This is a genomic window from Ramlibacter sp. PS4R-6 (assembly GCF_037572775.1).
In the GTDB taxonomy this organism is placed as follows: Bacteria; Pseudomonadota; Gammaproteobacteria; order Burkholderiales; family Burkholderiaceae_C; genus Ramlibacter.
The window spans coordinates 1505203-1945692 of sequence record NZ_JBBHKA010000001.1 but is presented as its reverse complement, the minus strand read 5'-3'; the positions used below and the strand labels follow the sequence as shown (position 1 = coordinate 1945692).

442 protein-coding genes, 4 tRNA genes and 1 pseudogene (2 of these 447 cut by a window edge) are annotated in these 440490 nt (G+C 69.1%); 187 read left to right on the top strand and 260 right to left on the bottom strand.

The window, feature by feature from the left end; all coding sequences use genetic code 11:
- The 15 genes from WG903_RS09520 to WG903_RS09450 all read right to left on the bottom strand — a co-directional run.
- Positions 1–465, bottom strand: partial view of an HpcH/HpaI aldolase/citrate lyase family protein gene (locus WG903_RS09520; RefSeq protein WP_340074643.1) — the 5' portion only. The gene continues 351 nt to the left of window position 1, outside the view; the window shows 465 of its 816 coding nt (coding positions 1–465); it begins with the start codon at positions 463–465; the stop codon falls past the left edge of the window.
- A complete protein-coding gene (locus WG903_RS09515) occupies positions 449–1030 on the bottom strand; it encodes a cysteine hydrolase (RefSeq protein ID WP_340074641.1) in 582 nt (193 codons plus the stop codon). Before WG903_RS09515 ends, WG903_RS09520 begins: the two co-directional genes overlap by 17 nt.
- A 1-nt stretch (position 1031) precedes the next feature.
- On the bottom strand, positions 1032–2231 hold the full coding sequence (locus WG903_RS09510; RefSeq protein WP_340074639.1) for a CaiB/BaiF CoA transferase family protein: 1200 nt from the start codon (positions 2229–2231) through the stop codon (positions 1032–1034).
- Positions 2228–3385, bottom strand: a complete 1158-nt coding sequence (locus tag WG903_RS09505) for a CoA transferase (protein WP_340074637.1) — start codon at positions 3383–3385, stop codon at positions 2228–2230. Before WG903_RS09505 ends, WG903_RS09510 begins: the two co-directional genes overlap by 4 nt.
- Before the next feature lie 8 nt (positions 3386–3393).
- The gene (locus tag WG903_RS09500) at positions 3394–4617 is read right to left on the bottom strand and encodes an FAS1-like dehydratase domain-containing protein (protein ID WP_340074635.1); all 1224 of its coding nucleotides are present in this window, start codon (positions 4615–4617) and stop codon (positions 3394–3396) included.
- Between the two features lie 91 nt (positions 4618–4708).
- Positions 4709–5686 carry a Bug family tripartite tricarboxylate transporter substrate binding protein gene (locus WG903_RS09495; RefSeq protein WP_340074633.1) on the bottom strand — a complete coding sequence of 326 codons (978 nt, stop codon included), beginning with the start codon at positions 5684–5686 and terminating at the stop codon, positions 4709–4711.
- Positions 5683–6609, bottom strand: coding sequence for an SMP-30/gluconolactonase/LRE family protein (locus WG903_RS09490; protein ID WP_340074631.1), 927 nt, complete (start codon positions 6607–6609; stop codon positions 5683–5685). Before WG903_RS09490 ends, WG903_RS09495 begins: the two co-directional genes overlap by 4 nt.
- Complete coding sequence (locus WG903_RS09485; protein WP_340074629.1) at positions 6606–7346, bottom strand: ABC transporter ATP-binding protein; 741 nt, start codon at positions 7344–7346, stop codon at positions 6606–6608. Before WG903_RS09485 ends, WG903_RS09490 begins: the two co-directional genes overlap by 4 nt.
- The gene (locus tag WG903_RS09480; RefSeq protein ID WP_340074627.1) at positions 7339–8127 is read right to left on the bottom strand and encodes an ABC transporter ATP-binding protein; all 789 of its coding nucleotides are present in this window, start codon (positions 8125–8127) and stop codon (positions 7339–7341) included. The genes WG903_RS09485 and WG903_RS09480 overlap by 8 nt, the downstream gene beginning before the upstream one ends.
- The gene (locus WG903_RS09475; protein ID WP_340074625.1) at positions 8124–9101 is read right to left on the bottom strand and encodes a branched-chain amino acid ABC transporter permease; all 978 of its coding nucleotides are present in this window, start codon (positions 9099–9101) and stop codon (positions 8124–8126) included. Before WG903_RS09475 ends, WG903_RS09480 begins: the two co-directional genes overlap by 4 nt.
- Positions 9094–9972, bottom strand: coding sequence for a branched-chain amino acid ABC transporter permease (locus WG903_RS09470; protein ID WP_340074623.1), 879 nt, complete (start codon positions 9970–9972; stop codon positions 9094–9096). Before WG903_RS09470 ends, WG903_RS09475 begins: the two co-directional genes overlap by 8 nt.
- 4 nt (positions 9973–9976) lie before the next feature.
- The gene (locus tag WG903_RS09465; protein WP_340074621.1) at positions 9977–10885 is read right to left on the bottom strand and encodes an NAD(P)-dependent oxidoreductase; all 909 of its coding nucleotides are present in this window, start codon (positions 10883–10885) and stop codon (positions 9977–9979) included.
- 1 nt (position 10886) lies between these two features.
- Positions 10887–11633 carry an SDR family NAD(P)-dependent oxidoreductase gene (locus WG903_RS09460; protein ID WP_340074619.1) on the bottom strand — a complete coding sequence of 249 codons (747 nt, stop codon included), beginning with the start codon at positions 11631–11633 and terminating at the stop codon, positions 10887–10889.
- Between the two features lie 28 nt (positions 11634–11661).
- Positions 11662–12501 (bottom strand): FAS1-like dehydratase domain-containing protein, encoded by an 840-nt coding sequence (locus tag WG903_RS09455; RefSeq protein ID WP_340074617.1) that lies wholly within the window; start codon positions 12499–12501, stop codon positions 11662–11664.
- A gap of 11 nt (positions 12502–12512) precedes the next feature.
- Entirely contained in the window at positions 12513–13730 is a 1218-nt protein-coding gene (locus tag WG903_RS09450) for an ABC transporter substrate-binding protein (protein WP_340074615.1), read from the bottom strand.
- A 167-nt stretch (positions 13731–13897) separates the two neighbouring features.
- Here WG903_RS09450 and WG903_RS09445 point away from each other — a divergent pair, with 167 nt between their 5' ends.
- The 3 genes from WG903_RS09445 to WG903_RS09435 are packed head-to-tail and all read left to right on the top strand — an operon-like array spanning position 13898 to position 16678.
- The gene (locus WG903_RS09445) at positions 13898–15130 is read left to right on the top strand and encodes a CaiB/BaiF CoA transferase family protein (protein WP_340074613.1); all 1233 of its coding nucleotides are present in this window, start codon (positions 13898–13900) and stop codon (positions 15128–15130) included.
- Between the two features lie 17 nt (positions 15131–15147).
- Positions 15148–15669 (top strand): DUF2889 domain-containing protein, encoded by a 522-nt coding sequence (locus WG903_RS09440; RefSeq protein ID WP_340074611.1) that lies wholly within the window; start codon positions 15148–15150, stop codon positions 15667–15669.
- Positions 15670–15694: 25 nt separating this feature from the next.
- Positions 15695–16678: a Bug family tripartite tricarboxylate transporter substrate binding protein gene (locus tag WG903_RS09435; RefSeq protein WP_340074609.1), complete on the top strand. Its 984-nt coding sequence runs from the start codon at positions 15695–15697 to the stop codon at positions 16676–16678.
- Positions 16679–16684: 6 nt separating this feature from the next.
- On the opposite strand, the gene nthB is transcribed toward WG903_RS09435, so the two are convergent.
- The 4 genes from nthB to WG903_RS09415 form a co-directional block, all read right to left on the bottom strand.
- Positions 16685–17302, bottom strand: coding sequence for a nitrile hydratase subunit beta (gene nthB / locus WG903_RS09430; RefSeq protein WP_340074607.1), 618 nt, complete (start codon positions 17300–17302; stop codon positions 16685–16687).
- Between the two features lie 10 nt (positions 17303–17312).
- A complete protein-coding gene (locus WG903_RS09425) occupies positions 17313–17906 on the bottom strand; it encodes a nitrile hydratase subunit alpha (protein WP_340074605.1) in 594 nt (197 codons plus the stop codon).
- A gap of 39 nt (positions 17907–17945) precedes the next feature.
- Entirely contained in the window at positions 17946–19127 is a 1182-nt protein-coding gene (locus WG903_RS09420; RefSeq protein ID WP_340074603.1) for a GGDEF domain-containing protein, read from the bottom strand.
- A 133-nt stretch (positions 19128–19260) separates the two neighbouring features.
- Entirely contained in the window at positions 19261–19773 is a 513-nt protein-coding gene (locus tag WG903_RS09415) for a general secretion pathway protein GspB (protein WP_340074601.1), read from the bottom strand.
- A 132-nt stretch (positions 19774–19905) separates the two neighbouring features.
- On the opposite strand from WG903_RS09415, the gene WG903_RS09410 reads away from it, so the two are divergent.
- The gene (locus WG903_RS09410; protein WP_340074599.1) at positions 19906–20064 is read left to right on the top strand and encodes a hypothetical protein; all 159 of its coding nucleotides are present in this window, start codon (positions 19906–19908) and stop codon (positions 20062–20064) included.
- Here WG903_RS09410 and WG903_RS09405 read toward each other — a convergent pair.
- Positions 20061–20825, bottom strand: coding sequence for a metallophosphoesterase family protein (locus WG903_RS09405; RefSeq protein ID WP_340074597.1), 765 nt, complete (start codon positions 20823–20825; stop codon positions 20061–20063). The two genes, WG903_RS09410 and WG903_RS09405, sit on opposite strands and share 4 nt — an antisense overlap.
- Positions 20826–20984: 159 nt before the next feature.
- Here WG903_RS09405 and WG903_RS09400 point away from each other — a divergent pair, with 159 nt between their 5' ends.
- Positions 20985–21893, top strand: a complete 909-nt coding sequence (locus WG903_RS09400; RefSeq protein WP_340074595.1) for a nucleotidyltransferase — start codon at positions 20985–20987, stop codon at positions 21891–21893.
- 16 nt (positions 21894–21909) lie between these two features.
- Positions 21910–23142, top strand: a complete 1233-nt coding sequence (locus WG903_RS09395) for a multidrug effflux MFS transporter (RefSeq protein ID WP_340074593.1) — start codon at positions 21910–21912, stop codon at positions 23140–23142.
- On the opposite strand, the gene WG903_RS09390 is transcribed toward WG903_RS09395, so the two are convergent.
- Together WG903_RS09390 and orn are read right to left on the bottom strand one after the other, a co-directional pair.
- Positions 23139–24578, bottom strand: a complete 1440-nt coding sequence (locus WG903_RS09390; RefSeq protein WP_445263591.1) for a DEAD/DEAH box helicase — start codon at positions 24576–24578, stop codon at positions 23139–23141. The two genes, WG903_RS09395 and WG903_RS09390, sit on opposite strands and share 4 nt — an antisense overlap.
- Before the next feature lie 185 nt (positions 24579–24763).
- Positions 24764–25348, bottom strand: coding sequence for an oligoribonuclease (gene orn, locus WG903_RS09385; RefSeq protein ID WP_340074591.1), 585 nt, complete (start codon positions 25346–25348; stop codon positions 24764–24766).
- Positions 25349–25377: 29 nt separating this feature from the next.
- Between orn and WG903_RS09380 the strand changes: the two genes are divergently transcribed.
- Genes WG903_RS09380 through rsgA form a run of 3 tightly spaced genes read left to right on the top strand, consistent with a single transcriptional unit; the run spans position 25378 to position 27846 of the window.
- Positions 25378–26640: a M48 family metallopeptidase gene (locus WG903_RS09380; RefSeq protein ID WP_340074589.1), complete on the top strand. Its 1263-nt coding sequence runs from the start codon at positions 25378–25380 to the stop codon at positions 26638–26640.
- Position 26641: 1 nt separating this feature from the next.
- Entirely contained in the window at positions 26642–26944 is a 303-nt protein-coding gene (locus tag WG903_RS09375) for a 4a-hydroxytetrahydrobiopterin dehydratase (RefSeq protein ID WP_340074587.1), read from the top strand.
- Positions 26911–27846 (top strand): ribosome small subunit-dependent GTPase A, encoded by a 936-nt coding sequence (gene rsgA, locus WG903_RS09370; RefSeq protein ID WP_340074585.1) that lies wholly within the window; start codon positions 26911–26913, stop codon positions 27844–27846. Before WG903_RS09375 ends, rsgA begins: the two co-directional genes overlap by 34 nt.
- On the opposite strand, the gene WG903_RS09365 is transcribed toward rsgA, so the two are convergent.
- From WG903_RS09365 to rpsP, 6 genes are all read right to left on the bottom strand, one after another.
- Positions 27843–28835 carry a CobD/CbiB family protein gene (locus WG903_RS09365; RefSeq protein ID WP_340074583.1) on the bottom strand — a complete coding sequence of 331 codons (993 nt, stop codon included), beginning with the start codon at positions 28833–28835 and terminating at the stop codon, positions 27843–27845. The genes rsgA and WG903_RS09365 overlap by 4 nt on opposite strands.
- Before the next feature lie 20 nt (positions 28836–28855).
- Positions 28856–29560 carry a CoA pyrophosphatase gene (locus WG903_RS09360; RefSeq protein WP_340074581.1) on the bottom strand — a complete coding sequence of 235 codons (705 nt, stop codon included), beginning with the start codon at positions 29558–29560 and terminating at the stop codon, positions 28856–28858.
- Between the two features lie 67 nt (positions 29561–29627).
- Entirely contained in the window at positions 29628–30005 is a 378-nt protein-coding gene (gene rplS / locus WG903_RS09355; RefSeq protein ID WP_340074579.1) for a 50S ribosomal protein L19, read from the bottom strand.
- Positions 30006–30094: 89 nt separating this feature from the next.
- Entirely contained in the window at positions 30095–30841 is a 747-nt protein-coding gene (gene trmD, locus WG903_RS09350) for a tRNA (guanosine(37)-N1)-methyltransferase TrmD (RefSeq protein WP_340074577.1), read from the bottom strand.
- Between the two features lies 1 nt (position 30842).
- Positions 30843–31409, bottom strand: a complete 567-nt coding sequence (rimM, locus tag WG903_RS09345) for a ribosome maturation factor RimM (RefSeq protein ID WP_340074575.1) — start codon at positions 31407–31409, stop codon at positions 30843–30845.
- 5 nt (positions 31410–31414) lie between these two features.
- On the bottom strand, positions 31415–31675 hold the full coding sequence (rpsP, locus tag WG903_RS09340; protein ID WP_340074573.1) for a 30S ribosomal protein S16: 261 nt from the start codon (positions 31673–31675) through the stop codon (positions 31415–31417).
- A 131-nt stretch (positions 31676–31806) separates the two neighbouring features.
- Between rpsP and WG903_RS09335 the strand changes: the two genes are divergently transcribed.
- Entirely contained in the window at positions 31807–32337 is a 531-nt protein-coding gene (locus WG903_RS09335) for a GNAT family N-acetyltransferase (protein ID WP_340074571.1), read from the top strand.
- Positions 32334–32780 carry a TM2 domain-containing protein gene (locus WG903_RS09330; protein ID WP_340074569.1) on the top strand — a complete coding sequence of 149 codons (447 nt, stop codon included), beginning with the start codon at positions 32334–32336 and terminating at the stop codon, positions 32778–32780. Before WG903_RS09335 ends, WG903_RS09330 begins: the two co-directional genes overlap by 4 nt.
- A gap of 4 nt (positions 32781–32784) precedes the next feature.
- On the opposite strand, the gene WG903_RS09325 is transcribed toward WG903_RS09330, so the two are convergent.
- The 3 genes from WG903_RS09325 to WG903_RS09315 are packed head-to-tail and all read right to left on the bottom strand — an operon-like array spanning position 32785 to position 34856.
- Positions 32785–33789, bottom strand: coding sequence for an inorganic phosphate transporter (locus WG903_RS09325; RefSeq protein WP_340074567.1), 1005 nt, complete (start codon positions 33787–33789; stop codon positions 32785–32787).
- Positions 33790–33793: 4 nt separating this feature from the next.
- Entirely contained in the window at positions 33794–34438 is a 645-nt protein-coding gene (locus tag WG903_RS09320) for a DUF47 domain-containing protein (protein ID WP_340074565.1), read from the bottom strand.
- A 49-nt stretch (positions 34439–34487) separates the two neighbouring features.
- Complete coding sequence (locus WG903_RS09315; RefSeq protein ID WP_340074563.1) at positions 34488–34856, bottom strand: DMT family protein; 369 nt, start codon at positions 34854–34856, stop codon at positions 34488–34490.
- Here WG903_RS09315 and WG903_RS09310 point away from each other — a divergent pair.
- The 3 genes from WG903_RS09310 to WG903_RS09300 are packed head-to-tail and all read left to right on the top strand — an operon-like array spanning position 34855 to position 36878.
- Positions 34855–35478: an RluA family pseudouridine synthase gene (locus tag WG903_RS09310; RefSeq protein ID WP_340074561.1), complete on the top strand. Its 624-nt coding sequence runs from the start codon at positions 34855–34857 to the stop codon at positions 35476–35478. The genes WG903_RS09315 and WG903_RS09310 overlap by 2 nt on opposite strands.
- 25 nt (positions 35479–35503) lie before the next feature.
- Positions 35504–36121: a protocatechuate 3,4-dioxygenase gene (locus tag WG903_RS09305; RefSeq protein ID WP_340074559.1), complete on the top strand. Its 618-nt coding sequence runs from the start codon at positions 35504–35506 to the stop codon at positions 36119–36121.
- A 1-nt stretch (position 36122) separates the two neighbouring features.
- Positions 36123–36878, top strand: coding sequence for an SDR family NAD(P)-dependent oxidoreductase (locus tag WG903_RS09300; protein WP_340074557.1), 756 nt, complete (start codon positions 36123–36125; stop codon positions 36876–36878).
- Here WG903_RS09300 and WG903_RS09295 read toward each other — a convergent pair.
- The 5 genes from WG903_RS09295 to egtB form a co-directional block, all read right to left on the bottom strand.
- Positions 36875–37558, bottom strand: coding sequence for a 2OG-Fe dioxygenase family protein (locus WG903_RS09295; RefSeq protein ID WP_340078220.1), 684 nt, complete (start codon positions 37556–37558; stop codon positions 36875–36877). The two genes, WG903_RS09300 and WG903_RS09295, sit on opposite strands and share 4 nt — an antisense overlap.
- 82 nt (positions 37559–37640) lie before the next feature.
- Complete coding sequence (locus WG903_RS09290) at positions 37641–39011, bottom strand: mercuric reductase (protein WP_340074555.1); 1371 nt, start codon at positions 39009–39011, stop codon at positions 37641–37643.
- A complete protein-coding gene (locus tag WG903_RS09285) occupies positions 39008–39292 on the bottom strand; it encodes a DUF427 domain-containing protein (RefSeq protein ID WP_340074553.1) in 285 nt (94 codons plus the stop codon). Before WG903_RS09285 ends, WG903_RS09290 begins: the two co-directional genes overlap by 4 nt.
- 10 nt (positions 39293–39302) lie before the next feature.
- Positions 39303–40271 (bottom strand): L-histidine N(alpha)-methyltransferase, encoded by a 969-nt coding sequence (egtD, locus tag WG903_RS09280; protein WP_445263590.1) that lies wholly within the window; start codon positions 40269–40271, stop codon positions 39303–39305.
- Complete coding sequence (gene egtB, locus WG903_RS09275) at positions 40265–41515, bottom strand: ergothioneine biosynthesis protein EgtB (RefSeq protein ID WP_445263589.1); 1251 nt, start codon at positions 41513–41515, stop codon at positions 40265–40267. The genes egtD and egtB overlap by 7 nt, the downstream gene beginning before the upstream one ends.
- A 130-nt stretch (positions 41516–41645) precedes the next feature.
- On the opposite strand from egtB, the gene WG903_RS09270 reads away from it, so the two are divergent.
- Positions 41646–42683 (top strand): NADP-dependent oxidoreductase, encoded by a 1038-nt coding sequence (locus WG903_RS09270; protein ID WP_340074551.1) that lies wholly within the window; start codon positions 41646–41648, stop codon positions 42681–42683.
- Here the strand turns inward: WG903_RS09270 and WG903_RS09265 are convergent, their stop codons facing one another.
- From WG903_RS09265 to WG903_RS09235, 7 genes are all read right to left on the bottom strand, one after another.
- On the bottom strand, positions 42684–43082 hold the full coding sequence (locus WG903_RS09265) for a hypothetical protein (RefSeq protein ID WP_340074549.1): 399 nt from the start codon (positions 43080–43082) through the stop codon (positions 42684–42686).
- Positions 43083–43152: 70 nt separating this feature from the next.
- A complete protein-coding gene (locus tag WG903_RS09260) occupies positions 43153–43617 on the bottom strand; it encodes a response regulator (RefSeq protein ID WP_340074547.1) in 465 nt (154 codons plus the stop codon).
- Between the two features lie 4 nt (positions 43618–43621).
- Entirely contained in the window at positions 43622–44104 is a 483-nt protein-coding gene (locus WG903_RS09255) for a cupin domain-containing protein (protein ID WP_340074545.1), read from the bottom strand.
- A 4-nt stretch (positions 44105–44108) separates the two neighbouring features.
- A complete protein-coding gene (locus WG903_RS09250) occupies positions 44109–45248 on the bottom strand; it encodes a serine hydrolase domain-containing protein (protein ID WP_340074543.1) in 1140 nt (379 codons plus the stop codon).
- Between the two features lie 29 nt (positions 45249–45277).
- Positions 45278–45775, bottom strand: a complete 498-nt coding sequence (locus WG903_RS09245) for a DUF3999 family protein (RefSeq protein ID WP_340074540.1) — start codon at positions 45773–45775, stop codon at positions 45278–45280.
- A 540-nt stretch (positions 45776–46315) separates the two neighbouring features.
- Positions 46316–50020, bottom strand: a complete 3705-nt coding sequence (locus WG903_RS09240) for a DUF2339 domain-containing protein (RefSeq protein WP_340074538.1) — start codon at positions 50018–50020, stop codon at positions 46316–46318.
- Between the two features lie 143 nt (positions 50021–50163).
- Positions 50164–51183, bottom strand: a complete 1020-nt coding sequence (locus WG903_RS09235; RefSeq protein ID WP_340074536.1) for a methionine synthase — start codon at positions 51181–51183, stop codon at positions 50164–50166.
- 55 nt (positions 51184–51238) lie between these two features.
- Here WG903_RS09235 and WG903_RS09230 point away from each other — a divergent pair, with 55 nt between their 5' ends.
- The 8 genes from WG903_RS09230 to WG903_RS09195 all read left to right on the top strand — a co-directional run bounded on the left by WG903_RS09230 (position 51239) and on the right by WG903_RS09195 (position 59615).
- Complete coding sequence (locus WG903_RS09230; RefSeq protein ID WP_340074534.1) at positions 51239–52549, top strand: NAD(P)/FAD-dependent oxidoreductase; 1311 nt, start codon at positions 51239–51241, stop codon at positions 52547–52549.
- 10 nt (positions 52550–52559) lie between these two features.
- On the top strand, positions 52560–53462 hold the full coding sequence (locus tag WG903_RS09225) for a diacylglycerol/lipid kinase family protein (RefSeq protein ID WP_340074532.1): 903 nt from the start codon (positions 52560–52562) through the stop codon (positions 53460–53462).
- 519 nt (positions 53463–53981) lie between these two features.
- Entirely contained in the window at positions 53982–54863 is an 882-nt protein-coding gene (locus tag WG903_RS09220) for a WD40/YVTN/BNR-like repeat-containing protein (protein WP_340074530.1), read from the top strand.
- The gene (locus tag WG903_RS09215; RefSeq protein ID WP_340074528.1) at positions 54860–56506 is read left to right on the top strand and encodes a WD40/YVTN/BNR-like repeat-containing protein; all 1647 of its coding nucleotides are present in this window, start codon (positions 54860–54862) and stop codon (positions 56504–56506) included. The genes WG903_RS09220 and WG903_RS09215 overlap by 4 nt, the downstream gene beginning before the upstream one ends.
- A gap of 83 nt (positions 56507–56589) precedes the next feature.
- Positions 56590–57636, top strand: coding sequence for an ABC transporter substrate-binding protein (locus WG903_RS09210; protein WP_445263588.1), 1047 nt, complete (start codon positions 56590–56592; stop codon positions 57634–57636).
- Positions 57636–58448 carry an ABC transporter ATP-binding protein gene (locus WG903_RS09205; RefSeq protein WP_340074526.1) on the top strand — a complete coding sequence of 271 codons (813 nt, stop codon included), beginning with the start codon at positions 57636–57638 and terminating at the stop codon, positions 58446–58448. The genes WG903_RS09210 and WG903_RS09205 overlap by 1 nt, the downstream gene beginning before the upstream one ends.
- Positions 58445–59209 carry an ABC transporter permease gene (locus tag WG903_RS09200; protein WP_340074524.1) on the top strand — a complete coding sequence of 255 codons (765 nt, stop codon included), beginning with the start codon at positions 58445–58447 and terminating at the stop codon, positions 59207–59209. Before WG903_RS09205 ends, WG903_RS09200 begins: the two co-directional genes overlap by 4 nt.
- A gap of 19 nt (positions 59210–59228) precedes the next feature.
- Positions 59229–59615 (top strand): DUF488 domain-containing protein, encoded by a 387-nt coding sequence (locus tag WG903_RS09195; RefSeq protein WP_340074522.1) that lies wholly within the window; start codon positions 59229–59231, stop codon positions 59613–59615.
- Here WG903_RS09195 and WG903_RS09190 read toward each other — a convergent pair.
- The 5 genes from WG903_RS09190 to WG903_RS09170 form a co-directional block, all read right to left on the bottom strand.
- On the bottom strand, positions 59608–59985 hold the full coding sequence (locus WG903_RS09190) for a DUF1801 domain-containing protein (protein WP_340074520.1): 378 nt from the start codon (positions 59983–59985) through the stop codon (positions 59608–59610). The two genes, WG903_RS09195 and WG903_RS09190, sit on opposite strands and share 8 nt — an antisense overlap.
- Complete coding sequence (locus WG903_RS09185) at positions 59982–60872, bottom strand: NAD(P)/FAD-dependent oxidoreductase (RefSeq protein WP_340074518.1); 891 nt, start codon at positions 60870–60872, stop codon at positions 59982–59984. The genes WG903_RS09190 and WG903_RS09185 overlap by 4 nt, the downstream gene beginning before the upstream one ends.
- A gap of 5 nt (positions 60873–60877) precedes the next feature.
- Positions 60878–62572 carry a response regulator gene (locus WG903_RS09180; protein WP_340074516.1) on the bottom strand — a complete coding sequence of 565 codons (1695 nt, stop codon included), beginning with the start codon at positions 62570–62572 and terminating at the stop codon, positions 60878–60880.
- Positions 62572–64083 (bottom strand): ATPase domain-containing protein, encoded by a 1512-nt coding sequence (locus WG903_RS09175; RefSeq protein ID WP_340074514.1) that lies wholly within the window; start codon positions 64081–64083, stop codon positions 62572–62574. Before WG903_RS09175 ends, WG903_RS09180 begins: the two co-directional genes overlap by 1 nt.
- A gap of 90 nt (positions 64084–64173) precedes the next feature.
- Positions 64174–65874, bottom strand: coding sequence for a long-chain fatty acid--CoA ligase (locus WG903_RS09170; RefSeq protein WP_340074512.1), 1701 nt, complete (start codon positions 65872–65874; stop codon positions 64174–64176).
- A gap of 112 nt (positions 65875–65986) precedes the next feature.
- On the opposite strand from WG903_RS09170, the gene WG903_RS09165 reads away from it, so the two are divergent.
- From WG903_RS09165 to WG903_RS09135, 7 genes are all read left to right on the top strand, one after another.
- Positions 65987–67363 carry an amidase gene (locus tag WG903_RS09165; RefSeq protein WP_340074510.1) on the top strand — a complete coding sequence of 459 codons (1377 nt, stop codon included), beginning with the start codon at positions 65987–65989 and terminating at the stop codon, positions 67361–67363.
- 1 nt (position 67364) lies between these two features.
- Complete coding sequence (locus tag WG903_RS09160; RefSeq protein WP_340074507.1) at positions 67365–68120, top strand: 2-keto-4-pentenoate hydratase; 756 nt, start codon at positions 67365–67367, stop codon at positions 68118–68120.
- Positions 68121–68234: 114 nt separating this feature from the next.
- Complete coding sequence (locus tag WG903_RS09155) at positions 68235–68963, top strand: GntR family transcriptional regulator (RefSeq protein ID WP_340074505.1); 729 nt, start codon at positions 68235–68237, stop codon at positions 68961–68963.
- Positions 68960–69754, top strand: coding sequence for a transporter substrate-binding domain-containing protein (locus tag WG903_RS09150; RefSeq protein WP_340074503.1), 795 nt, complete (start codon positions 68960–68962; stop codon positions 69752–69754). Before WG903_RS09155 ends, WG903_RS09150 begins: the two co-directional genes overlap by 4 nt.
- Positions 69755–69763: 9 nt before the next feature.
- The gene (locus WG903_RS09145) at positions 69764–70420 is read left to right on the top strand and encodes an amino acid ABC transporter permease (protein ID WP_340074501.1); all 657 of its coding nucleotides are present in this window, start codon (positions 69764–69766) and stop codon (positions 70418–70420) included.
- 4 nt (positions 70421–70424) lie between these two features.
- The gene (locus WG903_RS09140) at positions 70425–71075 is read left to right on the top strand and encodes an amino acid ABC transporter permease (protein ID WP_340074499.1); all 651 of its coding nucleotides are present in this window, start codon (positions 70425–70427) and stop codon (positions 71073–71075) included.
- 11 nt (positions 71076–71086) lie between these two features.
- Positions 71087–71821 carry an amino acid ABC transporter ATP-binding protein gene (locus tag WG903_RS09135; protein WP_340074497.1) on the top strand — a complete coding sequence of 245 codons (735 nt, stop codon included), beginning with the start codon at positions 71087–71089 and terminating at the stop codon, positions 71819–71821.
- Positions 71822–71858: 37 nt separating this feature from the next.
- Here WG903_RS09135 and WG903_RS09130 read toward each other — a convergent pair whose 3' ends face one another.
- The 4 genes from WG903_RS09130 to WG903_RS09115 all read right to left on the bottom strand — a co-directional run bounded on the left by WG903_RS09130 (position 71859) and on the right by WG903_RS09115 (position 73644).
- A complete protein-coding gene (locus WG903_RS09130) occupies positions 71859–72203 on the bottom strand; it encodes a DOPA 4,5-dioxygenase family protein (RefSeq protein ID WP_340074495.1) in 345 nt (114 codons plus the stop codon).
- Positions 72203–72832, bottom strand: coding sequence for a glutathione S-transferase family protein (locus WG903_RS09125; RefSeq protein ID WP_340074493.1), 630 nt, complete (start codon positions 72830–72832; stop codon positions 72203–72205). The genes WG903_RS09130 and WG903_RS09125 overlap by 1 nt, the downstream gene beginning before the upstream one ends.
- Before the next feature lie 8 nt (positions 72833–72840).
- Positions 72841–73296, bottom strand: coding sequence for a protein tyrosine phosphatase family protein (locus tag WG903_RS09120; protein WP_340074491.1), 456 nt, complete (start codon positions 73294–73296; stop codon positions 72841–72843).
- Between the two features lie 81 nt (positions 73297–73377).
- On the bottom strand, positions 73378–73644 hold the full coding sequence (locus tag WG903_RS09115) for a hypothetical protein (protein WP_340074489.1): 267 nt from the start codon (positions 73642–73644) through the stop codon (positions 73378–73380).
- 140 nt (positions 73645–73784) lie between these two features.
- Here WG903_RS09115 and WG903_RS09110 point away from each other — a divergent pair, with 140 nt between their 5' ends.
- Positions 73785–74765 (top strand): P1 family peptidase, encoded by a 981-nt coding sequence (locus WG903_RS09110; RefSeq protein ID WP_340074487.1) that lies wholly within the window; start codon positions 73785–73787, stop codon positions 74763–74765.
- Here WG903_RS09110 and WG903_RS09105 read toward each other — a convergent pair.
- Both WG903_RS09105 and WG903_RS09100 read right to left on the bottom strand, forming a co-directional pair.
- Positions 74759–75331, bottom strand: a complete 573-nt coding sequence (locus tag WG903_RS09105; protein WP_340074485.1) for a phosphotransferase-like protein — start codon at positions 75329–75331, stop codon at positions 74759–74761. The two genes, WG903_RS09110 and WG903_RS09105, sit on opposite strands and share 7 nt — an antisense overlap.
- Before the next feature lie 50 nt (positions 75332–75381).
- Entirely contained in the window at positions 75382–77541 is a 2160-nt protein-coding gene (locus tag WG903_RS09100) for a DUF1631 family protein (protein ID WP_340074483.1), read from the bottom strand.
- A 112-nt stretch (positions 77542–77653) separates the two neighbouring features.
- On the opposite strand from WG903_RS09100, the gene WG903_RS09095 reads away from it, so the two are divergent.
- Entirely contained in the window at positions 77654–78226 is a 573-nt protein-coding gene (locus WG903_RS09095; protein WP_340074481.1) for a YidB family protein, read from the top strand.
- Here the strand turns inward: WG903_RS09095 and ettA are convergent, their stop codons facing one another.
- On the bottom strand, positions 78227–79888 hold the full coding sequence (ettA, locus tag WG903_RS09090; RefSeq protein ID WP_340074479.1) for an energy-dependent translational throttle protein EttA: 1662 nt from the start codon (positions 79886–79888) through the stop codon (positions 78227–78229).
- Positions 79889–79941: 53 nt separating this feature from the next.
- On the bottom strand, positions 79942–82143 hold the full coding sequence (locus tag WG903_RS09085) for a DUF1631 family protein (RefSeq protein WP_340074477.1): 2202 nt from the start codon (positions 82141–82143) through the stop codon (positions 79942–79944).
- A gap of 191 nt (positions 82144–82334) precedes the next feature.
- Here WG903_RS09085 and WG903_RS09080 point away from each other — a divergent pair, with 191 nt between their 5' ends.
- The 3 genes from WG903_RS09080 to WG903_RS09070 all read left to right on the top strand — a co-directional run bounded on the left by WG903_RS09080 (position 82335) and on the right by WG903_RS09070 (position 85366).
- Entirely contained in the window at positions 82335–82784 is a 450-nt protein-coding gene (locus tag WG903_RS09080; RefSeq protein ID WP_340074475.1) for a hypothetical protein, read from the top strand.
- A 209-nt stretch (positions 82785–82993) separates the two neighbouring features.
- Positions 82994–84682: a DEAD/DEAH box helicase gene (locus WG903_RS09075; protein WP_340074473.1), complete on the top strand. Its 1689-nt coding sequence runs from the start codon at positions 82994–82996 to the stop codon at positions 84680–84682.
- A 27-nt stretch (positions 84683–84709) separates the two neighbouring features.
- Positions 84710–85366, top strand: a complete 657-nt coding sequence (locus WG903_RS09070) for an NAD(P)H-binding protein (RefSeq protein WP_340074471.1) — start codon at positions 84710–84712, stop codon at positions 85364–85366.
- Here WG903_RS09070 and WG903_RS09065 read toward each other — a convergent pair.
- The 7 genes from WG903_RS09065 to WG903_RS09035 all read right to left on the bottom strand — a co-directional run bounded on the left by WG903_RS09065 (position 85363) and on the right by WG903_RS09035 (position 92317).
- Positions 85363–86154, bottom strand: a complete 792-nt coding sequence (locus WG903_RS09065; protein ID WP_340074469.1) for a transglutaminase-like domain-containing protein — start codon at positions 86152–86154, stop codon at positions 85363–85365. The two genes, WG903_RS09070 and WG903_RS09065, sit on opposite strands and share 4 nt — an antisense overlap.
- 108 nt (positions 86155–86262) lie before the next feature.
- The gene (locus WG903_RS09060) at positions 86263–87006 is read right to left on the bottom strand and encodes a FadR/GntR family transcriptional regulator (RefSeq protein ID WP_340074467.1); all 744 of its coding nucleotides are present in this window, start codon (positions 87004–87006) and stop codon (positions 86263–86265) included.
- A complete protein-coding gene (locus WG903_RS09055) occupies positions 87003–88088 on the bottom strand; it encodes an ABC transporter ATP-binding protein (protein ID WP_340074465.1) in 1086 nt (361 codons plus the stop codon). Before WG903_RS09055 ends, WG903_RS09060 begins: the two co-directional genes overlap by 4 nt.
- Positions 88089–88095: 7 nt before the next feature.
- Entirely contained in the window at positions 88096–88944 is an 849-nt protein-coding gene (locus WG903_RS09050) for a carbohydrate ABC transporter permease (RefSeq protein ID WP_445263587.1), read from the bottom strand.
- Between the two features lie 82 nt (positions 88945–89026).
- Positions 89027–89899, bottom strand: coding sequence for a carbohydrate ABC transporter permease (locus WG903_RS09045; protein WP_340074463.1), 873 nt, complete (start codon positions 89897–89899; stop codon positions 89027–89029).
- Positions 89896–91275: an ABC transporter substrate-binding protein gene (locus tag WG903_RS09040; protein ID WP_340074461.1), complete on the bottom strand. Its 1380-nt coding sequence runs from the start codon at positions 91273–91275 to the stop codon at positions 89896–89898. Before WG903_RS09040 ends, WG903_RS09045 begins: the two co-directional genes overlap by 4 nt.
- A gap of 82 nt (positions 91276–91357) precedes the next feature.
- Positions 91358–92317 carry a 2-hydroxyacid dehydrogenase gene (locus WG903_RS09035; protein ID WP_445263586.1) on the bottom strand — a complete coding sequence of 320 codons (960 nt, stop codon included), beginning with the start codon at positions 92315–92317 and terminating at the stop codon, positions 91358–91360.
- A 20-nt stretch (positions 92318–92337) separates the two neighbouring features.
- Here WG903_RS09035 and WG903_RS09030 point away from each other — a divergent pair, with 20 nt between their 5' ends.
- From WG903_RS09030 to WG903_RS09015, 4 genes are read left to right on the top strand one after another with little or no spacing between them, the layout of a single operon-like run.
- Positions 92338–94068 (top strand): IlvD/Edd family dehydratase, encoded by a 1731-nt coding sequence (locus WG903_RS09030; RefSeq protein ID WP_340074456.1) that lies wholly within the window; start codon positions 92338–92340, stop codon positions 94066–94068.
- A complete protein-coding gene (locus tag WG903_RS09025; RefSeq protein WP_340074454.1) occupies positions 94069–94986 on the top strand; it encodes a sugar kinase in 918 nt (305 codons plus the stop codon).
- On the top strand, positions 94983–95876 hold the full coding sequence (locus WG903_RS09020; RefSeq protein ID WP_340074452.1) for a 2-dehydro-3-deoxygalactonokinase: 894 nt from the start codon (positions 94983–94985) through the stop codon (positions 95874–95876). Before WG903_RS09025 ends, WG903_RS09020 begins: the two co-directional genes overlap by 4 nt.
- Positions 95873–96499: a 2-dehydro-3-deoxy-6-phosphogalactonate aldolase gene (locus tag WG903_RS09015; RefSeq protein ID WP_340074450.1), complete on the top strand. Its 627-nt coding sequence runs from the start codon at positions 95873–95875 to the stop codon at positions 96497–96499. Before WG903_RS09020 ends, WG903_RS09015 begins: the two co-directional genes overlap by 4 nt.
- Before the next feature lie 2 nt (positions 96500–96501).
- On the opposite strand, the gene WG903_RS09010 is transcribed toward WG903_RS09015, so the two are convergent.
- Both WG903_RS09010 and WG903_RS09005 read right to left on the bottom strand, forming a co-directional pair.
- Entirely contained in the window at positions 96502–97113 is a 612-nt protein-coding gene (locus WG903_RS09010) for a thioredoxin fold domain-containing protein (protein WP_340074448.1), read from the bottom strand.
- Between the two features lie 44 nt (positions 97114–97157).
- The gene (locus WG903_RS09005) at positions 97158–97613 is read right to left on the bottom strand and encodes a MarR family winged helix-turn-helix transcriptional regulator (protein WP_340074446.1); all 456 of its coding nucleotides are present in this window, start codon (positions 97611–97613) and stop codon (positions 97158–97160) included.
- A gap of 55 nt (positions 97614–97668) precedes the next feature.
- Here WG903_RS09005 and WG903_RS09000 point away from each other — a divergent pair, with 55 nt between their 5' ends.
- The gene (locus WG903_RS09000; protein WP_340074444.1) at positions 97669–98205 is read left to right on the top strand and encodes a PaaI family thioesterase; all 537 of its coding nucleotides are present in this window, start codon (positions 97669–97671) and stop codon (positions 98203–98205) included.
- Here WG903_RS09000 and WG903_RS08995 read toward each other — a convergent pair.
- From WG903_RS08995 to WG903_RS08980, 4 genes are read right to left on the bottom strand one after another with little or no spacing between them, the layout of a single operon-like run.
- Complete coding sequence (locus WG903_RS08995) at positions 98198–99412, bottom strand: amidase (protein ID WP_340074442.1); 1215 nt, start codon at positions 99410–99412, stop codon at positions 98198–98200. The two genes, WG903_RS09000 and WG903_RS08995, sit on opposite strands and share 8 nt — an antisense overlap.
- Positions 99409–100770 (bottom strand): efflux transporter outer membrane subunit, encoded by a 1362-nt coding sequence (locus WG903_RS08990; RefSeq protein ID WP_340074440.1) that lies wholly within the window; start codon positions 100768–100770, stop codon positions 99409–99411. The genes WG903_RS08995 and WG903_RS08990 overlap by 4 nt, the downstream gene beginning before the upstream one ends.
- Positions 100767–103928 (bottom strand): efflux RND transporter permease subunit, encoded by a 3162-nt coding sequence (locus WG903_RS08985; RefSeq protein ID WP_340074438.1) that lies wholly within the window; start codon positions 103926–103928, stop codon positions 100767–100769. The genes WG903_RS08990 and WG903_RS08985 overlap by 4 nt, the downstream gene beginning before the upstream one ends.
- A 9-nt stretch (positions 103929–103937) precedes the next feature.
- Positions 103938–105143, bottom strand: a complete 1206-nt coding sequence (locus WG903_RS08980) for an efflux RND transporter periplasmic adaptor subunit (RefSeq protein WP_340074436.1) — start codon at positions 105141–105143, stop codon at positions 103938–103940.
- Positions 105144–105273: 130 nt separating this feature from the next.
- Between WG903_RS08980 and WG903_RS08975 the strand changes: the two genes are divergently transcribed.
- From WG903_RS08975 to WG903_RS08960, 4 genes are read left to right on the top strand one after another with little or no spacing between them, the layout of a single operon-like run.
- A complete protein-coding gene (locus WG903_RS08975) occupies positions 105274–105870 on the top strand; it encodes a hypothetical protein (RefSeq protein ID WP_340074434.1) in 597 nt (198 codons plus the stop codon).
- 38 nt (positions 105871–105908) lie between these two features.
- Entirely contained in the window at positions 105909–106373 is a 465-nt protein-coding gene (locus WG903_RS08970; RefSeq protein WP_340074432.1) for a hypothetical protein, read from the top strand.
- Complete coding sequence (locus tag WG903_RS08965) at positions 106370–106864, top strand: hypothetical protein (protein ID WP_340074430.1); 495 nt, start codon at positions 106370–106372, stop codon at positions 106862–106864. The genes WG903_RS08970 and WG903_RS08965 overlap by 4 nt, the downstream gene beginning before the upstream one ends.
- 15 nt (positions 106865–106879) lie before the next feature.
- Positions 106880–112798, top strand: coding sequence for a beta strand repeat-containing protein (locus WG903_RS08960; RefSeq protein ID WP_340074427.1), 5919 nt, complete (start codon positions 106880–106882; stop codon positions 112796–112798).
- Here the strand turns inward: WG903_RS08960 and WG903_RS08955 are convergent.
- Complete coding sequence (locus tag WG903_RS08955; protein WP_340074425.1) at positions 112771–113229, bottom strand: GNAT family N-acetyltransferase; 459 nt, start codon at positions 113227–113229, stop codon at positions 112771–112773. The two genes, WG903_RS08960 and WG903_RS08955, sit on opposite strands and share 28 nt — an antisense overlap.
- Before the next feature lie 20 nt (positions 113230–113249).
- Here WG903_RS08955 and gloA point away from each other — a divergent pair, with 20 nt between their 5' ends.
- On the top strand, positions 113250–113633 hold the full coding sequence (gene gloA / locus WG903_RS08950) for a lactoylglutathione lyase (RefSeq protein WP_340074423.1): 384 nt from the start codon (positions 113250–113252) through the stop codon (positions 113631–113633).
- Between the two features lie 88 nt (positions 113634–113721).
- On the opposite strand, the gene WG903_RS08945 is transcribed toward gloA, so the two are convergent.
- Complete coding sequence (locus tag WG903_RS08945) at positions 113722–114366, bottom strand: bifunctional 4-hydroxy-2-oxoglutarate aldolase/2-dehydro-3-deoxy-phosphogluconate aldolase (RefSeq protein ID WP_340074421.1); 645 nt, start codon at positions 114364–114366, stop codon at positions 113722–113724.
- Positions 114357–116141, bottom strand: a complete 1785-nt coding sequence (gene edd / locus WG903_RS08940; RefSeq protein WP_340074420.1) for a phosphogluconate dehydratase — start codon at positions 116139–116141, stop codon at positions 114357–114359. The genes WG903_RS08945 and edd overlap by 10 nt, the downstream gene beginning before the upstream one ends.
- Positions 116142–116197: 56 nt before the next feature.
- On the opposite strand from edd, the gene WG903_RS08935 reads away from it, so the two are divergent.
- The 3 genes from WG903_RS08935 (at position 116198) to WG903_RS08925 (ending at position 118482) form a co-directional block, all read left to right on the top strand.
- Positions 116198–116794 carry a gamma-glutamylcyclotransferase gene (locus WG903_RS08935; protein ID WP_340074418.1) on the top strand — a complete coding sequence of 199 codons (597 nt, stop codon included), beginning with the start codon at positions 116198–116200 and terminating at the stop codon, positions 116792–116794.
- A 16-nt stretch (positions 116795–116810) separates the two neighbouring features.
- Positions 116811–117161, top strand: coding sequence for a hypothetical protein (locus tag WG903_RS08930; RefSeq protein ID WP_340074416.1), 351 nt, complete (start codon positions 116811–116813; stop codon positions 117159–117161).
- A gap of 142 nt (positions 117162–117303) precedes the next feature.
- Positions 117304–118482: a class-III pyridoxal-phosphate-dependent aminotransferase gene (locus WG903_RS08925; protein ID WP_340074414.1), complete on the top strand. Its 1179-nt coding sequence runs from the start codon at positions 117304–117306 to the stop codon at positions 118480–118482.
- Positions 118483–118496: 14 nt separating this feature from the next.
- On the opposite strand, the gene WG903_RS08920 is transcribed toward WG903_RS08925, so the two are convergent.
- The 4 genes from WG903_RS08920 to WG903_RS08905 are packed head-to-tail and all read right to left on the bottom strand — an operon-like array spanning position 118497 to position 122636.
- The gene (locus tag WG903_RS08920; protein ID WP_340074412.1) at positions 118497–119039 is read right to left on the bottom strand and encodes a nucleotidyltransferase family protein; all 543 of its coding nucleotides are present in this window, start codon (positions 119037–119039) and stop codon (positions 118497–118499) included.
- Positions 119036–120013 (bottom strand): XdhC family protein, encoded by a 978-nt coding sequence (locus WG903_RS08915; protein ID WP_340074410.1) that lies wholly within the window; start codon positions 120011–120013, stop codon positions 119036–119038. Before WG903_RS08915 ends, WG903_RS08920 begins: the two co-directional genes overlap by 4 nt.
- Positions 120013–122154 carry a xanthine dehydrogenase family protein molybdopterin-binding subunit gene (locus tag WG903_RS08910; RefSeq protein WP_340074408.1) on the bottom strand — a complete coding sequence of 714 codons (2142 nt, stop codon included), beginning with the start codon at positions 122152–122154 and terminating at the stop codon, positions 120013–120015. The genes WG903_RS08915 and WG903_RS08910 overlap by 1 nt, the downstream gene beginning before the upstream one ends.
- 11 nt (positions 122155–122165) lie before the next feature.
- Positions 122166–122636: a (2Fe-2S)-binding protein gene (locus WG903_RS08905; protein WP_340074406.1), complete on the bottom strand. Its 471-nt coding sequence runs from the start codon at positions 122634–122636 to the stop codon at positions 122166–122168.
- A 99-nt stretch (positions 122637–122735) separates the two neighbouring features.
- Between WG903_RS08905 and pdxH the strand changes: the two genes are divergently transcribed.
- Complete coding sequence (gene pdxH / locus WG903_RS08900; RefSeq protein WP_340074404.1) at positions 122736–123383, top strand: pyridoxamine 5'-phosphate oxidase; 648 nt, start codon at positions 122736–122738, stop codon at positions 123381–123383.
- Here pdxH and WG903_RS08895 read toward each other — a convergent pair.
- Positions 123380–124312, bottom strand: coding sequence for an AEC family transporter (locus WG903_RS08895; protein ID WP_340074402.1), 933 nt, complete (start codon positions 124310–124312; stop codon positions 123380–123382). The two genes, pdxH and WG903_RS08895, sit on opposite strands and share 4 nt — an antisense overlap.
- Positions 124313–124348: 36 nt before the next feature.
- On the opposite strand from WG903_RS08895, the gene WG903_RS08890 reads away from it, so the two are divergent.
- From WG903_RS08890 to WG903_RS08875, 4 genes are all read left to right on the top strand, one after another.
- The gene (locus WG903_RS08890) at positions 124349–124654 is read left to right on the top strand and encodes a hypothetical protein (RefSeq protein WP_340074400.1); all 306 of its coding nucleotides are present in this window, start codon (positions 124349–124351) and stop codon (positions 124652–124654) included.
- A 72-nt stretch (positions 124655–124726) separates the two neighbouring features.
- Entirely contained in the window at positions 124727–125869 is a 1143-nt protein-coding gene (locus WG903_RS08885) for a hypothetical protein (RefSeq protein WP_340074398.1), read from the top strand.
- A gap of 10 nt (positions 125870–125879) precedes the next feature.
- Positions 125880–126791, top strand: a complete 912-nt coding sequence (locus WG903_RS08880) for a metal ABC transporter substrate-binding protein (protein ID WP_340074396.1) — start codon at positions 125880–125882, stop codon at positions 126789–126791.
- On the top strand, positions 126788–127549 hold the full coding sequence (locus WG903_RS08875) for a metal ABC transporter permease (RefSeq protein WP_340074394.1): 762 nt from the start codon (positions 126788–126790) through the stop codon (positions 127547–127549). The genes WG903_RS08880 and WG903_RS08875 overlap by 4 nt, the downstream gene beginning before the upstream one ends.
- Here the strand turns inward: WG903_RS08875 and msrA are convergent.
- Positions 127527–128066 carry a peptide-methionine (S)-S-oxide reductase MsrA gene (gene msrA / locus WG903_RS08870; RefSeq protein WP_340074392.1) on the bottom strand — a complete coding sequence of 180 codons (540 nt, stop codon included), beginning with the start codon at positions 128064–128066 and terminating at the stop codon, positions 127527–127529. The genes WG903_RS08875 and msrA overlap by 23 nt on opposite strands.
- A gap of 127 nt (positions 128067–128193) precedes the next feature.
- Between msrA and WG903_RS08865 the strand changes: the two genes are divergently transcribed.
- Genes WG903_RS08865 through WG903_RS08840 form a run of 6 tightly spaced genes read left to right on the top strand, consistent with a single transcriptional unit; the run spans position 128194 to position 135673 of the window.
- Positions 128194–128886 carry a TetR/AcrR family transcriptional regulator gene (locus WG903_RS08865; RefSeq protein ID WP_340074390.1) on the top strand — a complete coding sequence of 231 codons (693 nt, stop codon included), beginning with the start codon at positions 128194–128196 and terminating at the stop codon, positions 128884–128886.
- Positions 128883–130040, top strand: coding sequence for an efflux RND transporter periplasmic adaptor subunit (locus WG903_RS08860; protein ID WP_340074388.1), 1158 nt, complete (start codon positions 128883–128885; stop codon positions 130038–130040). The genes WG903_RS08865 and WG903_RS08860 overlap by 4 nt, the downstream gene beginning before the upstream one ends.
- A gap of 13 nt (positions 130041–130053) precedes the next feature.
- Entirely contained in the window at positions 130054–133251 is a 3198-nt protein-coding gene (locus WG903_RS08855; protein ID WP_340074386.1) for an efflux RND transporter permease subunit, read from the top strand.
- A 17-nt stretch (positions 133252–133268) separates the two neighbouring features.
- A complete protein-coding gene (locus WG903_RS08850; protein ID WP_340074384.1) occupies positions 133269–133958 on the top strand; it encodes a protein-L-isoaspartate O-methyltransferase family protein in 690 nt (229 codons plus the stop codon).
- Positions 133958–134293, top strand: coding sequence for a rhodanese-like domain-containing protein (locus tag WG903_RS08845; RefSeq protein WP_340074382.1), 336 nt, complete (start codon positions 133958–133960; stop codon positions 134291–134293). Before WG903_RS08850 ends, WG903_RS08845 begins: the two co-directional genes overlap by 1 nt.
- 42 nt (positions 134294–134335) lie before the next feature.
- Positions 134336–135673 (top strand): TolC family outer membrane protein, encoded by a 1338-nt coding sequence (locus tag WG903_RS08840; RefSeq protein ID WP_340074380.1) that lies wholly within the window; start codon positions 134336–134338, stop codon positions 135671–135673.
- Here WG903_RS08840 and WG903_RS08835 read toward each other — a convergent pair.
- Together WG903_RS08835 and WG903_RS08830 are read right to left on the bottom strand one after the other, a co-directional pair.
- Entirely contained in the window at positions 135642–138128 is a 2487-nt protein-coding gene (locus tag WG903_RS08835) for a penicillin acylase family protein (protein WP_340074378.1), read from the bottom strand. The genes WG903_RS08840 and WG903_RS08835 overlap by 32 nt on opposite strands.
- Positions 138129–138145: 17 nt before the next feature.
- Positions 138146–138418 carry a KTSC domain-containing protein gene (locus WG903_RS08830; protein WP_340074377.1) on the bottom strand — a complete coding sequence of 91 codons (273 nt, stop codon included), beginning with the start codon at positions 138416–138418 and terminating at the stop codon, positions 138146–138148.
- 37 nt (positions 138419–138455) lie between these two features.
- Between WG903_RS08830 and WG903_RS08825 the strand changes: the two genes are divergently transcribed.
- Entirely contained in the window at positions 138456–138998 is a 543-nt protein-coding gene (locus tag WG903_RS08825; RefSeq protein ID WP_340074376.1) for a hypothetical protein, read from the top strand.
- A gap of 40 nt (positions 138999–139038) precedes the next feature.
- Here WG903_RS08825 and WG903_RS08820 read toward each other — a convergent pair whose 3' ends face one another.
- From WG903_RS08820 to WG903_RS08785, 8 genes are all read right to left on the bottom strand, one after another.
- Entirely contained in the window at positions 139039–140184 is a 1146-nt protein-coding gene (locus tag WG903_RS08820) for a serine hydrolase domain-containing protein (RefSeq protein ID WP_340074375.1), read from the bottom strand.
- Positions 140185–140186: 2 nt separating this feature from the next.
- Entirely contained in the window at positions 140187–142403 is a 2217-nt protein-coding gene (locus tag WG903_RS08815) for a TonB-dependent receptor (RefSeq protein WP_340074373.1), read from the bottom strand.
- Between the two features lie 92 nt (positions 142404–142495).
- A complete protein-coding gene (locus WG903_RS08810; RefSeq protein WP_340074371.1) occupies positions 142496–143485 on the bottom strand; it encodes an AraC family transcriptional regulator in 990 nt (329 codons plus the stop codon).
- A 753-nt stretch (positions 143486–144238) separates the two neighbouring features.
- Positions 144239–145300 carry a patatin-like phospholipase family protein gene (locus WG903_RS08805; RefSeq protein WP_340074369.1) on the bottom strand — a complete coding sequence of 354 codons (1062 nt, stop codon included), beginning with the start codon at positions 145298–145300 and terminating at the stop codon, positions 144239–144241.
- 24 nt (positions 145301–145324) lie between these two features.
- Complete coding sequence (locus WG903_RS08800; protein ID WP_340074367.1) at positions 145325–146572, bottom strand: cation:proton antiporter; 1248 nt, start codon at positions 146570–146572, stop codon at positions 145325–145327.
- Positions 146572–147852 (bottom strand): 3-deoxy-D-manno-octulosonic acid transferase, encoded by a 1281-nt coding sequence (locus WG903_RS08795; RefSeq protein ID WP_445263585.1) that lies wholly within the window; start codon positions 147850–147852, stop codon positions 146572–146574. Before WG903_RS08795 ends, WG903_RS08800 begins: the two co-directional genes overlap by 1 nt.
- Positions 147825–148790, bottom strand: a complete 966-nt coding sequence (waaC, locus tag WG903_RS08790) for a lipopolysaccharide heptosyltransferase I (RefSeq protein WP_340074365.1) — start codon at positions 148788–148790, stop codon at positions 147825–147827. Before waaC ends, WG903_RS08795 begins: the two co-directional genes overlap by 28 nt.
- A 25-nt stretch (positions 148791–148815) precedes the next feature.
- Positions 148816–150198: a phosphomannomutase/phosphoglucomutase gene (locus tag WG903_RS08785; protein WP_340074363.1), complete on the bottom strand. Its 1383-nt coding sequence runs from the start codon at positions 150196–150198 to the stop codon at positions 148816–148818.
- Positions 150199–150383: 185 nt separating this feature from the next.
- Between WG903_RS08785 and WG903_RS08780 the strand changes: the two genes are divergently transcribed.
- The 5 genes from WG903_RS08780 to WG903_RS08760 all read left to right on the top strand — a co-directional run bounded on the left by WG903_RS08780 (position 150384) and on the right by WG903_RS08760 (position 153765).
- Positions 150384–150617: a DUF2630 family protein gene (locus WG903_RS08780; protein ID WP_340074361.1), complete on the top strand. Its 234-nt coding sequence runs from the start codon at positions 150384–150386 to the stop codon at positions 150615–150617.
- A gap of 67 nt (positions 150618–150684) precedes the next feature.
- Entirely contained in the window at positions 150685–152181 is a 1497-nt protein-coding gene (locus WG903_RS08775; RefSeq protein WP_340074359.1) for a DNA-3-methyladenine glycosylase 2 family protein, read from the top strand.
- Positions 152178–152672 carry a methylated-DNA--[protein]-cysteine S-methyltransferase gene (locus tag WG903_RS08770; RefSeq protein ID WP_340074357.1) on the top strand — a complete coding sequence of 165 codons (495 nt, stop codon included), beginning with the start codon at positions 152178–152180 and terminating at the stop codon, positions 152670–152672. Before WG903_RS08775 ends, WG903_RS08770 begins: the two co-directional genes overlap by 4 nt.
- Complete coding sequence (locus WG903_RS08765) at positions 152669–153604, top strand: DMT family transporter (RefSeq protein ID WP_340074355.1); 936 nt, start codon at positions 152669–152671, stop codon at positions 153602–153604. The genes WG903_RS08770 and WG903_RS08765 overlap by 4 nt, the downstream gene beginning before the upstream one ends.
- A complete protein-coding gene (locus WG903_RS08760; RefSeq protein WP_340074353.1) occupies positions 153601–153765 on the top strand; it encodes a hypothetical protein in 165 nt (54 codons plus the stop codon). The genes WG903_RS08765 and WG903_RS08760 overlap by 4 nt, the downstream gene beginning before the upstream one ends.
- Here WG903_RS08760 and WG903_RS08755 read toward each other — a convergent pair.
- Positions 153762–154070 (bottom strand): hypothetical protein, encoded by a 309-nt coding sequence (locus WG903_RS08755; protein WP_340074351.1) that lies wholly within the window; start codon positions 154068–154070, stop codon positions 153762–153764. The genes WG903_RS08760 and WG903_RS08755 overlap by 4 nt on opposite strands.
- A 103-nt stretch (positions 154071–154173) precedes the next feature.
- Here WG903_RS08755 and WG903_RS08750 point away from each other — a divergent pair, with 103 nt between their 5' ends.
- A complete protein-coding gene (locus tag WG903_RS08750; protein WP_340074349.1) occupies positions 154174–154911 on the top strand; it encodes a hypothetical protein in 738 nt (245 codons plus the stop codon).
- Here WG903_RS08750 and WG903_RS08745 read toward each other — a convergent pair.
- The 5 genes from WG903_RS08745 to WG903_RS08725 are packed head-to-tail and all read right to left on the bottom strand — an operon-like array spanning position 154908 to position 155844.
- Complete coding sequence (locus WG903_RS08745) at positions 154908–155048, bottom strand: hypothetical protein (RefSeq protein WP_340074347.1); 141 nt, start codon at positions 155046–155048, stop codon at positions 154908–154910. The genes WG903_RS08750 and WG903_RS08745 overlap by 4 nt on opposite strands.
- Positions 155049–155064: 16 nt before the next feature.
- Positions 155065–155232, bottom strand: coding sequence for a hypothetical protein (locus WG903_RS08740; protein WP_340074345.1), 168 nt, complete (start codon positions 155230–155232; stop codon positions 155065–155067).
- Positions 155233–155242: 10 nt separating this feature from the next.
- Complete coding sequence (locus tag WG903_RS08735; RefSeq protein ID WP_340074343.1) at positions 155243–155392, bottom strand: stereocilin; 150 nt, start codon at positions 155390–155392, stop codon at positions 155243–155245.
- Between the two features lie 8 nt (positions 155393–155400).
- Positions 155401–155553, bottom strand: coding sequence for a hypothetical protein (locus WG903_RS08730; RefSeq protein WP_340074341.1), 153 nt, complete (start codon positions 155551–155553; stop codon positions 155401–155403).
- Positions 155554–155559: 6 nt separating this feature from the next.
- Positions 155560–155844, bottom strand: a complete 285-nt coding sequence (locus WG903_RS08725; protein WP_340074339.1) for a hypothetical protein — start codon at positions 155842–155844, stop codon at positions 155560–155562.
- Between the two features lie 138 nt (positions 155845–155982).
- On the opposite strand from WG903_RS08725, the gene WG903_RS08720 reads away from it, so the two are divergent.
- The 9 genes from WG903_RS08720 to WG903_RS08680 all read left to right on the top strand — a co-directional run bounded on the left by WG903_RS08720 (position 155983) and on the right by WG903_RS08680 (position 166392).
- Positions 155983–157143, top strand: coding sequence for an acyltransferase family protein (locus tag WG903_RS08720; protein ID WP_340074337.1), 1161 nt, complete (start codon positions 155983–155985; stop codon positions 157141–157143).
- Between the two features lie 259 nt (positions 157144–157402).
- Positions 157403–157756 (top strand): hypothetical protein, encoded by a 354-nt coding sequence (locus WG903_RS08715; protein ID WP_340074335.1) that lies wholly within the window; start codon positions 157403–157405, stop codon positions 157754–157756.
- A complete protein-coding gene (locus tag WG903_RS08710) occupies positions 157753–159249 on the top strand; it encodes an oligosaccharide flippase family protein (protein WP_340074333.1) in 1497 nt (498 codons plus the stop codon). The genes WG903_RS08715 and WG903_RS08710 overlap by 4 nt, the downstream gene beginning before the upstream one ends.
- The gene (locus tag WG903_RS08705) at positions 159246–160583 is read left to right on the top strand and encodes an O-antigen ligase family protein (RefSeq protein WP_340074331.1); all 1338 of its coding nucleotides are present in this window, start codon (positions 159246–159248) and stop codon (positions 160581–160583) included. Before WG903_RS08710 ends, WG903_RS08705 begins: the two co-directional genes overlap by 4 nt.
- Positions 160580–161545 (top strand): glycosyltransferase family 2 protein, encoded by a 966-nt coding sequence (locus WG903_RS08700; RefSeq protein WP_340074329.1) that lies wholly within the window; start codon positions 160580–160582, stop codon positions 161543–161545. The genes WG903_RS08705 and WG903_RS08700 overlap by 4 nt, the downstream gene beginning before the upstream one ends.
- Positions 161542–162585 carry a glycosyltransferase family 2 protein gene (locus WG903_RS08695; RefSeq protein WP_340074327.1) on the top strand — a complete coding sequence of 348 codons (1044 nt, stop codon included), beginning with the start codon at positions 161542–161544 and terminating at the stop codon, positions 162583–162585. Before WG903_RS08700 ends, WG903_RS08695 begins: the two co-directional genes overlap by 4 nt.
- An 8-nt stretch (positions 162586–162593) precedes the next feature.
- A complete protein-coding gene (locus WG903_RS08690; RefSeq protein ID WP_340074325.1) occupies positions 162594–163775 on the top strand; it encodes a glycosyltransferase family 4 protein in 1182 nt (393 codons plus the stop codon).
- Complete coding sequence (locus WG903_RS08685; RefSeq protein WP_340074323.1) at positions 163772–165463, top strand: GMC family oxidoreductase; 1692 nt, start codon at positions 163772–163774, stop codon at positions 165461–165463. Before WG903_RS08690 ends, WG903_RS08685 begins: the two co-directional genes overlap by 4 nt.
- Entirely contained in the window at positions 165463–166392 is a 930-nt protein-coding gene (locus tag WG903_RS08680; RefSeq protein WP_340074320.1) for an NAD-dependent epimerase/dehydratase family protein, read from the top strand. Before WG903_RS08685 ends, WG903_RS08680 begins: the two co-directional genes overlap by 1 nt.
- Here WG903_RS08680 and WG903_RS08675 read toward each other — a convergent pair.
- Positions 166361–167137 carry a hypothetical protein gene (locus WG903_RS08675; RefSeq protein WP_340074318.1) on the bottom strand — a complete coding sequence of 259 codons (777 nt, stop codon included), beginning with the start codon at positions 167135–167137 and terminating at the stop codon, positions 166361–166363. The two genes, WG903_RS08680 and WG903_RS08675, sit on opposite strands and share 32 nt — an antisense overlap.
- A 59-nt stretch (positions 167138–167196) precedes the next feature.
- On the opposite strand from WG903_RS08675, the gene WG903_RS08670 reads away from it, so the two are divergent.
- Positions 167197–167388 (top strand): 4-oxalocrotonate tautomerase, encoded by a 192-nt coding sequence (locus WG903_RS08670; RefSeq protein WP_340074316.1) that lies wholly within the window; start codon positions 167197–167199, stop codon positions 167386–167388.
- 129 nt (positions 167389–167517) lie between these two features.
- On the opposite strand, the gene WG903_RS08665 is transcribed toward WG903_RS08670, so the two are convergent.
- The 6 genes from WG903_RS08665 to ggt all read right to left on the bottom strand — a co-directional run bounded on the left by WG903_RS08665 (position 167518) and on the right by ggt (position 174556).
- The gene (locus tag WG903_RS08665; RefSeq protein WP_340074314.1) at positions 167518–168006 is read right to left on the bottom strand and encodes a GNAT family N-acetyltransferase; all 489 of its coding nucleotides are present in this window, start codon (positions 168004–168006) and stop codon (positions 167518–167520) included.
- Positions 168007–168118: 112 nt separating this feature from the next.
- Positions 168119–170032, bottom strand: coding sequence for a potassium transporter Kup (locus tag WG903_RS08660; RefSeq protein WP_340074312.1), 1914 nt, complete (start codon positions 170030–170032; stop codon positions 168119–168121).
- 43 nt (positions 170033–170075) lie between these two features.
- The gene (locus WG903_RS08655) at positions 170076–170756 is read right to left on the bottom strand and encodes a response regulator (RefSeq protein WP_340074310.1); all 681 of its coding nucleotides are present in this window, start codon (positions 170754–170756) and stop codon (positions 170076–170078) included.
- The gene (locus WG903_RS08650) at positions 170753–172222 is read right to left on the bottom strand and encodes a DUF4118 domain-containing protein (RefSeq protein ID WP_340074308.1); all 1470 of its coding nucleotides are present in this window, start codon (positions 172220–172222) and stop codon (positions 170753–170755) included. The genes WG903_RS08655 and WG903_RS08650 overlap by 4 nt, the downstream gene beginning before the upstream one ends.
- The gene (locus tag WG903_RS08645; RefSeq protein WP_340074306.1) at positions 172219–172839 is read right to left on the bottom strand and encodes a phosphatase PAP2 family protein; all 621 of its coding nucleotides are present in this window, start codon (positions 172837–172839) and stop codon (positions 172219–172221) included. Before WG903_RS08645 ends, WG903_RS08650 begins: the two co-directional genes overlap by 4 nt.
- A gap of 1 nt (position 172840) precedes the next feature.
- Entirely contained in the window at positions 172841–174556 is a 1716-nt protein-coding gene (gene ggt, locus WG903_RS08640; RefSeq protein WP_340074304.1) for a gamma-glutamyltransferase, read from the bottom strand.
- 167 nt (positions 174557–174723) lie between these two features.
- Between ggt and WG903_RS08635 the strand changes: the two genes are divergently transcribed.
- The gene (locus WG903_RS08635) at positions 174724–174948 is read left to right on the top strand and encodes a hypothetical protein (protein WP_340074302.1); all 225 of its coding nucleotides are present in this window, start codon (positions 174724–174726) and stop codon (positions 174946–174948) included.
- Positions 174949–174987: 39 nt separating this feature from the next.
- Positions 174988–176991 (top strand): S9 family peptidase, encoded by a 2004-nt coding sequence (locus tag WG903_RS08630; RefSeq protein WP_340074300.1) that lies wholly within the window; start codon positions 174988–174990, stop codon positions 176989–176991.
- Here the strand turns inward: WG903_RS08630 and WG903_RS08625 are convergent.
- The 3 genes from WG903_RS08625 to WG903_RS08615 are packed head-to-tail and all read right to left on the bottom strand — an operon-like array spanning position 176988 to position 179595.
- Positions 176988–178166, bottom strand: a complete 1179-nt coding sequence (locus WG903_RS08625; protein WP_340074298.1) for an acyltransferase family protein — start codon at positions 178164–178166, stop codon at positions 176988–176990. The genes WG903_RS08630 and WG903_RS08625 overlap by 4 nt on opposite strands.
- A gap of 24 nt (positions 178167–178190) precedes the next feature.
- Entirely contained in the window at positions 178191–178421 is a 231-nt protein-coding gene (locus WG903_RS08620) for a hypothetical protein (RefSeq protein ID WP_340074296.1), read from the bottom strand.
- A 46-nt stretch (positions 178422–178467) separates the two neighbouring features.
- A complete protein-coding gene (locus WG903_RS08615; protein ID WP_340074294.1) occupies positions 178468–179595 on the bottom strand; it encodes a branched-chain amino acid ABC transporter substrate-binding protein in 1128 nt (375 codons plus the stop codon).
- A 240-nt stretch (positions 179596–179835) separates the two neighbouring features.
- Here WG903_RS08615 and WG903_RS08610 point away from each other — a divergent pair, with 240 nt between their 5' ends.
- Both WG903_RS08610 and WG903_RS08605 read left to right on the top strand, forming a co-directional pair.
- Positions 179836–180972 (top strand): branched-chain amino acid ABC transporter substrate-binding protein, encoded by a 1137-nt coding sequence (locus tag WG903_RS08610; protein ID WP_340074292.1) that lies wholly within the window; start codon positions 179836–179838, stop codon positions 180970–180972.
- A 79-nt stretch (positions 180973–181051) separates the two neighbouring features.
- On the top strand, positions 181052–182068 hold the full coding sequence (locus tag WG903_RS08605; protein WP_340074290.1) for a porin: 1017 nt from the start codon (positions 181052–181054) through the stop codon (positions 182066–182068).
- Positions 182069–182120: 52 nt separating this feature from the next.
- On the opposite strand, the gene WG903_RS08600 is transcribed toward WG903_RS08605, so the two are convergent.
- The 3 genes from WG903_RS08600 to WG903_RS08590 form a co-directional block, all read right to left on the bottom strand.
- Positions 182121–183065 carry an ArgP/LysG family DNA-binding transcriptional regulator gene (locus tag WG903_RS08600; RefSeq protein WP_340074288.1) on the bottom strand — a complete coding sequence of 315 codons (945 nt, stop codon included), beginning with the start codon at positions 183063–183065 and terminating at the stop codon, positions 182121–182123.
- Positions 183066–183178: 113 nt separating this feature from the next.
- Complete coding sequence (locus tag WG903_RS08595) at positions 183179–183964, bottom strand: LytR/AlgR family response regulator transcription factor (protein ID WP_340074286.1); 786 nt, start codon at positions 183962–183964, stop codon at positions 183179–183181.
- The gene (locus tag WG903_RS08590; protein WP_340074284.1) at positions 183961–185055 is read right to left on the bottom strand and encodes a sensor histidine kinase; all 1095 of its coding nucleotides are present in this window, start codon (positions 185053–185055) and stop codon (positions 183961–183963) included. Before WG903_RS08590 ends, WG903_RS08595 begins: the two co-directional genes overlap by 4 nt.
- A 205-nt stretch (positions 185056–185260) precedes the next feature.
- On the opposite strand from WG903_RS08590, the gene WG903_RS08585 reads away from it, so the two are divergent.
- On the top strand, positions 185261–185518 hold the full coding sequence (locus WG903_RS08585) for a hypothetical protein (protein ID WP_340074282.1): 258 nt from the start codon (positions 185261–185263) through the stop codon (positions 185516–185518).
- Between the two features lie 61 nt (positions 185519–185579).
- Here WG903_RS08585 and WG903_RS08580 read toward each other — a convergent pair whose 3' ends face one another.
- Positions 185580–187184 (bottom strand): hypothetical protein, encoded by a 1605-nt coding sequence (locus tag WG903_RS08580; protein ID WP_340074280.1) that lies wholly within the window; start codon positions 187182–187184, stop codon positions 185580–185582.
- Positions 187185–187267: 83 nt separating this feature from the next.
- Between WG903_RS08580 and WG903_RS08575 the strand changes: the two genes are divergently transcribed.
- Positions 187268–187699: a BP74-related protein gene (locus WG903_RS08575; RefSeq protein WP_340074278.1), complete on the top strand. Its 432-nt coding sequence runs from the start codon at positions 187268–187270 to the stop codon at positions 187697–187699.
- A gap of 18 nt (positions 187700–187717) precedes the next feature.
- Entirely contained in the window at positions 187718–188116 is a 399-nt protein-coding gene (locus tag WG903_RS08570; RefSeq protein ID WP_340074276.1) for a hypothetical protein, read from the top strand.
- Here WG903_RS08570 and galE read toward each other — a convergent pair.
- The 8 genes from galE to epsA all read right to left on the bottom strand — a co-directional run bounded on the left by galE (position 188113) and on the right by epsA (position 196633).
- On the bottom strand, positions 188113–189126 hold the full coding sequence (gene galE, locus WG903_RS08565) for a UDP-glucose 4-epimerase GalE (protein ID WP_340074274.1): 1014 nt from the start codon (positions 189124–189126) through the stop codon (positions 188113–188115). The two genes, WG903_RS08570 and galE, sit on opposite strands and share 4 nt — an antisense overlap.
- 14 nt (positions 189127–189140) lie before the next feature.
- Complete coding sequence (locus tag WG903_RS08560) at positions 189141–189923, bottom strand: WecB/TagA/CpsF family glycosyltransferase (protein WP_340074272.1); 783 nt, start codon at positions 189921–189923, stop codon at positions 189141–189143.
- A complete protein-coding gene (gene epsG / locus WG903_RS08555; protein ID WP_340074270.1) occupies positions 189920–190894 on the bottom strand; it encodes a chain length determinant protein tyrosine kinase EpsG in 975 nt (324 codons plus the stop codon). The genes WG903_RS08560 and epsG overlap by 4 nt, the downstream gene beginning before the upstream one ends.
- Positions 190891–192279, bottom strand: a complete 1389-nt coding sequence (locus tag WG903_RS08550) for a Wzz/FepE/Etk N-terminal domain-containing protein (protein ID WP_340074268.1) — start codon at positions 192277–192279, stop codon at positions 190891–190893. Before WG903_RS08550 ends, epsG begins: the two co-directional genes overlap by 4 nt.
- 31 nt (positions 192280–192310) lie before the next feature.
- Positions 192311–193126, bottom strand: a complete 816-nt coding sequence (gene epsE, locus WG903_RS08545) for a polysaccharide export protein EpsE (RefSeq protein WP_340074266.1) — start codon at positions 193124–193126, stop codon at positions 192311–192313.
- A gap of 26 nt (positions 193127–193152) precedes the next feature.
- Entirely contained in the window at positions 193153–194295 is a 1143-nt protein-coding gene (epsL, locus tag WG903_RS08540) for an XrtB/PEP-CTERM-associated polysaccharide biosynthesis outer membrane protein EpsL (protein WP_340074264.1), read from the bottom strand.
- Positions 194296–194415: 120 nt separating this feature from the next.
- A complete protein-coding gene (locus WG903_RS08535) occupies positions 194416–195855 on the bottom strand; it encodes an undecaprenyl-phosphate glucose phosphotransferase (protein ID WP_340074262.1) in 1440 nt (479 codons plus the stop codon).
- Positions 195842–196633 (bottom strand): XrtB/PEP-CTERM-associated transcriptional regulator EpsA, encoded by a 792-nt coding sequence (epsA, locus tag WG903_RS08530; protein WP_340074260.1) that lies wholly within the window; start codon positions 196631–196633, stop codon positions 195842–195844. The genes WG903_RS08535 and epsA overlap by 14 nt, the downstream gene beginning before the upstream one ends.
- Positions 196634–196971: 338 nt before the next feature.
- Between epsA and WG903_RS08525 the strand changes: the two genes are divergently transcribed.
- The 7 genes and pseudogenes from WG903_RS08525 to WG903_RS08495 all read left to right on the top strand — a co-directional run bounded on the left by WG903_RS08525 (position 196972) and on the right by WG903_RS08495 (position 211957).
- Positions 196972–198000 (top strand): glycoside hydrolase family 5 protein, encoded by a 1029-nt coding sequence (locus WG903_RS08525; protein ID WP_340074258.1) that lies wholly within the window; start codon positions 196972–196974, stop codon positions 197998–198000.
- Between the two features lie 123 nt (positions 198001–198123).
- Positions 198124–198378 (top strand): hypothetical protein, encoded by a 255-nt coding sequence (locus WG903_RS08520; protein ID WP_340074257.1) that lies wholly within the window; start codon positions 198124–198126, stop codon positions 198376–198378.
- Positions 198365–199096, top strand: a complete 732-nt coding sequence (locus WG903_RS08515; protein ID WP_340074256.1) for a 4'-phosphopantetheinyl transferase family protein — start codon at positions 198365–198367, stop codon at positions 199094–199096. The genes WG903_RS08520 and WG903_RS08515 overlap by 14 nt, the downstream gene beginning before the upstream one ends.
- 68 nt (positions 199097–199164) lie before the next feature.
- On the top strand, positions 199165–203532 hold the full coding sequence (locus WG903_RS08510) for a MupA/Atu3671 family FMN-dependent luciferase-like monooxygenase (protein ID WP_340074254.1): 4368 nt from the start codon (positions 199165–199167) through the stop codon (positions 203530–203532).
- 7 nt (positions 203533–203539) lie between these two features.
- On the top strand, positions 203540–209815 hold the full coding sequence (locus WG903_RS08505; protein WP_340074252.1) for a type I polyketide synthase: 6276 nt from the start codon (positions 203540–203542) through the stop codon (positions 209813–209815).
- A 116-nt stretch (positions 209816–209931) separates the two neighbouring features.
- Positions 209932–211704, top strand: a pseudogene (locus tag WG903_RS08500) (carboxyl transferase domain-containing protein); the annotation flags it as partial.
- Positions 211679–211957, top strand: coding sequence for a hypothetical protein (locus tag WG903_RS08495; RefSeq protein WP_340074250.1), 279 nt, complete (start codon positions 211679–211681; stop codon positions 211955–211957). The pseudogene WG903_RS08500 and the gene WG903_RS08495, both read left to right, overlap by 26 nt.
- A gap of 9 nt (positions 211958–211966) precedes the next feature.
- On the opposite strand, the gene WG903_RS08490 is transcribed toward WG903_RS08495, so the two are convergent.
- Entirely contained in the window at positions 211967–212359 is a 393-nt protein-coding gene (locus WG903_RS08490; protein ID WP_340074248.1) for a hypothetical protein, read from the bottom strand.
- Positions 212360–212650: 291 nt separating this feature from the next.
- Here WG903_RS08490 and WG903_RS08485 point away from each other — a divergent pair, with 291 nt between their 5' ends.
- Positions 212651–212860: a hypothetical protein gene (locus WG903_RS08485; RefSeq protein WP_340074246.1), complete on the top strand. Its 210-nt coding sequence runs from the start codon at positions 212651–212653 to the stop codon at positions 212858–212860.
- Here the strand turns inward: WG903_RS08485 and WG903_RS08480 are convergent, their stop codons facing one another.
- The 4 genes from WG903_RS08480 to WG903_RS08465 form a co-directional block, all read right to left on the bottom strand.
- Positions 212861–214255, bottom strand: a complete 1395-nt coding sequence (locus WG903_RS08480; RefSeq protein ID WP_340074244.1) for an efflux transporter outer membrane subunit — start codon at positions 214253–214255, stop codon at positions 212861–212863. It lies immediately after the preceding gene.
- Positions 214255–217497 carry an efflux RND transporter permease subunit gene (locus WG903_RS08475; protein WP_340074242.1) on the bottom strand — a complete coding sequence of 1081 codons (3243 nt, stop codon included), beginning with the start codon at positions 217495–217497 and terminating at the stop codon, positions 214255–214257. The genes WG903_RS08480 and WG903_RS08475 overlap by 1 nt, the downstream gene beginning before the upstream one ends.
- Positions 217498–217525: 28 nt before the next feature.
- Entirely contained in the window at positions 217526–218746 is a 1221-nt protein-coding gene (locus WG903_RS08470) for an efflux RND transporter periplasmic adaptor subunit (RefSeq protein WP_340074240.1), read from the bottom strand.
- Positions 218747–218867: 121 nt separating this feature from the next.
- A complete protein-coding gene (locus WG903_RS08465) occupies positions 218868–219689 on the bottom strand; it encodes an alpha/beta hydrolase (protein ID WP_340074238.1) in 822 nt (273 codons plus the stop codon).
- A gap of 84 nt (positions 219690–219773) precedes the next feature.
- Between WG903_RS08465 and WG903_RS08460 the strand changes: the two genes are divergently transcribed.
- From WG903_RS08460 to WG903_RS08450, 3 genes are all read left to right on the top strand, one after another.
- Positions 219774–220679, top strand: a complete 906-nt coding sequence (locus tag WG903_RS08460; RefSeq protein WP_340074236.1) for a LysR family transcriptional regulator — start codon at positions 219774–219776, stop codon at positions 220677–220679.
- A 122-nt stretch (positions 220680–220801) separates the two neighbouring features.
- The gene (locus tag WG903_RS08455) at positions 220802–221221 is read left to right on the top strand and encodes a DoxX family protein (protein ID WP_340074234.1); all 420 of its coding nucleotides are present in this window, start codon (positions 220802–220804) and stop codon (positions 221219–221221) included.
- Positions 221218–222078, top strand: a complete 861-nt coding sequence (locus WG903_RS08450; RefSeq protein ID WP_340074232.1) for a pirin family protein — start codon at positions 221218–221220, stop codon at positions 222076–222078. Before WG903_RS08455 ends, WG903_RS08450 begins: the two co-directional genes overlap by 4 nt.
- Before the next feature lies 1 nt (position 222079).
- Here WG903_RS08450 and WG903_RS08445 read toward each other — a convergent pair whose 3' ends face one another.
- The 7 genes from WG903_RS08445 to WG903_RS08415 all read right to left on the bottom strand — a co-directional run bounded on the left by WG903_RS08445 (position 222080) and on the right by WG903_RS08415 (position 225650).
- Positions 222080–222502, bottom strand: a complete 423-nt coding sequence (locus WG903_RS08445; RefSeq protein ID WP_340074230.1) for a hypothetical protein — start codon at positions 222500–222502, stop codon at positions 222080–222082.
- Positions 222492–223532 carry an alpha/beta hydrolase gene (locus tag WG903_RS08440; protein WP_340074228.1) on the bottom strand — a complete coding sequence of 347 codons (1041 nt, stop codon included), beginning with the start codon at positions 223530–223532 and terminating at the stop codon, positions 222492–222494. Before WG903_RS08440 ends, WG903_RS08445 begins: the two co-directional genes overlap by 11 nt.
- 61 nt (positions 223533–223593) lie before the next feature.
- Positions 223594–224094, bottom strand: coding sequence for an arsenate reductase ArsC (locus tag WG903_RS08435; RefSeq protein ID WP_340074226.1), 501 nt, complete (start codon positions 224092–224094; stop codon positions 223594–223596).
- Entirely contained in the window at positions 224091–224435 is a 345-nt protein-coding gene (locus WG903_RS08430; protein WP_340074224.1) for a hypothetical protein, read from the bottom strand. Before WG903_RS08430 ends, WG903_RS08435 begins: the two co-directional genes overlap by 4 nt.
- 11 nt (positions 224436–224446) lie before the next feature.
- Complete coding sequence (locus WG903_RS08425; RefSeq protein WP_340074222.1) at positions 224447–224923, bottom strand: ArsI/CadI family heavy metal resistance metalloenzyme; 477 nt, start codon at positions 224921–224923, stop codon at positions 224447–224449.
- A gap of 14 nt (positions 224924–224937) precedes the next feature.
- Positions 224938–225261: an ArsR/SmtB family transcription factor gene (locus tag WG903_RS08420; RefSeq protein ID WP_340074220.1), complete on the bottom strand. Its 324-nt coding sequence runs from the start codon at positions 225259–225261 to the stop codon at positions 224938–224940.
- Between the two features lie 62 nt (positions 225262–225323).
- On the bottom strand, positions 225324–225650 hold the full coding sequence (locus tag WG903_RS08415; RefSeq protein ID WP_340074218.1) for a hypothetical protein: 327 nt from the start codon (positions 225648–225650) through the stop codon (positions 225324–225326).
- A gap of 134 nt (positions 225651–225784) precedes the next feature.
- Between WG903_RS08415 and WG903_RS08410 the strand changes: the two genes are divergently transcribed.
- From WG903_RS08410 to WG903_RS08400, 3 genes are all read left to right on the top strand, one after another.
- Positions 225785–226438 (top strand): glutathione S-transferase family protein, encoded by a 654-nt coding sequence (locus WG903_RS08410; protein ID WP_340074216.1) that lies wholly within the window; start codon positions 225785–225787, stop codon positions 226436–226438.
- Positions 226439–226512: 74 nt separating this feature from the next.
- Positions 226513–226758, top strand: coding sequence for a DUF1272 domain-containing protein (locus tag WG903_RS08405; RefSeq protein WP_340074213.1), 246 nt, complete (start codon positions 226513–226515; stop codon positions 226756–226758).
- 42 nt (positions 226759–226800) lie between these two features.
- Entirely contained in the window at positions 226801–227097 is a 297-nt protein-coding gene (locus WG903_RS08400) for a hypothetical protein (RefSeq protein WP_340074211.1), read from the top strand.
- Here the strand turns inward: WG903_RS08400 and WG903_RS08395 are convergent.
- Together WG903_RS08395 and WG903_RS08390 are read right to left on the bottom strand one after the other, a co-directional pair.
- Positions 227085–227525 carry a hemerythrin domain-containing protein gene (locus WG903_RS08395; RefSeq protein ID WP_340074209.1) on the bottom strand — a complete coding sequence of 147 codons (441 nt, stop codon included), beginning with the start codon at positions 227523–227525 and terminating at the stop codon, positions 227085–227087. The two genes, WG903_RS08400 and WG903_RS08395, sit on opposite strands and share 13 nt — an antisense overlap.
- Before the next feature lie 67 nt (positions 227526–227592).
- Positions 227593–227868, bottom strand: a complete 276-nt coding sequence (locus tag WG903_RS08390; RefSeq protein ID WP_340074207.1) for a DUF2277 domain-containing protein — start codon at positions 227866–227868, stop codon at positions 227593–227595.
- Between the two features lie 17 nt (positions 227869–227885).
- Between WG903_RS08390 and arfB the strand changes: the two genes are divergently transcribed.
- Positions 227886–228287, top strand: a complete 402-nt coding sequence (gene arfB / locus WG903_RS08385; RefSeq protein WP_340074205.1) for an alternative ribosome rescue aminoacyl-tRNA hydrolase ArfB — start codon at positions 227886–227888, stop codon at positions 228285–228287.
- Positions 228288–228298: 11 nt separating this feature from the next.
- Here the strand turns inward: arfB and WG903_RS08380 are convergent, their stop codons facing one another.
- The 6 genes from WG903_RS08380 to WG903_RS08355 all read right to left on the bottom strand — a co-directional run bounded on the left by WG903_RS08380 (position 228299) and on the right by WG903_RS08355 (position 231784).
- The gene (locus WG903_RS08380; protein ID WP_340074203.1) at positions 228299–228712 is read right to left on the bottom strand and encodes a GFA family protein; all 414 of its coding nucleotides are present in this window, start codon (positions 228710–228712) and stop codon (positions 228299–228301) included.
- Positions 228709–229191, bottom strand: coding sequence for an SRPBCC family protein (locus WG903_RS08375; RefSeq protein ID WP_340074201.1), 483 nt, complete (start codon positions 229189–229191; stop codon positions 228709–228711). Before WG903_RS08375 ends, WG903_RS08380 begins: the two co-directional genes overlap by 4 nt.
- Positions 229192–229193: 2 nt before the next feature.
- On the bottom strand, positions 229194–229508 hold the full coding sequence (locus WG903_RS08370; protein WP_340074199.1) for an ArsR/SmtB family transcription factor: 315 nt from the start codon (positions 229506–229508) through the stop codon (positions 229194–229196).
- Positions 229509–229591: 83 nt separating this feature from the next.
- Positions 229592–230134, bottom strand: coding sequence for a carboxymuconolactone decarboxylase family protein (locus tag WG903_RS08365; protein ID WP_340074197.1), 543 nt, complete (start codon positions 230132–230134; stop codon positions 229592–229594).
- Between the two features lie 9 nt (positions 230135–230143).
- Positions 230144–231397: a TIGR03862 family flavoprotein gene (locus WG903_RS08360; protein ID WP_445263584.1), complete on the bottom strand. Its 1254-nt coding sequence runs from the start codon at positions 231395–231397 to the stop codon at positions 230144–230146.
- A gap of 24 nt (positions 231398–231421) precedes the next feature.
- Entirely contained in the window at positions 231422–231784 is a 363-nt protein-coding gene (locus WG903_RS08355) for a hypothetical protein (protein WP_340074195.1), read from the bottom strand.
- Positions 231785–231882: 98 nt separating this feature from the next.
- Between WG903_RS08355 and WG903_RS08350 the strand changes: the two genes are divergently transcribed.
- Positions 231883–232935 carry an NAD(P)-dependent alcohol dehydrogenase gene (locus WG903_RS08350; RefSeq protein ID WP_340074193.1) on the top strand — a complete coding sequence of 351 codons (1053 nt, stop codon included), beginning with the start codon at positions 231883–231885 and terminating at the stop codon, positions 232933–232935.
- Positions 232936–232989: 54 nt separating this feature from the next.
- On the opposite strand, the gene WG903_RS08345 is transcribed toward WG903_RS08350, so the two are convergent.
- Positions 232990–233490, bottom strand: a complete 501-nt coding sequence (locus WG903_RS08345) for a glycine zipper domain-containing protein (RefSeq protein ID WP_340074191.1) — start codon at positions 233488–233490, stop codon at positions 232990–232992.
- Between the two features lie 585 nt (positions 233491–234075).
- Between WG903_RS08345 and WG903_RS08340 the strand changes: the two genes are divergently transcribed.
- Together WG903_RS08340 and WG903_RS08335 are read left to right on the top strand one after the other, a co-directional pair.
- Positions 234076–235257: an AAA family ATPase gene (locus WG903_RS08340; RefSeq protein ID WP_340074189.1), complete on the top strand. Its 1182-nt coding sequence runs from the start codon at positions 234076–234078 to the stop codon at positions 235255–235257.
- Positions 235257–235760: a hypothetical protein gene (locus WG903_RS08335; protein ID WP_340074187.1), complete on the top strand. Its 504-nt coding sequence runs from the start codon at positions 235257–235259 to the stop codon at positions 235758–235760. Before WG903_RS08340 ends, WG903_RS08335 begins: the two co-directional genes overlap by 1 nt.
- 199 nt (positions 235761–235959) lie before the next feature.
- On the opposite strand, the gene WG903_RS08330 is transcribed toward WG903_RS08335, so the two are convergent.
- The 7 genes from WG903_RS08330 to WG903_RS08300 form a co-directional block, all read right to left on the bottom strand.
- A tRNA-Asp gene (locus WG903_RS08330) sits at positions 235960–236036 on the bottom strand.
- Positions 236037–236081: 45 nt separating this feature from the next.
- Positions 236082–236157 (bottom strand) — tRNA-Glu (locus tag WG903_RS08325).
- A gap of 45 nt (positions 236158–236202) precedes the next feature.
- Positions 236203–236278 (bottom strand) — tRNA-Ala (locus WG903_RS08320).
- Positions 236279–236313: 35 nt separating this feature from the next.
- Positions 236314–237696 carry a glutamate--tRNA ligase gene (gene gltX / locus WG903_RS08315; RefSeq protein WP_340074185.1) on the bottom strand — a complete coding sequence of 461 codons (1383 nt, stop codon included), beginning with the start codon at positions 237694–237696 and terminating at the stop codon, positions 236314–236316.
- A 26-nt stretch (positions 237697–237722) separates the two neighbouring features.
- A complete protein-coding gene (locus tag WG903_RS08310) occupies positions 237723–238676 on the bottom strand; it encodes a Bug family tripartite tricarboxylate transporter substrate binding protein (protein ID WP_340074183.1) in 954 nt (317 codons plus the stop codon).
- Complete coding sequence (locus WG903_RS08305; protein ID WP_340074181.1) at positions 238673–238999, bottom strand: AtuA-related protein; 327 nt, start codon at positions 238997–238999, stop codon at positions 238673–238675. The genes WG903_RS08310 and WG903_RS08305 overlap by 4 nt, the downstream gene beginning before the upstream one ends.
- Complete coding sequence (locus tag WG903_RS08300) at positions 238996–240324, bottom strand: acyclic terpene utilization AtuA family protein (protein ID WP_340074179.1); 1329 nt, start codon at positions 240322–240324, stop codon at positions 238996–238998. Before WG903_RS08300 ends, WG903_RS08305 begins: the two co-directional genes overlap by 4 nt.
- 60 nt (positions 240325–240384) lie before the next feature.
- Between WG903_RS08300 and WG903_RS08295 the strand changes: the two genes are divergently transcribed.
- Positions 240385–241272, top strand: a complete 888-nt coding sequence (locus WG903_RS08295) for a LysR family transcriptional regulator (RefSeq protein ID WP_340074177.1) — start codon at positions 240385–240387, stop codon at positions 241270–241272.
- A 178-nt stretch (positions 241273–241450) separates the two neighbouring features.
- Here the strand turns inward: WG903_RS08295 and WG903_RS08290 are convergent, their stop codons facing one another.
- The 7 genes from WG903_RS08290 to folC all read right to left on the bottom strand — a co-directional run bounded on the left by WG903_RS08290 (position 241451) and on the right by folC (position 248548).
- Entirely contained in the window at positions 241451–242482 is a 1032-nt protein-coding gene (locus tag WG903_RS08290; protein WP_340074175.1) for an MBL fold metallo-hydrolase, read from the bottom strand.
- Positions 242479–243213, bottom strand: coding sequence for a retropepsin-like aspartic protease (locus WG903_RS08285; protein WP_340074173.1), 735 nt, complete (start codon positions 243211–243213; stop codon positions 242479–242481). The genes WG903_RS08290 and WG903_RS08285 overlap by 4 nt, the downstream gene beginning before the upstream one ends.
- A gap of 115 nt (positions 243214–243328) precedes the next feature.
- The gene (locus tag WG903_RS08280; protein ID WP_340074171.1) at positions 243329–244540 is read right to left on the bottom strand and encodes an O-succinylhomoserine sulfhydrylase; all 1212 of its coding nucleotides are present in this window, start codon (positions 244538–244540) and stop codon (positions 243329–243331) included.
- Between the two features lies 1 nt (position 244541).
- Positions 244542–246050, bottom strand: coding sequence for an amidophosphoribosyltransferase (gene purF, locus WG903_RS08275; protein WP_340074169.1), 1509 nt, complete (start codon positions 246048–246050; stop codon positions 244542–244544).
- A gap of 5 nt (positions 246051–246055) precedes the next feature.
- Positions 246056–246544 (bottom strand): CvpA family protein, encoded by a 489-nt coding sequence (locus WG903_RS08270; RefSeq protein ID WP_340074167.1) that lies wholly within the window; start codon positions 246542–246544, stop codon positions 246056–246058.
- Positions 246544–247254 (bottom strand): SPOR domain-containing protein, encoded by a 711-nt coding sequence (locus WG903_RS08265; protein WP_340074165.1) that lies wholly within the window; start codon positions 247252–247254, stop codon positions 246544–246546. The genes WG903_RS08270 and WG903_RS08265 overlap by 1 nt, the downstream gene beginning before the upstream one ends.
- 10 nt (positions 247255–247264) lie before the next feature.
- Complete coding sequence (folC, locus tag WG903_RS08260; protein WP_340074163.1) at positions 247265–248548, bottom strand: bifunctional tetrahydrofolate synthase/dihydrofolate synthase; 1284 nt, start codon at positions 248546–248548, stop codon at positions 247265–247267.
- A gap of 24 nt (positions 248549–248572) precedes the next feature.
- On the opposite strand from folC, the gene WG903_RS08255 reads away from it, so the two are divergent.
- The 5 genes from WG903_RS08255 to WG903_RS08235 all read left to right on the top strand — a co-directional run bounded on the left by WG903_RS08255 (position 248573) and on the right by WG903_RS08235 (position 253844).
- The gene (locus WG903_RS08255; RefSeq protein ID WP_340074161.1) at positions 248573–248926 is read left to right on the top strand and encodes an ArsC family reductase; all 354 of its coding nucleotides are present in this window, start codon (positions 248573–248575) and stop codon (positions 248924–248926) included.
- A gap of 89 nt (positions 248927–249015) precedes the next feature.
- Positions 249016–249732 carry a glycine zipper 2TM domain-containing protein gene (locus tag WG903_RS08250; RefSeq protein ID WP_340074159.1) on the top strand — a complete coding sequence of 239 codons (717 nt, stop codon included), beginning with the start codon at positions 249016–249018 and terminating at the stop codon, positions 249730–249732.
- Positions 249733–249808: 76 nt separating this feature from the next.
- Positions 249809–251146, top strand: coding sequence for an argininosuccinate synthase (gene argG / locus WG903_RS08245; RefSeq protein WP_340074157.1), 1338 nt, complete (start codon positions 249809–249811; stop codon positions 251144–251146).
- Positions 251147–251184: 38 nt separating this feature from the next.
- A complete protein-coding gene (locus WG903_RS08240; RefSeq protein ID WP_340074155.1) occupies positions 251185–251655 on the top strand; it encodes a (2Fe-2S)-binding protein in 471 nt (156 codons plus the stop codon).
- Entirely contained in the window at positions 251655–253844 is a 2190-nt protein-coding gene (locus WG903_RS08235) for a xanthine dehydrogenase family protein molybdopterin-binding subunit (protein ID WP_340074153.1), read from the top strand. Before WG903_RS08240 ends, WG903_RS08235 begins: the two co-directional genes overlap by 1 nt.
- On the opposite strand, the gene WG903_RS08230 is transcribed toward WG903_RS08235, so the two are convergent.
- From WG903_RS08230 to WG903_RS08115, 24 genes are all read right to left on the bottom strand, one after another.
- The gene (locus tag WG903_RS08230; protein WP_340074151.1) at positions 253841–254674 is read right to left on the bottom strand and encodes a class I SAM-dependent methyltransferase; all 834 of its coding nucleotides are present in this window, start codon (positions 254672–254674) and stop codon (positions 253841–253843) included. The two genes, WG903_RS08235 and WG903_RS08230, sit on opposite strands and share 4 nt — an antisense overlap.
- 80 nt (positions 254675–254754) lie before the next feature.
- Positions 254755–255261, bottom strand: coding sequence for a hypothetical protein (locus WG903_RS08225; protein ID WP_340074149.1), 507 nt, complete (start codon positions 255259–255261; stop codon positions 254755–254757).
- 122 nt (positions 255262–255383) lie between these two features.
- A complete protein-coding gene (locus tag WG903_RS08220) occupies positions 255384–255656 on the bottom strand; it encodes a DUF3297 family protein (protein ID WP_340074147.1) in 273 nt (90 codons plus the stop codon).
- Positions 255657–255664: 8 nt separating this feature from the next.
- Entirely contained in the window at positions 255665–256543 is an 879-nt protein-coding gene (locus WG903_RS08215; protein ID WP_340074145.1) for a GNAT family N-acetyltransferase, read from the bottom strand.
- A complete protein-coding gene (locus WG903_RS08210) occupies positions 256540–257103 on the bottom strand; it encodes a dihydrofolate reductase family protein (protein WP_340074143.1) in 564 nt (187 codons plus the stop codon). Before WG903_RS08210 ends, WG903_RS08215 begins: the two co-directional genes overlap by 4 nt.
- Positions 257100–257405: a hypothetical protein gene (locus tag WG903_RS08205; protein ID WP_340074141.1), complete on the bottom strand. Its 306-nt coding sequence runs from the start codon at positions 257403–257405 to the stop codon at positions 257100–257102. The genes WG903_RS08210 and WG903_RS08205 overlap by 4 nt, the downstream gene beginning before the upstream one ends.
- Positions 257402–257854 carry an SRPBCC family protein gene (locus tag WG903_RS08200; RefSeq protein ID WP_340074139.1) on the bottom strand — a complete coding sequence of 151 codons (453 nt, stop codon included), beginning with the start codon at positions 257852–257854 and terminating at the stop codon, positions 257402–257404. The genes WG903_RS08205 and WG903_RS08200 overlap by 4 nt, the downstream gene beginning before the upstream one ends.
- A gap of 4 nt (positions 257855–257858) precedes the next feature.
- On the bottom strand, positions 257859–258128 hold the full coding sequence (locus WG903_RS08195) for a hypothetical protein (RefSeq protein WP_340074137.1): 270 nt from the start codon (positions 258126–258128) through the stop codon (positions 257859–257861).
- Between the two features lie 13 nt (positions 258129–258141).
- The gene (locus WG903_RS08190) at positions 258142–258639 is read right to left on the bottom strand and encodes a DUF2059 domain-containing protein (RefSeq protein ID WP_340074135.1); all 498 of its coding nucleotides are present in this window, start codon (positions 258637–258639) and stop codon (positions 258142–258144) included.
- A gap of 25 nt (positions 258640–258664) precedes the next feature.
- Complete coding sequence (locus WG903_RS08185; RefSeq protein WP_340074133.1) at positions 258665–259366, bottom strand: alpha/beta fold hydrolase; 702 nt, start codon at positions 259364–259366, stop codon at positions 258665–258667.
- A gap of 6 nt (positions 259367–259372) precedes the next feature.
- Entirely contained in the window at positions 259373–259819 is a 447-nt protein-coding gene (locus WG903_RS08180; protein WP_340074131.1) for a hypothetical protein, read from the bottom strand.
- A gap of 1 nt (position 259820) precedes the next feature.
- Positions 259821–260198 (bottom strand): VOC family protein, encoded by a 378-nt coding sequence (locus tag WG903_RS08175; RefSeq protein WP_340074128.1) that lies wholly within the window; start codon positions 260196–260198, stop codon positions 259821–259823.
- 9 nt (positions 260199–260207) lie between these two features.
- Positions 260208–260438 (bottom strand): DUF1653 domain-containing protein, encoded by a 231-nt coding sequence (locus WG903_RS08170; protein ID WP_340074126.1) that lies wholly within the window; start codon positions 260436–260438, stop codon positions 260208–260210.
- A 5-nt stretch (positions 260439–260443) separates the two neighbouring features.
- Positions 260444–260896 (bottom strand): VOC family protein, encoded by a 453-nt coding sequence (locus WG903_RS08165; RefSeq protein WP_340074124.1) that lies wholly within the window; start codon positions 260894–260896, stop codon positions 260444–260446.
- Between the two features lie 18 nt (positions 260897–260914).
- Entirely contained in the window at positions 260915–261274 is a 360-nt protein-coding gene (locus WG903_RS08160) for a DUF6463 family protein (protein WP_340074122.1), read from the bottom strand.
- 20 nt (positions 261275–261294) lie between these two features.
- Positions 261295–261573, bottom strand: a complete 279-nt coding sequence (locus tag WG903_RS08155) for a hypothetical protein (protein WP_340074120.1) — start codon at positions 261571–261573, stop codon at positions 261295–261297.
- Positions 261574–261688: 115 nt separating this feature from the next.
- Entirely contained in the window at positions 261689–262030 is a 342-nt protein-coding gene (locus tag WG903_RS08150; RefSeq protein WP_340074118.1) for a YciI family protein, read from the bottom strand.
- Positions 262031–262099: 69 nt separating this feature from the next.
- Positions 262100–262657, bottom strand: a complete 558-nt coding sequence (locus tag WG903_RS08145) for a GNAT family N-acetyltransferase (protein ID WP_340074116.1) — start codon at positions 262655–262657, stop codon at positions 262100–262102.
- A 131-nt stretch (positions 262658–262788) separates the two neighbouring features.
- Positions 262789–263193: a DUF4345 domain-containing protein gene (locus tag WG903_RS08140; RefSeq protein WP_340074113.1), complete on the bottom strand. Its 405-nt coding sequence runs from the start codon at positions 263191–263193 to the stop codon at positions 262789–262791.
- 141 nt (positions 263194–263334) lie between these two features.
- Positions 263335–263670, bottom strand: coding sequence for a hypothetical protein (locus WG903_RS08135; RefSeq protein WP_340074111.1), 336 nt, complete (start codon positions 263668–263670; stop codon positions 263335–263337).
- 107 nt (positions 263671–263777) lie between these two features.
- A complete protein-coding gene (locus WG903_RS08130; RefSeq protein WP_340074109.1) occupies positions 263778–264674 on the bottom strand; it encodes an alpha/beta hydrolase in 897 nt (298 codons plus the stop codon).
- A gap of 130 nt (positions 264675–264804) precedes the next feature.
- Complete coding sequence (locus WG903_RS08125; RefSeq protein WP_340074107.1) at positions 264805–265239, bottom strand: nuclear transport factor 2 family protein; 435 nt, start codon at positions 265237–265239, stop codon at positions 264805–264807.
- A gap of 113 nt (positions 265240–265352) precedes the next feature.
- Positions 265353–265688: a hypothetical protein gene (locus WG903_RS08120; RefSeq protein WP_340074105.1), complete on the bottom strand. Its 336-nt coding sequence runs from the start codon at positions 265686–265688 to the stop codon at positions 265353–265355.
- 149 nt (positions 265689–265837) lie between these two features.
- Positions 265838–266275 carry a MaoC/PaaZ C-terminal domain-containing protein gene (locus tag WG903_RS08115; RefSeq protein ID WP_340074103.1) on the bottom strand — a complete coding sequence of 146 codons (438 nt, stop codon included), beginning with the start codon at positions 266273–266275 and terminating at the stop codon, positions 265838–265840.
- A 79-nt stretch (positions 266276–266354) separates the two neighbouring features.
- Here WG903_RS08115 and WG903_RS08110 point away from each other — a divergent pair, with 79 nt between their 5' ends.
- Both WG903_RS08110 and WG903_RS08105 read left to right on the top strand, forming a co-directional pair.
- Complete coding sequence (locus WG903_RS08110) at positions 266355–266864, top strand: hypothetical protein (RefSeq protein ID WP_340074101.1); 510 nt, start codon at positions 266355–266357, stop codon at positions 266862–266864.
- Positions 266861–267682 carry an alpha/beta hydrolase gene (locus tag WG903_RS08105; RefSeq protein ID WP_340074099.1) on the top strand — a complete coding sequence of 274 codons (822 nt, stop codon included), beginning with the start codon at positions 266861–266863 and terminating at the stop codon, positions 267680–267682. The genes WG903_RS08110 and WG903_RS08105 overlap by 4 nt, the downstream gene beginning before the upstream one ends.
- On the opposite strand, the gene WG903_RS08100 is transcribed toward WG903_RS08105, so the two are convergent.
- The 3 genes from WG903_RS08100 to murB all read right to left on the bottom strand — a co-directional run bounded on the left by WG903_RS08100 (position 267679) and on the right by murB (position 274304).
- Positions 267679–271347 carry a translocation/assembly module TamB domain-containing protein gene (locus tag WG903_RS08100; RefSeq protein WP_340074097.1) on the bottom strand — a complete coding sequence of 1223 codons (3669 nt, stop codon included), beginning with the start codon at positions 271345–271347 and terminating at the stop codon, positions 267679–267681. The two genes, WG903_RS08105 and WG903_RS08100, sit on opposite strands and share 4 nt — an antisense overlap.
- The gene (locus WG903_RS08095; protein ID WP_340074095.1) at positions 271347–273128 is read right to left on the bottom strand and encodes an autotransporter assembly complex protein TamA; all 1782 of its coding nucleotides are present in this window, start codon (positions 273126–273128) and stop codon (positions 271347–271349) included. The genes WG903_RS08100 and WG903_RS08095 overlap by 1 nt, the downstream gene beginning before the upstream one ends.
- A 135-nt stretch (positions 273129–273263) precedes the next feature.
- Positions 273264–274304 carry a UDP-N-acetylmuramate dehydrogenase gene (gene murB / locus WG903_RS08090; RefSeq protein ID WP_340074093.1) on the bottom strand — a complete coding sequence of 347 codons (1041 nt, stop codon included), beginning with the start codon at positions 274302–274304 and terminating at the stop codon, positions 273264–273266.
- Positions 274305–274335: 31 nt separating this feature from the next.
- Between murB and WG903_RS08085 the strand changes: the two genes are divergently transcribed.
- Genes WG903_RS08085 through WG903_RS08075 form a run of 3 tightly spaced genes read left to right on the top strand, consistent with a single transcriptional unit; the run spans position 274336 to position 277068 of the window.
- On the top strand, positions 274336–274821 hold the full coding sequence (locus WG903_RS08085; RefSeq protein WP_340074091.1) for a YajQ family cyclic di-GMP-binding protein: 486 nt from the start codon (positions 274336–274338) through the stop codon (positions 274819–274821).
- Between the two features lie 4 nt (positions 274822–274825).
- Positions 274826–275467: a retropepsin-like aspartic protease family protein gene (locus WG903_RS08080; RefSeq protein ID WP_340074089.1), complete on the top strand. Its 642-nt coding sequence runs from the start codon at positions 274826–274828 to the stop codon at positions 275465–275467.
- Positions 275467–277068: an MFS transporter gene (locus tag WG903_RS08075; protein WP_340074087.1), complete on the top strand. Its 1602-nt coding sequence runs from the start codon at positions 275467–275469 to the stop codon at positions 277066–277068. The genes WG903_RS08080 and WG903_RS08075 overlap by 1 nt, the downstream gene beginning before the upstream one ends.
- Positions 277069–277071: 3 nt before the next feature.
- On the opposite strand, the gene WG903_RS08070 is transcribed toward WG903_RS08075, so the two are convergent.
- From WG903_RS08070 to WG903_RS08055, 4 genes are read right to left on the bottom strand one after another with little or no spacing between them, the layout of a single operon-like run.
- The gene (locus tag WG903_RS08070; RefSeq protein ID WP_340074085.1) at positions 277072–277350 is read right to left on the bottom strand and encodes a GNAT family N-acetyltransferase; all 279 of its coding nucleotides are present in this window, start codon (positions 277348–277350) and stop codon (positions 277072–277074) included.
- Between the two features lie 7 nt (positions 277351–277357).
- Complete coding sequence (locus tag WG903_RS08065; RefSeq protein ID WP_340074083.1) at positions 277358–278347, bottom strand: DUF1839 family protein; 990 nt, start codon at positions 278345–278347, stop codon at positions 277358–277360.
- Positions 278344–279249, bottom strand: coding sequence for an amino acid--[acyl-carrier-protein] ligase (locus tag WG903_RS08060; RefSeq protein ID WP_340074081.1), 906 nt, complete (start codon positions 279247–279249; stop codon positions 278344–278346). The genes WG903_RS08065 and WG903_RS08060 overlap by 4 nt, the downstream gene beginning before the upstream one ends.
- Complete coding sequence (locus WG903_RS08055; RefSeq protein ID WP_340074079.1) at positions 279250–280383, bottom strand: acyl-CoA dehydrogenase family protein; 1134 nt, start codon at positions 280381–280383, stop codon at positions 279250–279252.
- Positions 280384–280579: 196 nt separating this feature from the next.
- On the opposite strand from WG903_RS08055, the gene WG903_RS08050 reads away from it, so the two are divergent.
- From WG903_RS08050 to WG903_RS08020, 7 genes are all read left to right on the top strand, one after another.
- Positions 280580–281026: a holo-ACP synthase gene (locus tag WG903_RS08050; RefSeq protein WP_340074077.1), complete on the top strand. Its 447-nt coding sequence runs from the start codon at positions 280580–280582 to the stop codon at positions 281024–281026.
- Positions 281023–281280 (top strand): acyl carrier protein, encoded by a 258-nt coding sequence (locus tag WG903_RS08045; RefSeq protein ID WP_340074075.1) that lies wholly within the window; start codon positions 281023–281025, stop codon positions 281278–281280. Before WG903_RS08050 ends, WG903_RS08045 begins: the two co-directional genes overlap by 4 nt.
- 2 nt (positions 281281–281282) lie before the next feature.
- Positions 281283–283691: a glycoside hydrolase family 2 protein gene (locus WG903_RS08040; protein WP_340074073.1), complete on the top strand. Its 2409-nt coding sequence runs from the start codon at positions 281283–281285 to the stop codon at positions 283689–283691.
- Positions 283688–285463: an alpha/beta fold hydrolase gene (locus tag WG903_RS08035; RefSeq protein WP_340074070.1), complete on the top strand. Its 1776-nt coding sequence runs from the start codon at positions 283688–283690 to the stop codon at positions 285461–285463. Before WG903_RS08040 ends, WG903_RS08035 begins: the two co-directional genes overlap by 4 nt.
- 94 nt (positions 285464–285557) lie before the next feature.
- Positions 285558–286142, top strand: a complete 585-nt coding sequence (locus WG903_RS08030; RefSeq protein WP_340074068.1) for an NADPH-dependent FMN reductase — start codon at positions 285558–285560, stop codon at positions 286140–286142.
- 42 nt (positions 286143–286184) lie between these two features.
- Positions 286185–286670 carry an acyl-CoA thioesterase gene (locus WG903_RS08025; protein ID WP_340074066.1) on the top strand — a complete coding sequence of 162 codons (486 nt, stop codon included), beginning with the start codon at positions 286185–286187 and terminating at the stop codon, positions 286668–286670.
- Positions 286667–287110, top strand: a complete 444-nt coding sequence (locus WG903_RS08020; protein WP_340074064.1) for a hypothetical protein — start codon at positions 286667–286669, stop codon at positions 287108–287110. The genes WG903_RS08025 and WG903_RS08020 overlap by 4 nt, the downstream gene beginning before the upstream one ends.
- A 4-nt stretch (positions 287111–287114) precedes the next feature.
- Here the strand turns inward: WG903_RS08020 and WG903_RS08015 are convergent, their stop codons facing one another.
- Complete coding sequence (locus WG903_RS08015) at positions 287115–287861, bottom strand: IclR family transcriptional regulator (RefSeq protein ID WP_340074061.1); 747 nt, start codon at positions 287859–287861, stop codon at positions 287115–287117.
- Between the two features lie 81 nt (positions 287862–287942).
- Here WG903_RS08015 and WG903_RS08010 point away from each other — a divergent pair, with 81 nt between their 5' ends.
- Genes WG903_RS08010 through WG903_RS08000 form a run of 3 tightly spaced genes read left to right on the top strand, consistent with a single transcriptional unit; the run spans position 287943 to position 290515 of the window.
- Positions 287943–288911 (top strand): Bug family tripartite tricarboxylate transporter substrate binding protein, encoded by a 969-nt coding sequence (locus WG903_RS08010; RefSeq protein ID WP_340074059.1) that lies wholly within the window; start codon positions 287943–287945, stop codon positions 288909–288911.
- A gap of 3 nt (positions 288912–288914) precedes the next feature.
- Positions 288915–289592, top strand: coding sequence for an RraA family protein (locus WG903_RS08005; protein ID WP_340074057.1), 678 nt, complete (start codon positions 288915–288917; stop codon positions 289590–289592).
- The gene (locus tag WG903_RS08000) at positions 289589–290515 is read left to right on the top strand and encodes an NAD(P)-dependent oxidoreductase (protein WP_340074055.1); all 927 of its coding nucleotides are present in this window, start codon (positions 289589–289591) and stop codon (positions 290513–290515) included. Before WG903_RS08005 ends, WG903_RS08000 begins: the two co-directional genes overlap by 4 nt.
- On the opposite strand, the gene plsY is transcribed toward WG903_RS08000, so the two are convergent.
- From plsY to WG903_RS07980, 4 genes are read right to left on the bottom strand one after another with little or no spacing between them, the layout of a single operon-like run.
- Positions 290512–291144, bottom strand: coding sequence for a glycerol-3-phosphate 1-O-acyltransferase PlsY (plsY, locus tag WG903_RS07995; protein ID WP_340074053.1), 633 nt, complete (start codon positions 291142–291144; stop codon positions 290512–290514). The two genes, WG903_RS08000 and plsY, sit on opposite strands and share 4 nt — an antisense overlap.
- Before the next feature lie 4 nt (positions 291145–291148).
- Positions 291149–291640, bottom strand: a complete 492-nt coding sequence (locus tag WG903_RS07990; RefSeq protein WP_340078213.1) for an aminoacyl-tRNA deacylase — start codon at positions 291638–291640, stop codon at positions 291149–291151.
- On the bottom strand, positions 291631–292044 hold the full coding sequence (locus tag WG903_RS07985; RefSeq protein WP_340074051.1) for a DoxX family protein: 414 nt from the start codon (positions 292042–292044) through the stop codon (positions 291631–291633). The genes WG903_RS07990 and WG903_RS07985 overlap by 10 nt, the downstream gene beginning before the upstream one ends.
- Positions 292045–292063: 19 nt before the next feature.
- A complete protein-coding gene (locus tag WG903_RS07980; protein ID WP_340074049.1) occupies positions 292064–293125 on the bottom strand; it encodes an aldo/keto reductase in 1062 nt (353 codons plus the stop codon).
- A gap of 43 nt (positions 293126–293168) precedes the next feature.
- On the opposite strand from WG903_RS07980, the gene WG903_RS07975 reads away from it, so the two are divergent.
- Positions 293169–293906 carry a DNA-formamidopyrimidine glycosylase family protein gene (locus WG903_RS07975; protein WP_340074046.1) on the top strand — a complete coding sequence of 246 codons (738 nt, stop codon included), beginning with the start codon at positions 293169–293171 and terminating at the stop codon, positions 293904–293906.
- Here the strand turns inward: WG903_RS07975 and pepF are convergent, their stop codons facing one another.
- Both pepF and WG903_RS07965 read right to left on the bottom strand, forming a co-directional pair.
- Positions 293907–295760, bottom strand: coding sequence for an oligoendopeptidase F (pepF, locus tag WG903_RS07970; protein ID WP_340074044.1), 1854 nt, complete (start codon positions 295758–295760; stop codon positions 293907–293909).
- Between the two features lie 39 nt (positions 295761–295799).
- A complete protein-coding gene (locus WG903_RS07965) occupies positions 295800–297440 on the bottom strand; it encodes an acyl-CoA synthetase (protein ID WP_340074042.1) in 1641 nt (546 codons plus the stop codon).
- A gap of 48 nt (positions 297441–297488) precedes the next feature.
- Here WG903_RS07965 and WG903_RS07960 point away from each other — a divergent pair, with 48 nt between their 5' ends.
- From WG903_RS07960 to WG903_RS07930, 7 genes are all read left to right on the top strand, one after another.
- Positions 297489–298391, top strand: coding sequence for an alpha/beta fold hydrolase (locus tag WG903_RS07960; protein WP_340074040.1), 903 nt, complete (start codon positions 297489–297491; stop codon positions 298389–298391).
- 145 nt (positions 298392–298536) lie between these two features.
- On the top strand, positions 298537–299433 hold the full coding sequence (locus tag WG903_RS07955; RefSeq protein ID WP_340074038.1) for a DUF2927 domain-containing protein: 897 nt from the start codon (positions 298537–298539) through the stop codon (positions 299431–299433).
- A 252-nt stretch (positions 299434–299685) separates the two neighbouring features.
- Positions 299686–300585 (top strand): peptide chain release factor 2, encoded by a 900-nt coding sequence (prfB, locus tag WG903_RS07950; protein WP_340074036.1) that lies wholly within the window; start codon positions 299686–299688, stop codon positions 300583–300585.
- A gap of 24 nt (positions 300586–300609) precedes the next feature.
- Positions 300610–303267 carry an aminopeptidase N gene (gene pepN, locus WG903_RS07945; RefSeq protein ID WP_340074034.1) on the top strand — a complete coding sequence of 886 codons (2658 nt, stop codon included), beginning with the start codon at positions 300610–300612 and terminating at the stop codon, positions 303265–303267.
- A 7-nt stretch (positions 303268–303274) separates the two neighbouring features.
- Entirely contained in the window at positions 303275–304537 is a 1263-nt protein-coding gene (locus WG903_RS07940) for a 6-phosphofructokinase (RefSeq protein ID WP_340074032.1), read from the top strand.
- Complete coding sequence (locus WG903_RS07935) at positions 304537–306456, top strand: S9 family peptidase (protein WP_340074030.1); 1920 nt, start codon at positions 304537–304539, stop codon at positions 306454–306456. The genes WG903_RS07940 and WG903_RS07935 overlap by 1 nt, the downstream gene beginning before the upstream one ends.
- A gap of 5 nt (positions 306457–306461) precedes the next feature.
- On the top strand, positions 306462–307466 hold the full coding sequence (locus WG903_RS07930) for an alpha/beta hydrolase (protein ID WP_340074028.1): 1005 nt from the start codon (positions 306462–306464) through the stop codon (positions 307464–307466).
- On the opposite strand, the gene WG903_RS07925 is transcribed toward WG903_RS07930, so the two are convergent.
- Complete coding sequence (locus WG903_RS07925; protein WP_340074026.1) at positions 307463–309196, bottom strand: IlvD/Edd family dehydratase; 1734 nt, start codon at positions 309194–309196, stop codon at positions 307463–307465. The genes WG903_RS07930 and WG903_RS07925 overlap by 4 nt on opposite strands.
- A 47-nt stretch (positions 309197–309243) precedes the next feature.
- Between WG903_RS07925 and WG903_RS07920 the strand changes: the two genes are divergently transcribed.
- A complete protein-coding gene (locus WG903_RS07920) occupies positions 309244–310122 on the top strand; it encodes a dihydrodipicolinate synthase family protein (protein ID WP_340074024.1) in 879 nt (292 codons plus the stop codon).
- Positions 310123–310150: 28 nt separating this feature from the next.
- On the opposite strand, the gene WG903_RS07915 is transcribed toward WG903_RS07920, so the two are convergent.
- The 5 genes from WG903_RS07915 to WG903_RS07895 are packed head-to-tail and all read right to left on the bottom strand — an operon-like array spanning position 310151 to position 318412.
- Positions 310151–311929, bottom strand: a complete 1779-nt coding sequence (locus WG903_RS07915) for a DUF885 domain-containing protein (RefSeq protein ID WP_340074022.1) — start codon at positions 311927–311929, stop codon at positions 310151–310153.
- On the bottom strand, positions 311926–314685 hold the full coding sequence (locus tag WG903_RS07910) for a M16 family metallopeptidase (protein WP_340074020.1): 2760 nt from the start codon (positions 314683–314685) through the stop codon (positions 311926–311928). The genes WG903_RS07915 and WG903_RS07910 overlap by 4 nt, the downstream gene beginning before the upstream one ends.
- A gap of 7 nt (positions 314686–314692) precedes the next feature.
- Entirely contained in the window at positions 314693–316375 is a 1683-nt protein-coding gene (locus WG903_RS07905) for an ABC transporter ATP-binding protein (RefSeq protein WP_340074018.1), read from the bottom strand.
- A gap of 7 nt (positions 316376–316382) precedes the next feature.
- A complete protein-coding gene (locus WG903_RS07900) occupies positions 316383–317477 on the bottom strand; it encodes an ABC transporter permease (protein WP_340074016.1) in 1095 nt (364 codons plus the stop codon).
- Positions 317474–318412: an ABC transporter permease gene (locus WG903_RS07895; RefSeq protein ID WP_340074014.1), complete on the bottom strand. Its 939-nt coding sequence runs from the start codon at positions 318410–318412 to the stop codon at positions 317474–317476. Before WG903_RS07895 ends, WG903_RS07900 begins: the two co-directional genes overlap by 4 nt.
- A 119-nt stretch (positions 318413–318531) precedes the next feature.
- On the opposite strand from WG903_RS07895, the gene WG903_RS07890 reads away from it, so the two are divergent.
- The 10 genes from WG903_RS07890 (at position 318532) to WG903_RS07845 (ending at position 332892) form a co-directional block, all read left to right on the top strand.
- The gene (locus WG903_RS07890; RefSeq protein ID WP_340074011.1) at positions 318532–320340 is read left to right on the top strand and encodes an ABC transporter substrate-binding protein; all 1809 of its coding nucleotides are present in this window, start codon (positions 318532–318534) and stop codon (positions 320338–320340) included.
- Between the two features lie 10 nt (positions 320341–320350).
- On the top strand, positions 320351–322147 hold the full coding sequence (locus tag WG903_RS07885) for an ABC transporter substrate-binding protein (RefSeq protein ID WP_340074009.1): 1797 nt from the start codon (positions 320351–320353) through the stop codon (positions 322145–322147).
- Positions 322148–322169: 22 nt separating this feature from the next.
- Complete coding sequence (locus tag WG903_RS07880) at positions 322170–323771, top strand: peptide ABC transporter substrate-binding protein (protein ID WP_340074007.1); 1602 nt, start codon at positions 322170–322172, stop codon at positions 323769–323771.
- Positions 323772–323847: 76 nt separating this feature from the next.
- Positions 323848–324768, top strand: a complete 921-nt coding sequence (gene oppB / locus WG903_RS07875; RefSeq protein WP_340074005.1) for an oligopeptide ABC transporter permease OppB — start codon at positions 323848–323850, stop codon at positions 324766–324768.
- A gap of 7 nt (positions 324769–324775) precedes the next feature.
- Entirely contained in the window at positions 324776–325690 is a 915-nt protein-coding gene (locus WG903_RS07870; RefSeq protein WP_340074003.1) for an ABC transporter permease subunit, read from the top strand.
- The gene (locus tag WG903_RS07865; protein WP_340074001.1) at positions 325687–326688 is read left to right on the top strand and encodes an oligopeptide/dipeptide ABC transporter ATP-binding protein; all 1002 of its coding nucleotides are present in this window, start codon (positions 325687–325689) and stop codon (positions 326686–326688) included. Before WG903_RS07870 ends, WG903_RS07865 begins: the two co-directional genes overlap by 4 nt.
- Positions 326685–327662, top strand: a complete 978-nt coding sequence (locus tag WG903_RS07860; RefSeq protein ID WP_340073999.1) for an oligopeptide/dipeptide ABC transporter ATP-binding protein — start codon at positions 326685–326687, stop codon at positions 327660–327662. The genes WG903_RS07865 and WG903_RS07860 overlap by 4 nt, the downstream gene beginning before the upstream one ends.
- Positions 327662–328981 carry an MFS transporter gene (locus WG903_RS07855; protein WP_340073997.1) on the top strand — a complete coding sequence of 440 codons (1320 nt, stop codon included), beginning with the start codon at positions 327662–327664 and terminating at the stop codon, positions 328979–328981. Before WG903_RS07860 ends, WG903_RS07855 begins: the two co-directional genes overlap by 1 nt.
- 127 nt (positions 328982–329108) lie before the next feature.
- Entirely contained in the window at positions 329109–331655 is a 2547-nt protein-coding gene (locus tag WG903_RS07850; RefSeq protein WP_340073995.1) for a DUF6600 domain-containing protein, read from the top strand.
- Positions 331656–331770: 115 nt separating this feature from the next.
- Complete coding sequence (locus WG903_RS07845) at positions 331771–332892, top strand: aspartyl/asparaginyl beta-hydroxylase domain-containing protein (RefSeq protein WP_340073993.1); 1122 nt, start codon at positions 331771–331773, stop codon at positions 332890–332892.
- A 61-nt stretch (positions 332893–332953) separates the two neighbouring features.
- Here the strand turns inward: WG903_RS07845 and WG903_RS07840 are convergent, their stop codons facing one another.
- The 5 genes from WG903_RS07840 to WG903_RS07820 form a co-directional block, all read right to left on the bottom strand.
- Positions 332954–335680 carry a TonB-dependent receptor plug domain-containing protein gene (locus tag WG903_RS07840; RefSeq protein WP_340073991.1) on the bottom strand — a complete coding sequence of 909 codons (2727 nt, stop codon included), beginning with the start codon at positions 335678–335680 and terminating at the stop codon, positions 332954–332956.
- A 374-nt stretch (positions 335681–336054) separates the two neighbouring features.
- Positions 336055–336723 carry an energy transducer TonB gene (locus tag WG903_RS07835; protein ID WP_340073989.1) on the bottom strand — a complete coding sequence of 223 codons (669 nt, stop codon included), beginning with the start codon at positions 336721–336723 and terminating at the stop codon, positions 336055–336057.
- Positions 336720–337151 (bottom strand): ExbD/TolR family protein, encoded by a 432-nt coding sequence (locus WG903_RS07830; protein ID WP_340073987.1) that lies wholly within the window; start codon positions 337149–337151, stop codon positions 336720–336722. Before WG903_RS07830 ends, WG903_RS07835 begins: the two co-directional genes overlap by 4 nt.
- A 16-nt stretch (positions 337152–337167) precedes the next feature.
- Positions 337168–337599 (bottom strand): ExbD/TolR family protein, encoded by a 432-nt coding sequence (locus tag WG903_RS07825; protein ID WP_340073985.1) that lies wholly within the window; start codon positions 337597–337599, stop codon positions 337168–337170.
- A 38-nt stretch (positions 337600–337637) separates the two neighbouring features.
- Positions 337638–338507: a MotA/TolQ/ExbB proton channel family protein gene (locus tag WG903_RS07820; protein ID WP_340073983.1), complete on the bottom strand. Its 870-nt coding sequence runs from the start codon at positions 338505–338507 to the stop codon at positions 337638–337640.
- A gap of 298 nt (positions 338508–338805) precedes the next feature.
- Here WG903_RS07820 and WG903_RS07815 point away from each other — a divergent pair.
- A tRNA-Thr gene (locus WG903_RS07815) sits at positions 338806–338881 on the top strand.
- A gap of 110 nt (positions 338882–338991) precedes the next feature.
- Here the strand turns inward: WG903_RS07815 and paaZ are convergent.
- The 7 genes from paaZ to WG903_RS07780 all read right to left on the bottom strand — a co-directional run bounded on the left by paaZ (position 338992) and on the right by WG903_RS07780 (position 345292).
- On the bottom strand, positions 338992–341022 hold the full coding sequence (paaZ, locus tag WG903_RS07810) for a phenylacetic acid degradation bifunctional protein PaaZ (protein ID WP_340073981.1): 2031 nt from the start codon (positions 341020–341022) through the stop codon (positions 338992–338994).
- A 3-nt stretch (positions 341023–341025) separates the two neighbouring features.
- Positions 341026–342114: a 1,2-phenylacetyl-CoA epoxidase subunit PaaE gene (gene paaE / locus WG903_RS07805; protein WP_340073979.1), complete on the bottom strand. Its 1089-nt coding sequence runs from the start codon at positions 342112–342114 to the stop codon at positions 341026–341028.
- Complete coding sequence (gene paaD / locus WG903_RS07800; protein ID WP_340073976.1) at positions 342111–342611, bottom strand: 1,2-phenylacetyl-CoA epoxidase subunit PaaD; 501 nt, start codon at positions 342609–342611, stop codon at positions 342111–342113. Before paaD ends, paaE begins: the two co-directional genes overlap by 4 nt.
- Positions 342605–343381 (bottom strand): 1,2-phenylacetyl-CoA epoxidase subunit PaaC, encoded by a 777-nt coding sequence (gene paaC / locus WG903_RS07795; RefSeq protein ID WP_340073974.1) that lies wholly within the window; start codon positions 343379–343381, stop codon positions 342605–342607. Before paaC ends, paaD begins: the two co-directional genes overlap by 7 nt.
- A 7-nt stretch (positions 343382–343388) precedes the next feature.
- Positions 343389–343685, bottom strand: a complete 297-nt coding sequence (paaB, locus tag WG903_RS07790) for a 1,2-phenylacetyl-CoA epoxidase subunit PaaB (RefSeq protein ID WP_340073972.1) — start codon at positions 343683–343685, stop codon at positions 343389–343391.
- The gene (gene paaA / locus WG903_RS07785; protein WP_340073970.1) at positions 343682–344689 is read right to left on the bottom strand and encodes a 1,2-phenylacetyl-CoA epoxidase subunit PaaA; all 1008 of its coding nucleotides are present in this window, start codon (positions 344687–344689) and stop codon (positions 343682–343684) included. Before paaA ends, paaB begins: the two co-directional genes overlap by 4 nt.
- 102 nt (positions 344690–344791) lie before the next feature.
- Entirely contained in the window at positions 344792–345292 is a 501-nt protein-coding gene (locus WG903_RS07780; RefSeq protein WP_340073968.1) for an Lrp/AsnC family transcriptional regulator, read from the bottom strand.
- A 78-nt stretch (positions 345293–345370) separates the two neighbouring features.
- Between WG903_RS07780 and WG903_RS07775 the strand changes: the two genes are divergently transcribed.
- Genes WG903_RS07775 through WG903_RS07765 form a run of 3 tightly spaced genes read left to right on the top strand, consistent with a single transcriptional unit; the run spans position 345371 to position 349767 of the window.
- Positions 345371–348955, top strand: coding sequence for an indolepyruvate ferredoxin oxidoreductase family protein (locus WG903_RS07775; RefSeq protein WP_340073966.1), 3585 nt, complete (start codon positions 345371–345373; stop codon positions 348953–348955).
- A gap of 27 nt (positions 348956–348982) precedes the next feature.
- Positions 348983–349369 carry a fluoride efflux transporter CrcB gene (gene crcB / locus WG903_RS07770; RefSeq protein WP_340073964.1) on the top strand — a complete coding sequence of 129 codons (387 nt, stop codon included), beginning with the start codon at positions 348983–348985 and terminating at the stop codon, positions 349367–349369.
- 56 nt (positions 349370–349425) lie between these two features.
- Positions 349426–349767, top strand: a complete 342-nt coding sequence (locus WG903_RS07765) for a hypothetical protein (RefSeq protein WP_340073962.1) — start codon at positions 349426–349428, stop codon at positions 349765–349767.
- Here the strand turns inward: WG903_RS07765 and WG903_RS07760 are convergent, their stop codons facing one another.
- Both WG903_RS07760 and WG903_RS07755 read right to left on the bottom strand, forming a co-directional pair.
- Positions 349768–350517, bottom strand: a complete 750-nt coding sequence (locus WG903_RS07760; RefSeq protein WP_340073960.1) for a SapC family protein — start codon at positions 350515–350517, stop codon at positions 349768–349770.
- 4 nt (positions 350518–350521) lie between these two features.
- A complete protein-coding gene (locus WG903_RS07755) occupies positions 350522–351826 on the bottom strand; it encodes a hemolysin family protein (protein WP_340073958.1) in 1305 nt (434 codons plus the stop codon).
- Between the two features lie 24 nt (positions 351827–351850).
- Here WG903_RS07755 and WG903_RS07750 point away from each other — a divergent pair, with 24 nt between their 5' ends.
- Both WG903_RS07750 and WG903_RS07745 read left to right on the top strand, forming a co-directional pair.
- Positions 351851–352681: a symmetrical bis(5'-nucleosyl)-tetraphosphatase gene (locus tag WG903_RS07750; RefSeq protein WP_340073956.1), complete on the top strand. Its 831-nt coding sequence runs from the start codon at positions 351851–351853 to the stop codon at positions 352679–352681.
- Complete coding sequence (locus tag WG903_RS07745; protein ID WP_340073954.1) at positions 352678–353127, top strand: c-type cytochrome; 450 nt, start codon at positions 352678–352680, stop codon at positions 353125–353127. Before WG903_RS07750 ends, WG903_RS07745 begins: the two co-directional genes overlap by 4 nt.
- Positions 353128–353147: 20 nt before the next feature.
- Here the strand turns inward: WG903_RS07745 and WG903_RS07740 are convergent, their stop codons facing one another.
- Both WG903_RS07740 and cueR (WG903_RS07735) read right to left on the bottom strand, forming a co-directional pair.
- A complete protein-coding gene (locus WG903_RS07740; protein WP_340073952.1) occupies positions 353148–353651 on the bottom strand; it encodes a hypothetical protein in 504 nt (167 codons plus the stop codon).
- Positions 353652–353674: 23 nt separating this feature from the next.
- Positions 353675–354241: a Cu(I)-responsive transcriptional regulator gene (cueR, locus tag WG903_RS07735; protein WP_340073950.1), complete on the bottom strand. Its 567-nt coding sequence runs from the start codon at positions 354239–354241 to the stop codon at positions 353675–353677.
- 139 nt (positions 354242–354380) lie between these two features.
- Here cueR (WG903_RS07735) and WG903_RS07730 point away from each other — a divergent pair, with 139 nt between their 5' ends.
- From WG903_RS07730 to WG903_RS07720, 3 genes are read left to right on the top strand one after another with little or no spacing between them, the layout of a single operon-like run.
- Positions 354381–354572 (top strand): hypothetical protein, encoded by a 192-nt coding sequence (locus WG903_RS07730; protein WP_340073948.1) that lies wholly within the window; start codon positions 354381–354383, stop codon positions 354570–354572.
- An 11-nt stretch (positions 354573–354583) separates the two neighbouring features.
- Positions 354584–355033: a FixH family protein gene (locus WG903_RS07725; protein WP_340073946.1), complete on the top strand. Its 450-nt coding sequence runs from the start codon at positions 354584–354586 to the stop codon at positions 355031–355033.
- Between the two features lie 10 nt (positions 355034–355043).
- Positions 355044–356303, top strand: coding sequence for a cytochrome-c peroxidase (locus WG903_RS07720; protein WP_340073944.1), 1260 nt, complete (start codon positions 355044–355046; stop codon positions 356301–356303).
- A 1-nt stretch (position 356304) separates the two neighbouring features.
- Here WG903_RS07720 and WG903_RS07715 read toward each other — a convergent pair whose 3' ends face one another.
- The 3 genes from WG903_RS07715 to WG903_RS07705 all read right to left on the bottom strand — a co-directional run bounded on the left by WG903_RS07715 (position 356305) and on the right by WG903_RS07705 (position 357610).
- Complete coding sequence (locus WG903_RS07715; protein ID WP_340073942.1) at positions 356305–356856, bottom strand: MerR family DNA-binding protein; 552 nt, start codon at positions 356854–356856, stop codon at positions 356305–356307.
- Positions 356857–356919: 63 nt separating this feature from the next.
- Entirely contained in the window at positions 356920–357411 is a 492-nt protein-coding gene (locus WG903_RS07710; protein ID WP_340073940.1) for a DUF4396 domain-containing protein, read from the bottom strand.
- Between the two features lie 4 nt (positions 357412–357415).
- The gene (locus tag WG903_RS07705; protein WP_445263583.1) at positions 357416–357610 is read right to left on the bottom strand and encodes a heavy-metal-associated domain-containing protein; all 195 of its coding nucleotides are present in this window, start codon (positions 357608–357610) and stop codon (positions 357416–357418) included.
- A gap of 105 nt (positions 357611–357715) precedes the next feature.
- Between WG903_RS07705 and WG903_RS07700 the strand changes: the two genes are divergently transcribed.
- Both WG903_RS07700 and cueR (WG903_RS07695) read left to right on the top strand, forming a co-directional pair.
- Positions 357716–359884 carry a heavy metal translocating P-type ATPase gene (locus WG903_RS07700; RefSeq protein WP_340073938.1) on the top strand — a complete coding sequence of 723 codons (2169 nt, stop codon included), beginning with the start codon at positions 357716–357718 and terminating at the stop codon, positions 359882–359884.
- Entirely contained in the window at positions 359881–360267 is a 387-nt protein-coding gene (gene cueR, locus WG903_RS07695) for a Cu(I)-responsive transcriptional regulator (protein ID WP_340073936.1), read from the top strand. Before WG903_RS07700 ends, cueR (WG903_RS07695) begins: the two co-directional genes overlap by 4 nt.
- Positions 360268–360352: 85 nt before the next feature.
- On the opposite strand, the gene WG903_RS07690 is transcribed toward cueR (WG903_RS07695), so the two are convergent.
- The gene (locus WG903_RS07690) at positions 360353–361795 is read right to left on the bottom strand and encodes a DEAD/DEAH box helicase (protein ID WP_340073934.1); all 1443 of its coding nucleotides are present in this window, start codon (positions 361793–361795) and stop codon (positions 360353–360355) included.
- A 48-nt stretch (positions 361796–361843) separates the two neighbouring features.
- Entirely contained in the window at positions 361844–362710 is an 867-nt protein-coding gene (gene ypfJ, locus WG903_RS07685; protein ID WP_340073932.1) for a KPN_02809 family neutral zinc metallopeptidase, read from the bottom strand.
- Between the two features lie 42 nt (positions 362711–362752).
- Here ypfJ and pcp point away from each other — a divergent pair, with 42 nt between their 5' ends.
- The 7 genes from pcp (at position 362753) to WG903_RS07650 (ending at position 368558) form a co-directional block, all read left to right on the top strand.
- The gene (gene pcp, locus WG903_RS07680) at positions 362753–363424 is read left to right on the top strand and encodes a pyroglutamyl-peptidase I (protein WP_340073930.1); all 672 of its coding nucleotides are present in this window, start codon (positions 362753–362755) and stop codon (positions 363422–363424) included.
- A 57-nt stretch (positions 363425–363481) separates the two neighbouring features.
- Positions 363482–364333 carry a 3',5'-nucleoside bisphosphate phosphatase gene (locus WG903_RS07675; RefSeq protein WP_340073928.1) on the top strand — a complete coding sequence of 284 codons (852 nt, stop codon included), beginning with the start codon at positions 363482–363484 and terminating at the stop codon, positions 364331–364333.
- Positions 364330–365223, top strand: coding sequence for a DMT family transporter (locus WG903_RS07670; protein ID WP_340073926.1), 894 nt, complete (start codon positions 364330–364332; stop codon positions 365221–365223). The genes WG903_RS07675 and WG903_RS07670 overlap by 4 nt, the downstream gene beginning before the upstream one ends.
- Positions 365224–365226: 3 nt before the next feature.
- Positions 365227–365862 (top strand): L-threonylcarbamoyladenylate synthase, encoded by a 636-nt coding sequence (locus tag WG903_RS07665; RefSeq protein WP_340073924.1) that lies wholly within the window; start codon positions 365227–365229, stop codon positions 365860–365862.
- Between the two features lie 4 nt (positions 365863–365866).
- Complete coding sequence (locus tag WG903_RS07660; RefSeq protein WP_445263626.1) at positions 365867–366547, top strand: site-2 protease family protein; 681 nt, start codon at positions 365867–365869, stop codon at positions 366545–366547.
- Positions 366544–367836 carry a tryptophan--tRNA ligase gene (locus WG903_RS07655; RefSeq protein WP_340073920.1) on the top strand — a complete coding sequence of 431 codons (1293 nt, stop codon included), beginning with the start codon at positions 366544–366546 and terminating at the stop codon, positions 367834–367836. The genes WG903_RS07660 and WG903_RS07655 overlap by 4 nt, the downstream gene beginning before the upstream one ends.
- Before the next feature lie 128 nt (positions 367837–367964).
- The gene (locus tag WG903_RS07650) at positions 367965–368558 is read left to right on the top strand and encodes a response regulator transcription factor (RefSeq protein ID WP_340078211.1); all 594 of its coding nucleotides are present in this window, start codon (positions 367965–367967) and stop codon (positions 368556–368558) included.
- Positions 368559–368564: 6 nt separating this feature from the next.
- Here WG903_RS07650 and WG903_RS07645 read toward each other — a convergent pair whose 3' ends face one another.
- The 3 genes from WG903_RS07645 to WG903_RS07635 all read right to left on the bottom strand — a co-directional run bounded on the left by WG903_RS07645 (position 368565) and on the right by WG903_RS07635 (position 370963).
- On the bottom strand, positions 368565–369266 hold the full coding sequence (locus tag WG903_RS07645; protein ID WP_340073918.1) for a Crp/Fnr family transcriptional regulator: 702 nt from the start codon (positions 369264–369266) through the stop codon (positions 368565–368567).
- A 62-nt stretch (positions 369267–369328) separates the two neighbouring features.
- Complete coding sequence (locus WG903_RS07640; RefSeq protein WP_340078210.1) at positions 369329–369988, bottom strand: Crp/Fnr family transcriptional regulator; 660 nt, start codon at positions 369986–369988, stop codon at positions 369329–369331.
- 183 nt (positions 369989–370171) lie between these two features.
- Positions 370172–370963, bottom strand: coding sequence for a sensor histidine kinase (locus tag WG903_RS07635; RefSeq protein WP_340073916.1), 792 nt, complete (start codon positions 370961–370963; stop codon positions 370172–370174).
- Between the two features lie 180 nt (positions 370964–371143).
- Between WG903_RS07635 and WG903_RS07630 the strand changes: the two genes are divergently transcribed.
- From WG903_RS07630 to WG903_RS07585, 10 genes are all read left to right on the top strand, one after another.
- Entirely contained in the window at positions 371144–372238 is a 1095-nt protein-coding gene (locus WG903_RS07630; RefSeq protein WP_340073914.1) for an ATP-grasp domain-containing protein, read from the top strand.
- Positions 372235–373161 carry a GNAT family N-acetyltransferase gene (locus WG903_RS07625; protein WP_340073912.1) on the top strand — a complete coding sequence of 309 codons (927 nt, stop codon included), beginning with the start codon at positions 372235–372237 and terminating at the stop codon, positions 373159–373161. The genes WG903_RS07630 and WG903_RS07625 overlap by 4 nt, the downstream gene beginning before the upstream one ends.
- A 232-nt stretch (positions 373162–373393) precedes the next feature.
- Positions 373394–374788 carry an Ig-like domain-containing protein gene (locus WG903_RS07620; RefSeq protein WP_340073910.1) on the top strand — a complete coding sequence of 465 codons (1395 nt, stop codon included), beginning with the start codon at positions 373394–373396 and terminating at the stop codon, positions 374786–374788.
- Positions 374789–374918: 130 nt separating this feature from the next.
- A complete protein-coding gene (locus WG903_RS07615) occupies positions 374919–376343 on the top strand; it encodes an undecaprenyl-phosphate glucose phosphotransferase (protein ID WP_340073908.1) in 1425 nt (474 codons plus the stop codon).
- Positions 376333–377673 carry a lipopolysaccharide biosynthesis protein gene (locus WG903_RS07610; RefSeq protein WP_340073906.1) on the top strand — a complete coding sequence of 447 codons (1341 nt, stop codon included), beginning with the start codon at positions 376333–376335 and terminating at the stop codon, positions 377671–377673. Before WG903_RS07615 ends, WG903_RS07610 begins: the two co-directional genes overlap by 11 nt.
- The gene (locus tag WG903_RS07605; RefSeq protein ID WP_340073904.1) at positions 377670–378983 is read left to right on the top strand and encodes an O-antigen ligase family protein; all 1314 of its coding nucleotides are present in this window, start codon (positions 377670–377672) and stop codon (positions 378981–378983) included. Before WG903_RS07610 ends, WG903_RS07605 begins: the two co-directional genes overlap by 4 nt.
- Positions 378980–380281 (top strand): hypothetical protein, encoded by a 1302-nt coding sequence (locus WG903_RS07600; protein ID WP_340073902.1) that lies wholly within the window; start codon positions 378980–378982, stop codon positions 380279–380281. The genes WG903_RS07605 and WG903_RS07600 overlap by 4 nt, the downstream gene beginning before the upstream one ends.
- The gene (locus WG903_RS07595; RefSeq protein WP_340073900.1) at positions 380278–381390 is read left to right on the top strand and encodes a glycosyltransferase; all 1113 of its coding nucleotides are present in this window, start codon (positions 380278–380280) and stop codon (positions 381388–381390) included. The genes WG903_RS07600 and WG903_RS07595 overlap by 4 nt, the downstream gene beginning before the upstream one ends.
- On the top strand, positions 381387–382622 hold the full coding sequence (locus WG903_RS07590; RefSeq protein WP_340073898.1) for a glycosyltransferase family 4 protein: 1236 nt from the start codon (positions 381387–381389) through the stop codon (positions 382620–382622). Before WG903_RS07595 ends, WG903_RS07590 begins: the two co-directional genes overlap by 4 nt.
- Positions 382619–383812 (top strand): glycosyltransferase family 4 protein, encoded by a 1194-nt coding sequence (locus WG903_RS07585; RefSeq protein WP_340073895.1) that lies wholly within the window; start codon positions 382619–382621, stop codon positions 383810–383812. Before WG903_RS07590 ends, WG903_RS07585 begins: the two co-directional genes overlap by 4 nt.
- On the opposite strand, the gene WG903_RS07580 is transcribed toward WG903_RS07585, so the two are convergent.
- Positions 383809–384603, bottom strand: a complete 795-nt coding sequence (locus tag WG903_RS07580; protein WP_340073892.1) for a CpsD/CapB family tyrosine-protein kinase — start codon at positions 384601–384603, stop codon at positions 383809–383811. The genes WG903_RS07585 and WG903_RS07580 overlap by 4 nt on opposite strands.
- A 13-nt stretch (positions 384604–384616) precedes the next feature.
- A complete protein-coding gene (locus WG903_RS07575; RefSeq protein WP_340073890.1) occupies positions 384617–385975 on the bottom strand; it encodes a GNVR domain-containing protein in 1359 nt (452 codons plus the stop codon).
- A 165-nt stretch (positions 385976–386140) separates the two neighbouring features.
- Between WG903_RS07575 and WG903_RS07570 the strand changes: the two genes are divergently transcribed.
- Positions 386141–386293: a hypothetical protein gene (locus WG903_RS07570; protein ID WP_340073888.1), complete on the top strand. Its 153-nt coding sequence runs from the start codon at positions 386141–386143 to the stop codon at positions 386291–386293.
- Positions 386294–386359: 66 nt separating this feature from the next.
- Positions 386360–387595: an NAD(P)-binding domain-containing protein gene (locus WG903_RS07565; RefSeq protein WP_340073886.1), complete on the top strand. Its 1236-nt coding sequence runs from the start codon at positions 386360–386362 to the stop codon at positions 387593–387595.
- On the opposite strand, the gene WG903_RS07560 is transcribed toward WG903_RS07565, so the two are convergent.
- The 15 genes from WG903_RS07560 to WG903_RS07490 all read right to left on the bottom strand — a co-directional run bounded on the left by WG903_RS07560 (position 387540) and on the right by WG903_RS07490 (position 399546).
- Positions 387540–388697, bottom strand: a complete 1158-nt coding sequence (locus WG903_RS07560) for a GNAT family N-acetyltransferase (RefSeq protein ID WP_340073884.1) — start codon at positions 388695–388697, stop codon at positions 387540–387542. The two genes, WG903_RS07565 and WG903_RS07560, sit on opposite strands and share 56 nt — an antisense overlap.
- Before the next feature lie 4 nt (positions 388698–388701).
- On the bottom strand, positions 388702–389613 hold the full coding sequence (locus tag WG903_RS07555; protein ID WP_340073882.1) for a type II secretion system F family protein: 912 nt from the start codon (positions 389611–389613) through the stop codon (positions 388702–388704).
- A 9-nt stretch (positions 389614–389622) separates the two neighbouring features.
- Positions 389623–390609, bottom strand: coding sequence for a type II secretion system F family protein (locus tag WG903_RS07550; RefSeq protein WP_340073879.1), 987 nt, complete (start codon positions 390607–390609; stop codon positions 389623–389625).
- A gap of 11 nt (positions 390610–390620) precedes the next feature.
- Positions 390621–392015: a CpaF family protein gene (locus WG903_RS07545; protein ID WP_340073877.1), complete on the bottom strand. Its 1395-nt coding sequence runs from the start codon at positions 392013–392015 to the stop codon at positions 390621–390623.
- Positions 392016–392017: 2 nt separating this feature from the next.
- Entirely contained in the window at positions 392018–393169 is a 1152-nt protein-coding gene (locus WG903_RS07540; RefSeq protein ID WP_340073874.1) for an AAA family ATPase, read from the bottom strand.
- 13 nt (positions 393170–393182) lie between these two features.
- Positions 393183–393614, bottom strand: a complete 432-nt coding sequence (locus tag WG903_RS07535; RefSeq protein ID WP_340073872.1) for a TadE/TadG family type IV pilus assembly protein — start codon at positions 393612–393614, stop codon at positions 393183–393185.
- Entirely contained in the window at positions 393611–394057 is a 447-nt protein-coding gene (locus tag WG903_RS07530) for a TadE/TadG family type IV pilus assembly protein (protein WP_340073870.1), read from the bottom strand. The genes WG903_RS07535 and WG903_RS07530 overlap by 4 nt, the downstream gene beginning before the upstream one ends.
- Complete coding sequence (locus WG903_RS07525; protein ID WP_340073868.1) at positions 394054–395361, bottom strand: Tad domain-containing protein; 1308 nt, start codon at positions 395359–395361, stop codon at positions 394054–394056. Before WG903_RS07525 ends, WG903_RS07530 begins: the two co-directional genes overlap by 4 nt.
- Positions 395362–395363: 2 nt before the next feature.
- Positions 395364–395549, bottom strand: a complete 186-nt coding sequence (locus WG903_RS07520; RefSeq protein ID WP_340073866.1) for a Flp family type IVb pilin — start codon at positions 395547–395549, stop codon at positions 395364–395366.
- Positions 395550–395589: 40 nt separating this feature from the next.
- Positions 395590–395787, bottom strand: coding sequence for a Flp family type IVb pilin (locus WG903_RS07515; protein WP_340073863.1), 198 nt, complete (start codon positions 395785–395787; stop codon positions 395590–395592).
- A gap of 97 nt (positions 395788–395884) precedes the next feature.
- A complete protein-coding gene (locus WG903_RS07510; RefSeq protein ID WP_340073861.1) occupies positions 395885–396163 on the bottom strand; it encodes a hypothetical protein in 279 nt (92 codons plus the stop codon).
- Positions 396164–396180: 17 nt separating this feature from the next.
- Complete coding sequence (locus WG903_RS07505) at positions 396181–397752, bottom strand: type II and III secretion system protein family protein (RefSeq protein ID WP_340073859.1); 1572 nt, start codon at positions 397750–397752, stop codon at positions 396181–396183.
- 10 nt (positions 397753–397762) lie between these two features.
- Positions 397763–398602, bottom strand: a complete 840-nt coding sequence (gene cpaB, locus WG903_RS07500) for a Flp pilus assembly protein CpaB (RefSeq protein WP_340073857.1) — start codon at positions 398600–398602, stop codon at positions 397763–397765.
- Positions 398603–398624: 22 nt separating this feature from the next.
- The gene (locus WG903_RS07495; protein ID WP_340073855.1) at positions 398625–399164 is read right to left on the bottom strand and encodes an A24 family peptidase; all 540 of its coding nucleotides are present in this window, start codon (positions 399162–399164) and stop codon (positions 398625–398627) included.
- A 100-nt stretch (positions 399165–399264) separates the two neighbouring features.
- Positions 399265–399546, bottom strand: coding sequence for a PilZ domain-containing protein (locus WG903_RS07490; protein WP_340073853.1), 282 nt, complete (start codon positions 399544–399546; stop codon positions 399265–399267).
- A gap of 271 nt (positions 399547–399817) precedes the next feature.
- Between WG903_RS07490 and WG903_RS07485 the strand changes: the two genes are divergently transcribed.
- Positions 399818–400498, top strand: coding sequence for a response regulator transcription factor (locus tag WG903_RS07485; protein WP_340073850.1), 681 nt, complete (start codon positions 399818–399820; stop codon positions 400496–400498).
- 6 nt (positions 400499–400504) lie between these two features.
- On the opposite strand, the gene WG903_RS07480 is transcribed toward WG903_RS07485, so the two are convergent.
- On the bottom strand, positions 400505–401926 hold the full coding sequence (locus tag WG903_RS07480) for a sensor histidine kinase (RefSeq protein ID WP_340073847.1): 1422 nt from the start codon (positions 401924–401926) through the stop codon (positions 400505–400507).
- A gap of 62 nt (positions 401927–401988) precedes the next feature.
- Between WG903_RS07480 and WG903_RS07475 the strand changes: the two genes are divergently transcribed.
- The 4 genes from WG903_RS07475 (at position 401989) to WG903_RS07460 (ending at position 404147) form a co-directional block, all read left to right on the top strand.
- Positions 401989–403014 (top strand): cache domain-containing protein, encoded by a 1026-nt coding sequence (locus tag WG903_RS07475; protein ID WP_340073845.1) that lies wholly within the window; start codon positions 401989–401991, stop codon positions 403012–403014.
- A gap of 170 nt (positions 403015–403184) precedes the next feature.
- A complete protein-coding gene (locus WG903_RS07470; RefSeq protein ID WP_340073842.1) occupies positions 403185–403415 on the top strand; it encodes a KGG domain-containing protein in 231 nt (76 codons plus the stop codon).
- A 40-nt stretch (positions 403416–403455) separates the two neighbouring features.
- Positions 403456–403707, top strand: a complete 252-nt coding sequence (locus tag WG903_RS07465; protein ID WP_340073840.1) for a KGG domain-containing protein — start codon at positions 403456–403458, stop codon at positions 403705–403707.
- 122 nt (positions 403708–403829) lie between these two features.
- A complete protein-coding gene (locus WG903_RS07460) occupies positions 403830–404147 on the top strand; it encodes a hypothetical protein (protein WP_340073838.1) in 318 nt (105 codons plus the stop codon).
- Between the two features lie 21 nt (positions 404148–404168).
- Here WG903_RS07460 and WG903_RS07455 read toward each other — a convergent pair whose 3' ends face one another.
- Positions 404169–405359, bottom strand: a complete 1191-nt coding sequence (locus tag WG903_RS07455; protein ID WP_340073836.1) for a vanadium-dependent haloperoxidase — start codon at positions 405357–405359, stop codon at positions 404169–404171.
- An 85-nt stretch (positions 405360–405444) separates the two neighbouring features.
- Here WG903_RS07455 and WG903_RS07450 point away from each other — a divergent pair, with 85 nt between their 5' ends.
- The gene (locus WG903_RS07450; protein WP_340073834.1) at positions 405445–406419 is read left to right on the top strand and encodes a Bug family tripartite tricarboxylate transporter substrate binding protein; all 975 of its coding nucleotides are present in this window, start codon (positions 405445–405447) and stop codon (positions 406417–406419) included.
- Between the two features lie 3 nt (positions 406420–406422).
- On the opposite strand, the gene WG903_RS07445 is transcribed toward WG903_RS07450, so the two are convergent.
- Genes WG903_RS07445 through WG903_RS07425 form a run of 5 tightly spaced genes read right to left on the bottom strand, consistent with a single transcriptional unit; the run spans position 406423 to position 410713 of the window.
- Positions 406423–407604 carry a CaiB/BaiF CoA transferase family protein gene (locus WG903_RS07445; RefSeq protein ID WP_340073832.1) on the bottom strand — a complete coding sequence of 394 codons (1182 nt, stop codon included), beginning with the start codon at positions 407602–407604 and terminating at the stop codon, positions 406423–406425.
- A 1-nt stretch (position 407605) separates the two neighbouring features.
- Positions 407606–408775 carry an acyl-CoA dehydrogenase family protein gene (locus WG903_RS07440; RefSeq protein WP_340073830.1) on the bottom strand — a complete coding sequence of 390 codons (1170 nt, stop codon included), beginning with the start codon at positions 408773–408775 and terminating at the stop codon, positions 407606–407608.
- Entirely contained in the window at positions 408772–409632 is an 861-nt protein-coding gene (locus tag WG903_RS07435) for an FAS1-like dehydratase domain-containing protein (protein WP_340073828.1), read from the bottom strand. Before WG903_RS07435 ends, WG903_RS07440 begins: the two co-directional genes overlap by 4 nt.
- A 2-nt stretch (positions 409633–409634) precedes the next feature.
- Positions 409635–409964, bottom strand: coding sequence for an AzlD domain-containing protein (locus WG903_RS07430; protein ID WP_340073826.1), 330 nt, complete (start codon positions 409962–409964; stop codon positions 409635–409637).
- A complete protein-coding gene (locus WG903_RS07425; protein ID WP_340073824.1) occupies positions 409961–410713 on the bottom strand; it encodes an AzlC family ABC transporter permease in 753 nt (250 codons plus the stop codon). Before WG903_RS07425 ends, WG903_RS07430 begins: the two co-directional genes overlap by 4 nt.
- A gap of 104 nt (positions 410714–410817) precedes the next feature.
- On the opposite strand from WG903_RS07425, the gene WG903_RS07420 reads away from it, so the two are divergent.
- Entirely contained in the window at positions 410818–411159 is a 342-nt protein-coding gene (locus WG903_RS07420; protein ID WP_340073822.1) for a hypothetical protein, read from the top strand.
- A 15-nt stretch (positions 411160–411174) separates the two neighbouring features.
- On the opposite strand, the gene WG903_RS07415 is transcribed toward WG903_RS07420, so the two are convergent.
- Positions 411175–411858 (bottom strand): winged helix-turn-helix transcriptional regulator, encoded by a 684-nt coding sequence (locus tag WG903_RS07415; protein ID WP_340073819.1) that lies wholly within the window; start codon positions 411856–411858, stop codon positions 411175–411177.
- A 103-nt stretch (positions 411859–411961) separates the two neighbouring features.
- Here WG903_RS07415 and WG903_RS07410 point away from each other — a divergent pair, with 103 nt between their 5' ends.
- On the top strand, positions 411962–412849 hold the full coding sequence (locus WG903_RS07410; protein WP_340073817.1) for a class I SAM-dependent methyltransferase: 888 nt from the start codon (positions 411962–411964) through the stop codon (positions 412847–412849).
- A gap of 44 nt (positions 412850–412893) precedes the next feature.
- Here WG903_RS07410 and WG903_RS07405 read toward each other — a convergent pair whose 3' ends face one another.
- From WG903_RS07405 to WG903_RS07380, 6 genes are all read right to left on the bottom strand, one after another.
- On the bottom strand, positions 412894–414786 hold the full coding sequence (locus WG903_RS07405; RefSeq protein ID WP_340073815.1) for a hybrid sensor histidine kinase/response regulator: 1893 nt from the start codon (positions 414784–414786) through the stop codon (positions 412894–412896).
- Between the two features lie 170 nt (positions 414787–414956).
- Positions 414957–415193 (bottom strand): hypothetical protein, encoded by a 237-nt coding sequence (locus WG903_RS07400; RefSeq protein WP_340073813.1) that lies wholly within the window; start codon positions 415191–415193, stop codon positions 414957–414959.
- A gap of 87 nt (positions 415194–415280) precedes the next feature.
- Positions 415281–415460, bottom strand: coding sequence for a hypothetical protein (locus tag WG903_RS07395; RefSeq protein WP_340073810.1), 180 nt, complete (start codon positions 415458–415460; stop codon positions 415281–415283).
- 12 nt (positions 415461–415472) lie between these two features.
- Positions 415473–416702 (bottom strand): MFS transporter, encoded by a 1230-nt coding sequence (locus tag WG903_RS07390; RefSeq protein ID WP_340073807.1) that lies wholly within the window; start codon positions 416700–416702, stop codon positions 415473–415475.
- A gap of 95 nt (positions 416703–416797) precedes the next feature.
- The gene (locus WG903_RS07385) at positions 416798–417238 is read right to left on the bottom strand and encodes a type II 3-dehydroquinate dehydratase (protein ID WP_340073805.1); all 441 of its coding nucleotides are present in this window, start codon (positions 417236–417238) and stop codon (positions 416798–416800) included.
- Complete coding sequence (locus WG903_RS07380) at positions 417235–418245, bottom strand: TRAP transporter substrate-binding protein (protein WP_445263582.1); 1011 nt, start codon at positions 418243–418245, stop codon at positions 417235–417237. The genes WG903_RS07385 and WG903_RS07380 overlap by 4 nt, the downstream gene beginning before the upstream one ends.
- Before the next feature lie 88 nt (positions 418246–418333).
- Between WG903_RS07380 and WG903_RS07375 the strand changes: the two genes are divergently transcribed.
- The gene (locus tag WG903_RS07375) at positions 418334–419146 is read left to right on the top strand and encodes an IclR family transcriptional regulator (RefSeq protein ID WP_340073802.1); all 813 of its coding nucleotides are present in this window, start codon (positions 418334–418336) and stop codon (positions 419144–419146) included.
- 9 nt (positions 419147–419155) lie between these two features.
- Here the strand turns inward: WG903_RS07375 and WG903_RS07370 are convergent, their stop codons facing one another.
- The 8 genes from WG903_RS07370 to WG903_RS07335 are packed head-to-tail and all read right to left on the bottom strand — an operon-like array spanning position 419156 to position 427065.
- Complete coding sequence (locus WG903_RS07370; RefSeq protein ID WP_340073800.1) at positions 419156–420061, bottom strand: cytochrome c oxidase assembly protein; 906 nt, start codon at positions 420059–420061, stop codon at positions 419156–419158.
- Positions 420034–420366: a hypothetical protein gene (locus WG903_RS07365; RefSeq protein WP_340073798.1), complete on the bottom strand. Its 333-nt coding sequence runs from the start codon at positions 420364–420366 to the stop codon at positions 420034–420036. The genes WG903_RS07370 and WG903_RS07365 overlap by 28 nt, the downstream gene beginning before the upstream one ends.
- On the bottom strand, positions 420363–420977 hold the full coding sequence (locus WG903_RS07360) for a cytochrome C oxidase subunit III (protein WP_340073796.1): 615 nt from the start codon (positions 420975–420977) through the stop codon (positions 420363–420365). Before WG903_RS07360 ends, WG903_RS07365 begins: the two co-directional genes overlap by 4 nt.
- Entirely contained in the window at positions 420974–422893 is a 1920-nt protein-coding gene (ctaD, locus tag WG903_RS07355) for a cytochrome c oxidase subunit I (protein ID WP_340073794.1), read from the bottom strand. The genes WG903_RS07360 and ctaD overlap by 4 nt, the downstream gene beginning before the upstream one ends.
- Entirely contained in the window at positions 422890–423936 is a 1047-nt protein-coding gene (locus WG903_RS07350) for a cytochrome c oxidase subunit II (protein ID WP_340073791.1), read from the bottom strand. Before WG903_RS07350 ends, ctaD begins: the two co-directional genes overlap by 4 nt.
- A 20-nt stretch (positions 423937–423956) precedes the next feature.
- Positions 423957–424526, bottom strand: a complete 570-nt coding sequence (locus WG903_RS07345; protein ID WP_340073789.1) for a c-type cytochrome — start codon at positions 424524–424526, stop codon at positions 423957–423959.
- Entirely contained in the window at positions 424523–425278 is a 756-nt protein-coding gene (locus tag WG903_RS07340; protein ID WP_340073787.1) for a quinoprotein dehydrogenase-associated putative ABC transporter substrate-binding protein, read from the bottom strand. Before WG903_RS07340 ends, WG903_RS07345 begins: the two co-directional genes overlap by 4 nt.
- 14 nt (positions 425279–425292) lie before the next feature.
- Complete coding sequence (locus WG903_RS07335; protein ID WP_340073784.1) at positions 425293–427065, bottom strand: methanol/ethanol family PQQ-dependent dehydrogenase; 1773 nt, start codon at positions 427063–427065, stop codon at positions 425293–425295.
- Between the two features lie 180 nt (positions 427066–427245).
- Between WG903_RS07335 and WG903_RS07330 the strand changes: the two genes are divergently transcribed.
- The 5 genes from WG903_RS07330 to WG903_RS07310 all read left to right on the top strand — a co-directional run bounded on the left by WG903_RS07330 (position 427246) and on the right by WG903_RS07310 (position 437005).
- A complete protein-coding gene (locus tag WG903_RS07330) occupies positions 427246–427815 on the top strand; it encodes a cytochrome b (RefSeq protein ID WP_340073782.1) in 570 nt (189 codons plus the stop codon).
- Positions 427812–428759, top strand: coding sequence for a beta-propeller fold lactonase family protein (locus WG903_RS07325; protein WP_340073779.1), 948 nt, complete (start codon positions 427812–427814; stop codon positions 428757–428759). Before WG903_RS07330 ends, WG903_RS07325 begins: the two co-directional genes overlap by 4 nt.
- A 205-nt stretch (positions 428760–428964) precedes the next feature.
- Positions 428965–433122 carry an Ig-like domain-containing protein gene (locus WG903_RS07320; protein ID WP_340073777.1) on the top strand — a complete coding sequence of 1386 codons (4158 nt, stop codon included), beginning with the start codon at positions 428965–428967 and terminating at the stop codon, positions 433120–433122.
- A gap of 80 nt (positions 433123–433202) precedes the next feature.
- Positions 433203–434585, top strand: a complete 1383-nt coding sequence (locus WG903_RS07315; protein ID WP_340073775.1) for a Bug family tripartite tricarboxylate transporter substrate binding protein — start codon at positions 433203–433205, stop codon at positions 434583–434585.
- Between the two features lie 179 nt (positions 434586–434764).
- The gene (locus WG903_RS07310; RefSeq protein WP_340073773.1) at positions 434765–437005 is read left to right on the top strand and encodes a carbohydrate binding domain-containing protein; all 2241 of its coding nucleotides are present in this window, start codon (positions 434765–434767) and stop codon (positions 437003–437005) included.
- A gap of 32 nt (positions 437006–437037) precedes the next feature.
- Here the strand turns inward: WG903_RS07310 and WG903_RS07305 are convergent, their stop codons facing one another.
- Positions 437038–437541, bottom strand: coding sequence for a phosphate-starvation-inducible PsiE family protein (locus WG903_RS07305; protein ID WP_340073771.1), 504 nt, complete (start codon positions 437539–437541; stop codon positions 437038–437040).
- 245 nt (positions 437542–437786) lie between these two features.
- Between WG903_RS07305 and WG903_RS07300 the strand changes: the two genes are divergently transcribed.
- Positions 437787–437951: a hypothetical protein gene (locus WG903_RS07300; protein ID WP_340073769.1), complete on the top strand. Its 165-nt coding sequence runs from the start codon at positions 437787–437789 to the stop codon at positions 437949–437951.
- A gap of 880 nt (positions 437952–438831) precedes the next feature.
- Here the strand turns inward: WG903_RS07300 and WG903_RS07295 are convergent.
- Positions 438832–439488, bottom strand: coding sequence for an MEDS domain-containing protein (locus WG903_RS07295; RefSeq protein WP_340073766.1), 657 nt, complete (start codon positions 439486–439488; stop codon positions 438832–438834).
- Positions 439489–439670: 182 nt separating this feature from the next.
- Here WG903_RS07295 and WG903_RS07290 point away from each other — a divergent pair, with 182 nt between their 5' ends.
- On the top strand, positions 439671–440490 hold the 5' portion of the coding sequence (locus WG903_RS07290; RefSeq protein WP_340073764.1) for an FIST signal transduction protein. Its footprint extends 347 nt past the window's final position; the window shows 820 of its 1167 coding nt (coding positions 1–820); its start codon is at positions 439671–439673; its stop codon lies off the right edge, out of view.

Sequence of the window (440490 nt, the reverse complement as noted above, 5' to 3'; positions counted from 1 at the left end):
CTCGTCGACGATGCCCGACTCGCCCGAGAAGTCGACGCTGCCGAAGGCGATACGTTCGACGCCGGGGAAGCCCGCGACTTCGCGCAGCTCCAGGTAGCCGGCCACCGTTTCCACCAACGCGATCAGGCGCCGCCCCGGCAGTGCGGCGACGGTGCGCGCGAGGGACGCAACCTCCGCTTTCGGCAGCATGGTGGTCGCATGCGCGTGGGCTTTCAGCATCGCCACGTCGGCTTCGTACCAGGGGGTGTCGGCGCCATTGATGCGCACGATCGCCTGGCCGCCGCCGGCGAGCCACTGCGCCACGCTGCTTCGTGCCGCATCCTTGGCCGCAGGCGCAACCGCGTCTTCCAGGTCCAGGATGACCTCGTGCGCGCCGCTGGCCGCCGCCTTTTCGAAACGCTCCGGCCGGTCGCCGGGCACGAAGAGCAGCGTGCGCGCGATGCGGGCGTTATTCGAAAGCGACATCGTTCGAGGTCGTGAGCTTGCAGAAGCGCTTGAGGCCGCCGACGGCGTTGTCGTGCTCCTCGGCCGACATGCCGCAGCAGCCGTCCTCGATCACCACGATCTCGTAGTCGCGGTCGTGGCCTTCGCGCACGGTGGCTTGCACCACGGCATTGGTCGAAATGCCCGAGCAGTAGATGCGCTTGACGCCGTTGGCGCGCAGGATCGCTTCGAGGCTCGTGGCGTAGAAGGGGCTGACGCGGTGCTTGACGATGTCGAAGTCGGTGTCTTTCTGGCCGAGGTCCGGATGTGTTTCGGTGCCCCAGGTGCCCAGCTTGAAGATGCCGTTCTTCCTGGCGCCCGAGAAGATGGGCGAGTTCGGCGGGCACTCGCGGTAGTCGGGCGAGAAGCCCACGCGCACGAAGCCCACCGGCACGCCGGCGGCGCGCGCCTTGTCGATCGCGCGGCGCGTGTTCTCGATGACCTTGCGGCCGCGCACCTGTTCGCCGTACGCCGCCTTGCCGTTGGGGCCGTCGGCGTGCACCAGGTCGTTCATCATGTCGAGCACGAGGTAGATGGAGGAGGTCATGTCAGTAGATCACTTCGCGGGTTTCGAGGTCGCTGCGCTGCGCCGAACTCATGCCCAGCAGCTCGCCGAACACATAGTCCTCGTCCTGCCCCAGCGTCGGCGTGAGCCGGTGGATGCCGACCTCGTCGTTGCGCTGGAAGCGCGCGGGCGCGCCGACGGCCAGGCGCTTCGGGATGCCGGGCGCGCTGACTTCGGTGAGCGAGCCGCGCGCGCGCATGTGCGCATCGGCGGCGATGTCTTCCATGTGCCAGGAAACGTGCGCGCACACGCCGGCCTTCTGCAATTCGGCGGCGGCTTCGTCGGCGTTGTGCGTCGAAAGCCAGCGCGTCACGAGTTCGTCGACTTCCGCGCGATGCGCAACGCGCTGCACGGCCGTGGCGAAGCGCGGCTCCGCCGCGCCGTTGCCGATGACGCGCACCAGCGCGCCCCATTCGGCGTCGTTGCGCACGGCCAGCGTGAGCCAGCGATCGGGCTCGGCCGTGTGGTACACGCCCGAGGGCGCCATCTCGAGATCCGCATTGCCCGGGCGCTGCGGCGCCAGGCCGAGGCTCGCAAGCACGAGCGCATCGCCGATCATGGCCGAGGCGACTTCACGCGCGGCCAGGTCGACGTGCTGCGCCTGCCCCGTGCGGCGCCGCTGGTGCAGGGCCGCGAGCGTCGCGGTGGCCGCATGCAGCCCCGCGGAGTGGTCCATCACGTGGCGCATCTCGACGGGCGGCCCGTCGCTGTAGCCGCTCATCCAGCCCAGGCCGCCCCACGCGCCGAACAGCGGCGCGTAGCCGGCGAAGTGCGAATCGGGACCGTTCTGGCCGGAAGATGACAGGGAGAGCATGACGAGGTCGCGCTTGACCTCGCACAGGTCGTCGAAGCCCAGGCCCAGGCGCTTCATCACGCCGGGGCGGAAGCTCTCGGCCGTGACGTCGGACGCCACGACCAGCTTCTTCGCGATTTCCACCGCTTCGGGCTGCTTGAGGTTCAGGCGCACCGAGAGTTTGTTCGCCGACACCTGGTCGAACGTGGCTGCCGTCATGCGGCCGTAAACCGCGTGCGGCTTGCGGAACGCGTCGGGCCGCGTGCGGCTTTCGATCTTGATGCACTCCGCGCCCAGCTGCGACAGCAGGTGCGTGCAGAAAGGGCCGGCGGCGTGGATCGTGAAGTCGGCGATGCGCACGCCGGCCAGCGGCGCGTTGCGGGCGGTCATGCCTTCGCCCCTTCGTTCAGGCGCGGCACGCGGCCGCCGCCCTTCAGTGGCGAGCGGCGGAACTGGAACGGCGCCACCAGCACTTCGGCGGGCTTGCCGCTTTCCAGCGTCGCGGGCGCAAAGAGGCCGCGCGCGCGTTCGTGTTCACCACCCGCCACTTCGGCGGGCGTGCGGTACTTGGCTGCGGGCACGCCGAGCTCCTGCGCGCGGCGCACGATGTCCTCGACGTCGTGGCGCGCCATCCACTCGCGCACGTGGCGGTTGATCTCGTCGCCGCGGCGGCTGCGCTCCAGCGGGTCGTTCAGCTTCTCGTCCTGCGCCCACTCGGGGTTCTCGAGCAGCTCGACGAGCCCGCTCCATTGGCGGTCTTCCAGCGTGAGCAACTCGATGAAGCCGCCCTTGGCCTCGAACACGCCGCCGTAGCGGAACTTGCGCGTGGCGCGGTGCTCCAGCGAGCCGTCACCGAGGCGCTGCAAGGCGAACGCACCCACCGACAGGACGGCGTCCTGCACCGACACGTCGACCACCTGGCCGCCACTCGTATCGACAGCCCACCACGCGGAGAGCGCGCACATCGCCGCCATGCAACCGCCCTGGTAGCCGGCGAAGGGGCCGTAGATCTTGAGCGGCGGGCGATCGGGGAAGAGCTCGTTCGAATAGCCGTTGGGGAGCAGGTAGCCCTCGCCGCCCGAGTGCAGGAGGTTCACTTCCTCCGCATCCCAGCCGGCCTTGGGGCCCGTCGCGCCGAAAGGCAGGACGCTCACGAACACGAGCTTCGGGAAACGCTTGACGATCTCGTCGGGCACGAAGCCGTGGGCTGCTCGCTCGCGCACCGGCGTGTCGTCGATGAAGATGTCGGCGCCGTCGAGCTCGCGCTCCAGCACCTGCTTGCCCAGCTTCGATTGCGGGTCGCAGGAGAAGCTGCGCTTGCCCACCGCGAGGTAGGCGAAGAGCGCGCTCTCGCCGGTGCCGTCGATCAGCGGCGCGGCCTTGCGCAGCGCCGAGCCGCCGGGCGGCTCGAGCATCACGACCTCCGCACCCATCGACGCGAGCAGCCGGCCCGCATAGGCCGCCGCCACCGTGCGCGAGCGCTCGACGACGCGGCAGCCCGCGAGCGGCAGCGCCGCCGATTGCTTCTTGTCCTGCGACTGCATGCGTTCGATCAGCGGACGACCGGCAGCTCGAGGTCGCAGTTGGAGCCGTCGAGGAACGCCGGCAGCTTCACGTCGCGCGAAGGCAGCGCCACGGTGGCGATACCGGGCGTCGTGACTTCACCGCGCTGGTTCTCGGCGGCGATCTCGATGTCCACCAGCGCCGTCTGGCCCTTGATGTACTTGCGCACGACCTTGCCCTTGCAGAACGTCGTGTCGCCCACGATGTTGAAGCGGCGCATCTCGGTGCGAACGCGCTTGAGCACGCCGGCGTCGCCCATCCAGTTGGTGACCATCGAGGCCATCCACGAGGAGCGCTGCGGGCCGTAGTCGTAGGTGCCGGGCACGCCGACTTCCTTGGCCACGGACTCGCGGTGGTGGCCGATGCCGGTGTACTCCACGCCGCCGCCCGCCTCGGGGTTGCGGAAGAAGTGGCCCGGGTGCTTGACGGCTGCCTGCAGCACGACGCCGTGCGTATGGCCGCGGCCGCAACCCACCAGGAAGCCCATGGTGTCCATCAGCGACAGCGGGCCGCGCGCGATGGTCGGCAGCTCTTCGCCGACTTCGACTTCTTCCCAGTAGCGCACGTTGGCGCCGCGGATGTTCTTGGGCTCGTCCAGCACCATCTGGTCGATGCGGTCGTGCTCTTCGTTCGAGTATTCGTACTGCTTGATCTCGTTGTACTTGCCGGTCTCTTTCGCGGCCTTGCGCTCGTGGCGCGTGCAGGTGCCCAGGGCGCGGGCGACGAGTTCGCTGCGCTGGTTGTAGTAGCAGGCCTCGACGTACTGCAGCACGAGGCGGCCGGAGAACTTGCTTTCCTTCTCTTCGACGCCGACCACGCGCTCGATCGCCGTGATGCGGTCGCCCGGCTTGACGTGGCGGAACAGCTCCCAGTCGTTGCCGGCGTAGAAGCCGTGCACGCCGGGCAAGCCCCAACGCGTGCGACCCAGCCAGCCGAAGGCCATGGGGAACATCGGGTGGCCGATGACGGAGCCGTAGCGCGTGGACGCACCGTAGCCGACGTCGCGGTACAGCGGGTTCAGGTCGCCGATGCCGTTGCACCAGTTGCGCAGCGTGTCCGCCGTGGCGTCCTGGAGGTACGGGCCTTCGGGGCGCAGCTGCAGGCCGATCATGGCGCGGGCGGCGGCGATGGCCTCGTCGGTGATCAGGCCCTGGGCCGGGGCGGATTTTGCGTGGGCGATGTCGGATTCGGGGGCGTTGATGACGGTGCTCAAGTGGAGACTCCTGTGTGCTGGATCATATTCAATGCAGAATGCATTCTTTTAGAAAACGGCCTCGCTGTCAAGGGAAATCGCGAGTTTTCCCTTAGTCGACGCGGATATCCGCGGCCTTGATGGTGGCGCCCCACTTGGTCCGCTCGTCCCGAACGAATGCATCAAGCTGGGCAGGCGCCATATAAAGCGGCTCGACGCCGATGTCGAGCATCTTCTTGCGCGTCTCGGGGTTCTGGAGGGCGCGCTGCAAGTGTTGGCTAACTTTCTGGACGATCTCAGGCGGCGTCCCCTTGGGCGCGAACAGCGCGTCCCAGGCCACGACGTCGAAGCCGGGCACGCCCTGCTCTGCCACGGACTTCACGCCGGGCAGCATCTCGCTGGGCTTGAGCGACGTGATGCCCAGGACCTTGAGCTTGCCGCTGGTCACGTGCGGGCGCGCCGCGGTGACGGTGTCGATCACCAGCGGGATCTGCCCGCCGAGCACGTCGGTCATCGACTGCGCCGAGGCCTTGTACTTCACGGCGAACAGCGGCGCATTCGCCTGCTTCACGAATTGCGCGAACACGACGCTCGCGGTGGTGCTGGGCAGGCCGACGTTCAGCGTGTTCGGCTTGGCCTTCGCACGCGCGATCAGTTCGGCGATGCCGTTGGCCGGCAGGTCGGGAGCCGTCGTAGCGATCACCATCGGCAGCAGGCCCACCATCGCGACGCCGTCGAAGTCCTTCTGCGGATCGAAGCCGAGGTTGGGGTAGAGGAACTCGTTCGCCGCGTTGGTCGCGTTGGTGCCGAAGAGGAAGGTGTAGCCGTCGGGCGCGGCCTTCGCGGCGGCGGCTGTCCCGATGTTGCCGCCCGCGCCGGCGCGGTTGTCGATCACGATCGCCTGGCCCAGCGTCTTCTCGATCTCGCGCGACACCAGGCGGATCAGCACGTCGGCGCCCTGCCCCGCGGCATACGGCACGATGATGCGGATCGGCTTGTCGGGCCAAGCGGATTGCGCGAAGGCACTCGTCGTGAGGACGGCGGCGGCGGCGCCGAGCAGCAGCCGGCGGGTGAACTTCAGGGATGTCATGCGTCGAGCTCCAGGCCGGCGCGCGGCCAGCGTGCGGCGAACAACTGCCCGTAGCCGGACAGGGTGATGAAGGCGGTGCGGCGGTCCGCCCCGCCGAATGCGATGTTGGTGCAATAGCCTTCGGGCGCTTCGTGGAACTCCAGCCACTCGCCGGCGGGCGAGAACACGCTGACGCCGCCGCGCACGAGCGTGGCGACGGCGATGTTGCCGCCCTCTTCCACCGCGAGCGAATCGAAGCGCTGGAAGCCCGGCAGGCCGTGCACCAGCTTGCCGCCGTTGGGCGACGGCCAGGGCTCATGGCCCAGCACGCCCGGCTCCTTCACCGGGTACGACCACAGGCGGCTCGTTTCCGTTTCCGTCACGTACAGCGTGTGGCCGTCGGGCGACAGGCCGATGCCATTGGGCGTGAGCACCGGGTGCGCGGCGCGGCGGATGGACTGGCCGTCGGTGCGCGCGTAGTACACGGCGCCGCGCAGGATGCGGTCCTCGAAGGTCTTGCCGAAGTCGGTGAACCAGAAGCCGCCAAGGCCGTCGAAGACGATGTCGTTCGGGCCGTGCAGCGGGATGCCGTCGCACTCGGTGAAGAGCACCTCGACGCGGCCCGTCTCCAGGCTCACGCGCTGGATGCAGCCGCCCTTGTAGTCGGCGGCAGGGCCGGTGGGGCGCGTGAAGCCGTCGTCGGTGCGCCAGCTGAAGCCGCCGTTGTTGCAGACGTAGACGTGGCCGTCGGGCCCGAGCGCCGCGCCATTCGGCCCGCCGCCCAGATCCGCGATCACTTTCTTCTCGCCGTTCGGCAGCACGCGCGTGAGCGTGCCGGCGGCGATCTCGACCACGATCACGCTGCCGTCGGGCATGGCGATCGGGCCTTCGGGGAACCGCAGGCCCGTCGCGACGACTTCGCCTTCCAGCTTCAACTGCTTCATGCGTGCGCCTCCTCGCGCGAACCGAGGTAGGCGTCGATGGCGCGCTGGCGGCCTTCGCGGCTGCGCAGCGAATCCGCATCGAGCTCGCCGACGATGTGGCCGTGGCGCATGACCCACGCGCGGGAAGCCAGCTTCGCGGCGGCGTGGAAGCTCTGTTCGACGAGCAGCGCCGTGAGCTGGTGCTCCCGCTGGATCTTCGCGAGCCGCTCGTACACGCGCGCGACGAGCAGCGGCGCAAGGCCCAGCGACGGCTCGTCCAGCAGGATCAGGCGCGGCGCCGACATCAGGCCGCGGCCGATGGCCAGCATCTGCTGCTCACCGCCGCTCAACAGGCCCGCCGGCGCCTTCAGGCGGTTGGCGATCTCGGGGAAGAAATCCAGCACCATGTCGCGGCGCGTGGCACGCGTGCGCGAGTCGACGAAGTACGAGCCGAGCGTGAGGTTCTCCGACACGCTCAGGTCGGCGACGACGGCGCGGCCTTCGGGCACGTAGACGATGCCGGCCTTGAAGCGCTTGGCTGCGTCCAGGTGCGAGATGTCGGCGCCGTCGAACACGATGCGCCCTTCGCACTTCTCGAGCCCGGCGATGGCGCGCAGCGTGCTCGACTTGCCCGCGCCGTTGGCGCCCAGCAGCGCCGCGACGGAGCCGGACGGCACCGCCAGCGAGACGCCGTGCACGGCCGGCCCGCCGCCGTAGGTCACGGTCAGGCCTTCGACCTTCAGCAGCGCGTCACTCATCGTCGTCCCCCAGGTACACGCGCACGACTTCCGGGTTCGAGCGGATCTGCTCCGGGTTGCCCGAGGCGAGCAGCTTGCCGACGTTGAGCACGTGGATGGCGTCGCACACTTCCATGATCAGGTCCATGTCGTGTTCGACGACGACGAGCACGAGTTGCGGCGAACGCAGCTTCTTGAGCGCATTCGAGAGGTCATGCGTCTCGACGGAGTTCAGGCCGGCCGCCGGTTCGTCGAGCAGCAGCACGCGCGGCTCGCCGACGATGGCACGCGCGATCTCGGCCAGGCGCAGCACGCCGGGCGGCAGCTGGGTCGGCAGTTCGTCGGCGACGTTGGCGATGCCCAGCTTGGCCAGCGCGGCGACGGCGAGTTCGCGGTTGCGCGCCCGTTCGCGCTTGCCCGATGCAAAGGGCAGGAAGGCATCGAGCCAGCCCGAGTGCGACTGCCGGTCCAGGCCGATCATCACGTTCTCGGCGATGGTGAGCTCCGGGCACAGCGCCACGTGCTGGAAGCTGCGCGAGAAGCCGAGCGCGGCGCGGCGCGTGGGCGGCACGCCCTCCAGGCGCATCTCGCCGAAGCGGATGCTGCCCTTCTGCGGCGAGTACAGGCCCGTCAGGCAATTGAAGAAGCTGGTCTTGCCCGCGCCGTTGGGGCCGATGAGGCCGGTGATCTCGCCAGGCTTCAGCTGCAGCGCGATCTGCTGCAGCACCTGGTTGCCGCCGAAGGAGAGCGACAGGTCGTCGACGACGAGCGGCACCATGTCCGCGAAGGCCACGGTGCTCATGCCTGGCCTCCTTCGAGGCGCGCGCGCAGCTTGGCGGGCAAGGCGTTCACGCCCAGCACCACCGCGAGCAGCGCGCTGCCGTAGAGGATGGGCACCCAGTCGCCCGCGCCGGCCAGCAGCAGCGGCATCAGCGTGAGGAACAGGCCGCCGATGATGCTGCCCATGATGGACAGCGAATACAGGCTCACCACCGAGCCGACCAGCAGGAAGATCGACGTCCACAGCGTGAAGCTGTTGGGCGAGACGGTCGACGAGCTGAAGGACAGCAGCGCGCCGGCGATTCCCGCGATGCCGGCGCTCAGCGCCATGGCTGAGAGGCGCGCCCAGCTGCGGCGAACGCCGAAGGACTCGGCGGCGTGCGCCGACGTGCGGATCAGGAGCAGCGCCATCGCCTGGCGCGAACGGCGGAAATGCCGCAGCAGCAGCACCACCACGACCAGGCCGCCGAGCGGCAGGTAGTAGCGCTGCATCGACTTCGCCACGCCCGGGATCGCATCGAGCTTGACGTACAGGCCCTCGTAGCCGCCGGAGATCGACGAGTAGTGCAACAGCACTTCCGGCAACGCAAGCGCGAGGGCCATCGTCGCCACCGCGAGGTAGATGCCCGAGATGTTGCGCGAGGGGAAGGCGAAGATGATCCCGAGCACCGCGCCGACCGCCGCCGCGATGGGCAGGCTGGCCAGCAGCGACAGGCCGAAGTACTTTTCCATCAGCGCCACCGTGTACGCGCCCGCGGCGACGAACACGCCGTGGCCGATGGACACCTCGCCCGCGTAGCGCACGAGGAAGCTCACGGAGATGATGGCGATCGCGTTGGCGAAGCACAGGCCCAGCGTGAAGGTCCAGTAGCCGCTGAAGACCAGCGGCAGCACCAGCAGCGCGGCGACGCCCAGCGCGCTGATGCCGCCGGTCCAGCGCCGCGTCGCAGGCCGCGCGGGCGCTTCGGTGGGCAGGGAGATGGCTGCGCTAGACACGGGCACCTCCGCGCACGGCGAGCACGCCCTTCGGGAAAGCGTTGAGCACCAGCAGGATCGTGGCCAGCAGGTAGGTGTTGTTGAATTCGGCCGCCACGTAGAACGAGAGCAGGTTCATGAGCACACCGATGAAGATGCCGCCCACCACCGCGCCAGGCAGGCTGGCGAAGCCGCCGACCACCGCCGCGGCGAAGGCCTGCAGCATGAAGGACGAGACGCTGGTGGACGAGAGGAAGGTCGTCGGGACGATGAGCAACGATGCGACGAGGCCCAGCAGCCCGGCGACGACCCATGAGAACAGGTGCACGCGACGCAGGTTCAGGCCGCACACGCGGCTGGCAAAGGGATTGGCCGACACCGCACGGAACGCGATGCCGATGCGCGTGCGTTCGATCAGCACGTAGAGCAGGCCGATGGCAGAGGCCGTCACGCCCAGCACGGCCAGGTCATACGCCGTCACGCGGATCGGACCCAGCTGCGTCTTCCACGCGGGCAGCGGCAGGTCGAGCGACACCACGTTCGAGCCGAAGATCAGTTGCGTGACGCCTTGGGCGATCAGGCCCACGCCCAGTGTCGCGATCGTGCTCGTCAGGTCGGACTTGAACACCAGCGGTGCGATGAGGAAGTAGCTCAGCGCCATCACGGCGACGATGATCGCCAGCGTCACCAGGAAGGCCGGCCCCCAGGCCCAGTTGGCGAAGATGCCGCCCGTGAAGCCGAACACCAGGAACGCCGCGAGGCCCGCGAGGTTGCCGTGCGCGAAGTTGACGACGTTGGAGCTCTTGTAGATCAGCACGATGCCGATCGCGCCCATGGCATAGAGGCAGCCGCTGACCATGCCGGACCAGACGAGGCCGATGAGGTCGCCCATGGCGTCAGGCCTTGTCCGCCGGCGCGGGGCCGATGTTCTTGTAGATCACCTCGATCACCGCCGGGAAGTAGCGGCCCGAAAAGCCGTTCTGCGCGGTCGAGGCGTAGTAGCGCTTGGCCAGTTGCGTCACGTGCGTGCCCACGCCGGTTTGCTCGGCGAGCTCCAGCACGTAGCTGATGTCCTTGAGCACGTACTCGGGCGAGAACGACTTATCCGGGAACTCGCGCGGCAGCATGGCCTTGCGCCCGTGGTTGCGCAGCACGAAGCTGTCGCCCGAGCCTTTCGACACGGCGTCGAGCAGCACCGCGGGCTGCACGCCCGCGCGCTCGCCCAGCACCATCATCTCCGCCAGCGCCATGGTGTTCTCGAACACCAGCGCGTTGTTGATCAATTTGACGACCTGGCCGCAGCCGACGCGGCCGCAATGCGTCACGTCCGAGCCGATGTAGCGCAAGAGCGGCTCGACGCGCGCGAAGAGCGCGTCGTCGGCGCCGACCATGATGCTCAGCTCGCCGCGCTGCGCCGCTTCACGCGTGCGCGCGACCGGCGCATCGGCGAACTCGACACCCTTGGCCTTGAGCACTTCGGCGATGTTGCGTGCCGAGGCTACCGTGGTGGTGCTCAGGTCGACGATCACGGCGGGCTTGCGCGTGCCGCTGGTGAGCGCCGTGCACACCTGCTCCACCTGCGGCCCGCCGGGCAGCGAGAGGAAGACAACGTCGGCGAGCGCCGCGACGGCGGCGACCGACTGGGCGCGGTGGCCCTTGGTGTCCGCCAGCGCGGCGAAGGCGGCGTCGTTCATGTCGAACGCCACCACTTCGCCCGCGTGCTTGAGCGCCATGTTGCGGCACATCGGCCCGCCCATCACGCCCAGGCCGATGAAGCCGATCACGGGGGTTGAGTTGCCGGCCATGTCAGTCCATCCACATGCCGCCGCTGATGTCCAGCGACGTGCCGGTGATCCAATTGGATGCCGGCGAGCAGAGGAAGAGCGCGGCTTGCGCGATGTCGTCGGCGTTGCCGTAGCGGCCCAGCGGCACCGTGGCGTTGGCCGCGGGCGCTTGCGTGCCGCCGGTGACGTTGGCCCACATCGCGGTTTCCACCGGCCCGGGGGCCAGCGTGTTGGCGTACACACCGTGCTGCGCGCCGGCCTTGGCGATCCAGCGGATCATCCCGTGCACCGCCGCCTTCGACGACACGTAAGCGGGGCCGGAAGCGACGCCGCCGTTCTTCGCGGCGATGGAACCGGCCGCGAGGATCTTGCCGTAGCCGTTCTTGCACATCAGCGGGAACAGCTTGCGCGCAGGGTTCACGACGCCCATCACGTTGACGTTGAGGATCGAATCCCACTCCTCGTCGGTGCTGTCCGCGAGCGGCGTCTTGGCGATGATGCCCGCGCACAGCACGAGGATGTCGACCTTGCCGTGCTCGGCAATCACCGCATCGACCACCTTGTCGGTGGACGTGCGCGAGGTCACGTCGTAGGGGCGGTAGCGGATGCCGGGGCCGATGTCTTCGTGCTCGGCGCGGTCGGTGGCGACCACGGTGGCGCCGGCCTGCTTGAATGCTTGCGAGATCGCGCGGCCCATGCCGCCGGCGCCGCCGGTGATCAGCGCGACCTGGCCGTCGAGGCGTGCGGGGCCGCTCAGGTGTTGTGCCATTGGGGAAGGACTCCTGGAAGGAAAAGGATCAGCGGAAGGCCGCGGTGGCCGACATGGCGAGCTCGCCGTCGGGGCCACGCGCCCACAGGGCGAGCGTGCCGTCTTCGGCCGTGCGGCCTTCGAGGCGGAAGGTGCGGCCGACGAACAGCGGGCTGACGCCGCGGAAGTCGAAGCTCGCCAGCTGGCGGCCCTTGCCTTGCTCGAGCGCAAGCTGTTGCAAGAGCGTTGCCGTCAGCGGGCCGTGCACGACGAGGCCGGGGTAGCCCTCTTCGGCGGTCGCGTACGGCTGGTCGTAGTGGATGCGGTGGCCGTTGAAGGTCAGCGCCGAGTAGCGAAACAGCAGCGTCGTGTCGGGCGTGAACTCGCGGCTGAATTGCGCGACGCCGTCGAAAGGCGTGGGCGCGGCGGCGGGTGTGCCGGGGGGCGTCGCCTCGCGGTACACGATGTCCTGTTCCTCGACGATGCAGCGCTCCTTGCCGCACGACGTCGTGTGTTCGACCGTGACGAACCACAGCGCCCCGCGCTTGCCCGTCTTGTTTTCGACCTTCTTGATCAGGCTGAGCTTGGTGGCCGTCGCATCCACCGGGATGTCGGCGAGGTAGCGCACGCGGCTGCCGGCCCACATGCGGCGCGGCAGCTCGATGGGCGGCAGGAACCCGCCGCGTTGCGGGTGGCCGTCGGTGCCCAGGCCGCTGCGCTTCACGACGGGATTGAAGAACAGCCATTGCCAGCCGGGCGGCAGCGCGTCGCCGGCGTGCGGCACGCGCTCGATGTCCAGCGTGGCGGCGAGTCCTTGCACGGCAGGCGCGAGGATGCGCTCGGTGCGCTCCTCCTCGCGGCCCACCCAGCCTTCGTAGGGGTTGGTCACTCGCGTTTCCCTTACGCGAGCTTGGCGTCGAACACGTCGGACGGGTAGGCCTTGAACTCGCGGATCAGCTTGAAGCTGCCGTCGGGCATCGCCTGGACGATGCCTTCCTGCCGCGCACCGCGGTGGTCGCCGGCCTTGAAGCTCACGTTGCGCGCGCCGCCCACCGTCTGGTTGTTCATCGTCTCCATGACGGCGACGAGGTTCTCGCGCGTCAGCGGCTTGCCGCTTTGCAGCAGCGCCTTGAAGCCGGCGACGAAGAGGGCGCCGTTGCTCCAGCCGTTCAGGCCGAACACGCCGACGGGGTCGGCCGGGTAGTACTTGGCGACGTTGTCGCGGTACGCCTTGACGTCCGGGTCTTCCGCCGTGACGGGCATGAGCCACGACGAGAAGTACGTGCCATTGAGCAGGTCGCCCGCGAGCTTGCGCGTCGTCGGGTCGGCGGTGAAGAACGGCGCCATCCACTTCGCGTCGTAGCCGATGCGCTCGGCGGACTTCTGCGCGGCGGCGAGGTTGGCGTTGGAGCCGAAGAGGATCACCACGTCGGCCTTCGCGTTCGCGAGGCGGCGCACGTGCGGCGTGAAATCGGTGTTGCGCACTTCGAAGGGGATCGACTCGGCGCCTTCCTTCTTCAGCGTGGCCAGGTGCAGGTCGAAACCGCGCTTGGCCGAGCGGCCCAGCTCGTCGTTCTGCCAGAGCAGCGCGACGCGGCTGGCCTTCAGGTCCTTCAGCGCGTAATCGAGGTTGGATGCGGCCGACCACCCGTAGTCGGGCAGCAGCGGGAACACCAGCTTCTCGGCGAAGAGCGCGGAGGCGCCGCCGATCGGGCCGATCATGGGCAGGCCGACTTCCTTCGCGTAGGGAATCACCGCGACCGATTGCGCCGTGCCCACGGGGGCGGCCAGCGCGAAGATCTTGTTTTCTTCGACCAGGCGGCGCGACACCGCCACGCTGCGCGCCGGCTCGTAGCCGTCGTCGTAGGTGACGTAGTTGATCTTCCAGCCGTTGCCCAGCGCGTTGGTCTCGTTGGCCCACTTGAAGCACGACTCCGCCGCATGCGTGAGGATCGCGTAGAAGGGAACGGGCCCGCTGATGGGGGTGAAGGCGCCGACCGTCACGGTCTTGGCCGCCATGTCGATGCCGGGGGCGGCTTGCTGCGCGTGGGCCAGGCCCGGGAGGGCGACGGCGGCTGCGGCGGCGGTGCCGGACGAGAGGAAGGTCCTTCTGCGCATGTATGAGTCTCCTGGGGTCGTGGGCCGCGGTCCGCAGCCTTCAAGAATGCATTCTATAAGAAACATTACTTGACGCCAAGTGCGGGTTTTCCCGTCGCTACCATTGGGAACTCAACAGAAAGGGCTAATTGGCGCGGCGGTCAACTTGCATATAGAATGCATTCTCAATGGACGCCCAAACCTCCCTCCCCCTTGCCGGACGCCGCGTGATCGAGCTCGGCACCATGCTGGCCGCGCCCTTCGCCGCGCACATCCTGTCCCAGCTGGGCGCGGAAGTGATCAAGGTGGAGCCGCCGCGGGGCGACCCCACCCGGGCACTGGTACGCGGTGGGCCGAGTGGCACTTTCATCGCGTACAGCCACGGCAAGAAGAGCGTGTGCCTGGACCTCGCCTCGGCCGATGGGCATGCGGCATTCACGAAGATGCTCGCGACGGCCGACGCGCTGGTGCACAACCTCGCGCCCAAGGCCGCGCGCAAGCTGCAATTGACAAAAGAAGACTGCGAGAAGATCAACCCGAAGCTGGTGTACTGCCACATCCGCGGCTACGCGGCGGGCCCGCAGGAGGACGACCTCGCCTCCAACCCCGTCGCCGAAGCCGCGACGGGCGTGATGGAGCAGAACCGCATCAACGGTCGCCCCAGCCGCCTCGGCCCCTCGTACCACGACCAGTTCGCCGGCGCGTATGCGGTGATCGGCATGCTCGCGACGATGCTGCAGCAGGCGCAAGGCAAGCCCGCGAGCAACCACGTCGAGATCGGCCTGTACGAGACGGGCCTGCACGTCGCATCGCGCGACCTCGTAGGCATCCAGCTCAAGACGCAATTGCTCGGCAAGCCCGAGCGCGAGCCGCATGGCGAATTCAGCATGCCGGGCTACGGCGCCTACCTGACGCGCGACGAGCGCTGGATGTACCTGCTGATGCTCACCGACGCGCACTGGCTCAAGTTCTGCCAGGCGATGGAGCTGCCGGAAGCCAGGGACGAGTCGCTCCACCAGTTGCGCAACCGCAAGAAGGAGCGCGACCGCTGCGAGGACATCGTCAAACGCGCGATCGGCGCCGTCACTTTCGAACAGGCGTCCGCGCAGTTGAAAGCGGCGGGCGTCGGCTTCACCGAAGTGCTGCCGCTCGAGCGCGTGCTCGAGGCGCCGCAGGCGCACCAGCCCGGCAAGCTGCGCGAAGTGGGCTACCGCGGCTACGGCTTCGAAGTGCCCGAGTTCCCGCGCCTGGGCGCCGACAGCGACGGCGTGCAGACGCTGCCGCCACCGGAGCTCGGTGCGCACACGCGCGAGATCCTGCAATCGGCCGGCTTGAAGCCCGAGCAATGCGATGCGCTGGTGAAGTCGGGCGCGGCCCTCGTCGCCGACGGCACCACCTTCCCTTGGGCGCCGGTGCGGTGAACGACGAGCGCTTAGAGATGCACCACCGCCAGGTGGACATCCGCTTCTACAAGCGCAGCGACGGCCGCTACGAGGTGGAGGGGCGCCTGGTCGACACCAAGAACCACGCCTTCCGCCGCCAGCTCGCCGAAGAGGATTCGCCGCCGGGCACGAAGCTGCACGACATCACCGTGACGCTCGTCGTCGACGACGCGCTGGTGGTGCACGACGCGCGAGCCGCCATGAACACGACGCCGTTCACCGTGTGCGGTGGCGCGGCCGACACGCTCGCGCCGCTCAAGGGCCTGTCGATCGGCTCCGGCTGGAACAAGCGCGTGCGCGAGCTGCTCGGCGGCCGCGCATCGTGCACGCACATCGTCGAGCTGCTCGGCCCCATGGCGACCACGGCCTTCCAGGGCCTGGCGCCGCAGCGGCTGGAGCGGCTGAACGATCCCGCGAACGAAGAAGGACGCCGCAAGCGCGTCGACAGTTGCTTTGCCTACGCGGCCGAGCGCGAGGTGGTGGCCCGTTTGTGGCCGCACCTGCACAAGCCGCAATGAGACTACGATCACCCGAAGGAGACATATGCTGAAGTTCAAGACGGGCCTGCGCCACGCGATCACCGCGTGCCTGGTGGGCCTGACCGCCGTTGCCGCGCAAGCGGCGTTCCCCGACAAACCCATCCGCCTCGTCGTCGGCTTCCCCGCCGGTGGCGGCGCCGACTTCGCCGCGCGCCAGGTGGCCGACGCGCTGGGCCCCGTGCTGGGCACCACGGTCGTCGTCGACAACAAGCCGGGCGCCAACGGCACCATCGCCGCCGGCGAAGTGGCGCGCGCGCCGGCCGACGGCTACACGCTCTTGCTCGGCGTGACCGCGAGCCATTCGATCGCGCCGGCGCTGCAGAAGCTGCCGTACGACGCGCAGCGCGACTTCACGCCGATCACCGAAGTGGGCTACACGCCGCTGGTGCTGGTGGTGAACCCCAACAAGTCGCAGGCGAAGAACGTGCAGGACTTCATCAGGTCGGTGAACGCCAGCACCGAGCCGGTCCCGTACGGCTCGGCCGGCAACGGCAACATCACGCACATGACGGCCGAACTCTTCGCGCTCTCGACGGGCACGACGGGCAAGCTGCGCCACATCCCGTACAAGGGCAGCAACCAGGCCGTCACGGACCTGCTGGGCGGCCACATCTCGGCGTACTTCGACACCCTGCCCTCCTCGCTGCCTTTCATCCGCAACGGCCAGCTGCGCGCGCTGGCGGTGACCAGCCGCGAACGCGCGGGCGCCGCTGCCGACATCCCGACGATGCGCGAAGCCGGCTTGAAGGACTACGAGGCGACGACCTGGTTCGGCGTGTTCGGCCCCGCGAAGCTGCCGGCCGACGTGACGCAGAAGATCTACGAAGCGATCCTGAAAGGCCTGGGCACACCCGAGGCGCGCAAGGGACTCACGTCACGCGGCGTCGAGCCCGTGCTGGACACACCGGCGCACTTCAGCAAGGAGCTGGAGGCCGACATCGCGCGCTGGGGCGAGGTGGTGAAGAAGGCGAAGATCACGCTCGACTGAGCGCGGCTACGTGGCGCGTTCGAGATAACTCTCGAACACGCCCACGTGCACCAGCGCCGGGTCGCTCGAATCCGGCCACAAATCCTGCGAGCGGAAGCGCACGTCGTACGTCGGCTCGTCGCGCGCTTCCACCCCGTGCGCATGCGCGTCGGGGAAGGGATACGCGGGCGAGACGCCGACCACCACGCCCGTCTTGCCGCGCACGTAGCCGGGCATGCGCACATGGCCCGGCACGAAATCGTTGCGCACGCGAACGCGGTCACCGGGCTGGAAGCGCTGCGGCGCCGAAACGTTGGAACGCCCGCCGGCGCTGCGGCCCGAAAGCGGGAACGCGCCACCCGCGCGCTTCTCCAGTTCCTCGTGCGTGACCAAGCCCTTCTCGACGCACAAGGTGGCCAGCCCCGTGAGCGAGCGCTCGTAGTAGCCCGCGCCCAGGTAGTGGCGCGGGTCCATGCGCTCGATCGCGTAGCGGTATTCGTCCATGTTGAACACGCCGCGCCGCACCGCGAACGCGTACAGCGAATTGGCCCGCACCTCCCACTGCGCATGGAACGCGGGCGCATCGAACGTGTAGCGGACGGTGCCGAAGCCCTGCTTGCCGCCGAGGTCGTGAACGCCGTCCATCGAGCGCCCCCTAGGCCAGGCGGCTCACGCCGATGAGCGAATCGCGCGTGACGAGCTGCGCGAGCTGGTCCTCGGCCCAGCCCACGCTGCGTGGCGGCTGCTCGGGCAGCACCATGTAGCGCGTGTCGGCCGTCGTGTCCCACACGCGGATTTCGGTGTCGGCGGGCAACGCCAGCCCCATCTCTTTCAGCACCGTGCGCGCCTCGCGCACGATGCGCGAGCGGTACTCGAAATCCTTGTACCAGTCCGGCGGCAGGCCGATCAGCGTGAACGCCGTGCAGGAGCACAGCGAACAGCAGATGACGTTGTGAACACCAGGCGTGTTCTCCAGCACCACCAGGTGGCGGTGGTGCCTGGGCATCGGCAGGCCCATCTCCGCGACGGCCGCGATGCCGTTGGAAAGCAGCCGTGAGCGGAAGGCCGGGTCGCTCCACGCGCGGGCCACCAGGCGCGCGCCGTTTTGCGGCACCCACTCTTCCTGCGCGGCGTGGTCGAGTTGCGAGAGGCCCTCGTCGGGTTCGAACCCGCGGTCGCGCAGCACGGATTCGACCGCCTTCACACGCGCCTCGATCGGCGCCGTCGGCTTGAAGTGCGCAGTTGTCATGGAGGAAAGTATTGCGCCGTGGGCTGCCGTGGTCAAACGTCAGCCGGTGACAGGCAGCTCCGAAATCTCCCCGCCCGCCTCGTCGAACCACGCCATGCGGCTGGGGTAGCTCCACGCAGTGCGCGACGTGGCGCGCGCGCCGGCGATCACCAGGTCCAGCGGGGTGTTGCCCGCCTCCACCAGCACGCCCACGCCCGCGCTGGGCTCCCACACGGCTTCGCTGTTTTCGGGGTCGCTGTGGCTCGTGCCCAGCTGCACGGGCCGCGACAGGCGGCGCAGGGCCTGCCGCGAGTAGTCGAGCAGTTGCTCCGGGTCGCCGGGACGGCGGAACACGAAGACGAACGCATCCTCGCGCAGGCGCCACAGCTCCGCGCCGGGGAACGACGCCTTGCGCAGCCGCAGCGCGCAGGCAAAGAGCGCATGGTTGTACGCGGCAGGGCCGTGCAGCTCTTCCAGCATCTTCAGGTTGCTGATGGACACCACGATCACCCCCACGGGCCGCGTGCCGGTGTCGGGCACGGGCGTGCCCGCCTGGAACGACGGCAGCCACGTGACCGGGTCGTAGTTGGGCCCGTGCGCCATCACCTTGCGCACCTCGATCAGGTAGGCATAGCGTGACCACATGGCGGTGGCAATGCACACCAGGTAGGCGATGCCCGCCACGGCGCTGATGGCGTGCACCTGCGGCGGCGTGCGGTCGGGGTGCAACGCATACCAGCCGAGGCAGATGACCCCCGCGGCTGCGCAAGGCAGCGCTCCGAGCATCAGCCAGCCGGCGCGCTCGCCGCGCCGCGCGCTGGACACTGCAGCGACGGAAGCGGCGCAGGCGACGGCGATCGCCAGGAGGATGCCGAACTCCAGTGCTTCTTCGGGCGGGAAGAGCCAGGAGACGGTGAACGCCGCCGCGGACAGCGCGCCGACGACCACGCGCACGCGGCGCACCGAGTCACGCCTGCGGAAGGTGCCGAGGAGCGTGAGCAGGAGGAGTTGCAGCACGGCGGCTGCGCCGATGGCCACCATGGATTGCAGGCGTTGCAACGACGCGCCGGTGATCGGCACCCAGCCGAGGAAGACCAGCGAATAGGAAGCGGAGAGGATGACGGCCAGCGCACCGAGCAGGGCCACACGCCGCGCCGAGCGCATGAAGACGAACGCGCCCGCGAGCGCGAGCGCTGCAGTGCCGAAGAAGGAGCCCCAGAAGGCGAAGGCGATGGCGGCCATGGTCAGGCCGCCGCTTGGCGGAACTTGCCACTGCTCATTTCCCAACGTGCCGGTGTTGGCCGCAATCATGCGGGGATGGACGACCGCTGTCCATCCGGTGCACCCGGAATCGCCCGGCAGTGTGGCGCCGGCGTCAGTAGATGACCGTGTACCGTGCGCCGCGGTAAGCGAGCACAACTCCTTGTGCACGGATTTCCTGGAGCACGACCCCCGACCCCAGGTCCGCGCCCTCGCGCACCATCTGCCCGTTCACGATCGCCGCGCGCATGTCGCGCCGTTCGGAATACACGCCGCCATTGACCACGATCTTCGGCGCATCGGCCGGCAGCGACGCCACGGGCGGCGTCTCGGGTGTCGGCGGGTTGGGCGCGCGCTGTTGCGCGGCCGGCGCTGCGTTGTACTGCTGTACGGGCGGAGGCGCTGCGCGCTGCACCGGCGCTGGGGCCGATGCGGCCTGCGGCGGGGCCGGCGCCTGCGCGGCAGGAGTCACCGGCGCAACTGGCGCAGGCATCGCGGCCATGCCCCGTGCAGTGGTCGGCCCGGCACCACCCGGCGCGCCCATCGCGGCCGTCGATTCCGGCGGCGACTGCGCATTCGCCATCGCCACCATCGCCAGGCTCAGCAGCAACACTTGGATCATCTTCATCACCCCAGTTTGAACCGCCCGTCGCTGCAGAGTTCGTAACCGTTTGGCTCAGCCACGGACACGCCCCGCTCCTACAGACGGGCAGGTGCGGCCGGGCGATGCTGGGCCATGCCCGAGAGGGAGGTAGCCACCATGCCCACCACACCCACACAGCCCGACGAAGCGCCGCGCGCGGACGAAACCATTCCTCCCACGCCGGATGAAGCGGGGCCGCACGACGTGCCCGACGAGCAGGTGATCGAACACACGTTGCCTGCGAAGAAGCGCGACGACGCCGACGGCCCGCGCTAGGCGGGCACCAGCTCCTCGCGGGGCACATCGAAGATGCGGAACGGCGGCTCGCCGGGGCGCATGCGCGCCAGCAGCGGCTTGGCCACGTTGTACACGGGCACGCCGCCGATCGTCTTGCCCTCCAGCGCGCCGCGGTGCGCATGGCCGTGGAAGACCGCGTCCACCGGGTAGCGCAGCAACGGCTCCTCCAGTCGGCTGCTGCCCAGGAAGGGGAAGATGTCCACGGGCTCGCCCTGCACCGTGCCGACGATGGGCGAGTAGTGCAGCAGCGCGATCTTGCGCTGCGTGCGCAGCTTGGCCAGCGCCGATTCGAGCTTCAGCGCCTCGTTCAGCGCCTCCTGCACGAACATCTTGATGGCCGGCTCGCCCCAGGCGCCGAGCGAGCCGCGGCCGAAGCCCCCGGCAAAGCCCTTGATGCCCGCGATGCCCACGCCTTCGATCTCGCACGCCTCGCCGTCCAGCACCGTCACGCCCGCGCTCTTGTGCAGCACTTCGCGCACCACCTCGGGCGTGCCGGATTCGTAGTCATGGTTGCCGAGCACGGCGACGATGGGGATGGACACCACCGACAGTTCGTCGGCCAGCACCTTGGCCTCCTCGGCCGTGCCGTAGTCGGTGAGGTCGCCGCACAGCAGCAGCGCGTCGGCGGCCTTGGCCGCCTGCATGAAGAACTCGCGCAGCGACCCCGCCGATTCCTTGCGGACGTGGATGTCGCCGACCGCTGCGAAGCGGACGACGGACTCGGACTTGTTGTGGTTCATGACACAGGCAGGGGCGGGGGACACGGCGATGATGCCCCTCGCAACCCCTGCCGGGCTGTAGGTGCGCGCCGACGCTGCATGAGGTTTCTGGCCGCGCCCCCGGGGTGCATGCCACCTTTAGCCTGTCGTTTCACGCAAGAAGCACAAGGCACCACCCCCATGCAGCAACACGCGCTCGCCCCTTCGCTCGAAGACGAGGTTGCGCCCGCCACGGCAGACTTCTACCGCAGCGCATTGCAGGCCCTCACGGACGCCAAGGTCCCGTTCCTGGTGGGTGGCGCGTTTGCGCATGCCTGCTTCACGGGCATACGCCGCAACACCAAGGACCTGGACCTGTTCATCCGCCGCAGCGACTTCGAGCGCGCCGCGCTGCTGATGCGCAAGCGCGGCTGGCCCACCGAGATGACCTACCCGCACTGGCTGGCCAAGGTGTATTGCGGTGAGGACTTCATCGACCTCATCTTCAACTCGGGCAACGGCGTGACGCCGGTGGACGACCGCTGGTTTCGCCACAACGCGCAGGCCAACGTGCTGGGCGTGCCGGTGAAGCTGGCCAACATCGAGGACAGCCTGACGTCGAAGGCCTTCATCATGGAGCGCGAGCGCTTCGACGGCGCCGACGTGGCTCACCTGATCCAGACCAACGCCGAGCGCATCGACTGGAAGCTGCTGGTCGAGCGCTTCGGCAACCACTGGCGCGTGCTGCTGTCGCACCTGACGATGTTCGGATTCGTCTATCCGGGTGAGCGCCACCGCGTGCCCAACTGGGTGATGGAGACGCTGGTGGCCAAGCTGGCCGCCGAGACGCGCCTGCCGCCCGCGGAAGACCACCGCGTGTGCGCCGGCACGCTGCTGTCGCGCGAGCAGTACCTGCACGACGTCGAGAACCTGGGCTACCTCGATGGCCGCCTGACGCCCGCCAGCACGATGACGGCCGAGGACATCGCGGTATGGACCGATGCGATCCCCTGCCGGCAGCAGCACAAGGAAGAAGCGCAGGCCGTGCCGGTTGCCGCGGTGGCCGGTGGTGGTGCGACCAGCATGACCGGCCTGGTCGACCTGGCGTAGCGGTGACAATCAGGGGGTGAACCCCAACGCCCACGAACTCTGGCGCGCGCCGCGCTGGGCCCTGGCCGTCCTGCTGGCCGTGCTCGGCATGCTCGGGCCGTTCTCGATCGACACCTACATCCCCGCGTTTGCGGGCATCGCGAAGTCGCTCGACGCCACGCCGGCGCAGATGCAGCAGACGCTGTCGGCGTACCTGTTCGGCTTCGCGTTCATGAACCTGTTCCACGGGGCGCTCTCCGACAGCTTCGGGCGGCGGCCGGTGGTGCTGTGGGGCATCGGCCTGTTCACGCTGGCCTCCATCGGCTGTGCGCTGTCGCAGACCATCGGCATGCTGGTGTTCTTCCGCGCCGTGCAGGGCTTGTCCACGGGCGCGGGCATCGTCGTCTCGCGCGCGGTGATCCGCGACATGTTCCCGCCGGCCCAGGCGCAGAAGGTCATGAGCCAGGTGACGATCTTCTTCGGCGTGGCACCTGCCATCGCGCCCATCGTGGGCGGGTGGCTGTTCGTGCACCTGGACTGGCACAGCATCTTCTGGTTCCTCACCGGCGTGGGCGTGGTGCTGTGGGTGGCCAACTTCAAGCTGCTGCCCGAGACGCTGCACGAATCGCAGCGCCAGCCGTTCAACGTGCGCAACCTGATGCGCGGCTACCGTGAGGTGGGCGCGAACCCGCGCTTCCTGCTGCTGGCGCTGGCCAGCGGCGTGCCGTTCAACGGGATGTTCCTCTACGTGCTGGCCGCTCCGGCGTTCCTGGGCGAGCACCTGGGCCTGGCGCCCACACAGTACTTCTGGTTCTTCGTGCTGACCATCAGCGGCATCATGGGCGGCTCATGGGCGAGCGGCCGGCTCGCGGGCAAGATCACGCCGCGCGCGCAGATCCGCCACGGGCTCGAGGTGATGGTGGTGGTGTCGCTGGTCAACACGGCATTGAACTTCGCGTTCACGCCGCATGCCGCGTGGGCCCTGTTCCCGATCGCGATCTTCGCGTTCGGGTGGGCCCTGATGGTGCCGGTGGTGACGCTGCTGGTGCTGGACATGGCGCCCGAGCGGCGCGGGCTGGCGTCGTCGCTGCAGATGGTCATCGCCTCAACGGCCAACGGCGTCGTCGCGGGAGCGGTGACGCCGTTGGTGATGCATTCGACGCGGGCGCTGGCCCTCACGTCGCTGGGCTTCCTGTGTATCGGCCTCGTGTCGTGGCTGATCGTCAAGAACGTCTGGCCCTCGACGGGCCGGACGATATCCGCGAGTTAGCGGGCGCGGAAGACCTTCGTCTTCGTCTCGCCCCAGCCCGACTTGCGGCCGAAGCTGCTGCCACCGCCATTGCCGCGGCGCGCGTCGAAGCCACCGCTGCGGCCACCCGGCTTGCGGCCGGCCGGCTTGAAGTCGCCGCGCGGTGCGCGCTGCTGCGGCTCCAGGCCCGGGATCACTTCGGCCTTGAAAGGCTGCTTGGTGAAGCCTTCGATGTCGAACACGCGGCGGCGGTCACGCCCTTCGGCGAACGTGACGGCGATGCCGTCGCGGCCGGCGCGGCCCGTGCGGCCGATGCGGTGGGTGTAGTCCTCGGCCTTCATCGGCAGGCCGAAGTTGAAGACGTGCGTGATCGTGGGCACGTCGATGCCGCGAGCGGCAACGTCGGTGGCCACGAGGATCTGCACACGGCCCTGGCGCAGCGCCGACAGGCGGCGGTTGCGCAGGCCCTGGCTCAGGGCGCCGTGCAGCGCGACGGCGTCGAAGCCTTCCTGCTGCAGGTCGTTGGCGAGCGCGTCGCACTCGACTTGCGTCGACGCGAACACGATGGCCTGGTCGATGGACTTGTCACGCAGCCAGTGGTCCAGCAGCTTGCGCTTGTGCTGCGCGCTGTCGGCCCAGAAGAGCGCCTGCTTGATGTTGGCGTGGCGCTCCTGCGGCGAATCGATCTGCACCTTCTTGGGCTCGCGCATCACGCGCATGGCCAGCTGCTGGATGCGCGACGCGAACGTGGCGCTGAACATCATGGTTTGGCGGCGCTCGATGGTGAGCTTGTTGATCTCGGCGAGGTCGTCGGCGAAGCCCAGGTCCAGCATGCGGTCGGCTTCGTCCACCACGAGGAACTGCACCTCGTCCAGGCGGATCTGGCCGGAGCGCTGCAGGTCCAGCAGGCGGCCGGGCGTGGCAACGACGAGGTTCGCGTTGGCCAGGCGGGCGATCTGCATCTGGTACGGCATGCCGCCCACCACGTTGGCGATGCGCACGCCGCGCGTGTGGCGCACGAGGTCGATGGCGTCCTGGCCGACCTGCTGCGCGAGCTCGCGCGTCGGGCACAGCACCAGCGCCTGCGGCGCGGCGGGCTCGAACTTGCGCGACTTGGCGCGGGCGGGGTGCGGCGCCGTCTTGCCGGCGGCCTGACCGATGATGGTGTGGAGCACCGGCAGCAGGAAGGCCGCGGTCTTGCCGCTGCCCGTCTGGCTGGAGACCATCAGGTCGATGTGGCTGGCCGCCGAGTCAGTGGTGGGCAGCGCCATCGGGATGGTCTGCTCCTGCACCGGCGTGGGCTGGGTGAAGCCCAGGTCCTCGATGGCGCGCATCAGCTCGGGCGCGAGGGCCATCTTGGCGAAGCCGTTGGGGGCCAGCAGGGCCTCATCGGCAGCAGGGGCGTCGAAGGATTCCGCGGGCGCGAAATCGCCCCGCTCGAAAGCGTTGTCGTTCATTTGATTCAAAAGGGCACGCCGCGGGAGACGCGGGGGGCGCCGTCAATGGTTGGAATACGGAACATCAACCATCAACGAACGGGGCGCCGTGGGCGCCTGGCTCATCTGCGAGCCAATGTGCATGAAGGGAGATGCGCGAATAAAAGGGCTGCCTTTCAGCAGCCCAAGGCCGTATTGTCGCAGATTCAGGGATTTCGTGCTGGAGGGGCCGTTTCGAGCCTCAGGAAGCTGTCCCGGTAGTGGAGAAGCTCGTCGATCGACTCGTGCACGTCGGCCAGCGCCGTATGGGCCTGCTGCTTCGTGAACCCCGCCAGGATGTCGGGCCGCCAGCGCTTGGCGAGCTCCTTGAGCGTGCTCACGTCGAGGTTGCGGTAGTGGAAGAACTGTTCCAGCTGCGGCATGTACTTCACGAGGAAGCGCCGGTCCTGGCCGATGGTGTTGCCGCACATGGGCGACAGGCCTTTGCCGATGTACTTCGAGACGAAATCGAGGATCTGCGCCTCGGCCTCTTCCTCGGTGGTCGTGGACGCCTTCACCTTGTCGATCAGGCCGCTCTTGCCGTGCGTGCCCTTGTTCCACGCATCCATCTTGTCGAGCTGTTCGTCGCTCTGGTGGATGACCAGCACGGGCCCCTCAATGCGGGGCAGCAGGTCGGGCCCCGTGACGATGACGGCGATCTCGAGGAGGCGGTCCACCTCGGGGTTCAGGCCGGTCATCTCGCAATCGATCCAGACGAGGTTGTTTTCGTTCTTGGGCAGGCTGTCGCTCATGCCGCGAATTGTCGCCGTAAACTCCCGCGATGACCGCCTCCTACCTCATGACCCTGGCCTTCGCCGCGTTCCTGCTGGCGGGCCTGGCCGTGAAGTTCTGGCTGGCGTCGCGGCAGGTGCGGCACGTGGCGCGGAACCGCGAAGAGGTGCCCGCCGCCTTCCGCGAGCGCATCCCGCTGGCCGCCCACCAGAGGGCGGCCGACTACACGGTCACGCGCACGCGCTTCTCGATCCTGGAGATGGCATTCGGGGCCGTGGTGCTGCTGGGCTGGACGTTGCTCGGCGGGCTCGACGTCCTGAACCGCGTGCTCATCGACGTCTTCGGGGGTTCGGGCATGGTCCAGCAGGTCGCGCTGTTCGCCGCTTTCGCCGTGATCAGCGGCGCGCTCGACCTGCCCTTCGCGCTGTACTCCACCTTCGTCATCGAGGAGCGTTTCGGCTTCAACAAGATGACGCTCAAGCTGTGGGTGGTCGACATGCTCAAGGGCGTGGTCCTGGGCGTGGCGCTGGGCCTGCCGCTGCTGGCCATCGTGCTGTGGCTGATGGCCGCCGGCGGCGCGTGGTGGTGGCTGTGGGCCTGGGCCATCCTGGTGGGCTGGCAGCTGCTGGTGCTGTGGATCGCGCCGCGGTTCATCCTGCCCCTGTTCAACAAGTTCACGCCGCTGCAGGACGAAGTGCTGAAGGAACGCGTCACGCGCCTGATGGAGCGCTGCGGCTTCGCGGCCAAGGGCCTGTTCGTCATGGACGGCAGCAAGCGCAGCGCGCACGCCAATGCCTTCTTCACCGGCTTCGGTTCGAACAAGCGCGTGGTGTTCTTCGACACGCTGCTGGCGCAGCTCACGCACGACGAGATGGAGGCGGTGCTCGCGCACGAGCTCGGGCATTTCAAGCGGCGCCACATCGTCAAGCGCATGGCCACCGGCTTTGCCGTGTCGCTGGCGGGTTTCGCCCTGCTCGGCTGGCTGTCGCAGCAGGCCTGGTTCTACACGGGCCTGGGCGTGCAGCCAAACCTGCAGGGCTCCAACGACGCACTGGCGCTGCTGCTGTTCATGCTGGCCGTGCCGGTGTTCTCGTTCTTCGTCTCGCCCATCATGTCGCGCGTGTCGCGCAAGCACGAGTTCGAGGCCGATGCCTATGCGATGGAGCACGCCAGCGGCCGCGAGCTGGCCGGCGCGCTGCTCAAGCTGTACGAGGACAACGCCTCCACCCTCACGCCCGACCCGGTGTACGTCAGCTTCTACTACTCGCACCCGCCGGCCTCGGAGCGGATCGCGCGGATGGCGGCGGCCTGAGATGGGCTCGCGCCGCGCTCTTTCGCCGACCGAGGTGGTGACGCGCCTGGGCGCGCTGCAAGGCTGGCAGCTGGCCGGCAGCGGCGAAGACGTCGCGATCGAGAAGATGTTCAAGTTCGCCAACTACCACGAGACGATGGCCTTCGTGAACGCTGTGGCCTTCATCGCGCACCGGCAGGACCACCACCCCGACCTGTCGGTGCACTACAGCCGCTGCGTCGTGCGCTTCAACACGCACGAAGTGAAGGGCCTGTCCGAAACCGACTTCCAATGCGCATCGCTGGTCGATGCGCTCGCCGCGTGACCGGACGCCAACCCGGCCTCGTGGTCGCAAGCCATGGGCGCCACTTCCTCGTCGAGACTCCCGATGGCAAGCGCGTCATTTGCCACCCGCGCGGCAAGCGCAGCGAGGCCGTCGTGGGCGACCGCGTGCAGTGGCTGCAGTCGCACGACGAAGGCACCATCGAGAAGGTCGAGGACCGCAGGAACCTCTTCTACCGGCAGGACGAGGTGCGCACCAAGTCCTTCGCGGCCAACCTGGACCTGGTGCTGGTGCTGATCGCCGCCGAGCCGGAGTTCTCCGAACACCAGCTCTCGCGCGCGCTGATCGCCGCGGAGGCCGAGCGCATCGAGCCCTTCATCGCGCTGAACAAGAGCGACCTGGTCGAGCCGTTCGAGCGCGCGTGGGGCAGGCTGCTGCCGTACCAGCGCATGCACTACGGCGTGATGCCGCTGTCGCTGCGCCTGTCGGGGGACGTCGATCGCGTCAAGCTGCTCAACCACCTCAAGGGCAAGACGACGCTGGTGCTCGGGCCGTCGGGCGCCGGCAAGAGCACGCTGATCAACCTGCTGGTGCCCGGGGCGACGGTGGTGACGGGCGAGATCTCGCAGGCACTCAACTCCGGCAAGCACACCACGACGAGCACCACGCTGTACTGGGTGGACGCGGAGCGCCAGACGGCGCTGATCGACTCGCCCGGCTTCCAGGAATTCGGCCTGCACCACATCGACCCGGGGAAGCTGCCCGAGTGCATGCCGGACATCCGCGCCCACCTGGGGCACTGCCGCTTCTACAACTGCACGCACCTGCACGAGCCGGGCTGCGGCGTGATCGAAGCGGTGGGCGAAGGCGCGGAGGCGATCACGCCTTCGCGCTACAGGATCTACAAGGACCTGTTCGCGGAGCTGTCCTATCCGCGCTACTAGCCGAGCAGGCGCGCGAGCGTGAGCAGCGCCAGCAGCACCATCCACAGCACCACCGAGCGCCACACGAGGCCGACGATGCTGCGCAGGTGGCCGACCTCCGCCTCGCGCCCCGGCGTGCTCTCCGTGGCGTCGACCACGCGGGCGCCCGAAGCAGTGAAAGCCTGCGACGTGTTCGGCGTGAACTTCGATTGCAGCGATTCGCCGCCGAGGCGCACGTTCACCGCGCCGGAGGTCGCGGCGAGGATCACGCCGTCGTTGTCGTTGGGAAAGCGCTGCGCGTAGTTGCGCCAGCAGTCCACCGCGTCCTCGAAGCTGCCAACCACCGCGAAGGCCAGCGCCGTCGCGCGCGCGGGCACCCAGTCGACGACGTTCCACGCCTTGGCCGCGGCTTCCTGCAGCGCCGGGCTGGAAGGCTGCGCGTCCGTGCGCGTGCGGTACTTCCAGTAGCGGCCAACGAACTCGCTCATGCGGTAGAACACCGCGCCGCCGGCGCCGAAGCCCAGCGCCGCCGGGATGCAATACCAGGCGAGCACCCCGAACACGTGGCGGTGCGCGGCCAGCACCGAGTACTCGATCACGTGGCGCACGATCTCGCTGCGCGGCAGTTCGCTCGCGTCCACCTGCTGCCACTGCGCCAGCAGCTCGCGCGCACGCGCCTCGTCGCCGGCGTCCAGCGCGTCGCGGATGGCCGTGAAGTGGTGGCTGAACTGCCGGAAACCCAGCGTGATGTACAGCACCGCGATGCTCCACACCAAGGCGAAGGGCCAGCCGACGAAGGCGATCAGCAGCCAGTGCACGGCGCTCACGGTGATCGCGGGCACGAACACGGCCAGGCCCCAGGTCACCCAGCCGTGCTGGGGCTTGCCGGCGTCGAAGTTCGTGCTGGTCCAGCGCGCCCACGCCCGCAGCAGGGCATGGATCGGGTTGTGGCGCGCGAGCGGGCGCACCTGCTCGATCAGCAGCGCGAACAGGATCGCGAAGAACGACATGCCGAAATGATACGAGCCACTTACGCGGCGAGGAACCGGTACAGGTTGCGCAGCATGCCCGCTGTTGCGCCCCAGATGAATCGCTGGGTGCTTCCGTCCATGTAGGGCATGGAGAACCACTCCCGGTGCATGCCCTCGAACTCGATGTGGTGCCTGCGGTGGTGCGCCGGGTTCATCAGGAACTCCAGCGGCACCTCGAAGGCATCGGCGACCTCGTTGGGGTTGAGCGTGAGGGTGTGGCCGGGGTCGACGAGCGCGACAACCGGCGTGATCACGAAATTGGTGCCCGTCTGGTACGTGGGCAAGGTGCCGATCACTTCCACGTGCGCGGGGTCCAGGCCGACCTCCTCCTGCGCCTCGCGCAGCGCCGTGTGGGCCGCGTCGCGGTCGGTGTCGTCGCGCTTGCCGCCGGGGAAAGCCACCTGCCCCGAATGCGTCGACAGGTGCGTCGTGCGCTCGGTGAAGAGCAGCGCCGGGCGATCGCGCATGACGATCCCGGCGAGCACGGAGGCGGCCGCCAGCGGCCGGTCGGCAAAGAGCGGCTCGGCGCGCACCTCGGCCTCCCATGGGGGCGGGCTGGCGAAGCGCGCGCGCAAGGCATCGGCCGTCAGCGCCGCGGCCGGGACCGCCGGCAGGTGCGCGTCGGTCGAGTCCACGGGCATCTCGCGCGGGTCGAAGCTGGGCAGCTTCGACAGCGGGATGAGGACGTTGGGTTGCTGGGCCATGGGGCTCGAAAAGCAAAAACCGCCGCAGCGGGACGCTGGCGGCGGCTCCGGCCTTCGCGAACGAGGGTTACTCGGCGGCGGGCTTCTGGTGGTGCGCCAGCTTTTCCTTGATGCGCGCGGACTTGCCGCTGCGCTCGCGCAGGAAGTACAGCTTGGCGCGGCGCACGTCGCCGCGGCGCTTGACTTCGATGCCGGCGATCAGGGGGCTGTAGGTCTGGAACGTGCGCTCCACGCCTTCGCCGCTGGAGATCTTGCGCACCGTGAAGCCGCTGTTCAGGCCGCGGTTGCGCTTGGCGATCACGACGCCTTCGTAGGCCTGCACGCGCTTGCGGTTGCCTTCGACGACGTTCACCGAAACGATCACCGTGTCGCCGGGGGCGAAGTCGGGGATGTTCTTGCCCAAACGGGCGATTTCCTCTTGCTCGAGGGTCTGGATCAGGTTCATGGTCTAGGTGATCGATGCCCGGGCTTTGGAATCAAAGGCTTGGAATAGCCGGGTAGAGGATCGGTAGAAAAGCCTGCGATTATAACAACTTAGCGAAGTCCGGCGAGGAAGGCCTCGTCCGCCTTTGTCAGCCGGCCCTGGGCCCGGGCGGCCTCGATCAGGTCGGGCCGCTGGCGGGCCGTGACCTCCAGGCGCCGCTCCCGGCGCCAGCGCTCGATCTGGGCGTGGTGGCCGGACAGGAGCTCGGCGGGGGCCTTGGCGCCCTGCCACTCCTCGGGCCGGGTGTAGTGGGGGCAATCGAGCAGGCCGTCCAGGGCCGGGTTGAAGCTGTCGAACTGGTGGCTGTCCTCGTCGCCCAGCACGCCGGGCTGCAGGCGGGCGACCGAATCCAGCAGCGCCATGGCGGCGACCTCGCCGCCGGAGAGCACGAAGTCGCCCAGGCTCAGCTCAACGTCCACGTACCGGTCGATGAAGCGCTGGTCCAGGCCCTCGTAGCGGCCACACAGCAGGATGCCGCCCTGCCCGGCCGACCACGCCTCGACCTGCGCGTGGTCCAGCCGGGCGCCGACGGGAGAGAACAGCACCACAGGTGCCATGCCCTGACGGTCGGCGCGGATGGCGTCCACGCAGCGCGCCAGCGGCTCGGCCATCATCACCATGCCGGGGCCGCCGCCGAAGGGCCGGTCGTCCACGCGGCGGTAGTTGCCCTCGGAGAAATCGCGCGGGTTCCACAGGCGCACGTCGACCTGTTTCGACTCGTACGCGCGGCGCGTCACGCCCGTCTCGAGGAAGGGCGCGAAGAGTTCCGGGAACAGCGTGACGACGTCGAAGCGCATCTCAGTAGTCGGCCTGCCAGTCGACGGTGATCTTCCGGGCTTTCAGGTCCACGTCGTCGACGTAGGCGGCCACGAAGGGGATCATGCGCTCGGCGGGCTTGCCGTCTTCCTCGTATTCGAGCACCAGCACGGTCTGGGGGCCGGTGGCCAGGAGGTCCTTGACCTTGCCCAGCGCCACGCCCTCGCGGTTGGCGACGTCCAGGCCGATCAGGTCGACCCAGTAGTACTCGCCCTCGCCCGCCGTCGGGAAGCTGGAGCGGGGCACGAACACGCGCGCGCCCTTGAGCGCCTCGGCGGCGTCGCGGCCCTCGACGTCATGCGCCCAGGCGACGACGACGTCCGAGTGTTCCTTGGCTTCCTTGACGCGCAGGAGCACCGTGGCGGACGGCGTCTGCAGGTACCAGCGCCTGGAAGAAAAAAGCGCTTCCGGGGAAGCGCTGTGGGGAATGACCTTGAACCAGCCCTTGACTCCCCACGCATCGGCGATGCGGCCGACCTCGATGGCGTCGGCGGGGAGCGGGGCCGCCTCGAGCCCGGCCGGTAGATCGGCGGGGAGGCGGGCCGCCATGCGTCTTAAGCCGCGGCCGGGGCCTTGGCGGCGGTTTGCTTGAGCAGGCGCTCCACGGTCGGGGAGACCTGCGCACCGACGCCACGCCAGTGGGTCAGGCGGTCCTGCGCGATGCGCACGGACTCTTCCTTTTCGGTCGCGATCGGGTTGTAGAAACCGATGCGCTCGATGAAGCGGCCGTCGCGGCGCGTGCGCTTGTCGGCGACCACGATGTTGAAGAACGGGCGGGCCTTGGCGCCGCCGCGCGAGAGTCGAATGACGACCATTGCTAATATCCTTGGGTGGTAACAAGGCTCCGCAAGAACCTTGCCTTTTCATTCCAGCGTTGAGACACGCGCTTCGGCCACCCGGCCAGCGACACGCTGGGAAGCCTGCGATTATAGCCTTTTCCCCTGCCATGAGCTCCATCCGCCCCAGCCTCGAATCCGACGTCGCCGCCATCACGGCCATCTACGCCTGGCATGTGGAAAACGGCACGGGCACCTTCGAGACCACCGCCCCGACCGAAACGGAGATGGCCGGGCGGCGGGCCGACGTGCTGTCCAAGGGCCTGCCCTACCTGGTGATGGAAGACGGCGGCAAGGTCATCGGTTTCGCGTACTGCCAGTGGTTCAAGCCGCGCCCGGCCTACCGCTTCTCGGCCGAGGACTCGATCTACATGCACAAGGACGCGGCCGGCAAGGGCCAGGGCAAGGTGCTGCTGGCCGAGCTGGTGAAGCAGGCGCAGGCCGTGGGCATCCGCAAATTGATCGCGGTCATCGGCGACTCGGGCAACGCGGGCTCCATCGGCGTGCACCAGGCGCTGGGCTTCACGCCGGCGGGCTCCATCCGGTCCTGCGGCTGGAAGTTCGGCCGCTGGCTGGACATCGTGATCATGGAAAAGGCGATCGGCGAAGGCGACCGCACCGCACCGGCCGACGGCGCATGAAGAACAAGACGGCCGCCGCGTGGCTGGCGTTCCTCGGCGGCCCGCTGGGGCTGCACCGCTTCTACCTGCACGGCATCGGCGACGGGATCGGGTGGCTCCTGCCGCTGCCGACGCTGCTCGGCATCTACGGCATTGCGCGCGTGCGGCAGTTCGGGGTGGACGATGCGCTCAGCTGGTGGCTGATCCCGCTGCTCGGGTTCACGATCGCGGCCACGTCGCTCATGGCCATCGTCTACGGCCTGAGCTCACGCGAAAAGTGGAATGCACGCTTCAACCCGGATGCGGGCGAAGACGCGTCGGCAGGCGCTACCAACTGGTTCACCATCGGCGCCGTCGTGCTCGCACTGATGATCGGCACGGGCTGCCTGATGGCGACGCTGGCCTACAGCTTCCAGCACTACTTCGAATGGCAGATCGAAGAGGGCCGCAAGATCAGCCAGTAGGCGATCAGAAGATCTGCAGGCTGACCCAGTAGGAGATCGCGGCGACGAAGGCGCTGGCCGGGATCGTGAAGATCCAGGCCCACACGATGTTGCCCGCCACGCCCCAGCGCACGGCGCTGGCCCGCTGCGCGGAGCCCACGCCCACGATGGCACCGGTGATGGTGTGCGTGGTGGACACGGGGATGCCCAGCGCCGACGCGAGGAACAGCGTGATCGCCCCGCCCGTCTCGGCGCAGAAGCCGCCCACGGGCTTGAGCTTGGTGATCTTCTGGCCCATGGTCTTGACGATGCGCCAGCCGCCGAACATCGTGCCCAGCGCGATCGCGGTGTAGCACGAGAGCTCGACCCAGATCGGCGGCTGCTTGGCGTCGGCCGACATGTAGCCGGTGGCGAGCAGCAGCATCCAGATGATGCCGATGGTCTTCTGCGCGTCGTTGCCGCCGTGCCCCAGGCTGTAGGCGCCGGCGGAGACGAGTTGCAGGCGGCGGAACCAGCGGTCCACGCGCGAGGGCGTCGAGCGCCGGAACAGGTGCGACACCAGCACCATCATCAGCGACCCGAGCAGGAAGCCGAGCGTCGGCGACACGAAGATGAAGAGCACCGTCTTCCACACGCCGGCGGCGATGAGCGCGCCGGCGCCGGCCTTCGCCATCACCGCGCCCACGATGCCGCCGATCAGCGCGTGCGACGAGCTGCTGGGGATGCCCCACAGCCAGGTGAGCACGTTCCAGGTGATCGCGCCGACCAGCGCGCCGAATACCACGTGCGTGTTCACCACGCCCGGTTCCACGATGCCCTTGCCGACGGTCGCAGCGACATGCAGGCCGAAGATGAAATAAGCGGCCAGGTTGAAGAACGCGGCGAACGCCACGGCCTGCGACGGCCGCAGCACGCCGGTGGACACCACGGTGGCGATCGAGTTCGCGGCGTCGTGGAAGCCGTTCATGAAGTCGAACGCGATGGCCAGGGCCACCAGCATCACGATGACCCAGAGGGCGGTGGTTTCCATCGCGTCAGGAGTGCTCGAGGATGATGCCCTCGATGACGTTGGCCACGTCCTCGCACTTGTCGGTGATGGTCTCCAGCAGCTCGTAGATGGCCTTGAGCTTGATGACCTCGCGCACGTCCTGCTCCTCGCGGAACAGCTTGCTGATGGCCGAGCGCATCACGCGGTCCGCGTCGGACTCGAGCTTGTCGATCTCCTCGCAGGTCTTCAGCGCGGCTTCGGCGGCGGCCGGCTCGCCCAGGCGCGCGATCAGGTTCACGGCTTCCTTGACGCGGTCGCAGCACTTGACCGAGATGTCCGTCAGGCGCGAGATTTCGTCGGTCATGTGGCGCACGTCGTACAGCGCCATCGTCTCGGCCGTGTCCTGGATCAGGTCGGCGACGTCGTCCATCGTGTTGATCAGCGTGTGGATCTGGTCGCGGTCGATGGGCGTGATGAAGGTCTTGTGGATGAGGCGGTTGACCTCGTGCGTCACGCGGTCGGCGGCGCGCTCGGCATTGTCGACGTCGCGGTTGTATTGCTCGCGCAGGTGGCTGTCCCCGTAGTGCGTGACCAGCTGGGAGAAAGCGCGCGCCGCCTCGACGATGCGGTCGGCATGCTGGTTGAACATCTCGTAGAAGTTGCCTTCGCGCGGCAGCAGCTTGCCAAACATCGCTCTCTCCAGGTCCCGGGGTGCGGCGAGTGTAACTGGGGGGTGGCGCTCAGCCGTTGCGGAATATGAAATAGACGGCGCCCACCATGCACAGCGCCGCCCACACGTAATCCATCTTCATCGGCTGGCCCAGCACGAACAGCGCGAACGGCACGAACACCGCCAGCGTGATCACCTCCTGCAGGATCTTCAGCTGCGCGACGGTGTAGCCCGCCTCCAGGAAACCGATGCGGTTGGCCGGCACCTGCAGCAGGTATTCGAAGAGCGCGATGCCCCAGCTCGCCAGGGCCACCACGTACCATGCGGAACCTTCCTTGAAGAACTTCAGGTGGCCGTACCAGGCCACGGTCATGAACACGTTGGACGCGACGAGCAGCAGGATGGTCTGCAGCGACAAGGGGATGGCGGAGAGGCTCATGCAGCCATTATTGGTCCACGCCGACGAGTGGCTGGTGGCCGTCGATAAGCCGGCCGGCCTGCTGTCGGTGCCCGGCCGTGGCGCGGACAAGGCCGATTGCATGGCGGCGCGGGTGCAGGCCGCGTACCCCGATGCGCTCGTGGTGCACCGCCTCGACATGGCGACCTCGGGCCTGTTCCTGATGGCGCGGGGCCCGGAAATCCAGCGGCGCATGGGCGCGGCGTTCGAGGGCCGCGAGGTGCGCAAGCGCTACGTGGCGATCGTTGCGGGGCTCATCGCGCAGGACGAGGGCGAGATCGACCTGCCGCTCGCCGCCGACTGGCCCAACCGGCCGAAGCAGGTGGTGGACCGCGCCAGCGGCAAGCCGAGCCGCACGAAGTGGCGCGTGCTGGCGCGCGGCGCCGACACGACGCGGGTCGAGCTGGAGCCGGTCACGGGCCGCTCGCACCAGTTGCGCGTGCACCTGCAGGCCATCGGCCACCCGATCCTGGGCGATGCGCTCTATGCGCCGCCCGAAGTCGCCGCGCATTCAGCGCGCCTGCTGCTGCACGCGGCCGGGCTGGCATTCACCCATCCGGCAACGGGCGAGCCGTTGGCGCTTGCCAGCCCTGTCCCCTTCTAGCGCGCTTCGCGGCTATGCTGGCGGCATGGACCCGTCCGCCCTCACGCGCCGCAGCGCCGCGGCCTTCGTCGCCTTTCCCTGGATCTGGTCGGCCGCGCGCGCGCAGCCCATCGCGCCGCGCCGCACGACGCCTTCGCAGACCGAAGGGCCGTTCTATCCCGTCGAGCTGCCGGCCGATTCCGATTTCGACCTGCTGCGCAACGGCAACCTCACCTATGCGCGCGGCCAGCCCGCGTGGGTGGAAGGCACGGTGCGCGACCTGGAGGGCCGGCCCGTGCGCGGTGCCGCCGTGGAGATCTGGCAGTGCGACGAGGCGGGCCACTACCACCACCCGGGCGACCGCGGCGCGGACGCCGCTTTCCAGGGCTTCGGCCGCGTGACGACGGACGCAAGCGGCGCCTGGCGCTTCCGCACGATCAAACCGGCGCCCTACTCGGGCCGCACGCCGCACATCCATTTCAAGGTGAAGCTCGGCTCACGCGAGCTGCTGACCACCCAGATGTACGTGGCGGGCGACCCGCACAACGAACGCGACGGCCTGTGGCGCAGCCTCGACGCCGCCGACCGCGCGGCGCTCACCCGCAACTTCGTGGCCGGCAGCGACGGCGTGAAGGCGGATTTCCCGATCATCGTGAAGACCTGACATGGCGCAGCACCTCACCGTCATCACCGGCGCGTCGCGGGGCATGGGCCTGGCGATCGCGCAGCAGCTGCTGGACGCCGGCCACGACCTGCTGTGCATCTCGCGCAAGACCAACGACGCGCTGCAGGAGCGCGCCGCGAAAGCGGGCGTCGCGTGCGAGCAATGGCCGCACGACCTGGCGCGCGCCGCCGGGGCGGCCACCCGCCTGGAAACCTGGCTGAAGGCCAAGGAGCCCGGCGGCTACGCGAGCGTCACCCTGATCAACAACGCCGCGCTGCTGCCCCAGGTAGCGCCGTTGTCGGCCATCGGCGGCGACGACATCGCCGATGCGCTGCGCGTGAACCTCGAAGCGCCGATGCTGCTGACCGCAAGCTTCCTGCGCGCGACTTCGGCCTGGAAGGTCCCGCGCAAGGTGCTGAACATCTCCTCGGGCCTGGGCCGCCGCGCCATGGCGTCGCAGGCGCTGTACTGCGCGGCCAAGGCCGGGATGGACCACTACACGCGCTGCGTCGCGCTGGAAGAAGAGCGCGCCCCCGACGGCGCGAAGGTGTGCTCGCTGGCGCCCGGCGTCATCGACACCGACATGCAGGTGCAGCTGCGCGGCAGCGACCCCAGCCAGTTTCCCGACATCGGCTACTTCACCGGCATCAAGGAACAAGGCGTGCTGGCTTCGCCGGAAGAAGCGGCGCGCAAGGTCATCGCCTACCTGGGCCGCGCCGACTTCGGCGGCAACCCGGTGGGCGACATCCGCGACTAGCCGCCCTGGAAGCCCTGCGCGCGGTAGGTGACCACCAGCGTGTCGCGGTAGCCCCCGCCCTCGCCCGCCGGCTGGATCGGCGTCGACTCGTGGATCACGCGCTCGTCGTCCAGCAGCAGCAGCGACCACGGCTGCGTGAGCGTGAAGCGCTCGCCGCGCGGGCCGTCGGCTTCGAACACGCGCGTCTCGCCGCCCTTGATGCCTTCGCGCGCGACGAGGAACACCGCCACCACATCCACGCCGTCGCGGTGCGCACCCTCGGGCGTCGGGCGGCCGATGCCGCCTTCGGTGTCGATGCGGAACTGGTGCGCCTCGACGAACCAGCGCTGCCGGCCCTTCAGCGCGGAACTCACGCCGCCCAGCCACCGCAGCAGCGCCAGCCACGCGGGCGCCTGCGCAACCTGCGGCGCGACCGGTTCGAACCAGCGCTGCATGCCGCCGTGCAGCGCGTTGTATTCGACGCCCTGCCAGTGCGCGCGATGCGGCGCCAGGCCCACTTCCTCGCCGTCGACGGTGAATGACGAATGCCGGCGCTTGCGGTAGTGGCCCCCGTCCTTCAGGTACTGGTCCGGCGCGAGGTCGTCCCAGCTGGCGCCCAGGGCTTCCAGTTCCGCCGCCGGGCAACGCGCCAGCGCGCTCACGGCTTGCGGCGTGAGCACCGCGTAGCCGCGCTGGCGCATCGCGGCGTCGAGTTGCGTCGGGTCGGTGAAGGCGGGCGCGAGGGATGTCACGCCGCGAGCTTAGCGCGGATGCGCCGGCGCGCTAGGCCAGGGGTTTCAGCTTGCCGAGGATGGTGGGCAGGAACTCCGCCACCGTGGGATGCGCGGGCAGCGCCTCCTTCATCACCGTCGCCGTGCCGCCCGCCGCCATGAAGTTGGTGAAGACGTGCACGATCTCGTCGGCGGCGATGCCGGCCATCGCGAAGCCGAGGAACCGGTCGGTATCGGCGTCGACCAGCAGCTTGACCAGGCCCGCGGTCTCGCTTTCCTCCTTGGCGCGGCTGACGTTCTTCATGTCGAACGTGGCCATCAGCACGCGCTTGCCGGACGCCCGCGCCTCCGTCTCCGACATCCCGACGCGCGCGAACGGCGGGTCGGTGAACATCGCGTAGCACATGGTGCGCTTGTCGGCCGAGCGGTTGCCGCCGTCGTGGTTGGCCAGCACGATCTCGTGGTCGTGGAAGCTCGTGTGCGTGAACGCGCCGCGCTTGTTGATGTCGCCCAGCGCCCAGATGCCGGGCACGTTCGTCTCCAGCCGGCCGTTCGTCGGGACGAAGCCGCGTGCGTCGGTCTCCACGCCGACCGCTTTCAGGTTCAACTTCTCGGTGTTGGGCAGCCGGCCGGTCGCGACGAGCACATGCGAGCCTTCGATGCGCTCCTCGCCCACCGTCACCGCGACGCCGTCCCTGGCGCGCTCGACTTTGGTCACGGGCTTGCCGGCGATGATGCGGATGCCCTCTTTCCCGAGGAAGGCCGCGATCGACGTGGTGAGGTCCTCGTCCTCGCGCGCCGTGATGCGCGGCGCCGTCTCCACCACCGTCACCTGCGAGCCGAGGCGGCGGAAGATCTGCCCCATCTCTAGGCCGATGTAGCTGCCGCCGATCACGACGAGGTGCCGCGGCAGCACGCGCAGCTTCAGCAGCGACTCGTTCGTGAGGTGGGGAACGCCGTCCAGGCCGGGGATGGGCGGCACGAATGGCCGCGTGCCGGTGTTGAGGTACACGCGCTTCGCGCGCACCGCCTTGTCGCCGGCTTTCAGGTCGAACGCGCCTTCGCGGCCGCCGGCGAAGGCGCCCCACTCGCGCAGCAGCGTGATGCCCGGAGTGCCGGCGATCCATGACTCCAGGCCGGCGCGCGCGGTGTCCACCCGATCCTGCATGCGGCTCATCGCTGCCGCGAAGTCGATCCTCACCTCGCCGACGTTCACGCCGAACTCCGCCGCGCGGCCCGCGAGGTACGCGACGCGCGCACTCTTGCGCAAGGTCTTCGTGGGCGTGCAGCCATTGTTCACGCAGGTGCCGCCCAGGTGCTGGGCCTCGATGAGCGCGACCTTCTCGCCGCGCTGTGCCAGCGCGACGGCGAGCGCCGGGCCGGCCTGGCCGGCGCCGACGATGGCGGCATCGACGTGGATCATGTGTTGGTCACCTTCACGCCCTTCCAGAACGCCACGCGGTCGCGCACCATCTGCGCCTCCGGCTTCGGGTCGGGGTAGTACCAGACGGCGTCGGGATTGAGCTCGCCGTTCACCAGCAGCGAGTAGTAGCTGGCCGTGCCCTTCCACGGGCACACGGTATGCGTGTTGCTGAAGCTCACGTACTCGCGCCTGAGCGCGCTTGCCGGGAAGTAGTGGTTGCCTTCGACCACCACGGTGTCCGTGCTTTCGGCGATCGTCACGCCGTTCCAGGTCGCTTTCATCCGGTTTCCTTCAGGCCGGCGCGTGCAGCCAATGCACGCTGAACAGCTGCGCATCGTCGGTCCACACCGGACCGGGCCGGAAGCCCGCATCCAGCGCCATCGCGTGCAGCCCCTCGACCGTGAACTTGTACGAGTTCTCGGTGTGGATGGCCTCGCCCTCGTCGAACTCGAAGCGCTCGCCGCGCCATTCGACCCGCTGGCGCTCGCGGCTCACCAGGTGCATCTCGATGCGCGAGGCCGGCGCGTTGTAAAAGGCGCTGTGCCAGAACTTCGACAGCTCGAAGCCGGTGCCCAGCTCGCGGTTGGCGCGAGCCAGCAGGTTCAGGTTGAACTCGGCCGTCACGCCCTGCGCGTCGTTGTACGCGGCGTGCAGCACCGCCGGGTCCTTCACGAGGTCGGCGCCGAGCAGCAAAGCGCCGCCGCGCAGCAGCTGGCCCGCGAGCACGAAGAAGTGCAGCGCCTCCTCGGGCGTGAAGTTGCCGATGGTCGAACCGGGGAAGAAGCCGATGCGCTTGCCCGCGCCGGGCAGGGGCGCGGGCAGCAGCAGGCGCTGCGTGTAGTCGGCCACGACGGGCTGCACGTCCAGGCCGGGGTAGGTGCGCTGCAGCTCGATCGCGGACTGCGCGAGGTGGTCGCCCGAAATGTCGATGGGCAGGTAGCGTGCGGGCGCTTCCATCGCGTCGAGCAGCAACCGTACCTTGCGGAGCGACCCCGCGCCGAACTCGACGACCTCCGCGCGCGGGCCCATGAGCGCGGCCATCTCGCCGGCGTGGCGCGTGAGGATGCCGAATTCGGTGCGCGTGGGGTAGTACTCGGGCAGCTCGCAGATGGCGTCGAACAGCTGCGAGCCGCGGCTGTCGTAGAACCACTTCGGCGAGATGCGCCGCGGCCGCGCGGCCAGGCACGCGCGCATTTCGGCGGCGAAGGCGGCGTGTGCGCCCATGCCGGGCTCGGCGTGGACCTGCGCGCGGCTCAGCATGCGGCGTCCTTCGCGAGGCGGATTCCCGAGAACTGCCAACGCGCCGCGGGCGGGAAGAAGTTGCGGTACGTGGCGCGCTCGTGGCCGGCGGGCGTCGCGCTGCTGGAGCCGCGCAGCACGAGCTGACCCACCATGAACTTGCCGTTGTACTCGGCCACCGCGCCGGCCCACGGCCGGAAGCCCGGGTACGGGTCGTACGAGGAACGCGTCCACTGCCAGGCATGGCCGGTGAGCTGGTGCATCCCCGGCGCGGCGCTCGCGGCTTCCCATTCGAATTCGGTGGGCAAGCGTGCGCCGGCCCACTCGGCGTAGGCCGCGGCTTCGTAGTAGCTCAGGTGCGTGACGGGTGCTTCGGCGTCGAGCGGTCGCACGCCGTCCAGCCCGAACACCTGCCAGTGCGGCGCCGGTGCGCGCGGGTCATCCGGCGCGATCCAGTACAGCGGGTGCCGCCAGCCATTGGCCTGCACCGCCGCCCAGCCGTCGGACAGCCACAGCGACGGCTTTTCGTAGCCGCCGTCGGCGATGAACTCCGCGAACTCGCCGCAGGTCACCAAACGGTCGGCGATGCGGAAGGGCTGCAGCAGCACCTCGTGGCGCGGTGTCTCATTGTCGAATGCGAAACCTTCGCCCGCGTGGCCGATGCGCGCGACGTCGCCCTGCATGTCGATCCAGCCGGCCGTGCTCGGCCCGGACGCCAGGCGCAGCGGGGGCGCCTCGCCCGCGCGGTAGGCCGGCAGCAGCGGGTTGCACCCCAGCGTGTACAGGATGTCGGTGAGGACCAGCTCCTGGTGCTGCTGCTCGTGGTTCAGGCCCAGCTCCATGAGCGGCGCCGCCGCATCCCATTCGGGGCCCGTGGCCGTTTCGATGAAGCGCGCCATCGCCGCGTCCACGTGCGCGCGGTAGCGATGCACCTGTGCGAGCGACGGCCGCGTCAGCAGGCCGCGCTGCGGGCGCGGGTGGCGCGGGCCAAGCGACTCGTAGTAGGAGTTGAACAGGTGGAAGAAGCGCGCGTCGAACGGCTCATAGCCCTTGGCGTGCTCGCACAGCACCACCGCCTCGAAGAACCAGCTGGTGTGCGCCAGGTGCCACTTCGTGGGGCTGGCGTCGGGCATGGGCTGCACGCACTGGTCTTCTTCGGACAGCGGCGCGGCCAGCGACAAGGTGTGCGCGCGGACCGCCGCGTAGCGGTCCTGCAGGGCGGCGCGCGGGTGCGCGGCCGCGTGCGCGGCAAGGGACACAGTCACGTGGAAAACCTCCAGTGGATGAGTCGTCGGCGGGGCAAATTCATTACAGCACAAGGCGGTGATACGTGCGGGACAGCACACGAGGCTCCTGACAAGTAGCATCGCTGGCGCTACGACGCCAGGAGCCGACATGACCACCACCACCGCCCTCACCAACCACCAGGTCCGCCTCGCGAAGCGGCCCACCGGCCTGCCCACGCGCGACGTGTGGTCGTTCACGACCGAGCCCGTGCGCGAGCCCGCCGACGGCGGCGTGCTGGTCAGGAACCTGGCGATCTCGCTCGACCCTGCCATGCGCGGCTGGATGAACGAGGGCAAGAGCTACATCGAGCCCGTGGGCATCGGCGATGTGATGCGCGCCGGCGGCATCGCCAGGGTCGTCGCATCGAAGAACCCGCAGTTCAAGGAAGGCGACCTCGTCTCCGCCGCGACGGGCGCGCAGGAATACGCGCTCATCGAGGCCGCGCAGGCGCGCAAGGCGGGGCTCTTCAAGATCGACCAGCGCCTGGGCACGCCCAACCAGTGGCTCAACGTGCTGGGCATGCCGGGCATGACGGCCTACTTCGGGCTGCTCGACGTGGGCCAGCCCAAGCCCGGCGACACCGTCGTGGTATCCGGCGCCGCGGGTGCGGTCGGCCAGACCGTCGGCCAGCTCGCGAAGGTCAAGGGCTGCCGCGTCGTCGGCATCGCCGGCGGCCCGGCCAAGTGCGAGTGGGTCGTCAACGAGCTGGGCTTCGACGCCTGCATCGACTACAAGGCCGGCAACGTGCGCCAGGGGCTCAAGGACCACTGCCCCAAGGGCGTGGACGTCTACTTCGACAACGTGGGCGGCGAGATCCTCGACCACGTGCTGGCCAAGCTCGCGCGCGGCGCGCGCATCGTCATCTGCGGCGCCATCAGCCAGTACAACAACATGGAAGCGGTGCAAGGCCCGAAGAACTACATGTCGCTGCTGGTCAACCGCGCGCGCATGGAGGGCATGGTGGTGTTCGATTACGTCGACCGCTTCCCGCAAGCCGTGGGCGAGCTCGCCGGCTACCTGAAGGACGGCCGCATGAAGAGCCGCGAGGACGTGGTGAGCGGCCTCGACAACTTCCCCGAGGCGCTGCTCAAGCTGTTCAAGGGCGAGAACTTCGGGAAATTGGTGCTCAAGATCGCCGACGCCTGATCACGACAGCGGCTTCACGCTCGAGCCCTTGACCTGCACGCGCGAGCCGGCCGCCAGCGCGCCGCGCTGCTCGATCGTGCGCGTGCTGCCGTCGTCCATGCGGATGTGCATCTGGTAGGCCCGCGGCGCGGTGCCCCCGGGCTCGTTCACGGCCACCACCATCTGCACGACGCCGCAGTCCTTGCACGCGGCCGCGCCGCCCATCGAGCGTGTGTCGGGCGCCTTCAGCGGCGGTGCGGTGACGACTTCGGCGGGTGCAGTGCCGCCCGCGACGACGGGATCGTCGCCGCGCTTGACCATCACCGCCGCGACGACGGCGAACACGGCGACGGCCGTGACCGCCGCGGTGGGCAGCAGCGTGCTGCCGCGGCTGGGCTTGTCGGGCTTGCTGGGTTCCATCGGCTCGACTGTCGCCAATGGCGTGGCTCAGCAGGTGTAGGAAGTCGGCGCGTCACGTGTAGTCGGGCGACTACACGCGCGAGTTGCGGTTGGCCTCGTTGACGGTGATCCAGAACTCGTACATCTGGTGCAGCTTGCGGCGCAGTTCCGCCGGGTCGACGGTCTTGCGCACGACGCTGTTGGCCCCGGCCTGGTAGCAGCGGTCGAGCTCCGCCTTGTCCGAGGTGCCGGACAGCACCACGACCGGCACGCCTTGCGTCAGCGGGTCGTCGCGCATGGCCTCGAGCACGTCGATGCCGTGCACGCGCTCCAGCGTCAGGTCCAGCACCACCAGCCGCGGTTGCCTGCGCGTGTCGCGCCCGGCATGCGCGCGGCGGCCCAGGAGCCAATCGAGCGCGCGCTCGCCGTCGGCGACACCGAGGATGCGCGCGGGATCGCAGCACTCGCGCAGCGTGGCCAGCGTGAGCTCGCGGTAGTCCTCGTCGTCCTCGACCACGAGGACGGCGATGTCCTGCAACTGCGGGGGATGCGCCATCGAGCTAGACGCCGCCCTTCGGGTGCGTCGGGTCCACCCACAGCACCTGCTCGGGTTTCTCGACGGGTTCGATGTCCAGGTTGACCGCCACCGCCTGGCCGTCGCTGCGGCACAGGACGCACTCGAGCGCCTCGGTCGGGCTTGCGTTGATCTCCTGGTGCGGCACGAAAGGCGGCACGTAGATGAAGTCGCCCGGCCCCGCCTCCGCGGTGAACTCGAGGTGCTCGCCCCAGCGCATGCGCGCGCGGCCCTTCACCACGTAGATCACGCTTTCGAGGTGGCCGTGGTGGTGCGCGCCCGTCTTTGCGTTGGGATGGATGTGGACCGTGCCGGCCCAGAGCTTCTGCGCGCCCACGCGCGCGAACGTGATGGCCGCCTTGCGGTCCATGCCCGGCGTCGAAGGCACGTTGGGATCGAGCTGGTTGCCGGGGATGACGCGCACGCCGTCGTGCTTCCAGCGCGCATCGTGCGAATGTTCGTGGCCCATGGTGTCAATCCAGCGCAGCGTAAACGAGGTGGCGGAACAGGTTGCGGAAGAAGATACGCTGGTTCGGCGCCTGCGTCATCAGGAGCGCGAAGATGTCCTCGGCCGGGTCGATGAAGAACGAAGTCCCGCCGATGCCGCTCCAGAAATACTGGCCCGGCGAGCCCGGCTGCGGCCCCATGCCCGCCTCCTTGCGCACGGCGAAGCCCAGGCCGAAGCCGTAGCCGGGGATCAGCAGGTCGTTGTACGCGGGCAGCGCGCCCAAGTGGTCGGCCGTCATCCACTGGACCGTCTTGCGCGACACGAGGCGCTCGCCGCCGAGCGAGCCGCGGTTGGCCATCATCGAGAGGAAGCGGACGTAGTCGTGCGCCGTGCCGAAGAGGCCGCCACCGCCGGATTCCCATGACGCATGCGCGCGGTGGTCCAGCATCGTGACGGGCTGCCCGCTGTCGGGGTCCTTGCCGAAGGGCTGCGCGACACGGCCCCACTTCGGCTGCGGCACGTTGAACGACGTCTCCTTCATCGCGAGCGGCTCGAAGATGCGCTCCGCGAGGAACTGGCCCAGCGTGCGGCCCGAGGCCGCCTCGACCACGGCGCCGAGCACGTCGGTCGCATGGCTGTACTGGAACCAGGTGCCCGGGTGGTCCTGCAAGGGCAAGGACGCGAGCACGCGGCAGAACTCGCGGTTGGTGCGCGACCGGTCGACGAGGTTGTTCGCCTCGTACAGCTGCTGCACGGGGTTGGCCCCGAGGAAGCCGTAAGTCAGGCCCGCGGTGTGCCGCAGCAGGTCGTGCACGGTCGCTTCGCGCGCGGCCGGCACAAGCTCGTTACCCGCCTGCACCTTCGGTTGGGCGAACTCGGGGAAGAAGAGCGACAGCGGCTGGTTCATCTGCAGCGCGCCTTCTTCCATCAGCATCAGCGCGGCCAGCGAGACGACGGGCTTGGTCATCGAATAGATGCGGAAGATGGCATCGTCCCGCATCGCGGCGCCGCTGTCGGGGTCGAGCCGCCCCAGCGCCTCGAACAACTCGACCTGGCCTGCACGCGCGACCACGGCGATCGCGCCCGGGATGCGGCCGCGGTCGATGTGCGATTGCAGGGTGGATGTGAGCCGCGCCAGGGCGCGGGGGTTGAAGCGGGACGGCACGGGCGTAGCGTACAACGCGCGCGGCGCCGTCACAAAACCTCGGGTTTCTGGCGCAGCAGTGACCATGCCATCGCGCCGAGCCCGGCCACGGCGCCCAACAGCGCTGCCCATAGCCAGGCGTCGTGCTCGCGCGCAGGCTTGGCCGGCTTCTGCGCCTCTCGCGCGGGCTGCGGCGCAGGCTGCGCGACGGCCTGCGCAACGGGTGCCGGTACGACGAGCGGTGGCGCGACCCTCACCTCCAGGTTGGCGGTGCCCGCCGCGAAGGGCTTGTTCGCCTGGTATTTGGGGACCAGCGTGGCCAGTGGCAGCGCGCGGGGCTCGCCGGCCACGTCGCCCCACGTGGCGGTGAAAGGTGCCGCGCCACTGGCAAGGAAGACGATGGCGCGCTCGCGCGTGGCGATCTCGATGCCCGGCGTCGGCTGGCCGACCTGCGCGATGCCGCCGCGCACGCGCAATCGCAGCCGGGGGTAGGCCACGCCGCCGAGGTCGACCTCGACCGCCTTTTCCTCCACGCCGTTCTTCTGCACCCGGGTAGGCGACGGTGTCGGCGAGCTGCTGCTCGATATCGGTCGCAGCCGCCGGCGCGGGCGGCGGCGCGTGCCTCTCGCGGTGGCGCAGGATCCGGATCGGGTTGTGCAGGTGGTGGTGGTGCGGGTGGTAGTGCGGCGCCGGCGAATAGCCGGCGGGTATCAGCGCGAGCACCTGCACCTGCGCCAGCGTGTTCGACTGCGCCATCTCGATGCGCAGCTTCTGCACCGGCACGTTGGGCGGCACCGCGTAGTCGCACGAATCGGCCGTGCAGCTCGCCGGCGCGATACGCGGCAGCCACAGCAGGCGCGGCGCGGGCGACGCACGGTCGTCCCATGCGAACGGCACGGCCACGCCGGCGGCGTTGCGAATGCGCAGTTCGGCGAGGCTGGCGTCCAGCGCGTTGGCGTAGGCTTCGACCGGGATCGCCATGCGGTAGTAAGGCCCCTCGCCCTGCAGCTCCAGTGCGCCGCGCTGCGGCGATGCCAGGCCGTGCGCCGCTGCGCAGCACCATACGATCGCGACGGCGCGGGACAGCTTCATGCGGCGGCCCCCACGGCGGAAGCCTTCGGCGGCACGGGCGCGAAGTAGCCGACCAGCAGCAACAGCACGCCGACCGCGATGAACGACACGATGCGGTAGATGCCGCCCGTGTCGGCGAGGTCCACTACGAACAGCTTGACCACCACCACGCCGATCAGCGCCGCGCCGCCGATCCAGTTCGCGCGCGATGCGCGGCGGTGGGCCACGACCATCGCCAGCACGCCGCTCACCGCCCACGTGATCGACAGGGCCGCCTGCACGAGGCGCGACGACGCGAGCGCGTGCATGTCCCAAGGAATACCGGCCCAGTGGTGGCAGGCACGCAGCACGCCCCCTGTGAGCAGGTACAACGCGAACAAGGCCAGCGCGCCCCTGGACGCGTCGCTGGCAGCGCCGCGCGACGGCGAAGCACGCCACCACAGCATCGTGCTGGCGAGGGCCAGCGCAAAGGCCAGCTCGAGCGGGTTGAGCAACGGCACATAGGGCAGCGGCCGCGAGTCGCCGGGCGACGCGAGGTTCATCACCAGCACGTGCAGCAGCATCACGGCCACGATCGGCATGCAGCCCCGCCCCATGTACGCGGGGCGGAACTCGGCCACCGGCCACACGCCGCGCAGGCGGGTGGCGATGAGCGCGACCACGAGGCCGGGCACCAACAGCCAGCCGAGCACCGACCAGCCGCTGCCCTCGACGCCCGTGGGCATCATCCGCAAGCCGCATTCCTTCGCGGCGAGGAAGACGAACAGCCACAGGCCCGCGGCGTGCATCCAGCCCAGCGCCTCGCGGCCGAGCCAGCGCGGCTGTGCGCGCAGCAGCGCGAGGTGCCACGCGAAGGCCAGCGGCCAGGCGAGCCAGCCGGCGTCGCGCGACGGGAAATTCGGCGACGCCCCGGTAGCCAGCGCGATGGCCAGCGTGAAGTACAAGGCCGGCACGGTCACGCTGGTGCACAGCCCGGCTTCGCGCCAGCGGCGCCACGTGGCCAGGCTGCTGGCGAGCGCAGAGGTCGCGACGGCCAGCAACACGGCCGCCGCCCCGAGGAAGCGCAGCGCGTGGTCGCGTTCCAGCAAGCGCACGATCTCGTGCCACCAGGCGAAGACCCAGAACGCGAGCGCGCCCAGCACGGGCAGCCAGCGCGCATAGGCGTCCTCGCACCATTCGTTGATCCAGCGCTTGCGCGCCGGCATGTCGGCCGATTCGCGCACACGCTGCGACTCGGCGCGGATCCAGTCGCCGGCGACGAACCACGTCACCGCGAACAGCATCGGCACGAGGAAGGCCGGGTTGGCGATGCTCGCTGCCGCGGGCGCGGGGCTGAAGTAGGTGAAGAAGGCCCCGGCGGCGGCCAGCTGCAGGCCGCCGGCCGCGAAAGCCAGCGGCGTGTGCAGCAGCCGCAGCGCGACCCACAAGACGGCGCACGCCGACAGCGGCCACCACTGCGTCGTGTCCTTCACGCTGGCGCCGAAGAGCGGCGCCAGGTGCAGCAGCACCACACCGGCCACGGCGGTGAGCGAACTGGCCACGGACCAGACGGGCCGCAGGCCGCTGCGCAACGCGTCCTGGCGGTTGAGCCACAGCGTATGGCCGGCCGTGAGCAGGAAGCTGGCCGCGATCGCGATCATCTCGATGCCGCCTTCCGCGCCGTCGGCCAGCGCCGGGCCGGTGCTGGCCAGGCCCGCGCCGCGCTGCAAGGTCGCGGCGAACGTCACGACCGCGAACACCTGCAGCACGCTGACGATGGGCCGCAGCTCGTCCGCTTGCGCAGCCCTCGCGTAGGCATACAGCGCCAGCGCGAGCACCGCCGTGGCCGTCGCCGCGCGCGCGGGCTCGAGCAGTTCCCACGGCAGGATGGAAATGCCCGCCACCGCGAGCCACGGCAGGAAGAAGCCCAGGCTGGCTTCGAAGTCGCCCATGGCCGCCTTGTTCCGGCGGTGCAGGGCCGACATGACACTGGCGGCCGCGGCGAACACGAGCGGGCCGAACACGGTGCCTTCGAGCACCGGGCCGACGCCCGTGGTGTTGACCGCGATCTCGTGCAGCAGCTTGTACGCCGCGCCGGCAAGGACCACGTACGACAGCAGGCGCGCATAGGGCCGCTGCTGGCGGATGCCGAGCCAGTACATGCCCGCGCCTTCGATCGCCCATGCGGCGCCGGTCCACGTGCCTTCCAGGCCCAGCGGGATCGCCAGCGTGACGAAGATCGCCGCGACGATCGCATACGCCTCGGCGAGCAGCGCCAGCCCGTGGCGCTGCTTCGCGTACACCACGCGCGCGAGCACGAGGTAGAAAGCCGCGAAGGCCAGCGCGGACCACGCCGCCCCGTACTCCCAGGGCCGCATCAGCATGTATTGCAGGCCGAAGGCGGTGACGGGCGTGCCGAACACGAGCGCGCTGTCGACGCGGCCCACCGCACCCAGCGCCTGCCCCGCCCTTTCGCGCAGGCCTTCGGGCGCGGGCTTTTTGCTCAGGTCGGCCAGCGTCCGCGATGCGAACAGCACGCCCATGAAGGCGAACAGCGCGAAGAAGAACACCAGGAAGGGCTGCACCACGCCGAACTGGTCGTCCGTGTAGTGCGTGTTCGCCCAGCCGACGGCCAGCGTGAACGTGCCCACCAGGCCGATGAGGTTCTGCACGCGCCACGCCTTGTAGGTCGCGACGAGGAAGATGCCGGCGTCCAGCACCGCGAGGTACGTGAACAGGGCGACGGGGTGGTTGCCGCCGGTGGACACGAGGACCGGCGCCGCGAAACCTTCGAGCGCGGCGACGGTCGCGAGGATAGATGCGTTCTGCAGCACCGCCAGCGCCGCGCTGAGCACCGCCATCGCGGCGAGCATGGCAAAGGCCGCCCCCGTGGGCAGCAGCGCATGCAGCTTGATCGCCGCGAGGATGGTGAGGTACAGCACGCCGATGCCCGCGCCCTGCACGATCAGCGCATAGTCCGCGCGCTTGCGGCGAAGCAACCAGCCCACCACGAGCAGTCCCAGCCCGGCGAACGCAACGCCGGCGTAGCGCAGTTCGACCGGAACCGTCACGCGCTCGGCGGTGTAGCGCAGCAGGAACGCGAGGCCGAGGAACAGGATCAGCACGCCGACCTTCACCAGCGTGTTGCCGCCAAAGATCCATCCCTTCACGCGCGTCACGATTTCCGGTTCCGGCTCCGGTTGCGGGCGGCGCACCGGGGCGGGCGTGGGACGCGCCGCGGCAGGCACGGCTGCCGCGGATTGCGTTGCGGCGACGCGCGCGGCGACCGGCTCGGGCATCGCCTGCGGCCGGGGCGCGGCTGTGGCGATGGGAGGCGCGGCTGCAACAGGGCCCGCGGTGGCGACCGGTGCCGCACTGGCGACGGGTGCAATGCTGGCGACGGGTGCAATGCTGGCGACGGGTGCAATGCTGGCGGCTGGCGGCGCAGCGGTGACGGCAGGTGCGCCCGTCACGGCCGGGGCCTGCGCCGTCGCGCCGCTTCGCGCCATGCTTTCGAGGTGCAGCACGCGTTTCTCGAGCGCCGCGACTTTCGCGCGCAGGGCGGAGAAATCATCGTCCTCGTGTGGGACGGTCATCACCGGCTGCACGGCTTGGGCCTGCGCGGCGCCGCCGAAGAGTTTGTGCGCGACGAATGCGACGCCCGCCGCGATCACCAACGTGAACCAACCCGCGCCCAGGATGGCGCCGATCACCAGGCCCAGGAGCCCGCCCAGAAGCCACATGTCATCCTCCTCCCGTACGCCGAAAGGCCTACGTCAACTCTGGCGCGCATGGTAGCCGAAGCTTCGCGCGGGCGAAGCCGGCGGGCGGCAAGTTGCGCCGGAAGCTACCGGAGGTGTCGCGCCGCGTCACCGCGGCCGGTGCATCACGCGTGGCGGCGCCACGCGAGGTCCGCGCCCTTGACCATCGCCTCCAGCTTGGCCAGCGCGACGTCGCGGTCCATGGGCGCCATGCCGCAGTTGGTGCAGCACACCAGGCGCTCCTTCGGCACGAACTGCAAGGCCCTGCCGATGGTCTCGGCGACCTGCTCGGGCGTCTCCACCTCATCGCTCGCCACGTCGATCACGCCGACCATCACGTCCTTGCCCTGCAGCAGCTTCATCAGGTCGGGCGGCACGTGCGAGTGGAAGCATTCCAGGCTCACCATGTCGATGGAGCTCTTCGCGAGCGCGGGGAACACCTGTTCGTACTGGCGCCACTCCTCGCCCAGGGTCTTCTTCCAGTCCACGTTGGCCTGGATGCCGTAGCCGTAGCAGATGTGCACGGCCTTCTTGCACGTGAGGCCCTGGGCCGCGCGCTCCAGCGCCTTCACGCCCCAGTCGGCGGCGTCCTTCATGTACACGTTGAACGCGGGCTCGTCGAACTGGATGATGTCCACGCCATCGTCCTGCAGCGCCAGCGCCTCCTGGTTCAGGAGCTCGGCAAAGGCGAAGGCCATCTTCGCGCGGTCGCCATAGAACTGGTCGGCCACCGTGTCGACGATGGTCATGGGCCCGGGCAGCGTGAACTTGAGCGTGCGCTTCGTGTGCGCGCGCGCCAGCTTCGCCTCGAATTCATGCACGCGCCCCTTCAGGCGCAGCGGGCCGACCACCTGCGGCACCATGGCCTTGTAGCGGTCGTTGCGGATGCCCATCTCGACCTTGTGCTCGAAGTCGATGCCCTCGACCTGCTCGAGGAAGCCGTGCACGAAGTGCTGGCGCGACTGCTCGCCGTCGCCGACGATGGACAGGCCAGCCTCCTCCTGCTCCTCGATCCACAAGGTCGTGGCCGCGGCCTTCGCGCGGCGCAGTTCCTCGCCCTCCGCCTTCCACTTCGGCCACAGCTTGTTCGTTTCGGCGAGCCAGTCGGGCTTGGGCAGGCTGCCTGCGATCGACGTCCTGAACATCGGGGTACTCCTGGTCGTACGGCTTCTTGTCTCCCCACTTTCGCATAATGCCAGCATGGCCGAAAACAAGAACAAACCCCGCGTCGTGATCGTGGGCTGCGGCTTCGGCGGGCTCGAGGCCACCAAGGCTTTCGCCGGCACCGGCGTCGAGGTCACGCTGGTCGACCGCACCAACCACCACCTGTTCCAGCCGCTCCTGTACCAGGTGGCCACCGCCGGCCTTTCCGCGCCGGCCATCGCCGCGCCGATCCGCCACCTGTTTCGCAAGCAGCCCAACGTCACGAGCCTGCTGGGCGAGGTGCAGGACATCGACCCCAAGGCGCGCACCGTGCACCTGAAGGACGGCACGCAGCTGCCCTATGACCACCTCGTCGTCGCAGCGGGTGCGACGCACAGCTACTTCGGCCGCGACGACTGGGCGCCCTTCGCGCCCGGCCTCAAGACCCTGGACGATGCGTTCGAGGTGCGCCGGCGCATCCTGCTGGCGTTCGAGCAGGCCGAAAAGGAAAGCGACCCGAAAGCCCGCGAGGCCTGGCTCACCTTCGTGATCATCGGCGGCGGTCCGACCGGCGTGGAGATGGCAGGCACCGTGGCCGAGATCGCGTGCGACACGCTGCCCGGCGAATTCCGCCGCATCGACCCCAGCCAGGCGCAGGTGCTGCTGCTGGAAGGCGGCCCGCGCGTCCTCCAGGCCATGCCCGACAGCCTGAGCGAGCGTGCGCGGCAGCAGCTGGAGAAGCTGGGCGTGCGCGTGCGCGTGGATTCGCGCGTGGTCGCCATCGATGCCGGACACGTCCAGGTGCAGCCCGCCACCGGCGAGCCCTACAGCATCGCAACGCGATGTGTCGTGTGGGCCGCCGGCGTGGCCGCGTCGCCGCTGGGCCGCAAGCTCGCGGCCAGCACGGGAGCCGAGGTGGACCGCGCCGGCCGCGTGCTCGTCGAGCCCGACCTGTCGCTGCGCGGCCATCCGGAGATCAGCGTGATCGGCGACCTCGCCGCCGCGAAGAGCTACGCACCCGGCCGCGACCCCAGGCCCGTGCCGGGCGTGTCGCCCGGCGCCAAGCAGATGGGCCGCTGGGTCGCGCGCAACATCCTGCGCCGCGTCGCCGGTCAGCCGACGCAGCCCTTCCGCTACCGCGACTACGGCAACCTCGCCACCATCGGCCGCAACGCGGCGGTGGTGGACCTCACCACGCCGGCCGGGCAAGTGAAGTTCAGCGGCTTCTTCGCCTGGCTCTTCTGGCTGTTCGCGCACATCTACTTCCTGATCGGCTTCCGCAACCGCATCACGGTCCTGATTGATTGGGCATCCGCCTACTGGAGCAAGCAACGTTATGCCCGCGTGATGACGGGCGTCGACGTGTAGCCTGCGGGGCGTGCCTGCCAACGCCACCACCACCGTCATCGTCAACTCATCCTCGGGTACCGGCTGCCCGGCGGAGTACGAACGCGAACTCGAGGAGCGCTTCGCCGCGCAGGGCGTGCAGGCCGACGTGCGGCTGGTGCACAGCGGCGAGGCGATCGTGGCCGCGGCGAAGGACGCCGTCGCGCAAGGCGCAACTTGCGTGGTCGCGGCGGGCGGCGACGGCACGGTGAGCGCGGTGGCATCCGTGCTCGCGGGCACCGGCATCGCGCTGGGCGTGTTGCCCATGGGCACCTTGAACCACTTCGCGAAGGACCTGCGCATCCCGCTGGAGCTCGACGATGCGATCGCGACGATCGCCGGCGGGCGCGAAGCCGACGTCGACGTGGGCGAGGTGAACGGCCGCGTGTTCATCAACAACTCCAGCCTCGGGCTGTACCCGGACATCGTCCTGGACCGCGAGCGCCAGCGCCGCCGCCTCGGGCGCGGCAAGTGGATGGCCCTGATCGCCGCCAGCCTGCATGCCGCGAAGCGCTACCCGGTGCTGTCGCTGGCGCTGGAGGTGGATGGGCAGCCGCTGCACCGGCAAAGCGCCTTCGTCTTCATCGGCAACAACGCGTACACGATGGAAGGCTTCGAGGTCGGCGAACGCGAGCGCCTCGACGAACACGTGCTCAGCCTGTACGTCACGCAGCGCAAGGGCCGCTTCGCGCTCCTGCGGTTGGCGATCCGCGCGCTGTTCCGCCGCCTGGACCAGGCGCGCGACTTCGACAGCGTGCGCGCCGCGCACGTCACGGTGCAGACCCGGCGCAACACGCTGCACGTGGCCACCGACGGCGAGGTGGTCACCCTGCGCACGCCGCTCGAGTACCGCATCCGGCCGGGCGCGCTGCGTGTGATGGTGCCCACAGCCTGAACACCTCGAAACGGGCGTAGTCCTGCGAGCGGGCGCGCCGCATGGTGCATGGCTCTGTCAACGACGGCTGACGCGAACGCGCTGGTGCGCACCGCATGATTCGCGTGCCGCGCCGCAGAGCTCGGCAGCCGAACGACAACAAAAGCAGGATCGATGCAGTATCCCCACCTCTCTTTTCGTGTTTCCGCGGTCGTCGCGGCGCTGTGGTTGAGCGCCTGCGGTGGCGGCGGCAGCGACGGAAGCACCGCCGCCGGCACGCCGGTTGCCGCGGCCCCGCCGGTGGCGGCGCCAGCGCCCGCCCCGGCTCCGGCGCCCGCCCCGGCTCCGGCGCCTGCTCCGGCCCCGGCACCGGCCCCGGCACCCGCTCCCGCGCCAGCGCCGGCCCCAGCGCCCGCACCGGTCCCGGCACCAGCGCCCGCCCCGGCGCCTGCACCGGCTCCTGCCCCCGGACCGACCACGGCCAGTGCTTACAGCTGGTCGGCGGCCATCGCCACGCCGCACGTCTGGCACTCGCTGTCCATGAACCCCACCGGCGACGTCATCGCCGCCGGCGAAGCGGGCGGCGCGATGTACATGTCGCGCGACGGCGGCGCCACCTGGACCGCCGGCAACAGCCCGTCGGCCACGTGGATCTCCAGCGCGATGTCCGCGAGCGGCTCGGTCGTCTACGCGCTCGAATACGGCGGCGCGATGTACGTGTCGCGCGACTTCGGCTCCTCCTGGACGCGCCTCGCGGCGGCGCCCGGCAACGCCGGATGGGAAGCGGTCACCACGTCGCAAGACGGCCAGCGTGTGGCCGCGGTGGTGCAAAACGGCGCGCTCATGCTCAGCAGCAACGGCGGCGCCACCTGGCGCACGGCCGCGATGCCCGATGGCCAGCCCACCCACTGGTGGCGCTGGATCGACGGCTCCGCCGACGGCCGCGTGCTCGTCGCGGTGGCGCACACCGGCGACATCTTCCGCTCGGCCGACGCCGGCGCCACCTGGCAGCGCCTGGACGCAGGCGCCGCGGAGAACTGGTACCGCGTGAAGGTCTCGGCCGACGGCAGCACGATCGCCGTGGTGGCCAACGCCTTCGGCGGCGTTTCCGGCACCGGCATCTACGTGTCGCGCGACGGCGGCGCGAACTGGACCAAGGGCTACAGCCTGGTCGCCGACTACACCTTCCTCGCGATGTCGGCCGATGGCCGCACGATCGCGGCGACGTATTCCAACGCCGGCTCCGCGCCCGGCGGCGCGGTGCGCTCCACCAACGGCGGCACAAGCTTCACGCGGCTCGGCATGCCGACAGGCGACAGCGACTGGCGCGCCATCGCGATGTCGGCGGGCGGCGACCGCGTGGCGGCGGCGGCGGGCGGCTTCAACACACAGACGAGCGGTCGGCTCTACACCGGCCGATGACCACCCCGCCCTATCGATTGAGCGCGCTGTTCGCGCTCGCCGTGCTCGCGGCCTGCGGCGGTGGCGGCGAGCCGGACGGCACGGCCACGCAGCCGTCGCAGCTCCCGATGGCCGCCGCCGCGCAGCCGATGGCCGCGACGGCTTCCTCGTACAGCTGGACGCTCGCCGACCGCACGCCGCGCATCTGGCATTCCATGTCGGCCAGCCCCTCCGGCGACGTGATCGTCGCGGGCGAGGCGGGCGGGCGGATGCACGTGTCGCGCGACGGCGGCGCCACGTGGGTCACGGGCAACAGCCCCACCGGCAGCACGTGGATCTCCAGCGCGGTGTCGGCCACCGGCGACCGCATCTACGCGCTGCAATACGGCGGCGCGATGTACCTCAGCCGCGACTGGGGCGCCTCGTGGAAGCCGCTCACGAGCGCCGGTGCGGGCTGGGAAGCCGTGGCCACCTCGCAGGACGGCATGCGAGTGGCGGCCGTGGTGCAGAACGGGCCGGTGCTCGTGTCCAGCGACGGCGGCGCGACCTGGCGCACCGTGGCGATGCCCGACGGCCAGCCCAACCACTGGTGGCGCTGGATCGACGGCTCCGCCGACACGCGCGTGCTGGTGGCGGTGTCGCACAACGGCGAGGTCTTCCGCTCCACCGACTATGGCTCCAGCTGGCGGCGCGTGAACGTCGTCGTGGGCGGCGCGGTGGTCACCGAGAGCTGGTACCGCGTCAAGGTCTCGGCCGACGGCAACACGATCGCCGTGGTGGCCAACGCCTTCGGCGGTGCTTCGGGCACCGGCATCTACGTGTCGCACGACGGCGGCGCGAGCTGGGTGCGCGGCTTCTCGATGGTGGCCGACTACACCTTCCTCGCCATGTCGACGGACGGCAGCGTGATCGCCGCGTCCGTATCCAACACCAACGGCACACCGGGCCGCGTGCTGTGGTCCGGCGACGGCGGCGCGAGCTTCACCGCGCTGCCCATGCCGGGCAGCGACACGAACTGGCGCGCGGTCACGATGTCGGCGGACGGCAACCGCATGGCGGTGGCCGCGGGCGGTTTCAACACGCAATCGGCCGGGCTGCTCTACACGGCGCGCGCGTCGTCGGCAACGCCGGCGCCGCCGCCCGCACCCGCGCCCACCCCGGCCCCCACGCCCGCTCCCACGCCGGCCCCGGCACCGGCGCCTTCGTGCAGCGCACCGCTCTGGGACCCGAACCACGCCTACTGGGCGGGCGACCGGGTCACGCGCAACGGCAACCTGTACGCGGCGACCAACTCGGACACGCAGTGGAACGTGAACAGCCCGCCGGAGTGGACGCCCAACTACTGGGCGGCGACGACTTGCGCTTCACCCGCGCCGGCACCGGCGCCCTCACCGGCACCTGCGCCTGCTCCCACGCCGGCGCCAACGCCGGCGCCGACACCCGCCCCCGCGCCCGCACCCGCTCCGGCCCCCGCGCCAGCGCCCGCGCCTGCACCCGCGCCGGCCTGCACGGCGCCGCTGTGGGACCCGAACAAGGCGTACTGGGCCGGCGACCGCGTCATGCGCAACGGCGCGCCCTACACCGCGATCAACTCCAATTCGCAGTGGAACGTGAACAGCCCGCCGGAGTGGACACCCAACTACTGGTCCAAGGGGAGTTGCTGAGGGCCGGAGCCCGCCGGGAATGCTATGGTGGCGTCGCCGCGGCAACGGCCGCGGGCAGGCACACTTCTTTCTTGGGACTGGGCATGGACCACCAACTGCACCGCAGGCAAGCCCTGCAGACCCTCGGGGCCGCGGCCCTCCTCGCCAGCACCCCGCTCGCCTTCGGGCAGGCGATGACCCCGATCAAGTTCCAGCTGGACTGGCGCTTCGAAGGGCCGGCGGCGCTCTTCCTGACGCCGGTGGCCAAGGGCTATTTCAAGGCGGCCGGCCTGGACGTCGCCGTCGATGCGGGCACCGGCTCGGGCGCGGCCGTCACGCGCGTGGCTTCGGGCACCTACGACATCGGTTTCGCCGACCTCGCGGCGCTCATGGAGTTCCACGCCAACAACCCCGACGCGCCGAACAAGCCCGTGGCGGTGATGATGGTCTACAACAACACGCCCGCGGCGGTGATGGCGCTGAAGAAGTCGGGCATCTCCAAACCGTCCGACCTGAACGGCAAGAAGATGGGCGCGCCGGTGTTCGACGCCGGGCGCCGCGCCTTCCCGATCTTCCAGAAGGCGAACGCCATCAGCGGCGTGAACTGGACGACGATGGACCCGCCGCTGCGCGAGACGATGCTGGCGCGCGGCGACGTCGACGCGATCACGGGCTTCACCTTCACGTCGCTGCTCAACCTCGAGGCGCGCGGCGTGAAGCCCGAGGAAGTCGTCACGCTTCAGTACCTGGACCACGGCGTGAAGCTGTATGGCAACGTGGTCATCGTCTCGCCCAAGTTGATCCGCGAGAACCCGGCGGCCGTCAAGGCCTTCCTCTCCGCCTTCACCAAGGGCGTGCGCGACGTCATCGCCAACCCCACCGCCGCCATCGAGGACGTGAAGGCGCGCGACGCCATCATCAACACGCAGCTGGAAACGCGGCGCCTGAAGATGTGCCTGGACCTGGTGGTCAACAGCGCCGACGCGCGCGCCGAGGGTTTCGGCCAGGTCAACCCCGGGCGCCTTGCGCTGATGGCATCGCAGGTCTCCGACGCGTTCGGCACCAAGACGCGCGTGAACCCGGACGCGGTCTGGAACGGCTCCTTCCTGCCGGCGAAGGCCGAGCTCGCCGCCGCCCTGCCGAAGAAGTGATGGCGCAAGCGCGCCCGTTCGTCGAGTTCCGCGACACCTGGCTCGCCTACAACGAGGAACTGCACGCGCAGGGCCGCTTCGCCGTGGAGGCCATCGACATCGCGGTGGCGCCCGGCGAGTTCGCGGCCATCGTCGGCCCGTCGGGCTGCGGCAAGTCCACGTTCATGAAGCTCGCCACGGGCCTGAAGGCGGCCACGCGCGGGCAGGTGCTGGTCGACGGCCAGGTGGTCGACGGGCCGCTCAAGATTTCCGGCATGGCGTTCCAGGCGCCGTCGCTGCTGCCCTGGCGGACCACGCTGGACAACGTGCTGCTGCCGCTGGAGATCGTGCAGCCGCACCGCAGCCAGTTCCGCCGGCGCCGCGACGAGTACGTGCAGCGCGCTCTGGCGCTGCTGGAGCAGGTGGGCCTGCGCGGCCAGGCCGGCCGCTACCCGTGGGAGCTGTCGGGCGGCATGCAGCAGCGCGCCAGCATCTGCCGCGCGCTGATCCACGAGCCGCGCCTGCTGCTGCTGGACGAACCGTTCGGCGCGCTCGACGCCTTCACCCGCGAGGAGCTCTGGTGCGTGCTGCGCGACCTGCATGCGCAGCAGCGCTTCAACGTCATCCTGGTCACGCACGACCTGCGCGAATCGGTTTTCCTGGCCGACACCGTGTACGTGATGAGCCGCGGCCCCGGCCGCCTCGTCGCGCGCAAGGAGATCGGCCTGCCGCGCCCGCGCGACCTGGAGGTGACCTACACGCCGGCCTTCACGGACATCGTCCATGAACTGCGCACGCACATCGGTGCGCAGCGCGCCGAGGCGGCTGCATGAGCGAGCGCAACCTGCACCGCTGGGCGCCGTGGCTGTTGCTCGTGGCCGTGCTCGTCGTCTGGCAGGTGCTGTGCAGCGCGCTGCAGGTGTCCGAGTTCATCTTCCCGTCGCCGATGCGCGTCGCCGAGCAGATGGTGGAGTTCCGCGGGCCCATCGCCAAGCACGCCTGGCACACCTGGTGGGTGACCATGGCCGGCTTCGGCATCGCCATCGCCGTCGGCGTGCTGCTGGGCGTGGTGGTGGGCACCTCGCGCTTCGCCTACGCCGCGCTCTATCCGGCGATGACGGCGTTCAACGCGCTGCCCAAGGCGGCGTTCGTGCCGTTGCTGGTCGTGTGGTTCGGCATCGGCGTCGGGCCGGCCATCCTCACGGCCTTCCTCATCTCCTTCTTCCCGATCATGGTGAACATCGCCACGGGCCTGGCAACGCTCGAGCCGGAGCTGGAAGACGTGCTGCGCGTGCTCGGCGCCACGCGCTGGGACATCCTGCGCAAGGTGGGTTTTCCGCGGTCGCTGCCCTACTTCTTCGCCTCGCTGAAGGTTGCGATCACGCTGGCCTTCGTCGGCACCACCGTGTCGGAGATGACGGCGTCCAACGAGGGCATCGGCTACCTGCTGGTCTCCGCGGGGTCGGCGATGCAGATGGGCCTTGCCTTCGCGGGCCTGGTCGTGATCGGCGCGATGGCGATGCTGATGTACGAGTTCTTCAGCGTGCTGGAACGCCACACCACGGGCTGGGCGCACCGCAGCGAGACGCGCTGAACCCGGCGTATAAACGCGCATGGCCATCCGCATCGTCCGGCTCGGCACCCCGCGCGCAGCGGGCGAAGGCCTGCGCCTGGGCACCGTGCGGCGCCCACCGCGCGGCGTGCCCAAGGCGGAATTCGCCAAGCGCGATTTCTACGACACCTGGCTGCCGAACCTGGCGCCTTCCGCGCCGCTCATGGCCGACGGCCAGGCCGCGGAGACCGACAAGGATTGGGCCGCGTTCAAGCGCAAGTTCACCGCGGAAATGAAGCAGCCGGACGCCAGCCACCTGCTGGACCTGCTGGCGGCGCTGTCGCACCAGTCGTCGTTCTCGCTCGGCTGCTACTGCGAGGACGAAAGCCGCTGCCACCGCTCGGTGTTGCGCGAACTGCTGGCGCAGCGCGGCGCCGCCATCACTTAGCCTTGCCGCGCGCGGCGTTCAGCGCGACGGCCGCGCGCACCAGCGCCTTGAACGCGTTGGCGTCGACCTTGTCGCCTTCGTGGATGTCCAGCGCGCGGCGCGTGTTGCCTTCCAGGCTCGAGTTGAAAATCTTCTTGGGGTCCGGCAGCGACGCACCCTTGGCGAACGTGAGCTTCACCGCCGACTTGTAGCTCTCGCCGGTGCACAGGATGCCGTCGTGCGACCACACCGGCACGTTCCACTTCCACTCCTCGACCACGCCGGGGTCGGCTTCGTGAATGAGCTTGCGCATGCGCGCGAGCGTTTCGCCGCGCCAGTCGCCCAGCTCGGCGATGCGGCGGTCGATCAGGCCGGATGCGGATTCGTTCATGGGAGCCGATTATGGATTTCCGTCGCCGCGATCGCCGCCTGGCCCGCGGCCACGTTGATCTGGTTCAGGCCCGACGCGACGTCGCCGGCGGCGAACAGGCCCGGGACCGTCGTCTCGAAATGATCCGTCACCACGAGCTGCCCGTCGGCTTCCACCTGCGCGCCCAGCGCCGCCGCGAGGCCGGAACGGTGCTCCAGCCCCAGCGCGGGATACAGCACGTCGAAGCGCAGCCGCGTGCCGTCCTTCATCTCGACCTCGATGCCGTCCTTCGGGTCGCAGTGGACGTGCCGCGGCTCCTGCTCCACGATCGTCACCTTCGCCGCGCGCAGGCGCTCCAGTTCCTTCTCCTCGCAACGGCCATGCGTGCCAAGGGACAGCCACGTCACCTCGTTGTCGAAGCCGGCCACGAAGGCGGATTCGCGCAGGCCGTGCAGGTCGCGCCCGATGACGGCCACGCGCCGCCCCTGCGTCTCGTAGCCGTCGCACACCGGGCAGTAGCGCACGTGGCCCGTCTGCAGCGACTCGGCCAGGCCGGTGACCTCGGGCTCGACGTCGCGCGCGCCGGTGGCGAGGATGACGAAGGGCGCGCGGAACGTCGTGGCGCCGGCGCGCGCTTCGAACACGTCACCCTGCCTCGCGAGGCCATCGACACGCGCCGTCTGGACGGCGGCGCCGAACTTCGCGGCGTGTTCGCGCATGCGCTCCAGCAGGTCCTGGCCCGCGATGCCGTCGGGAAACCCGAGCACGTTGCGCGACTTCGGGATCATCGCGGCTCGGCTCGCGCCCTCGTCGATCACGACCGCGCGGCGCTTGTAGCGCGCCAGGTAGACCGCGGCCATGAGACCCGCCGGCCCGCCGCCGACGATGATGCATTCGAGTTCGTGCAATGCGATCAGGCGGTGCTGAGCGCCTTCTGGTCCGCCGAGCGCAGCGCGGTCGCCACCGCGCTGCCCAGCGAATTGATGTCGAAGGGCTTGCGCAGCACGGTGGGCCGCCCGGCGAGGCGCTCCACCGCCGCCATGTCGGCGTAGCCGGTGGCCAGGATCACCGGCAATTCGCCCACCATCTCGCGTGCCTTGGAGATCACCTCCGCGCCGGTCATGTCGGGCATCGCGTAGTCGACGACCAGCAGGTCGGGCTTGCGCGAGCGGATGGCCGCCAGCCCTTCGGAGCCGTTGGCCGCCTCGCTCACCGAGTAGCCGATCACGCCCAGGCATTCCACGATCACGCGGCGCACGTCGTTGTCGTCCTCGACCACGAGGATGTGCTGCGACTTCTCGCCCTGCGGCACCGGGGCGGCGCCGGGCTCGGTCGCGTCCTCCTGGCCGTCGGTGGCGCAGGGAAAGTACATGTCGACCGTGGTGCCGCGCCCCAGCTCGCTGCGGATGAAGGCGAGGCCGCCCGACTGGCGCGCGAAGCCGTACACCTGGGACAGCCCCAGGCCCGTGCCGCTGCCGATCGGCTTGGTGGTGAAGAAGGGGTCGAACACCTTGGTGATGAGTTGCGGCGGGATGCCGGGCCCGGTGTCGGTGACGGAAAGCACGACGTACTCGCCGGGTTCGAGTTGCCCCTCGGCGCCCGTGGCGTCCTTGCGGCAGGTGGAGATGCGCAGCGTGCCGCCTTCGGCCATCGCGTCGCGCGAATTCACGGCGAGGTTCAGCACCGCCATCTCGAGCTGGCTCGGGTCCACCGTGACGGCGCAATCGGGCTCGCACAACTCGAACTCGACCTGCACCGCGGATCCGGCCGAGATCTCGATCAGGTCGCGCATGCCGGCGAGCAGCTTGTTCACGTGCGTCATGCGCGGGTGCAGGGACTGGTTGCGCGCGAACGAGAGCAGCTGGTTCGTGAGCTTGGAGCCGCGCTTGGCCGCGGACCGCGCGCGGTCGAGCACCGGCTTGACCTTGTCGTCCTTCGCGTAGATCGAGATCAGCTCCAGGTTCATGTTGACCACGTGGAGCAGGTTGTTGAAGTCGTGCGCGATGCCGCCCGTCAGCCGGCCGATGGCTTCCATCTTCTGGCTTTGCGTGAGCTGCGCCTGCGCGCGCTCGCGCTCGGCGATCTCCTTCATCAGCCGGTTGTTGGCCGTGGCCAGCTCCAGCGTGCGCTCCTCGATGCGGCGCTCCAGGTGCGCGTTGAGCTTCTGCACCTCCGATTGCGTGCGGCCGATCTCGTCCAGGTGCTCGCGCGTGACGTACTGGCGGCGCCGCGCACGAACGGCGGCGTCGGCGGCCGACAGCAGCGTCTCGGCATTGAGCGGGCGCTCCAGCAGGATCACGTTGCCCAGGCTGTGCAGCTTCTGCACCGCCGCCGGCGGGCGCGGGCCCACCTGGCGCGAAGCCAGCACGATGAACGGGAAGTCGGACCAGGGCGGCTGCGCCGACAGCCATTCCTGCAGCATCTGCACCAGCGTCGGGTCGGCCAGGGCCTCCTCGGTGACCACCGCCGCCGCCGCGCCCTGCTTCATCTCGGCGACCAGCTGCGCGGGCGTGTTGCAGATCTGGGCCCGGTTGTTGGCCTGGACCACGTCCTTGACGACCGCCGCATCGCGCCCCCGGGGCGCGTGGATGAGGACGCGGAACTCCATCACCGGACCTTGATGTCGCGGTCCGACAGCAGCGCCATCCCCCCGCGGTAGTTCGCGACGCCGGTCAGCACGCCCTCGAAGTCGGTGAGGGACTCGCCCACCTCGATGCCTTCACGGGTCAGGCGGAACTCGCGGATGGTGAGCTCGTGGGCGCTGGTGCGGCTCTTGATGACCGACACCGCCTTGAGCAGGCTGCCGCGCGCCTCGAAGAAGCGGAACAGCAGCACACCGTCGGAGAGGTAGGACAGGTCGACGTCGCCGCGGATGTCGCCCACCACGCCGTGCTGCGCAAGGATCAGGATGGTGACGATGCCGCGCTGGTTCAGGTAGGTGAGGATCTCGTGCATCTGCAGCAGGAGGTGCTTGTCGCCGGGCATGGCCTGCAGGTAGGCGTTGAGGCTGTCGATCACCACCGTGCGCGCGCCGCCCTCGACCGAGCCCTTCACCATGTTGGCGAACTCGCCGGGCGAGACCTCGGCGGGATCCAGCGTCTCGATGTGCAGCTGCCCGTCGCGGATGAAGGCGTCCACTTCCAGCCCCAGCGCGCGCGAGCGCGTGAGCAGCGTGCCGAGGCTTTCGTCGAACAGGTAGTAGGCCGCTTTCTCGCCGCGCAGCAGCGCCTCGCGCGTCGCGGCAATCGCCGTGGTCGTCTTGCCCACGCCCGAGGGCCCGGAGAACAGCATGTTGCTGCCGCGCGCGAGCCCGCCGCCCAGCAGCGCGTCCAGCTGCCGCGAGCCGGCGCTGACCAGCTCGCCGTCGTACTTGCCGCGGTGCTCGTTGGTCACCAGGCGCGGGAACACCTCCAGGCCGCCCGTGAGCAGCGCGCAGTCGTGCTCGCCGCCGCGGAACGGGATGCCGCGCATCTTGATCACGCGGATGCGGCGCCGCTCGGGGCCGTAGGCGTTGATGTACTGCTCCAGCGTGATGACGCCGTGCGCGATGGAATGCAGCTGCAGGTCGTCGTGCGCGGAGCTGCGGTCGTCCAGCAGGATCACCGTGCAGTTGCGCGTGGAAAAGAAGCTCTTGAGCGCGAGCACCTGCCGGCGGTAGCGCAGCGGGTTCTGCGCCAGCAGGCGCATCTCCGACAGGCTGTCGAACACGACGCGCCGCGGCTTGACGCGTTCGACCGCCGCCATGACGCCGCGGGTGGTCTCGCCGAGCTCGACCTCCGACGGGTGCAGGATGGATTGCTCCGCGTCGGGGCTCAGGCCCTCGTCGGTGAGCAGCTGGAAGATCTCGATGCCCTCCAGCGACCAGCCGTGGGACTGCGCCACCGTGAAGAGCTCGCCGGAGGTTTCCGACAGCGTGATGTACAGGCCCTTCTCGCCCAGCTCGGTGCCGCGCAGCAGGAACTGCAGGCCGAGCGTGGTCTTCCCGCAGCCGGGCGTGCCCTCGACGAGGTAGAGATGGTGGGCGGGAAGGCCTCCACCGAGCACGTGGTCGAGCCCGGCGATGCCGGTCGACGCACGCTGCTGTTCCGGTATGGCTGACTGTGCGGCCTGTTGACGCATCGATGAGCTAGGGGTTGCCGGCGAACCGCAGCATCGTATTCCGGCCCGCAGAGCCGGCTTGTAGGAACATGCCGACAGACGAGCTGCCGCCTATCCCGCCCGCGTACTTTCCGCTTCCTGCAGAGCTCGCCACAGCACCTTGCCGCTGCCGCCCTTGGGCAGGCTGGGCGCGAACTGGACGATCTTCGGCGCCTTGTACACGGCCATGTTCTCGCGGCACCACGCGATCACGTCTTCTTCCGTCACCTTGCCCGCGAAGCCGGGACGCAGCACGACGACCGCCTTCACCGTCTCGCCGCGGTAGGCGTCCTTGGCCGAGATCACGCAGGCCTCGGCGATGGCCGGGTGCCGGAACATCAGCGCCTCGACCTCCGCGGGCCAGACCTTGAAGCCCGACGCGTTGATCATGCGCTTGAGGCGGTCGGTGATGAAGAAGTAGCCCTCCTCATCCATGCGGCCGAGGTCGCCGGTGCGGAAGAAGCGCTTGCCCTCGAAGTCGATGAAGGCGTCGCGCGTGGCGTCGGGGCGCTTCCAGTAGCCGTTGAAGACCATGGGGCCGTGCACGATGATCTCGCCCTGCTCGCCCGGCTTCACTTCCTGCTGCGTCCCGGGGTCGACGACGCGGGCGTCGCAGCCGAAGAAAGGCACGCCCAGGCACTGCTGCTTGGGCCGGTCGGGCGGGTTGCTGTGCGAGGGCGCCGCCGTCTCGGTCAGGCCGTAGCCCTCGACGTACTTCAGGTCGAACTGCTCCAGCAGCCGCTGCGCCACCGCCTGCGGCATCGCCGCCCCGCCGCCGCCGATCACCTTCAGGCTGGACAGGTCGTACTGGTCGAAATTGGGGCTGGCCAGCAGGTCGATGATCATGGTCGGGATGTTGGTCCACGACGTGACGTGCCAGCGCGAGATCAGCCGCCCGGCCAGCTCGCGGTCCCAGCGCGGCATCAGCACCAGCGTCGAGCCGAGCCAGATGTTGGTGTGCATCACGCTGACCATGCCCGTGATGTGGAACATCGGCACGACGAGCAGTGCCACCGAATCGGCCGTGCCGTTGCCCCAGGTCGCGCTGCCCATGGCGTTGTGCATGATGCTGCGATGCGGGTGCATGCAGCCCTTGGGCAGGCCCGTCGTGCCGCTGGTGTAGGGCAGGATCGCGAGGTCCTCGCCGGCCGTGACGAGCTCGGGCAGCGGCAGGTCGTTGGCCAGCGCTTCGTCCCACGCAACCGTCTGGCCTCCCGCGATGGGCGGCAGCGCGTGGCGCGTGAGCAGCCAGTCCTTCCAGGATTCGGGCAGCGGGTCCGCCCCCGGCTCGGCGGGATCGAAGGCGTCGGTGTACTGCGTGACGATGAGGTGCGAGAGCCGCTCCTTCGCCGGTAGCGCATCGTTGGCACGCGCGAGTTCGGGCGCGAGGTCGCCCGTGGTGATGGCCACCTTCGCATCGGGATCGGTGATGTAGTGCTTGAGCTCCTCGGCCCGGTTCATCGGGTTCACGGGAACCACCACGGCGTTGGCGCGCAGGATCGCGAAGTGCGCGATCAGCAGCTGCGGGCAGTTCTGCATCGCCAGCACGACGCGGTCGCCCTTGTTCACGCCCAGTGAGACGAGGCGCGCGGCGAGGCGCTCGGCTTGCCGCACCAGCTCGCGGTAGCTGAACACGCGGCCGAAGAACACCACGCCCGGCTTGTCCGGGAAGCGCCGCGCGCTGGTGGCCAGGTTGTCCCACAGCGAGGTGGCCGCCGGGGTGAGGGCATGCGGCAGGCGCACGGGCCAGAAGCGGTAATGCGGGCGGTCCATGGCCCGAGGGTAATCCTCGCCGCAGCCCGGTCGCATCGGGACCATTCCCCAGCGCGTCACCTCGGCGACGCCGATATGATGGGGCGATGGATTTCCTGCAGGACGCGGCGCCGTGAAGCCGCTGTGGCAACTCGGCGCCGGTGCCTTGCACGCGGGCTTCGCGGCGCGCGAATTCACGCCCGAGGACGCCTTGGCGTCCTGCCTGGAACGCAGCCGCGCCTGCCAGGGCGCCGTGAACCCCTTCATCGCCCTCGACGACGGCGCGGCGCGCGAAGCCGCTGCGGCCAGCACCGCCCGCTGGCAGCGCGGGGAGCCGCTCGGGCCGCTCGACGGCGTGCCGGTGTCCCTCAAGGACAACCTGCACGCGCGCGGTTGGCCGACGAGCTGGGGCTCGCGCCTGCTGGCTGCGACGCCGCAGGGCGCGGACGAAGCGCCCGTCGCGCGCCTGCGTAGCGGCGGCGCCGTGATCTTCGGCAAGACCAACCTGCCCGAATTCGCGCTGCAAGGCATCACCGAGAGCGAGGTGGGCGGCGTCACGCGCAATCCGTGGGACCTCTCGCGCACGCCGGGCGGCTCGTCGGGCGGCGCGGCGGCGGCGGTCGCATCGGGATGCGGCCCGCTGGCGCTGACCACCGACGGCGGCGGCTCCACGCGCCGGCCCGCTTCGCATTGCGGCGTGGTGGGCTTCAAGCCCTCGGCGGGCCTCGTGCGCCGCGGCGGCGGGCTGCCCGAGATCTATGGCGACCACGAAGTGCCCGGCGTGATCGCGCGTGACGTGCAGGACGCGGCGCACGCCATGCAGGTGCTGGCGCCGGCCTTCGCGCTGTCGCGGAACGAGAAGCCCGCACGGATCCTCTACGTGCCGCGCTTCGGCGCGCACCGCGTCGACACGGGCATCTCCGCCGAGGTCGGTGCCGCCGCGCAGCGCCTGGCTTCGCTGGGCCACACCGTCGAAGTGAGCGCGCCGGTGCAATGGGCGGAAACCGTCAACGAACTCTGGCCGGCGTATTCGGCGCGCGGCCTCGCCAGGTTGTTCGACCAGCGCGTGGAGCACGGCGATCTCGGCGACCTCGATGAACAGAAGGTGTGCGAGGCCACGCGCGCCAGCCTCAAGCTGGGCCGCGAGGCGCAAGGCATCCGCCACATCGCCGACGCCGCGATCCGCGAACTGCGCGAGCGCATGGCGCTCGTCTTCCGCGACTACGACGCGATCCTCACGCCCGCCACGGCCGCGCTGCCGTGGCCCGTGGGGCGCAGCCATCCCGCGACCATCGACGGCCACGCCGCCGGGCCGCGCGGGCACGCGGTGTTCACGGCCTTCGCCAACGCGGCGGGCCTGTGCGCGATCGCCGTGCCCGCCGGCTTCGTGCACGGCCTGCCGTGCGGCTTCCAGCTGGTCGCCGCGCAGGGCAACGACGCGGGGCTGATCGCGCTGGCCCTCGCCTACGAGCAGGCCTTCCCTCGCGCGGCCGAGTGGCCGACACCCTGACATGACGAAGACATTCGATGCCGCCGCAGCGGCCCACCGGCTGGTGTCGGCGCGCATGAGCGGCACGCCGGTCGCCAGCGCCGACGTCCTGCCGCCCGATCGCGCGGGCGCCTTTGCCGTGCAGGATGCGACGGTGGCTGCGCTAGGCGCAGTCGGCGGCTGGAAGGTCGGCGCCAAGGGGCCGGCGGCCGAACCGGGCTGCGCGCCGCTGCCGGCCGCGGGGCTGGTGGGCAACGATGCGGTGCTCACGGGCCCCGGGTGGCGGATGCGCGGCATCGAAGTCGAGGTCGCGGTGCGTTTCGCGCGCGACTTCATCCCGGCCGGGCCCGACGCCGGCCGCGACGCGATCGTGGCTGCGCTCGATTGCGTGCTGCCCGCGATCGAAGTGGTGGAAACGCGCCTGGCCGATTGGCGCGAGAGCGACCCGCTCGCGCAACTGGCCGACCTGCAGACGCACGGCGCCTTGGTCCTGGGCGCGCCTTCTTCCGTCGATGCCGCCGGCATCGACCTGCGCGCCGTGCAGGCCTATCTCGCCTTCGACGGCCAGCCGGTGGCCACCACGCGCGGCGGCAACACCGCGGGCGACATCTGGCGCCTGCTCGGGTGGGTGGCGTGGCAGGCCGTGCAACGCGGGCGCCCCCTGCGCGCCGGCGACGTGGTGACCACGGGCTCTTGCACCGGCATGCTGTTCGCGGGCTCCGGCTCGCAAGTCGTCGCCAACCTGGCGGGCATCGGGGACGTGCAGCTCCGTTTCTGAGCGCCTGCGAACCAAGGCGGTGCGCGGGGCAGCCATGACCCCCGGGAAATCCCCCGGTCTGGTGCGCAAATCTTGTATACCAGTGGCACGCAAGCTGCTCTAGAGTGGCTGCACATGGCCACTTCCCCCGAGATTTCCGACCGCATCCTCGAAGCCGTCATGGCGCGCAAGCTGGAGCCGGGCTCGCGCCTGGGCGAGCAGCAGCTGGCGATGCTGTTCGACTGCAGCCGCACCATCGTGCGCGAGGCGCTCACGCGCCTGGCTGCGCGCGGCATCGTCACCGTGAGCGCGCGGCGCGGCTGGTACGTGGTGGAGCCGACGGCCGACGAGGCACGCGAGGCGTTCGAGGCCCGCAAGGTGATCGAGACCGGCCTGATCCGCAGCAGCAAGTCCATCGACAAGCCCGCCGTGCAGAAGCTGCGCGCGCACATCGCGCGGCAGAAGGCGGCGGTCAAGGGCACCGACGTCGGCGCGCGCAGCTTCCTGCTGGGCGACTTCCACGTGTGCCTGGCCGAATGCCTGGGCAACTCGCTATTGGCCGACACGCTGCGCGACTTCACGGCGCGCACCACGCTCATCGCCATGCGCTACCAGTCGCCCGAGGACGCCGCGCGCTCCTGCGCGGAGCACGTGGGCATCGTCGCGGCGCTGGAAGCCGGCGACCTGAAGAAAGCCGAGCAGCTGATGGCCGCGCACCTGTCCACGTGGCAGAAGAAGCTGCACGTGCCCGGCGAAGACCCGCTGCACAAGTTGCGCACCGCCCTCGCGCCCGTCACCACGGGCGCGAGGGCACAGGAGTTGCATACAAGGAAACGATCCACCTACCTAGGAGAAGTGCTATGACGCCCACCCGCCGCCTGTTCGCCCTGTCCCTCATCGCCGCATCCGCGCTGGCCGCCACGGGCGTGCGGGCGCAGGCCGCGCTCGACGACATCCTGAAGGCCAAGGAGATCAAGATCGCGATCCCCACCGACTTCCCGCCCTACGGCTTCGTCGGCACCGACCTGAAGCCGCAGGGCCTGGATATCGACGTCGCGAACTACATCGCCGCCAAGCTGGGCGTGAAGGTGGAACTGCTGCCGGTCACCACTGCCAACCGCATCCCCTACCTGCAGACGCGCAAGGCGGACCTCGTGATCTCCACGCTGGGCAAGAACCCGGACCGCGAGAAGGTCATCGACTTCACCATGCCCTACTCGCCCTTCTACATCGCGGTGTTCGGCCCGAAGCCGACCGCTGCCAAGGGCCCGAACGACCTCGCCGGCAAGTCGATCTCGGTGACGCGCGGCTCCATCGACGACCAGGAGCTCACGAAGGTCGCGCCCAGCGCGGCCGAAGTGCGCCGCTTCGAGGACAACAACTCCACGGTGTCGGCCTACGTCGCCGGCCAGGTGCAGCTGATCGCGACCAGCGCGCAGGTGGCCGGCGCGATGATGGCCAAGAACCCGCAGATGGGCACCGAGTTCAAGTTCGTGCTGAAGGACTCGCCCAACTACATCGGCGTGGGCAAGGGCGAGGACAAGCTGCGCGCGAAGGTCAACGAGATCATCGCGGAAGCACGCAAGAACGGCGACATGGACAAGATCGCCATGAAGTGGCTGGGCCGGCCGCTCGGCGACCTGCCCACGCAGTAAGCCGCCGCCGTGCGCGTCACCTTCGACTTCCTCGCCGTCCTCTCGCAGTGGCCCATGCTGCTGAAGGGGGTGGCGTGGACGCTCGGGCTGACCGTCGTTTCCGCGGTGATCGGCGTGGCCGTCGGCGTCGCGTGCGCGTGGACGCGCAGCGAGGGGCCGGCGTGGCTGCGCGCCGTCGCGGGCACCTACGTGGAGTTGATCCGCAACACGCCGTTCATCGTCCAGCTGTTCTTCGTGTTCTTCGGCCTGCCCGCGGCAGGCGTGCGTCTTTCGCCGGAGGCGGCATCGGTGATCGCGATGGTGGTCAACCTCGGCGCGTATGCCACCGAGATCATCCGCGCCGGCATCGAGGCCACGCCGCGCGGCCAGGTCGAGGCGGCCCTGAGCCTGGCGCTCACGCGCGCGCAGGTCTTCGTGCGCGTCGTGCTGCCGCCCGCGCTGCGCAAGGTGTGGCCCGCGCTCGTGAGCCAGATCATCATCGTCATGCTGGGGTCGGCGGTCTGCGGGCAGATCTCCACCGAGGAACTCAGCTTCGCCGCCAACCTGATCCAGAGCCGCAACTTCCGCGCGTTCGAGGCCTTCATGGTGGCCACGGCGATCTACCTGCTGCTGGCGATCGGGCTGCGGCGCCTGCTCAATTGGGCCGGGCCCAAGTTCCTGTTCTAGCGCGATGGTCGAATTCGCCTTCTGGGACATCCTGCGCAACCTGCTCCAGGCCTTGCGCTGGACGGTGGCGCTGTCGCTCATCGCCTTCGTCGGCGGCGGGCTGGTGGGCCTCGCGCTGCTCGTCGCGCGCATTACGCCCAGCAAGGCCGCCCGCGCCTTCGTCGCCGGCTACGTGCAGCTGTTCCAGGGCACGCCGCTGCTGATGCAACTGTTCCTCGCGTACTTCGGCATCGCGCTCTTCGGCATCAACACCTCGCCCTGGGTGGCCGCCGCGCTGGCGCTCACGCTGTACACCAGCGCCTTCCTCGCCGAGATCTGGCGCGGCTGCGTCGAGGCGGTCCCGCGCGGCCAGTGGGAGGCGGCGCAAAGCCTGGCGCTCAACTTCCGCGAGCAACTGCGCCACGTGGTGCTGCCGCAGGCCACGCGCATCGCGATCGCGCCCACCGTCGGCTTCCTGGTGCAGGTGATCAAGGGCACGGCGCTGGCCTCGGTGATCGGCTTCGTCGAGCTGACCAAGGCCGGCACCATGATCACCAACGCGACCTTCCGGCCCTTCCTCGTCTACGGCTGCGTGGCGCTGCTTTACTTCGCGCTGTGCTTCCCCATCAGCCTGTATGCGCGCCGCCTCGAGGCGCGCCTGCGCCCGGCGCATTGAAAGCAGCGAACATGTCGAACGTCGTCGAAATCCGGGGCCTGCGCAAGTCGTTCGGCGCCAACGAGGTGCTGAAGGGCATCGACCTCGACGTCGCCAGCGGCGAGGTCATCGCCATCATCGGCAAGAGCGGCTCGGGCAAGAGCACGCTGCTTCGCTGCATCAACGGCCTGGAGAATTTCCAGCATGGCACGCTCTCGGTGGACGGCAAGGCGCTGCTGCACGACAACCCCGCGGCCATGCGCGAGCTGCGCCAGCACGTGGGCATGATCTTCCAGAGCTTCAACCTCTTCCCGCACCTGAGCGTGGGGCGCAACGTGATGCTGGCCCCGACCCTGGTCAAGAAGACGAACGACACGGAAGCGCAGGCGCTGGCGCGCAAGCTGCTGGAGCGCGTGGGCCTGGCCGAGAAATTCGACGCGATGCCCGATCAGCTCTCCGGCGGCCAGCAGCAGCGCGTGGCCATCGCGCGCGCGTTGGCCATGCAGCCGGCCGTGCTGCTGTGCGACGAGATCACCAGCGCGCTCGACCCCGAGCTTGTGGGCGAGGTGCTGCGGGTGGTCGAGGGCCTGGCCAACGACGGCATGACGCTGCTCATGGTCACCCACGAGATGAACTTCGCGCGCAAGGTGAGCGACCGCGTGATCTTCATGCACCAGGGCAAGGTGCACGAGATGGGCCCGCCGGACAAGCTGTTCGGCGCGCCCGAGACGCCGGAGCTGAAGCAGTTCCTGTCGTCGCTCGACTGATGCTGTCATCCCGGCGCAGGCCGGGATCCAGTGTCTTTCAATTCAACGCCGTCAGGTCCAGCGGCCAGTCGTTGCCGAGCCAGTACGCATAGGTCGTGTGGTCGGCGATCACGTCGCCGCTCAGGCCGTGCACGAGGATGTCGAGCCCGTTGCGGTGCTCGTCGAGCCACGGGACCAGCCGGTCGAATTCGTCGGCGGCGAATGCCAGTTGCACGCTCCATTGCGGATGCGGCCCCACCGGGCGCACGTGCACGCGCCCCACTTGCACCTTGAACAGCCTGCCGGCCTCCTCGGCCAGGGCGCGCGCCTGCTCCACAGTTTCGGGGCCGAAGTAGATGTGGGCGTGGTACGCCTTGTGGACGTTGACGGGGCGTTGCGGCATCAGGCGTCCCAATGCGCGCGGAACACGGGCGCGACGAGTTCGTGGGCTTCGATGCGCTGGAGCAGGTCCGCGAACTGCGGGCGGTGCTCCTTCAGGTGCGCGCGGGCACCGGCCCACTTCGACACGACGACGGCAAGAAAGTCCAGCGCCCCCGGCGCCGCGCCATTCAGGAACGGCGTGGCCTGGAAGGTGTCCGCGAAGATCTCCCAATGCCTGTGCAGGCGCGCGCGCGTGCCGGCGCGGACGGCGTCGAGCGATTCCTTGTCCTGTTCGCTGGTGAAGCGGTCGGGATAGTCGAGGATCGTGATGCAGCTGTAGCAGTTGGCGGGGATGTAGACCAGGCCGCGGATCGCCTGCGCGCGCGCGGCGTCGTCCTTCGGCAGCAACACGCCCGGTTTTGCGGAAAGTCCCAGGTGGATGAGGATCGCCGCGCTCTCGCTCATCACGCTGCCGTCGGGCAGCACCAGCGTCGGGATCTGCGCGAGCGGGTTGACCTTGCGCAGCTCGTCGAGCCCGGGGCCGGGCTCCCAGCTCGCCGCGTTGACGATGCGGTACTCGAGGCCCGCGGCGCGCAGGCCCATCTCGGCCGTCGCCGAACCCGAGCCCTTCGATCCGTACAAGGTGTACATGCGCCCTCCTATCGCTGCAGCGAGCGTTCGATGAATGCCGACCAGGTTTCATTGGGCTGCCACAGGCCGCGCAGCAGCTCGAACGCTTCCTCGCGCGGCCGGCCGTCGCGCAGCGTCCAGTACAGCCCGAGGAAGGCGGACACGCGCATGTTCGCCGCGCAATGGACCCACACCTTGCGTTCGCGGTGCGCATCCATCGCGGCGAAGAAGCGCGACAGGTCTTCGTCCTGGGGCGAGGCGAACTGGACGGGAATGTGGACGTAGTCCATGCCGAGCGCTTCGACCGCCGCGCGCTCGTCGGGCAGCGAGTAGCGCGGGTCGTCGTGCAGCGCGAGGTTGATCACGGTGCGGTAGCCCGCCGCCGCGATGTCGGCGAGCTGCGCCTCGGTGGGCTGGCCGGACGTGCCCAGGCGTGCGTCGACGGCGCGCCAGTTGTGGATCGAGGCGAACGCAGGGGTTGCCATGCGGCGCAGTTTAGTGCGGCCGCAGGGACCCCCGGAAGACACTGGATCCCGGCATGCGCCGGGATGACGAAGTCGCTTCGCTTACTTCGTCAGCTTGGCGAAGACGTAGCCGATGGCGAAGGCGCCGAAGACGACGGCCAGCGGGTTCGCGCGAATCTGCTCGCGCGCCATCTCGCCGTACTCGTCGTGCCAGCCGATCACGCGCTCGGCGCCGGTGTTGAGCGACTGCGCGACGGTGTCGACGGCCTCGTGGGCCTTGTCGGCCACGCGTTGGACCTTGGCTTGCGCGCCGACGCCGTTCAGGCCGGTGGTGGTGCTGTTCGTGGTGTCCATGGTCTCGCTGTTCATGTGTGTCCTCGTCCGTTCGGAAAAAAATCGCCAGCGGCGCCGGCGAACACCCCCACTGTAGGAAGCTCGTCGCTGCGCGCCTGTCGGAAAGGTGCCTGCATGCTTTGTAGGACGGCGCCTGCGCACGGATAATGATCCGGATGGGTTCGATCACCGACGTCGCCGGCATCTCTGCCGGACATTTCACGGATGCGCGACGGCCCACCGGCTGTACGGTCGTGCTCTGCAGTGACGGGGCGGTGGCCGGCGTGGACGTGCGAGGCGCGGCGCCCGGCACACGCGAGACGGATTTGCTGGCCCCCACCAACCTCGTGGAGCGCGTGCATGGCGTGCTGCTCGCGGGCGGCAGCGCCTGGGGCCTCGACGCGGCGACCGGCGTCGTGCGCTGGCTCGAGGAGCATGGCGCGGGCCTCGACGTGCGTTTCGCGCGCCTGCCGCTCGTGCCGGCGGCCGTGCTGTTCGACCTGTATTCCGGCGATCCGGCAATCCGTCCCGATGCGAACGCGGGCTACGAAGCCTGCAAGGCCGCGTCCACGCAGGCGCCCGCCGAAGGCAACGTCGGCGCCGGGGCCGGCGCGGCGATCGGCAAGGTCTTTGGCCTCGAGCGCGCGATGAAGGGCGGCATCGGCACCGCGTCGCTGCGCGTGGGCGACGTCACCGTCGGCGCCATCGTCGCGTGCAACGCCGTGGGCGACGTCGTCGACCCGGAAACCAGCACCGTGATCGCCGGGGCGCGCACCGCCGACGGCAAGTCGCTCGTCGACGCGCGCCGAGCCATCCTCGCGGGCGAGCTGCCGCAATCCGTTTTCTCGGGCACCAACACGACTATCGGCGTGGTCGCCACCGATGCCGCGCTGACGAAGGCGCAGGCCACGCGCCTGGCGACGATCGCCCACGACGGGCTGGCGCGCGCGATCCGCCCCGTGCACACCATGTCCGACGGCGACACGATGTTCGCGCTGGCGACGGGCCGCGCGAAGGATTCGCCGGGCATGCTGGTGCTCGGGACGATGGCTGCCGAAGCGACGGCGCAAGCCATCGTGCGCGCCATCCGCGCCGCGCACGGCATCCGCGCCGGTGCGCTGCACCTGCCCGCGGCGCGGGACCTGCCGCTTCAGTAGCGCGACACGTTGGCGCGCCAGGCCAGGTGGCCGCCGCTGCGCAGGCTGCCCGCGAGCTGCCGGGCGATGTCGCGCGGCGTGCGCAGGCTGGTGTCGATCTCGTAGTCCAGCACCAGCGCGTCGGACGCGTGCCAGTAGCCGTGCTCGGCTTCCTCCAGCGTGCGGTCGCCGCGCGAGAGCGTGCGCCGCTCGGTCTCTTCCCACGAGCAGCGCAGGCCGACCATCACGGGCTGGAACTCGCCCAGTGCGCGCAGCAGGTTGCCCGCCGCGCGCTCGCTGGCCACGACGCATTCGAAGACGACGCTGTGCCCGCGCTCGAGCAGCACGCGCACGCACTGGAAGGCGGCGGCCGTGACCGCGCGCGAATCGATCAGCGACCAGTCGTTGTAGCGGTTGGCGCGATCGAGCACCGACTTCGGCAGGCACTCCAGCACCGCGTCGATGGAGAAGTGCAGCCACGGGCGCGGCATCAGCTCCTCCTGCAGCGCGCGGGCGAGCGTGGTCTTGCCCGAGCTCGACCCGCCCGAGATCACGACCAGTTGGGGTGCGTCCGTGTCCGTCTCCACGGAGGCGGATCAGACACCGCGCTGCTTGCAGGCGCCTTACTGCGAAGGGCCTACAGCCGGGCGTGCAGGCTGTTGCGCAGCGCCTGCTCGACGACCGCGTCCAGCGCGCCTTCCACCATCGCCTGCCCGGAGATCGTCTTGAGCGTCCCGCTCTTGAGCATCTTGGCCAGCAGCCGGCGCGTCATTGACTGCGGCTGCCCGCCCTGCCCCGTGAACATGAACAGCGTCCCGTGCGGGCTGGCCCACGTGACCTGCACGCGCTGCCAGCCGTTGCCCGTCATCATCTCGACCCACGCGCCGGGCTGCAGGTGGTCCACCGGCAATTCGGGCAGGTCGTCCTCGTCGGCCGGAGGCTTGGTGCTGTTGAATTCGTTCGGCTGCGTGGAGGTGAAGGCCTTGGGCGCGGCCATCGACGGGTGCGTCTCCATGAAGCCGGACTCCTGCGCCTCGCTCGGGGCCAGCCACGCGCCCGGGGCGTCCTCGCCTTCTCCCATCATCGCTTCGAGTTCCTCGCGCGAGAGCTTCGGCGCTTCGGCCGGCGCGCCGCCGCGCAGGGCCGCGCGATGCGCCTGCGCGAGGTAGTCGAGGAAGTGGTCCGCCGATGCCTGCGGGTAGGCGATCGTCGCGAGGCCGTGCTTGATCTTCTCCACCAGCGCGGGCACCAGCTTGACCAGGCGCGCCGTCTGCGAGCCCACCACGCGCGGCTGCACGCTCCAGATCAGGTCGGTGAGGATGGCCGTGTAGCCGCCCGGGTCGTGCGAGCCCGTCGTGTCCGTCAGGCGCGCCTGCGCGATGACCTGCGCCCACGGGCCGGTCACGAACGCGGCGATCTCGCGCGACGCCGACTGCAGGTCGGGCCGCAGGCGCAGGCCCTTGGTGACCTTCTCCGCGAGCAGGTTGCGTTGCTCGGCGTTGAGCAGCGCGCGCACCGCCTTCTCCCGGTGGTGGCGGTCGCGCTTGAGCATGTCGCCCCAGGCGTCCTCCAGCGTCTTGATCGCGAAGTCGAACGGTTCGCCGCCGGGCACGCGCGTCTCGCGCAGCACTTCCACGGCCTGGCGCAGCGGGTCGATGAACGCCTGGAAGCCCGGCGACTGCGGCGACTCGAAGCCCAGGCTGCGCTGCGTGAACTCGTCCAGCAGGCGGCGCGCGGGGTGCTTGCGGTCGCTGAAGAAGCGCGGGTCGTCCAGCGCCAGCCGCATCAGCGCGGGCTCCAGGTCGCGCACGCATTGCTGCACCGGCTGCAGCAGCCGCTTGTCGCCGGCGATGCTGTCCACCATCAGCTTGACCACTTCCTGCGCCAGCACCTGCGCGGGCTCGCGCGGCGGCTTGCGGCCTTCGGCCAGCGCCTTCGCATCGGCCAACTGTCGCTGGCGCATCCGCTGCACGACCTCGTCGACCTGGCGCATGTTCTCCAGCGCGTCGACGGCCGCCGGCATGGTGGCCGAGAACTGCGGGCGCGACCCGCCTTCCTTGCTGCTGTCGGTGAAATCGCCCGTGAGCAGGTTGCGCAGCTCGCGCAGGTTCAGCAGCGACTCCTGCGGCGCGGCGGCCGGCGGCTGCGCCGCCGGCGTGGCGACGAAGCGCGCTTCCTTCACGCCCTGCGCGCGCATCCAGGCCGAGAGCTCCTGGTAGACGCGCGCCAGCTCCAGCCCGAGCGCGTCACCGAAAGCCACCATCCAGCGCACGCGCATGGGCGCGGAGATCGGGCTTTGCTGCACCACCGTGCGCAGGCTGCGCACGTACACCTCGGGCCTCAGCGGGTTGCGATCGGCCTGCACGCTGCCCAGGCCCTGCACCGCGGAGATCAGCGCGTTGAGTTCCGTCAGCTCGGCTTCGACGATGTTGCCCACCGCCTGCTGCAGGCGTGCGTGCTCCACGTTCTCGTGCACCTGGTCCTCGCCCATGAGCTCCAGCGAGTCGAAGCTGAGCGTGGCCGCCTTGCGCGTGTCGCCCGCGATCGCATGCGCGAACTCGGCCAGCAGGGCTTGCGGGTACGCCTCGCACAGGGACTGCTCGTGCTTCATCAGCGTGCGAGCGGCTTCCACGGACAGGCGCCGCTCGATCTCGTCGGGGCCGGTGGTGCCGCGGCGCTGCAGCGATTCGCCGGCGCGCACGACCAGGCGCTGCATCAGGGCGCGGCCCTGGGCGGCGGCTTCCTTGATGCAGGCCCGGTACAGGGCCTGGTAGGTCGTCTGTGTCGGCACACCCATTCGCTTTCTTCTCCCTGCGGGTCGGCGCCGCCTGCTCGCGTGCATCGGCACCGGCCTACGAACTGTCGTGGTACACGAAGTTTAAGCTGGTCGGCAACTACAGGAGACTTCCATGCGCAACCCCCTTCTCGCCCAGGTCCTGGGCGGCGTCTTCGCCAACGCCATGCGCGGACGCGCCAACCCGGGTCCGTTCGGCCGCACCGGCGGCATGGGCGGCGGGCTCGGCGGCGCCGCGCTTGGCAGCGTGCTCGGCGGCATGATGTCGCGCGGCCGCGGCGTGGGCGGCCGTGGCGGCGGCCGCGGCATGTTGCTCGCCATGCTGCTGCCCTTCGCGATGCAATGGGTGCAGCGCAACGGCGGCATCGGCGCGGTGCTCGACAACTTCCGCCAGAAGGGCTACCAGAAGCAGGCCCAGTCGTGGGTGGACACCGGCGACAACGAGCCGATCGAAGCCGAAGCCGTCAACAACATCGTGGGGCGCGAAGAGCTCTCGCGCATCGCCCAGCGCCTGGGCGTGCCGGAAGGCGACGTCGCGGAGGCCTTTGCGGAGATCCTGCCGGAGATGACCAACCAGCTGTCGCCCGAGGGCGACGTGCCGCCGCAGGCGGACGAGGCACTCGACGAAGGCCGCAAGCAGCTCGAGCAGGAGCTGCAGCAGATCAAGCCGGAAGTGCAGCTGTCCTGATTACTTCAGCGCCTTGAAGCGCACGCGGTGCGGCTTGGCGGCTTCCTCGCCGAGCCGCTTGCGCTTGTCCGCTTCGTATTCCTGGTAGTTGCCGTCGAAGAACACCCACTGGCTTTCGTCTTCGGCCGCGAGGATGTGCGTGGCGATGCGGTCCAGGAACCAGCGGTCGTGGCTGATCACCATGACGCAGCCCGCGAACTCCAGCAGCGCATCTTCCAGCGCGCGCAGCGTTTCGACGTCGAGGTCGTTGGAAGGTTCGTCCAATAGCAGCACGTTACCGCCCTGCATCAGCGTCTTGGCCAGGTGCAAACGGCCGCGCTCGCCGCCCGACAGCATGCCCACCTTCTTCTGCTGGTCGCCGCCGTTGAAGTTGAAGCGGCCCGCGTAGGCGCGGCTGGGCATCTGGAACTTGCCGACGATGATGTTGTCCAGGCCGCCCGAGATGTCTTCCCACACCGTCTTGTTGTCGCTGAGGTCGTCGCGCGTCTGGTCGACCACCGCGAGCTTCACGGTGGAGCCGATCTTGATCGTGCCGCTGTCCGGCTTTTCCTTGCCGGTGATCATGCGGAACAGCGTGGACTTGCCCGCGCCGTTGGGGCCGATGATGCCGACGATCGCGCCCGCGGGCACCTTGAACGACAGGTTGTCGATCAGCACGCGGTCGCCGAAGGACTTGGTGACGTTGGTGAACTCGATGACCTCGTTGCCCAGGCGCTCGGCGACGGGGATGAAGATCTCGTTCGTTTCGTTGCGCTTCTGGTATTCGACGTCGGACAGTTCCTCGAAGCGCGCCAGTCGCGCCTTGCTCTTGGCCTGCCGCGCCTTCGGGTTCTGGCGCGCCCACTCCAGCTCCTTCTTCATGGCCTTGGCGTGCGCCTCCTCGCCCTTCTGTTCGGCGACCAGGCGCGCTTCCTTCTGCTCCAGCCACGTGCTGTAGTTGCCCTTCCACGGGATGCCGCGGCCGCGGTCCAGCTCCAGGATCCACTCGGCCGCGTTGTCCAGGAAGTAGCGGTCGTGGGTGATGGCGACGACCGTACCGGGGAAGCGCGCGAGGAACTGCTCCAGCCATTCCACCGACTCGGCGTCCAGGTGGTTGGTGGGCTCGTCGAGCAGCAGCATGTCCGGCTTGGACAGCAGCAGGCGGCACAGCGCCACGCGGCGCTTCTCGCCACCCGAGAGGTTCTTGATCACCGCGTCCCACTCGGGCAGGCGCAGCGCGTCGGCCGCGATCTCGAGCTGGTGCTCGTCGCCGCCGCCGGACGTGGCGATGATCGCCTCGAGCTTGGCCTGTTCGGCGGCGAGCGCGTCGAAGTCGGCATCGGGCTCGGCGTACGCGGCGTACACCTCCTCGAGGCGCTTCTTGGCGTCCATCACGTCGCCCATGCCGCCTTCGACGGCCTCGCGCACCGTCTGCCCGGGGTCGAGCTGCGGCTCCTGCGGCAGGTAGCCGATCTTCAGGTTGGGCATCGGGATCGCCTCGCCCTCGATCTCGGTGTCGATGCCGGCCATGATCTTCAGGAGCGTGGACTTGCCCGAGCCGTTCAGGCCCAGCACGCCGATCTTGGCGCCGGGGAAGAACGACAGGGAGATGTCCTTCAGGATCTGCCGCTTCGGCGGCACGATCTTGCCGACGCGGTTCATTGTGTAGACGTACTGGGCCATGCGGGGTTCTCTGGGTGAACCCGTGATTATCGCGGTTCGGCCCGCGGCGGCGCTCAGGCCTTCTTGTCGATGCTGTTCTTCAGCGCGGTCTTGGCGACCTGGTCGAGCGCCTCGTCCACCACGTTGCGCTCGGCGACCACCTTGATGTGCCCTTCGGCGCGCAGGCGGTCGAGCGTGCGGCGCGACATCGAGTGCGCGCTGCCGGCCTGCGAGGTGAACATGAACAGCGTGCCGGCGGGGCTCGACCACGTGAGCTGCGCCCGGATCCATTCGCCCTTGACGTTGAGCTCGACCCAGGTGCCGGTCTTCATGTCGTTGGCGCGCACGTTGGCCGGCGCCTCCTCGACGGCGGCCGCCTCGGGGCTGGCCACGTGCTCGGGGGCCAGGACCTCCTCGTCGATCCAGCCGGAATCCTCCGATTCCTTCTTGTCGAGGTACATGAAGAGTTCGGCCGCTTCCTCGTCGGTGAAGCGCGATTCCTCGGCCTCGGCCGCGTCGGCCGCGGCCTGCACGCTGGCGTCCTTGCCTTCGTGCACCGCCGCCTTGTGCAGCACGATGAGGTTGTTGAAGAAGCGCGCCGTCAGCTCCGGCGGGTACTCGATGCGGTCCAGGCCCTCGCGCAGCTTGGCGAGAAGGCCCGGGATCATCTGCACCAGGCGCTTGGCGCGCCCGCGCGTGGCGGTGCTCTTCTGCACGCTCCACACCAGGTCGTCGACCATCGCGCGGTAGCCGAAGGGGTCGTCGGAGCCGTCGGTGCAACTGAGCTGCGCCTCCGCCACCACCTGCGCCCAGGACGTGCGCAGGAAGTCGCCGACGAAGTCGGGCACTTCCAGGTCCTTGATCTGCTCGACGAAGTCCGCCGCGAGCTTCTGCGCCAGCAGGTTGCGCTGCTCGGCGTGCAGCAAGGCGCGGGCGGCCTCTTCGCGGCGCTCGCGCAGCCCGGAGTCGTGGTGGGTCCACTGTTCCTGCAGGTGGTCCAGCAGCTCGCCGAAGATGTCGGCGTCGACCACCTTGCTGTCGAGCCATTGCACGGCGTCGGTGACGGTCGCCATGAAGCGCTGCCAGCCGGCGTCGTTCGTGTCGGAGTAGCCCAGGCTGCGCTGCGTCACCTTGTCCAGGAACTGGCGGGCGGGGTGCGTGCGGTCGGAGAAGAAGCGCGAGTCCTCGGCCGAGAGCTTGAGCACCGCCGGCTCGATGGAGGCCAGCTTCTGCTGGAAGTCCGGCAGCAGCCGCTTGTCCTTGCCGAGGTTCTCGAACATGAGGCGCACGACCTCGCTGCCCAGTTGCACGCCCAGCCGCGGCGCCGACTCGTCGACCACCTTCTCGCGCTCGGCGAGCATGTCCACCGGCTGGTCGCCGCCTTCCTTCTTCGGCTTGGGCCGCGACTCCAGCTTCTGGATCAGCACGTCGGCCTGCTTCATCTCCTGCAGCAGCGACATCGACGCCGGCATGGTGTGCAGGAACTCGGGCCGCGCGGTGTTCGCGTCGAAGTCGCCGTGCAGGAGCTTGCGCAGCTTGTCCAGCGTGAGCAGCGTCTTCTGCACGGAGTCGGCGACCTGTGCCGTGGCCGTGCCGACCTTGGCGCGGCCGCCGATGGGCACCGCGGGTTCCACGCCGCAGGAGCGCAGCCAGTCGGCCAGTTCGCGGTAGAGCTTGCGCAGGTTGGCGCCCAGCAGCCCCGCCGCGGGTGCGATGAGGACTTCGCGCAGCTCCGACGACGGCACGTGCGTGGCCAGCGTCGTCTGCAGCGCCCGCACGAACACCTCGGGCCGCACGGGGTTCAGCCCCGGCTGGATGGTGCGCCAGCCGAGCAGCGTGCTCACCAGCGAATCGAGCGTGGGCAGCACGTCGTCGACGGCGATCGTCACCTCCTGCTGGGCGCGCGCCACTTCGATGCTCTGGTCCAGCTCGGCGTCCTCGAACAGGCGCAAGTCCTCGAAGCGCAGCACCTCGGCCTGCAATTGTTCCTTGCCGCCGCCTTCGTAGACGAGCCGCGTGAGTTCGGTGCGGTAGGTGGCCGTGACGGCCTTCGAATTGCCCGAGAGTTCGGCCACCGCGGCCTTGAGGCCCGGGGCCTGGAACCCGGCGATGCGCTTGGCGCTGCCGGGGGCGGTCGCCTCGACCAGCCCGGCGAGCATGTCGGTGACCAGCAGGTCGGACTGCTGCAGCAGCGCTTCCAGGCAATCGTTGAGCGATGGCTGGAGGGCGGTCGGGTCGTCGGCGACCCCAATGCGAAGCTTGAGCAGTTTGGCCATGGACTTCGGCGGCGGTAGAACCAAAATTATGGTCGCGCAAGGCTGAGGCAGCCACTTTTATCCGTAACCGCGACGCCCCCGCGACACACCACCCCGCCCCCGTGTTTGTCCTAGGGGTGCGAGTCATCCTCCCGTAAGTAATCGTAACCATGCTGGCGGTGGGAGACAACCCATCACAAGCGAGGTCCATCATGCTCTACGTCAAGACCGAAGCGGGCCGTAAGGAAGTCCTCCAGAGGAGTCCGGCGCTGTCGCCCGCGCAGCGCCAGGTCCTGATCCTGTGCGACGGCGAACGCCACCTGGAAGACCTGGGCACGATGATGCCAGCCGAGGCCGTGCGCCCGGCCCTGCAGCATCTCGTGTCCGCCGGGCTCCTGGTGCTGCGCGATGGCGCGGTGAAGGTCATGCCGGTGGAAGTGGCGCTGACCGAGTCGGAGCGCTACCGCGCCATCGTCGAACTCGCCACGTCGATGGCGACCGACCTGGGCTTCACCGCCCGCGTGAAGGCGCAACTGCAGATCGAGCGCGCGCAATCCATCGGCGACCTCACGGGCGTGGTGGAACTGCTTTGCAAGCACCTGCAGAAAACGCCCCTGATGGCGCTGCGCCTGGACAAGCTGAAGCAGCTCGCCCACGCCTGACGGCGATCCGTGCGACAATAGGGACTCCTGCGGGCTCCCAGTTGCCTGCAGGCTCAGCGATACCGCTGGGGCGCGGCGGCTTCCTCGCGAAGCGAAGCCGGTGACAGGCGCCCACCCACCAACCCATCTGCCTTATCGACTGGACGGCGCTCACGCGCCACCGAGGCCGATTCCCGCGCCAGGACATGGCGCATGCGTTTGCATCTCGAATGACATTTGACGAACTGAAGCTGGCTCCGGCCATCCTCAAGGCCGTGCGCGAGCAGGGCTACGAGACCCCCACCCCCATCCAGGCCCAGGCCATCCCCGCCGTGCTCGAAGGGCACGACATCCTCGGCGGCGCCCAGACCGGCACCGGCAAGACCGCCGCCTTCACGCTGCCCATGCTGCACCGGCTGATCGGCGGCAAGAGCAAGAAGAACAAGTTCGGCAGGGACGGCGTCGCCGCCCTCGTGCTGACGCCCACGCGTGAGCTGGCCGCGCAGGTCGAGGAATCGATCCGCACCTACGGCAAGTACCTGCCGCTCGACTCCACCGTCATCTTCGGCGGCGTCGGCATGAACCCGCAGATCGACAAGATCAAGCGCGGCGTCGACATCCTGGTGGCCACGCCCGGCCGCCTGCTGGACCTGCAGCAGCAGGGCAACCTCGACCTGTCGACGGTCGAGATCCTCGTCCTCGACGAGGCCGACCGCATGCTGGACATGGGCTTCCTGCCCGACGTGAAGAAGATCCTCGCGCTGCTGCCGAAGGACAAGCAATCACTGCTGTTCTCCGCCACCTTCAGCGACGAGATCCGCGACCTGGCCAACGGCCTGCTGCGCGAGCCACAGCACATCCAGGTCACGCCCCGCAACACCACGGTGCAGCGCATCACGCAGGTGGTCCACCCCGTGGGCCGCGGCAAGAAGAAGGCGCTGCTGGCGCACGTGATCAAGGAACACGACTGGTCGCAGGTGCTGGTGTTCACGCGCACCAAGTTCGGCGCGAACAACGTCGCCGAGTACCTGGAGAAGAACGGCATCACCGCCATGGCGCTGCACGGCAACAAGAGCCAGAGCGCGCGCACGCAGGCGCTGGCCGGCTTCAAGAGCGGCGACATCCGCGCGCTCGTGGCCACCGACATCGCGGCGCGCGGCATCGACATCGACGACCTGCCGCACGTCGTGAACTACGAGATCCCGAACATCCCCGAGGACTACGTGCACCGCATCGGCCGCACCGGCCGCGCGGGCAACGAAGGCGCCGCCGTCTCGTTCGTGTGCCTCGACGAAGAAGGCTTCATGCAGGAGATCGAGCGCTTCACCAAGCAGCAGATCCCCGCGGTCGTGGTCGAGGGCTTCGGCCCCGAGCCGGGCGAGCGCGCCGAGCCCATCGCCATGGGCCGCCAGACCCTGTGGGGCGGCGCCGGCAAGCCGCCCAGCCGCGACGTGATGGCCGCCGCCGCCAAGGCCGCGCGCCGCGAGATGATGGACCGCATCCGCGACAACCGCGAAGGCAACGGCGCGAAGAAGGAACGCCGCGCCCAGCCGCAGCAACAGCCGCAGCAGCGCGCCCCGCAGCAGCCCAAGCCGCGCAACGGCCGCAACGGGCACAACGGCCAGCAGCAGCAACAACATGCGCAGCACCGCGAGCCGCGTGTGGAGCGCGTCGAAGGCGAAGACCGCGACGAGGACCGCATGCCGCGCAACATCGACCCGTTGCGCACCAACCTGCCCAGCCGCCGCGACATGACCGGCGTCAAGCGCATGAGCGGCGACGGCCAGCCCGACCCCACCCGCACGAGCATCGACGCGATGGGCCAGGGCAAGCAGCGCGGGGGCGGCAACCGCAACCGCGGCAACGGCGGCGGCAACTTCGCGCAGCCTTCCTCCGCGCGCCGCTACGGCGGCCGGTAAGTTTGCGGGAGTAGCATGCGCGGCACCATGGCAGGTGCTGCGCAGCGATCCGTTCTCCTGGCCGGGGCCACCGGCCTCGTCGGCCGCGAACTGCTTCGCGGCCTGCTCGCCGACGATTCGGTCGCGCGCGTGATCGTCCTCGGGCGCCGCGCACCGGCCGAATCCCATCCCAAGCTCGAAGCAATGGCCGTCGATTTCGCGCAGCTGCCGAAGCTGCCGAAGGTCGACGAGTGCTACATCGCGCTGGGCACCACCATCAAGGTCGCCGGCAGCCAGCAGGCGTTTCGCGCCGTCGATTACGACGCCGTGGTCAACGTCGCGAAAGCCGCGAAGGCCGCGGGCGCGCGCAAGCTCGGTGTCGTCAGCGCGATGGGCGCCAGCGCGAAGTCGAGCGTGTTCTACAGCCGCGTGAAGGGCGAGATGGAAGAGGCGCTGGCCGGCCTGGGATTCGAAACGCTCGTGATCGCGCGCCCGTCCATGCTGGCCGGCGACCGCGAAGCGCTCGGGCAACCGGTGCGCCCGGGTGAAGGCCTCGCGCTGAAGGTGTCGAACAAGCTGGGCTGGCTGATCCCGCGCAACTACCGCTCGGTTTCGGTCAGGAGCGTCGCCAACGCCTTGCTGCGCGCCGTGCCCTCATCGAAGGGCCGGCGCGTGATGCTGTCCGGGGAATTGCAGGACTACTAGGACGCGCGGCGCCCCGCCGCCGGCGGTGCGGGCGCCACGGCTTCTTCGCGCAGCTCGCGGATCACCTTGCCCATCGAGGGCACCATGATGTTCCAGTGCACGGTGCTGGCGAGCGCCGGATGCGCCTCGCGCCACAGCGTGCTGTTCACGAATGCGAACGGGTCCTCGAACAGGCCTTCGCCGCCCGGCACCAGGCCGTCCTGCGCGACGCCGGTCCCGACGAGGAAGGCGTCGTCGGCGCCGTTCCAGATCGACGCGCCGTCGCGGTGGATGCCGTAGCCGCAGTCCCAGCCCTCTTCCGCGAGGCGCTGGCGCGCGGCCGCCATGTACGCGGCGTCGAAGATGTAGGTGTCGGTCGCGGCCCAGCGCCCGCCGATCCACACCTCCGCCACCGGCCGTGCCGTGATCGACATGTGCGAGATCAGCCCGCGCAACATCTCGCCGGGCAGGTGCATGTAGCGCATGCGCGCCGGGATGCCCGAGATGCGCAGCAGCGCGAGCAACAGGCCCACCTTGTCGAGCGCGTCGCCGCGACCCGCTTCGAGCACCTGGCGCGGGCTGCGCAGGCGCAGCTTGAAGGGCTTGGCGAAGGGCACGCGCTTGACGAAACCGTAGATCGCCAGTGCCTTCTCGCGCTCCGTCTTCGACAGCTGGGTGAGGGAGCGGGCGCGCAGGCGCAGCTTCGAATCGTCCAGGTCGAGCAACTCCGTCGACGCGAGCCAGTGCTCCGGCTCCGCCAGGGCGGAAGGATGCGGGGGCCGCGCGGGCGGCACGGGGGGTGTGGGCAAGGGCTTCTCCGGGTCTTGCGACAAGCCCGCCTCGCCCACGGCCAAACCGACTTGTCTAGACAATTGTAGCGACGGGTCGGGGCCCGGCACCCGCGTTAAAGGAAATCCCTAAAGCGCGGGCAGGTGTTGCGCCGGCAGGTTCAGGCGCGGCAGGCGCTTGCGCCCGGCCAGAACCTGCTCGATGTCGTCGGCGGCGCTGTCGATCAACGTGAGGATGGCCTTTTCGGCGCGCACCGCATCGTGCGCGATCACCGCGTCGAGCACCGCGCGGTGCAGCGGCAGCGAGGCGGCCGGGCCGCCCTTCTTGCTGGTGGAAATCTCGAAACTGGTGCGCAGCAGCGCGCCGATGGCCTTACTCATTTGCACGATCATGCGGTTGCGGCAGGCGCGCAGCAGGCCCTGGTGGAAGCGCAGGTCGTAGGTGACGTAGTCGCCGCCCTCCTCGATCGCGCGGCGCATGCCTTCGTACGCGGCCTCGATGTCGCGGATGTCGCGCGCGGTGGCGCGCTGCGCCGCGAAGCGCACCGCCGCCGGCTCCAGGACGCGGCGCAGGTCCTGCAGGTCGCGCAGGAACTCGCGCGTGAGGCCCGCGTTGGATTGCCAGCGGATCACGTCGGGGTCGAACCAGTTCCACTGCTCGGACGGCTGCACGCGCGTGCCGACTTTCGGGCCGGTGGTGATCAGGCCCTTGGCCACCAGCGACTTCACCGCCTCGCGGATCACCGTGCGGCTCACGCCCAGGTCCTCGCACAGCATCGGCTCGGGCGGGATCGAGTCGCCGGGCGACCACATGCCGCCGACGATGCGCTCGCCCAGGTGGTCCAGCGTGTTGCCGTGGACGTTCTTGATCATTGCAGCGTGCCGGCCTCGATGCGCTGGCCCGTCGCACCGTCGAAGAGGTGGCTGGCCGCGCCGTCGATCTGCAGGCCCACGGTTTCGTCGGGCTGCACCCGCGTGCGCCCGTGCATGACGATGACCAGCTGCGCATCGCCGACCTGCACCAGCAGCTCGGTCTCGGCGCCGGTCGGCTCGACGACGATCACCTTCGCCGCGATGCCGCCGCCGGCGGGCCCCACGCGGATGTCGCCCGGGCGGATGCCGTAGTGCACGCGCTGGCCGTCGCTCGCGCGCATGCCCGGCGCGACCGGCCACTGCGCGCCCTGCGCCTCGACGTACGCGCGGCCGCCCGCCATGCGCAAAGTGCCTTCCATGACGTTCATCGCCGGCGAGCCGATGAACTGCGCCACGAACAGGTTGCCGGGATGGTCGAACAGCTCCAGCGGCGTGCCGATCTGCTCGACGATGCCGTCGTGCATCACGACGATGCGGTCGGCCATGGTCATGGCCTCGATCTGGTCGTGCGTGACGTACACCGTGGTTGTCTTCAGCCGCTGGTGCAGCGCCTTGATCTCGGCGCGCATCGCCACGCGCAGCTTGGCGTCCAGGTTGGACAGCGGCTCGTCGAAGAGGAACACCTTGGGGTCGCGCACGATCGCGCGCCCCATCGCCACGCGCTGGCGCTGGCCGCCGGACAGCTCGCGCGGAAAGCGCTCCAGCAGTGCGTCGAGGTTCAGGATGCGCGCCGCGTCGTTGACACGCTGGCTGGTGAGCTGCTCGTCGGCGCGGCGCAGCTTCAGGCTGAACGCCATGTTGTCGCGCACCGTCATGTGCGGGTAGAGCGCGTAGCTCTGGAACACCATCGCGATGTCGCGGTCCTTGGACTCCAGCTCGTTGACGATGCGCCCGTCGATGGCGATCTCGCCGCCGGAGATTTCCTCCAGCCCCGCCAGCATGCGCAGCAGCGTGGACTTGCCGCAGCCCGAAGGGCCGACCAGCACGACGAATTCGCCGTCGGCGATGTCGAAGCTGATGCCGTGGATGACCTTCGTCTTCGCGAAGGACTTTTCGATGTGCTTGAACGATACGGAAGCCATGCTGGACTCAACTCTTGACGGCGCCGGCGGTGATGCCGGAGACCATGTAGCGCTTGAAGGCGTAGTAGATCGCGGCCGGCGGCAGCGCGTAGATGAGGCCCGTGGTCATGAGCAGCTCCCACGGCGAGTCGTCCGCCGCGAGGAAGTTGCCCAGCGCCACCGCCAGCGTCACCTGCGTGTCGTTCGACAGCAGCAGGAACGCGTAGAGGTACTCGTTCCACGCCAGCAGCAGCGAGTACGTGCCCACCGCCACGAGCGACGGCACCATCAGCGGCAGGTAGACAAGGCGGAACAGCTGCAACGCCGTGGCGCCGTCCATGCGCGCGGCTTCGTCCAGCTCCCACGGCAACTTGTCCGAGGCCTGCTTGAGCACCCAGATGCAGTACGGCGACGCGATGGTCACCATCGCGAGGATCAGCGCCCACTGGTTGTTCAGCAGGCCGTACACGCCCATGGCCTTGTACATGGGCACCGCCAGGAACGCCGCGGGGATGAAGTACGTGAAGAGCGCGAGGTTCATCACCGTGCGCCCGCCCTTCACCTTCAGCCGGCTGATCGCGAACGCCGCCGTCGTCGCGACGAACAGGGTCAGCGCGCCGACGGCCACGGCGATCACCAGCGAGTTCCACATCTGCAGCCAGAAGTGGTGCAGGTAGAAGTGCTTCTGGAAGAAGACGAAGTCGAAGTTCTGCAGCGTCGGCTCCTTCGGCCACAGCCGCCCCGACGTCGCCGAATCCTTGGTCGAGATCGCGAACAGGAACAAGTGGTAGACCGGGATCATGGTCCACAGGAAGACCGGGATGCCGATCAGCAGCAGCTTGGCTTCGGCCGTGACGGAGCGCCAGGTGATCTTCACATCGGCCTCCGACGAGCCGCCTCTAGGAGGCCGACAGCCCCCTCGGGGGGCAGCGGAGACACGAAGTGCGGAGCGTGGGGGCTCATTTACTCAGCCTCTTCATCATGAAGAACACCAGCGGCAGCACCAGCGGCAGCGCCACCACGATCGACGCCATCGCGAGGTCCACCTGGTCGAGCCGCAGGTAGCGGATGCCCAGCGTCGCGAGCACGTGCGTCAGGTCCGCCGGCCCGCCACCGGTCAACAGGTACACGCTGTTGAAGTCGCCCAGCGTCCAGATCATCGAGAGGATGGTCGACGTGAGGTACAGCGTGCGCATCGACGGCCACGTGATGTACTTGAACTTCTGCCAAGACGTCGCGCCGTCCACTGAAGCGGCCTCGTACTGCTCCGTGGGGATCGACAGGCGCCCGGCGATCAGGATCAGCGTCCAGAACGGCAGCGACTTCCACACGTGCATCACCATCGAGAACGACAGCGCGAGCGTCGGATCGTTCAGCCAGTTCGGGCCGTCCATGCCCGTCAGCTTGAAGATCAGCGTGTTGATGACGCCCCACTCGGGGTTGAGCATGAAGCGCACGGACAGGATCGTCGGGATCGACGGCACGGCCCACGGGATGATGAACAGCACCGACAGCGCCTTGATCCACCAGCGCGTGTGGATGAAGAAGCCCGAGAGAACCATCGCGATGACCATCTTGATGTTGATCGCCACCACCAGGAACACCACGGTGTTGATCACCGTGCGCAGGAAGATCGGGTCGTCGAAGAGCTGGACGTAGCTTTGCGGATGCCGCGCGAGCCACAGGCCGTACCCCACGGGGTACAGCACGAAGATGAGGAAGATGAGCAGGTAGGGGACGACCATCAGCCGTCCCCAGAACTGCCACGACCGCCCGGTGGACCGCGCGCGCGGCGCCGCCTCCACCGGCAGGGCGGTCGCTTGCGCGGTCATTGCGCCGCGACGGTCTTGATGCGCGCGATCATTTCATCCACGGCGCGGTCCACGGCCCACTTCTCGTTCAGCACGCGGTTGGCCGCCTTGGCCCAGACGTTCTCGTTGTTCAGCACCGTGAACTTGTAGTTCTTGGTGAACTCGAAAGGCGTCGTGCCGTTCATGAACTGGTTGTAGACGGCCGTGCGGTGCGGGTCGGCCTTCCAGAACGCGCTCTGCTGGCCGGCCTTGGTCACCGGGAACCAGCGGCCGAGCGAGCCTTCGACGTAAGGCGTGAGGTTCTCGTCCTGCAGCAGGAAGGCGAGGAACTCCATCGCGCGCTTCTTGTTCTTGGCGTCCTTGAACACCACGCCCGTCTTCACCGCGGCGCGGTAGATCATCTTGCTGCCGTCCGGCTTGTTCGGGAAACCGGCGGTCGCGATGTTGTCGGTGTAGTTCTTCCTGGCCTGGTCGCGCTGCGCCTGCGTCAGCGCGGTGTTGTTCGCGTCGTCCAGCCACTTCGCGGCGATCGAGATCGTGGCGTTGTGCGTGAGCACGGTCGTCTTGTTGTGGAAGGCGACGTTGTTGTCCGGGTCCTTCCAGCTCGTGGACGACGGCGGCGAGCAGCCCTTGCTGTAGACCGACGTGTAGTCCGTGAGCGCACCGACCAGGCCCGCCTTCACCGCCGGGTCGTCCACCAGCAGCTTGCCCGAGTCGTTCACCAGCTTCACGTTGTAGGCATCCATGAACGTGAGGAAGGAGTAGAACGAGTCGCTCGAATCCACGCCCAGCGGCTGGCCGATGCCGAAGCTGCGCTGGCCGCTCTTCTGGCGGTGCGCCGGCTGCACCTTGTCGCACCAGAAGGCCCAGTAGCCCTTCCAGTCCTTCGGGATGTCGCTGTCCTTGAAGCCCGCCTCGGCCAGCATGTCCTTCCAGTACTGGATGTGCATGGTCTGCTGCTTGAGCGGGAACGCGTAGTACGCGCGGTTCTGCGCGGCGTTGTTGTAGAGGAACGTGGTCGACAGCGCGTTGGGCTCGAACTTGGCGCGCAGCGGGTCGATCACCTTGGAGATGTCCTCGAGCTTGCCGTCGTACGCCCACTTCGCGGTGACCTGGAAGTCGTACACGTCCGCGTACGCCACGTCGGGCGGGTTGCCGGCGTCGAGCGCCGCCACCGTCTTCGGGATCATGTCCTGCACCGGGTACTGCGACAGTTCGACCTTCACGCCCTTGTGCTTGGCCTCGTACTTCTCGATGGCCTTGAACAGCGCGTCGTCTTCCGCCTTGTAGAAGCCCTTGACCCACCACACGGTGAGCTTTTCCTGCGCGAATGCGCCGGGCGCCACCACGAGCCCCAGGCCCGCCAGGGCCCCTGCCAGCCACTGCTTGAGTTTCATCGCGATCTCCTCGGCTCTGTGCCAAAAGTCCTATCGTATGATGATTGCCGAAACCGCCGTTCGGGGTTTTCCCGGGACGCGTTCAGGCCCGGCACTCGGGCACCGGCGTCTTCACCGGCCGGCCGGCGAAGTGCGCGCGCAGGTTGTCCATGGCGAGGTCGGCCATCGCCTGGCGCGTCTGCGTGGTGGCGCTGCCCACGTGCGGCGTCAGCACCACGTGCGGCATGTCCCTCAGCGCCTGCGGCACGATGGGCTCGTTCTCGAAGACATCCAGGCCCGCGCCGCCGATCACGCCGTTCTTCAGCGCCTCGATGAGCGCCGCTTCATCCACCACCGAGCCGCGCGCGACGTTGACCAGGATGCCCTTCTTGCCCAGCGCCTGCAGCACTTCCGCGTTGATCATCTTGCGCGTGCCCTCGCCGCCCGGCGTGATGACGACGAGGAAGTCGCTGGCGCGCGCCAGGTCGCGCACGTCGGCGTGGAAGGTGTACGGCAGCTCCTTCTTGGGCGTGCGCGAGTTGTACGCGATGCTCATGCCGAAGCCCAGCGCGCGCTTGGCGATGGCCTGCCCGATGCGGCCCATGCCGACCAGACCCAGCCGCGCGCCGGACATCTTGCGCTGCAGCGGCATCGCGCCCTGGGTCCACTTGCCCTCGCGCACGAAGCGGTCGGCCTGCGGGAACTGGCGCGACGTGCACAGCATGAGCCCGATCGCGACGTCGGCGACGTCGTCGTTCAGCACGTCCGGCGTGTGCGTGACCATCACGCCTTTGGCCTTGGCGGCGGCGACGTCCACGCCGTCGTAGCCGACGCCCATCACCGAGATGATCTCCAGCGCCGGCAGCTGAGCGATCAGGTCGCTCGGCAGTTGCGTTTCGCCGCCGCATGCGATGGCGCGAACTTTCGAGGCAGCCGAAAGGTCGGGCAGGCGGTGCGCCGCGAACTCGCGCTCCAGCTGTTCGACATAGAGGGGCGAAAGCTTCGCGGGAAGCAGCACATCGACGGCGGGCACGGGGGGTCTCCTGGGTTGTCTTTCAATCATCATACGATAGGATGTGAGGCATGAAACCACGCAAGAAACCCGAAGAGCTGCGCTCGCAGCAATGGTTCGGCCGCCAGGACCGCGACGGCTTCGCCTACCGCAGCTGGGTCAAGGGCAAGGGCGTGCCGCACGACCAGTTCGACGGCCGCCCCGTCATCGGCATCTGCAACACCTTCAGCGAACTCACGCCCTGCAACTCGCACTTCCGCACGCTTGCGGAGCAGGTGAAGATCGGCGTGTACGAGGCCGGTGGCTTCCCGCTGGAGTTCCCGGTGATGTCGCTCGGCGAGACGCTGTTGCGGCCCACTGCGATGCTGTACCGCAACCTCGCAAGCATGGACGTGGAGGAATCGATCCGCGGCAACCCGATCGATGGCGTCGTGCTGCTCATGGGCTGCGACAAGACCACACCCTCGCTGGTGATGGGCGCATCCAGCGTGAACCTGCCGACCATCGGCGTGTCGGGCGGCCCCATGCTCAATGGCAAGTGGCGCGGGCAGGAACTCGGCTCGGGCACCGGCGTGTGGAGCATGAGCGAGCAGGTGCGCGCGGGCACGCTGAAGCTGCAGGACTTCTTCGAAGCCGAGTCGTGCATGCACCGCAGCCACGGCCATTGCATGACGATGGGCACCGCGTCGACGATGGCCAGCATGGTCGAGGCGCTGGGCCTGGGCCTGCCGGGCAACGCGGCCTATCCCGCCGTCGATGGGCGCCGCAACGTGATCGCGCGCAACGCGGGCCGCCGCATCGTGGAGATGGTGCACGAGGACCTGAAGATCTCGCAGATCCTCACACGCGACGCGTTCGAGAACGCCATCCGCACCCTGGCGGCCATCGGCGGCTCGACCAACGCGGTGATCCACCTGATCGCGATCGCCGGGCGCCTGGGCGTGAAACTGTCCATCGACGACTTCGAGAAGCTCGGCAGCGAGATGCCGTGCCTGTTGAACCTGCAGCCTTCGGGCAAGCACCTGATGGAGGACTTCTGCTACGCCGGCGGCCTGCCGGTTGTGATGAAGGAAATTTCGCAGCACCTGCACCTGGGCCAGGTCACGGCCAACGGCAAGTCGGTGGGCGAGAACATCCAGGACGCGGTGAACTACAACGAGGACGTCATCCACCGCTACGACAACCCGTTCAAGGACCGCGCCGGCATCGCGATCCTGCGCGGCAACCTCGCGCCGCGTGGCGCGGTGATCAAGCCGAGCGCGGCGACGCCGGCCCTGCTGAAGCACAAGGGCCGCGCCGTGGTGTTCGAGGACGCCGACGATTTCCACCGCCGCATCGATGACGAGAACCTGGACGTCGACGAGACCTGCGTGCTGGTGCTGAAGAACTGCGGGCCCAAGGGCTACCCCGGCATGGCCGAAGTGGGCAACATGCCGCTGCCGCCCAAGGTGCTGCGCAAGGGCATCACCGACATGGTCCGCATCAGCGACGCGCGCATGAGCGGCACGGCCTACGGCACCGTGGTGCTGCACACCTGCCCCGAAGCGGCGGCGGGCGGGCCGCTGGCGGTGGTGCGCAACGGTGACGTGGTGGAGCTCGATGTCGCCGCGCGCAAGTTGCACCTGCACATCAGCGACGACGAGCTGGCCGCGCGCCTGAAGGACTGGAAGGCGCCGAAGCCGCAACTGGACTCGGGCTACTGGAAGCTGTACATCGACCACGTGCTGCAGGCCGACCAGGGCGCCGACCTGGACTTCCTCGTCGGCCAGCGCGGCGCCTTCGTGCCACGGGACAATCACTAGATGGAAGGGAACTTCGACATCGCGGCGCTCGGCGAAGCGATGGTGGAGTTCAACCAGACGCAGCCCGGCGAGCCGAACTACCTGCAAGGCTTCGGCGGCGACACCAGCAACGCCATCATCGCGGCAGCACGCGCGGGCGCGCGCACGACCTACCTCACGCGCCTGGGCGCCGACCGCTTCGGCGACGACTTGATGCGGCTGTGGCGGCACGAGGGCGTGGACACATCGGGCATCGAGCGCGATGCCGAAGCGCACACCGGGGTTTACTTCGTCACGCACGGGCCGGGTGGCCACGAATTCAGCTACCTGCGCTCGGCTTCGGCGGCCGCGCGCATGACGCCGCAGTGGCTGCCGCACACCGTGCTCGAGCACGCGAAGATCCTCCACGTCTCGGGTATCTCGCTGGCGATCTCGCATTCCGCGCGCGATACGGTCTTCGAAGCGATCCGCATCGCGCGCCGTGCCGGCAACCTCGTCTCGCTCGATTCCAACCTGCGCCTGAAGCTGTGGAAGATCGACGAGGCGCGCGAGACCATCGCCCGCGCCGCGTCCATGTGCGACATCTTCCTGCCCAGCATGGAAGACGCCTTCGGCCTGAGCGGCCGCGACGACCCCGATGAGGTGGTGGAGTGGGCGCACGGCCTGGGCGCGCGGCAGGTGGTGCTGAAGCTGGGCGAGGACGGCGCGCTGGCCAGCGACGGCATGGCGCGCGAGCACATCCGCGGCCGCAAGGTCAAGACGCTCGACGCCACCGGCGCCGGCGACTGCTTCTGCGGCAACCTGCTGGCGCGGCTCGCCGCCGGCGACACGCTGTTCGAGGCGGCGGAGTACGCCAACGCCGCCGCATCGCTCGCGGTGCAGGGCTTCGGCGCGGTGGCGCCGCTGCCTCACGCGCAGGACGTGGAGGCCATCCTTTGAAGCCGCTGGTCGGCGTCGACTGGGGTACGTCCTCCCTGCGTGTGGCTCGTGTCGATGCAAGCGGCCACGCGATCGAGCAGCGCGAATTCCCGCGCGGCATCCTCACCGTGCCGGCGGGCGGCTTCCCGCAGGTGTTCGGCGAAGCCTGCGGCGACTGGATGAAAGAGCCCGGCGCCGTGGCGCTCATCTGCGGCATGGCGGGCAGCCGCCAGGGCTGGCAGGAAGCGCCGTATGCGCCCTGCCCGGCCGGCCATGCGGAGATCGCGTCGCAGCTCGCGTGGATAGACCGCGGCCGAATCGCGATCGTGCCGGGCCTGTCGTTCGACGCCGGCGGCGCACCCGACGTGATGCGCGGCGAAGAGACGGCCGTGCTCGGGGTGATGAAGCTCCTGGGCGTGTCGGACGCGCGCATCGTCATGCCCGGCACGCACTGCAAGTGGGTGCGCGTGCGCGCGGGCCGCATCGAGTCGTTCGCGACGTACATGACGGGCGAGTTCTACGCGATGCTGCGCCAGCACTCGATCCTGGCGCGCACGCTGCCTGCGCAGGACGGCGAGCTGTATGAGGATGCCTTCCTGCGCGGCGTCGATTACGCGATGCACGCGGGCAACCTGCTGCATGCGGCATTCACCGCGCGCACGCTCTCCTTGTTCGAGCGCTTGCCGCAGTCCGCCGCACCCAGCTACCTGTCGGGCCTGTTGATCGGCGAGGAACTGCGCTCGCAGGACCTGCACGCCGGCGACACGCTGGTGCTCGCCGGCGCCGACAAGCTCACGCAGCGCTACGGGCTGGCGCTCTCGCACCTGCGCGCCCCGTTTCGCGTACTGGGGCAGGAAGCGACGTGGCTCGGGCTGCACGCCATCGCGCAATCGGTCAAGGAACTGGCATGAACTTCAAGGAGGGCCTGGCCCATTTGCCGCTCGTCGCGATCCTGCGCGGCATCGCGCCGGACGAAGCAGTGGCCGTGGGCCGCGCGCTCGACGAAGCCGGCTGGCGCCTCGTCGAAGTGCCGCTCAATTCGCCGCTGCCGCTGCAGAGCATCGCGGCGCTGGCGAAGGCCTTCCCGCATCTCGTGATCGGGGCGGGGACCGTGCTCGATGCGCAGCAGGTGCGCGAGGTGCACCGCGCGGGCGGGCGGCTCGTCGTGGCGCCGAATTTCAACGCCGAGGTGGTCCGCGCCGCAGTGGACCTGGGCATGGCGTGTGCGCCTGGCGTGATGACGCCCACCGAAGCGTTCGCCGCGCTGGCCGCCGGCGCGACGGCGCTGAAGCTCTTCCCCGCCGAGATGATCCCGCCGGCTGCCGTGAAGGCGATGCGCGCGGTGCTGCCGCCGGAGGCTGCGTTGCTGCCCGTCGGCGGCATCAGCGCCGCGAACATCCCGGCCTACCTCGCGGCGGGCGCGAACGGTTTCGGCATCGGCTCGGCGCTGTACACGCCAGGAAAAAGCGCCGCTGCGGTGAAGCAGTCGGCGCTCGATTTCGCGGCGGCGTATTCAGGCGCGATGCGCGCCTAGCGTCACTGCGTCGGCGCGGGCACGCCGATGAACGCGGCGAGGTCCGCCGTCTGCAGCGAACCTTCGTGCGTCACGACGGCGCCCGTCTTCGCGCTCTTCGTCACCAGCGCCGGCACCGCGCCGAAAGCGTACTTGTTGAACAGCGCCGTGTTTTTCTTGATCGCCGCGCGCTGCGCCGCGATGTCGCCTTCGGCCTTGATGCCACCCTTGCGGTCCTGCATCGAGGCTTCGTGGTTGTCCATGGCCGCCGCCGGGTCCTTGGCGGCAAGGATGGCGGCGCCCTGCGTCTCGCTCTCGTCCTTGAGCAGGCGAACGGGGATCCACACGAACTTGGCCTGCGACTTCAGCGGCTTGGCGGCGTACCACAGCGCGCCGCAATGCGGGCACTGCGCGTCGAAGAACACGTAGACGGTGCGCGCGCTCATCGCCTGGCCGGCGGTGAAGCCCTGCGTCTCGGCCTGGATGGTTTCGATGGACACGGCCTGCTGCGCCTGCTGTTGCGCGGCGGGCGCGGCGGCGGTTGCGGGAGCGGGCGCGGGCGCGGCCGCCTCCTTGCCGCAGGCGGCGAGCAAGGCGGTGGCGGCGAAGAGGACGGCGATGCGGGAGGGGGTCATCTCCCAAAGATACCAAACCGGCGCGGCGCTCCCCGCGCCGCTCGTCAGTCTTCGTCGTCCGCCGGGCCGGCGGGCGCGAGCAGGTCCATGCACTCGTCGAGCATTGCGTGCAGCTGGACCACGCGGCGCGGACCCAGCGCCTGGTTGATGCCTTCCTGCGCGACGCGCCAGCGGCGCTGGGCCTCCTGACGCTTCTCGCGCCCGGCCGGGGTGACACTGACCAGGCGGCTGCGCAGGTCGGGGCCGGGCAGCACCTCGATGAGCCCGGCATCGACCAGCGGCTTCATGTTGCGCGTCAGGGTGGATGGGCTCACGCGCATTTCGGCGGCAAGGTCGCCGGGGCGCACGGGCCCGAGCTTGAGCACGTAGGAAAGCAGCGAGTACTGCGTGCCCTTCAAGCCGGTCTTGCCCACCTCGGCGTCGTAGTGCGCGGCCACGCGGCGCATCAGCTGGCGCAGCTTGAGGTTGGTGCAGCCCTGCGGCTTGACGGCCATGTCCATCGCTGATATTGTAGCTGCAATCTTTGTATATGCAACTGTTTCCATGGAGAGCGAGATGACGAAGGTCGACCAACTCGAGGCCTGGCTGGCCCAGGAAGCCGAAGTGCGCGCGCGGCTCGACGCCGGCGTCGGCGCCGGCGTGAGCAGGCCCGAGCAGGTGATGGGCAAGAGCGGGCTGGAGCTGATGCAGGCGATGCTGCGCGGCGAGCTGCCCTACCCGCCCATCGCGAAGACGCTCGACTTCCAGTTGCTCGAAGTGGACGACGGCCGCGCCTTGTTCCAGGGCACCCCCGGCTCGGCCCACCTGAACCCGATGGGCACCATCCATGGGGGCTGGTACGCCACGCTGCTCGACTCGGCGCTGGGTTGCGCCGTGCACACCAAGATGCCCGTGGGCCGCGGCTACACGACGGCGGAATTGAGCGTGAACCTCGTGCGTGCCGTCAGCCCCAAGGTGCAGCGCGTGCGCGCCGAAGGCAAGGTGATCCACTGCGGGCGCCAGCTCGCCACCGCCGAAGCGCGCCTGTACGGGCCGGACGGCACGCTGTACGCGCACGGCACGACCACGTGCCTGGTGTTCGAGCTCAAGTAGCGCGCAGCAGCGGCTCGAGCATCTCGGCCGCCGCCAGGCACAAGCTGTCCTCGCCCGCCGCGGCGATCACCTGCACGCCCATCGGCAAGCCGCTCGCGCCCTTGGCGCCCGGGACGCTCACGCACGGCGTGGCGAGCAACGTCCACGCGCGGTTGAAGGTTGACGCGCCCGTGCTGCCAAATCCCATCGGCGCTTCGTCGGGTGCGCTGGGGGTGAGCAGCACGTCGATGTCCTTGATCCAGCCATGCGCGTCCAGGCGCGCCTGACGCGCCGCAGCCTGCGCTTTCGCATAAGCCGCATCGCTCACCTTGCGCGCCTCGACGAGGTAGTCCCGCAGCAGCGGCGACAGCTGCTCGCGCTGCTTGTCGAATTCGTGCGCCAGGGTGCGCGCCGCTTCCCAGCCCTGCACGGCGTCATGGGCGCGGAAGCAATCGTCCACCCAGCCGGGCAGGTCGACCGCGACGACCTGCGTGCCGGCTGCGAGCAGCCGTTCGGCCGCCAGCACCAGCACCTTCTCGCCGCTGGCCGACACGTCGCCCCAGGGATACGAGCGCGGCACGCCGATGCGCCACTGGCCCGCGGGGCGCCTGGGCAGTTTCGCCACGCGCCCGCCGCTCACCGCCTGCGCGAACTCGCGCACGTCCGCGACCGTGCGCGCGAACAGGCCCACGGTGTCGAGCGACCACGAGAAGCACTTCATGCCCGCGGTGGGCAGCACGCCGAAACTCGGCTTGAAGCCCGCGATGCCACAGTAGGACGCGGGGCGGATGGTCGAGCCGCCCGTTTGCGAACCGATGGCCAGCGGCACCAGGCCCGCCGCCACGGCGGCCGCCGAACCCGAGGACGAGCCGCCCGGCGTGCGGCCCGGCGCGGCGGGGTTGATGGTGGGCGACGGCTGCAGGTAGGCGAACTCGGTGGTCACCGACTTGCCGGCCACGATGGCGCCCGCCTCGCGCAGCACGGCGACCATCGCCGCTTCGGTCGATGGCTGGTGCCCCGAATAGATCGGCGAGCCGTACGCGGTCGGGAAATCGGTGGTGTCGAAGATGTCCTTGACCGCGACGAGCTTGCCCGCCAAGGGGCCCTTCAGCCGGCGCACGAGTTCGAGCGCCGATTCTTCCTCGCGGATGGCCGTGAACGCCTTGAGGCCGCCGTTCATCGCGCGGATGCGCGCGAGCGATTGGGTGACGGCGGCTTCGACGGTCATGGGGTTTGCTGCCAGCCGCCCCCCAATGCGCGGTACAGCTGCACCTGGTTCTGCAACTGCGCCACCCTCGCCTGCACCAGCACCTGCTGGTCGGCGAAGAGCGTGCGCTGCGCATCGAGCAAGTCGAGGTAGCTGGCCACGCCATTGTCGTAGCGCAGTTGCGCCAGGCGCAAGCGCACCGTGTCGGCCGCCACCGCGCGGCGCTGTGCGTCGACCTGCTCGCCGAAATTGGCCCGGCCGGCCAGCGCATCGGCCACTTCCTTGAACGCCGACTGGATCGCCTTTTCGTACTGGGCAATGGCGATGTCGCGCTGGATCTTCGCGGACTCGAGGTTGGCGCTGTTGCGGCCCGAGTCGAAGATGGCCATCGCCACCTGCGGCGCGAAGGTCCAGCCCCACGAGCCGCCCTTGAAAAGCCCCGACAGCGACGAACTCGCGCTGCCCGCCGATCCGGTGAGCGCGATGCGCGGGAAGAAAGCCGCGCGCGCCGCGCCGATGTTGGCATTGGCCGCGATGAGCTGCTGCTCGGCCTGGCGCACGTCGGGGCGCGCGACGAGCACTTCGGACGGCAGGCCCGCCGGAACGTCGGGCAGCAGCACCGACGCCGTGCCCGCCGGCGGCCGCAGGTTGGCCGGCACCGGCTGGCCCAGCAGCAGCGCGAGCGCGTCGAGGTCCACCGCGCGCTGGCGGCGCAGCTGCGCGAGCGTGGCGCGCGCGGTTTCGTAGAGCGTCTCCGCCTGGCGGAAGTCGATCTCCGACGACACGCCGTTGTCGAAGCGCAGTTGGGTCAGGCGCAGCGACTCGGAGCGCGTGCGCACTGCCTCTTCGGTGATCGCGACCAGTTCCTCGTCGGCGACGAGCGCGAGCCAGGTGTTGGCCACCGACGCGATGAGCGTGATCTGCGCGGCCTTGCGGCCCTCTTCGCTCGCAAGGTACTGCGCGCCCGCCGCTGCGGTGAGGCTGCGGATGCGGCCCCACAGGTCGAGCTCCCACGCCGAAACCGCCAGCCCGGCCGTGTACAGCTTCTCGGGTTCGGCGGGCTGGCGCGTGTAGCTGGCCGCGGCATTGACCGTGGGCAGCAGGTCGGCGCGGCGCACCGCCACCTGCGTGCGCGCCTGCTCGGCATTGAGCACGGCCACGCGAAGGTCGCGGTTGTTCGCCAGCGCCGCCGAAATCAACTGCCGCAGCTGCGGGTCGGCGAAGAACTCCTGCCACGCGAGTTGCGCGGGCGGCGTGCCTGCGGTCGCGGGGCCGTACGGAAACTCGTTCGGCACGGGCGCCGCGGGGCGCTCGTACGTCGGGATCATCGTGCAGCCGCCGAGCAGCAGCGCCGCGACGAGGGCGGTGAGCTTCTTCATTCCGCACCTCCCGGCGCGCCCTGGGGCGCATCGAGCTGGTGCGCGTACATGCGCCGCTGCCGCTCGCTGCCCTTGAACACGCGCCGCACCGCGACGAAGAACACCGGCACGAACAACACCAGCAGCGAGGTGGCCGTGATCATGCCGCCCATCACGCCAGTGCCGATCTCGCGCTGGCTCGCGGAGCCAGCGCCCGAGGCGATCGCCAGCGGCAGCACGCCGAAGATGAAGGCCATCGACGTCATGATGATGGGGCGGAAGCGCAGGTGCGCCGCCTCGATCACCGCGTCGGTCAGGCTCTTGCCCTGCGCATGCAGGTCTTTCGCGTACTCGATGATCAGCACGGCGTTCTTGGCCGACAGGCCGATGATGGTGACCAGCGCCACCTTGAAGTACACGTCGTTCGGGTAGCCGCGCAGCCAGATGCCCAGCAGCGCGCCGATGATGCCCAGCGGCACCACCAGGATCACCGACATCGGGATCGACCAGCTTTCGTACAGCGCCGCCAGGCACAGGAACACCGCCAGCAGCGAGAAGCCGAGCAGGATGGACGCGGTGGCGCCCGAGAGCCTCTCCTCGCGCGAGATGCCGGTCCATTCGTACGCGAAGCCGGCGGGCAGTTGCGCCGCCAGGCGCTCCATCTCGTCCATCGCCTCGCCGGTGCTGCGGCCGGGCGCGGCGTCGCCGGAAATGCGCATGGCCGGGTAGCCGTTGTAGCGCACGGTCTGCATCGCGCCGGTGATCCATCGCGTGGAAACGAACGCGCCCAGCGGCACCGAGACGCCCTTGTTGTTGGTCACCGTGAGCTTGAGGATGTCGTCGGGCTGCATGCGCGCCGGCGCGTCGGCCTGCACCACCACGCGTTGCAAGCGCCCCTTGTTCGGGAAATCGTTGACGTAGGCGGAGCCGATGGCGGTGCCGAGCGTGGCGTTGATCGCGTCGAACGTGATGCCCAGCGCGTTGGCCTTGTCGCGGTCGATGTCGACCTGCAGCTGCGGCGCGTCCTCCAGGCCGTCGGGGCGCACGCCCGTGATGATCTTGCTTTGCGCCGCGAGGCCCAGGAGCTGGTTGCGCGCCTGCACCAGCGCCTCGTGCCCGTTGCCGCCGCGGTCCTCCAGGCGGAAGTTGAAGCCGGTGGACGAACCCAGTTCCGGGATCGGCGGCGGGCTCACCGCGAAGATGAAGGCGTCCTTCACGCCCATCAGCGCACCGAACGCGCGGCCCGCGAGCGACGCCGCCGAATGCTCCTTGCCGTGGCGCTCGTCCCAGGGCTTGAGAGGCACGAACACCAGGCCCGCGTTCTGCCCCTGCCCCGAGAACGAGAAGCCCAGCACGCCGATGGTGTGCTCCACTTCGGGCTGCTTGAGCAGGAAGCCTTCCACCTGCGCGATGGCCTTGCTGGTGCGCTCCACCGTCGCGCCCGGCGGCAGCTGCACGTTGACGATGATGTAGCCTTGGTCCTCGATCGGCAGGAACGAGCCGGGCAGCTTCCAGAAGAAGAAGGCGACCACGACCACCACCGCCGCGTAGATGGCGAGCGCCCGGCCCACGCGCGTGAGGATCCTGGCGACGAAGCCTTCGTAGTTGCGCGCGGTGGTCTTGAAGCCGCGGTTGAAGGTGCCGAAGAAGCCGCCCTTTTCCAGGTGGTGGCCGGCGTCGACCTGCTTGAGCAGCGTGGCGCACAGCGCCGGCGTGAGCGAAAGCGCCATGAACGCCGACACGGCGATGGACGAGACCATCACCGCCGAGAACTGCTTGTAGATGTTGCCCACCGCGCCCGCGAAGAACGCCAGCGGCACGAACACCGAGATCAGCACCAGCGTGATGCCGACGATGGCGCCCTGGATCTGGCCCATGGCCTTCACCGTCGCTTCGCGCGGTGGCAGGCCCTCCTCGCTCATGATCCGTTCGACGTTCTCCACCACCACGATCGCGTCGTCCACCACGATGCCGATCACCAGCACCATGCCGAACATGGTGAGCACGTTGATCGAGAAGCCGATGGCGTACAGCGTGGCGAAGCTGCCGAGCAAGGCGACGGGCACGACGATCGCGGGGATCAGCGTGTAGCGCCAGTTCTGCAGGAACAGGAACATCACCAGGAACACGAGGATCATGGCCTCGATGAGCGTCTCGACCACCTGCGAGATCGAGATGCTCACGAACTTGGACGTGTCGTAGGGGATGGCCCACTTCATGCCCGCGGGGAAGAACTTGGACAGCTCCTCCATCCGCGCGCGCACCGCCTTGGCGGTGGCCAGCGCGTTGCCCGTGGGCGAGAGCTGCACGCCGATGCCGGTGGAGGGCTTGCCGTCGATGCGCGCCGAGATCGCGTAGCCCTGGCCGCCGAGCTCGACCCGCGCCACGTCCTTCATGCGCACGGTGGAGCCGTCGGTGTTGGCGCGCAGCACGAGGTTCTTGAACTGCTCGACCGAGGTGAGCTGGCCATTGACCACCACCGTCGCGCCGATGGTCTGGCCCGGGATGTTCGGCAGGTCGCCGATGGCGCCCGCGGACACCTGCGCGTTCTGCGCACGGATCGCCGCGTTGACTTCCGCCATCGACAGGTTGAAGCCCACCAGCTTGGCCGGGTCGACCCAGATGCGCATCGCGCGCTCGGTGCCGAACAGCTGCGCCTGGCCCACGCCGGGGATGCGCTGGATCTCGGGCAGGATGTTGCGCGAGGCGAAGTCACCCAGCGCGACCGGGTCCCACGCCGGATCGTCGGACGAGAGGATCGTGAACAGCAGGAAGTTGGAACGCGCCTTGTCCACGCGCACGCCCTGCTGCGTCACCGCCGCGGGCAGGCGCGGCGCCGCGCGCGACAGGCGGTTCTGCACGTCGACCTGCGCGAGGTCCGGGTTGGTGCCCGACTCGAACGACAGCGTGATCGAGCCCGTGCCGTTGGCCTGCGCCACCGACTCCATGTAGATCAGGCCCGGCGAGCCGTTCATCTCCTGCTCGATGATGGACAGCACCGTGTCCTCGAGCGTCTGCGCCGAGGCGCCGGGGTAGACCGTGGAGACGACGATGGTCGGCGGCGCCACCGTGGGGTACTGCGCGATCGGCAGCTTGGTGATGGACACGCTGCCCATCACCAGCACGAACAGCGCGATCACCCATGCGAAGACCGGGCGGTCGATGAAGAACTTCGACATCGCGCCGCCTTACTTCTTCGCGGCTGCGGAAGCGGGCGCCGACGCGGCGGCGGCAGCGGGCGCGGCGCCGGCCTGTTGCCACGGCACCGCCTTCACCGGCGCGCCGGGACGGATCTTCTGGAAGCCTTCGACGATGACCTGCTCGCCGGGCTGCAGGCCACTGAGGATCACCCAGCTGTTGCCTTGCTGGTTGCCGACCTTCACCGGCCGCGGCGCGACCTTGCTGTCCTTGTCGACGACGAGCACGCTGTCGCCCTGGCCCGAGCGCGTGACGGCCTGCTGCGGCAGCAGGATGGCGTTGCCGACCTTGGCCTGCTCCAGCCGCACACGCACGTACATTCCGGGCAGCAGCAGGCCGTTGGCGTTGGGGACCTCGGCGCGCAGCGTGACCTGCCCGCTCGTCGCATCGACGGTGAGGTCGGAGAACAGCAGGCGTCCCGGCTGCGGGTATTCGCTGCCGTCCTCCAGCACGACCTTGACCAGCGCGCTCTCCTGGCCCGGCGCCCGCTTCAACCTGCCTTCGGACAAGGCGCGGCGCAGCGTGAGCACCTCGGTGGACGACTGCGTGAAGTTCACGTACATCGGGTGGGTCTGCTGGATGGTGGCGAGCGGCGTCGCCTCGCCCTGGCCCACCAGCGCGCCTTCGGTGACGAGCGCGCGGCCGATGCGGCCGGAGATCGGCGCGGTGACCGTCGCGTAGCCCAGGTTGATCTGCGCGACCTGCACGCCGGCCTTCGCGGCGGCCACTTGCGCCTGCGCCGCCTTTTCGGCGGCAACCGCGTTGGCGTATTCCTGCTTGCTGATGGCGTTGGCTTCGACGAGCGGCTTGTAGCGCTGTGCGAGCGCCGATGCCTGCCCGAGGTTCGCCTCGGCTTGCGCGAGCGATGCCTGCGCGCTCGCCGATTGCGCCTGGTAGGTGGCGGGGTCGATGCGGAACAGCGGCTGGCCCGCGCGCACGTCGCTGCCTTCGCGGAACAGGCGCTCGAGCACGATGCCCGCCGCGCGCGCGCGCACTTGCGCCACGCGCGAAGCCTCGGTGCGTCCCGGCAGCTCGGTCACGATCCCGACATCACCCGGCTGCACCGTGACGACCGCGACTTCGGCCGGCGGCATGCCGCCGGGTTGCGCGGCGCCTTGGCCGCACGCGGAAATCAGGAAGGAAAGAGCGAGTGCTGCCGGCAAAACGAGCGGCAGGCGAATGCGGAATGCAGCCATCGAACGGGTCTTCTTCTGGATGGGAATGCGCGGCAGCGGTGACGCGTGCGCGCAGGGGAGCGGGCCAGTATAGGGAATATGCCTCGTGCGCGTTGCTGGGGTGTCAGCAGGTTCTAAGAGAGGAATGAAGATGAACAAGCCGCTTGATTTGTCAATCTTTCTGAGTAAGATGCGCGCTCGACTGCTCGACAACAAGTACCTTGGACCAAAGGTGCGACCGGGCAGCGCAGGGAGGCTCCATTTGGATGACGTGCGGGTTCGCTCGGCAGGGGATTTCGCGTGGGCGCCAGGCGGCAGACGCCGAGTGCTGCGCATCTCGGGCTTCTTCCTCCCACTCCTTTTTGCCTTCCCTGCGAATGCGGGGGAAGCCGGCCTCTCGCAGCGTTGCGACGTCCTGATGCGCTCGGACCAATGCGTCGACGTGACTGGAACGTGGATGTACCTGCGGCGCAAGGACGCGCTGAATATGCTCGAGATCAAGCCGAGCGCGCCCGACAAGTTCACATTCAAGGTTGATGCCGGTTACGGCGGCTCCACGACGCACCTGGAGGGAGAGTTCACCCTCAAGCATGGTCTCGGGCTTCATGCAGATGGCCGCTGCTCCATGGTCTTCGTCCCTCTGTCGCCGCAGCGCCTGAAAGTTGTCGGGTTCGGCGAATGCGAGGAAGGTCACGGCGCCCGGATCGACGGCACTTATTCGAAGACCCCGAGGGAGCAAGGGCGATGAGCGTCCACCCGCAAGAGTCTCGCGCCGGAGCCTTCGTCATGGCAATCCTGGCCGCGGTCTGCACCCCTGCTGATGCCACAAGCCCTCCCTCGCCGCCGCCGCCGACCGTTGCCGAGATCGTCAGCACGACCCAAGCGGTATTCATTGGACGGGTCGAGTCCGTCACCTGGCAACCAATTGTCCCCAGCAACCCGAATGCGGGACTCATCGCGTTCAGGGTCACGGTCACGGAGCGCCTGTTGGGCGAAGCGTCGTTGGTTCCCAAGCGAATCACGTATGTCGCCGGGAGCGTAAGCATGGCGGAAACCCAATCGCGAGAGCGCTATGCAGGCAAGTCGTTCATTTTCGTCGGCCACGTGTTTCCGCTGCCAAGCGGCGAAGCCAAGATCATGGTGCCCCCGAGCGGCGAACTGCCTCACGAACTATTGAGGGCCTCGGAATTCAGGCGTGCATTGCGCCCCGCCCTGTCCCCAAATCCAACCGTCACACGGAGTACCCCATGACCGGCTTCGATCAATTTTTCAAGCACCCTCCCATCCCTGCGCGATTCACAACGGCGCTGAAGATCTTCTGCGGGCTCGCGATGGCATGTCCGTCTCTGGCGATCGCCCAGCACGAAATGGGTCCAGGCGGATCCATTTGCTATCTGAGTCGGGAATACCGGGCGGGTGTCAGGGACAGGGTGCTCGTTCAATCCTCGAAGGGAAGCGCACATGTGCAGTTCCAGATGACGTACTGCAACTTCGAAATGTCGCCAGACTGCGCAAATGCACGAAGCGAGGAACTGGATGTCACCGGCTCTGCCGCGGGCAACGTCATTCGCGCGAAGGCGGCCGGTGGGACGTGCGCCGTCACGTTGCGCTTCCTGAATTCCAAACAACGCCTGCTGGTCACCCAGGAGACGTCTTGCCCCCAATTGAAGTACTGGGGCCCACATGGTGTTTACGTTCCGGAGAAGTTGAACGCCGGCGAACAGAGCGCTTGCTCGCAATAAAACTGGAGAAAGAACTTGTCGCTTCCGTCCTTCAATACAAACTACATCAAGGGTTCGTACGCAGCGGACCTACTCTTCTTCCTGAAGGTCTCCGAAAACAACCCGCTGCGACTGTTTGGGGAGGGCCTCGGCGGGAATTCTTCCGGCCTGAAGCCGCACATCGACAGCGTGCAGAGCGTCGCGATCGGTTACGGGTACGACCTGATCCAGAACAAGGCCACGGCCGTGGCGGATCTCCAGGCCGCAGGTGCGACGATCACCAATGCGCTGCAGTTGCAACAAACGCTGAACGGGCTGACCACGGCCAACTCGGCATCCTTGGTCGGCACCCTGGCCGGCCTCGTGAAACTGCCGGCCGAATCCAACGCTGAGGCGCTGCTAAACGTTGCCGTGAACCAGCGCGTCCCGGCTTTCAATGCATTTCTGCAGGCGCGAAACATCACGTTGCCGGACTCGAAGGAACGGGCGACCCTGTTCAGCATGTGGTACCAGACCCCGAAGTACTTCGAGGTCAAGGACGCCCAGACCGGCCTGATGCGGCCGACGACGCTGACCCAGCAGTTGATCGCCGGCAATCGTGCCGAAGCCTGGTTCCAAATCAGATACGGCTCCGCCGCGAACGGGACCCAGGGTTTGGGCATCGTCGCCAGGCGCTTTGCGGAATCGACCGAATTCGGGCTGACCGATGGGACACCCCCGGGTTTGTCGCAGGCGAAGCAGGTCTACCAGATGTTGCAGGCCCACCGCGATGCCATCGTCACTTGGGAAAAGCGGTTCGGAAAGCCGTTTGACGGAACCCCTTCCCAGCGAGACCTGATCAAGGAGGCCAATACCACCTATAGCTTCACGGGGGCCGGGACCGTGCAGAGCATCGTGGAAAACCTGAAGCCCCTGCGCGATTCGCTGTTCGCGGAACTGCAGACGACGTATCCCGAGTTGGCCACGAAGCTCCAGGCGGCCTCGACGGCCGTCGATCCATTCAATGTCTACATGGCGCCGAAGGCCGGCACCTCCGCTTCGCTCGACTCCAAGATCTATCAAACCGGAAAGTTCGCGGCCGGCGCGGCCGATTTGCTCGTCGGCGATTCCGCCGCCGACGCCTTGAAAGGAAACGACGGCGCCGACGTGCTGCTCGGGCTTGGCGGCAAGGACGTACTGGACGGCGGATCCGGCGACGACCTCCTCGTCGGCGGCACAGGCGACGACGTGCTCCAGGGCGGGGCAGGCAACGACACGTACTTCATAGATGCGTCGGATGGGAAGGACGTGATATCAGATGCCGACGGCGTCGGCACGGTAATGATCGGCGGAGCGAACGCGATGACCCTGGGTGTTGCCGTCGCAACAGGCATCGCCAACACCTGGGAGGTCAAGAACGGCACGCAGGTCCTCCTCACGATCAAATTCACCGGAACCACTGCCCCGGACGGCTCGATGGCGGGGGCACTGCAGGTCGACGGTCCCGCGTTGGGCGGCGCGAACAACTCATTCACGATCCAGAACTGGAAGGGCAAGAAGAACCAGGCCGGTGACTTGGGCATCACCCTGCAGGACGCACCCGCCGTGAAGACCGTTTCCGGCGGCGCGGTCACAACCGAACAGGTCAAGTCCCTGTTAAACGGGGGCTCGACGCCGTCCACCGCAGAAATGGGCGAAGGTTCAGCGAAGACGTTCACGGTCGTCGCCTCTGCGGTCGACGACCTCGTGCAAACCGTGAAGGCCAAGGTCCAGGGAGCGATCGCCGGCGCGCTCTACGCCGTCGTCGGCGACGACACCATCCCGTTCACGAACGGCGAAGTGACGCTCACCATCGCGCCCGGGCAGAACCAGGTGACGTTCTCCGTCTGGGAAAAGGGCGCGATCACTTCGGACCAGACGTTCACGCTCAGCGCGAGCCTGCTGGACTCGTCGGGCAACCCGATCGCGCAGAGCAACGGCCTGTCCGTGACGGTTCGCAACTCGGACGACCCCGCCGATCCAATCCAGGAACCGGTGACGACGAACAGCATCATCAAGGGCGGCGACAACGACACCTTCGGTGACACCGCTGCGAACGATCTGCTCGACGGCGGCGCAGGGAACGACGTCATCAGCGCCAACGCCGGCGGTGACGACATCATCTACGGTGGCATCGGCGACGACGATCTCGCCGGGGGGCCGGGCAACAACCACGTGCTTGGCGGCTCTGGCCGCGACACGGTGCAAGGCGGCAACATGATCGGGTCGCCCGGCAATGACGTCGTCGAAGGCGGAGCTGATGCCGACATCGGTTATGGCGACGACGGCAAAGACCGCCTCTACGGCGACGACTACGTCAAGCTCGAGGACGCGATCACGCAAGGCAACACGGCCGCTCCCGGCGCGGGCCAGGGCGATTTCATGAACGGGGGCCTCGGCGACGATACCGTCGTCGGCAGCAATCGCAATGACATGCTCACCGGAGGGCCCGGCAAGGACGTGATCGTGGGCGGCGGCGGCGACGACGTGATCGAAAGCGACGCCGACTTCGGCTGGGTCGAGCCGGGGTGGACCGCCTCGGTGACCAACGCCAACAATACCTACACGTTCAACGTGAATGGAGCCACCCTGCTCTGGTACGGCGCGCAGGACGACCGCGTGTACGCGGGAGCCGGCAACGATGGGGTCACCACTGGCGGCGGCAACGACTTCATCGATGCGGGGACGGGCAACGACACGGTGTTCGGCGAAGGGGGCGACGACCAGGTGCTGGCGGGGGACGGCGACGACGTGCTCGTCGGCGACAACGGCCTCAGCGTAACGCCGGCCGCCCAGCAGGGAGCGGACTTCATCGATGGGGGCGCCGGCAATGACTCCGTGTTCGGCGGCGGCAACAACGACGCCTTGTTCGGCGGTGACGGGAATGATTCGCTTGTCGGTGATTCGTACGGCCTCGCAGGTGACGACTACATCAACGGCGAAGTGGGCGACGACACAGTGTTCGGCGCGATGGGCAGGGACACGATTCTCGGCGGCACGGGCAACGACGCGTTGGTCGGCGACAACGGCGGATCTGACCCTGCGGGCGATGCGGACTTAATCGACGGCGGCGTCGGTAACGACCAGCTGTTCGGCCAGGGCGGCGACGACACGATGCAGGGTGGCGACGGCGCCGACTACGTGAAAGCCGACGCGGGCCAGGACGTCCTGGATGGGGGTGCAGGCAACGACACCATGCTTGGCGGCGACGACGACGACCGCTTGGCAGGCGGCGCGGACATCGACGGCCTGGATGGCGGCGCGGGCCGCGATTGGGTCGATGGCGGGGCGGGCGCCGACACTGTGATCGGCGGCGCCGACGACGACATGCTCCTGGGCGGCGATGGCAACGACCGCATCCAATCGGATGCCGGCAACGACTTTGCCGACGGGGGCACGGGTTCGGACACGATTACGGGCAACGACGGCAACGACATGCTTGCGGGCGGTGACGACGCCGACCACGTGCAAGGCGATGCCGGCAGCGACCAACTCGACGGCGGCACAGGCGGCGACACGGTCCTGGGCGGCATAGGCCAGGACCTGCTGGCCGGCGGCGATGGCGATGACACGATCGCGGGCGACAACGGGGGCACCGACCGCACCGGTGACGATGACGTCCTCGACGGTGGCGCGGGCAACGACCAGCTGTATGGCCAAGGTGGCAACGACCTGCTGCTCGGCGGCGACGGAAGCGACTGGCTGCAGGGAGACGCAGGCGACGACACGCTGGTCGGCGGCACGGGCGACAACTTCTATGCGTACAACATCGGCGATGGCGTCGACCACATCGAGGACGCCGGTGGCAACGACCGCATCATCTTCGGCAACGGCATCACTTTCACCAACCTGCAACTCGGGCTGGGCTCGCTGAAGATCACGTTCGCGGGCCAGGCGGGCGAGATCCACATTGACCACTTCGACCCGAACGACCCCTTCGGCAGCGGCTCGATCGAGTTGTTCCAGTTCGCCGACAAGTCGGTCTATAGCTATGCACAGCTCCTGGCGAAAGGCTTTGCGATCGGCGGAACGCCGGATGCCGACGAGCTGTTCGGCACCGCGCTCACCGACACGATCAACGCGCTCGAGTCGGACGATTACGTGAACGGCCTGGCCGGCAACGACGCACTTCACGGCAACGCGGGCAACGACGCGGTCTTCGGTGGCGACGGCGCCGACCACCTCTGGGGCGACGACGGCAACGACGTGCTCGGCGGCGACGCGGGCGCGGACATCCTGGAAGGCGGCACCGGCGACGACGTGTATCTCTTCAACCTGGGTGACGGCCAGGACACGGTGATCGACAACAGCGGCGCGGACTCGGTGTCGTTCGGCACCGGCATCACCGCCGCCAACCTCGGCGCGGGGCGCGCGGGCAGCGACCTCGTGCTGTCCGTGCGCAACACGACGGACTCGCTCACCATCAAGGACTGGTTCGCCAACCCGCAGATCGTGAACGAGGTCGTCCTCGGCGACGGCACGGTGCTCGACCGCGCCGGCATCGCCGACCTGATGAAGAACGCCGCACCGGTGCTCGTTGCCGATACGGCCACGGCGCGCGAAGACATCACGACCATCGCGAGCGGGAACGCGTTGTCAAACGACTTCGACCCCGAAGGCCGCGCGCTGCGCGTGACGGACGCGGGCACGTACGCGGGCACGTATGGAACGCTGTCCTTGTCGTCGAACGGCTCGTACACCTACACCCTGAACAACGCGTCCACCGCCGTGCAGTCGCTCGCGGGCGGGCAAATGGTGACCGACACGTTCACGTACACCGCCACCGACGACGACCCGTCGCTGCCGCAGACGTCGTCGTCGAAGATCACGGTGAACATCAGCGGCAACAACGACGCCCCGGTCACCGTGGCCGACATGGCATCGGTCTTCGAAGACCAGCTGGCCGCGGCCGTCGGCAACCTGCTCGCCAACGACTCCGACATCGACAAGGGCACGACGCTGCAGGTCGCCAACTTCGGTTCGCAGGCAGGCACCTACGGCACGCTGACCATCGGGCTGGACGGCAGCTACTCGTACACCTTGAACAACGGCCTGGCCGCGGTTCAGGCGCTGGCCGACGGCGTGAAGGTCACCGACCACTTCACGTACGTCGCGACGGACGGCATCACGACGACGTCGTCGTCCTTCGACGTGCAGGTGACGGGCCGCAACGACGCGCCCACGGTGGTCAACGCGCTGCAGGACGCAGCGGCTTCGGGCAACTTCAGCTACGTGGTGCCTGCCAACACGTTCAAGGACGTCGATGCGGGCGACAAGCTGTACTACTCGGCAACGCTCGCCGATGGCTCCGCGCTTCCGAGCTGGCTGACCTTCGACGCGGCCACGGCCACGTTCTCGGGCCGCGTGCCCAAGGGAACGACCGTCCCGATCGACATCACGGTGACCGCAGCCGACCGCAGCACCAACACGCCCGAAAAGGGCTGGGCATGGGACACCTTCCGCATCACCTTCGACGGGAAGACCGGTGGTGGCGGCGGGAACAACGGCGGCGGTGGCAATGGCAGCGGCAGCCAGGGGAACGAAGGCGTGGGCAACGGCCCCGACGCGCCCCCGCCCGGCCACGACTACGACCACAACGACGGCGACGGCACGTCGCCCGGCAACCCCGGCTCGCAGGGCGGCAACGGCTACCAGCCGCACGAGGTGTTCGGCCCCCCGCCGGAACAGCTCACGTCGGGCCTGCCGGGCCTGGGCGAGCTGACCGTGGGCACGCCGCTCGATGCACCGGGCGCCGCGAACGGCAACGGCTCGTCCGGCAACAACGGCCAGCACAACGGCGCCGACAACGGCAATTCAACCGGCAACGGCAACCCGTTGACGGCATACGTGGATACGGGCTGGGGCTACGACAACTTCTACGCGGACGACGCGGCCATCGAGCTGATCGGTCACGCCAGGCTCTTGGCGAGCCTGTAGGCGTCGATGCGCCCCTGGTAATAGCCATGGGCGATGTCGTACCGCTCATAGCCGCGCATGCCGTAGAAAGCCAGCGCACCCAGGTTGTCGGCGCGTGCCTCGAGCTCGATCCTTTCGATGCCCGCGGTGCGCGCCGACTTCTCCAGCCAGTCGAGCAGCTTGCCGCCCACGCCATGGTCGCGCTGAGACGGGCTGACGGCCAGCAGGCTGAGGTGCGCCTTGTCGTCGCCGTATTTCATGATGCCGAAGCCGACGAGCGCGATGCCTTCCATCGCCACGACGACGTTGGTCGCGCGGTCGCGGATGGAGGCGCGCACGCGCTCGGGCGTCCAGCTCCAGGCCAAGCCGGCCTCGACCTGCTCGCGTGACATGTCGGCGATGGCGCGTGCATCGCGCAGGGTCGCCAGGCGCAGGGTCGGCACGAGAAGCATGGCGAAAGCATAATGCGCCGATGCGACTCCTGCACACCATGTTGCGCGTCGGCGACCTCCAGCGGTCGGTCGACTTCTACACCAAGGTCCTCGGCATGAAGCTGCTGCGAACCACGCAGCGCCCCGACCAGAAGTACGACCTGGCCTTCGTCGGCTACGGCACCAACCCGGAGCACGCCGAGATCGAGCTCACGTACAACTATGGTGTCAGCACCTACGAGCTGGGCAGCGCCTTCGGCCACATCGCGCTGGGCGTGCCGGACGTCTACGCGGCGTGCGACACCATCCGCAAGAACGGCGGCAACGTCACGCGCGAGCCCGGGCCGGTGAAAGGTGGCACATCGGTGATCGCGTTCGTGACCGACCCGGACGGGTACAAGATCGAGCTGATCGAGAAGAAGTGACGGTCACCCCGGCGTGGGCCGGGATCCAGCGGCTTTTTCCAGCGGCGACAAGGACACTGGGCCCCGGCCTGCGCCGGGGCGACAGGGCTTACTTCGGGCAGGCGAGCTCCCTCGCCTCCTTCGCCAGGCGCGTGATGCGCCCCCAATCACCCTTCTCGATCGCGTCGGCCGGCACGATCCACGTGCCGCCCACGCACGCCACGTTGGGCAACGCCAGGAAATCGCGCGCATTCGCCGCCGTGATGCCGCCGGTCGGGCAGAACGTCGCGTCGAAGAAGGGGCCGTGCCACGACTTGAGCATGGGCACGCCGCCGGCCTGCAGCGCCGGGAAGAACTTCATCTCCATGTAGCCGTCGTCCTGCGCGGCCATGATCTCGCTGCCCGTCGCCACGCCGGGCAAGAGCGGCACGCCGAGCTCCTTGCACGCACGCCCCAGCGGCGACGAATACCCGGGGCTCACGATGAAGCGCGCGCCGGCCTTGGCCGCCGCCTGCGCATCCTTGGTGTTGCGCACCGTGCCCGCACCCGCAACGGCGTCGGGCACCTCTTTTGCGATCGCCTCGATGCACTGCATCGCCACCGGCGTGCGCAGGGTGACTTCCAGCATGCGGATGCCGCCCGCCACCAGCGCGCGCGCCAGCGGCACGGCGTGGGCTACTTCGTTCAGCACGATCACCGGGATGACCGGCGCGTCGCGCATCACGTCCTTCGCGGTCAGGTTCTTCACAGCCATGTGCAGGCTCCTTCCTCCGCCGATCGCGCGTTGCGGCGGAAGGCGGCAAACAGTTCGCGGCCGGTGCCGTGGGCATCGGCGGCCTTGAGGGATTCTGGCATCGGCGCCGGCTCGCGTTGGGCCCATTCGGCATCGGACACCAGCGCCTGCAGCACGCCCTTCTGCGCGTCGAGGCGCACGACATCGCCATCGCGCAGCTTGGCCAGCGGCCCGCCCATCGCGGCTTCGGGCGTCACATGGATGGCCGCCGGCACCTTGCCCGATGCGCCGCTCATGCGGCCATCGGTGACCAGCGCCACGCGGTGGCCCTTGCCTTGCAGCACCGCCAGCGGCGGCGTGAGCTTGTGCAGCTCGGGCATGCCGTTGGCCTGCGGCCCCTGCCAGCGCACCACGCAGACCACGTCGCGCTCCAGCTCGCCGGCCTTGAAGGCTTGGTGCAGGCCTTCCTGCGAATCGAACACGCGGGCCGGCGCCTCGATGACATGACGGTCGTCGGGCACGGCCGAGGTCTTGATCACGCTGCGGCCCAGGTTTCCGCTGAGCAGGCGCAGCCCCCCGGTGGTGCTGAACGGTTCCTTCGCGGGCCGCACGACGCCGAGGTCGCGCGAAGCAGACGGCGCGATGCCGCGGTATTCGCCGATGCCGCCCTCACGCACTGTCAGCACGTCCGCGTGCATCAGGCCCGCATCGAGCAGCTCGCGGATGATGTACGCGGGCCCGCCGGCGGCCTGGAACTGGTTCACGTCGGCCTGGCCGTTGGGGTACACGCGCGCGATCAGCGGCGTGGCCTGCGACAGGGCCTCGAAGTCGTTCCAGTCGATGGTGATACCCGCCGAGCGCGCCACCGCCACCCAGTGGATCAGGTGGTTGGTGGAGCCGCCGGTGGCCATCAGCACGACCAGCGCGTTGACGATGGCGCGTTCGTCGACCACGCGGCCGATGGGCGCGAAACGCTTGCTCCGCGTGATCGCGAGCACCGTGCGCACCGCCTCGCGCGTCAGCGCCTCGCGCCGGCCGTCCTGCGGGTTGACGAATGCCGAATCGGGCACGTGCAGGCCCATCGCCTCCAGCAGCATCTGGTTGCTGTTGGCCGTGCCGTAGAAAGTGCAGGTGCCCACCGTGTGGTACGCCTTCTCCTCGGCTTCGAGCAGCTCCTTGCGGCCCACGAGGCCTTGCGTGGCCAGCTCGCGCACCTTGGCCTTCTCGCTGTTCGGTAGGCCGCTGGGCATGGGCCCGCCCGGCACGAACACCGTGGGCAAGTGGCCGAAGTGCAGCGCGCCGATCAACAGGCCGGGGACGATCTTGTCGCAGATGCCCAGCATCAGCGCGGCGTCGAATACGTCGTGGCTCAGGGCCACCGCCGTGCCCAGCGCGATGGTGTCGCGCGAGAACAGGCTCAGCTCCATGCCGGCCGTGCCTTGCGTGACGCCGTCGCACATCGCGGGCACGCCGCCGGCCACCTGCGCGGTGGCGCCGAGCTTGCGCGCCTCGTCCTTGATCACGTCGGGGAAGCTGGCGTAGGGCGCGTGCGCGGACAGCATGTCGTTGTACGCGGTCACGATGCCGATGTTGGGCGCGTGCTCGGCGACCACGCGGAACTTGTCGTTGCCGGGAAGCGCCGCGAACGCATGGGCCACGTTGGCGCAGCCCATGCGCTCGTCGCCGCGCGGCCTGGCGGCGGCCGCGTCCAGCCGCTGCAGGTAGGCGGCGCGGCCGGGCGCGCTGCGTTCACGGATTCGCTCGGTGACCGAGGCCACGGCCGGGTGCAGTGTCATGGGGGAATCGTAGCGCGCCGCGCGCTGCTCAGGTGGCCGCGCTACAGTTTCGGCTCATGAGCGAAAGCCTCAAGCCCCTGCGCGACCCGGCCTCGATGCTGGAACGAACCCTCGTCGAATGGGGCGGCCACCAGGACCTGTGGATCTTCGGCTACGGCTCGCTGATCTGGCGGCCCGAGTTCGACTATGCCGAACGCCGCCCCGCCAAGGTGCACGGCTGGCACCGCGCGCTGAAGATGTGGAGCCGCATCAACCGCGGCACCCCCGAGCAGCCCGGCCTGGTGTTCGGCATGCTCTCAGGCGGCAGCTGCCAGGGCATGGTTTTTCGCATCCCCCAGCACGAAGGCCGCAAGGTGCTGGCGCTGCTGTGGGCGCGCGAGATGAAGCTGGCCATCTACGACCCCAAGTGGCTCACGTGCCAGACGCCGCAAGGGCCGGTGACGGCGCTGGCGTTCACGCTGTCGCGCAAGAGCCCGAGCCACACGGGCGTTCTGACGCCGGAGGAGTACCGGCGCATCTTTACCGAGGCGAGTGGGATCTACGGGACGACGTATGACTACGCGCACCGCACGCTCGAAGAACTCAAGCGGCACAACATCCGGGACAAGGGATTGGAGAAGTTGCTGAAGTTGATCGAGCGCGAGGAGCGGTAGCGCTGCTCGCGACCCCATGGCACAGACCTACCTCTTCTTCCGGCCCTCCCGCTTGCCACTCGAGCCCGGCGAGTTGGACGCTGGTGCGGTGCTCAACATGCCCGATACACCGGAGCTGCGGCGGCAGGTGGAGGACGCGTTTCCCGGCCTGCAGTGGCAGTCCACCCTCCGGGGCAGCGCCGAAGCCGGCGGAAACTGGTACGAGGTCCACCTGCCCGAGGGCGCCGAAGCAACGCTTTCGATCCGATGTTCGCTCAAGGCGGACCATTCTGCGTTCGTCCAGGACCTGTGCGACCGGTTCCGCTGGCTGGCCTTCGACGAACGTCCGATGTGTTTCCAGCCCCACCGGGCGCCGTTTCCAGCCTGACGCTCTTCCCTTCCGCCGTCGATCGGGACGGCAGTGTTTCATGCTACGCAGGCAATTACCAGCGAGAACAAGCTCGGCCTCGCAGCACCGGTCTAGAGTGAGTGTGAAGGGCGTGGCCCTTCCACGGCCCGGAAACACCTGCATGAACCTGCGCCTGCTCGACAGGAAATACCTCGGGCGCCAGGAAGAGCCCGATGACTTCATCGTCGGCGACTCCGGCGGCAGCTACGTCACCGATACGCGGGGGCGCACGTACATCGACTTTATGACGGGCTGGTGTGTCGGCAACCTGGGCTGGGGCAACACCGAGATTCGCGCAGCGGCGCGGAAATACGAAGGCCCCGAATACGTCTATCCGGGGCACCTGTACCGGCCCTGGGCCGAACTCGCCGAACTACTGGCACGCATCACGCCGGGCAAGCTGTCGGTCTCCTACCGGACGACCGGCGGCACCGAATCGGTCGACGGGGCGTTGCAGATGGCCATGGCCTACACCGGGCGCGGCAAGTTCGTCTCGATCGAAGACAGCTACCACGGCAACTCGATCGCCACCATGAGCATCGGCGCATCGGGCAACCGCAAGAAGTTCAAGAACCTCCTGCCCCATTGCCAGAAGATCAAGCCGCCGCTGGACGGCAAGGCGCTCGGGAAGGTGAAGACGCTGCTGGAGAAGCGCGATGTCGCAGCCTTCATCATGGAGCCCGTCATCTGCAACCTCGGCGCGATGGTTCCCGACGAAGAGTTCGTGCGCGGTGTTCGTGCGCTCTGCACGCGCTACGGCACGCTCTTCATCGCCGATGAGGTCGCCACGGGTTTCGGGCGCACGGGCAAGCTCTTTGCCTGCGAGCACTTCGGCCTCGAGCCGGATGTGCTTTGCATGGCCAAGGCGATCACCGGTGGCTACGGGGCGATGGGTGCGGTGATCACCACGCCCGCCATAGCGAAGGCCATCAAGGAAGATTTCGGCCTGTATTCCACCTACGGCTGGCACCCTCGCGCCGTCGCCGTCGCGTTGGCCAACCTGCGCTACCTGATGCGGCACCGGGCCCAGCTTCTCAGGAACACCACGCAGCTGGGCGACTACTTCCTCACACGGCTTCCCGGAATGCGCTTCAAGGGCAAGGCAGACATCCGTGGCAAGGGCTTCGCCATCGGCATCGAGGTCGACGACGAACGCTACGCGTCCAGGGTGGGCGACAAATGCCGGAAGAACGGCCTGCTCGTGTCGGCCGAAGAAAATGTGCTCATGATTTTCCCGGCGCTGAACATCGCGCGAGAGACGGCCGAGCGCGGCCTCGACATCTTCGAACAGGCCTTGTGATCGGTGGCGGGCAACTAGCGCAACGCCAGCCGCCGCTGGGCGATCTTCAGGTCGGTGAGCGTGTCGATGTCCGTCACGATCCCCTCGTCGTCGATCTCCAGGTCGAAGACGCCGTCGACGGCGGCCTCGGCCTTCACCACCGACTGCGCGCCGTTCTGCCCGTGCAAGGCGCGCAGGGCACTCTCGCAGACGTGGTCGAAGCCGACCGGATGCCCGCGCTCGCCGCGGAAGTGCGGCACCACCACGTCGTGATGCTCCAGCGATTCCGCGACCAACACCAATGTCGATGGCTGGATGAGCGGCAGGTCGCCGGGCAGGATCAGCCAGCCGGTCGCATCGCCCGTGGCGCGCACCGCCGCGGCGATGCAATCGCCCATGCCTTCGTGCTCACCCTCCTCCACGTGCCAGCGCAAGCCGCTGTCCTTCGCGGCGGCGATGGTGCGGTCGACGACGCGCTTGCCACCCAGCATTGCGTGCAGCTTGTTCCCCGTGCCGCCGGACGCGATGAAGCGCTCGCCCTTGCCCGAGGCGAGGATCAGGACGACGGGTGAGCTCACGCGACTGCGCAGCCGGCGGGGGCCGCGGCAGGCGCCTCGATGCGGTTCTTGCACTCGACGACCTGCGCGCAGATCGACACGGCGATCTCGGCGGGCGTCTTCGCACCCAGGCGCAGGCCCACCGGGCCGTGCAGGCGGGCGAGTTCCTGTTCCGTGAGGTCGAAGTGCTCGGCCAGGCGCTTCTTGCGCGCGGCCTGGTTGCGCGTGGAGCCGAGCGCGCCGACATAGAACGCGTCGGAGCGCAGCGCCTCGATCAGTGCCATGTCATCGAGCTTGGGGTCGTGGGTGAGCGCGACGATGGCGGTGTGGGCGTCGGGGTTCATGGCGCGGACCACGTCGTCGGGCATTCCCGAAAGGCGCTGGATCCCGGCCTGCGCCGGGATGACGAATTCGTCGCGCGGGTCGCAGACGAGCACTTCGAAGTCCAGCATTTGCGCGATCTGCGCCACGGCTTGCGACAGCTGCCCGGCGCCGATCAGCAGCAGGCGCCACTTGGGGCCGAACAGCGTCGTCAGCTTGATGCCGTCGAACTGCATCTGCTGCTCGCGAGTGGCGTGCGCGAGCTCGATCGCGCCCGTTGCGAGCGTCAGCGTGCGCGCGACCAGCTCGTGCGCCGCCGTGCGCGCCAGAATCTCCTCGATCCACTTCGTGTCGAGCACCGGCTCCTGCACCAGCCGCAGCGTGCCGCCGCACGGAAGGCCGAAGCGCGCGGCTTCTTCCTTGCTCACGCCGTAAGCGATCATCGACGGCAGCTTGGACTTCTCACCGGCCTTCACGCGCGCGATGAGGTCGTCCTCGACACAGCCGCCGGACACGGAGCCGCTGACGACGCCGTCGTCGCGCACGGCCAGGAGCGCGCCGGGTGGCCGGGGCGCGGAGCCCCAGGTTTCCACCACGGTGACGAGCGTGGCGGCATGCCCAGCGCGCCGCCACGCGAGCGCGTCGGACAGCACGCGCAGGTCGAGGCTCTCCATCAAGCCTGCTTGATGGCGTCGGCCGTGATCGGCAGCTTGCGCACGCGCTTGCCCGTGAGCGCCGCCACGCCGTTGGCGATGGCCGGTACCACCAGCGCCGTCGCCGGCTCGCCGATGCCGCCGGGCTTCTCGGTGCTGCTGACCAGCACGATGTCGATGGCCGGCGATTCGTTCATGCGCACCACCGGGTAGTTGTGGAAGTTGGTCTGCTGCACGCGGCCCTTGTCCAGGGTGATCTCCTGCATCAGGCCCGCGCTCATGCCGAACACCACGCTGGACATGATCTGCGCCTCGACGGTGTCGGGGTTGACCATCATGCCCACGTCGGCGGCCACGGTGACCTTGTGCACGCGCACGCTGCCATCGCTCGCCAGGCTGACCTCGGCCACTTGCGCCATGTAGGTGTCGTAGCCTTCCATCAGCGCGATGCCGCGCGCGCGGCCGGCCGGCAACGGCTTGCCCCAGCCCGACTTCTCGGCGGCCAGCTTGAGCACGTTCGCGTAGCGCGGCTTGTCCTTCAGCAGCGCCATGCGGTACTCGTACGGGTCCTTGCCCGCGGCCTTGGCGCACTCGTCGATGAAGCTCTCGTTGGCGAAAGCGTTCATGTTGTGGCTCACCGCGCGCCAGTAGCCCACACGGAAGCCCGTGTCGTGCATGTACAGGTCGTGCTGCTGGTTCGGGATGCTGTACGCCGCCTGCGACGCCTCGGCCATGAACGGGTCGAACTCGCCGGGGGGCAGGCCAAAGGCGCGCTGCGTGATCGACTGCGACGCCACCTTGAAGTGCAGCGCCACCGGATTGCCGCTTGCGTCGAGCCCCGCCGTGATGCGGTTCACGCCCACCGGCCGGTAGAAGTCGTGCGTGGTGTCGTCCTCGCGCGTCCACAGCAGCTTCACCGGTCGGCCCACCGCCTTGGAAATCTGCGCGGCCTGCGTGATGAAGTCCAGCTCCAGCCGGCGCCCGAAGCCGCCGCCCAGGAACGTGGTCTTGAGCGTGATGTCCTCGGGCTTCACGCCCAGCGTCGCCGCGATGGCGCCCGCCGCGCCTTCCTGGAACTGCGTCGGGCCGATCGCCAGCACCTTGCCGTCCTTGAAGCTCGCGGTGAAGTTCATCGGCTCCATCGGCGCGTGCGATTGCAGCGGCGTCACGTACTCGGCGCTCACCGTCTTCGCGGCCGTCTTCATCGCGGCGGCGACGTCGCCCGTGGGCTTGCCGATCGGCAAGGGCTTGTCCTTCTCCATCGCCGCGCGCGTGCCGGCGATCATGGTGTTGTGGTCCATCTGCGCGACGGGCCCATAGTCCCAGTTCACCGTCACCGTGTCGCGCGCCTTCTTGGCATGCCAGTACGTGTCGGCCACCACGGCCACGCCGTCCGCGACCTGGATCACGTCGATCACGCCGGGCATCGTCTTGGCCTTGGCGGCGTCGTAGCTCACCACCTTGCCGCCGATCACCGGGCTTTGCTCGATGGTGGCGTACACCATGCCGGGCAGCTTCACGTCGATGCCGAACTCGGCCTTGCCGTTCACCTTGGTGGGCGTGTCCAGGCGCTTGGTGCGCTTGCCGACGATGCGGAAGTCCTTCGGGTCCTTGATCGGCGGGTTGGCCAGCACGGGCATGGACGACGCGCGCTCGGCCAGCTCGCCGTACGTGGCCTTCAGGCCCTTCGGCCCGTAGACGATGCCGCTCTCGGCGCGCACCTTGTCCTTGTCCACGTCCCAGCGCGTGGCCGCGGCCATCAGCAGCATCTCGCGCACCTGCGCGCCCGCGACGCGCAGCTTTTCCCAGCCGTCACGGATGGAAGTGGAGCCGCCCGTGATCTGCGCGCCCAGCAGTGCGTTGGTGTAGACCTTGTCCGGCGGCGCCACGGCCACCTGGATCTGCTTGAGGTCCACGTTCAGTTCCTCGGCGATCAGCATCGGCAGCGAGGTGTACACGCCCTGCCCCATCTCGGAACGCGCCGTGATGAGCGTGATCACGTTGTCGTCGGAGATGTGCACCCACGCATTGGGCGTGCGCAGCGTGCCGGCGGCCTGCGCGCTGCGCTGGCCGACGATGGAGAAGCCCACGATCAGGCCGCCGGTGAGGGCAGCGCTGGCCTTGATGAAGTCGCGGCGGCTGGTTTCGGCGATGGAGTTCATGGTCGTCTCCTTCAGGCCTTGGCGGTGCGCATGGTGGCGGCCGCATCCTTGATGGCCGCGCGCACGCGGTTGTAGGTGCCGCAGCGGCAGATGTTGCCGCTCATCGCGTTGTCGATGTCGGCGTCGCTCGGGTTCTTGTTCTTCGCCAGCAGCGCGGCGGCGCTCATCAGCTGCCCCGACTGGCAATAGCCGCATTGCGGCACGTCGTGCTTGATCCACGCGACCTGCAGCGGGTGCGTGTTGTTGGTGGAGAGGCTTTCGATCGTCGCCACCTTCTGGCCCGAGACGGCCGACAGCGGCGTCTGGCACGAGCGGATGGCCTGGCCGTTCAGGTGCACGGTGCAGGCGCCGCACAGCGCCTGCCCGCAGCCGAACTTGGTGCCGACCAGTCCCAGTTCATCGCGGATCACCCACAGCAGGGGCGTGTCGGGCTCGGCGCTTGCGCTGACCGCTTTCCCGTTCAGGTTGAAGTTGACGGCCATGTTTTGCCTCCTAAATCGATGAGCCAGGACAAGAAATGCAGCGTATGCCTGTGCCGCCAAATGTTCATCGGGTTAACCCCGAGATGCGACAATGTGACGATGAGTGACACGTCGCGAAACATTGCCGAGTTGCGCAAGAGTTACGAGCGCGCGGAACTGAGCGAGGACGCCTCGCACGCCGACCCGCTGCAGCAGTTCGACCAGTGGCTGGCGGAGGCGATCAAGGGCGAAATCCCCGAGCCCAACGCGATGACGCTCGCAACCGTGGCCAGCAACCTGCGCCCCAGCACGCGGCCGGTCCTGATCAAGGGCTACGACGAGCGCGGCATCGCCTGGTACACCAACTACGACAGCCGCAAGGGCGTGGAACTCGCGGGCAATCCCTATGCGGCGCTGCAGTTCCATTGGGTGGAGCTGGAGCGCGTGGTGCGCATCGAAGGCCGCGTGGAGAAGGTTTCCGCCGAGGAAAGCGACGCGTACTTCGCCACCCGCCCGCTCGACTCGCGCATCGGCGCCTGGGCCAGCCCGCAAAGCCAGGTGATCGCCAGCCGCACGGCGCTCGTCACCGCCGCCGCGAAGTACAGCGCGCAGTTCCTGCTGAACCCGCCGCGCCCGCCGCACTGGGGCGGCTACCGGCTGGTGCCGGACGAATGGCAGTTCTGGCAGGGGCGCAAGAGCCGGCTGCACGACCGCCTGCGCTATCGCCGCGAAGGCGATGCGTGGGTGCGCGAGCGCCTCGCGCCCTAGGACAAGAGGGCCATCACCAGCGCCACGCTCGGCACCGCGAGCAGCGTCGAGATGGCGACACCCGCCGTGATCTCCTCCTGCGCCACGCCATAGCGCTGCGAGAAGAGGAACACGTTCGCGCCGATCGGCAAGGCGGCCGACAGCACCATCACGTTGAATTCGACGCGGCCGATCGCCAGCCAGCCCGCAATCAGCGCGACCGCGATTGGGTGCAACAGGTTCTTGGCGAGCGCCAGTTCCAGCCCGGCGCGCCAGGCGGTGCCGAAGCGCGTCGCTGCGAGGGATGCGCCCACCATCAGCAGCGCCAGGGGGCCGAACACCCACCCCAGCCATTGCAGCGGCAGGTCGACGGCCGGCGGCAGCGCCAGCCCCGCCGCGGAGAACAGCAGCCCCGCGATAATCGGCAGCGGCACCGGGTGGATGATGGAATTGCGCACGGCGAGCAGCACGGTGTGCGGCGTTGAACGGTCCGACGCGCCGGGGTCTTCGCGCAGCAGCGCCAGCTCCAGCACGATCGTGGCCGTGGTGAGCAGCACCAGCGCATGCACCGACACCAGCGTGAACAGCGCCACCAGGCCCGTCTGGCCATACGCCAGTGCCACCAGCGGGATCCCGATCATCACGTTGTTGCTGTAGGTGTTGGCCAGCGCCAGCACCGCCGCGCGCCGGTTGAAGCCGCGCAGCGCCAGCGTGCCGCCGAAGATGACGGCCACCGCGATGAAATAGGCCCCCACCGGCTTGAAATCCAGCCCCGCCAGGTTGACGCGGCTCATGGTGCGGAAGAGCAGCGCCGGCGCCAGCACCACGAAGACGATGCGCGAGAGCCAGCGGACGCGCGTGGGGCCGAGCCAGCCGATGCGGCCCGCGCCGAAGCCCACCGCCGTCATCGCGATGACGGGTAACAAGGCCCCCAGCACGCCAGCATCCATGCACGCATTGTTCCCCAGGCGTAAGATCGCCCCGCGATGAACCGGCGCTTCCTCTGGACTTTGTTGCTCGCGCTCGTCCTGCCCTTCGCGCAGGTAGCGGCGGCTGCGCACGAGGTGTCGCACGTGCGCGCCGCGGCCAGCGACAAGTCGGGCGTGCCGGCGCCGCACTGCGACGTGTGCGCGGTGGCGGCGGCCGTCACCGGTGGCGGCGCGGCGAGCGATGCGCCCGTGCTGCTGCACGCGCCGGTGCGGCACGAACAGCCGCTCGCTCAATCGCCTGCGCCGCACGCGGGCGAGCCCATCGCCTTCTTCCTCTCGCGCGCCCCTCCTTCCCTGCGCTGATCCGTTGACTTCGCGCGCCCTGCCCGCTCGGCAAGGCGCATCGACGCATCCATCGCTGAAAGGAGTGTTTCCATGAAATCAGTCGTCGCCGCCGCGTGCCTGGCCACGCTGGCGCCGCTGGCGCAGGCCCAGGGCGCGCCCGACATCCAGGCCCTGCGCGAAGAGATCAGGCAGCTGCGCGAGCAGTACGAGGCGCGCATCAAGGCGCTGGAGGCAAAGCTCGACGCCGCGCAGGCGCAGCCTGCCGCAGCTGCGCCCGTCCCTGCTCCGGCGCCCGTCGCGGCCGCACCCGGCAAGGGCTTCAACCCGCAGCTCTCGCTGAACCTCTCCGGCCTCTATTCGCGCTCGCGCAACCCGTCGCTGGACCGCGGCTTCAGCCTGGGCGAATCCGAGCTGGGCCTGTCCGCCAACATCGACCCGTGGTTCAGCGGCTTCGCGGCGATCAGCTTTTCGCCCGACAACACCGCGTCCGTCGAAGAGGCGTACGTGCAGACGACTTCGCTCGGCAAGGGCTTCACGGTCAAGGCCGGGCGGTTCTTCTCGTCGATCGGCTACCTCAACTCGCAGCACGCGCACGTGTGGGACTTCGTCGACCAGCCGCTGGCCTACCAGGCGCTGCTGGGCGAGCAGTACGCCGACGATGGCGTGCAGGTGGCGTGGCTCGCGCCGACGGACACCTTCCTCGAGCTGCGCGGCGAGGTGGGACGCGGCCGCTCTTTCCCGGGCACGAACACCTCGCGCAACGGCGCGGGCGCCACCGCGCTCTCGCTGCACTCGGGCGGCGACATCGGCGAAAGCTCGAGCTGGCGCGCGGGGGTATCGGTGCTGAATGCGCGCGGCGACGACACGACGTCGTCGACGCGCGTATGGGTGGCCGACGGCGTTTGGAAGTGGGCGCCCAACGGCAACGCCACGCGCACCAACTTCAAGGTGCAAGGCGAGTACCTGCGCAGCGTGAGCGACGACCGCCCGACGCAATCCGGCTGGTACACGCAAGCCATCTACCAGTTCATGCGCGGCTGGCGCGTGGGGCTGCGCACCGAGCGCTTGGAGGACGACCGCAAGAACAGCGTGATGCTCGACTGGAGCCCCAGCGAGTTCTCGCGCGTGCGGCTGCAGTACGCGCGCGACCGGTCCTCGCCTTTCGGCAAGGACAACCAGTGGTTCCTGCAATACATGATGAGCCTGGGCGCCCACGGCGCCCACGGCTTCTGAGGACAAGCCCATGAAGTTCCATCGCTACCTTCTCGCGCTGTGCGCCGCGGCGGCATTCGCATCGCCGGCGCAGGCCGCGTTGCGCGTCTTCGCCTGCGAGCCCGAATGGGGCGCGCTCACGCAGGCGCTCGGCGGCAACCTCGTCGACGTCACCGTCGCCACCTCGGCTTTGCAGGACCCACACCAGATCCAGGCCAAGCCGAGCCTGATCGCGCGCATGCGCAACGCCGACCTGGTGGTGTGCACGGGCGCCGAGCTGGAAGTCGGGTGGCTGCCAGTGCTGGTCCAGCAATCCGCCAACGCGAAAGTGCAGCCCGGGCAGCCCGGCTTCTTCGAGGCGGCACGCAACGTGAGGCTGCAGGACATCCCGGGCAGCGTGGACCGCTCGCAAGGCGACGTGCACGCGGCCGGCAACCCGCACATCCAGACCGACCCGCGCAACATCGCGTCGGTGGCGACGGCGCTGGGCGCTCGGCTCGCGCAAATCGACGCCGCCAACGCCGCGCAGTACCAGCAGCGCACGGCGGACTTCTCGCAGAAGTGGCAGCAGGCGATGGCCAAGTGGAACGCGCAGGCCGCCCCACTGCGCGGCACGCCGGTGGTGTCGCAGCACAAGGGCTTCGTCTACCTGTACGACTGGCTGGGGCTGAAGGAAGTGGCGGTGCTCGAGCCGAAACCCGGCGTGGAGCCCAGCGCTTCGTACCTGCAGAACGTGCTGGCGACGCTCAAGGCCAGCCCCGCGAAGATGGTGCTGTTCGCCGCCTACCAGGACCCGCGCGCTTCCGACTGGATGTCGCAGAACGCCGGCATTCCCGCCGTGAAAATCCCCTTCACCGTCGGCGGCAGCGAGCAGGCCAAGGACCTGTTCACGCTGTTCGACGACACGATCGCGCGGCTGCTCGCAGCCGCGCAGCGCAAATGAACTGGGCCGCGCTCGACTGGGGCATCCTCGGCCCCGCGTTCATCGCCGGGCTGCTGGTGCTGGCCACGCACGTGCCGCTGGGCATGGAGGTGCTGGACCGCGGCATCGTCTTCATCGACCTGGCCATCGCGCAGATCGCCGGGCTGGGCGTGATCGTCGCGATGGCGCTCGGCTTGCCCGAAGCGGGCATCTGGGGCCAGGTCGCGGCGGTCGTCGCGGCGCTGCTCGGCGGCTTGCTGCTCACGTGGACGGAAAGGCGCGCGCCGCAGCAGCAGGAGGCGCTGATCGGCGTGCTGTTCGTGCTGGCCTCGTGCGTCGGCATCGTGCTGCTGGCCAGCAACCCGCATGGCGGCGAGCACCTGAAGGACCTGCTCGTGGGGCAGATCCTGTGGGTCAACACGAAGCAGCTCGCTTGGCTGGCGGGCGTGACCGCGCTGCTGCTCGTCGCGATCCATGCCGGCGTCGCGCAGCGCATGGGCCGGTTCGGCTTCTATGCGGTGTTCGCGGTTGCCGTGACCGCGTCGGTGCAGCTCGTGGGCGTGTACCTGGTGTTCTCGAGCCTCATCGTGCCGGCGCTGGCGCTCAAGCTCGCGCGCAGCACCCGGCGCATCGCGGCTTACGCGATCGGCATCGTCGGCTACGCGCTGGGACTGGCGCTGTCGGCGCTGTTCGACCTGCCCTCCGGCGCGATCGTGGTGTGCACGCTCGCGGCCATCGGTCTCGCCTACGCCGCGCTCAGTCCTTCGCGAGCTCCCTGAAGGTCTTGCGGAACTTCGCCACCTTCGGGGCCGCCACCGCCACGCAGTAGCCCTGGTAGGGGTTCTTCTCGAAGAAGTCCTGGTGGTAGGGCTCGGCCGGGTGGTAGTTCTCCAGCGGCTTCACCTCGGTGACGATCGGCTTGCCCCACAGCTTGTCGTTCGTCATCTCGCGGATGATCGCCTCGGCCTCGGCCTTCTGCTCGGGCGTGGTGTAGTAGATGCCGCTGCGGTACTGCGTGCCGGTGTCGTTCCCCTGCCGGTTGAGCTGGGTCGGGTCGTGCACGGTGAAGAAGATCTCCAGGATCTGGCGCGTGGTGACCTGCGACGGGTCGTATTCCAGCTTGACCACCTCCGCGTGGCCGGTCGTCCCCGTGCACACCGCCTCGTAACTCGGGTTGGCGGCCTGGCCGTTGCTGTAGCCCGATTCCACGTCCGTGACGCCCCGCACCTTCACATAGACCGCCTCGGTGCACCAGAAGCAGCCGCCGCCCAGGACGATGGTTTGCCGTTCGCTCATTGCACTTTCCTTTAGTGGTTGCTCACTGTAGTCGCGCGGGAAGGGCCCGGCTTTACACCCCCTTGGCTTGACCGGATGGGCTGGGAAAGCTACATTACTAACCAGTCAGTCAGTAATTTCCCCACCCATGTCGTCCCTCTCCAAGTTCATCGGCCAAGTCGAGGAGCCGCCCGCCTCCAAGCGGGGCCGCCGCAAGGAAGCCCGCCCGGGCGAGTTGCTGGACGCCGCCCTCGACCTCTTCGTCGAGAAAGGCTTCGCCGCCACCCGCGCCGAGGAAGTGGCGGCGCGCGCCGGCGTTTCCAAGGGCACCCTCTTCCTCTATTTCCCCAGCAAGGAGGAGCTGTTCAAGGCCGTGGTGCGCGAGAACATCTCCGGCCGCTTCAGCGAGTGGAACCAGGAGTTCGAGACCTTCGAGGGCACGACGGCCGAAATGGTGCGCTACTGCTTCCAGGTCTGGTGGGACCGCATCGGCGCCACGCGCGCGTCGGGCATCACCAAATTGATCGTGAGCGAGGCGCGCAACTTCCCGGAGATCGCGGGCTTCTACCACCGCGAGGTGATCGAGCCGGGCGAACAGCTGATTCGCAAGATCCTGAAACGCGGCGTGGACCGGGGCGAGTTCCACATCGACGACTTCGAATACGCAATGTTCCTGATCATCGCGCCGATGATTTATCTTGTAATGATGAAGCATTCGCTAGGCGCCTGCGTGAACATCCCGATCGACCCCGAACGCTATCTGAAGACGCAGGCCGACACGATCCTGCGCGGGCTCGAGCGCAGGCCCACCGACCCCGCCCCGCCCAAGACGAAGAAATGACCCTGACCCGACGCCACAAGATCTGGATCGCCATCGCGGTGGCACTGCTCGCAGTTGCTTTCGGCGTCGTCCGCGCGCTGGGCGCCAAGCGCGCGCAGCAGGACGCCGTCACGCAGGCCGCGACAGCCAAGGTGCAAAGCGTCGTCGAGCTCGCCGCGACCGACGTGGTGAAGGCGCGCGAGCTGCCGCTGGCGCAGGGCCTGCCGATCTCCGGCTCGCTGCGCGCGGTGAATTCCGCCGTCGTGAAGGCGCGCGTGGCCGGCGAGCTGCAGGGCCTGACCGTGCGCGAAGGCGACCTCGTCAAGGCCGGCCAGGTCATCGCGCGCGTGGACACCACCGAGTACGCGGCACGCGTGAAGCAGGCGCAGGAGCAGGCCGAGGCCGCCAAGGCCCAGATCGACATCGCCCAGCGCCAGTGGGACAACAACAAGAAGCTGGTGGACCAGGGCTTCATCTCCAAGAACGCGCTGGACACCTCGCTGAACAACCTGAGCGCCGCGCAATCGACGCACAACGCCGCGGTGGCCGCCGTCGACATGGCGAAGAAGTCGCTGGACGACACCAACCTGCGCGCGCCCATCTCCGGCATCGTGTCGCAGCGCGTGGCGCAGCCGGGCGAGCGCGTGGGCATCGACGCCAAGGTGGTCGAGATCGTCGACCTGTCGCGCCTGGAACTCGAAGCGACGCTCACCGCCGCGGATTCGGTGAACGTGCGCGTCGGCCAGGCCGCCCTGCTGCAGGTGGAAGGCCGCGGCACGCCGGTCGCGGCCAAGGTCGTGCGCATCAACCCCACTGCCCAGGCCGGCAGCCGCAGCGTGCTCGCGTACCTCGAGGTCCAACAACCCGCCGGGCTGCGCCAGGGCCTGTTCGCGCAAGGCACGCTGGGCACCGGGCAGGCGATCGCGCTGGCCGTGCCCGTCACGGCCGTGCGCACCGACAAGCCTTCGCCCTACGTCCAGGTCGTCGACAACAACCAGGTCGCGCACAAGGCCGTGGAAACCGGCACGCGCGGCGAGGCCGAGGGCGAGATGATGGTCGCCGTCAAAGGCGTGCCCGCGGGCGCGCTGGTCATCAAGGGCTCGCTCGGCCCGCTGCGCGAAGGCACGCAGGTGAAGTTCACCACCGCGCCCGCCGGCTCCACCCCCAAGCCCTGAGCGCCGTCCCGCCATGTGGTTCACGCGCGTCAGCCTGAAGAACCCCGTCTTCGCGACGATGGTGATGCTCGCCATCGTGGTGCTAGGCCTGTTCTCGTACCAGCGCCTGAAGGTCGACCAGTTCCCCAACATCGACTTCCCGGTGGTCGTGGTGATCACCGAGTACCCCGGCGCCGCGCCCGAGATCGTCGAGAGCGAGGTGACCAAGAAGGTCGAGGAGTCGGTGAACTCCATCGCCGGCATCAACGCCCTGACCTCGCGCAGCTACGAGAACCAGTCGGTGGTGATCATCGAGTTCCAGCTGCACATCGACGGGCGCAAGGCCGCCGACGACGTGCGCGAGAAGATCGCCGCCGTCCGCCCCATCCTGCGTGACGAGGTGAAGGAGCCGCGCGTGCTGCGCTTCGACCCGTCGGCGCGCGCGATCTGGTCGGTGGCCGTGCTGCCCGACGCCGGCAAGGGCAAGGCGATGGACGCGGTGGAGCTCACCAATTGGTCCGACCAGGTGCTGCGCAAGCGCATCGAGAACGTGCGCGGCGTCGGCTCGGTCACGCTGGTGGGCGGCACCAAGCGCGAGATCAACATCTACCTCAACCCGGCGGCCATGGAGGCCTTCGGCGTCACCGCCGACCAGGTGGCCGCCGCCGTGCGCAACGAGAACCAGGACCTGCCGGTGGGCGCGATCCGCTCGTCGGCACAGGACCGCACCGTGCAGATAGACGCGCGCATGAAGCGGCCCGAGGACTTCGGGCGGATCATCGTCACGCGCAGGAACGGCGCACCGGTGCGCGTCGACCAGGTGGCGCGCGTCGCCGACGGCGCGCAGGAACTGGAGAGCCTGGCGCTCTACAACGGCGATCGCACGCTGCTGCTGACGGTGCAGAAATCGCAGGACGAGAACACCATCGAGGTGGTCGACGGCCTGAAGCGCACCCTTGCCGAGATGCAGGCGCAGCTGCCGCCGGGCGTGAAGCTCACCGAGATCACCGACGCGTCGCGCCCCATCCGCGTGGCGGTGGAGAACGTGCGCCGCACGCTGATCGAGGGCGCGCTGCTCACCGTGCTGATCGTCTTCCTGTTCCTGAACTCGTGGCGCTCCACGGTCATCACGGGCCTGACGCTGCCGATCTCGATCATCGGCACCTTCCTCTTCATGTACGCCTTCGGCTTCACCATCAACATGGTGACGCTGATGGCGCTGTCGCTGTGCGTGGGCCTGCTCATCGACGACGCGATCGTGGTGCGGGAGAACATCGTGCGCCACGTGCAGATGGGCAAGGACGCCTTCCCGGCCGCGATGGAAGGCACGCAGGAGATCGGCCTGGCGGTGCTGGCCACCACCTTCTCCATCGTCGCCGTGTTCCTGCCCATCGGCTTCATGGGCGGCATCATCGGCAAGTTCTTCCACGAGTTCGGCATCACCATCGTCGCGGCCGTGCTGATCTCGATGTTCGTGAGCTTCACGCTGGACCCGATGCTGTCCTCGGTGTGGCACGACCCCGAGATCGATGCGCACGGCAAGCCGCGCGAGATGCGCACCTGGTACGACAAGACCATCGGCCGGGTGACGGGCTGGTTCGACCGCGCCACCGACGGCCTGGCGCATGCCTACCAGGACATCCTGCGCTGGTCGCTGGGGCACAAGCTGGTCACGCTGGCGCTGGCCGCCGGCATCTTCGTGCTGTCGATCTTCATGGTGCCGCTGCTGGGCACCGAGTTCGTGCCCAAGGCCGACTACTCGGAAACGTCGATCACCTTCTACACCCCCGTGGGCTCGTCGCTGGAAGTGACGGAAGCCAAGGCGCGGCAAGTGGAGTCCATCATCCGCGAATCGCGCGAGGTGAAGTACACGCTGGCGACCATCAACACCGGCAACGCGCAGGGCAAGATCTATTCGTCGGTCTACGTGCGCCTGGTGCCGCGCAAGGAGCGCGACCGCAGCGTCGACCAGATGTCGGCGGTGCTGCGCGATCGCCTGAAGCAGGTGCCGGGCATCACCGTGACGCACGTCGGCCTGCTCGACGCGGTGGGCGGCAACAAGCAGATCGAGTTCTCGCTGCAGGGCCCGGACCTGAAGGAACTGGAGCGCCTGTCGCGCCTGGTGATGGAGCGCGTGCGCGGCATCCCGGGCCTGGTGGACCTGGACTCCAGCGTGAAGGCCGACAAGCCGGTGATCTCGGTGGACGTGAAGCGCGATGCGGCCTCGGACCTGGGCCTGTCGGTGGCGCAGGTCGGCGTCTCGCTGCGCACGCTGGTGGCCGGCCAGACGGTGGGCAACTGGCGCGCGCCCGACGACCAGACCTACGACGTGAACGTGCGCCTGGCACCCGACTCGCGCAACGCGCCGCAGGACCTGGAGCGCCTGCCGTTCGCCACCGGCACCAACCCCGACGGCAGCTCGCGCATTGTGCGCCTGAACCAGGTGGCGCAGGTGAAGGAATCCACCGGCCCCAACCAGATCAACCGCCGCGACCTCACGCGCGAAGTGGCCATCAACGCCAACTCGCAGAACCGGGCGACCGGCGAAGTCTCGGCCGACATCCGCAAGGTGCTCGACACCATCAGCTTCCCGCCGGGCTACCGCTACCAGTTCAGCGGCTCGACCAAGAACATGGCGGAGTCGTTCGCGTACGCCGTCTCTGCGCTGGCGATGGCGATCATCTTCATCTACATGATCCTGGCCAGCCAGTTCAAGAGCTTCCTGCAGCCCATGGCTCTGATGACCTCGCTGCCGCTGACGCTGATCGGCGTGGTGCTGGCCCTGCTCTTCTTCGGCTCGACGCTGTCGATGTTCTCCATCATCGGCGTGGTGATGCTGATGGGCCTGGTGACCAAGAACGCCATCCTGCTGGTCGACTTCGCCATCCGCATGCGCGACGAAGGCATGGAGCGCAGCGAGGCGCTCCTGCACGCCGCCAAGGTGCGCCTGCGTCCCATCCTGATGACGACGCTGGCGATGATCTTCGGCATGGTGCCGCTGGCCTTCGCGCTGACGGAAGGTTCGGAGCAGCGCGCGCCCATGGGCCAGGCCGTCATCGGCGGCGTGATCACTTCCTCCCTGCTCACGCTGGTGGTCGTGCCGGTGGTGTACTGCTACCTGGACGACCTGGGCGCATGGGCGATGCGCAAGTGGCGCAAGCAGCCGCCGGCCACGTCGGCGGGCGGCGGGGCGCAGCCCGTGGCCGCCTCTAGAATCGATGGTTTGTCCTGACCCACATGCAAGCCGCCATGAACGCCCCGACCGACCTCGAACACGCCCGCTTCAACATGATCGAGCAGCAGATCCGCCCCTGGGACGTGCTCGACCTGGAGATCCTGGCGCTGCTGTCGCGCATGCACCGCGAGGACTTCGTGCCCATTGCCCACAGGGCGCTGGCGTTCGTGGACATGCAGATTCCGCTGACTGCCAACACGGCCGAAGCCGAGGACAACGGCTGGATGATGCTGGAGCCCAAGATGGAAGCCCGCATGCTGCAGGACCTGAAGGTCCGCCCCGGCGACAAGGTGCTGGAAGTGGGCGCCGGTTCCGGCTACATGGCCGCGCTGCTGGGCCAGCGCGCGCAGCGCGTGATCTCGCTGGAGCTGAAGCCGGAGCTTGCGAAGATGGCCCGCGCCAACCTGCAGCGCGCCGGCATCTCCAATGTGGACGTGCGCGAGGGCGACGGCGCCAAGGGCTTGCCGGCCGAAGGCCCCTTCGACGTGATCGTGCTGTCGGGCTCGGTGGCCGAGGTGCCGCCCGCGCTGCTGTCGCAGCTGAAGGTGGGCGGGCGCCTGGGCGCCATCACCGGCAACGAGCCCATCATGCGCGCGACCTTCATCACGCGCACCGGCGAGACGACGTACGAGACCGCGCAGCCGTGGGACATCAACGCCCCGCGCCTGGCGAACTTCGCCGAACCTTCGAAGTTCACGTTCTGATGATCGACCAGGTCCGTCCCCACGAACTGTCCTCCTGGATCCAGTCGCATGGTGCGGACGCCGTCGTCCTGGACGTGCGCGAAGCGAACGAATTGCGTGCGGCAGCCGTGAAGCCCGAAGGCTTCGAGCTGCAGCACATCCCGATGAACGAGATCCCGGGCCGTCTCGGCCAGCTGGACCCGGGGCGAGCGGTGGCAGTTCTCTGCCACCACGGCGCGCGCTCGATGCGCGTTGCCATGTTCCTGCAAGCGCAAGGGTTCGAAACCGTCGCGAACATCGCCGGCGGCATCGACGCCTGGTCGCAGGAACTCGACCCGAGCGTCCCACGGTACTAGCGCCGCGGGACATTTGACCGAACGAGACTTGAGGACGAAGAAATGAACAAACCGCGGACTGTTTTCCGCCTGCTACCCGTGGCCGCCATCCTGGCGGCCCTGGCCGCACCTGCGCACGCGCAAAGCCTCCTGGAGCTGTACGAATCGGCGCGTTCCTACGACGCGACGTGGCAGTCGGCCAAGGCGCAGTACGACGCCAACCTGTTCCGCGCGGAGCAGACGAAGGCGGGCATCCTGCCCACCGCCAACCTGTCGGGCGGCGTGACGCGCTCGCACCTGGACAACACGGTGCCCAACATCGAGTTCCCGTCGACCACGCAGGTCGGCACGCTCAGCGCGGCGCAGCCCCTGTACCGGCCCGCGAACTTCGCGACCTACAAGCAGGGCAAGCGCCAGGTGGAACTGGCGCAGGCGCAGCTGAACACCGCCAGCCAGGACCTGATCGTGCGCGTGGCGCAGGCCTACTTCGACGTGCTGGCGGCGCAGGACACGCTGACCTTCGTGCGCGCGCAGAAGTCGGCGACGGGCGAGCAGCTGGCCTCGGCCAAGCGCAACTTCGAAGTCGGCACCTCCACCATCACCGACTCGCGCGAGGCGCAGGCGCGCTTCGACCTGGTGACGTCGCAGGAGATCGCCGCCGAGAACGACCTGCGCGTGAAGAAGCTCGCGCTCGATTCGCTGGTGGGCCGGCCCAACGTCAACCCGAACCCGCTCGCGATCACGACGCTGCCGCCGCCGCAACCGGCGAACCCCGAGGCGTGGGTGCAGCAGGCCGAGGAGTTCAGCCCCGCGATCCTGCAGGCGCGCACGGGCGTCGAGATCGCCGAGCTCGAAACGGAGAAGGCGCGCGCCGGCCACAAGCCGACGCTGGACCTCACCGCCAGCTACAACGTCACGCGCAACCCCAACGGGACGACGACCATCCCTTCGTCGACGCGCGCCAACACCGGGCAAGTGGGCCTGTCGTTCAACCTGCCGCTGTTCGCGGGCTTCGCCACGCAGAACCGCATCCGCGAAACGCTGTCGCTCGAAGACAAAGCGCAGTCGGACCTGGAGAACGCGCGCCGCAACGTGGCGCAGGCCACGCGCACCGCGTACTTCGGGCTCGTCTCGGGGCAGCAGCAGGTGAAGGCGCTGGAATCGGCCGAGGCGTCCACGCAGCTGGCGCTGGAAGCGAACCAGCTCGGCTACCAGGTGGGCGTGCGCATCAACATCGACGTGCTGAACGCGCAAAGCCAGCTGTTCCAGACCAAGCGCGACCTCGCGCAGGCCCGCTACAACGTGCTGCTGGGGCACCTGAAGCTGCGCCAGGCCAACGGCACGCTGGTGCCGGAGGACCTGGCCACGCTCAACGCGCTGGTGAGTGCTCCGCGGCGCTAGCCGCTTCCCACATCGGCGTCAGCGTCGACTGGTGGGCCCATGAAGCCGGCCGCATCTGCAGCGGCCGGTACTTCACCTGGGCCCATTCGTTCGCCATGTCGCGGTAGCGGCTGCTGAAGACCAGGCCGCTCTGCCCCGTCTGGTAGATGAACTGCGACTTCTCCAGGTCAGCCAGGTCGTAGATCGCGCGCATGCTCGGCGCGTGGCGGCTGGCGAAGGGCAGCCGCTGCTGGTTCACCCAGTACTGCGCGACGTTCACCGTCCACGGGTCGCCGGGCGACTCCACCTGCACGTCGAAGAATTTCGCGAGCGCGCCGACGTTGGTGAAGGGACGGTGCCCTGACAGCGCCGGGTGCGCGCGGCCCCAGCGCCACTTGGCGGCGTCGCTGCCCTGCTCCGCCACGATGCGTTCCAGCGCACGGTCCAGCGCCTTCGCCGACTGCTGCGCGCAGGTGGCGGCGCCGCACCACGCGGCGGCGGCCTTCGGATCCCCGGCGATCTGCTCCAGCCCCGCGCGGAAGGTGCGCTTGCCGTACAGCGCGTTGAACTTGGCTTCGCCCAGCTTCGGCGCGATCACGGCGCGCGTGAGTTCGTCGGCCCAGTAGGCGAACACCAGCGGCGCCGCGCCGTCGGCGCGCATGGTGCCGTCGAAGTCCTTCAGCAGCGCCTGCGCTTCGGCGGCCTTCGCATGCGTGCCCTGCGTGGCGCGCAGCATCGGCAGCAGCCGCTGCGTCGCGAGCGACAAGGTGTCCGCGTGCACGTCGCGCATCGACTGCGCGTCGTGCTTGGGCTTCGCGGCCAGCAGCGTCTCGATGCGGTCGAAGCGCTCGGGCGAGACCCAGTCGCTGCCCATGTACACCGGGAAGTCCGCGGGGTGGATGCGCTGGTTGGCTGTCGCGTGCCAGCCCTTCGCGGCGATCGCGTCGCTGCCGATGTTCGGGACCTGGGCCGCGGGCACCCAGCCCGTCCAGTCGTAGCGCGCTTCCCAGCCCGGCGACGGCGCGATACCGCGGATGTCGTTGTCGGCGGCGCGCTGGGGGATGACGCCGATGGTGCGGAAAACCGTCTTGCCCTTCGTGTCCGCCGCGACCAGGTTCTGCATCGGCGAATGGAAGGACGAGAACGCGGCAACGATCTCGTCGGTGTCCTGCGCCAGGTTGGCCTGCAGGATCGACGTGACGGTGCGGTTGTCCGCATCGAGCGCCGACCAGCGCAGTGCGATCGCGTACCTGGCGGTGTCGATCACGTCGGCATACGTCGCGTTGCCGTCGCTGATCACCGGGCCGTGGCGCGTGCTGCGGATGACGAGCTTCTCGTCGGGCTGGCCCTTCACGCGGATCGTCTCCTCGCGCACCTCGAAAGGCGCGAAGCCCGTGGGCGTGCGGTAGCGCTTGGGGTCGGCCGGGTCGACCTGCTCCAGGTACAGGTCCTGCACGTCGGGGCCGGTGTTGGTGAAGGCCCACGCGACGCCGTCGGTGCGGCCCAGCACCACAGACGGCGCGCCGGGGAAGGTCGCGCCGATCACGTCCATCGCCTTTTGGCTGCCGGCCGCCGGCACCTTGATGTGCGCGAAGTACCAGATGGCCGGCGATGTGAGGCCCAGGTGCGGGTCGTTGGCCAGCAGCGGCTTGCCGCTTTGCGTGCGCGTGCCGCTCACCACCCAGTTGTTGGAACCCACGCCCTCGAGGTGGCCCAGGCCTTCGCGCCACAGGTCGATGTCGTTGAAGCTCTGCACCGTCTTCTTCGCGCCGTTCCCGTCGGTGCGGTAAACGCCCAGGCCGCGGTACAGCGCGGCGAGGTCCACCTTGGTCGGCGGCTGCTCGCCGGGGTACGGCGGCATCACCTGCCACAGCTGCTGCGTGTCGACGGCTTGCAGCGCGGACAGGCGCGCGAATTCCGTGCCCCAGTTGCCGCCCAGGTCCAGCGCCATCATCAGCACCCAGGCCACGGTGTCCTGCGGCGTCCACTCGCCCGGCATCACGCGCAGGATGTGGAACTCGGGCGGCAGCGCCTGCATGCTCGTCCTGTGGAAGGCGTTCACGCCCTTCGCATAGGCGGCGATCAGGTCCTTTTCCTGCGGCTTCAGGCCCTCCCACTGCTTCTGCGCGGCGCGCATGATGCCCAGGCGGCGCAGCAGGCGGTCGGTGTCGAGCGTGGCGGGGCCGAAGACCTCGCTCAATTCGCCGTGCATGACGCGCCGGTTGAACTCCAGCTGCCAGCCACGCTCCTGCGCGTGCACGAACCCCATCGCGTAATAGGCGTCGGCGAGCGAGCGGGCCTCGATGTGCGTGACGTCCGCGGTGTCGCGCCGCACGTACACCGGGTCGACGAGGCCCGGCGCGTCGATGCGGCCGTCCAGGTCCGGGAACGCCTGCCACACATAGACGCCGCCTGCGACCGCCGCGAACAGCACGATCACCAGCAAGGCGCCCAGGATCCCCTTGGCCACGCGCATGGCCTTCTCCTTCGCAATCAGTTGTCGTCGCCGCCGCCGAACAGGTCCTTCAGGTCCTTCGGCGCACCGCCACCCGCGCGCTTCGGCTGCCCCTTGGGGTATTCCTCGGCGATGCGGTCTTCCCAGTAGGTCGCGGGGGTGGGCGCGCTGCACAGGCGCCGGAACACTTCTTCGGGGACGTGCTTGTAGGCCAGCACGTTGCCGCGGTCGAAATGCAGCTGCAGCTCCTGCGAGGCCGGGTCGTATTCGGCCTTGCGGATGCGCCCGCCCGGGAACTCCTTCGTGGTCATGGGCTCAGTCTAGCGTGGCAAGGCTTAAGCTAGTCAAATGAATCGCAACATCCCCACCCGCCTGCTGACAGGCGCCGCCCTCGCTCTCCTGGGCCTCGCGGCAGCGGCCCAGGGCTACCCGGGCGGCGGCACCGGCCGCATGCACGGCGGCGGCAACCGTTCGAGCATCATCCCCGACACGCCGCCGAAGCGCGCCGAATCGCCGCTGCGGCCGCATGCCATGGCGCTGTTCGCGGCGGCGCTCGAAAAGGAAAGCGCGGCGCTGGGCCTGTCTCCCGCGGCGGCATCGGCGCTGCAGGGGTTCATCCGCGACATGAAGGACTTCGCCGGCCTGGACGACCGGCGCGCGCAGGAGCGCCTGGGGTGGACGCAGGGCGCCGTGCACGCCACGGTGGACGTCGCGCGCGACCTCAACGCCGCGCGCGAAGCCACCCATGAACTGGATGGCGCCGCGGCGGACGTCGCGAGCGACTGGAAGAAGCTGGTGGCGCTGCTCGACGAGGCCCAGCGCAAGCGCGTGGAGGCGCTCTACGCCAACGCGCTGCTGGAAGCGCGGCGCGCGCCGGCGCCGCGGAATTGAGAGAAAAACACTGGGTCCCGGCCTGCGCCGGGATGACAGGTCACACGCCGAAGATGTTGTACGCGCACGCCACGAGTTCGGCGGCGTTGGTGCCGCCCACCGTGCCGCCTTCCATCTTGTTCATCACGTAGGACACGGTCATGCGGCGGTCGGCATCCGCCAGCACGATGGAGCCGCCCCAGCCGCCCCAGAAGGCGCAGCGGCCCTCGGGGATGAAGGGCGTCAGCTGCGGGTGCGGCAGGCCGTAGCCCAGCCCCATGCGCACCGGCAGGCCCAGCACCAGGTCGATGCCGTTGTTCTGCAGCTCGAAGATGCGCGACACCATGCGCGGCGACAGCAGCCGCTTGCCGCCGGCCACGCCGTCGTTGGCCACCACAGCCTGCACCTGAGCGAGCGAACGCGCGTTGCCGTGGCCGTTGCACGCGCCGATGTCGGCGCGGCGCCACTCGGGCGTCGAGCTGGCGGGCGCGTTCGGCGGCGGGTTCGACAAGGTGCGGAACGTCACGGTGGACGGGTCGATCTGCGACACGTCGATCGCGACTTCCGGCGGGATCACGTTGGCCACGCGCTGGAACTCGCGGTCGGCCAGGCCGATGTGGAAGTCGGCCTTCAAGGGCGCTGCGACCTCTTTCGCGAACAGCTCGCCGGGCTTCATGCCCGTCACGCGCCGCATCACCTCGCCGATCAGGAAGCCGTAGTTCAGCGCGTGGTAGCCGGTGGCGGTGCCGGGCTGCCACCACGGCGCCTGCGCCGCAAGGCCCGCCGTGCACTTGTCCCAGTCGTACAGGTCCTCGGTGACCATGGGCTGTTCCCAGCCCGGCACGCCCGAGGAATGCGACAGCAGGTGGCGCACCCGCACCCCGCCCTTGCCGTTGGCCGCGAACTCGGGCCAGTAGCGCGCCACGGGGTCGTCCAGGTTGATCTCGCCGCGGTCGGCCAGCATCAGCGCCACCAGCGACACCATGGGCTTGGTGCTGGACCACACGTTGATGATCGTGTCGGACTGCCACGGCTTCGTCTTCGCGGCGTCGGTCCAGCCGCCCCACAGGTCGACGACGGTTTCGCCGTCGATCGTGACCGCGAGCGACGCGCCGACGTCGCGGCCGCTCACGATCAACGACTCGAACAGGTCGTGCAGCGGCGAGAAGCGGGCCGCGTAGTGGCCCTGGACGACTTCGGCCGCCATGGTCAGAAGTCCACTTGCGCGCCGATGCCGAACATGCGCGGCGGCGTGTACGTCACCTGGCGCGCCGCGCCGAGCACGGGCGAAGCCACGCTCATGCTGGTGATCGCCGTCTTGTTGGTGGCGTTCTTCACCCAGCCGAACAGCTTCCAGTTGCCCTGCACGGGCTTGACCGAGAAGGCCAGGTTCACCATGGAGAAGGCTTCCTGCACGGCGTCGGGCGTGTTGAACTCGGTGAAGTACACCTTGCCGCGGTACACGTAGTCGGCGCGCACGGTGGCGCGCCAGCCGCTGATGGGCAGCGCGTACTCGACGCCGATGGCGGCATTCGACTTGGGCACGTTGGCGAGCTGGTTGCCGCGCACGTTGACCACCGTGGTCGGCGCATTGCGCAGGTCGACGTTGGTGAAGTCGGTGTAGCGCGGGTCCATGATGCCGACCGCTGCGTTCACCGTGAGCGGCGGGATGGGCTTGTACGACAGCTCCAGTTCCGCGCCGTCGATGCGCGCCTTGGAGGCGTTCGCCAGGATCACGTTGGCGATGCCCACCTGCGACACCTGCATGTCCTTGTAGCGGCTGGTGAACGCGGCCGCGCTAAACAGGCCCCGGCGGTCGGCGAAGTCCACCTTGTAGCCCACCTCGCCGGCGATCACCGTCTCGGGCTTCACCATGCTCGGCTGCAGCGAACCGAGGTTCACCGCGCCCGACTTGAAGCCGTGCGACACGCGCGCATAGGCGATCGAGCCGTCGCTGATCTTGTATTCGACGCCCAGGCTGGCCGGCACGCTGGTCCAGCTCGCGTCGAGGTGGTTGGTGCCCGCGATGCCGAAGACCGCGATGTTCTGGAACTCGTCGGCCACCTTGTGGTCGCGGTTCAGGCGCAGGCCGCCCAGCAGGGCCACCTTCGGCGTGACCTGGTAACGCAGGTCGGTGTAGACGGCCGCCGACGAGGTCTCGACCTTGCCGCCCAGCAGGAATTGCAGCGGCACGCCCACGTTGAAGGGGCCGCCGGGCATCAGGAAGCCCAGGGGCACCTGGCTGGAGACATCCACGTCCTGCGTCTGGTCGAAGCGCAGCAGCGTCGCGCCCACCAGCCATTGCAAGGGCACGCCGTCGGCCGAGGTCAGGTGCACGTCCAGGCTCTTGTCGGTGCTGCGCGTCTTGAAGCCGGTGGAGGCCACGAGCGCCTCGGTGCCGTCGCTGTCGAACAGGTGGTCGGCGCGGCTCTTGCGGTAGCTCGCCGTCACGTCCAGCGTGTTGTCGCCGACCGGCATCGACCAGTTGGCCAGCAGCTGGCCCACCTCGATGCGCTTCTCGGAGCCCTGGCTCTTCTGGATGCGCGGGTTGGTGCTGGGCGACACGCCGTACAGCAGGCCCGGGATCATCACCGGGTCGACCAGCAGCGGCACGCTCTGGCCGGTGTCGTCCTCGTGGTAGTAGCCGGCCATCAGGCGCAGCTTGCTGCCGCTGGCGAAGTTGGTCAGCGACTGGATGCGCAGCGCCTGCGAATCGACTTCGTCCAGCTTCTTCGGCGCCGTCGTCGAGGAACCCGAGACCACGGGACCCGACACCGTGCCGGCGAGCGGGTTGCTGGTCCAGCCGTCGAGCTTCTTGATCTGGTAGGACACGCGCATGCTGGTGCTGCCCTCGCCTGCCACCGGCCCGGAGACGAAGCCTTCCGATTCCTTGCGGCCGTAGTTGCCCAGCACCACGTTCGCGCTGGCGCGGAAACTGTCCGTCGGCAGCGCGGAGATCAGGTTCATCGCGCCGCCGGTGGCATTGCGACCGTACAGCGCGCCCTGCGGGCCGCGCAGCACCTCGACGCGCTGCAGGTCGAAGAGCGACACGTTCGACGAGGTCTGGTCGGAGACGTAGGCGCCGTCCGAATACAGCGCCACGCCGGGGTCGCCGCCGGCCAGGATGAAGACGTTGCCGATGCCGCGCACGTACAGCTGCGCGTTGTTGCCGGTCTGGCCCGTGAGCGTGGCGTTCGGCACGAGGTTCACGACGTCCTCGATGCCGGTGTAGCCCGACTCCTGCAGCTTCCCGCCGGGCAGCGCCGTGACCGAGGCGGGCGTGGTGTCCAGCAGGGTCATGCGCCGTTCGGACGTGATGACGATGCGTTCGAGTTGCGCAGTGGCTTCCTGCGCGGGGGCCATCGGGGCCAGGGCCGCCAGGGAGGCGGCGGCGATTGCGTGGCGGCGGAACATCGCGCGTTTCATGTGTCTCCTCCAGTGGTGGAGACTCCAGTCTCGGAGCGCAGCCGCACGGGGTCTATGCGCTTTCGGAAGCGCGCCTGTCCCGAATCGGAAGTTCAGCGGCGCAGGTGTCGCCTGAGTGTCTCGGCCGGCGGTTCGCCGAAGCGTTCGCGGTAGCGCGCCGAGAACACGCCCAGGTTGGCGAAGCCCCAGTCCAGCGCGATGCGCGTGACCGTGTCGCCCTCGCGAGCCAGCGTGAGCTCAGCCCGCACGCCGTCCAGCCGCACCTGCTGCAGGTAGCGCAGCGGCGCCATGCCGAAGTGCTTCTCGAAGCCCAGCGCCAGGGCGCGCACGCCCACGCCGGCCGCGGCCGCGATCTCAGCGACCGTGGGCGCCTCCGACGCATGCGCGTGGATGTAGTCGCGCGCGCGGCGTGTCGATTCGGGCAGGGCCTCTTGCGCCTGCGAAGCGCGCAGCGCGGAGTTGGGCCAGCCCATGAGCAGCTCGTACAAGGCCGCGTCGCGCAAGGTGGATTCGTAGCGCCGCGCCGCCGGGTGCGCATGGCGCGTGGCGTCGGCGAGGTTGCGCACCACGCGCATGAGGATGCGAACGGGCTCGCTGCCCACCTCGGCGCGGTCGTCGAAACGCAGCGACTGCGCGTGCTCGGCGCCGAGCAGCGCACCGCAAGCGGCCCGCATGTCGGCCGCGCTCACGCGGATGTTCACCAGCTCGAGGTCCGGCGACATCACGAGGTCGGCGACGTTCTCGGGGTTGTTCACGCCCGCCGTGCCGGCGGTGTACGTCTGCCCGTCGCCGGCGCTGGCACGCTGGTGCACCGACGACTCGCCCGCGCACACGTATGAGAACACCCAGTACGGATGCGGCTGCGACATGGAGGTGGTCACGGGCGCGCCGTAGCGGATCTGCGCGATGTGCAGCTGCGCCAGCTCGAAGCTGCGCATGCGCAACTGCAATTGGGCATTCGGCACGGCCAGCGAATGCGGCCCGTACACCCCCGTGAACTGCCGCACCGCACGCCCCGGTTCCGTCGTCTCGAAGTGCGAGGCGGCGGACGACTGCGCGATGACGGCGGCCGGGTAATCCATTCGTTGCAAGGTAACAGTCCCGGGCCGGGAATTCAATGGGGGCGGGCCTTGGGGGGTGTCGCCTGCGGGAAACAGTTGAGGGTGTGTGCTGCGGTCCGGGGCTCGCGGCAGGCGATGTCCGGCAAGGCCGCATGCGATACCGCCCCCGCTTGCGCGGGGTAGTGCTGCCTCCTGCGGGCGGCGCGGCTAGGCGCGGTCGAACTCGCTGCGAGACGGCCTGCGGACCGTCTCTCCGCTCAGACATTCGCCCGCGAGTCAGTTCACGAAGCGGTCGCGCGCCTCGCGGCGCTTTCCTCCCTTGTCGCCGCGCCTTCTCGGGGGCTGCCGGAGATCGAAATTGGCCTTGCCGGACATCGCCTGCCGCGAGAGACCCATCCCTTGATCCCCCTGTGCTGTCATCCCGGCGCAGGCCGGGATCCAGTGTCTTTCGAAGGTGCCAAATGAACGCGCCCGGGTCGCACACCCCGCTCGCGTCAGGCGGTGCCCGGCAGCCGGCCTTGAGTCCCGGCAGCCCCCGCGCCGCCGCGGCGCAAGCGAGGAAAGTGCGAAGCACGCTCGCGCACTCGGATCTGACTCGCGGACGAATGTTTGAGCGGAGAGACGGTCCGTAGGCCGTCTCGCAGCGAGTTCGGCCGCGTTAGCCGCGGCGGCAAAGGAGGCAGCGCACCCTCCTGCGGCAGCAGGAGGGCGTACGCCAGGCCGGCTGCCGGGCACCGCCTGACGCGAGCCCCACGACGAAAACAAGTCAATCGTTCAAAGAAACTCCGCCCGAATGTCCACCGACGACTCCCGCCCGATGCAGGCGAAATGCCGGTCCAGCCATTCGTCGGCGTGGGCCCGGCCCTGGTCGCGCAGGTGGGTGAGGAAGCCCCATTCGGGGTTGAACTTGCTGGAGGCGTCGTGCTGCACCATCTCCTCGTCGGCGCGGATGGAGTGGATGTGCATGCGCTTGAACTCGCGGTCGGAGAGCTGGCCCTTGTCGATCAGCGCCGTGACGAAGGCGATGGCGCGCATCTCGCGCATGAGCGAGGAGTTGAAGCTGACCTCGTTCATGCGGTTCATGATGTCGGAGGCCGTGCGCGGGCAGCCTTCGCGCACGATCGGGTTCAGGTGCACGATCACGACGTCCTGCGAGTCGCATTCGTAGATCAGCGGGAAGATCGCCGGGTTGCCGAGGAAGCCGCCGTCCCAGTAGAACTGCCCTTCGATCTCCACGGCCTGGAAGAGGAAGGGCAGGCAGGCCGAGGCCAGCACCGCGTCGGGCGTGATCTCGTTGGCCTTGAAGATGCGCACCTTGCAGGTCTCGACGTTGGTGGCGGCGAGGAACAGCTTGACGCTCGACTCACGACGCAGCCGCTCGAAATCGACGTGCGCCTCCAGCACCTCGCGCAGCGGGTTGAAATTCCACGGGTTGAGCTGGTACGGCGAGAACAATCGCGTGGCCATCTCCATGAACACGAAGTTGCCCGAGCGCTCCAGCGAGAAGTCGTGCGTGTGCGCGCTCCACGGCATGCCGCGGTAGGGGCTGTACTTCATGCCGGATTCGGAGACGCCCTGCCAGAAAGCTGCTAGCGACTCGCGCGCGCCGTCGCGCCCGCCGTGCGTGAAGCCCCAGGCCAGCACCGTGGCGTTCATCGCGCCGGCGCTGGTGGCGCTGATGCCCTCGAAGGCGATGCGGCCGTCCTCGAGCAGGCGGTCGAGCACACCCCAGGCAAAGGCGCCGTGCGCGCCGCCGCCTTGCAGCGCGAGGTTCACCGCCTTCGTCCTGCTCCTGGGTGCGGCGCGCCGCACGCGCGCCCTGGCGGGTGTGCCCATGGTCCCCTCCGGAACCCTAGTGTGCTACTTCCGCTGCCCCAGTTCCAGCTTTCGCAGCAGCGGCCCCAGCGTGGGCGCCTGCACGAGCAGGCTGAAGAGAACGACCGCATAGGTGGCCATCACCAGCACGTCGCGCCCCGGGAAGGCCGGCAGCGACAGCGCCAGCGCCACCGAGATGCCGCCGCGCAACCCGCCCCAGGTGAGCACCTTGACGGCGTGCGGCGTGCGGCGCGGGATGAAGCGCCGCAGCATCAGCGCCGGCAGGCCGACGCTGGCGAAGCGGGCCACGAGCACCACCGGCACGAGCGCCAGGGCGGGCAGCCACGAGCGGTCGCCGCCGGCGAAGGCCAGGAGCGTCAGCGCCATCAGGCCGAACAGCATCAGGTTCAGGATTTCCTCGACCAGTTCCCAGAACTGGAACATGTAGCGCCGCGTGGTGTCGCTCATCGCGCTTTCGGCGCCGTGGTTGCCGATCACCAGCCCCATCACCACGACGGCCAGCGGCGCCGAGACGTGCAGGCGCTGCGCCAGCGCGAAGCCGCCGGTGGCCAGCGCGATGGTCAGCAGGATTTCCACCGGGTAGCTGTCCACGCCCTTGAGCACCAGGAACGCCGCGTAGCCGACGACGAGGCCCAGCAGCAGGCCGCCCAGCACTTCCAGCGCCAGCAGCTTCGCGACGGTGGCCAGCGTGGGTTCGTACGCGCCGCTCACGATGCCCAGCATGAAGAGGAACGCCACGACACCGGTGCCGTCGTTGAAGAGGCTCTCGCCGGCGATGTCGATCTCCAGCGACTTCGGCGCGCCGATGGTCTTGAGCAGCGCCAGCACGGCGATGGGATCCGTCGGCGAGATCAGCGCGCCGAACAACAGGCAGTACTTCAGCGCGATGGGCACGCCCACCAGCGCCAGCAGCAGGTGCGCACCGAAGCCCACGACCAGCGTCGAGATGGCCACGCCCAGCGTCGCCAGCAGGAAGACGCGCCCGCGGTGGCGCGCCAGGTCGGCCAGGTTGGTGTGCAGGCTGCCCGCGAAGAGCAGCACGCCCAGCAGGCCCTGGAACACGATCTCGGTGAAGTCGATGTGCGAGGCGACGCCCTCCGCCCACTCGACGACGCCGGGCACGTGGCGGCCGACGAGCGCCATTACCAGCGCGAAGAGCGAGCCCGCCGCCATGATCCCCAGCGTGTCGGGCAGGCCGATGAAGCGGTGGTTGATCACGCCCAGCAGCGCGACCACCGCCGCCAGCGCGCCGACGAGTTCCAGCGGCGACATCAGCGCCCCACCAGCGCCAGCAGCGCCTCGGCCGTGCGGCGCGCCGCGCCCTGGTGAGCCGCCGCGAACCCCAGCGCGGCGCGGTGGCCCGCGAGCTGGCGCTCGATGTCGGAGGCCCATGCCACCGCCGCGAGCACGCCCTCGCGCATATCGGGCACGCGTTGCGCCGCGCCGGCGGCCAGCGACAGCTCGGCGGCCTCGGCGAAGTTGAACGTGTGCGGGCCCATCACCACGGGGCAACCGCAGGCCGCGGCCTCGATCAGGTTCTGGCCGCCCAATTTGGCGAAGCTGCCGCCCAGCAAGGCGACGTCCGCGAGGCCGTAGTACAGCGCCATCTCGCCGAGCGAATCGCCGATCCACACCTGCGCATCCTCGGGGGCGTCGGGCCAGTCGGTGCGGCGCGACACCGTCAGGCCATGCAGTTCGGCGAGCTGCACCACTTCCTCGAAGCGCTGCGGATGCCGCGGCACCACCAGCCATTGCACGCCTTCGAGGCCGTCCTCGGACTGCAGCAGCTGGAAGAACGCCTCTTCTTCGCCTTCGCGGGAACTGGCGAACATCACGACCGGCCGGTCGAGCGTGTCGCGCCACTCGCGCCCGCGCTCCAGTTGCACGGGATCGGGCGTCGCGTCGAACTTGAGGTTGCCGAAGACGTGCTTCACCGTCGCGCCGACCTGCGCGAGCCGCTGCGCATCCGCATCGGTCTGCGCCCATACGGCCGCCAGCGTGCCGTACGTCTGGCGGGCCAGGCGTGCCAGGCGCAGCGTCTGCTTCATCGACTTTTCCGAGAAGCGGGCGTTGGCCAGCGCCAGCGGGATGTCGCGCGCCTTGCAGCCCGCCACCAGGTTGGGCCACACCTCGGTCTCCATGAGCACGCCGGCGCGGGGGCGGAAGTGGTTGAGGAAACCGTGCACGGCCTTGGGCACGTCCCACGGCAGCCACGCCTGCATGTCGCCCTTGCGCAGGATGCGCTCGCCTTCCGCGCGGCCGGTCGCCGTGCCGTGCGTGAGCAGGATGCGGATGTCCGGCTGCAGCTTGCGCAGCTGCTCGACGAGGATCGCGGCGGCGCGCGTTTCGCCCAGCGACACCGCGTGGATCCACAGCGCGCCGGGCTCGACGCTGCCGGCGTAACGGCCGAAGCGCTCGTCGATGTGCTCGAGGTAGCCGGGCTCCGCGCGCCCGCGCCTGCGCAGCTTGCGCCGCAGCAGCGGCTGCGCGCCGATCATCGCGAAGGTGTACAGGCGCCGCAGCATCATGGGCGCGGCCTCACGCTCTCCCATGCGTCCCACACGGCTTCGAGCGACGGCGTGGGCTGCGCGTAGACGGCGCGCTGGTGCGGCGTGTCGAACGGCCCCGTGCGCCAGGCCGTCTCGAAGTTGTAGACCTGCACGTGCGGCAGGTCGAGCGCGACCGCGATGTGGCTCAGGCCGCTGTCCACGCCGATGACGCCGGCGCAGGTTGCGAGCCGGTCGGTGAGTGCGCCGAGGTCCAGCCGCGGCCACACCTGCGCGGCATCGCCCAGCTCACGCGCCATCGCTTCGCTGCGCGCCAGCTCCTCGTCGTTGCCGTGCGGCAATGCGAGCGTGTGGCCCTGGGCGATGAGGCGGCGGCCCAGCGCCAGCCAGTTCGCGGCCGGCCAGCACTTGTCGTCGCGCGAAGTGCCGTGCACCAGGCACACCGCGTTCGTGCGGCCCGCGGCGGATGCGCGCAGGCCGAAGCGCAGCGGCGAAGGGATGTCGTAGCCCAGCGCCCGCGCGCAGATCTCGCGGGCCCGCTGCACCGCATGCACGCGCGGCTCGAGCTTGATCGCGACGTCCGCCACCCAGCGCGTAGGGGCTTCGTAGCTCGCGCCGTCGGTTCGGTTGGCCATGGCGAAGCGCTTGCCGCCTTCGGTGGTGCGTGCCGCGCGCGCGACCAGCGCCGACTTCGTCAGCCCCTGCAGGTCGATCACGGCGTCGTAGCGCACGCTGCGCAGGCGCTGGCGGAAGGTGCGCCACTCGGCGCGCGTCTCGTGCGACAGCGGGTTGCGGCTCCAGCGCCGCAGCTCGCAGGGGATGGCCTCGGCAGCGCCTTCGCAGCGCGCCACCAGCGGCGCGAAGCCCCTCTCCACCACCCAGTCGATGCTTGCTTGGGGCACGCAGCGCCGGATGTCCTGCACGGCGGGCATGGTGTGCACCACGTCACCGAGCGAGGAGAGCTTGACGATGAGGATCTTCACGGGGCTGCATTGTGCCCCGTGTACGTCAATGGGCGGCCGCCTCGATCGCCGCGTCGGGTTTCACGCTCTTCAGCAGCGCCAGCATCTCGTGCTCGATGCGGTGCAGGGCCTCGGGCGTCTGGCCCTCGAACCGCAGCACCAGCACGGGCGTGGTGTTGGACGCGCGGATCAGGCCGAAGCCATCGGGCCAGTCCACGCGCACGCCGTCGATGGTGTTCACCTGCGCCGGCGCGCCGAACTTCGCCACCGCCTTGAGCTTGTCGACGATCGCGTGCGGCTCGCCCTCGGCGCACTTCACGTTGAGTTCGGGCGTGGAGAAGCTGGTGGGCAGGCCGTCGAGCACGGCGCTCGGGTCCTGCGTGCGCGACAGGATCTCCAGGATGCGGCAGCCCGCGTAGGTGCCGTCGTCGAAGCCGAACCAGCGCTCCTTGAAGAAGACGTGGCCGCTCATCTCGCCGCCCAGCGGCGCATTCACTTCCTTCATCTTGGCCTTGATGAGCGAGTGGCCGGTCTTGAACATCAGGGGCTGGCCGCCCGCCTCGGCGATCGCGGGCGCCAGGCGCTGCGTGCACTTCACGTCGAAGACGATGGTGCCGCCGGGCACGCGCTTGAGGACGTCGCGCGCGAACAGCATCATCTGCCGGTCGGGAAAGATGTTGTTGCCCTGCTTCGTGATGATGCCCAGCCGGTCGCCGTCGCCGTCGAAGGCCAGGCCGAGCTCGGCGTCGTGCTTCTTGATGGCCGCGATCAGGTCGCGCAGGTTCTCGGGCTTGCTCGGGTCCGGGTGGTGGTTGGGGAAGTTGCCGTCGACCTCGCTGAAGAGCTCGATCACCTCGCAGCCCAGCGCGCGGAAGATGCCGGGGGCCGAAGCGCCGGCGATGCCGTTGCCGCAATCGACGACGACCTTCATGGGCCGCGCCAGCTTCACGTCGGAGACGATGCGGTCGCGGTAGGGCTTGAGCACGTTCACGTTGCGCACGTTGCCCGGCTTCGCGGCGGGCTTGCCGCCCTCTTCCATCAGCCGGCGCAGCTCCTGGATGTCGTCGCCGTAGATGGCGCGGCCGGCCAGCACCATCTTGAAGCCGTTGTAGTCCTTGGGGTTGTGGCTGCCCGTCACCTGGATGCCGCTCGAGCACAAGGTGTTGGTCGCGAAGTAGAGCATCGGCGTGGTGGCCATGCCGATGTCGATCACGTCCACGCCGGATGCGACGAGGCCGCGGACCAGCGCGGCCGACATCTGCGGGCCGCTCAGGCGCCCGTCGCGGCCGACCGCCACCGTCTTTTCGCCTTGCCGCTGCGCCACCGTGCCGAAGGCGAGGCCCAGCGCCTGCGCCACCTGTTCGTTGAGCGTGGACGGCACGACGCCGCGGATGTCGTAGGCCTTGAAGATCGACGGGGAGAATTGCATCGTGTGATTCTAGGGGGCCACCCTCGTGGGATCGGACTTCCATGGCTCGTTCGTGCACCCCGTCTTCGAGAACGTCTGCTCAGCCTGCGGGCAAAAGGCTCACCCACTTCTGACCTCGGCAATGCGACTGCCACGGCACGCCGGATTCGGAGTACGCTTTCCGCAGTTGACGTTGAGGGGAACGCATGGACGATCGCAAGGTTCTGCAACACATCGAGGAACTGGTCCGCGAAGAGCATTCGCTGCTGGACGGCGACCGCAGCGCGGCCGACAAGGCACAGCGGCTCAAGCTGGTCAGCGAGCAGCTCGACCAGTGCTGGGATCTGCTGCGCCAGCGCCGCGCCAAGCGCGAATTCGGCCAGGACCCGGCGGACGCCAAGGTGCGCGACAAGGGTACCGTCGAGGGCTACGAGGGCTGAAAGATGGGTTCCAGGGACATGTCCGGAAACGGCTAGCCGCGCGGGGGCCGCTGCGTATCATGGCCGCATGTCCCCCGCGACCGAACCGCTGCAAGCCGACGCCTGCTACCTCGCCCTGAAGGCGCGCGACGCACGCTTCGACGGGCGCTTCTTCACCGGCGTCACGAGCACCGGCATCTACTGCCGCCCCGTGTGCCGCGTGCGCACGCCCAAGCGCGAGAACTGCCGCTTCTTCCCGCACGCGGCGCAGGCCGAAAGCGCGGGCTTCCGCCCCTGCCTGCGCTGCCGGCCCGAACTGGCGCCGCAATCGGTCGTGTGGTCGATCCAGGACGCGGGCGCCATCCTCGCGCACCAGGCCGTGCGGCTGCTGGAAGAACCGGAAGCGTGGCGCGGCGAATCGCCGTCGGTCGAGGCGCTGGCGCAGCGCCTGGGGGTGAGCGACCGCCACGTGCGGCGCATCTTCGAGGCGCAGTTCGGCGTATCACCGCTGCAATACCTGCAGACGCGGCGCCTGCTCACGGCCAAGCAATTGCTGGCCGACACCGACCTGCCCGTCACGCAGATCGCGCTGGCCAGCGGTTACGCGAGCCTGCGGCGCTTCAACGCGGCGTTCGCCGAACACTACGGGCTGAACCCGACGCAGCTGCGGCGCGAAGGCCGCGCCGTCGGCTCCGGCCCCGCCATCCGCCTGGCCTGGCGCCCACCCTACGACGTCGACGCCATGCTCGCGTTCTTCCGCACGCGCCGCATCGCGGGCGTCGACGACGTGCAGGCGCGCAAGCTCACGCGCACGCTGGCCGTCGAGTCGGGGGGCCACAAGTACAAGGGCTGGATCGAGGCGAGCTTCGACGAGGCGCGGCACGAGGTCCTGCTGCGCACGAGCGAATCGCTCTACGAGGCGCTGCCGCTCGTGATCCGCCGCGTGCGCATGGCCTTCGACCTCGACGCCGACCCGCAGGCGATCAACGCCCTGCTGCACGAGCGCTTCCCGCGCGGCGACGGCCTGCGCGTGCCGGGCGCGTTCAGCGGCTACGAGATCGCGGTGCGCGCGGTGCTGGGGCAGCAGATCACGGTGGCCGCCGCGCGCACGCTGGCGCAGCGGCTGGTGGACCGCTTCGGCGAAAGCATCGAGACGCCGTTCGAAGGATTGAACAGGCTGTTTCCCGAAGCGAAGGTGCTGGCGCGCGCCGAAGGCGACGCGCTCGGCCAGCTGGGCATCGTCAAGCAAAGGCAGGCGGCGATCGTCGCGATCGCGCGCGCGGTGGCGCAAGGCAAGTTGCACTTGCACGGCGGCGCCGACGTGGACGCCAGCATCGCGCAGCTGAAGGAGATGCCCGGCATCGGCGACTGGACGGCGCACTACATCGCGATGCGCGCGCTGCATTGGCCCGATGCATTTCCCGCCGGCGACGTCGCGCTGCACAAGGCGCTGGGCGTGCAAGGCGAACGCAACGCGGCGCGCGCCGCAGAAGCCGCATCGCAGGCATGGAAACCGTGGCGCAGCTATGCTGTCGTCCGCGCCTGGGCTTCCATGAACGACAAGACACCAGGAGCCTCCGAATGAAATTCCCGTCCCCCATCGTCAAGGCCCTGTGGCAAGGGCCGCTCGGCGCCATGGTCGTCGCAGTCACCGACAACGGCGTCGCCGGCGTGTGGTTCGAAGGGCAGAAGCACATGCCCGACCACTCGCGCTGGCGCGAGGACGCGGCGCACCCGCACATCGTGCGCGCCATCGCGCAGTTGCGGGAATACTTCGACGGCCGGCGCTCGGCGTTCGACCTGCCGCTGGACCTCGCCACGGGCACGCCCTTCCAGCAATCGGTGTGGCGGGCGCTGCTCGCGATCCCACATGGCGCCACCACGAACTACGGCGCACTGAGCCGCGGCATCGGCGTGCCGAGCGCCGTGCGCGCGGTCGGTGCGGCCGTGGGCCGCAACCCGGTCAGCATCGTCGTGCCGTGCCACCGCGTGCTGGGCACCGGGGGCGCATTGACGGGATATGCCGGCGGCCTCGAGCGCAAGAGCGCGCTGCTCAAGCTGGAGGGCGCCCTTTGAGCAGTGTCCCGGGCGCCGCGGCGCCCCTGCTCGCATCGCGCCGCCGCAGCTGGTTCATCGACTTCGTGCTGCTCGCGGCCATCTGGGGCTCGTCGTTCCTGTTCATGCGCATCGGCACGGTGGAGTTCGGCGCGCTGCCGACAGCCGCCGTGCGCGTCGTCGTCGCTGCAGCCTTCCTCTTGCCCATCCTCGCGTTGCGGGGGCAGGCGCCGCTGTTGCTGCGGCACTGGAAGAAGGTGTGCGCCATCGGCGTGATCAATTCGGGCATCCCGTTCCTGTGCTTCTCGTTCGCGCTGCTGTCGATCACCACGGGCTTGTCCGCCATCCTCAATGCCACCGTGCCGCTGTTCGGCGCGCTGATCGCGTGGGTGTGGCTGCGCGAGCGCCCGACGGCCTGGCGCGCCATCGGCCTGGCGATCGGCTTTGCCGGCGTGGCGATGCTCGCGTGGGACAAGGCGAGCTTCAAGCCGAACGAGTCGGGCATCGCACCGGCGTGGGCCGTGCTCGCGTGCCTGCTGGCGACGCTGTGCTACGGCATCGCCGCCACCGCCACCAAGAAATACCTCACGGGCCTGCCGCCGCTGATGACGGCCACCGGCAGCCAGGTCGGCGCTAGCATGGCACTGGTGATCCCGGCCGCCTTCGTGTGGCCCGCGCAGGCGCCAAGCCTGCAGGCGTGGCTGGCGCTCGTCGCCGTCGGCGTGCTGTGCACGGGCGTGGCGTACATCCTGTACTTCCGGCTGATCGAGGTGGCCGGGCCCGCGCGTGCGCTGACGGTCACGTTCCTCGTCCCGGTGTTCGCGGTGTTCTATGGCGCCTTGCTGCTGTCCGAGCCCGTGACCGGCTGGATGCTGTTCTGCGGCGTGGTCATCGTGTGCGGCACGGCGCTGTCGACGGGCCTGGTCGCTTTCGGAAGGAAGAAGCAGCCATGACGTCGGCGCGCAAGATGAAGCTGCACGTGACGCCACCGAAGCCGCGCAATCCTTTGGTCGCGCAGGCCGCGCAACGCAAGGCGGGCTCGCACCGCAAGTCGCAGTCGGCGCAGCGCCAGCAGCAGAAGCTGGCGCTGAAGAAGGAACTGAAAGCGTTCTAGAAGCGCGGCAAGTCGCGCAGGCTGAGGCCGGCCGACTCGTCGGCGAGCGCCAGGGTTTCGGTGCCCTCGGGCAGCACGTCCACCTTCACTTCGGGGCCGGGATGCAGCTGGCCCTCGTCGTCCGGGAACAGGCTGATCACCGTGTCGCCCTCGACCATGCGGTCGATGACTTCGGTGACGCGCGTTGGCGCCGGCCGCAGGTCCCAGTGCTCCCGCGACCGGTCGATCAAGCCCATCATTGCCTCGACGACCTGGGTGCCCGCGAAGCGGACGGCGGTGATCCCATAGGTAGCGTTCTCGACCATTCCGCTATTGTCGCGATGCACTTGAGCCATGCGATCAGCCTGCCGCCACAAAAGGGGTGGGAGCCTGCCTACGGCACCGCTACACTTTTCCCTTTGCGCGCCCATGGAAGCAGTCCCCGCCTCGCCGCAGCCCATCCCCTTCGGGAAGGCCCACGCGCGCCGCCTGCGCGAGATCTACCGCTCCGCCGGGTGGCCCATGCAAGACCCGCTGGAGATCGAGCTGCTCGCCGCCGGCCTGCTCAGCCGTGAGCGCGCGCGCAGCGGCCACGAGTCGCTGCGCGTCACGGATGCCGGCGTGCAGCTCATTGCCAACGCGCTGAAAGCCAACCGCCGTGCGTTCGATGCGCACGAGGCCCTCGTCGAACGCGTCGCGCAGGAGATGAGCCGCGCCGGCCGCGTCGCCTGGCGCAACCTGTCGCTGCGCGCGCAGGTGCCCAGCGACGAAGCCGACAGCCCCTTGCGCTGGTGCATGGCGCGCCCGGACGTCTTCTCGATCCGCAACACCTCGGTGGCAACCTACGTCGATCCCATCGTGCACGAGGTGAAGGTGCGCCGCGCGGACTTGCTGTCGGACCTGAAGAACGAAGCCAAGCGCGCGGCCTACCTGGACCTGGGCGAGTGCTGGTACGTGCTGGGTTGCGACGCGCGCGGCCGCTGCATCGCCGAAGCCGACGAAGTGCCGGCGGAGTGCGGCGTGATGGTGCTGGAAAACGGTCGCCTGGCCGTCGTGCGGCAGGCCCCGCGGCGTGCGCGCAATGGCTTGCCGTTCGGCGTGTGGATGGCGCTGGCGAAGGCGACGCCGCTGCCGGTGGCCGAAGACGACCCGCAGCAGATGCTCTAGGGCTGCTTCGGGTGCTCGTGCTCGGGCGGCGTCGGCGGGCTGGGCATGCCGCGCTTCTCGGGATCGGCGGGTTTCTCCAGCGGCTCGGGGTTGGGCTGCTCGGGCGGAGGCGAAGCAGGCGGCGTCGCGTTCGTCATGCGCCCATTGTGCCCCTCAGTCGTCGCGTTCGCCGCGCTCGGGCTTGGGGTCCGCGTCGCGGCTGTCCGATGCCGAAGCCTTGTCGTCGTCGGAGGGAATGTCGTCCTCGCTGCGGAACTCGGGCTCTTCCTTGTGCTGCCCCGGAACGGGCGGCGTGATGCCGGGCTGCGTCGTGTTCTTCATCGGTGGGTCCTCAAAGGGTGGGCGGTTTCGCGTGCGGGTCGTCGGCGTCCGGCGGCAGGGTCGGCGCGAATTCGGGTTCGACCGGCAGGTGCGAGGGATTGGGGGCCGAGGGTTCGGAATCCGGCGCCGCCGGCTCGGGCTCGACGGGATGGGTGGCCATCGCCGCGCCTAGAAGTCGCTCTTGTCCGGCAGCACCGGCTCGCCCGGCGGTTTCTGCGCGGTGGAAGCCTCGTCCTTGCCCGGCGGCGAGAAGCCGTCGTCCAGCACCGGCTCGTTCGGCTGCGTGCTGTGCAGGCTGGGGTCGACGTCGTAGGGGATCACGACGGCTCAGTGGTTGTCTTCGGTTTCCTGCGCGAGCCGCTGCGCCTCGCGGCGCACCACGGTGCTCGGCTCGTGCGTGAAGGGCAGGCGCGGCAGCCCGATGAGGGCCTGCAGGTGCGCGTGCGCGCGGTCCATGTCGGCGCCGATCATCGCCAGGGCCACCTCGTGGCCGGGCTCGTTGCGCGCGATCTCCAGGTACGCCGCGCGCAGGCGCTGGTAGTCGCCCTCGGCCCGCTGCACTTCCTGCTGCAGGGCCTGGACGCGCGCATGTTCGCTGCGGCTGTAACGCATGGTCTTCTCCATTCCAACCCAATGTAGGCAGCCCGACATTTCGCAGGTGTAGGACAAGGACGCCACAGCCCGAAGGAGCCAGGGCCGCACCCGGGCACGGGTGAACGGTGGAAGAATCGTTTCGCAACCGCAATGCACATGCAGGCCCCCCCGCGCACGACCAACCGTTTCGAAGCCCTCGATGGCTGGCGGGGCGTGTGCGCGTGCCTCGTGGTGCTCTTCCACTTCCACGGCTACAGCCCGCTGTACACGAACGCCCTCGTGCGCCACAGCTACCTGTTCGTCGATTTCTTCTTCGTGCTCTCGGGTTTCGTCATCGCGTGGAACTACCAGACGCGCCTGGACGACTGGCAGGGCGTGCGCCGCTTCCTCATCCTGCGCTTGGGGCGCGTGTACCCGCTGCACCTGTTCATGCTGCTGTGTTTCGTCGCCTTCGAGACGCTGCGTGCGCTGGCGCACTCGGACGGCGTGTTCACCGGCCCCAATTCGCCCTCGGCGGTCATCAGCAACCTGTTCCTGCTGCAAAGCATGGGCGTGCACGACAGCCTCACGTGGAACGGGCCCGCCTGGTCGATCAGCACCGAGATGTGGACCTATGTGGCGTTCGCGCTGGTGTGCGCGTGGCTGGGCATGCGCAACTGGATGCTGCTGGCAACGGCCCTCGTCGCGCCGCTCGCGCTCGCGGCGCTGTCGAAGTCGGGCATGGACACCACCTTCGACTGGGGCTTCATCCGCTGCATCTTCGGCTTCGCGCTGGGCGTGGCCTGCTGCCGCATCTACGCGCTGGTCGCGCCGTATGCGCACTCGCCCGGGCGCGCGACCATGACCATGGTCGAGGTGGCGATCGTCTTTGCGGTCGTCGCCTTCGTCGCCGCCGCGGGCACTTCACCGATGTCGTTCATGGCGCCTTTCGTCTTCGCGGCCGCCGTGCTCATCTTCGCGGCCGAAGGCGGCCTGGTCAGCCGCATCTTCCACTCGCGCCCGCTCAAATGGCTGGGCACGGTGTCCTACTCGATCTACCTCACGCACTTCTTCTTCGTGCTCATCCTGCCGATGGTGGTCAAGCGCGTGACGCACCTGGACCTGTGGACGGCGATGCCGCTGCCCGACGGTCAATGGACCATGGCGTACGGCCGCAACGGCCTCGAAGGCACGTTCTTCTACTTGCTCGTCGTGGCGATGACGCTCGCGGGCAGCGCGCTGACCTACCGTTACGTGGAAGTTCCGGGCCGCGAGTGGACCCGCCGCTGGCTCGCGCGGCCGCAGGTTTCCACGCAGGTGCAGGCCGCCAATCCCTGAGCGGAAAGGGCGCCGTGTGCGCCCTGTCACCAACCCCCGATTTGTCGTCGGCGGAGGGGGGGCAAAGAGGCAGCAGTCCTACAGGGCGCGCCGCTGAGGCTCCCTACCATCCGTGCACCGCAGCAAGCACATGCGCAGGACCCGCGCCAACGCCATGTTTTCCCTCCCGAAAACCTGCATAGCTCCATCGGGCCAACAGTGCGCCGCACGTGAAATACGTGACGCAGAATCGATCGCAAACCTTGCCAGGAGAGTAATGATGCAACGCGAAGTCACAGCCATCGTGCTCTGCATTCTTGCGCAAGCCGCAGCCGCCCAATGTGTCGCGACGCCGGCCTCCACCGAGGCGCAGGCGACGCCCATCGTGAACGTTTCCGCGCGCACCGCGCAGGCACCGCAGAATGCAGCCCGCCCCGGCGGGGAATTGATCAAGGCCGCCGCCGCCGGCACGCGCGACGACGCGCCGCCCGCGGCGCGCGACTCCGTCTCCGCCCGCGGCGCGCAGCAGCCCGGCGACGACCACCCGCACCGCGGCGGCGCCGCGATGCTCCTTGCCGCTTTGGCGCTGATGTCGGGCATCGCCCTTCGTCGTTACGGCTCACGAGACGCATGACCCACGCCGCAGTCGCGGCGCTCGCCGAACGCGCGCTCAAGTGGAGTGCGTTGACGACGGTCGCCCGCTTCGTCCTCCAGTTCGCCGCCCAGGTGGCGCTCGCGCGCCTGCTCGGGCCGGGCAACTTCGGCGTGTACGGCATCGGCCTGGCCGTGCTCACCTTCGTCGGGTTCCTGTCGGGCGCGAGCTTCAGCTACAGCCTGATGCTGCAGCCCGCGGTGACGAAGGAGGACATCCGCTTCTCGTTCACGTGGCAGATGATCGCGGGCCTGGCTTCCGCCGCCGCGATGTTCGCCGCCGCACCGTGGCTCGCGCGCTTCTTCGGCGACGCGCGCGTCGAGGGCATGGTGCAGCTGCTGTCGCTGGCCAGCCTGTTCATGGCCGCCGCGGCGCCCGCCACCTACCTGCTGCAGCGTGACCTGGACTTCCGCCGCCTCGGCCTGATCCAGCTGTGGAGCTACGCCGCCGGCTACCTCGCGGTCGGCGTGCCCATGGCGCTGCAAGGCTACGGCGCGACCGCGCTCGGGGTTGCGTGCGTCGTGCAGGCCGGCGTCGCGCTGGTGCTCACCTACCGCGCCAAGCCGCACCCGGTGAAGCCGCTCTTCCGTCACGAGCACGGCGGCGAGGCGCTGTCCACCGGCAAGGCCGTGTTCCTCACCAACGTGGTGAACTGGCTGCTGGGCAACCTGGACCGCGTGATCATCGGCCGAGTCCTCAACGCGCACGCCGTCGGCATCTTCACGCTGGCGTACAACCTCGCGTCCATCCCCAACCAGCTGCTGGTCGGCGCGCTGCAGCCGGCCTTCGTCGCCACCGGCGCCAAGCTGCAGGACGACCGCGCGCGGCTCGCGCAGGGCTGGGTGCTGGCGATCGCGTGCATCCTGGTGCTCGCGATGCCCGCCGCCGTCGTGATGGCGATGCTGTCGTGGGACCTCGTGCGGCTGCTCTACGGCGTGCAATGGCTGGAATCGGCCTGGGTGCTGGCCGTGATGTTCCTGTGCCTGCCCGCGTGGGCCTGCTGGGGCCTGTCGACGCCGGTGCTGTGGAACACCAACCGGCGCGAGTACGAATACCGCCTGCAGCTGCCGCTGCTGGCGCTGGCCGCGCCCGCTTGGTGGTATTTCGCGCCGGGCGGCGTGCGCGGCATCGCCACCGTCTCGTGCGTCGTGATCTTCGCGCGCGCCATCGTGATCGTCGCCGCGACGCTGCGCGCGCTCGACCTGCGCTGGAGCGTGCTCGCGCGTGACCTGGGCCGCGGCGTGGGCCTGTCGGTGCTGTGCGCGCTGGCCGTCTTCACGGCGCAGGAAGTTTCCTCGTGGACGGCTTCGCCGCTCGTGGCCCTCTTCGCCGGCGGCATCGCCGCGGGGCTCGCGATGCTGGCCGTCCTTGTCTTCAAGCCGGAAGCGCTCGGCCGCGATGCGCAGACGGCCCTGTCGCGCGTGGTGCCGGTGTTCGGCCCGCGCCTGGCCCCCCGGGGTGGAACCGCCGCATGAAACTGCTTCGAGAAAACGGCTACATGAACTGGGTGCTGCCCCTGATGCTGGGGTTCGCCGCCGTCGACGTGCTGCTGTCGGGACGCGACCTGTCGATGGTCTTCGCCGAACTGGCCGGCATGGCGCAGGGCAGCCGCTCGGCGCTGATGCCCTGGCTGCAGCGCGCGCTGTCGGTGGTGCTGCTGCTCATCTCCATCGAGCGCATCGCCTACCACTTCGGCCATCGCCGCCCCGTGCCGTCGCTGCCCCTGGCCTGGACCTACGTCGCCTACTGGGCGTGCACGGTCGCCTCGCCGGCGCTGCTGGGCGCGCACAAGCAGGTGTCGCACGAGTACACGTACGCGCTGGTCATCGGCTTCGCCGCGCTGCTGGTCACCACGCAGGAGATCGGCAAGGTCGTCGACACGGTGCGCAGCACGCTGTTCGCGCTGCTGCTCCTGAGCGTGGTGCTGGTGCCGCTGTGGCCCACGCTGGTGCTCGACGAGTCGTACACGCAGGGCCTGTTGCCCGGCGTGCCGCGCCTGGGCGGCGTCGCGCCGCACCCGGTGGCCATGGGCATGTACGCGCAGATGGCCTTGCTGCTGCTGTGGGCGCGCCCCTACGGCACCAAGTGGGTCAACGTGATGGCCTGGGTGCTGGGGCTGGGCGTGCTCTTCTTCGCGCAGTCGAAGACGGCCTGGATCGCTTTCATGCTTTGCTCGATGACGATGTTCACGATCCGCAATGCGCCGACGATGTGGAAGCGCCTGTCCGACCCGCGCGAAGGCGCCTTCGGCATCGCCGTGTGCCTGATGGTGATGGTGGCCGGCGCCGCGGTGCTGGCCCTCGCGCTCTTCGCCGACATCGGCGGCGTGGTCAAGGGCTTCCTCGACACCGACCAGGGCGCACAGCTCATGACGATGACCGGCCGCGACCAGATCTGGGCGGTGGCCTGGGAACAGTGGAGCTCGCACAAGCTGTTCGGCTACGGCCCGGGCCTCTTCGACGACGAATTCCGCATGGCCATCGGCATGCCCAACGCGACCAACGCGCACAACCAGTTCATGGACACCCTCGCCCGCTCCGGCAGCGTCGGCGCGCTCGCCCTCGTCGCCTACTCCCTCGTGCTGCTCGGCCTGTCGCTCAAGTACGCGCGCCGCACCGGCGGCCTGAGCGTGGCGCTGTTCATCGCGCTGGCCCTGCGCGCGATGAGCGAAGTGCCGCTGATGCTCTTCGGCTACGGCATCGAGCTGGTCGGCCACCTGCTGCTGGTGGTGACGCTCTCCGCCGCCGCGTCGATGAACGTGCCGCAACCGGCGCCGCGCGCGCGGCCCGCCTACGGGGTGCCCGCATGAAATTCTCCGTCGTCATCCCGCTGTACAACAAGGCGCGCTACATCGAGGCGGCCGTGCGTTCGGCGCTGGCCCAGTCCACGCCGGTGCACGAGGTCATCGTCGTGGACGACGGCTCCACCGACGGCAGCGCCGAGATCGTCGAAGGCATCGGCGACGCGCGCGTGCGCGTGGTGCGCCAGAAGAACGCCGGCGTCTCCGCCGCGCGCAACCACGGCATCGAGCTGGCCACGGGCGACTGGATCGCCTTCCTCGACGCCGACGACTGGCAGCACCCCGAGTACCTGGCGCACCTGGTCAAGGCGCACCTGGCGTGCCCCGAGGCCGACATGCTCGCCACCGGCTTCGTGAAGATGGATTCCGCCACCTCCGAACCCGACGCATGGGTCCTGCCCGAAGCCTTCTGCGAGATCGAGCTGGTGGACGACCTGCGCACGCGCTGGATGCGCAACCATCCCTTCTTCACCAGCAGCGTCGCCGTGCGGGCGTCGCGGCTGAAGGCGATGCAGCCGTGCTTCGCGGTGGGCGAATCGTTCGGCGAGGACCTGGACGTGTGGTTCCGCGTCGCCGACGAAACGCCCCTGGCGCTGGTGCACGCGCCGCTGGCCGCCTACCGCATGGACGTGGCCGGTTCGCTGACGGGCAAGGGCCGCTTCGACACGCTCGCGCCCTTCCTGCACCGCATGCGCGACCGCGCGCTGCGTGGCGAGATTCCGGCGCGCCACCGCCACTCGGCGCTGTGGTTCGTGGCGCAGCAGAGCATCACCATCGCGCGCGACGCACTGGCCGCCGGCAAGCGCCGCGAGGCGCTCAAGTGGCTGTGGGACGCGCGCTATGCCGCCACGGGCCGCCGCTGGCAGATCACGTTCTGCATGCTGATGGTGCCGGCGCAGTTGGCCGGCGCCTGGCAGCGCTGGCGCCTGCGTGCCGCCGAAGCCTTCGCGCAGCAGGGGACGCTCCCATGACCATGTGCACCGTCTCCATCGTCATCAAGGCGCTGAACGAAGAGAAGAACATCGCCGCCGCCATCGAAAGCAGCCTGGCCGCCGTGGCGCGCGTGGGCGGCGAGGTGATCCTGGCCGACAGCTGCTCGAGCGACCGCACGGTGGAGCTCGCCTCGCAGTACCCGATCCGCATCGTGCAGTTCGCCAACGCGGCCGAGCGCTGCTGCGGCGCCGGCCCGCAACTGGGCTACCAGCACGCACGCGGCGAGTACGTCTACATCCTCGACGGCGACATGAAGATGGTCGAGGGCTTCCTCGAGGAAGCCCTCTCGTTCCTCGCGCAGCACCCCGAAGCGGGCGGCGTCAGCGGCCGGCTGGTCGAGCTGAATACCGAAAGCCTCGAATATCGCGAGCGCGCCCTGCGCAACCATTCGCACCTGCAGCCCGGCGAGGTGGACCGCCTCGACGGCGGCGGCCTGTACCGGCGCCTGGCGATCGAGGAGTCGGGCTACTTCTGCGACCGCAACCTGCACAGCTACGAGGAATTCGACGTCGGCGCGCGGCTGCGGGCCATGGGCTGGAAGCTGTTCCGCCTGCCGGTGCCCTCGGTCACGCACTACGGCCACGACGCCCCGCCTTATGCGCTGCTGCGCCGCCGCTGGCGCTCCAAGTACGTCTGCGGCCTGGGCGAGCTGGTGCGCGGCGCCATCGGCCGCCCGCACCTGAAGCTGGTGCTGCGCAACCTGCGCGAGCTGCGCATCTACACCGCCGTGCTCGTGTGGTGGGCGGTGCTGGCCAGCGTCCTCTTCTGGCCCATCCCCCTGGCCGCGCGCGCGATCGCCTTCGCCGCGATCGCCGCCTTCCCCTTCGCCGCGATGGCCGTGAAGAAACGGTCCATCGCCCGCGCCACCTACTCCGTGGTGTCGTGGTGCTTCAACGCCGCCGGCCTCGTGCAGGGCCTCCTGCGCCGCCGCGTGCCGCCGCGCTCGCGCATCGCCAGCGTGGTGCTGCACGAACCGCCGCAGGTCACCGAAGCCGAACGCCGCCAGAGCCACGCCTGAACCCCGAAATGACCCAACCGACCCCCATCGATACCGAAACCCTCGTGCTGCCGGCGCAGGCCGCGCACACCGATCGCTTCATCTACATCGCCGTGCCCTGGTCGCCGGCGGGCGGCGGCATGTACAAGGTGGCCGACTACCTGATCCAGGCGCAGGCGCCCGACACCCCCGAGCACGCCGCGCAGCTGCGCCCGCTCGACACGCGCGGGCCCGGGAAGGCGTGGACGTCCTTCATCTCGCTGGGCAAGGCGCTCTGGCAGATCGCCCGCGGCAAGCTCTCGGGCGGCCTGGCCGGCGTGCACGTCAACATGGCCGAGCGCCTGTCGATGGTGCGCAAGGGCCTGATCGTCACGACCTGCTTCGTGCTGCGCGTGCCCGTGGTCATCCACCTGCATGCGCAGACCAAGACCTTCTACCGCTCCCTGCCGCTCTTCGCGCAGGACGTGGTGCGCTGGATGTTCTCGCTGGCTTCCACCGTGATCGTCATCGGCTCCGGCCCGCGCAAGTTCGTCGTCGAGGAGCTCGGCGTGAACCCGAAGAAGGTGGACATCGTGATCAACGGCGTGCCCGGCCCGGCGCAGGCGCCCGAGCGCCGGATCGCCGCCGACGGCATCCGCCGCGCGCTGTTCGTGGGGCGCCTGTGCGAACCCAAGGGCGTGTCGGACCTGCTGCAGGCTCTGGCCCTCGCGCCGCTGGACCGCGAGAAGGTCGAAGTCACGCTGGCCGGCAACGGCGACATCGCGCGCTACGAAACCATGGCCAACGCGCTGGGCATCTCCTCCTTCGTGAAGTTCGCGGGCTGGTGCGACCAGGAGAAGGTGGACGAGCTGCTGGCGAAGTCCGACCTGCTGGTGCTGCCCTCGCACGACGAGGTGCTCCCGCTGGTGGTGCTGGAGGCGCTGGGCCGCGGCGTCGCCGTGGTGTGCACGCCGGTGGGCGAACTGCCCACGGTGCTCACCGACGGCGAGAACGCCTGCTTCGTGCCCGTCGGCGATGCGGGCAAGCTCGCCGAGACGCTGGGCACCGTGCTGAACGACGACGAGCGGCTGCTGCGCCTGGGCCGCGCAGGCCGCCGCCTGTACGAGCAGCAGTTCTCGCTTCAGCGCTTCTTCACCAGCGTCTCGCGCGTGCACCAGCGCCACTTCGGCATCTCGGGGCACCTGCCGCAGGCGCAGGAGCTGGCCGAGTGATCCAGGATGCGAACGGCATCGGCAACGGGACGCGGCTGAAGGCCGACGTCTGCATCGTCGGCGCCGGCGCGGCCGGCATCTCGCTGGCGCTGTCGCTGTCCGGCCAGGGGCTGGACATCGTGCTGCTCGAATCCGGGCAGGTCGACCTGCACGCGGCCACGCAGTCGCTCTACGACGGCGAAGTCGCCGACGAGAAGCTGCACAGCCCGCCCGACAAGTACCGCCAGCGCCGCTTCGGCGGCTCCACGGCGATCTGGGGCGGCCGCTGCATGCCCTTCGACGCCATCGACTTCGAGAAGCGCGCCTGGGTGCCCGGCAGCGGGTGGCCGATCTCGATCGACGAGCTGGCGCCCTTCTATCCCGAGGCCAACAAGCTCGCCGAGGCGGGCCGTTTCGCGTACACCGACAAGGACGCGTTCGGCGACGTGCCGCCCATGTTCCGCGGCTTCGAGAGCAGCGTGGTGCGCACCGACGGCCTGGAGCGCTTTTCCTGCCCGACCCACTTCGGCCACCGCTACGCGCGCCGACTGCGCGTGGCCAGCGACATCCGCGTGCTACTGGGCGCCAATTGCACGGGCCTGAAACTGGTGCCGCATGGCCGCACGGTGCGCGAAGTCGAGGTGACGACGCTGGAAGGCACGCGCTTTTTCATCGAGGCGCGCAGCACCGTGATCGCGGCCGGCGGGCTGGAGACGGCGCGCCTGTTGCTCGCCTCCAACGACGTCGCCCCGGCGGGCATCGGCAACGAACACGACGTGGTCGGCCGCTACTACATGTGCCACATCGCGGGCAACGTCGGCTCGCTCGTGATCCACGGGCCCACCGCCAACGTGCGCCACGGCTACGAGGTCTCGCCCGAAGGCATCTACTGCCGCCGCCGCATCGCCATCCGCGAGGACGAGCAGCGCCGCCACGGCCTGGCCAACGCGGTCGCGCGGCTGCACTTCCCGCGCATCACCGACCCGCGCCACCGCAACGGCGTGTTGTCGGGCCTGTTCCTCGCGCGCAAGTTCATCAGCTACGAATACGGCAAGCGGCTGAACGACGGCACCGAGCCCACGCTGGGCCTGCATGCGCGGCACCTGTGGAACGTGGTGTCCGACCCCATCGACACCTGCGGGTTCCTGGCGCACTGGATCACCAAGCGCACGCTGGCCGACCGCAAGTTCCCCTCGGTCATCCTGCGCAACCGCAGCAACCGCTTCAGCCTGGAGATGCACGGCGAGCAGATCCCGCGCGCGCACAGCCGGGTGACCCTGGGCGGCAAGTGCGACACGCTCGGCCTGCCGCAGCTGCGCGTGGACTGGAACTACGGCAGCGACGACATCGAGTCGGTGCGCCGCACGCTGGACCTCATCGCGCAGGAAGTGAAGCGCACGGGCGTGGGCGAGCTCACCTACGACGCGGCGACGCTGGAAGAAGACCTGATGCGCTTCGGCGCCTACGGCGGCCACCACATCGGCACGGCGCGCATGGGCAGCGACCCGCGCACCAGCGTGGTTGACGCCAACTGCCGCGTGCACTCGGTGAACAACCTGTACGTGGCCGGCAGCGCGGCCTTCCCCACTTCGAGCCAGGCCAACCCCACGCTCACGCTCATCGCGCTGTCGCTGCGGCTGGGCCGGCACCTGGGCGAGCGCCTGTCGCGCAAGGCCGTGGCGGTCGTGGGCGAAGAGGTGCTGGCGTGATGAAGGTTCTCGTCCTCGGCGGCACGGGCTACATCGGCGCGCGCCTGGCCGCGCTGCTGGAGCAAGCGGGCGGGGCCACGCCCGTGGTCGCGTCGCGCCGCAGCGGCATCGACACGACCGACCTCGATTCGATGGCCCGCGCCCTGCAAGGCATGGACGCGGTGGTGAACTGCGTGGCCGGCAGCGCCGAAGCCATCGCGCAGGGCGCGCGCGTGCTGGTGCAGGCGGCCGAGCGCTCGGGCCGCCCGCGCATCGTGCATTTGTCGACGATGTCGGTGTACGGCGCGCTCGAAGGCGAGGTGACCGAAGCCTCGCCCCGCGACCCGTCGATCGGGTGGTACGCGAAGGCCAAGTGCGAGGCCGAGGACATCATCGCCGACTACGAAGGCGAGGCCGTCATGCTGCGCCCCGGCTGCGTGTGGGGCCCCGGCAGCGAGCTGTGGGTGGGCCGCATCGGCCGGCTCCTGCGCGCGGGGCGCCTGGGCGACCTGGGCGCGGCGGGCGACGGGTGGTCCAATTTGGTCGCGGTCGACGACGTGTGCCAGGCGGTCATCGCGTCGCTGCGCATCGCCGCGACACCCGGCACGCCGCGTGTCTTCAACCTGGCCGCGCCCGACAGCCCGCGCTGGAACGACTACTTCACCGACCTCGCGCTCGCCATCGGCGCGACGCCCGTGCCGCGCCTGTCGGCGCGCCGCGTCAAGCTGGATGCGAAGCTGCTCGGCCCGCCGCTGAAAGTGGCGGAGATCGTCCTGAAGAAAGCGGGGCGCGCGACGAAGGCACTGCCCGACCCGTTGCCGCCGGGGCTGCTGGGCGTGTTCGAGCGCCACCTGCACCTGCGCGGCGAGCTCGCGCAGCGCGAGCTCGGCATCGCGTACACGCCCTACGCGAGCGTGCTCACTGCCGCGACATCGTGTACGTGCCCTTGACGCCGCGCTCGCGGTCGTCCCAGGTCACCTTCATCTTCTCGCCGTCGGGCGACACCACCAGGGTGTTGACCCAGATGACCTTGTTGCCGCGGTAGCTGGTTTCTTCCCAGGTGCTGCCGCCCTTGTAGCGCACCGAGACCATGTCCGTGCCCGGGCTGTTCTTGACCGGCACGCGCGTGCCGTCCAGCGGCGCGTCGTAGCTCATGCCGTCGGAGCCGTTCATGCTCAGGACGCCCGCCGCGGTCTTGAAGGTGGACGTCTCGTCGCTCAGCCACTCGTAGTTGGAGAACTTCCACGTGCCGGAAATCGGGTGTGCCTCCTTCGGCGGCGGCCCCACGCGCGTGAGCTTCTCGGTGCTGCTGCTGGAGGAGCCATTGGCCTCCTGGTACCGCATCTCGCGCAACATCGTCTTGCCGTCCGCCGACACCGATACCTTGCCCGTGGACAGCACACGGCCGCCCTTGCGCGCGGTCATCTCCACGGCGGCGTCGTCGATGACCTTGACGGCCATGGAATCGAGGTAGGGATTGCCCGGCACGGGCTGGTCGGCGCCGTCGGCCTTCACCTTCAGCTTGGGCGCGCACGTGAAGCAGGTGTACTGGCCGTCCTTGAGCAGGTAGCTGGAGGGCTTGCTGGGTGCCGTGAAGGAGCGCGCGTCCGTCTTCCACACGCCGTCGATGTGACCTTGCGCGTGCGACAGCCAGGGGAATGCCGCGGCCGCGAGCATCCACAGGTACTTCTTCATTCCGTCCGACCCCTCTGCCATGGGCACAATCGAGGCATTTATACACCCGAGGAGCCGCCATGCCCACCTTGCGCGTCGAACTGATGGAAGGACGCACCGTCGAACAGAAACGCGAGCTGACCACCGCGCTCACGCAGGCTTGCGTCGAGGTGCTGAAGTGCCAGCCGCAGGCCGTGGACATCCTGTTCTACGACATCAAGCGCCACGACTGGGCCACGGGCGGCGAGCTCTGGTCGGACAAGAAGTCCTAGGCGGAAATGCGAAAGGGGGCCGCAGCCCCCTTTCGTCGCAGTTGCCATGTCTCGCTTGTTCTTGGGCGCGATTCTGCGCCGAACGCGCACGCGCCACAAGTGCCGGCGTTGCTTGGATGCTGCACCAGGTCAGCCCAGGCGTTTCGCCATCTCGTTGGTGGCGTTCCAGCCGAGCGCGTCGTAGAGCGGCCGCCCTGCGTCGGTGGCATGCAGCGTGCAGTAGTCGATGCCACGCGCACGCATCTCGCTTTCGACGGCGCGCATGAGCGCCTTGGCGCAGCCGGCGCCGCGGAATTCCGGCTCGACGAACACGTTCAGCACGTACCCGCGCCGCGCCTGGTCCGGATGGAAAGTGTGCGGCGGCCAATCCAGCTCGATGAAGCCGGCGCCGCCGGCCGCGCGGCCGTCACGCTCGGCGATCCAGCCGACGTACGTGCCGGCGGCGAAGTGCCGCTGGAGCCACTCGCGGAACGGCGCCCGCATCTGCGCGACGAGCGCCGGTGCCCGGCCGGCTTCCAGGAACAGCTGCTCGCGATGGCGGCAGACCAGCTCGAGGTCGGATGTGCGCAGCGCCCGCAATTGCCACGCGGTTCGAAGGGTGTCGGTGCCGGCATCCATGGTGTGCGCCATTCTGGCGCGCGGCGGCGTGGCGGGGTGATGCATTGTTCGCATCACAGCGTTGACTTGCAGCAAAGGTCCGCCACACGCAGCGAGATCGGCTGAGCGGCCTTCACAGCTGCACGCGCGTGCCCAGCTCGATCACCGCGTTACCCGGGATGCCGAAGTAGTCCACCGCGCGGCCCGAATTGCGCGACATCGCCTCGAACAGGTTCTGGCGCCAGCGCGCCATGCCGGCCCGCGGGCGCGGCACGATGGTTTCGCGGCTGAGGAAGTACGACGTGGCGAACGGGTCTATCGCCAGCCCTTGCCCCGCGCACAGGGCCAGCGCCGCCGGCACGTCGGGCTTGTCCATGAAACCGAAATGCGCCGTGACCTGCCAGAAACCATGGCCGGCCTCGCGCAGCTCGATGCGCCGCTGCGCGGGGACATAGGGCTCCTCGTGGAATCGCAGCGTGAGGATGACGTTGCGCCGGTGCAGCACGAGGTTGTGCTTCATGTTGTGCAGCAGGGCCTGCGGCACGACGTCGGGCTCGGCCGACAGGAACACGGCCGTGCGATCGACGCGCAACACGTGCGAATCCACGCCGACCGCCGCGGCGAAGCCCGGCAGCGGGAGCAGTTCGTCTTTCATCGTCTCTCCCAGCAGGTGGCGGCCGCGGTTCCACGCCGCCATCAACACCAGCAGCGCGGCGGCGAGGACCACCGGGAACCAGCCGCCTTCGATGAATTTCGTCGCGCACGACACCACCAGCAACAGGTCGAGGGCGATGAAGAAGGCCGTCGCCGGCAGCGAAACCCACAGCGGGAAGCCCCAGGCGCGGCGCACGACGAACCACGTGAGCACCGTGGTGATCAGCATCGTGCCGGTCACCGCGATGCCGTAGGCGGAGGCCATCGCCGACGAGTTGCCGAAGCCCACGCAGGCCAGCACTACCGCCACGAGCAGCGCCCAGTTCACGAACGGGACATAGATCTGCCCGCGCTCGCGCTCCGAGGTGTGCACGACGCGCATCCGCGGCCACAGCCCCAGCTGGATGGCCTGCTGCGTCAGCGAATATGCGCCCGAGATCACGGCCTGCGACGCGATGATGGTCGCGGCGGTCGCGAGGACCACGGCCGGCACCAGCAGCGCCGGGGGGAAGGACAGGTAGAACGGGTTCTCCAGCGCTTTCGGGTCGCGCAGCAGCAGGGCGCCCTGCCCCGCGTAGTTGAGGGCGAGCGCCGGCAGCACGAGCGCGCTCCACGCGACGCGGATCGGGCGCTTGCCGAAATGGCCCATGTCCGCATAGAGCGCCTCGGCCCCCGTGATCGCCAGCACCACGGCGCCGACGGCCGCGAACAGGCCCCAGCCGCGCTCGGCGAGGAAGCGCCATGCATGGCGCGGATCGATGGCCGCCAGCACCTGCGGCGCCTGTGCGATCTGCCACGCGCCGACGGCGGCGATCACGGCGAACCACACCACCACGACCGGGCCGAAGAATCGCCCCACCACCGCCGTGCCGTGGCGCTGCGCCACGAACAGCGCCACCAGGATGCCGATCGAGATCGGCAGCACCCACGCCTTGAGCGCCGGCGTCGCGATCTCCAGGCCTTCGACCGCGCTCATCACCGAGATCGCGGGGGTCAGCACGCTGTCGCCATAGAACAGGCACGCGCCGAACGCGCCGAGCAGCAACAGCTTGCGCCGCAGCGCCGGCTGCTGCGCGACCGTGCGGGACGCGAGCGCCAGCAACGCCATGATGCCGCCCTCGCCTTCGTTGCTGGCGCGCATGATGAGCGCGACGTACTTCAGCGTCACCACGAGCATCAGCGCCCAGAAGATGACCGAGACGGCGCCGACGAGGGTCTGGGGATTGAGCGGCACGCCCGTAGCGGGCGAGAAGACTTCCTTGATGGTGTACAGCGGGCTGGTGCCGATGTCGCCATACACCACGCCGAGCGCCGCGAGGGTCAGCGCGGCGGTGCCTTGCCTCGCGGGCGAAGGTTCAGCGTGGGATGGGGGTAGTGCGGTTGCTGCGGCCATGGGGCGCCACGATGGCGCCCGCCGCGTAAAAACCGCATAAACGTCACTCGTCCGCCAGCCGGTAGCCCACACCCAGCTCGGTGAGCAGGTAGCGCGGCTGGGCCGGGTCTTCCTCGATCTTGGCGCGCAGGTGGCCCATGTAGATGCGCAGGTAGTGCAGCTGGTCCACCTGGTCTGCGCCCCACACGTCCGCCAGCAGTTGCCGGTGGGTCAGCACCTTGCCGGGCGAGCGCGCCAGCCGTTCGAACAGCTTGAATTCCACCGGCGTGAGGTGCACCTGCGCGCCGCGCACCGCGAGTTCGCGCGAAGCCCGGTCGAATGCGAGGTCGCCGATCTGCAGCCGGGGAGCCGGCAGCGGCGCCGCCCGGGCGCGGCGAAGCATGGCCCGCACGCGCGCCAGCAGCTCGCCCACGCCGAAGGGCTTCGTCAGGTAGTCGTCGGCCCCGGCGTCCAGCGCGGCGATCTTCTCGGCTTCCTGCGTGCGCGCCGACAGGACGAGCACGGGCGCGGTAAGCGATGCGCGCTGCCGCGCGATGAACTGCACGCCATCCTCATCGGGCAGGCCCAGGTCGAGGATGACCAGCTCGGGCGCCTGCCTGCGGATTTCCTCGTCCGCGGCGCGTGCGGTGGCGCAGGTGCGCGGGCGCAGGCCGGCGGCGCTCAGGCTGGCCGCGACGAATTGCGCGATGCCGCTTTCGTCTTCGACGACGAGCACGTCGGTCATGGCGGCGCCGCCTCCATCTCGCGTGCGGGCAGGTCGATGCGGAATTCCGTGCCCGGGTCGCACGGCCGCGCGGCGATGCGGCCGCCATGCGCTTCGACCACCAGCTTGCAGATCGCGAGGCCAAGGCCCGCGGCACCGCCGTCGCGCCGGTACGGCTCGAAGAGGGTCGCCGCCGCCGCTTCGGAAATGCCTTCGCCATGGTCGCGCAGGGCGATGAAGACGCCGTCGCGGCTGCGGCCCGCCGTCACCTCGATGCGGGCGGGCGCCGGCGAGTGGCGCACCGCGTTGTCCACCAGGTTCGCGATCACCTGCGCCAGCAATGCGGCTTCGGCATCGACGGGCGGCAGGCCCGGCGTCACACGCAGCTGGATGCGCACCCCGGGCCAGCGGTTGCGCAGGCGCGCCACCGCCGTGCCCAGGACTTCCTCCACCGACTCCCACTGGCGGCGCAACTGCGCCTGCGGCTGCGACAGGCGCGCCAGCTGCAGGATGTTGTCGGCCATCGCGGTGAGGTCGCGGCTTTCGTCCTCGAGGTTGGCCAGCAACTGGTCGCGCTGGGCGGGGGGCAATTGCGCGGCCTGCGTGCGCAGCGTGCTCGCGGTGCCCATGAGCGCCGCCAACGGGGTGCGCAGGTCGTGGGAGAGCGAGGCCAGCAAGGTGTTGCGGGCGGTTTCGGCCTGCGCCGCCGCGACGGCGTCGCGCGCGACCTGCGCGGCGCGCTCGCGATCGATCGCCAGCCCCACCTGGCGCGCGATCGCCAGCCAATGCTGCTGCAGCTCGCGTGACGGACGCGCGCCCGGATGCAGGAGCCACTGGACGGCGCCGCGCGGTGCGTGGCGCGCGAAAGGCGCGCACCACAGTGGCAAATCGGACCAGTCGTCGCAGCCGCGCCCGAGCGGCCGGCCGTGGTCCACGGCCCATTGCGCGGCGGACGCCTGGAAAGAGGAAGCATCGGCGCCCGCCACGAACGCGCGCAGTGCGTCGCCTTCGTGCAGGAACACGGCTGCGCCATGCCCGATCTCGCGGTGCAGCCATTGCGCGGCTTCCAGCGCCAGCTTCGGCGCGCTGCCGCCACCGGCCAGCGCTTCGCTCAACGCGTGCAACTGCGCCGCCTGCGCCGTCGCCTCCTCGGCGCGCGCGCGCCGCGTGCGCAACGACGCGACCAGGGCGTTGATCCACGTCGACAGGGCCAGCAGCACGGCCAGCGTCCACCAGTACTCCGCGCCGTCGATCTCGAAGCTGTAGCGCGGCGGGACGAAGAAGAAATTGAGCGCCGACACGCACAGGAGGGAGGCGGCCAGGCCCGGGCCGCGGTCCAGCGCCACGGCGGTGGCCACGACGGCCAGGAGATAGACAAGCGCCAGGCCCGCCACCGACATGTGCCCGTCGAGCGCGGTGCTGGCCAGCGTCGCGGCCGCGGCCGCAAGGGCGGCGATGCCGTACTGGTGCGGGCGCGACAGCCTCATGCGCGCATGGTACGCGCGCGCATGAGCATCGTGCAGGCAGCCACCCACGCGACGCCCTCGCCCACCCCGGCCAGCACGTCGCTGAAGTAGTGCGCACCGAGGTAGACGCGCGAGAAGCAGGTGAGCACGACCATCAGCGGCGCGATCACGAGCAGGACGCGACGCAGCAGCGGCGGCGCACCCAGCGACCACGCCGCCACGCACACGAAGCCCCAGAAGACGGTCGCGCCGGCCGCATGCCCGCTGGGAAAACTCGTCGTCGTGAACGTCAGGAGAGGCTCGTCCCAGTGCGGCCGCGCGCGCTGGAACAGCTGCTTGAGGCCCGCGTTGAGAAGTTGGCCACCCTGCACGGTCAGCAGCAGCCGCAGGATCCACCCCGGCTGCCGGCGCACGACGAAGAAGATCGCCAAGCCGGCACTCATCGCGGACAGGCCGATCGTGCTGTGCACGTACGTGAACACAAGCAGCGTGCGCGTCACGGCCCGGTGCATGCGGCCGTGCAGCCAGGTGCTGATCTCCGGGTCGACGCTGGTGAGCGGCCCGTGCAGCAGCAGGTCCGCCGCGGCCAGCGCGAAAAGCAGCAGCCCGCCGGCAAGCGCGAGCTGCGCGCGGCGCATCTCAGTACCCCAGCGCCAGCCCCGTCAGGCCGCGCGGGTCGTTCGCGCCGTAGTAGCGGTTGCTGCCCACCGGCTTGCCCTTGAGCGTGGGCGCTCCCACCATGATCGCGGCGACATGGTTGACCGGCCGCGACAGCACGTGGAAGCGGTGGCCCATGCGCTCGAGGATGCCGCGCGTGTCGGGGCTGAGCGCGAATTTCTCCAGCGACGTCTCCTGCGGCTGCCACTGCTGGTGGAAGCGCGGGGTGTCCACCGCTTCCTGCACGTCCATGTCGTAGTCGACGACGTTGAGGATGGTGTGCAGCACCGCGGTGATGATGCGGCTGCCGCCCGGTGAGCCGAGCACCAGCACCGGCTTGCCCTGGCGCGTGACGATGGTCGGCGACATCGAGCTGAGCGGCCGCTTGCCCGGCGCGATGGCGTTGGCCTCGCCCTGCACCAGCCCGTAGGTGTTGGCCACGCCCGGCTTGATGCTGAAGTCGTCCATCTCGTTGTTCAGCAGCACGCCCGTGCCTTCGGCGGTGACGTTGGCGCCGAACCATTCGTTGAGCGTGTACGTCACCGCCACCGCGTTGCCGTCCTTGTCGACGATGGAGTAGTGCGTCGTGTTCGTGCCCTCGTGTGGCGCGGTGCCGGCGCGCAGCTGCGACGACACGGCGGCCTTCTCGGGATCGATCGCGGCGCGGATCTTCGCGGCGTAGGCCTTGTCGAGCAGCCGCTCCAACGGGTTCTTCACGAACGCCGGGTCGCCCAGCAGGCTGTTGCGGTCCACGTAGGCATGGCGCATCGCCTCGACCTGCACGTGCACGGCCTGCGCCGAGCGGAAGCCCGCCTCGCGCACCGGGTAGCCCTCGAGGATATTGAGCATCTCGCACAGGATGACGCCGCCGGAGCTGGGCGGCGGCGCCGAGATGACGCGATACCCGCGGTAGTCGCATTCGATGGGCGCGAACTCGCGCGCCTGGTACTGGTCCAGGTCGGCCTGCGTGATGATGCCGCCGCCCGCGCGGCTGGCGGCGACGAGGGCCGCGCCCACGCGGCCCTGGTAGAAGCCGCGGGCGCCGTCGCGTGCGATGGCCTTCAAGGTTTCCGCCAGGTCCTTCTGCACCAGCCGCGCGCCGGCGCGAAACGGCTGGCCGCGGTCCAGGAAGATCTTCGCGGTGGCCGCATCGGCGCGCAGGCCCTCGGTGGACCGCTGCATCAGGTCGACGTCGCCTTGGTCCAGCACGAAGCCCTTTTCCGCCAACGCGATCGAAGGCGCGATGAGCTCGCCACGCTTGAGCGTGCCGTACTTCGCCAGCGCGAGTTCCAGGCCAGCGACGGTCCCCGGCACGGCGACCGCCAGATGGCCGCGCGTGCTGGCGCCCGCCACCACGTTGCCCTGCCTGTCCAGGTACATGTCGGGCTTTGCGGCCAGCGGCGCCTTCTCGCGGAAGTCGATGAAGCCCTTGCGCCCGTCGGCCAGCTGCAAGGTCATGAAGCCGCCGCCGCCCAGGTTGCCCGCCGCGGGGTACGTGACCGCCAGCGCATAGCCCACGGCCACCGCCGCGTCGACGGCGTTGCCGCCTTTCTTCAGCACGTCCACGCCGATGCGCGTGGCGAGCTGGTGCGCGCTGACGACCATGCCGTGCTCGGCGGCGACGGGGGCGGGCGATGCGGCGTGGGACGGGGCGAAGGCCAGGGGCGCGACAAGGCCCAGGATGCGGAGGTACTTCATGGGGCGGCCATCTTATCGGGGGGCCCAAAACCCTGCCGGTTCGTCGCGCGGACGCTGCAATCCATCGCCTCCTGACGCGTTTCGTCGCACGCGCCTTGAAACGAGGGGGTGCCCTACCTACATTTGCATCACGGGGCCACCAAACGGCCCCGAAGGAAAGAAACCCGATGACCGCTGCCGCCGCCCAACTGACCGCCGTGCCCGAGCCCCTGCTGCCCGCGCTGGCCCGCTTCGGCGTCGCCGCCGCCGTGGGCGCCGTGCTCACCGTGTGCTGGGTCGCCGCCGAAAGCCAGAGCCACCAGGCCGTCGACCTGTCCTCCCACGCGCTGTCGCCCACCGTGCTGCACGTGAAGCTGCCCACGGTCGAGATCCTGCGGACGGTCGCACGCTAAACGCGCCACAATGCGGCCTCTTTGGACAAGAGAGGCCGCATGACACAGCCCACCCCCTATTCCGTAGAAGACCACATCCGCCTGCGGCGCGTCGCCAGCGCCGTCCCGTCCCCCGACGGTTCATGGCTCGCCGTCGGCGTCCAGCGACTGGACCGCGACGGCACCAAATACCTCTCCGATATCTGGAAAGTGCCCACGGGCGGCGGGCCGGCCGTGCAGCTGACGCGCGGCGAATCGAAGGACGTCGCACCCGCCTTCCGCCATGACGGCGCGCTGGCGTTCCTGTCCAACCGGCAACCCAACGAGGTCAAGCCCGACGAGGACGCCGAAAAGCGCATGCAGGTGTGGGTGCTGCCGCCCGAGGGCGGCGAGCCGCGCCAGCTCACCGACGAGCCGCTCGGCGTGGAAGCCTTCCACTTCGCGGCGAAGGCCGACCGCCTCGTCGTCTTCGCGCCCGTGCTGGCGAACGTCGAGCACGCTAAGCAGCGCGAGACGGCTGCCGAGCGCGCCAAGAAGGGAACCAGCGCGCGCCACTACCGCAAGCAGCCGGTGCGGCACTGGGACCACTGGTTGCACCAGAACCCCGACCGCCCCAACACGCACCTGGTGCTGTACCGCGCCGACGGCGCGGAGCGCGTGGACCTGACGCCCGACGCCACGACCCACTTCAACATCGAGCCGCACCTGGACATTTCCGCCGACGGCAGGCATGCCCTGGCGATCTGGCGCGTGACCGGCGCCGACCGCGTCGACGACAACCAGCTGGTGCTGTTCGACCTTGACGCGCGCACGCACAAGGTGATGCCGCAGGCGCCTTGCACCGACAGCGAAGGCGCGCGTTTCTCGCCCGACGGCAAGTCCATCGCGGTCGTGCGCTCCACGCGCTCGGCCAAGATCGTCGTGCGGCCGACGCTGAACATCGTCGGCCTGGACGGCAACGCGCGCGAGATCGCGAAGGACTGGGACCGCTGGCCGCACATCGGCGACTGGACGCCCGACGGCCGGCAGGTGCTCGTCACCGCGGACGACGACGGCCTGGTGCCGGTGTTCGCCATCGATGCGCAAGGCGGCAAGGTCACGCAGCTCACGTCGCGTGACGCCGGCGGCGGGCACAGCGACATCAATGCATTGCCGGACGGCGGCTTCGCGTGCGTGCGTTCCAGCCTGCTCGATGCGCCCGAAACCTATGTGCACGACGGCAAGGCCGGCACGCCCGCGAAGCCGCTGGCGCGCCTGTCGAACTTCACGCCGGCCGGCGAGTGGGCCGAGATCGAGAGCATCACCACGAAGAGCACCGACGGCGCGGCGATCCAGAGCTGGATCACGCGGCCGAAGAACGGCAAGGGCAAGTCACCGGTGCTGCTGTGGATCCACGGCGGCCCCATCGGCATGTCGGGCGACGGCTGGCACTGGCGCTGGAATTCGCTGCTGGCCGTGGCTCAGGGCTACACCGTCGTGCAGCCGAACCCGCGCGGCTCCACCGGCTTCGGGCAGGCGTTCGTGCAGGGCATCTGGGGCAACGTCTGGGGCGACCAGTGCTTCAAGGACCTGATGGCCGTGACCGACGCGCTGGAGAAGCGCGCCGACGTCGACCCGACGCGCATCATGGCGATGGGCGGCAGCTTCGGCGGCTACATGAGCAACTGGATCGGCACGCAGACGCAGCGCTACCGCTGCATCGTCACGCACGCCAGCATCGTCACCATGGCGGCCTTCACCGGCACCACCGACCACCCGGGCTGGTGGTACCTGGAGATGGGCGGCGAGAACCCGTACACCGACCCCGCCGGCTACGACCGCTTCGCGCCCATCCGCCACATCACGAAGTGGAAGACGCCCACGCTGGTGATCCACGGCGAGCAGGACTACCGCTGCCCGATCGGCGAAGGCCTCAACCTCTTCGAGGCGCTGCAGTACCACGGCGTGGACAGCGAGCTGCTCGTCTTCCCCGACGAGAACCACTGGATCCTGAAGCCGCGCAACATCGTGGCGTGGTACGAGGGCGTGCTGGGCTTCGTGGGCAAGCACATGCAGGCGCGCTAGGCGGGCGTCAATGCGGCGGGCGGGCGCGGCGCCCGCTCATGTCGCTTCCCATTGAGCAGAACGCTCACCCACGTGTGCCGCACGAACAGCTGGTAGCTCGCCAGGCACACGGCCGTCGTCGCCGCGATGTTCAGCGCGATCTTCACCAGCGCCGGCAGGTCCAGGAGGTACAGACCCATGCCGAACAGGATCGTGAGCGGCAGGTGCACCAGGTACACCCAGTACGACGCATCCGCGAGGTAGGCAAGCACCGCGCTGCGTGACGGCAGCCACTTCAGCGCGATGCCGATCGCCGCGAAGCTCCACAGCCACGCCGTCAACCCGTACGCATATGCGAACTGCGGTGCGACCTTTCTTTCCACGCAGTAGCCGGCCACGAAGAAGGTGACGAGTCCCGCCACGGCGAAGGCCGGCCAGCGTTTCAGGTAGATCGCGAAGAGTTCATCGCGCACGGCGTACATCGCCAGGCCCACGCAGAAGAACGCCGCCCAGTGCGCCCACTCGGTGAACGGCGGGATGAACGAACCGCTGGGGAACAGCATGCCGCGCGGATGGACCGCATCGGTCGCCAGCAGCGCCAGGGCCAGCACCACCGGCCCCCACCACGCTGCCGCAAGGCACCGCAGTACCAGCGCCGGGATGCGCCACACGGCGGGCGGCACATAACGCGCGAGCAGCGCGGTGGCCACGCTCATCCACAGCAGCATCCACAGGAACCACATGTGCATGGTGTTCGGCCCGCGCGGCAGGGGCGGCATGTCGGGGCCGCGCACGATTTCGTCGGCGATCCGCATGTCCAGGCCCCACGTGCCGCGGATCGCCCGGTGCATGGCGAGCATCCCGAGGACGACCGTCGCGGCAAAGACGGGGACCCAGAACACCGCGAACGGCAGGCCGAGGCGCAGCGCGCGATGCCTGGCCATGCCCGCCGGCCCGCGCGACTGCAGCAGCATCGCGACGAAGAAGCCGGCGAGGATGAAGAACACCGGCATGCGGAAGGCGTGGATGAAGGCCACGGCCAGGTCGGCCACCACCGCGCGCTTGCCGTCCTGCCAGGGCAGCGGCGCATCGCGCACCATGTGGATGGCGGCCACGTGCAGCACGATGCCCAGCCACATCATCAGGGCGCGCAGGTTGTCCAGCGCGTGCAGGCGCGCCGTCGTGTTCGCGGTCATGGGCCCCTCCTCGGGGCCATTGTGCTACTGGCGCTTGGGGCTCTGCGGCTGCTGCGCCGACGGGCCGACGGACTGCTGCGGGCGCACACCGCAATCTTCCTTGCGCACGAGGGCAGTGCCGGTGGCCGGCCGCACGTTCAGGCAGGGATCGGACGCCGCTTCGGCCGAACGGCCCTGCTGCGCTTCGGTGGCGCAGCCGGCGAGGAAGAGGGAGGAAGCCGCGGCGAACGCCGCGGCCAGGCAATGCAACTTCATGGACAGCGCTTTCTTCAATTTCCGGGAAAGCGCAATGTACCCCGGCTTATTCGAGCGGCGCCTTCTGGCCACCCCTGTAAGAGTAAAGCGTCATCGCCGCGTTCTTCAGTTCGCCGTTCGGCTCGAAGCGGATGGTGCCCGTGACGCCCTTGTAGTTCGCCTTCTTCAGCTCGGGGATGTACTTCTTCGGGTCGGTGGAGCCGGCGCGGGTCATCGCGTCGACCAGCACGAACGTCGCGTCGTAGGTGTACGGGCTGTATACCTGGAACTGGTTCGGGTACTTCGCGTCGTAGCGCGCCTTCCACGCCTTGCCCCCCGGCATCTTGGCCAGCGAAGCGCCGCCTTCTGCGCAGGTCACGTTGTCCAGCAGCTTGCTCTTGCCCGACAGCTCGATGAGTTTCTCGGTGCAGATGCCGTCGCCGCCGAAGAACTTGGCGTTGGAGATGCCCAGCTGCTCCATCTGGCGCAGCATGGGCCCGCCTTGCGTGTCCATGCCGCCGAAGAAGATGGCGTCCGGGTTCTTGGACTTGATGGCGGTCAGGATCGCCATGAAGTCGGTGGCCTTGTCGTTGGTGAACTGCTGGTCGACGACTTCGATGCCCTTTTCCTTCGCCGTCTTCGTGAAGATGTCGGCCACGCCCTGGCCGTAGGCCGAGCGGTCGTCGATCACGGCGACCTTCTTGAGCTTGAGCTTGTCGGCCGCATAGATGGCCAGGCCCGCGCCCAGCGCGTTGTCGTTCGCGATGATGCGGTACGTGGTGGGGTAGTTCGGCTTGGTCAGGTTGGGATTGGTGGCTGCGCCCGTGACGTGCGGGATCTCGCAGTCGTTGTAGACCTTCGATGCCGGGATGGTGGTGCCCGAGTTCAGGTGGCCGACCACGCCGGCGACCTTGGCGTCGCACAGCTTCTGCGCAGCGGCGGTGCCCTGCTTGGGATCCGCGGCATCGTCTTCGGCAGCGATCTCCAGCTTGACCTTCTTCCCGCCGATGGTGACGCCCTTGGCGTTGAGGTCCTCGATGGCCATGCGCACGCCGTTCTCGTTGTCCTTGCCGTAGTGGGCCTGCGGGCCCGACATCGGCGCGACGTGGCCGATCTTGACGACCTCCTGCGCGCACGCGAGGCCCGAGGCGACGGCGGCCACGCCGGCCAGGACGAGTTGTGTTCCTGATTTCATGAAAAGGTGTCTCCTGAGTAGATGGATGGCGGAAGTTGAGGACGGTGTTCACGCTCAACGGGCGCGAACATAGCGCAGATAGCGGCTTGCGCCCGCTCGCGCAGCAACGTTAATGGCCGCTTAAGGGTTGTGATCGATTAGCGCGCGTAATCGCTTTCCTGATGCGCTTGTGCATTGCGCTTACCCCCTACCGCTGCGCACGCGCGGTACCTAAAGTGCGCCCCACCCCCAGGAGCCCACATGCGCCACTTCCTTGCCTGCATTTCCTTCGCCCTGCTCGCGCTGGCCGCCGGCTGCGAGCAGCCCCCTGCCGTCGTGAAGATCGGCGTCGTGCATCCCATGTCGGGCACGCGCGCGCCGCTGGGGCAGGACATGTTCAACGGCGTGAAGCTCGCGGCCGACGAGATCAACAAGGCCGGCGGGATCAAGCTCAAGGGCAAGCGCGTGCCGATCGAACTCGTCGTCGGCGACGACCGCGCCGACCCCCTCGTCGGCACGCAAGTCGCCCAGCAGGTGGTCGACGCCGGCGTCGTCGCCGTCATCGGCCACCTCAACTCGGGCGTGAGCATTCCCGCCGCGCCGGTCTACGCCCGGGCCAACGTGGCCCAGCTCGCGATCTCGACCAACCCGAAGTACACCGAGCTCGGGCTGCCGACCACCTTCCGCCTGGTGGCCAACGATTCGCTGCAGGCCAAGGCCATCGGCTCCTATGCGGTGAACCAGATGCGCGCGGAGAGATGGGCGGTCGTCGACGACGGCACGCCGTACGGCAAGGGCCTGGCGGACAGCGCTGCCGCGGAGCTGGCCAAAGCCAAGAAGACCATCACGCTGCGCGAGAGCTTCGACGAGAAGACGGTGGCCTTCGACGACCTGGCCGGAAAACTCAAGGCGGGCGGCATCGAGGGCATCGTCTCGACGCTGAACGACTACCAGATCGTCGCGCTGATCGACGCCCTGAAGAAGAGCGACTACACGACCGTCAGCATCCTCGGCACGGACACGCTGAAGACGCCGTCGATCCTCAAGAAGGCCGGGCAGGTCAGCGGCATCTACTGCACGTCGCCGATCCTCGATGCGAAGGAATTCCCCGCAGGGCCGAAATTCCTCGACGCCTACAAGGCCGCTTTCAAGATCGAGCCCGCCTACGGCGGCCACTACAGCTACGACGCGATGTACGTGCTGGCCGACGCCATCCAGAAGGCCGATTCGGTCAAGCCCGAGGACATCGTGAAGTCCCTGCGCAGCCTCAACGGGTACGCGCCGGTCACCGGGTCCATGCGCTTCGACGACAAGGGCGAGCAGCGGTACGGCTCCATCAGCGTGTACGGCGTGCGCAACGGCGCGTGGGAGCCGCTGGTGCGCTCCGACACCTGGTAGCGAAGGAGGAACGACACCCAGACGCGACCCGACCTCCCACCCCATTCCCTGCATTCCCATCCAACAGACGGAGACAACCATGAAGAAGAAACTCATCGCATTCGCAAGCCTCTGCGTCCTCTGCGCGGCGGCATCGGCCCAATCCAGCGTGACCCTGTTCGGCGTCGTCGACCTCGGCATCGAACGCACCACGCTGTCGCCCGGCGGCTCGGTCACCGCGCTGACCAGCGGCATCCAGTCCGGCAGCCGCTGGGGCCTCAAGGGCACCGAAGACCTCGGCGGCGGCCTGTCCGCCTCGTTCCGGCTCGAAGGCGGCATCGACGCCAGCACCGGCTTCCTCGCCCAGGGCGGGCGCGCGTTCGGCCGCCAGGCCTGGGTCGGCCTCGATGGCGGCTTCGGCTCGGTGAAGGCGGGCCGCCAGTACACGCCGCTGTTCATCGCGGTCGATACGGTCGACCCCTTCGACGCCGGCATCACCGGCGACGGCTCGGGCGCGCTGGCCGTGTTCCGGTCCTACGGCGTGCGCATGGACAACACGATCACGTACACCACGCCGAAGCTCGGCGACTTCTCGGCCCAGGTCGCTTACGGCTTCGGCGAGGTGCTGGGCAGCATGTCGGTGGGCAGCCAGGTCGGCCTGAGCGGCACCTACGCATCCGGCCCGTTGACGGTCGTCGGCGCCTACCACCACCAGAACGTGGCGGCCGGCGGCGTGACGGTGGGCCGCAGCCGCACCGCGATGATCGGCGCCGCCTACGACCTGAAGGCCGCCGTCGTCAGCGGCGCGTTCGCGGTGAACCGCGACAAGGACGCGACGGGCCTTTCGGTCGGCAGGAGCAAGGACTACATGCTGGGCGTGAGCGTGCCCGTCGGCGCGGCGACGCTGCTCGCGGAGTACGTGCACCACGGCGACAACTTCGTCACCGCGGCCGACGCGAACTACTGGCAGCTCGGGGCGACGTACGCGCTGTCCAAGCGCACGAACTTCTACACGTCCTACTCGACCATCCGCAACCAGTCACTCGGCACGATGGGTTCCGGCGCGCCGGGCGTGGACATCAGCTGGCTGAACGTGGGCATCCGCCACACCTTCTGAGCCGGCGCTTTCTCCAGGGTTGGGCTCCGCGCGCAAGCGCGGGGCCTTTTTTTCAGGCGACGGCCCGCGCGTCTTCCTCCGGCACGCCGCTTGCCTGCAGTTCCCGCGCCCCCGCGTTCACCGCCGCATCGAGCAGGGCGATCACTTCCGACTGGAAGTTGCACGAGTGCCAGTGGAGGTCGACGCCGTGCGCAACGCCGGGTGCGATGTCGACGAGCTCCCCGTCGCGCACCATGGCCTCGACGAGCATCTTTGGGAGCACGCTCACCCCCCACCCTGCCAGCACGGCCCGCAGCTGGCCATCGGGCGTCGGCACGAAGTGCTGGTTCAGCAGGATGTCCTTCAGCCCGAGCGCCTTGGAAACGAATTCGACCTGCACGTCGCTGCCGCGGCTGTGCGCGATGAACTTCAGGCTGCGGAAGTTCTGGGGCGTGAGGCCGTGCGGGCAATTCCTCGCGGCGAAGTCCTTCCCGGCAACCGCCATGTAGTGCATGCGCCCGAGCGCGACGGCCTTGCAGCCGTACGGGGCCTGGTCCACGGTGGTGACGCAGCCGAGCACGTCGCCCTCGCGCAGCCGTTCGTGCGTCTGTTCGGGGTGGTCGACGATGATCTCGGTGGCCAGGCCGTCGCGGCTGAACGCGTCCAGTGCCGCCAAGCCCCAGGTGGCGACGCTGTCGGGATCGAACGCGACGGAAATCTGCTGGTCTTCGCGCGGGGTGCGCGTGAACGTCGGGCCCAGGTCGCGCAGCTCCCGGATCAGGTCGGCCTGCTTCACCGTCAGGTGCTTGGCGTGCCGCAGCAGCACCTGGCCGGCGGGCGTCGCGCGGACCGGGCGGCTGCGGACGATGAGGACCGTGCCCACGTTCGATTCGAGGGACCAGAGCCTTTGCGAGACCGCCGACTGCGTGATGGACAGGCGCCGCGCGGCCCGCTGGAAACTGCCCTCTTCGGCCAGTGCGACCAGGCACTCGAGGGCCAGTGGATCGAGGTTGCGCATGGGATTCCAAGCCAGGGCTGTGATGCGCGGCAGTGTGGCGTCGCCCGGCCAGAAACAAAAGTTCAATTAAAGTATCGCGCGTAACATCAGCGCCGCTAATGACGCGCCGCGCGCTACATCTGCCGGAACACGTGCAGGTAGCTGCGGCTCACGGGCAGCTGCTCGTCGCGGCCCTTCAGGTGAACGGTGGCGGTCTCGTTCTCGCCGCGCGTCACGTGCCGCACCGACCGCAGGTTGACCACCACCGAGCGGTGGATCTGGACGAAATGCACGGCGTCCAGCTCCCCGATCAACTGCTTCAGCGGCGTGCTGATCAGCGCTTCGGCGGCCTGCCCTTCGTCGCGCCAGGCGACCAGCGTGTACTTCTCGTCGGACTTCAGGAAGTCGATGTCGTCCACCGGGATCATGCGCAGCGTGCCGCGGGAGCTCGCGCGGATCCAGCGCAGCGGCTCGGCCCCGGCGCCCTCGCCGCGCAGGCGCGCTGCCAGTTCGCGCAGCAGTTCGTCGCTGATCGCCGAAGGCGCCGCGTTGCCGACGCGCTCCTTCAGGCGCGCGACGGTCGTCGCCAGGCGGTTCGCATCGACGGGCTTGACGATGTAGTCGTGCGCGCCGTGCTCGAAAGCCTTCAGCGCGTACTGCTCGAAGGCGGTGACGAAGACCAGGTGCGCGCGGTTGCCGATCTTCTGCGCGGCCTCGATGCCCGTCATGCCCGGCATGTGCACGTCGAGGAAGCAGATGTCGGGCTCGTGCGCTTCGAACTGTTCCACCGCCTCGCGGCCATTGCGCGCCTGCGCGACCACTTCGAGCTCCGGCCAGGCGCGCGCCAGCAGTGCGATGAGTTCCTCGCGCAGCAGCGGCTCGTCGTCGGCGACCAGCGCCCTCGCCTTCGGCCCGCTCATGGCGCGCCCTGCGCGGGAAACTCGAGCACCGCGCGCGTGCCGCGCGCATCGCCGCTGGCCAGGCGCAACTGCGCGTCGCCGAAGGCCAGCTTCATGCGCTCGCGCAGGTTGGCCAGGCCGCTGCCGCCGCTGCCGGCCTGCTTCAGCCCCACGCCCGTGTCGCTGACGGTCGCGATGCAGCGGCCGTCCTGCAAGCGCACCTCGACGTCGATGCGCCCGCCGTCCTCGCTCGGGTCGACGCCGTGGCGCACGGCGTTCTCCACCAGCGTCAGCAGCGCCATCGGCGGGCAGCGCATCCCGTTCGCGGCGGCGTCGCTCTCCACCGCGTAGTGCAGGCGGTCGGGCATGCGCATGTGCATCAGCTCGAGGTAGGCGCGCACGAGGTCCAGCTCCTGGGCGATGGTGCCTTCGCTTTGCTGCAGGCGCGGCACCGATGCGCGCAGGTAAGCGATCAGGCTGTCCATCACCTGCACGGCGCGCGGCGAGCCGGCATTGACCAGCGCGCGGATGTTGGCGAGCGTGTTGAAGAGGAAGTGCGGCTGCACCTGGCCCTGCAGCAGGCGCAGGCGCGTGTCCGCGGACTGGCGCTCGATCTCGCTGCGCTCCAGCTGCAGGCGCATCGCTTCGTCGCGCGCCAGCGCCTCGCGCCGCCGCATGATGGCCGCGAAGGCCACGGGCGGCGCGAACACCACGCAGGGCAGGATCAGCGACCACATGCCCGCGCGGTAGCCGGGCTCTTCCAGCACTTCGGCGAGGTTGCCGCCCGCCGGCAGCGCATAGGCGAACACCGCGCCGAAGGAGCCCGCCAGCATCACGCCGACGATCTGCAGCCACCAGCGCGCGGCCCACGACGGCAGCCGCTGCGGCCAGCGCTCGAACACGCCGTAGGCGATGGTCGCGAACGTGGCCACCACCAGGCAGCGCGCCAGCCACACGACGAAGGGCGTGGGCGAATCCAGGTGCACCAGCGCGAAGCCGAGCGCCATGATGAAGACGACGCGCAGGCGCGGCCAGCCGAGGATCTGGGGAAAATGCTCCGGGACCGGGTCGTCGGTGGGCGCCGGGGGCACGGGCGTGGGAACTGCAGCCATGGGAGCGGAGTCTGGCAGGCCGCCGCCTGCCCCTCAAGCCCCGCCCGACGAACCACGGTCGGGGCCGACGGATAACGGGCCCGGGCCGGCAAATCCGCAGTTCGTCGGCCCAGCCTGCGGTTCGTCGCATTCCGGTCGCATTCCGCAGGCCCCATTCCTACAGTCCACACATCGGGCCACGAAACGGCCCCACCTGGAGGAAACGATGAATACCAACCACGCCCCGCAACCGCTGCTCTCCGCCTACGCCCGCATCGCCGGCGGTATCGCCGCCGTGGCCATCATCGCCGTGTCGTCCTTCGCCGCCGGGCAGGCCAGCCACGTCGCCGTCGGCAGCGCGCAGGCCGCCATGCACCCCAGCGTGATGTACGTGAACCTGCAGCCCGTGGAGATCGTGGGCCGCCGCGACACCGGCACGCCGGTGGCCGACGCCGCCTGCCCTTCGCGCAGCTCGAACATCTGAACCGAAAGCCGAGGAGGGATCCAGATCCCTCGTATGGGGCGGCGTCATGCCGCCCCTTTTTTTATTGCCGCAGCGCTTTGAGGCCCTTCTCGGCCAGCGGATGCCCCGGGCGCTCCGCCAGCACCTGCCGGTAGCTCGCCTCCGCCTCCCGGATTCGCTTCGCGCGGGCCTGCAGGTCGCCAAGCGTCGTGCGGCCCAGGCTGCCGAGGAAAGGCGGCTCCGACTGCTCCAGCACCGCATCGAATTCGGCCACCTTCGCCTGCGCGGCAATGGCGGCATCCAGGTCGCCGCGGGCCAGCGCGATCTCCGACTCCAGCCGCGCGACGTCGTACTCCATCATCGCGACGGTGGCCTTGCGCTTGGCGTTGCGCGTGCGCACGCCTTCGGCCACGGGCTTGAGTTCGTCGAGCAGCTTCACGGCTTCGTCGACACGCCCGAGCCGCGCCTGCGCGACGCCACGCGCGAACAGCCAGTGCGCCTTCGTCACGCCGCGCTCGCCCTTGGGCTGCGGCTCGGCCAGCGCCTGGTCCCAGCGCTCGAAACGCAGCAGGGTGAACAGCCGCGTGCTGCGCAGGTACTCGCCGAAGTTGTTGTCCCAATCCTTGCCGATCTCCGCCACGCCCGCCGCCGCATCCAAGGCGACCTTCTCGTTGCCGCTGACGATCGCGGCGTACCAGAGGAAGTGCGAGTTGTGGCCGCGCCAGTCCTTCGACGGCTCGAAGCCCTGCGCCTTCTCCAGCTTCACCAGGGCCTCGTCGCCCGCGAGGGCCGCCTGGTTCACGCGCGTCGCTTCCTCGAAGCGGCCGACGTTGATGTAGATGTGCGCCGGCATGTGCACCAGGTGCGGCGACGCGGGCGCCAACTGGCCCAGGCGGTCCGCGGCAGCCACCGCGCGCTTCGCGACGGAAGCCGCGTCCACGGTGTGGATCAGGTAGTGGTTCAGGCCGGTGTGCCGCGGGTGCGACGCGAGCAGCTTCTCGAGCCGGTCCGCCACTTCGCCCGCGCGTCCCGCCGGCCGGCCGTCCTTGTCCCACAGGGCATCGCCCGGTGTCGCGATGAGTTCGGCTTCGGCGTACAGCGTCAGGATCTCCGGATCCGCCGGGTATGCGTCGGCGAGCTTGCGCATCGCGGCGGCATAGGCGTCGTCGAGCGGGTGGACGGCGTTGTCGTCCTTCTCCGTCTTGCCGCACCACGCCGCCATGAGCGGCGCGGTCTCGCGCGCCGCCGTCGCGTGCGCGTAGCGCAGCGCCAGCGACTCCACCAGCGCCTTCTCGCGCGGCGTCGCGCGGTCCAGGCGCCTGAGCGCGTAGTCGACGTACTTCAGCGCTTCCGCCGCGCCGTCGCGGCTGTGGCTGTTGATGCCCGGGCCCAGTTGCCACGCCACGCCCCACGCGCACATCGCGCAGCCGCGGTCCTTCGCCAGCGCCGCCTTGAATGCGCGCACCGCCGCCGTTTCGTTGAACGCGTAGGCCTGCAGCACGCCTTCGTTGAACAAGGCCTGCGCTTCGGGCGACGAAGTGGTGATCGGCGCGGACAGCTGCCCGTACCCTTCCAGCCGCGGCGCCTTCGCGCCCATGTCGGGCGTGAACGGCACCAGCGACGCGCACGAATTGAGCAAGGCGATCGCCGCGGCGGCCGTGGCCGCGCGAAGAAAAGTCCGCTGCATGGAAGCTCCTCGTGAATCCCGCGGCAGTATGCATGGCGCACCGGGGCTTGTCACGGCATCGCACGCCTGAGAGACTGGCCGTCATGAATGCCCCTGCGCGCCGTCTCGCGGCGCTGGCCCTCTTCGCCTGCCTCGCGTCTTGCGGCGGCGGTGGCGGCGACGCGCCGCCCGCGCAGCCGCAGTCCGTCACCTTCGCCTTCCGCCTGCGCGGCTTGCCCGCATCGGAGGAGTTCCGCATCGCCACGGCGTCCCCGGCCTTCATCGCGCAGGTGCGCGAGCAGCTGCGGCTGCCCGAGGCGCAGCGCCAGCTGTTCGTCGCCGGGGCCATCCGCGCGGGCGGCGCCGGCCACAACCTGGCCTGGAGCTGGCACTTTGCGGACGCGTCGCTGGTGCAGGCGGCCATCGAGCTGTGCGACGGCCGCCCGAGCATGGTCGAAGCGAACCTGCCCTACTGGCTGGATACCGTCAAAAGCTTCTGCCCCTGGTCGTCGTACGCCTACGCGGAAATCGGCTGAACCGGGTATAAAAAAAGCATGCGCGCGCGTCTCTTTCACTTGCTGGTGGCAACGGCCCTCGCGTCGGCCGCGACGGCGGCGCTCGCCCAGCTGCACGACGTCGCCTGGGACGAGCGCGGCGGCGCGGCGCTGCGCCAGCAGGTGGCGGCGGGCAAGTCGCTGGAGTGGTGCGCGCCGCTGCGCCCCGGCGACGACATCCACTGGGAGTTCGATTCAGGCGACGCGCTGGAGATGAACGTCCATTTCCATGAGGGCAACAACGTCGTCTATCCCGTCACGTCGGCGGAGGCCGCTTCGCGCAACGGCCGGCTCACGGCCCCGGCCGAGCACGTGTACTGCTGGATGTGGACCAACAAGGGCCGCGCGCCCGTGGCTCTTCAGGCCCGCTTGCAGAAAGCCCTGCGCCGCCAGCCCTAGTCGCGGTAGCCGTTGGGGTTGGCGCTCTGCCAGCGCCAGGTGTCGGCGCACATCTCGTCGAGCGAGCGCGTGGCCTTCCAGCCCAGCAGCTTCTCGGCCATGGCAGGGTCGGCGTAGCACTGCGCGACGTCGCCGGGGCGGCGCGGCGCGATGCGGTACGGCACCTTGCGGCCACTGGCCTTCTCGAACGCGCGCACCACTTCCAGCACGCTGTTGCCGCGGCCCGTGCCCAGGTTGACGGTGAAGCTCTGCCCCTTCTTCAGCAGCGCGCCGAGCGCGGCGACGTGGCCTTCGGCCAGGTCCATCACGTGGATGTAGTCGCGCACGCCGGTGCCGTCGGGCGTGGGGTAGTCGTCGCCGAAGACGGCGAGTTCGGGGCGCTTGCCGGTGGCCACCTGCGCGATGAAGGGCATCAGGTTGTTCGGCACGCCGTTCGGGTCTTCGCCGATGGTGCCGCCGGCATGCGCGCCCACCGGGTTGAAGTAGCGCAGGATCGCCACCTTCCACTGCGGGTATGCCTTGCAGACAGCCGCCAGCATGTCCTCGCCCACCAGCTTGCTGTGGCCGTAGGGGTTGGTGTGGCCGCGCGCGAAGTCCTCGCGGATCGGCACGCTTTGCGGCTCGCCGTACACCGTGGCGCTGCTGGAAAAGACGAAAGGCGGCCAGCCCGCCTCGGCCAGGCACTCCATGAGGCTCACGGCGCCGCAGATGTTGTTGCGGTAGTACTTGAGCGGCTGCGCCACGCTTTCGCCCACGGCCTTGTCGGCCGCGAAGTGCACCACGCCCTGGATCGCGTGGCGCTGGAGCAGCCCGCGCACCAGCTTCTGGTCGGCGACGTCGCCTTCCTGGCAGATGACCGGCTTGCCGGTGATTTTCTGCAGGCGCTCGACCACCTTGGGGTGGCTGTTGGCGAAGTTGTCGAGGATGACCGGCGTGTAGCCGGCCTCCACCAGTGCGACGTACGTGTGGCTGCCGATGTACCCGGCGCCGCCCGTGAGCAGGATGTTCATGCCGGGATATTAGGTCAGGTCGGGGCGCTTTGCCCCTGCCGCATCGTCGCCCGGGCGAGGCTGAAGGCGCGCGCGAGGAACACGGGGTTGCCCACGACGTAGCGCTGGAACAGCCGCTTGGGCTCCAGTGCCAGGCGGTACGCCCACTCCATGTGCGAGCTGCGGATCCACTGCGGCGCGCGCGAGGTCTTGCCGCCCATGAAGTCGAGGATGGCGCCGCCGCACACGATCAGGCAGGGGTAGCCCACCGCCGCGCGCAGCGTGCATGCCACTTCCTCCTGCTTGGGCATGCCCATGCCCAGCACGATCAGCTCGGGCCGGTGCAGGGTGGCGAGCTTGATGTAGTCGGTGGTCTCCAGGAAGCCGTGCGTGGTGACGCAGCGGCTGCCCGGCGCGAGCTTCTCGGTGACCTTGTCGCGCGCCTTGCGCAGGTACGGGTCCTGCGTGCCGAACAGCGCGATCGAGCGGCCCGAGTAGAGCTTCAGGATCTTCGGGATCAGGTCCGTGCCATTGAGGTTCAGGCCCGGCGCCTGGTTCAGCATGCGCAGCAGGATGGCCATGCCGATGCCGTCGCGCAGCACGATGTCGGCCGACATCAGCGACTCGTAGAACTTGCGCGACGTGGCCGCGGAATTCATGGCGTGCGCATTGACGAACGCCAGCACCGTCGGCTCCTTCGGCTGCGCGAGCGATTCCAGCAGCTGCTGTTCGCCGCGCTCCGTGTGCACGCGCACCACGCCTTGCACCAGCTCGCGCCAGCGCGGCTGCCACTCGGAAACGGCTGCTCCCTGTGTCATGCCCTCAGGCGCGCCGCGGTGTTGGGCGCCACGCGCTCCGGTTTGTCAGGTTGCGCGCCGTTGAGCACGGCGCCGACGATCGTCACGCCGAACTGGCGCAGGTCGTCGGCCAGGTGCGCGACGCGCGGCACCGAGGTGGCGTCGCGGCAGGCCAGCATCAGCGCGGCGCCGCAGCGGGCGGCCACCGTGCCGGCATCGGCCCACATCGTGCCGGCGGGCGTGTCCACGAGGATCACCTCGTAGCTCGCGCGCAGCGCCTGGATCAGGCGGGCAAAGCCCGGGCGCGACAGCAGCTCCTGCGGGTTCGGCGGCGCGGCGCCCGCGGGCAGCACCCACAGGCCCGGCAGCGACTTGATCTCGTGCACCGCTTCCCAGCCGGCGCGGCCGGAGAGAACGGTGGACAGGCCCACGCGCGTCTGCAGGTTGAAGATTTCGTGCTGGCGCGGGCGGCGCAGGTCGGCGTCGATGAGCAGCGTGCGCTTGCCCAGCTGCGAGAACAGCACCGCGAGGTTGGCCGTGATGTAGCTGCGGCCTTCGCCCACGCCGGGGCTCACCACCGCCAGCGCGGCCTGGCGCGCGTCGTTCTCGAACCAGCGCAGCATCAGCTGGCTGCGCAGCACGCGCAGGTGTTCCACGGCGTCGCTGTCGGGGTCGGTCGCGGCGATCAGTTCCTCGCCGAAGCCGGCCGTGTCGGGCGCGAAGTAGGCATGGCCGAACTGCAGCGCGAGCGCGCGCTTGACGTCTTCCTCGTCGAGCAGGCCCATCGCGATGCCGGCCTCGCCGAAGAGCAAGCCCGACTTCTTCTGGTAATCCAGGATGCGCTGCACGTCGCCCTGCTGCAGCGCGCCGGCCTGCACCAGGATCGCGCCGATGGGCTGCGCGGCTTCGCGCGTCGGCAGCTCGATGTCGAGCTCGGTGAGGTCCGTGCGGTTGGGCAGCGGGTAGATCTGCGTGCTGGTGCTGCTGGTCATGCTGCGCTCCGTGCGAGGGCCAGCCGGCGCGCAGTGGGCGCCGACAGCCGCAGGGGTTGGTAATGGGACGAATTGGCGGCCGGCACGGTGGCCAGGATCGGCAGGTGCGTGACCATCGAGAGATCATGCACGGTGCGGACACGGCGGTTGGCGAGTTCGGCCATCAGCGCGCCGGCGATGGCGAGCAGCACGCCGACGGCAAAGGCGATGGCCATGGCCTGCGTACCCGTCGGGCCGGTCTTTTCCATCGGCTCGACGGCGGGCGCGAGCTTCATGATGTTGGTCTGCGTGCTCATGGAATTCAGGCGGGCCTGCGCGGCGCTGGCGGTCACCGTGTCGAACGCCTTCTGGGCGGAATCGACGTCGGACTTGATCAGGTTCAGCTCGGCGCGCTGCTTGTTCATCGACAGCACCTTCTGCTTCTGCTCGTCGATGGCGGATTTGAGGTCGCGCTCCCGGGCCTTCTGCGCCTCCACCGAAGCGGCGGCGGTGATGCCCACGCGCGAGGACTCCTCGGACAGCCGGCTCTTCATCGCGGCCAGCTCCGACTGCAGGCGCATCATCTCGGGGTGGCGCGAGCCCATGGTGGCGGAGTTCTGCGCGATCTTGGCTTCCATGCGCGCGACGTCCTGGCGCAGGTTGTTCACCAGCGGGCTGGCGTCGGATGCGCCGGCGGGCGAGCCGCCGCGGCCGCGGCTTTGCGCCACGGACAGCTGCTGCAGCAGTTCATTCAGGCGCGTCACCTCGAAGTCGGCCTTCTCGTCGGCCGACACGATGCCCGCCTTCTCCTGGTAGGCGGCGAACCGCTGCTGGGCCTTCTCCAGGCGCTCGCGCGCTTCCTTCACCTGGTCGTCGAACCACACCGTGTACTTCTTCTGCGGCTCGGTCTTGATGTCCAGCGTGGTCTCGATGTAGGCCTGCGCGAACGCGTTGGCCACGCGCGCGGCCTCGGCGGGCGTGCGGCCCACCCAGGTCACGTTGATGATGTTGGTCTCGCGCGCCGGCTTGACCTCCAGGTTCTGCTGGAGCGCCGTGGCGATGATCCGATCCGCCGCGGGCTTGCCCTGCGCCTTGGCCAGCAGCGACTTCATCGGCGGCTGGTCGGCCGGCAGCATCTTGGCCACCTTCTCGGCGACGCGGTCGCTCTTGATGATGTCGATCTGCGTCGTCATGTAGCTGGGCGCGATCATGCCCTGCATGTACGCGTAGTTGGCGTTGACCATCGGGTCCGGACGCTGCACGTCCACCAGCACGGGCGCCACCGCCTTGTACGAAGCGGGCCGCAGCAGCACCCAGCCGAGCGCGATGAACAGCGTGGAAAGCAGGATGAAGCCTGCCAGCCCGCGCCGGGCGCGCAGGATCGAAAAGAATTGAGACAGGCCCATGCCGAATTTCCCCCTGGACTGCTTGTGAGATTTAGAAAATGCTTTCGCGCACGACGATGACGTCGCCCGCCTGCACGACGTCCGACAGGCGCGGGTCCATCGTGACCTTCTGGCCGTCGGGCTGCGTGCGCGTGATGCGGATGCGGCCCATGCTGCCGCGGTTGGTGATGCCGCCGCCGGCGGCGATCGCCTGCTGCACGGTCATGCCGCGCTCGATCTTGTAGGTGCCGGGCTTCTGGGCCTCGCCCGAGATGTAGAACGTGGGGGCCTTCGACACGAAGATGGTGTCGCCGGCCTGCAGGACCACGTCGTCGGTGCTGCGCCCCGCGAAGAGCGCCTGCACGTCCACTTCCTTGCGGAAGGGCTGGCCGTTGCGCTGGCCGGTGACGACCACGCGGTCGTCGCCGTTGGGCGTGACGCCGCCGGCGGCCGCGATGATCTCGCTCACGCGCACGTTGGTCGTCTCCAGCGGGAAGCGGCCGGGCCTGCCCACCTCGCCCAGCACGGCCACCTGGCTGCCGCGCACCTGCGCGACGTTGATGTTCACCTGGGGAGCCTTCAGGATGTTTTCCTTCTGCAGCGCCTTCGCGATCGCCTGTTCGGCCTGGCTGACCGACAAGCCGCCCAGCTGGACGGGACCGACCAGCGGGTAGTTCACGACGCCGCTTTCGGAAATGCGCACCTCGAACGAGAGCTCCGGGTTCTGGTAGACCTGGACCTTGATCGAGTCGCCGGGCGACAGGCGGTAGTCGCCCGGCTTGTTCGCGTCCTGCTGCGCCGACGCGATGCCGGCCGCGAGGGCCAGGGTGGCGATCCCTATCGTGGAGCGAAGCAGCTTGGACATCATGTTGGAATCTCCCTAACGGTTGGATGTCAGAAGTTGGCGCGGGCCAGCACGCCGAAGACGTTGGCGCGGTAGCCGGCGTTGACCGAGGACCGCAGCTTTTCCTGGCGGATATAGCCCGATACGGTGATGGTGCGCAGCGCCTCCCAGTCGACCCCGGCCTGGATGGCCTCGATCTTCTCGGTGCGGTTCGCGAACGCGATGGCGGCGCCGGTGTCCTTCCACTTGCGCTGCGTGTAGTCGTAGCGCAGGTTGAACGAGGTCTTGGCGGTGGCGTGCCACACGGGCGCGAGGAAGAAGCGGTCGCTTTCCACCTTGCCGCCGGTGACGAGGCCCGTGGCGCTCAGGTCGTGCTGGTAGCCGGCGACCAGGCTGGTCTTGCCGGTGATGTCCCAGGTGGCGCTGATGCCGCCGACCATGCCGCTGAAGTCGAGCACGGGCGCGTTGTCGTGGTCGCGCTTGACGTGCGCCAGGCGCGCGTCGATCGTCGTCTTGCCGGTGACCGACCAGCGGGCCGTGGCCTCGATCTCGTCGTCGTCGAAGTCGGTGTTCAGCGTGCCGAAGCTCGCGTCCTTGTATTCGCCCTTGCCGCGCTTGTAGCGCAGCGCGAAGGACGAGCCCGATGCCGCCTGGTAGCCCACGCCCACCTGGCCGTAGGTGATGTCGGGGCTGGCGTCCCAGCTGAAGGGCTCGGTGCTGGACGTGCGGTAGTGCGACACGCCCGCCATCACGCGCCACGGGCCGGCGATGTCGAACGCGCCTTCGGCGAGCTCGTTGCGCTCGGTGCGCCGGCCGATGCGGTTGGTGAACGTCACCGGGTCGGTCGTCACTTCGCGGAACTGCTTGCGGTCGGCGCTGACGGTGCCGTGCAGGCGGGGCGTGATGCTCCAGTCCCAGGCCAGGCCGTAGTTGATCGTGTTGAAGTTCAGCTCGGAGTGGTCGCTGTAGCGCCACGCATCGGCCTGGATGTTGGCGCGGATGCGCTGCAGGCTGAACTGCTTGTTGTACGTCAGGCCCACGCCCGCGGTGTACGCGGTGTCGGATTCGGCGCCGGACCCCACGCGCAGCACGTTGCTGTCGTGTTCCGCGCCCAGCCGGCCCTGGAAGTGCAGGCCTTCCTGGTTCGTGTCGACGACGCGGGCCATCTGGGCCATGACGGCGGGGGAGGCCATAATGATCGATGCGAGCGTTAGCGCGTTGCGGATGGAAAGTTTCTTTTGCACGTTGCTTCTCCGGTTGATGTTCACGAAACCAGCGATCAGTCGCAATGGTCCGGTTGCACTATAGCCTCATCAATACGCAGAAGCATCCTTGAAAACGAGTCTCACCGTGCGCGCGATGATGTACAGATCGAGCCGTAGCGACCAGTTGCGCAGGTAGTCGAGGTCGCAGCGGATCCGCCCTTCCATCTTGTCGAGGGACTCGGTTTCTCCCCGGAAACCGTTGACCTGCGCCCAGCCCGTGATGCCGGGCTTGACCTTGTGCCGGACCATGTAGCTCTTGATCAGGCCGCGATACATTTCGTTGTGCGCGACCGCATGCGGGCGCGGGCCGACGATGCTCATCCGTCCCTGCAGCACATTGATGAATTGCGGCAGCTCATCCATAGAGGTCTTGCGCAGGATGCGGCCGAGCGGCGTGATCCGGTCGTCATCCTTGCGGGCCTGCACGATCTTGTCGCCGTCCTCGGTGACGCGCATGGAGCGGAACTTGTAGACCAGGATCTCCTCGCCATCGAGGCCGTAGCGGCGCTGGCGGAAGATCACCGGGCCCGGCGACGTGAACTTCACGGCCAGCGCGATGGCCGCGAGGATCGGCGAGATCAGCACCAGGATCAGCGAAGCGAGCACGATGTCCTCGATGCGCTTGAGCACGCCCGCCGGCCCGCGGAACGGCGTCTCGCACACGGAGATCACCGGCAGGCCGCAGACCGCGTCGGTCTTGCCCTGGATCAGGTCGGTCACGAACATGTCGGGCACGAAGTAGACGGAGGCCGTGGTGTCCTTCAGCGCATCCAGCAGCTCCTTGATGCGCGGCTGCGACGCCATGGGCAGCGACAGGTAGATGAGCTGGACGCGGTTGCGCTTCACGAACGTCGCGATCTCGGAGATGCGCCCCAGCATGCGGTGGCGCTCGTGGCCGAAGATGCGGTCGGGCGTGCGGTCGTCGAAGAAGCCCACCATCTCGATGCCCGCGTAGGGCTGCGAGGTGATGCGGTCCGCGAGCGAGCAGCCCTGCTCGTTCATGCCCACCACCACCGCGCGCAGCGGCGGGCCTTGCAGGCGCACCAGGTGCGGCGCGGCCAGGCGCAGGGCCCAGTGCGCGACCAGCTGCGTCGCGGGCGTGAACCACAGCCAGTGCACGACGATGGGCGCGGAGAAATCGTAGATGTGCCCGGTGGCGAAGCCGAGCGCGAGCATCAGCCCCGCCGTCCAGCCCCAGGCGAGCAGGATGTTCACCGCCACGCGATCGGGCGGCGCGCGCAGCAGCGACTTGCCGGGGAACGACAGGGCGAACGCGACGATGGAGGCGACGAGCCACTTGGAGTCGAGCTCGCCTTCCATCAGCAGCACCAGGAACCACAGCGTCAGGACCGTGATGAGCGGCTCGAGGATGGCCTCGAGCGCGAGCAGCAGGCGGTTCTGGGCGAGCGCCGTGGCGGCGACCGCGGAGGGAGGGGGCGGCGGAACGTTCAGCGCGCCCATTGCCGGCTTGGCCTCATGCATGGGCATGCATCCGCTCCAGCTTGGCGACCGCTTGGGCGCGGTTCGTGACGTCGAGTTTGCTGAAGATGCTCTTCATGTGGTTCTTCACCGTGAATTCGCTGATGTCCAGGATCATTCCGATCTCGGGGTTGGTCTTGCCCATCGCGACCCAGACCATGATCTGGCGCTCGCGCTCGGACAGGGTGGGAACACGCGCGGCGTGGCGGTGCTGGATGTCGAAACGCGAGCAAGGCGCCTGGCGCACCGGCGCGGGCGGCATCTGGCGCAAGGCCGTGTCCATGAAGGGCAGCAGCAGCTTGAGCGACATGGGCGCGGCGGTGGGCAGTTCGGATTCGCGGCTCAAGGCGACGAACACGCGCTCGGAGCCGTGGCGCGAGCGGCGGATGCCGTGCACCAGCGCCGTCTTCATCGTGCGCAGCGCGTCGGGCGCCGCGCCTTCGCCGGCGCCGCGCACCAGCTGCGCGCACACGCTCGCATCGAGCTGCGTGGGCAGGTGCTGCGCGGCCGCCCAGCAATCGCGGAAGTAGCTGATGATGGGGGCGATGCCGGCCACGGTCCAGTCGTGCGAACGCATGCCGGGGAGGCTGGAGACGATGTCGTACTGCAGGTCGCCGGTGCGGAAGTCGCCCCAGCCGATCAACATGACCTCGTGCGACAGCCACTGCTGCACGTCGCCCTGGAGCCACCGCCACAGTTGTTCGTGCGTCGCGAGCCCGGCGCCATCGCTCGCGATCTTGAGGAAGTGGGCAGGGTCGGCTTGTGTTCTCGTTGCGATCGCGCTCATGGGTTCCCCGGTTCGTGAAATGGTCGCTGACTCAGCGGCCTCCAATGTAAGAACCCGCACCATTTTGTAGGTGTCGGATACGCCGCAGACGGCGTGTAGGACGCTCGCCACAACGGCGATGGACATGCGCCCCACGCGTGTTGTCGAAGACGAAGCAACGCGGCGATGGCCGGGGGTTGTCTCGGCGCGAAAGCAACGAACGGCGACGGTGGGCCATGTCATTCGTCACGGTCGTCCCGCTTTTCTCCGGCGGGCCCGCGCGCATGCCCTGTAGGACTGCGCCGCAAACTGCGGATGAGCGCCCGTGGTGCGCGCTTGCCGCGACAACAATTCGCCGCATGCACAAGTACATCGCCCTGCTCCTGTTCCTCGCCGCCGGCGCCGCGCAAGCCGCGCAATCGTGCGCGGCCGTCAGCCCCGAAACCTGCGCCGTCGCCAAGTCGCTGGGCCGCGGCATCAACATGGGGAACATGCTCGACGCGCCCCGCGAAGGCGACTGGGGCATGAAGTGGGACCCCGCGTATGCCGACCTCGTCGCGGGCCCCTTCAAGACGGTGCGCGTGCCGGTGCGCTGGAGCAACCACGCCGCCAAGACGGCCGACGCCACCATCGACGAGGAATTCGCCAAACGCGTCGACCAGGTGATCGACGCGTTCCTCGCCAAGGGGATGTACGTCATCGTCGACGTGCACCACTACACGCAGCTGTCGGGCGACAAGCAGCACCCCAACGAGTTCGAGGTCGACCCCGCGGTGCTGGAGCAGCGCCTGGTGAACCTGTGGAAGCAGATCGCCGCGCGCTACAAGGACAAGCCGCCGAAGCTGCTCTTCGAGCTGCTGAACGAGCCGCACGGGCGCCTGAACGGCGAGCCCTGGAACCAGCTGGCCGCGCAAGTGCTGTCAGTCGTGCGCGCCACGAACCCCACCCGCACGGTGCTGATCGGCCCCGGCGAATGGAACGCCATCCCCGAGCTGCCGAAGCTGCGGGTGCCGCGCGACCGCAACGTCATCGTCGCGATCCACAACTACGACCCCTTCCCCTTCACGCACCAGGGCATGGAGTGGATGCCGCAGTTCCCCATGGGCCCCACCTGCTGCAGCCCGAAGGACCGCGCGCAGATCTCGAACGCGCTGGACATGGCGATCCGCTGGAACCAGCAAAGCGGCTACCCGGTGCACCTGGGCGAGTTCGGCACCTACGAGAAGGTCGACCTGAAGATGCGCGCCGAGTACGCGCGCATCGTGCGCGACGAGGCCGAGAAGCGCGGCATCGGCTGGACCTACTGGAATTTCGGTTCGGACTTCGGCGCTTTCTCGACGAAGACCAACAGCTGGATCGAGCCGATCCGCCGCGCGTTGCTCGAATGAGCACGAATGAAAGTCTTAGCCCTTCCGGGCTGTAGGACGCAAGCGGAACTTGGTTACACGGGGCACGGATGAGCCGCGCGGTGACGCACTATTCATGGGCTTGCACGAAGCGCAGCAAAACCCATGGACGAGCACCGCACATCACACGACGACCCACTGGCCGCGGCATACACCGAATCGGTCGACCGTGAACGACACGCCTGGCAGGAGCTGCATTCGCACGCACCCGGCTCGCCCGAGCGCATCCGCGCCTGGAAGGCCTGGTCCGAGGCCATCAGCCGCACCAACGATGCCTGGCGCCGCCTGAACGCGCGCCGATTCTCGGAGTTCGACCGCGCGCACCGCAACGCGCGGGCGGAAAGCCATGCACGCGCCTGAAGTCCACCTGGCCTGCGCGCGCCCCACGGAGTTCGCGCATCGCGACATCGAGGCCATCGAGCGCCTGCTGTCCGAGGAGGAACGCGAAGCGATGCGCCGCCTGCGCTTCGAAGCGGACCGCCGCGCCTTCGCCGTCGTGCACGCCTTGCTGCGCGCGCTGGTCGCGAACGACTGCGAGGTCGACGCGGCGGAGATCGAGCTGCGCCACGACACGCGCGGCATGCCTTTCATCGCGCGCCACCCCGACCTGCACGTGAGCCTGTCGCGCACGCGCACCGCCGTGGCGTGCGCCGTGACGCGCACCGCGCCCATCGGCGTGGACGTGGAATGCATCGAATCGCGGCCGATCGACGCCGGGCTGCTGGGCGCCTTCGTGATCGCGCCGCAGCCGGTGACGACCAAGGCCTTCTTCTTCCACTGGACCGCGCTGGAGGCCTTCTGGAAGGCCTGCGGCACGGGCCTCGTCGACGCGAACCCGCGCATCCTGTGCATGCCGCGCAACGCGAGCCGCTTCGACGTGCACCTGGAGCGCAGCAACGGGCTGTGCGCCGGCCGCGGCGCGGTGGTGCATGCGTACGACGACTGCGCGCTGGCCGTGGTGCTGCGCGCGCCGGCCGACCCCGACTTCGTGCTGAAACGCACGAACTGTGGCTCGGCCAGTGACATCAACCAACTGAGCAGGGCGCACGCGGCCCACGAACGATTCTTCGCTGCCTAACATGGCCGAGGCGTGACCTGCGTGACTGAAAGGCACTGAGAGAGATGAGCAGTACGGGTGCTGTTTTCGTGGGAGACGGGACTCTCCTGGTGCGCTGCGCGCAAGCCTGGCTCGATGCCGGGCACTGCGTCGCGCATGTCGTGACGCGCAACGCGGAGATCGCGCACTGGGCCCGCGACGCGGGCATCGCGCACCGCCAGTTCGCCGCCGGCGAAGCCTTGCAGGCCCCGGACGTGGCTTGCGACTACCTCTTCAGCGTCGCGAACCTCGAGGTCCTGCCGGAAACGTTCCTGCGGCTGCCGGCGAAGCTGGCGGTCAATTTCCACGACGGCCCGCTGCCCCGCTACGCGGGCCTGAACGCGCCGGTGTGGGCGCTGCTGAATGGCGAGAGCCAGCACGGCATCACGTGGCACGAGATGACGGCGCGCGTGGACGCCGGCCGCATCGTGAAGCAGGCGATGTTCCCCGTCACCGCCGGCGAGACCTCGCTGGAACTGAACGCCCGCTGCTACGAGGCCGGCCTGGCCGCCTTCGCGCAGATCGCCGCCGACGCCGCACGCGGCGAGCTCGAGCTGACCGCGCAAGCCGGCGAGCGGACGTACTTCGGCCGCGACAAGCGTCCCGACACGCTCGCGACCCTCGATTTCACGAAGACCGCGCGCGAGATCGTCGCGCTGGTGAAGGCGCTGGACTTCGGCACGTATGCCAACCCGCTGGCCAGGCCGAAGCTGCTGGTGGGCGAGCGCACGGTGCTCGTGCGCGACGCGCAGGTCGACCAGGCGGCGTCGCATGCGGCGCCCGGCACCGTCGTGCAGGCGCAGGACCGCTCGGTGACGGTGGCCACCGCCGCGGGCGACGTCGTCCTGACGCTGGCCGAACCCGTGCGCGACCTGCCGAAGCAGCTGCCCCTGCTCGACGCCGCATTGCGCGATCGCATCGCCGCAGCCCTGCCGGCCCTCGCACGCGGCGAACGCCACTGGGCGGCGGCGCTCACGCACCTGGCGCCGGTCGAACTGCCCTACCCGCGCGAGCTGGCGGGCACGGAAGTGACGCGTGTCGCGCTGGACGCCGGCGCCGACGGCGAACGCACGGCGCAGGCTTTCATCGATTGGCTGCGCGCCTTGTGCGCGCAGGAGCGCGTGACGGTCCTGCTGTGCGATCCGGCGATCGCGCAAGCCGCGCGGGGCCTCGAGCCCTGGCTGCAGGACGTGGTGCCCTTCGACGGCGACTTCGCGCAGGTGCGCGTCGCCGGCCCCTACCCGCGCGACCTGCCCGCGCGCCTGGGCGAGAAGCATCCGGTCCTGGACACCATCCGCATCGCCGTCGCGCTGGACGGCCGCAGCGACCTGCCGCCGCACACCGACCTGATGCTGTCGCTGCACGGCGAACGCATGGAACTCGTCGCGGGGCCCGCTTTGGCGCGCGAGACCGTGGCTTGCATGGCGCGCCAGCTGTCGCACTGGCTCGACGTGGGCACCTTGCTGCCCGACGACGAGCGCGAACGCATCGCGGCCCTGAACGAGACCGCCCGCGAATTCGAGTCGGGCACCGGGGTGCACGAAGCGATCGCCGCGCAGGCGCAACGCACGCCCGACCGCATCGCCGTCGAGTTCCACGGCGCACAACTGACGTACCGCGAATTCGACGAACGCTCGACCTCGCTCGCACGGCGCCTCGTCGCCGCGGGCGTTCAGCCCGGTGACATCGTCGGCCTGTGCCTGCACCGCAGCGCCGAGTTGCTCATCGCGCAGCAGGCCATCCTGAAGGCCGGCGCCGCCTACCTGCCGCTCGACCCCGAGTACCCGCGCGACCGGCTCGATTTCATGGTCGAGGACTCGGGCACGAAGCTCGTGATCACCGAAGGCACGCTCGCGTCGCTGCCGGGCGAATCCACGCAACCGCTGCCGAAGGCCGACCCGTCCCGCGCGGCCTACGTGATCTACACCTCCGGCTCGACCGGCAAGCCCAAGGGCGTCGTGGTCACGCACCGCAACGTGATGAACTTCTTCGCGGGCATGGACCCGCGCATCGCTCACGATCCGCCCGGCCGCTGGCTGGCGGTGACCAGCCTGTCGTTCGACATCTCCGTGCTGGAGCTGTGCTGGACGCTTGCGCGCGGCTTCACCGTGGTGCTGCACTCCAACACCGTGAAGGCCGAGGCGAAGGCGCCCGAGTTCAGCCTGTTCTACTTCGCGAGCGACCACGCCTCTACCGCCCAGGACCGCTACCGCGTGCTGATGGAAGGCGCGAAGTTCGGCGACGCCAACGGCTTCTCGGCCGTGTGGACACCCGAACGGCACTTCCACGCGTTCGGCGGCCTTTACCCCAATCCCGCGGTGACGAGCGCGGCCATCGCGGCCTGCACCTCGCGCATCCAGATCCGCGCCGGCAGCTGCGTGCTGCCGCTGCACCACCCGATCCGCGTCGCGGAAGAGTGGGCCTTCGTCGACAACATCTCGCAAGGCCGCGTCGGCATCTCGTTCGCCTCGGGCTGGCAGCCCAACGACTTCGTGATCGCGCCCGACGCCTTCGCCGACCGCAAGAACGCGATGCTGCGCAACATCGACGTGGTGCGGCGCCTGTGGCGCGGCGAGAAGCTACCCTTCCCCGGCCCGAACGGCAAGGACGTCGAGGTGCAGGCGCTGCCGCGCCCGATCCAGAAAGAGTTGCCCGTTTGGGTGACGGCCGCCGGTAACCCGGAAACGTTCGAACAGGCGGGCACGCTCGGCTGCCACCTGCTCACGCACCTGCTCGGCCAGAAGATCGAGGACGTCGCCGAGAAGCTCAAGCTGTACCGTGCCGCGTGGCACAAGGCCGGCCACGCCGGCAAGCCGCACGTGACGCTGATGCTGCACACCTTCGTCGGCGACGACGACGACACCGTGCGCGAGACGGTGCGCAAGCCGATGAAGGACTACCTGCGCAGCTCGGTGGACCTGATCCGCCAGGCCGCGTGGTCCTTCCCCACCTTCGTGCAGCGCGCGGCGCAGGACGGCAAGAACCCCGTCGAGATCATGGAGCAGGCGCCGCTGACCGAGGAAGAGACCGACGCGCTGCTGGAGCACGCCTTCAACCGCTACTACGGCACCAGCGCCCTCTTCGGCACGCAGGAGCGCTGCCTGGCGATGGTCGGCAAGCTGCGCGACGCGGGCGTGGACGAGATCGCCTGCCTGGTCGACTTCGGCATCGCGACGCAAACCGTGCTGGACCACCTGCAGCACCTGAAGGCGCTGATGGACGCCGCGCGCGAGATGCAGCCGGCGACGCAGCGCGTCTCGGCGGCCGAGCAGGTGCTGGCGCGCGACGTCACGCACCTGCAGTGCACGCCATCGATGGCCTCGATGCTGGTCGCCGACGCACCCGGCCGCGCGGCGCTCTCCAAGCTCCAGGCGCTCATGGTCGGCGGCGAAGCCTTGCCGCTGAAACTGGCGAAGGACCTGCGCGCGCTGGTGCCCGGCCAGTTGATCAACATGTACGGCCCGACGGAAACGACCATCTGGTCGACCACGTGCGAGCTGAAGGAAGTGGGCGACTTCGTGCCGCTGGGCACGCCCATCGCCAACACGCAGCTGCGCGTGGTGAACGCCGGCGGCCACGACTGCCCGGCGCTCGTTCCCGGCGAACTCTGGATCGGCGGCGACGGCGTGACCCGTGGCTACCACGGGCGCCCCGAGCTCACCGCCGAGCGTTTCGTCACGGATGAACAAGGTGCGCGCTGGTATCGCACCGGCGACCTGGTGCGCTTCCGCGCCGACGGCACGATCGACTTCCTCGGCCGCATCGACCACCAGGTGAAGATCCGCGGCCACCGCATCGAGCTCGGCGAGATCGAGAGCGTGCTCGCGAAACTCCCGGGCGTGAAGGACGCGGTCGTGATCGCGCGCGACGACGCCTCGGGCGAGAAGCGGCTGCTCGGCTATGTCACGGCGCAGGCGAACGCGCGGCTCGAAGCCGATGCGCTGCGCGCGGGCATCGCGAAGGAGCTGCCCGAGATCATGGTGCCGCAGGCCGTGCTGGTGCTGCCCGCCTTCCCCAGCACGCCCAACGGCAAGGTGGACCGCAAGGCCCTGCCCGAACCGAACGCGGTCATCGCCGTGCTGCCGCCGACGACCAGCACGCCCAACAGCGAGCTGGAAAAGACGATTGCCGCCATCTGGCAAGACGTGCTGGGCCTGCCGCAGGTGGGCACCACCGACAACTTCTTCGACCTGGGCGGCCATTCGCTCCTGGTCGTGCAGGTGCAGCGGCGCCTGCGCGAAGCGTGCGGGCGCGAGGTGTCGATCACCGACATGTTCCGGCTGCCCACGATCAAGGCGCTGGCGGCCCACCTGGGCGGCGGCGAGCCGCAGGCCCATGCGGTCAACGATGGCCTGGCCCGTGCGCAGGCGCGCCGGATGATGCGATCGCGCGCCGCCGGCGCCAACACACCGGCATGAGGTGCCCATGAACGACGAGAAGTCCAGCGTCGAGCCCGGCAGCATCGCCATCGTCGGCATCGCCGGCCGCTTCCCCTCCGCGCGCACGCCGGCCGAACTGTGGCGCCTGCTCGCGGGCGGCAAGGAAGCCGCGCAATGGCTCACCGACGACGAGCTGCGCGCGAACGGCGTGGCCGACGCCGAGCTCGCCGACCCCAATTACGTGAAGGCGTCGCTGGTGCTGCCGGACATGGAAATGTTCGACGCCGACTTCTTCGGCTTCTCGAAGAAGGACGCCGCGGTGCTCGACCCGCAGCACCGCCACTTCCTCGAGTGCTGCTGGGAAGCTCTGGAGGATGCGGGCCACGCGCCCGAGAAATTCGGCGGCTCCATCGGCGTGTTCGGCGGCTGCGGCATGCAGGCGTACATGAGCTACAACCTGCTGACGAACCCGCAGCTGGTGAAGTCCATGGGCCTGTTCCTGCTGCGGCATACCGGCAACGACAAGGACTTCCTGTGCACGCGCGTGTCGTACCTGCTCGACCTGAAGGGGCCGAGCATGTCGGTGCAGACGGCGTGCTCGACCTCGCTGGTCGCCGTGCACGTGGCGGCGCAGAGCCTGCTGTCCGGCGAATGCGACATGGCGCTGGCCGGCGGCGTGAGCATCGACCTGCCGCACCGCCAGGGCTACCGCTATGCCGAAGGCGAGATCCTCTCGCCCGACGGGCATTGCCGCGCGTTCGACGATGAAGCGCAAGGCACGATTTTTGGCAGCGGCGCCGCCGTGGTCGTGCTGCGCCGCGCGGAAGACGCGCTGCGCGACGGCGACAACATCTACGCGCTGATCCGCGGCTCGGCCGTCAACAACGACGGCTACGGCAAGGCGGGTTACCTCGCGCCCAGCGTCGACGGGCAGGCCGCGGCCGCCGCCGAGGCGCTCGCTGTCGCAGGCGTCGAGCCGGGCACGGTCAGCTACGTCGAGGCGCACGGCACAGGCACACCGGTGGGCGACCCCATCGAGATCGCAGCCCTCTCGCAGGCGTACGGCGCCGGCGGCAAGGGCTTCTGCGGCATCGGCTCGATCAAGACCAACATCGGCCACCTGGACACGGCCGCCGGAACGGCGTCGCTGATCAAGGTGGTGCTGGCGATGCGGCACGGGCTGATCCCGCCGTCGCTGAATTTCTCGCGCGCGAACTCACGCATGGGCATCGAGCAGACGCCGTTCCAGGTGATGGCGCAGGCCAAGCCCTGGGAGCGCGGTGCGACGCCGCGCCGCGCCGGCGTCAACTCACTGGGCGTGGGCGGCACCAACGCGCACGTGATCGTCGAGGAGTCGCCGATCGCGAAGGCGACGCGCACGAGCCTGGACCAACCGCAGGTCTTCACCTTCTCCGCCCGCACGCCCTCCTCGCTGGACGGGCTGAAGGCGAAGTGGGTCGAGTTCCTCGCCGGGCCGCCGCCCGGCTTCGACCTGGCCGACGCGGCGTACACGCTGCAAGCCGGGCGCCGCGAGTTCGAGCACCGCATGGTCGCCGTCGCGAGGGACGTGGACGAGCTGCGCGCCGTGCTGCAGGCCAAGTCGCATGCGCGCAGCGTGGTCTCGAAAGCGGGCAGCGACACGCCGCGCGTGGTCTTCATGTTCCCCGGCGGCGGCGCGCACTACCCCGGCGCGGGGCGCGAGCTGCTGTCGCAGCCGGCCTTCGCGACAGCGGTGGACGAGTGCTTCGCGCAGCTGCCGGCCGATGCGCCGGCCGACCTGCGCACCGTCATGTTCGCGCTGGGCGACGAGCAGGCGGCGCGCACGCTGCAAAAGCCCCGCTACGCCATCCCCGCGCTCTTCATCCTCGAATACGCCATCGCGAAGCTGTGGGCGAGCTGGGGCGTGAAGCCCGCGGCCGTCGTCGGCCACAGCGCCGGTGAGTACGCGGCCGCCTGCCTGGCGGGCGCGATGTCGCTGGCCGACGCGCTGGCCATCGTGACCTTGCGCGGGCAGCTGTTCGAGCAGGCACCCGCAGGTGCCATGCTCTCGGTCGACCTCGACGAAGCGGAGCTGCGCGCGGCGATGGAAGGCCTGCCGCTGGACGTGGCCGCCGTCAACGCGCCCGACCTGTGCATCGCGTCCGGCTCGCTGGACGCCATCGCGCAACTGGAGGCGAAACTCAAGGAGCGTGGCCTGGAGCCGCGCCGCCTGCACATCGACGTGGCCGCGCATTCGCGCCTGCTCGACGGCGTGCTGGGCAGCTTCCGCGAGCGCGTCGCGCGCATGCGCTTCGCCGCGCCGCAACTGCCTTTCATCTCCAACGTGACGGGCGGCTGGGCCGATGCGCAGCTCATCGCCGACCCCGAGTACTGGGTGCGCCACCTGCGCCAGCCGGTGCGCTTCGCCGATGGCTTGTCGCTGGTGAAGGACATGCCCGACGCCATCCTCATCGAGGTCGGGCCCGGCCAGGGCCTGTCGGCGCTCGCACGTCAGAACCAGCTGGGCGCGCAGCGCATGGTGCTGGCCTCCACCTGCAAGGCGCAGGAGCCGAATGCCGACCTCGCGCTCATGCTCACCTCGGCCGGCGCGCTGTGGACGCGCGGCCTCGCGCCCGACTGGCAGGCGCTGCGCGGCCCGGGCAAACCCCGCCGCACGCCGCTGCCCACGTACGCCTTCGACCACCAGCGCTACTGGATCGAGCCCGGCATCCGCACGACGGAAGCCGCGCAACCCGCAGCGCCCGTGGCCAAGCGCCCCGCGCTGGAGCGCTTGCCCGCGCCCGCCGACTGGTTCCGCGTGCCGCAATGGACACCCTCGCCGCTGGCCGCCGCCACCGCGAAGGACGGCGAGGACTGGCTGGTCTTCGGCACCGATGCGCAGCTGACCGAAGAGGTCGTCGCGCAAGCCGCGGCGGCGCGTGCCCGCGTGACGCTCGTGCGCCGCGGCGAAGCCTTCGAGGCCTTCCGTGACGGCAGCTTCACCATGGCGCCGGCGCAGGCCGACCCCTACACGCAGCTGCTGCGCATGCTCGAAGAGCAGCAGCGCCTGCCGGCACGCATCGTGCACCTGTGGGCGCTGGAGACGGTCCCCGGCGCCGTGCATGCGCAGGCCGGCGACCGCGCACTGGCCTTCGACAGCCTCGTGCACCTCGCGCGCGCGCTGCAGGAAGCCGACGTGTCGCATGCCCTGCAGCTCATCGTGGTGAGCGCGGGCACGGTGTCCGTGCGCGGCGAGGCCGTGCCGCATGCCGAGCGCGCGCTCGCCATCGGCCCGTGCCGCGTGATCCCGCGCGAGCTGCCGCAGGTCACCGCGCGCCTCATCGACTTCGCGCAGTCCGAACTGAACCCCTCCGGCGCAGCCGCCGCCATCGTGCGCGAAGCGGTGCAGCCGCAAGGCCCCGACCTCGTCGCCTACCGGGGCGGCGAACGATTCGCGCAGCAGCTCGGCGCCGCGCCGCAACCGGCGGGCCAGGCCCTCGTGCGCGAACGAGGTGTGTACCTCATCACCGGCGGCTTCGGCGACATCGGGCTCGACCTCGCCGCGTGGCTCGCAAAAGAGAAGAAGGCGCGACTGGCCCTCGTCGGCCGCCGCGCGCTGCCCCCGCGCGCCAGCTGGCCGGCCCTGGCCGCCAGCGGCGACCATTCCCGCGACGTGCGCCTGGTGCGCCGCCTGCTCGCGCTCGAAGCACAAGGCGCGCAAGTGCTGGCGCTGTCCGCCGACGTCGCCGACCGCCGCGCCATGACGCGCGTGATCGGCGAGTGCCGCGCGCGCTTCGGCACGATCAACGGCGTGTTCCATGCGGCCGGGGTGCTGGAAGACGCGCCCATCGCCACCAAGACGCCCGAGAGCATCGAACGCGTGATCGGCGCGAAGGCGGCCGGCGCGCAGGTGCTGCACGAACTGCTGCCGCCCGGCGACCTCGACGTGTTCGCCGTGTTCTCCTCCACCAGCGTCCTGCTGGGCGGCGCGGGGCAGGTGGACTACGTGGCCGCGAATGCCTTCCTGGACGCGCTGGCCGCGTCGCGCGACGACGGCCTGGCGATCCGCTGGGGTATCTGGGGCGACCGCGGCATGGCCGCGCGCGCCTACGGCCACGAGGTCGCCGCCGAGGCGGGCCTGGCTTCGCACCCGCTATTGGGTGTGCAGGTGGACAGCGAAGGCGGCGCCACCTTCGAGGCCGCCTACGACAGCAACAAGCTGTGGGTGCTGCGCGAACACCGCGTCGGCGGCCGCGCGGTGCTGCCGGGCACGGCCTACATCGAGATCGCCCGCGCCGCGATGATGGCGCTGCACCCGCGCGCCGCCGTCGAGATCCGCTCGCTGTCCTTCGAGGAGGCGATGGTGTTCGAGCCGGGCGAGACGCGCGTCGTGCGAACGGAGTTGCGCCGCACCGGCACGGCGTACGAATTCACCGTGCGCAGCCGCGCCGCCACCAGCGGCGAATGGCTGGAGCATGCGCACGCCACCACCGCCGTGTTCCTCGGCGAGCTGGCGCACGGCGCGAGCGTGCCCGCCACCGGCTGGCAGCCGGGCGTGATCCCGCAGGACGGCGCCGTCGACTTCGGCGAGCGCTGGCGCAACCTCACGCGCATGCAGCTGGGCACGGGCCGCGCGCAGGCGCACCTGGAGCTCGCGCCGAATTTCCACGACGACGTGCGCACCTGGGCCGTGCACCCCGCGCTGACCGACATGGCCGCGACCTTCGGCCTGCACCTGCTGGACGCCAACAAGCGCGCCGGGCAGCTTTTCGTGCCGCTGTCGGTCGACCGCATCCGCATCGCCGCCCCGCTGCCGCCGCGCATCGCGAGCACCGTGAAGCTGCGCAGCGCCGCCGGTGAACGGCTCGCCACCTTCGACGTCGCACTGTCGACCGAAACCGGCAAGCCGCTGGCGACCTTCGAAGGTTTCTCGCTGCGGCCCGTGCAACCGGAGGCCGTGTCCAGCCACGCCGCGCAGCGCGAAGCGAGCCTGACCGACCTGATGCTCGCCTGCGGCATCCGCGGCGAGGACGCGCCGGCCCTGTTCGAACGCATCCTCGGCGGCGGCGCGCGCGACCTCGTCGTATCGTCGATCGACCTCGATGCGCTGGCGCGCGTGCTCGCGCAAGCCACGCCCAAGCCGCAGGCGCGCGCCAAGGCTTCCGCGTCTGCATCGGCAAGCACGCTCAACCCGGTCGAAGCCCTGCTGGCCGACGTCTGGCGCGAGCTGCTCGGCGTGGACGACGTGGCGCCCGACGACGACTTCTTCGCGCTCGGCGGGCATTCGCTGGCTGCGGTGCGCCTGTTCGCGCGCATCCGCAAGCAATACAGCGTGGACCTGCCGCTGGCCACGCTGTTCCAGGCGCCGACGCTGGGCGCGCTGGCCGCGCTGGTGGCACAGCACGCGAACATCCCGCTGGCGTCGGCGGAACCCACGCGCAAGTCCAACGTGATCCCGCTGGTCACGCGCTCATGGTCGCCGCTGGTGGCCATCTGCAAGGGCAGCGCCGAGCGCGCGCCGCTCTTCTGCGTGCACGGCGCGGGCGGCAACGTGCTCAACTTCAAGGTCATCTCCGACCGCCTCGGCGCGGACCAGCCCTTCTACGGCCTGCAGGCGCAAGGCGTGGACGGCCGCCTGCAGCCGCTGAAGTCGGTCGAGGAGATGGCGAGGCAGTACGTCGAGGCGATCCGCACGGTGCAGCCGCGTGGGCCGTACCAGTTGGCGGGGTATTCCGCGGGCGGCGTGATCGCGCTGGAGATGGCGCAGCAGCTCAAGCGTGACGGCGCGCAGGTGACGCTGCTGGCGATGATCGACACGCTGGCGCCGGTCGCGGCGCGCACGCCGGTGCCGGCGTGGAAGAAGCTCTGGCTGGCGCGGCACTGGTCCTGGGCCTTCGTGATGGACTGGCGCGAGCGCCGCCGCAAGGGCAAGCAGGGCGACAACGAATACGCGCAGGCGCTCGAACGCCTCGCACGCGGCGAGCCGCTGCCGCCGGAACTGGTCGAGCACCACCTGTTCCGCAACTTCGTCGAGGCGCAATCGCGCTACACGCCGGCGGCCTACGACGGCGACGTCGTGCTGTTCCGCGCCACCGAGGCCGAGATGCAGTACCTCGCGGCCGGCCGCACGCTGGGCTGGGAGCAGCACGTGCACGGCGCCATCCGCGTCACCGAGGTGGGCGGTTCGCACTTCTCGATGATGTCCGAGCCGGGTGTCTCGGAGCTGATCGAAGGCCTGCGCGTGGAGCTGGGGCTGAAGGACCGGCCGCTCGAGCCGGCGCGCGCATCGATCATGTCGAGCATCGCCTCGGCGATCGGGTTCGGCGCGCAGCGGCCCGCGTGAAGGTGACTGCGTAGAAGACACCGGGCCCCGGCCTGCGCCGGGGTGACAGCGTTGCGCCGTCACTTTCTGCTGAAATAGCGGGACTTATGTCCCGCAAGCCGCCCTCGTCCAGCGAAATCCGCGCCCCCATGGCGGCGCGCGTCGTCGAACTGGAACCCGCCCTCGTCCTCGAGGCCATGAAGATGGAGCACGTGGTGCCGCTGCCGCAGGGCACGCGCGTGCGCGAGTGGCGCGTGGCCGCCGGCGACATGGTCGAGGAAGGCGCGCTGCTGGCGCTGCTGGAACCCGCCGCTGCGGCCGGCGCCGTGGAAGCGAGCAAGACGGCGAACGATCCCGCGGCCATCCGCCCCGACCTGCAGCGCGTCATCGACCGCCACGCCTTCACGCTGGACGCCAACCGCACGGAAGCCGTCGCCAAGCGCCACGCACAAGGCGGCCGCACCGCGCGCGAGAACGTCGCGGACCTGTGCGACGCCGGCAGCTTCATCGAATACGGAGCACTGGCGGTGGCCGCGCAGTCGCGCCGCCGCTCGATGGAAGACCTGGTGGCCAACACGCCGGCGGACGGCCTGGTCACGGGCATCGCGACCGTCAATGCGAAGGACTTCGGGCCGGAGGCCTCGCGCTGCGTGGTGATGGCGTATGACTACACCGTGCTCGCCGGCACGCAAGGCATGCGCAACCACCACAAGAAGGATCGCATGCTGGCGCTGGCGCACCGGCTGAAGCTGCCCTTGGTGCTGTTCGCGGAAGGCGGTGGCGGGCGGCCCGGCGACGTCGACATGCCGGTGGTCGCGGGCCTGAACAACCACACCTTCTCGCAGTTCGCGGCACTGTCGGGCCGCGTGCCCGTCGTCGGCATCGTGCACGGCCGCTGCTTCGCGGGCAACGCCGCGCTCCTCGGCTGCTGCGACGTGATCATCGCCACGCAGGCCAGCAACATCGGCATGGGCGGGCCCGCGATGATCGAAGGCGGCGGCCTGGGCGTCTTCAAGCCCGAGGAGGTCGGGCCCAGCGACGTGCAATCGCGCAACGGCGTGATCGACGTGCTGGTGAAGGACGAGGCCGAAGCGGTGGCCGTCGCCAAGCGCTACCTCTCCTACTTCCAGGGCCCCATCGCCGGCTGGGCCTGCGCGCAGCAGGAGCTGCTGCGCAACGCCGTGCCCGAGAACCGCCTGCGCGTCTACGAGATGCGCGACGTGCTGCACGGCCTGTTCGACACCGGTTCGGTGCTGGAGCTGCGCCGCGGCTTCGGGCGCGGCATGGTCACCGCCCTCGCGCGCATCGAAGGCCGCCCGGTGGGCGTGCTTGCCAACGACCCGCAGCACCTGGGCGGCGCGATCGACCCCGAGGGCGCCGACAAGGCCGCGCGCTTCATGCAGCTGTGCGACGCGCACGGCCTGCCCCTGGTGTCGCTCACCGACACGCCCGGCTACATGGTCGGCCCCGACATCGAGGCGCAGGCGCAGGTGCGCCACGCCAGCCGCATGTTCGTGGTGGCGGCGCAACTGTCGGTGCCCTTCTTCGCCGTCGTCACGCGCAAGGGTTACGGCCTGGGCGCGCAGGCGATGACCGCGGGCGGCTTCGACGCGCCCGTGTTCACCGTGGCGTGGCCCACGGGCGAGTTCGGTGCGATGGGGCTGGAAGGCGCGGTGCGCCTGGGCTTCCGCAAGGAGCTCGATGCGGCCGGGGCCGGCGCCGAGCGCGATGCGCTCTTCGACAAGCTCGTCGCGCAGCAATACGCGAACGGCGAGGCCATGAACATGGCGCAGACGCTGGAGATCGACGCGGTGATCGACCCTGCCGAGACGCGCGCGTGGCTGGTGCGCGGCCTTCAGGCCGCAAAGGCCGAAAGGAAGGCGCGTGCGCGCTTCGTGGATCCTTGGTAGCGCGCTCGCGCTGGCGCTGCCGGCGCTAGCCGCGGAATGGCTGGACTCGCCGGAAGCGAAGCAGTTCCGCGACCGCGTCGTGCTGCTCGCGCTGATCTACGGCGAGTCCAACGGCATCGACCCGCAGGGCTACGTGGTGCGCACGAAGGAACTGCGCAAGCTCGATGTCGAATGCAGCGAGGTCGAGGTGGTGACGCTGCAGGGTGACAAGGAGATGCGCCGCGAGACCCTGCGCGCCTGCCGCACCCACTGACGCACCGCCTCAGTCGACCGTCGACACGACCTCGAACCGCCCGGGCCCGGTGGACTTGAACTTGTAGCTGACGGTCTTGCCTTCCAGCGCGGCGGCCGAGCCGGTGGCGACGCGGTAGATGCCCTTGCCCTCGCCTTCGAAGCCGACCACCTGGTTGCCGTTCATGAGCAGTTTCATCTTTCCGGTGGTGGTCTCGTAGACCGCCTGCGCGCCGGGCTTGCGCGCGACGCCGTTGCCCGACACGAAGGTGGCGTTGCCGCTGTTCCAGTGCCAGATGTTGGAGCCCGTGAAGGTGGCGCCCTCGAGCGGCCCGCTCTCGGCGTTGCAGACGTAGTTCCCGACCGAGAACGTCTGCCCCTCGCGCCCCGCGAGGGCTTCGGGCGGGCTGGCGCCCACGCCCATGCACGAGCTCTTGAAGGTAAGACCTGATTGGGCGATTGCGGCTGCACTCAGCGCGAACAACGCAAGGGCGCCGAGGCCGCGCTGAACATGTCTCCTGTCCATGCTGGTCCTCTCGTCGGCGACTGTTGTTGGGAACGCCGCGCCCGTCGCCTGGGGCGGGGCAGGCGCAGTATGCGCCGGGAGGGGAAGCCTAGGCAAACCCCCTAAGGCCGATGCGAACGCGCCCTAAGGGTCCGCACCCGGCGGCGACGATAAATACGGCCATGGCGCACCGCGCCCGGAGACGCAAAAATGGCCCCCACCCCCACCGCCCACTCCTTCCAGCTTTGCTACCGCTCGCTGTTCAACAGCGGCCGCGGTTTCGCCTTTCCCTGCGACCCCCAGGGCCACGTGGACCTGGACGGCCTGGGCGACAGAGCCCGCGACAACTACCTGTTCGCGCGCGCCATGGTCGGCCGCGAGCTGGCGATGCCCGCCGTGGAGGCGGTCACCGTCCACTGATCACACCCCCCAGCCGCCGCCCAGCGCGCGGATCAGGCCCACCGTGGCCTGGTACTGGCTGGCTTTCACCTGCAAGGCCGCGCGCCGGTTGCGCAGTTCGCTGCGGCGCGCATCCAGCAGCTCCAGCTGGCTGTCCAGGCCGTTGCGGTAACGCGATTCCGACAGCTGCGTCGCGCGAGCCGCGGACGACACGGCGCGTGCCTGCACCTGCGACTGCTCGTCCAGCAGCCGCAGGCCCGACAGCTGGTCCTCCACCTCCTTGAACGCCACCAGCACCTGCTCGCGGTAAGCGGCGGCCGCACCGTCGAGCTGCGCGTTGGCGGACTGGATACCAGCCTCGCGCCGCCCGCCGTCGAAGATCGGCAGCGACAGCAGCGCGCCCACGCCCCAGGCGCGCGCGGACCACTTGAACAGGTCGCCCAGTTCCGGCGACGCGTAACCGCCGTTCGCCGTGAGCGAGATGTCGGGCAGCCATGCGGTCCGCGCCACGCCCACGCGCGCCTGCGCGGCGAGGATCTGCGATTGCGCGGCCGACACGTCGGGGCGCCGTGCCAGCACGGTCGCCGGCACGCCCGCGGGGATGCGCGGCAGCGCCGTGGTCCATTCGCGCTCGGGCAGCTGGAAGTGCGCGGCCGCCTCGCCGACGAGGACGGCGAGTTCATGCTCCAGCTCGGCGCGGCGCCGGTCGAGCGCCAGCGCTTCCGATTGCGTCGAGGCGAGTTCGGTTTCGACACGGGCCACGTCCAGCTCGGCGATGTCGCCGGCCTGCTGGCGCCGCTGCGTCAGGCGCAGCGTGCCCTCGTAAGCCTGCACCGTCGCGCGCATGATCGCGCGGTCTTCGTCGACGGCACGCAGCGCGAGGTAGGTTTGCGCCGTTTGCGATTGCACCAGCAGCCGCGTGCTTTGCAGCAGCGCCTCGCGCGACTTCGCATCGAGCGAAGCGGCGTTGCTGGCCTTCGCCAGCTTGCCGAACAGGTCGACTTCGTACGACAGGCTCGCACCGGCGGTCGTGATCGTCGCCGGCGTCATGCCGTTGGCCGTGCTCGCGCCGGCCTGGCGCGCGGCGCCTGCGCCGATGCCGACTTGCGGGTAGCGGTTGGCGTCCACGTCGCGAGCAATCGCGCGTGCCTGCGCCAGGCGCGCGGCGGCCTGCTGGATCGTCGTGTTGGCCGAGCCCGCGCGCTCGACCAGCGAGTCGAGCACCGGGTCCTGGAACGACTTCCACCAGGCGCCACGCTCCTGCGCTTCGGCGGGTGCGGAGGCGAGCCAACGTTCGGCGCTTTCGCGGAATTGCGCGGGCACCGGCGGCTGCGCCGGCGCGTCGGGGATCGACGCGCAGCCCGCGAGCACCAGCGCGGAAAGCAGCAGCGTGGGGGCAAACAGTTTCTTGTTCATCATTCGATGCCTTTCAGGGGCGCGGCGGCCACGGGGCGCGCGTTCGCGCCGCCGCCGAAATCGGGATGCGCGAACGCTTCGGCGTGCGGCACTTCGCCGTGCAGCTTGAGCGGGCGGTTGCCGGTGAGCTTGCGCAGCGCCACGTAGAACACCGGCGTGAGGAACAGGCCGAAGGCCGTCACGCCGATCATTCCGGAGAACACCGCGATGCCCATCGCGCGGCGCATCTCCGAGCCGGCACCCGTGCTCAGCACCAGCGGCAGCACGCCCATCACGAACGCCATCGACGTCATCAGGATCGGGCGCAGGCGCAGGCGGGCCGCTTCGATCGCCGCCTGGACCGGCGCGCGGCCGGCGAACTCCAGCTCGCGCGCGAACTCCACGATCAGGATCGCGTTCTTCGCCGACAAGCCCACCAAGACCATCAGCCCGATCTGCGTGAAGACGTTGTTGTCGCCGCGCGAGAGCCACACACCGGTCATCGCCGCGAGGATGCCCATGGGCACGATCAGCACGATGGCCAGCGGCAGCGTCAGGCTCTCGTATTGCGCGGCCAGCACCAGGAACACCAGCAGGATCGCCAGCGGGAACACCCACACCGCGGAGTTGCCCGCCAGGATTTCCTGGTAGGTCAGCTCGGTCCATTCGAAGGCGATGCCCTTGGGCAAGGTTTCGGCGGCGATGCGCTTGACCGCGTCCTGGGCCTGGCCCGACGAGAAGCCGGGCGCGGGGCCGCCATTGATGTCGGCCGAGAGGTAGGCGTTGTAGCGCATCGCACGCTCGGGGCCGAAGCTCGGGTTCACGGTCATCAGCGCCGCCAGCGGCACCATCTCGCCGGTGCTGGAGCGAACCTTGAGCTGGCCGATGTCGTCGGCACGCGCGCGGAACGGCGCGTCGGCCTGCACGCGCACGGAGTAGGTGCGGCCGAACTTGTTGAAGTCGTTCACGTACACGCTGCCCAGGTAGGTCTGCATCGTGTCGAACACTTCCGTCACCGGCACGCCGAGCTGGCGCGCCTTGGTGCGGTCGATGTTGGCGTACAGCTGCGGCACGTTCAGCTGGAAGCTGGAGAACAGGCCCGCGAGCTCGGGCGTCTGGTAGGCCTTGGCCATGAAGGCCTTGAGCGCGCCGTCCAGCGCTTCGTAGCCGAGCGAGCCGCGGTCTTCCAGCTGCAGCTTGAAGCCGCCGGTGGTGCCCAGGCCCTGCACGGGCGGCGGCGGGAACATCATCACGAAAGCGTCCTGGATCTGGCCGTACTTCATGTTCAGCTGCTGCGCGATGGCGCCGACGCTCAGCTCCGCACCCTTGCGCTCGTCGAAGGGCTTGAGCGTGGCAAAGACGATGCCGGCGTTGGAGCTGTTGGTGAAGCCGTTGATCGACAGGCCCGGGAAGGCCACGGCGTGCTCGATGCCCGGCTGCTTGAGCGTGATGTCGCTCATGCGGCGGATCACGTCCTCGGTGCGGTCCAGCGTGGCGCCGTCGGGCAGCTGCGCGAAGCCGATCAGGTACTGCTTGTCCTGCGCCGGCACGAAGCCGCTGGGCACCAGCTTGAACAGGCCGAGCGTCGCCAGCGCGAGCACCGCGTAGACGCCCAGCATCAGCGCCTTGCGCGACACCGCGCGCGTCACACCCTGCGTGTAGCCCACGCCGGCACGGCCGAACATGCGGTTGAACCAGGCGAAGAAGCGGCCGAAGGTGCGGTCCATCCAGCGGGTCAACGCGTCCTTGGGCTCGTCGTGGCCCTTGAGCAGGATGGCGGCCAGCGCAGGCGACAGCGTCAGCGAATTCACCGCCGAGATCACCGTGGACATCGCGATGGTCAGCGCGAACTGCCGGTAGAACTGGCCCGTCAGGCCGCTGATGAAGGCCAGCGGCACGAACACGGCGATCAGCACCAGGGCGATCGCGATGATGGGGCCCGACACTTCGCGCATGGCGCGATAGGTCGCCTCGCGTGGCGTCAGGCCCGCCTCGATGTTGCGCTCGACGTTCTCCACCACCACGATCGCATCGTCGACCACGATGCCGATCGCCAGCACCAGCCCGAACAGGCTCAGCGCGTTGATCGAGAAGCCGAACAGGTGCATCACGGCAAACGTGCCGACCACGGACACGGGAACGGCCAGGAGCGGGATGATCGACGCGCGCCAGGTCTGCAGGAACAGGATGACGACCAGCACCACGAGCGCGATCGCCTCGAGCAGCGTGTGCACCACCGACTCGATCGACGAGCGCACGAACTGCGTCGGGTCATAGACGATGTCGTACTGCACGCCTTCGGGCATGGCGGCGTTCAGGTCCTTCATGGCGGCGCGCACGCCGTCGGAGATCGCCAGTGCGTTGGAGCCGGGCGCGGCGAAGACGCCGATGCCCACGGCTTCCTTGTTGTCCAGGAGCGAACGCAGCGAGTAGCCGGCCGCGCCCAGCTCGATGCGGGCCACGTCGCGCAGGCGCGTGACGCCGCCGTCCGAGGCCGACTTGACGATGATGTCGCCGAACTCCTCTTCGCTTTGCAGGCGGCCCTGCGCGTTGATCGACAGCTGCAGGTCGACGTCCTTCGCGTTCGGCGAAGCGCCGACCACGCCTGCGGCGGCTTGCACGTTCTGTTCGCGGATCGCACGCGTGACGTCACCGGCGGACAGGCCGCGCTGCGCCACCTTCTGCGGGTCCAGCCACACGCGCATCGCGTAGTCGCCGGCGCCGAAGATCTGCACGTCGCCCACGCCCGGCACGCGCGCCAGCCGGTCCTTGACGTTGAGCAACGCATAGTTGCGCAGGTACGTCATGTCGTAGCGGTTGTTGGGCGAGAGCAGGTGCACCACGATCGTGATGTCGGTGGAGGCCTTCACGGTCGACAGGCCCAGCCGCCGCACCTCCTCGGGCAGGCGCGCCTCGGCCTGCGCGACGCGGTTCTGCACCAGCTGCTGCGCCTTGTCGGGGTCGGTGCCCAGCTTGAAGGTGACGTTCAGCGTCATCAGGCCGTCGGTGGTGGCCTGGCTGCTCATGTAGAGCATGCCTTCGACGCCGTTGATCGCTTCTTCCAGCGGCGTGGCCACTGTTTCGGCGATCACCTTGGGGTTGGCGCCGGGGTAGTTCGCGCGCACCACGATCGAGGGCGGCACGACCTCCGGGTATTCCGAGATCGGCAGCCCGCCCACGGCGATGAGGCCCGCCAGGAACGTGAGCAGCGACAGCACGCCGGCGAAGATCGGCCGGTCGATGAAGAATTTCGACAGATTCATTGTTGTTCTTTCACGATTGCGCCGCGCATCACGACGATTTGGCCGCCGGTGCGGCCGCACGCGCATTCATCTCGACGACCTGCGGCTGCAGCAAGGCGCCGGGGCGCACGCGCTGCAGGCCGTTGACGACGATGCGCTCACCGGGCTTGAGGCCCGACTTGACGATGCGCAGGCCATCGGCGCTGGAACCCAGCGTGACCTCGCGGTACTCGGCCTTGTTTTCCGCGCCCACGACCCACACGAACTTCTTGTTCTGGTCGGTGCCGACGGCGCGCTCGTTCACCAGCAGCGCGCGGGTGGCCTGCGCCTGCCCCATGCGGATGCGCGCGAACTGGCCGGGGATCAGCGTGCCGTCCTTGTTGTCGAAGGTGGCGCGCACGCGGATCGTGCCGCTCTTCACGTCGACCTGGTTGTCGATCAGCTGCAGCCGGCCTTCGATCGGCGTGTCGTCGCTGGCGGACGTGCCCATGCGCACGGGGATGCGCCCGAGGGCCGCTCGGGCGCTGTCGCCGCCGCGCATGTTGCCCAGCGCCTTGACCACGACCTGTTCGTCGGTGTCGAAGCTGGCGTAGATGGGACTGACCGAAACCAGCGTCGTCAGCACCGGCGCGCCCGGGCCCGCGGCCACGAGGTTGCCGGCGGTGATCTCGATCTTGCCGATGCGGCCCGCGATGGGCGCGCGCACCTGCGTGTAGCCCAGGTTCAGGCGCGACTGTTCCAGCTGCGCCTGCGCCGCGCGCAGGTTGGCGTCGGCCTCGCGCATGGCGTTCAGGCGGTCTTCGTATTCGCGCTGCGAGATGGCCTTGTCTTCCGCCAGGCGCTGCGCGCGCGCATGGTCGCTCTGCGCATGCGTGGAGCGCGCCTGCGCGGCCGCGACCTGTGCCTCGGCGCGCGTGACTTCGGCGGCATAGGGCGCGGGGTCGATCGTGATCAGCAAGTCGCCCTTGCCCACCAGCATGCCTTCGCGGAAATGCACCGACTGCACCTGGCCCGCGACGCGCGAACGCACCTCGACGCGCTCCACCGCCTCGAGGCGGCCGGAGAACTCGTCCCACAGGCTCACGTCGGATTCGCTCACCGCCGCGACGGAGACGGGCACCGCCGGCGGCGCCTCGCCCGCGTTGGCTTGCGCCCTGGGCCCGGCGAGCGCCACCACGGCGGAGGCGATGGCGGTGACGGTGGTCAGCACGCCGACCGAGGCCCACAGGCGCCGGTCGCGGGAGAGCTTGTTGTTGTTTTCGGTGGTCATGGTTTCTTCCTTACAGGTTCGGGATTCCGGGATGAGTTCGTCCTTCGCGTCGCCCGGACTCTCCGGGTTGACACGATGTCAAGGTCAAGACAAGGGGTTTCGGCGACGTGTCGCCGGCGTGTCAGCCGCTGGGCGCCAGCGCGGGCTGGAAGAACGCGCGCAGGTGCTCGCGCACCTCGCTCGCGCAGGGACATTCGTCGGGGTTGCGCTCGGCCAGCGACTCGGGCCAGTCGGTCTGGCTGCGCAGCACCTCGCCGGTCACCTCGATGCCCGCGGCGCGAAGCCTGTCGGCGTACTGCATCGCTTCGTCGCGCATCGGGTCGTCGCAGCCGGTGAGCACGAGCGCAGGCGGCAGGCCCGCCAGGCGCGTCGCCTTGCCCGGCACGGCATACGGATGCTCGGCGTCCATCGGGCCGCGCAAATACTGTTGCCAGCCTTCGGCCCACTTGCAGCCGGTGGTGTCGCATGGCATGGACTCGCGCAGCGACGCGGTGCCCACGCACGGGTCGAGCATCGGCGCCACGAGGATCTGGCCGGCCAGCGGCGGATGCGCACGGTCGCGTGCGACGAGCGCGATCGCAGCGGCGAGGTTGCCACCGGCTTCGTCGCCGGCGAGGTAGACCGGCGCGCCGGTGCCTGCGAGCTTCGCGCGGTTCTTGTAGGTCCACTCCAGCGCGGCGTAACCCGCTTCGACGGCATCCGGGAAGCGGTGTTCGGGTGCCAGCGGATAGGCGACGGACACCACGTTCGCGCCCGCCTCCACCAGCAGCTGCGCCATGCACTCGCCGCTTTCCAGGTCGCCGTCCACGAACGCACCGCCGTGGAAATGCACCACGAGCGGAACCGCCGCACCGGCACGGCGCTTGCCATAGACGCGCACACGCAGCGCGCGGCCTTTCACCTCGATGGAGGTGTCGGCAAAGGCAAGGACGGGATTCGACATGGGAGCGAATATAGGCACTCGCGGCATGCGGATAAAGGTGCTAACTGCCAGTTCTTTGTTTCCGTCCGCATAACAATCCCGCCCATGGACCAGATCCAATCGATGCGCGTGTTCGCCCGGGTGGTGGAAGCCGGCAGCTTCACCAAGGCCTCGGCGTCGCTGGGCCTGCCCAAGGGCTCGGTGACCAAGCTGGTCCAGCGCCTGGAAGAACGGCTGAAGGTGCGCTTGCTCAATCGCACGACGCGCCGCGTCACGGTCACGCCCGAAGGCGCCGCCTATTACGAACGCACGTCGCGCGTGCTCAACGACATCGACGACATCGAGGCGAGCATGACCAACGCGCGGGCCAACCCCAGCGGGCGGCTGCGCGTCGACGTGGGCGCGATGCTCGCGCGCCTGGTGGTGATCCCGGCGCTGCCCACCTTCTTCGCCAGGTACCCCGACATCCAGCTGGAGCTGGGCGTGGGCGACCGGCCGGTGGACCTGGTCGGCGAGAACGTCGATTGCGTGATCCGCGGCGGCGAGATCACGGAACAGTCGCTGGTGGCGCGCCGCATCGCCAACCTCGAGCTCGTCACCGTCGCCTCGAAGGCCTACATCGCACAGCACGGCATGCCGCAGCACCCGCAGGAGCTGGAAAACGGCCACATGATGATCGCGTACATCTCGCCGCGCACCGGCCAGCTCTACCCCGAGATCTTCGAGCGAGGCGGCGAACGCATCGAGTTCGTCGCCAAGCGCCGCATCGCAGTCAACGAAAGCAACTCGCACCTCGCGGGCGTGCAGGCCGGGCTGGGCATCTCGCAGACGGCGCGTTTCGCCGCCGCGCCTTTCATCGCCAGCGGCGAGCTGGTGGAGGTGCTGCCCGAGTGGAAGCACCCGCCGATTCCGCTGCACGTGGTGTACCCGCCCAACCGGCACCTCAGCGCCAAGACGCGGGCGTTCGTCGACTGGGCGGCGGAGCTGTTCGGGAAGCTGCCGACCTTCTGAGCCCGTTCGCGGCGCGGGATTGTCCTGCCAGCAGAACGCCGTGTCGCGCCTGGACCTCTTTTTCCGGGTGATTGTCCTGCCTATATTCAATCCATCGCCAACCCGATGGAACAGGACTCCCCATGACACGCTCTTCGCAACTGCCCGGCGCAGCCCCCTTCGCCGGCCGCCTCCTCCTCGCTTCGCTCTTCCTCCTGAGCGGCGTGGCCAAGCTCGCCGACCCGGCGGGCACGCAGGCCTACATCGCTTCGTCCGGCGCGCCCTTCCCCCAGGCCGGCTACGCCATCGCCGTGCTGGTCGAAGTGGTGGGCGGCGCCATGCTGCTCGCCGGCTACCGCACGCGCCTCGCGGCGCTGGTGCTGGGCGCGTTCACGCTGGCCGCCGCCGCGCTGTTCCACAACCAGCTGTCGGACCAGCTGCAGTTCATCATGTTCATGAAGAACGTCGCCATCACCGGCGGCCTGCTGCAGGTCGCGGCCTTCGGCCCCGGCTGGTTCAGCATCGACAACCGCAGCGCGTCCCCGGCGCTGGCCCGCGCATGAACGCCGCTGCCACCGCCCGCGAGGAGCGCATCCTCGAGGACATCCAGCGCCCGATCACGCAGCGCACGCGCGGCCGCGCGCACGGCCCCGTCGTGCGGCTGGTGAGCCCGTCGGACATCGGCGAGTCCATCAAGCCCTTCGTCTTCCTCGACCGCTTCGAGGTCGACCCGTCCAATGCGCCGATGTTCGGGATGCACCCGCACTCGGGCATCGCCACGCTCACGTTCCTGCTCGAAGGCGAGCTCGCGTACGAAGACACGATCGGCGGCCAGGGCGTGCTGCCCGCCGGCGGCGTGGAATGGATGCGCGCCTCGGGCGGCGCGTGGCACACCGGCCGCATGACCGGCACGGCGCGCGGCCGCGGGCTGCAGCTGTGGGTGGCGATGCCGCCGCGCTTCGAGAACGCACAGCCGCATGCGCAATACATCGCGCCGAATGAAGTGCCGCGCGTGGGCCCCGCCCGCGTGCTGCTCGGTCGCTACGGCGGCGCGTTCAGCCCGATCGCCGCGCCCGGCTCGGCGACGTACCTGTACGTCGAGCTGAAGAAGGGCCAGCGCTGGACCTTCACCCCGACGCCGGGGCACACGGTGGCCTGGGCCTACGCGTTCGACGGCGTGGTGCACGCGAGCGGCGAGCCGCTCGAGAAGACGCTGGCGGTGTTCGCCGAATGCGACGCACCCATCGACTTCATCGCGGAGACCGACGCGGGCTTCGCCGTGGCCTCGGCGGTGAAGCACCCGTACCCGCTGGTGCTGGGCTACTACTCCGTGCACACGAGCGCGCAGGCGCTGGCGGAAGGCGAAGCGCGGATTGCGCGGATCGGCGAGCAGCTGCGCGCCGAAGGCCGGATCGGCTGAACTACGCGATCCGCTTGATCGCGGCCTTCAGGCGCCCGTGGTTGTTGTCGTATTTCCCGGCCCAGTCGTTCGCGAAGAGCAGCAATTCCACGGGCTGCGCGGAGGAACCCGTCACGGTGCCGTGGCGCCCGACGAAGGTGAACTGCTTGCCCTCGCGCCCGCGCGCCGCCACCAGTGCGTACATCGGCGACCTGGGGTCGCGGGCCAGCGCCCGGCACGCAAAGCCGAGCACCTTGGCCACCGGCCCGGTCCAGCCTTCCTGCGGGTCGGCCTTCACGGTGTTGTCCCGCCAGTCCGTGACCTCGAGCACGGTCACTTCGTAGACACCACCTTGCTCGACGAGCACGCCCGTGGCGTTCCAGGGCTCGCGTGCGTCGACTTCGCACGTGGTGGCGCCCCCGACCGTGAGCGCTTCAGCCGGCATCGGGCTTGTCCGGCGCGTTCATGTAGCACACGGAGCCATCCGCGTCGCAGCCCACCGGGTAGACCACGCGCGGCTCCTCCGCGAGCTCGAAGTCGCGTTGCGAGCCGAAGATGCGCCTGAACAGCTCCTTCTTCTTGCCCTTCACGTTCTTCACGAAGTACCCGTGGCCGCCGGCGCCGTTCGCGGCGTTGGTGAAGCTGATGTAGCGCACGCCTTCCCAGCGCACCAGCTCCGCGCCGGGGTCCATGCCCAGCTTCATCTGCTCGCCGTCGGCGATGTACGCGCCGAACAGGACCGTGTCGCCCTGGTTGTAGGTGATGTAGGTGCGGCCCTTGGGGCGGAAGCGCGTGACCCAGTCGGCGTGCGACGCGGCGCGCACGCAGGGCGCGAGCATGACGATGTTGTGCGCCGTCCCCGCGGATTCCGTCGCGCCGGCCACCTGCAGCGAGTACTGGAACATGTGGTTGCCCAGCGAGTGGATCGCCATCGAGTAGGGCTGCGCGTTGGCATGCAGCCGCGCCGTCCCCAGCAGGCGCATCGTCCGCGCGAAAGCGTCGATGGAATCCTTGCCGTTGGTCTGCGCCTGGTGGTAGCGGCGGATCTTGGAGGCGATGGCGCCTTCCGTGCGGTTCGCCTCGTCGACGTCCTTCAGGCTGGTCTCGTCGCCCGCCCCCTTCTTCGACAGCCCGGGCAGCGCCGAGCCGTCCGACAGGAAACCTTCGGAAGGCCACGAGAAGCCGACCACCTCGACGCGCGAGCCGTACAGGTCCTCGAGTTCGGCCAGGCGGCCGAAGCAGGCCTCGGGTGTGTTGTTGTTGCCGTGCACGTACAGCAGCAGCGGCTTGTCGCCCCTGAACAGGGGCAGCAGCCGGTCGAGCGCGTCCTTCTCGTCGATGTCGTCGTCGACGTCGGACAGCTTCCAGCCGCCGCCGGACGGCTTGACCTGCGCGGCGGCGATCCGCTCGCCGCCCGGTGCGAAGGCCGCGGAGAACGCGCCGCCCTCGACCGTGCGATTGGTGAACACCAGCATCGCTTCCTCCCCCTGCCTTGAAGGCTTGTGGGGGCCGATTGTGGCGCGCGTCGCCGCGAAGTCAACGCCCCGCGGCGCGGCCTGCTGAAAGCTCGCGGGCGGCCTGCTGCAGCGCCAGTGCGCCGAGCTTCGCCGGCGGCAAGCTCACGAGCTGCTCGAGCCGGCCCTTGATGGCGAGCAGCGTGGTGCGAAACGCATGCAGCCTCTCGTCCGGCGTGCCCTGCACTTCCGATGGGTCGGGGTAGCCCCAATGCGCGGTTGCCGGATGCCCGGGCCAGATGGGGCACACCTCGCCCGCCGCGTTGTCGCACACCGTGATGACCAGGTCCATGTGCGGCGCGCCGGGCGCGGCGAACTCGTCCCAGTTCTTGCTGCGCGCCCCGTCGGTGCTGATGCCGGCCTCGCGCAACACTTGCAGCGCGAGCGGGTTGGGCTGCTGGTTCTCGCGCGGGCTGCTGCCCGCGGAGAATGCCCGGAAGCGGCCCTGCCCGATGTGGTTCAGCGTGGCTTCGGCCAGGATGCTGCGGGCCGAGTTGTGCGTGCAGAGGAACAGGACGTTCAAGCGCGCACGCACCACGAGCCGCTGCCGCAGGAGGCCAGCTGCGCGTGCCGGTTTCCTTTGACGAAGCGGCCCAGGCGCGCGAGCGCGCGGCGGGCCCGCTGCCGCAAAGTCGGCTGCTGCGGACACGCGTCCCATGCGAAGAACGCCGTGGTCCTGTGGGCCACGTTGACGACCTGCACCGCTTCGCCGCGCCACAGGTTCAATTCCTCGCCGGGGCCGAGCAGGCGGTCGGCAACGGAGAGCTTGCCGCGCCCGACCTTCAGGACGCCGCAATCGCGCGGCTCCAGCGAGACGGTGCCGCCCGCCGCGAGCGGCAGGTAACCGGGATACCAGCTTCTCATCGTCGGCTCCTTCAGGCGCAGCAGGCCCTGGCCTTGGCGGGCGCGGCCTTCGCGGCCGGCTCCTCGGCGCAGCACGAGCTGCCCGCGCCGCTGCCGCACGAGGCGGGCTGTTCGCCGTTGAACACCGGGATGTCGCCCAGCGTGTGGAACTGCTCCCACGCCACGCCCTGCGGATCGGTGATCCAGTACTTGTCGCTGCGCGCGTAGCAGCACGCGGTCTTGCCTTCGTCGAAGAGCGACAGGTCGGCCTTCTGGGCCTGGTCCTTCAGCGTGACGAGTTCTTCCTCGCTGTCCACCTGGATGCCCAGGTGGCCCACGCCGGTCTTGCGGCCGCGGCTGGAGATGGCGAAGTTGATGCGCGGGTCCTCCAGCATCCACTTGGCGTAGTCGGCCTCGACCTTGGCCGGTTGGGCGTCGAACATCGCCGAATAGAAGGCGATGTTCTTCGCGAGGTCGTCGACGTGCACGTGCACATGGAAGCGCTTCATGGCGGTCTCCTGGTTCAGCAGTTGTTGCAGGCGGTGGACTCCACCAGGCACCCTTGTCCCTGGCAGCAGTTTTCGGTGAGGTAGGCGAGCAGGCCGTTCATGCGGTCGAACGCCACGCGGTAGACGAGGTTGCGGCTGATGCGCTCCTGCGTGACGAGGCCGGCGTTGGCCAGCTCCTTCAGGTGGAACGACAGGCTGCTGGCGGGCAGCGACAGCAGTTCGGCCAGCACGCCCGGGGTGGCGCCGTCGGTGCCGGCGACCACCAGCGAGCGGAACACCTGCAGCCGGATCGGCTGGGCCAGCGCGGCGAGGGACTTGACGACGTCTTGTTCTTCCATATTTCGAATTTAATCGAATTATGGAACGACGTCAAGCCCGGGCGGGATGCCCGGGCTGGGCGTCAAGTCTTGCGTTCGCGGTTCAACAGCCTGACGAGGCTCTTCAGGCCCTCGCCGTTGGCTTCGTGCGGGCCGTCCGCCTTGGCCACTTCCAGCTCCAGCAGGGTCTCGACGACCTGCAGGTCGCCCGTGGCTTTGGACACAGCTTCCTCGGCCTGCTTCGTTTCGATGTGGGCCACTTCGATCTGCTCGGTGTCACCCTGCGGGATCGCCTTTTCCAGCGTCTCGTTGGCCGACTTGAGCTGCGCCTCGGCGCGTTCGACGTTGGCCCGGGCGCGCCGTGTGCGCTTCTTGGCAACTTCGTGGATCGACTGCATGGAAAGCGACATGGGTTTGCTCCGAAGCCAGGCCCAGAGAATGCCCGTTGCCGCGGCGGTGCCGCGCAGGATGGCGCGACCGCTGCGCGTCATCCGTGGCTTACGGGCTCATCCATTGGGGACGGCGACGAATTACATTCGGGTCGATGATCCAGCTGCACTACTACCCCAGCACCGCTGCCATGGTGCCCCACATCCTCCTGGAGGAACTGGGCGTGCCCTACGAGCGCGTGCTCGTCGACCGCACCACGTGCGCGCACAAACGCCCCGAGTACCTGCGCCTGAACCCGAACGGCCTGTTGCCGGTGCTGCAGGACGGCGCACTCACGCTGTACGAGACGGCGGCGATCGCGCTGCACCTGTGCGACCGGCACCCGGTGGCGCGCCTGGCGCCCGCGGTGGGCACCGACGAGCGCGCGCACTTCTACAAATGGCTGATGTGGTTGACGAACACGCTGCAGACGACGCTGATCGTCTACTTCTACCCGGACCGCTGGGTGGCCGAAGGCGACGAAGCCGCGGCCGCCGCGCTGCGGCGCGTCGCCGAAGGCAAGGTGGCCGGCATGCTGGCGCAGCTGGATGCACACCTTGCGGGCCATGGCGGCCCGTGGTTCATGGGGCCGGAGTTCGGCGCGCTGGACGCGTACGTCTTCACCATGTGCCGCTGGACGCGCAACTTCGCCAACGAGCGCCGTGCCCGCGACTACCCGCACCTCGGCCCGTACCTGCAGCGCATGCTGGCGCGGACCGCCGTGCAGCGCGTGCTGGCGAACGAGGGGCTGGCGCCGCCTTTCGTCTAGCGCCGGCGCGGAGCGCCTGCTGCTTGTCCGGATCCGGCCTTGCGCGCCGCGCGCGGGCCCGCTACTGTCTACGCATGCTCCAACTCAGGCCCAACTGCGAGTGCTGCGACAAGGACCTTCCGCCCGACGCCGCGGACGCGATGATCTGCACCTTCGAGTGCACTTTCTGCGAGGACTGCGCGACGCGGCGCCTGAAAGGCACCTGCCCGAACTGCGGCGGCGAACTGGTGCGGCGGCCGCGCCGGCCCGCGGCGAAATTGCAGAAGTACCCGGCGTCGACCGAGCGGGTGCTCAAGCCCCAGGGGTGCGCGGGAGGGTAAGCTTTGGGCGATGCCCGAACGGCGCAAATAGAATCCTTGCCCATGCCGTACATCCTCTCCCACCCCGTCCTCGACGACGTCCTGCAAAAGCGCGGCATCAAGCCCAACGACCTGGCCGGCATCGACAAGCTGTTCGGCGGCGTGGACGGCTACTACTGGTACCACACGATGCGCCACCTGTGCCCGCGCGGCGAGACCATCACGTGGGCCAGCGAGGAAGAGATGCGCGCCGCCATCCAGGGGCACGAGGACGAGACCGCCGCGGAGGACGAAGTGAAGCCGCAGGCGCTCAAGCCCGAGCACCTTGCGGCCATCGCCGCGCTGCTTCAGGCTTCCTGAATGGCAGCCGCCACCTCGGCGCGGCGCACCTGGATGCGCCCGCCCACGGTGGCCAGTTCCATCCCGCTGGCCTTCGCCTTCGCGAACATCTCCCGGCGCTCTTCTTCCACGTGGTGCTGCACGTGGTGCCAGATCGCTTCGATCGCGCCCTCGAGGTTCTCGGCCTCGGGCACCTTGGCGATGAGGTCCTTCACGTGCTGGTGTTCCTTCAGCGCGTGCTCGACCATCTCTTCATTGCCCGTCGCCTTCGCGAATGCCGGGTAGAAGATTTCTTCCTCGACCATCGTGTGCAAGGTGAGCTCGGCGCAGATGATCTGCGCCAGCGCCAGCTTGGCAGCGCGGTCGCCGCTGGCGGACTTGAATTCCTTCACGAGGTTTTCGAGGCGCTGGTGGTCGGATTCCAGCAGGGCAATGGCGTCCTGGGCCATGAGGGTCTCCTTGGTCTTTCCACCAAAGTACCCCTGGCAGCGCAGGTCGGCTGTAGGCGCAAGCCGATCATCGCCTCTCGCCGAAGCGCGCGATGGATCGCTCGCGCGCCTTGGCAGCCTCAGCCTCGCGCGTGCGTGGCTCGGCACTGGTCACCAGCGAACGGATCAGCGTGCGCGCCGAAGCGGCGATCTCCTCGATCGCCCGCTCGAAAGCCTCTTCGTTGGCTTTCGACGGCACGTTGAAGCCACTGAGCTTGCGCACGAACTGCAGCGACGCGTCGCGGATCTCCAGCTCGGTCGCCGGCGGCTCGAAGTTGAAGAGGGTCTTGATGTTGCGGCACATGAGGTTATGGTACGTCCATGCCGCCCGTGGTCCCCGAGGACGAAGTCGAGTTCACCGCCATGCGCGCCCAGGGGCCAGGCGGGCAGAACGTCAACAAGGTGTCCAGCGCCGTGCACCTGCGCTTCGACATCCGCGCGTCTTCGCTGCCGCAGGCCGTCAAGGACAAGTTGCTCGCCTTGCCAGGCCGGCGCGTCACGAAGGAGGGTGTGCTCGTCATCAAGGCCCAGGCGGCACGCAGCCAGGAGCAGAACAAGGCGGCTGCGCTGGCGCGCCTGCAGGAAATCGTCGACGACGCGTCGCACGTGCAGCTGGTGCGGCGGCCGACCAAGCCCACCTATGGCTCGAAGCAGCGCCGCCTGCAGGGCAAGGCGATCCGCTCGGAGGTGAAGGCCGGACGGCGCAAGCTGGACACGGAGTAGTCCCCCCGGCGCTACCCGGGCATCCTGTCGAATGCTTGCAGCGAGGGATCGATGCGGTCCCACGCCAACCCGCGCGATCGGTACGTCAGCGCGTGTGGCGCAAAGCGGCCCGGCTCGTCCAGGCTGGTCGCTGCCACCGCGATCAGGTCCGGCATCGCCGCAAACCGCAAGTAGACGGGCGTTCCGCACCTGGGGCAGAAGGCGTGCGTCTTCACGTTGCCGCTGTCGGCCGCCACGTCCCAGTGCGAGGCTTCGCCGGTGATCTCCATCTGGGCGCGCGCCGGGAACGTCAGCCACGAGCCGTGCCCGGTGCCGCTGCGGCGTTGGCAGTCACGGCACTGGCAATGGTTCTGGAAGATGGGGGCGTGCCGCGTCGAATAGCGCACCGCACCACACGCGCAACCGCCCGTGTACGGCTGCGTCATGAGCAGCGCTCCACGGCGCCCGACCTGGGCTGCGCAAAGACGTCGATACCCTGCCCCGTTTCCAGCAGCGACTTCAGGCTGGAGAGGACGATCGGCCAGCCGCGCGTGATGCCCTTGGCCATGGCGCTATCGGGCTGGAGTTCGTCGTGGGTGACGGTCAGCTTCACCATGCCGTCGTATTCGGCTATGTCGAAGCTCACCCGGCTGTAGGCCGCAGGGTCGTCGGCCTGCGACGGGCTGGCCCACGTGATGACCAGGCGCGAAGGCGGCGTGACTTCCACCACCTTGCCGACCACGCCGACGCTGCGCTCGCCGTTGGCGCGCACGTGCTCCCACTTCGAGCCGGGCTTCCAGTCGGACACGTTCTCGTGGCCCCAGTACTGGCGCGCGATCTCGGGCTGCGTGATGGCGGCGAACACCTTCTGGGGCGTGGAGCGGATGTAGGTCACGTAAACGAAGCTCGTTCTCTCTTGCGTCATCGCTACTCTCCTTCGAGTTGCTTTTTCAGGTCGTGCAGCAGGCCTAGCCGCTGACGTTCGAATTTGCGCACCCACCGCTCGTAGACCTCGTGCAGCGGCACCGGGTTGATGAAGTGCAGCTTCTCGCGGCCGCGCCACACCGTTGCGACCAGGTTGGCCTCTTCGAGGAGCCCCAGGTGCTGGGTGACCGACTGCCTGGCCATGTCCACGTCCTCGCACAGCTCGCCCAGCGTCTGGCCATTGCGCTCGTACAGCGCGTCGAGCAGCTTGCGCCGCGTGGGGTCGCCCAGTGCCTTGAAAACCTTGTCTGCGTCCATCCGTGTGTGAGTGCGTGGGTTGAATTATGCAGGTAAATACCTGCATGTCAAGCGACCCTTTCGGGGGCGTTGAAAACGACGGTTTATTTCGGGAAGCGCGCCCCGTAGCTTTCGAGCGGGATGCGCAGCGCGTTCGTGAGGTAGCTCACCGTGCGGTAGAACCCCGCGAGCATCAGCAGCTCCACGATCGCGTTCTCGCTGAACGTCGCGCGCAGGGCCTTCCAGAGGTCGTCGTCGACGTCGCAGTCCTTGTGCAGCGCGTCGCACAGGCGCACGAGCAGGCGGTCTTCGTCGGACCAGCACGCGTCTTCCGCAGTGCCGTGCACGGTGGATCGCACTTGCTCCGCCGTCAGCTCCGCTTTCTGCGCGAAGCCGGCGATGTGCACGCCCCACTCGTATTCGGCGCCGCACAGCGCCGTGGTGCGGTCGATGACGATCTCGCGCTGGCGGACGGTGAGGTGCCCCTTGTCCAGCAGGCCGCCCGCGAAGAACTTCCTTGCCAGGCGCGGGTCGCGCGCCATCGTCGCGAACAGGTGCAAGGGCGGCTGCCCCCGCATCACGCGGTCTATGGTTGCGGCGACTTCGGGGTCGAAGGGCGGCGTGGCGGGTGGGATGCGTGCGCTCATGGGGTCATCCTACTGCCGCAACCACTTCGCCGCACCCTCCCCCGCGACACGGCCCGTGGCGAAGCATGCGGTCAGCAGGTAGCCGCCCGTGGGCGCCTCCCAGTCGAGCATTTCCCCGGCGCAGAACACGCCGGGCACTTCGCGCAGCATGCCGTTGGCGTCCAGCGCGTCGAAGCGCACGCCGCCCGCCGTGCTGATCGCTTCGTCGACGGGCCGGGGCCTGGCCAGCACCAGCGGCAGCGCCTTCAGCGCAGCGGCCAGTTGTGCGGGATCATGGAGCTGCTGCGGCGACAGCACCTCGTGCAGCAACGCCATCTTCAGGCCCGCGATCCCGAGCCGGCTCTTGAGGTGCGTGGACAGGCTGCGCGGCCCTCGCGGGCGCTGCGTTTCGGCCAGCACCTGCTGCGGGCTGTGCTGCGGCAACAGGTCGATGAGCCACGTCGCGTGCCCCTGCGCCGCGATCTCGTCGCGCAGTGCCGCCGCATGCGCATACACCAGGCTGCCCTCGATGCCGGTCTCGGTCAGCACAAACTCGCCTTGCGTACCCTCCAGCGGCCCCTGTGTTGCCAGCCGCGCAGCCACCGGCTTGACGGGCTGGCCCGCGAAGCGCTGGCGCAAGTGGTCGCTCCATCCGGCGCCACCCTCGCGGGTCGGGGCCACGTCGAAGCCGCAGTTCGCGGGCCGCAGCGGTGCGATGGCCACGCCGCGCGCGGCCAGCAGCGGCACCCACGCGCCGTCGGAACCCAGCCGCGGCCAGCTGGCGCCGCCCAGTGCCAGCACCGTTGCCGTCGCCGCGTGCGAGACGCGCCCCACAGGCGTGTCGAAGACAAGCCCGCCGTCGGCGTCCCACCCTTGCCACCGATGCCGCGTGTGAAACCGCACGCCCGCCGCGCGGAGCCGATGCAGCCACGCACGCAATAGCGGCGCGGCCTTCATGTCCTTGGGAAACACACGCCCCGAAGTGCCGACGAAAGTCTCGACGCCCAAATCGGCAGACCAGCGGCGGATCTCGTCACCGCCGAACGCGCTCACCGCATCGCGCAGGGCACTGCTGCGGTCACCGTAATGCGCGATGAACTTCGGTGGATCGTCGGAATGCGTGAGGTTCAAGCCCCCGCGCCCGGCCAGCAGGAACTTGCGGCCCACCGACGGCATGGCGTCGAACAGGTCGACGGCCACGCCATGCCGGGCCAGCATCTCGGCCGCCATCAGGCCGGCGGGGCCGCCGCCGACGACGGCGGCTCGCAAGGGGATGGACGTCACCCGGCGATTGTCTCGCCGGCGGCGCTACTTCCAGACGGAGACGGCCAGCACCCCCAGGCCCACAACCGCAATCCCGGCGTGAACGAGCACGAACCAGATCGGCAAGGGCACGTCCTTCATGTGGTAGCCCAGGTTCAGCACCACACCGCCGAGCGCTGCGCCGGCCAGCAGCGCCAGGCCCAGCCAGCCCGAGCCCGGCAAGCCCGCGGTGAAGGCGGCATACAGGAGCAGCGTCAGGCCGCTTCCTGCCAGCAGCCCGTGCAGCATGGCCAGCCAGTGCGGGGGCCGCGGATGCCCGCTGAACCGCATGCCGGCCATCAGCAGGCCGCCGGCGGCGGTGACGAGCAGCAGGACGACGGCGGTTCGAAGCATTGTTTGCGCATCCATGCGGGATCTCCTTGGGTGTGGAGCCATTGACGTCACGACTGTACGCCGCGTTCCCGGACCCCGGTGCTCGGCAGTGGGTTCCGGCCCACAATGCGTCGATGCAAGTCCAAGCCTACGGCGCCTACGCCGCCGACAAAGCGCTCGAAGCCCTGAAGATTTCCCGCCGCGCGCCGGGGCCGCACGACGTCCAGATCGACATCGCGTTCTGCGGCATCTGCCATTCGGACCTGCACACGGTCCGCGCCGAGTGGGCGGGCACGCAGTTCCCGTGCGTGCCGGGCCACGAGATCGTGGGGCGCGTGTCGGCCGTGGGCGCGCACGTGGCCAGCCACAAGGTGGGCGACCTCGTGGGCGTCGGCTGCATCGTCGACAGCTGCAAGCGCTGCCCCGACTGCGAAGACGGCCTGGAAAACTATTGCGACGGCATGGTCGGCACCTACAACTCGCCGACGCCCGACGAGCCGGGCTGGACGCTCGGTGGCTACTCGCAGAAGATCGTGGTGCGCGAGCGCTACGTGCTGCGCATCCGCCATCCCGAAGAACAGCTGGCCGCCGTTGCGCCCTTGCTGTGCGCCGGCATCACGACCTACTCGCCGCTGCGCCACTGGGAGGCGGGGCTGGGCAGGAAGGTCGGCGTGGTCGGCATCGGCGGCCTTGGCCACATGGGCATCAAGATCGCGCACGCGATGGGCGCGAACGTCGTCGCGTTCACCACCTCGGAGTCGAAACGCAAGGACGCCAAGGCGCTGGGCGCGCACGAGGTCGTCGTCTCCCGCAACCGCGACGAAATGGCGAAACATGCGAAGAGCTTCGACTTCATCCTGAACACGGTGGCCGCGCCCCACAACCTCGACCCCTTCCTGTCGCTGCTCAAGCGCGACGGGACGATGACGCTCGTCGGCGCACCCGCCACGCCCCACCCGTCTCCCGGCGTGTTCAACCTGATCATGAAGCGGCGCTCCCTCGCCGGCTCGCTGATCGGCGGCATTCGCGAAACGCAGGAGATGCTGGACTTCTGCGCGCAGCACCGCATCGTCGCGGACATCGAGATGGTGCGTGCCGACCAGATCAACGCCGCCTACGAACGCATGCTCAAGGGCGACGTGAAGTACCGGTTCGTGATCGACAACGCCTCGTTGGCGCGGGCATGAAAAAAGGGCCCCTGCCTGCGCAGGAGCCCTCGTTCGCGTGACCGCCAGGCCGGCTTAACGCCCGTCCTTGTCCGAATCGCCGGGGATCGCGCGCTCGGCGGCGTTGCTCACACGCTCCCAGGCATCGCGCGCCGCGGGGCGGGCATGTTCCCATTCCAGCGACGAGTTGCCGCGTGCGCGGCTCCAGTCGCGGCCCATTTCCGGCTCGACGTCGTCGAACGAGCGCTCCGGATTGCGGTTGTACGACTCCACGCCGGCGCGGTACGCCGGCTGGTAGTGGTCGAAGCCCACGTCCTGGCGGGCGTACGGGCGGCTCGCATGGTTCTCGCGCCAGTACGAGTCCTCGATGGCGGGGTCCGCCGTCTTCTTGCCGATGACGGCGCCCGCGACGGCACCGACCACGGCGCCGATCGCCGCGCCCACCGGGCCCGTCACGCCACCCGCGAGTGCACCAGCGGTCGCGCCGCCTGCGACGCCACCGAGCGCCGCGCCCGTGGCCGCGCCGACACCGGTGCCGGCGGCCTTCTTGCCCGTGGAATTGTTGTCCTTGTTCATTCGTTCGATCTCCTTGATGACGAAGAGCGAAGACTAAGCACGCGGTGCGCTTGCGCGCTTAGGAGACGAGGCCGCAAGGCGGCGCGCAAATGCCCGCGGGGATGTCGTCCCGTGCAGACACAGCGTGGCGGGCGCGCGTGCCCCAACAAAAAGCCCTTGCTACCGATTCGATAGCAAGGGCTTCAATCCTTTGGCGGAGTGGACGGGACTCGAACCCGCGACCCCCGGCGTGACAGGCCCGCGCTAGATGCAAGCACCGGTGCGGGTGAAGTCACGATTCACAATTCCGAAGATCGGTTCATTGCGCTCCCTCGTGGCTGCTAGCGCATTTACGCCAATTCCAAAGCTGCATACCGGCGTTTCGGCTGGCCTGCTGCTCAACAGCTGGTTGTTTGGGGTACTACGAAAGTGGCCTTTGACTCCGACCGCTGGCCCGTTCCCGTCCAGTCACCGCCAGAGCTCGCGACGACGCCCCGCACAATGTCAGCACACACTAACACGATTAACCGAGTTTTTTGTTCCAATGCGGAGATTTTGAGGGCAAAATGGGGTTGCAAAAGGGAATTGCCCCACAAGATAGGTTCCATGCTCCACTCATACTCATTCACGAACCTCTATTCGTTTGCTGAAAAGTGCGAAGTTTCTCTAGTCACTTCGCACCGAGGCTACGAAAAGAAGTTCCAGACCACTGGGCGCTCTGGGGATCGGCTGAATTTGATTAGTGCCTTCATGGGGGCGAATGCTGCTGGTAAAACGGCGGCCCTCAAAGCTCTCGTTTTCGTTACCTCGTTTGTGAAGGACTCGTTCCACTACAAACCGGACCAGGAGCTGCCGTTTACGCCGCACTTTGCCCACGTTTCCGATCCAAGCCAATTCGAAGTTATTGGGGAAGATGCCGACGGTGTTCTCTGGCGCTATGAACTGACAGCGACGAAGAAACGAGTTCTGCGCGAGTCGTTGCATAGGAAAGCGCGTACGAACGGCCCATTCGTAATGGTTTTTGAAAGAAGCCCTGCTTCAGACGACGCGTATGTCGTCCACCAAGACGGATTTGGCTTGGCACAAACAGAAGCCGAGAAAGTCCGCCCCAACGCCTCGTTGCTTGCTACTGCAGCACAGTACAACGTCCCGCTCGCGTTGGCCCTTACAAGTCGCCTCAAACTGAACACGAATATCAATTCCTTCGGCCGCGATCGCTCTGACGTGTCGGGCATCACTGATGCTGCCGAATACTTTGCAGGTCACCCGGCGGCCGCAACCGCAATGACCAACTTGGTGAAAGGGTGGGACTTGGGGATTAACGGGGTCAAATTTCAGTCCCTAGAGATGCCGGGAGATGAAAAATTCTGGCTTGGGCTAGTAACGCATGTTGCCCGCGAAGGCAAATCCGGGGTCGTGTTGCTTCATCAGGAATCCGCGGGCACACAAGGTGCGATTGTTCTTCTCTCCAAACTCTTGCCGATACTCGAGACTGGAGGGCTGGCCGTGATCGATGAACTAGACGGCGACTTGCACCCACATATGCTGGAACCAATCTTGGGAATGTTCGCATCGACCGTGAGTAATCCAAAGAACGCTCAATTGCTATTTACTTGCCACATGCCAGAAGTGCTCACGATGGTCGAAAAATCACAGGTGCATTTCTTCGAGAAGGTTGAAGGTGAGAGCGTCGGTTTTCGAGGAGACACGATCGAAGGTCTTCGCTCCGATGACAACCTCCGCGCCAAGTACATGGCCGGCGCGCTTGGCGCAGTGCCGATACTCTGATGGCGCAGGCGAGAATCGTTAGGCCCACGGCACTCCTTATGGGAGAAGGTGACGCCGAAGAGATTTTCCTGAAGCGGATTCGTGAGCTTTATACGGCCGACAGGAAGGGATGCAACGTCAGGGTTCAATCTGCCGGTGGCAAGGGTGCCGGGAACGTCGTAGACCACGCCATCCGATATCAGCGCGCCAATGGCGCCTTCGATGTTGCTGCGGCGTTTTTTGACACCGACACAGACTGGAACGATGACGTCCGCGCACGGGGTGAGAAGGCAGGGATCGTGTTGATTGCAGTCGAACCATGTCTGGAATGCATGTTGCTTCGGCTTGTGGGTCTCCATAAAGAGTGTTCAACCGCTGAGCATAAGAAGCGATTCGAAAAAGAGTTCGGCGGTCCCGCCCATAACAAAAAGATCGTAGAGAGGATCGTGACCCGGGAAGCCGTGGACAAGGCGCGCGGCAACATCGTCGTGATCGACACACTTCTCACGACGATCGGTCGCTAGGGTCTACGCAGTTGTCCACGGCGCAGGTCGGCGCTTGCGACGAACCGACCGGAGCAGTGGCAACTCCCGGGAACACGAAGTCCCTCTCCTGAGAAGCGCGCAAAACCGGCAGCGTGATTCCAAATTTCGCGATTCACATTCCAAAAAGGACAACGGGCTACAGCCTGTCGACTGTAACCCGTTGAATTCTCGAAAAATTTGGCGGAGTGGACGGGACTCGAACCCGCGACCCCCGGCGTGACAGGCCGGTATTCTAACCAACTGAACTACCACTCCAAGGTAGTGCAACGTTCATCGCATGCGCGATCAGTGCTGCAAAACTGGCGACCCTACGGGGATTCGAACCCCGGTACTCACCGTGAAAGGGTGATGTCCTAGGCCTCTAGACGATAGGGTCAAAACCTGGACGAAAACTTCCTAACTTTGATCCTCGACGCCATCTTGGTGGAGGTAAGCGGGATCGAACCGCTGACCTCTTGCATGCCATGCAAGCGCTCTCCCAGCTGAGCTATACCCCCGTCAGGTGTCGAGCCCGTGATTATAGCCAGAAAATTCAGCCACCCTTGAGCCGGGCGACCACCGCGTCCCTCTCCGAGAGCGCCAGCACCGCGTCCAGCGACGGCGTCTGCGCGGTGCCCAGCACCAGCACACGCACCGGCATCGCCAGCTGGGGCATTTTCAGGCCCGTGGCGCGCAGGACTTCCTTGATCGCCGCGGAAATGTCTTCCTTCGTCCACGGGCATTCGGCCAGCATGCGCGCCAGCATGGAGATCGCGGGCTTCACCGGTTCGGTCACGTGCTTCGCGACCTCCTCCGCATCGGGCTTCACGTCGCCGTAGAACTTCTGCGCCCAGTCCGCCAGCACCAGCAGCGTGTCGCAGCGGTCCTTGAACAGGCCGCAGATGCCGGCCAGGCGCGCATCGGGCTTGACGCCGCGCTTCTTCAGCTCGCGCTCGACGAACACGGCCAGCTGCGCATCGCTGGTCATCTTCATGTGCTGCGCGTTCACCCAGCGCAGCTTGGCTTCGTCGTACTGCGCGGCGCTCTTGCCCAGGTGGTCCAGGTTGAACCACTGGATGAACTGCTCGCGCGTGAAGATCTCGTCGTCGCCGTGCGACCAGCCCAGGCGCGCCAGGTAGTTCACCACGCCGTCGGCCAGGAAGCCTTCGTCGCGATACCAGGTGACGGCCTTGGCCCCCTGGCGCTTGCTCATCTTCTCGCCCTGCTCGTTCAGCACCGTGGGCAGGTGCGCGTACACGGGCGGTTCCACGCCCAACGCGCGGAAGATGTTGATCTGGCGCGGCGTGTTGTTCACATGGTCGTCGCCGCGGATCACGTGCGTGATCTTCATGTCGATGTCGTCGACCACGACGCAGAAGTTGTACGTGGGCGTGCCGTCCGGCCGCGCGATCACCAGGTCGTCCAGTTCGTCGTTGCTGATCTCGATGCGGCCCTTGACCTTGTCGTCCCACGCCACCACGCCGCCGATCGGGTTGCGAAAGCGCAGCACGGGCTTCACGCCCTCGGGCACCGGGGGCAATTGCTTGCCGGGCTCGGGCCGCCACGTGCCGTCGTAGCGCGGCTTTTCCTTGGCGGCCATCTGGCGCTCGCGCAATTTGTCGAGCTCCTCGACGCTCATGTAGCAGGGGTACACCAAGCCCTTGTCCTTCATCTCGGCCAGGACCTGCTTGTAGCGGTCCATGCGCTGCATCTGGAAGTACGGGCCCTCGTCGTGGTCCAGGCCGAGCCACTTCATCCCTTCAAGGATGACTTCCACCGCCTCCTGCGAGGAGCGTTCGACGTCGGTGTCCTCGATGCGCAGGATGAAGGCGCCGCCCGTGGCGCGCGCGAACGCCCACGGGTACAGGGCCGAACGGATGTTGCCGAGGTGGATGAACCCCGTCGGCGACGGGGCGAAGCGGGTGCGGGTGGTCATGACCCGCCCATTTTCGCAGGCCGGCGCTATTCCTTCTCGATGCCCGCGCCCGCGATGATCTTGCGCCACTTCTCGGACTCGGCCGTCTGGAACTTGCGCAGGTCTTCCGGCGTGCCGCCCAGCGCTTCGAAGCCGCTTTGCGCGTAGAAGTTCGTGACGGCGGCGCTGCGGTTCGCCTTGGCGAGGATGTCGTTCAGTCTCGCGACGACCGGCGCCGGCGTGCCCGCGGGAACGTACGCGGCAAACCAGAAGCTGATCTCGTAGCCCTTCACGCCCGCTTCGGCGATCGTCGGGATCTCCGGCGCCAGCGGGATGCGCTTTGCCGTCGAGACTCCCAGCGCCTTCACCTTGCCGCCCTTCACCTGCGGCAGCCCGGTGGCCATGTCGGTGATCATCATGTCGATGGTGCCGCCGATCAGGTCGGTCACCGCGGGCGGGTTGCTGCGGTAGGGGATGCTCACGATGTAGGTGCCCGTCATCTGCTTGAACATCTCGCCGGCGATGCGCGACGACGAGCTGCCGTAGCCGAACGAGAGCTTGCCGGGCTTGGATTTCGCGAGCTTGACCAGGTCCTGCACGTTGTTCACGGGCAGGTTGTTGTTCACGACCAGGATCTGCCCGCCCTTCGACAGCATCGCGACCGGCTCGAAATCCTTCACCGGGTCGTAGGGCAGCTTCTTGAACAGGTGTTCGTTGGCCGCGTGCGTGGTGTTCGTCGTGATGAAGACGGTGTAGCCGTCCTTGGGCGCCTTCGCCGCGGCCTGCGCGCCGATGAACGCGTTGGCGCCGGGCTTGTTGTCGACGACGACCGGCTGCTTCGCTTCGGCGGTGACCGCGGTGCCGAGGGCCCGCGCGAGCTGGTCGGTCGCGCTGCCGGCCGCGAAGGGCACGATGAAGGTGATGGGCTTTTCCGGGTAATCGGCGAAGGCCGCGATGGGCGCCGCAGCGAGGATCGCCGCGAGCAGGTGGCGTCGGTTCATGACGTTGTCTCCAGTTCGATGGGAAGCGAAAGCAGAAGCCCCGACAAGGTCTTGCCGTGGCTGTCGAGGTTCAGGGAGCCGTTGACGCCGCCGTCGAGGACGTCGTCCAGCACGAAATTCATGGCGTGCAGTTTCGGCAGCAGGTAGCGTTTCACGGCGGTCGGTTTGCGGTACGCGAAGAGTTGCGCGACGCGTTGTTCGGTGACCTGTGCGACCAGCGTGTCCCAGTCCTTCGGGTCATAGGCGATGACGCTGATCGACGAGCGGTTGCCCTTGTCGCCGGTGCGTGCATGGGCCAGTGCATGGAGCAGGACGGTTTTCACGCGGCAAAGCTCCAGCCGGGTTGCAGCCACTCACGCGGCACGAAGCAGGAGTCGCTGGACAGGCGCGGCGTGACCGCGGTGCGCACGCCGCCGCCGCCGGCCGGGCCGCAGCAATAGAGGGCCAGCACTTCGCGGGCAATTGATTCAGCTTCGTCCTTCGTGGCGCAGGCCGCGGCGATGCGCAGGCGCACGTCGTCGCGCGCCGCGAGCCCCAGGCCTTGCCACCACTGGCCGGCGTCGTCGGCCAACACGCTGGTCACGCCGATCAGGTCGGCGCGCAGCGGGCGCTTGACGCGCTCGCGCACGATGTCGGCCGCGAGCTTCGCGCGCGCCGTCGCATTGGGGCCTGCATAGGAGATCTCGCCTTCCGCGAGCCAGCCGCCTTCGTAGCAGAGCGTGGCCTTGAGCGTGAGCGGGCGGGCGTGCCCGCGCACACCGCTGACGCGAACGCGGTTCTCGCCGACCTGGGTCACCTCCGCTTCGCCGATGTCGGCGACGACGTCGGGCGTGAGGTAAGCGGCCGGGTCGTGGATTTCGTAGAGCAGCTGTTCGATGACCGTTCGCCGGTCCACGCAGCCGCCGGTGCCCGCAGCCTTCGTCACGACGAACGTGCCGCCGGCTTCCATCTCGACGATCGGGAAGCCGGCGTTCGCCACGTCGGGCACGTCCTTCACGCCGGGGTCGGCGAAGTAGCCGCCCGTCACCTGCGCGCCGCACTCCAGCAGGTGGCCGGCCATGGTGCCGCACGCGAGAAGGTCCCAGTCGTCCTCGGCCCAGCCGAAGTGCGCGAGCAGGGGGCCGAGCGCCAGCGCCGGGTCGGCGACGCGGCCGGTCACCACCACTTGCGCGCCCGCCTTCAGCGCATCCGCGATCTCGCGCGCGCCCAGGTACACGTTGGCGCTCACCAGCGCCTTGCCGTGCGACAGCTCTTCCATGCGCTGGGCAGGAAGGGCCGCGAAGAGGTCGTCGCCATGGATGACAGCGATCTTCAGCGGCGGCAGGCCGAGCGAAGCAGCGAGCTGCTGGATGCGACGCGCGGCGCCCACAGGGTTGGCCGCGCCGAAATTCCCGACGATGGGAATGCCGCCTTCCACACAGTCGCGCAGCACCGGCGCGACGAAGCGCTCCAGCGACGGTTCCCAGCCCGAGTCCGGGTCCTGCCTGCGCTTGAGCTGGGCCAGCGCCAGCGTGCGCTCGGCCAGCGTCTCGAACATGAGCACGGCCGGGCCGCCCAGCGCGCGCAGCGTCTTCACGACGGGCACGGCGGCGTCCCACCGGTCGCCGGAGAAGCCGGCGCCGCAGCCGATGCGAAGGAGTGAAGCCATGCGCCGAGGTTAGGGCCGCGGTGCCAATCCGTACAATGGAAAGATCGGATCGTTTCATCCATGGCATCGATCAATCTCTCGGCCCGCGACCTCGAGGCCTTCCTGGCGCTCGCGCAGGCGCAGCACTTCACCCGAGCGGCCGAGCGCTGCAACCTGTCGCAGAGCGCCTTCAGCCAGAAGATCGCGCGCATCGAGCAGGTGGCGGGCGTGGCGCTGTTCGAGCGCTCGACCCGCCACGTGGCACTCACGCCCGAGGGCGAGGTGTTCGCGGATGAGGTGCGGCGCATCCAGAGCGACCTGCAGCATGCGCTGGCGCACCTGAACGAGCTGGCGACGCGCCGCGTCGGCAAGGTCGCGATCGCCGCCCTGCCCTCGGTCGCCGCGGTCTGGATGCCGCAGGTGATCGCCCGTTACCGCGCCGCCCACCCCAACATCCGCATCGAGCTCTTCGACGCGCTGGCCGGCGGCGGCCTGGGCCTCCTGCGCGAAGGCCGGGTCGACATCGCCATCACGGCCGGCGGCGACCTGCGCGAGTTCGACGTGACCGAGCTGCGCAGCGAGCGCTTCCACCTGGTGTGCCCGCGCAAGCATCCGCTGGCGGCGAAGAAGTCCATCGCGCTCTCGCAGCTCGAGGGCGAGGAGATCGTGCATCTGGCGCGCAGCAGCAGCGTGCGCCAGCATCTGGAAGCGGCGGGCGTGGCGGCGCGCACGGGCGCGCTGGAGGTCGAGCACCTCGCCACGGTGGCCGCGCTGGTCGCGCAAGGCCTGGGCGTGAGCGTGGTGCCCGAGCTCACGCTCTTCCACTTCCAGCGCGCGGGCCTGGCCAACGTGCCGGTGCGCGATGCCGCCCTGCGCCGGCCGATCCTGCTGGCGCGCCGCAAGGGCAAGGCGCTGTCGGTAGCGGCGCGCGCGATGGTCGACGAGATCGTGCGCGAGGCGCGCGGCTGACGCACGAGCTCAGCGCGTTCCTACAGCCGAGCCAAATGTGCGTTGGCACACTTAGGCCATGCTGTACCGCCTGTTCCCCACCGCCTGGGTCCGCGAACTGCTCTTCTGCCTGGTGACGAGCTCGCTGGGCTTGAGCGTGTGCGCCGCGGCGGCGGCGGCCGTCAGCACCTGGCCCTGATCAGCGAATCTCGCGGTTGTCGCGGGCTTCGATGTAGGCCTTGCGGACCAGGCCTTTCGCCACCGTCGGGAAATTCGTCGCAGCTTCCTCGTTGCCGCGCGTGAAGCGGTCCTTGAAGTCGTCCAGGCTCACCGCCGCCTGCACCTCGTCGATCGACACCGCGCCTTCGCGCAACGCACGCGTCACGCGCTTGACCGCCGCCTCGAACAGGTCGGCCTCCAGGTTCATGTAGTTCTTGTCGCGGAAGGCCGGGCCGTGGCCGGGCACGATGATGTCCACGTCCAGGCGCGCCAGCGCGCGGATCGACTTCGCATGCTCCGACAGCGGCGGCGTGTAGTAGGGCAGCGGGTGGCTCACGGCGTCGCCGGTGATGAGGATCTTCTCGCGCGGCAGGTAGAGCACCGTGGTCCCCACGGCGTCGCCCGTCACGCTCATGAAGCGGAATTCGCGCGTGCCGCGGTGGATGGTGAGCTGGTCCGTGTACGTCAGCGTGGGGTACACGCGCTTGGTCGCGACCAGCTCCGCCACCATCTCGCGCGAGCGCTGCAGCTCCAGCTCCTCCGTTGCGCGCTTCTGCGGCGTGAGCTCCTTGTTGTCCGCCAACGCCTTCGTCATCGCCTCGATCTGCGGCGGCAGGTTCTTCGCCCAGATCGGCGTCATGTTGAGCATGAGGTTGCGCTCCTGCTCGGTGGCGATGATCTCCAGCCCCGGGAAGGCGGCCGCGAACACCTCGTTGCCCGACCAGTGGTCCGGGTGCCAGTGCGAATTGACGACGTAGCGCACCGGCTTGTTCGTGATCTTGCGGATCTCCGCCAGGATGATTCGCGCCGTCGACGGCCGCGTGGTGGTGTCGAAGACCAGCACGCCGCTGTCGTCGATGATGGCCACGGAATTCAGGTTCTCCACGTAGCCGTCGGCCGCCACCGTGAACTGCCAGATGCCCGGCGCGATCTCGGCCTTCTTCACGTCGACCGGCACCTGCGCGTACGCCATGGCGCAGGCCAGCAAGAGGACAGCCAGCAGTTTCTTCATGCGGACCTCGCCAGTCGCAGGCGTTCGTTGGACGCATCGAGCGTCAGGATGAAATCCTTCAGCGCCTCGCCGCCGACCTGGCCGCGCGGCCGGGCGTGCGGGTCGGGCACGACGTCGGTAAAGCGCAGGACGCGCACCGGCAGCTTGAACTCGCCCAGCGTCACGTCGCCCACCACGGTGGCTTCGAAGATCGGCAGCTCGCCGGCATGCGTGCGTGCCGTGCCCTTGCGCACCGGCTCGCCGGCCAGCGGCAGCTCCTTCAGGTAGCGCGTGGGCAGCGCGAGCGCGTAAGGCGCACCCGTGTCCAGGTGCACGGAGATTTCCTTGCCGGCCACCATCACCGGCACCGACGGCAGGTCGTCGCCCTTGTACGAGAACACCGTGCGGCTTTCCGCCGGCGGCAGCGCGCCGCGCTGCAGGAAGAACTTGCGCGCGGGGTAATCGAACGTGACCAGGTGGCCGTGGAAGGCCGATGCGCTCAGCACGCCGCGCGGGATGTCGTCGCCGCGCATGATCCGCGCGATGGGCGCGACGAAGACATCGAGCTTGGCCAGCACCACGGGGCCGATGCGCAGTTCGTCGACCTCGACGTCCGTGCCGGCCAGCCCGAGGTCGGCCGCGAGCGACGTGTCCAGCACCGTCACCGAAGCGCCGGTGTCGACGATCAATTTGAACGGGCCCTTGCCGTTGATCGTCACCTCGACGACCGGGCGGCCGCCGAAGTCGAGCATGGGCAGCGTTGCGCCTTGCGCGGGGACCGAAACAGCGTGGGGAACGGCGCCGAATGCCGGGAGGGCACATGCGCCGAAGAGTGAAACGACGGCGCGCCGGGAGATCATGAGAAAGCTAGAGGGTGTCGAGGCCGCGGGACAGGTCCGCTTTCACATCTTCCACGTGCTCCAGGCCCACGGCTATCCGGATCAGCCCTTGCCCGATGCCGGCGGCCTGCCGCTGCTCTTCGGTCAGGCGACCGTGCGACGTGGTCGCCGGGTGCGTGACGATCGTCTTCACGTCGCCCAGGTTCGTCGCAATGCTCACCACTTGCGTCGAATCGATCACGTGGAATGCGTTTTTGCGGCGCTCTTCCGGCGTTTTGCCGGCCACATCGAACGAAACGACGGCGGCGCCGCTGCCCGACTGCTGTTTCATCGCCAGCTCGTGCTGGCCGTGCGACTTCAGGCCCGGGTAGTACACGCGCGCCACCGACGGGTGCGACTCGAGCCACTTCGCGAGCTCGAGCGAGTGGCGGCTTTGCGCCTCCATGCGGATGCCCAGCGTCTCCAGGCCCTTCAGGCACACCCAGGCGTTGAAGGGCGCGAGCGTCATGCCCGCCGTGCGCACCATCGGGCCGAAGACCTCGTTCACCAGCTTCGCCGTGCCGCAGATCGCGCCGGCCATCACGCGGCCCTGGCCGTCCAGGTGCTTGGTGCCGGAATGGATGATCAGGTCGGCGCCGAATTCGATCGGCCGTTGCAGCGCCGGCGTGCAGAAGCAGTTGTCCACGACCAGCAGCGCGCCGGCGTTGTGCGCGAGGTCGGCCAGCGCCTGGATGTCGCACACGTCGGTCAGCGGGTTGGTCGGCGTCTCGGCGAACAGCAGCTTCGTGTTCGGCTTGACGGCCTTCTTCCATTCGTTGACGTCGGTCTGCGAGACGAAGGTGCTCTCCACGCCGAACTTGCCGAACTCCCTGCCGATCAAATTCAGCGTGGAGCCGAACACCGAGCGCGAGCAGATGACGTGGTCGCCCGACTTGAGCAGCGCCATGCACAGCATCAGGATCGCGCCCATGCCGGTGGACGCGCCGATCGCGGCCTCGGTGCCTTCGAGCGCGGCCAGCCGCTGCTCGAAGCTGGAGACCGTCGGGTTCGACGTGCGGCCGTAGGTGTAGCCCTCCAGCGGGTTGGCGAAGCGGTGCGCCATCGTCTCCGAGTCGGGCTGGATGAAGCCGCTCGTGAGGAACAGCGCTTCCGAGTTCTCGCCGTACTGCGACGGCTCCAGGGCCGCGCGCACCGCGAGCGTGTCGCGGTGCAGGCCGGGCGGCAGTTCCTTTTTCTTCAAGTCAGGCTTCCTCGGCGTTGGGCAAAGCCAGGCGCGACGCGCTTTCTTCCAGCGGGTCTTCCTGGCCGACGCGCGCCTCGTTGATGCGCGCGATGTCGTCGGGGTTGATGTCGCCGGTGACGTACACGCCGTCGAAGCACGACGCATCGAAGCCATCCAGCTTCGGGTTGAGCGAACCGATCGCGCGCTTCATGCCTTCGACGTCCTGGTAGATCAGCGCGTCGCAGCCGATGATCTCGCGGATCTCGTCGATGGTGCGGCCGTGCGCGACGAGCTCCGTTGCCGTCGGCATGTCGATGCCATAGACGTTCGGGAACCGCACCGGCGGCGCGGCGCTGGCCAGGTACACCTTCTTGGCGCCGGCCTCGCGCGCCATCTGCACGATCTCGCGGCTCGTCGTGCCGCGCACGATGGAGTCATCGACCAGCATCACGTTGCGGCCCTTGAACTCGCTGGAGATCACGTTGAGCTTCTGGCGCACCGACTTCTTGCGTACGCCCTGCCCCGGCATGATGAAGGTGCGGCCCACGTAGCGGTTCTTCACGAAGCCTTCGCGGTAGGGGATGCCCAGCAGCTTCGCGCATTCCATCGCGCTGGGGCGGCTGGACTCGGGGATCGGGATGATCACGTCGATCTCGTTGGGCGGCAGCGTGGAGATCACGCGCTTGGCCAGCGTCTCGCCGAGGTTCAGGCGCGCCTGGTACACCGAGATGCCGTCCATCACCGAGTCGGGACGCGCGAGGTACACGAACTCGAAGATGCACGGGAAGAGCTTGGGGTTGTCCGCGCACTGCCTCGCGTGGACGTTGCCCTTCAGGTCGATGAACACCGCCTCGCCCGGCTGCACATGCCGCTCGAAGGCATGCCCCGTGCCTTCCAGCGTGACCGACTCGCTGGCCACCATCACGGTGCCGTCCTTGCCGCGGCCCAGCGACAGCGGGCGGATGCCGTACGGGTCGCGGAAGGCCAGCACGCCGTGGCCCGAGATCATCGCGATCACCGCATACGAACCGCGCACGCGCTTGTGCACCTGCGCCACGGCCTTGAAGACGTCCTCGGGCGTGAGCTTGATGCCGCGCGTGGTCTTCTCGAGCTCGTGCGCGAAGACGTTCAGCAGCACCTCCGAGTCGCTCTCGGTGTTGATGTGGCGGTGGTCGGTGGTGAACAGCTCCGCCTTCAGCGCCTGCGCGTTCGTCAGGTTGCCGTTGTGCACGAGGACGATGCCGAACGGCGCGTTCACGTAGAAGGGCTGCGCCTCCTCCTCGCTGTAGGCATTGCCCGCCGTGGGGTAGCGCACCTGGCCCAGGCCGGCGTCGCCCGGCAGGCCGCGCATGTTGCGCGTGCGGAAGACGTCGCGCACCATGCCCTTGGCCTTGTGCATGAAGAACTTGCGTTCCAGCTGCGTGACGATGCCGGCCGCGTCCTGGCCGCGATGCTGCAGGAGCAGCAGCGCGTCGTAGATCAGCTGGTTGACGGGCGCATGACTGACGACGCCGACGATTCCGCACATGGCATTTACCCCGGTAGGTACTGGCCGAACCTCTCGGGCAGTACCGGCTTCAACTGCTTCACCGCGGAGGTCGAGATCTCCGCGGCCTTCGATTCTTCCCACCAGTCCGCGCGCTTGAACGGCGTCATGTTCACCACGATCGCGATCGCCATCAAGAGCAACACACCGCGCAACACGCCGAACCCGGCGCCCAGCACCCGGTCCACCGGCCGCAGGCCCACGGCCTCCACGGCCTTCTTCACCAGCCACGCCAGCAGCCCGCCCGCGATCACCACGAGGATGAACACCAGCACGAACGCCGCCGCGTAGCGCGCCACCTGCGGCGCCTGCCCCATCGGCAGCAGCGTGGCCACGTCCGGCGCGAACAATTGCGCCAGCAGGAAAGCGGCCACCCAGCTCACCACCGACAGCACCTCGTACACCAGCCCGCGCCACGCGCCGAGCAGCAGCGACGCGGCCAGGATGGCGACGAAGACCCAGTCCAGCGCCGCCATCACAAGGTGAGGACGGCCGGCTGCAAATCCAGCCCCTTCACCCGCTCGGCGGCCTTCTCGGCGTCGGCCTTGGTCGCGAACGGCCCCAGCCGCACGCGGATGCGCTTGCCGTCCTTGGTCTCGACCACCTGCGTGTAGGTCTTCAGGCCCGCATGCTCCAGCTTCAGCCGCGTCTCGCGCGCCTTGGTCACGTCGGAAAAGGCGCCCACCTGCACGACGTAGCGGCCTTCGGAAATCACGGGGGTGCTGGCGACCGGCTTGCCTTCGAGCAGCGCGGCGGCCTTGGTGCCGTCGTCGGCCGGCGCCTTGGCTTCCTGTTTCGGTTCGGGCTTGGGCGCGGGTGCGGGCTCGGCCTTGGCGACGCTCGCAACGGGCGCAGGCGGCGGGGCCGGCGCGGTGACGGGTGCCTGCGTGACGGCGCCAGCGGCCGAGGGCGGCTGCGCGGCGGGCGCCGACTGCGTCACCGGCGCCGCGGGCACGGTGAGCGGCTTGACCTTCTTGCGGTCCGGGATCTCGATGGGGATGTCGACCGAGATCGGGCGCGGCTGCGTGTCGAACAGCAGCGGGAAGCCGACGACGCCGATGAGGACCAGCACGCACGCGCCGATGAGGCGGTGCTTCGCGCGCTTGCGCATGGCCTCGATGCTCTCGGGCTGCCGGGCGGTGGCTCCGGTGTCGTCGCCACCCTTGCGCGATTGGAAGAAGGCCATGGTGCGTGGGCTACACGTGTTTTGCGCCGAGCCGGGGGATTCCGTCCTTCAGCACGCCACCCACGGTGTAGAACGATCCGAACACGACGATTCTATCAGCGGGGTTTGCGGCGGCCAGCGCCGCTTCGAAGGCGTCCTTCGGGTTGCTGTGGGTGCTGGCGCGCACGTCGCGCCGCGTTTCCAGGCCCTGCCATTGCTCCTGCAGCTTCACGGCCGCCTGCGCGCGCGGCGTCGGCAGGTCGGTGAAGTACCAGCGGTCCACGATCGGCCCCAGCTTCTGCAGCATGGGCGCCAGGTCCTTGTCGGCCATCGCGCCGAACACCGCGTGGGTCTGCGGGTAGAAGCCCATCGCGTCGAGGTTGGCCGCCAGCGCCGCGGCCGAATGCGGGTTGTGCGCCACGTCCAGCACCAGCGCGGGCTGGCCGGGCACGATCTGGAAGCGCCCCGGCAGTTCCACCATCGACAGGCCGTTGCGCACGGCCTGCGCCGTCACGGGCAATGTCGTGCGGATCGCTTCCAGCGCCGCCAGCACCCCCGACGCGTTGACCAGCTGGTTGGCGCCGCGCAGCGCGGGGTACGCCACGCCCGCGTAACGCCGCCCGCGCCCCGCCCACGACCATTGCTGCGGGTCGCCCTGGAAGTTGAAGTCGCGCCCGAACAGCCACAGGTCGGCGCCGATCTCGCGGGCGTGGTCCACCACGCTTTGCGGCGGCACGGGGTCGCTCACCACCGCCGGGCGGCCCGTGCGCATCACGCCGGCCTTCTCGCGGCCGATGCTCTCGCGGTCGGGCCCCAGGAACTCCATGTGGTCCAGGTCGATGCTGGTGATCACCACGCAGTCGGCATCGACGATGTTCACGGCATCCAGCCGCCCGCCCAGGCCCACTTCGAGGATCGCGACGTCCAGTGGCGACTGCGCCATCAGGCTCATGATCGCGAGCGTCGTGAACTCGAAGTACGTGAGCGACGTGCCTTCGCGCGCCGCTTCCACGCGCTCGAAGTGCGGCACCAGCGCATCGGCGGTCACGATCTCGCCGTGGATGCGGCAGCGCTCCTCGAAGTGCACCAGGTGCGGCGACGTGTACACGCCCGTCCGGAAGCCGGCCTGCCCCAGGATCGCCTCGAGCATCGCGCAGGTCGAGCCCTTGCCGTTGGTGCCCGCCACGGTGATCACCGGGCAGTCGAAGCGCAGTTGCATGCGGCCCGCGACGGCGCGCACGCGGTCCAGGCCCAGTTCGATGGTTTTCGGGTGGATGCGCTCGCAGTACGCCAGCCACTCGTCCAGTGTCTTCATGCCGCGATTGTCTAAGATGGGGCGATGGCCCTGACCGTCTATGGCATCCCCAACTGCGACACGGTGAAGAAGGCGCGCGCCTGGCTGGCCGAACGCGGCGTCGAGCACGCGTTCCACGACTTCAAGAAACAGGGCGTGCCCCCGGCCCTGCTGGATCGCTGGATTTCGGAACTGGGGTGGGAAAAGTTGGTCAATCGCAACGGTACGACCTGGCGCAAGCTGTCGCCGCAGGTGCAAGCCGGTGTGACGGATGCCACATCGGCCAAGCGCCTGATGCAGGAAAACGTCAGCGTGATCAAGCGTCCGGTCGTCGAATGGAACCGGAAGTTCACCACTGTCGGGTTCGACGCGGCCCAGTGGCAGGAGCGGTTGGCCTGACTTTACGGTCGCTTTACCCGCGCAAGGCGGCGAAGCCCAGCCGTTTTGCCTAAAATTTGGGCATGAATTCAACAGCCAAGGAGTCCTCGATGAACAAAGCCATTTGGATGTCGGCGATGGGAGCGATCGGCTTGGCAGCAGCCAGCGCGGCCAGCGCGCAGGAAGTCGGTCGCGTCATCTCCAGCACGCCCGTCGTGCAGCAGGTGCCGGTGCAGCGCCAGGTGTGCAACCAGCAGCCCGTCGTGCAGCAGCAGGCGCCGCAAGGCGGCGGCGCGGGCGCGGTGATCGGCGCCATCGCCGGTGGCTTGCTCGGTCACACGGTCGGCGGCGGCATGGGCAATGCCGTGGCCACGGGCATCGGCGTCGTCGCCGGCGCCGCCGTGGGCGACAACCTCGAACGCAACCGCTCGCCGCAGTACGTGCAAGGCCCCGGCCAGTGCCAGCTGCAGGTGACGTACGAGAACCGCACGGTCGGCTACAACGTGGAGTACGAGTACGCCGGCAAGACCTTCAAGGTGCAGATGCCCTACGACCCGGGCCCGACGGTGCGCCTGCAGGTCACGCCCATGGCCAGCAACGCGCCGGCCACGGCGCCCTCCACTTCCGGCGTGCAGACCATCTCGGCCCCCGCCGAGGCGACGGCGCCCGTGTACCTGGCGCAGACACCCAGCGTCGTGTACCCCGCGTACGGCTATCCGGCCTATGCCCCGTACCCCGGCTACTACGGCCGCCCGTACTGGTACCCGCCCATCAGCCTGTCGCTCGGCTACGTGTGGCACGGCGGCGGTCGCCACCGCTGGCGCTGAGCGCTCGCTCGTTTCGCAAGGCCCGCCGCGTGCGGGCCTTCTCGTTTCGGGGCCCCAAGTAAAATCGGCCCCTTCCATGAGCACCATCCTCGAACAACTGCCCGCCGGCCAGAAGGTCGGCATCGCCTTCTCCGGCGGCCTGGACACCTCCGCCGCGCTGCACTGGATGCGCAAGAAGGGCGCGATCCCCTACGCCTACACCGCCAACCTGGGCCAGCCCGACGAGCCCGACTACGACGCGATCCCGCGCAAGGCCATGGAATACGGCGCGGAGAAGGCGCGGCTCGTGGATTGCCGCAAGCAGCTCGCGCACGAGGGCATCGCGGCGCTGCAGGCGGGCGCGTTCCACATCTCCACGGCGGGCGTCACCTACTTCAACACCACGCCGCTGGGCCGCGCGGTGACGGGCACGATGCTCGTGGCCGCGATGAAGGAGGACGACGTGAACATCTGGGGCGACGGCTCCACGTTCAAGGGCAACGACATCGAGCGCTTCTACCGCTACGGCCTGCTCACCAACCCGTCGCTGAAGATCTACAAGCCCTGGCTCGACCAGCAGTTCATCGACGAACTGGGCGGCCGCGCCGAGATGTCGGCGTTCATGACGACCAGCGGCTTCCAGTACAAGATGTCCGCGGAGAAGGCGTACTCGACCGACTCGAACATGCTCGGCGCGACGCATGAAGCGAAGGACCTGGAACAACTCAGCTCCGGCATCCGCATCGTCAACCCGATCATGGGCGTGGCGTTCTGGAAGGCCGAGACGCCGGTGAAGCCCGAAGAGGTGCGCGTGCGCTTCGAAGAGGGCCAGCCCGTTGCGCTGAACGGCAAGACGTTCGCATCGCCCGTGGACCTGTTCCTCGAAGCCAACGCCATCGGCGGCCGCCACGGCCTGGGCATGAGCGACCAGATCGAGAACCGCATCATCGAGGCCAAGAGCCGCGGCATTTACGAAGCGCCCGGCATGGCGCTGCTCTTCATCGCGTACGAGCGCCTGGTGAGCGGCATCCACAACGAGGACACCATCGAGCAGTACCGCGACAACGGCCGCAAGCTGGGGCGCCTGCTGTACCAGGGCCGCTGGTTCGACCCGCAGGCCATCATGCTGCGCGAGACGGCGCAGCGCTGGGTGGCGCGCGCGGTGACGGGCGAGGTGACGCTGGAACTGCGCCGCGGCAACGACTACTCGATCCTCAACACCGAGTCGCCCAACCTCACGTACGCGCCCGAGCGCCTGAGCATGGAGAAGGTGGAGAACGCGCCCTTCTCGCCCAAGGACCGCATCGGCCAGCTGACCATGCGCAACCTGGACATCTCCGACACGCGCGACAAGCTTGCGGTGTATGCCAAGGCAGGGCTGCTGTCCTCGGACGGCGACGCGCCGCTGCCTTCGCTGGGCAACGACAAGAAATAGCTTTAAGCTGGCGCGGCCTGAAGCAGCCGGAGCCAGCCATGCCGCAGTACTCGCTGACCGTGAACGGCGCCCCGCGCGCCGTCGATGCCTGGGACGGCGACATGCCCGTCCTCTACGCCCTGCGCAACGACCTGGGACTGCATGCCGCCAAGTTCGGCTGCGGCCACGGCCAGTGCGGCGCGTGCACGGTGCTCATGGACGGCAAGGCCACGCGCTCGTGCCTGGTGAAGCTCGCCGACGCCGCGGGCCGCACCATCGTCACCGCCGAAGGCCTGGGCTCGCCCGAGAAGCCTCATCCCGTGCAGGCCGCCTTCATCGCCGAACAGGCGGCGCAGTGCGGCTATTGCACCAACGGCATGGTGATGACCAGCGTCGCGCTGCTGCGGGCCAACCCCAAGCCCACGCGCGAGCAGGCGCAGGCCGCGCTCGCGGGCAACCTGTGCCGCTGCGGCTCGCACGACCGCGTGCTCAAGGCCGTCGAACGCGCTGCGCGCGGCGGGAGCACGTGATGGACCGCCGCGAACTGCTCAAGGCCAGCGCCGCCGTCGTCGGCTTCTCGATGACCGGGCTGCCCGCCTTCGCGCAAGGCGCATCGGCCGCCGTGCGCCGCGCGATGCCGCTGGACCAGGCCGATTCCTTCATCGCCTTCGGCCGCGACGGCACGGTCACCGTGTTCTCCGGCAAGGTCGACCTGGGCACCGGCCACCGCGTGGCGATGCGCCAGATGGTGGGCGAGGAACTGGGCACGCCGATGCACCGCATCGAACTCATCGAGGGCGACACGGGCCTCACGCCCAACCAGGGCCCCACCGCCGGCAGCACCGGCGTGATGCGCGGCGGCGTCGAGCTGCGGCAGGCCGCGGCGACGATGCGCGAAGGCCTCGTTGCACTGGCCGCCGACCGCCTGAAGAAACCCGCCGACGCGTTGACGCTGGAAGACGGCGTGGTGAGCGCAAGCGACGGCACGCGCGTCACGGTCGGAGAATTGGCCAGCGCCGGCCCGCTGAACCTGAAGATGAATCCCAAGGCGCCGCTGAAGAAGCCGGCGCAATACAAGTTCGTTGGCCAGCCGCTGCCGCGCCCCGACATCCCCGCCAAGGTGACGGGGCGCTTCGAGTACGTGCACGACGTGAAGCTGCCCGGCATGCTGCACGCGCGCATCGTGCGGCCGCCGGCGGTCGGCGCGAAGGTGGTGGGTGTCGACGAAGCATCGGTGGGCAAGCTGCCCGGCGTGCGCGTCGTGCGCATGAACGACTTCGTCGCGGTGCTCAGCCCCGACGAGTGGGCCGCCATCCGCGCCCAGCGCGAACTCAAGGTGCAATGGAGCGACAGCGCACCGCTGATCGGCAGCAGCGATGTCGCAGACTGGGCCAGGCGAGGCCCCTTCGTCGCGGAAGAGACGATCGTGAACAAGGGCGACGCCGCCCGCATCGCCGCGATGGCGGGCGCGCAGAAGGTCAGCGCCACCTATTTCTGGCCGATCCAGTCGCACGCCTCCATGGGGCCGTCATGCGCCGTTGCCGACGTCAAGCCCGAAGGCGCGACGATCTGGTCGGCGTCGCAGGCCACGCACCGCCTGGTCAATGCCTGCGCCGCCGTCCTCGACATGCCGCGCGACAAGGTGCGTGTCATCTACGCCGATGGCGCCGGCTGCTACGGCACCAACGGCCACGACGACGCGACGGCCGAAGCGGCCATGCTGTCCAAGGCCGCCGGCGCGCCGGTGCGCGTGCAGTGGAGCCGCGAGGAAGAACTGGGCTGGGACCCGAAAGGCCCGCCGCAGCTGCTGGCCTTCGAGGCCACGCTGACGCCGCAGGGCCGCATCGACGCGTGGCATACCGACATGTGGCTGCCGCGCGCCACCGCCAACCTCGAGTGGATCCCGCTCGTCTCGCCGCTGGCCGCGGGCCTGAAGCAGCCGCAGGGCCAGGCCGTGGGCCTGGTGTCGCAGAACGGCGACCCGCCCTATGGCACCGGCGCGATCAAGGTCGACGTGCACTGGCTCGGCCCCGCGCCGCTGCGGCCGTCGAACATCCGCGCACCGGGCAAGGTGGGCAACGGCTTCGCGGTGGAGAGCTTCACCGACGAACTCGCCGCCGAAGCGAAGATGGACCCGATCGCCTTCCGCCTGCAGGCGCTGGAGAACCCGCGCGGCCGTGAAGTGATCGAGCGCCTGGCGAAACTGATGCAATGGCAGCCGCGCCCCTCACCCGGCCGCACGGTGAATCGCCGCATCGCCACCGGACGCGGCATGGCCTACATGCACTACAAGCACAACGAGACCTTCGTGGCCGTGGGCATGGAGGTGCAGGTGGACCGCGCCAGCGGTGAGCTGCGCGTGGCGCGCGTGGCCTGCGCCCACGACTGCGGCCTGATGATCAACCCCGACGCCGTGCGCGCGCAGGTGGAGGGCAACATCCTGCAGACGCTGTCGCGCACGCTGCTCGAGGAGACGCAATTCGACCGCTCGCGCGTGACCAACGTGACCTGGGCCGACTACCCCATCCTGCGCTTCACGGAAGTGCCGCGCATCGACGTGGACCTGATCCAGCGCCTGGACCAGCCGCCGCTGGGCGCCGGCGAGGCCGCGGCGTCGGCCGTGCCGGCGGCGCTGGGCAATGCGCTCTTCGACGCAACGGGCGTGCGCGCGCGCGAAGTGCCGTTCACACGGCAGAAACTGAGGGCCTTGCTGGCCTAGGGCTTGCGCGCGATGTAGTGGAACCAGAAGGCGTCGCGGGTGTCCGCGCCGTCTTCCACCTTCTGGCCGCGCGAGCTGTCGAAGACGGCCTCCACCTCGAAGCCCACCTCGCGCAGCTGGCGCTTCGTCTCGGTGAACGTCGTGTACATCACGACGATGCCGAAATCGTGCGCGCCGGCGTTCATGATCGACCAGCCCTCGTGCGACTCGTTCATCGTGCGCAGCTTGCGGTGGTTCATGAGCGAGCGCGGCAGCGCGCGGATGGACTTGAAGCTGCGCCAACCCAGCTTGAGCGGGTTCCAGGTGAAGGGGATGTGCAACTGCGGCTGCTCACCGCGGCCCGGCCCTTCGTGGTTGTGCGCCGAGAAGAAGAAGCGCCCGCCCGGCCGCAGCACGCGGTACACCTCGCGCAGCACCTTCATGCGGCCCGGGATGTCCACGGCGTCGATGCCGTTGAACGAGAACACCACCAGCCCGAACTGCTCGTCGTGGAAGGCCGACAGGTCGCGCGCGTCCATCTGCTCGCAACGGATGCCCGGGTGCAGCTTGCGGAAGGCCTGCACCATCTCGCCCGTGTAGTCGATGGCGGTGTAGTTCTGGCTCAGGGGCTGCAGGAACTGCGTGGTGCGGCCCGCGCCCACGCCCATGTCGAGGATGGCTTCGCCGCGCGCTGCATCGGCGACGAAGTCGAGCGCCACGCGCTCGCCGGAGTCCGTCCAGCCTTGCAGTTTCTCGTACAGGCGCACGGTCTCCCGTTGCGCCCAGGTGCGGCGGTTGATCGAGTCGAGGTCGCGCGCCTCGGCGCGCGCGGTGGGGTGCGAGCTCTCCATACGCGAGCCATGATGCCTCGGCCGTATGGCGCGCGGGGGCCGTTGCCGGGCAAATCCGGCGGCGTCCTACAGGGGGCAGCTCAGCGGTCGGGCAGCGAGCCGAGGTCGGTGGGCACGGTCCACACCGACGAGCCCGACGGCGGGTGCGAATCGTGCTCGCGCTTTTCGATGTCGAGCACGAGCATGCGCAGGTCTTCCATCGCGCGCGAGTCCTGCAGCTGGCCCGACGCGTGCAGCCACACGCCGCCGAACTGGCTGACTTCGCGCAGCCAGCTGCCGCGGATCATGCGGCGCACGCGGCTTTCGAGGATGGGCAGGCCGAGCAGCAGGCGCACGGCCGACGAGCGCTCCCAGTGCACCAGGCGCAGCATGCCGACGAAGCTGGTGCGGCCGTCCTTCAGCCGGCCGGAGGGGCGCACTTCCAGTTCGACGCAGTTGGGCGCGACGCCGCCACGGACGAGCTGGTCGAGGATGATGGAGCGGTACTCGGTCTGGATCTCGTCCGCGGAATGACCGGACGCGTCGACCTCGGTCTCCGGGCTTTCCACCGGAGGGTCGCGCTGCAGCAGTTTGCGAAGGCCGATCATGGAATCGTCGCGAATCTCACAATTTCACACAGTCTAGCGGCTCCGCCCCAAAAAGGCGTGCACGCGCCCCGACACATGTGCCGGAAAGTTCACAACGGATGAGCTGGCGTGCTGTAAAGACGCTAGGTGTAGAAGGCCTCGACCTGCCCCTTGATCTTGATCAGGAGCGGCTTGCCGTGGCGGTCGAGCGTCTTGCCGGCGGGCACGCGGATCCAGCCTTCGCTGATGCAGTACTCCTCGACGTCGTGGCGCTCCTTGCCGTTGAAGCGGATGCCGACGTCGTGCTCGAAGATCGCGGCGACGTGGTGCGGGCTGCGCGGGTCGACCGAGAGGCGGTCGGGCAGCGGCGGTTTGTCGGCGGGCGCGGCTTCGGGCTTGGCTTGGGAAGGTTCCATGGCGCGGATTATTGCTGCTGGGCCTGCGCCTGCAGCATCGCCGCCATCTTCTGGTGGATGACGTTCACGCCCTGCAGCGGGCGCAGCAGCACCTTGAAGTCGACGACCTGCCCCGCCTCGTTCCAGCGGATCATGTCCACGCCGTTGACGTAGGTGCCGTCCACGGTCAGCTCGAACTCGAGCACCGCGTCGCGCGGGCCCACGACCTCTCGCACGTAGCGGAAAGTCGGGTTGTAGAAGACCTCAAAGGCGGCGCCCAGGTACATGCAGGTCTTGGCCTTGCCCGCCTGCGGCGTGTGCACCACCGGCGAGTGGAAGACGCAGTCGGGCGCGATGAGGTCCGCGAGGCCGCGGACGTTGCGGGTGGCCAGCAGTTCGTGCCAGCGGGCGATGGCGGGTGGGTGCATGGGTGACTCCTGCATCGAGACGCGCTTGTCAGCATAGCTCACGCGCTGCGAGCCCACCTCGCGGAAGCCGAAGCGGGCGTGGAAGCGCGCGGAGACGGGGTTGGGCGGGTCGACATCGAATTCGCACACCACGCGCGCGCTGCCCCGAGACCGCGCGAAAGCGAACAGGTCCTCGTACAGCAGTGCGCCCAGCCGCCGGCCGCGATGCCGCTCGTCCACCGCGATGCGGTCGATGTAGACGAAATCGGCGTAGCGCGCCGCGAACCAGCGGTAGTTCTCGCTGTCGTAGGCCGAACCGGGCGCGAAGGCCAGCAGGAAAGCCGCGACCTCGCCGTCGACTTCCGCCACGCGCAGGTAGGCGGCTTGCGATGCCAGCACGTCCAGCCGCTCGCGCGTCATGCGGCTCATGAAGTGCTCGGACTCGAGGTTGAGCCGCACGATCGCGTCGAAGTCGCGCGGCGTGGCGTCGCGGACGGTCACGGCGCCTTCCGCGGCACTTCGTAGCGCAGCTCGGCGAAGCCCGGCCCCACGCGCGTGGCGGAGACGAGCTGGAGCGCGTCGGCGCCAGCGATTCGCCGCGGCAGCAGCGGCTTGCCCTTGCCCAAGGTGACGGAGCCCACCTGCGCGATGATTTCGTCGAGCAGGCCGGCGTCGTGGAACTGGCCCACCAGGTCGCCGCCACCCACGAGCCAGATGTTCCTGCCTTGCGCCGCTGCCTGCATCTGCGCGTGCACCGGCCGCACGTCCCCGCGCACGAAGCGGATGTCCGCACCCGGCACGGGCTTGAGCACGCGGCCGGAGAACACCCAGGTGGGCTGCGTGTACGGCCACTGGCCCGGCTGCGCCGTGTGCAGGCGCACCACGTGGCGCAGCATCCACTCGTAGGTGGCCGAGCCCATGGCCAGCGCACCGACGCCGGTGATGAACTGCGGGTAGCTGGTTTCGTTGAGGTCGCCGAGCGGGAACAGCCATTCGAGCGAATCGTCCTCGGTGGCGATGAAGCCGTCGAGCGTGCAGGCGGTGTAGTACTGGGTCTTCATCGGCGCGCAGCGAAATATACGGCGGCGGCAATCGCCCAAGTAAGCATCAGTGAGACGGCCCACCAGCCGCCGACCTTGCCGGGGCGCACGGCCATCGCGAAATGCGCGAGCATCGCGGCGCTGGCGGCCAGCAGCACCCAGCCCATGATGTCGGCCGACGTGCCGGTGCCGGTCTGCAGGCCGCTGCCCTTGGTCGGGAAGGTGATCGAGTGGTTCCACAGGGCGTAGACGCCCGCCGCGCCGAAACCGACGGCGCCGAGCAGCGACATGACGATCGCGGCGCGGCGGTCCTCGTCCTTCATGGCTGCACGTTGTGCACCTCGGCCTGGAGGCGGTCGAGGTTCTGCTCGTTGGCGGGCAGCACGAACGCCGCGACCTTGTCGCGATGCTCCGCCGTGTCGAACACCTGCCGCCAGCCCACGCGCGTGCCCTCGCCTTCGCGCGCCAGCGTGATCGTCAGCAGGAAGTGGTGGCCGCCGTCGGGCGACAGGTGCTCGATCACCACGCGCTGCGGCTCGACGACGTCGAGGAAGACGTACTCGTTCGGGTAGTCCTTGCCGTCGGGGCCGTGCAGGTCCACGCGCCACAGGCCGCCGGGGCGGAAGTCGAACTCATGGAAGGTGCTGCTGAAACCCGCGGGCCCGAACCAGCGCGTGAGGTGCGTCGGGTCGGCAATGGCCTTGAACACGCGCGCGGGCGGCGCGTCAATCAGCCGGGAGTGGACGCATTCGCGATCGGCGGTGGCGGCCATGCGATCACTTCCCCTGGTCGGCGACGAACACCATGCCGAACGCGCCCCAGGACAGCGTGCGCTCGCCCGCGGTGGTGTACGAGGCGACGCCCAGCGAGTGGTAGCTGGACGCGAAAGCCGCCAGCGAACCGAGGCCCAGCGCGCCGGCGATCGGGCTGCGCTGCGCGATCGTGTCCTTGATCTTCTGGCGGTGGCGCTCGGGCGACGGGTTCAGCACGAAGGCCAGCGCCAAGAGCGCGGCGAGGACGACGACGGTGGTGGCGGCGCGCTTCATGGCAGGCGGCCGGCTAGCGGGCTTGCGCCGCCTCGCGGATGGCGTCTTCCAGCATCCTCGTCATGCGCGGCATCAGCGTGACCATCCGCTGCTGGCTGAGCGCCGCGGAGCGCTGGATGATGAGCGGCATCTTGGCCAGCAGCGAGCGGCCCGCTGGCGACTGGTAGAAGGCGATCATCGCCTCGACCTCTTCCTGCTCGAAGGTCTCCTGGTAGATGCGCACGAAATCCGGCTTCATCGACGCCCAGCCGTACTCGTCCTTCATCAGCTTCATGAACTTCGGCGGCAGCGAGTCCATCACCCGCTGCTGCTCGGGCGTCAGCCTTTGCTGGCCGACGGCCTGCTGCATGGACTGCCGCATGATCTGTTCCATCGCCACGTAGAAGGAATCCATCGTGGCTTCGACGTTGGAGGCGACGAGCAGGCGTTCGATGGATTCGGCGGTGGCCGGCGCGGCTTGGGCCTGCAGGGCGGCCAGGAAGAAAAACAGGGCTGTAACGAGTTTTCGCACGAGTGAGTCTCCGGGGCAGCCGCGATTATTGCTCCAGCCATTGCACCAATTCCCGCGTGACGACCCCGGGCTGGTCCAGTGTCGACCCATGGCCGCACTGCGGAACCTCGACGAGCCGTGCACCGGCAATCAGCCCCGCGATTTCGCGTGCGCGCTCGGGCGGCGTCAACGGATCCAGCTCGCCGACCACGACGAGCGTCGGCACGGCGACGCGGGCGAGGCTGGGACGCGAATCGATGCGGGCGATGATCGCCTCGAGGTGCCTGCAGTAGGCATCGGCGCCCGTCGTCAGCGCCATGCGGCGCCACACCTGCTGAAGCTGCGGGTCGTTCCAGACCGCGGGGCGCAGGAAGGCGCCCAGGGTCTGTTCGAACACCGCTTCGAACTCGCCTGCCTTCGTGCGCGCGATGAGCGTACGGCGGAATTCAGATTGCTCCGGCGTGTCGGGCCGGGCCGAGGTATCGAGCAGCGCGAGCTTCGTCACGCGCGCCGGCGCCTGCCGCATGATTTCCATGCTGATGTAGCCGCCCATCGACAGCCCCGCGAGCGCGAAGCGCGGTGGCGCCGAAGCCAGGATGGCGGAAGCAATTTCGGCGATCGTGTCGCCCTGCAGCGTCGATGCGATGTGCACCGGGCCGTGAGGCCAGAGCGCGGGGACCTGCGGCGCAAACAGCTCGGCGGCGCACAACAGGCCGGGGACGAGGACGATGGGGGTTTGCGAAGCCATCGCTGTTTACTTGACCGTGACGCCCGCAGCCCACTGAACCTTGAAGGAGATCGAGCGCTTGGCGTGGTCGACGTCCTTCTTGCCGATGCCGATCTCGACCGAGTCGCCCGCGCGGAAGCCGTCGAACGCCGGCCCGTCGTTCACGGCGGCGAGAGTGTCCCTGGACAACTCCAGCAGCCCGGACTTCGGCCATGGCGCGAAGTACTGGCGCTCCTTGATCACGACGTGCACGGCGTCGGGCTTGAGGTTGGGGTAGCCCGCGTGGGTGAAGTCGAATTTGCGCGCATCGAGCCGCAGCGATGCCGCGGGCGCGACGACGTAGCCCTGCGCCTGCGCGCCTTCGCGCTGGACGACCTGGTTGTGGCCGGCATCGACGACGATCGTCGGCACGGGTGCAGCGGCGAGCACCGCCGTGCAGGCGAGAGCAGCAAGGAATGCGAAGAGCTTTTGCATGTCAGGCGCCCGGTGCGTGGCAAACCGCTTCGAGGTTGTGCCCGTCAGGGCCGATGACGAAAGCCGCATAGTAGTTGGCGTGGTACTTCGGGCGCAGGCCCGGCGCCCCATTGTCCCGGGCGCCTGCTTCCAGCGCCGCGCGATAGAAGGCATCGACCTGCGCGCGCGTGGGGGCCTGGAAGGCAATGTGCAGGTGCGCCGGCTTCTCTTCGGTCTGGAACAGGCACAACGACACCGTGCCGCCCGGCTGGCACAGCTCGATGCCGTAGGTGGGCTCGCCCTCCGCGACGACGGCGGCGCCGAGCGGCGCGAGCGCGCGGATGTAGAACGCCTTGCTGGCGGCGAAGTCGGTGACACCGAACTTGACGTGGTCGAACATGCGGCGGTTTCAGTCGATGCGGGTGAAGCGGGGCAGCCATTGTCCCGCCACTTCGACCTTCCCGAAAAACATGCCGTGCGGCCGCACCCACAGGCCCGAGGCGTTGTACAGCGGGCGATAGACGACCAGCGGCTCCAGCGTCTCGCTGTGGCGCGCCGCGCCGATCACCTCGTATTCGCCGCCCTTGTAGTGGCGGTAGCGGCCGGGCGGGGTTTCGGGCAGGGGCGGGAGGTCGCTCATAGGATTCAAGGGGCGCTTCGCTGCGCCAGTTCCTGCGCAAGCCCGATGAGGATGCCTTCCGGGCCGCGGATGTAGCAGAGACGGTAGACGTCCTGGTAATCGACCACTTCGCCAACCAGCGTTGCGCCGCGCTTGCGCAGCCGCACGAGCGTGTCGTCGATGTCGCTGACCGTGAACATGACGCGAAGGTAGCCGAGCGCGTTCACCGGCGCGTTGCGGTGGTCGGCGGCCACCGGCGGCGCGAGGAAGCGCGACAGCTCCAGCCGCGAGTGACCGTCCGGCGTGCGCATCATGGCGATCTCGACACGCATGTTCTTCAGCCCGGTGACGCCGTCCGCCCAGGCGCCTTCGATCGGGGCGCGCCCTTCGAGCGACAGGCCCAGTTCGGTGAAGAACGCGATGGCGGCGTCGAGGTTCTCGACCACGATGCCGATGTTGTCCATGCGCTTGACCGTCATGCGCGTGCGCTCAGATGCTCAGATGAAGCCATAGCTGGCCGCGACGATCGACGACGAGATCAGCAGGCCCACCACGAAGGGAGATTTGGGAAGCGCGACCACGCCCACGACCGAAATGGCGAGCAGGTACGCGCCGACGAGGCGAAAGAGCCCGAGGTCGCCGGCATGGGCCGCGTGCAGGGCAACTTGTCCGGAGAGCATCAGCAACGGCCCGAACATCGTGAACCAGAAAGCTGTCCGCCGGACCTCCGGGGAGCCGAACTGGCCCACCACGCCCGCGGATAGGCCTTCGAGCAGGGGGACGCGAAACTTGGCGAAGGCATACACGATGTGCCCCACCCCGAGTGCGAAGAGGAGCCAGGCAAGTGTTGTGGTCATGGGCGCTGCGACTGCATGACTCACTTGGGGTCAGCCACTCCGCCATGACCCGCGCAACCCGATGCACCCTTGGCCGTATGGCGACCGTCCGCACAACGAGTGATGACCGCCTGCCGGACCTTGCGACCGGTTTTCTTGACGTCGCGACCGGCTTGGCGCACTTCCTTTCCTGCCTCGCGCTTGGTTTGCACGGCCTCTGCTTTCGCTTCACGTGCCTTGTCGCCAACGGACTCTTCTGCGGCACGCGCGGCGGGCACAAGGGCAAGAAGCAGTGCGATGCCTGCGATGATCGTTCTCATGGCTTTCCTTTCAGGAGGGTCGAGGAATTGTGGGGCCTGGGAGGGTCCATTCTCGTCACTTCGCCCGAAGGCGTGGCGCTCTCATGAAACAGGCCGAACAACAGCCTCGCGCTGGTCAGCTGTCGGGGTCGTAGTGGAACTCCCGCAGTTCCTGCGAGCAGCGGCAGGCCTGGGCGAGCTTCGCCGCCCAATGGACGGCAGCTTCGCGCGACGGGAGCTCCAGGATGCAAAGGCCGCCATCGAACTCGCGGGTCTGCGGGTAGGTTCCTTTCGTGACCGTACCGTCGCCGGCGACCATCACCGGCGCGGCCCCGTCGTTGATCCCGCCGCCGAACACGTAGACACCCGCGGCCTTTGCCTCGAGGACGACCGCGCGCGCGGCTTCGCCAACGGCGGCAAAGTCCTCAGGGGGGACGTTCATCGCCGGTGCGGGGAAGGAGATCAGGTACTTGGTCATCGACTGTCCTGCGATCTGGCTACCGTAGAGTGGACCGGCAGCCGGGGAATGCGGAGCGCTGCACGCGGGTCATTCGAGCGCAATCCGAAAGCGCAAGCCGGGGACACCGCCGTACTGCGGCGGCTTCGTGAAGCGCTCGACGAGAAACCCGCCGTTGGCTTGGATCACTTTCTGCGACGGCAGGTTGTCCGGGTCGGTGGTGATCTCCACAAAAGGCAGGCCGATTGCCTTCGCTTCGGGCAACATCACCTGCAACGCGCGAGTGGCATACCCCAATCCCCGCTTCCATGGCACGACAGCGTAGCCAATGTGGCCCAGGGAGTACGGCGGCAGGGATGTCGAGCCTGCTTTCCAGCGAAGCCCGATGCTCCCGCAGAACTCCCCATCCCAGATCCATCGCCGAAAGGAAGGAAGGCGCTCCACCTTCGATCCGTCCGGAAGCGTGACCGGTGGCCCCTTCGCCTCCGGGTCGACCAGGGAACTGAGGAATGCCGAGGCGTCGGCATTGATCTTCGCCAGCTCCTCGCGGGCGGCGACTTCACCCCGAAGATTGTCAGCCGACCAGCCGCGTTCCAAGGCAGCGACGTAGCTCCCCAGATACTCGAGTGACGGTGACACGAGTTGCATGCGCCTCTTTATCGCCTAACGTTTGACATGAGGGCCATGCAACAGCAGGCGAAGCCTGATGTTGCATCCCCCCTCGATGGAACAGTTAGGCAGCGCCGCCTCGGCCAGCAAGGATGAGGGCAGCTCGGACCTCACACCGACACTTCAGCAGAGGGGCGCACAAGCCTTGCGTGCCACGCGATGAAGGCCGGTGCGCCAAGCACTTCCAAGACGGTGAAGAGCACGAACGGAAGTGGGGGTGCTCCGACAAGCAGCATGGACAGTAGGCGGCCAATGCCTCCGAGGAAGATCATGACCCACACCGCCCTGAACAGCGCCACTTGAGTTTCGAGACGCGGTATGAGCCAGTAGACCGCAACGCCCAGGCCGAGCCATACGCCACCAAAGAACCGAAGGTTGCTGTCCAGCAGCGCGTTCTCAGGAAGGCGCAAGCTCGAATAGATGGGGTCGTGGACGCCAAGCATGGTCGCCAAGCCGGTGAGTACCGGCACCGCTCCAAGAACAGCGGTGAGGGATTTGAGGGTACGTAGGGACATGGCTGGTGATGTGCTGCCTAACGTCGGAGTTGACCGGCGCGCGAGGAATAGAAGCGCGCCTTGCCGCGCGAACGCCCTTGGGCGTCCGCGTCGAACAACTTGTTAGGTGGCACCGGCGAGCATGCAAACTGGCCCGAACAATCAGACGAAGCCATCTCGCGACCACACGATGTTCTTGAGGTTCCGATCAAAGAATGGTGCAAAGATTGAGAGCAGGGCGATCGGCCCGCTGTCAATGATTGGCCCGTGCACGGTGGCCTGCGGGATAAAGATAAGGTCCCCCGCACCTACGCGCCGCACCTCGTCCCCAACCCGGATGTGAATGGCATCTCCAGTATCCGAGAGGATCGAAACGTTCGCAGTGACCTTCTCTCCGTCAAAAATGAAGGAGCGCTTAATCGGATCGTTCGCTGTCGCAGGGTCCGTTGACAGGGACTTCAATGCCTCTTTCAGATTCACAAAGCGATCGCTATGCATGTCGACTCCTCGGAGAGGGCGCTGCGCAAATTTTGCCACCTAACGTTCGAAATGAGCAGCACCCACAAGCAGGCGAGGCCCGCTTGTGGCTGTCCGCTCGATGGGGGTTAGACGGCATCTCGCTCGCGCTCCATCGCCTCGCGCAGGAGCCACCCGGCCCTGGCAACAGCTCGCCTGCCCTCCGCGAGCAGCTGGTGGTAGGTCGGCCAAATGTGAAACATCGTAGGCCAGACCTCGAGATGCACGCTCACGTCAGCCAAGCCCGCGGCGCGAGTAAGCGCGATCGCATCATCCAGCAAGCATTCCGTCGCGCCCACGAAGATGATGAGCGGCGCGATGCCGCTGAGATCGGCGAAGACGGGTGACGCGAGGGGGGTCTCTCTCGGCCGCTCTCCAAGGTACTGCTCGGCCAGGAACTGCATGATGTCGCGGCTAAGGACCGGATCTCGCTTGGCGTTGACGTTGTAACTTTCCGACGTCGCTCGCATATCCACCCAAGGTGAGAACAGAAGCGCGCAAGCTGGCTGTTGCATGCCCAGTTCCTTCAGACGCACGAGTAAGGCCGCAGCCAGGCCAGCCCCCGCGCTATCGCCGACGACAGCGACCTGATCGGCCCGGAAGCCGGAATCCGCCACGAATCTGTACCCGCAAACCGCGTCGTCAAGTGCATGCGGGAACGGAAACTCGGGAGCGAGCCTGTAGTCGAGCGCGAGCGTTCGCATCGCCGCTGCGCGGCCCACCTCGCTCACGAGGTGCCGGTGGCTCTTGAGCGAGCCCCAGACGTACCCTCCGCCGTGTAGATACAGGATGACTTTGTCGGAACTCGCATCCGGCGTTGACGTCCACTCAGCGCTTACACCGTATGCGTCCACCTGTTCGACAGCAACGTCCCCCGCCAGCGGGAAGCGGTCCCCCTGGGCTTCGTAAGCTTCCCGACGTTGCTCATTGGAGAGGGAAGTGGGCCGCGCACGAAGCATTGCTTCCAATCGTTCGAGCTCAGTCATGGGAGAAACCTCTCTGCAGACGGACTCACTGGGCTGCCGCATCCGTGGTAATGATGACGTCTAACGTTCGACATGAGCGGCGGTTGGAGGCGGGCGAAGCCTGCCGGAGACCGTCCGCTCGATGTAGAGGTTAGGGCGCATCGGAACCTTTGGGCATGGGCTGCGCGGCCAGGTGCGCCGGCCAGGATTCCGGAAGCGGTGGCAGGCTCGTCTCCCAGAGGGGCACGATGCGACATAGGCGGCCGTCCGGTGCGATCTCCGACACCGTCTCGCCGCGCACTACCACTGAACCATCTCGCCGGACGATTGCGTTTGCGGAGCGCACGATGTTCTCGAACGTCATGAGCCCACTCGCCAACACGAACCGACAATCTGGGTAGTTTCTGTGGAAGCCCGCGATCTTCCCTGAGATCGCCACATACCCGGCGTAAACCTCGCTGTGACCCCAGATTGCGCAATCCGGCGTAAGGCACTGAGCGAGCAGTTCACCGCGGCGGATTGGATCGTGCTCAGCGAAGGCCTCAAAGTAGACCTCCAGTACTCCGAGCAATTTGGCGGTGTCCATCGACGTAGCCCTCAGTGTCGGAGTATGCGGTCTAACGTAGAAGTGACCGGCGGCCAAGGAATCCCGAGCGCCGCAGGCGTGCGCGTCCTTGGGCGTCCGTGTCGAATGCCTGGTCAGGCAGCATGTTCACCTTGCCTCCGCTTCTGGCGTTGCATCACATACGCGGTAACGCCTGCCAAGAAGACCAGCCCCGCGACGGATCCGCATGCGGCCCATACCGCCCACCAGGCGTCTCGGAAATGGGCTGCCAATCCCACCAAGACCGCGACCACCCAAGGTCCCGGTGACACGAACATGACCGCGACGACTGCAGCGATGCTACGAGTGCCGTCTTTGCCAGGTTTCGCTTGGGCCCAAATTGCAACCAGCCACTGGAGAATCCACGTGACCGCCTTGACGGTGACGAAATAACTCGCCACAAAAGCCAGCGTCGCCTGGAGGTAGTGCATCGATGCTGCCTAACGGGATATAGCCCGCAAACCTGCGGAACAACAGCTCGCCCTGCGGTCCATCACGTCCCCCTTTGCGCTTCCGTACCTCTTTTATATCAGTGCATGCCCCTCGGGCGACCTTCCTCGCCGATCGCGGTATGCCAAGCCTACCCCTGCCCCCGGCGCGCCACCACGATCGTCGACCGCAACCGCGCAATCTCCGTCCCCGCCTGCGTCTTCAGCAGCGAATCGAAGATCGCGATGCCGCGGTCGGGTTTCGATTTCGACGGCCGCTTCTCCAGGCACGTGGAGGTCTTGGAGATGCGGTCCCCGGGCCGCGCGGGGTTCAGCAGGTCGAACTCGTGGCGCGCGGCGGCGATCACGGCCAGGGGCTTCTGGTAGCGCATCAGCCAGGCCGCCACGGCCATGATGTGGCACGCCGACGCAGTGATGCCGCCCATCGGCGTGCGGCGCGCGGCTTCCGGGTCCACGTGGAAAGGCTGCGGGTCCCATTCGCTGGCGAAGCGGATGATGTCCTCCTCGCGCAGCTCGAACTCGCCCACCGTGTGGGCCACGCCCACCTCGAGGTCTTCGAAGTACTCCATCGGCACCTCCTCGCTCGCAACGCCGCCAGTGTGGACCAACGGCGTTGAGCCGTCACCCCCGCGCTGCCAGAATGCGCCCGTGGCCAAGATCCTCCTGCAGATCGCCGGCGCCCTGGTGGCGGCGGTGCTGGTCGCCTGGGGCCTGACGCGCGCCATGCACATCGGCGTCGCGATCGTGTTCGCCGCGCCCGTGTTCGCGGCGCTCGCGGCGCGGCCCATCATCGACTTCATCGCCGAGATGAACTACCAGGGCAAGGCCGCGGCGCTGGCCGACGTGCAGGGCCGCTACTGGTCGCACCGCGGCACGCGCATCGACATCGCCGAGGACGACGACGACGCGCGCTGGCTGCTCACGTCGCACGTGCGCAAGGTCGTGCCGGGCCTGCCGCGCGACGAAGTGCTGCTCAAGCAATTCGGCGAGCGCTCGGGCGCGGTCGAGGGCTTCGACGGCTTTCGCATCCGCGCCGACGCGCTGGCCGAGTTCCTGCAGAAATCCACCGACACGCCTTCGCTCAAGTTCCGCACCTGGCTGGATCGCACGGTGCTGGGCGGCTCGGTCAACCCGCGCTCGGGCGGCAGCCGCGCATGAACCGCACCCTTCGCTTGCTCCTCGTGTTCCTCGCCCTCGCCACCGTCGCCGCCGCGGGCTTCTTCGCGCTGCTCTGGTCGCAGCAGGAAAAGCTGCTGTTCTACCCGTCGCCGCTGGCGGCCGACTACAAGCTGGCCGCCGAGCCCGACGTGCACGAGCTCACCGTGGAAGTGCCCGGCGCGCGGCTGTCGGTGCTGCACCTGCAGCTGCCCAACCCGAAGGGCGTGGTGTTCTTCCTGCACGGCAACGCGGGCAACCTGGCGGGCTGGTTCACCAACACGGCGTTCTACCGCGAGGCCAACTTCGACCTGGTCATGCCCGACTACCGCGGCTACGGCAAGAGCACCGGCCGCATCGAAAGCGAGGAGCAGCTGCTCGCCGACGTGGCCGCGGTGTGGAAGCAGCTGGGCCCGCGCTTCGCCGGCAAGAAGGTCGTCATCTACGGCCGCTCGCTCGGCACCGCGCTGGCGGCGCAGTTGTCGTCCGATCTCACCGCGCAGGGCCGGCCTGCGGACCTCACGGTGCTCGTCACGCCGTACAGCAGCATCCGCGAGCTGGCGTCGGAGATCTATCCCTTCGTGCCCGCGGCGATGCTGCGCTACCCGCTGGAGACGGCGCGGCGCGCGTCCGGCATCCACGGGCCCATCGTGCTGTACCACGGCGACCGCGACGAGCTGATCCCGCTGCGCCACAGCGAGCGGCTGGCTTCCGTGTTGCCGAATGCGCAGCTGGTGAAGGTGCCCGGCGCCGCGCACAACGACATCCACGCCTTCCCCGAGTACCGCCAGCACCTGCTGGCCGCGCTGCGCGCACTCTAGTCGAACTCGAAGGTGTAGATCAGGTCCAGCGCCGTGCGCTCGCCCGCCTGCCCGCGCAGCGTGAGCTTGCGCGTGACGTCGTAGAAGATGTACAGCGTGCCGATGGCGCCCGACAGGCTGCGCTCGTACGCCGCGTAGAAGTTGCGCGAGAAGCGCTTGCCCAAAGTGAGCGACGGGCCTTCGCTGCCTTCGCGGCGGAACGACAGCTCGTCCAGCCCCAGCGACGCCGCGATGCCCTGCTTGCCGCCGCCCGAGCGGCTGGCCAGCAGCGCCAGCGCCGCCTGTTGCACCAGCGCCGATTCGGCGCCGGTGGCCGGCGCGGGCCGGCCCGTCACCAGCCATGCGAGCTTCTCGGCGTCGGGAAGGTCGGGCTCGGAATACAGCCGCACGAAGGGCGCCAGCGCGTTGCCGCTCACCTGCACGCCCACGCGCTGCGTGATGTTGGGCCGCACGGCCAGGATGTCCAGCGCCGGGTTGTCCGGCGCGCCGGTGAATCGGATGATGCCGCGCTCGATGTCCAGCCGCTGCCCGTAGGCGCGGTACTCGCCGCCGCGCGCGCGGATCACGCCGGTGATGCGCGGGTTGGCCAGCGACTGCGCCGCCAGCGCCACCGTGCCGCGCAGCCGCGTGTCCACGCCCATGCCTTGCACGCGGAAGTCGTCGCCCATGTCCACGTCGATGGCCACCTGCAATTTGTCCTCGGGCTTCTTCGCCGCTTCCTCGGCGGCCTTGGCTTCCTTCTTGGTGATCGGCGCCGCGGCGTTGCGCACGACGATGTCGTCGCCCAGCTTGGGCGCGGCCTGGTCGGGCAGCACGATCAGCGCCTGGTCGATGTGCAATTTGCCGTTCACCACCGTGCCGCTGGCGTCCTTGCGCGCGGTGACGTTGCCCGACACGGTCACCTGCCGGTCGCTGCGGATGCTGGCGCGCAGCTTCGTCAGCTCGGCGGTCAAGGTGGCTTGCGGGCCGGTGGCGGTCCACACACCCTCGCCCTTTGCATTCAAGCTGCCGCCGTTCGGGCCGCTGCCGTGCAGCAGGAACTCGTCGAGCAGCACGCGCCGGCCTTCGAGGTGGGCGCGCAGTTTTCCGCCTTGCATCTCGATGCCGTCCACCACCGAGCGCAGCGCCAGGTCGTCCGCCGCCAGCGTGCCGTTGGCCTGCGGGTCGGCCTTGGTGCCCGCGATGCTCACGTTGGCCTGCAGCGATCCGCGCAGGCGCCAGCCGGGTGGCGCCAGCAGCGACCACACGCCGATGCGCGGCAGCTGCGCGCGCAGCTGGCCGTTCAGCGGTGCGTTGTCGGGCCATTGCCAGCCGGTGGCGCCGCCGCGCGACAGGCGTGTGGCCAGGCGCCCTTCGGCCGTGCCGCCGTGCTCGCTGTCCCAGCGCAGCGTCGCGGTGACGGCGTCGCCGCTGGTCTCGACGGCGATCCGCGCCTCGCGCACGCCGGCCGGCACGCGCACGCTGCGGCCTTCGGCGTTCTCGGCCAGCACGGTCACATCGCCGCTGGCACGCGCCAGCGAGGCGCGGATGTGCGGCGTGGCGCCCAGGCGCGCATCCCATTGCGCGTCGAACATCATGTCCCCGGTGACGGCCGAGCCCGACAGCTGCGGCCCGCCGAAGAGTTCGATCCACCCCAGCGGCAGCCCGCTGATGCGCCCCGCCGTCTGCAGCTCGCCGCCGCCGAAACGCACCGGCTCCCACGCCAGTTGCGCCGGCGCGTCTTTCGCGCGCGGCGACTTCAGCGATGCCTGCCCCGCGCCCGCTTCGAAGCGGCCTGCAGCCCAGCGCCAGTCGACTGCACGTTGCAACGCCAGGGCCCATGCGCTCGGCCCGAGGCTCGGGTCGATGAACACCGCGTTCATTTGCGCCAGTTGTCCTTGCCAGCGCTCGCCCTTGCGGCCGCCGTGGCCGGCCACGTCGACGTCCACGCGCCGCTGCGCCTGCTCCGCGCGCGCGTGCAACTGCAGCTGCGCATCGGCCAGGCGCCCGTTCACCGACGCGGTGGCGTCGCGCACGGTCCACGCGTCGGGGCCGGCCAGCGTGACCTGCGGCGCTTCGATGCGCGCCTGCACCACGGGGTCGTCCCAGCCGCCTTGCCACGCAATGCGCGCCGTGCCTCGGCCCGCCGCCACCTGCGCGCCGATGCCGTCGGGGATGCCGGGCCAGCGCGCCAGCCACTTCAGCGCCTGCGCCAGGTCGTTGGCGCGCACGTCGATCGTGCCGCCGCCGCTGCGCTGCGCAACCTTGCCTTCGGCGCGCGCGTTCAGGCCCGGCGCCTCGATGGTCGCCTTGCCGCTGCCCGACTTCGTCTTCGGCGTGAAGTCGCCCGATGCGACGACGGTGGCGTTCGCCATGCGCACGTCCAGCGTCGGCAGGGCCAGCGTCTCGCCGTTCCAGCGGCCCTTGGCGACGGCCGAACGGATCTCCAGCTGCGCGATGTCCTTCTGCCTGGGCGTGCCCGAGGACTTGAGGTCGACGCTGAAGTCGACCACCGCGCCCTCGCCTTTCAGTTGCGCGGTACCTGCGATCGGCAGGTGCGCCATCGCGGTGTGCAGCGCGCCGGGGTCCACGCCCGCCAGCTTGCCTTCCATCGCCCACGCGCCGCTGGTGCGCCACTGGCCGCTGGCGTCCACGGTGCCGCCGCCGGCACGCGCATGCAGCTGGCGGATGTCGGCGACGCCGGCCATGCGCCACTGGAGCGCGGCGTTCACCTTTTCCACGGGCAGCTTGCGCTGGTCCCACGGCCCCGCGGCGGCGTTCGTCGCATCGACCACCACGTCCCACGCATCCTTGCCGGCGGGCTTCACGTCGAGCTTGCCCGACAGCTGCGTCATCGGCGCCTGCGCCCACAGCGCGCCCGCGTCGAGCCGCTGGAACTCGGCCTGCACCTGCGGCACCGGCTGCGCCTGCCACGGCATGACGGTCAGGGCGGCTTTTGCGCTGGTGCCCGCCGTCGCGGTGTTGGGCGTGCCTTCCAGCTGCACGCGCGCCTTCATCTCGGCCAGCGGCCCTTCCACCGCCACGCCGATGGCCAGCGGCGCGGTTGCCTTCGAGCCCGGCACGGCCGCCGCGAACTTGCCTTGCAGCTTGGCCTCCACCGGCATGCGGCCGATCGCCACCACCGAGCCTTCGCCGGAGAACTCGCCCTGCATCCACTTCAGGCCGGCGAGCTTCACGTTGTGCCGGCCGGCGTCGTAGCTGTACGCGCCCGCGATGTCGGTTGCTTCGACCGACTGCGTGCCCGTCACGTATTCGAGCTTGCCCACGCGCACGTCGTCCACTTCCACGCGCACGGGCAAGGCGAGCGACACGGGGATGACCTTCGGTTTCGGCGGGCTCTTGTCCTCGATGCGCAGGCGCGCGGCGTGCAGGCGATTCAGCAGCACCGTGGTGCGCGCAATGGCCAGGGGCTGCCAGGCCAGCTCGGCGTCGAAGGCCTCGACCTTCAGGCCGTCCTTCTCCCACGCGATGCGCTTGGCCTTCAGCCCCGTGCGCAGCGAACCTTCCACGCCTTCGGCCTGGATGGTCTGCGATTCAGCGATGCGCGCCAGCGTCCAGTCCAGCGACGACTGCGTGCCCGCCCACCACCACAGGCCGATGGCGGTGAGCACCAGCACGACGAGCAGCGTGGCGATGACGAGGGCGATGACCTTCAGCGCGCGCATCAGAAGGTCATCCCGATGCTGAAGTGCAGGCGCAACTTCTTCGGCTTGAAGCCGTACGCCAACGCGCCCTCCAGCGGCCCCAGCGGGCTCTTGTAGCGAACGCCCACGCCCGCGCCGTACACGGGCCGCAGGTTGTGCACGCGGTCGGCCACCGCGCCGGTGTCCACGAACGTCACGCCTTCGAAATTCGTCTCCACGCCGGCGCGGCGGATCGGCTTTTGCCATTCGATGCTGGCCACCGCTTCGTAGCGGCCCGGCGCGACGATGCCGTTGCGGTCCACGCCGATCTCGCGGTAGCCGTAGCCGCGCACCGTCGTGTCGCCGCCGGTGCGGAACATCTGCGTGGACGGCACGCGCGCGTCGGGCTTCGCGATCACCGCGCCCGCTTCCGCGCGCAGTTGCAGGCGGCCATCCGGCAAGGGGCGGATGCCCAGCCAGCGCACCACCGTGCGCGAGAACGGGCTCTTGCTGCCGTTCAGCGTGATGCCGCCGCCCAGTTCCGTCGCCAGGCCGTAGCCGCGCGTGGGGTAAGGCATGCGGTCGAAGTAGCGGCCGGTCCACACGTAGTTGACGCTCACCGCTTCGCCGTCGCCGTTGTCGGGGATGGACGCCGTCGACACGCCGGGCGACGCCTGCACCGTCGCGCGTTCGTACTGCACGTACACGTTGCGCTCGATGTGGCCGCCGGCCCAGGTCTGGCCCACGCGGTAGCGCTGCGCGTGCGTCAGCAGCGTGCCGTCGTCGGTGCGCTCGGCGCGCGCCAGCACGCCCCAGCGCCAGCCGCTCTCGCGCGGGATGGCTTTCATTTCGGCTTCGATGAAGGGCGCCTTGCGCTCCAGCTGCGCCTTGGCCACCGCCTGCCAGCCGATGCCGGGCACGCGGTTGTTGCGGTATTCCAGCGACAGCCGCGCGCCGCTGTCGGTGGACACGCCGGGGCCGAACACGATGCGGTGCAGTTCGGCCTCGCGCACCGTCACTTCCACCGGTGCGGCCTTGGGGTCGCCTTGGGGGTCGACATAGATGAACGCCGTGTCGAAGTAGCCGCTGCCCGTCAGGCGCAGTTGCGCCTGCACGATCTCGTCCTGGTCGTAGACGGTGCCGGGCGCCAGGCGGGCCAGGCGCGGGACGAGCACGGGGTCGTAGCGGCGCATGCCGGTGACCTGCATCGCGCCGAGGCGGAACAAGGGGCCCGAGTCCAGCCGCAGGCCGAGGTTCGCGGTGGCCGTTGCGGCGTCCACGTCGGCCAGGCTGTAGCTGATGCGCCCCGCCGGGTAGCGGCGCTGGATCATCTGCCGCAGCGCGTGCGTCTTGGCATCGTCCCAGTCTTCCTGCGTGAACGCGTGGCCGCGCGGCAGGCGCCAGCCGCGCTCGATCTCGTCGCGCTGCGCCAGGTTTTCCTTGTCGGCGGATTCGGCGATGGCGCCTTCGAATTCGATCTTCGTGTCGGCCGCGTGCGTCAGGCGGCCGGGCTCCACCTCCACCACGATCACGGGCTTGCCGGTGCCCGCGCCTTCGCGGCGCACGACGATCTTCGGGTCGAAGTAGCCCTGGGTCGCCACCAGCTCACGCGCGTTGCGTTCGGCGGATGAGACCAGGCGCGCGAGTTCGGCGTCGTCCAGGTCGGCCACCTCGCGGTAGCGGCGCAGCTCCATGTCGCGCTCCAGCAGGCGCTTGAGCTCGCGCGGCGCGCGCACGTCGATGGTGAAGGACGGGCCTTGCGCCTCCTGCGCGTGTGCCGCCGCGAAGAAAGCAACAAGGAAGAGGAAGCAGGCAAGACGCATGGCGAACCCGCAACTATGGCCGAGGCTCAAGCTCTGCAGCGTAGGAAAGCGCCTTGTCGTCCCGGCGCAGGCCGGGACCCAGTGGCTTCGGGGACGCCGGAAGTCACTGGACCCCGGCCTGCGCCGGGGTGACATCTAGACAACGACCGGCTCCGGCTCCAGCCGGATGCCGAAGCGCTCGTACACGCTGGTCTGGATGGCCCGCGCCAGCGTCACCACCTCGCCGCCGGTGGCGCCGCCGCGGTTGACCAGCACCAGCGCCTGCTTCTCGTACACGCCCGCGTTGCCCACCGACTTGCCCTTCCAGCCGCAGGCGTCGATCAGCCAGCCGGCCGCCAGTTTCACGGTGCCGTCGGGCATGGGGTAGTGCACGATGTTCGGCTCGCGCGCGATGATGTCCTGGCACTGCTCGGGCGTGACCGTCGGGTTCTTGAAGAAGCTGCCGGCGTTGCCGATCACCTTGGGGTCGGGCAGCTTGCCCGAGCGGATCTGGCACACCCAGTCGTAGATCTGCTTCGGCGTGGGCTCGGCGATGCCCGTCTCCTTGATCTTGCGCTGCAGGTCCAGGTAGTCGAGCACCGGCTTCCACGGCTTGGGCAGCAGGTAGCGCACCCGCAGGACGAGCGCGCGGCCGGCCAGGCCGAAGTCGCCCTCCTTCGCCGCGTAGTGCTTGAACACCGAGTCCCGGTAGCGGAAGGCGCACTGCCCCGCATCCAGCGTGAAGACCTGGCCCGTGTGCAGGTCGATCGCGTCGAGCGACTCGAAGCGGTCCTGCAGCTCGACGCCGTAGGCGCCCACGTTCTGCACGGGCGTGGCGCCCACGGTGCCGGGGATCAGCGCCAGGTTCTCCAGGCCGGGAAAGCCCTGCTCGAGCGTCCACGTCACGAACTCGTGCCAGTTCTCGCCGGCGCCCGCCTCGATCACCGTGCCGCGCGCGGTGTCCGACAGCACGCGCTTGCCGGCCACCTCGACCTTGAGAACCAGCGGCTTGACGTCGCCGGTGAGCACGATGTTGCTGCCACCGCCCAGCACGAACTTGGGCTCGTCGTGCAGCTTCGGTTCGCGCAGCACGGCGCGCACGTCGTCCTCGGAACGCACGCGCACCAGCGCCCGCGCCTTGGCGACGATGCCGAAGCTGTTGTGCGCCGCCAGCGAAACGTTGGGCTCCACGATCATGGGAGAATTGTCGCATTAGGGGAAAAGCGCCATGCCGTCATTCGACACCGTCTGCGAACCCAACATGGTCGAGGTCCGCAATGCCGTGGACAACACCGCCAAGGAGATCGCCACGCGCTTCGACTTCAAGGGCACCGCGGCGGGCATCGAACTGGCCGACAAGGAGGTCACCCTCTTCGGCGACGCCGACTTCCAGCTGAACCAGGTCTTCGACATCCTGGTGGCCAAGATGGTCAAGCGCGGCGTGGACGTGCGCTTCCTCGACAAGGGCGACGTGCAGAAGATGGGCGGCGACAAGGTCAAGCAGGTGCTGAAGGTGCGCACCGGCATCGAGAGCGACCTGGCCAAGAAGATCCAGAAGCTCGTGAAGGACAGCAAGCTGAAGGTGCAGGCGCAGATCCAGGGCGACGCGGTCCGCATCCAGGGCGCCAAGCGCGACGAGCTTCAGTCGGCCATCGCGCTGATCCGCAAGGAGGTGACGGACGTGCCGCTCACCTTCAACAACTTCCGCGACTGAGGCGATGAAGCGCCTCGCCTGCGTCCTTCTCGCGGCTTTCGCGGCCGGCGCGTTTGCGCAGGCCGTGGCGCTGCAGGGCACGATGGGCACCAAGGCGCTGCTGATCGTCGACGGCTCCTCGCCGACACTGGTTGCGCCCGGCGAAACGTTCCGGGGCGTCAAGGTGCTGTCGACCACCCGCGAAACGGCGACCGTCGAGGCCGACGGCCAGCGCTTCACGCTGCGCGTGGGCGATTCGCAGGCCAGCGTGGGCGCGGGCGGCGTGGCGCAAGGCGCCGGCAGCCGCATCGTGCTGTCCGTCGGCAGCGGCGGCCACTTCGTCACGCCGGGCCTCATCAACGGCCAGCAGGTGCGCTTCATGGTCGACACCGGCGCCACGTCCATCGGCATGAGCGAGACCGAGGCCAAGCGCCTGGGCATCGCCTACCAGCAAGGGCAGATGATCCAGGGCCGCACCGCCAACGGGCCGGTGACGATGTGGACCGTCAAGCTCGCCACCGTGCGCATCGGCGACGTGGAGGTGCGCGACATCGACGCGTCCGTGGTCCCCGCCAACATGCCTTACATCCTGCTGGGCAACAGCTTCCTGTCGCGCTTCTCGATGCGCAAGGAAGCCGACACCATGGTGCTGGAGCGGCGCTACTGATGCCCGAAACCGTCGTGGCCGCGACGGCCGCACAGGAATCGCAATCCGCCCTCGCGCCGCTGCGCCTGCCGGTGTTCCGCATGCTGTGGTTCACCTGGCTTGCCGCCAACACCACGATGTGGATGAACGACGTGGCGTCGGCGTGGCTGATGACGTCGATCGCGCCCTCGCCGCTGTGGGTGGCGCTGGTGCAATCGGCGTCCACCCTGCCCGTGTTCCTGCTGGGGCTGCCCAGCGGCGCCTTCGCCGACATCCTCGACCGCCGCCGCTACTTCATGGCCACGCAGTTCTGGGTGGCGGGCGTGTCCATCGTCACCGCGGCGCTGGTGCTCACCGGCACGATGAACGCGCCGCTGCTGCTGGCCCTCACCTTCCTCAACGGCATCGGCCTGGCCATGCGCTGGCCGGTGTTCGCCGCCATCGTGCCCGAGCTCGTGCCGCGCGGGCAGCTGCCGTCGGCGCTGGCGCTCAACGGCGTGGCGATGAACTCGTCGCGGATCATCGGCCCGCTGCTGGCCGGTGCGCTGATCGCGGGCGCGGGCAGCGGCTGGGTCTTCCTGCTCAACGCGCTGCTGTCGATCGTCGCGGGCTTCGTCATCATGCGCTGGCGGCGCGAGCACCGCGAAAGCCCGCTGGGGCGCGAGCGCCTGTCCAGCGCCATCCGCGTCGGCGTGCAGTACGTGTGGCAGTCGGGCCGCATCCGCGCCATCCTGCTGCGCATCGCCCTGTTCTTCCTGCACTCAACGGCGCTGCTCGCGCTGCTGCCGCTGATCGCGCGCAGCCTGCCCGGCGGCGCGGCGGGCACCTTCACCATCCTGTTGGCCGCCATGGGCGCGGGGGCGATCACCAGCGCGCTGTCGATGCAGCGCGTGCGGCGCGTGATGCAATTGCAGGCCATCGTCTTCGCCGGCACGGCGCTGCAGGCCGCCGCGGCGATCGTCGTGGCCTTCGCGCCGAGCATCTACGTCGCCGTCCCGGGCATGTTCGTCGCCGGGGGCGCGTGGCTGGCGGTGGCCAACTCGCTGACGGTCGCTACGCAGATGGCGTTGCCCGACTGGGTGCGCGCGCGCGGCATGTCCATCTACCAGATGGCGTTGATGGGCTCGACCGCCGCCGGCGCCGCCTTGTGGGGCCAGGTGGCGACGTGGACCAACATCCACGACGCGGTGCTCATCGCTGCCCTGTCGAGCACGGTGCTGATGTTCGCCGCGCAGCGCCTGGTGATCGACCGCGGCATCGAGGAGGACCTCTCGCCCTCGGACGCCATCAAGGCGCCGCACGCCGAGGCGCCGCCGCGCACGGGCCGGATCCTGGTGCAGATCGAATACCGCATCGACCCGGCGCGCACCGAGGAATTCCTGCAGGTGATGCAGGAAAGCCGCCGCAGCCGCATGAGCCAGGGCGCGCTGGACTGGCAGGTGGTGCGCGACCTGTACGACCCCGCGCGCATCGTCGAGCACATCGTCGACGAATCGTGGACCGAGCACCTGCGCCGCTTCGACCGCGTGACGCAGTCCGACGTGGCGCTGCGCGACCGCAAGCTGTCCTTCCACGTCGGCGACGCGCCACCGGTGGTGACGCGGTACCTGATCGAGAGGTAGGCGTTACCGCTTGGCCACGAGGTCTTCGTACCCGGCGTGCTTCCCGATCCAGCCGGCGATGTAGCTGCAGCTGGGGATGACCTTCAGGCCGCGCGTTCGCGCATCGTCCAGCGCGAATTTCGCGATGCGCGAGCCGAAGCCCTGGCCTTCGAATGCGGGTTCGACTTCGGTGTGCACCAGCTCGATGGTGTCCGCACCGTGCATGCGGTATACGATGTGCGCGGCCACCTTGCCGTCCTGCGAGAGTTCGTAGCGCTTGCGGGTGGGGTTGTCGGTGATCATCCCGCGATCATGCCCCAGGCCAGGCGGCGTTCGTCGCGGCCGACTCCACGGCCTCCATGGCTTCTTCCCAGGCCTGCGCAGCCGTATCCATCGCGGGCTTCGCATCGAACGGCTTGCCCGTGTGCGCGACGCGCGCGCCCTTCAGGATGAGCGACTTGCAGGTGGACGAAAGCGTGCGGAAGCCCGTCGCGGCGCCGTCGAAGTCGTAGCCGTGGCGCGCGAGCCAATCCAGGTGCGCCGCCGCCAGCTCGAACGCCGCGCCGGCCTGCCGCACGGAGGCGAAGGCCCACTCGTGGTAGTACGCAGGGCCGCGTTCGTGCAGCTGCGCGAGCTCTTTCGCCAGGCGCGGCGCGAAGGCGATGAAGGGGTTGGCGGCCGGCTTGAACTGGAAGTGGTGCCCGAGCAGCTCCATCGCGATCTCGGCGAGCTCGCCGTCGGGCCGGCGCACGCTGCGCTCGATGCGCACCAGCTCCGCCAGCAGCGGCATGTCGCAGCCGCCCGGCTTGAGCAGCTTCACGTAGTCCTCGCCCTGCGCCTCGAAGTAGCCGGCGTTGTGGAAGTAGCCCAGGCGCTGCGACTGCGTGTCCAGCTCGGCGATCACGATGGTGGTCTTGGTGCGCTTGCGGCGGTAGTCGGTGGCCTCGGTGTCGGGCAGCCAGAAGGAGTCGGCTTCGGTCGCGATCAGGCGGCCGCTCGAGAGGTGTTCGACCGCGTGCTCCTCCAGCGCCCGCCACACCGTCATCTCCTGCACGTCGATGCCGTAGAGCTCGCGCAGCTCCGACGGCGTGGGCTTGAAGAAGGTCCACTGGTCGCCGAGGAAATCCACGGCGATGGTGTGCCCGAGCAGCGCGTGCGGCTCCAGCTTCATCGCGCCGAGCAGCTCGATCCACAGGTCGATGTAGCAGTTCTTCTCGGGCCAGTCCCGGTCCGGCGAATGGAGGGGGTGGCGCTGGTGGCGGGCCGGATCCAGGCCCGCGATGGCCTGGATGCGGGTCATGGCCAGAGCTGCTTGCGAACGTCCGCCGGCCACTGCGCCGGGTCGAAGCCGTGCGTGTTGATCAGGGCGATGGCCACGCGCTCCAGGCCGAAGCCCAGGCACGCGGTGTGCGCGGTCTCGCCGCCCGCGGTGCGGATGCCGAACTTGCCGCTGAAATGGTCCTGGTGCCAGTTGAAGGAGCACACCGCGGTGGGCGCCTCGTGCGAGATCACGGGCACGAGGATCTCGAACTTCAGGCGCTGCTCCACCTGCTGCGCGGCCATCATCTTGCCGGTGCGGCCGAAGAAGGGATCGGAGGCGACGTCGCTCTTCGCGTCCAGGCCCAGGCGCTTGAGCAGTTCCATGCCGCGCTCCAGCCACGTGTCACGCCAGGCGACCACCTCCTCCTGCGCGCCCATGCGGATGAACTCGCGCATGCGGAAGGACTGCAGGCGCGTGGGCTCGTCCGACGGCTCGTGGCGGAAGACCCAGCCGGTCACGCTGATCAACCGGCCCTTGCCGGGCAGCATGCCGCTGAAGTTGGGGTACACGGCGTAGCACGCGGCGGGCGCGAGCATGACGTCGGTGGGCTGCAGCATCGCCTCCCAGTCCTCGCCTTCGCGCGCCTTGCGGGCGATCTCGCGCGCCTCGGCGTCCTTGCCGAAGAAGCTGTGGACCGAGCCCGCCAGCTGCGGGAAGTTGTCCAGGTAGCCGAGCTTCTCGATCAGCGAGCGGGCCAGCACCGGCGGGTACTGCAGCTCCTGCGCGCCGTCGTCCTTCGTCTCGCGCGAGACCAGGTCGTTGAAGCGGCGGATGATGTCCTCCATCACCTCGCCGCGGCCCCACACGCCTTTCACGCCCGAGGGCAGCACGAGGTCATGGCCCTCCAGGCCGCGCTGCAGGTCCTGCATCGAGTACAGCATTTAAGGAAGATCCTTGTAGACGAGGAGCATCGCCGCGCTCTTGGCGTTGATGCGGTCGTTGGAGATCATGAGGGAGCCGGAGAGCGAGTCGCGGTACTGGCGCCCCAGGCTGAAGGGGCTGTCGTTCTTGTAGCCGAGGATGCCGACGATCTGCAGCGCGCGGTGCACGATCTGCGGCGCGGCTTCGGAGCAGGCGACCTTCAGGTTGTTCAGGCGCAGCGCCCAGTTCAGCCCGAGCAGCTCCTCGCGGTCCTCGACGGCGTCGAAGGCCTGCGCGGCGGCCCACCAGGTTTGCTTCATGGTTTGCAGGTCTTCCCACACCTCGGCGAGGCGCTGGGCCGTGGGCGGCGTCGAGCCCGGCGTCTGCCGCGCCTGGCCGCGCACGAAGTTGGCGGCGCGCGCCACCGCATCGGCGGCGATGCCCCACCACAGCGACGCCCACAGGATGTGCGAATACGGCACCATGGTCTGCGCGCTGCTGTCGGCGAACGCGCCGGGGATGACCTGCCGCGCGTCGCCATGCGATTCGAGCTTGAAGCCGGGGCTGCAGGTGCCGCGCATGCCCAGCGTATCCCAGCTGGTGGTCTGCTTCAGGTCGTAGTCGCCCTTGCGCACCATCACCAGCACCTGGTCGCTGTTGGCAGCGGTCGCATCGCGGCGGCAGGTGACGAGGATGGCATCGGCGTGCTGGCAGTAGGAGCCCGTGGTGGCGTCCTTGTTGAGCGTGAAGCGCTCGCCCTGCACATCCACGGCGCAGATCGACGAGCGCGTGTCGCCGAAGGTGCCGACCTCGGACGTCATCGAGGCGAGCAGCCACTGCTTCCACACCGTCTCTCGCATCCAGTTGCGGAAGAACTCGCTGTCCATGCCGTGGCGCGCGATGCACGACAGCTGGCTGTAGTGCATGGCCAGCACCATCGCGCTGGACCCGCAGGCCTGCGCGAGCGTGGAACACAACTGCGCCAGCTGCGCCATGGTGCAGCCCGCCCCGCCCAGCTCGCGCGGCACGAGCGCCGAGAGCACGCCGGCTTCGCGCAGCGCCTCCACGGCCTCGGTGGGGAATCGCGCCTTCGAGTCGACGTCGGCCGCATTCGGCGCGGCGACCTCCTGCGCGATGCGTTTGACGGAGCTCAACAAGGAGCCGAAGTCCTGCCCAGGTCTTACTGCTGCGGTATCCATCGTGTTGCCGATTGTTAGGGCAAGCGCCCACGGCGTGGGGCACCGCTGTGTCAGACGACGCCGCGACCTGTCGAGGGTGCCAGCACGGACGAGCCCGCGCACGAGGCAATTTCGGTACAACCCACGTGACGCAAGCAAGCACTGCAGCCGCATGACCACGCAAACCGAACTCGAAGCATGGGCCCCGGAAGGGGCCGGTGTGCGGCTGGGCTTCGACCTGGCGCGCACCAGCGGCATCGCCGAATCCATCCGCCTGTTCGGGCGGCGCTTCACCGACCGCCTGTTCACCGCGCGTGAGCTCGACTACGCACTGGCCGGCAACGGCGTGTGCGCGGAAAGGCTCGCCGCGCGCTTCGCGGCCAAGGAAGCGGTGATCAAGGCGCTGCAACTCTCGGAAGCGGGCGTGGCCTTCACCGACATCGAGGTCGTCAAGCGCGCCGACGGCGCGTGCACGATCGCGCTGCACGGCGAAGCCCGGCGCATCGCCGACCGCATGGGCGTGCAGCGCATCCTGGTCAGCCTGAGCCACGACGGCGATTGCGCCGGCGCCGTGGTGCATGCCTTGCTCCAACAACCCGAAACCACCCCGCACGAATGAACACCGCCCTCGATTTCGAACCCCAGATCCGCCAGGTGCTGCGCGAGCACGGACGCCTCAACCGCGACGTCGGCGAACTCGGCCCCGAGACCGACCTCTACCAGACCGGCATGACCTCGCACGCCAGCGTGAACGTGATGCTCGCCCTGGAAGGCGCGTTCGACGTGGAATTCCCCGACCACATGCTCAAGCGCAGCGTGTTCTCCAGCATCGGCGCGATCCGGCAAGCCCTCGCGGAGCTGACCGCGGCCTAGCCATGCAATGGGCCCTGGCGTGCAGCGCCGGCGACAGCGATTCGCCGCCTGCCGACGGCTGGCTTGCCATCGATGGCCCGATGACCGTGGCGGCCGCGTTGCGGGCCGCCGGCCGGTGGAGCCTGGACGCGCCGCGCCGCAACTTCGACGACGAAGCCTGGTGGTTCCGCGCGCGCTTCGACGCGAAACCCGGCGACGCGATCCTGGGCTTTGACGGCATCGCGACCTGCGCGCAAGCGTGGTTGAACGGCGAGCAGGTCCTGTCCGGCACGAACATGTTCGTCGCGCACCGCTGCGACGTCGAGAAGCTCTTGCGCCCCGCGGGCAACGAGCTCCTCATCCGCTGCGAGTCGCTCAACGCGCAACTGAAAACCCGCAGGCCGCGGCCACGCTGGCGCACGCCCATGCTCACGCAGCAGCAATTGCGCTGGTGGCGCACCACGCTGCTCGGCCGCACGCCGGGCTGGTCGCCGCCCGCGGCGCCGGTGGGCCCGTGGCGCGAGGTTTGGCTGGCGCCGCGCGATGCCGTCTCCGCGCGCGACGTGCGTTTGCACTCGCGCCTGGAGGGCCGCAACGGCTACGTGCATTGCGCGCTGGACAAGCCCATGCGCGCGGAGCTGCGGCTGGCGCGCGAAGGCCGCGAGTGGCGCCTGCCCATCGATGGCGAGGGCACGCTGTGCATCGAAGACGCGCAGCCGTGGTGGCCGCACACGCATGGCGAGCCCACGCTCTACGAAGCTTCGCTCCTCTTCAACGGCGGGGTCCTTCCCTTGCCCCCGGTCGGCTTCCGCACGGTGGAAATGGAGACGGCCAACGGCGACTTCCACGTGCGCGTGAACGGCGAGCGCGTGTTCTGCCGCGGCGCCGTGTGGATGCCGCTGGATCCCGTGTCGCTGCGCGCGAGCCCTGCCGACTACGACAAGGCACTCGCCCAAGCGGCCGCGGCCGGCATGAACATGTTGCGCGTCGCGGGCATCACGGTCTACGAAGAGGATGCGTTCTACGAAGCCTGCGACCGCGCCGGCGTCCTGGTCTGGCAGGAGTTCATGTTCGCCAACATGGACTACCCGTCCTCGGACCATGCCTTCATGCGGTCCGTGGAAGAGGAGGCGACGCAGCAGCTGGCACGCCTGGCCTCTCATCCGTCGCTGGCGATCCTGTGCGGCAACAGCGAGGCCGAGCAGCAGGCGGCGATGTGGGGCGCGCCGCGCGAGTCTTGGCAGCAGGCGCTCTTCCACGACACGCTGCCGCGCCTGTGCCGCGAGCTCGCGCCCGGCGTGCCGTACTGGCCTTCCAGCACGCACGGCGGCGCCCTGCCGCAGCAGGCCGATGCGGGCACCACTTCCTACTATGGGGTGGGCGCGTACCTGCGGCCATTGGAGGACGCGCGCCGCGCCAACCTGAAATTCGCCACCGAGTGCCTGGCCTTCGCCAACATGCCGGAGCCCGCGACGCTGGCGCGCATGCCCGGCGGCGAATCGCTGCGCCCCCACCACCCGGCGTGGAAGGAACGCGCGCCGCGCGACCTGGGCGCGGGCTGGGACTTCGAGGACGTGCGCGACCATTACCTCGAGCTCTTCTTCGGCGCCTCGGCGCGCGAGCTGCGCAGCGCGGACGTGGAGCGCTACCTGGCGCTCAGCCGCATCGCCAGCGCCGAAGCCATGGCGGCGGCTTTCAGCGAATGGCGCCGCGCCGGCTCGTCGTGCGGCGGCGCGCTGGTGCTGATGCTGCGCGACCTGTGGGCCGGCGCCGGCTGGGGCCTGCTCGACGACCAGGGCGTGCCCAAGGCCTGCTGGCATGCCTTGCGCGGCGTGCTGCAGCCCGTGGCGCTGCTCATCACCGACGAAGGGCTCAACGGCCTTTGCCTGCATGCCATCAACGAAAGTGCCGAAGCCCGCGAGCTCACACTCACGCTGAAAGCCTGGCAGGGTGGGGACGTGCAGGTCGCACAAGGCGGGCGCCCGATCGCGCTGGCGCCGCGCAGCGCGGTGGCGATCCCTGCTGCTGAGCTGCTGGACCATTTCATCGACCTCAATTGGAGCCACCGCTTCGGCCCGCCGCCCTGCGACGTGGTGGCATGCAACCTTTTGGATTCGCAGGGCCGCGCGGTGGCGCGCGCCCATCATTTCCCGCATGGGCACGCGCTGGCCGTTGAACGGGACATCGGCCTGCACGCAAGAATCGCCGGGCACGATAGCTTCGGGTGCACCGTTGCCGTGACCACACGGCGTTTTGCTTATGGCGTGCACTTCGACTTTCCCGGCATGACAGCAGACGACAACCATTTCCACCTGGCCCCGGGCGACGAACGCCACATCGCCCTGCGCGGCACCCTCGCACCGCAAGGGCGTGGGTGGGTGCGTGCGATCAACGCGGCGCAGGCCACGCGCATCGAGGGAGCCGCCGGATGAGCGGCCACCCCGTCGTCTTCGAAGCCGCCGGCGCGTCCTGCCTGGGCTGGTTCCACGCCGCGCAAGGCGCGCGCCGCCGCGTGGCGGTCGTCCTGTGCCGGCCACTCGGCTACGAAGCCCTGTGTTCCTACCGCACCTACACGCAGCTCGCGCACACGCTGGCCGCGGCGGGGTTCGACGTGCTGCGCTTCGACTACCAGGGCAGCGGCGACTCCGCCGGCGGCGACACCGATGCGGGCCGCGTCGATGCATGGCTCGCGAGCATCGCCGCAGCGGTCGCGCAGGCACGCCACCTGGCCGGCACGGATGAAGTCGCCCTCTTCGGCATGCGCCTGGGCGCGACACTCGCGATGGAGGCCGCACAGCGCATGGGCGGCGTCGGCAGCCTGATGCTGTGGGCGCCCTGCCCGAGCGGCCGCGCCTTCGCGCGCGAGATGCGCGCCGCCTTCGGCAGCCACGCGCAAGCGTCGCAGCTGGCCGGCGGCGTGGAAGCACTGGGCACCCTGTTCACGCCCGAAACGCTGGCCGCCATCGAGCGGCTCGCACCCGACCGCGCGCCGGCGCGGCGCGTGCTGGTGATCGCGCGCGACGACATGCCCGGCGAAGGGCCGCTGCCCGCGCGCCTGCGCGCGCAAGGCGCCGACGTGACGGCCACGGTGTGGCCCGGCTACGCGGACATGATGGCCGAGCCGCACGACGCGAAGCTCGCGCCCGAGACGCTGCAATCGATCACCGACTGGCTGTGCGCCGCGCATCCCGTCGCCGACAACGCCCACGCGCCGGCTGCACATCTGGCTTGGCCGACCGGCTGGCATGCCGGCGGCGCGATCGAAACGCCCTTGTCCTTCGGCGCCGACGGCCGCCTCTTCGGCGTGCTGTCGCAACCCTCCGCCGCGGCGCTCGCGGAACACGCGGGCACGGCCGTGCTGCTGCTCAACGTCGGCGGCAATTACCGCGTCGGCCCCAACCGCGTGTACGTGAAGCTGGCGCGCGAACTGGCCGCGGCCGGCTACCGCGTGCTGCGCATGGACGTGACCGGCATCGGCGACAGCCGCATCGAGGAGGGTTTTTCCAGCGACAGCATGTACCGCAGCGACGCGGTGGCCGACGTCGGCGCCGCCATCGACCTGATGCACCAGCGCGGCTGCCAGCGCATCTTCCTGCTGGGCATCTGCTCGGGCGCGTACCTGGCCTTCCAGACCGCGCTGCAGGATGCGCGGGTGAACGGCCAGATGATCATCAACGCCCGCCTGCTGGAATGGGACGCCGAGAAGAACGGCCCCTGGCAGACGTCGATGCAGCAGTACTACAAGTCGACGCGCTACTACAAGCAGAAGCTATTGAGCGGCGAGGTCTATGCGCGCGTGCTGCGCGGCGAAGTGGACGTGAGCGGCATCGCGAAGCGCTTCATCGCGCTGGGTGCCGCGCGCCTGCGCCGCGGCATCGACCGCCTGCTGGGCCGCGCGCCGCAGGAGGGCGTGCTGGCCAAGATGAAGCACCTGGCCGGCCGCGGCGTGCAGACGCTGGTGGCGATGTCCGAGGAAGACGACGGCCTGGACTACGTCGAGTTCCACCTGGGATCGCGCGGCGCGCGCATGCGCGGCCACCCCAACTTCCGCATGGTGCTGATCGAGGAAGCCGACCACACGTTCTCGACGGTGGCGAGCCAGCGCGGCCTGCTCGACGCCGTGCGCCAGCACCTCGATGCCGTGCATGAGCCGGCTGCCGCGCCGCGCCCCGTGCCGGGGCTGGCTGAGCCGGCAGCGACCTGAGTCAGGACAAGAGGGGCGGCAAGCGAGGCATGCGCCGACACGGCGCAGGCCGTGCGCGTCCCATCATGGGCTTTTCACGCAACAAGGAAGCACCATGGCTCAGGCAACAACCATCGGCGTGGTGGTCGGCAGCATCCGCCCCGACTCCATCAACCGAAAACTCGCGCTGGCGCTCGGTGCGCTCGCACCCGAGGGCTGGACGCTCGAGCACATCCGCATCGACGACCTGCCCCTGTACAACCAGGACGACGACAAGAACCCCGCCGCAAGCGTCAAGCGCCTGAAGGCGGATATCGCGCGCGCCGACGGCATCCTGATCGTCACCCCCGAATACAACCGGTCCATCCCCGGCGTGCTGAAGAACGCGATCGACCACGCATCGCGCCCCTACGGCCAGAGCGCGTGGGCCGGCAAGCCGGCGGGCGTGATCGGCACTTCGGGCGGCGCGATCGGCACCGCACTGGCGCAGCAACACCTGCGCAACGTGATGGCGTACCTGGACATGCCCACGATGGGACAGCCCGAGGCGTTCGTGCAGTTCAAGGAAGGCCTGTTCGACGACAAGGGCCGCATCGCCAACGACGCGACGAAGCAGTTCCTGCAGAAGTGGATGGACAGCTACGTGGCCTGGGTGCAGCGGCACACGGAGCAGGCAGCCGAGAAGGTCGCGTACGTGTAGCTACGGACGCCGCGGCGTTAGCCCGGAAGTATCATCCCGCGCGTGGACCTTCCCGCGCACCAACTGACGATGACGGTGTTGATGACACCGGACACGGCCAACTTCGCCGGCAACGTGCACGGCGGCCACCTGCTGAAGTGGCTCGACCAGGTGGCCTATGCCTGCGCGAGCCGCTATGCCGCCAAGTACGTGGTCACGCTGTCGGTCGACCAGGTCACCTTCCTCGAACCGATCTTCGTCGGCGAGCTCGTCACCTTCCTGGCCAGCGTCAACTACACGGGCAAGAGCTCGATGGAAGTCGGCATCAAGGTGCTGGCGCAGGACATCCGCAGCCAGAAGATCCGGCACGTGAACAGCTGCTTCTTCACGATGGTGGCGGTGGACGAGGAACGCAAGCCGGTGGAAGTGCCGGCGCTGCGCCCCTTCTCGCCGGAGGAGAAACGGCGGTGGGAGGCGGCGCGCGTGCGCAAGGAACTGCGCAAGGAATTCAGCGAGCGGTTCGAGGAGTTGCGGCCGCCGGCGCCATGAATGCGCAGCTCGAGGCGGTGGCGCGCCAGCTGGATCTCCAGCAAAACCGGCTCCTGCGATTCGCCTTCGCCCTGGCCTGCGCGAGGCGCGTGGAACACCTGCTCGAAGACCCCCGCGCGGCCGAGGCGTTGAAGGCGCTGCAATCGTTCGTCGCGCGCAACTGCGCGGACCCCGGGATCGACGAAGCACGCGAAGCGATCGCGGGGGTGGCGCGAAGCCATGCGGGCTCACGCTCGCTCGACGGTGCCGCGCACGCTGCCGTTTCGGCGACGAATGCCGTCGCCAACGCGCTCGCCGGCCGTGCGCTGGACGCCGCGAGCTACTCCGCCTATGCCAAGGTGTATGCCTACGGCGGCTACGCCGTCAGCGACCCTTCGGCGTTCGAGGAGGAATTCCGCTGGCAGGTAGCGGAGCTGCAGCGGCTGGCCGGCCTGAAGTGACCGCTCAGGGGTGCCACCGCGACACCGCGCGCGGTGTCGCCTCCGACTTCGCCCCCGCCAGCGAATACGACAGCTGGTTGGCCGCGCGCACCACGACCTTCGCGTGTTTCTCCAGCTTGGCCAGCGACAGGCGTGAGCTCGGCCCCGAGATGCACAACGAGCCGAGCAAACGCCAGTTGGTCGAGAACACCGGCGCGGCGACGCTGCTCACGTCCACTTCGCGCTCGCCGGCCGAGATGTGGAAGCCGCGCTCGCGGATCGCCTCGTACGCCGCACCCGATGCGCCCGAGAACGCCAGGATGACGCGCCCGGGCGCGCCCTTGTCGAGCGGCAGGCGCTCGCCGATGCGCACGTGGTGGCGCAGCGACTGCGGGCCTTCCACGCGCGCGATGCACGCTCGGATATCGCCCTCGCGCACGTAGAACGACGCGCTCTCGCCGGTGGCACGGACGAGCTCGTGCAGCGTCGGCTCCACCACCCGGTTGACGTCGAAGCCCGCCTGGTAGCGCGCGCCCAGCCAGCCCGCCGCCGGGCCCAGGCGCCACTGGCCGTCGTCGGTCTGCACCATGTAATGCGACAGGGCCAGCGTGCGCGCCAGTCGCAGCGCCGTCGTCTTGTGCATGCCCGACCTGCGGCTGAGCTCGGCCAGCGACAACGACGACTCGCCCACCGCGAAGGCTTCCATCAGGTTGAGCGCCCGGGTGACGGCGGTGACGCCGCCCGGGGTCTCTTCGGTCGTGTTTCGCTCCATGCGCCGTGGTCCACTGGATGAAACGCCATTGTACTGTGCGCAACACGCCCCGAGAATACGGGGACATCAGGAGACAAACCCATGCAAGCTATCCGCCGCGCCCTCGTGGCCCTGTCCCTCGCCACGGCACTGCCGCTGGCCTTCGCGCAGGCCTACCCGGCCAAGCCCATCCGCCTCGTCGTGCCCTTCCCGGCCGGCGGCGGCACGGACATCATCGCGCGCGAAGTCGCCAACAAGATCACCAACACCAGCAAATGGGCGTTCGTGGTGGACAACAAGCCCGGCGTGGGCGGCAACATCGGCGTCGACGCCGTGGCGAAGTCACCGGCCGACGGCTACACCATCGTGATCGGCCAGACGAGCAACCTGGCGATCAACCCCACGCTGTACAGCAAGCTGCCGTACGACCCGGTCAAGGACCTCACGCCCATCGTCGCCATCGGCAGCTCGCCGCTGGCCATCGTGGTCGCGGCCGACTCGCCCTTCAAGACCATCGCCGAAGTCGTCGCGGCCGCCAAGGCCAAGCCCGGCTCGATCAACTACGCGACGTCCGGCAACGGCACGGTCGCGCACCTGGCTACCGAGCTGTTCCAGCGGGAAGCCGGCGTGAAGCTCACGCACATCCCCTACAAGGGCGCCTCGCAGGGCCTCACCGACGTGATCGGCGGCAGCGTGCAGCTGTACGTCTCGTCGATCCCGACGCTGATCGGCCACATCAAGGCCGGCAAGCTCCGCGCGATCGCGGTGACGTCCGCCAAGCGCGTCGACGACGTGCCCACGGTGCCGACCATCGCCGAATCGGGCTACAAGGGCTTCGAGGCGGTGACCTGGTTCGGCCTGCTCGGCCCGGCCAACCTGCCCAAGGACATCGTCGCGACCGTCAACGCAGAAGTGAACAAGGCGCTCAAGGCCGAGGACCTCAAGAAGAAGATGGACGACCAGGGCATCGACATCATCGGCGGCAGCGCCGAATCGTTCGCCAAGCTCATCCCGGCCGACATCGCCAAGTGGGGCAAGGTCGTCAAGGACTCCGGCGCGAAGGTGGACTGAGCCATGACCGACATCATCAAGGACTTCGAACGCGTCTCCCCGCAACTCGTTGCGGAGGCTTCGCAATACCAGGCCGCGATCCTGGCCGACGTGGCCGGCCGCCGCGGCGCGCTGAACGGCCGCATTCAGGCCCTGCGCCCGCGCATGAAAGTGGCGGGCCCGGCCTTCACCGTGGAAGTGCGCCCCGGCGACAACCTCATGATCCACGCGGCGATCTCGCTGGCGAAGCCCGGCGACGTGCTGGTGATCGACGGCAAGGGCGACCTCTCGGCCGCGCTCATGGGCACGATCATGATGACCGCTTGCAAGCAGCTGGGCATCGCGGGCGTCGTCATCGACGGCGCCGTGCGCGACACGCTGGAGATCGACGAGATGGACTACCCCGTGTTCAGCGCGGGCTCCAACCCCAACGGCCCGACCAAGAACGTGCCCGGCCGCATCGGCCACCCGGTCAGCGTCGGCAACGTCACCGTGCATGCCGGCGACTTCATCCTGGGCGACGCCGACGGCGTGGTGGTGGTGGAGCGCGAGAAGCTCGCCGGCCTGCTGCCGCTGGCGCACAAGAAGGTCGAGGACGAGACGGCGCGCATCGCGGCGATCAAGCGCGGCGACACCGCCGCCAAGTGGCTGGCGGGCGCCCTGCGCACCGCCGGCGTGCTCAAGGAAGGCGAGACGCTGTGACGACGAAACCGCGACTGCTGGTGACCGCGGCCGACCTCGCGCCGCAGGCCCTCGAGCTGCTGGCCGGCTTCGAGGTCGTCTACGCGGGCAAGACGCCCAGCGAAGAAGACATCGTGGCGCTGTGCGCCAGGCACGACCCCGCGGCGATCATCGTGCGCTACAGCAAGGTCGGCGCCGCGGCCATGGACGCCGCGCCGTCGCTCAAAGTGATCTCCAAGCACGGCAGCGGCACCGACACGATCGACAAGGTGGCGGCGAAGGCGCGCGGCATCGAGGTGCGCGCGGCCGTGGGCGCCAATGCGGCGGCCGTGGCCGAGCAGGCGCTCGCGCTGCTGCTGGCCTGCGCCAAGTCGATCCCGCAACTGAACGAACGCATGCACGCCGGCCATTGGGACAAAGCCACGCACAAGAGCGTGGAGCTCGGCGGGCGCACCGTCGGGATGATCGGCCTGGGCGCCATCGGCATCCGCTTTGCCCGCATGGCGTACGCGATGGGCATGCGCGTGATCGCGTACGACCCCTACGCGAAGGATTGGCCGGAGTTCGTGGACCGCGTGGACCTCGGCACGATCTGGCAGGAAGCGGACGCGATCTCGCTGCACTGCCCGCTGACGGCCGAGAACCAGAAACTCATCGACGCCGCGGCGCTGGCGCGCTGCAAGCGCGGCGTGATCGTGGTGAACACGGCGCGCGGCGGCTTGATCGACGAGGCGGCCTTGCTCGCTGCGGTGAAGAGCGGCCGCGTGCTGGCGGCGGGGCTCGACAGCTTCGCCATCGAGCCGATGACGGCCGGCCATCCCTTCCACGGGCAGCCGGGCTTCATCCTCAGCCCGCACATTGGCGGCGTGACGAGCGACGCCTACGTCAACATGGGTGTCGCGGCGGCGCGCAACGTGCTGGACGTGGTGGCGGTGCCGGCCTAGGCCGACTTCTTCGCGCCCAGCTTCGATTCCTTGCCCTGCACCAGCCGCTGGATGTTCTCGCGGTGGCGCCAGGCCAGGAGCATCGCCATGGCGAAGAGCGCGACCGCGATGCGCGTGTCGGCATACCACGCCACGCGGTTCATCAGCAGGTAGTACACCGGCGCGAACGCGGCGCTCACGAGCGACGCCAGCGACGAGTAGCGGAAGAAGAAGGCGATGATCAGCCACGTGAGGCCCGTGCCCACGCCGAGCAGCCACTCGATGCCGAAGACCACGCCGATGAAAGTGGCCACGCCCTTGCCGCCCTTGAACTTGAAGAACACCGGGTACAGGTGGCCGAGAAACGCGGCCACGGCGACCAGCGCCTGCGTGCCGTCGCCCATGCCGTAGGGCTCGCCGAATTTCTTGACGAGGAACACGGGCAGGAAGCCCTTGAGCGCGTCGAGCAGCAGCGTGATGAGCGCCGCCGGCTTGCTGCCGGAACGCAGCACGTTGGTCGCGCCCGGGTTGCCGCTGCCGAAGGTGCGCGGGTCCGTCAGGCCCATCGCGCGGCTGACGATGATCGCGAAGGCGAGGGACCCGAACAGGTACGCGGCGACGACGGCGCCCAGCGAATACGCGTAGCTCATCCGGCTATTCTGCCAGTGCGCAGGTGACGGGCTTCGCGGCCAGAAGCTGGACGCACACCTGCGGCTCGATGCCCACCAGGTAGCCGCGCCGCCCGCCGTTGATCAGGATCCTGGGCAGCGCGAGGATCGTCTCCTCGATGTACACCGGCATCTCTTTGCGCGTGCCGAAGGGCGAGGTGCCGCCCACCAAGTAGCCGCTGTGGCGGTTGGCGACTTCGGGCTTGCACGGCCCCACCGACTTCGCGCCGATCTGCCGCGCGAGGTTCTTGGTCGACACCTTGCGGTTGCCGTGCATCAGCACCACCAGCGGCCGCGCCTTCTCGTCTTCCATGATCAATGTCTTGACGACGGTGAACGGGTCCCAGCCCAGCACCTCGGCGCTGTGCTGCGCGCCGCCGTGCTCCAGGTACTCGTAGGGATGTTCGGTGAAGGCGACGCCGTTCGCCTTGAGCAAGGCGGTGGCCGGCGTTTCGCTGACGTGGCGCTTCAATCCGATGCGGGAGCGGCGTCGCGCCGCGGTGCGGTGAATGCGGCAGCCAGGCACATGGCCGCGATGCAGATCGCGTATTCGATGCCGTTGGAGCCATGCCCGACGACGAACCAGCCGAACTTCAGGTGCACGAGGAAGATGGCGAAGATCATTTGAACGACGAACACCATCGCCACCCAAGGCGTGCGCCAGCCGGCGATCAGGAGGATGCCGCCCACCAGTTCCCACAGCGTGACGCCCCAGGCCCACGCGATGCCCACCGGGAACCCGGCGCCCTGCAGGAAGACGCCGAAGGCCGTCACGCGGTCGGTGGCCATGCGCGTGACGGTGTGCGAGAGGAATTCCACCGCCAGCACGTAGCGCAGGATGTCGTACGCCAGCTTCGGACGGTGGAAGTCGAACGTGCGCATGGCGCGCAGTATGCCCAGTTCAGACCGCCGGGTCACGGATTTCCCAGCGGATCTTGTCGATCTCCGCCAGGAGTTCCGGTGAGAGCTTCGTGCCCCACGCATCCAGGTCCTCGTCCAGCTGCGCCTGCGTCCTCACGCCGATGATGGTGCTGGCCACGCGCCAGTTGGTGTAGCACCAGGCCAGCGCCATCCGGGTCGGTGTCAGCCCGTGCTGGCGCGCCAGCGCGTTGTAGCGGCGCGCGGCGGCCAGCGACTCGGGGCGGCCCCAGCGCTGCTTGCGCACCGATTCGAACTTGCCGATGCGCGCGTCGCGCGGCGTGTTCGGGCCATCGATGCCGCTCTCGTCGTACTTGCCGGTGAGCAGGCCGAAGGCCAGCGGCGAATACGGGATGGACGACACGTTCAGGCGGTGCAGCGTCTCGTCCAGGCCGTTGTCCATCGAGCGGCTGACCAGGCTGTAGACGTTCTGCACGGTCTGCACGCGCGGCAGGTTGTGCTGTTCGGCCAGGCGCACGAATTCATGCACGCCATAAGGCGTCTCGTTCGACAGGCCGATGTAGCGGATCTTCCCTTCCTTCACCAGCTGGTCCATGGCCTGCAGCTGCTCGAGGATCGACGTCTTCGTGCGCTCCTTCGTCGGGTCGTAGTACATGCCGCCGAACATGGGCACGTTGCGCTCGGGCCAGTGGATCTGGTACAGGTCGATCGTCTCGACCTTCAGTTGCCGCAGCGACTTCTCGCACGAGTTGCGGATGTCCTGCGGCGTGAGGCCCTCGCCTTCGCGCACCCACGGCATGCCGCGCGAGGGGCCGGCCACCTTGGTGGCGATGACGAGCTTCTGGCGCAAGCCCGGGTTCTTCTGCAGCCAGTTGCCGATGATGGTTTCGGTGGCGCCGAAGGTTTCCTTGCGCGCGGGCACGGCGTACATCTCGGCCGTGTCCAGGAAATTGATGCCGCGCTCGACGGCGCGGCTCATGATGGCGTGCGCGGTCGGCTCGTCGACCTGCTCGCCGAAGGTCATCGTGCCCAGGCAGATGGGGGTGACCCTCAGGTCACTGTTTCCGAGTTGGATTGTTTGCATTGGCTGACAGCGGTTGGGCTGGGGGGGAGCCAGCATCTTAGCCATGCCCGAAGGCCCTTCGATCGTCATCCTCAAGGAGCAGGCCACGCCTTTCCTCGGCCGCAGGATCGAGCGGGTGTCGGGCAACACCACCATCGACAAGGAGCGCCTCCTCGGCCAGCGCATCGAGGCCCTGCGCAGCTGGGGCAAGCACTTCCTCGTGGAGATGGACGTGGACTTCTCGCTGCGCGTGCACTTCATGCTGTTCGGCAGCTACCGCATCAACGAGCAGAAGAGCTGGGCCACCCCGCGCCTGTCGCTGGGCTTCGATGGCGGCAGCGAGTTCAACCTCTACTCCTGCTCGGTGCGCTTCATCGACGTGCCGCTGGACCTGCTGTACGACTGGAAGGCCGACGTGATGTCGGAGGCATGGGACCCGAAGCTGGCGCTGTCACGCCTGCGCGCGCACCCGGACACGCTGGCGTGCGACGCGCTGCTGGACCAGGACGTCTTCGCCGGCGTGGGCAACATCATCAAGAACGAGGTGCTGTTCCGCATCCGCGTGCACCCGCTGTCGAAGGTCGGCGACCTGCCGGCTGCGAAGCTGCGCGAGCTGGTGAACGAAGCGCGCCAGTACAGCTTCGACTTCTACGAGTGGAAGAAGCAGTTCGTGCTCAAGAAGCACTGGCTCGCGCACACCAGGCGCACCTGCGTGCGCTGCCAGATCCCGCTGCAGAAGGCGCACCTGGGGGTGACGCACCGCAGGAGCTTCTGGTGCGGCAACTGCCAGGTGCACTACTGACTAGCGCTTCTTCGCCAGGATCTTCTCGATCTCGTCCATGATCTGGTTCATGCGCGCGGCGGTCGCCTGGTACGGCGCCGGCGTGGCCAGGTCGACGCCCGCGGCCTTCACCAGGTCGTAGGGGTAGTCGGAGCTGCCGGACTTCAGCAGCTTGACGTACTTGTCCAGCGCGCCCGGCTCCTTCTTGATGATGCGCTGCGCGAAGAGCGAGCTGGCCGCGATCGACGTGGCGTACTGGTACACGTAGAAGCCGCTGTAGAAGTGCGGGATGTAGGCCCACTCCAGGCAGTACGCGTCGTCGATGGTCACCACGCCCTGGTCGTGGCCGTGGTAGCGCTTGAGGATCTCGCAGTAGGCCTTGGTGAACGACTCGCCCGTCAGCGCCTCGCCCGCGTCCACGCGCTTGTGGATCTGACGCTCGAACTCGCCGAACATGGCCTGGCGGTAGTAGGTGCCGCGGATCGCCTCGAGCGCGGAGCCCAGGTAGTACAGGCGCTCGTCGTCGCCCTTCGCCACCTTGAGCATGTGGTCCAGCATCAACGCCTCGTTCAGCGTGGAGGCGATCTCGGCGACGAAGATCGCGTAGCTCGCCGTCGCGAAAGGCTGGTTGGCGTTGCTCAGGTACGAGTGCATGGCGTGGCCCCACTCGTGGGCGAGCGCCGTCTGCGATTCGTAGTCGTCGTTGTAGTTCATGAGGACGTAGGGATGCACGTCGTACGCGTAGCCCGCCATGTGCGCGCCCGACAGCTTGCCCTTGCGCGGGTAGACGTCCATCCAGCGGCTGTCGAAGCCCTTGCGCATCGCGGCGGCGTAATCCGCGCCCAGCGGCGCGACGGCGGCGAGCGTCGCCGCCTTCGCATCCACCAGCGGGAACTTCAGCTTCGTCGAGACCAGCGGCGGGTAGATGTCGTAATAGCGCATCTCCTGCACGCCCAGCATCTTCGCGCGCAGGCGGAAGTAGCGGTGCAGCGTGGGCAACGTCGCGTTGGCCTGCGCGATGAGCGTGTCCATCACCGCCACCGGCAGCTTGTTGGCGTCGAGCTTCGCGGTGATCGAGTCGGGGTACTTGCGCACCCGCGCCATCACCATGTCCTCCTTCAGCTGCGAGTACAGCGTGATGCCGAAGGTCTGCTCGTACGTCTTGTGCGCGCCGAAGAAGGTATCCATCACCAGCTTGCGGTCGGCGCGGTTGGCGGCTTCGCGCCACTTGGTGTACGCCGATGCGTCCAGCCGCACCTCTTCGCCGGTGGACAGCTTGATCGTCGGCCACGGCATGTCGGCGTTGGTCATCGTCGTGTAGACGGTGTTGCCGGTGCCGGTGACCAGGCCGAACTTGGCGACGAGCTCCTCGCCTTCCTTGTCCAGCGTGTGCTCCGCCGTGCGCAGGATGTCGTCCAGCGGATGGCGGTAGATGGCGAGGGTCGGTTCCTGCTTGAGGAAGCCTTCGATGCGCTCGCGCCCGATCTTCAGGATCTCGGGCTTCATGAACGCCTGCGACTCGTTCAACTTGCTGTTCAGGAGTTCCGCGCGCTGCGTGAGCTCCAGGTTCGCCGGCACCGACGTGTCGTCCGAGAATTTCTCGGAGGCGTACACGTACATGCGCGCGATGCGCTTGTCCATGTCGGCGCTCAGGTCCAGGCACTGCTTGAAGCGCCCGGCGCTGGCGCCGAGCTGGCCGGCGCACTTGCCCAGGTCGGTGATCTGCGTGTTGAGCCTGTCCTGTTCCGCGTTCCACGCCTGCAGCGAGGGATAGAGCTCGGCGAGGTTCCAGGTGTCCCGGATGTCGACGGTCTGCGCGTAGGTGGCGCAAGCGACCAGGGCGGCGGCGGTGGCCACCGCGATGCGGTTTCTCATTTGCTTGTCTCCTCCGGGGATCGCCCGGGTCCGGCGATTCTAGTAGCGCGCCTTCTCTTCTTCCCGCAGGCGCAGCACGCGGCGCTGCACCTTGCCGGTGGTGGTCATCGGCAAGGCGTCGATGAACTCGATCTCCTTGGGGTATTCGTAGGGCGCGAGCTTGCCCTTCACGTGCAATTGCAGGTCGGCGATCAGCTGGTCGTCAGGTTGAACGCCGGGCGCGAGCACGACGAAGGCCTTGACCAGCGCGCCGCGTTCCTTGTCCGGCTTGGGGACGACGGCGGCGTTCGCGACCGCGGGATGCTTCACGAGACAGTTCTCGATTTCGCTGGGCCCGATGCGGTAGCCCGCGGCCTTGAAGACGTCGTCGGCGCGGCCCTGGTACCAGAGGTAGCCGTCCTCGTCGCGCGTGGCGAGGTCACCGGTGCGGCACCAGTCGCCGGTGTACTTGCGGCGCGTGGCGTCGTCATTCTTCCAGTAGCCCAGGAAGAAGATCGGGTCGGGGTGGCCGTGCACGTCGTAGCGGTTCACCGCCACGTCGCCCGGCACGTCGGGCGGGCACTCGTTGCCCTCGTCGTCGATGACCGCCACGCGGTGGCCGGGGTACGGGCGCCCCATGCTGTTGGCGCGCGCGGGCCAGTAGCGGTTGCAGTTGCCGACGACGTAGTTGATCTCGGTCTGCCCGAACATCTCGTTCACGATGACGCCGAGGTGGTCGCGGCAGTACGCGAACACCGCGTCACCCACCGCCTCGCCCGCGCTCATCAGGCCCTGCAACTTCAGCTTGAACTGCTTCTTCGGCTCGGGGTAGGCCTTCATCATCGCCTTCAGGGCCGTCGGGAACAGGAAGCTGTGCGTCACGCCGTGCTCCTGCATCAGCGTGAAGGCCAGCTCCGGCGAGAAGCGGCCGTTGTACGCAACGATGGGGCGGCCGAAGTACAGCGACGGCAGCAGCGCGTCCATCAGCCCGCCGGTCCACGCCCAGTCGGCGGGCGACCAGAAGACGGCGTCGCTCTTGTCGTTCTTCCTGCCGTCGAAGCCGAACCAGTTCTGGCTGCAGACGAAACCCGGCAGGTTGCCGATCAGCGCGCGGTGCGGGATCAGCGCGCCCTTGGGCGGGCCCGTCGTGCCGCTGGTGTAGATCAGCACGGCGCCTTCGTCGGCCTTCGTCGCGACGGCCTCGAACTGCGGCGAAAGGTCGTCCGCGGCCGACACCTCGACCACCTCGCGCAGCGTGGGGCACGCTGAGCGCATGCCCTCCACGTTCGGCCGCGACACCTCGTCGCAAATCGCGACGACGGCCTCGCTGTTCTGCAGCCGGTACTCCAGCGCCTCCGGACCGAACAGCATCGACAGCGGCATCGCCACCGCGCCCAGTTGCAGCACGGCCATGTACGCCACGGCGGTCTCGAAACGCTGCGGCATGACGATGGCCACGCGGTCGCCGCGCTTCACGCCCAGCTTCCGCAGCAGGTTGCTCACGCGGTTGGCGCGCGCCTGCAGCTGCGCGAAGGTGAGCGTCGTGCCCAGGCCGTGCGCGCGGATCGCCACGCGCGAGGCCGCATCGGGCCGGCGCGCCCAGCGCGCGCAGCACACGTCGGCGATGTTGAAGCGCTCCGGCACGTCCCAGCGGAAGCCCGCGTGCATCGCGGCGTAGTCATCCCTGCGGCCGACGGGCATGGCGCTGTCTCCTTATGATGGGCTGCAATTTACGCCAAGACCGCCGCGATGTACCAACCCCAACGAAGCGCGGGCAACCTCTTTGTCCCGATCCGCAACCTGACCTACCACGTGCTGCAGTGGGGCGAGCCCGCGCCCGGCAAGACGCCGCTGGTGATGGTGCATGGCTGGATGGACGTGGCGGCCTCGTGGCAGTTCGTGGTCGACGCACTCGGCGGCGACCACTGGGTGATCGCGCCCGACTGGCGCGGCTACGGCCTGACCGAATCGCCACCCGCGGACAACTACTGGTTCCCCGACTACCTCGCGGACCTGGACTTCCTCATCGACCACTTCTCGCCCGACGCGCCCGTGAACCTGGTGGGCCACAGCATGGGCGGCAACATCGCGATGCTGTACTCGGGCGCCCGCCCGGCGCGCATCCGTCGCCTGGTGAACCTCGAGGGCTTCGGCCTGGCGCGCACGCAGCCCGCGATGGCGCCCAAGCGCTACGCCAAGTGGATGGACGAGTTGAAGGCCTTCCACCGCGGCGCGCTGGACCTGAAGACCTACGAGTCCGCCGCCGGCGTGGCCCGGCGCCTGATGAAGACCAACCGGCGCCTGTCCCAGGACAAGGCCGACTGGCTGGCCCAGCACTGGGCCCAGCCCGACGCGAACGGGCGGTGGCGCATCCTGGGCGACCCGGCGCACAAGATCACCAACGCCAGCCTGTACCGCGTGGACGAGGCGCTGGAGATTTACAAGTCGATTGCCGCGCCGGTGCTGGCCGTGGAGGCCAGCGACGACAGCCTCACCGGCTGGTGGGCCGGCAGCTTTACCTTGGCGGAATACCACGAACGTTTGAAGTCGGTACCCGACTGTCGTATCGCCCGGGTCGAGGACGCCGGCCACATGCTGCACCACGACCAGCCGGAGCAGGTGGCCAAGCTCATCGGCGATTTCATCGCCTAGGGAAGAGCCGGCGAGAAAAATTACCGCTGGGCTGCCCCAGCTCTGCGTCGGACACGGCTTACGCTTGCCGTAGGAGGCCTCCTACCGTACGCTGAGTCACCTGTTGTATTCGGGGTGACGAATGCGTCGAGGATGTTGGGGTCTGTTGCTGGGCTTGATGATGCCGATCGCCGCGCTGGCGAGCGAGTTCGACGCCGGCCTGCACACGCTGTGGGAAGTGCTGTGGCACCAGAGCGGCACGCCCACGCGGATCGTGCGGTGGGAGAACGACATGCGCGTTCGCTTCACGGGCACCAACCTGGCCGTGCACCGCGAGCACATGATGGAAGCGCTGCGCACCGTGGCCGGCGAGGCCAAGGTGAAGATCACCGACGTCACGGCCACCGTGGATGAGTCCACCGCCAACGTGACGGTCGAAATCCTGGCCGACAACGCGCTGGAAGACAACCAGCCCTGCGTCACCTTCCTGGACTTCAAGACCGAAACGCGGATCGACTCGGCCCAGGTGCAGATGCGCGACCGTGACGCGTGGCGCTGCGCGTACCACGAGTCCATGCACGTCATGGGCGTGCGCGGCCACCCGGCCGGCCAGACGGTGCTGAGCTATTTCCCCTGGAAGATCGACGGCCTGCTGCCGCTGGACCGCGTGATGCTGCGCGCCTGGTACAACCCCCGCATGCAAGGCGGCATGACGCCGTTCGAGGCCCTGCCGGTGCTGGCCGACGAGCTGGTCGCCACCATGCCGCCGTCGCAGAAGCAAGCCAGCATGCGCACGCGCGACGCCTTCTACACCGACACCATCCGCCAGATGCACTCGTACGCCAACGGCACCGGCGACGTGCCGCAGATCGTGAAGCGCTCGGGCAAGTCGACGTCGGAAGGCATCCGCTACGGCCGCGCGGAGATGAGCTACTTCCTGGGCATCGCCTACCTGGAAGGCGCCACCGTGCCGCGCGACGCCACCGAGGCGGTGCGCTGGCTGGAACGTGCTTCCGCGATGGGAAATCGCGGCGCGCAAGCCAAGCTCGGCGGCTTCCGTTAACGCCGCTTCGTCCGTGCCAAAATCCGGGCCTTTCCCGGATCAGAACCATGGACGCAGAACGCATCAACTCGATCGGCACGCAAGTGGCCGACCTCGCCTCCCGCACGCAAGCCCTCCGGGGGTATCTTTGACTTCGACGCCAAGTCGGAGCGCCTGAGGACGGTCAACGCGGCCCTGGAAGACCCGGCGGTCTGGAACGAGCCGAAGAAGGCCCAGGAACTCGGCAAGGAAAAAAAGCAGCTCGAAGGCATCGTGGTCACGCTCGGTGACCTGGCGCGCGAACTCGCGGACAACCTCGAGCTGTTCGAGATGAGCAAGGACGACGGCGACGAGGCCGGCCTCGCGACCATCGAGACCGACACGCAGCGCCTGGCGCGCCAGGTCGAGGCGCTGGAATTCCGGCGCATGTTCAACAACCCCGCCGACCCGCTCAACTGCTTCCTGGACATCCAGGCCGGCGCGGGCGGCACCGAGGCATGCGACTGGGCGTCGATGCTTTTGCGCCAGTACCTGAAGTACGCCGAGCGCAAGGGCTTCAAGGCCACGGTCGAGGACGAGACGCCCGGCGACGTCGCGGGCATCAAGAGCGCCACGATCAAGATCGAAGGCGACTACGCCTACGGGCTGCTGCGCACGGAGACCGGCGTGCACCGCCTGGTGCGCAAGTCGCCGTTCGATTCATCGGGCGGGCGGCACACCAGCTTCGCATCGGTGTTCGTCTACCCGGAGATCGACGACTCGATCGAGATCGACATCAACCCGGCCGACGTGCGCGTGGACACCTACCGCGCATCCGGCGCGGGCGGCCAGCACATCAACAAGACCGATTCGGCCGTGCGCCTGACGCACATGCCCACCGGCATCGTCGTGCAGTGCCAGGACAGCCGCAGCCAGCACAGCAACCGCGACGTGGCGTGGCGGCGCCTGCGCTCGCGCCTGTACGACTTCGAGATGCGCAAGCGCATGGAGGAGCAGCAGAAGCTGGAAGCCACCAAGACCGACGTGGGCTGGGGCCACCAGATCCGCAGCTACGTGCTGGACCAGAGCCGGATCAAGGACCTGCGCACGAACGTGGAAATCTCCAACACCCAGAAGGTGCTGGACGGCGACCTCGACGCATTCATCGAGGCCTCGCTCAAACAAGGCGTGTAAGCGCGCCAACACAAGGAGACGCAAATGCTGCGTGAAGGACAGAACACCGTGGTGCTGCGCGCGGACTACCAGCCGCCCGCGTACTGGATCGACTCGGTCGACCTCACCTTCGACCTGGACCCGCAGAAGACGCGGGTGCTGAACAAGATGAAGCTGCGCCGCAACGCGCAGGTTCCGGCGCAGCCGCTGCGCCTGGACGGCGAGGACCTGAACCTCGCCCGCGTGCTGGTCAACGGGCAAGGCACGTCGTTCAAGATGGAAAACGGCAAGCTGGTGCTGGAGAACCTGCCGGAGGGCGACGCGCCCTTCGACCTGGAGATCTTCACCACCTGCGCGCCGGCGAAGAACACCACGCTGTCGGGGCTGTACACCAGCAACGACTCGTTCTTCACGCAGTGCGAGGCCGAGGGCTTCCGCCGCATCACCTACTTCCTGGACCGCCCCGACGTGATGGCGACGTACACCGTCACGCTGCGCGCGGACAAGCAGAAGTACCCGGTGATGCTGTCCAACGGCAACCTGGTGGCCGAAGGCGATCTTGAGGACGGCCGCCACTTCGCCAAGTGGGAAGACCCGTTCAAGAAGCCGAGCTACCTGTTCGCCTTGGTGGCGGGGCAACTGGTGGCGCGCGAGCAGCGCATCACCTCGCGCGCCGGCAAGGAACACCTGCTGCAGGTGTACGTGCGCCCCGGCGACCTGGACAAGACCGAGCACGCGATGAACTCGCTGATCAAGTCGGTGGCCTGGGACGAGGCGCGCTTCGGCCTGTCGCTGGACCTGGACCGCTTCATGATCGTCGCCACCAGCGACTTCAACATGGGCGCCATGGAGAACAAGGGGTTGAACATCTTCAACACCAAGTACGTGCTGGCGTCGCAGGCCACCGCGACCGACATGGACTTCATGAACATCGAGTCGGTTGTCGGCCACGAGTACTTCCACAACTGGACGGGCAACCGCATCACCTGCCGCGACTGGTTCCAGCTCTCGCTGAAGGAAGGATTGACGGTCTTCCGCGACCAGGACTTCAGCATGGACCTGGCGGGCGAGGCCTCGGCGCGCGCCGTCAAGCGCATCGAGGACGTGCGCGTGCTGCGCACCGCGCAATTCCCCGAGGACGCGGGCCCGATGTCGCACCCGGTGCGGCCCGACCAGTACCTGGAGATCAACAACTTCTACACCGTGACGGTGTACGAAAAGGGCGCCGAGGTCGTGCGCATGCAGCAGACGCTCGTCGGGCGCGACGGCTTCCGCAAGGGCATGGACCTGTACTTCCAGCGCCATGACGGCCAGGCCGTCACGTGCGACGACTTCGCGCAGGCCATTGCCGATGCCAACCCGGGCTCGCAGCTCGCGCAGAACCTCGACCAGTTCAAACGCTGGTACTCGCAGTCCGGCACGCCGCGCGTGAAGGCCGTGGGCGAGTGGGACGCGGCGTCGGGCCTGTACAAGCTGACGCTGACGCAATCGTGTCCGGCCACGCCGGGCCAGCCGACGAAGCAGCCCTTCGTGATCCCGATCGCCTTCGGCCTGGTCACCAGGGACGGGAGCGAGCTCACCAGCGGCATGCACGTGCTGACGCAGGAAAGCGAAACGCTCACTTTCCCCGGCCTGCAGTCCGAGCCCGTGCCTTCGCTGCTGCGCGGCTTCTCCGCGCCCGTGATCCTGGAATGCAACTACACGGACGAACAGCTGCTCACGCTCCTCGCGCACGACAGCGACCCCTTCAACCGGTGGGAAGCCGGCCAGCGCCTGGGCCTGAACCGCGCCCTGGCCTTCCTGCGCGAGCCCGGCCTGACCAGGAACGACGTCCGGCTGGACAACGCCTTCCTCTCCGCGATGCAGGCCGTGCTGCGCCATCCGCAACTCGACGCGGCATTCAAGGACCTGGTGCTCACGCTCCCGTCGGAGACGTACATCGCCGAACAGCTCGACGTGGTCGACCCGCAGCAGATCCACGCCGTGCGCGAAGGCATGCGCGACCAGCTCGCCGTCGCACTGCGTGACGACTGGGAATGGGCCTACGAGCAGAACAAGGACACGGGCGCCTACGTGCCGGAGTCGAAGACCGCGGGCCAGCGTTCGCTTGCCGGCCTGGCGCTGATGAACCTGTGCATCGCCGCGCGCAAGCAGGGCGACGCGGTGTGGCCCGGCAAGGCGCTGCAGCGCTTCAAGGACGCGAGCAACATGACCGACCGCTTCAACGCCCTGTCGGCGCTGGTGGTGAGCGGCCACGAGCTGGCGCAGCAGGCGCTGGACCGCTTCCATGCCATCTTCAAGCACGAGGCCCTGGTCATCGACAAGTGGTTCGCGCTGCAGGCCGGCGCGCCCGACCGCAACGGCAACATCCTGCCCATCGTCAAGCAGCTGATGCAGCACCCGGACTTCAACGTGCGCAACCCGAACCGCGCGCGCAGCCTGCTGTTCTCGTACTGCGCCGCGAACCCCGGCGCCTTCCACCGCGCCGATGCGGCGGGCTACGTGTTCTGGAGCGACCGCGTGATCGAGATCGACGGCATGAACCCGCAGCTGGCCGCCCGCCTGGCGCGCGCGCTGGACCGCTGGAAGAAGCTGGCCGAGCCGCAGCGCAGCGCGGCGCGCGAAGCGATCGCGCGCGTGGCCGCGAAACCCGATTTGTCGAACGACGTGCGCGAAGTGGTTTCGCGCGCCCTGGAGGACTGAAGCACCCATGGCAACCCGGAAGAAGAACGCGTTCTATGCGCAGTCCGGCGGAGTCACCGCCGTCATCAACGCGTCCGCATGCGGCGTCATCCAGGCGGCGCGCGCCAACAAGGACAAGATCGGCAAGGTGTACGCGGGCCTCAACGGCATCATCGGGGCGCTGACCGAGGACCTGATCGACACCAGCAAGGAGTCGGCGGCGGCCATCGCGGCGCTGCGCTACACGCCCTCGGGCGCGTTCGGCTCGTGCCGCTACAAGCTCAAGTCGCTGGAGGCGAACAAGCGCGAGTACGAGCGCCTCATCGAGGTGTTCAAGGCGCACGACATCGGCTACTTCTTCTACAACGGCGGCGGCGACTCGGCCGACACCTGCTTCAAGGTGTCGCAGCTGTCGGAAGCCATGGGCTACCCGATCCAGGCCATCCACGTGCCCAAGACCGTGGACAACGACCTGCCGATCACCGACTGCTGCCCGGGCTTCGGCTCGGTGGCCAAGTACGTCGCGGTGTCGGCGCTGGAAGCGTCGTTCGACGTGCGCTCGATGGCCAAGACCTCGACCAAGGTGTTCGTGCTGGAAGTGATGGGCCGCCATGCGGGCTGGATCGCCGCGGCCGGCGGCTTGATCGAGGACCATGGCATCCCGGTCGTCGTGCTGTTCCCGGAAGTCGAGTTCGACGAGGCGAAGTTCCTCGCCCGCGTCGAATCGCTCGTGAAGAAGCACGGCTACGTGACCATCGTCGTTTCGGAAGGCTGCCACTACCCCGACGGCCGCTTCCTCGCCGAGCAGGGCACCAAGGACGCCTTCGGCCACGCGCAGCTGGGTGGCGCGGCGCCCGTCGTGGCCAACATGGTCAAGAAGGCGCACGGCTACAAGTTCCACTGGGCCGTGGCCGACTACCTGCAGCGCGCGGCGCGCCATATCGCGTCGAAGACGGACGTGAAGCAGGCGTATGAGCTGGGCGCGGCCGCCGTGAAGCTGGCGGTGAAGGGCCACAACGCCGTGATGCCCACCATCGACCGCGTCTCGGACAAGCCCTACAAGTACAAGATCGGCATGGCGCAGCTGTCCAAGGTGGCCAACGTCGAGAAGTTCATGCCGCGCGACTTCATCACCGCCGACGGCTTCGGCATCACCGAGAAGTGCAAGCGCTACCTGCTGCCGCTGATCCAGGGCGAGGACTACCCGAAGTACGCGGGGGGCGTGCCGGTGTACCAGACGCTGAAGAACGTGCCCGTGCCGAAGAAGCTCGCGGCCTTCGAGCTCAAGTGATGCGCGGCGCCCTCATCGCCCTTGCGCTCGCGGCCACGGGTGCCTGGGCGCAAGTGGCGCCCGGCGACAACCTCGTCGTCGAAGGCATCCCCACGATCCCCGCCGCCATCGCGGAGAAGGCCAGCCGCTACGGCGACGTGCGCTCGGCGTTCATCCAGAGCTGGCACCCGCAGCGCCGCGAGATGCTGATCCTCACGCGCTTCGCCGACACGGCGCAGGTGCACATCGTGCGCCGCCCGGAAGGCGACCGGACGCAGCTCACGTTCTTTCCGGACCGGGTGGCCGGCGCGACCTTCCAGCCGGTCGAGGGCCGCTACTTCGTCTTCAGCAAGGACGTCGGCGGCGGCGAGTGGTTCCAGCTCTATCGCTACGACGTGGAGGGCGGCGCGATCACGCTGCTGACCGACGGCAAGTCGCGCAACGGCTCGCCCGTGTTCACGCGCGACGGCGCGCGCATCGCGTACACGTCCACGCGCCGCACGGGCCGCGACAGCGACCTGTACGTGATGGACCCGCGCGACCCCAAGAGCGACCGCCTCGTGATGCAGGTCGCGGGCGGCGGCTGGGCGCCGCTGGACTGGTCGCCCGACGGCCGGCAGATCGCCGTGCTGGAATACCTCTCCATCAACGAGTCGCGGTTGTGGCTGGTGGATGCGGCCAGCGGCGAGAAGAAGCTGCTCACGCCCGCGGCCGCCGAGCCGGTGGCCTATGGCGGCGCGCGCTTCGCCAACGACGGCCGCAGCCTCTTCGTCACCACCGACAAGGACTTCGAGTTCCAGCGCCTGGCCGTGATGGACCTGGCCACGGGCAGCCTGCGCTACGCGACCAGCGACATCCGCTGGGACATCCGCGATTTCGCCCTGTCGCGCGACGGCTCGCAGGCCGCCTTCGTCGCCAACGAGGCCGGCGTCAGCCGCCTGTACCTGATGGACACGCGCACGCTGCGGCACCGGCCGGTGGCGGGGCTTCCCAACGGCGTGATCGACGGCCTGGAGTGGCACGAGAACAACCGCGACCTGGGCTTTTCCCAGTCGACCGCGCGGCTGCCGGGCGATGCGTTCTCGCTCGACACCCGCACGGGCACGCTCACGCGCTGGACGCACAGCGAGACCGGCGGCATGGACACGGCGTCGTTCCCCGAGGCCAGGCTCGTCGAATGGAAAAGCTTCGACGGCCGCGCGATGTCGGGCTTCCTCTACATGCCGCCCGCGCGCTTCGCCGGCAAGCGGCCGGTGATCGTGAACATCCATGGCGGCCCGGAGGCGCAGGCGCGCCCCTACTTCCTGGGCCGCCTGAACTACTACCTGAACGAGCTGGGCGTCGCCATCCTGTTCCCGAACGTGCGCGGCTCCAACGGCTACGGCAAGACCTTCCTGAAGCTGGACAACGGCTTCCTGCGCGAGGATTCGTACAAGGACATCGACACGTTGTTCGACTGGATCAAGGCGCAGCCCAACCTGGACGGCAACAAGATCCTCGTCACGGGCGGCAGCTACGGCGGCCACATGACGCTGGCCGTCGCGACGAACTACAGCGACAAGATCTGCTGCTCGATCGACGTGGTCGGCATGTCGAGCCTGGTCACCTTCCTGGAGAACACCGAGAGCTACCGGCGCGACCTGCGGCGCGTGGAATACGGCGACGAGCGCGACCCCAAGATGCGCGAGTTCCTGCAGCGCATTGCGCCGCTGAACAACGCGCAGAAGATCCGCAAGCCGCTCTTCGTGGTGCAGGGCAAGAACGACCCGCGCGTGCCGGCGAGCGAGGCGCTGCAGATCGTGCAGACGCTGCGCAAGAGCGACACCCCGGTGTGGTTCCTGATGGCCAACGACGAAGGCCACGGCTTCGCCAAGCGGCGCAACCGGGACTTCCAGTTCTACGCCGAAATCCTCTTCATGGAGCAGTACCTGCTCAGGTGACACGCATGCGAAAGAACCCCGACACGCCGGCCGGGACGGTCCACCGCCTGGCGATCGACAGCACGGCAATCAAGGACAACCTGCTGGGCGATCCGACCCACCGCACCGTCGACGTCTACGTGCCGCACGGCCACGACGGCCGCGGCCTGCCGCTGCTGGTGGACGTGGTGGGCTTCACGGGCGGCGGGCCCGTGCACACCAACTGGAAGAATTTCGGCGAGAACCTGCCCGAGCGGCTGGACCGCCTCATCGCCGAGGGGCACATGCCGCCCGTCGCGGTCGCCTTCCCGGACTGCTTCACGAAACTGGGCGGCAACCAGTACGTGAACTCGCCCGCCATGGGGCGGTGGGACGACTTCATCCGAACGGAGGCGGTGCCGCTGGTCGAAGCGAAGTTCGGCTGCGGCGGCGCCGGCCGCCGCGGCATCTTCGGCAAATCCAGCGGCGGCTATGGCGCCATGGTCCATGCGCTGCTGCACCCCGACTACTGGAGCGCGGCCGCCGTGCACTCGGGCGACATGGGCTTCGACCTGATGTACCGCCACGAATTCGTCCCCGTGCTGCGCGCGCTGGCCAAGCAGCCCGACATCGGCAAGTGGATCGACGATTTCTGGGCGGCGAAGAAGACCAAGGACAGCGACGTCCACATCCTCATGATGTTCGCGCAAGCCGCGAGCTTCGACCCGGACCCTTCCGCCCGCTACGGCGTGCGGCTGCCGGTGACGCTGGACACCTGCGAACTCATCCCGGAGCGCTGGGCCAACTGGATGGCGTGGGACCCGCTGACGCTGGTGGAGCGGCACGGCGCGGGCCTGAAGGCGCTCAAGGCGCTGTACATCGACTGCGGCGACGTCGACCAGTACAACCTGGTCTATGGCGCGCGGCGCATGCACAAGCGCCTGCAGGCGCTGGGCGTGCCGCACGTGTACGAGGAGTTCGAGGACAACCACTCCTCGGTCGACTACCGGATGGACGTCAGCCTGCCGATCCTGGCGAAGGCGCTGGCCTAGGGCACCCGCGGCGTCTTGCCGCGCATCTTCGGCGCGCGCAGGAAGTCGAAGTCCACGCCCTGGTCGGCCTGCGTCACGCACTGCAGGAACAGCTTGCGGTAGCCGCGGTCGGCCACCGGTTCCTTCACGGGGTTTTCGCGCGCGCGCCGCGCCAGTTCGTCGTCGGGAACCAGCAGGCTGATCTCGCGGTTCTTCACGCTCAGGCGGATGCGGTCGCCGCTTCGCACGTGCGCCAGCGGCCCGCCGATCGCCGACTCGGGCGTCACGTGCAGCACGATGGTGCCGAAGGCGGTGCCGCTCATGCGGCCGTCGGAGATGCGCACGATGTCCTTCACGCCCGCGCGCGCGAGCTTCAGCGGAATGGGCATGTAGCCCGCCTCGGGCATGCCCGGCGCGCCCTTCGGCCCGATGTTCTTCAGCACCAGGATGTCGTCGGCGGTGACGTCCAGGCCGTCGCTGTCGATGCGCGCGGCCATGTCCTCGAGGTTCTCGAAGACCACGGCGCGGCCCTCGTGTTCCATCAGCTTCGGGTGGGCCGCGGACTGCTTGATGATCGCGCCGCCCGGCGCGAGGTTGCCCTTGAGCACGGCGATGCCGCCTTGCGGGTAGATCGGGTTGGCCATCGTGCGCACGACGTCCTGCTTGAAGGCGGGCGGGGCCGCTTCGAGCTCGTCGCCCAGCGTGCGTCCCGTCACCGTCAGGCAATCGAGGTGCAGGAGCGGCTTGAGCTCGCGCAGCAGCGTCGCCATGCCGCCCGCCGCATGGAAGTGCTCCATGTAGTGCTGGCCCGAGGGCTTGAGGTCCACGAGCACCGGCGTTTCTCGGCCCATGCGGTCCAGCGCCTGCAGGTCGACCTCGAAGCCCAAACGCCCGGCGATGGCCGTGAGGTGCACGATGGCATTCGTCGAGCCGCCGATGGCGAGCAGCACGCGCATCGCGTTCTCGAAGGCCTTGTCGGTGAGGATCTTGTCGACGGTCAGGCCGGTCTTCGCCATCTGAACGGCCACGGTGCCGGTTTCTTCGGCCACACGCATGCGCGCCGCCGTCACGGCGGGCGGCGAGGCGCCGCCCGGCACGGTCATGCCCAATGCCTCGGCGATGCACGCCATGGTGCTGGCCGTGCCCATCACCGAACACGTGCCGACGCTGGGCACGAGCTGGTCGTTCACGGCGGCGACTTCCTGTTCCTCGATCTCCTGCGCGCGGAACTTGCCCCAGTAGCGGCGGCAGTCGGTGCAGGCGCCCACGGTTTCGCCGCGGTGCGAGCCCGTGAGCATCGAACCCGTGATGAGCTGGATGGCGGGAATGTTCGCCGACGCCGCGCCCATCAGCTGCGCGGGCACGGTCTTGTCGCAGCCGCCGATCAGCACCACGGCGTCCATCGGCTGGGCGCGGATCATCTCCTCCGTCTCCATCGCCATCAGGTTGCGCAGGTACATGCTGGTGGGCTGCGCGAAGCTCTCGTGAATGGAGATGGTCGGGAACTTCACGGGCAGGCCGCCGGCGAGCATCACGCCGCGCTGCACGGCCTCGATGAGCTGCGGCGCGTTGCCGTGGCAGGGGTTGAAGTCGCTGCCGGTGTCGGCGATGCCGATGACGGGGCGGTCCAGCGCGGCGTCGCTGTAGCCCGCGCCCTTGATGAACGCCTTGCGCAGGAACAGGCTGAAGCCGGTGTCGCCGTAGCTCGTCAGTCCCTTGCGCATGCCGGCGGGATCTTTGGGTTGTGCCATGGGGGTCTCCGCGTGCATGATGCCTCGATTCCTCCGGGATCGACAACATGAAGCCAAGAGAACTACGTGGCGTGATCGCGGCGGTTCCCACGCCGGTGTCGGCCGACTACGCGCCCGATGCGCAGCGCCTGGCGAAGCATTGCCGCGAACTGCTCGCGGGCGGCTGCGACGGCATCAACCTGCTGGGGACGACGGGGGAGGCCAACTCACTGCCCGTGGCGCAGCGCCTGCAGCTCATGCGCGACATCGCGTCATCGGGCCTGCCGCTGGCGAAATTCATGGTGGGCACGGGCGTGTGTTCGCTGGCCGAGAGCGTGCAGCTCACGCAGGCCGCGGCGGACCTGGGCTTCGCCGGCGCGCTGGTGCTGCCGCCCTTCTTCTATCCCGACCCGTCGCCTGCGGCGCTCACAGCCTATGTCGACGAGCTGCTCAAGCGCGTGCAGCGGCCTCAGCTCGCGATCTACCTGTACCACATCCCGCAGAACACGGGCGTCGCATGGCCGCTGGAAACGATCGTCGAGCTGAAGAAGCGCCATGCGCAGCTCGTGGGGCTGAAGGACAGCTCGGGCGACCTGTCGTATTCGCGCGCGGTGGTGAAGGCGGTGCCGGGCTTCGACGTGTTTCCCAGTTCGGAGGCGTCGTTGATCCATGCGAAGGACGACGGCTTCGCGGGCTGCATCTCCGCGACCACCAACCTCACGGCGGCCGATTCGCAGGCGGCGTGGCAGGGCGCGGCGGATGCAAAAGTGCGCAGCGAACGCGCCACCGCGCATCGCACGTTGCTCGCGAAAGTCAATCTCGTCGCGAGCGTCAAAGCCGCGCTGGCGCAGCGCTATGGCGATGCCGAGTGGATGCGCACCGTGCCGCCCATCGCGCCGCGCAGCGCGGACGATGCGCGCTCACTGCACGCCGCGCTGCAGTCCTGAAATGGGAATCTGACCCCCATTGGCTGGGTCAGCGGCGAGCAGCCTCTTTCGCCACCCACTCGTCCACCAGCTTCTCCATCACGTCCAGCGGCACAGGGCCGCTATCGAGCACGACGTTGTGGAAGCGGCGCACCTCGAACTTGTCGCCAAGCCGGGCCTTTGCGCTCTGCCGCAGCTCGCCGATCTTGAGCGCACCGATCATGTAGCCCAGCGCCTGCCCGGGGTCGGACGTGTAGCGGTCGACTTCGGACGAGACGAAATTGCGGTCCACGCCCGTGCGCTCCACCATGAAGTCGATCGCCTGCTGGCGCGACCAGCCCATCGAGTGGATGCCGGTGTCGACGACGAGGCGCGCCGCGCGGAACGCCTGCCACTGCAGGTGGCCGAACAGCGAGTAAGGGTCGTTGTCGAAGATGCCCATCTCCCGCGCGAGCCTTTCCCCGTAAACGGCCCAGCCTTCGCCGTAGGCGACGAACCAGCTCATGCGGCGGAATTTCGGCAGCGTACCCATCTCCTGCGACCGCGCCGTCTGCAGGTGATGCCCCGGCACGGCTTCATGGGCGGTCAAGGTGGCCATGGCCCACTTCGGCTTGGCGTTCAGGCCCATGACGTTGGCGTTGAAGTAGCCGGGGCGCGAGCCGTCCATCGCGGGCTGGTCGTAGTACTCCGCCGCATCGGGGCCCTTGTACGTGGGCATGGCGCGCACGCCGTACGGCGCACGCGGCAGCTCGGCGAAGTAGCGCGGCAGCTCGGCGTCGATGCGCTTGCCGATGGCGCGGTAGCCCTCGAGCATCTCGTTGCCGTCGTTGTCCTTGTAGAAGAACCGGGGGTCGGTGTTCAGGTACTGGACGAACTGCGGGAAGCTGCCCTCGAACTTCACCTGCTGCATCACGCCTTCCATGTCCTTGCGGATGGCGGCCAGCTCGCGCATGCCGATGGCATGGACCTGCTCGGCCTTCAGGTTTGTGGTGGTGCGCGAGCGCACGAGGTAGTCGTACACCTTCGCGCCGTCGGGGTAGTTGCGCAGCGCGCCGTTCTCCGGGGCCCTGGGCACCAGCTCGGTCACGATGAACGCGCGCAGCTTGCGCAGCGGCGGCACGACGTCCCGCGGGATGGCCTCGCGGGCCGCGGCCTGGAGCCTGTCCCGCTCGGCGGCAGTCACGTCGGCGCCCAGCTTCTTGAAGGGCGCGAACCACGGGCTGTCGTCCGCCTTCATCGCCAGCTGGTCGTCCAGCTGCGCAAGGGCGCGTTCGAGCACGCCCTTGGCGGGCACCCAGCCCACCGCGGCGCCTTCGCGCATCTGCACGATCTGCTCGTCCACGTATTTGGGGTAGGCGGCGAACCGCTTGAGGAACTGCTGCGCCTGCGCGGCCTTTTCCATCGGGACCTGGCGGGCCAGGTCGGCAGCCTGGGTCTGCGCGCCGTCCAGCGCGCCGATCAACATGGAGCGATAGCCCTTGAACGCATGCTCCTCCACGGCCTCGCCCTGCTGGTGCACGAAGATGTCCAGCGAGACCTTGTCCGTCGGCGAGAGCTTGTCCCGCCGGATCGCCCGGGCCTGCCGCAGCCAGTCCCGTTCCTTCGCGTCGTAGGCGGCACGCGCGGCGGGCGAGCGGTCGGAGAGCCTGTCGTTGTAGCGGTAGTCGCCGCGGAAGGTGCTCAGCTCGGGGAACTCGCGGGCCTGCGTCTCCCACTGGGAATCGAACAGCGCGTGGAGCTTTTTCGTTTCCGCTGCATCCGCCGCCGCCAGCGCGTGCGCGCATGCCAACGCGAGCGCAACCGCCGCCAGCTTCTTCATCGTCTTCATTTCAGGATCTTTCCGTCGGCATCGATGCGGTGGACCTCGCCGACATTCAGCGCGCGGATGCCCGCCTCCACCTTGGCCATGTCGCCCACCACCACCCACACCTGCTGGTTGGGCAACAGGAACTTCCTGGCCAGCGCATTCGCCTGGTCCGGCGTGAAGGCCAGCACCGTGGGCGTGATGCGCGTGTAGTAGTCCTCGGGCAGGCGGTACTGCAGCACGTTGGCATACGCCTTCGACAGCTCCACCGTCGTTTCGAAGCGGCCGGGCAGCGCCAGCGTTTCGCGGTCCTGGGCCACCTTCAGTTCCGCCGCGGTGATCGGGCGCGCACCGGCAACGCCGGCGTACTCGTTCACGACTTCCCTGAATGCTTCGGAGGTCTTGTCGCTCTGCACGGCCGAGACGGAGACCAGCGGGCGCTGGCCGAGTGCCGCGCGCAACTGGCTGTACACGCCGTACGACCAGTGCTTGTCCTCGCGCAGGTTCATGTTCATGCGCGAGCTGAACGTGCCGCCCAGCACGTTGTTCACCAGCTGCATCTGCACGAGCTCGGTGGCATCGGCCGGCTGCGCGACCTGGCCGCCGACGATCACGCTCTGCTGCGAACCGGGGCGGTCCAGCAGGTACACCGCCACCTTCTCGGGCGGCTTGACCGCCGCGAGGTTCTTCTTCGGCACCTCGGCCGCGTTCCAGCCCGCGAACGCCTTCTCGAGCATCGGCTTGACCTGCGCCGCCGTGGTGTCGCCCACGACCAGCAGCGTCGCGTTGTTCGGCCGGAACCACGTGCGGTGGTACTTCACCAGGTCGTCGCGCGTCATGCGCGAGACGGCGGCTTCGGTGCCCGTGCCCGTCAAGGGCCGCGAATAGGCATGGCCGCTGCCGTACAGCAGCGAAGGCATGACGCGCAGCGCGGACGCCTCGGGGCTGGCCTTCTCGCGTGCGATGCCGGCCAGCTGCTCCTTGCGCAGCCGGTCCACCTCGCCCGGCGGGAAGGCGGGGTGCAGGATCACGTCGGCGTAGATGTCCAGCGCCGGGCCCAGCGTGGTCTTCAGCGCGTTCATCGCGACGAACGATCCGTCGAGGTTGGCGCTGGTTTCCAGCGTCGCGCCCAGGCGCTCCAGTTCCTCGCTGATCTTCGTCGCGCTGCGCGTGGGTGTGCCCTCTTCCATCGCGTGCAGGACGAGGTTCGTCAGGCCCGGCAGGTCCTGCGGGTCGGCCGCGTAGCCGCTGTCGACCAGCAGCGACAGGTTCACCACCGGCGCCGTGTGGCGCTCGGCCACCAGCACCTTCAGGCCGTTGGACAGCGTGAGCTTCTGCAGCTCGGGCATCTTCAGCACCTGCGCCTTGCCGAGTTCGGGGCCCGCCTTGCGGTCGAGTGCTGCGGAAGCCGCGGCCACCTGCGGATACGGCTGCACTTCCAGCACGTAGTCGCCGTCCGAGAGCCATTCCTTCATCGCCCTGTGGATGACGGCGGGCGTGGCGGTCTTCACGACGCGCACGTAGTCCTTCCAGCACTCCGGGTTGCCGTGGAAGGTCTGGCACTGCGCCAGCAAGTCGCTCTTGCCGCCAAAGCCGCCGATGCGCTCGGCGCGGCGTGCGTAGTCGGCCAGGATGGTGGTGCGGGCCAGGTCCACTTCGGCCTGCGTCGGGCCGCTCTTCAGCAGCGCTTGCAACTCTTCGTCCGCCGCCGCTTCCATCTTGCGCACGTCGGCGCCGGGGCGCGCGGTCAGCTGCATGTTGAACTGCCCGCCGATCTCGGACGAATTGTTGAACGCCACCGCGTCCACCGCCAGCTGGTCCTGCCGCACCAGGCGCTTGTACAGGCGCGACGTCTTGCCGCCGCCGAGGATCTGCGCGGCCACGTCGAACAGCGCGTCTTCCTTCGTGGGGATGCCCGGCACGTTCCAGATCCGGTAGATGCGCGCCTGCGGCACGCGGTCCTGCACCAGGCCGCGGTGCGTGCCCGTCATCTTCGCGGGCCATGCGGCCTGCTTGGCGATCGGCGGGCCGGGCGGGATGTCGCCGTAGTACTTCTCGACCTTCTGCCGCGCCTGTTCGGGCGTGATGTCGCCGGCCAGCACCAGGATCGTGTTGTTCGGGCCGTAGTAGGTCTTGAACCACTCCTGCACGTCCTTCATCGACGCGGCGTCCAGGTCGGCCATCGAGCCGATGATGGTCCACGAATACGGGTGCTCGGGCGGGTAGGTGTTGGGCGGCACGAGGTCGCGCACGATGCCGTAGGGCTGGTTCTCGCCGCTGCGCTTCTCGTTCTGCACCACGCCGCGCTGCAGGTCCAGCTTCTTCTGGTCCAGCACGCCGAGCAGGTGCCCCATGCGGTCGCTCTCGGCGAACAGCACGTAGTCGAGCATCGACGTCGGCACGTTCTGGAAGTAGTTCGTGCGGTCCTTGCTGGTGGTGCCGTTCAGGTCGGTCGCGCCTATGCCCAGCAGCGCGGAGATGTAGGTCTGGTTGAAGTTCTCGCTGCCGCTGAACATCAGGTGCTCGAACAGGTGCGCGAAGCCGGTCTTGCCGGGCTTCTCGTTCTTCGACCCCACGTGGTACCACGTGTTGATCGCCACGACGGGCAGCTTGTGGTCCTCGTGCACGATCACCGTCAGGCCGTTCTTCAGCACGAACTTCGTGTACGGGATGTCCGGGATGGGCACGTCGGTGGCAGCGGGCGCCTTCTGCGCGAGCGCCAACGGGGCGGCGAACGCCAATGCCGCAAGCGCGGCCCTTGCCGTGGAAAGTCTCATCATGATCCCCTCAAGCGGTGACTTGCGCGGAATAGCCGCGCGGGATGGCGGCGAGCAGCTGCTGCGTGTACGGGTGCTGCGGGCGGGCGTAGATGTCCTCGGCGCTGCCGCGCTCGACGATCTCGCCCTTGTTCATCACCAGGATGTCGTCGGCCATGTACTTCACCACGGCCAGGTCGTGGCTGATGAAGACGTACGTCAGGCCGAACTCCTCCTGCAGGTCCAGCAGCAGGTTCAGCACCGTGGCCTGCACGGACACGTCGAGGGCGCTCACGCTCTCGTCGCAGATGATGATCTCCGGCCGCATCGTCAGGCAGCGCGCGATCGCGATGCGCTGGCGCTGGCCGCCCGAGAACTCGTGCGGGTACTTGCCGAAGGCGGTGGCCGGCAGGCCCACGCGCTCCAGCCAGCCCAGGGCCAGCTTGGCGCGGTCGTTGTCGCTTTCGCCGATGCCGTGGATGCGCATCGGCTCCATCAGGATCTGGCCGACGGTGAAGCGCGGGTTCAGGCTGGCGTACGGGTTCTGGAAGATGATCTGGATGCGCGATCGGAAGGGACGCAGGTCCTTGCCGTCGAGCTTGGCGAGGTCCTGGCCTTCGAAGAGGATGCGGCCGTTGGTGGCCTCGGTGAGGCGCGTGAGCATCATGCCCACCGTCGTCTTGCCCGAGCCCGACTCGCCCACCACGCCGAGCGTGCGGCCCTTGTGCAGCACGAAGTCGGCGCCCTGCACGGCCGTCAGCGCCTTGCGCTGGAACAGGCCCGTCTTGAGCTTGTAAATCTTCTGCAGCTGCTGCACCTCGATCAGCGGTGCGCCTTCGATGGGGCGGGACTGGCGCTGCTCGGTGACGATCGGTCGGTTGTTCACGATGTCGTCGATGACCGGCAGGCGCTTGGGGCGCGTGTCCAGGCGCGGGCGGCACGCCAGCAGCGCACGCGTGTACGCATCCTTCGGCGCATTGAAGATCTGGCCCACGGGCCCGGCTTCGCGCACCGTGCCGTGGCGCATCACGATGACTTCCTTCGCGATCTCGCCCACCAGCGCCAGGTCGTGCGAGATGAACAGCACGCTCATCTTGTGCCGCTCCTGCAGCTTGGCCATCAGGTTGATGATCTGGCGCTGCACCGTCACGTCCAGGGCCGTGGTCGGCTCGTCGGCGATCAGCAGCTTGGGCTCGCACGCGATCGCCATGGCGATCATCACGCGCTGCTGCTGGCCGCCCGAGAGCTCGTGGGGGTACGCGCCCAGCCGTGCTTTCGGCTCGGGAATGCCCACTTCGTTCAGCAGCTCCAGCGTCTTTTCCTGCACGCCTTTCGAGTCGAGCGGCGTGTGCAGGCGCAGCACCTCAGCGATCTGCTCGCCCACCGTCAGCACCGGGTTGAGCGACGACATCGGCTCCTGGAAGACGACCGACATCTCCTTGCCGCGGATGCGCCGCATGTCTTCCTGGGGCAGCTTCAGCAGGTCGCGCCGGCCTTCGAAGATCACCTGGCTTTCCGGCGCGACGATCGCGTTGTCCGGCAGCAGCCGCATGATGCTCATGGCACTGACGCTCTTGCCGCTGCCCGATTCGCCGACCAGCGCCACGGTGGTGTTGGCGGGCACGTCGAAACTGACGCCGCGCACGGCTTCCTGCACGTCTTCGCCGAGGCGGAAGGCGACCTTCAGGTCGCGCACTTCGATCAACTTGTCCATCTCGTCCTCAGCGCAGTTTCGGGTCCATCGCGTCGCGCAGCGCATCGGTGAGCAGCGCGAAAGCGGTGACGAAGGTGGCCATGAAGAACGTGGCGGCGACGAGCTGCCACCACTTGCCCAGCACCAGCTCGGTCTGCGCTTCGGCCAGCATCGTGCCCCAGCTGACCATGTCGATCGGCACGCCCAGGCCCAGGAAGGACAGGATCACTTCGGCCTTGATGAAGGCGACGACGTACAGGCTCAGGTTCACCAGCACCACGTGGCTGATGTTGGGCAGGATGTGCCCGAACATGCGCGCCATGTGGCCCGCGCCGATGGCCTCGGCCGCCTTCACGTACTCGCGGTTGCTGTGCTTGATGTACTCGGCGCGCACCAGGCGGTAGATGCCCGTCCAGCCCACGGCGCCGAGGATGATCACCACCGGCAGGATGCTGTGCGCGAACACCTTGCCCAGCGGCCCCGACTTGAACACCGCGGCCAGCGCGAAGATCAGCAGGATGTACGGCACCGACGTGAACACGTTGTAGACCCACTCGAGGAAGTCGCCGAAGCGCCCGCCGAAGTAGCCGGCGATGGCGCCGAGCAGCGTGCCGACGAAGGTGGCCACCAGCGCCGCCGCGATGCCCACCAGGATGGACACCTGCGCGCCCTTGACGGCCTTGGCCAGCACGTCGCGGCCGATGCGGTCGGCGCCGAAGGGCAGCGTGGGCGCCAGTTGCGTCGTCACCGTCTTGATCTCGCTGGCGCGCTTGGCCCACTCGGCGTACTTGGGCGCGAGCGGGTCGATGTCGGTCAGGTCGACCAGCGGCAGGTCGTCCTTCTTCACGAGTTCCTGCACCGCTGCGTCCGGGCCCATGAAGGTCGGCGGCGCGAAAGGCAGGCCCGACTCCACGCTCCAGTTCGACGCGATGGCGCCGACCTGTGCCAGCACCACCATCACCATGAAAACGGCGACGACGTAGAGCGAGACCATGCCGACGCGGTCGCGCTTCAGGCGCGTCCACGCCTCGGCCCACACGCTGGGCGACTTGGGGATGTCGGTGACCGGGGGCGCGGCCACGACGGGCGGCGCCACCACCGCGGTTTCGACGGCGGCGCTCATTTGAGGACCACCCGCGGGTCGACGAACTTGTACAGCATGTCGGTGATGAGGTTGATGACCATCGTGAGCACGGCCAGGTAGATGGTCACGGCCTGGATCACGGGGTAGTCGCTGCGGCCCACGGCCTGGTAGACCTCGCGGCCCAGGCCGGGGATCGAGAAGAACACCTCGATCAGGAAGGAGCCGATGAAGATCGACGGCAACGCGGTCGCGACGTTGGTGAGGATGGGGATCATCGCGTTGCGCAGCACGTGCTTGAACAGGATGCTCTTTTCCGGCACGCCCTTGGCGCGCGCGGTGCGCACGTAGTCCTGGCCGATCTCGTCGAGGAAGAAGCTGCGGTACAGGCGCGTGTTGGGCGCCAGGCTCACGAGCACCGCGAGCATCACGGGCAGCGGTGCGTAGACGGCCAGGTTGGTGAGCGTGCTGTTGGTCCAGCCCTGCACCGGGAACCAGCCGAGCCGGAAGGCGAAGAGGTACTGGCCGACGATCACGTAGACCAGGAAGCTGATCGACAGCGCGACCGTGGAGATGATCATCACGGCGCGGTCGGTCAGGCTGCCGCGCACGTAGGCGACGGCCATGCCGGCGATGATGGCCAGCACCACGTCGAGGACCAGGATGGGGATCATGATCGTCAGCGTGGCCGGCAGGCGGGTGATGAAGATGTTGCTCACCGCCTCGTTCGTGGCCCAGCTGCGGCCCCAGTCGAAGGCCAGCACCTGCTTGACGAAGATCCACAGCTGCTCGGCCACCGGCGCATTCAGGCCGAGCTGGTTGCGGATGGATTCGATCTGCTTCGGGCTGGCCTGCAGGCCGCCGAGGATTTCGGCGGGGTCGCCGCCGAAGTACTTGAAGAGGAAGAAGACCAGCAGGATGACCCCTGCCAGGGTGGGGATCATTTGAAGGATCCGCCGGAAAAGATAGGAAAGCATTCCAGATACCTCGTGCCGCGGGGTGGCCGGCACGCTACTTTAGGGGAAGCCGCTAGTGGCAGCCGTCTGGGCGGGCATTATGCTTGCAGGTTCGCGATCCCTTATAGGTGTTTCCAGCCATGAAGACGAGCCTCTGGGCGGCGGCCACCAGCCTCTGCCTGGCAATGGGTGCCACCAGCCCCAGCGTCGCACAGACTGCAGCGCCTGCGGAAAAGGTGTTCAAGTACGCCTTCAACGCAGCCGAGACGGGCTTCGACCCGCCGCAGTTGTCCGACCTCTATTCCCGCATCGTGACGGGGAATATTTTCGAAGGCCTGTATGGCTACGAATACCTCACGCGCCCCGTCAAGGTCAAGCCGGTGCTGGCCGACGGCATGCCGCAGGTCTCCGCCGACTACAAGACGTACACGATCAAGCTCAAGCGCGGCGTCTACTTCGCGGACGACCCGGCCTTCGGCGGCAAGAAGCGCGAGGTCACGGCGCAGGACGTCGTGTTCACGTACAAGCGCGTCTTCGACCCCAAGCTCAAGAGCCCCATCCTGTCGGCGCTCGAGGAAGAAAAGATCATCGGCCTGGCCGACCTGAACAAGCGCGCCGAAGGCGGCAAGTTCGAATACGACACCGACGTCGAAGGCCTGAAGGCGCTGGACCGCTACACGGTGCAGATCAAGCTGGCCGAACCGCGCCCGCGCTTCATCCACACGATCGCCGACCCCGGCATCCTCGGCATCGTGGCGCGCGACGTCGTCGAAAAGTACGGCGACACGATCATGGAACACCCGGTGGGCACCGGGCCCTTCAAGCTGTCCGAGTGGCGCCGCGCCTCCAAGATCACGCTGGTGCGCAACCCCAACTACCGCGAGGTGATCTTCGACGAGACCGCGCCCGCCGGCGACAAGGTGGCCGAGGAGATCGCGAAGCACCTCAAGGGCAAGCGCCTGCCGCTGGTGGACAAGGTGGTCGTCTCGATCATCGACGAGCCGCAGCCGCGCTGGCTCGCTTTCCTCAATGGCGAACACGACCTGATGTGGACGCTGCCCAACAACTTCTCGCCGGTGGCCATCCCCAACGGGAAGATCGCCCCCAACCTGCAGAAGAAGGGCATCCGCGCCGAACGCGTCGCGCTGTCGGACACGACGATGGCCTACTTCAACATCAACGACCCGGTGGTCGGCGGCTACGCACCCGAGAAGGTGGCGCTGCGCAGGGCGATCGGCCTGGGCATCAACACCGACGAAGAGATCCGCCTGCAGCGCCGGGGCCAGGCCATCCGCGCGCAGGGCTTCATGATGCCGGGCACGGCCAGCTTCGACGGCGACTTCCGCTCCGAGATGGGCACGTTCGACCGCGCCCGCGCCGTCGCGCTGCTCGACATGTTCGGCTACACCGACAAGAACGGCGACGGCTACCGCGACATGCCTGACGGCTCGCCGCTCGTGATCACGCTGGACACGCTCGGCCAGGCCGACTACCGCGAGCGCGACGAGCTGTGGAAGAAGTACATGGATGCGATCGGCATCAAGATGAACTTCCGCATCGGCCAGTGGCCCGAACAGCTCAAGGCGGCGCGCTCGGGCAAGCTGCAGATGTGGAGCTACGGCCTGTCGGCCACGTCGCCCGACAGCGGCGTGGTGCTGCAGCAGGCCTATGGCAAGTCGCTGGGCGAGCAGAACCTGTCGCGCTTCAAGAACGACCGCTTCGACGAGCTCTATCGCAAGCAGCTGCTCATGCCCGACGGGCCGGAGCGCGACGCGGTGTTGCGCGAATGCGTGCGCATCCTCGTGGCCTACATGCCGATCAAGACGAGCGTCCACCGCCTGGGCACGGACCTGTGGCAGCCGTGGATGATCGGCTGGAAGCGTCACCCGTTCTCGCGCAGCTTCTGGCAGTACATCGACATCGACCCGGCGAAGCAGCCGAAGAAGTAAGGTGCCGGCGATGAAAGCAATCCATTGGGTGTGGGCCGCGGTCCTCGCGGCCGGCGTGTCGCTGCCGGCGGCGGCACAAGGCCCCGAAAAGGTCCTGCGCTACGCGTTCCCCATCGCGGAGACGGGCTTCGACCCGGCACAGGTGCACGACCTGTATTCGCGCGTCATCACGGCCAACATCTTCGAGACGCTCTACGACTACGACTACCTCGCGCGCCCCGCGAAAGTCAAGCCGGTGCTCGCCGAAGCGCTGCCGCAGGTGTCGGCCGATTTCAGGACCTGGACGATCCGGCTCAAGCGCGGCGTGTACTTCGCGGACGACCCGGCCTTCGGCGGCAAGAAGCGGGAAGTGACGGCGCAGGACGTGGTGTACAGCTTCAAGCGCATCTACGACCCGAAGACGCGCAGCCCGCACATCAGCGCGCTGGAGGAAGAGAAGATCATCGGCCTGGACGAGCTGCGCGAGAAGGCCGAGAAGACCGGCAAGTTCGACTACGTGAACGACATCGAGGGCATGAAGGCGCTGGACCGCTACACGGTCCAGTTCAAGCTGGCCGTCACGCGCCCGCGCTTCGTGCAGACCATCGCCGACCCCGGCATCCTCGGCGTCGTCGCGCGCGAGGTGATCGACAAGTACGGCGACGAGATCATGGCCCACCCCGTGGGCACGGGGCCCTTCAAGCTGGCCGAGTGGAAGCGCTCGTCGCGCATCACGCTCGTGAAGAACCCGAATTTCCGCGACGAATTCTTCGACGACCAGCCGCGCGCCGGCGACAAGTCGGCCGAAGCCGTGGCCGCCAGGCTCAAGGGCAAGAAGCTCCCGATGCTCGACAAGGTGGTGGTCTCGATCATCAACGAACCGCAGCCGCGGTGGCTGTCGTTCCTCAACGCCGAACAGGACTTCATGGAGCGCCTGCCCGCCACCTTCGTGAACCAGGCCATCCCCAACAACAAGCTGGCGCCCAACCTGCAGAAGAAGGGCATCCAGATGGAGCGGGTGCAGCTGTCGGACATCACCATGTGGTACTTCAACATGGAAGACCCCGTGGTCGGTGGCTACACCCCCGAGAAGGTGGCGCTGCGCCGCGCGCTGGGCCTGGCCTACAACACCGAGATGGAAGTGCGCCTGCCGCGGCGGGGCCAGGCCATCATCGCGCAGGACATCCTCGGCCCCAACACGACGAGCTGGGACCCGAACTTCCGCTCGGAAATGGGCAAGTACGACCGCGCGCGGGCGATCGCCCTGCTCGACATGTTCGGCTACACCGACAAGAACGGCGACGGCTGGCGGGACATGCCCGACGGCAAGCCGCTGGTGCTGGAGATGAACACGCAGGGCACCGCCGACCAGCGCGAGCTGGACGAGATCCTCAAGAAGCACATGGACGCCGTCGGCGTGAAGATGGAGTTCAAGATCGGCATCTGGCCCGAGCAGCTGAAGGCCGCGCGCGCCGGCAAGCTGCAGATGTGGCAGCTGGGCTTCTCCGCCGCCGAGCCCGACAGCGGCGTCGGCCTGCAGATCGGCGCATCGGCGCAGGCGGGCCAGCAGAACCTGGCACGCTTTTCGAACAAGCAGTACGACGAGATCTTCGCGAAGCAGGGCGTGATGCCCGACGGCCCCGAGCGCGACGCGCAGATCCGCGATGCCGTGCGGATCATCGTCGCCTACATGCCGTACAAGATCCGCGTCTCGCGCATCGGCACCGACCTTTGGCAGCCCTGGGTGATGGGCTACAAGCGCCACCCGTTCTCCAATTCCTTCTGGCGCTACATCGACATCGACACCACCAAGCTGCCGGCCCACTGATCGCCTCCCGAAAGAAGACCCGATGAACAAGAAGATCCCCCTCCTCGCCGCCGCGCTGCTGCTGGCGCTCGGCGCCTCCGCCGCCGTGATCCCCCCCGGCGTGCAGCTGCATGCGTCGCAGACGCTGATCCGCAACAACGGCTCCGAGCCCGAGACGCTCGACCCGGCCAATGCGGAATCCGTCGGCGCCAACAACATCACCCGCGACCTGTTCGAGGGCCTCACGGCCAACGACTCGGCCGGCAACATCGTCCCGGGCGTGGCCGAGAGCTGGAAGCAGATGAACCCCACCACCTGGGTGTTCAAGCTGCGCCAGAACGCCAAGTGGTCCAACGGCGACCCCGTGACCGCCAACGATTTCGTCTTCGGCATCCGCCGCTTCCTCGACCCGAAGACGGCGTCCACCTATGCGACGACCTTCGGCGTGTTCCTGCAGAACGGCCTGCTGGTCGCGCAGGGCAAGAAGCCCACCACCGAGCTGGGCGTGAAGGCCATCGACAAGTTCACGCTGGAATTGAAGACCGCCGGCCCGGTGCCCTTCCTGCCGGCGCTGATGTCCAACAACAACCTGGGCGCGGTGCACGAGCCCTCGGTGAAGAAGTTCGGCAAGGACTGGGTCAAGCCCGGCAACATGGTCAGCAACGGCGCCTACATGCTCAAGGAGTGGAGCGTCAACAGCAAGGTGATCATCGAGAAGAACCCGCAGTACTGGGACGCGAAGAACGTGACGCTCGAGCGCGTGACCTACCTGCCCATCGAGGACGAGAACGCCGAGACCAAGCTGTTCGAGACCGGCCAGATCGAGTGGACCAACCAGCTGCCGCCGGGCACCTTCGAAAAGTTCAAGGCGCAGTACCCCAAGGACATCAAGAACCAGCCGATCATCGGCCTGCGCTACTACTCCTACCAGACGCAGAGCCCGCAATTCAAGGACGTGCGCATCCGCAAGGCGATGTCGATGGTGATCGACCGCGACATCCTGGCGCAGAAGGTGACGGCCGACGGCCAGAGCCCGGCCTACGACGTGGTCGTCAAGGGCACGATCGGCGAGGACGTGGGCCAGTACGACTGGGCCGCCTGGCCGATGGCCAAGCGCGTCGAGGAGGCCAAGAAGCTGCTGGCCGAAGCGGGCGTGAAGCCGGGTACCAAGTACACGCTGTCGTACAACACCAGCGAATACCACAAGAAGATGGCGATCTTCGCGCAGTCGGAGTGGAAGACGAAGCTGGGCCTGAACGTGGAAATGGAAGCGATGGAGTTCAAGGTGCTGCTGAAGAAGCGCCACGACGGCACCTTCCAGATCGCGCGCAACGGCTGGCTGGCCGACTACAACGACGCCACGACCTTCCTGGCGCTCGTGCGCTGCGACTCGGACCAGAACAACAACTTCAACTGCAACCGCGAGGCGGAGAAGCTGATCACCGAGGGCTCCAACACCACCGACCTGGCCAAGCGCAAGGACCTTTTCAACAAGGCGGCGAAGATGATCATGGACGAATACCCCATCATCCCGCTGCTCCAGTACTCCCTGCCGCGGCTGGTAAAATCGTACGTGGGCGGTTACTCGCAGGATAACGTGCAAGACCGTTATCGCAGCAAGGACCTGTACATCATCAAGCACTGAGCACGCGACCAGCGTGCTCCTGGCGCGACGCGCAGCACCCCGCGCGCCGCGCCTTCGCGAGGGGTCTTAAGCCTTTATGTGGTCCTACACATTGCGTCGCCTGCTGGCGACGCTGCCGACTTTGCTGGCCGTCATCACGGCCTGCTACCTGCTCGTGCATGCCGCACCGGGCGGCCCCTTCGACTCGGAACGCAAGGTCTCCGAGGCGGTGCTCGCCAACCTGCAGGCCAAGTACCACCTGGACAAGCCGCCGGTGGAGCAATATTTCTACTACCTGGGCAACCTGCTGCACGGCGACCTGGGCGCCTCGTTCCGCTACGCCGACTGGTCCGTCAACGACCTCGTCGCGGCGGCGCTGCCGGTGTCGCTGTCGATCGGCGGCACCGCCATCGTGCTGTCGTTCGTGATCGGCGTGGTGCTGGGCATCGCCGCGGCGCTGCGCCAGAACAGCGCGGCCGACTACACGGTCATGTTCTGCAGCAACAGCGGCAGCGTGCTGCCCTCGTTCGTGCTGGGCCCGCTGCTGGTGCTGGTGTTCGCGATCCTGCTCAAGTGGCTGCCCGCCGGCGGCTGGGACGGCTTCAACTGGAAGTTCATGATCCTGCCGATTGCGCTGCTCACGTTCATCAACGTCGCGACCATCGCACGCGTGATGCGCGGCAGCCTCATCGAAGTGCTGCACAGCAACTTCATCCGCACGGCCAAGGCCAAGGGCCTGCCCACCCGCGTCGTGGTGTTCCGCCACGCGCTCAAGCCCGCGCTGCTGCCGGTCGTGTCGGTGATGGGCCCGCTCACCATTTCGTCGATCACGTCGGCGCTGGTGACTGAGACCATCTTCTCGCTGCCCGGCATCGGCAAGCTGATCGTCAACGGCGCCGGCAACCGCGACTACACGCTGGTGCTGGGCCTGGTGGTGCTGATCACCGTGCTGGCCGTGCTCCTCAACCTGCTGGTCGACCTGGCGTACGCCGCGCTCGACCCGAAGATCCGCTACTAGGCCCGCGATGCTGCTCTACACGAAGAAAAGCGACGCGCTCGTCGACTCGCTGGTGGAAGCCACCAAGGCCCCGCCGGGCCGCAGCCCATGGGCGGATGCGCGCGGGCGCTTCCTGCGCAACAAGGCCGCCGTGTTCGCGCTGGTGGTCCTGGCGATCATCACGCTGCTGTGCGTGTTCGGCCCGATGGTGCTGCCCTACGAGTTCGACACCGCCGACTGGGACGCGATGAAGCTGCCGCCCTCGCTGAAGGGCCACCACTACTGGGGCACCGACGAATCGGGCCGCGACCTGCTGGTGCGCGCGCTGATCGGCGGGCGCATCTCGCTCATGGTCGGCATCATGGCCACCATCTGCTCGGTGATCGTCGGCATCGCCTGGGGCGCCACCGCCGGCTTCATCGGCGGCAAGGTCGACGGCCTGATGATGCGCTTCGTCGACATGATGTACGCGATCCCCTACCTGCTGATCGCGATCCTGCTGGTCACCATCCTCGGCCGCGAGTTCTACCTGGTGGTGCTGACCATCACCGCCTTCTCGTGGATGGACATGGCGCGCGTGGTGCGCGGCCAGACGCTGTCGCTGCGCTCGATGGAGTTCGTGGAAGCGGCCCGCGCCATCGGCGTGCCGACGCACCGCATCATCTTCTCGCACATCGTGCCCAACCTGCTGGGCGTGGTGGTGATCTACACCACCGTCACCGTGCCGGGCGTGATCCTCACGGAATCGGTGCTGTCCTTCCTGGGCCTGGGCATCCAGGAGCCCATGACCAGCTGGGGCGTGCTGATCCACGACGGCGCCGGCGTGATGGAAGTGGCGCCGTGGCTCCTGCTCTTCCCGTGCGCCATGCTGTCGCTCACCTTGTACTGCTTCAACTTCATCGGCGACGGCCTGCGCGACGCGCTCGACCCCAAACAGCGATGACGAAACTGATCGATGTCCAGGACCTCAACGTGAGGTTCGACACGCCCGAGGGCGTGGTCACTGCCGTCAACGGCCTGTCGTTCTCGCTCGAGCGGGGGCAGACCTTCGGCATCGTCGGCGAATCCGGCTCGGGCAAGAGCCAGAGCATGATGGCCATGATGGGGCTGCTCGCGGCCAACGGCCGCGCGTCGGGCAAGGCCCTCTTCAACGGCGAAGACCTGCTCACGATGCCGGCCGCCAAGTTGAACAAGATCCGCGGCAACCGCGTCGCGATGATCTTCCAGGACCCGATGACGTCGCTCAACCCGTACCTCACGGTCGAGCGGCAGATGACCGAGGTGCTGGAGCTGCACAAGGGCCTGACGCGCAAGAGCGCGTTGACGCTGGCGATCCAGACGCTGGAGCAGGTGCGCATCCCCGACGCCGCGCGCCGCATCCGCATGTACCCGCACGAGTTCTCCGGCGGCATGCGCCAGCGGATCATGATCGCGATGGCGCTGCTGTGCCAGCCGGACCTGCTGATCGCCGACGAGCCGACCACGGCGCTGGACGTGACGGTGCAGGCGCAGACCATGTCGCTGCTGCGCGACCTGCAGCGCGACTTCGGCACCGCCATCATCCTGATCACGCACGACCTCGGCGTGGTCGCGGGCCTGTGCGACCAGGTGATGGTGCTCTACGGCGGCCGCATCATGGAGCAGGGCAACGCCGAAGCCATCTTCTACCGCCCCACGCACCCGTACACGCTGGGCCTGCTCGGCGCGGTTCCCAAGCTCGATCACGAAGGCGAGAAGCTGGTGGCGATCCCCGGCGTGCCGCCCAACATGGCGCGACTGCCCCCGGGTTGCCCGTTCAGCGAGCGCTGCACCTACGTGATGGACGTGTGCGTGAACCAGCGCCCGCCGCTCGTTCCCGCCGTGAACGACCCGATGGTGCTGCGGGCCTGCCATCGCCCGGTTGCCGACATCGCGCGTGATGCCGAGGTGGTGCTGTCATGAACCAGGAACCCCTCCTCTCCGTCCGCGACCTGCACGTGCACTTCCCGGTGCGCGGCGAAGGCCTGTTCCCGAAGAAGCGCACGCTCAAGGCCGTCAACGGCGTGAACCTCGAGCTGTACCCCGGCGAAACGCTGGGCATCGTCGGCGAATCCGGCTGCGGCAAGTCGACGCTGGCCCGCGCCATCCTCAACCTGATCCCCGCGACGTCGGGCCAGGTGGTGTGGCTGGGCAAGGACATGGCGGGCGCCGATGCATCCGAGTGGCAGGCCGTGCGCAAGAACGCGCAGATGGTGTTCCAGGACCCGCTGGCGTCGCTGAACCCGCGCATGAACGTCGCGCAGATCATCGGCGAGCCGCTGCGCACCCACAAGCCCGAGCTGTCCAAGGACGAGGTGCTGGCGCGCGTGAAGCAGGTGATGGCGCGCGTGGGCCTGATGGAGAACCAGCTCTATCGCTACCCGCACGAGTTTTCGGGCGGCCAGTGCCAGCGCATCGGCATCGCCCGCGCGCTGATCCTCGAGCCCAAATTGATCGTGTGCGACGAGCCCGTGTCGGCGCTGGACGTCTCGATCCAGGCGCAGATCATCAACCTGCTGAAGGACCTGCAGCAGCAGATGCAGCTGGCGCTGATCTTCATCGCCCACGACCTGGCGGTGGTCAAGCACGTGAGCCAGCGCATCCTGGTGATGTACCTGGGGCGCGTGATGGAGCTGGCCGACAAGCACGAGCTCTATGCCGCGCCCAAGCACCCCTACACGCGCGCGCTGCTCTCGGCCGTGCCGCTGGCCGACCCGCGCCTGGAGCGCGGCAAGGTGATCCAGCTGCTGCAGGGCGACCTGCCCTCGCCCATGTCGCCGCCTTCGGGCTGCGTGTTCCGCACGCGCTGCCCGCACGCCTTCGACAAGTGCGCGGTGGACGTGCCGCCGCTGATCCCGGTCAACGACAAGTCGCAGGCGGCCTGCTGGCTGTACTGATGACCGCGGAGAACGAAGCTCTCGAGAAAGAAGCCCCCGCGCGGGATGCGACGCTGCGCAAGCACCGCCTGCCCTGGCGCCTCGCGCCCGGCGACCTGTTGCACGACAAGCTGTACCGGCGCCTGTGGCTGTCCATCCTGACCAGCGGCTTCGGCGCGCAGATCACGATGCTGGCCATCCCGCTGACGGCGGCGGTGCTGCTGCACGCAACGCCCACGCAGATGGGCCTGCTCACGTCGATGGAGCTCGCGCCCTTCATCCTGTTCTCGCTGCCCTCGGGCGTGTGGCTCGACCGCGTGCGCAAGCTGCCGGTGTACGTGGCCGGCGAGCTCACCGTCGGTGTCGTGCTGGCCACGGTGCCGCTGGTGTGGGCGATGGGCTGGCTGACGATCGCGTACCTCTACTTCGTCTCCTTCATCATCGGCTGCGTGTTCACCACCGCGGGCTCGGCGTCGCAGATCGTGCTGACGCAAATCGTGCCGCGCGAGCGCCTGGTGGAAGCGCATGCCAAGAACGCGTTCGCCAACTCGCTGGCCGAAGTGACGGGACCGGGCATCGCCGGCGCGCTGATCCGCCTGGTGGGCGCGCCGTTCGCGTTGCTGGTCGACGCGCTGCTGCTCCTGGGCAGCGTGATGATCCTGCGCGGCCTGAAGATCGAGGAAAAGCCCGGCCAGGACATGCCGGAAGGCTTCTGGCACGCGCTGAAGGAAGGCGTGCAGTTCGTGCGCAGCGTGCGCCTGCTGGTCGTGATGGCCGCGATGGTGGGCCTGTGGCAGCTGTGCCACCACTCGGCGATGGTGGTGCAGATCCTCTTCGCCACGCGCGAGCTGCACCTGGACGAGAAGCAGGTGGGCCTGAGCTACGTCGGCCTGGGCATGGGCACGATCGCGGCGGGCATCTACGGGCCGCGCATCGCCAACCGCATCGGCGTGGGCGCGAGCCTGTTGTGGGGCTTCGGCGTGTGCGGCATCGGGTGGATCCAGCTGGCGCTGGCGCCGGCCAACACCTGGGGCGTCGCATCCTTCGTGCTGATGCTGGTGTGCTTCGGCTTCGGCGCGGTGCTCATCTTCATCAACTTCCTGTCGCTGCGGCAGGCCGTCACGCCCGAGCCCCTGCTCGGCCGCATGACCAGCACCATGCGCTGGCTCATCCTCTTGCCCTCGATCCCGGGCGCGCTGCTCGGCGGCTGGCTCGGCGAGCACATCGGCCTGCGCACCGCCCTGGCCACGGGCGGGGTGGGCGCCCTTGCGCTCGCATTGATCGGCTGGCGCTTGACCCACCTGCCCGGCCAGGTGCGCCTGCCGAAAGCCGCCGCCTGACAGCGGCACAAGCAGCGCGCCTACAGCACCGCTGAGCTTGCGGTTCGAACAATCCGTTTCACGGCCTGACCGTAGGCCGACTCGCGTCCCCAACCGTTGAATGCGGGTGTCCCCACAAGGAAACGACATGATCCGAAACCTCCGCAAGGCCGCCTTGCTGCTGCTCGCGACGCTGGGCTTCCTGCTCGCCAGCACCGCAGCCCAGGCCGATCCTCCCTACCGCGTCGCGCGCCTGTCCTATGTGGCCGGCGGCGTAAGCCTCTCGCCGGCCGGCGAGGCCGACTGGTCGCGCGCCGTCGTCAACCGCCCGCTCATCGGCGGCGACCGCCTGTGGGTGGCCGAGCGCTCGCGCGCCGAGCTGCAGCTGGGCGGCACCGCCCTGCGCATCGGCGACGAGAGCAGCGTCGCCGTGCTGAACATCGACGACCGCATGGCGCAGCTGCAGCTGACGCAAGGCGACCTCGAAGTGCGCGTGCGCAGCATCGACGCCAACCAGGTCGTCGAAGTCGACACGCCCAACCTCGCCGTGGTGATCCGCCAGCCCGGCACCTACCGCATCGAGGTCGATCCGCAGGACGGCTCCACGGCGGTGACGGTGCGCCTTGGCGCCGCGCTGCTCTACGGCGAAGGCCGCGGCTTCCGCATCGGCCCGGCCGACACCTGGCGCTTCTACGACACGCGCCTGGCCGATTACGACACGTACCGCTCCGACCGCGTGGATGAGCTCGCGCGCTGGTCCGCGCAGCGCGACCGCCGCTGGGAGCGTTCGGTCAGCGCACGCTACGTGTCGCGCGACATGATCGGCTTCGCCGACCTCGACGAATACGGTTCGTGGCGCCAGGTGCCCGAGTACGGCTGGGTGTGGACGCCCACGCGCGTCTCGGCCGAATGGGCGCCTTACCGCGACGGCCACTGGTCCTGGGTCGAACCCTGGGGCTGGACCTGGGTCGATGAGCAGCCGTGGGGCTTCGCGCCCTCGCACTACGGCCGCTGGGCGCACGTGCAGGACCGCTGGTCCTGGGTGCCCGGCCCCGCCAACGTGCGCCCGGTGTATGCACCCGCGCTCGTCGCCTTCATCGGCGCCGCGGCCATCGCGTCGTCCGGCGGCGGCAACAACGTCGTCGGCTGGTTCCCGCTGGCGCCGCGCGAGGTGTACCGGCCGTCCTACCAGGTGAGCCGCGAGTACTTCACGCGGGTGAACGTCTCGAACACCAAGGTCAACGTGACGCAGGTGACGAACATTTACCAGACCAACACCGTGACCAACGTGTACGTCAACCAGCGCGTGCCCAACGCGGTGGTCGCCGTGCCGACGCAGGCCTTCGTGCAGGCACGCCCCGTCGCGCGCGAGGTCGTGCGCGTGCAGGTGCAGAACGTGCAGCCGCAGGCCATCGTGCGGGCGGCGCCCGTCGCACCCGCGAAGACCAGCGTGATGGGTGCGCAGCCGGCGCAGCAAAGGCCGCCGGAGCAAGCCTTCCGCAAGCAGGTGGTCGCGCAGACCGCGCCGCCGCCGCCGCCGCAGTCGGTGGAGACGCGGCGCACGCAGTTGCAGGCCAACCCCGGCCAACCGGTGGCCCCCGCCTCCGCTCCCGCACGCGGCCAGCAGCCGCCCGCGGGTGGCGCGCCTGCGCCCTCCGTGAAGGTCGTGCAGCCGACGCAAGCCGCTTCCGCGCCGCCCGCCCCGGCCGCCGCGCCCGCCAGCCGCGCCGAACGCGAGCAGCGCCGCGGGCAACGCGAGCAACGCCGCGAGGAACGTGACCGCAATGCGCCGCGCACGGAAGCGCCCGCTTCCGCACCGGCACCCGCACCGGCTGCGCCTGCATCGCCGGCCGCACGTCCGGGCGCGCAAGCCCCGGCTGCTTCGGCGCCCGCACCTGCGCCCGCTGCTCCGGCGTCGCCTGCCGCGCGTCCGAGCGCGCCGCCCGCGGCCGCATCCGCGCCGGCACCGGCCACCCCGCCCGCCGCTTCCGCGCCGGAGCGCGGCCGCGGCGAAGGCCGTGGCGAAGAGCGCCAGCGTGGTGGCCGTCCGGAACTCGGCCGCCCCGGCGCCGCCGGCACGGCGCCGAACGCACCGGCCAGCGCACCTGCACCGGCCACGGCACCGCCGGCTGCAACGCCGCCCACGCCGCCGTCGCGCGCCCAGGAAGCCGCATCGGCCCGCGAGCAGCGGCGCGACCAGCGCGAAGAGCGCCAGCAGCCGCAACCGCAGCAACAGCAACAGCGCGGCCCGCAACGCGAGCCCGCCGCGTCCGCGCCGCCGCCTGCGCCTGCGGCACCCGCCGCCCCCGCCGCACGCCCTGCGCCGGCACCCGCACCGCAGGCCGCGCCTGCACCGGCACCGGCACCTGCACCCGCACCGGCCGCGCGCCCGCCCGAGGCCGCACCGTCGGCGCCCCGCGATCAGCGCCAGCAGCAGCGTGAGGAACGCCAACAGCAACGCGAAGAGCGGCAGCAGCCGCGCGGCGAGGCACCGGCTGCGCAGCGCCCCGCGCCCGCGCAACCGGCCCCGCAGGCCGCCCCGGCGCCGACGCCCCCGGCACCGCCCGCAGCGACCGGCCGCCCATCGGCGCCGCCCGCGACGCCGGCGTCCGCCGCGGAGCAGCGCCGCGAGCGCGCCAGCGAACGCCGTGAGGCCGCGAGCGAGCGCGAGCGCGAGCGGGGCCGCAGGCCGTAAAGCGCACCGCGCGTAACAGCGAAAAGGCCGGCCGCAAAGCCGGCTTTTTTGCTCGGGGAGCCCTCTGCGAGGCAGGCGATACTACGGTCCAGCAGCACTGCAGGACCCCTTTCGCATGAGCACCGCCGTCACGAACGACCACGAAATCGCCGCCGCGCTCGAGGCCGCCACCGCCTTGATGACGGCGGGCGCACCCGAACTGGCCGCACAGGGCCTCGAATCGCTGGTCGCGCGCCAGCGCGATGCGTTCGTCGCCTGGCTCGTGCTCGGCCGCGCACGCGAATTGAACGGGCAGGCGCAGGCCTCGCTCGCCGCGTATTTCCAGGCGATCACGCGCGCGCAGCAGATGGGCGTCTGGCTGAACCAGGAGTCCACGCCGCCTGCCTTGCTCGGCACCGTCGTGCACGCGATCGAGCGCGTGCGCACCGGCCGCAAGGAACTGCTGCGCGGCTCGTACGACAGCGTGCGCCAGGCGTACGGCGCGCAGGAGCTCAAGCGCGTGGACCGCGCGGTGTCGGTGTACCTGAAGGAAACCGAGGCCGTGCCGCCCAGCGAGCACCAGAAGCCGCGCCTGTTCTTCTTCCCCGACCTGCCGCCCGGCCCGTACCACGACCCGAAGCTGCAGCCGTGGCTCAAGACGCTCACCGACGGCTTCGAGGCCATCCGCGAGGACGCCGTGCGCGTGCTGGCCGAGGACGGCCACTTCGAGAACTTCATCCGCTTCCGCGAGAACGTGCCCATCGAGAACTACCTGGCCGGCAACAAGCCCGCGTGGGAGGCGTTCTTCTTCTGGCGCCACGGCCGCCGCTTCGACGACCACCACGCGCGCTGCCCCGACACCAGCCGCATCCTCGAATCCATCGAGCTGTGCCGCATCGACAACGAGTCGCCCGAGATCCTCTTCTCGGTGATGACGCCCGGCACCGAGATCCTCGCGCACCACGGCGTGACCAACGTGCGTTCGGTGATGCACCTGCCGCTGGTCATCCCCGAAGGCGCCTTCCTGATGGTGCACGGCGGCGGCGAGCACCACTGGAAGGCCGGCGAACCCGTGCTGTTCGACGACACCTACCTGCACAGCGCCAAGAACCCGTCGCCGAACACGCGCGTGGTGCTGCTGATGGACTGCTGGAACCCGCACCTCACCGCGCCCGAGAAGCAGGCGCTCAAGCTGGTGCTGGAGACGATCAGCGGCTTCCGCCGCGCGGCGGAGCAGTACGACGACGACGACCGCTGATCGCGGCGCGAGGGAATGAAAAAGGCCCGCCGAAGCGGGCCTTTTCGTTGGCGCGGGCTGCTTAGAAGCGAGCCGTCGCGTTGACGTACCACGTACGGCCGCGCGAGTCGTAGTAGCGGTCGTCGTAGCCGAACTGCTGGCCGCGGTTGACGCCACCCGTCGAGACGGCGAACGGCGGCTTGCGGTTGAACAGGTTCAGCGCACCGATGGTGAACGTGAACGTCTTGTTCATTTCCCACTGGGTCTGCCAGTCGAACGTGTAGTGCCACGGCACGTCGATGCGGACGTCTTCCGTGCCCGTCACGTTGCCGGCGGCGTCGAGGACTTCCACCGTGGTGGTGGCGTCCTTGTAGCCCGACTTGAAGTTCATCGCCAGCGTGTTCGTGAACGCGCCGGTCTTCAGGGCCGCGCTCGCACGGCCCTGCACGCGGAACGTCACGCCGCCCACGTTGTCGCCGTAGTCGCCGATGGCCGAGTAGTACGGGCCGTTGATGACCTGCTGGGCGACTTCACGCAGCATGTACGTCGCGTTGAACTTCATGTCCAGGCCGCCGAACGGCGTCTTGGTGCGCGAGCTGATGTCGAAGTCGATACCGGAGGAGTACGACTTGCCCAGGTTCAGGTTACCCGCGTTGAACGCGACGTAACGCTTGCCCGTGCCGACGTCGAGCGCCGAAGTCCACGAACCGGGGTAGGCCGTCGGGTCGAGGAACACCGACTGCTCCGGCAGCGTGCCGAACACGTCCTTGACGGCGACCCACCAGAAGTCCGCACCGGCCGACAGCCACGAGGCGGGCTCGACGCGGAAGCCGATGGTGGCCTGGCGCGAGGTCTCGGGCTTGAGCAGCGGGTTGCCACCGGCGACCACGTCGTACTGCTGGCTGCCGGGACGGCACTCGGCGCCGTTCGCGGCGGCGACGGCAGCAAGGCCGGCCGAGCAGGTGTACTTGTCGCTGGTGACGCCGAACGGCTGGGGAGCGGCGGCAACCTGCGGCACCGTCGGGGCGTGGAAGCCCGTGCCGACCGAGCCGCGGATCAGCGCCTGGGGCGACAGCTTCCAGCGGAAGGCGGCCTTGCCGTTGTCGGTGTTGCCGAAGTCGCTGTAGTTGTCGTGGCGCGCGGACAGCGTGACTTCCAGGTCCTTGATGATCGGGATCTGCAGTTCCGCGAACACGCCCCAGTTCTTGCGGTCGGCCGAGTACGGCACCGTCGCCGCGGCGTCGCCGAAGCGCTGGTCGCACTGGGTCGGGCCGCTGGTGGCGTTCGGGTCGCACAGCGTGCCGGCAACCGGGTCGGCCAGCAGGCCCTGCGCGAACAGGGACGGGGCCGACTGGAACTTCTCGCGGTTGTAGTTGACGCCGGCCGCCAGGGCGAGCGGGCCCGCCGGCAGCTTGGCAAGCTCGGTGGAGCCGCGCAGGTTCAGGGTGTCCAGCGTGGACTTGCCGCCGTTCCAGTAGCCGTTGTAGTTCACCGCCGCGATCGCCGCGTTGGCCGCGGGCGTCTGCTGGCCGGCCAGCACGAACGGGTTCAGCAGGCCCGACTTGCGCAGGTTCGAAATGGCCAGCGCGCCGGGGTAGCCGGAGACGTTGGAAGCGGCTTTCGACTGCGAGTGCGTGTAGAACGCGTCGTAGTCCCAGTTCTTGAACACCGTGCCCTTGATGCCGGCCACGAAGTCCATGAAGTCGGCCTTGTCGCTCGAGGTGCGCTTGCCGAGGTCATAGAGGCGGTAGAACGCGACCGTGTCCTGCGTGATGCCGATCGGCGCCAGGTACTGGCTGAACAGCGGCGAGGTGGTCGGGATCGCGATCGAGCCAGGCACCGGGGCGATGCGCGACGTCTGCTTGGACTGCGACATCAGCAGGTCGGCGTAGGCCTGGTGCGCGCCCAGGTTCATCGTGAACGACAGGAAGCCGGCGTCGCGCTTGCGGATCGGGAAGATCTCGAGTTCGCCGACGAAGTCGAAGCCGCAGAAGTCGTCCGAGCCGTCGATGACGCGGAAGGTCTTCTCGGGGCAGTTGCCGTTCGTGATCAGGTACGGGTTGACCAGGTTGCCGTTGTCGTCCACCACGTTGGCGGGGATCGGGCTGGCCGAGTACTGCTGGAAGCGGTAGTTCTTGCCGTTGGCCGAGAAGAACACGCGGCCGGTGCTCGCGTAGTCGCGCGAGGTAGACCGCAGCAGCGTGCGCTCGTCGTGCGCGTACGAACCCAGGATGTTCCAGCCGTCCTTGTCCAGGTCGCCGATGCCCTTGGTCACGCTGAAACGCGTTTCCTTGGCGCCGCCCTTGGGCGAGGAGTAGCCGACGGACACCTGGCCTTCGGTCGTGCCGCGCTTGGTGATGAAGTTGACCACGCCCGCAACCGCGTCCGAACCGTACAGGGCCGAGGCGCCGTCGGTCAGCACTTCGACGCGCTCGATGGCGGCGATGGGCAGCGCGTTCAGGTCGAAGCCCGCGGCAAAGCCGGTGAGCGTCTGGCCGCCGAAGATGGCCATGCGGTGGCCGTTCAGCAGCACCAGGGTGCGCGATTCGCCCAGGTCGTGGACGGAGATGCCGGAGAAGCCGAACGTCTCGCCGCCGACGGAAGCGGATTCGCCCGTCGAGCCCTGGATGGCCGGCAAGCGCTGCATCAGGTCGACGACCGAGGTCGCGCCGCTGCGCTCGATGTCCGCACGCTGGATCACGACGACGGGCAGCGCCGTCTCCGCGTCCACGCGGCGAATCGCCGAACCGGTGATTTCAACGCGCTCCAGCGAGGTCTGCTGCGCAAGGGTCTCCTGCGCTGCCAACATCGCCGCGGTGCCCCACAGCGCTGTGATCGCAGCGCGTGAGACAACCGACCTTCTAAACCTTTGTGTATCGGTTCTCATGAGTTCTCCAGACTTTTCCTGCCGAGATAAAGGGGCGAAGCCCTTGGGGCTCGCCCCGCAATGAGGACAGCGCACGAGCGTGAGACTCGTGGGTACCATCCAGCCGTCGTTTTTACACTCGTGACAAAGTGCCGTCACTTGAGAGTCACCCGAAAAGCGGCTGTTTGTTGCCCAAAAACATCGAAGAAAAATGGCCCTTCGAAGCGTCCTAAAACGGGCGCTTTACAGGGGACCAAAAAAGAAGCCCGCACAAGGCGGGCTTCGAGGGAAAACCAGAATTTCTATTCTGGTGCAGGCTACTCCTGCTTGAAGTTGAATTCCTGCGTCGCGACGATGTCACCGCCCGTCGTGGTGATGCATTTGTATTGCATCATCGCCTCGCGCACCGCGGCGTGGAAGATGCGCGGCCCCGACAGGATGTCGACGCTCACCACCCGGCCGTCACGGATGAGCGCCTGCGCCCTCACCAGGCCTGTGGTGCCGTCACGCAAGGCCTGCCTTGGCATCTCCGGCTTGGTCTGCGTCGGGCACGCGACCCCCATCTCCTGCCGGCCCGAAGGCGCGGGCGGGGCTGCGGGCGGCGGCGGCGGCGCGATGACCGGCGGGGCCGGCGGCGGCGTGGTCACCGAGGGGATCACCGGCGCGGACGTCTCCGGCGGCTTGACCTCCGGCGGCGGGATGAACGGCGGCGGCGGCGCCTCGAGCTTGGGCGTCGGCTTGACGATCTCCTTCGGCGGCGGCGGGGGCGGCGGCGGCGGGATGATCACTTCCTGGATCACCGCGGCCTCGAGCGGCTTCTTGATGATCTTCAGTGCGTCGCGCGCGGTGCCCGTGATGAGCGCCCACATGATGAGCGCGTGGATGGCGATCACCACGCCCCAGCCGATCATGCGGCGGGTCGGATCCTTCTGCCCGTACTTGCGGTGGTGCAGCGGGATGTTCTGGTTGGCGGCAGCGGCTGTCATTGGACGAACTGCTCATGGCCGATCACGGCCATCTTGGTGAGCCCCTTGCGCTTGGAGGTGGACAGCACGTTGGCGAACACCGCGTAGCTGCAGTCCTTGTCGGGACGGATCTGCACCACGGGCTGCGGGTTCATCGTCGCGACGAGCTCCATGTTCTGCTCGAGCTGCTGAGCGCTCACGGGCAGGCCCTGCCAGTACACGGTGCTCTTCTCGTCGATGTTGATCATCAGCTTGTCGGGCTCCACCTGCGTGGGCGGCGCGCCGACGGGCATCTCGAGGTTGACCGCGTGCAGCTGGATCGGGATGGTGATGATGAGCATCACGAGCAGCACCAGCATCACGTCGATCAGCGGCGTGGTGTTGATGTCCATCATGGGCTCCGGGTCACCGCCCTGGCCGAATCGCTTCGTCTTGGTTTGGGACTTCATGTCGTTCTCTTCCCGTTCAACCGCCCAGGGGCGGCGGCTCGGTGATGAAGGCCACCTTGGTGATGCCCGCGCGCTGGCACGCGAGCAGCACCTTGCCGACCCCGCCGTACTTGGAGGCGAGGTCGCCGCGGATCTGCACCTCGGGCTGCGGCTTCATGGTGGACACGCGCTTCAGGCGCTCGACGAGGAAGGCCTCGTTGGGCACCTTCGCGTCGTACCAGTAGATATCGCCCTGCGGATTCACCGAGATGATCACGTTTTCGGGCTTCGTTTCGCGGATCTCCACGCGCTCCTTCGGGAGCGTGACGGGGATCGACGTCGTCACCACGGGGATGGTGATCAGGAAGATGATCAGCAGCACCAGCATCACGTCCACGAGGGGCGTGGTGTTGATGGCGGACATGACCTCGTCTTCGTCGCCGGAGGCCGGGCCGACAGCCATTGCCATGGCTTGACTCCTGGTTGGTTGGAGTTTTCGGCTTGCGCTTAGGCGGCGCGGCCGGCCGAGCCCACGATGACGGCGTTGAGCTCGTCGGCGAACTCCCGCACTTCGTCCATCACGGCCTTGTTGCGGCGGGCGAGCCAGTTGTAGGCGAGCACGGCGGGGATGGCGACCGCGAGGCCGATGGCCGTCATGATCAGCGCCTCACCCACGGGGCCGGCCACCTTGTCGATCGACGCCTGGCCGGAAATGCCGATGGCCGTGAGCGCGTGATAGATGCCCCACACCGTGCCGAACAGGCCGACGAAGGGGGACGTGGAACCGACGGTGGCCAGGAAGGCCAGGCCGCTTTGCGTGTTGGCGTGGACGCGATCGACCGCGGCGGTGATGCTCATCGGGATCCAGTCGGCCATCGGGATGTGGCTCTTCAAGCCGCCGTGGTCGTTGGTGGCGGCGACGCCGGCTTCGGCGATGAAGCGGTAGGCGCTGTTCTTCTCGAGCGCGTTGGCCGCCGAGCTGACCGTCGGCTGGGCCCAGAACTTCTGGTCCACCGTGCGGGCGTGGCGGTTCATCTTCGACTGCTCGAGGAACTTGGTGATCAGGATGTACCAGCTGCCCGCCGACATGATCGCGAGGATCACGAGCACCGCGCGGGCGATGTTGTCGGAACCCTTCCACAGGGCTTCGATGCCGTAGGGGTTCTCCGTGGACGCCGCGGCAGGTGCGCCGCCGGCGGCGGCCTTCTGCGCGGAGGCCTGGGCCGCCGCGACGGCCGGGGGCGTGGCGGCGTCGCTGGCGACGGCGGCCGGTGCCGATGCGGGAGCGGCCTGCGCGTGCGCGGGGGATTGGGCGAGGAGAGCGAGGGGCAGCACCACGAGGGCGGCTGCGCGATGGAAGAAGGCCGAAGTCCGCAAGATGATTCCTTTGCTTTTGGGATTCAAAAGTCTTTAACGCTTTGGCAGCGGGTGGGTGCCAGAGCTCACTTGAACCGCGTGGCGCCCGGTAGGGCCCCCACCTTGTCCAAACCGACGAGTATAGATTGTCCGCAGCGTGCCAAATACCTCTGGCAGAGGTGGCGGACTCAGGATAAGTACCGATCCCGGGACCGCATCGCCGCCGAACCGGGCGGTTCGTCGCAAAAAGCGCGCCAAACCGCCGCAGCCGGGTGGCGCATCGCGCCACGCTATAATCGAAGGCTCAGAAAAAGAAGAGGCCGGTGTAGCTCAGTTGGTAGAGCAGCTCATTCGTAATGAGAAGGTCGAGGGTTCAAATCCTTTCTCCGGCACCACCCGACACCACGATTGCCAAGGGCGCGCACCGCAAGGTCCGCGCCCTTCGTCTTTGTAGCCCGGCAAGCGCGCGGGCGCACCTGTCCCGCGTCGCGTAGGCGGCAGTCGCTCAGGCGACCGGTCGCTTGGCCACCAGCGTGAGGATGTCGTAACTGGCGACGAGCTCGCCGGCCTGGTTGGTCACCTCGACGTCCCAGGCCACCACGCCCTGGTCCTTCTTCTTGTCGATCTTGCGCTTGGCCGTCAGGCGCGCCTGGATCGTGTCGCCGATGCCCACCGGCTTGACGAAGCGCAGGGTGTCCAGGCCGTAGTTGGCCAGCACGGGGCCCGGCGCGGGCGACACGAACAGGCCCGCGGCCGCCGACAGCACGAAGTAGCCGTGCGCGATGCGCTTGCCGAAGGGCGACTCCTTGGCCGCGATCTCGTCGAAGTGCATGTAGAAGTAGTCGCCCGAGATGCCGCCGAAGTTCACGATGTCGGCCTCGCTCACCGTGCGCCGGTGCGTGAGCAGCGAATCGCCGATGGCCAGGTCCTCGAAGTGCTTGCGGAAGGGATGCACGCCGTCCTCGTGGACCTTGGCGCCCCGCACGTGCTCGCGCGTGACCGCCGCGAGCATCGTCGGCGAGCCCTGCACGGCCGCGCGCTGCAGGTAGTGCTTGACCGCGCGCACGCCGCCGAGCTCCTCGCCGCCGCCGGCGCGGCCGGGGCCGCCATGCTTGAGCACGGGCAGGGGCGAGCCGTGGCCCGTCGACTCCGCGGCCGCCTCGCGGTCGAGGATGAGGATGCGGCCATGCGTCGCGGCGGCAGCGGGCACGAAGCGCGCGGCGACCTGCGGGTCCTTCGTGACCAGCGTGCCGACCAGGCTGCCCTTGCCCTTCGCGGCCAGGGCCAGCGCCTCGTCGATGTCCTCGTACGCCATCAGCGTGCTGACGGGGCCAAAGGCCTCGATGTCGTGCACGGCGGCGTCGGCCATGGGCTTGCGCGCGAGCAGCAGCGTGGGCGCGAAGAACGCGCCTTCGGCCACGCCCTCGCCTTTCGGGGCGAAGCCGTCGCGCTCGCCGAACACCAGCTCGGCGCTCTTCATCAGCGCCGCGACACGCGCCGCGACGTCGGCCTTCTGGTCGAGCGAAGCGAGCGCGCCCATGCGCACGTCTTCCAGCGACGGATCGCCGACCACCGTCTTCGCGAGCCGGGCCTTCAGGCGCGATGCGACTTCGTCCACGTACTTCTTCGGCACGATCGCGCGCCGGATCGCGGTGCACTTCTGCCCCGCCTTCACCGTCATCTCGCGCGCGACTTCCTTGACGTACAGGTCGAACTCCTCGTCGTCGGGCGTCACGTCGGGCGCCAGCACCGCCATGTTCAGCGAGTCGGCTTCGGCGTTGAACGGGATCGAACTGCGCACCACGTTCGGGTGCACGCGCAATTTCGCCGCCGTATCGGCCGAGCCGGTGAAGGTGACGACGTCGCTGCCGTCCAGGCGGTCCAATAGGTCGCCGGTCGAGCCGATCACGAGCTGAAGCGAGCCCTCGGGCAGGATGCCGGACTCGACCACCAGCCGCACCATGGCCTCGGTGAGGTAGCTGGTCGAGGTCGCGGGCTTGCCGATGCACGGCACGCCGGCGAGGAAACTCGGTGCGAATTTTTCGAGCAGGCCCCAGATCGGGAAGTTGAACGCGTTGATGTGCACGGCCAGGCCGCCGCGCGGCACCAGGATGTGCGTGCCCGCGAAGCCGCCCTTCTTGCCCAGCGCCATCGCCGGGCCTTCGTGCACGACGTTGCCCGAAGGCAATTCGTTCGTGCCCACGCTGGCGTACGCGAACAGCGTGCCGCTGCCGCCTTCGATGTCGATCCAGCTGTCGGTGCGCGTGGCGCCCGTGTGGGCGGAGACGGCGTACAGCTCCTCCTTGCGTTCGTTGAGGAACTTCGCAAGCGCCTTCAGGCGTTCGGCGCGCTGCTGGAAATCGAGCTTGAGCAGGTTGGGCACGCCGGCCTTGCGCGCGTGCTCCACGGCCTGCGCGAAATCGGGCTTCTCGCCATGCGTGCTCGCGACCGGCTTGCCGTTGACGGCGCTGCGCAGCTGCTGTGCGCCTTCGCGGCCGACCCACTGGCCGGCTATGTAACTTTGCAGGACCTTCATCGATTACCTTTCGTCGAACGACAGCACCACGCGTTCGGTCATGGGATGCGCCTGGCACGTGAGCACGAAGCCGTTGGCGACCTCGTTCTTGTCCAGCGCGAAGTTGCGCTCCATGCGCACGTCGCCCTCGATCACCTTGGCGCGGCAGGTGCCGCACACGCCGGACGTGCACGAGAACGGCACCTCCAGGCCCGCGGCCGATGCGCAATCGAGGATGCTCGGCTGGTCCTTGTGGAAGGTGATCTCGCGCTTGAGGCCGTCGCGGATGATGGTGATCCTCGCCTGCTCGGCGTCGCCGGGCCGCGCCTCGTGCACCACCGCGCCCACGGCGCCGGCCGCCTGTTGCGGCACGCCGAAGCGCTCGATGTGGATGCGCTCCTCGGGCACGCCGGCCGCGAGCAGCGCCGCTTCGGCCTCGTCGTTCATCTGGAACGGGCCGCAGATGAAGACGTGGTCGATCGTCGAGGCGGGAAGGAGCGCCTGCATGAACTCGCCCACCTTCTCGCGGTTGAGGAAGCCCATGTTGATCGGCGCGTCGGTGTGCTCGTCGGAGAACACGTGGTGCAGCACCAGGCGCGTCATGTACTTGTCCTTGAGGTTCTCGAGCTCCTCCTTGAACATGGTCGAGCGCAGGCTGCGGTTGCCGTAGATGAGCGTGAAGCGGCTTTGCGGCTCGCGCGCCAGCACCGTCTTCATGATCGACAGGATCGGCGTGATGCCGCTGCCGCCCGCGATGCCGACGTGGTGGCGGTGCGCCTGCGGCTCGATGGGCACGAAGAAGCGGCCTTGCGGCGCCATGACGCTGATGGTGTCGCCGGGCTGCAGGTGCTCGTTGATCCAGTTGGAGAACACGCCGCCCTTGACCTTGCGCACGCCCACGCGCAGCTCGCCGTCGTCGACGCCCGCGCAGATCGAGTACGAGCGGCGCATGTCCTCGCCCGCGATGTCCTTGCGCAGCGTGAGGTACTGGCCCTGCGTGAAGCCGAAGACCTCGCGCAGTTCGGTGGGCACCTCGAAAGTGACGACCACCGCCTCCTGCGTGTCGGGGGTGATCTTCTTGACGCGCAGGGGATGGAAGAGCGGTGTGCTCATAGCGGCTTGAAGTGTTCGAAGGGTTCGCGGCAGGAGAGGCAGCGGTACATCGCCTTGCATGCGGTGGAACCGAAGGCGGAGAGCTTCTCGGTGTGCAGGCTGCCGCAATGCGGGCAGGCGATCTTCTCTTCCGAGCGCCGGAAGATGCGGATGGGCGACGTGCCTTCGGGCAATGTCGGGCCCGGCGGGGCGATGCCGTACTCGCGCAGCTTGCGCTTGCCGTCCTCGCTGATCCAGTCGGTGGTCCACGCGGGCGCGCGGCGCAGCGTGGCGCGCGCGGGGCCGAGGCCTTCCAGGCGAATGGCATCGAGCACGTTCTTCTCGATCACTTCCGTGGCCGGGCAGCCGGAGTACGTGGGCGTGAGCACCACTTCCAGCTCCTCGCCGTGGTCGATCACGTCGCGCACGATACCGAGGTCACACACCGACAGCGCCGGCACCTCGGGATCGAGGACGCCGCCGAGCACTTCCCACGCGCGCTCGGTGCGGGTCACCATGTGCCCCCGGGGAAGGCGCGCTGCAGGTACTGCATCTCGGTGAGGATGAAGCCCATGTGCTCGCTGTGCACGCCCTGCTTGCCATTGGACAGGAACGGCGCCGTCGCGGGCACCTCGAGTTGCGCGGCGGCCAGGACAGTGCCCATCTCGGCGAGCCAGGCGTCCTTCAGGTCGCCCCAGCGGGGGCCCAGGCCCGATTGCGCAGCGGCTTCGTCGACGGCGTCGGAAGCGAAGAGCTCCGCGCCGAAGCGCCACAGGTCGTCCAGCGCGCGCTTCGTGCGCTGCTTCGATTCGTCGGTGCCCAGCGCGAGCCGCACCAGCCAGTCGGCCGAGTGCTGCTGGTGGTAGCGCGCTTCCTTGATCGCCTTGCCGGCGATGGCCGCCACTTCGGCATCGCTCGATTCCACGAGCTTGCCCCACAGCAGCTTGAAGAAGGTCGCCATCATCGTGTTGCGCACCACCGTGTACGCGAAGTCCCCGCGCGGCAGCTCGGCGATGGTCGCGTTGCGGAAGTCGCGCTCCTCGCGCAGGAACGCGAGCTGGTCCTCGTCATGGCCCGCGCCTTCGATCTCGCCGGCGCGCGTGAGCACGCCGCGCGCCTGCCCCAGCAGGTCCAGGCCGATGTTGGCCAGCGCGATGTCTTCCTCGAGCACGGGCGCGTGGCCGGTCCATTCGGTGATGCGCTGCGCGAGGATCAGCGCGGTGTCGCCGACGCGCAGGAGGTACTGGACTTGCGGGTCGCTGGAGACCCGGATGGAAGCTGCGTGCATCGTGCCCTCACATGTGATCGACGGACGGCGGCAGCTTGAAGAACGTCGGGTGCCGGTACACCTTGTCTTCGGCGGGGTCGAAGTACATGTCCTTCTCGCCCGGATCGCTGGCGACGATGTGGTCGGATCGCACCACCCAGACGCTGGTGCCTTCCTGGCGGCGCGTGTACACATCGCGCGCCATCTGGATCGCCATCTTCGGGTCGGCGGCGTGCAGGCTGCCGCAGTGCTTGTGGTCCAGGCCGCTCTTGCTGCGCACGAACACTTCCCACAGGGGCCATTCGTTTTGCGTGACGTCGCTCATGCTGCTTCCTTCATGGGTTCGCGGTTGGCGAAGGCGAGTGCCGCGTCGCGCACCCACTGCCCGTCGTCCCAGGCCTTCACGCGCGCGGCCAGGCGCTCGCGGTTGCACGGGCCGTTGCCGTTGACCACGTTCCAGAATTCGTCCCAGTCGATGGTGCCGAAGTCCCAGTGCTGGCGCTCCTCGTTCCACTTCAGGTCGGGGTCCGGCAGCGTCACGCCCAGCACCTTGGCCTGGTCCACGCATGCGTCGACGAAGCGCTGGCGCAGTTCGTCGTTCGACACGCGCTTGATGCCCCAGCGCATCGATTGCGCCGAGTTGGGCGACTGGTCGTCCGGCGGGCCGAACATCATGATCGACGGCCACCACCAGCGGTTCACCGAGTCCTGCACCATGTCGCGCTGGGCCTGCGTGCCCTTCTCCATCATGGTCAGCAGCGACTCGAAGCCCTGGCGCTGGTGGAAGCTTTCCTCGCGGCAGATGCGGATCATCGCGCGCGCGTACGGCCCGTAGCTGCAGCGGCAGATCGGCACCTGGTTCATGATCGCCGCACCGTCCACCAGCCAGCCGATCGTGCCGACGTCGGCCCAGGTGAGCGTCGGGTAGTTGAAGATCGACGAGTACTTGGCCTTGCCCGTGTGCAGCGCCTCGATCATCTGGTCACGCGACGTGCCGAGCGTCTCGGCCGCCGAATAGAGATAGAGCCCATGGCCGCCCTCGTCCTGCACCTTCGCGAGCAGGATGGCCTTGCGCTTGAGCGTGGGCGCACGCGAGATCCAGTTGCCCTCGGGCAGCATGCCGACGATCTCCGAGTGCGCGTGCTGGCTGATCTGCCGCACCAGCGTCTTGCGGTAGTGGTCGGGCATCGCGTCCTTGGGCTCGATGAATTCGCCGGCCGCGATGCGCGCCTCGAACTTCTCCTCGAGCGCGACGTCGGCGGCCGAGCGCACGGCCTTGGGCTTGGCCGCGCCGTCCTTGCCCATGGTGTCCATGGCCTGCGTGTACATATGAGTGTCTCCTGGGAGCCGGGGCGGTTTTAGGGAATTAACCGACCGGTCGGTCGGCGAATGATACGCCAGAAGTTCACCCCAGCGCAAGGAGCCAAGCGCTCAGCGGCGCTTGCGCGCCTGGGTTGCGGACTTGGGCACCTCGAACGGCAGCCGCGTCTCGCTCTTGATCTCCTTGAGCACGACGCTCGACCGCACGTGCGTCACGCCCGGCAGCTTGAAGAGCACCTCGTGCAGGAAGCTCTCGTAGGCCTTGATGTCGGGCACCAGCACCTTGATCACGTAGTCGGCCTGGCCGGTTGTCGCGTAGCAGCTCACGATGGGCGGGCAGGCGCTCACTTCGCGCTCGAAGCGCCGCACGTCGTCCTCGTTGTGGCGCGTGAGGTTGATCTCCGCCAGCACCGCCAGCGACAGGCCCACCTTCTCACGGTCGACCAGGGCCGTGTAGCCGCGGATCACGCCCGTGGCCTCCATCTCCTTGACGCGCTTCCACGCCGGCGTGCTCGACAGCCCGGCCGCATCGCCCAGCTGCTGCACGGTCTGGCGCGAATCGCGCTGCAGCTCCGAAAGGAGAATGAGATCGTGGCGATCGAGGGTATCCATGGAAGGATATTCTCCCACTGCCTACGCAGGAAGGGAAAAGAGAACCCTTTTCCCCGCTGCCCCGCCTAAGCTTGGCGGATGGCCGCAACCGCCCTTTCCTCCCCCGTCGCCCGCCCCGATTACCAGCTCGCCGACAGCCTGTGGGCGCGCTCGGGCGCGATCTTCCTCACCGGCACGCAGGCGCTGGTGCGCCTCATGCTGATGCAGCGCCAGCGCGACGCGGCCGCGGGCCTGCAGACGCAGGGCTTCATCAGCGGCTACCGCGGCTCGCCGCTGGGGATGGTCGACCAGCAGGTGTGGAAGGCCGGCAAGGAGTTCGAGGAAGCGGGCATCCGCTTCCTGCCCGCGATCAACGAGGAGCTGGGCGCGACTGCGGTGCTGGGCACGCAGCGCGTCGAGGCCGACCCCGAGAAGACCTGCGAAGGCGTCTTCGCCATGTGGTACGGCAAGGGGCCCGGGGTCGATCGCGCGGGCGATGCGCTCAAGCACGGCAACGCGTATGGCGCATCGCCCCATGGCGGCGTGCTGATGATCGCGGGCGACGACCACGGCTGCGTGTCGTCGTCGATGCCCCACCAGAGCGACCAGGCCTTCCAGTCGTGGCATGCGCCCATCGTTTCTCCGGCCAATGTGGCCGAGTACCTGGAGTTCGGCCTGTACGGCTGGCAGCTCTCGCGCTTCTCGGGCAACTGGGTCGGTTTCACGGCGCTGTCGGAAGTGGTCGAGAGCGCATCGACCGTGGACCTCGACCTGGTCAACGCACGCGTCGCCGCGTGGCAGGACGCGAAGACGGTGATGGAAGCGACCGGCTACACGCCACCCGCCGGCGGCCTGCACTACCGGTGGCCCGACCTGCCGTCGCTGGCGATCGAGCAGCGCCTGCACGCCAAGCTCGACGCCGTGCGGGCGTTCGCGCGCGTGAACTCGATCGACCGCCACGTCGTCGAAAGCCCGCACGCCACGGTGGGCATCGTCACCGCCGGCAAGGCGCACTACGACTTCATGGAGGTGCTGCGGCGCCTGGAGATCTCGCCGGAGACGCTCGCGAAGCACGGGGTGCGCATCTACAAGCTGGGGCTCACGTACCCCATCGAGCCGACGCGCATGCAGGAGTTCGCGCGCGGCCTGAACGAGATTCTCGTCATCGAGGAAAAGGGCCCGGTGGTCGAGCAGCAGATGCGCGACCTGTTCTACAACGGCCCGCTGCGCCCTGTGATCATCGGCAAGAAGACCGCGACCGGCACGCCGCTGGTGTCCGGGCTGGGCGAGCTGCGCCCCTCGCGCCTGATCGAGATCGTCGCCGACTGGATCGCCGCGCACTACCCGGACCTGGACCGCCGCCACCTGGTGCGCGACTTCACGCTGCCGGAGCTGCTGTCCAACGACAGCGACTCAGTCAAGCGCCTGCCCTACTTCTGCGCGGGCTGCCCGCACAACACATCGACCAAAGTGCCCGAAGGCTCGCACGCGCAGGCCGGCATCGGCTGCCACTTCATGGCGAGCTGGATGGACCGCGACACCGAGGGCCTGATCCAGATGGGCGGCGAAGGCGTGGACTGGGTGTCGCACGCGATGTTTACGAAGATCCCGCACGTCTTCCAGAACCTCGGTGACGGCACGTACTACCACTCGGGCTACCTCGCGATCCGCCAGGCGGTCGCGGCGCGCAGCACCATCACCTACAAGATCCTTTTCAACGACGCGGTGGCGATGACGGGCGGCCAGCCGGTCGACGGCATCATCAGCGTCGACGGCATCGCACGGCAGGTGGAAGCCGAAGGCGTGAAGAAGGTCGTCGTGCTCTCGGACGACATCCACAAGTACGACTCGATCCACGACCGCTTCCCGGCCGGCACCGAGTTCCACGACCGCGCCGAGCTCGACGCCGTGCAGCGCCGCCTGCGCGAGATGGAAGGCGTCACCGTCCTCATCTACGAACAGACCTGCGCCGCCGAGAAGCGCCGCCGCCGCAAGAAGGGCGAGATGGTGGACCCGGCGCGGCGCGTGTTCATCAACGACCGCGTGTGCGAAGGCTGCGGCGACTGCTCGGTGCAATCGAACTGCGTGGCCGTGCTGCCGCTGGAAACGGAGCTGGGCCGCAAGCGCAAGATCGACCAGAGTTCGTGCAACAAGGACTACTCCTGCGCCAAGGGCTTCTGCCCCAGCTTCGTCGGCGTGCTCGGCGGGCAGGTGCGCAAGCAGGCCGGCGCGCTGGCCGGCGGTGCGGCGGAGTTCATGAAGCGCGTCGAGGCGCTGCCGCGCCCGCCGCAATGGAACTGGACCGGCCCCTACGACCTGCTCGTCACGGGCGTCGGCGGCACCGGCGTCGTCACGGTCGGCGCGCTGATCTCCATGGCCGCGCACCTCGAAGGCAAGAGCGCCAGCGTGCTCGACTTCATGGGCTTCGCGCAGAAAGGCGGCTCGGTGCTGAGCTTCGTGCGCCTGGCCGACGTCCCCTCGCGCCTGAACCAGGTGCGCATCGACACGCAGCAGGCCGACGCGATCCTGGCCTGCGACGTGGTCGTGGGCGCATCGCCGGAGGCACTGGGCACCGTGCGCCACGGCCGCACGAAGATCCTCGCCAACGTGCACGAAGTGCCGGTGGCGGAGAGCCTGCGCAACCCGGATGCGCAATTGAAGGTGCCGGCGTTGCTGGAGAAGCTGAAGTTCGCCGCCGGCGCCGAGCGCGTCGAGACGCTTGACGCGCAGACGCTTGCCGAGGCCTTCCTCGGCGATTCCATCGTGGCCAACATCCTCTCGCTCGGCTACGCCTGGCAGCGCGGCCTGGTGCCCGTGAGCCTGGAGGCGCTGATGCGCGCGATCGAGCTGAACGCCGTCGCCGTCGAGAACAACAAGCTGGCGTTCTCGCTGGGCCGCCTGGCCGCCGCCGACCCGGTCGGCATCGATGCGCTGCTCGCCGGGGAAGACGAACACCTGCACGCCAGCAACGAGCCGGAAACCGTCGAGGCGATCATCGCCCGCGGCGTCGCGCACCTCACGGGCTACCAGAGCGCGGCCTACGCCAGGCAGTTCGAGGACTTCGTGCGCGAGACGATGCGGCGCGAGCACGCGGCGGGCGGCGATGCGAGCCTGCCCTTCACGCGTGCCGTCGCGCAAAGCCTGATGAAGCTGATGGCCTACAAGGACGAGTACGAAGTCGCGCGCCTGTACACCGACGGCGAATTCCTCAAGGCACTGCACCACCAGTTCCAGGGCGACGTGCGGCTGGAGTTCTACATGGCGCCGCCGGTGCTCTCGCGCCCGAAGGACGGCCAGCAGCCGCGCAAGGTGCGCCTGGGCCCGTGGATGATGCCGGCGATGAAGCTGCTCGCGCACGGCAAGCGCCTGCGCGGCACCGCGCTCGACCTGTTCGGCCGCACGCACGAGCGGCGCTTGGAGCGCGAGCTCGTCGCGGCCTACCGCGCGCGCATCGAGGAAGTCTCGGCCCAGCTCGCGCCCGCGCGCATGAAAGCAGCGTGCGACATCGCTGCACTGCCCTTGTCGATGCGCGGCTACGGCCACGTGAAGCTGGCCAACGTGGCGCTGGCCCGCGTGCGCGAGGCGGAGCTGCTGCACCGCTTCGACCCGCAGAAGTACCCGCGCCCGCCCGCTTCGAAGCAGGCCGGCCAGATTCGCGGCATCCGCGTGACCACGGCGGCCTAGGCGCAGGCTGCGGGCACAATGCCGGGCATGCTCGGCTCCGTGCTCTCGATCGCCGCCGGCGCGTCCCTCGGCGCGTTGCTGCGCTGGGTGCTGGCCGTGCGTTTCAACCCGGTGTCCCCGCAGCTGCCCCTCGGCACGCTGGGCGCCAACCTGCTGGGCGGCTACCTGGTGGGGTTGGCGATCGCGTACCTTGCCGTGCGCCCCGACCTGCCGCCGGAAGTGCGCCTGTTCGTCATCACCGGCTTCCTCGGCGGCCTGACGACCTTCTCCACCTTCTCGGCCGAAGTCGTCACGCAGATGCAGCAGGGCCAGTGGCTCGCCGCCCTGGCCACCGCGGCGGCGCACATGCTGGGATCGTTCGCGCTCACGGCGCTGGGCATCGCCACCGTGGTCCTGCTTAGGCAATCGCCTTAAGCCCGGTTTCCGCATTGCCTTAGTGCGCCGGCACGCCGCGCCGCCAAAGTTGCGGCATGGCTTTCAGCAGCGCTTACGACACCCTCTACCGGTGGGCCCGCAAGACCTCGACGTCGCTCGGGGACCTGCGCTTCCTGCCGTCGGCAGTGGAAGAAGCGGCCTGCGAGGGCGACACGCTGGTGTACCGCCTGCGCCAGTGGCCCAACCTGCCGCCCGTGCACCGCACGGCCGCCGTCTACAAGGCGCTGTCGCTCATGAGCAACCGCCCTGTCAGCCGCAACTGGTTCGTCCGGCACTCGCGCATGAAGGCGCAGCAGATCGACCGGCTGCTCAACTCGCTGCTCGCGCAGGGCGCCGTCGAAGTCGTGGACGTCTCGGCCTTCCCGAAGGCCGCCTGATCAGGCCGGCTTCGGCGCCGGTTCCATGGGGCCGGCGCGCAGCACGATCCGTTCCGTCAGGCGCTGCATGTTCGACAGCGACGCCAGGTGCATGGACACCAGGTGCAGCTCGCCCGAGCGGAACAGCGACAGCGCGATGGCATCGGGCAGCGTCATCAGCCGCGGCTCGTCCACCACCAGCAGGTTCGACACGGTGAAGCTGCGCCCGTCCTTCAGGTGCGCCTGCGCGTTCATCTCCTTGAACAGGCCGAACTGCTCCAGCCGCGCGCAGAACATCTCGGTGCGCGCGAACTCGCGCTGGTAGTTCTCGAGGAACTGCACGGCGTTGGCCAGGAAAGGCGTGTTGCCGCCCTGCTCGTCGAAGAGCGCCTCGCCTTCCTTGGTGTTGAAGCCGCCGTAGGCCTCGTCGATGCACACGCCCAATTGCTCGCCGCCCAATTGCGCCAGCACGAAGGGGTAGCGCCGGATGAACGCCGGGACGTAGACGGCGTCCCAGCGCTCGCCCTCGGCGACGAACAGGTTCTCGCGGGTGCGCAGGCCGAGCATCGCCACCGGTACGACGCGGCCGTTGGCCGCGCGCGTGAAGACGATGGCGTATTCCTTCATCGCCTCGTTGAACTCCACGCCCGCCAGGTAGACGGAATTGGCCTTGCGCGCGAACGCGAAGCTCGTGCTGGTGCGCACCCGCAGCCGCTTGTGCTTGGCCCGGTCCAGCAGGACCGGCTTTTCGTAATAGACCGCGTCGGACACGTCGCTAACCCTCCATCGCCTTTGCCACCTTCGGGACGTGCTTCGCGAGCACCTTGTCGATGCGCTTGCCGTCCAGGTCCACCACCTCGAACACCCAATGCGAGGACTCTATCTTCTCGCCCACCCCCGGCAGGTGGCCCGTCACCGTCATCAGCAGGCCCGCCAGCGTGTTGTACAGGCCCCGGTCCTCGTCGGGCAGGTCGCGGATCTCCAGCCGCGCCTTCAGCTCGGAGACGGGCATCAGCCCGTCCAGCAGCCACGAGCCGTCCTCGCGCTGCGTCGCCCAGGCCTCCACGTGCGCCTCGGGCTTGAGTTCGCCCGTGATGGCCTCCAGCAGGTCGTGCGGCGTCATGAGGCCTTGCACCACGCCGTATTCGTCCACGACGAACACCATGCGGCCCGACTTGGCGCGGAACTGCTCCAGCAGCTCCATGCCGGTGAGCGTCTCCGGCACGAAGATCGCCGGCAGCGCGAGCGCTTCCAGCATCGTCGCGTCGTCGTCCCGTCGCGTCAGCAGGTGCGCCACGCTGACCATGCCCACCACCTCGTCGAGCGAGCCGCGGCACACCGGGTACCAGGAATGGGGTTCGCCGGCCGAGATGTGGTCGAAGCACCGCACCGGCGTGAGCGACGCGTCGAGCCACTCGATGTCCGAGCGCGGCACCATCATCGACGTGAGCGGCCGGTCGTCCAGGTGGAAGACGTTCTGCACCATCTGGCGTTCGTGCTGCTCGATGACGCCGGCGTCCACGCCCTCCTCCAGGCTGTGCGCGATCTCTTCCTCGGTCATCCCGCGCACGCGCGAGGTGTCGATGCGCAGCAGCTTCAGGATGGTCTGCGTGGTGGTGGCCAGCAGCCACACGAATGGCGAGGCCGCTTTCGCCAGCCAGGCCATCGGCCGCGACAGCCAGCGGCTGACCGGCTCGGGATAGAGCTGGCCGACCCGCTTGGGCACCAGCTCGCCGAAGATGATGGTCACGAAGGTGATGGCGGCCACCACGAGCGCGGTGGCCACGATGCCCGATGCGCGCGGCGACATGCCGAAGCCCTGCAGCCACAGGCCGACATCGGCGCTGAAGGCCGCCTCGCCGACGATGCCGTTGAGCATGCCCGTGACCGTGATGCCCACCTGCACCGTCGACAGGAACTTCGTCGGGTGCTCCATGAGCCGCAGGGCCGATTGCGCGCCGCCGTCGCCTTCCTCGGCCATGGCGATCAGCCGCGCCTTGCGCGAAGACGCCAATGCCATCTCCGACATGGCGAACACGCCATTGAGCAGGGTCAGCACGACGATCAGCAGGGCATCCATCGGTTCGGTGGACAATGATTCTCGATGGCACTTTATCTGATCGGCGACGTGCAGGGCTGCGACACGGCGCTCGGGCGCCTGCTGGAGAAGGTGGGCTTCTCGCCGAGCCGCGACACCGCCTACCTGCTGGGCGACCTCGTCAACCGCGGCCCCGAGTCCGACGCGGTACTGCGCCGGCTGATGGGATACGGCGACGCGGCGCGCTGCCTCCTGGGCAACCACGACCTCAGCCTGCTCGCGGTGGCGCACGGCAACCGCGCGCCGCACCGCAACGACACCATGGACCGGGTGCTCAAGTCACCCGACGGCGGCGAGATGCTCGAATGGCTGCGCGCGCAGAAGATGGCGATGCGCGAGCACGGCCTCCTGATGGTGCATGGCGGGGTGCTGCCGCAATGGGATGCGGCACAGGTCCTGTCGCTCGCCGCCGAAGTCGAAGCCGTGCTGCGTGGCCCGGAGCTGTTCGACTTCCTGCCGCAGATGTACGGCAACGAACCGGCGCAGTGGCGCGACACGCTGCGCGGCGCCGAGCGCCTGCGGGTTGTCGTCAATGCGCTCACGCGGCTGCGCTTCTGCACGCCCGAAGGCGTGATGCACCTGAAGGCGTCCGGCGGCATCGCCGACGCACCCGCGGGCACCGTGGCCTGGTTCGACGTGCCGGGCCGCCGCACGGCGGGCGAGACCATCGCCTTCGGGCACTGGTCGCAGCTGGGCTACCTGCGCCGGCCCGACGTGATCTCGCTCGACACGGGTTGCGTGTGGGGCGGCTGCCTCTCGGCGCTGCGGCTCGCGGCCGACGGCGGCCACGAACTGGTGCAGGTCGACTGCGAGCAGGCGCAGGCGCCGGGCGAATGAAGGGGCTTGCTTTCTTCGGCGCCCTGTTGGCGCTGGCGGCTTGCGACACCCCCGTCGACCCGGCGAAGCTGCGCGCGGACGACGCACAGGTCGTCGCGCAGGGCCGCGCCATCTACGCAGCACGCTGCGCGTCGTGCCACGGCGAGAAGCTCGAAGGCCAGCCGAACTGGCAGTTGCGCAACGCCGCGGGCCGCCTGCCGGCCCCACCCCACGATGCCAAGGGCCACACCTGGCACCACCCGGACGAAGTGCTGTTCAACCTCACGAAGCACGGCATCGCGAAGGCCGCAGGAACGACGGGTTACGACTCGGACATGCCGGCCTTCGCCGGCGTGCTGTCCGACCTGGAGATCAACGCCGTGCTGTCCTTCATCAAGGCGCAGTGGCCGGAGCGCATCCGGCGGGCGCAGGAAGAAGTGGACGCCGCGCACCGGCGCGGGAAGTGAAGCGGTGGTCCGTCCCGGCGTCAGGGTTGCCGGGCCACGCGGCGCCACAGCTCGTAGGAGCTGACCGGATGCAGCAACTGCGGCACGATGATCCAGACGGCCGTGAGGAACATGAAGAAGCCGCGCTGCATCAGCCAGTAGGGAACGAAAAACAGCAGCAGCCACAGGCCGTGCAGGTCCGGCCTGGCGGCGTCGAACTCGAAACCCATGTAGCGGAACAGGCCGTAGAAGCTCACGCCCAGCACCACGCCCGACACGTAGAAGACGGCGCCCTGCATCGCGCGCTCCGCCGCGAAGAGGGTGCGCAGCGATTCGCGGCCGCGGCCGAGCGAGCGCCCGCGCATGTACAGCAGCGACGTGAAGCCGAAGAAGATTACCAGGAACGGCAGGCAAAGCGCCGCCAGCGGCTCGAAGTCCATCGTGTACACGTGGTGGCCCACGATGCCGAGGAACACCGCCCCCGTCGCGGCGCAGACGAGGCGCAGTGCGAGGCGGCGCAGGTGGTTGCGCGTGGCGCGGGTCATGCCGGGCTCCTCGTGGTGCAGGGTCAGGCGTGCCGCGCGAGCGCCAGCGACCACGCGGTCAGCGCGGCATGCGGGTTTTGCGCGGGCGCTGCGTCGGGGCGCGGGCGCGCGGCGGCCGGGCGCCGTTCACCCGGGCGAACGGCCTTGAGCGCCTTTTTCGCGCGGTCCGCCCCGTCGTTGCAGCAAGGCTTCGCAGGCCGCGACAGCCGGTCCAGGATCGCGCAGTGCGCGGAGTCGTCGCCGCGGCATTCCTGCACCAGCTTCTCCAGCGTGCCGCGCATCTGGTCGAGTTCGCGCTGGCGCTGTTGCAACTCCTCCAGCTGCCGCTGCGCGACTTCCTTGACCTCCTTGCTGTGGCGCGAAGGGTTGCGCCACAGAGACAGCAGCGACTCGATCTGCTGCATCGAGAAGCCCAGGCCGCGGGACTGCCGGATGAACTGCAGCATGGCGACTTCACGCTCGCCGTAGAGCCGGTAGCCGGCGTCGGTGCGCTGGGGCTCGGGGATGAGGCCCAGCATCTCGTAGTGCCGGATCATCTTGGGGGTCACGCCCGCTGCGGCGGCTGCATCGCCGATGTTCAAGAGTTGCATGGCTGCTCCTTGGGAATGGCGCAAGTTTCAACCTTGACGCGGTGTCAAGGTCAACCCCCCGCGCCCCGGCCCCGCTCCCTTGACCTTGCCATCGGGTCAGGGTTGAACCTTGCGGCTCCAACACACCCAAGGAGCCCCCATGAACCCCGTCTTCCTGCTTTCCGCAGCGGCCGACTGGCTGCAGCGCCTGGCACGCCGCTGGCGTGAAGCGCGCCGCGCGCAGCGCGACCTCGAACTGCTGTCCACGATGAGCGAGTACGAACTGCGCGACCTCGGCATCACCCATGCGTCGGCCGCGGCCGAACTTCGCTACGTCACGCGTTGCGAATGAGGAGCACGGCCATGAAAGAGACGACCCGACGCCGCGAATTCCTCGCGCTTGCCGCCGCCTTGTCCGCGAGCTTCGTCACCGCCTGCGCCGCAGCGGGTGTCAGGCCGCCGGCAGCGGGCCCCGAGTACGCGACCGAGCGCGTGTCGGCGCACGGGGCCTTCCGCGTTTCGTACGCGACCGAAGGCACGATCCCCGTCGGCCGCCTGCACGCATGGAAGCTGCACGTGGCGCGCACCGACGGTTCGCCCGTCACCGATGCCGCCATCGCGATCGACGGCGACATGCCCGAGCACCGCCACGGCCTTCCGACGCGCCCGCGCATGACCCGCAACCTCGGCAACGGCGACTACCTCGTGGAGGGCATCAAGTTCCAGATGGGCGGCTGGTGGGTGATGGACTTCGACATCACGGCAGGTGGCCGCACGGAGCGCGCCAGCTTCAACCTCCAGCTGAAGAAGTAGGAGGCCGGGAATGTTGCGCAGGCTGCCTTCGCTGCTCACCGCTGCCGCCGTCGTGGCTGCGGCGCTCGCATCGCTCGGCTTTGTGCGGGCCCCGCTGTGGTCGGACACGGAAATCGAACGGATCGGGCAACTTTCGATCGCGAACCTGCCGCCCCTGCCCGCCGACCCGTCCAACCGCGTGGCCGACGACGAGCGCGCGGCCGAACTCGGCCAGCGCCTCTTCTTCGACGGCCGCCTCAGCGCCAACGGCCAGGTGTCGTGCGCCAGTTGCCACCTTCCCGACAGGCAGTTCCAGGACGGCACGCCCCTCGCCAGGGGCATCGGGACGACCGATCGCCGCACCATGAGCATCGTGGGCACCGCCCGCAGTCCCTGGCAATTCTGGGACGGCCGCAAGGACAGCCAATGGTCGCAGGCGCTGGGCCCGCTCGAGAGCCCGGTCGAGCACGGCGGCGACCGCACGCAGTACGCGCACGTGCTTGCGGGTGCCTATCTCGCCGACTACGAGAGGATCTTCGGGAAGATGCCTGCGATCGGGCACTTGCCGAAGAATGCGGGCCCTGTGGCGAATGCGCAGGCCGCAGCAGCCTGGCAGGCGATGCCCGCGCCCGATCGCGACAAGGTCGACGCCATCTTCGCGAACCTCGGCAAGGCCATCGCGGCCTATGAGCGCAGGATCGAGCCCGGCCCCTCGCGCTTCGATGCCTATGCCGACGCGGCGGCGCGGGGCGATGCGGCGCGGATGGCGGCGACGCTGTCGCGCGACGAGATCGCGGGACTCAAGCTCTTCATCGGCCGGGCCAACTGCATCCAGTGCCACGCCGGGCCGCTCTTCACCAACAACGAGTTCCACAACACCGGCGTGCCGCTGGCGGCGGGCGGCAAGCCGGACAGCGGCCGCCTCGCAGGTGCGCGGCAGGTGCTGGCAGACGAATTCAACTGCCTGGGCCGGCACAGCGACGCGAAGCCGGAGCAATGCGGCGAGATCCGCTTCCTGGCGGAAGGCTCGGACAATCACCTGCGCCAGTTCCGCGCGCCGTCGCTGCGCAACGTGGCCGAACGTGCGCCTTACATGCACGCGGGCCAGTTCGCCACGCTCGAAGACGTCGTGCGGCACTACAACCGCGCGCCCGCCGCGCCGCAGGGGCACAGCGAACTGCAGCCGCTGGGACTGGACGCGACCGAGGTGAAGCAGCTCGTCGCTTTCCTCAAGACCCTGAGCGGGCCTTTGCGTTCCGGGGAGAAGTGGCTGAAGGCGCCGGCGCGCTGATCTAGCGGCCGAGGCCGCGGGTCCAGGCCGCCAGGCCCGCGTGCGGCGCGTCTTCGGGCGTCACGACGTGGCACGCCTGCCGGGCGGGCGCGGTGGAGCCGGCCCGCACCTTCTTCAGGTTCTTGCGCGCGTCATGACCAGCCGCCGCGGCGTCTCCGGGCGACGCGAGGGTTTCGAGGATGGCGCAGTGCGGGTCGTCGTCGCCGCGGCACATCGACACCAGGTCGGACAGCATGGCCCGCATCTCGTCGATCTCGCGCTGGCGCTCCTCGAGCTCGGCCAGCTGCTGCTCGGCGATTTCCTTGACTTCGCGGCTGGCGCGGCCCTCGTCGCGCCACAGGGCCAGCAACGTCTCGACCTGCTTGACCGGGAAGCCCAGGCCGCGCGCCTGGCGGATGAAGCGCAGCATCGCGACCTCGCGCGGCGAGTACATCCGGTAGCCGGCTTCGGTGCGCTGCACGCCGGGAATCATGCCGAGCGATTCGTAGTGGCGGATCATCTTGGGCGTCACGCCGGCGGCTGCGGCCGCGTCGCCGATGTTCATGTGGGCCATTTCCAGCTCCTTCCCGGGAGGGACTCTGGCCGCGCGCCCGGGCGCTGTCAAGCCGCGGGCGGTTCAGTGGTGGTGGTGTGCGTGCACGACCGCATGGCCGCTGCCCCTGGCAATGAGCCAGCGGTTCACCGGATAAGCCGCGGCGCCGGCGACAACCAGCGAAAGGCCCAGTGCCCCCCAGAACAGCGCGGAGCCGAGGTGCGCATCCATCGCGCCCGGGATGGCCAGCATCACCGTGTTGTCGACCAGTTCCATGATGCTGATCGAAGCCGTGTCCGCGGCGAAAGCAAGCGTTGCCGCGCGCTTCGCAGCGATTCCGGCCCGCAGCAGGGGCGTCATCGTGAACGCATAGCCGAAGACGAACGCAAGAACGACCGACAGGACGACGGTGGCCGCGTTGCCGAGCCCGAGGCCCGTGCCGATGACCATGCCCAGGACCTCGCCGACGGCACAGCCTGAAAGGCAATGCAAGGTCGCGAAGAAAGCGGTGACGTTCAGGCTCGGATGCTTGCCGTGGCCCGGACCGTGATCGGGGTGGTGATGGCCGTGGTGCATGGGCTCATGACGCCGGGGCGTACCCGGCCTCCGCGAGGGCTGCGACGATCTCCTGCCGCTCGGCCGTCGACACGACGCTGACCTGCTTCGAGGCCAGATCGACGTCGACCGTTGCATTCGGGTCGACTTCCTTGACGGCCTCGGTGACTGCGCGGGCGCAGTGGCCACAACTCATCTGGGGGATGTTGAACTGGATCAAGTGCCTTCTCCTTTGTTGCAGGTATCTTGCACCTTCCCACCGTGGCAAGGTCAAGGCCCTGCGGCCGCTTGACCTTGACATGATGGTAAGGTTCAGACTGCATCCATGGATACCGCAACCCTCACCCCCATCCGCCTGAGCATCGAAGGCATGACCTGCGCGTCGTGCGTGGCGCGCGTCGAGAAAGCCCTGCGCAAGGTGCCCGGCGTCAGCGAAGCCGAAGTGAACCTGGCGACGGAGACCGCCGAGGTGCGCGCGCCGGCGGCGCTGGATATCGCCCTGCTCACCGCGGCCGTCGAGAAGGCCGGCTACAAGGCTGCGCCCGTGGCGGACGCGCCGCCGAAGGAGGCCGCGTCGCCCGTCCCCGTCCTGCTGGCAGCGGCCCTGTCGCTGCCGCTCGCGCTGCCGATGGCCGCAGCGCTGGTCGGCATCGAATGGATGGTCCCCGGCTGGCTGCAACTCGCGCTGGCGACGCCCGTGCAGTTCTGGCTGGGCGCGCGCTTCTACGTCGCCGGGTGGAGGGCGCTGCGGGCGCGCGCCGGCAACATGGACCTGCTGGTGGCCATCGGCACCAGCGCTGCCTACGGCCTGAGCGTGTGGCAGCTGCTTCGCCATGGCGACCACGCGATGCAGCACCTGTATTTCGAGGCATCGGCCGTCGTGATCACGCTGGTGCTGCTGGGCAAGTGGCTGGAAGCGCGCGCCAAGCGCCAGACCACGGAGGCGATCCGCGCGCTCAACGCCCTGCGCCCCGAGGTGGCGCGCGTGCGCCGCGGCGGCGCGGAGTCGGAAGTGCCGATCGCGCAGGTGCGCGTCGAAGACGTCGTGGTGGTGCGCCCGGGCGAGCGTATCCCCGTCGACGGCGTCGTGATCGAAGGCGCGAGCGAGGTCGACGAATCGCTCATCACCGGCGAGAGCCTCCCGGTGGCGAAGCACGAGGGCAACCGCGTCACCGGGGGCTCGGTCAACGCGCAGGGCCTGCTCGTCGTGCGGACCGCCGCGATCGGCGCGGAGACGACCCTGGCGCGCATCGTGCGGCTGGTCGAATCGGCGCAGGCGCGCAAGGCGCCCATCCAGCGGCTGGTCGACCGCGTGAGCGAAGTGTTCGTCCCGGTCGTCATCGGCATCGCAGCCGTCACGCTGGTGGCGTGGGGCATCGTGTCCGGCGATTGGGAGCAGGCCTTGCTCAACGCCGTCGCCGTGCTGGTCATCGCCTGCCCGTGTGCATTGGGCCTCGCGACGCCGACGGCCATCATGGCCGGCACGGGCGTGGCCGCGAAGCACGGCATCCTGATCAAGGACGCCGAGGCCCTGGAGATCGCCCATGCGATCCGGCGCGTGGCCTTCGACAAGACCGGCACGCTCACCGAAGGCAAGCCGCGGCTCGTCGCTGCGGAAGCCGCGAACGGCGACCGCAACGCGCTGCTGGCAGCCAGCGCATCGATCCAGTCGGGCAGCGAACACCCGCTGGCCCGCGCGACGGTCGAGGCCGCGGGCTCGATCCCATTCGAGCGCGCGTCGAACGTCAGCGCCATCGCGGGACGCGGTGTTGCCGCCCAGGTGGGGGGCCGCGAACTGCGGCTGGGCAGCACGCGGCTGATGAAGGAGCTGGGGGTGGACCTATCCGCGCTGCAAGCGCGCGCACGCGAGCTGCAGGACCAGGGGCGCACGGTGTCGTGGGTCGCCGACATCACCGCCGCACCGCAACTCCTGGGCCTGCTGGCCTTCGGCGACACGGTCAAGCCGACAGCGCGCGACGCCGTCGCGGCCCTGAAGGACCACGGCGTCGAATCGATCCTGCTCACCGGCGACAACACCGGCAGCGCCACCGCCGTCGCGCGCGAGCTCGGAATCACCGACTTCCGCGCGGAGGTCCTGCCGGAAGACAAGGCCCGCATCGTCGCGGAGCTGAAGCGGCCCGGCGAGATCGTGGCGATGGTGGGCGACGGCATCAACGACGCACCCGCGCTGGCCGCTGCCGACGTGGGCATCGCGATGTCCACCGGCACCGACGTGGCGATGCACGCGGCCGGCATCACGCTGATGCGCGGCGACCCGGCACTGGTGGCGGACGCGATCGACATCTCGCGCCGCACCTATTCGAAGATCCGCCAGAACCTGTTCTGGGCGTTCATCTACAACGTGGTGGGCATCCCGCTTGCCGCGTTCGGCCTGCTCAGCCCCGTCATCGCGGGCGCGGCCATGGCCTTGTCGAGCGTGAGCGTCGTGACCAACGCGCTCACGCTGCGGCGCTGGAAAGGGGTTGCGAAATGAACATCGGCGAAGCCGCGAAGCTGTCGGGCGTTTCCGCGAAGATGGTGCGGCACTACGAGTCGCTGGGGCTGTTGCCCGCGGTGGCGCGCACCGATGCGGGCTACCGGCAGTATGCCGAGCGCGAGGTGCACACGCTGCGCTTCATCCGCCACGCGCGCGACCTGGGCTTCTCGATGGCGGAGATCGGCGAGCTGGTGAAGCTGTGGCAGAACCAGCGCCGCTCCAGCGCCAGCGTGAAGAAGATCGCGCAGAAGCACCTGGCCGACATCGACGCGAAGATGGCCGAGATGGCCGCCATGCGCAAGACGCTGCAGCACCTGGTGCACTGCTGCGGCGGCGACGACCGGCCCGACTGCCCGATCCTGGACGAGCTGGCGTCCTGATGTCATCCCGGCGAAGGCCGGGATCCAGGGGCCTGCGGGCAGAAAGACACTGGGCCCCGGCCTGCGCCGGGGCGACGCCTTCCCGTTACGGCGTCGCCTTGAAGAGGGCCGCGACCTTGCGCTTGGTCTTGATGTTGCCGGACACGCGGGGCGCGGCCTGCTTCGCGCTCTTTTCCCACGCGGGCATTGCCTCCGCTTCGGCGGGCGCGGCCGACTCGTAGGGCTTGTCGAAGAACGGGTCGGACGGCGCGCGCGCGGGTTCGCGGCGCTGCGGAGGCGGACGGTCGCGGTCGCGCGGCGCGTCGAGCACGTCGCGCGGGTCGCCCACCTCGCCGCGGTCGCGCCAGGTGCGGCGCCCATCGTTGATGCGGCCGCGCGGCCGGTCTTCCTCGAACTCGATGGGCTCGATCTCGATCTTGCGCTTGAGCAGCTTCTCGATGTCGGCGACCAGGCGCTGGTCCGACGGCGCGACGAAGGTCACCGCCAGGCCCGAAGCGCCGGCGCGGCCGGTGCGGCCGATGCGGTGCACGTAGTCTTCCGAGTTGAACGGCACGTCGAAGTTGAAGACCGCCGGCACGTCCTTGATGTCGAGGCCGCGCGCGGCCACGTCGGTGGCCACCAGCAGGTCGACTTCGCCCGCCTTGAATGCGGCGAGCGCCTTGAGGCGCTCGTCCTGGCTCTTGTCGCCGTGCAGGGCGGTGGTCTTGTGGCCGTCGCGCTCCAGCGAACGTGCCAGCCGCGCGCAACCGAGCTTGCTGTTGACGAACACGAAGGCCTGTGACAGGCCGCGCTCGCGCACGATCTGCTTGAGCGCGCGGCGCTTGTCGTCGTCGCTCACGCTGTAGAAATGCTGCTCGACGGTGGACGCTTCCTGGTTGGGCCGCGCCACTTCCACGGTGATGGGGTCCTGCAGGTAGCTGTTGGCCAGGCGCTTGATCTCGGGCGAGAACGTCGCGGAGAACAGGAGCGTGGTGCGCTGCTTGGGCAGGAACGACAGGATGCGCTGCAGGTCGGGCAGGAAGCCGATGTCCAGCATGCGGTCGGCCTCGTCGAGCACCACGTACTCCACCTGGTTCAGCACGCAGTTCTTGGCCTCGATGTGGTCGAGCAGGCGGCCCGGCGTGGCGACCAGCACCTCGACGCCGCGCTTGAGCTCGGCCGTCTGCGGCTTCATGTCGATGCCGCCGAACACCACGGTGCTGCGCAACTGCGTGTACTTGGCGTACATCTTCACCTGCTGGGCGACCTGGTCGGCCAGTTCGCGCGTGGGCAGCAGCACCAGCGCGCGCACGGGGTGGCGCGCCGGCGAGGTCGAGGCGTTCTCGTGTTTCAGGAGGCGCTGGAGCAGCGGCAGCGAGAAGGCGGCCGTCTTGCCGGTGCCGGTCTGGGCGGCGCCCATGACGTCTTTGCCCGTGAGCACCACGGGAATGGCCTGGGCCTGGATGGGCGTCATCTGCTCGTAGCCCATTTCGGCTACGGCGCGCGCCAGCGGCTCGGCCAGCTGGAGATTCTTGAAGGAACTAGGCATCAACCCGCCATTTTCGCATGACGGGATGATTGCTGCAGGCGCAGCGGCTCAGAGGTCCCGGGAGGCGAAGGTGTCGCAGGCCTTGACGCTGCCGGTCTGGTAGCCGGTCTGGAACCACTTCTGGCGCTGGGCGCTGGAGCCGTGGGTGAAGCTTTCGGGCACCACGGCCCGGCCGGCGTTCTTCTGCAGCGCGTCGTCGCCGATCTTGGCGGCGGCGTTCATGGCCGACTCGATGTCGCCCGGGTCCAGCCACTTCTTGCCCTGCTGCGAATGGTGGGTCCACACGCCGGCGAAGCAATCCGCCTGCAGTTCGACACGCACCGACACCGCGTTGGCCTGCGCCGGGTTCATGCGCGAGCGGGCCTGTTCGGCCTTGCGCGTGATGCCCAGCTCATCCTGCACGTGGTGGCCCACCTCGTGCGCGATCACGTAGGCCTGCGCGAACTCGCCGGGCGCGCCCAGGCGGGTCTTCAGCGTGTCGTAGAAGTTCAGGTCGATGTAGACCTTCTTGTCGGCGGGGCAGTAGAACGGCCCCATCGCGCTTTGCCCCGTGCCGCACGCGGTGCCCACGGCCCCGCGGAACAGCACCAGCTTGGGCTGGTGGTACTGCGCGCCACCGGCCTGGAACAACTTGCCCCACACGTCCTCGGTGTCCGCCAGCACCACCGAGACGAACTTCGCGCCGCGGTCGTCGGCCGGCGGCGGGTGCGCCGGCGCCTGCTGCGCGGTGGGCGCGCCGCCGCCACTGAGCATCGACAGGATGGTCAGCGGGTTGATGCCGAAGATGGCGCCGCCCACCAGCGCGATCACCACCGCGCCGATGCTCAATCCGCCCCCGCCGATGGGAAAGCCGCCCCCACCGGAGCCCCGCACGTCCTCGACGTTGCTCGATTCGCGATTGCCTTCCCAGCGCATGTGTCTCTCCTTGTAGCGGTGCCTCTACGCTACAGTGAACGCATGGTAGCGGGATCAGACAACAGCCCGACCGACTGTCCGACCGTGCTGGTGACCGGCTTCGAGCCCTTCGGCAACGACGTGCTCAACCCCAGCTGGATGGCGGCCCAGGCCCTGCACGGCCGCATGGTGGCCGGCCACCGCATCATTGGCGCGCGCATCCCCACCGTGTTCGACATCGCCGTGCAAGCTCTGCGCGAGGAACTGCTCAGGCACCTGCCGGTTCTGGTGGTCGGCACGGGCCAGGCCGGCGGCCGCGGCGCGCTGTCGCTGGAGCGCGTGGCGATCAACGTCAATGACGCGCGCATCCCCGACAACGCCGGCGCACAGCCGGTGGACACGGCCGTCGTCGCCGACGGGCCGGCGGCGTACTTCAGCACCTTGCCGATCAAGGCCATGCGCGCCGCCATGCTCGATGCGGGCATCGCCGCCGAGGTGTCGCAGACCGCGGGCACCTTCGTGTGCAACCACACGTTCTACGGCCTGATGCACGAGCTCGCGACGAATCCCCGGCTCAAACGCACGCGTGGCGGCTTCATTCACGTGCCCTGGCTCCCCAACCAGGGCCAGCCTTCCATGCCGCTAGAAAACATCGTGGCGGGCCTGAAGGCGGGCATCGAATGCGCGTTGAGAACAAAGCACGACATCCGCAGCGAGGCCGGCGCGCTGAACTGACAGGAGGCTGAAGGCCCTGCCCCAGCGCGAATGCACCCCCAAACCTAAAATCGGGGCGTGTCCATCCTCAATGCCGACCTGCACAGCCACTCCCTCGTCTCCGACGGCACGCTGACCCCCGAGGCGCTCGCGGCCCGCGCGGCGGCCAACGGCGTGGAGCTGTGGTCGCTCACCGACCATGACGAGATCGGCGGCCAGCGGCGAGCCATGGAGGCAGCGCGGGCGCACGGCATGAAATACCTCACGGGCACGGAGATTTCCGTGTCCTTCGCGGGCCGCACCGTGCACATCGTGGGCCTGGGGTTCGATCCCGACGACGCCGAGATGCTGCGCGGCCTGGTGGCCGTGCGCGGCGGCCGCGACGCGCGGGCGCGCGAGATGGCCGCGGGCCTGGCCAAGGTCGGCATCAAGGGCGCCTACGAAGGCGCGACGAAGTACGCCGGCAACCCCGAGCTCGTCTCGCGCACGCACTTCGCGCGCTTCCTGGTGGAGTCGGGCGTGTGCAAGGACACCTACGAGGTGTTCGACCGCTTCCTCACCGAAGGCAAGCCCGGCTACGTCGAGCACAAGTGGGCATCGCTGGGCGACGCGGTGCGCTGGATCACGCGCGCCGGCGGCATGGCCGTCATCGCCCATCCCGCGCGGTACCGCTTCACGCCGAACGAGGAGTACGCGCTCTTCATCGAGTTCAAGACGCACGGCGGCCGCGGCGTCGAGGTGGTCACCGGCAGCCACACCACGGCCGAGTACGTGCAGTACGCCGCCACCGCCCGGGAGTTCGGCCTGGCCGCGTCGCGCGGCAGCGACTTCCACAGCCCCGAAGAAAGCCATACCGACCTGGGTGCGCTACCCTACCTGCCCGGCGAGCTCACGCCCGTCTGGGAAGTGTTAGCGGACCGCATCCAGTGACGCCCCAATACCACCCGCTTGCCGGCATCGCGCTGGTCGTCGCCGCCTGCGCCTGCTTCTCGGCGCTGGACACGACGACCAAGTACGTCAGCGCCGGCGTGCCGCTGCTGATGGCGCTGTGGTTCCGCTACGCCTTCCAGGCGTTCGCGACCACCATCGTGGTCCTGCCGATGCGCGGCATGCGCGTGTGGCGCACGCAGCATCCCAAGTTCCAGGTGCTGCGCGGCGTGCTGCTCCTGACGAGCAGCCTGTTCGCCTTCGCGAGCCTGAAGTACATGCCGGTGGGCGAGTTCACCGCCATCGTCGCCATCGCGCCGCTCGTGGTCACCGTGCTCGCCGCGACGGTACTGAAGGAGCACGTGTCGCCGCTGCGCTGGGTGCTGGTGGCGGGCGGCTTCGTCGGCACGCTGGTCATCATCCGCCCCGGCGCGGACAGTTTCCACTGGGCCACGCTGCTGCCGCTGGGCCTGGTGGGCACCAACGCCTGGTTCCAGGTGCTCACGAGCCGCCTCGCCCGCACCGAAGACCCGGTCACCATGCACCTGTACACGGGCTGGGTCGGCACGCTGATCGCGTCGCTGGCGCTTCCGTTCGTGTGGGTGCACATCGACCGCGCGTTCCTGTGGGCGCTGCTGTGCTTCATGGGCGTGGCCGCCACCATCGGCCACTTCATGCTGATCCTGGCCTTCCAGCGCGCGCCGGCCGCCACGCTGTCGCCCTACCTCTATTCGCAGATCGCGTTCGCGATGGTGGCGGGCGCGCTCGTGTTCTCGCACGTGCCGGATGGGTGGTCGCTCGTGGGGATGGTGCTCATCGTCATCTGCGGCGGCATCGGCGGCTGGCTCACGGTGCGCGAAAGCCGCGTCAAGCTCGAACCGATCGAGGCCTGAACCATGGCGCAGCTCTTCGAAGTGCACCCGGAGAACCCGCAGCCGCGCCTGCTCAAGCAGGCCGTCGCGCTCTTGCACAAGGGCGGCGTGCTGGCGGTGCCCACCGACTCGAGCTACGCACTGGCCTGCCACCTGGACGACAAGGCCGCCGCCGACCGCCTGCGCGAGATCCGCCGGCTCGACGAGAAGTACCACCTGACGCTGCTGTGCCGCGACCTGTCGGAGCTGGCCAACTACGCGCGCGTGGACAACAAGCAGTACCGCATGCTCAAGCTCGGCACGCCCGGGCCCTACACCTTCATCCTCGAAGCCACGCGCGAAGTGCCGCGCCGCGTGAGCCACCCGCAGCGCAAGACCATCGGCCTGCGCGTGCCGGACCACCACACGCTGCAGGAGCTGCTGTCGCTGCACGGCGCGCCGCTGCTGTCCACCACCATGATCGCGCCCGGCGAGAGCGAGGCGCTGAACGACGCACGCGAGATCCGCGACCGCTTCCAGCACCAGCTGGCGGGCGTGGTCGACGCGGGCGCGTGCCCCTCGAAGCCGACGACGGTGCTGGACCTCGTGCCGATGGGAACCGGCGGCGATGCGGTGGTCGTGCGCGAAGGGCGCGGCAGCCTGGCCGCTCTCGGGCTCTGAGACAATCCCCCGCGTGGGTTCCTCCAACATCATCCAGACCGTCCTCATCTACGCCTTGCCGGTGCTCTTCGCGATCACCATCCACGAGGCGGCGCACGGCTACGTTGCCCGCTACTTCGGCGACAACACCGCCTATGTCGCGGGCCGCGTCACGCTCAACCCCATCAAGCACATCGACCCGCTCGGCACGATCGTGATGCCGCTGCTGCTGTACTTCGCGACGCACGGCGCCTTCCTCTTCGGCTACGCCAAGCCGGTCCCGGTGAACTTCGGCGCGCTGCGGCATCCCAAGCGCGACATGATCTGGGTCGCGCTCGCGGGCCCCGCGTCCAACTTCATCCAGGCCATCCTGTGGGGCATCGCGTTCGTCGTGCTCGCGGGCTCGGGGGTCACCGAGCGCTTCTGGATCGAGATGTGCAAGGCCGGCGTGCTGACCAACCTGGTGATGTGGGCCTTCAACCTGTTCCCGCTGCCGCCGCTCGACGGCGGCCGCGTCCTCGTCGGCCTGCTGCCGCGGCGCATGGCGTGGAATTTCAGCCGCATCGAGCCCTGGGGTTTCTTCATCGTGATGGCGCTGGTGATCGCCGGCATCGTCAGCGACTGGTGGCTGCGCCCGCTCATCGCGTTCGGCTACGTCGTGCTCGACGTGCTGCTCACACCCTTCACGGCCGCCTTCGGATCATGACCGCCCCCGTCCGCTTCCTCACCGGCATCACCACCAGCGGCACGCCGCACCTGGGCAACTACGTCGGCGCGCTGCGCCCCGCGGTGGAGGCCAGCCGCAAGCCCGGCACGGTCAACTTCTACTTCCTGGCGGACTACCACGCGCTGATCAAGGTGGACGAGCCGGCGCGCGTGCAGCGCTCCACGCTGGAGATCGCCGCCTGCTGGCTCGCCTGCGGGCTCGACCCCGAGCACGTGTACTTCTACCGCCAGTCGGACATCCGCGAGATCCCCGAGCTCACGTGGCTGCTCACCTGCGTCACGGGCAAGGGCCTGCTCAATCGCGCGCATGCGTACAAGGCGCAGGTGGACAAGAACACCGCCGCGGGCGTCGACGTGGACAACGACGTGACGGCGGGCCTGTTCATGTACCCCGTGCTCATGGCCGCCGACATCCTGCTGTTCAAGGCGAACTGGATCCCGGTGGGCCGCGACCAGGTCCAGCACATCGAGATGGCGCGCGACATCGCGGCCAGCTTCAACCACCTCTATGGCGAGCACCTCGTGCTGCCGCAAGCGCAGGTGGACGACACCGTGGCGCTGCTGCCCGGCACCGACGGGCGCAAGATGAGCAAGAGCTACGACAACGTGATCCCGCTGTTCGCGCCGCGCGAGCAGCTGCGCAAGCAGATCATGGCCATCGTGACCGACTCCAGCGGCCCGGGCGAGCCCAAGAAGGTCGAAGGCTCGGCGCTGTTCCAGATCTACGAAGCCTTCGCCTCGAAGGAAGAGACCGACGCGCTGCGCAAGGCGTACGCGCAGGGCATCTCCTGGGCCGATGCGAAGCAGATGCTGTTCGAGCGCATCGACCGCGAGATCGCGCCGATGCGCGAGAAGTACGACGCGCTGGTGAACGACCCCGCGCAGATCGAGCGCACGCTGCAACGCGGCGCCGAGAAGGCCCGCGCGCTCGCCGCGCCGCTGATGGCGGAACTGAAGGCCGCCGTGGGCCTGCGCAACCTGGCCGACGTGGCCGGCAAGGCGAAGAAGAAGGAGAAGGCGGCGCTGCCCTCGTTCAAGCAGTACCGCGAGGCCGACGGCAAGTTCTACTTCAAGTTCCTCGACGCCCACGGCCGCCTGCTGGCGCAAAGCCGCGCGTTCGACTCGCCCCAGCAGGCGGGCCAGGTGATCGCCGACCTGAAGAAGGGCGCGCCGGTGGATGACCCGGCCGTGGCCGGCACCCTCGTGCTGGCCGACGGGGTGGCCGCCGGGGAGTTCGGCGCCGCGCTCGCCGCGCTGTCAGCCGCCTGACGGCTGCGGCCCTAGGGCCGCCCGACGGTGGCATGCTAATGCCATTCCTCTTACCAAGGGGGCCCGATCGCGTTATCCTTGGTTCTATGGCCACCGCTACCCCCGAATCCCGTCCGGCCCCCAAGGCCATGAACCTCTACGTCATCGACGACCACCCGCTCATGCGCGAAGCGGTCGTGATGCTGCTGCGCCGCCTGCGCCCGGGCGCGAGCGTCGTCGAGCTCGAACGCATCGGCGGCGTGAGTGCGGCGGTGCGCCAGCACGGCGCGCCGGACCTGATCTGCCTGGACCTGAAGCTGCCCGACACCACGGGCACCTCGGGCATCCACGAGCTGAAGAAGCTCTTCCCCGAAACGCCGCTGGCCGTGCTGTCCGCCTCGCCCGCGGCCGACGCCGAGGAAGGCTGCATCGAAGCCGGCGCCGACATCTACATCGAGAAGTCGGCCGGCGCCCAGGAAATCGGCAACGCGCTGCGGGCGCTGCTCAACGCCGACGGCGGCTTCGAGGAGCTCTCGCCCACGGACAACAAATTGTCCAAGCGCCAGAAGCAGTTGATCGTGATGCTGGACCGCGGCCTCTCCAACCGCGAGATCGCCGACGAACTCGGCATCAGCGAGCACACGGTGAAGGTGCACCTGTGGCGCCTGTTCCGCCGCCTGGGCGTGAAGAGCCGCACGCAGACGATCCACTACGCCCGCACGCACGGCATGCTCACCAGCTGACGCGGCTCACGGGTCGCGCACGCCCCTCATGGCCCGCGTGTAGGTGCGGCGCGAATCCGCATAGCAGCCGCACGACGCGGCTTCCAGCCCCTTGCGGTCCACCACCGAGACCTCGCCGCGCCGGTAGGTGATCAGCCCCTGGTCCTGCAGCAGCGACGCGGCATTGGTCACGCCCACCCGCCGCACGCCCATCACCGCCGCCAGGAATTCGTGCGTCACGTGGAAGTCCGCGCGGCGCGCGCAATCGTGCGTGGTCAGCAGCCGCCGCGCCAGGCGCTCGAGCAGCACGTGGCCGTGGACGCAGCCGCACGAAATGGCGATCTGCTGGATCATGTAGTCGACGTAGGCGTGGAGCGCGGCTCGCAGCGCCGGGCTGCCGGCCAGCTGGTCGCCGAAGGCCGCGCCGTCCACGCGCAACGCCTCGCCGGCGCCTTGCACCACCATGTCCAGCGGCTGCGCGCCTTCCCCGAGCACCAGCTGTCCGCCCAGCGCCCCTTCGTGGCCGACCATCATCACCTCGGCGCCGGCGGGCTCCGTGCGCGCCTGCAGGGACACGTACGCGGACGTGGGGAAGTAGACGCGAGCGATGCTGTGGCGCGAGGCCTGCAGCGACTGGCCGACGCTGAGGTCCACCTGGTTGCCGCTGGCGAAGAGGGCCGCGCGGTCGGCGGCCGGCAGCGAATCGATGAGCTTGTTGTGGGGGGTCACGGACCACGGTGCGCGCATGCGCCCGTGCTGTCTGTCTGCCAGGCCGCTCACGCAGCCGCTGCTTACACCTTGGGGAATTCGGGCAGCAGCCGGCAGTATTCCTTGCGCACGACTTCGTAGCACTCGCACGCGCGGCGCTCGAGGCCCGCGCGATCGAGCACCTGGATGCGCCCGCGCGAATAGCGGATCAGCCCCGCGCGCTGCAGGCGCGATGCGGCTTCGGTCACTCCTTCGCGCCGCACGCCGAGCATGTTCGAGATGAGTTCCTGGGTCATCACCAGCTCGGTGCCCGGCAGGCGGTCCAGGCTCAGGAGCAGCCAGCGGCACAGCTGCTGGTCGATCGCATGGTGCCGGTTGCACGCCGCCGTCTGCGTCATCTGCGTGATGAGGGCCTGCGTGTACCGCAGCAGCAGGTGCGACGTGAGCGTGCCGCGCGAAAACTCGGACATGAGGTCCGCCACCGGCAGCCGAAGCGCGGCGCCCGCGCTCTGGACCACCGCGCGGCTGGAGGTGGAGCCGCCGCCCATGAACAGCGAGATGCCCACGATGCCGTCGTTGCCGATCACCGCGATCTCGGTCGATGCGCCGCTCTCCATCACGTACAGCAGCGAGACCAGCGCGGTGACGGGGAAGTAGGCGTGCGCCAGCGTCACGCCGGGCTCGTACAGGGCCTGCCCGAGGTCGAGCCGCACGCTTTCCATGACGGGCACCCAGCGGTCCATCGTCTCCTGCGGCAGCGCCGCGAGCAGCAGGTTGTGCTGGAGCAGGTCCCTGCCCTGGAGGGCAACACTGACTGCGGACAAGGGGGCTCCCAGGGCGATGTGGTGGAAAGCCCAGTGTAGACCGGCCCCGCCGTGAATTGGCGGTTTGTGCGGTGACGCACACAACGATCCGGGGTCGCGCCGTCAAGCCGCTACGGGCGCTCCCGCGAGCGGCAGGGTGATGGTGAGGGTGCTGCCGCGCCCCGCGCCCTCGCTGCGGGCGTTGACCATGCCACCGTGGCATTCGACGAACTGCCGTGCCAGCGCCAGCCCGATGCCGAACCCGCCGGGCCCGGGGCCCTCGCGGCGCACGCGGTAGAAGAGCTGGAAGATGTTGGCGAGGTCGGCTTCGGCGATGCCGATGCCGCTGTCGGTGACGCAGATCGTCGCGTGCGCCTGGGTGGCGAACACCCGCACCAGGATGCGCCCGCCTTCCGGCGTGAACTTGATCGCGTTGCCCACGACGTTCTGCAGCGCCTGGCCCAGGCGCAGGCGGTCCGCGCGGACCCACAGCGGCGGCAACGGCATTTCCACGGTGATGGACTGCTGCTTGGTCTGCGCCAGCACCGACCAGGCGGCCACCACGCCCCCGACCAGGTCCTGCACGGCATGTCGCTTGAACTCCATGCGGAACTCGTCGGTCACCGCGCGCCCGATGTCCAGGAGGTCTTCGGTGAGGCCGGCGAGCTGCGCCACCTGCCGGCGCGCGATGGGGAGCATGTCCGCGGACGCGTCGTCCGCACGCGCGCGGGCGGCCAGCACGTCGATGGCGCACGACAGCGGCGCGAGCGCATTGCGGATCTCATGAGCCACCGTGGCCAGGTACACGTTGCGGCGCCGCTCGAGGTCCGCCGCGTCGCGGGCGGGCCTTGCCGTGCGTTCGGACGCCATTGCAACGACGACGGGATCGGTGTGTGCAACTTGCGGCGCATCCATTGCGGTGTCCTCGGTGGTGTGCTTGTAGGATGAATGCCACACAGCGAATCGTCGGTGCGCTGGCGCACCCACGGTCGCGCCAGGTGTCACGATGTGTGCGGCCGTGGGCGGAACCTCCCCGCGCGTGCGGGACGGCTCACCCATGTGCGCGGCCCGCCGGGCGCGCCCAATGGGGGCACGATGCCCACGACCCGCACCGCGAACGAGCGCGCCCCGGCCCTGTTGCTGGCCGATGGCGACGAACTCACGTACCGTGTGATGCGATGCGTGAACGACGCCGGCATGCGGGTGCACGTGCTGGGCACGGCGGGCAGTGCGGCGGCGCGGCTCGCGCGCTCGCGGTACTGCGCGGGCTTGCACGCGGTCCGCGCAGGCGCATGGGCTTCGGGGGAAGCCGTGCACGAAGTCAACGCGCTGGCGCACGCGCTGGGCGCGCAGATCGTGCTGGCCTCCGACCCGGCGACGACGCGTTTCGTCGTGTGGCACGGGCGCGGCATCGCGGTGCGCACGTTCCCGGTGCCGGCCGCCGCGGCGTTCGAACGCCTCGTCAACAAGGACTCGTTCGCGCAGGTGTGCGCGGCGCTCGGCCTGCCGCACCCGGCGACCACCGCCTGCGACGGCCCGCAGGAGGTCCTCGAGCTGCTGCAGACGCTGGATGCGCGGCCGGTCATGATCAAGCCCGTCGATGCCCACGCCGGCCATGGCGTGTGGAAACTGGAGCGGCGCGACGAGGCGGCGCTGCGGCGCATCCGCGCGCTGGACCACCACCCCATCGTGGTGCAGGAGTTCATCGAGGGCAGCGACGTCAACGCCTTGCTCCTTTGCAAGGCGGGCGATATCGTCGCCGCGATCGCGTACGGCCTGGACGCCGGCGAATTCCGCGTGGTCGACGAGCCGCGGCTGTGGGCCCTGCTCGCGCGCGCGGCCTCGGCGTTGCAGCTGGACGGCGCGATCGGCTTCGACATGCGCGTGGGCACCGACGGAAGGCCCTGGTTCATCGAGTGCAACCCGCGCTTCACGTACGAAGGTTCGCTGGTGGGCCTGCTCTCCGGCTACAACATCATCCGCGAGTTCCTCGTGCCCGGCACGCTCGCGCCGCGCGCGCAGGCGGCGCGCCTGCACCGCGCGCGCCTGCTGCGCCCCTGGAGCCTGCTGGACGCCGACCGTCGCCACGCGCGCTACCTGCTGTCGGACCTGCGGCACAGCTTCGCGCAGGCGTGCCGCGAGTTCTACGTGACGAAGCTGCAGCGCTCACCGGCGGGTTTTTCAGCGTGAGCGCGGTGCCCGCCGGCTGCATCTTCGACGAGGACTGGTGGCTGGACGCCGCGGCCCCGGGCGGCTGGCAGCGCGTGGAGGTGCGCTGGGACCAGGTCCTCGTCGGCTCACTGTCGTTCGCGGCGACCCGGCGCATGGGCCTGCGCTTCATCGGGCTGCCGCCGCTCACGCGCACGGCCAGCCCCTGGCTGCAGCCGCCGCCGGGCGCACCCGGCCATGCGCTCATGAAGAAGGTCAAGATCCTGGCGGCGCTGATGGCGCAGTTGCCGCCGCACGAACGCTTCGACCTCGCGCTGGGCACGAACTGCCCGAACGCCCTGCCCTTCGTCATGCTGAACTACCCGGTGGGGCACACCTACACCTTCGTCGCCGCGGCGTCGGAGGCGTCGCGCGCCGCGATGCACCAGAAGACGCGCAACGTCGTGAACAAGGCGGCGCGCGACTTCGAAGTCGTCGAGGGCGCGGACCTGTCGCGCTTCTTCGCGGTTCTGCGCTCGCAGTTCGGGGCGAAGTCGCGCGCTGACGCGGCCGACGTCCAGCGGCTGTTCGATGCGGCGCATGCGCGCGGCCAGGCCACCGTGCTGTGCGCGGAGGGCGCCGGCGGCGTCGATTCCGCCTGCGCCGTGCTGGTGTGGGACGCGCGCAGCCTGTACTTCTGGCTTTCGGCGCGCAACCCCGAGTGCGCGAGCACCGGCGCGCTCAGCCTGCTGATCGCGCACGCGGCGAGCCTGGCGCACGGGCGCGGCCTGGACTTCGACACCGACGGGTTCGGCACGCACCGCTCCGGCGCCTTCCTGTCCAAGTTCGGCTTCACGCCCGCGGTGCGTCCCTACGTGAGCCACGGCACGGGGCTGTGGAAGCTGTCGCACCTCGTGTCCAGCGCGCTGCGCGGCGAGCGTGACGACCGCCACTACCGCTACTGAGATTTCACCGCAGGCCCGGTGCAACGCCGGGTAACTTGCTCAGCAGTAACGCGCGCCGACCCGCCTCAAGCCCCCGGCCCGCCGTCACTTGCGCCCCGCGCGGGGGTAACAGCTCATCCATTCCGTTACCTCTTCAGGAGGGGTAGCTCATCCGTCGCTCCTACGATCCGTGCTCATCCATGGCCGGGCCCCCGCCATGGCCCACCTTGCATTTCGAAGGACAGCGATGAGCTTGGAGACAAGAATCCTGGGCCTGGCGATCGTGGCGGCAACGCTCGCGACCCCGGCACGGGCGATCGACATCGGCGTCAACACGCACCGCGGCGGCACCGCAGCCACCAACGACCAGGTCGCCGCCGTCATGAAGCAGCGCAACCTGAAGACCTCGCGCATGGACCTCATCGGCGGCCAGGACCAGAGCGCATTCCGCGACCAGGTGCAGAAGATCCGCGCCAACGGCGGCACCGTCGAAGTGGCGCTGCAAATCTCCTACCAGTGGGACAACAGCTGCAACCCGAACCTCGCCGGCGTCGAGCAGGACGCGTACAACCAGGCCGCGGCGGCCGTGAACGGCGTGAAGGACATCGTGCACGACTTCGAGCTGCTGAACGAGACGCAGCTGCGCCCCGAGATCATGCGCGAGGTGCCGTGGAACAGCGCGGGCACCGCCACGGCGCCGTACCAGGGCAAGCCTTGCGTGGCGACGCTCACCGCCGTGCTGCGCGGCATGTCGCGCGCCATCCGCGACATCCGCGCGAGTTCCGGCGTGCCCCTGCGCACCATCCTCGGCGAGGTCGGCCGGGACTTCGGCTTCCTCGCCTTCATGCAACAGAACGGCGTGCTGTTCGACGTGGTGGGCTGGCACGTGTACCCGCATGCCAACACGGCGAGCATGCTCACCGACCCGTGGTTCGGCACCGGCGGCCCGCTCGCGCAGCTGGCGAAATTCGGCAAGCCGGTGCACGTCAACGAATTCAACTGCGGCGAGATCTACGACGCGGGCTACGAGAACAGCGCCGGCGCGCCGGTGACGGAGGCGTGCCTGAAGGCCTTCGCGAAGCACCTGAAGGACCTGCGCGCGCAGACCATCGCCAACATCGAATCGGTTCATGTGTACGAACTGCTCGACGAACCCACCAAGGCGGCGCCCGAGAACCGCTTCGGGCTCATGTACAACCTGTCGACGCCCAAGCTCCACCTGGCCCTCGCGTCCGCCTTCGCCGGCGGCGCGCTGTCGGCCGCCGAGCGCCTGGCCATCACCAGCCGCGGCCTGCTCACCGATGCCGAGATCACGGCGATGCAGCAGACCGTGGCCAGCGCGCCGCCGCCGCCCACGGCACCCGTCGACACGCAGGCGCCGCTGGTGGGAATGACGGGGCCGGCAGCGGGCAGCGTGTTCGCGCCGGGCGCCACGATCTGGGCGTCGGCCGTCGCGTCCGACAACGCCGGGGTCAAGCAGGTGCGCTTCACGGTGAACGGCTCCAGCTGCGTGGCGACGAGCCCGCCGTTCAACTGCCAGCTGACCTTGCCGAACCGCAAGCACTGGTCGGGGAACGTGCAGGCCCAGGCCACGGACGCGGCAGGCAACGTGGCGTCCGACACGGTGCGCATCTCGACGACGCGCTGACGCAAGCGACGCGGGCGCACTGTTCGCTGGCGAACAGAAGGGGACTGCGCCCGCCTTAGCACTTCCCTCCCCCGCGGCAGGGATGTTTTGACCATCCCGCGCGCCGCCCGCACCCCTAGAGTGGGTCGGGATGGAACGCGGCACGCTCAGGATCCACACGCACGGCCCGCTGTCGGAGCCGGCCAGTTCACGGCTGCCCTGGCCGTGGTCGCTGCTCAAGTCCGCGCTCGATCCCGCCGCGGTGGTGGCCGCCTACGTCGCGGCGCTGCAGGCGTGGGGCGCGGCATTGACGCAGAGCGACGTGGTGGTGCTGCTTGCGGCGACCTTCCTGCTGTTCCCCTCGGAAATCCCGCTGCGCCGGCTGTCGGCGCGCGTGCTGGGCATGCTGGTGTCGTCCTGGCTGCGCATCGCGCTGGCCGCGGGCACCGTGTGGGCCGCCAGCGCCGCGTTCGCGCTGCCGTGGCAGCTGGACGCCCGCGTCACGCTCACATGGCTCGTCGCCGCCCCGGCCGCGATGCTGCTGCTGCACGCCGCGTCGCCGTGGCTGGCGCGCCGGGTGCGGCCCGCCTACCCGCTGCGCAAGGTCGTGGTTGTCGGGGTGAACGACATCGGCCTGCGCATCGCGCATGCGATCGGCCGCCAGGAAGCGGCGGGCCAGGACTTCGTCGGCTTCTTCGACGACCGCAACGCCGCGCGCCTCGCGCTGCATGCGGCCGCGCCCGTCATCGGGTCGCTGCAGGACGTGGGCGACTACGTCAAGCGGCACGGCATCGGCGCCATCTACATCTCGCTGCCGATGGCCAGCCACCCGCGCGTGCTCGGCCTGCTCGGCGCGCTGCGCGACACGACCGCCTCGATCCACTTCGTGCCCGACATCTCGGTGGCCGACCTGATCCAGGGATCGGTCACCACGCTCGGCGGCGTGCCGGTGCTCTCCGTGTGCGAAACGCCGATCAGCGGCGCACCGGGCGCGATGAAGCGCGCGCTCGACCTGCTGCTGGTCGTCGGCTCGCTGCCCGTGGTGTTGCCGCTGTTGGCCGTGATCGCGCTGGCCGTGCGCGCCTCCTCGCCCGGCCCGGCGTTCTTCCGCCAGCCGCGCTACGGCCTGGACGGCAAGGAGATCGTGGTGCTGAAGTTCCGCACGATGACCGGCTCCGACGACGGCCGCGGCGCGTTCGCGCAGGTGACCCGCGACGACGTGCGCGTGACCGCCGTCGGCGCGGTGCTGCGGCGCACGTCGCTCGACGAGCTGCCCCAGCTGATCAACGTGCTGCTCGGCACGATGAGCCTGGTCGGGCCGCGGCCCCACGCGCTGTCGGTGAACGAACAGTTCCGCAAGCTCATTCCCGGCTACATGGTGCGCCATAAGGTGCGGCCGGGCATCACCGGCTGGGCGCAGGTCAACGGCTGCCGCGGCGGCGACGACCTGCCCGCGATGCGCCGCCGCACCGAATACGACCTGGCCTACCTGCGCTCGTGGAGCGTCGCGCTGGACCTGCTGATCATCGTGCGCACGGTCAGGCTGCTGGTGTTCGGCGACAAGCATGCGTTCTGACGCCGTGCATCCCGCGCTGCCGCGCCGCGCACCCGGCGTCACGTGGCCCTGGCTGCGCGCGCAATGGCGGCGCCAGGCGCGCAACCCGCTGGCGCGCCGCTCCGCGTTCGTCATGGGCAGCCAGTTCTCGATCGCCCTGCTGCAGGCCCTGCAATTCTTCCTGCTGGCGCGCGCGCTCGGCCCCGCCGAGTTCGGGCATGTGGCCAGCGTGGTCGCCATCGTCTCCGTGCTGGTGCCGTTCTCGGGGCTGGGCCTGGGCAACATGGCGGTGCTGCGCATCGCGCGCGGCCAGGCGAGCGCCGCCACCAGCCTGGGCAACGCGCTGGCGATGACGACGGGCACGGCCGTGATCGGCGTCGCCCTCGCCGTCGCCATCGGCGCTGGCTTCCTGCGCGAGCCGGGGACGTGGCTGCTGATGCTGCTGGTCGGCGTGTCCGACATCCTGCTCACCAAGTACATCGACGTCGCGGCGCACGTGTTCTACGGGCTGGACCGGCACCGCTTCCCGGTGCTGTTCTACAACCTGCACATGGCCGCGCGCGTGCTGTGCGCCGCCGCGCTCTGGGCGGGGCTCACGCCGCCGACGGCTCTCGCGTGGGCGGGGCTGCACCTCGCCTCGGGCGTGGTGGCCGCCACCGCCGTGCTCGCGACGGCCATCGCGATGCTCGGCCGCCCGCGCACCGCGCTGGCCAGCGCCATCGCCGATGCGCGCAGCGGCTTCTTCTTCTCGGTGTCGATCGCCTCGCGCAGCGTGCAGTTCGACATCGACAAGTCGGTGCTGGCCCGCAGCGCGTCCACCGCCACGGCCGGCGTGTACACGGCCGCGTTCCGCATCGTCTTCATGGCCTGCATGCCGGTCTTCGCGCTGATGGTGGCCGTGCAGGCGCGCATGTTCCGCAAGGGGCACGAAGCGGGCCTGCCCGGCACGCTGCGCGCGGTGCGGCCGCTCGTCATGGCCGCGGCCGCCTATTGCGTGGTGCTGGGCGTGGCGCTGTACGCCGGCGCGCCGGCGGTGCCGTGGCTGCTGGGCGAGTCCTACCACGGCTCGGTCGAGATCATGCGCTGGATGTGCCTGCTGCCCGTCTTCTTCACGACGCACACCATCGCCGCCGCGGCGCTGGCGGGCGCCGACGCGCAGCAGCCGCTCGGGCTCGTGCACGCCCTCACGGCGGGCGTCGCGCTGGTGCTCAACCTGCAGCTCGTGCCCGGATTCGGCTGGGCCGGCGCCGTGATGGCCGCCTACGGGTCGCACGCCTTCCTGCTGGCCGGCATGCTGGTGCTCATCGTCGTGCGGTTGCGCAAGCCGGTGCCGCAGGCGGTGGCGCCATGACGGCGATCGCGCACCACGCGAACGTCGCGGGACGCCCTGCGCGCGCCGCGCCCGTGCCGGCCGGGCGCACGGCCGAGTCCGTGCTGTGCGTCCTGCTCGCGGCCTACCTGCTGTCGCTCGCCGTCGAAGGCCCGCTGCGCTACGTGCTGGCCACGGCCGGCCTGCCCGACGCGCTGTACCTGCGCGACGCGATTCCCGTCGGCTCGCTGGCCTTCCTGTTCATCCGCTCGCTGCTGCACGGCAAGCTGGAGCTGGCGATCGCCATTCCCGCGGCGGTGCTCGCGCTGCACGCCGCCTACGCCGCCGTGGTGGGCGTCGGGCTCTTCCCGATCGCGTTCGGCCTGAAGATCTTCATGTTCATCCCCTACGGCATCGCGATGTGGCCGCTGGTGCGCCGGCGCTGGCGCGCGGCGCTCGGCTTCATGTGCGTGGTGTTCGCGGTGACGCTCGCTGGCGTGTGCCTGAACTTCGCCGTGGGCACGCTGCCCTGGGAAGGCCTGGAGTACCGCACGTCGTTCGGGCCGGTCTCCACCACCCGCACGTGGTGGATTCCCGGCGGCATCTCGCGCCTGCCGGGGTTCACGCGCACGTCGTTCAACGCCGCGATGATCCTGGGCATCTCGGGCCTGCTCGCCATGCTGTGCTTCCGCCGCATGTGGGCCCAGTCCGCGATCGCCGTGGCCGCGTTCGCCGGCATCGTCCTCACCACCAGCAAGGGCATGGTGCTGGCGTTTCCCGTCGCTGCCGCCTGGGTCGTCCTGCAGTCCTTCCGCCCCGGCTCCGGCGTGCTCCTGGTCCGCACCCTGTGCGTGGTGACGCTCGTGCTGCCCCTGGTCATCGTGTTCGGCGATGCGTCCGCAGCCATCGCGGCCGATTCCTTTCCCCCGCTGCTGATGTCGGTGTGGGAGCGCTTCACCATGATGTGGCCAGAGGCCTTCGCGCTGCTGCCGCAAGGCCCCGCAGCGGTGCTGGGCGCGGGGCCGGGCAGCATCGGCACGCCGCAGGTCTACGGCGACGCACCGCATCTTTTCAACGCGGCGGACAACATCGCCGTGTTCATGCTGGTCAGCCTGGGCGTCCCGGGCGTGGCGTATTACGCGTTGCCTGCCGTCGGCATGCGACGGCTCGCGCTCGCCGAGCGCCCGGAGATCGCACGCGCGGCCGCGGCGATGCTCGTCATCGCCTACGGCTACGGCATGTCGATCAGCATGGTCGAAGAAAGCTTCTTCTGCGTCGTCTTCGGCATGTGCTTCGGCGCCGTGCTCTGCGCGTTCGCGGCGCGCCCGCGCGCCGGCGGGGGGCAGGCATGAGTTGGCGCTGCTTCGCGCACCTCGCATGCGCCGCGGCCCTGGCGGCAACCGGGCTTGCCGCGGGCGCCGCACCCCTCGTGCTCGGGGTGCAGACCCACGTGGGCTACATGCCCGCCCGCACCGACGCAGCCGCGTTCCGCGCGTGGATGCAGCGCTCGCGGTTCGGCTCGGCGCGCGACGAGATGTTCTGGTGGGACGTGGAAACCTCGGGCACGCTGGAGCTGCAGCGCGGCGCGCTGAATTCCACCCGCGTGTGGCAGTCGATGCCGCCGCCTTTCGCCGCGCTGCTCACGCTCGACTTCGGCCACCCGGGCTACGACGGCGGCGGCCAGCCGCAGTCGCCGCGCGCGCGCGCCGCGTTCGCGCGCTATGCCGCCTTTGCCGTCGCCCGCGCGCAGCCGCAGGTGCAGTGGGCCGAGGTGTGGAACGAATGGAACCTCAAGTCCGGCGCGCGCGCCGAAGGCGGCAGCAACGGCGGTGCGCGCGACTACGTCGCGCTCGCCGCCGCGACGTATGCGGAACTCAAGGCCGCCCATCCCGGCGTGCAGGTGCTGGCCGGTTCGGCCGGCGACGACATCCCCGGCTGGCCGTGGATGCGCGAGGCCCTCGCGCACGGCCTGCTGTCGCACGCCGACGGCGTCGCCCTGCACCTGTACAACCACTGCACGGGCGCGGCGGCGGGATCGGACGAACTGGCCACGCGCCTGGACGCGATGCGTGCCCTGATGTCCGCCGCCGGCAAGGCGCAGATGCCCGTCTTCGTCACCGAGGTCGGCTGGCCCACGCACAAGGGCGCGTGCGAAACGGCGGAACCGGCAGCGGCGCTGCACGCGCTGCGCTTCCTGCTCGAGGCGAGCGTGCGGCCCTGGGTCGCCGGCGTGTGGTTCTACGAATTGCAGGACGGCGGCGACGACGCGGCCAACCCCGAGCACCATTTCGGCCTGCTGCGCCGCGACGGCACGGAAAAGCCGGCCGGTTGCGTGCTGCGCGAACTCGGGGCGCTCGTCGCGCAACGTCCGGTGGCGCACGCGGCCGCGGGGGCACTGGCCACGGCGTCGTTCCGCATCGGGTCGACCGACCGCTGGCTGCTCTGGCCGCGCGGCCGGCAGGGCGCGAACGTGCAGCTCGACGCGGCGGGCGAAGGCGCGCGCTTCTCACCCGTCGCCGTTTGCGGCCTGCCCTCGCGCATCGACGCCGACGCGTCCGGGCGCAGCGCCACCTTGCGCATCGCCGCGAACGGCGTGCAGGTGATCGACGTGCCCGCGGGCACGCGCGTGACGATGAGGCAGCTGCCATGAACGCCCACATCCCGCACCCGGGCCTGAAGGTGCTGCACGTCGCGCAGACCGCGCAGGGCGGCGTGGGCAGCTACCTCGAGGAGATCATGCCCGCGCAGGCGGCCCTCTACGGCGCGGATTGCGTGCGCGCGGTGCTGCCCGCCGAACACGCCGCCGCGTTTCCCGGCCTGCTGCCGAAGTGGCTGGAAACCTTTCCGGCCGGCGCTGGGCGCGCGGCCGGCACGCTGCGCATGGCGTTCGTCGCGCTGCGCGCGGTGCGCCGCTGGCGGCCGCAGGTCGTGCACCTGCATTCCACCTTCGCCGGTGCGGCGCTGCGGCCGCTGCTGTGGCTGTGGGGCGGCGCGCCGGCGGTCATTTACTGCGCGCACGGGTGGGCATTCGAGCGGCGCGGCGCGCCCGCGCACCTGCGCGTGTTCCGCTGGCTCGAGCGCGGCCTGTCGCGCCTGTGCCGGCAGGTGGTCTGCGTCTCGCGCATGGACTACGACCGCGGCCGCCAGGCCGGCATCCGCGGCGCGAAGATGACCGTCGTGCGCAACGGCATCGTCGACCGCGCGCCCGCCGTGGCGCGGCGCGTCTCGCCGTGGCCCGGGCCCGGCCTGAAGGTGCTGTTCGTCGGCCGGCTCGATCCGCAAAAGGGCGTCGACGTGCTGCTGGCCGCGATGCGCGAACTCGGCGGGCGCGCCAGCGCGCTCATCGTCGGCTGCGCCGTCGCGGAAGGCGACGCGCCGCTCGACCTGCCGGCCAACGTCGCGGCGATGGGCTGGCTGGCGCGCGAGGACATCGAATCGCTCTACGCGGGCGCCGACGTGCTCGCGATGCCCTCGCGCTGGGAAGGCCTGCCGATGGTCGCGCTGGAAGCCATGCGCGCCGGCCTCACCGTGGTGGCCGCGCGCGTCGGCGGCATCCCCGAGGCCGTCGAGCACGGCGTGACGGGCCTGCTGGTCGACCCGGATTCGCCGACGCAGCTGGCCGCGGCCCTGGCGAGCCTCGACGAGCATTCGCGCCGGCGCCTGGGCGCACATGGGCGGCGCCGCTACGAGGAGCGCTTCCAGGTCGCGCGCGTCGTCGGCGAACTCGACACGCTGTACCGCGCGCAGGCGGCGCCATGAACGTCGTGCTCGTGAACGATTCGGCCCGCATCGACGGCGGCGTGGCGCGCGTCGCCCTCTCCAGCGCCGCCGTGCTGGCGCAGCGCGGCCACGACGTGACGCTGCTGGCCGCCGGCGACGACGAAGCGGGGGATGCGCAGCGCGGCTTCCGCGCGGTCTTCACCGGGCAGCGCGAGATCGCGGACGACCCGAACCGCCTGCAGGCCGCGGTGCAAGGCATCTGGAACGCGCGGGCGCGGCGCGCACTGCACGCGATCCTCGCGCCGCTGGACCCGGCCGACACCGTGGTGCACCTGCACGGCTGGAGCCACGCGCTGTCGGCCAGCGTCGCGGCCGAGGCCGCGCGCATGCGCTTTCCGGCCGTGGCGACGCTGCACGACTACTTCGCCGCCTGCCCCAACGGCGGCTTCTTCAACCACCGCACGCTGCGGCACTGCCCGCTGGAGCCGATGGGCGCGCGCTGCATGGCCACGCATTGCGATTCGCGCGGCTACCCGCACAAGGTGTGGCGTGTGGTGCGCCAGGCCGTCCAGCTGCGCTCGGGCTTCCCCGCCTGCACGCGGCACTTCATCACCGTCAGCCGCTACAGCGCGCGCATCCTGCGGCCCTACCTGCCCGCCGGCGCCGTGGTGCACGCGGTGCGCAACCCCGTGGAAGCCGAGCGCCGCGCGCCGGCCGACGTCGGCGCGCACGACACCTTCCTCTTCGTGGGCCGGCTGTCGCCCGAAAAAGGCGCGCTGCTGTTCGCGCGCGCCGCCGCGGGCCTGGGCGTGCCGGCCACCATCGTCGGCGACGGCGTGTTGCGCGCCGAGGTAGCGCACGCCTGCCCCGCCGCGCGCATGACCGGCTGGCTCGCATCGCCAGCGATCACCGCGGAAATGCGCAGGGCCCGGGCGCTGGTGCTGCCTTCGCTGTGGCACGAAACGCAAGGCCTCGTCGTCGCGGAAGCCGCCGCCGAAGGCGTGCCCGCCATCGTGCCGCGGGAAAGCGCCGCCGCCGAATTCGTCGCCGACGGCATCACGGGCCTGCATTTCACGTCGGGCGACGAGGCCGACCTGCGCGCGAAGATGGCGCTGCTGCGCACGGATGCGGGCCTCGCGGCGCGCCTGGGCAAGGCGGCGTCCGGGCAGTTCTGGAGCGACCCGCCCACGCCCGGGCGCCACGCCGACCACCTCGAGGCCGTGTACCGCCGCGTCATCGGCGACGCGGCGCGGCGGCGGGCCCCGCCATGAAGGCCCTGGTGGTGAGCGCGCTGTACCCGCCGCGCCAGGTCGGCGGCGCGGAGAAGATCGCGCAGGTCGTCACCGAGGGCCTGGCGGCGGCCGGCCACGACTGCGTGGTGCTCACGACGATGCCGGGCTGGGGCGCGCAGCGCTCGCGCGTCAACGGCATCGACGTGCACTCGATCGGCCTGCGAAACCTGTACTGGCCCCACGAGCGCCGCGACCGCATGTTCCCCGCCAAGCCGCTGTGGCACGCGCTGGAGCGCTACAACCCGCTGATGGGCAGGCAGGTCGCGCGCATCCTCGACAGCGAACGCCCGGACGTCGTGCACACGCACAGCCTCACGGGTTTCTCGTGCGCGGCCTGGCACGAAGTCAAGGCCCGCGGCATCCCGCTGGTGCACACGCTGCACGACTACTCGCTGATGTGCCCGAGGACGTCGATGTTCCAGGATGGCCGCAACTGCGACGGCCAGTGCCGCACCTGCGCGGCCTTCACCGGTCCCGCGCGGCGCATCTCCGCGCGCGTCGACGCCGTCGTCGGCGTGAGCCGCTTCACGCTGGAGCGCCACCTCGCCAGCGGCTACTTCGGCGCCACGGCCCGGCGCGAAGTGATCCTCAACGCCATCGCCGCGCCGCGCGCGGCGGTGGCGCGCGACGAACGCACCGCGCGGCCGCTGCGCCTGGGCTACGTGGGGCAGCTGGTGCCGGCCAAGGGCGTGCGCGTGCTGGTCGAGCAAATGCGCGCGTGGTCGCCCCAGCAGTGCCGGCTGGTGGTGGCGGGCAGCGGTGCGCGTGACTACGAAGACCTGCTGCGCGAGGGCGTCGGGCCCAACGTGCGCATGCTGGGCTTCGTCGACCCGCGGCAGGTGTACGAGTCGATCGACGTGCTGGTCGTGCCCTCACTGTGGGAAGAGCCGCTGGGCATGATCGTGCTGGAGGCCTACATGCAGGGCGTGCCGGTGATCGCCGCGCACCGCGGCGGCCTGCCCGAGATCGTCGACCACGGCGTGACGGGGCTGCTCTACGAGCCGGGGCAGCCGCAAGCGTTGCACGATGCGATCGACGGCCTCGTGCGCCACCGCGGGCGGCTGGATGCGTTGCGCGCGGGCGCGCTGGCCAAGGCCTCGGCGTTCCTGGGCACGCGCATGCAGGCGCAGTACGCGGCCCTCGTGGCCACGGTTGCAACCGCCGCCTAGCGGTCGTTCAGCACGACGCCGGCGATGGCGGCGGGGCTGCGGCCCAGCTGCTCCAGCAGCTTGCGCAACGGCGCGACGCGCGTGTGGCCGCTGCGGCCGACGACCAGCACGCGGCCGGCCTGCACCGCCAGCACGCGCGCGTCCGGCCCGCCGGCGTTCGCGGGCGTGTCGACGATCACGTGGTCGAAGCGCGCCAGCGCGTCTTCGAGCAGCAGGCGCATGCGCGGCCCCTGCAGCAGCTGCAGCGGGTCGTGCGCGCTGCGGCCGGCCGCCAGCAGGTGCAGGCCGGCGATGCCCGCGACCGCCTGCACCGCGTCGGATTCCGGCACCTGGCCGCAGAGCACCTCGGCGAGCCCCGGGCCCATGGGCATCTGCAGCAGCTCGTGCTGCGACGGGCGGCGCAGGTCGGCGTCGATGACGAGCACCGCGCCGCCCAGCTCGCTGAAGCTCACCGCCAGGTTCGCCGCGATGTAGCTCTTGCCGTCGCCCTCGTCCTGGCTCACCACGGCGAGCGCCCCCGGCCGCTGCGACACGAGGGCGGACTGGACCAGCTCCGTGCGCAGCGAACGGAACTCCTCGGCCTGGTCGGAGAACGGCAGCGCCAGCGCGACGAGGTCGTGGTGGATGGCCGCACGTGCGTTCACGTACGGCGCGAGCGGATAGTGCGAAGGCTCCGGGCGATCGCGTTCGCGCGTGGCGAGCGCGCGGCCCGCGCTCACGTCGCGCACGCGCCGCCGCTCGACGAACGGCGTCGCCGGCTCGGGCGGGTCGAAGGCGTGCGGGTGCTTCATGGCGCGTGGGCCCTCATGCATGGGAAAGGCGTGGCGCAGGCGCGGCCAGCCGCGCGCGGGACAGCACGCCGAGCAGCGGGCGGTCCAGCAGCTGCATCACGTCGTCGGGCAGGCGCAGGCGGCGATCGCGAGCCTCGCGCCAGAACGCCGCCGCGATGCCGGCGATGAGGCCGACGACGAGCGCCGCCACCAGGTTGACGATGGGGCGCGGGAACGACGGCTTTGCCGGCACCGACGCGGCGCGGACGATGGAGGCGGAGCCGCGCGCGGCGCTGCTGTCCCAGCCCGACTCGTTCATGCGCAGGATGGCGCCGTCGTACGCGCGGCGCGCGAGGTCGACGCCGCGTTGCAGCCTTGCGGCTTCGTCGCGCGCGGACTTGCCGCCCAGCACCTTCGCGCGCTGCGCGTCCATCGCGGCCTGGATCGACTTCACGCGCTCGGCGGCGATGCGGCTTTCGGCCGCCGCGCTCGACGAGGCCCGCCGCGTCGCGCCGCCCACGCGCGAGCGCCAGGTGTCGACGATCTTCTGCTGCTCGATGAGCCGCGGGTGCGCGCTGCCCATGCCGGGGCGTAACTCCTCCAGCCGCGCTTCCTGGCGCACCAGCTCCGCGCTCATCATGGTGACCAGCGGGTCCTTGAGCACTTCGTCGGTCGCGCCGCGGCCCGAGCCGGCCTGGCGCTCTCGGCCCGTGGCGGTGGCCGCGGCCATCTGCGCCACCACGTACTGGGCGTTGAGTTCGGCGAGCCGGATGTTGTCGGCGTCGAGCTTGTCGTCGGTGGTGGTGATGCCATGCTCGCGCTGGTAGGCCGCGAGCTGCGCTTCCGCGGTGGTGACCGCGTCCTGCAGCTGGCGCGTGCCGGGCTCGAACGACGCGGATGTCTGCGCCACGCCTTCCTCGCGGATCTGCGTCGACGTGCCGAGGTAGGCCTGCACGAAGGCGTTGGCGGTGGCCGCCGCGCGCGCGGGATCGGCCGCCGAATACGCCACGGTGAGGATGTTCGATTCGCGCGCGGGCCGCACGTCCAGCCGCCGCAGCAGCTGCTCGCCGGCCCACGATTCGAAGTCGCCGCGCCCGCCGGTGTCTTCCTGCCAGCGCGCCTTCATCGCGGGATCGGCCTGCAGGCCCAGGAGCCGCAACGCGGCGACGGACACGCGCTCGCTGCGAACGAGGTCCGCCTCGTTGGCCACGTGGTTGGCCATCGCGGGCACGGCCGCCGACGTGCGCGCCTGCACCAGCACCTGGGCACGTGCCGTGTACTGCGCGGGCATGAACAGTGTCGCGGCGGCCGCGAGGCCGACGATGCCGGACAGCACCACGACGAAGGTCGTGAACCGGCCGGCGAGGACGGCCTGGAACCGGGCCCATGTCATCGATAAGACTCCCTGTGTCGATCGGGACACTCTAGGGCGGGGCTTGTCCCGCTGTCCATGGCCGAATCGTCCCGGGAGCCCGCCGGGCGCGCCTTCGTCGCTCGGCAGCAGGGAAACACTTTGTGCGCACGCGCACGCACCGCCGTGCGCGTGCAGACTGCGCCGATGAAACACAGCAAGGCACTGCCTTTCGGCCCGCCGGTCGGTAAATGGACGCACGAGCACTGGACGGGCGCGGTGGTCGTCTTCGCGCTCGCGGCGGGCATCGCGCTGCAGTTCTGGCCGGGATGGGACCGCCTGCACGGCTGGCTGCAGTGAACCCCTCCTAGCGATTTGGGGACGGTTCACCCATGGGTCACCGGCGCGGCGGCCCTAGATTCGGGCATGGCAAGCGTCGCAATCATCGGGGCGGGGCCCTACGGCCTTTCACTGGCGGCGCATCTGCGCGCGGCGGGCGTGGACTGCCGCATCTTCGGCAGGCCCATGGCGACCTGGCGCGACCGCATGCCCGCGGGCATGCTGCTGAAGTCCGACGGCTGCGCGAGCAACCTGTACGAGCCCGGCGGCTTCACGCTGCGCAGGTACTGCGCGCGGCACGGCATCGCGTACGACGACCGCCAGCTGCCCGTGCCCCTGCAGGCCTTCGTCGACTACGCCCTCGCGTTCCAGAAGGAGTTCGTTCCCGATCTCGACACACGCGAGATCGTGCGCCTGGAACGCGCGGCGGGCGGCGGCTTCGTCCTGCATCCCTCGCGCGGCCAGCCGGTCACCGCCGACAAGGTCGTCGTGGCCGTCGGCGTCAGCCACTTCCAGCACGTCCCGCCGCTCTTCGCGGCATTGCCCCGCGAGGCGCTCACGCACAGCTCCGAGCACACCGGCTTCGCGCCGTTCGCGGGCCGCGACGTGCTCGTGGTCGGCGGCGGCGCGTCGGCGCTGGACACGGCGGCGGCGCTGCACCGCGCCGGCAGCCGCGTCGTGCTCATGTCGCGCCGCAAGTTCATCGACTACATCACGCCGCCCCAGCCGGAGCTCACGCTGCTCGACCGCATCGCCCGGCCGCCCACCGACCTCGGCCCGGGCTGGCGCCACCTCTTCTGCACGGAAATGCCGCTCGCGTTCCACTTCCTGCCGGCGCGCCTGCGGCGCGAGATCGTGCGGCGGCATCTCGGCCCGCAACCGGGCTGGTCCATCCGCGCGGAAACGGAAGGCCACTTTCCCTTCGTCCTGGGCGCGACGCCCGTCGGTGCCCGCATGAACGACGGCCGGGTGAGCGTGACGGCGGCGATGGCCGACGGCAGCTCGCGCACGCTGGCGTGCGACCACGTGATCGCGGCGACCGGCTACAAGGTGGACCTGCGGCGCATTCCCTTTCTCGGGCCCGAGCTGCTCGCCGGCATCCGGGCCAACGACCACGTCCCGCGCCTGTCGCTGCACTTCGAGAGTTCGCTGGGGGGCCTTTACTTCACGGGGCTGGCGGCGGCGGAGAGCTTCGGCCCCGTGCTGCGCTTCGCGTGCGGCGCGAAGTTCGCCGCGCCGCACCTGTCGCGCCACCTGGCGCGCGAGCTCAGGGTGCGGGACGCTGCAGAGCCGGCGCCGACCACCGGCGGACCACGTTCCTGAGCCGGGCGCGCGCCTGCGGCGACAGCCGCGCGGCGAGGCCGCGGCGCACGCGCGTCGCCATCACGAACGCCCGGCCGCGCGCGGAAACCGCGACGACCCAGGTCGACGTCTGCTCCACGTGGTTGCCCCAGAAGGCCTTGAACCGCTGATCGCCCATGCGGAAGTCGCAGTCCATCCGGCGTTCCCAGGCCCACTGCAGCACGCGCTCGCGCAGCAGCTGCGCCGGGCTCAGGCGCGCATGCTCCGGCGCGCTGGCGCACATGAACCATTCCATGCGCGCGCCGTCCAGGCTGCACAGCAGCGTGGCGACGATGGCTTCGCGCAGGCGCAGCACGAACACCAGGCGCTCGCCCTTCGCGCCGAAGGCCGACAGGCTGGCGGCGAGGAACTCGCGGTGCCCCGGCGGCGCGATCCATTCGTTCTCGCGCCCGGTGTCTTCCAGCCATGCGAGTTTCTGCGCGAGCGACCAGTCGATGGCCGCGGTGGCTTCCAGCGGGTCGCGCAGGATGTCCAGGCGCACCGGCCCGGCCTCCTCGAACCGGCGCTTCTTGCGGCCGAGTTCGCGCCTTTCGTGCGAGTCCAGTGAAGCCGCGTAGTCGTCCCAGCTGGCGATGCCCTGCCAGCGCACGGACACGGCGGCGAGCGAACCCATCGCGATGCTGCGCACCGGCGATGGCTGCGTCGCGAGCAGCTGGCCCAGCAAGGCCGCCGAGCGCACGTTGGGCAGCTCAAGGCGATCGCACAGGCACGACTGCGCGATCAGGCGCACCGCCGCGGCCACGCGCTGGCGCGCCAGCGGCCCGTCCTCGACGAGCACGTCGGCGTACTCGCTGGTCTCCGAGTCGAGCGGCCTGGCGATCGCCGCGCCCGCGCCGTCGCGCAAGGTGGCCAGGGGCCACACCAGCACCAGGCGCCCGTCGTGCCAGGCGGCCACGCACGCCAGGCCGCGCCCGCGCGGGCGGGCCACGGTGTCCCAGCACAGCCGGGCCCACGCGAACGTCTGCCCCAGGAAGTGGCCGGGGCTGCGCGCGCACAGCGCGTCCCACGGTGCGCGCAGCGCCAGGAACGATTCGGGTGCGGTGACCAGTTCGTAGCGGTCCACGGCGTCAGCGCGAGCCGTCGAGCATCGGCATGATGGTGCGGATCACCTGGATCACCGCCGGGCCCATGATGACCATGATGATCGAGGGAAAGATGAACACCACCAGCGGGAACAGCATCTTGGTGGGCACTTTCGCGGCGAGTTCCTCCGCGCGCACCTGACGGCGGTAGCGCAGGTCGTCCGAGAAGACGCGCAGCGAGTCGCCGATGCTCGCGCCGAAACGGTCGGCCTGCGTCAGCATCGACGCGAACGTCCGCACCTCCTCCAGCCCCGTGCGCAGCGCCAGGTTGCGCAGGGCCTGCTCGCGCGTGGCGCCGGCGCGCATCTCCAGGTTGGTCAGGTGCAGCTCGTCGGCCAGCGCGCTGCTCTTGCGGCGCACTTCCTCGGCGACTTTCGTCAGCGCGGAATCGAGCCCCAAGCCGGCCTCCATGCACACGAGCATCAGGTCCGCCGCGTCGGGGAAGCTCTCGAAGATCTCGCGCTTGCGCCGGCGCACCAGCCACCCCAGCACCAGGTTGGGCAGGTACACGCCCACCAGCGCGGCCAGCAGCACGTAGAGCGCCATCGACAGGCCCCACACCGGCTGCGCGGCCCGCAGCGCCACGAAGGCGAAGCCGGCCATTGCGAGCGGCAGAACGGTCTTGGCGCCGTAGTACAGCAGCCGCGCCTCGGGCTGGCGGATGCCGGCGTTGATGAAGCGCAGCCGCAGCGGCGAGGTGTCCCAGTCGCCTTCGGGCGTCGACAGCCGCGCGAGCGGCGCAGCCATGCGCACCACCGTCTGCGTCCAGCTCGCGTCGCGCGGCAGCGCGTGCGTGGCGGCCAGGCGCTGCTCGGTGCGCGAGGGCGTGAGCCACAGCACGCCGGCGGCCAGCGTGCAGGTGACGGCGAGGAAGACGAGGACCGCGATGACGACCATGGGGGACTCCTAGACGCGGATGCGGACGATCTTGACGAGCACGACGATGCCGACGGCCATGAGCACCAGCAGGTACTGCGTGATCGTGATGCCGATGGGGTCGCGCCACATCACGTTCATGAACGCCGGGTTGAAGATGTTCATGAGCGCAGCGAGCGCGAAGGGCAGCAGGCCCAGCACCCACGCCGACAGGCGGCCCTCGGAGGACAGCACGCGGATGCGGGCGTAGAGCTTGAGCCGCTCGCGCACCAGCCGGCCCAGGTTGCCCAGGATCTCGGTGAGGTTGCCGCCGGACTCGCGCTGCACCAGCACGGCGACGACGAAGTAGCGCAGGTCGGTGAGTGGCACGCGCTCGGCCAGGTGCGTGAACGCGCGCTCGAGCGACACGCCGAAGTTCACCTCGTCGTGGACCATGCGGAATTCGCCGGCGGTGGGCTGCGGCATCTCCTCGGACGCCATCTTCATCGCGGCGGAGAAGGAGTGCCCGGCGCGCAGCGCGCGCGTGAGCAGGTCCAGCGCGTCGGGCAGCTGGCGCTGCAGCGTGCGCAGGCGGCGCTGCCGCCGCCACGACACGAAGAGGAAAGGCGCGGCGGCCGCCACCGCGGCCGCGGTGAGGGCCGGCAGCCAGCCGATGCCCAGCTGCGACCGCACCGCCAGCCAGGCGATGGCCGCCAGCGCCGCCATCGACAGCACCAGCTTGCCCACGGTCCAGTCCAGGCCCGACTGGCGGATGTAGCGGTCCACCGCATGCATCGCGCCGAAGCGCCCCAGCACCCGCTGCACCGCGGGCACGTCGCTGAGCATGCGCTCGCGCAGCAGCTGCGTCTGCAGCGCGCGCTCGCGCGTGCCGCCCAGCACCGCCAGCCGGCCCTGCAGCTTGACGGCATGCGCGCCGTAGCGCGCCGTCCAGAACAGGTAGCCCGATTCGAAGAACAGCAGCAGCGCGACGAAGACGAGCACCGCGAGCACGAGGAAGGAATTGCCGGCGAGGTTCATGGCGGCGGCTTTCAGTGGTGGCGTCGCAGCGGGTCGAACATGCCGTCCGGCAGCGCGATGCCGAAGGACTGCAGGCGCGCGGCGAAGCGCGGGCGCACGCCGCTCGCCTCGAAGTGGCCCTCGACCGCGCCGTCTCGCCCCACGCCCGTCTGGCGAAACGCGAAGATCTCCTGCATGGTGATGATCTCGCCTTCCATGCCGGTGATCTCCTGGATGCTGGTCACCTTGCGCCGGCCGTCGATCAGGCGCAGCACCTGCACGACGACGCCGATGGCCGAGGCGATCTGCTGGCGCGCCGCGCGGTGCGGCAGGTTCAGGTTGGCCATGCCGATCATGTTCTCCATGCGCGACAGCGCATCGCGCGGCGTGTTCGCGTGGATCGTCGTCAGCGAGCCTTCGTGGCCCGTGTTCATCGCCTGCAGCATGTCGAAGGCCTCGCCGCCGCGCACCTCGCCGATCACGATGCGGTCGGGTCGCATGCGCAGCGCGTTGCGCACCAGCGCGCGCTGCGTCACCTCGCCCGCGCCTTCCAGGTTCGGCGGCCGCGTCTCCATGCGGATCACGTGCGGCTGCTGCATCTGCAGCTCGGCCGCGTCCTCGATGGTCACCACCCGCTCGTCCACGGGGATGCAGCCGGACAGGATGTTGAGCAGCGTCGTCTTGCCGGCGCCGGTGCCGCCGGAGATGACCATGTTCACCTTGGCGCGCACCAGGGCCTCGAGCATCGCGGCCATCTCGGGGGTGAGCGTCTTGAGGTCGCCGGTGAGGTTGGCCATCTGCAGCGGCACGTGCGCGAAACGGCGGATGGACATCATGGGACCGTCGATCGCGACGGGCGGGATCACGGCGTTGACGCGCGAGCCGTCGGGCAGGCGCGCGTCCACCATCGGGCTCGACTCGTCGATGCGCCGGCCCACCAGCGACACGATCTTGTCGATGATGCGCAGCAGGTGGCGCTCGTCGGTGAAGGTCACCTCGGTCCTCTCCAGGCGGCCGCGCCGCTCCACGTAGATCCGGTTCCACGCGTTGACCAGGATGTCCGAGACCGACGGGTCCGCCATCAGGAGCTCCAGCGGGCCGAAGCCGAGCATCTCGTGCTGGATGTCGCGGATCAGCGAGCCGCGTTCGCTGTCGTTGATGGCGGCGGAGGCGTCGTCGTCGAGCAGCTTGCCGACCAGCGCCGCGATCTCGCGGCGCAACTGTTCCGGCGCCAGGGCCTCGAGCGCTGCGAGGTCCACCTTCTCCAGCAATTCCAGGTGCAGGCGCGTCTTCAGCCGGCGGTACGCATCGCCGCTCACAGTGGGGCCGGGTTTCACGGCGCCCGCCGGGCCGGCGCCACGCAGCTTGTCGGCGAAGGAGACACCAGCCGCATCGCGGCCGGCGGGAACGAGCACGGGGGTCGGCATCTTCAGGCCTTTCGAAAGAGGCGGTCCATCAGGCCGCGCGCCGGCGGCGCACGGGGCAGGAGGCTGGCGGCAAGGCCCGCGAGTTCGCGCGCCACGGCGCCGCCGCGCGCCGACACCGCCAGCGCGCTGCCGTGGTTGATCGCGCTGCTGACCTCGCGGTACGAATTGGGAACGGTGAGCATGTGCGGGGCGCCCAGCGACCGGGTGACCTGCTCCAGGCTGATCTCGGCCGAGCGCTCGTAGCGGTTGAGCACGACGCTCGACTTGGCCGGCGGGTAGCCGAGCGAGCGGAACACCTGCAGCAGGCGCGCCGCGTTGCGCACGTGGGGCAGCGACGACTGCATGACGACGTACACGTGGTCGGCGCGGTCCAGCCCGCGCGTGGCGACCGGGTCGACCACGCGCGGCAGGTCCAGCAGCACGAAGTCGTACTGGGTCACGGCCACGTCGAGGATCGCATCGACGTGTTCGGGCCGCACGTCCAGGGCCTGCGCCATGTCGTCGGGTGCCGCCAGCACGCTCAGCCCCGGCGCGACCTTGGTGGCGCTGGACGCGAGCAGCGAGGCGTCGAGCCTTGCGATGTCGCGCGCGACGTCGGCCAGCGTGACCGCGGCGCGCGCATCGCCCAGGAACGACAGCGCGTCGCCGAACTGCAGGTTCAGGTCGACGAGCAGCACCGAGCGGGTTTCCGCGAGCTGCCACGCGAGGTTGGCGGCGAGGAAGGTCGAGCCGCTGCCGCCCTTGGAGGCAATGAAGGCCAGCACCCGGCCCGCCGCGGCGCCGTGCGTGCCGGTGATGCGCGCCGCGAGGCGGTCGACCGCGGCCAGCAGCGCCTCGGCCGGTGGCGGCGAAGGCAGCACCTCGCGCACGCCGGCGCGCATCGAGGCGATGAGGAACTCGGGCGTGTGCGATGCGCACAGCAGCATGACGCGCAGCGCCGGATGCAGCGCGGTAACCTGCTCGACCAGCGCCAGCTCGCCGGGGTCGCAGCACATGCCGTCCACGATCATCAGGTCGGGCCGCTCGTCGTCGGCGATGGCGCGCATGCGGCTCTTGCCGCCTTCGGCCGGCACGACGGTGTGCCCCGCGGGCTGCAGGAGCGCCGCGATGTCCTGCAGGTGCCGCGCGTTGGGCGAGAGGATGGCGATCTTCATGGCGTGGCGGCTTTCAGGAACACGCGGTCGCGCTGTTGGGGTCCTGGCGCATGCGCTCGCGCGGCAGGGAGGTCGAGAACGCGGGCATCGCGACCGCGGCGCGCGCCGCAACGCCCGCGACCGGCGAGATCCACTGGTAGTTCAGCCCGGTGACGGCCACCGTGACGCCTTCGCAGGTAGACGGCACGCAGCCGGCGGGCGCCCAGGTGACGCTGGCCGACGTGATCTGCGGCAGCAGCAGCTGCATGCGCGAGAGCACGGCCGCCGACTGCGTGGTGTCGTCGCACACGACGGCGTAGCGCGCGCCCGCGCGGGTCGCCTCAGCCGCCGCGTTCCAGGTGAACAGCATGCGCCCGAGGTCGGTCACCGCCAGCAGGAAGGTGAGGAACAGCAGCAGGCCCAGCGCGAATTCCACCGTCGTCGCGCCTCGTTCACGGTGCTTCATGCGGGACTCCTCATGGTGGCGGAGATGTCCGAGTAGGGCACCGTGCCGAACGGCAGCCCGAACACGGACGGCCACATGGACTGGAACGAATAGCCGGTGATGGTCACGCGCACGATGCTGATCGGCGGGTTGGTACCCACCTGCGCGGCGGGCCACGCCGCCGAGACCATCGTCGTGGCCAGGCCCGGCGCCAGCGGGACGCTGCCGCTGCCCGTCGTCCCGTACACGACCAGGTTGCGCGCCTCCGCCATGTGCGTGCCGGGCGTCTGCATCGTGAGGTAGCGCGCGGCATCGCGCACCGACTTCGCGAGCAGGTTGTACTGGTAGATCGCGCGCCCGAATTCGGCCACGAGCATGGCCATCACCAGCAGGAACGGGATGACCAGCGCGAGCTCGACCAGCGCGACGCCGCGCTGGCTGCGAAGGCGGGCGCGCGTGTTCATCGCACGAGCACCGGCACGAGCGGGCCCGCGGTCCCGCCGGGCAGGCCGTTGGCCGAGCATGGGCTGCCCACGGCGGCGGCGTTGCCGATGAATTCCAGCTTGACGTCGTTGGGCAGGCCGGGCGTGAGCGGCTGCAGCATCAGCATGCAGGCGTAGTCGGCGACCGATCCGGGGTAGCTGCGCGTCACCGGCACGAGCACGATTCGGCGGTTGGTGCCCCAGCGCTGGTGGCCGGTGGCGGAGGCCGTGCCGCCTTCGATCAGGTCCTTGAAGCTGTTCAGGGCGATGCCGGTGAGCGCCGCGCAGTTGGCGACCGACTGGTTGCTGACCGTGGTGCTGACGACGCAGTTGGCGCGGTTGGCGCGCATCGTCTGGAAATTCGCCGCGTTGGCCGGCGCCGCGGGCGGCCGGTTGCCGCCCCAGGCATTGCTCTGCGACGGCCATGTGGAGGCGGTGTAGATGTAGCCGCTGCGGTCCGGCTGCATGTTGGCGTCGTACGGGTGCTGGTTGTTCTTGTAGATGCCGAAGCGCCAGTTCCAGTTGTCGACGATGCTGCTCTGCACGCCGGGCGTGCCGAGGTTGGTGCCGATGGTCACGCCGCAGTAGCCGTTCATCTCGGCGGTCGTGTTCGACGCGCTGTTGGTGCCGTCCAGGTTGGCCCAGCCGGCGTAGCCCGGCGAGCCGGTGTCGGTCTTGGTCAGCAGCGTGACCCATTCGCCGGGCGCGTAGCCGAAGTTCGGCGCGGCGGCGCCCGCCGTCTTGGGCCGCAGCGCGATCGGCAGCGGGCAGGTGCTCTGCGCGCTGCCCCTGGTTGCGACGGCCAGCGCGTTCACGTTGCGGGTGTTCACGGCCAGCGCGGCGTTGCCGCCGAATGCGCCCAGCGCCTGCAGCAGCCACGTGGGCGAGCCCGTGTGCGTGTGCTGGCATTGCGAGTAGCGGGCCGCCGCCGGGGCGGCCGTCACGTTGTAGGTGGCGTCGCGGAAGGTGATGCCGGAGGCCGCGTCGAGCAGCCCCAGGCCCCGCCACACGGCCGACTGGAAATCGACGCGGTTCGCGTCGGCGGCGCTCTTGCCCGCGTTGCGTGCGCGCACGAGCGCGTCGCCCTGGCCGTCGAGCTCCTGCGCCGCGGCCAGCGCGCAGCCGTCCATCGCCGTCTGCAGCTCGGTGCGGATCACGAACAGCCGGCCGAAATCGAGCGCGGCGCCCATGAAGCCCAGGAGCAGCAGCGTGACGAGCGCGGCGGTCACGAGCATCGCGCCGCCCTGGCGGCGGCGCGAGCCTCGGCGTGCAGGACGGGTGGCCATGGTCAGGTGCACACGGGCCCCATGAGGCAGTTGGCCACCCGCGTGATGAAGCTGCCGAACTGCCCGCTGACGAACACGGGCTGCAGGGCCAGCACCAGCGCGATCGAGACGACGCCGATGATCAGCGCGTACTCGACCACTTGCGCGCCGTCGTCCTCGCGCAGGAAGGCGGCGGCGGCTGTGGACATGCGGTCGTTCGGCATGGTGGTGTCGGCGCCGCCGTTTGCGTCACGTGCAGGTGGGTGTCGTCAGGCAGTTCACGACGCGCGTGATGAACTGCGTGAAGCCGCCGCCGTTGGCGGTCAGCGCCTGCAGCGCGACGACCAGCGCGATCGAGACGACCGCGATGATCAGCGCGTACTCGACGACTTGCGCGCCGTCGTCCTCGCGCACGAAGGCGCGCAGGGTGTTCAGGATCTGGTTCATGGTGTTACCTCTTTGGAAAAAGTTGGGGGAAAGGAAATGGGGTCGGGGTGCGCTCCGGGTCAGTCCATGGCACGGCCCTCCTTCCGGCTCGGCGGGTTCACTGGCCGCCCTTGGCCGCGCCGCCGATGTTGATCACGTTCACCACGGGCGGCGGCGCCCGGAAGCTTTCCTGGTAGCGCTCCTGCGCCTCGTGCGCGGCGCGCCCGTCCATGCCGGCGACCGCGTCGCCCGTGGCCGCTGCGGGGTTGAGCGTCATGCGGGCCCGCGCCTCGCGCACGGCGCTGCCGAAGCGCAGGTCGTAGTTGGGCGTGGCGGTCTTGGTGGCCGCGCAGCCCGCGAGGGCGCAGCACAGCGTGGCGATGGCGATGCGGTTCATGGCGTGGCTCCTGGGGTTCATCGCGTGGGCCCGCCCGGCGAGCCTTCGGACTTGCCGCGCATGAAGGCGTCGGCCGGCGTCGGCGCGATGTGGTTGTCGGTGGGCAAGGTCACGGGGCCCGCCAGCGGCTTGACCAGGCGCGCGGTGATCACGAACATCAGCTCGGTCTGGTCGGTCTGGAACTCGGTGGAGCGGAACAGCGCGCCGAGCACGGGCGCGTCGCCCAGGCCGGGGAACTTGTCCAGCGCCTGCGTCAGGTTGTTCTTGATCAGGCCCGCCACCACGAAGCTCTGCCCGTCGAGCAGTTGAACGGTCGTGTCCACGCGCCGCGTCGTCATCGACGGCAGGACGGACGTCACGCCATTGACGGACGTGAACGGCGACCCGGCCTGCGACAGCTCGGAGACTTCGGACACGAGCTTGAGGTTGATGCGCGTGCCGTCCAGCACCGTGGGCGTGAAACGCAGCCCCACGCCGAATTCCTTTTCCTCCAGCGTGATCGTCGAGCCGCCGCTGCCGTTGCTCTGCGCGACGGGGATGAAGATCTTGCCGCCCGACAGGAAGCTGGAGGCCTGGCCGCTGATGGCCATGATGTTCGGCTCGGCGAGCACGCGCACGATGCCGTCCTTCTTCTGCGCGTCGATGCCCAGCAGCGTGGCGCCGCGCGACGTCGTGCCGAAGTTGGCGGTGGCCGCACCGCTGCGGCCCCCGACGGAGCCCGCCGCGCTGCCGTTGATCACGCCGCCGCCGCCGCTGAAGCGGCCCAGCGCCGCCGCGCCGCCGCCGATGATCCCGGAGATGATCGACGACGTGAGGCCGCCGGCGGAGGTGACGAGCCGGCTGAAGTCGAGCCCGAGCGAATCGAGCAGCGTCTTGCTGACCTCGGCGATCTTCACTTCCAGCATCACCTGCTGCGCCGAACCGACGCGCATGAAGTTGACGACCTTCTTGCCGTCGCCGTAGGCGCCCGCCAACGCCAGCACCTGTTCCATGTGCACAGGGTCGCTCACCGTGCCGGTGAGGACGATCGTGTCCTCGGCGGCGCGCACGCGCACGCCGGTCTCGCCGGGCATGATCTGCCCGATGGTCGACTGCAGCGTGGCGGGGTCCACCGTCACGATGAGGTCCTTCACCACGCAGCGGCCGTCGGCGCTTTGCAGCACGACGTTCATCGCGCCGGACTTGCGGCCCAGGAAGAACAGCTCGGTGGGCGACAGCAGCGTGATCTCGGTGTCGGCCACGCCCGCGGCGCCGGCGCCCGCCGGGCGGCCCGCGGGAGCGGGCGCGGCCGCGGTGGCCGCCGTCGCGCGTCCTGCCGGGCTGGTGCCCGCGCCGCCCACCATCATCCGCGCGGCCGGGAAGTCCAGGCGGATCACCTGCGACTTGCCCAGCGTGAGGTAGGTCGGCTCGTCGACCTTGACCGACTGGCACGGCTTCAGCGCGGGCGATGGCGCGGCGCGCACAGCCGGCGCCGCACGCGGTGCGGTCGATGGCGCAGCGGCGGGCTCCGCGGCTTGTTGCGCGGCGGCGCCGAGCGCCGCGCTGGCGCAGCAGGCCAGCAGGGCGGGTCTGAAGAAGGGGTGTTTCACGGATGACCTTTCAGAAGCATTCGCTGGCGCGCGTCGCGTTGCGGATCACCTCGACGCATTGGGCAGAGGCGGCACGCGCCTGCGCCGGTCGCGGCGCGCTGCGCGGCGCGGGCGGCCCACCGGCGACGCGCGTGTCCACCACGGGACGCAGGCGCAGCAGGTCGACCTTGGTGACGCCGCTGGTCGGCACGCTGAGCTTGTCGAGCTGGTTGCGCAGCACGAGCGACAGGGTGCCGACACTGCGCGCGAGGTCCAGCTTCTCGGCGTCTTCGGGCGCGAGCTCGAGCGTCACCGCGCTGACCACCTTGGGTTTCGTGTCGTCGCGGCTGGCTTCCTGCGCGACGGCCAGGACCAGCACGTGTTCCAGCACCGTCATGCTCACGGGTACCGGCGCCTCGCCGCGGGCGTGGTCCTGCTGCGAGTTGACCATCACGTCCACGTAGTTGCCCGGCAGCGCGAAGCCGGCGACGCCGACCACGTCGTTCACGCGCACGGTCATCGCGCGCTTGCCGGGCGCGATCACCGCCGACAGCCCGCCCTGCGTGCCCGCGGGCGCCAGCTTGCGGTCCAGGATGGCGTCGCCGCGCAGCACGCCGACCCGCAGCACGCGGTCCTGCACGTCCTTCAGTTCGCGGAACGCGCCGGGCGGCGTCGAGCCAGTGGGCCACTCGACGGTGGTGAGCATCTGCGGGTGCATGCGGCTGCCCAGCTCGATGTCGACGGCCGCGACGACGACCTGCTGCGACGCGACGCTGGCGCGCTGCGCGACCCAGCCCGCCGCATACAACGCCGCCGCGAGCCCGGCCGCGACGGCGATGCCCAGCAGGACGGTGGCTTTCATGTTCCTCATGTCGATCTCCTTGTCTGTCGGTTCATGCCTGCAGCGCGCGCCATGCGAGCCAGGCCGACGTTCCCAGGCACACGCACACGCCGTAGGGCAGCTTGCCCACCGATGCGATCGCGCCGGTGGCCGGCCGCTGCCGGTGCACGGCCGCGAGCGCGGTCACCTGCAGCAGGTCGCGGGTGTTGGCGACCATGCGCCCCAGGCTGCCGCGCATCGCCGCGAAGCCGAGCGCCAGGGCGCCGCCGGCGGCCATCGTGAGCAGCAGCGCGAAGAAGACGTCGGGCACGCCCAGGAAGGCGCCGGCCATCGCCAGCAGCTTCACGTCGCCGGCCCCGGTCACGCGCAGCAGCCACAGCGGCAGCAGCAGCGCGAGGGCGGCGGCCGCGCCGAGCACGCTCGAGCCGATGCCGATGCCGTGGGGCAGCACGCTCGCGAGCAGCCCGGCAGCCGCGCCGCCGAAGGTGAGCCAGTTGGGCAGGCGCGACGTGCGCCAGTCGATGACGGCCGCTGCGACGAGCAATCCTTCGAGGAGCCAGTGTCCGGGGGGAAGCAGGGCCAGCGCGTTCATGGAGAGCCAGAATAGAAGTGGCGCGGCCGCGGGGTATGGGCGCGTGCTCCCGACTTGGGTGGGAGGGCTCCCGGTGCCCGCCGGGACGTTGCTCAGGCGCTCAGGTGATGGTTTCGAGGTGGCCGGCCACGAGCTTCACGGCGATGCCGGTGAAGCCCGCGCCGCGCTCCATCCGCACGATGCTGCCGCTGGCGGTGAACTTCATGTTGGCCTCCTCCAGGTCCATCTCGAAATGCAGCGTGCCCTCCAGCGCCGTGTCGCCGGCGATGCGGAAGTACAGGCCCGAGGGACTCACGTCGCGCGTCACCGCGGCCAGCCCGTCGCCGACCTTCAGGGGGAGCGCCATGACGACGCGCGGCTCGCAGCGCTTCTCGAGGAACATGCGCCAGTGTGCGGGGCACGGCGGCGCCGACGGGGACGGAACCAACCGTTTTGGAGGGGATGCCCTCCCCCGCCGCGCGCGTTCGCCACCGCACACAAGGCGCCCGTTTTCGTACGCCGCCGCACATACAGCGCCGCGCGATACGCGGCAGTGGCTGCAGATTCGGAAAGGCGCGCAAGGCTTTGCAACGCGAACGCACAAGTGCTCACACGCGCCCCTACCATCCGCCAAACGCTTGCCGCCTTTGCAATGCGAAAACAAGGGAGCCAGGATGTCCGTGATTCGAATGAGTGCCGCGCGCGTATACGTGATCGCGCCGGCGATGACGTCGTGGGGCCTCGAGCGGCTCCTGCAATCCGGCCATCCGCACATCGAGATGACCGGCGCGGCGCGCACCGCCGGGGTCGCCCTGGCGGAGATGGCGGGGCGTCCCACCTGCCTGGTGGCCATCGCCATCGACTGCGACGCCGACCTCCTGGAGCTCACGCTGCTGCACGACAGCCTGCCCAGCGCGCGCTGCCTCATGATCACGGGCTCGCGCGACACCACGCTGGCCGACCGCGCCGTGCTGGCCGGCGCACGCGGCGTGGTCAAGAACTGGGAAGCGCCCGAGATCCTGCTCAAGGCGGTGGAGAAGGTGAACGAAGGCGAGCTGTGGATCGACCGCGGCGCCACCAGCCGCCTGTTCATGGAGATGGCGCGCCAGAAGGCCGCCGAAGGCCGCGACCCGGAGAAGTCGAAGATCGCCACGCTCACCATGCGCGAGCGGCAGGCCATCGCGGCGATGACCCGCGACTGCGCCGCGCCCGCGAAGGTGATCGCCGGGCGCCTGTGCATCAGCGAACACACGCTGCGCAACCACCTCACGTCGATCTACAGCAAGCTCGAGGTGTGCAACCGCCTGGACCTGTACGCCTACGCGATGCGCCACCAGCTCGCGGAAGCCGCCTAGTCGCGCTCAGGGCATGCTGACCAATTGAAGCGTCGTCGACGCCGCGGTCGCCCGCTCGGCAGCCTGCTTCGCGTCGGTGGGCTTGAGCGTCAGGCGGAACACCGTGCCGCGCGCCGGGCGCGACGCCAGCGTCACCGGGTGACCGAGGATCGTCGACAGGCGCGCCACGATGTACAGCCCCAGCCCGAAGCCGTCCTCCGTGCCGGCATGCCCCGGCACCTTGTAGAACTCGCGGAAGATTTCCTTCTGGTGCACGGCCGCGATGCCCAGGCCCGTGTCCCACACCTCCAGCACCCGGCCCGCGCCGCGCTGGCGCGTGGCCAGCAGCACGCCGCCGCGCTGCGTGTACTTGATGGCGTTGGAAACGAGGTTGCCGACGATGCGGCGCAGCAGGATGCCGTCGGTCAGCACGCTACCCGGCGACACATGCACGCGAAACTCCAGGCCCTTGGCCTCGGCCAGCGGCCGGTACTGCAGCTCGATGTCGTGCAGCACCTGCGCCAGGTCCACGGGCTCGATGGCCAGCTTGATCTTGCCGGAGTCCAGCCGCACCAGGTCGAAGAGCGAGTCGAAGAGCGCGTTCACGGCCTTCGTCGATTCGACGATCTTCGGCGCGATCTCGTGCACCAGCTCCGGTTCGCTCCCCAGCCAGTCGGCGTACAGGCTCAGCGCGTGCACCGGCTGGCGGATGTCGTGCGCGGCGCTGGCGAGGAAGCGGTTCTTGATCTCCACCGCGTCCAGCGCCGCCTGCGTCTGGCGCGTCAGCGATTCGATGAGCTGGTTGTTGCGGTACTGCAGCTCGAAGTTGCGGCGGTGCGTGTTGTGCAGGCGCAGGCCGGCCTGGCGCAGCACCTGCCAGAAGATCACCACCAGCGCGATGATCCACCAGTGGTAGAAGGGGCCGCTGAATTGCAGCTCCACGCCGACACGCCACAGGATCACCGCCAGGCTGGTGACGGCCAGCGTGTCCAGCCACAGGAACAGCGTGCGCAGGTGGCTCGAGAGGCTGTTGATCGAGAACATCGCCAGCCCCGCCAGCACCAGCCAGCAGATGAACTGGTCGGCCAGCGGCGAGCGGTCGAAGAACAGGACGGTGGAGAAGCCCCACACGAAGGCGCTCACCGGCCACAGCGCCGCGTACCTGCCGAAGAACTGCAGGTGCGCGCGCGAGCCGGCCGCCATCACCTCGTGGACGTACTTGCGGATCACCGTGAAGCGCAGCGCCGCCACGGCCAGCGCGCAGATCGCCCACAAGGTGAGCGCGACCGCCTCGTGGTCGTCGTAGAGCACGCCGACGAACACCGGGATCAGCAGGACGCCCACCGCCTGCGTGTTGCGCGCGATGCGCATCAGGCTGCGCACCAGTTCCGCTTCGACCCACTGCGTTTCCGCGGGTGTGGCGATCGCGGGCGTGACGTCCGGCTTCATGGGGCGAGTCTAGTCGAGCCGTTCGCCGGGGCGCTATGCTGTGGGCGAAACGCCGCGGCGCCATGAGCAGTCCCCCCGCCCCTTCCCGCCCTTCCCTGCACGCGCTGCTCGCATGCCTGGTGCTGGCGGCCCTGCTGCCGATTGCCGGGGTGGTGGCGTGGCAGGTGCACGGGTCGCTGCGCGCCGAGCGCGAACGCACCGAAGGCGAGCTCGCGCGGGCGGCGACGGAGTTTGCGCAGGCGGTCGACCGCGAGCTCGCCTCCTCGGTCGGCGCGCTGCGGGTGCTGTCGCAGTCGGAGCTGTTCCAGCAGGGCCGCATCACGGCGATGGGCCGCCTGCTGCAAGGACGCCCGCGCCGCGACTGGGACAGCATCTTCGTGCTGGACGCGCAGGGCAACGTGGTGCTCGACACGGCGCCGCGCCCCGCGCCGGCCGCGGCGTTTGCTGACGTGCACCGCGAGACGCTGGCGCGGCTCGCGCCGGTGGTGTCCGCGCTGGGCGACGCGGGCTTCGCGATCGCGCTGCCCGTGATGCAGCAGGACCAGGCGCGCTACGTCCTGGGCGTGCGGCTCGCGGCGTCGCTGTGGCCGCGGCTGGCCGCGGCCGCGCCGCTGCCCGAGGACGGGCACGCACGGCTGTACGACCGCGAGGGCCGTCTGATCAGCCAATCCGGCGGCGCGGCGCCCGCCGGCGCGCGCCTGCCGCCGGAGCCCTTGCAGGCCATGTTGCGCAAGGCCCGCGGCGTGCAGCGCTCCAGCGAAGCGGACGGCAGCGAGGTCTACGCCGCATGGGACCGCGTGCCGCTCTCGGGATGGCATGCGCGCGTGTTCGTTGCCGCGCGGCCCGTCGACGCCGCGCAACGCGACCTGCTGGCGCGCGCGTTGTCCACGAGCGGCGTGGCGATCCTCGCGGGGCTGCTGCTGGCGGCGGCCATCGCCGATGCGATCGTGCGGCGCGTGCGCCGGCAGGAAGCGCACGCGCGCACGCACGGCGACTTGACGGCGATGCTCACGCACGAATTGCCGAACCCGCGCGGCCCGCGATCGGCCGCCACCGGCCATCCCGCGCGCACCGGCAAGCGGCGGTGAGTGCGTTACCGCACATAGCACTTGGTGCGGTGTAGGACAGAGCGCCGAAATAGCGGCCGGCGCTTTCGGTTTCACCGCCGCGCTAGTACAAGGAAGCTGTCGAGCGATCTTGCCCGACCTACATCGCGCCCGGCTCCTTGCCCGCCGGGCCAGCCTGAAAGGCGGTTCCCATGTCATCCACCTACGAAGAGGCGCTTGCCGCCGACGAATCGAGCGTTTCCGCGACCCGGTCCCGCGCGATGCGCGGCTTCGCCGCCATGGACCCGCAAAAGCAGCGCGAGATCGCCAGCCTCGGCGGGCGCGCGGCGCACCAGAGCGGCCATGCGCACCAGTTCACCCCCGAGGAAGCGCGGGCAGCGGGCCGCAAGCGCCACCAGAAGAACCTGGCCAGCGCCGTGTAGGACGACGCCGCCCGATCCGCACTGCAGAAAAGGAACAGCCATGACATTCAACGAGCAATCCCCCACGGACAACGGCGAAGTGCGCACGCCCGTCTCGCGCGCGCGTTCACCGCGCGGTTTCGCGGCGATGGACCCGCAGAAGCAGCGCGAGATCGCCAGCCTCGGCGGCCGTGCCGCCCACCAGAGCGGGCACGCGCATGAATTCACGACCGAGGAAGCCCGCGCGGCCGGGCGCAAGCGCCACGCGAAGGCGCGCGGCGAGGACATCGGCGAACCCGCCAGCAGCGGCTGAGCTGGGGCGAATCCGCACGCCCGCTGTCGGAAACGGCGGGCCGGCCCTCATGCCGGGGGCTGACAAACGGACAGGGGCGCCGTTCCTAGGATGTGTCCACACATTCCAGGAAACACGCCCCGATGCAGTCCCTCCCGGCGCCTTCCCCCGATGCCCAGCTCCAGGAGCTCGCACGGGCCTGCCAGTCCCTGTGGCTCGCCACCTTGTCGCTGATGACGGCGTACATGCACAACGGCGCGCCGGCCCACCGCTTGCTCCTCGCGCGCCGCATCGCGCGCAACTTCAACACGCTGCGCCAGCAGGAGTGCTACGGCGAGCGCTCGCGCGCCCGCTTCGCCAAACTCGCGCAGCGCTGGCAGCGCACGGCCGAACGGCTGTCGCCGCAGGGTGAAGCACCCGTGGGTGTCTTCACGCGCCTGCAGCGACTCTTCGCGCGCTGAGCCCAGCGCTCCTGCGCGGCCTCAGTCGGCGCGCTCCAGGTGGCGCTGCGCGGCCAGCGTGCCGATGCGGCGGCCCATGGCCAGGCCGATCTCGGTCGAGTTGCGGTAGTGGATGCCTTCGTAGATGCGCGCTTCGGCCACTTCCTGCATGAAGTCGTCGATGCGCGTCCAGCGGCGCGTGACGCCCTTGAGCGAACCGCTGGTGGTCGTGAGCACCGGCACCGGCGCGCGGCCCAGTTCCGCCTTCAGCACCGCGCCGACCGTGCCGGCCAGGATGCTGTGCGCGCTCGGGTACTCCGGGTGCATCGGCGAGTCGATCAGCGACACCCAGCCCGCATCGCGCTCGGTCGCGTCGTTGCCGTCCTTGTCGGCGTTGCGGATCGCGGTGACGGGGCGCCAGAACTGGTAGTGGTACTTGGCGTCCATCACCGAGATCATCGCGTCGTCCATGCCTTGCGCGACGGCGGCGTACAGGCGCGCGTTGCGCGCGACGTCGCGGTCGGCCGTGGCGGCCACCGAGCGCACCACGCCGAAGTAGATCGAGGGCAGCGAGAACTCCCAGAAGCGCGCGATCTCGGTTTGCTCCGCCGTGCGGCGCGTGCTGGTGCGGCTGCCCAGGCCCTTCACTTCCTCGAAGTCACGCACCCATAGCGCGCTCTTCATGTCGGGCGGCGGCGCGGGGCGGAACTCGTCGGGGCGCGCCATGAGCCACGGCTTGCGCTGCGCCCATTGCGGCACGGCGGGGACGACCGTCGGCACGTAGCTGCCGGCGTTGGCGGCGGGACGGTAGGCCTCGGGCGTCGCGGCGCCGTCGTCGGCGCGTGCGGCGAGCACGGCGGCCGCAGCCTTCTCGCCGATCTCGATGCCTGCCGCGCGTGAGGCGTTCTCCGGGATCGCGGCGATGGCGGCCTGGTAGGCGGCGCCCAGCGCCTGCTCCTGCGTGGGCAGCGCGCGCGCCAGCACGGCACGGTTGGCCGCGGCGACGGCGGCATCGACGGACGCCTGGCCGGGGCGCGCCGCCTTCACGGCGTCGTGCACGGCCGTCTGCACCAGCGCCATCAGGCGCACGGCGGGCGGCGTGCCCATCCGGGCTTCGGCGATGAGCTCGCCGGCCTTGGTGTTCCAGTCGGTGACGGCGTCGGCCCGGGCCGACGAGAAACCGGCGATCGCGAGCGCTGCCGCGAGGCCGGTAAGGATGCGTTGGGCTTTCATGGGGGGAATCTCCTCCGGTGGTTGGAACCCGCACTGTGAAAGCGGGTGCGTTGCACGGGCGTTCCATTGGTGGCACGCTCGACCCATGGACCGCCGACACCTCCTCCTCGCCACGACGCTTGCCGCCGTGGCCGCCCTCCTCCCCGCGACGGCTTCGGCCCAGGCCTGGCCGTCGCGGCCCGTCACGCTCGTCGTCCCCAACCCGCCGGGCGGGCTGGTGGACACGTCGGCGCGCATCGTCGGCGACGCGCTCACCAAGGTGATCGGCCAGCCGGTGGTCATCGACAACCGCGGCGGCGCCAGCGGCAACGTGGCGTACGGCTTCGTCGCGCGCGCACCCGCGGACGGCTACACCTTGCTCACGTCGTACTCCGCGTACCACGTGGGCAACCCGTGGCTGTCGGCCAAGCTGCCGTGGAACGAAAAGGACTTCACCCCCATCGCGCTGGTGACGGTGGCGACCAACGTGATCGCCGCGCACCCGTCGGTGCCCGCGAACAACCTGCAGGAATTCATCGCATACCTGAAGAAGAACCCCGGCAAGCTCAGCTACGCGTCGCAGGGCAACGGCTCGGTGTCGCACATCGGCACGGAGATGTTCAAGACGCAGACCGGCACCAGCATGGTCCACATCCCGTACAAGGGCTCGGGCGATGCGATCCGCGACGTGCTCTCGGGGCAGGTGCAGGTGTTCATGACCACGCCGCCATCGGTGATGGGGCACGTGCAGGCCGGCAAGCTCAAGGCGTTCGCGGTGACCGGCAAGGGCCGCCACCCGGGCCTGCCCAATGTGCCGACCACGGCCGAAGCGGGTTTGAAGGGCTTCGAGCTCGAATCGTGGGTGGCGATCTTCGCGCCCACCGGCACCCCGCCCGACGTGGTGCAGAAACTCTCGGCCGGCATCAAGCAGGCGCTGGAGACGCCCGAGGCGAAGACACGCGCCGACACGGCGGGGATCGAGCTGCGCTACCTGCCGCCCGCGCAGCTGGGCGACATGGTCAAGCGCGAAACGGAGTTCTGGGGCAAGACGATCAAGGCGCAGGGCATCACGGCCGACTGAGCCTCAGATCGCACCGGCCGCGCGCAGCGCGGCGATGTCGGCGTCGCCGCGGCCCAGCGATCGCAGGATCGCATCCGTGTGCTCGCCGATGGCCGGGATCGCGTCCATGCGGTAGTCGAAACTGGCGTTGAGGCCCGGCGGCACCAGCGCCTGCAGATCGCCTTGCGGCGAGCCGACCGAGCGAAAGCGCCCGCGTGCCTTCAGCTGGGGGTGGTCCCACAAAGCGCCGACGGTGTTCACGTGCGCGTTCGCGATCTGCGTTTCATCGAGGCGCGCGATCACCTGTTCGGCGGAGAGGGACGCGAACGCTTCCTCGATGATGCGGCGCAGTTCGCTGCGGTGCTCGCTGCGTTTCGGGTTGACGTCGAAGCGCGGGTCGACCGCGAGTTGCGGCTGCAGCAGCACCTTGTCGCAGAAGGCCTTCCACTCGCGCTCGTTCTGCAGGCCCAGCATCACCTCACGGCCGTCGCCGGCGCGGAACGGGCCATACGGGTAGATCGTGGCGTGCGCGGCGCCGTTGCGCGTCGGCGCGGACTGTCCCTCGTACGCGTAGTACATCGGGAACCCCATCCACTCGGCCAGCGCCTCCAGCATCGAGACGTCGATGTTCGAGCCCACGCCGGTGCGCCCGCGCAGCAGCAGCGCCGACAGGATGTTCGTGTACGCGTACATGCCGGCGGCGATGTCGGCGATGGAGATGCCCGCCTTGCAGCGTTCATCGGGCGTGCCCGTCACGTCGAGGAAGCCGCCTTCGCTCTGGATCAGGAGGTCGTAAGCCTTCTTGTCGCGGTAGGGCCCATCCTCGCCGTAGCCCGAGATGCTGCACGCCACGAGCTTCGGGTTGAGCCGCTGCAGTTCGTCGTACGCCAGGCCCATGCGCGCGGCGGCGCCCGGCGCGAGGTTCTGCACGAACACGTCCGCGGTCTTCAGCAGGTCTCTCAGCAGCGCGAGCGCCTGCGGCTGCTTGAGGTCGAGCGTGAGGCTCTCCTTGGAACGGTTCACCCACACGAAGTGCGACGACAGGCCTTGCGCGCGCTCATCGTAGTCGCGCGCGAAGTCGCCGCCACCCGGCCGCTCCACCTTGATCACGCGCGCCCCCAGGTCGGCGAGCTGCCGCGTGCAGAACGGCGCCGCGATTGCATGCTCCAGCGATACCACCGTGATGCCGTCGAGCGGGCGCACCATGTCAGAAGCTCCGCGGCAGGCCCAGCAGGTGCTCGGCCACGTACGAGTAGATCAGGTTGGTGGAGATGGGCGCCACCTGGTACAAGCGCGTCTCGCGGAACTTGCGCTCCACGTCGTATTCGTGCGCGAAGCCGAAGCCGCCGTGCGTCTGCAGGCACACGTTCGCGGCTTCCCACGATGCCTTGGCCGCGAGGTACTTCGCCATGTTGGCCTCGCCGCCGCAGGGCTTGCCGGCGTCGAAGAGCGAACAGGCTTTCCAGCGCATCAGGTTCGCGGCTTCCGTCTCGATGTACGCGTCGGCGATGGGGAACTGCACGCCCTGGTTCTGGCCGATGGGCCGCCCGAAGACGACACGCTCGCTCGCATACGCGCGGGACTTGTTGGCGAACCAGTACGCGTCGCCGATGCACTCGGCCGCGATCAGCGTGCGCTCGGCGTTCAGGCCGTCCAGGATGTACTTGAAGCCCTTGCTTTCCTCGCCAATGAGGTTCTCCGCGGGAACCTCGAGGTTGTCGAAGAAGACTTCGTGGGTCTCGTGGTTCACCATGTTCATGATCGGCCGCACCGTCATGCCCTTGCCGAGGGCCTGGTGCAGGTCGACGAGGAAGATGCTCATGCCCTCGCTCTTCTTCTTCACCTCGGCCAGCGGCGTGGTGCGCGCCAGCAGGATCATCAGGTCCGAGTGCTGGATGCGCGAGATCCACACCTTCTGGCCGTTGACGACGTAGCGGTCGCCCTTGCGCACCGCCGTCGTCTTGAGCTGCGTGGTGTCGGTGCCGGTGGTGGGCTCCGTCACGGCCATCGTCTGCAGGCGCAATTGGCCGCTGGCGATGGCGGGCAGGTACTGCTGCTTCTGCTGCGGCGAGCCGTGGCGCAGGAGCGTGCCCATGTTGTACATCTGGCCGTGCACCGCGCCCGCATTGCCGCCGGACAGGTTCACTTCCTCCATCACCACCGACGCTTCGGCCAGGCCCAGGCCCGAGCCGCCGTACTCCGCCGGGATCATCGCGGCGAGCCAGCCGGCGCCGGTGAGCGCATCGACGAACGCCTCGGGGTAGCCGCGCGCGGCATCGATACCCTGCCAATACGCGGAGTCGAAACGGCCGCACAGGTCGCGCATCGCGTCGCGGATGTCCTGGAATTGGTCCGGGGCGGGGATCTGCGTTTTCATTCGAAGTGCGCCTCGGCGCGCATGGTGAGCCAGCCTTCGTGGTCCTGCGCCCAGAGGTTCGCCATCTTGCCGTCGGGCTTGCCGCAGATGCGAAAGGCGTCCATGTCGAAGACGGGCCGCACGGCCTTGAAGTCGAAGCGGCGCAAGCGCGCGCCGGGCCTGTTCTCCTGCGCGAGGCCTGCGAGCAAGGTCGCGATGAGCGGGCCATGCACGACCAGCCCGGGATAGCCTTCCACCTCGGCCGCGTAGCTGCGGTCGTAGTGGATGCGATGGCCGTTGAAGGTCAATGCCGAATAGCGGAACAGCATCACCGCATTGGCGCGGACCTCGCGCGACCACGCCGCATCCGTCGGCGCGGGTTGCGGCTGCGGAACGGGGTCGCCCGGCTGCGCCGGCGCGCGGTAGACGATGTCGTGTTCTTCGGTCAGCGCCAACTGGCCGCGCGCCGAGACCTCGTGCCGCACCGTGACGAACACCAGGTCACCGGACCGGCCCGCCTTGTGCTCGATGGCGGCGATGCGCGAGACGCGCGTCGCCATGTCGCCGACGCGCAGCGGCGCGAGCCACTCGAGCCGCCCGCCCGCCCACATGCGCCGCGACAGCGGCACCGGCGGCATGAAGCCGCCCAGCTTCGGATGCCCGTCACCGCCCAGCTGCGACTGCGGCGCGCGCGTCGCGAAGAACATCCAGTGCCACAGCGGCGGGAGTTCGTCGCCGGGCTGCGGGGCTGCTTTGAGGTCCAGCGTCGCCGCGAGCCCGCGCACGGACGCCGCGACGATTTCCTCGTCCAGGGTTTCCGTGCGCCCGACCCACGCGCGCAGGGCGTCTGCATCGATACGGGATGTCGTCAGGGTCATTGCTACCAGCCGAGGCCGAACCGCAGCGCCAGCATAACCCCGGTGCCGCACGCGATGGTGCCGAACAGGCTGCGCTGCCAGGCGTAGTAGGCCAGCCCCGCCAGCGCGCCGAAGACGCGCGCGTCGCGCCACGTGTCGATCAAATGGCCTTGCGTCATGACCAGCTCCGGCATCACCACCGCGGCGAGCGCGGCCGTCGGCGCATAGGCCAGGCCCTCGCGCAGCCAGCGCGGCATCGGCAGGTCGTTCCTGGGCAGCAGGAAGAACGAGCGGCACAGCAGCGTGATCGCGGCCATGCCCAGCGTGGTGAAGAAGATCTCCCAGCTGCTCATGGCGCAGCCCCTGCACGCCGGCGCTTCGCATGCTGCGCGAGCGCGCCCACGGCAACCGCGGCGGCGATGGCCACCACGATGTTCAGGCGCAGGGGCAGCGCGTAGGCGGCAACGGCCGCGCAGGCGGCGACGATGGCCGCCAGCCACGTCGACGCATCACGCAGCAGGTTGCAGGTGAGCGCGAGCAGCGCCATCGTGCCCGCGAAGCCCAGGCCCCATGACGGCGGGATCGCGTGGCCCGCCACGATGCCGGTGATGATGGACGCCTGCCACATCGCGCAGGTGATGAGCGCGCTGCCGAGGAAGTAATCCGCGTAGTCGCCGCCGGGCTGCGCCTCGGGGAACCGCCGGATGAACAGCGCGAAGTTGGTGTCGCCCATCAGGAAGCTGAGCGCGACGCGACGCTTGCGCGGCAGGTGCGCGAAGTAGGGGCGGTAGTGGAAGCTGAAAGCCATGAAGCGCAGGCTGACGCACAGCGTCGCGGCCCACACGATCCACATCGGCGCATCGGCGGCGATCAGCGGCAGCACCGCGATCTGCGCCGAGCCCGCGTACACCAGCACCGACATGAAGACCGCCAGCGGGATGCCCATCTCGCTCTTGGCCATCGCGACGCCGGCCACGATGCCCCAGGCGCCGATGCCGAAGGCCATGGGCAGCGTGTCGCGCACGCCCTCGCGGAACAGCGGCCGCTGCATGAGGGCGGCGGCGCCGGCGCGCAGCGACGAGAAGGAGGACTTCAGGGACACGGCAGCGGCTAGTGTGCCATCCGCTGAGTCGGCTCATGCGGACAAGCCCGCGGCCTGCCATCCTTCGCCGCACGGCCGGGCAGCCTGTCAAGCTCACCCCCTCTATGGCCAGACGCACCCACTCCTCCGCCCGCCTCGCGCGCCAATCCACCGAACTCGCCCTCGCGGCGCCCCAGGTCGTCATGCACCGCATGGCGCGCATGGCGACGGCGGGCGCTTCGCCCTCGGCACGCGACCGAGCCGAGTTCATGCAGATGGGCAGCGAGAAGGTGCTGGCCTTCTACCAGTCGTGGGCGCGGATGTGGATGTCGGCCCTTTCGAACTACATGGCGTTCACGCGGTCGTTCGCGTCGGCCGCCGCGGCGGGCACTTCGGTGCTGAGCGCCGGCTTGGCGCCGGTGCACAGCAAGGCGGTTGCGAACGCGCGCAGGCTGCGCCGGCGCTGAGCCGCGCTTGCGACCCTAGTTGCGCGCTTCGATCCGCGTCGGCGCGAACATGCTGCGCCCCAGCCAGCGCCACAGCTGCTGCCCCTGCCGGCCCGCGCCCTGAACGGCGAGCGCACCGGCGCGGATTTCGTCGGCGGGATCGCTGTCGCCGGTCCAGACCTGGGTGAGCGCGCGCACGGTCGATTCGCAGACCACCGTCACGTCATGCCCGGGATCGTCGCGGCACAAGTCGGCCGCGTGGTCGTGCACGACCAGCCACCACTGGCGCTCCGCCGCGGGCGCGTCGCGGAAGCGGAAGTGCACCACCGTGCGTTGGTCCGGGAACTCGTCGATGCGCGCGAAGCGCCGGATGTCCCACATCAGGAAGCCGGCATCGAGCTGCTCCTTGCGCAGGCGGCTGCCGATCCAGCGCGCGCCCCAGTGGCCGATGCCCACGACGATGGGGCGCAGCTCTTCGCCCGCTTCGGTCAGGTGGTACTCCCACCCCTTGTCCGCCTTGCGGCGCTCGACGACGCCGATGGCTTCGAGCTTGCGCAGCCGCTGCGTGAGCAAGGTGGCCGACATGCGCGGAACGCCGCGGTGGATGTCGTTGAAGCGGCGGCTGCCGCACAGCAGCTCGCGCACGACGAGCGGCGTCCACAACTCGCCCAGCACCTCGGCGCCGCGCGCCACGGTGCAGAACTGCATGTAGTCGATCATGGGCCAGTGTATGCCGCCGTAAGTACGGTGACGACTCCAGATTCTGGACTTGAGCCCTGCGGCCATGCCGACTACCTTGGCCTCTTCCCCAAGGAGCAAAGACATGACCGAAGCCGCCACCCGCCCCGCTGCCACTGCCGCGTTCGACGCCGACAAGTTCCGCGCCACCACGCGCACCCAATGGGAGAACGCCGCCGAAGCGTGGGACCGCTGGGCGCCGCTGCTCAACCGCTGGCTGGGCGCCGCCACCGAAGCCATGCTGGATGCCGCACGCATCGTGCCGGGCTCACGCGTGCTCGACATCGCGGCCGGTGCAGGTGACCAGACCCTGGCCGCCGCGCGCCGCGCCGGGCCGTCCGGCTACGTGCTGGCCACCGACATCTCGCCGGCGATCCTGCGCTACGCGAAGGCCGCCGCGCAGAAAGAGGGGCTGTCCAACGTCGAGACCCGCGAGCTCGACGGCGAGCGCCACGACCTGCTGCCGGCGGAATCGTTCGACGCCGCGATCTCGCGTGTGGGCCTGATCTATTTCCCGGACCAGCAGCGCGCGCTGGCGGGCATCCGCCACGCCCTGAAGCCGGGCGGTCGCTTCGCGGCCGTCGTGTATTCCACGCCCGACAGGAACGCCTTCTTCGCGCTGCCCGTCGGCATCATCCGCCGCCGCGCGCAACTGCCGCCCCCGCTGCCGGGCCAGCCGGGGCCGTTCTCGCTGGGCGGCGAAGGCGTCCTTGCGAAGACGCTCGAACAGGCCGGCTTCCGTGACATCGAGGTTCGCAAGGTGGAGTCGCCGGTGCGCCTGCCGACCGCGGCCGAGTGCGTGCGGTTCGAGCGCGAATCGTTCGGTGCGCTGCTGCAGATGATGGGCGGCATGGACGATGCCGAGCGCGCGGCCACGTGGGACGAGATCGAGGCCACGCTCGCGCAGTTCGAAAGCCCGGGCAGCGGGTTCGTCGGGCCTTGCGAAATGCTGGTGGGGAGCGGGGCGCGCTGAAGCGGGCGTTTTTTGAGCGCGGCTCGGGGGCGGCCAGCGCCGCCCTACCCCAGCAGCCGCAGCTTCTTCAGGATGTCGGCGATGCGGTACGGCTTGGACACGAACTCGAAGCCTTGGACGTTGCCCGCCGACGCGGTGTAGCCCGAGGCGAGCAGGACGCGCGTCTTCGGCGAGATCTCCTTCGCCTTCATCCCCAGCTCCACGCCGCTCAGGCCCGGCATCACCACGTCGCTGAACATCAGGTGGACGTCGTTGGTGCGCGCGAGGATCTCCAGCGCCTGCCGGCCGGACGTCGCCGTGACGACCTGGAAGCCGAGCGTGCGGAACATCTCGCTGGCCATCTCCAGCACGTCGGGCTGGTCGTCCACGACCAGCACCTTGTCGCTGGGGGGCGGCAGCGAGTCCTGGATCGGTTCTTCCGACGAGATGGGGAAATACATCGAGACCGTGGTGCCCTGCGCCAGCTGCGACGTGATCTTCAGCTCGCCGCCGGACTGCTGCACCATGCCGTAGACCTGGCTCAGGCCGAGGCCCGTCCCCTTGCCGACGGCCTTGGTCGTGAAGAAGGGCTCCACGGCGCGCGAGATGACCTCTTCGGACATGCCCGAGCCCGTGTCCTGCACCGACACCACGACGTAGCGCCCCGCCGGCAGGTTGCCGATCTCGTGGGCGTTGAGGTCGCTGACGTGGGTGGCAACCAGGATGCTCCCGCCGTCCAGCGTCGCGTCGTTCGCGTTGACGACGAGGTTGAGGAGCGCGGCCTCGAACAGCGCCACGTCGATCAGCACGGTGGGCAGGTGGCCATGCAGGTGCAGGTCGAACTTGATCGAGCTGCGGGTGGCGCGGCGCAGCACCGATTCGAACGCCGTGATCACGCGATTGAGCTCGCGCGGCTCCGGCGTGACGGGCTGCTGGCGGGCGAACGTGAGCAGCTGGTTCGTCAGCGACGCACCGCGTTGCGCCGCTTTCTCCATGCTGCCGATCAGGTTGAGCGCCGCCGCGTCCTTGACCGAATGCCGCAGCAGGTCCAGGCCGTTGGTGACAACGCTCAGGAGGTTGTTGAAGTCGTGCGCGACGCCGCCGGTGAGCTTGCCGATCGCCTCCAGTTTCTGCGACTGGAACATGGCTTCGCGCGCCTTCTCCAGCTCCTGCGCGGCCTTGCGCCTTTCGGTGATGTCGCGCGTGATCTTGGCGAAGCCGGCGAGATCGCCCGCGTCGGTGCGGATCGCGTCGATCACCACGTGCGCCCAGAAGCGCGTGCCGTCCTTGCGCACCCGCCACCCTTCGGCTTCGTAGCGCCCGTTCGCGGTGGCTTCCGCCAGGGCCTTCACGGGAGTGCCGCGCGCCCGCTCCTCCTCGGTGTAGAAGCGCGAGAAGTGCGTGCCGATCACCTCGTCGTCGTCGTACCCCTTGATGCGGCGCGCGCCCGCGTTCCAGTTGGTGACCTCGCCGGTGGGCGACAGCATGTAGATCGCGTAGTCGGTGACACCTTGCACCAGCATCCGGAAGCGCTCTTCGCTCTCCTTCAGGGCCAGCTGCGCGGCGCGCTTGTCGGTGATGTCGCGCGTGATCTTGGCGAAGCCGATGAGCTCGCCGGCCTCGTTGGTGACGGGATCGATGACCACGTGCGCCCAGAAGCGGCTGCCGTCCTTGCGCACGCGCCAGCCTTCGGCCTCGAACTTGCCTTCTTCCCGTGCGCGGCGCAGCGCCTCGACCGGCACGCCGGCTGCGCGGTCTTCATCCGTGTAGAAGCGCGAGAAATGCTGGCCGATGATCTCGTCGGGCGCGTAGCCCTTGAAGCGCTGCGCACCCGCGTTCCAGCTCGCCACCGTGCCGTCCGGGCCGAGCATGTAGATCGCATAGTCGGAGATGCGGGAGATGAACAGGCGCAGGCGCTCTGCCTCGTCAGTGGGCGTCAGGGGTTTTCCTTCAAACACTGGAAGTATGGGCGGCGGTGCGCCTGCGTGGCGGCGCACGCCGTTTCCCGCGCTTACTGCGGCGCGATCCGGCTTTCCCTCACGATTCGCGCGACAAGGCAGTACATCGGCAGCCATTGTGCCGCAGGGCCATGCTCATCCATGGCTCCAGCGCCGCCGGGCGGCCGCGTTCAGATGCCCAGCAGCTTCTTCGCCTGGCCCAGCGCCGCCATCGATTCCGTGTGCTTCCCGGCCTTGTGCAGGGCTTCGCCCTCCGCGCGCAGCTTGGCGACCTTGTCCGCGTTTTCCTTCGACAGCTGCGGCTTGGTGGCGAGCTTGGCATCGATGGCCTGCATCTCGTTGGGGCAGTTGTGCGCCCAGGCCGTGCTGGTGATGGCCAGGCCCAGGGCAAGGATCAGTGTGCGCATGGGGTTCTCCAGGAAGCGAAGAACGCCACCATAGGCCAGGCCCCATGCACGCGGCACCGGATCAACCCTGACGCAGCGCCGCGTCGATCACCTCGCGCCGCGCCGCTCGCGCGCGCGGCGAACCTGGCGCGTCTCGCCGGCGCGTGCGTCCTTCTCCTGGCGGTCGCGCCGGCGGGCGCGCCACCGCGACGACAACCACCGCGAGACGGCGAAAGTGACGCCGACGCTCACGAGGAGCACCAGCCAGCTGAGGGGGTCGGTCGGCATGCGTGTGGGGTGTCACCGGGCTTCGGCGCGCCGCCATGGTAGCTGCGGCAAGCTGCCGCCCGTCGTGCGCCAGTACAGCAGCGCGAGCACCGCGAGGTTCGCGACGCCGCCGAGCGATGCGTTGACGAACGACACCGTGTAGGTGCCGCAGATGTCGAAGAACAGGCCGCCCTGCCAACTGCCCAGCGCCATGCCGCCCCAGGCGAAGAAAAGCACGATGCCGATCGCCATCGCCGTGCGCCCGGCAGGTGCGTACTCGCGCGCGCAGAGGATGAACGCCGTCATCGCCCCGCTGAACACCACGCCGAAGATGCCGGAGAGCACGTAGAGCGACAGGGTGCCGGGTGCGAAGGGGAACATGAAGGCCAGCGCGGTCTGCCCCGCCGACGCGATGATGTACGCGACGAGGTTGCCGAAGCGGTCGGCGAGGCGCCCGAACGCAACGCGCCCGGCCATGCCGCAGACCATCATCGTCGCGAGCAGGCCGGCCGAGCCCGTCGCGCCCAGGCCGCGGTCGGAGCCGAGCGCCGCGACGTGCATGATCGGCGTGGCCATGCACATGCAGCAGAACACCACAGCGACGCACAGCCAGCCCAGCAGCCACGCGGGCGAGTCCTTGAACTTCGGCACGTTGGCCGCGGCCAGCGCGGCCGACGCGCGCGGCGCGTTGCGGATGTACAGCGCCAGCGGCAGCATCACCGCGAGGTAGCCGATGGCCAGAATGACGTAGGCCTGGCGCCAGCCGCCGGCCAGCACCAGCTGCCGCGCGATGAAGGGGCCCAGCCCCTGCCCCAGCGCACCGCCCGCCGACACGATGCCGATCGCGAAGCCCGGGTTGCGGTGGAACCACTGCCCGGCCAATGCGTTGAGCGGCGACATCAGCGCGCCCACGCCGAACAGCCCGAGCAGCAGGTGCCAGCCGTACAGCTCGGCCGTGCTCGTCATGTGCGAGAGCATGAAGAGCGCAATGCCAGGGATCACGGCGCAGCACACCAGCAGCGGGCGCACGGGCAGGCGGTCGGCCAACAGGCCCATCACGATGCCGCCGATGCCGGTTGCGACCGTGGCGACCGAGTAAGCCAGCGACAGGTCGGCGCGCGCCCAGCCGAACTCCGCGGCCAGTGGCGTGAGGAACACCGCCACGTTCACGATGACGCCGAAGCCCATCGTGATCATCAGCGTGCAGGCCGCGACCATCAGGCGCGCCTGCATTTCCGTCTTGTCGAGTGCCGTGCCGGCCATGAGCGTTCCCCTTGTGGACTGCCGCGACTGTGATCGCCGCGGCGTTCCACGGGCGTTGCACGAGGCTACGCCCGGACCGGCGGGAGGCGCAAGGCTTACTTGGCCTCTGTGGCCAGCGCGGCGAGTGCGCGCAACCCCATCAGGTAGGACTGCGGCCCCAGGCCCTGGATCGTGCCCTTCACGGCCGGCGAGATGATCGAATGCACCCGCCAGCTCTCGCGCGCGGCGATGTTGGACATGTGCACCTCGATCACGGGGAAGGGCATGGCCTTGATGGCGTCGTGCAGCGGCACGCCGTGCTGGGTCAGCCCGGCCGGGTTGACCAGCGCGCCGCGCGCCTCGTCGATGTACTTGTGCAGGAAATCGACCAGTGCGCCTTCGTGGTTGGACTGGATCGTCTCGAGCTGTACGCCCAGCTCGCCGGCCAGCGCGGCGAGCTGCGCATCGATCTGCGCGAGCGTGGTGTGGCCGTAGATGTGCGGCTCGCGGCGCCCGAACAGGTTGAGGTTCGGGCCGTGCAGGACGAGGAACTTCACAGCTTGGACACGCGTTCCAGTTCGGTCCTGAAGAGCGTGACGATAGCCGGGTCGTAGGCCGCGGAGAACTTGTCGTAGACCGGCTTCACCGCGGCGCGCATCTTGGCCATTTCGGCGGCCGGCACGTCGTTGTAGACCATGCCCTTGGCGGTCAGCTCCGAGAGCGCCTTGCTCGACACTTCACGGCTCACCGTGCGCTGCCAGTTCTGCGCTTCGATCGCGGACTCCTGCAGGATCTTCTGCTCCACCGGCGACAGCTTGTCCCAGAAGCGCTTGCTGATCTGCACCGGGTTGGTCGCGTACACGTGGTTGGTGCCGCTGACGTACTTCTGCACCTCGTAGAACTTGCTCGACGCGATGACGGCGAACGGGTTCTCCTGGCCGTCCACGGCCTTGCTCTCCAGCGCGCCGTACAGCTCGGCGAACGGCATCGGCAGCGGGTTCGCGCCAAAGGTCTTGAACGTTTCCAGGAACACCGGGTTGGGGATCACGCGCAGCTTCAGGCCTTCGAGGTCGGAGCCCTTGGTGATCGGGCGCTTGCTGTTGGTGACGTTGCGAAAGCCCAGGTCGAAGAAGCCCAGGATCATCACGCCCTTCTCGGGCAGCTTCGCGGCAAGCGCCTTGCCGAGCGGGCCGTCGACCATCGCGTCGGCCTGCTTGGCGTTGGAGAACAGGAACGGGAAGTCGAGCAGGCCGAACTCCTTCACGATGCCGTTCAGCGACGTGGTGGAGGCCACCAGCATTTCCTGCACGCCGCCTTGCAGCGCCGACTGCTGCTGCAGTTCGTTGCCCAGCTGCGAGGACGGGAATTCCTGCACCTTGATCTTGCCGCCGGTCTTGGCGGCGACGATCTCGGCGAACTTGCGCACGCCCAGGCTCGTCGGGTGCTCGGGGTTGTTCAGGTGCCCGAACTTGATCGTGCGTTCCTGGATGTCCTGCGCGCCAACGCTCGCGGCGGCAAGAAGGAAGGTGAAGGCGGCGAGGCCGCGGCGGGTGATGGGGTTCACGCGTTTGTCTCCTGTGGATGTCGAAGCGGAAGTGGGGCATGATAGGCCGGTACCTTGAACTCCGTTCCAGACCAGAATCGCGTTTCACATGACGAACCCAGCAGCCGCCCCCGTGGGCACCGTCGACCGCACGCTGCGCATCCTCGAGACACTCGCGTCGCAGCCCGAGGGCCTGCCGCTGGCCGCGCTGGCCGATGAAGTGAACATGCCGCGCAGCGCGTGCCACCGGCTGCTGGCCGACCTGGTGCGCTGCGGCTACGTGCGCCAGCTGCGTGAACTGGGCGACTACACATTGACCACGCGACTGCCGGCGCTGGGCCTGAGCTTCCTGGGCGCCGCTGGCATCCTCGACATCGCGCAGCCCATCATCGACCGCCTGGCGGAAGTGTCCGGCGAGCTGGTGCGCCTCGCGCTGGTCGACGCCGACCGCCTGACGTTCGTCGCGAAAGCGCAAGGCGCGCGCGCCGGCCTGCGCTACGACCCCGACATGGGCATCGACGTGCGCCTGTCGTGCAGCGCCGCCGGCCATGCGTGGCTGATGACGCTGAGCGAGGAACGCGCGACGCAACTCGTCGCGGCCGAGGGCTTCGGATCGCCCCGCGAATTCGGCCCCAAGGCGCCGACCACGTTCAAGGCGCTGATGAAGGTGCTCGACGAAGACCGCAAGCGCGGCTTCAGCATGATCGTGGAGATGTATGCGCCGGGGATGAGCGCGATGGCCGCCCCGGTGCTGGGGCGCGGAGGCGTGGCGGCGGGGGTGATCACGATCGCGGGGCCGCTGCAACGGTTGACGGTTGCGCGGATGCAGGAGCTGGGGGCGCCGCTCGTGCAGGCGGCAGGGGAACTGGCGATCGCCGCAACGAGTTCGCCGCTAATGCGGCGGGCGGCTCGCGTGGGCTGAATCCCGGCTTCAGGGCCGCGCTGCCCGCGGCTGCGTGGCTCCACGGAACCCGAGGAAGCGCGAAGCGATGGCCAGCGTGGCCCACAGATACGCTGCCGCCCCGGGCACCCACATCACGAGGCCGCCGAGCTGCTGGTCTTCGACGGGGTCCATGCCGAACAAGGGAGCGCTGGCCGCGTAAGCCGGATACCACGGCGTGGGGGCCAACGTGAGCAGCGCGCCCAGTGCGCTCGTGTGCATCATCGTCGCGAACAGGCACGCCAGCGCCATGCCGCCGCCGCGCGACACGCGCGAATCGCGCCCCAGCACCGCCCACCAGAAGAACAGCGCCGTGCCCAGGAAGCTGGTGTGCTGCAGCGCATGTACGGCTTCGCTGTGCAGCGCGGCCTCGAACGACGCGGGCACGTGCCACAGCCACAGGGCCAGCGCGTGCAGCGCCGTGGCGGCAACCGGCTCGGTGAGGAATGACCAGGTCGCGCGCCACCACCGCGGCCGCAGACCGTCGCCGATGCGTTGGCGGTTGTGCAGCGAGAACGCCCACGTCCACGCGGCCAGCGGCCGTGCCAGCACTATCAGGGGGGCCGAGACGAGCATCAACACCTCATGCTGGACCATGTGCGCCGAAAAGAGCCGGCCGCCTAACGTATCGAGCGGCGAAACGAGCGCCGCGACCAGCGACAGCCACCCGGCCGCGAAACACGCCACCTGCGCCAACGTGATGCCGCGCCCCCTGCCCGCGTTGCGCCACAGGTGCCGGATACCGCGCGCGTACAAGGCCGCCGCGATGAGCAACGGAACGACCACCCAGGGTTCGAAGGTCCAGTGCAGCAGCGCGTCGTGCGCGCCGCGCGCATCGGGCGCGTGCGCGAGGGCCGGTGCGGCCGCCGTCAGGAGAAGCAGGGCGACAGGACCCATGCACCGATCCACATGCCGAGCACCACCAGCGCCGAGATGGCGCCGACGGCGGTGGCGACGATGGCGAGGAAGTGCCGCGTGGTGGACGCTTCACCGTCGTCGTGGTCGGCGCCGAAACGCACGGGCGCGCCCGCCGACCGCGCCAACCCGATGAAGCCCAGGCACAGCACGAGCGCGACGGCCGCGACGGCGTGGATGGCCACGCGCGTCTGGGTGGAGCACGACGGCGTCACCAGCGCGAACATGATCGCTTGCGCGGCCAGTGCGAGAGACGGCGCCGCCAGCAGCGCGAGCCAGATCCTCATGGCTGGCGCCCTCCCCAATAGAGCACGAGGTAGATCGGCAGCCACGAGAAGACGACGAAGTACCAGTACATCGCGTTCTCGCTGATGTCGACGTAGCGCCGTCCCGTGATCCTGTCGGTGAAGAAGAGTGCCTCCAGTACCGCCGTGTCGACCCAGTCCGTCGCCAGGTGCACCGTGTGCAGGCCAAGCAGCAGCCACACCACGGAACCATAGGCGTTGGTGTCCCAGCGGACGTTCAGCGCCGCGAACTCGAAGCCCCGCACGACGAGCAGCGCGGCACCCAGCACCACCATGACGCCCATCCACAGCCGCACGCCATGACGGTCGTAGCGTTCGCCGGCTCTCTTGGCCAGGTGGTTCGGGATCGCGCTGAGCAGCATCAGCACCAGCGCCACCGTGCCCCACAACAGGTCGGGCGGCAGCACCGACATCGGCCAGATCTTCGAGTGGCTGCGCAGGTAGAAGTAGCACATCACCGTCAGCGCGAAGACCGTGCCCTCGATCGCCATCATCCCGAACGTGCCCCACCACATCGGGCTGTGGTGCGAAAAGCGGTGGCTCGGAAGCCCGGCGACGTCCAGCGCGCCATCCCGTACGTGCGCCTGGTTCATGGCCTCTTCTCCAGGGCGAGTTCGCTGTCGACGTCGTGGCGTTTCGGCCAGAACCACGCGATCACCGGGACCGCGACGATGACGGAGCCCCACACGATAGCCCACGGCGTGAAGATGGAGCCGATGAAGAGCACGGTCGTGGCCACGGCCGAAAGGAAGGGAAGCGGCGACGGCGGCGGCGACAGGTAGCGGTGGTCGGGCAGCGCGTCGATGACGGTGGTGACCAGCGCCTCCCTTTTGTCCGCGGCCAGGCCGGCCACGTGCGACGGCTCGCCTTCAGGGGCGCCCTGCCACAGGGGATCGCGGCCGTGCGCGACGGGAATCGCATGGAAGTTGCACGGCGCCGGCGGCGATTGCGTGGCCCATTCGAGCGTGCCCGCGCCCCACGGGTTCGCGGGCGCGGCCGCGCCCGCCCTGGCGCTGCGCACGGCATTGACCAGGCTCAGGAAGATGCCCAAGGCGAAGGTGAACGCGCCGACAGTCGACAGCAGGTTCATGCCGTCCCAGCCCATGCCCGCCTGGTACGTCCACACGCGCCGCGGCATGCCTTGCAGGCCCAGGATGTGCATCGGGAAGAACGCCACGTTGAAGCCGATGAACATCAGCCAGAACGACCACCGGCCGAGCCTCTCGGACATCATGCGGCCGAGGAACTTGGGGAACCAGTAATAGAACGCGCCGAACAGCGGGAACACGGCGCCGCCGATCAGCACGTAGTGCAGGTGCGCGACGACGAAGTACGTGTCGTGCACCTGATAGTCCAGCGGCACCGAGGCCAGCATCAGCCCCGTCATGCCGCCCAGGACGAGGATGAAGAAGAACGCCAGGCAATAGAGCATCGGCGTGCGCAGGTTCAGCTTCCCCGTCCACATCGTGGCGATCCAGCAGTAGATCTGGATTGCCGAAGGGATGGCGATCAGCATGCTCGCGGCCGTGAAGAAGCTCTTGCCGAGTTCGGGCAGGTTCGTCGCGAACATGTGGTGCACCCACAGCCCGAACGACAGGAAGCCCGTCGCGATGAGCGAAAGGACCATCGCCGCGTAGCCGAATTGCGGCCGGCGCGAGAAGGTGGGGATCATCGCGGAGAGGAAGCCCAGGCCCGGGATGAAGATCAGGTAGACCTCCGGGTGCCCGAAGAACCAGAAGAGGTGCTGCCACAGGACGACGTCGCCGCCTTCCGCGGGGTTGTAGAAGTGCGTGCCGATCAGGCGGTCCATGATCAGCGCCGAGCTTCCCAGCATCACGGCCGGCATCGCGAAGAGCACCATGAACGACGTGATGAGCGTCGCCCAGCAGAACAGCGGGATGCGGTTCATCGTCATGCCCGGTGCGCGGAACTTGAGGATGGTCGTGATGAGGGTGATCGCCTCCAGCAGCGCCGACAGCTCGGTGAAGGTGATCATCTGCGCCCAGATGTCCACGCGCTTGCCCGGCGAATAGTCGGGGCCCGACAGGGGCACGTAGGCGAACCAGCCTGCGTCGGGCCCGGTGTTCAGGAAGAACGCGATGAACAGCGTGAAGCCGCCGAACAGGAAGATCCAGAACGCGAACGCGTTCATCCGCGGGAACGCCACCTGCCGCGCGCCGACCATCAGCGGCACCAGGAACACCGCGACCGCCTGCATCACCGGCACGGCGAAGAGGAACATCATCGCCGAGCCGTGCATGGTGAACAGCTGGTTGTACATGTCCGGGCCGACGACGTTGTTGTCGGGCCTGGCCAGCTGCAGGCGCATCACGGCGGCCAGCAACCCCGCGAGCGCGAAGAACACCAGGCACGCCACGATGAACCGCTTGGCGATCGTCTTGTGGTTGACCACGCAGAACCAGCCCAAGAATCCCCGGGGGTCGTCCCAGGTGCGGTCGAGCAGCGCGGCCACTTGCGTGTCGTGCAGGGCCCCGTCCTTCACGCTCATTTCAATCCCCCCAGGTAGGCGACGACGGCGTCCAGGTCCTCCTGCGACAGCGGCGTCGCCGGCATCGCCGTGCCCGGCTTGTGCGTCTGCGGATCGCGGATCCACGCGGCCATCTCTTCGCGCGTGTTCTTCAGCGTGCCGGCCGCGAGCGTCTGGCGGCTGGCGACGTGCGTAAGGTCGGGCCCGCGCTGCGCGCCGGCAAAGTCGGCCCCTGCGATGGCGTGGCACATCGCGCAGCTGGAGGACTGGAAGACCTGCTTGCCGCGCTGCGCCTGGGCATCCTGCGGCTCCGGCGCCGGCTGTTTCTGCCCCGCGACCCACCGGTCGTACTGGTCCTGGGGTTCCGCGATGACCAGCAAGCCCATCAGCGCATGTTCGAGCCCGCAGAACTCCGCGCACTGCCCGCGATAAATGCCCGGATGGTCCGCACGCAGCTGCAACGTTGCGCTGCGGCCGGGGATCAGGTCCTTCTTGCCGGCGAGGTTCGGCACCCACAGGCTGTGGATCACGTCGTCGGCCGAAAGCTGGATGATCACGGGCCGCCCGACCGGGATGTGCATCTCGTTGGCGGTGGTGAAGATGTCGCTGGCGTTGGGCCCGTCGATGTAGCGCACTGTCCACCACCACTGGTGCCCGGTGATCTCGACGTTGACCGCGTTCACCAGCGACAGACGCGCCATCGCGCGGTCGGTGAAGACGCTCGCGACGATGAGGGCGACGAGGGCCAGCGCCGAAGCGACGACCGCGCGCGTGACATGGCGCTTCAGCGCGGGCTCCTGCCGGTTCACGTTGGACAGGTCGGCTGCCGACGATTCGTCGGCCGGCGGCGCGCGGCGCAACGCGATGACGAGTGCGATCAGGATCGCCGCGAAGACGGCCGTGCAGGTGAACAGGAAGATGTTCCAGAGCTTGCCGAAGTGCGCGGCCTGCGGCCCGAAGGCGTGCAAGGCGTCGTGCACCGTATCCACCGGGGTCGCAGCCATCGCATAGTCGGCGAGCGAGAGCATCACGACCGTGACCGCCGCACCGAGCAGGAGACGCATGAATAAATGGATCGCCGGCGTCATGGACGGGCTCCGGGAACGGGGGTCTCGGCCTTCTGGGGCACCTGGGCCTCCTTCGGGCGCGCGTTTTCGGGATTGCCGGGGTACAGCGTGTCGGCCCGGCTGGGCGCCACGTCCTTGCGCAACTGCCCGCCCATCGAGCGCACGTAGGCGACGATCTGCCACACCTGGTCTTCGGGGATGTGGCCGCCGAAGGAGGGCATGCCCTCGGGGCGCCCGCGCATGATCGAATCGAAGATGCTCGCGGGGTCGCCGCCGTATTTCCACTGGCTGTCCATCAGCGCGGGGCCGATGCCGCCGCCCCCCATGGAATGGCAGCCGTTGCAGTTGTACCAGCGGTAGAGGCGCTTGCCCTGGTTCACGGCGTATGCGTTCTCGTCGTACGGGCTCTCGCTTCGCAGCGGCGCGCGGACGTTGCCCTGCTGCGCGATCGCGGGTTGGTTGCTCGACATCCGAGGCGCCGTCTCCGCAGGCGTCTGGTTCTTCGCCGGCACGTCGAAGCGCCGCGCCTCGCGCTCGCACCCGGAGGCCAGCAGCGCGATGGCGATTGCAATGGCCCACTTCGTCATTGCGGCACCTCGTACTCGGCCAGGATGACGTCGATGTCGGCCTGCCGGCGGCGAATGAAGTCGTCCAGGCGCTCACGCAACTCCTTGTCGCCGCGGCGCACGCCCATGGCGATGGCGAATTCGAAATGCGCATCGGCGGGGACCTGCAGCTTCGTCACGCGCAGCGGCGCCGCGGCGCGGCGCGCGAAGTACGCGGCTTGCGGCCCCCACAGAACGGCGGCGTCGATGTCGCCGCGCACGATGGCGTCGACGGCGCGTTCGGCCGAAGGCGTCTCGCCTGCCAGCGTGAAACCCCGCACGTTCTGCGTGTGGCCGTGGCGGGCGAGCAGCTCGCCCGGCGGCGAGGCCGCGAGGTCGTTGCCGATCAGCTGCACGCCGATGCGCAGCTTCGGCAGGCGAGGGTCGTCCAGCGAGTGGACGGGCGGTGCCGCCGTCGCGCGCTCGACGAACACGTAGGTGGAGCGGTAATAGGGCCGCGTGTTGGCCGTGCGCTCGAACTGCGCGGGAACGCCGACGATCAGGTCGCACTTCTGCTCGCCCAGCGTCTTGCGCACGAAGCCGCGGCGGTCGGGCAGCCATTCGTACTGCAGCGGCAGCTTCAGGTCGTCGGCCAGCGTTTGCGCGATGCGGTTCTCGAAGCCGCTGCCGTCGGCGCGCGAGTACGGCAGGTTGTCGGGGTCGGCGCACACGCGCAGCGCGTCGGGCGCGGCCTGCGCGAATGCCGCGCCGGCGAAGTTCAAGGCGAACGCCATCACGCACGCCGCTTTCACTTCGCGGGCCCTTCCAGCGAGAAGACGTACAGCCGCCCACCCTTCTTCGTCGCTTCGCGCAGGTCTCGCATCGCGTACGCGAAGCCCGAGGCGCCCGTGCCGTCGCGCGGGTCCATGTCGCCCGAGACGATCGCGCCCGCCCAGCCCCCGACGCCCGCGAGCACGGCGATGTACTGCTTGCCGTCGGGGCCGCGGTAGCTCACGGGCTGGCCGATGATTCCCGACTCGGTCTTGTATTCCCAGAGCTTCTGGCCGGTCTTCGCATCGAGCGCCTTGAACCAGCCGTCCATCGTCCCGTAGAACACGACGTCGCCGGCCGTGGCGAGCGCGCCGCTCCACACCGGGAAATGTTCGCGCACCTGCCACGCGGCCTTGCCGGCCACCGGGTCCCATGCCGTGAAGAGCCCGCGGTGCCCGCCCGGCCCCGGGTACATCTTGATGTCCATGCCCACGTAGGGCGTGCCGGCGATGTAGCTCGCCTGGCCGGGCACCGCGTCCTGGCACAGGTTCTGGTGCGGGATATAGAGGAGCTTCGTGCGCGGCGACCAGGCGGTGGGCTGCCAATCCTTGGCGCCGGGCGATGCGGGGCAGATGTCGCGCGTGACCTCGCCGGGGCGCGGGTCCTTGTCGGGGTTGTAGTTCAGCTTGCCCGTTCGCAGGTCCACAGCGGTGGACGTCGTGATGTGCACGAAGGGTTGCGCCGCGAGCACCTGGCCCGTCGCCGGGTCCATCACATACATGTAGCCGTTGCGGTCGGGATGCAGCAGCACCTTGCGGTTGCGGCCCTGCCAATCCAGTTCCACGACGACGGCTTCGTTCACGCCGTCGAAGTCGTGCAGGTCGTGCGGGCTCTTCTGGTAGGCCCAGATCGCCTCGCCGGTGGCCGGCCGCCGCGCGATGAGCGCCGACGTCCACTTGTTGTCGCCCGGGCGCTGCGCGGGGTTCCATGGCCCCGGGTTCGCCGTGCCGTAGAAGACGAGGTCGAGCGCGGCGTCATAGGTGATCCACGCCCACACGGTGCCGCCGCCAATCTTCCACGCGTCGGCGGGCCATGTCTTCACGCCCAGGTCGGTGCCCTGGTCCTGCGGATAGAACGGCTTGAAGTTCGGCCCGATGAGCACATCCTTGTCGGGGCCGGTGCTGTAAGCCGTCCATGCGACCTTGCCGGTGGCCGCATCGAGCGCCTTGAGCCATCCGCGCACGCCGAATTCGCCGCCGCTGTTGCCCACCAGCACCTTGTCCTTCACCACGAGCGGAGCCATGGTCATGCTCTCGCCCTTCTTGATCTCGCCGAGCTTCGCGCGCCACAGCTCGCGCCCGGTCTTCGCATCGAGCGCGATGGCCTGGTTGTCGAGCGTGTTGAAGAAGACGCGGCCCTTGTCGTAGGCGGCCCCGCGATTCACCACGTCGCAGCACGCGACGCCCTGGGACCCCGGGTCGGGCTTGGCTTCGAACCGCCACTTCACGCTGGCGCCGGGTTTCGTGAGGTCGAGCGCGATCACCGCGTTGGGATACGGCGTCACGATGAACATCGTGTCCTCGGCGACGATCGTCGCGGCCTCGTGGCCCTTGTGGATGCCCGTCGGCATGCTGAAGGCAAGCTTGAGCTGCCCGGCGTTGGCCGCGGTGACCTGGGCCAGCGGCGAAAACCGTGTGCCGGCGTGGTTACGGCCCGGCATGACCCACGCGCCGTCGTCCGGCGCGGCCGCGGGCACCTGCGCGACAGCAACGGACGCAAGCAAAACGGCGGCGAAAAGGGCAAGCCTCATCGATTCTCCCAACAGCGAGCAACTGACAAAGCCCGGTACCGGAATACATCGCGGCACGATGCATCCACGCCAGAAAAAGGCGCTCAGCTCGACAGTGCAGGCGCCTTGTTCCGGTGCGATCGAGTTTACACAGCGCGCACGTGTTTGGGGCATCATCCAATCGCAATCGATGCAAGCCGCATGACTCTTTCGGGCGATCGACCTCACGTTTCACCGGCCGTAGCGCCCTACTCGCGCGCTACGGTCGCGCTGCACTGGCTGCTCGCCGTGCTGCTCATCGCGCAACTCGTGCTCGGCTGGTGGATGGTGGACCTTCCCAAGTCGCCACCCGGACTGCGCGCCGGGTGGTTCAACGTCCACAAGTCCATCGGCATCGTCCTGGCGGTCCTCGTCGCCCTGCGGCTCGCGTGGCGCGCGTCGCACCCCGCGCCAGCGGCGCACGCCCTGCCCGCATGGCAACTGGCGGCAGCACAGGCGACGCACGGGGCTCTGTATGCCTGCATGCTCCTCATGCCGGTGAGCGGGTTCCTCGGCTCCAGCTTCACCCGCTATCCCATCCGTTTCTTCGGGGCCGCGTTGCCGCTGCCGCATGCCGACTGGCCCGCGGCCAAGCAGCTGATGGCGGACTTCCACCTTGCGGCCGCGTATGCGTTCGTGGTGCTCGTCGCACTGCACGTGGCGGCCTCGGCATGGCACTGGCTGCAGCACGACGGCGTGGCCGCGCGAATGGGGATTCCTTCCCTGCGATGAAAAGCCTTCGCCTCTATGTCGCCCTCCTCGCGCTGCATTCCGCGAGCGTGCTGGCCGCGCCCTTCGCCTACGTGCCCAACGAGAAGTCGGGTAGCGTGAGCATCGTCGACACGCAAACGCAGCAAGTCACCGGCGAAATCCGCACCGGCGGGCGCCCGAGGGGCGTGGCGGTCGGCGCGGACGGCGCCACGCTCTTCATCAGCGAACAGGAGTCGGGTTCGCTCCTGCTCATCGATACGGCGCTTCGCCGGGAGCGCGGGCGGATCGCTCTCGGCGCGTCTCCGGAAGGCATCTCCGTGTCGCGCGACGGCCAATGGCTGGCCGCGGCGATCGAAGAAGAAAATGCCGTCGTGCTCGTCGATGTCGCGAACGGCCGCGTCGCCGCCCGCATCCGCGTGGAGGGCAAGAACCCCGAGCACACGGCCTTCTCGCCCGACGGACGCTGGCTGCTGGCGGGAGCGGAGGACGCGGCGCAGGTCGACGTCATCGACGTGGGCGAGCGCCGGCAGGTCGCGAGCATCGCCGTGGGCCGGCGCCCCCGCGGCATCGCCTTCACGCCGGACGGCCGCCGCGCCGTCGTCGCTTGCGAACTCGACAGCACGGTGCACGTCATCGACATGGCGACGCGCAAGGTAGAGCGCACGATCGCTGCCGGGCAGTTCGCCAACGGTGTGGCGATCAGCCCCGACGGCTCGCGCGCCTACGTCTCCAATGGGCGCGGCGCCAGCGTTTCGGTGGTCGACCTCGCGCGCGGCGAAGTCGTCGCAACGGTGGGCGTCGGGCAGCGGCCATGGAACATGGCCCTCTCGCCCGACGGCGCCCGGCTCTATGTGGCGAATGGGCGCTCCAACAGCGTCACGATCATCGACACCGTGGCGCTCGTGCGCGTGATGGACATTGGAGTCGGCGAGTCGCCCTGGGGCGTGGCTGTTTCCGCGCGCTAGCGGGCGGTCTCCGAACTCGGCGCTAGGGCTCTAAGTCACAAGGTCGCTGCATCGTTGGATGCAGGCGAATCGCGACAGGAGTTCCTGCGCCGCGCCATCCATACAGTTCCAGTCCCTGCGACGCAGTTCCGCGCGCAGCCGCATCTCCCCCGCCAGCGCGCGCGGCGGCTCCCCCGCTGCCCGATCCCCTTCCCTGGATCCCCCCATGAGCACCGTTTCCCGCGTCAACACGTCGACCGCCGACGAACAGAGCTGGTCCGACATCGCCGCCCTGCCCGATGGCGGCTATGTCGTCGCCTGGCACTCCTTCCAGCCCGGAAGCGACTTCGGCGACATCTACTTCCAACGCTACGGCGCCGACGGCAACGCCGCCGGGGCCGAGACCCGCGTGAACACCACGACGGCCAACATGCAGATGATGCCCGCCATCACGGCGCAAGCCGGCGGCTTCGTCGTCGTCTGGACTTCGAACGAGGCGGACGGCAGCTCGGAGGGGGTGCTCAGCCAGAGATTCGCGGCCGACGGCACGCCGATCGGCGGCGAGACCCTGGTCAACACGCAGACAGTGGGCACGCAAAGCGTTGCCGACGCCGGCGGCCTGGCGGACGGCGGCTACCTGGCCGCCTGGGTCTCGGGCGATGGCGACGACTACGGCATCTACACGCAGCGCCATGCGGCCGACGGTTCGCGCGTGGGCGGCGAAGTGCGCGCCAATACCACCACCGCGGGCAACCAGGGCGATCCCATGGTGGCCGGCCTCGCCGGCGGCGGCTGGGTCGTCACCTGGATTTCGCCGGACGTGGGGTTCACATGGGGCGTGTCCGCGCAGCGCTTCAACGCCGACGGCACTTTCGCCGGCGCCGAGACGCGTGTGAACACGACGATCGCCGACAACCAGATGTCGCCGGAAGTGGCCGCACTGGCGGACGGCGGCTATGTGGTCGCATGGACCTCGTACTCGCAGGAAGGCGACCTGGGCGGCATCTACTCGCAGCGCTACGCGGGCGACGGCAGCCCCGTCGGCGGCGAGACGCTCGTGAACACGGTGATCGCCGAAGAGCAGACGGCACCGACCATCACCGGCCTCGATGAAGGCGGATGGGTGGTTGCATGGCATTCGTTCGCGAACGGCGCACCGGTCATCGAGGCGCAGCAGTTCGCGGCGGACGGCAGCCGCGTCGGCGGCGAAACGCGCATCAGCCCCGCCGACTTCACCGACGGGCAGACGCGCCCCGCCATCACCGCTCTCGAAGGCGGCGGCTACGCCGTGTCATGGGAAGGCTACGTCGACCCGGCGAGCGGCCTGGACATCTACAGCACGCGCTTCGGTGTGCCGGCTCCGGTCGACCCGGGCAACGTCGCACCGACGTTCGCGGCGGTCATACCCGGCATGGCCGTGATGGCCCTGGGCGATGGGACAAACGACTACGCGCGCACAACGATCACGCTGCCGGATGGAAAGATTCTCCTCGCGGCCAACATCGACTACAGGACGGCCACCGTGCTGCGCCTGAACGCCGACGGTACCCTGGACACGACTTTCAACGGCACGGGCAGCTCCACCAGCGTCAGCGGTTTTGCGGCGGCCGACATGGTGTTGCAGGCCGACGGCAAGATGGTGGTCGGGGGCACGCAAAACTCGGGCGGCTTCGGCGTCATCCGCTACAACACGGACGGCAGCCTGGACACGTCGTTCAACGGAACCGGCGTTGCCAGCGTCCAGGTCGGCCCCGCCAGCGAGAGCGGCCAGGCTGTCGCGGTGCAGGCCGACGGCAGGATCCTGGTCGCGGGCATGGCCAACTGGCACCCGGTCAACGGCTACCAGACGTTCGCGATTGCGCGCCTGAACAGCAACGGCAGCCTCGACACGACTTTCAACGGGACCGGCTCCGAGCTCATCGGCCTGGGCAACAGGTTCAGCGTGATCCGCGACATCGCGTTGCAAGCCGACGGGAAGATCGTCGTCGCGGGCTCCAACGACAACAGCGACTTCCAGGTGATGCGCCTGAATTCGAACGGCTCCCTCGACACGAGCTTCAGCGGCGACGGGATTGCCACCACCGACTTCGGCTCCGGGGGCCAGTTCGGCACACCCGACTCGGCCACAGGCATCGCGATGCAGTCCGACGGCAAGATACTCGTCGCAGGCGGTTCGGGCGGTTCGTTCGCCATCGCGCGCTACAACACCGACGGCACCCTCGACACCGCCTTCAACGGCACAGGCAAGGTCCTGACAAACCTCGTGCCCACCGCCAACGTATCGGTCCAGGGCATCGCGCTGCAGGCCGACGGCAAGTTCGTGGTGACCGGGTATGCCGATGAGGCCCATTCCGACGTGGTGACCATGCGCTACAACGCGAACGGCAGCGTGGACACCACCTTCAACGGCACCGGCTACGTCCTCACCGACTTGCACGGCAACACCGAGATGGGCGGCAGCGTGTCGGTGCAGGCGGACGGCAAGATCGTCGTTGCCGCCTCCACCACGGAAGGCATCGAGGCCGACGTGCTCGTGGCGCGGTACAACGCCGACGGCAGCCTCGACACGAGCTTCCACGGCGCGCCGGTCGACACGCTCTCCGCAGGCTCGACTTTCATCGAGAACGCGGCGCCGGTCTTCCTCGACAGCTCTGTCGCGGTCTTCGACGCGAACCTCGCCGCGCTCGACGGCGGCGTGGGCAACTACGCGGGCTCCAGCATCACGGTGCAGCGCATGGGCGGCGCGTCGGGCGAGGACACCTTCGCGGGCGGCGGCAACCTGACGCTGGCGGCGGGCGACGCGGTGCTGGGCGGCATCACGATCGGCACCTACACCAACGCAGGCGGCTCGCTCGCGATCGCCTTCAACGGCAACGCGACACAGTCTCGCGTCAACGAAGCGCTTTCGAGCATCACCTATTCGAGCAATTCCGACACGCCGTCCGGCCAGGTGCAGGTGGCCTGGACCTTCGACGACGGCAACACGGGCGCGCAGGGAACGGGCGGCGCGTTGCAGGCCGTCGGCGACACGACGATGCGGCTCATCCCCGCCAACGATGCGCCCACCGGCGAAGTGATGATCTCGGGCACGCCAAGGCAGGGCGAGGTGCTCACCGCCTCCGACTCGCTTGCCGACGCCGACGGCATGGGCACCGTGGGCTACCAGTGGCAGGCCGACAGCACCGACATCGCCGGCGCAACCGGCGCGACGCTCCTGCTGGGCGAGAGCGAGGTGGGCAAGACCATCACGGTGATCGCGAGCTACTTCGACCAGGCCGGCAGCTACGAGCAGGTGGCTTCGGCCGCGACGGCGCCCGTGGCGGTCCTCGTCGCGGACAGCACGCCGCCGGTTGTCACCTCGTTCAGCCCTTCCGACGAAACCGTCGGCGTCCCCATCGGCGCGAACGTGGTCGTGACCTTCAGCGAAGACGTACTGCGCGGAAGCGGCAATGTCGTGCTGCAGAAGGCCGACGGCACGGTGGTGGAAACCTTCGACACGGCGGCCAGCACGCGCGTGTCGATCGCCGGCGGCGAAGTGACGATCGATCCCACCGCCGACCTGGCCGCTGGCACCGAGTACCGGCTGACGTTCGCGGCGGGCACGTTCAAGGACGCCGCCGGCAATGCTTACGCGGGCTCGAGCGACTTCAACTTCATCACGGCGGGCGGCCAGGCACTGGGCGGCACGTCGGGCGCCGACACGCTCGTGGGGGGCGTCGGCGCCGACTCGCTGGCAGGCGGGGCCGGCACGGACTCGCTGGCCGGCGGAGCGGGCGCGGACACGCTCGACGGCGGCACGGGCGCGGACACGATGGACGGCGGCGCAGGCGACGACACCTTCATCGTCGACATCTCGAAGGACGTGGTCATCGAAGCCGCCAATGGAGGCATCGACTCGATCCTGTCGTCGGTGAACATGGTGCTGGTCGCCGGTGTGGAGAACCTGACCCTCACCGGGAGCACGGCCAAGAGCGCCACGGGCAACGCGCTGGACAACGCGATCACGGGCAATGCGCAGGCCAACGTGATCAATGGCGCAGCCGGCGCGGACGTGCTGACCGGCGGCGCCGGCGGCGACCGCTTCGTCTACCTCTCGGCGGCCGACAGCGACGGGCTGCACACCGACGTGATCACGGACTTCCGGCCGGCCGAGGGCGACCACATCGACCTCGCCAAGATGGATGCGAACAGCGCGAAGAAGGGCCTCCAGTCCTTCACGTTCATCGGCAGCGCCGAATTCAGCGCGAACGCGACCGGGCAGCTGCGCTTCGACAGCGCGACGCACAAGCTCTATGGCAGCACCAATGCCGACGGCGCCGCGGAGTTCGTCGTGGAGCTGACGGGGGTGGCCACGCTGGTGGCTTCGGACCTCATCCTCGCCTGAGCGCGTGCGCGGCGGTGCGGCACCGGGCACCGGCTGATCGGCCTTCGGCTGGGGGCGCTGCCCTATGATGTGCCACGCCCATGCTGATTCACCCACCGATCCGGCGCCGTGCGTTCATCGCCGCGTTGTGCGCAAGCAGCGTGCTGCCCGCCGCGAAGGCCGCGCGGCCGTTGCGCCTGATCGTGCCCGCGCCCGCCGGCGGCACGACCGATTTCGTTGCGCGAAAGCTCGCCGACGTCCTGCAGCGCACGGCCGGCCTGCAGGCCGTGATCGAGAACCTTCCCGGCGTGGGGGGCACCGTCGCGACGGATGCCCTCCTCGCTGCGCCGGCGGACGGGTCGGTCTTCCTCCTGTCGCCGGATTCGCTGGTCACCGAAGTGCCGTATACCGTCAAGCCGCGCTACGACCCTTTCGCGGACATCGTGCCGCTGGCGCAAGTCGCATCCACAGGGCTCGTGCTGGTGGCAAGCGCCTCGGTCGGCGTGCAAAGCGTCCCGGACATGGTCCGCTACGTGAAAGCCCAGCCGGCCCCCGTGCCGATCGCGTCGTTCGGCGCCGGCACCGCTTCGCATGTGAAGGTCCTGCAGCTCGCCAAGGCTGCGGGTGCCGACCTGCTGCACGTCGGCTACAGGGGTTCGCCGCCGGCACTCCTCGACGTGATCGCGGGTCGCGTGCCCTTCATGTTCGATGGCATCGCCACTTCGCTGCCGCACATTCGCGGCGGGGCGTTGAAGGCGCTGGCCGTGACGAGCGCAGCGCCCGCCGAGGTGCTGCCGGGCGTGCCGACGCTTGCCGAACTCGGCTACGGCGAACTCACGCAAGCTGTCGGCATCACCCTGTTCACGACGCCTTCGAATCCCGCAGGCATCGTCGCCGACCTGCGGGCGCGCGTGCTCGCTGCGCTGTCGGATCCGACCTGGTGGCCGCTTTCAAGGCGGCCGGCCTGCAGGCCGCATCGCCGCGCCAGGGCATCGCGGAGCTTCGCGAAGCCCTTCGCAGGGACCATGAACGCACCGGCAGGGTGTTACGCTCCGTCGGGTACCAACCCCTCTCATAGCAGCAAGTTGGAGGTGACTGTGCCGCGAAGCAACTCCAAGGGCCTGTTCGCCGTGTCGGTTTCCTACGGCCCATCGATGGTGCTGATAGCGTGCTCGGGGCCCGCCACGGTGCTCGAGATCTGCGGGGCGCTCACCTTCGGCGCCGAAGTCTCGCGGCGCTCCATGCGCCCGCTCTTCCTCTTCGACCTCCTGGCGGTGGACTTCGACGGCACGGATGCCGACCGCGTCGAGATGGGCCACGTGGCAGCCGGCCTCCTGCACGCCGTCGACCGCATCGCGGTGGTCCTGAAGGAAGAACAGAACACGCACCTCGGCGAGCGCCAGGCGCAGCAGGAGGGGCTGCGCATCCGCAACTTCGAAAATCTTCCCGACGCCATCGAGTGGCTTTCGTCGGCGAACACCTGAGCTTCGAACCCCAGCAGTCCTGAAGCTCAGCGTCAACTGGGCGCAGGACAAATTACACCGCCAGCGCTGCTGGTCCACGTGATTGACCCGGAAGTCCCCGCCGCACGCGCTGCGTCCGGACAATCGGCCCCTTTCCGACGATCACGTACGACATGTCTGACAAACGTAAAAAGCAAGCAGTGGCGGCCCTGTTCTCCGGCGTCACTGTGGTCGCGCTTGCCGCGGCGACGACGCAACTCGCGGCGCCACTGGTGACGACGGCTGCGACCGCGCCTGCCGTGACTGCGGCGACGAACCTGCTGAGCAACCCCGGCTTCGAAAATGCCTGGACGGGTTGGGCGAACTGGGGCAACGCGTCCGTCGTCACCGGCCAGTCGAGCTCGGGCAGCTACGCGTTGCGCGTCGGAACCGCCGCGGGAGGTGCCGGCCACGACGTGACTGGCGTGGTCGCCGGCACCACCTACACCCTGACCGCGCAGGTCAAGGTGAGCGGTGCTTCCGAGGTCGGCTTCGTGGGCGTGAACTTCCTCGATGCGGCGGGCAACGTGATTCGGCAAGGATCGGCGACGGTCAGCACCACCACGTATTCGCAAGCACGCGTGCAGGTTGTCGCACCGGCCAATGTGGCGAGGGCCGTCGTCTACGTCTGGAAGAACGCCGGCTCGGGCTATGTGTACGTGGACGACTTCGTCTTCTCCGCGGGCACGGCCACCGCTGCTCCTGCACCCGCACCCACGCCGGTTCCCGCGCCCGCGCCCACGCCGGCTCCTGCGCCCGCACCAGCTCCTGCGCCCGCACCGGCACCGGTACCAGCTCCCGCACCAGCACCCGCGCCCGCTCCTGCCGTGGCACCGGCTCCCGCACCCGTCGTGGCACCGGCTCCGGCAGTGCCGGCGGCACCGGCAGGCCTTCTCAGCAACGGCGGCTTCGAAAGCGCCTGGACCGGGTGGTCGAACTGGGGGAATGCATCGGTGGTCACGGGGCAATCGAGCTCGGGCAGCTATGCGCTGCGCGTGGGAACCGCCGCCGGAGGCGCGGCGCACGACGTGACAGGCATCGTCGCCGGGACGACCTACGTGCTGACCGTGCAGCTCAAGGTGAGCGACGCATCGGAAACCGGCTTCGTCGGCGTGAACTTCCTGGACCCGTTGGGCACCGTCATCGGGCAAGGGTCCACATCGGTCAGCACCACCACGTATTCGCAGGCACGCGTGCAGGTGACGGCTCCGGCGAATGTGGCGAGGGCCGTGGTCTACGTCTGGAAGAACGCCGGCGCGGGGTCGGTGTACGTCGACGATTTCGTCTTCTCCGTTGCGGGCAGCGCGGCGGCACCGGCGCCCGCGCCCTCTCCTGCACCGGCGCCGGCACCGGTGGCGCAGCCGGGGTCGACGATCCTCGGCGACTGCCCGATGTTCCCGGCGACGTCGATCTTCAACACCCGCATCGACGACACGGCGCGTTTCCCCACGCACCCGAGCAGCACCGCCTGGGTGAACCTGGTCGGCGGGGGAACGCAGTTCATGGGCAACTGGGGCAACAGCAGCAACCCCGCGAACACGAACGACTACTGGGGCATCCCGATCAACTACGTGGGCGGAACGAGCGGCGCCACCAACTGGCCCGTCGTCTCGTTCGATTACGCCAGTTCGGGTGTGTGGAACACGCCCAGCTATCCGGAGAAGAGCGATTGCGCCGTGACGAGCGGCAGTGGCTACGCCGTGACGCGCGATTGCACGACGGTGCCCGCCAGCGCGCGGCGCTTCCCGTTCCCCAGTGGCGTGACCCTGGCCGAAGGCGGCAACTGCGGCGGCCCCGGCACCTGCGGCGACCACCACGTGCTGGTCGTCGAAAAGGGCGTGTGCCGCCTGTGGGAGTCGTACTACGCGCACAACCTCGGCGGCAAGTGGTACGCGGTCTCCACCGCAGCCTGGGACCTGAAGTCCAATGCCTTGCGGCCCGACCAGTGGGGCTCGTCCGATGCGGCCGGCCTGCCGATCACGCCGCTGCTCGCGAAGGCGGCGGAAGCGTCCACCGGCGAGATCCGCCATGCGCTGCGCGTCACCTTCCGCGACAGCGCGATCGACACGGCCCACACGTGGCCGGGCCGATTCGGCGCCGGCGGCGCCAACCCCGGCGCGATCCCGTTCGGCTCGCTGCTGCGCCTGCGCGCGGACTTCGTGGTGCCCGACAGCTGGGACCCGCAAGCCAAGGCGGTCGCGAACGCGGCCAAGCGCTACGGCCTGTACGTGGCCGACAACGGCATGGACTTCTACGTGCAGGGCGAACCCAGCGACGGCTGGCATGCGGCCGCGTGGAGCCAGCTGCGCTCGATCACGATGAACAACATGGAGTTCGTCGACCTGAAGTCGATCACCAGCGACCCGCGCTTCGACCGCAACTCGATGCAGGCGAGCTGGTAGGCGGGAAAGGGCCCTGCCGCGGCCCGGACTCTTCAGGCGCCGGTCGCTTCCGCACGCTCCTGCTGCGATTCGAGCCGGTCGTCGCGCTCGCGCAGCAGCCAGTAGACGATCCCCAGCACCAGCGTCGCCCCAGCCAGCGCGGCGATCGTCGCCGGGCCGATGGCAGCGGTGTCGAGGATGACGAACTTGCGGCTGAGCGCCAGCAGCGCGATCAGCACCACCGTCTTGACCTGCACGATGCTCTCGCGCCGCAGCGCGACCCGGACGATGGAGTGCTTGAACTCCAGCGCGATCAGCAAAGTCATCACCATGCCGAACAGGCCCTGGAAGACGCCGTGGTCCAGCGGATCGATCACGCCGGTGAGCAGCAGCGGGATGACCCGCGCGCACAGCTGGACCAGGGCCAGCGCGATCACCAGCGCGATGACGAGCGAGAGCACGACGACGACCACTTGCTCGAAGCGCTCGTAGGCGGTCATCAGCGGCCAGTAGCGGCGCGTTTCGCGCATCAGCCGGGGACGGGGCTGCTGTTCCATGATGACTCTCCTTCGGCCGGCGCGGATGGCCGACAAGGTGCATGGTAGCCCCCGGCCGTGCAGCGGCGATGCGAGCCGTTCCGCTTCTGGCCGGAAGCAGCTGTCAGCCGCAAGGTCTCCTACACGCGTCTGGTGTAAAGCGACCTCCTACGGCCACCGATCCTCTTTTCTCACAGGTAAGTCACATCCGGTGCCCTACCGTGAACGGTGCCCGGAATGGTCCGGTTCACTTCCAAGGAACTCACATGCCGCAATCGACCAAAGACAGCCAGGGTGGAAAGACCCACGCGAAAAAGACGCAGCACGCGAGCGGCGCCGTCTCTGACAAGGCGGCGAAGAAATCGGGCCGCTCCAGTGCGTCGCCGACCGGTCCCCTCAAGCATGGCGAGAAGAAAACGACTCCCCGATGAGGCTGCCCCTCGAGGGCAGTCCGATCCCGAGGAGCACAAGCGCCCCGAAGGCAAGGCGCGTGGATGGAACAGCATGAACAAGCCGCAAAGCGGCGGCAAGAACATGCACACGCGCGTGAAGGTCCCATTTGGCCCCACCGGCGGTTCGGGTCGAAAGACCAACCTGTCCCGCTCGTCCTGAAGGAGTCTGGAGGCGCGGCCATCAGCGGGCGGGTCGCGACGAGCATCGCGAGCGAATGTGTTTTTGCAAACATTCGGGGCATGCCCCCAACTTCCAAGACGGCGTTCAACACGGGCTCATTCCAAAATGGCTGGTCCAGACTGCCTTTGTAGAATGCGCAGCCAAGAGTCCATTTGGCACTTCACGGGGACCAATGCGAACTCGCCAACACTTCATCGACCTATACCACGCCGCGACCGAGAAAGAAGCGGATCTTTGGATCCAGGTCAAGGACAAAGGTCCAGGCATGCCCGGGGTACGACCCTGACCTGTGGAAGCAGTGGTTGGACTCCGTTGCCGCAACGACTGCTGCGTCGAAAGCGCTCAGGGAGGCCTTCAGCGAAGTGCCAGGCACCGGCGCATAGGTAGCTGCTCAGCCATGCGAATCTGGTTAACATTTCGGAATGCCAGAAAGCGCACGGCGACTTCACGACGAGTGGAAGCGGCTCGACGATCTAGCTCGGGAAGCAGAGCAGGAAATCAGTCGCAGCTGGGAGGCTTACTTTTCAGGAGCGGGCTCTCCGCCTGACAAGCACACCCTTGACTTGGTGCGAGACGCTCGAGCCCTCGCAAGCGAACGGCTTGCCGAGTTGATGGATCAGATGCGCCGCGCGGCCCCAAAGCAGTAGCGTTGCGCCGGAGGCCCTGGGTCACTGGCCTTCAATGCGTGGTGGACGGCCTTGCCGGCGACTCCGCGCGCTTGCGAAGCGCAAGTTTGCTCAAGTAGGTCACCGGGTCGACGTAATACGGGTTCGTGTGCACCTTCCCATTGATGATCACATGGGAGTGCGTTGCCAGCACGTCGGTGATGACGCGCCCACTGAAGCGGTTCACGTCGTACGCGCACAGCAACGTGCGGTCGTGGTGCGCTGCGAGCAGGTTCACGCGCGCCTCGTACATTATGAGCTCGTCGGTGCCCGGCAGGTTCTTGAGCGCCCATTCCATGTCGCCCATCGTGCGCACGGATTTGTAGGGCCCGCTGGCCGCGTTGCGCAACACTTCCTCGAGCATCGCGTACATGCGCTCGACCACGAAGATATTGTCTTTCAGGTATGACTCCTCGGAGGCAAGCACCTTCAGCTGGCCCGACTCCATTCCCGCACCCACGGGGATGCCCGCCCCGGACATGCGCCGGATGTGCTCGTCGTGGTATGCGGATTCCACGATGGTCACGACCTCGTCGCCTGTCTCGAGGCCCTCGCGGAAGTAAGGGTTGAGCACGTCGTACTGCTCTTCCCGGGAATCGAAGAAGGCGCAGACGTGCTGCAGCCCGTCGAGCGACTCGCCGCAGAGGGATATTTTTCGGTGTTTGTGCATGACTGCGTGTCCAGGGGACACTTATGTATCCGCAACGATGACCCGGCTGTCTGTAGGACGATGTCCCGACTCCGCCAGAACCGCCAAATTCCGTAGGCGGGCCTCGCGAGGAATAGTCGGCTTTGTCTGACTCGACGTCATCATGCCCAGCCGCATACTCGTTTCCTTTTCGGGGGACCCTCATGACCCAGACCCATATTGCCTTCAGCCAGACGGTCGACAGCGCTCGCGCAGGCGCAGAGCTCGGCCGATCCATCCGCGGGGCATTCGCGGGCGCGCCGGCCCATGCTGTCGTGGTCTTCGCTTCGGCAGTGCACGACTACCCCAAGCTGCTTGAGGCACTCGCCGAGCATGCCGGCACTCGCGTGATCGCCGGGGCCTCGTCGGCGGGCGAGTTCACGGACAAGGACCGCGGCGAAGGGCGGGTGTCCGCGCTTGCCATCCGCTCGCCGGAGATGAAATTCTCCGTCGGCCTTGGGCAGGGCGTGGGCACCGATCCCGCCGATGCTGCGCGGCAGACGGTGGAAGCGTTTGCGGGCATCCAGGACGCCGGGTACGCCTACCGCAACGCGCTGGTGATGACAGATGCGCTCGCCGGCCATGCGGATGCGCTGGTCGAGCAGCTCACCGTGCGCACCGGCGGCAACTACCGCTTCTTTGGCGGCGGCGCCGGTGACGACGGACGGTTCCAGACCACCCACGTCTTCGTGGGAACGCGCGCCTACACGAACGCGGTCGCGGCGCTGGAGATCCTCTCCCGCAAGCCGGTGGGCATCGGCGTCGCGCACGGCTGGGAGCCGGCGGGCGAAGGCCTGCGAGTCACCGAGGCCCGTGGCGCGCAGCTCGTCAGCCTCAATGGCGCACCGGCCGTGGAGGCCTTCGAGGCCCATGCGCGCCAGAGCGGCCAGAAGTTCGACCGCAAGGACCCGTTGCCTTTCTTCCTGCACAACGTCATCGGCATCCGCGGGGACGGCCCGCACCGCCTGCGCGTGCCCCTGGCCG

Excerpts from the sequence above, each read along its gene's own strand:
- WG903_RS09040 (WP_340074461.1), bottom strand. The coding sequence starts at position 91,275 with ATGAAACTCAAGCAGTGGCTGGCAGGGGCCCTGGCGGGCCTGGGGCTC.
- paaZ (WP_340073981.1), bottom strand. The coding sequence starts at position 341,022 with ATGAAGGTCCTGCAAAGTTACATAGCCGGCCAGTGGGTCGGCCGCGAA.
- WG903_RS09310 (WP_340074561.1), top strand. The coding sequence starts at position 34,855 with ATGCAGCCATTATTGGTCCACGCCGACGAGTGGCTGGTGGCCGTCGAT.
- WG903_RS08185 (WP_340074133.1), bottom strand. The coding sequence starts at position 259,366 with ATGGCTTCGCAAACCCCCATCGTCCTCGTCCCCGGCCTGTTGTGCGCC.
- WG903_RS07910 (WP_340074020.1), bottom strand. The coding sequence starts at position 314,685 with ATGATGAGACTTTCCACGGCAAGGGCCGCGCTTGCGGCATTGGCGTTC.
- WG903_RS09445 (WP_340074613.1), top strand. The coding sequence starts at position 13,898 with ATGGACGCCCAAACCTCCCTCCCCCTTGCCGGACGCCGCGTGATCGAG.
- WG903_RS08040 (WP_340074073.1), top strand. The coding sequence starts at position 281,283 with ATGCAATGGGCCCTGGCGTGCAGCGCCGGCGACAGCGATTCGCCGCCT.
- WG903_RS08390 (WP_340074207.1), bottom strand. The coding sequence starts at position 227,868 with ATGTGCCGCAACATCAAGACCCTCTTCAACTTCGAGCCGCCGGCGACC.
- WG903_RS07430 (WP_340073826.1), bottom strand. The coding sequence starts at position 409,964 with ATGAGCAGCTGGGAGATCTTCTTCACCACGCTGGGCATGGCCGCGATC.
- WG903_RS09220 (WP_340074530.1), top strand. The coding sequence starts at position 53,982 with ATGAACCCCACCGGCGACGTCATCGCCGCCGGCGAAGCGGGCGGCGCG.
- rsgA (WP_340074585.1), top strand. The coding sequence starts at position 26,911 with ATGCGCATCGCTGGTCGATGCGCTCGCCGCGTGACCGGACGCCAACCC.
- WG903_RS07915 (WP_340074022.1), bottom strand. The coding sequence starts at position 311,929 with ATGAAGACGATGAAGAAGCTGGCGGCGGTTGCGCTCGCGTTGGCATGC.
- WG903_RS07895 (WP_340074014.1), bottom strand. The coding sequence starts at position 318,412 with ATGCTTTCCTATCTTTTCCGGCGGATCCTTCAAATGATCCCCACCCTG.
- WG903_RS07900 (WP_340074016.1), bottom strand. The coding sequence starts at position 317,477 with ATGAGCGCCGCCGTCGAAACCGCGGTGGTGGCGCCGCCCGTCGTGGCC.
- WG903_RS08975 (WP_340074434.1), top strand. The coding sequence starts at position 105,274 with ATGAACAAGCCGCTTGATTTGTCAATCTTTCTGAGTAAGATGCGCGCT.
- WG903_RS08740 (WP_340074345.1), bottom strand. The coding sequence starts at position 155,232 with ATGAAGAACACGACGCAGCCCGGCATCACGCCGCCCGTTCCGGGGCAG.
- WG903_RS07650 (WP_340078211.1), top strand. The coding sequence starts at position 367,965 with ATGAACCTCTACGTCATCGACGACCACCCGCTCATGCGCGAAGCGGTC.
- WG903_RS08955 (WP_340074425.1), bottom strand. The coding sequence starts at position 113,229 with ATGCTTCTCGTGCCGACCCTGCGCCTGGCGACCCTGCGCGATGCACGC.
- WG903_RS07920 (WP_340074024.1), top strand. The coding sequence starts at position 309,244 with ATGAAGCCAAGAGAACTACGTGGCGTGATCGCGGCGGTTCCCACGCCG.
- WG903_RS08760 (WP_340074353.1), top strand. The coding sequence starts at position 153,601 with ATGACGTCGGCGCGCAAGATGAAGCTGCACGTGACGCCACCGAAGCCG.
- trmD (WP_340074577.1), bottom strand. The coding sequence starts at position 30,841 with ATGCGCTTCGACGTCGTCACGCTGTTCCCGGAACTCTTCGCGCCCTTC.
- WG903_RS08650 (WP_340074308.1), bottom strand. The coding sequence starts at position 172,222 with ATGAGGCTGTCGCGCCCGCACCAGTACGGCATCGCCGCCCTTGCGGCC.
- WG903_RS09055 (WP_340074465.1), bottom strand. The coding sequence starts at position 88,088 with ATGGCTTCCGTATCGTTCAAGCACATCGAAAAGTCCTTCGCGAAGACG.
- pepN (WP_340074034.1), top strand. The coding sequence starts at position 300,610 with ATGCTGCGTGAAGGACAGAACACCGTGGTGCTGCGCGCGGACTACCAG.
- WG903_RS09440 (WP_340074611.1), top strand. The coding sequence starts at position 15,148 with ATGCACCACCGCCAGGTGGACATCCGCTTCTACAAGCGCAGCGACGGC.
- rimM (WP_340074575.1), bottom strand. The coding sequence starts at position 31,409 with ATGGCGGCCCGCCTCCCCGCCGATCTACCGGCCGGGCTCGAGGCGGCC.
- cueR (WP_340073936.1), top strand. The coding sequence starts at position 359,881 with ATGAACATCGGCGAAGCCGCGAAGCTGTCGGGCGTTTCCGCGAAGATG.
- WG903_RS07745 (WP_340073954.1), top strand. The coding sequence starts at position 352,678 with ATGAAGGGGCTTGCTTTCTTCGGCGCCCTGTTGGCGCTGGCGGCTTGC.
- WG903_RS07655 (WP_340073920.1), top strand. The coding sequence starts at position 366,544 with ATGACCGCCCCCGTCCGCTTCCTCACCGGCATCACCACCAGCGGCACG.
- WG903_RS07525 (WP_340073868.1), bottom strand. The coding sequence starts at position 395,361 with ATGGCCACCCGTCCTGCACGCCGAGGCTCGCGCCGCCGCCAGGGCGGC.
- WG903_RS08705 (WP_340074331.1), top strand. The coding sequence starts at position 159,246 with ATGAAACTGCTTCGAGAAAACGGCTACATGAACTGGGTGCTGCCCCTG.
- WG903_RS08230 (WP_340074151.1), bottom strand. The coding sequence starts at position 254,674 with ATGGAGAGCTCGCACCCCACCGCGCGCGCCGAGGCGCGCGACCTCGAC.
- WG903_RS08085 (WP_340074091.1), top strand. The coding sequence starts at position 274,336 with ATGCCGTCATTCGACACCGTCTGCGAACCCAACATGGTCGAGGTCCGC.
- WG903_RS08235 (WP_340074153.1), top strand. The coding sequence starts at position 251,655 with ATGGACCGCCGCGAACTGCTCAAGGCCAGCGCCGCCGTCGTCGGCTTC.
- paaB (WP_340073972.1), bottom strand. The coding sequence starts at position 343,685 with ATGAGCGACGTCACGCAAAACGAATGGCCCCTGTGGGAAGTGTTCGTG.
- WG903_RS09450 (WP_340074615.1), bottom strand. The coding sequence starts at position 13,730 with ATGCGCAGAAGGACCTTCCTCTCGTCCGGCACCGCCGCCGCAGCCGCC.
- WG903_RS08715 (WP_340074335.1), top strand. The coding sequence starts at position 157,403 with ATGCAACGCGAAGTCACAGCCATCGTGCTCTGCATTCTTGCGCAAGCC.
- WG903_RS09150 (WP_340074503.1), top strand. The coding sequence starts at position 68,960 with ATGACGCCCACCCGCCGCCTGTTCGCCCTGTCCCTCATCGCCGCATCC.
- folC (WP_340074163.1), bottom strand. The coding sequence starts at position 248,548 with ATGAAGACACTGGACGAGTGGCTGGCGTACTGCGAGCGCATCCACCCG.
- WG903_RS08695 (WP_340074327.1), top strand. The coding sequence starts at position 161,542 with ATGACCATGTGCACCGTCTCCATCGTCATCAAGGCGCTGAACGAAGAG.
- WG903_RS08005 (WP_340074057.1), top strand. The coding sequence starts at position 288,915 with ATGACCGACATCATCAAGGACTTCGAACGCGTCTCCCCGCAACTCGTT.
- WG903_RS08620 (WP_340074296.1), bottom strand. The coding sequence starts at position 178,421 with ATGAAGTTGCATTGCCTGGCCGCGGCGTTCGCCGCGGCTTCCTCCCTC.
- WG903_RS07980 (WP_340074049.1), bottom strand. The coding sequence starts at position 293,125 with ATGCAAACAATCCAACTCGGAAACAGTGACCTGAGGGTCACCCCCATC.
- pcp (WP_340073930.1), top strand. The coding sequence starts at position 362,753 with ATGGTAGCGGGATCAGACAACAGCCCGACCGACTGTCCGACCGTGCTG.
- WG903_RS07515 (WP_340073863.1), bottom strand. The coding sequence starts at position 395,787 with ATGAACCAGATCCTGAACACCCTGCGCGCCTTCGTGCGCGAGGACGAC.
- WG903_RS08115 (WP_340074103.1), bottom strand. The coding sequence starts at position 266,275 with ATGGAGTACTTCGAAGACCTCGAGGTGGGCGTGGCCCACACGGTGGGC.
- WG903_RS07435 (WP_340073828.1), bottom strand. The coding sequence starts at position 409,632 with ATGACCCTGACGACATCCCGTATCGATGCAGACGCCCTGCGCGCGTGG.
- WG903_RS07610 (WP_340073906.1), top strand. The coding sequence starts at position 376,333 with ATGCGTTCTGACGCCGTGCATCCCGCGCTGCCGCGCCGCGCACCCGGC.
- WG903_RS08995 (WP_340074442.1), bottom strand. The coding sequence starts at position 99,412 with ATGACCGTCGAAGCCGCCGTCACCCAATCGCTCGCGCGCATCCGCGCG.
- WG903_RS09190 (WP_340074520.1), bottom strand. The coding sequence starts at position 59,985 with ATGAACGAATCCGCATCCGGCCTGATCGACCGCCGCATCGCCGAGCTG.
- WG903_RS08970 (WP_340074432.1), top strand. The coding sequence starts at position 105,909 with ATGGCAATCCTGGCCGCGGTCTGCACCCCTGCTGATGCCACAAGCCCT.
- rpsP (WP_340074573.1), bottom strand. The coding sequence starts at position 31,675 with ATGGTCGTCATTCGACTCTCGCGCGGCGGCGCCAAGGCCCGCCCGTTC.
- WG903_RS09095 (WP_340074481.1), top strand. The coding sequence starts at position 77,654 with ATGCGCAACCCCCTTCTCGCCCAGGTCCTGGGCGGCGTCTTCGCCAAC.
- WG903_RS07720 (WP_340073944.1), top strand. The coding sequence starts at position 355,044 with ATGTTGCGCAGGCTGCCTTCGCTGCTCACCGCTGCCGCCGTCGTGGCT.
- WG903_RS09295 (WP_340078220.1), bottom strand. The coding sequence starts at position 37,558 with ATGCGCCAGCGCGGCTACGCGGTGCTCACGCCGCAAGCCGTGAGCGCG.
- WG903_RS08505 (WP_340074252.1), top strand. The coding sequence starts at position 203,540 with ATGAACGACGAGAAGTCCAGCGTCGAGCCCGGCAGCATCGCCATCGTC.
- WG903_RS08125 (WP_340074107.1), bottom strand. The coding sequence starts at position 265,239 with ATGGACACCGCCAAATTGCTCGGAGTACTGGAGGTCTACTTTGAGGCC.
- WG903_RS09400 (WP_340074595.1), top strand. The coding sequence starts at position 20,985 with ATGCAGCAACACGCGCTCGCCCCTTCGCTCGAAGACGAGGTTGCGCCC.
- WG903_RS07665 (WP_340073924.1), top strand. The coding sequence starts at position 365,227 with ATGGCGCAGCTCTTCGAAGTGCACCCGGAGAACCCGCAGCCGCGCCTG.
- WG903_RS08830 (WP_340074377.1), bottom strand. The coding sequence starts at position 138,418 with ATGACCACGAAGGAGTTCCCGGGCGGGCGCATCCGCAAGGCCGAATAC.
- WG903_RS09420 (WP_340074603.1), bottom strand. The coding sequence starts at position 19,127 with ATGGCCGCCATCGCCTTCGCCTTCTGGGGCTCCTTCTTCGGCACTGCA.
- epsA (WP_340074260.1), bottom strand. The coding sequence starts at position 196,633 with ATGAGCGCGATCGCAACGAGAACACAAGCCGACCCTGCCCACTTCCTC.
- WG903_RS08035 (WP_340074070.1), top strand. The coding sequence starts at position 283,688 with ATGAGCGGCCACCCCGTCGTCTTCGAAGCCGCCGGCGCGTCCTGCCTG.
- WG903_RS07765 (WP_340073962.1), top strand. The coding sequence starts at position 349,426 with ATGGCTTTCAGCAGCGCTTACGACACCCTCTACCGGTGGGCCCGCAAG.
- WG903_RS08655 (WP_340074310.1), bottom strand. The coding sequence starts at position 170,756 with ATGACCGACGTGCTCGTCGTCGAAGACGAAAGCGGCATCGCGCAATTC.
- WG903_RS08585 (WP_340074282.1), top strand. The coding sequence starts at position 185,261 with ATGAATACCAACCACGCCCCGCAACCGCTGCTCTCCGCCTACGCCCGC.
- WG903_RS07640 (WP_340078210.1), bottom strand. The coding sequence starts at position 369,988 with ATGGACCGCTGGGTGCCCGTCATGGAAAGCGTGCGGCTCGACCTCGGG.
- WG903_RS09070 (WP_340074471.1), top strand. The coding sequence starts at position 84,710 with ATGGCAGGTGCTGCGCAGCGATCCGTTCTCCTGGCCGGGGCCACCGGC.
- WG903_RS09115 (WP_340074489.1), bottom strand. The coding sequence starts at position 73,644 with ATGAACAGCGAGACCATGGACACCACGAACAGCACCACCACCGGCCTG.
- WG903_RS08935 (WP_340074418.1), top strand. The coding sequence starts at position 116,198 with ATGAGCGAAAGCCTCAAGCCCCTGCGCGACCCGGCCTCGATGCTGGAA.
- WG903_RS08560 (WP_340074272.1), bottom strand. The coding sequence starts at position 189,923 with ATGACACAGGGAGCAGCCGTTTCCGAGTGGCAGCCGCGCTGGCGCGAG.
- WG903_RS07850 (WP_340073995.1), top strand. The coding sequence starts at position 329,109 with ATGATCCGAAACCTCCGCAAGGCCGCCTTGCTGCTGCTCGCGACGCTG.
- nthB (WP_340074607.1), bottom strand. The coding sequence starts at position 17,302 with ATGGACGGCGTTCACGACCTCGGCGGCAAGCAGGGCTTCGGCACCGTC.
- WG903_RS08145 (WP_340074116.1), bottom strand. The coding sequence starts at position 262,657 with ATGCAACTCGTGTCACCGTCACTCGAGTATCTGGGGAGCTACGTCGCT.
- WG903_RS08150 (WP_340074118.1), bottom strand. The coding sequence starts at position 262,030 with ATGACCAAGTACCTGATCTCCTTCCCCGCACCGGCGATGAACGTCCCC.
- WG903_RS09300 (WP_340074557.1), top strand. The coding sequence starts at position 36,123 with ATGGCGCAGCACCTCACCGTCATCACCGGCGCGTCGCGGGGCATGGGC.
- WG903_RS09285 (WP_340074553.1), bottom strand. The coding sequence starts at position 39,292 with ATGAAAGCGACCTGGAACGGCGTGACGATCGCCGAAAGCACGGACACC.
- WG903_RS07545 (WP_340073877.1), bottom strand. The coding sequence starts at position 392,015 with ATGCCGACCCCCGTGCTCGTTCCCGCCGGCCGCGATGCGGCTGGTGTC.
- WG903_RS07410 (WP_340073817.1), top strand. The coding sequence starts at position 411,962 with ATGACCGAAGCCGCCACCCGCCCCGCTGCCACTGCCGCGTTCGACGCC.
- WG903_RS08450 (WP_340074232.1), top strand. The coding sequence starts at position 221,218 with ATGAACGCCGCTGCCACCGCCCGCGAGGAGCGCATCCTCGAGGACATC.
- WG903_RS08675 (WP_340074318.1), bottom strand. The coding sequence starts at position 167,137 with ATGAAGAAGTACCTGTGGATGCTCGCGGCCGCGGCATTCCCCTGGCTG.
- WG903_RS09480 (WP_340074627.1), bottom strand. The coding sequence starts at position 8,127 with ATGAGCACCGTGGCCTTCGCGGACATGGTGCCGCTCGTCGTCGACGAC.
- WG903_RS09080 (WP_340074475.1), top strand. The coding sequence starts at position 82,335 with ATGCTCTACGTCAAGACCGAAGCGGGCCGTAAGGAAGTCCTCCAGAGG.
- WG903_RS08570 (WP_340074276.1), top strand. The coding sequence starts at position 187,718 with ATGCGCGCGCGTCTCTTTCACTTGCTGGTGGCAACGGCCCTCGCGTCG.
- WG903_RS08535 (WP_340074262.1), bottom strand. The coding sequence starts at position 195,855 with ATGCCCATGCATGAGGCCAAGCCGGCAATGGGCGCGCTGAACGTTCCG.
- WG903_RS08460 (WP_340074236.1), top strand. The coding sequence starts at position 219,774 with ATGGACCAGATCCAATCGATGCGCGTGTTCGCCCGGGTGGTGGAAGCC.
- WG903_RS07930 (WP_340074028.1), top strand. The coding sequence starts at position 306,462 with ATGCGAAAGAACCCCGACACGCCGGCCGGGACGGTCCACCGCCTGGCG.
- WG903_RS08780 (WP_340074361.1), top strand. The coding sequence starts at position 150,384 with ATGGACGATCGCAAGGTTCTGCAACACATCGAGGAACTGGTCCGCGAA.
- paaA (WP_340073970.1), bottom strand. The coding sequence starts at position 344,689 with ATGTACACGCAGGCCATGGACACCATGGGCAAGGACGGCGCGGCCAAG.
- WG903_RS08200 (WP_340074139.1), bottom strand. The coding sequence starts at position 257,854 with ATGGCCGCCACCGCCGATCGCGAATGCGTCCACTCCCGGCTGATTGAC.
- WG903_RS08945 (WP_340074421.1), bottom strand. The coding sequence starts at position 114,366 with ATGGCTGTGAAGAACCTGACCGCGAAGGACGTGATGCGCGACGCGCCG.
- WG903_RS09235 (WP_340074536.1), bottom strand. The coding sequence starts at position 51,183 with ATGTTCAGGACGTCGATCGCAGGCAGCCTGCCCAAGCCCGACTGGCTC.
- WG903_RS07530 (WP_340073870.1), bottom strand. The coding sequence starts at position 394,057 with ATGAACACGCGCGCCCGCCTTCGCAGCCAGCGCGGCGTCGCGCTGGTC.
- WG903_RS08250 (WP_340074159.1), top strand. The coding sequence starts at position 249,016 with ATGAACAAAGCCATTTGGATGTCGGCGATGGGAGCGATCGGCTTGGCA.
- WG903_RS07490 (WP_340073853.1), bottom strand. The coding sequence starts at position 399,546 with ATGTTCCTCGAGAAGCGCTGCGAGCCGCGCGTCGTCATGGCGCTCCCC.
- purF (WP_340074169.1), bottom strand. The coding sequence starts at position 246,050 with ATGTGCGGAATCGTCGGCGTCGTCAGTCATGCGCCCGTCAACCAGCTG.
- WG903_RS08045 (WP_340074075.1), top strand. The coding sequence starts at position 281,023 with ATGAACACCGCCCTCGATTTCGAACCCCAGATCCGCCAGGTGCTGCGC.
- WG903_RS09180 (WP_340074516.1), bottom strand. The coding sequence starts at position 62,572 with ATGGAGTTCCGCGTCCTCATCCACGCGCCCCGGGGGCGCGATGCGGCG.
- WG903_RS09230 (WP_340074534.1), top strand. The coding sequence starts at position 51,239 with ATGGCCGAAAACAAGAACAAACCCCGCGTCGTGATCGTGGGCTGCGGC.
- WG903_RS07325 (WP_340073779.1), top strand. The coding sequence starts at position 427,812 with ATGAAAAGCCTTCGCCTCTATGTCGCCCTCCTCGCGCTGCATTCCGCG.
- WG903_RS08300 (WP_340074179.1), bottom strand. The coding sequence starts at position 240,324 with ATGGCTTCACTCCTTCGCATCGGCTGCGGCGCCGGCTTCTCCGGCGAC.
- WG903_RS09320 (WP_340074565.1), bottom strand. The coding sequence starts at position 34,438 with ATGTTTGGCAAGCTGCTGCCGCGCGAAGGCAACTTCTACGAGATGTTC.
- WG903_RS08755 (WP_340074351.1), bottom strand. The coding sequence starts at position 154,070 with ATGGTCGAGAACGCTACCTATGGGATCACCGCCGTCCGCTTCGCGGGC.
- WG903_RS09360 (WP_340074581.1), bottom strand. The coding sequence starts at position 29,560 with ATGGCCCAGCAACCCAACGTCCTCATCCCGCTGTCGAAGCTGCCCAGC.
- WG903_RS08885 (WP_340074398.1), top strand. The coding sequence starts at position 124,727 with ATGAAATCAGTCGTCGCCGCCGCGTGCCTGGCCACGCTGGCGCCGCTG.
- WG903_RS08665 (WP_340074314.1), bottom strand. The coding sequence starts at position 168,006 with ATGGATGCCGGCACCGACACCCTTCGAACCGCGTGGCAATTGCGGGCG.
- WG903_RS09460 (WP_340074619.1), bottom strand. The coding sequence starts at position 11,633 with ATGGCACAACACCTGAGCGGCCCCGCACGCCTCGACGGCCAGGTCGCG.
- WG903_RS08845 (WP_340074382.1), top strand. The coding sequence starts at position 133,958 with ATGATCGACCAGGTCCGTCCCCACGAACTGTCCTCCTGGATCCAGTCG.
- pdxH (WP_340074404.1), top strand. The coding sequence starts at position 122,736 with ATGAGTGACACGTCGCGAAACATTGCCGAGTTGCGCAAGAGTTACGAG.
- WG903_RS07390 (WP_340073807.1), bottom strand. The coding sequence starts at position 416,702 with ATGGCCGGCACGGCACTCGACAAGACGGAAATGCAGGCGCGCCTGATG.
- WG903_RS08455 (WP_340074234.1), top strand. The coding sequence starts at position 220,802 with ATGACACGCTCTTCGCAACTGCCCGGCGCAGCCCCCTTCGCCGGCCGC.
- WG903_RS08800 (WP_340074367.1), bottom strand. The coding sequence starts at position 146,572 with ATGTCGCCGCTGGAACTCGTCGGCGCGCTGGCGGCGGTGGTCGCGCTG.
- pepF (WP_340074044.1), bottom strand. The coding sequence starts at position 295,760 with ATGAGAAACCGCATCGCGGTGGCCACCGCCGCCGCCCTGGTCGCTTGC.
- WG903_RS08210 (WP_340074143.1), bottom strand. The coding sequence starts at position 257,103 with ATGAAGACCCAGTACTACACCGCCTGCACGCTCGACGGCTTCATCGCC.
- WG903_RS08865 (WP_340074390.1), top strand. The coding sequence starts at position 128,194 with ATGTCGTCCCTCTCCAAGTTCATCGGCCAAGTCGAGGAGCCGCCCGCC.
- WG903_RS07830 (WP_340073987.1), bottom strand. The coding sequence starts at position 337,151 with ATGAAGTCCCAAACCAAGACGAAGCGATTCGGCCAGGGCGGTGACCCG.
- WG903_RS07555 (WP_340073882.1), bottom strand. The coding sequence starts at position 389,613 with ATGGTCGTCATCGCGGTCCTCGTCTTCCTCGCCGTCACCTGCACGCTG.
- WG903_RS07510 (WP_340073861.1), bottom strand. The coding sequence starts at position 396,163 with ATGAACCGCATCGCCATCGCCACGCTGTGCTGCGCCCTCGCGGGCTGC.
- WG903_RS09305 (WP_340074559.1), top strand. The coding sequence starts at position 35,504 with ATGGACCCGTCCGCCCTCACGCGCCGCAGCGCCGCGGCCTTCGTCGCC.
- WG903_RS08240 (WP_340074155.1), top strand. The coding sequence starts at position 251,185 with ATGCCGCAGTACTCGCTGACCGTGAACGGCGCCCCGCGCGCCGTCGAT.
- WG903_RS09265 (WP_340074549.1), bottom strand. The coding sequence starts at position 43,082 with ATGGAACCCAGCAAGCCCGACAAGCCCAGCCGCGGCAGCACGCTGCTG.
- WG903_RS08915 (WP_340074410.1), bottom strand. The coding sequence starts at position 120,013 with ATGGAGAGCCTCGACCTGCGCGTGCTGTCCGACGCGCTCGCGTGGCGG.
- WG903_RS07350 (WP_340073791.1), bottom strand. The coding sequence starts at position 423,936 with ATGCGTCTCCTGCTCGGTGCGGCGGTCACGGTCGTGATGCTCTCGCTC.
- WG903_RS09175 (WP_340074514.1), bottom strand. The coding sequence starts at position 64,083 with ATGCGTCAACAGGCCGCACAGTCAGCCATACCGGAACAGCAGCGTGCG.
- epsG (WP_340074270.1), bottom strand. The coding sequence starts at position 190,894 with ATGACCAGCAGCACCAGCACGCAGATCTACCCGCTGCCCAACCGCACG.
- crcB (WP_340073964.1), top strand. The coding sequence starts at position 348,983 with ATGCTCGGCTCCGTGCTCTCGATCGCCGCCGGCGCGTCCCTCGGCGCG.
- WG903_RS07535 (WP_340073872.1), bottom strand. The coding sequence starts at position 393,614 with ATGAAGCACCGTGAACGAGGCGCGACGACGGTGGAATTCGCGCTGGGC.
- ettA (WP_340074479.1), bottom strand. The coding sequence starts at position 79,888 with ATGGCCCAGTACGTCTACACAATGAACCGCGTCGGCAAGATCGTGCCG.
- WG903_RS08075 (WP_340074087.1), top strand. The coding sequence starts at position 275,467 with ATGCCCGAAACCGTCGTGGCCGCGACGGCCGCACAGGAATCGCAATCC.
- WG903_RS08525 (WP_340074258.1), top strand. The coding sequence starts at position 196,972 with ATGCACAAGTACATCGCCCTGCTCCTGTTCCTCGCCGCCGGCGCCGCG.
- WG903_RS07775 (WP_340073966.1), top strand. The coding sequence starts at position 345,371 with ATGGCCGCAACCGCCCTTTCCTCCCCCGTCGCCCGCCCCGATTACCAG.
- WG903_RS07905 (WP_340074018.1), bottom strand. The coding sequence starts at position 316,375 with ATGGACAAGTTGATCGAAGTGCGCGACCTGAAGGTCGCCTTCCGCCTC.
- WG903_RS08850 (WP_340074384.1), top strand. The coding sequence starts at position 133,269 with ATGAACGCCCCGACCGACCTCGAACACGCCCGCTTCAACATGATCGAG.
- WG903_RS08060 (WP_340074081.1), bottom strand. The coding sequence starts at position 279,249 with ATGCTGTACTCGATGCAGGACCTGCAGCGCGGCCTGGAGGGCCATGAC.
- WG903_RS07740 (WP_340073952.1), bottom strand. The coding sequence starts at position 353,651 with ATGACCCGCGCCACGCGCAACCACCTGCGCCGCCTCGCACTGCGCCTC.
- WG903_RS07520 (WP_340073866.1), bottom strand. The coding sequence starts at position 395,549 with ATGTCCACAGCCGCCGCCGCCTTCCTGCGCGAGGACGACGGCGCGCAA.
- WG903_RS07345 (WP_340073789.1), bottom strand. The coding sequence starts at position 424,526 with ATGACGAAGTGGGCCATTGCAATCGCCATCGCGCTGCTGGCCTCCGGG.
- WG903_RS09290 (WP_340074555.1), bottom strand. The coding sequence starts at position 39,011 with ATGATCCACGTCGATGCCGCCATCGTCGGCGCCGGCCAGGCCGGCCCG.
- WG903_RS08165 (WP_340074124.1), bottom strand. The coding sequence starts at position 260,896 with ATGACGGTCAAGCGCATGGACAACATCGGCATCGTGGTCGAGAACCTC.
- WG903_RS08485 (WP_340074246.1), top strand. The coding sequence starts at position 212,651 with ATGGCCCCCACCCCCACCGCCCACTCCTTCCAGCTTTGCTACCGCTCG.
- WG903_RS07590 (WP_340073898.1), top strand. The coding sequence starts at position 381,387 with ATGAACGTCGTGCTCGTGAACGATTCGGCCCGCATCGACGGCGGCGTG.
- WG903_RS08925 (WP_340074414.1), top strand. The coding sequence starts at position 117,304 with ATGAACCTGCGCCTGCTCGACAGGAAATACCTCGGGCGCCAGGAAGAG.
- WG903_RS07700 (WP_340073938.1), top strand. The coding sequence starts at position 357,716 with ATGGATACCGCAACCCTCACCCCCATCCGCCTGAGCATCGAAGGCATG.
- WG903_RS08550 (WP_340074268.1), bottom strand. The coding sequence starts at position 192,279 with ATGGGCCTGTCTCAATTCTTTTCGATCCTGCGCGCCCGGCGCGGGCTG.
- WG903_RS09140 (WP_340074499.1), top strand. The coding sequence starts at position 70,425 with ATGGTCGAATTCGCCTTCTGGGACATCCTGCGCAACCTGCTCCAGGCC.
- WG903_RS08610 (WP_340074292.1), top strand. The coding sequence starts at position 179,836 with ATGCGCCACTTCCTTGCCTGCATTTCCTTCGCCCTGCTCGCGCTGGCC.
- WG903_RS08860 (WP_340074388.1), top strand. The coding sequence starts at position 128,883 with ATGACCCTGACCCGACGCCACAAGATCTGGATCGCCATCGCGGTGGCA.
- msrA (WP_340074392.1), bottom strand. The coding sequence starts at position 128,066 with ATGAGCGAACGGCAAACCATCGTCCTGGGCGGCGGCTGCTTCTGGTGC.
- WG903_RS08930 (WP_340074416.1), top strand. The coding sequence starts at position 116,811 with ATGGCACAGACCTACCTCTTCTTCCGGCCCTCCCGCTTGCCACTCGAG.
- WG903_RS07365 (WP_340073798.1), bottom strand. The coding sequence starts at position 420,366 with ATGAGGATCTGGCTCGCGCTGCTGGCGGCGCCGTCTCTCGCACTGGCC.
- WG903_RS08130 (WP_340074109.1), bottom strand. The coding sequence starts at position 264,674 with ATGACTGAGCTCGAACGATTGGAAGCAATGCTTCGTGCGCGGCCCACT.
- WG903_RS08645 (WP_340074306.1), bottom strand. The coding sequence starts at position 172,839 with ATGCGCCGCGCGCAGCTCGCGCTTGCCGGCGGGCTGCTGCTTTTCGCG.
- WG903_RS08605 (WP_340074290.1), top strand. The coding sequence starts at position 181,052 with ATGAAGAAGAAACTCATCGCATTCGCAAGCCTCTGCGTCCTCTGCGCG.
- WG903_RS09405 (WP_340074597.1), bottom strand. The coding sequence starts at position 20,825 with ATGAACCACAACAAGTCCGAGTCCGTCGTCCGCTTCGCAGCGGTCGGC.
- WG903_RS07635 (WP_340073916.1), bottom strand. The coding sequence starts at position 370,963 with ATGGATGCGCCGCAAGTTGCACACACCGATCCCGTCGTCGTTGCAATG.
- WG903_RS09195 (WP_340074522.1), top strand. The coding sequence starts at position 59,229 with ATGGCCATCCGCATCGTCCGGCTCGGCACCCCGCGCGCAGCGGGCGAA.
- WG903_RS08895 (WP_340074402.1), bottom strand. The coding sequence starts at position 124,312 with ATGGATGCTGGCGTGCTGGGGGCCTTGTTACCCGTCATCGCGATGACG.
- murB (WP_340074093.1), bottom strand. The coding sequence starts at position 274,304 with ATGATCGTGGAGCCCAACGTTTCGCTGGCGGCGCACAACAGCTTCGGC.
- WG903_RS08050 (WP_340074077.1), top strand. The coding sequence starts at position 280,580 with ATGACCACGCAAACCGAACTCGAAGCATGGGCCCCGGAAGGGGCCGGT.
- WG903_RS07880 (WP_340074007.1), top strand. The coding sequence starts at position 322,170 with ATGAACAAGAAGATCCCCCTCCTCGCCGCCGCGCTGCTGCTGGCGCTC.
- WG903_RS07295 (WP_340073766.1), bottom strand. The coding sequence starts at position 439,488 with ATGCACAAACACCGAAAAATATCCCTCTGCGGCGAGTCGCTCGACGGG.
- WG903_RS07960 (WP_340074040.1), top strand. The coding sequence starts at position 297,489 with ATGTACCAACCCCAACGAAGCGCGGGCAACCTCTTTGTCCCGATCCGC.
- WG903_RS08030 (WP_340074068.1), top strand. The coding sequence starts at position 285,558 with ATGGCTCAGGCAACAACCATCGGCGTGGTGGTCGGCAGCATCCGCCCC.
- WG903_RS07400 (WP_340073813.1), bottom strand. The coding sequence starts at position 415,193 with ATGCGCACACTGATCCTTGCCCTGGGCCTGGCCATCACCAGCACGGCC.
- gltX (WP_340074185.1), bottom strand. The coding sequence starts at position 237,696 with ATGACCACCCGCACCCGCTTCGCCCCGTCGCCGACGGGGTTCATCCAC.
- WG903_RS09215 (WP_340074528.1), top strand. The coding sequence starts at position 54,860 with ATGACCACCCCGCCCTATCGATTGAGCGCGCTGTTCGCGCTCGCCGTG.
- WG903_RS08155 (WP_340074120.1), bottom strand. The coding sequence starts at position 261,573 with ATGAGAACGATCATCGCAGGCATCGCACTGCTTCTTGCCCTTGTGCCC.
- WG903_RS08630 (WP_340074300.1), top strand. The coding sequence starts at position 174,988 with ATGACACAGCCCACCCCCTATTCCGTAGAAGACCACATCCGCCTGCGG.
- WG903_RS07445 (WP_340073832.1), bottom strand. The coding sequence starts at position 407,604 with ATGGTGCGCCCGCTCGACGGCATCACGGTGGTATCGCTGGAGCATGCA.
- WG903_RS07370 (WP_340073800.1), bottom strand. The coding sequence starts at position 420,061 with ATGGGTCCTGTCGCCCTGCTTCTCCTGACGGCGGCCGCACCGGCCCTC.
- WG903_RS08370 (WP_340074199.1), bottom strand. The coding sequence starts at position 229,508 with ATGGACGCAGACAAGGTTTTCAAGGCACTGGGCGACCCCACGCGGCGC.
- WG903_RS08980 (WP_340074436.1), bottom strand. The coding sequence starts at position 105,143 with ATGGCTGCATTCCGCATTCGCCTGCCGCTCGTTTTGCCGGCAGCACTC.
- WG903_RS07540 (WP_340073874.1), bottom strand. The coding sequence starts at position 393,169 with ATGAAGATCGCCATCCTCTCGCCCAACGCGCGGCACCTGCAGGACATC.
- WG903_RS08615 (WP_340074294.1), bottom strand. The coding sequence starts at position 179,595 with ATGAAATCAGGAACACAACTCGTCCTGGCCGGCGTGGCCGCCGTCGCC.
- ypfJ (WP_340073932.1), bottom strand. The coding sequence starts at position 362,710 with ATGCGCTGGGAAGGCAATCGCGAATCGAGCAACGTCGAGGACGTGCGG.
- WG903_RS07840 (WP_340073991.1), bottom strand. The coding sequence starts at position 335,680 with ATGTTGGCAGCGCAGGAGACCCTTGCGCAGCAGACCTCGCTGGAGCGC.
- WG903_RS08170 (WP_340074126.1), bottom strand. The coding sequence starts at position 260,438 with ATGAGCGACCTCCCGCCCCTGCCCGAAACCCCGCCCGGCCGCTACCGC.
- WG903_RS07335 (WP_340073784.1), bottom strand. The coding sequence starts at position 427,065 with ATGAGGCTTGCCCTTTTCGCCGCCGTTTTGCTTGCGTCCGTTGCTGTC.
- WG903_RS07710 (WP_340073940.1), bottom strand. The coding sequence starts at position 357,411 with ATGCACCACGGCCATCACCACCCCGATCACGGTCCGGGCCACGGCAAG.
- WG903_RS08420 (WP_340074220.1), bottom strand. The coding sequence starts at position 225,261 with ATGGAAGAACAAGACGTCGTCAAGTCCCTCGCCGCGCTGGCCCAGCCG.
- WG903_RS07420 (WP_340073822.1), top strand. The coding sequence starts at position 410,818 with ATGGCCAGACGCACCCACTCCTCCGCCCGCCTCGCGCGCCAATCCACC.
- WG903_RS07780 (WP_340073968.1), bottom strand. The coding sequence starts at position 345,292 with ATGGATACCCTCGATCGCCACGATCTCATTCTCCTTTCGGAGCTGCAG.
- WG903_RS07870 (WP_340074003.1), top strand. The coding sequence starts at position 324,776 with ATGCTGCTCTACACGAAGAAAAGCGACGCGCTCGTCGACTCGCTGGTG.
- WG903_RS08175 (WP_340074128.1), bottom strand. The coding sequence starts at position 260,198 with ATGTTCGACCACGTCAAGTTCGGTGTCACCGACTTCGCCGCCAGCAAG.
- WG903_RS09015 (WP_340074450.1), top strand. The coding sequence starts at position 95,873 with ATGAACTTCAAGGAGGGCCTGGCCCATTTGCCGCTCGTCGCGATCCTG.
- WG903_RS08480 (WP_340074244.1), bottom strand. The coding sequence starts at position 214,255 with ATGAACAAGAAACTGTTTGCCCCCACGCTGCTGCTTTCCGCGCTGGTG.
- WG903_RS09130 (WP_340074495.1), bottom strand. The coding sequence starts at position 72,203 with ATGCCGCAACGCCCCGTCAACGTCCACAAGGCGTACCACGCCCACATC.
- WG903_RS09125 (WP_340074493.1), bottom strand. The coding sequence starts at position 72,832 with ATGTACACCTTGTACGGATCGAAGGGCTCGGGTTCGGCGACGGCCGAG.
- WG903_RS08105 (WP_340074099.1), top strand. The coding sequence starts at position 266,861 with ATGAACCGCACCCTTCGCTTGCTCCTCGTGTTCCTCGCCCTCGCCACC.
- WG903_RS09255 (WP_340074545.1), bottom strand. The coding sequence starts at position 44,104 with ATGGGCCACGAACATTCGCACGATGCGCGCTGGAAGCACGACGGCGTG.
- WG903_RS09495 (WP_340074633.1), bottom strand. The coding sequence starts at position 5,686 with ATGACATCCCTGAAGTTCACCCGCCGGCTGCTGCTCGGCGCCGCCGCC.
- WG903_RS09415 (WP_340074601.1), bottom strand. The coding sequence starts at position 19,773 with ATGAAGATGATCCAAGTGTTGCTGCTGAGCCTGGCGATGGTGGCGATG.
- WG903_RS08835 (WP_340074378.1), bottom strand. The coding sequence starts at position 138,128 with ATGCGCGTGGCCAAGGGGATCCTGGGCGCCTTGCTGGTGATCGTGCTG.
- WG903_RS07595 (WP_340073900.1), top strand. The coding sequence starts at position 380,278 with ATGAACGCCCACATCCCGCACCCGGGCCTGAAGGTGCTGCACGTCGCG.
- WG903_RS09435 (WP_340074609.1), top strand. The coding sequence starts at position 15,695 with ATGCTGAAGTTCAAGACGGGCCTGCGCCACGCGATCACCGCGTGCCTG.
- WG903_RS09035 (WP_445263586.1), bottom strand. The coding sequence starts at position 92,317 with ATGATTGAAAGACAACCCAGGAGACCCCCCGTGCCCGCCGTCGATGTG.
- WG903_RS08515 (WP_340074256.1), top strand. The coding sequence starts at position 198,365 with ATGCACGCGCCTGAAGTCCACCTGGCCTGCGCGCGCCCCACGGAGTTC.
- WG903_RS08775 (WP_340074359.1), top strand. The coding sequence starts at position 150,685 with ATGTCCCCCGCGACCGAACCGCTGCAAGCCGACGCCTGCTACCTCGCC.
- paaC (WP_340073974.1), bottom strand. The coding sequence starts at position 343,381 with ATGCACGCAGCTTCCATCCGGGTCTCCAGCGACCCGCAAGTCCAGTAC.
- WG903_RS08410 (WP_340074216.1), top strand. The coding sequence starts at position 225,785 with ATGATCCAGCTGCACTACTACCCCAGCACCGCTGCCATGGTGCCCCAC.
- WG903_RS09045 (WP_340074463.1), bottom strand. The coding sequence starts at position 89,899 with ATGACCGCGCAAGCGACCGCCCTGCCGGTGGAGGCGGCGCCGCGCGCG.
- WG903_RS07450 (WP_340073834.1), top strand. The coding sequence starts at position 405,445 with ATGGACCGCCGACACCTCCTCCTCGCCACGACGCTTGCCGCCGTGGCC.
- paaE (WP_340073979.1), bottom strand. The coding sequence starts at position 342,114 with ATGAGCACACCGCTCTTCCATCCCCTGCGCGTCAAGAAGATCACCCCC.
- WG903_RS07845 (WP_340073993.1), top strand. The coding sequence starts at position 331,771 with ATGAGCACCGCCGTCACGAACGACCACGAAATCGCCGCCGCGCTCGAG.
- WG903_RS08465 (WP_340074238.1), bottom strand. The coding sequence starts at position 219,689 with ATGTCGAATCCCGTCCTTGCCTTTGCCGACACCTCCATCGAGGTGAAA.
- WG903_RS08750 (WP_340074349.1), top strand. The coding sequence starts at position 154,174 with ATGGAAGCAGTCCCCGCCTCGCCGCAGCCCATCCCCTTCGGGAAGGCC.
- WG903_RS07860 (WP_340073999.1), top strand. The coding sequence starts at position 326,685 with ATGAACCAGGAACCCCTCCTCTCCGTCCGCGACCTGCACGTGCACTTC.
- WG903_RS09390 (WP_445263591.1), bottom strand. The coding sequence starts at position 24,578 with ATGAACGACAACGCTTTCGAGCGGGGCGATTTCGCGCCCGCGGAATCC.
- WG903_RS08805 (WP_340074369.1), bottom strand. The coding sequence starts at position 145,300 with ATGGGCACACCCGCCAGGGCGCGCGTGCGGCGCGCCGCACCCAGGAGC.
- WG903_RS07715 (WP_340073942.1), bottom strand. The coding sequence starts at position 356,856 with ATGGCCCACATGAACATCGGCGACGCGGCCGCAGCCGCCGGCGTGACG.
- WG903_RS09030 (WP_340074456.1), top strand. The coding sequence starts at position 92,338 with ATGAAACCACGCAAGAAACCCGAAGAGCTGCGCTCGCAGCAATGGTTC.
- WG903_RS08310 (WP_340074183.1), bottom strand. The coding sequence starts at position 238,676 with ATGAACCGACGCCACCTGCTCGCGGCGATCCTCGCTGCGGCGCCCATC.
- WG903_RS08910 (WP_340074408.1), bottom strand. The coding sequence starts at position 122,154 with ATGAACTCCATCGCCGAAACCAGCCGCCGCGACTTCATCAAGGCCAGC.
- WG903_RS07550 (WP_340073879.1), bottom strand. The coding sequence starts at position 390,609 with ATGAACCTCGCCGGCAATTCCTTCCTCGTGCTCGCGGTGCTCGTCTTC.
- WG903_RS09240 (WP_340074538.1), bottom strand. The coding sequence starts at position 50,020 with ATGTGGCTTCTGGGCGGGCTCCTGGGCCTGGTGATCGGCGCCATCCTG.
- WG903_RS08670 (WP_340074316.1), top strand. The coding sequence starts at position 167,197 with ATGCCCACCTTGCGCGTCGAACTGATGGAAGGACGCACCGTCGAACAG.
- WG903_RS08270 (WP_340074167.1), bottom strand. The coding sequence starts at position 246,544 with ATGGCGGCGCTGGACTGGGTCTTCGTCGCCATCCTGGCCGCGTCGCTG.
- WG903_RS07940 (WP_340074032.1), top strand. The coding sequence starts at position 303,275 with ATGGCAACCCGGAAGAAGAACGCGTTCTATGCGCAGTCCGGCGGAGTC.
- WG903_RS08405 (WP_340074213.1), top strand. The coding sequence starts at position 226,513 with ATGCTCCAACTCAGGCCCAACTGCGAGTGCTGCGACAAGGACCTTCCG.
- WG903_RS08010 (WP_340074059.1), top strand. The coding sequence starts at position 287,943 with ATGCAAGCTATCCGCCGCGCCCTCGTGGCCCTGTCCCTCGCCACGGCA.
- WG903_RS09375 (WP_340074587.1), top strand. The coding sequence starts at position 26,642 with ATGGGCTCGCGCCGCGCTCTTTCGCCGACCGAGGTGGTGACGCGCCTG.
- WG903_RS07925 (WP_340074026.1), bottom strand. The coding sequence starts at position 309,196 with ATGGCACAACCCAAAGATCCCGCCGGCATGCGCAAGGGACTGACGAGC.
- WG903_RS08470 (WP_340074240.1), bottom strand. The coding sequence starts at position 218,746 with ATGACCACCGAAAACAACAACAAGCTCTCCCGCGACCGGCGCCTGTGG.
- WG903_RS09160 (WP_340074507.1), top strand. The coding sequence starts at position 67,365 with ATGACGAAGACATTCGATGCCGCCGCAGCGGCCCACCGGCTGGTGTCG.
- WG903_RS08795 (WP_445263585.1), bottom strand. The coding sequence starts at position 147,852 with ATGGGAGAGCGTGAGGCCGCGCCCATGATGCTGCGGCGCCTGTACACC.
- WG903_RS09010 (WP_340074448.1), bottom strand. The coding sequence starts at position 97,113 with ATGACCCCCTCCCGCATCGCCGTCCTCTTCGCCGCCACCGCCTTGCTC.
- WG903_RS07750 (WP_340073956.1), top strand. The coding sequence starts at position 351,851 with ATGGCACTTTATCTGATCGGCGACGTGCAGGGCTGCGACACGGCGCTC.
- WG903_RS07730 (WP_340073948.1), top strand. The coding sequence starts at position 354,381 with ATGAACCCCGTCTTCCTGCTTTCCGCAGCGGCCGACTGGCTGCAGCGC.
- gloA (WP_340074423.1), top strand. The coding sequence starts at position 113,250 with ATGCGACTCCTGCACACCATGTTGCGCGTCGGCGACCTCCAGCGGTCG.
- WG903_RS07855 (WP_340073997.1), top strand. The coding sequence starts at position 327,662 with ATGACCGCGGAGAACGAAGCTCTCGAGAAAGAAGCCCCCGCGCGGGAT.
- argG (WP_340074157.1), top strand. The coding sequence starts at position 249,809 with ATGAGCACCATCCTCGAACAACTGCCCGCCGGCCAGAAGGTCGGCATC.
- WG903_RS08855 (WP_340074386.1), top strand. The coding sequence starts at position 130,054 with ATGTGGTTCACGCGCGTCAGCCTGAAGAACCCCGTCTTCGCGACGATG.
- WG903_RS07755 (WP_340073958.1), bottom strand. The coding sequence starts at position 351,826 with ATGGATGCCCTGCTGATCGTCGTGCTGACCCTGCTCAATGGCGTGTTC.
- WG903_RS07415 (WP_340073819.1), bottom strand. The coding sequence starts at position 411,858 with ATGATCGACTACATGCAGTTCTGCACCGTGGCGCGCGGCGCCGAGGTG.
- ggt (WP_340074304.1), bottom strand. The coding sequence starts at position 174,556 with ATGAAGTACCTCCGCATCCTGGGCCTTGTCGCGCCCCTGGCCTTCGCC.
- WG903_RS08785 (WP_340074363.1), bottom strand. The coding sequence starts at position 150,198 with ATGCAATTCTCCCCGTCGATCTTCAAGGCCTACGACATCCGCGGCGTC.
- WG903_RS07975 (WP_340074046.1), top strand. The coding sequence starts at position 293,169 with ATGCCCGAAGGCCCTTCGATCGTCATCCTCAAGGAGCAGGCCACGCCT.
- WG903_RS08430 (WP_340074224.1), bottom strand. The coding sequence starts at position 224,435 with ATGAGAAGCTGGTATCCCGGTTACCTGCCGCTCGCGGCGGGCGGCACC.
- WG903_RS08345 (WP_340074191.1), bottom strand. The coding sequence starts at position 233,490 with ATGAACAAGGACAACAATTCCACGGGCAAGAAGGCCGCCGGCACCGGT.
- WG903_RS08100 (WP_340074097.1), bottom strand. The coding sequence starts at position 271,347 with ATGCGCGCGCTGAAGGTCATCGCCCTCGTCATCGCCACGCTGCTCGTC.
- WG903_RS08880 (WP_340074396.1), top strand. The coding sequence starts at position 125,880 with ATGAAGTTCCATCGCTACCTTCTCGCGCTGTGCGCCGCGGCGGCATTC.
- WG903_RS07480 (WP_340073847.1), bottom strand. The coding sequence starts at position 401,926 with ATGAAGCCGGACGTCACGCCCGCGATCGCCACACCCGCGGAAACGCAG.
- WG903_RS07305 (WP_340073771.1), bottom strand. The coding sequence starts at position 437,541 with ATGGAACAGCAGCCCCGTCCCCGGCTGATGCGCGAAACGCGCCGCTAC.
- WG903_RS08875 (WP_340074394.1), top strand. The coding sequence starts at position 126,788 with ATGAACTGGGCCGCGCTCGACTGGGGCATCCTCGGCCCCGCGTTCATC.
- WG903_RS09485 (WP_340074629.1), bottom strand. The coding sequence starts at position 7,346 with ATGAGTGACGCGCTGCTGAAGGTCGAAGGCCTGACCGTGACCTACGGC.
- WG903_RS08290 (WP_340074175.1), bottom strand. The coding sequence starts at position 242,482 with ATGAAGAAACTGCTGGCTGTCCTCTTGCTGGCCTGCGCCATGGCGTAC.
- WG903_RS09470 (WP_340074623.1), bottom strand. The coding sequence starts at position 9,972 with ATGGGCGACCTCATCGGCCTCGTCTGGTCCGGCATGGTCAGCGGCTGC.
- WG903_RS09085 (WP_340074477.1), bottom strand. The coding sequence starts at position 82,143 with ATGGCCAAACTGCTCAAGCTTCGCATTGGGGTCGCCGACGACCCGACC.
- epsL (WP_340074264.1), bottom strand. The coding sequence starts at position 194,295 with ATGGCCTCCCCCGCCGTCATGGCCCAGATGGCCCGCGTCGTCGACACG.
- WG903_RS08180 (WP_340074131.1), bottom strand. The coding sequence starts at position 259,819 with ATGCAAAAGCTCTTCGCATTCCTTGCTGCTCTCGCCTGCACGGCGGTG.
- WG903_RS07725 (WP_340073946.1), top strand. The coding sequence starts at position 354,584 with ATGAAAGAGACGACCCGACGCCGCGAATTCCTCGCGCTTGCCGCCGCC.
- WG903_RS08395 (WP_340074209.1), bottom strand. The coding sequence starts at position 227,525 with ATGGCCCAGGACGCCATTGCCCTGCTGGAATCCGACCACCAGCGCCTC.
- WG903_RS08735 (WP_340074343.1), bottom strand. The coding sequence starts at position 155,392 with ATGGCCACCCATCCCGTCGAGCCCGAGCCGGCGGCGCCGGATTCCGAA.
- WG903_RS08440 (WP_340074228.1), bottom strand. The coding sequence starts at position 223,532 with ATGCTGGTGTTCACCAATCGCACGGTCGAGGGCGGCGCGTTCTCCGCG.
- WG903_RS09000 (WP_340074444.1), top strand. The coding sequence starts at position 97,669 with ATGACGAAGGTCGACCAACTCGAGGCCTGGCTGGCCCAGGAAGCCGAA.
- WG903_RS08365 (WP_340074197.1), bottom strand. The coding sequence starts at position 230,134 with ATGAGCGCACGCATCCCACCCGCCACGCCGCCCTTCGACCCCGAAGTC.
- WG903_RS07485 (WP_340073850.1), top strand. The coding sequence starts at position 399,818 with ATGTCCGTGATTCGAATGAGTGCCGCGCGCGTATACGTGATCGCGCCG.
- WG903_RS08120 (WP_340074105.1), bottom strand. The coding sequence starts at position 265,688 with ATGCACTACCTCCAGGCGACGCTGGCTTTTGTGGCGAGTTATTTCGTC.
- WG903_RS07965 (WP_340074042.1), bottom strand. The coding sequence starts at position 297,440 with ATGCCCGTCGGCCGCAGGGATGACTACGCCGCGATGCACGCGGGCTTC.
- WG903_RS07395 (WP_340073810.1), bottom strand. The coding sequence starts at position 415,460 with ATGCCGACCGACCCCCTCAGCTGGCTGGTGCTCCTCGTGAGCGTCGGC.
- WG903_RS08990 (WP_340074440.1), bottom strand. The coding sequence starts at position 100,770 with ATGAAGAAGCTCACCGCCCTCGTCGCGGCGCTGCTGCTCGGCGGCTGC.
- WG903_RS07320 (WP_340073777.1), top strand. The coding sequence starts at position 428,965 with ATGAGCACCGTTTCCCGCGTCAACACGTCGACCGCCGACGAACAGAGC.
- WG903_RS07825 (WP_340073985.1), bottom strand. The coding sequence starts at position 337,599 with ATGGCAATGGCTGTCGGCCCGGCCTCCGGCGACGAAGACGAGGTCATG.
- WG903_RS08380 (WP_340074203.1), bottom strand. The coding sequence starts at position 228,712 with ATGACGCAGCCGTACACGGGCGGTTGCGCGTGTGGTGCGGTGCGCTAT.
- epsE (WP_340074266.1), bottom strand. The coding sequence starts at position 193,126 with ATGATGTCCAAGCTGCTTCGCTCCACGATAGGGATCGCCACCCTGGCC.
- WG903_RS08635 (WP_340074302.1), top strand. The coding sequence starts at position 174,724 with ATGACCGCTGCCGCCGCCCAACTGACCGCCGTGCCCGAGCCCCTGCTG.
- WG903_RS08600 (WP_340074288.1), bottom strand. The coding sequence starts at position 183,065 with ATGCGCAACCTCGATCCACTGGCCCTCGAGTGCCTGGTCGCACTGGCC.
- WG903_RS08700 (WP_340074329.1), top strand. The coding sequence starts at position 160,580 with ATGAAATTCTCCGTCGTCATCCCGCTGTACAACAAGGCGCGCTACATC.
- WG903_RS08425 (WP_340074222.1), bottom strand. The coding sequence starts at position 224,923 with ATGAAGCGCTTCCATGTGCACGTGCACGTCGACGACCTCGCGAAGAAC.
- WG903_RS08815 (WP_340074373.1), bottom strand. The coding sequence starts at position 142,403 with ATGAAACGCGCGATGTTCCGCCGCCACGCAATCGCCGCCGCCTCCCTG.
- WG903_RS07300 (WP_340073769.1), top strand. The coding sequence starts at position 437,787 with ATGCCGCAATCGACCAAAGACAGCCAGGGTGGAAAGACCCACGCGAAA.
- WG903_RS07605 (WP_340073904.1), top strand. The coding sequence starts at position 377,670 with ATGACGGCGATCGCGCACCACGCGAACGTCGCGGGACGCCCTGCGCGC.
- WG903_RS09515 (WP_340074641.1), bottom strand. The coding sequence starts at position 1,030 with ATGACCTCCTCCATCTACCTCGTGCTCGACATGATGAACGACCTGGTG.
- WG903_RS09335 (WP_340074571.1), top strand. The coding sequence starts at position 31,807 with ATGAGCTCCATCCGCCCCAGCCTCGAATCCGACGTCGCCGCCATCACG.
- orn (WP_340074591.1), bottom strand. The coding sequence starts at position 25,348 with ATGAGCGACAGCCTGCCCAAGAACGAAAACAACCTCGTCTGGATCGAT.
- WG903_RS08335 (WP_340074187.1), top strand. The coding sequence starts at position 235,257 with ATGGCGCAGGCGAGAATCGTTAGGCCCACGGCACTCCTTATGGGAGAA.
- WG903_RS09490 (WP_340074631.1), bottom strand. The coding sequence starts at position 6,609 with ATGAAGCAGTTGAAGCTGGAAGGCGAAGTCGTCGCGACGGGCCTGCGG.
- WG903_RS09465 (WP_340074621.1), bottom strand. The coding sequence starts at position 10,885 with ATGGCCGGCAACTCAACCCCCGTGATCGGCTTCATCGGCCTGGGCGTG.
- WG903_RS09365 (WP_340074583.1), bottom strand. The coding sequence starts at position 28,835 with ATGTCGTTCTTCGCGATCCTGTTCGCGCTGCTGATCGAGCAGGTGCGC.
- WG903_RS08285 (WP_340074173.1), bottom strand. The coding sequence starts at position 243,213 with ATGCTCGACTTCGGCGGCCGCCCGGTCGTCGAGGTGACGATCAACGGC.
- WG903_RS09330 (WP_340074569.1), top strand. The coding sequence starts at position 32,334 with ATGAAGAACAAGACGGCCGCCGCGTGGCTGGCGTTCCTCGGCGGCCCG.
- WG903_RS07375 (WP_340073802.1), top strand. The coding sequence starts at position 418,334 with ATGACGAACCCAGCAGCCGCCCCCGTGGGCACCGTCGACCGCACGCTG.
- WG903_RS08205 (WP_340074141.1), bottom strand. The coding sequence starts at position 257,405 with ATGAAGGACGAGGACCGCCGCGCCGCGATCGTCATGTCGCTGCTCGGC.
- paaD (WP_340073976.1), bottom strand. The coding sequence starts at position 342,611 with ATGGTGACCCGCACCGAGCGCGCGTGGGAAGTGCTCGGCGGCGTCCTC.
- WG903_RS07585 (WP_340073895.1), top strand. The coding sequence starts at position 382,619 with ATGAAGGCCCTGGTGGTGAGCGCGCTGTACCCGCCGCGCCAGGTCGGC.
- WG903_RS09025 (WP_340074454.1), top strand. The coding sequence starts at position 94,069 with ATGGAAGGGAACTTCGACATCGCGGCGCTCGGCGAAGCGATGGTGGAG.
- WG903_RS08265 (WP_340074165.1), bottom strand. The coding sequence starts at position 247,254 with ATGGCCTTCTTCCAATCGCGCAAGGGTGGCGACGACACCGGAGCCACC.
- WG903_RS09210 (WP_445263588.1), top strand. The coding sequence starts at position 56,590 with ATGGACCACCAACTGCACCGCAGGCAAGCCCTGCAGACCCTCGGGGCC.
- arfB (WP_340074205.1), top strand. The coding sequence starts at position 227,886 with ATGCCGCCCGTGGTCCCCGAGGACGAAGTCGAGTTCACCGCCATGCGC.
- WG903_RS07455 (WP_340073836.1), bottom strand. The coding sequence starts at position 405,359 with ATGAAAGCCCAACGCATCCTTACCGGCCTCGCGGCAGCGCTCGCGATC.
- WG903_RS07690 (WP_340073934.1), bottom strand. The coding sequence starts at position 361,795 with ATGCCTAGTTCCTTCAAGAATCTCCAGCTGGCCGAGCCGCTGGCGCGC.
- WG903_RS08160 (WP_340074122.1), bottom strand. The coding sequence starts at position 261,274 with ATGACCACAACACTTGCCTGGCTCCTCTTCGCACTCGGGGTGGGGCAC.
- WG903_RS08825 (WP_340074376.1), top strand. The coding sequence starts at position 138,456 with ATGAATCGCAACATCCCCACCCGCCTGCTGACAGGCGCCGCCCTCGCT.
- WG903_RS08575 (WP_340074278.1), top strand. The coding sequence starts at position 187,268 with ATGAATGCCCCTGCGCGCCGTCTCGCGGCGCTGGCCCTCTTCGCCTGC.
- WG903_RS09315 (WP_340074563.1), bottom strand. The coding sequence starts at position 34,856 with ATGAGCCTCTCCGCCATCCCCTTGTCGCTGCAGACCATCCTGCTGCTC.
- WG903_RS08490 (WP_340074248.1), bottom strand. The coding sequence starts at position 212,359 with ATGGGCGTGGGCGCCAGCCCGCCCGAAGCCCTCGCGGGGCGCGAGGGG.
- WG903_RS07985 (WP_340074051.1), bottom strand. The coding sequence starts at position 292,044 with ATGCGCACGTTCGACTTCCACCGTCCGAAGCTGGCGTACGACATCCTG.
- WG903_RS07330 (WP_340073782.1), top strand. The coding sequence starts at position 427,246 with ATGACTCTTTCGGGCGATCGACCTCACGTTTCACCGGCCGTAGCGCCC.
- WG903_RS08840 (WP_340074380.1), top strand. The coding sequence starts at position 134,336 with ATGAACAAACCGCGGACTGTTTTCCGCCTGCTACCCGTGGCCGCCATC.
- plsY (WP_340074053.1), bottom strand. The coding sequence starts at position 291,144 with ATGAGCTACGCGTATTCGCTGGGCGCCGTCGTCGCCGCGTACCTGTTC.
- WG903_RS08225 (WP_340074149.1), bottom strand. The coding sequence starts at position 255,261 with ATGATCGGCCTTCGCAAACTGCTGCAGCGCGACCCTCCGGTGGAAAGC.
- WG903_RS08985 (WP_340074438.1), bottom strand. The coding sequence starts at position 103,928 with ATGTCGAAGTTCTTCATCGACCGCCCGGTCTTCGCATGGGTGATCGCG.
- WG903_RS07615 (WP_340073908.1), top strand. The coding sequence starts at position 374,919 with ATGGAACGCGGCACGCTCAGGATCCACACGCACGGCCCGCTGTCGGAG.
- WG903_RS09155 (WP_340074505.1), top strand. The coding sequence starts at position 68,235 with ATGGCCACTTCCCCCGAGATTTCCGACCGCATCCTCGAAGCCGTCATG.
- WG903_RS07460 (WP_340073838.1), top strand. The coding sequence starts at position 403,830 with ATGCAGTCCCTCCCGGCGCCTTCCCCCGATGCCCAGCTCCAGGAGCTC.
- cpaB (WP_340073857.1), bottom strand. The coding sequence starts at position 398,602 with ATGAGGAACATGAAAGCCACCGTCCTGCTGGGCATCGCCGTCGCGGCC.
- WG903_RS09135 (WP_340074497.1), top strand. The coding sequence starts at position 71,087 with ATGTCGAACGTCGTCGAAATCCGGGGCCTGCGCAAGTCGTTCGGCGCC.
- WG903_RS07465 (WP_340073840.1), top strand. The coding sequence starts at position 403,456 with ATGACATTCAACGAGCAATCCCCCACGGACAACGGCGAAGTGCGCACG.
- WG903_RS08745 (WP_340074347.1), bottom strand. The coding sequence starts at position 155,048 with ATGACGAACGCGACGCCGCCTGCTTCGCCTCCGCCCGAGCAGCCCAAC.
- WG903_RS09205 (WP_340074526.1), top strand. The coding sequence starts at position 57,636 with ATGGCGCAAGCGCGCCCGTTCGTCGAGTTCCGCGACACCTGGCTCGCC.
- WG903_RS07885 (WP_340074009.1), top strand. The coding sequence starts at position 320,351 with ATGAAAGCAATCCATTGGGTGTGGGCCGCGGTCCTCGCGGCCGGCGTG.
- oppB (WP_340074005.1), top strand. The coding sequence starts at position 323,848 with ATGTGGTCCTACACATTGCGTCGCCTGCTGGCGACGCTGCCGACTTTG.
- WG903_RS08890 (WP_340074400.1), top strand. The coding sequence starts at position 124,349 with ATGAACCGGCGCTTCCTCTGGACTTTGTTGCTCGCGCTCGTCCTGCCC.
- WG903_RS08375 (WP_340074201.1), bottom strand. The coding sequence starts at position 229,191 with ATGACGCAAGAGAGAACGAGCTTCGTTTACGTGACCTACATCCGCTCC.
- WG903_RS08095 (WP_340074095.1), bottom strand. The coding sequence starts at position 273,128 with ATGCGTCTTGCCTGCTTCCTCTTCCTTGTTGCTTTCTTCGCGGCGGCA.
- WG903_RS08135 (WP_340074111.1), bottom strand. The coding sequence starts at position 263,670 with ATGCATAGCGATCGCTTTGTGAATCTGAAAGAGGCATTGAAGTCCCTG.
- WG903_RS09200 (WP_340074524.1), top strand. The coding sequence starts at position 58,445 with ATGAGCGAGCGCAACCTGCACCGCTGGGCGCCGTGGCTGTTGCTCGTG.
- WG903_RS08415 (WP_340074218.1), bottom strand. The coding sequence starts at position 225,650 with ATGTCGCTTTCCATGCAGTCGATCCACGAAGTTGCCAAGAAGCGCACA.
- WG903_RS08080 (WP_340074089.1), top strand. The coding sequence starts at position 274,826 with ATGAAGCGCCTCGCCTGCGTCCTTCTCGCGGCTTTCGCGGCCGGCGCG.
- WG903_RS08295 (WP_340074177.1), top strand. The coding sequence starts at position 240,385 with ATGGCATCGATCAATCTCTCGGCCCGCGACCTCGAGGCCTTCCTGGCG.
- WG903_RS08580 (WP_340074280.1), bottom strand. The coding sequence starts at position 187,184 with ATGCAGCGGACTTTTCTTCGCGCGGCCACGGCCGCCGCGGCGATCGCC.
- WG903_RS08355 (WP_340074195.1), bottom strand. The coding sequence starts at position 231,784 with ATGGATGCGCAAACAATGCTTCGAACCGCCGTCGTCCTGCTGCTCGTC.
- ctaD (WP_340073794.1), bottom strand. The coding sequence starts at position 422,893 with ATGAGCGTGAAGGACGGGGCCCTGCACGACACGCAAGTGGCCGCGCTG.
- WG903_RS08445 (WP_340074230.1), bottom strand. The coding sequence starts at position 222,502 with ATGCCGGCTGAAGCGCTCACGGTCGGGGGCGCCACCACGTGCGAAGTC.
- WG903_RS08690 (WP_340074325.1), top strand. The coding sequence starts at position 162,594 with ATGACCCAACCGACCCCCATCGATACCGAAACCCTCGTGCTGCCGGCG.
- WG903_RS07470 (WP_340073842.1), top strand. The coding sequence starts at position 403,185 with ATGTCATCCACCTACGAAGAGGCGCTTGCCGCCGACGAATCGAGCGTT.
- edd (WP_340074420.1), bottom strand. The coding sequence starts at position 116,141 with ATGACACTGCACCCGGCCGTGGCCTCGGTCACCGAGCGAATCCGTGAA.
- WG903_RS07565 (WP_340073886.1), top strand. The coding sequence starts at position 386,360 with ATGGCAAGCGTCGCAATCATCGGGGCGGGGCCCTACGGCCTTTCACTG.
- WG903_RS09425 (WP_340074605.1), bottom strand. The coding sequence starts at position 17,906 with ATGACAACTGCGCACTTCAAGCCGACGGCGCCGATCGAGGCGCGTGTG.
- WG903_RS07580 (WP_340073892.1), bottom strand. The coding sequence starts at position 384,603 with ATGAAGCACCCGCACGCCTTCGACCCGCCCGAGCCGGCGACGCCGTTC.
- WG903_RS08770 (WP_340074357.1), top strand. The coding sequence starts at position 152,178 with ATGAAATTCCCGTCCCCCATCGTCAAGGCCCTGTGGCAAGGGCCGCTC.
- WG903_RS09100 (WP_340074483.1), bottom strand. The coding sequence starts at position 77,541 with ATGGGTGTGCCGACACAGACGACCTACCAGGCCCTGTACCGGGCCTGC.
- rplS (WP_340074579.1), bottom strand. The coding sequence starts at position 30,005 with ATGAACCTGATCCAGACCCTCGAGCAAGAGGAAATCGCCCGTTTGGGC.
- WG903_RS08020 (WP_340074064.1), top strand. The coding sequence starts at position 286,667 with ATGAATGCGCAGCTCGAGGCGGTGGCGCGCCAGCTGGATCTCCAGCAA.
- WG903_RS09060 (WP_340074467.1), bottom strand. The coding sequence starts at position 87,006 with ATGATCAAGAACGTCCACGGCAACACGCTGGACCACCTGGGCGAGCGC.
- WG903_RS09005 (WP_340074446.1), bottom strand. The coding sequence starts at position 97,613 with ATGGACATGGCCGTCAAGCCGCAGGGCTGCACCAACCTCAAGCTGCGC.
- egtD (WP_445263590.1), bottom strand. The coding sequence starts at position 40,271 with ATGCTGAGCCGCGCGCAGGTCCACGCCGAGCCCGGCATGGGCGCACAC.
- WG903_RS09110 (WP_340074487.1), top strand. The coding sequence starts at position 73,785 with ATGGGTTCGATCACCGACGTCGCCGGCATCTCTGCCGGACATTTCACG.
- WG903_RS08725 (WP_340074339.1), bottom strand. The coding sequence starts at position 155,844 with ATGCGTTACAGCCGCAGCGAACATGCGCGCGTCCAGGCCCTGCAGCAG.
- WG903_RS09270 (WP_340074551.1), top strand. The coding sequence starts at position 41,646 with ATGACCACCACCACCGCCCTCACCAACCACCAGGTCCGCCTCGCGAAG.
- WG903_RS09075 (WP_340074473.1), top strand. The coding sequence starts at position 82,994 with ATGACATTTGACGAACTGAAGCTGGCTCCGGCCATCCTCAAGGCCGTG.
- WG903_RS07340 (WP_340073787.1), bottom strand. The coding sequence starts at position 425,278 with ATGGCGTTCGCCTTGAACTTCGCCGGCGCGGCATTCGCGCAGGCCGCG.
- WG903_RS07440 (WP_340073830.1), bottom strand. The coding sequence starts at position 408,775 with ATGAAAACGCAGATCCCCGCCCCGGACCAATTCCAGGACATCCGCGAC.
- WG903_RS08590 (WP_340074284.1), bottom strand. The coding sequence starts at position 185,055 with ATGGCTGCAGTTCCCACGCCCGTGCCCCCGGCGCCCACCGACGACCCG.
- WG903_RS08820 (WP_340074375.1), bottom strand. The coding sequence starts at position 140,184 with ATGGCGGCCGAAGTCGTCCAGGGCCACTACGCGGCCCGCTTCTCGCCG.
- WG903_RS07865 (WP_340074001.1), top strand. The coding sequence starts at position 325,687 with ATGACGAAACTGATCGATGTCCAGGACCTCAACGTGAGGTTCGACACG.
- WG903_RS09380 (WP_340074589.1), top strand. The coding sequence starts at position 25,378 with ATGACCGCCTCCTACCTCATGACCCTGGCCTTCGCCGCGTTCCTGCTG.
- WG903_RS08255 (WP_340074161.1), top strand. The coding sequence starts at position 248,573 with ATGGCCCTGACCGTCTATGGCATCCCCAACTGCGACACGGTGAAGAAG.
- WG903_RS07630 (WP_340073914.1), top strand. The coding sequence starts at position 371,144 with ATGCCCACGACCCGCACCGCGAACGAGCGCGCCCCGGCCCTGTTGCTG.
- WG903_RS08660 (WP_340074312.1), bottom strand. The coding sequence starts at position 170,032 with ATGGCCGCAGCAACCGCACTACCCCCATCCCACGCTGAACCTTCGCCC.
- WG903_RS08140 (WP_340074113.1), bottom strand. The coding sequence starts at position 263,193 with ATGTCCCTACGTACCCTCAAATCCCTCACCGCTGTTCTTGGAGCGGTG.
- WG903_RS07315 (WP_340073775.1), top strand. The coding sequence starts at position 433,203 with ATGCTGATTCACCCACCGATCCGGCGCCGTGCGTTCATCGCCGCGTTG.
- cueR (WP_340073950.1), bottom strand. The coding sequence starts at position 354,241 with ATGCAACTCTTGAACATCGGCGATGCAGCCGCCGCAGCGGGCGTGACC.
- WG903_RS08810 (WP_340074371.1), bottom strand. The coding sequence starts at position 143,485 with ATGGATTACCCGGCCGCCGTCATCGCGCAGTCGTCCGCCGCCTCGCAC.
- WG903_RS08195 (WP_340074137.1), bottom strand. The coding sequence starts at position 258,128 with ATGAAGCGCGCCGCCACCACCGTCGTCGTCCTCGCCGCGCTCTTGGCG.
- WG903_RS08710 (WP_340074333.1), top strand. The coding sequence starts at position 157,753 with ATGACCCACGCCGCAGTCGCGGCGCTCGCCGAACGCGCGCTCAAGTGG.
- WG903_RS07835 (WP_340073989.1), bottom strand. The coding sequence starts at position 336,723 with ATGACAGCCGCTGCCGCCAACCAGAACATCCCGCTGCACCACCGCAAG.
- WG903_RS07890 (WP_340074011.1), top strand. The coding sequence starts at position 318,532 with ATGAAGACGAGCCTCTGGGCGGCGGCCACCAGCCTCTGCCTGGCAATG.
- WG903_RS07935 (WP_340074030.1), top strand. The coding sequence starts at position 304,537 with ATGCGCGGCGCCCTCATCGCCCTTGCGCTCGCGGCCACGGGTGCCTGG.
- WG903_RS08350 (WP_340074193.1), top strand. The coding sequence starts at position 231,883 with ATGCAAGTCCAAGCCTACGGCGCCTACGCCGCCGACAAAGCGCTCGAA.
- WG903_RS09410 (WP_340074599.1), top strand. The coding sequence starts at position 19,906 with ATGCCCACCACACCCACACAGCCCGACGAAGCGCCGCGCGCGGACGAA.
- WG903_RS07570 (WP_340073888.1), top strand. The coding sequence starts at position 386,141 with ATGAAACACAGCAAGGCACTGCCTTTCGGCCCGCCGGTCGGTAAATGG.
- WG903_RS07495 (WP_340073855.1), bottom strand. The coding sequence starts at position 399,164 with ATGAACGCGCTGGCCCTGCTTCCCCCCGGACACTGGCTCCTCGAAGGA.
- WG903_RS08520 (WP_340074257.1), top strand. The coding sequence starts at position 198,124 with ATGGACGAGCACCGCACATCACACGACGACCCACTGGCCGCGGCATAC.
- WG903_RS08065 (WP_340074083.1), bottom strand. The coding sequence starts at position 278,347 with ATGACCCGCATCCAGGCCATCGCGGGCCTGGATCCGGCCCGCCACCAG.
- WG903_RS08720 (WP_340074337.1), top strand. The coding sequence starts at position 155,983 with ATGCAGGCCCCCCCGCGCACGACCAACCGTTTCGAAGCCCTCGATGGC.
- WG903_RS09510 (WP_340074639.1), bottom strand. The coding sequence starts at position 2,231 with ATGACCGCCCGCAACGCGCCGCTGGCCGGCGTGCGCATCGCCGACTTC.
- WG903_RS09505 (WP_340074637.1), bottom strand. The coding sequence starts at position 3,385 with ATGCAGTCGCAGGACAAGAAGCAATCGGCGGCGCTGCCGCTCGCGGGC.
- WG903_RS08965 (WP_340074430.1), top strand. The coding sequence starts at position 106,370 with ATGACCGGCTTCGATCAATTTTTCAAGCACCCTCCCATCCCTGCGCGA.
- WG903_RS09120 (WP_340074491.1), bottom strand. The coding sequence starts at position 73,296 with ATGGCAACCCCTGCGTTCGCCTCGATCCACAACTGGCGCGCCGTCGAC.
- WG903_RS08680 (WP_340074320.1), top strand. The coding sequence starts at position 165,463 with ATGAAGGTTCTCGTCCTCGGCGGCACGGGCTACATCGGCGCGCGCCTG.
- WG903_RS08220 (WP_340074147.1), bottom strand. The coding sequence starts at position 255,656 with ATGGAACCTTCCCAAGCCAAGCCCGAAGCCGCGCCCGCCGACAAACCG.
- WG903_RS09260 (WP_340074547.1), bottom strand. The coding sequence starts at position 43,617 with ATGGCGCATCCCCCGCAGTTGCAGGACATCGCCGTCCTCGTGGTCGAG.
- WG903_RS08595 (WP_340074286.1), bottom strand. The coding sequence starts at position 183,964 with ATGAGCGGGCCGAAGGCGAGGGCGCTGGTCGCCGACGACGAGCCGCTG.
- WG903_RS09170 (WP_340074512.1), bottom strand. The coding sequence starts at position 65,874 with ATGGACCGCCCGCATTACCGCTTCTGGCCCGTGCGCCTGCCGCATGCC.
- WG903_RS08400 (WP_340074211.1), top strand. The coding sequence starts at position 226,801 with ATGCCGTACATCCTCTCCCACCCCGTCCTCGACGACGTCCTGCAAAAG.
- WG903_RS09325 (WP_340074567.1), bottom strand. The coding sequence starts at position 33,789 with ATGGAAACCACCGCCCTCTGGGTCATCGTGATGCTGGTGGCCCTGGCC.
- galE (WP_340074274.1), bottom strand. The coding sequence starts at position 189,126 with ATGAACATCCTGCTCACGGGCGGCGCCGGGTACATCGGCAGCCACACG.
- WG903_RS08070 (WP_340074085.1), bottom strand. The coding sequence starts at position 277,350 with ATGATCACCGACAACCCCACCCGCAAGCGCTACGAACTCTCGCAGGAC.
- WG903_RS08905 (WP_340074406.1), bottom strand. The coding sequence starts at position 122,636 with ATGGCCGTCAACTTCAACCTGAACGGGAAAGCGGTCAGCGCAAGCGCC.
- WG903_RS08015 (WP_340074061.1), bottom strand. The coding sequence starts at position 287,861 with ATGGAGCGAAACACGACCGAAGAGACCCCGGGCGGCGTCACCGCCGTC.
- WG903_RS08475 (WP_340074242.1), bottom strand. The coding sequence starts at position 217,497 with ATGAATCTGTCGAAATTCTTCATCGACCGGCCGATCTTCGCCGGCGTG.
- WG903_RS07575 (WP_340073890.1), bottom strand. The coding sequence starts at position 385,975 with ATGACATGGGCCCGGTTCCAGGCCGTCCTCGCCGGCCGGTTCACGACC.
- WG903_RS07360 (WP_340073796.1), bottom strand. The coding sequence starts at position 420,977 with ATGAACCAGGCGCACGTACGGGATGGCGCGCTGGACGTCGCCGGGCTT.
- WG903_RS08340 (WP_340074189.1), top strand. The coding sequence starts at position 234,076 with ATGCTCCACTCATACTCATTCACGAACCTCTATTCGTTTGCTGAAAAG.
- WG903_RS08625 (WP_340074298.1), bottom strand. The coding sequence starts at position 178,166 with ATGACCGCGAACACGACGGCGCGCCTGCACGCGCTGGACAACCTGCGC.
- WG903_RS07600 (WP_340073902.1), top strand. The coding sequence starts at position 378,980 with ATGAGTTGGCGCTGCTTCGCGCACCTCGCATGCGCCGCGGCCCTGGCG.
- WG903_RS07475 (WP_340073845.1), top strand. The coding sequence starts at position 401,989 with ATGAGCAGTCCCCCCGCCCCTTCCCGCCCTTCCCTGCACGCGCTGCTC.